We start from the raw sequence: 453768 nt of genomic DNA, 5'->3' as shown, positions 1-453768 counted from the left end.
CCGGGCGGCTCAATACCTGCTGGCGAATACGCAAGATCCGGCGATCGGCAATTTCATTGGTACCGTCTCCCGCAATTTCCTCGGGAAGCTGAGCAGACTGCACCAGCAGGATCGCCTGCGACCGGTAAACTGTCGGAAGAACAAAATAGGTGATTGCACTGGCGATGATGCACAGAATGAAGGGAATAATGAAAAGCCACTTGCGCTGCCACATAATGACAGGGATCTGGGACAGCAGATTGCCGGCTTCAAATTCCTGATCATCCAGACTGTCAATGCTCATTGATCGTTCCCAAATCTGACCCTGATTCCGATGCTGGCCTGGGTATTGGCCTCGCGGCTAATGCTCCGCTGATAGGTATCGGAATATCCGACGGATATGAATCCTGTGATACGGTCCTGGAATCGATGATTGAATGTCGCCGATCCGCGGACATATTCCAGGGTTTCGGTGGCGATCTGAGTGGGTCCCAGTACCGGGTTGGACGACCGGGAATAGCCCGCATTTATACTCAGATCATTCTTGCGCGAGAGCTTTTGGGTATAACCCAGCCCCACACTGGTCTGCGAGCGCACGCCATCAAAGGCCGAAGGCAATGTCTGGCGACTGCCACTCAGGCAGAAATTATTGGTTTGACCCTGTCGGCAAAGGGTAAAGGACCCGGAAAAGTCTGTCGAATTTGTTTTCCCGAGAGGTCCGTTGTCGACCCGGGCAAAGGACACCCCGACGGCTCCGGAAAGCTCGAAATCAGGACCAATTTGCTGGTCAAAGGTGATCGAGGGAGAAATGATATTTGAATCACCCTGATCCTGATTCAGATAATTCACCTGACTCAGGCCTACAGATGCACCAATGGAAGTGGTTTCCGACAATACGCGGGAATAGCCGACATTCTGGGTAAAGAAATTATACTCGTCCTGAATGACGGAGTCGCCAAAGCGGACGGCAGTCGCCGATACATCCAGACTGATGCTGTCAACCTCGCTGATATTGTGGCTTATTCCAACCCCACCCTGAAACGAGGTGCGGCGCTGATTGGTGCCGTTCAGCCCGATATCGTCAGCAACAGGGGGAAGGAAATTCTCGTTTATGACGTCTGGTGGATTGAAAAAGCCGCTGTTGACGCCAACAATCGATCCGTCAAATCCTGCCTGTGCCCGAAGTTGCGTGCGCTCCGACAGGCTGTGGGCAACGCTGGCGCTCAGACCATAGGCGGTATTGGTACGGAGATCTTCGTCAAATTCCTCGATCCGTGCGAGGCCGCGCAAATCAAATGTCGTGACATCCTCGGTCAGGACCAAACGCGGGATAACCGTCACCGATCCGCTGATCGTCGATTCCTGTGGTCCGTTCTGGAGATACGGGTTACTCGACCATCCGGCGCCCAGCGACACATCGGTATAAAATTGCGTCTCGGCAAACGCGGGAGCCGAGAGAATCATGCTGCCGCCTGCCAGTGCAAATGGTGCGGCGGATTTCAATATTCTGGTCAAAGTCTATCCCTCCCTAAGGAACATTTATCAGGGCACGATTACCGTGTCGCCTGACTGGATGTCTGGTATCGCGCGTCGCGTTACCGCGTCAACGGCCCCGCGCCGTTTCAACAGACCTCCGAGCCGTGCCCGGATTGTAGTGAGGCCCTGCGATGTCTTGCGAATGATGGTTATGCCGTCGAGATCGGCAAACTGACTCGGCCCGCCCGCCAGACTGAGCGCTTCGAGAAGGTTCACATATCGCCCAGGCGTGAAGCGGCCGGGCGAATTGACCTTGCCCATGATGGAAAACTGAAATCCAGCTGGTGATTGAACAGAAACCGTCACTTGCGGCACCTGCCCGCGATACTGGTTTTCCAGCCCCTTGCTGATCACGGCTTCGACTTCGTAGGGCAACTTGCCGATCGCCTCTACCCGGCCAACGAGGGGAAAGGAAAACGTACCGTCTGGCAAAATCGTGATCGTACGTTGCAGCCGCTCTTCACCCCAGACATAAACCTCGATGCTGTCGCCGGCGTTTATCCGGTAGGCCGCCTGACCGGATGCGGGCGCAGCCGCATTTGCTGGCGCGGCTGGCGTGGTTTGCGCATTGGCGGAAATCGGTAAAATCGCCAGAATCAAAGCCAGAAGCAAATTTCTCATGGGTATACTCATCCCTCATCTGAACTATACCGGTTGTGCTATAGTCGCAAAAAACCGGGCTTGCCACTGCAAAACACCGAGATTCTTGCAGAAACGCGCTGCATTGCGGCAAATTTGTTCATTATTTAGGGTTAAAGGCGTTACAAAGTGAGACTCTATAACTGGCAGGGCAGAAGATATTGTTAATGTTCGATCCGATTCGAAAACTGTGGCTTGTATTGGCCCTTGGCTTGTCCATGCCAATGCTCAACAGCTGCAGCTCTTATCTCGAGGAAGCCGCCGAAGCCGGGCTGCGCGCCCAGCAACTGCTCGACGCCAAGGATCTCTATGGCGCCAAAGAAGCCATCACAGAAGCACTGGCGGCTCGTGATGATGATCCGGATCTCCATATTCTAAAGGGGCGGATTGACCTGGCATCCGGTCGTCCACGCGACGCATTCCAGGCCTATTCCGACGCTCTGTCGCTGGAAGCGACCAATCCGGAGGCTCTTCAGGCCGTGTCCCAGCTGGGACTGCAAACCGGATTTTTGCGGGAAGCGGAGAGTGCCGCTGATACGATTTTATCCTTCTCTCCGGATCAGCCCGATGCCTTGCTGACCAAGGGCCTGATTGCGCTGGTCAAAAAGAAATATGACGACGCACAGCGATATTCCGAGCGAATTCTCGCTGTCAGACCGGGGAGCGAGGCAGGCTTGATCATTCAGGCCCGCACGCTTGCCCTGTCAGGCGAGACCGAACAGGGCCGGGACCTGTTGCTCGATGCGACGTCGGAAGTGGGTTTTACCGAAGGGATCGACCTTACTCTGATCGAATTGTACCGGGAATTGCGCGACCTCCCCGCCATGCTGGCGACTTTCGAGCGCCTGCGCCGGAAGCGGCCCGACGATCATTCCCTTTCGATCGATTACATCAACACTCTTTACAAATCCGGTGACCCTGAAAAGGCGCGGCGGGCGACCGACCGGCTACTCCGTGCCGATGTAAAAAACACCGAGACACTGAAAGCGCTGACAAACCTTTGGCTGGAATATGATGCGCAACCCTTCAATGCGGTCACGCGGGATTTTCTGGCCAAAGATGGGTCGCTTGAAGCCCGGGTCGCCATTGCACGCTACTTGCTGGCATTGGATCGCCCGGAAGACGCGCGGCGTATTCTTGTTTCGGTTGCCAGCGGTTTCTGGCCCGAAACGCGCGCATTATATGCTCGCGCGATTTACCAGCTCGGCGATACCGCGGAGGGTGTAAAGATTGCCAACGAGTTGCTCGAAGAAGATACCACCAATGGTGATGCACTGCTGGTCCGCATTCAGGAATCGATCCGCGAGCAGGATTATGTTCAGGCCAAGAACGACGCGCAGCTGGTCGTGCGGGACAATCCGCTTCTGCGGGCAGGATATTTCGCCCTCATCGACGTTTATCTCGCCGCCGACAACGAAGCAGGCGCGCAACGGATTTTCCGTGATGCGGCACAGAAATTGCCGCAGGATCTCATCCTTTTTCGGAGATATGGCGATTTCCTCATGTCCAGGGGAGAATCCGTGCGGGCAATTCTCGCGACGCGCCGGTTTGCCCGGGATACATCCGCATCGCTCAGTGCCTGGGAGCTGCTTACAGACATGTGCAAAAGGGCAGACAATCAGGTCTGTATTAAACAGGCGGGCCAGATGGCGGAAGATGCGCAGACCATTTATGCCATCGATCCACCGCCCGGAACCCCGCCAACGCGTGGCCTTTTCGGGCGCCTCGGCTAGTGGCTGACAAGCGGATGAAGGAGCGATCGGAAGACGCGGTTGCAACGGTGCGCTTTCTGGACGTCGATATCCTGCCCATTGATTTGACTGCTGCTCTCGACCGGATCGGCAAAATGGCAAGCGCGGACCGATTCAGCTATGTTGTGACGCCCAATGTTGACCACATGGTCAATCTGCATCCCAAGGAGCCGGGGCCGCATCTGGACTCATATCGGGAGGCCTATGACTCCGCCGATCTGACCCTTTGTGACAGCCGGATATTGAAGGCGCTGGCGCGCTTTTCCGGCCTGAAACTGACACTTGTCCCCGGCAGTGATCTGACCGCCGCACTGTTCCGGCATCGGCTTGGCAAGGGCGACAAGGTAGCGATTGTCGGCGGGGACGAGGAATTGCTGGAAAAGCTGCGCCAGCTCCATCCCCGTCCCTCTTACAGCCAGCATGTTCCGCCGATGGGCGTGCTCCGCAACCCTGGAGCAATGGCTGATATCTGTCGTTTTGTCGAAGCCAGCAACGCCAGCCATATTCTTTTCGCGATCGGCTCTCCGCAAAGCGAGATCATCGCCCGGCAATGTCAGCAAGCCGGAACCTGCCGCGGCGTCGGTCTTTGTATCGGCGCATCACTGGAGTTTATCACTTCCGCCAAGCGGCGCGCGCCACAATGGATGCAGTCTGCAGGCCTGGAATGGGCGTTTCGCCTGCTCAGCGAACCACGCAGATTGTGGCGGCGATATCTTGTTGATGACATGCGCATATTTCCGATCTACTTGCGTGACAGATTCGGATCAAAGTCGATGTGAATAGCATCTGGATCAGGGGTCAGGTGCCTCTTCGCCGGCCCGGCGGGTCCGGATCCAGCGCGTTTCCCGCCCCGTCAGCAGCTTCAGATAAACCGGGATTTTCCAGAGGACATAGAAGGGCACGCGGAGCAGCGCACCGCCCGCCAGCACGTCACGTCCATGAAACAGCCAGGCGAACAAAGTCATGGTCGCGGCAACAGCAATGCCGACAAGCGTGACCAGAGCCGGGAGCGGTTCCCCCGTCACCAGTCCGGCCAATATGACCAGCAGCAGGGCGGCAATCCCCAGCGCAAACAGCAACGCCAGTGGCGGGACCAGCAAATGGAGCCCCAGAAAGAGCCGGGAAGGCGAAAATTTTGCCAGTCCCGACACAATAAGCGGAAGTGCGTAGCGCCGGGCTGTCGAAACAAAGCCATGCTCCCAGCGTGTCCGCTGGACGAGCGTGTCTTCCCGCGCCGCGGCATCACTGGTCACGCGAGCCGCTTCCACAAATCGCGGTACCTGCCCCTGCCTGGTCAGGGTTACTCCCAGTGCCAGATCCTCCGCCAGCTCGGCACTGGCCAGCGGAGCGGACGCAAATAATGGCCAGGGAAAAGCCATGCCCGTTCCGGTCAGCAATGCCGCCCCGCCCATCCGGGTCATTCCCCGCTGGCGCAGCAGGTTTTTCACCAGCATCGCGAAATTGGAGATTTGAACCATCGGAGGCGCCGCTCCCGCAGCTTCCACCAGATTGGTAGCCTGAGCCGGGACGCCATGTTCCAGAGCATGGCTGGCGAGCAATTCGGCACTGCCGCGTGCAAGCATGCAGTCCGCGTCCATGACGATCACGCAATCAGGTGGGTCCGTCTTGAGCCAGTCGCGGCCGTGCGCCAGGGCATAGGCCTTTCCGCGCCGGTCGTCATCTTGCCGCTCCAGCACCGTTGCTCCGGCGGCTCGCGCCAGTTCAGCCGTCTTGTCGGTACAATTGTCCGCCACCACAAGGATCGAGACCGGATCCTGGATGCGCCGCTGCAATTCTGAAACGGTGTCAGCGATAATCCCCTCTTCGTTGTGAGCGGGAATGAGGATCACGGTCCGACCGCCAGGCTCGCCGGACAAGCGTTTTGCGACAGGCCCGCTGCCGCCAAACAGGCCCGCGAATGTCTCGATACTGTAGATGGCGAACAGCAGGCCAAATATTGTCGCAAGCCCCCAGCTTGCGGCCAGCAGGCCCCAATCGACCAATGTCATGATTTCTGTTTGCCCCGCTTTTCTGTGGCAACACCATGCCGGCGATGTTCCTCCACGGCCTGACCTTGCGGATGCGGCGGAACGTCGACTATCCGCGGTTTGCCGTCAAACTTGTACCCATGGGTCAGCTTCATCTGCCTGCCATTGCCCAGATCTCCGCCGGAACAACTCAGCAACCGGTCAATGCAATGCTCGGTCCAGATTGCCAGCACCTCGTCATCCCACGCCCCCAACCAGTCCGTATGGAATGTGCTTCCAGGCCGGGCCGGCTTCATCCCGGGCATGATATCTGAAGACAGGTGCCAGCCCGGATTTTCAGGATCCCATTTCCCCGATCGATTCATCGTTTCATCGGTGTCATACCAGGCGGACAGTGTGAAGGTGGGAATGCGATAAGGATGGCTCTTCGGACACCGTGCCTTTCCACCCCCTTTCCGGGTACGATAGGCGACATGGCTACGATGATCCTCGCTGTCGAGATTCTTCCCGTCCCAGCAATTTGGGGCCGCAATAATGGCTCCCAGCTGATTACCGTCAGGGCAGTTTTTTGCCGCCGCAAGAATGTCGGGATACACTCCGGGCCGGGCTGTCGGACCCTTGCAATTATAATATCCACCGCCGGTTTTTTCGCCTTTCATGTTCACCATGTCATAGCCGAAAATAAACCGGAGACCGCGCGGAAGGGTGACGCATTTCATCGCGGGCTCATCACCTGTCCCAACACAATCAGGCGAGGAAGACGGGATCCGTTTATAATAAATGCTGACGAAATTCGGTTTGATCACCTGGCCCTGTCCATTAAGCATCGCAGGCATCCAGTAGGCGGAGCGGTTCAGGCGGTTATTGCACGTGCTGTCCCCTGATCTGCGCAAGCTGGCATAAGTGCTGTGGGCATCTGCCTCCAGATTCCCGAAAAACTGGTGCAGATGCGACTTGCCTGGCTCGCCCGGGTAAACAATGGGATCGTCATAAAGCAGCTGGCCCGGGGAACACAGAAAGCGGAAAGCGCCAACAACGTCCGGCGCAGCACTGGACGGAATATCGCCCACGCCCCAGGATGCCTGCAATTCGCTGGCGACATCAAATTCGCTGGCAATAACGGGCAGTTCGACATCATCGGCAGGAGTGCCCAGTGCGGAAGCTGCCCAAATGGCACCAATTGCCGCCAAGGCTCCGCCTGCTGTCAAGATTCTGGCTGAAATCCTGGTCATGTTGCGAAACTACCAAATCCCGACTGCCAGGTCACCCCGTTATTCCTTCCGCCCGGCATGTCAAATATGCTGTCCAGCCTGTTAATCTTAAGAAAATCAACACCCTTGCCCGTTAGAGAAGCTGTGGCTATCGGGTTGTGCACGGTTTTGCTGGAGATGTCGGAATGAGCCGCAAATATTTTGCCCAGAAACGGGTTTTGGTCACAGGCGGTTGCGGATTTCTCGGATCGCACCTGATCGATCGGCTGATTGAGCAGGGCCATGAAGTACTGTGTGTCGACAACCTGTTTACCGGCTCCAAAAGCAATATCGCACATCTCCTGCAGCATCCGCGGTTCGAGTTCATGCGCCATGATGTTTGCCTGCCGCTATTTGTCGAAGTCGACGAAATATATAATCTCGCCTGCCCGGCCTCTCCGATCCACTACCAGCATGACCCGGTGCAAACGACCAAGGTCTCCGTGCACGGTGCGATTAACATGCTCGGCCTCGCCAAGCGATTAAAATGTCCGATTTTGCAGGCATCGACCAGCGAGGTCTATGGCGATCCCACGGTTCATCCCCAGACTGAGGACTATTGGGGCAACGTGAATCCGATCGGCATCCGTTCCTGTTATGACGAGGGCAAGCGGTGTGCCGAAACCCTGTTTTTCGATTATCACCGTCAACATGGCATCCAGATCAAGGTGGCCCGCATTTTCAACACCTACGGCCCCCGCATGCATCCATCTGACGGACGGGTTGTGTCCAATTTCATCATGCAGGCGCTCAGCGGTGAAGATATTACAATTTTCGGTGACGGCAGCCAGACACGCAGCTTCTGCTATGTCGATGACCTGGTCGATGGACTGATCAAGCTCATGAACAGCAGGGAAGGTTTCACCGGCCCGGTCAATATCGGGAATCCCCATGAATTTTCCATCCGCGAGCTCGCCGAACAGGTCGTGGCAATGACGGATTCTGGATCGAAGGTTGTCGATCTGCCGCTGCCCCAGGATGATCCGCAGCAACGCAAGCCGGACATTTCCCTGGCGCGCTCGGAACTGGGTTGGGAACCAACCATCGAGCTCCGCGAAGGGCTGGAAAAAACCATCGCCTATTTTGACGCTCTGGCGAAAGAATCGACGTCAGTCTGACGGCCTGTCTTTTGGCAAGCCGCCAATAAAGCCCCGATATTGTTCGGCAATGCGGGTCCAGGAAAAATCGGCCACTCGGGATGACACCTGACGCGCCGGATTGTCTGCCGCAGCCAATGCATCGGTCAGTGCTTGGCCAATTTGCACCGAATCTTCCGTGTCTGTCAAAAACTCTTCGTTGCCCACGATCCAGCGCAAGCGCGGCGTGTCATGGCCAACGATCGGCAAACCGCAGGCCATGGCCTCGGGAAAGACATTACCGAAGGATTCCAGAAGCGACATGTGCAGGAAGACATCGGCAGACTGGTAAAGCTCCGGCATCTCGTTTGGAGAAACCGTCAGCTGTGTAAAACGGCCAGGCAAAATCTCGGCCGCGAGAGCCTTGACCTCATCCCGCAATGGCCCATCACCCGCGACTACGAAATGCGTATCGCCTAATGGCGCTACAGCTCGCATGCCATCCATCACGCGCTTGGTCGCAATCAGAGCGCTGGCCATGAGCACAATCTTCCGATCCTGCGGGAAACCGAATTTTTCCCGGTTGCCGGGACCCGGCTGGAAACGATCCAGTGAAATACCATTCGGAATCGTGGTACAGTTCCATCTGTCCTTGTTGTTTTCATAATAGTCGGGGTTGGTGCAGACCAGTCCATCGCAGGAAAAGAACCGGTATTCCGCATCATTGGAAACCGCTGGCCATTCCCCGTTCTGAGTCACAAAAATGTTCAGCGGTTTCGGGCCACCAGCCATCGGTCTGCGGAGCACCATGTTGGTGAACGGGTAGGAGCATGTCAGAACCGCATCAAAATCGGCTGGCCTGTATTTTCGTGCGAGGGCAGCGGCAAATGTGGCCTCTTCATAAACTGTTTCACTGCGAAAGGGCGGAATGAAAGGGAATTTTTCAAAATTCTCGCGACGGATGGACCCTGCATGCAGGAAACGATAGGGGTCATCTGGTCCGGCATCTCCCGAACCGATGACGGTCACGTCATCGCCAGTGCGTGCCAATTCGGAGGCCACCGACAAGAGCGCAACCTCTGCTCCGCGCTCGTAGCGATGAAAACCCGGCAATGCGAATAATAGTCTCATCAGTTTCCGTCTTTGCCCTGCGCAAATCCCTGAACCGGAAATGGTCAGGACATTTTGAAATTGCGTTACCGAAATCTGGGAAGGATGCAAATCCGTTAACCGTCAATCCGCCTTTGTCTCGCCGTGATCGGGCTGTTGTGGAGCCGCTGCCCGTCCCTGAAAAATGGCCGAAATGGCTGTGACGCCAGCCAGTACGATCCAGCTCCAGCCGACGCGCATCAGTCCTCCTGTTGTCTGATACAACAGAGCGTCGATGGCGTGCAGCGACAGCAATTCCACAACAAAGAGGAGCAACAGTATCAAGGTGGCGATCCCGGCCGTTTTCGCTGCGCGCGAGCTTTTCCTCCACAGGCCGCTTTGCGCCACCTGATACAGGACGGCCAGCACCAGGATGGTGAGCAGCCCGGCTATCGCCAATTGATATCCGGTACGGTCGGCATAAAGGCCTCCCCGCTGCATCACGTCATTGACCAGCAGGCGGAGTCCGTGCCGGGTTTCCACCATCATTTCGATCGCCAGGGCGAGGTAGATAGCCGCAAGCCATGACCACGCTCCTCTTCGGCCGGGGATCAGACAGCAGCCAAATGCGATGAGAAAAGCCAAGAGCCCGGCTGCCTGTGTGGAATTATCAAATAGCAACATATGCCTTTTCTGCCCTATAACAGGAAGACGAACCGAATTTATCGCGCAGGGGGCTGTTTGAAGACATGAATGTCATGGCGATGATCTACATGGCTTTTCTGTTTCTCGCCATAGCCGCTTCTTCCAGAATGCGACCGGTTCAGGCCGTCACACTGGTGTATCTGGCGGGTATCGTTTTTCTCCCGGTATCGCCCCCAGTGGACAATCTTCCGTCACTGGAATCCGCCGGAGCGTCACCATATTGGGTGATGCCAGCCGCTCTGCCGGCTGACATATTCTTCACCAAGGCAGCCATCGCATCTCTCGCTGCCCTGCTTGTCGCCCTTTTATTTGGCCGAAGCAGGTTGAACGGATTTCGATTCCACTGGGCAGACTTGCCGATACTGGCCTGGTGCCTGTGGCCATTGCTGCAATCGCTCTGGGTTGATGCCAGTCCCGCTGGCTGGCATTCCAGTCTCTATCTGTTCTGTGTCTGGGGCATTCCCTGGTTTCTCGGGCGGATCTATCTGGCAAACCGCAACGATCAGCTCATCTTTGTCAGGCATTTTGTCGGCTTGTCCCTCCTCCTCTTGCCGATCATCCTGTTCGAGACTGTTTCCGAGGTGCGTCTTCACGAATTGGTTTACGGGCCGCACCCTTTTGCCGATGTCGGGGCCCAACGTTATTTTGGCTATCGTCCGCTCGCCTTTTTCGAAGATGGCAATCAATATGGTCTGTGGATCGCCAGTGCCGCCCTTCTCGCAATCTGGCGCGCAAAGCACGCAGCGGCGGCAGGCAGAAGCCGATCGCAACTGGCTGTTGCGCTCCTTCTGCTTGTCATGGCTATCGCTTCGCAATCTGCCGGAGCGCTGATCCTGCTTTTTGCTGGCCTGATGCTGATGCTGTTTCCGCCTGCATTTCGATTGCTGCGAAAGGCCGCCGTACCGGCCCTGGTGCTTTTTGGAGCTTTGATGGCTGTTTATCTCAGTGGAGCGCTACCTCTCCGGACCATTGCAAAGGAAACGACGGCAGGTCAAATAGTTTGGAGCACCTTGCGCGCTTCCGGACGCGGATCACTTGCGTGGCGAATCGGTCAGGATCAGAAAACCTTACCGGCGATAAAGGAGCATATCGTGGCCGGATCGGGTCAGTGGGACTGGTGGCGGGAGCTGGGGAAGCGGCCTTGGGGTCTGCCGTTGTTGATGATCGGACAGTTCGGATTGATAGGGTTTGGGCTGGCGGCCGCAATCGCATTGCGGGCCCTCTGGATCCAGATTTCCAGCAGAGTTGAGGAAGAAGTCAGTGGATCCCGGACCCGAAACCCCGCTGCGGTGCTGGCAATCTTGCTGGTCATGGCGCTGATCGACGCGATGCTCAACGCGTTCCTGATCATGCCTGCGATTATGGCCGCCGGCGCTATTTCGGTTGTCCGGTCTCGCCGAAGATCAGAATGACCGATCCAGATATGGAAGCCAGGCCGTGGCGACAATCCGGTCAAACCGTTTGCCGGAAATAGATCTTTGTGTAACAACTACTTACCGATCCACCGACTGTTTTTCGGGAGCAACGCGCCTTGGTCAACCTTCAAACCGTGAAGGCATTGTGGAATTCACTCTGGGGCACAGGCCTTGCAACACAGGTTCGGCTGGCAGCTATTTCCCACGCCAAGGCCCATGACGGTACCTGCCCTTGTTGTGGATACAAGGGAAAATTCCGCCCCTTCGGCATGCCGGTGCGGACAGGGGCCATGTGTCCAGCCTGTCACAGTCTGGAGCGACATCGGCTCGTTGCGCTGGCTGCGGCGCACGACTTCATCGATGTAAAAGATCGGCGAGTACTTCATTTTGCAGCAGAATTGTCTGTCATGAACATCATAAAAAGCCTCGAACCAGCCACTTATCATACCTCCAGCTATCCGGATTCAAGCGCGGACTATCGGCTCGACATACATGCCATTGATTTGCCTGACGAAAGTGTCGATGTCGTCATTTGCTCCCATATTCTCGAGCATGTGAACGACGATCTGGCCCTGGCCGAAATCGCGAGGATCCTGAGTTCTGGTGGCCAATTGATCGCCATGGTTCCGCTCATCGAGGGCTGGGATCACACCTATGAGAACCCGGACGTCGTTGATGATCGGGCGCGGGAACTGCATTTCGGACAGCATGACCATATCCGCTATTACGGCCGGGATTTTCGCGAGAAAATCACGCAAACCGGAATGGGCCTGGCAGAGTTTACCGCAAACGGCCATCAATCCGTGGAATATCGGCTTCTGCGCGGGGAAAAGATCTTTCTGGGATCCAAACCCACAAGCTGACCCTGTCCCGTTCCGGTTTGGGAGGCCATCACTGTCCAAGGCTGGTTGGCGGCCGGTTCAGCCGGTGGGCGCGTCCACCGTTTCCGCCGGTGCATCATCAATGGCTTCGGTCACTGCCGGACTTGGCGCATCACCAGAATCTTTAGGTGGCTCGAAACCGGCCTGATAAGTGATCTCCGCCTTGGCTTTTGCATCGCCAAGCCGTTTCTTCATAATTTCCGCCATTTCTTCGTTGCGTATCGCTTTCACAGCAACCGGACCAGACTGGTCCGCATTGAAAGGCACTTTCTGCTGGGCCTTTATGACACTGGCGGTCACCGTGGTCCCCGTTGGAATCACGAACGGTTCTCCTGGCGCCAGGGAGACAATCTGCGCCATCATCGCGGGCGGCACCTGGGCGGAATCCATTTGCGCCGATTTCGACTGGAAGGGAATGCCCATCTCGGTCAGCGTGGCACCAACCTGATCGAGTGTTTGCGCGGATTCAAGTGCCTTCAGATCTTCCAGATTTTCGGGCGCCGGAAAAACCAGCTGATCAACGGCATAGACGGTCCGGTTGGCAAATGCGAACGGATGCTTCTCTGTATAGTTGTCAATCGCAGCCTGATCCGGCACCTTGAGTGTCGTTCCCGCTTTTTGTGCGTACATCTGGACCAGCAGGGCTTCACTGAGCTGCCGTTCCCGGATCAAATAGGCCGGATCCTGATCAATACCGCTTTCCCGGGCGGCCTGAGCGAGCAGCCGGCGATCAACAATCTGTTGCAGCGCGCGCTGCTGCAGCACTTTCTTGTCAACACCTTCCGGAGTATTTGCTTGCGCCAGGGTAGCATTGATTTCCTGCAAGGTGATCTCCTCGCCATTGACCACGGCAGCCACTTGCCCCTCAGCTGCCTTTTCGCAGCCACTCAGCGCGAGGGCACCGGCCGCCACAATGATCATTGCCAGAGGCCTTGAGGATAATGTCGTCTTCACAGTTACTTCTCCCGATATTTTGTCCTGTAAAAAGACAAAACGAATCATGGGCTTGTTACCGGCCCGGTTAAAATATACACAGCATGCTATAGCGACGGGAGGCTAGTTTGGAAACCATTTACGATTGGCTAACAGTAGCCATATTTGGCGGCTTGATCGTGCTGTTCCTCGATCGCTCCATGGAGGATGATCCCCCGGACCATCTCTGGCAGTATCTCGTCGCCTCCGTGGGCTGTGCCGGTGCCAATTATCTGGGCAATGAAGGCTATCAGCTGGCGGCTGTTGCCGTCATTGCCACGGTCGTGACCTATATCGTGATGGTATTGAAACCGTTCGACAAGTTCAATCGCCCGGAAGAATGATCAGCGGGAACAGTGATCAGGCAGGGATCCCGCTGAGCAAGGCGCGACCCTGCGCGTTCATGTTCTGGTTGAGCTGAGCGGCAAATTTGCTCATCAGCGGCAAGGCTTCATCCATTTCCGGCACAATGGTGGAAATGCGCACCAGAACGCCATCCGGAATGACGCCGCGCAAATTGGCACGAATAACCGCCAGTCTCTGGTCGCTCCAGGCCAGCGGAAAATAATCACCGATCCGGGTCCAGTATAGAACATGCTCGGTTCTCCCGCGACTGGACGCCGTGAAAATATTGGCGTCAATTGTTCCGCCAACTCCATTGTCGATTTTTGTCGCCTGCGTCGGGGTCAATTCATAGCCACCAGCCGGGTAGCATATTTCCGGACGGTGAACCTGCAGCACTCCGTCCTGCGTGTTGCTGTAGGCCGTCAAAAACATCATCAGCGGATTCTGCTCGGAGGAATAAGTCCGGGTGACCAGATTGTCATAGAGCCGGTCGGACAGGGCGTCAGGCGGAGGCAGCACCAGTCCGCTGGACGTTTCAAATTCCCAGGCGCCGACGGTTTTCGGAATCAGCTTTTCAAACGCCGGTTTTTCGATCACCGGTGCAACGGGTTGCGGCAATCTCGCATAAGCGAGGCCGGACGCCAGGCAGAACGCGCCGCCCATCAGCAAATGTCTCCGGTTTACCGCTGAGTCAGGCACAGATCCGGTGCCGGATGCAGAAATATCGTCGGTCATGATTCGGTCCCTGACTTGTTGATGCGACGCCAGATGGGTTCCAATATGCTATCAATTGCGAAAATTGTCAGCACCGCTGCAAGGAACATCGTGATTCCCGCAAAATCGTGCAGAAAACTCTGCGCAGCTGCCTCGCCCAAATGATAGGTCAGCAAAATCAGGATCAGCACGCGGATAAAATTCGCGATGACCGCCACAGGAATGATCATGAATCCCAGCAACAGGGCGTAACGCCAGTTGGCCTGATGGCGAATGTAAATATAGAACAGGGAAATGGCCGAAAGCGAAACCAGCGAGTTCAGGCCCGAACAGGCGGCAGCAACCAGCAATTGGTACTGGCCAATCTGGATCATCACTCCGGCACCCCCGATGGGATAGCCGAGCAGGTGCAGAAATCCAATTGCCGCCTGGGAAATGAAAATCTTGAGCGGCTGTGTAATCAAAGCGATCAATGTATCCGGCGGAGGAAATACGAACAGCATGTAGAACAGCGGGAACCACATCAGTTTCATCGCCTTGAAGCCGACCACACTGTAAAGACAAATCAGAACAAGGGCGTACATCAGATACCCCTCGATTTCGACAATCTGGGTGACTCGCGAGAACAGATAGAGCGGCAATATGATGGCCGTAAGCAGGGCGACCGGCAAGGTCGGAGCCGGCTCCATTTCCGACCGGACGGCCAGCCACCGTCGGCGCAACAGCCACAGCCCCGTAAACAATACAATGGGGCCGTGGGCTCCGGTTTCCTGAGACCAGCTTTCGCGCCCGACGAACATCATTGTGGGGACAATGACTGCAATAATGCCAATGACGAACAATATCGTCGCAGCCGAGAGGGTGGGCAGCGGGCGGGGAGCAGCTATTTCGGTCATGCGCAGAGCTCCTGATCAGGGGTCAGGACAGGCCGGCCGCTGTCGCCGGAAAAGCCTCCCGCAAATGCGGGCTGGCACATATCATCAATGTTCGAAAAAGGCGGAATTCCGCAAGGTTGCCTCAAAATACCAGTATCCCTGTATAATCGCCACCGGACGTATCACATTGCTCTGGCACTATCCAGCCCGCACGGCGCAATTCTGCGGACTTTCGGGCCACTGTATTGAATCGACACAACCCGGATGCAAAAAGTTTACGCCTGACCAGAATTTACCTCTCGCGATGGTTAAGCACCTTTCACTTGGGCGTCCGCTGGTTTAATCTGGCGTGGAGTCGCCGGAAATAAAATCTGTTTCCGAATCAGGACATGCAACTGATTTGGTGGCGATTTTTGCGAAATATTCAGAGTTATGAAATTGAAAGACCTGCCCCCTCCCAGCCCGGTTGACGCTTTGCAGCGGCCATTGCGATCCCGCAGACACCTCGTGGTCGCCGCGGTCCTGGCCCTGTGTATTTTGCTGGGGGCGATGGCGGTGGTCACGAGCAGCTCGCTGTTTGGCGGTTCTTCCGTCAATGTCCAGGACAGGGTAGCGCTGCCCCGGGACGCAGCGGGCCATGATAGTGTTCCAGCTCTTCCCGGCCTCCCGGATGATGCGGCGGACGCGGCGGAAAATCAGAACCTGAAGCTGTCCCGCGAAGAAGCCGAGCGCGCCAACAGCGCGATTCCGGCGTCTCCCGAGAAAATCATTCCGGCCCGTCCCTTTTCCATTCCCGGAACGGGGGCTCTGGCCTTGTCACGGCAACCGGCGCTGAACTGTCTGACATCGGCGATCTACTACGAAGCCGCCATCGAGTCCGACCAGGGCCAGAGGGCGGTTGCCCAGGTTGTTCTCAACCGGATGCGGCATCCGGCCTATCCCAACAATATCTGTGATGTAGTGTTCCAGGGTTCGGAACGGTCGACAGGATGCCAGTTCACGTTCACCTGTGACGGGTCCCTGGCTCGCGCTCCTGGTCCGGCTTCCTGGGAACGTGCCCGCAAAATCGCCGTTGCCGCCCTGGCCGGCGCGGTGGAGCCCGGTGTCGGAACAGCCACGCACTATCACACCAATTATGTCCTGCCCTATTGGGCAAAAAGTCTCGTCAAGGTGAACACCATCGGCACCCATATCTTCTACCGCTGGTCCGGATTTTGGGGCAAGCGGGCGGCCTTTACCAGCGCATATGCCGGTGAAAACCTGTCGGCCACCGATGACGGTGACGCCGGCGAAAATGTCGAACTGGCCATTGATCCCGATCTCGACAACAGCGAAGAAACCGTTACTTTCGTTCCGGAAATTGACCCGATACTGGCGCCAAAATTCCAGGCAGCGCCTGATAACGCGGCTGCCGAACAGGCCGAAGTGATTGCAGCAGACCAGATTCCCAGTCCCCTTGCAGCCGACCGGAACAAAGGGACATTAATTCTGGATTAAGCCGGAATTTTCCACCCTGCCACCGATAGACGCAGCCTGGTGGAAAATATCGGAAAACCAGAGACTTCGGTAGCTAACCGGAGGCTCAGGCAAACGTAAATTGAAGTAAGTCTCCAGCAATTCACTGGACACGCGTACAAACCGCAGATATCGGCGGCATACAGAAGGGGTCGTTATGGTTGACAAGGCGCAGAAGGGGATAGTTGCATCGATCCGTCGCAACATCGTGCCGGTCACGGTGACATTTGCCATTGTCATATTTCTTCTGCTGTTGCCCCAGTCCGTCTTTTACCGTGGTCTGGTTTCCATTTTGGCGGAATGGCAATTCATCTGGTTCGGCCGCTATTTTCCGATACTGACCATGGCCTTGCCGATCATTTTGCTTTCATTGCTGCTTTTGTTGATCCTCTGGCTGGTCTTGCGGCGCAAACGCAGTGACGATGAAGATCAGCCGGAACTCAGTCTTGCCGAACAACTCGCCCTGTCAGTCACCCGGACCCGCCTCGCGATGCGAAGCTTTTTCGTTCTTGCCGGTCTCGGTTTGCTTGGTGCGGTGGTTTCCCTGATCCTGATGGCAAGATTGCCGGATGATAGCGGTGACCGACAGGAAATTGCCGTCGGCGCGCTTCCTTTCGCCGTCCCCCGGGAAGGACCAGCGCGCCTCACCGGAACACTGGACTGGCAAAAACTGGCAACCATTGACCGAAATCTCGTGCTCGCCAATCAGCGCACCTATTTTATCCCGATCGTCAGCCGGATCGCCGAACGGAAGTCCACGCGCTATTTTGTGCAGGTGTTCCGGCCGGAATTTGTCCTTCCCGCCAACCGGCTGCCGGGCATCGTTCCGGAGAAAGACAAGCTTCTCGAAGACGGACGGATCGTTCCCACAAAAGACGGACCTGGCAACAGTGTCACCGGGACCTTGCGACAGGATGGCCTGCCCGACGAGATCGTCCGTCTTTATGAGAAAACCGGGCTGGAGGTTCATCCGGACCATTATGTGCTGTATCGCAAGACGGCAGATTTGAGATGGCCCTACTGGGTGGCGGCCCTGGAATTTTTGCTACTCGCACTGGGAGCGGGAATTCTGGCCTTTTTCCAGCGTCGGCAGCTGCGGCGTCTGCTGGGGGCAGAGACAACGGGCCCAGCCTGAGCGGGTGGCGACTTAACATCCTTTAACACCCGTTAACGATCATTTACCGCGTTGCTGAACGGTTCTCGAACACGCGTTCGCTAACAACGTCGCATGCCGATACAACCTGTAACCTGGATTTTGAGCGGTTTCGCGATGAGCGGTCTGGCCCTGGCCGGTGTGCAGGTTTCGCTCTTCTCTTCGGCACCGACCACAGCGGCCATGACGGCGACGCCGGACAACCGGATGATATCCGCGAACACCGATGTCCTTGACGACCCGCTCCAGATTGGTCGGTCGGCCAATGGCCTGTTTCATGTCAACGGCGCTGTAAACGGTATTCCCGTGCGATTTGCGGTGGATACCGGTGCATCGGTCGTTGTGCTGAATGCGGCCGATGCCAATCGAATTGGCCTTGCTCAGCCCAAAAATGCCAATACGCGCATCCGGACCGCAGCCGGATTTAGCCGGATGCACTGGCAAAGGGGACAGAATGTGGCGGTCGAAGGAAAAGATCTCGGCCCAATCGATATCGCGGTCATGCCCGACGGTCCCGAAACCTCGCTGTTGGGACTTAACGCTCTCGCCAAGCTGGAATCAGTTACACTTGCGCGAGATACGCTGACGATCAAGTAACTGGCAATTGCCGAAAGCAGGCAAATCAGGTTTTCAGGCAGACACCAAGTGACGACGGCGTGACCGCATCGCCAGGCCAATCAGGCCGAATCCCAGGATGAACATTGCCCAGGTCATTGGCTCGGGCACGGGAGAAAGGACCGGCGGATCATCCGGAATGGGGTCCACAGGATCATTGGGATCAGGATCGACAGGCACAATTGTCCCGGGCCCACCGCCTGGACCGCCGCCGCCCGGACCGCCAGTAGTCGGTCCGCCCGGCACTGGGCCGCCACCTACAGGTGTTCCGGCTCCTGGGTTGAGTGGTCCGCCAGGGACCGGGCCGGCGTCTGCCAGCTCTGTCGGCAATTCGCCAAACTGTGGAACAACTGCCTCAGGTATATTGCCACGGGCCGCACCAGCAGGCCCGAGAATCGGATCAATTTGAGCTGGATCCAGCGGTGCAAAGCGGGACCGGCCTTTGGGACCGCCCCGACCGAGGCCCACGAACCGCTGCAAAAGTGCGTCTGCGGAGTCTATCGACAGATAAACGACCGGAAGCTTCTCCGGCACAGCGGAAAATACAAACGGCGTCTCTTCCGGAACCCACATGGCCCGGTCATTTCGCGGAAACAGCGCGGCAATTCCCACAGCGACAACAAATATCGCAATTGCGATCCGCCGTCGGCGGTCAGCTGATGCGACCAGGGCATTTACATCATTCGACAAGATTACAGTCCTTACCAGCGCGCCACAGGGACGGGCGCTTATATATGCTCTTCCCGCGTTATATGCCGGAAATCGCCAATGGTTGCAATGTCGTTTACCATCAGGTCGCGCGCGAGAAGAAAGACTGTGTGTTGTTGTCAATACGCCAGATTTCTGCGGGTTCTGGATGGCCCGCACTGATTGGTCCCAATATCGGATCAACCGTATCGTCAGCAAGATACAAGAATATACAGGTTCATGTCCGGTTCATTTGAGTCGCTGCGCAAAATCCGGGATTTCGACAAGCTCGCCTGTCTTTCGAACCAAATCCGCAAGTGCCGGGATTCTGTGCCAAATATGGACAGTCGTGTAAAATCCCAGTTTTCCAGCCGGAAAAGGTAAATAAAAGGTTTACGATTTCGGCCAGTCAGCGTAAAAACAAAGGCGGTCGCACAGTTTGCCGATTCGCTTTGCGTTTCGGATGTATTTCAGGGGTATTTAAATGTCGCTTTCTAATATTGCTAAGGCCGCAGGTATGGCAGCACTGATGTGCTCGGCCTCCGCTAACGCGGCAATCATACTTTCCGCTGCTCCAGGCAATGCTGTTTACAGCGGCCCGGCTCCGACAACGGATTTCGAATCGCCCACCCCCGGCTTTTCCGGTGGTTCAATCGTAACGGGCACAACTCCTATTCACACCACACCCTTGGGCAGCACCGGTTTTTACGGTTCAGTCAGCCCGACCAACGGGACCCCGGGTTTTCTTAACCTGCCCGGCGGAACGGAAACGATCAGTTTCATCTGGGGTTCGGTGGATACGGAAAATATCCTGACTGTACTGGATGCCGCAGACAATGTTCTGTTCTCCGCCAATGGTTCGGATATTGTGTCCTTGCTGGGCGGCCCGACCCCGGGCCTTCGCTTTGACGAAGATCCCAACCTCAACCCGATTGTTACCCTGCAGTTTACCGATGCGGACATTGGTACGGCAGCACGTCTGAAGTTCGAAAGCACCAAAGAAGCGTTCGAATTTGACAATTTCTCGGTAGCAGCGGTTCCTGAGCCAGCGACATGGGCGTTCATGATCCTCGGCTTTGGTGCCATTGGTGGTGCAATGCGCCGTCAGCGCAAGGCGAACGTGAAAGTCAGCTACGCCTGAACATAACGTTTGACAAAAAGCGGCCGGTCCTTCGGGGCCGGCCTTTTTTGTGCCTGGCTGCTATCTTCGCGCACAGTCCGCATTCGAAAGAAGCCTTGCCAGGCTCAGGATATGCGATCCTGCCATTAACCAGTTGATAACCAGTTCGCGCGCAATATGTTGTTCGGAGAAACGATATGCACGCGCGCAAGCCCCGCTATGATGAATCTTTTGTCGACACGCAGCCGGTCACCAGACAGCCCGCCGGAGACAGCGAGATCAAGATTATTGGTGCAGGCGCGGCTGAATACGCCCCTTCCCCGGCACGGGAACTGCAAAAGGAAATCCGGGGACGGCTGCAAAATGTCGGGATCACACCGCCATCCACACACTATTCCGGACGTACAAATATCCTGATTATCAGCAGTTTCAGTCTGCTGCTCTGGGCCGCTATTCTGGGTGCCGGATGGCTTGTTGCGGGCTAGGCCCGAAACCCTTTTCTCATTGAAGCCTTCCCGTTCCGCCCTGTCGCGGAAGACCTTTCCCGCTATGGTGCAGCGCGACATGCAGCGAATCGATTGCAAAAAAATGTAAAAATTAATTGCATCTTGTGTCACTTTTATACAAAAAAGGTCCGAAGCAGGACTGATTTGCCTTGTCCTGCTACCTATCGGACCGGTGTTCCCGACTGAACGGGTAAAGTATAAAGTTCAGACAATCCAATCTTCACCGGCCGTCAAAGCGAGGGGTCGTGCAGGTTATGGCAAATACATCGCAATTGAATCACAATGATTCTCGAGAGATTCCAACGGTTTCACAGCGTGTTTCGCAAACGGAAGTCATGTTGATGGCCGTATCCCGATATGGCGGCTATTCCGCCCTGCTGGCTGTGGTCTCCGTTCTTCTGTGGCTTTTGTTCAGATAAATCCTGGTCTGGTAACCGATCTCGTTCATCCAGGTTAACAAAATATTAGTTTGTGGATTTTCCTCTCGCATTTGTCTATTCAGGACTCCGGGGCGCACAATTGAGTATTGTACAGAAAAATGGTGCGTTAGTTGGACGAAAGCTACTCCTTTCCCAGACAAGAATTGAATAGCGAGGCGGCAGAGCGCTGGTCCCTTGGACGCGTTCGGATTGTCCTGTATTCCTTGCTGCAGCTGCTGGATGTTGCCGCGATAGTAGCAGGCTTCATGATGGCAAGCTTCCTGCGCGATGATCAGTGGCTTTCGCCGCAAGGCTATCATATCGTGCTTCTCGTCGTACCGATTTTCCTGATGTTTGCCTTTACCCGGGACTCGTACTCGATTGACTCCCTGCGCAGTCTTTCGGAAAGCGTGAGACGGCCATTTTCTGCGCTTTTTGCAACCGCCCTTGTCGTCCTGATGTTTACCTTTTTCTCGCAAACCGGCACCGATATCTCCCGTCTGGCCTTTGCTTTCGCCTTCGCATCCAGTGCCGCCTTGCTGGCCGTCGGGCGCTTCATTGTCCATCAGATCATCTGGATCAGGTTTCACGGGATGGTCGTTGATCAGCTGCTGATTCTTGACGGCGTTCCGCCCGTACCATTCGAACGAGGCGTGCATTGTGTCGATGCACAAGCAGCCAAGCTTTATCCCGACCCGATGGATCCTCACATGCTGTCGCATCTGTCCGAGCTGGTAAAAGGCTATGACCGAATCATCGTGTCCTGCACCCGGGAACGACGTGCCGACTGGGCGCTTTTTCTCAAAGGCTCAGACGTCGCCGGAGAGCTGATTGTCAGCGGAGCCAACAATATTGGAGCCATTGGTCTGGGAGATTTCGGGGATAGTGATACGCTGATCGTTTCCAGAGGCACGCTGAGCCTGGTGAATCGGCTGAAAAAACGGATATTCGATCTGGCCATCACGATCCCGCTGCTGATCTTTCTGGCACCACTGCTGATCGTGGTCGCAATCGCGATCAAGCTGGATAGTCCAGGCCCAATATTCTTCCGTCAGCCCAGAGTCGGTCAGGGAAATCGCATTTTCAGCATCTACAAGTTTCGCAGCATGCGGTCCGACGCGGGCGATACCAATGGCGATCAGTCCACACAGGTCAATGACCAGCGCATTACCCGGGTGGGCAACTTCATCCGCAAGACCAGCATTGACGAGCTCCCGCAGCTGATCAACGTCCTGCGCAGCGAAATGAGCGTTGTCGGACCGCGGCCCCATGCTCTGGGTTCACTGGCTGGTGACAAGCTGTTCTGGGAGATCAACCAGCGCTACTGGCTGCGCCATGCACTGAAGCCTGGCATTACCGGGCTGGCACAAATCCGTGGGTTCCGCGGCGCGACCGACCATCAGGAAGATCTTGAGGCCCGGCTGCAGTCAGATCTTGAATATCTCGAAGGCTGGCGTCTGTGGCGGGACATCACGATATTGTTCGGCACCATCAAGGTCATTGTTCACCCGAACGCCTACTGACTTTCAGACGCGCTTTGACCAGGTGGTCAGTCGTGCCGTCATCGGCGCTTCGACCTGCAGGTGGAACCAGTGCGAGAACAGCACGCAGATGACCGTAAATACCGCCGTCATCAGCAATATTGGCAGCATGGTCAACTGGACCACCTGTGCCAAAGCAATCAAAATGGTGATCAACAGGATATGTGCCAGATAGAGCGTGTAGGAACTGTCACCGAGCGGCGATAGCTGTGTCACAAATGCCGGTTGAACATGGCGCTCCAGCACGACTGCGCCGAAAACCAGCATCGCACTGGGCACACCCCAAATCAACGCGCTGGGCAAAGACTCATATCCGATGACAATACCGCCGGCGTACAGAATTACCGAACCCGCAACTGAGAGATATCCCAGCCAGCCAGGAAATTTGACCCGGAGTGTCACCCAGGCGATCCATGCCCCAATCAGAAATTCCGCCAGCAAACTGTTGGTCATCAGCCCCGTAAATGCGTTTTCCGGTCGCACGAACAGGCCCAGTGCCATGGATATGGTGAAAAACAGCGAGAGCAGGATCAGACCGCGCAGGAGGCCAAAGATCATCGCGATCCCGAAGATGAGGTAGAAATACATTTCATATGCCAAAGTCCAGGCAGGCCCGATGATCAGCGGGGCATTGTCCGGCAGCAGCAGCAGCGAGGACAGTAGCTCATAGGCAGTGAATTCATAGGGCGAGCCCATCACCGTGTTGATCACCAGATACAGGGCCGCAATCAGCCAGTATATCGGATAGATCCGGATCAGGCGCTTCTTGTAGAATTGCCTGGCGCTGAACGGACGATCCGGTCGCGAGTTGGTCAGCACCATGATATAGCCGCTGATAACAAAGAAGATATGGACACCGACAGCGCCAAACCCGAAAAGATACAGGTCCGCATCAATCGCCGATTCCGGCGACAAACTGGTGGAGATCGCCAGATGCGCGTGAAACAGGACGACCAATGTCGCAGCCACAAAGCGCAAGAATTGTATTGACTGAATCTTGCTGCCCTGAACCGCCATCAACACCCCCGCCATCGCGCCGGCAACTTGCCTGTCCCCGCCGTGCGTACCCGTCAGAAACCCCTAGTCGCATTTTGCCAGGACCTGCAAGCCTTGCCTGAACAACGTATCATTAGGGGAATGTTCATTGCGCGACCATCCCGGCCCGGAGACGTTACCGCGACCTATGCCGACATTTCCCGGCTTCATGACCTCACCGGATATCAGCCGAAAGTAATGCTGAAAGAGGGTCTGGAAAAATTTATTGGCCAGTATCGGAACTATTATGGCAACTTGCTGCCGGACCAGACCTGATCAGGAAAATTCCCGGCGGTGGGAGCCGCGCATCACCTGTTGCGCAACGAGGTGCAGCTGTTCGTTGACCATGTCGTCCGCACAGACACCATCCCGGAAAATGCCGCCGGATGCGTTGATGCCCACGCCCAGAGGCGTCGGCCAGCCGCGCAGCGCATGGACGATGGAGCGCATCGCCGCGAGCGTCGACCCGGTCGCCTGCCAGCCATAGGCGGTCACGATAAGCCCGACCGGAAGGCCATCCAGATAGACGCGGTCGTCTCCCGCGGTTTCTTCGATATAATCCACCGCATTTTTCACGAGACCCGAAATCGTCCCGTGATAGCCCGGGCTCGCCAGCAGGATTCCGTCGGCCCGCCGGACCGATTCCACCAGTGCCCGTCCGGTGTCGTTCAGGCCAGCCGGGTCCGACAGGTAATGCGGCAGATCGCACAGCCGCTTCGATCCGAACAATTCGGTCTCGGCTCCGGCATCGGCCGCCGCCTGCAGAGAAATGGCCAGCGCCTGCTCGGTAGACGAGGCCGGATTGGTTGTCCCGCCCAGTCCGAGGATGAATGGTCTGTCGTTGGTATTTGCCATAACTGTCCATAGCGGCGCTTCAAAATGAATTGCAATGACCAAGATGTTCCGCATCATGACGTCACGATAGAACTTGTCCGGGCACGGCCTTTCGGACAGCATGACTCCCGGGCTATCAGATGTTTTAATTGACCGGTTAAAGCCGGAAGGCTATCCGCACGAAGCAGAGATATTCAGGACAAGACCCGCAATTCAAGGACGATCCCCATGCGCAAATTTACCGAAGAACAGCATATGTTTCGCGATGCCTATCGCAAGTTCCTGGCCGACGAGGTTGCGCCGCGCATGGATGAATTTCGCGAAGCCGGTATCGTCGATCGGGAAATCTTCAAAAAGGCCGGGGATCAGGGCTTTTTGATGATCTGGCCCGACGAAAAATATGGCGGCATGGGCGACAATGATTTCCGCTATGAGCAGATCATTATCGAAGAAACCACCCGGGCCGGATGCGCCGAATGGTACAACACCCTGCACAGCAGGCTGGTCGGCCCCTATTTCAAGAATATTGGCAATGAGGAACAGCGCGAACGGTTCCTCCCGAAATGCGTCAGCGGTGAAACCATACTCGCCGTGGCGATGACCGAGCCGGGTGCCGGCAGCGATCTTTCAGGCATGAAAACCACCGCTACCGACAAGGGTGACCATTGGGAGCTGAACGGGTCAAAGACCTATATTTCTAATGGCATCAACGCGGACGTCATCATCGTCGCGGCAAAGATTGCCGGGGTGGAGGACAAGCACGCGATGGTGTTGCTCATCGTCGAGCGCGGCATGGAGGGGTTTGACCGCGGCAAGAATCTCGAGAAAATCGGCCTGCACGCCCAGGATACGGCAGAGCTGTTTTTCAACAATGTGAAAATCCCGAAGGAAAACACGCTGGGCACGCCAGGCAAGGGCTTCATTCACCTGATGGAAGGGCTGGCCGAGGAGCGGCTGATTGGCATGGTCGGCTATGGCGCGTCCGCCCGTCGTGCCTTTGACGTCACGCGCGAATTTGCGATGGAGCGCAATGTCTTCGGCAAAAAATTGTCCGACATGCAAAACACCCAGTTCAAAATGGCCGAAATGGACGCCAAGATCGACATGTTGCAGGTCTATATCGACCATTGTGTCGAGGTGCATAACCAGGGTGGTCTCAACGCCAATATCGCCGCCAAGGGCAAGATGCTCGGCAGCGAAATCGAATGGGAAATGGCCGATCTCGGACTGCAGCTGCATGGCGGCGCCGGCTATATGAAGGAATATGAGATCAGCCGGATCTTCACCGATGCACGGATGAGCCGGATCTACGCTGGCAGCAGCGAGATCATGCGCTACATTGTCGGCCGCGACGTGTTCAGCCAGAAATATCAAAGCATCCTCGAATAGCGTATAAGACTCCGGTCCCCCGCTGGAAGCGATTCGCTGCCGGCAGACATGTGACCATCGCTATTTACGTTTACGTAAACTGCTTGACTATGCTGCAACGCAACATTAATCAGGCGGTTAATCACCCTGACTCCACGACTATGAGGAACATCGCATGACCGAAGCCTTTATTTACGACGCTGTTCGCAGCCCGCGCGGCAAGGGCCGCAGCGACGGCAGCCTGCACGAAATTACCGCTCTTGACCTTGCTGCACAGGTGCTCGGATCGATCAATGATCGCAATGAACTGGACGGCCATGAAGTCGAAGACATTGCCTATGGCTGTGTCTCGCCAGTCGGTGAACAGGGCGCCGTGATCAGTCGCATGGCGGCTTTGAAAGCCGGCTTTGCCGACACCACATCCGCAATCCAGGTCAACCGGTTCTGCGGTTCCGGTCTGGAAGCGGTCAATATCGCAGCGGGCAAGGTCAAGTCCGGCGAAGCGGATCTCGCCATTGGCGGCGGCGTCGAATCGATGAGCCGCGTGCCGATGGGCAGCGACGGACTCGGCGGCATGGCTGACCCAAGCCTCGTGTTTCAGGAATATTTTGTGCCGCAGGGTATTTCCGCCGACCTGATCGCGACCAAATATGGCTATAGCCGCGACGATGTCGACGCCTATGCCGTCGAAAGCCAGAAGCGCGCTGCGAAAAGCTGGGAAGAAAAGCGGTTTGAAAAATCCATTCTGCCGATCAAGGACGTGATCGGCGAGACCGTGCTCGATCATGACGAACTGATGCGCCCCGAAACCGACATGCAGTCGCTCGGCGCCCTCGGCCCGTCCTTCCAGATGATGGGCGAGCAGATGCCCGGCTTCAACGATGTCGCGATCCTCAAGCATCCCGATGTCGAAAAGATCAATCACGTCCACCATGCCGGCAACAGCTCGGGTATTGTTGACGGGGCCGCTGCCGTGTTGATCGGTAACGAAGAAGCGGGCACCAAATATGGACTGAAGCCGCGGGCGCGGATCGTGTCCATGGCCTCGATCGGTTCCGAACCGACAATCATGCTGACCGGTCCGGAATTTGCCGCGCAAAAAGCGCTGCAGCGCGCCGGCATGGACAAGAGCGACATTGACGTGTGGGAACTGAACGAAGCCTTTGCCGCCGTGGTCCTGCGCTTCATGGATGCCATGGATGTCGATCACAGCGAGATCAACGTGAATGGCGGCGCCATCGCGATGGGCCATCCGCTGGGCGCAACCGGCGCAATGATCCTTGGCACGGTCGTTGACGAGCTGGAACGCTCGAACAAGCAGACCGCCTTGTCGACGCTGTGCATCGGTGGTGGCATGGGCATCGCCACGATTATCGAGCGTGTGAACTGAACGCCGCAGCGGCTTCACTCACAATCTCTATCTATTTTTAGCAGGACAGAAACATGACCTACGAAACTTTCTCTCTCGATATTGACAGCGACGGCATTGCGCTGGTCACCATCGATCTTCCCGGCCAGTCGATGAACGTCTGGAACGAAGCCCTGATCACCGACTTCAAGGCTTTTGTCGAAGAACTGATCAGCAATGACGATATCAAGGGTGCCGTGATTACATCCGGCAAGAAATCCGGTTTCCTCGCGGGTGCCGATCTCAACATGCTTGGCGCATCCGAAGCAAACAGCATGGCGGAAGCCTTTGAAAGCGCCTGGGAACTGAACGGCATGCTGCGTCGTATGGAAACCGGCGGACATACGGCCAAGGAATTGCTCAAGGGCACCGCGCATGCCAAGCCAGTGGCCTGTGCGCTCAACGGTCTCGCACTGGGTGGCGGCCTCGAACTCGCCCTTGCCTGCCACTACCGCATCTGCGCCGACAACCCGAAGATCCAGCTCGGTGTTCCGGAGGTTCAGGTTGGTCTGCTGCCGGGTGGCGGCGGAACCCAGCGTCTGCCCCGTCTCGCAGGTCTGCAGGGCGCCGGCATGATGATCATGATGGGTCAGCCCACCAATCCCCAGGCAGCCAAGGCACAGAATATCATCGACGAGATCGTGCCCGCCGATGAAGTCGTTGCGAAAGCGAAGGAATGGGTCAAGGCCAATCCGAAAGCCTCCGCGCCCTGGGACAAGAAAGGCTGGAAGTTCCCAGGTGGCGCCGGATCGATGGATCCGCGCGCAGTACCGCTCTATCTCGGATCGTCCGCGATGGCGCTGAAACAGAGCAAGGGCAATTACGAAGCGGTCAAGGCGATCCTGTCGTGCCTCTATGAAGGATCGATGCTGCCGATGGACACCGCGCTGAAGGTGGAAAGCAAATATTTCACCAAGCTGCTGTCCGGTCCGCAGGCCAAGAACATGATCCGCACCCTGTTCATCAACAAGCAGGCGGCTGAAAAAGGCGCCGCCCGTCCGAAGGACGTGCCGCCGACCGATATCCAGACCGTGGGTGTTCTCGGTGCCGGTCTGATGGGTTCGGGCATTACCCATGTCACTGCCAAGGGCGGCATGAATGTCATCGTCCTCGACCGCAATATGGAAGAGGCGCAAAAGGCCATCGATTACAGCCAGAAGATTGTCGACAAGGGCGTCAAGCGCGGCAAGATGACCCAGGAAAAAGCCGATGCCTTCATGGCGCGGATCACACCGACCGACAATTATGACGATCTCAAGGATGTCGACCTGATCATCGAGGCGGTCTTTGAACGTCCGGATGTGAAAGCCGATGTGATCAAGAAAACCGAAGCGGTGATCGGCAAGGATGTGGTCTTCGCATCCAACACCTCAACGCTGCCAATCACAGGTCTCGCCAAAAACAGCGAGCGCCCGGACCAGTTTATCGGCATGCACTTTTTCTCGCCGGTCGAGAAAATGCCGCTCCTGGAAATCATTCCGGGCGAGGGCACCGGCGACAAGGCGCTGGCCGTGGCTTTTGATTACAACACCAGGATCCGCAAGACCCCGATCGTCGTCAAGGACGTGCGCGGCTTCTATACCAACCGCGTCTTCCCGCCCTACGCCAATGAAGCAGCCTTGATGGTCACCGAAGGTGTCAGCATGGCGCTGATCGAGAATGCGGCGATATCGATGGGCATGCCGATCGGACCGCTGGCGGTCGTTGACGAAACCACATTACAGCTCGGCTATGATGTCATGCAGTCGACCAAGCAGGAACTCGGTGACGACTACAAGCCGACCGGTCTGGAAGACTTTTTCGAGCTGATGGTCAAGAAGATCGACCGGCGCGGACGGCGTTTCGGTGGCGGCTTCTATGACTATGACGAGACTGGCAAGAAGAAAGGCCTGTGGAAAGGCATGACGGATCACTATCCGCTCGCCGAAGAGCAGCCGGATGTCGAGGACGTCAAGCAGCGGCTGATGTTCATTCAGCTGATTGCCACCGCACAGTGCTTTGACGAAGAAGTCATCACCGATCCGCAATCTGCGGACCTGGGCGCGATCTTCGGTTGGGGCTTCGCGCCCTGGACCGGCGGACCGATGAGCCATATCGACACGATGGGTGTCGAGAATTTCGTGCGGATTGCCGACAATCTCGCGCAGAAATATGGCGAACGGTTCAAACCGCCGATGAGCTTCCGCGAAAAGGCAGATGCCGGCGAGAGTTTCTACAAAGCCGCGTGATTTTCAACGGACGTCAGGCATTTTCCTGACGTTGCAGCAGATTGTGCCCCCGCGAAGGCGGGGGCCCATCTCCTTGCGGTCCGACTGAAACAATTGGCAGGAAATGAGTTCCAGCCTTCTCGGGAATACAGGATTCGTTTCTTTTTACGGCAACCGTTTTTCGAGCGCGGCCAGCTGATCCGACAGCTGATCCAGTTTCCGCTCGACACGGTTCGCCGCATGGCTTTCGGTCCGCGCTGTCGCCCGATCGATTGCATAATGGGCCCGGAACAGCGCCACCATCTGATCCACCACCGGTTGCTGCTCGCGATCGGGACGGGGTGAGTCCATCGTCACCTCTATTGATCGCGCACTATATTCCAGCGCCCCGTAAAAGACATCACGCGCTTGCCAGAGCACGGCATCCTGGCGCAGTTCTCCGCGATCCTGGCCCCGCAGAAACAGCCGGTCAAATACCGCCACATATTGGCGCAGATGATCGCGTGACACGCTGACCTCACTGTTGGTCCGACGCAGGGCAAAAGTCAGGTTGATAAAGTCGGCATTGCGAATGACGGTGGCCAGATGATAGCGCGCCAGCGCTTCCAGGCGGACAAGGAAATCAGGGGCTTCGACTGACGCCATGACAGCCTCGGCTTCCCGGGTGAGCCCGTCCCAGAATTGCTGCAGCACCGCCAGCATCAGCTCCGCCTTGGATTCATAATAGCTGTAGATTGTGCCCTCGCCGATTTCGGCGCGGCGGGCAATTTCGGACATGCGGGCACCGTCAAAACCGGCCGTCACAAAGACACTGCGCGCCGCTTCCAGGATCAGCGCTTCCTTGCGCTCCAGCCGCGCCCGGCGGGTTTCCGAAAAGGCGGGTTTTGAGGCCAATATCCGTCCTTATTGAGCTTGACTCGAAAATACCGAGTGCTATTCAAATACCCTCGGGAGACTCGCAATGTCAAATGCCAAAATTGTCCGGATCGGCGGCGCCAGCGGTTTCTGGGGCGAATCCGACATGGCGGTTCCCCAGTTCCTGAACGCCGCGGACACCGGCCTTCAGCTCGACTATATCGTTTTCGATTATCTCGCCGAAATCACCATGTCGATCATGGCGCGGGCCCGCGCGAAAAACCCGGATCTGGGCTATGCGGTAGATTTTGTCAGCGCCGTCATCAAACCGCATATCGCGGAAATTGCGCGCCAGGGAATCAAGTTGATTTCCAATGCCGGCGGCACCAACCCGCGAGCCTGCGCCGAAGCGGTGCGCGCCGCAATTGCCGAAGCGGGGCTGGATCTGACAGTCGCTGTGGTCACCGGAGATGATCTGACCCAACGCGCTGCAGAATTTGCGGGTCGCACGGAAATGTTCTCCGATCAGCCTTTTCCCGAACCGGACAGCATTGCCAGCATCAACGCCTATCTCGGCGCCTTCCCGATTGCCGAAGCGCTGAATCAGGGCGCGGATATCGTCATTACCGGCCGCTGCGTCGACAGCGCGGTGACTCTGGGCGCCTGTATCCACGAGTTTGGCTGGTCGCGCGACGATCTCGACCAACTGGCCGGAGCAAGTCTCGCCGGCCATATCCTCGAATGCGGACCACAGGCCACCGGTGGAAATTTCACTGATTGGGAAAGTGTCGCCGACGGCATGGACAATGCCGGCTATCCGGTCGCGGAAATTGCCGCGGACGGCAGCTTCATTGCCACCAAGCCGGATAATACCGGAGGCATTGTCAATATCGGCACGATCGGCGAACAGATGCTCTACGAAATCGGCGATCCGCAAGCCTATATGCTGCCGGATGTGGTGTGCGATTTCAGTGCCGTGACCCTGGAACAAACGGGCCCCGATCGCGTCGCGGTGGCAGGCACCACAGGATATCCGGCACCTGACAGCTACAAGACCTGCGCCACCTGGTCGGACGGCTGGAAGCTGGTCGCGCCGTTTTTCTTCATCGGCGAGGATGCCAGCCGGAAGGCGCGAAGTTTCGCCGACAACGCTCTCAAACGCTCCCGGAAAAAGCTGCGCGCATCCAATGCCGGAGATTTTGACGAGATCCTGATCGAGACATTGGGCGATGACAGCCATTTCGGGGATTTTGGTGACGGGTCTGCCGCACGCGAGGTCGCACTGAAGATCGGCGTCAAGCATCGCGACCCTAAAGCGACACTGCTGATGCTCAAGGAAGCCACCGGCATGGGCCTCGCAACGCCGCCGGGTCTTTCGCTGTTTTCCGGCGGACGCCCGAAACCCTCTCCCGTCGTCCGGCTGTTCTCGTTGCTGATTCCCAAAACAGAAGTCGCCGTTTCGGTTGCCCCATCAGAGGACAGCCCGCCATTCGCAGAACCGGCAGGTACGCCATTCGACAGCAACCTGATCAACCGTCCATCGGTTCCAGCATTGCCGGCCGGCGATGACGCCATGGCCGAAGTGCCACTGATCAAACTGGCCTGGGGCCGGTCCGGCGACAAAGGGGACAAATCCAATATCGGCATTATCCCGCGCGACCTCTCCCATGCGCCCTGGATCTGGGCCGCGCTTGATGAAAACATGGTGCGCGCTCGCTTTGCCCATTTCCTCGATGCCCCGGACGATCCGGCCAGCGTCGAGCGGTTTTTCCTGCCCGGCACCGGTGCGATCAACTTTCTGCTGCACGACATATTGGGTGGCGGCGGGGTTGCATCGCTGCGCAATGACCCGCAGGGTAAGAGCTATGCCCAGATCCTGCTCGCTGCGCCGATATCCATTCCCCAGTCTATCGCGGAGGCTCTCTAGACATGCCCCAGTTTAAATCGAAGATCGCGGCCGGCTCGGAGAGCTTTGCCCAGAACCGCAAGGACATGCTGACGCTCATCGAGCATTTGCGATCGCTGGAACAGCGCGCCGTCGACGCTTCCGAAAAGCGGCGGCCGACATTTGAAAAGCGCGGTCAGCTGACGCCGCATGAGCGGCTCAACCGGCTGCTCGATCCGGGCATGCCGTTCCTGCGGCTCTACAACATGGCCAATTATCTGCTCGAGGATCCCGATCCGGAGACCAGCATTCCGGGTGGCAGCGTCATTCTCGGCATTGGCTTCGTCAAGGGCGTGCGCTGCATGATCTGGGTCGATGACAGCGGTATCCGGGCGGGTGCCGCCACCGCCGGTGGCTGGGATGCCAGCAAGGGTGCCCAGAAAATGGCGCAGGATCTGAAGCTGCCCTTCATCCATCTGGTTGAAAGCGCGGGCGCGAATCTGATGGAATATAAGGTCGAGCTCTGGGCGCATGGCGGGATGCTGTTCCGTAACCTCGCCTGGCTCAGCGCCGCAGGTGTGCCCACCATGGTGGTCCTACACGGGCCGTCGACAGCTGGCGGAGCCTATATGCCCGGTATGTCGGATTATGTCATCGGCGTACGCGACAATGGCATGGCGGCCCTGGGCGGCGCAGCACTTGTCCATGCGGCGACAGGAGAAGTGGCCAATGATCGCGATCTTGGCGGCTCCGAAATGCATGCCTCCACCACAGGCACGGTGGAGTATCTGGCCGATGACGATGCCCACGGCATAGCGATTGCGCGTGACACGATCGGCCGGATCGACTGGAACAAGAACACGGCACCTATCCGGCAGAACAGCTATGAAGAGCCGGTCTACGACATTGACGAACTCGCAGGCATTGTCCCGACCGACTACACCATCCCCTATGACGTCCGCGAGGTCGCGGCACGGATTGTCGATGGTTCCGACTTCGAGGAATTCAAAAGCCGATACGGCCCCGGCACGGTGTGCATGCAGGCCAGCATCATGGGGCATTCGGTCGGAATGATCGGCAATAATGGCCCGTTCGATCCCGAAGCCGCCGCCAAGGCCACCCATTTCTTTCAGCTCTGTGACCAGTCGGAGCTACCGATCATCTTCCTCAACAATACCACCGGATATATCGTCGGCACCGAGTCCGAGCAGAAGGGCATGATCAAGCTGGGCTCGAAAATGATCCAGGCGGTCTCCAATGTCCGGGTACCAAAACTCGCTCTCTATATCGGCGCCAGTTTCGGGGCGGGCAATTACGGCATGAGCGGTGTCGCCTTTGAACCCGACTTCCTGTTCAGCTGGCCCAACGCCAAAACCGGCGTGATGGCGGGGGCCTCCGCGGCAAATACCATGAGCCATGTCGCCCGGGTCCAGGCCCAGCGCAAGGGCGTCGAGCCGGACGAGGCGGCGATTGCCAAACAGGAACAGCGGATCAAGGATATTTTCGAAGCGCAGGAAAGCGCTTTCTTCACTTCGGGGCGCGTACTGGACCACGGCGTGATTGATCCGCGGGATACGCGCAAGGTTCTGGGCTTTGCCCTGGAAACAATATTCGAGGCGCAAAACCGTACGCTCCACCCCAATGCTTTCGGAGTGGCTCGCATATGACCGAACTGCCAAAAACGGAAACGCTGGAACTGGAACTTCAAAACGGCTGGCTCACCATCTGGTTCAACCAGCCGGACAACCGCAACGCGCTGAGTGACGCTTTGGTGTCGGAATTAGCCTTTGTTTTAAAAGGCGTTCGTGAGGATCGCGCCGTCCGGGGGATCACCTTGCGCGGGCGCGGCGGCGTGTTTTGCGCCGGAGCAGATCTCAAGAATTTCAAGGAGAATTTCCAGGCAAGCGGCGATCGGGAAGCGACCATCACCATGTCGATGGGAGCCGCGGAAATATTCGACCTCGTCAATACCGCCCCGCAGGTGGTGATTGTGCTGATCGAAGGGGCAGCGATGGCCGGCGGCTTTGGTCTGTCCTGCTGCGCCGATGTAGTGATCTGCGAAAGCGGCGCGCGCTTTGCGATGACCGAGACAGCGATCGGTGTGACTCCGGCCCAAATCTCCCCCTTTGTCATCCAGAAACTGGGCTATGCTACCGGGCGCCGCCTGATGCTGACAGCGGCCCGCTTTGATGGCACCCAGGCGCATGATCTTGGCTTTGCCGATTTCATCGCGGACGATGTTGCCGGACTCGAAGCCATTGAAATGCAATTGCGCAAGCAAGTGCTGGGCGCCGCGCCCGGCGCGGTTGCAGCAACCAAGGAGCTGCTCGGCCAGATCGCCGGCAAACCGCGCGACGAAGTCATTCGCCTCGCCGCGGAAAATTTCGCGGACCGGATGGTCAGCGACGAAGCCAGGGAAGGTGTGGCCAGTTTCTTCGAAAAACGCAAACCCAGCTGGGTGGTGAAACCATGACAAAACAAATCTCCACACTTCTTGTTGCCAATCGCGGCGAAATTGCCTGCCGGGTCATGCGCACGGCGCGGGCCATGGGCATCCGTACCGTCGCGGTCTATTCGGATGCCGATGCTGAGGCACCCCATGTACAAATGGCGGATGACGCCGTTCGTATCGGTCCCGCGCCGGTGAACGAATCCTATCTGCAGATCGAGACCATTATTGCAGCGGCGAAAGAAACCGGCGCGGATGCCATCCATCCCGGCTATGGTTTCCTGTCGGAAAATGCCGCCTTCTCGCAAGCCTGTGCCGCCGCCGACATCATCTTTGTCGGCCCGCCGGAACAGGCGATTGACGTGATGGGTGACAAAGCGCGATCCAAGCGCGCCATGATCGCCGCCGGTGTGCCCTGTGTGCCCGGCTATCAGGATGATGATCAATCCGACGCAACCCTCATCGCCGAAGCGAAAACAATCGGCGTGCCGCTGATGGTCAAGGCCGCAGCGGGTGGCGGCGGTCGCGGCATGCGACTGGTCCATGATCAGGCGGATGTTGCCAATGCGATCAAGCTCGCGCGATCCGAGGCAGAAAACGCCTTCGGAAATGGCGAGCTGATCCTGGAAAAAGCGATCATCAAACCCCGCCATGTCGAGCTGCAGGTCTTTGCCGACAGTCACGGCAACACCATCCATCTCGGCGAACGGGACTGTTCGGTACAGCGACGGCACCAGAAAGTCATCGAGGAAGCCCCCTGCCCGGTCATGACACCCGAATTGCGGGTGGAAATGGGCGCAGCAGCTGTCGAAGCTGCGCGTGCGGTCGATTATCGCGGCGCCGGCACCGTCGAATTTTTGCTCGATCCATCGGGAGAATTCTATTTTCTCGAGATGAACACCCGGCTGCAGGTCGAGCATCCCGTCACCGAGGAAATCACCGGTCTTGATCTGGTCGCTCTCCAGCTGAAAGTTGCGCAAGGCGACTCTCTCGGTCTTGCGCAGGAAGATGTGACACTGACCGGCCACGCGATGGAAGTGCGGCTCTATGCCGAAGATCCGGCCGACGATTTTCTCCCGAGCACCGGGCATGTCGATCTGTGGCACCCTTCGGACATTGCCCGGGTGGACGACGGTATTGCCACCGGCGGCGAGGTCTCGCCTTTCTACGACAGCATGGTTGCCAAGATTATCACCCACGGCGCCACCCGCGAAGATGCGCGGCGCAAAATGGTTCGCGCTCTGGCCGAGACCGCGCTGTTCGGTCCAAAGACCAATCGCGACTTTCTGATCGACGCGCTGGGCAAGCCGGACTTTTGCAGTGGCCAGGCGACAACAGCTTTCATTGCGGAAAATTATGGCGAGGGCGGCGTCGATCTCGGCGCGCATGATTTCGGGACTTTTGCAGTGGCCGCAGCCTTGCAGCACAAATTGCGCCAACAGGCGGCCCACGATCTCGCGCTCAACGTGAATCCGGAGATGCTCGACTGGTCCACGACCGGCAGCTTGCACAGTGTCATGCAATATGAAGGGCTTGCGGCGGCTTGCGGTGGCGACGGGCTGATCCATCTGCATGTCGAGGCACCAGAACGCTATCGTGTCGAAGCTGGCGAGAACAGAGCTCAGGTCGAATTGCTCGAACTCGGCGACACCACAGCCAGATTGCGTGTCGACGGGCACGGGACAACGGCCATCTATCACAGCCACCACCGGGATCTGCATGTGGCCCTGCCCACCCGATCCGTTTCCGTAACCGACCAGACCGGACTCAGCGCCATGGAAGATGCCGGCGGTGGCGGTACTGTGGTTGCCCCGATGCACGGGCTGCTGCTGGAAATTCTGGTCGAGAGCGGTGCAACCGTCAGCAAAGGCGACAAGCTGGCGGTGCTGGAAGCGATGAAGATGCAACACGAAATTCTCGCAGAGATTGACGGGGTTGTGGAAACGATCGCCGCCAGCGCCGGCAACCAGATCGCCGCCGATGACCTGATCCTGGAAATCACCCCGAACGCAGAAGAAGAAGAGGCATGATGAAAAACCCGATTTGCGAGATGCTGGGCATCGAATTCCCGCTGGTAGCCTTTTCCCATTGCCGCGATGTCGTGGCGGCGGTGTCTCGCGCCGGGGGCATGGGCGTATTTGGCGGTGTCAACTGCACGCCGGAAACGCTCGAGGAAGAGCTCAGCTGGATCGATGATCATGTCGATGGCAAGCCCTATGGGCTGGATATCATTGTACCGAACAAGGTCGAAGGCAAAGGCGAGCAGATTGATATTGATACGACCCTGGCGATGATCCCGGAAGAACATAAGCGCTTTTCCAGTGACATCATGGCGCGTCATGGCGTCGATCCGGGGGATCTGGAACCGATGCGCCGCGAACAGGCGGCCGGAACAGACAATTTGCGCGGTGGTACCGCCGGGGCTCTGCTAGAGGTCGCATTCCGCCATCCGATCAAGTTGATCGCCAATGCGCTGGGCATTCCGCCGCAGGTAATGACGGAGCTCGGTGCGAAGCATAATGTTCCGGTGGCCGCTCTGGTCGGGACGAAGGAACATGCCCTGTTACAGGTCGCGGCCGGCGTGGACATCATCATTGCTGTCGGCGGGGAAGCCGGTGGTCATACCGGTGATGTGGCCACCATGGTCCTGATCCCGGAAGTCTGCAACGCGCTCCGCGAGATGGGCGATGATACACCGGTGCTGGCTGCCGGCGGCATTGCCACCGGTTCCCAGATGGCCGCTGCCATGGCGATGGGGGCTGCCGGCGTCTGGTGCGGCTCGGTCTGGCTGACGACGGCAGAGGCGGAAACCAACCCGGTAGTGAAAGAGAAAATGCTGCAGGCCAGTTCGCGAGATACGGTGCGCGCCAGATCACGGACCGGCAAGCCGTCGCGTCAGCTGCGGTCACCCTGGACCGATGCCTGGGAAGCCGAAGGCGCGCCGGAGCCGCTTGCCATGCCCCTACAATCGCTAGTTGCCGAACCGCCGCTTCGCACTATCGACAAGTTGAGTCAGGGCGATAATCAGGGCGCGAAAGATCTCGCCACCTATTGGGTCGGCCAGGGTGTCGGGCTGATGAACCAGCAGATGACGACCGGTCAGGTGGTACAGGAGTTCAAGGAAGATTTTCTGGCCGCCTATGAACGGCTGGCCGCCAATCTCGAGGAATAGCCGAAGGAAGAACATGGCCGAAACAACCGCTCAGCAACCGCTCGCCGGGATCAAGGTCGTCGAATTTTCCACCATGATCACGGCCTCTCTGGCCACGATGATGTTCGCGCAACAAGGGGCGGATGTCATCAAGGTCGAGCCACCCGGCATGGGTGATCCAATGCGCTGGCTGGGTAGCCGCAAGGACAGCATTTCCGGCCTGTTCAACAATTGCAACCGCGCCAAGCGTTCAATCACGCTCGATCTCAAGTCCGATGATGGTGTCGCAGCCGCCCGCAAGCTGTGCCTTGAAGCGGATGTCGTCATTCACAACTACCGCACCGGGGTCATGGACCGGCTGGGCCTCGGCAGCGCCGCATTGCGCGCGGAACGGCCCGAACTCATCTATTGCGCCATTACCGGTTTCGGGCACCAGGGGCCATTGTCTGACCGGCCGGCCTATGATCATGTCATGCAGGCGATGACCGGTTTCATGTCGCTGCAGGGACATCCCGAAAGTTTCGCCTATGTCAAAACCCTGCTGTGCGACAAGCTGACCGCATACACTGCGGCTCAGGCGATAACCGCTGCGCTGTTTGCCCGCGAGCGCATGGGTGAAGGCCAGCATATCGACCTGTCCATGCTCGCCAGCTGCGTCGCGTTTCTCTGGCCGGATGGCGGGATGCACCTGACGCTCAAGGGAGATGATGTCATTCACGGCGTGCCCTTTGCCGATTATTATCAGCTGCCGCTGCGCACAACGGACGGGGCCATAGCCTATGCGGCCATGTCGGACGATCACTGGGAAGCCGTCTTCGATATGATCGGACGGGAAGACCTCAAGGCAGAGGAAAAATACAAGGGCATCGAAAACCGCAGCCTGCGCATGGGAGAACTGGCCAGCCTGGTTGCCAGTGAACCGCCGCGGATGAACACCACCGATCTCGTCGCCGGACTGGCTGAACGAGACGTGCCGGCTGCCCCCTGCATGTCACTGGAGGAAATCCAGAACCATGAACAATTTGTCGCCATGGGCGTTTTCGAAGATCAGGATCACCCGTTACTCGGTCCTCTGAAAAATGCGGGTTCGCCGGTCCATTTTGCCGGGCAGAAACTCCCGCCTTGCGGACCCAGCCCGGCACTCGGGCAGCATACGGATGACATATTGGCGGAAATCGGAATGAAAGGTGCATGATCAGATGATGCAACAGGCGCAGGATTTTCTCGACGAAAGCGAAGCCATATATGCGCTGGTCAGTGATCTGTCCGATGCCCGGATGGAACAGGAGACCGGCTTCAAAAGCTGGACGATCAACGCGATATTGCGCCATCTGCATATCTGGAACATGGCGGCCTACTGGTCGCTCACAGAACCGGAGCGATTCCACGCCTTTTTCCGCGAAGCCATGGGCGGCATGAAGGGTCAGACATCCATGCGGTTTTTTGAATCCGATTATTTGGGCGGCCTTTCGGGAGCAGAACTGGTAAAGACATGGCGCGATTTTTATCAGAAAATGGCGCCGGAATTCGGCGCAGCGGATCCGTCAATGCGGGTCGAATGGGCAGGCCCTTCGATGAGCGTCCGTTCCTCGATCACGGCTCGTCTGATGGAAAACTGGTCCCATGCCCAGGCTATTTATGATGTGCTCGGACTCAGCCGCGAAAATACCGACCGGATTCGCAATATCGTCATGATCGGCCTCAACACCTATGGCTGGACTTTCAAGGTCAATGGCGAAGAAGCCCCGGAGCCCGTCCCGTTCCTCAAGCTCACCACCCCGTCCGGAGCGGTCTGGGAACTTGGTGACGACAACACGGCAGAACGCATTGAAGGGCTGGCCGAGGAGTTCTGCCAGGTCGTCACCCAGACCCGCAATATTGCGGATACCGGTCTGCACGTCACCGGGCCCAACGCGACCCGTTGGATGGAAATTGCCCAATGCTTCGCCGGTGGAGCGGAAAAGCCCCCGGCACCGGGCACCCGCTCTATCAAGTCTGGGTAATATTATCTATCAATTGCGCCTATTGCTGCATCCGTGAATCCGGCTATGTTCCAAAGAAAAAGGAGAGATTCGGATGCGTTGGCAGATGGCAGATATCTGGGAAAATATTGCCCAGGCAATTCCCGACAAACCGGCAATAATTGACGGCGAAAAACGGTATGACTGGGCAGAATACGAGAACCGTGCCGCCCGCATTGCGCAGGTCCTCGCTGATCATGGTCTTTCGGCCGGTACCAAGCTTTCCATCTACGCCAATAATTGCGCGGAATATATGGAATCGCAGTTTGGTGCGTTCAAAGCGCGGATCTGCCCGGTCAATGTCAATTATCGGTATCTCGAGGCCGAGCTGACCCATGTCATCACCAACAGTGACAGCGAGGCGCTGATCTATCAGGCCCGGTTTGCACCAAGGGTTGCTGCCATTCGGGACAAGCTGCCGGAAGTGAAGCTTTTTCTGGAAATCGCCGATGGTTCCGGCGAACATATGGACGGTGCCGTCGATTATGAAACCGCCCTGCAAGGCGCGTCACCGATGCCGGTGATCGAACGGTCCAACCAGGATCTGTATATGCTCTATACCGGCGGAACGACCGGTATGCCTAAGGGCGTGATGTATGATCACGAGACATTTGCCAGCAATCTTTTCACCAAGGGTTTCGAGATGCGGGAAATGACGTTGCCTGATGGCGCGGACGGTTTCGGCCCGCTGACCCAGGCACTGCACGCCGCCGGGGCCGCGACACGATCCATCCCTGCCTGTCCGCTGATGCATGGAACCGGCATGTGGATCGGAGCAATGATCCCGCATTCGCTGGGTGGCTGTGTCATCCTGTTCGACAATCAGCATTTTGACCCGCACGCCTTGTGGCAGCTGGCGCAGGACGAGAAAGTCACGGACCTGACCATCGTCGGCGACGTGTTTGCGAAGCCGATGCTCCAGGCGTTGAATGATGCGCGTGACGAAGGCCGGGCCTATGATCTGGAATCGATCCAGATGATCGGTTCTTCCGGTGTGATGTGGTCATCCGAAGTGAAGAAAGGCCTGCTCGAGCATATCGAAATGGTCATTGTCGACAGCATGGGATCGACCGAAGGCAGCATGGGCGCGTCGGTCACCACACGCGAAACCACCGAAACCGACAAGACCGCCAGCTTCGAAATGGCGGAGACAACCAAGATCCTGACCGAAGAAGGCAAGCCGGTGGAGCCGGGGTCTGACGAGATCGGCCTGATCTGCAATGGCGGGATGGTGCCGCTGGGCTATTACAAGGATGAAGAAAAAAGCGCGGCCACGTTCAAGACCTTTGATGGCGTCCGCTATTCCATACCCGGCGACTATGCCAGGGTCGAAGCCGATGGCACGGTCACTCTGCTCGGCCGCGGGTCTATCTGCATCAACAGCGGCGGCGAAAAGATCTTCCCCGAGGAGGTCGAGGAAGTGCTCAAGACCCATGACAGCGTCTATGATTGCCTGGTTGTCGGGGTGCCCGATGACCGGTTCGGCGAGAAGATCACCGCTGTCCTGTCCGTGAGCAGCGGCGCGCAATTTGACGAATCCGCGCTGAATGACCATGTCCGGTCGCATCTCGCGGCCTACAAGGCGCCGCGGGCTTTTATCACGGTCGACGATGTCCCGCGCGCCGCCAATGGCAAGGCGGGTTACAAGAAGGCGAAGGAAATCGCCCTTGATGCACTCGATATGGCCGTCGCCTGACCCCGCCGCCTCAGGGCTGCCAGTCAAACTGCTTGTGATATCTCGGAATGAACAGCTTCCGGCCCTTGATGGCTGATGTCAGCAACGGGCCGGTCACGCCGAATGGCAAGGCACTGGCGCCCTTGTCTTCGCCCAGCGGCAGAAGGATCAGCGGTTTGGGCCAGGGCTTGTAAGGTCTGGCGCGGTCCAGCGGCTTGCCCCCAATCACAGCCTTGAGCGTTTTGGTCAGCCATTCAACCTGTCGCGTGAGACCGACAATGGTCATCGTATCACTGGTGGATGCGATATCGCCGATAGCAAACAGGTTATTGTGCGGTACCGGTCGCAGCCACTTGTCGACGATGACCCGGCCATCTTCCGCAAAATCAACGCCTTCGACCGACTTCATGATATCCGTAACCGGCAGGGTGCCAATGGCGGGAATGACCAGATCGACATTGATCGGGAAGCCGTCAGACAGCAGCAGTTTGCCAGTTGCCGGTTTATAGGGCTGATCGCTTTTCTCCAGTTTGGCAATCCGTTCCCCCAGCCGCAGCTTGACTCCCAGCTCGCCAAGTTGCCGGGCGATCGAACGTCCCAGCTTTTTCGGATAGTCGGGGAATAGTCCGTTATCTGCCGTGACCAGCGTGATCTGTTTCTCCGGCCGTACTGCGGCAATCTCGCCAGCCAGCTCGACACCCACCGCACCGGCGCCGACAATAGCAATGGAACCGGCCTTGTCGATCCGGGTCATGGTCTTGCGGACATTTTTGAGAAATGCCGCACTGTCATCCCCCTGCATCTTGAAGGGCGCGGCATATTGTGATCCCGTCGCCACCACCACAATGTCCCCGGAAATTTCCTCGCCATTTTCCAGGATTGTCGTGGTGTCCCGGAAAGACTTCGCCCGGGCCAGCACCATCCGGCCATTTTGCAGCAATCCGTCATAGGGCATGATGATCTGGTCCAGCAGATCCGGTTGCGCCATTGCGCGGATCATTGCGACATTATGTACCCATTTGTCGCGTGGCTCGATCAACGTCACGTCCGCGCGATTATCAAGCGCCTTGGCGAGCATCGTTCCGGCATAGCCGCCGCCGACAATGGTGATCCGTTTGGTCATGGGCACCCTTCCCTGTTTTGTTTTACCTTAGCTGGTTAAATCGTTGACGGCAGCTGCAAATTGTCGCCATGTTCCGACAGCATGAAGGTGCAGCTGATCCACAATCCCGCTTCGGGGACTCATCACGAATTGCGGCTGAACATGCTGGCGCAAGCCTTTGCCGCATGTGGGGCTTCCGTCACGTCAGGCACAACCCGGCTTGACGGAGACACAGAAATACATCCCGACAGTGATCTGCTTTGCATTTCGGGGGGAGATGGCACTTTGGGCCTGGTCATATCCGCCTTGTTAAACCAGGGCGCGAACATCCCGGTTTGCGTTTTTCCGGCGGGCACAGTCAATCTCGTAGCACGGGAACTGGGCTATGCCAGCGATCCCGAACTGTTTGCCCGGGAAGTGATGGCAGGATTTCTCGCGGGACCGGCAGGTCGCCTCGCAGAGCCGGTTCTGGTTACGGACCATGCTCCTGTGATTGCCTGTTTCAGCGCCGGTCCGGATGGCGTGGCCGTGGCCCGTCATTCTCCGGGGCTGAAAAAACGTGTCGGCAAAATCGCCTATGCCTTATCCTTCCTGCAGCTGTTCCTGCGCTGGCCCCGCCACCGCTTCGATCTGCAAGTGCGGCGGACAAATGGCGAGATCTCCGCTCTCTCCTGCGAGGCATTCTATATTGCCAAAGGCCGGTTTTTTGCGGGCCCGTGGTCGCTGTCACCTGACGCATCTCTTGGACGGAAAAGCTTTGAACTAGTTGCGCTCAACCGCGCTGGACGCCGGGGATTCTTGCGTTTCATCTGGTCCGTGGCCCGCGGCAGGAATCCGGGTAATCTTCCGCATGTTGAAAGCATGACCGCGCAGTCGGTGGAGTTGCAGGCCGATACCCTTGCCAGCCTCGCGGCAGCATTTCAGGTTGACGGTGATCCGGTGAGCGCAGTTCCGTCTGCCATCAAAATGAGCGAAAGCCGGATCGAATATTGCCTGCCCCGGGCGGGTTAGGCGGCCCGGCAATGTCCGGCGATCAATTCGACCATATGCGGCAATTTGCTGGGCGGAAGGTCGTGGCCCATGCCGTCGACCAGCCGGAATGACGCGTCATCGACATTGGCCGCGATATCCGCGCCGCAAGGGTGGGGAATCAGCGGATCGTCGGCACCGTGGATCACCATGGTCGGTACCGAAATTTTCCGCGTTTGGGGCCGCAGATTGCCGGTCTGGATGATTGCAGCCATCTGCCGCCTGGTACCTGGCGGATAAAAACAGCGATCAATCGCCTGTTGCAGCAATTCCTTGCGTTCCTCGGTCCGCTTGCGGCCCTCTTCCGAGGCGATGATGGTCGAAAAGGCAATGCCGTTTTCCAGGGCTTCTTCGGGATTTCTGGCCCTCGCTCTTGCGGCACGGAACAGAACCTTGCGCACTTCCGGATTGGCGCCCGGCAGATCAGGTGCATTGGTCGAAGACATGATCGGCGTGAAGCTGTGCACCCGTTCGGCATGGTTGGCCGCCACCAGCTGACCGATCATCCCGCCCATGGATGCGCCCACGATATGCGCGCGTTCAATCTCCAGCGCGTCGAGTACACCAACCGCATCCTCCGCCATATCGTGCAGGTCATAGGGCGCGAGATTTCTGCCCGGGAAGAATTTTTTCGCCAGGAGCTGACGGATCGGGCCAGGCGCGCGCATACCGTCAAATTTATGCGACAGCCCGACGTCCCGGTTGTCGAAACGGATCACCCGGAATCCGGAATCCACCAGGCCGTGGACAAGATCCAGCGGCCAGTAAACCAGCTGGGCAGAAAAGCCCATGATCAGCAGAATTGCCGGATCGTCGGGATTCCCGTAATCCTCTACTTCAATATTGATGCCATTGGCGGTAACCTGCATGCTGTGGTCCTGATCGAAACTTGTTGAAAATATCAGCAAAACCGTAGCACAAGTGCCACATTGCACAAGAACCGATCAGGGCGGGTCCAATGATCCGGTGCCGCTGGCAATAATCGTGACAGGTCCGGCCTGCACCACGCCCAGTCGGGCAATCTGGTTATCATCGTCGACCACAGCCTGGGCACCCAGCTGTGCGGATACCTTGACCGCCTGGGCAGCCAGTTTTTCAATCCGGACGCGATAGGTTCCGTACGGCACGCCTTCGAACAGGAAGAATCCGTCAAATTCCGTAAGTGTCGAACGTACCAGCCGGCCTTCGCCATCCACCAGCTCCAGACTGACTCCGGCCAGCACCCCGCCACCTTTGCGGCGAAGGGTTCCTTCGACCTCTCCGGCACTGACAAGAGGCAATTCCACTGTTGAAGCCACACCGGGTCTTGGCGTTACAACGACACCCGGCAAGGCCGGCTGGACATAGGGGTCACTCAGACTGCTGGTGTCGATGCCGATCAGTACCGGCCGGAACGGCTGCAGATTGTCGATCACGGCCCGCCCGTTGGCATCGGTCGGCGTCAGTGCCGTGGTCTGGCCTGCCGTCAGTTCGACATTTTCTACCAGTTTTTCATGAGCTTGCCGGACACCATCGCCATTTTTGTCGCGATAGACAATTGCCAGCGCCTGGCCATTGCTGGCGAGCTTGTTGCTGGAAAAGCGGAATTTGCCGTTGCGCGGGTCCGGGCCCAGACTGAATGCGAGATTGAGACCCGCCGCCACCGAGCCGTCCGAAGCGGCTTCCGCGCTGGCAGTGAGCGAGAATTTGTCAAATCGCCGGATGATCCCGATTCCTGCGCGCGCGCGATCGAGCCCGGCATCATAGCCCAGCTCTGCGCGCCAGTCAGCGCGTTCACCCGCGCGCCATTCGCCGGTGAAATTCACCCGTTCGAAACGTTTTTCCGGAGCTACCCGGTATATTGCCTCGCCGCGCAACCGGACACGACCGATTCGGCCGTTCGCCAGCATCCGGGCTTCAACAATATCCGGTGGATCGGGTCCAAATGCGCTGAACTGCTTTTCCCAGGCAACCTCTCCGGTCAGCGAAAAACGGCGCAAATTCAGGGATGCGCGGCCGACAAAGTCCAGTGAAGCCGCTCCGTCTGTTTTCGTTTCATACTGGGCGTCAATGTGGAAGGGCACAATCTTGTTGCCGATCTTGAAATTGTGATCCAGCGCGACGCGATGTCTTCCGTTCACGTTTTGATCTATCCGGTCAGAGACAAACCCGCCCTGCGCCCAGATGGTTTCGGCAGTGATGAAGGTTTCTCCGAGCTCTCCGAGCAACTGGCCGCGGAAAGCGGTACCGCTCTCCAGATCCGAAGAGGCCGACAGCTCGACCAGTGTCGGGCCCACGGCCCGCCGGACAGAACCTTCGAGATAATTGCGCCGTGTGCCGTCAATTTGCAGGCTGAACAGCGATGCCGCAACAGATGTCTTGGTGTTGATTCCGCGTTCCAGGCCAAAACCGCCGCGCCAGCCGGACTGGCGGATCGGCAATTTGCTGCCGAGACGGATCAGGTCTTCGCCCGCATCCTGAACCCCGGCCCAATACCAGGTCTTGCGCGGAGGAATGGAGTCGAGACCCACTGGAACCGTCTGGGTTTCCCGCCGGACCTGGCCTTGCGGACCATATAGGACCACTTCGAACCGGTTTTGGCCGTACAGCAACGGCACATCGACAAATTCATAGCGGCCGTCGGCTCGGTTTTCGGCAAAAGCCAGCAACTGGCCATTGCGATAGAGTTCCGCATCCCATCCCGCAGGCAATTCGCCCCGGAAACTGGTCCGGTCAAAGGCGTCGGGGCGATCCACCGGCCGATTGGTGACCAGGGCTCCCCTTCCCACCGTGCTCTGGGACACCAGCGCGGTCGATGCCGTGGCGACATCGCCCAGGGCAAAATGGGTTGCCTTCAGCGGGCCAAGCAATTCACCCTTGGGATCCGTGCGATAGGCACGCACCCGGAGATTTTCGGGGACGCCATTGTCGTCCGACGACAACCGGGCGTCAAAGGAGGCTTTCCCGACCTCTCCGGACGCAAACAGTTCGTATCGGACGTCCAGATCCTGACCTGACCGCCTATCGCGCAAGCCGCCGGCAGATGCCACGACATCCACCGAAGGTGTACGCCAGATCTTGTAGGACTCCGTGGATTGCGGCAGGCTCGCGAGATCGAAAGTCCGTCGCGGGCGGATCTTTGCGGCCCGTTCCTTGCGCTCCATGGCGCGCTGAAATGGCAGTTTTCTGTCAGTTTCAAGGATCAACAGTGCATTGGACAGGTCCGGGCGGAATGTCACGCCGGTCCAGCTTGACAGGGTTTTGACATTCACGCACCAGCCCTCTGGCGTGTCAAAAATATCGCCAGCGGACAGTTTTGTTTGCGTGTTCACCTTTTGTACCGTAGCACTGTCGCGCTCGATGGTCAGTGTTTCGCGTTCCGCGAACACCCAGCCAGTTGCGCGGCGCGACTTTTTATCGAGCCGGATGGGCAAATCCATCGCCATGATGACATCGGCAAAGTCGACACACACGCTGTTGCTGGTCTGATAGCCCCTGATGCCGTCGCCAAGGCTGTATCGGCCCGAGCGCAGGTCAAACAGCAGCGCATCATCGTCATGCGGTGTCCATCCGCCATTGGCCAGGGATGGCGACGCAGAAAACAGCAAAGCCGCCGAGACCAGAGCGGTCCCCGCGGCAGTTATCAGCGACCTGGCTCGCTGACGGAATATGTTCATTCGCTGTTTCATCACGTCACAAAGCCGGGCGTCTTGCCGTATTGCAGTCAGCCCAGGTCTTTGAAAAACAGACCTATCTCAGGACCAGCTGCGTCTTTGTGATCAGACCGCCCCCGGTATTGGCCGGCTCGTAATATTCAACAGACACTGGTCCCTTCAACCTGGACGCCACTTCCGCCGGCACCGGCAGTGCCACGGTCCGGTGATTGACTTCCGGATAGACGGCAATGCCGCGGGCAACCAATAGAGGCTCGCTTTCGCCCTGTTTGACCACCCGGATCTCTCCGTAGGTCGAGCGATCGCCGGTCCGGCTCAGATCAAAGGCAAATGCATGCCCGTTTTCACGTTTTTCAACGCGGGCATTGGCGATTCCGGCCGTAGCCTCGAGATTGCCCTGACGAATGATCACCGGGATGGTCACGCCATAAATAGGTGTCAGTGAAATCGAAAACCCTTCGGTGACCGGCGTCTTGGCCGTTACGCTGCGGGTTTTGGGAATGGCCCGAAAAAGCAGATGCGCGCGATATTCGCCATCGGCCAGTCCTTCGGGCGGACGCACGCCCAGGCGGATAGCCTGTGGCTGGTTGGGTGGCAGTGTCACGCGGCGCGGCGCATATCGGATCATGCTCTTCGCAGCCTGTTCGATCTCATTGGCTTCTTCCGGCGTGACATCTTCCAGCCGGCCTTCCGACGTCATCCGGCGCAGCTCGAGAGAGATGCGGTAAGTTGCTGTCTCAGAACCAATATTGTTCAGGATGACTTCGGTGCCTCGCTGCCCGTCAAGAACGATACGGGTTGGCGCCACCAAAAGATCCCCGCCTGCCTGGGCTGGACTGACGGCTGTCAGGCCCGCACAAATGGCCAGGGTCAAGCCCCCACAGGCTTTGCCCAGTCGTTTCAGACTGCTGATTTTCATAATATTCTCCGGTTTCTGGTCCTGTTCCGGATAAAGCGGCCAGACGGCGCTCATCCCCACATGGCCGACTATGGCAAAAGAGGGTTACCAAAGCGCTAACCATGGCGGCGAATGAGGCAGAAAACCGGTTTTCCCGCGCGCCATCAGTCTGCCCCAAAAGCAAAACCCGCCCCGGACGAACCAGGACGGGCTTGCTTTGATCATGCGCTGGTTTCAGCCCATGAATTCAATGACTTGTCCCGATTCAGGGATAGTCGGCAGTTACGGTGAAGGTACCGGTATAGGCACCATCCGGCTGGCTGCCGCCAACTGCCAGCGAACCGCCGACCGAGAAAGCTGCTGCGCCGGCACCGTCCAGAGCAACTGCGCCCCCGGTGACCGTCGAGGTCAGCGTAGCGGTCATGTTGTCGGTTCCGTTCGACAGGATAACGTTGGCCGGAATGGAGACGTTCACCGTTTCCAGAGCCGTTCCGCCAACCGTGAAGTCTGCGGCATCGGTCGAACCGGAACACACCAGTGCGCCGCCACAGCTGCTGAGGTTGCCGGCATTGTCGACAACAACGGCACCGCCCGTGCCATCTACAACGATCGTACCGAAGTCGAGAGCTGTACCGGCATCGTTGGTCAGCGTTACTTCGGCAAGGATGTTGGCACGCGCATCAGCAGATGCGGTTGCAGCCTGAGCTGCACCGGCACCCATGACGGAGGCGGCAAGAACGGAAGAAGCCAAAGCGGCTTTGATAAATTTAGACATAAATCTGGTCCCTATTTTCACTACTGTACAAATGCCTGGCGCCTACGGTGCATTCAGCCAAACCCACTGGCCGAACGTCGCTATACGCCAACATTCAGCGATGCTTATGGGGATCAAAGGATAATGTTTTGCTCTTAGCCATGGTTAAAATTGGCTTAACCTGTGTCACATCGCGCAACATTTCTGTTCAGCACAGGCAAATGCCCAAATTTTCCGAAACGTTGCCGGTTCAGATATGTTCGCCGGTCAGTCGCTGGCAAATCAGGTCGAGCTGATCGAGATTGCTATAGGAAATGGTCATCGCACCGGCACCACCGTCGCCTTTGGACTGGATGCTGACCTTTAGCCCCAGCAAGTCACCAAGATGATTTTCAACGGCGCGAATATCGGCATCATTTTCACTGTTCGAAGCGGATGTCCGGGATGTCTTGCGCCGTGATCCACCCAGCGCCTTGCGCACAAGTCGTTCGGTATCGCGAACTGAAAGTCCTTTTTTAACAATGGTTTGAGCAATTTCCGTGGCATCCGGTGCGTTGACCAGAGCCCGCGCATGCCCCATGCTCAATTTGTCTTCGGCAACCAGCTCGCGCACCGGTTCGGGCAATTCCAGCAGCCGGATCAGATTGGCGATATGGCTGCGCGACTTGCCAACAATTTCCGCCAGCTTCGCCTGGCTGTGACCATAATCTTCCTTGAGCCGTGCGTAAGCTTCAGCCTCTTCCAGCGCATTGAGATCTCGCCGCTGGACATTCTCAACAATGGCGATTTCCAGCGTTTCGGCATCATTTAACTGCCGCACGATGGCGGGAATATGATGCAGTCTGGCGCGCTGGGCGGCGCGCCAGCGCCGTTCGCCAGCGACAATCTGGTAATGCTTGCCGTGAGTCCGGACGACAATCGGTTGAATGACTCCGCGCTCCCGCATGCTGTCAGACAATTCGTCGAGCGCCGCATCGTCAAAACGTTGCCGGGGCTGGTCAGGATTGGGCCGGATTTCCGAAATGGAAATCATGCGCAGGCCATCGGTGCGCTCCGCCGCACCGGCATCACTTGCGGCAACACCTTCAGGACCTATTGCAAGCGGCTCTTCGCGCTGCATTTCCCCGAACAGGGCATTGAGCCCCCTGCCCAGACCCGTTGCCTTTTTGGCCGGTTTTTTGCGATCCTGTGCATTTTCGTCATTTTTTGCCATCACGCCGCCACCTTCCGTTCCGGCAGTCGTGAAATCAGTTCGCGGGCCAGATTGATATAGGCCTCGGATCCCATACATTTATGATCATAGATCAGCGCCGGCAAGCCATGGCTCGGGGCCTCCGAAAGCCTCACATTTCTGGGAATAACCGTATCAAAGACGACATTTCCCAAACAAGCCCGAACGTCGTCGGACACCTGCTCCGTGAGCTTGTTGCGGCGGTCATACATGGTCAAAACCACGCCCATGACCGACAGACCGCGATTGAACCGCGCGCGGATCCGCTCGACCGTTTGCAGCAGCTGACTCAGCCCTTCGAGCGCGAAAAACTCGCATTGCAGCGGAACCAGCAAGGATTCCACCGCCACCATGGCATTGAGCGTCAACAACCCGAGCGATGGCGGACAATCGATCAGGCAAATGTCCCACTGGTCAATATCAGCGCCATCCAGGGCTTTTTTCAGCCGGTGCGTGCGCTCCTCAAACTCCACCAGCTCCACTTCCGCCCCCGACAAGTCCACAGTGGCCGGAACGACATCCAGCCCCGGAACCCGTGTAGGGGTGACACATTCCTCAAGCGAAATATCGGAAACCAGCAAGTCATAGCTGCTATTGACCCGGTCGTTCTGGTTGAGACCCAGACCGGTGGAGGCATTGCCCTGAGGATCCAGGTCGATCAAAAGGACTTTCCATCCCGTCGCCGCCAAAGCCGTTGCCATATTGATGGCCGTGGTCGTCTTGCCGACACCGCCTTTTTGATTGGCAATTGCTATACGGACCATGTCTTTACCTCACTATCCGGCTGGAAACCGCAGTTTTCAGCCAGTTCCGACAAGAATACCTGCCTCAGCATCGGTTACACTCTGTTCCACGTGGAACATTTTTCGACGCCTGGGCGAAAGTTCCTGCAATTCCCTTACCGCATTTTTGCCTTTTGGTAAGAGCCAAAGCGTCTTTTCTGTGGAAAACCGGTGCGAAAGTGAAAGCAATTTGCCTAGTGGGGCAAAAGCTCTCGCACTGATGACATCCACTGGAAAACTCTCCATCACTTCCAGCCGGCTCCCCTGCACTGTTGCTTGACCGCCTATATCAATCGCGTCGACCACATGCTGCAAAAAGGCGATACGCCGTGCCCGGGATTCTACCATTTGCACGTGGAACCCGCCCAATATGGCGATAATGATTCCGGGAAAGCCGGCTCCGGTCCCGAGGTCCAGCCATGTTCCAGAGCTGATCTGTTCGGGGACGTACAGCAGCAACTGGGCACTGTCGACGACATGACGTGCCCAGACATGCTCTGCACTGGCTTTGGAAATCAAATTCTGGTGCGCCATTTCCTGTCGCAAAATCTCGAGAAATTGCTCCAGCTTCTGCCATTGCCGATCGCCTATCTCAAAATTATCTCGCAGCCAGGCCTGCGCCTCTGCTTCGTTCATGCAGCTTTCCGGGCATTTTTCCGCCGGGTATGCACCAATATGGCGGCAAGAGCAGCAGGGGTGACACCCCGCACCCGGGAGGCGGCCGCCAGTGTATCCGGCCGGGCGGCTTTCAGTCGTTCGACCATTTCATTCGAAAGCCCGGCAATTGCGCCATAATCCATGGCGGGATCCAGAGTGATTTGCTCGTTCGCGCGCAAGTCCCTGAGTTCGGCTTCCTGCCGCTCCAGATAGGGCGCATAGCGCGCATCCTCTTCAATCTCCGCCTGGAGCCGGGAACAGGACACCGAGAGATCCGGTTCAATCTGGCTCAACAGATCAAGCGCGACATCCGGAAAACGCAGCCACGCAAACAGGGACTGCCTGGTCCCGTCGCGGCGCACCTCAAGGCCGGCAGATGCCAGATCTTCGGAGCCATAGTCCTTTTCCAGAATCCGCAGGATCTCCGCACGTTCGCGCGAGCGGTTGACAAACCATGCAGTCCGTTCCGGACCCAGGCAACCCAGCTCCCTGGCGACCGGGCTCAGTCGGGTGGTCGCATTGTCGGCACGCAACCGCAGGCGATATTCGGCCCGTGCCGTCAACATCCGGTAAGGTTCGGTCACACCCTGAAGGACCAGATCATCAATCATGACCGCCATATAGCTGGTGCTGCGATCCAGTTCGAGCGCAGCCTTGCCTTGCACGACACATGCCGCGCCGATACCGGCAATCAATCCCTGCGCAGCGGCCTCTTCATATCCTGTTGTGCCATTAATCTGTCCGGCACAATACAGGCCTTCCAGATCGCGGACTTTCAATGAACGGTCCAGCGCCCGGGGATCAATATGGTCATATTCGACGGCATAGCCCGGGACGACAATTTCCGCCTGCTCGAGACCTGACATGGTCCGCACAAAGGCTTCCTGGACATCAGGCGGCAGCGAGGTGCTGATCCCGTTGGGATAGACGAGATGCGTGTCCAGTCCTTCCGGTTCCAGGAATACCTGATGCGAATCCCGATCGGCAAAGCGGTGAATCTTGTCTTCGATTGACGGACAGTAGCGCGGTCCCTGCGCGTCGATAGCACCACTGAACAACGGCGATCTGTCCAGAGATTCACGAATAATATCATGGGTTTGCTTGTTCGTCCGGCTAACCGCACAAAAGACCTGGGGTACCGTCCGGCTTTTGGTCACTGGCGACATCGTCCAGTCTTCGCCGTCCGAAGGCTGTTCCGGCAATTCGGCCCAGTTGACCGTGCGCCCGTCGATTCGGGGGGGCGTGCCGGTCTTGAGCCGCGCGATCGGCAATCCGGCGCCGCGGATCTGTTCTCCCAGAGACAGGGAAGCCGCCTCCCCCGTCCGGCCACCAGCCACGCTTTCCTCGCCGCGAAACAGTTTGCCATTGAGGAATGTGCCCGTTGCCAGAATCACCGCCTGGGCCATCAGTTTCGTGCCGTCGGCCATCACAATACCATCTACCCGGTATCCGCTCAGGATCAGAGAAGACACCTCGCCTTCGACTATTGACAAACCGTCCAGCTCGTCCAGCATCCGGTGTATGGCCCGCCGGTAGAGGGTGCGATCCGCTTGTACCCGGGGTCCCTGCACAGCAGCTCCCTTCGACAGGTTGAGCATCCGGTAATGGATAGCGGCCTCATCCGCAGCGCGCCCGATCAGGCCGTCAAATGCGTCGACTTCGCGCACCAGATGTCCTTTGCCCAGGCCGCCGATGGCGGGATTGCAGGACATCGCCCCGATGCCGTCCCGGGTAAAGCTCACCAGCGCCACACGCACGCCCATGCGCGCAGCTACTGCCGCTGCTTCACAGCCGGCGTGCCCGCCACCAACAACAATGACATCAAAGTCCTGATTCATGCTGCCGCCCATAGCTCAAGCGGGGTTGGAGGTCAAAATGATCTGCGTTCCAATCGTCCTGTTCCACGTGGAACAGTGCAGATCATTTTCCGATGCAGAAATTTCCGAACAGGCTGTCCAGCATGTGCTCGGTGCTGGCGCGACCGGTCAGGGCATCCAGTTCCTGTCGCGCGAGCCGCAGATTTTCCGCAATGATCAGAAAATCTGATTCCGTACCGATGTCCGAGACATGATCGTGAACCGCAGCCAGATGTCCGGCCTGCCGCTCGTTGACACTGAGCTGCTGGTCTGCCGGCAGCAGGTCTGCCGCCTTTTCAATCAACAGGTCCACCAGATCATTCATGCCTTCCCCCGTGATCGGTGAAAGCGCCAGGACTCCGGATGACTTCTTGCGATGTTCCGGATGATCCTTGCGGGCAGCCAGTTCAATCAACGCCATGGAATCCGGACCTTGCCCTTCCTCTCCCAGCCAGAGGATCACATCCGCCTGATCGAATTGCTTGTGCGCCCGTTCAATGCCAATTTGCTCAATTTCCTCGCCCGCTTCGTCCCGCAATCCGGCCGTATCAACAAACAGGAACGGAATTCCGCCCAGCGCCACTGGCACTTCGATAACGTCGCGTGTTGTGCCAGCGATATCCGAAACAATCGCCGCTTCCCGGTCCACAAGCGCGTTGAGCAATGTCGACTTTCCGCTATTGGGCGGACCACCCAGGACCACGCGAATTCCCTCGCGCAATTTTTCTGTTCGAGGCCGTTTCAGGATATCACCAATCGTGGTTGCCAGTGTTCCCGTAGACTGTCGGATTTTTTCCAGCTGGGCCGGAACAACATCATCTTCGTCGGAAAAATCCAGCTCCGCTTCGACCTGCGCCGAAAGTGCCAGCAACATTTTTTGCCATTCTTCCACCTGGCGAGAGAGACTTCCACCCGCCATTTGCATGGCGGAACGGCGCTGAATTTCGGTTTCCGCAAACAGCAGATCCGACAGGCCTTCCGCTTCGGCGAGGTCCATCCGGCCATTGGCGAACGCCCGCCGGGTAAATTCTCCCGGCTCGGCCTTCCGAAGACCGGTTTGTTTTGAGAGGACAGACTCTATCGCGCGAACCACGGCCCGGCCGCCATGACAATGCAGTTCGGCCAGGTCTTCACCAGTTGCGGTGTGCGGGCCGGGAAACCAGAGCGCGAGTGCCATATCAAGCAAATCATCGCTGTCCGGATCGCGGACCTGGACCAGCGAAGCGCGCCGTTCATCAGGCACTGACCCGGTCAGGTTGCATAGCACATCCCTTGCCCGGTCACCGGAAACGCGCAGCACCGCAATCGCCGCCGGAGGCTGTCCGCTCGACAGGGCAAAAATCGTATCTTCAGCGGACATTTATTATATCTATTTGATATTTAATCTTTTTTCTTGGATGTCGATGGCTTCTTGCCGTTGGAAGAACCGCCCATGGCGCCGCCCAGGAAAGAGGAAAACATCTTGATCCCCGCCTCGCCCATCGGGGCAATGATCTTGGTGAAATTCTGCAGCTGTTCCACCGAACTCGCACCTTGCAGGAATTTGGACATTTCCTTCACATAGGTTTCGTTGAGCTTGCCGACGTCCGGCAAACCCATCAGCCGACGAGCCTCTTCGGGTGTGCAATCCAGTTCCACGGTTACTTTCATTTGAACTTCCTCCGGTTTTTGTTGAAGCGAAGTCCCATCCCCACCGCAACAGATGCTGTTCCACCTTGCCTGAACAGGATATGGGGATATTGTGCAGCAATAATCAAGTCATGATGCAAAGGAAGCGGACAATGGGCAATATGCAGGCAATCTCAACCCTCAGCGGAGACGGCGAATTTCCCTGCTACGTGGCAGCGCCGGACGGGACACCAACCGCCGCAATTATTGTCATTCAGGAAATTTTCGGCGTGAATGCCGGAATCCGGGCGAAATGTGATGAATGGGCCGCCGCCGGATATCTCGCCGTTGCCCCCGATCTGTTCTGGCGGATCAATGACGGCACCGATCTGGATGCCGATATTCAGGCAGAATTTGAAACCGCTCTCGACCTGATGGGCAAGTTTGACCAGGATCAGGGTATTCGCGACATTGAGGCCGCCATTCACTTTGCACGGGACAGCGTAAATGGCGGAAAAGTCGGCTGTGTCGGCTATTGCCTCGGAGGCCGGCTTGCCTTCATGACGGCAGCGAGAACCGACATTAACGCCTCGGTCGGCTATTATGGTGTGGGGATTGACGGTTTGCTGGGTGAGAAAAATGCCATTGCCCATGAAGTTATGCTGCATATCCCCACGGCTGACGGATTTGTGCCCGCTGATGCCCAGGCTGCCATGCATGCCGGACTGGATGATCACCCCAAAGTTGCGCTGCACGACTATGAAGGGCTTGATCACGGTTTCGCCGCCCAGTTTGGCCAGCGCCGCGATGAAGCGGCAGCGAACCTGGCCGACAGCCGCACCGCAGCCTTTTTCAAGGAGCATCTTGCATGAGCACACGCGAAAATCTGAAAGTCTGGCATGACCGGATGGCCGACAAGAGCCGGGAAGCACTTGATGCGCAGCTCGCGGAGGATGCCGTTTTTCACTCGCCAGTCGTCCACACGCCCCAGGAAGGCAAACCCGTCGTCATGGCCTATCTGACCGCGGCGGACACAGTTCTGGGTAATGACAGCTTTCGCTACGTTCGCGAAATCGTTGACGACGAGAAGAACATGGCGATGCTCGAATTCCAGCTCGAGCTGGATGATATCCATGTCAACGGCGTCGACATCATTTCCTGGAATGATGACGGCCTGATTCAGGATTTCAAAGTGATGGTCCGCCCGCTGCAAGCGATCAACAAGGTCTGGGACGAAATGGGCAAGATGCTGGAAAAAATGAAGGGTTGATTACCCAAACAGCGTCATCACGCCCAGTGTCGGGTCGAGGATCCCGTCATAGATCATTTTCAGCGCGACATAAACGATAACGGCGAGACCGATATAGGCGATCCACTTGTAGCGCTCGATATATTTGGCGATGAAATTGGCGGCCACGCCCATTAGCGCGACCGCGATGATCAGGCCGACGATCAGGATTCCGGGATGTTCGCGGGCTGCGCCGGCCACCGCCAGGACATTGTCGAGGCTCATGCTGACATCCGCTATCGCGACCGCCCAGGCGGCCGCGGCGAAGCTTTTGCCGGGACGTATGCCGCTATGTTCATCGCCGGTAATTTCCGGTGAGCCCGGATTTTCCGGAATCTCGCGGATTTCGCGCCACATCCGCCAGGCCACCCAGAGCAGCAGGACACCGCCGGCCAGGATCAGACCGATCACACCGAGCAGGAAGCTCACCGTCAATGCAAAGACAATGCGGAGGACCAGCGCGGCACCAATACCGATCATGATCACCTTGCGGCGCTGATCCGCCGGGAGACCGGCCGCCAGCGCGCCCACGGCAATGGCATTGTCCCCGGCAAGCACCAGATCAATCAGCAGAACCTGACCAAAGGCCAGCATCGCGCCGGGCTCGGTGATATTCGAAAAATCGTGAACGATTGCTGCCCAGATTTCCGCCGGGGACCCCAGTCCAGGAGCGGCAACAGTCAAAATGGCGAGCAGGTCAGTCATAAAAAATACATTGTCCGTAATAGGTTACGACCGGCATAGGGTCATAAAATTGATGAAGCAAGTCACGCCATTCAGGATATTCGGCGGACTGGCGAAAACCGTCGCGATGCGCGGAGATGCTGTCCCAGCAGACGAGCAGGAGATAACGATCTTCCCGGTCACAATCCGGACGGACCTCGATCGACTGAAAGCCCGGTTGTCGCGAAATCAGGCCCCTCGCTTGCTGCATGGCCTTCGCAAACGCCTGCGACTGGCCGGGCCTGATCTCGAGCAAGGCCTGTTCAACAATCATGATCCCGAGACGTCGGTCTTACTGGTTCATGCTGTCGAAGAAATCGTCATTGTCCTTGGAATCCTTCATCTTGTCGAGCAGGAATTCCATCGCGTCGATCGTGCCCATCTGCATGAGGATCCGCCGCAGGACCCACATTTTCTTGAGTTTGTCTTCCTCGACCAGCAGCTCTTCTTTCCGGGTACCGGACTTGCCGACATCCAGAGACGGGAAGATCCGCTTGTCGGCAACCTTGCGGTCCAGCACGATTTCGGAGTTGCCGGTGCCCTTGAATTCTTCGAAGATCACTTCGTCCATGCGGCTGCCGGTATCGATCAGGGCGGTTGCGATGATCGAAAGGCTGCCGCCTTCCTCGATATTCCGCGCCGCACCAAAAAAGCGTTTCGGCCGTTGCAGGGCATTGGCATCGACACCGCCGGTCAGCACCTTGCCGGAACTCGGAACCACGGTGTTGTAGGCGCGGCCAAGACGCGTGATCGAGTCGAGCAGAATAACGACATCATGCTTGTGCTCGACCAGACGTTTGGCTTTTTCAATAACCATTTCAGCAACTTGCACGTGGCGAGTGGCCGGTTCATCGAAAGTCGAACTGATCACTTCGCCCTTCACCGAGCGCTGCATGTCGGTCACTTCTTCCGGCCGTTCATCGATCAGCAGGACAAGAAGATAGACTTCCGGATGATTGTCGGTAATCGCCTTGGCGATATTCTGCAGCAGTACGGTTTTACCGGTCCGTGGCGGTGCCACGATCAGCGCACGCTGGCCCTTGCCCTGGGGCGAGATGATATCGATCACCCGGGCCGACTTGTCTTTCACCGTTGGATCAAGACTGTCGAGCTTGAGCTTTTCGTCCGGATAGAGCGGCGTCAGATTGTCGAAATTGACCCGGTGGCGAACCGCTTCCGGCTCGTCAAAGTTGATCGCCGTCAATTTGGTCAGCGCAAAATAGCGTTCGCCGTCACGCGGCGCGCGAATTTCGCCTTCCACCGTGTCGCCAGTGCGCAGACCGAATTTGCGTACCTGGTTGGGCGACACGTAAATGTCATCGGGTCCGGCCAGATAATTGGCTTCGGGCGAGCGCAGGAACCCGAATCCGTCAGGCAGCACTTCAATAGTGCCGAGGCCCATGATCTGTTCGTCATTATCGGCCAGTTCCTTGAGGATCGCGAACATCAGATCCTGTTTGCGCAAGGTCGAAGCGCCCTCGACGCCGAGCTCTTCGGCCATCGAGACCAGATCAGCAGGCGATTTTTCTTTTAATTCTTTCAAATGCATGGATTTTATCCAGATAATATAGGCAGTTATGTTGTTTTTGCATGTGCGCGGCGTATCGCCGTCATCATTTCACATGGAAGCTTGCCCGGACGGGCTTTGCGCTCCAATTACGCCTTTGCCCGAAGGGTGTCAACAAAAGCCGGGGCCGGAAAATCAAAAGGGTTTGACGATCACCAGGATGACGATCAGCGCCGCGGCAATTCCGGGCACTTCATTGACCAGTCGCAGCCTTTTGTCGCTCATTGTCCGCTCGCCGCGCGCCAGTTTTTTCACATAGCCCATCATCCACATATGATAGGCGGAAAGCAGAATGACGGCGAGCAGTTTCGCGTGAAACCAGCCCTGGGTGAAAGCATCAATCTGGTAGGCCAGAACCAGTCCGAGGATCCAGACGATGATCAGCGAGGGGTTGAGAATGATCTTGCGCAATTTGCCTTCGCGCTCGATCCATTTGCCATCTTCAGCCGATCCGACCGGGCTTTCCTGGTGATAGACAAAGAAGCGTGGCATCATGAACAGCCCCGCCATCCAGAAAATGACGAATATCAGATGTGCAGATTTGAGCCAGAGGTACAACATGGACAGATATTCGCTCATTGCCTGACAAGTGTAAGAAGCTTTTCGACATGTTCAATGGGCGTATCGGGCAAAATGCCATGTCCCAGATTGAAAACATGCGGTCGATCTTCAAAAACCGAGAGGATGTGGCGCACCGACTTTTCCAGCGCATTCCCGCCAGCAATCAGGGCCAGCGGATCAAGATTCCCCTGCACCGGAATCCCGGCGGGAAGATGCTTGTTGGCAATGACCGGGTCCACCGTTTCATCCAGACCAATGGCATCCGCCCCGGTTTCCCGCGCATAGGCAGCGAGCTTGTCGCCGGCGCCTTTGGGAAAGCCGATTACGGGAAGATCGGGATGAACCGCCTTGATGCGCGAAATGATCTCGGCATTGGGTGCAATCACCCATTTCTCGAATTGCGCCGGAGACAGCGACCCGGCCCAGCTGTCAAAAAGCTGTACCGCGTCAACCCCGGCTTCGATCTGGCCAAGCAGATAGGTCACGGTATTTTCGATGATCGCAGCGATCAGCTCGGAAAAGGCCATTTCATCCTGATAGGCATAGCGCCGCGTCACGCCCTGGTCTTTGCTGCCCTGCCCGTGCGTCATGTAGGTCGACACCGTCCAGGGGCTTCCGGCAAAACCCATGAAGGTGGTTTTGTCATCCAGTTGCGAAGCGACCGCCCGGACGGTGGCATATATGGCTTCAAAATGGGCAGGAACGGCTTCCAGAGACGACAAAGCCGCCTCGACGAGCCTTGGTTGCAGCCGGGGTCCTTCTCCGGCCTCAAACCAGAGTTTCTGTCCCATGGCGTGGGGCACGATCAAAATATCTGAAAACAGGATCGCACCATCAAATCCAAACCGCCGGATCGGCTGCATGGTAACCTCCGCGGCCGCTTCGGAATCATAACAGAGTTCCAGAAAACCACCTTTTTGGGCCCGCAACTCCCGATATTCGGGCAAATAGCGACCCGCCTGCCGCATCAGCCATACCGGTGTCTGTTCGGACTTGCTGCCGCGCAAGGTCTGGAGCAGGAGTTTCGGAGATGTATCGGGTTCAGGCATGGAGAGAGGGCCTCTACAATAATATATTATTATATTTATAGAATCTTGATGTTGATGATAGGCAGTTGATAACAGCGGTAACGGGGCTTTGCCCGGTTTACAAACAGATTGACAAGAGGACGTTAACGAAAAATTTACCGATTCCCGAATCTGATCCCCGTTATCCACAATATGTGGATGAGTTTCGCAAAACTTGATGGCCTGTGGATGAAATGACTCCTGTCGGGCATGAAATGGAGGCTTGCAAATATCCCCTTATTCATCCCTTGCTTTATCCCCGGTGAAATCACAGGGTTGACGTCATGAACCGCCTGCATCTGCATATGTTGTCAGACTCCACCGGAGAGACGCTGGAAAATATCGCGAAAGCTGCATTGGCGCAATTTGATGGTGTCGAAATCATCAAGCATTTCTGGCCCATGGTCCGCTCGGAAGTACATCTGAACCGGATTTTGGCCGAAGTTGCCGAAAATCCCGGGCTGGTGATATTTACGCTGGTCAACCGGGATATCCGCACCCGGCTGGAGCGGGAATGCCGGCATCTGGGCCTCCCTGTAGTTCCGGCTCTGGATGCGGTCACTGACGCGTTGTCCAATATGCTGGGGCAGGAAGCCAAAGCCCGGCCAGGCCGGCAGCATATTCTCGATGCCGCCTATTTTGCCCGGGTGGAGGCTATTCAGTTCACAATTGCCCATGATGATGGTGTGGGATGGGAGAACTGGGAAGAGGCGGATATTGTTCTTGCCGGCGTGTCGCGCACGTCCAAGACGCCGACGTCGATTTATCTGGCCAATCGTGGCTACAAGACAGCGAATATCCCGATTGTTCCGGAATCTCCGCCCCCGGATGCACTTTTTCATCTGAAAAATCCGCTGGTTGTGGGTTTGATCACGGGTGCCAGCCGGCTGGTTCAGGTACGCCGAAACCGCCTGCTGTCGCTCAACCAGGCGCCGGAAACCGATTATGTCGATGAAGAGAAGGTCAAGGAAGAAACCCTGTATGCCCGGCGGATGTTTGCTGACAACGGCTGGCCGGTAATCGACGTCACACGCCGGTCGATCGAGGAATCTGCAGCTGCGATTATCAACTTTCACAATGAGCGGCATCTCGAAACGCGAGTTGACAGCGCGGACAAGTCGTCATGACAGATCCGATACTGGTACTCGCCTCGCGGAGCCAGGCGCGAAGGGCCATGCTCGATGCGGCCGGAGTGGCTTTTGAGGCCCTGTCTCCCAATGTCGATGAAGACACCCTGAAAGAAGGTCTCAAGGCGGAGGGAATTACTGCACGAAACCTGGCCGATGCGCTGGCGGAGGCCAAGGCCGTCCGCCTGTCGTCCCGGACGGGCGGTGCGTGGGTGCTGGGAGCCGATCAGGTGCTGGCGCTCGATGACGGAACCATATTGGACAAACCGGTTGATGTATCCGAGGCCAAAGCGCACCTGCGCCTGATGTCGGGGAGAAAGCACAAATTGTCCAGCGCCGCAGTGATTGCCGAGCAAGGGAAACCGATATGGCGACATGTGGATATCGCCACCTTGTCGGTCCGCTCGCTGTCTGAGGCGTTTATCGACAGCTATGTGGAGAGCGAATGGGAGCAGATTCGCCATTGTGTCGGCTGCTATGAGATCGAGGGCAAGGGGGCACAACTGTTTTCTGCCATAACCGGGAGTCACTTTACCATCATGGGCCTGCCCCTGTTACATTTGCTTGATTTTTTACGGGTCAGAGGCGTCATGCCGTCATGAGCAAAATAATGCCCTATGCCGAAGTTATTGGCGATCCGATCGCCCAGAGCAAGTCGCCGATCATCCACAAATTCTGGCTGGAAAAGCTGGGAATATCGGCGGATTATCGCGCTTGCCATGTCAAACCGGAAGACCTGGAAGATTATCTGGCAGACCGTCGGAAAGACGATGCCTGGCAGGGATGCAATGTCACCCTTCCGCACAAGCTGGCCGTGATGGATCATGTGGAGGATCCCGGCGGGCTGAAACAAAGCATTGGTGCCATGAACACGATCGCCCGGACACCGGATGGTGCCCTGTTCGGAACAAATACCGATGCTGGAGGGTTTTTCGCGCCGATCGCCGATTTTCCGCTGAAAGGAAAAGATGTCGTGGTTATCGGTGCCGGCGGTGCGGCGCGCGCGGTATTGTTTGCGCTTTCAAAGGCAGAAGCGGGCACGGTGACCATCGTCAACCGCAATGTCCTCAAAGCGTCGTCGCTGCTGATGCACTTTGGCCTGAAAGGCCGGGCCATCGGCCATGGCGAGCCGTTGCCCTCGGCCGCCTTGCTCGTCAATTCCAGCTCGCTTGGCATGGCGGGACAGGAACCACTGGCGATTGATCTGGCAAGCTTGCCAGAAGATGCACTGGTTTACGATCTGGTCTATGCACCGCTGGAAACCGGACTGCTGAAAACGGCGAGAGCACGCGGTCTTGAGACAATGGACGGTCTCTCGATGCTGATCGGCCAGGCTGCTTTGGCCTTCGAGATATTTTTCGATGCCGTCCCGCCGCTGGAACATGACGAAGAACTCAGAAAGCTGTTGCTCGCATGACGGAAGAGAATAACCGCCGCCCCCTGATCATAGGATTGACGGGTTCGATTGGCATGGGGAAGTCGACGGTGGCGGAGATGTTTGCCGATGAAGGCGTGCCGGTATTTGATGCTGATGCGGCGGTTCACATACTCCAGGGACCCGGCGGTGCACTGGTGGAAGAAATCGAATCCCTGTTCCCCGGAACAACGGGACCGGAGGGAGTCGACCGTCAGAAACTCGGCGCCGCGGTCCTGGGCAACCGGGAAGCCCTCAGCCGGCTGGAACAGATTATCCACCCCGCCGTTGGACAAATGCGGCTGGATTTTCTGTCCGCCAATAGCGATGCACCGCTGATCCTGTTCGATATTCCGCTCCTGTTCGAAAAAACCGGGGCTGATGGTGTTGATCATATTGTTGTGGTGTCCGCGTCCGAAGCGGATCAGGAAGAACGCGTACTCGCGCGCCCGAACATGACCCGGGAGAAGTTCGAGAAGATAAAATCCCTGCAAATGCCCGATGCGGAAAAGCGCAAACGGGCGGATTCAGTGATCGACACTTCGGTGCCGCTCGCCGAAACAAGGCAACAGGTGCAAAATTGTGTGCAAAAACTGAAAGCAAGCCTTGCCTAAAGGCAAGTTCCGTCCGATATTGGACTCATGCGCGAAATAATATTCGACACGGAAACTACCGGTTTCGATCCTCAAACAGGCGACCGGATGGTGGAAATCGGCTGCGTCGAAATGATCGACAGGATCGAGACCGGCGAGACCTTTCACCGCTACTATAATCCCGAACGCCCGATGCCGAAGTCCGCAGAAGAGATTCACGGGCTGAGTGACATTTTCCTGTCCGACAAGAAACTGTTCGCGGATGGTGCTGATGAGCTGCTGGAATTCCTGGGCGAAGCGAATCTCGTGGCGCATAATGCCCAGTTTGACTTCAATTTTCTCAATGCCGAGCTGGAGCGCTGTGGTCGCAAGGCGATTTCGCAATTCCGGATGATCGACACGCTGGCTATCGCCAAGGTCAAACATCCCGGCGCCAAATTGTCGCTGGATGCCCTGTGCAGCCGCTACGGGATTGATCGCAGCCACCGTGTCAAACATGGCGCGTTGCTCGACGCGGAATTGCTCACCCAGCTTTATATCGAACTTACGGGCGGGCGGCAGATCGGTCTGGGGCTCGCAGAAGACAAACCGGAAAAGACGGCTACAGCCCCGGTTTCCAGGCGAAAAAACCTCGAAAATCGCGAGTTTATTGCCCCTCGCCCCCATGTAGCGACCGAAGAAGAACTGGAACGCCATGCGGCGTTTCTGAAAGACATAAAGGACCCGCTTTGGGCCCGAATTTGAGAATCCTGCCGGGAATCACCGGACGGGACCGATTAGACGGAGAATGACTATGGAAGTGCGTGTTTCAGGGCATCAGGTGGATACCGGGGATGCTTTGCAGACCCATGTTGAAGACAGAATGAACGCGATTGCTGACAAATATTTCCCCAAGGCAATTTCGGCGCATGCAACATTCGGCAAGGCACCGCACGGTCATTTTCAATGCGACATCGTGTCCCAGATCATGAAGGGACTCATGCTGAAATCCGAAGCGAGGGCTGGTGATGCGCATCAGGCGTTTGAACAGGCGGCGGACAAGATCGAGAAACAGCTGCGACGCTATATGCGCCGGTTGAACGACCATCATGTTCAGGCCCAATATGCCGCGAAACAGGATGAAGCCGCCTATCGGGTTTTCGAGGTCGATGAGGAAAGCGAACCGGACGAAGTCTCCGACGCACCGCCAATTGTCGCCGAGACCAGCACCGATATTCCCGAAGCCAGCGTCTCCAACGCGGTCATGATGATGGATTTGCGCAATACCAGTGCACTTCTTTTCAAAAATGCTGGCACTGGCGCCCATAATATGGTTTATCGCCGGTCCGACGGCACGATCGGCTGGGTTGAACCCCACGGCTGACAGGCATCGGTGCCGGATTTCCGGGCTTTTTTGCTGACCGGAATCGGAATAGAAGAAGTTTGATCTGACGGGAATCGCAGCTCCCCCCATGGCTGTCGCACCTCCTGTGTTGAAGGAAATATAATGAGTTTGTCTACTGTTCGGCTGGAGTCTCAGGCTGTTACCCTTGGTCAACACCTGCCTTCCAGAGAGGCCCTGTTCACCCGGCTCGCAGAAATAGCTGCCGAATCCTACGGACTGGACTCGAAGTCCGTCGTGGAGGGACTGCTGCAGCGAGAAACTCTGGGTTCGACCGGATTCGGACATGGCGTGGCAATCCCGCACACCAAGATTGCGGACCTGAAAGAATGTGTGGGTCTGTTCATGCGGCTGGAAGAGCCGCTGTCATTTGCGGCACATGACGGACAGCCGGTTGATCTCGTATTCGGATTGCTCTCTCCCCTCCAGGGCGGAGTTGATCACCTCAAGGCGCTGGCCGAGATTTCCCGTTTTCTTCGGGATGCCGATACTGTTGCGAAATTGCGCGGTGCCGATAGCGCCGATGCCCTTTACGTGCTGCTGACCGGACTGCGCGAGCAACAGGCAGCCTGAGGACCGACATGGCGAAAAGCCCTACAAGATCTGACGAAACGGCGGATGGCGAGAATGGGCCGAAAGAACATTTTCGGGCACTGGAACGGCTCTATCGCGCGGCCCCGATCAACCAGATATTTTCGTCGGAACTCACCATCGTGGAGCGCGGTGCCGCCCGGATCACTTTCGAGATAGACGAACGCTATTATCACGCCGCCGGAGCGGCTCATGGCACCAGTTATTTCAAAATGCTGGATGACGCGGCATTCTACGCCGCCAACAGCCTGGTTTCCGACCGGTTTCTTCTGACCACGGCATTCAACCTGTTGTTCACGCGACCCGTCAAAACCGGGCTGGTGACCGCAGAAGGCCGCTGGGTGAGTGGAAAACGCCGGGTTTTCGTGGCTGATTCCCGTCTGATTGATGCCGAAGGCGAAGAGATTGCCCGTGGTACCGGGACATTCATGCGGTCCCATATTCCCCTCGCCAGCCTTCCCGGTTACCAGACCGACAAATGATCGAGCCACGGCTCTCGGCCGAGATGACGGTTCAGTCGCTGATTCGCAAAATCGGACAGGAAGGGGGCTTCGGAACGGTCATTCAGCGCGGCGACCGGATCTCTGGCGCAATATTGATTCTCTGTGTCGAAAATGGCACAAACCTTAAGGTTCTGGAAAAAATGCCGACCCTGGACGGGTCTTCCCAATGGCAGCAGATATGGCCCCAAGATACTGAAAAAGAAGAAGAAATAGAAGAATATCTGGCGCGCAGAAGGCGCTATGATCCGGACTTGTGGTTAATTGAACTGGACATCCCGGAAGCCGAACGGCTGGTCGCTGAAATGACCTCAGGGGGTTGACTTTGTTGCAGTGCAATATAAATCGCGGACAACTTTGAAGCGAAGGTTGTCTTGAGGGGCATTGTCCACCGAACAGATAAACACGCAGACAGGGGGAACAGGGGCAGGCCATATATGTTGTGGTTTTTTCAGGTCTGCTTGGATTGATCGAGAGGTCGATACTGGTCTCACTGCCTAAATTAACAGGTTTATGAGCAAGATTTTTAAAGCTGCAAGCGTTGCATCGCTTGCATTGACCACTGTCGCGGCACTGTCCGTTACAGATGTATCATTCGCGCTTGAAGCGACGAATGAAGGGGAAAACGTTCCGGAAGCCCCGATCGTTGTGGATCCCGAGCTGATTGAAGATGAATCCGTGGCTCCGGTGATTTTCGGCGAGATCAAAGAAGTTACCGCCGAAATTCCTGCAGATGTCGTTGAAGCCGATCGTATTGCCAATGAACGTCAGGAAGCCCTTGGCGGGTTTAACAGCGCAGAAGCCGGCTCCCTGCGCGCCCTCGTTGATCAGCAGTCCATTGGCGGTGAGCTGTCCGAGGAAATGCAGTGCCTGGCAGGCACCGTCTATTTCGAATCCAAGGGCGAATCTCTGGCCGGACAGCTGGCAGTGGCCCGTGTCGTGATGGCGCGTGCCGAATCGCCCAGGTTCCCAAACAGCATTTGCGGCGTTGTATATCAGCGCAAACAGTTCTCTTTCATCCGTAACGGCCGTATGCCGCGGATCAACAAGAGCCATTTTCACTGGCGCAATGCGGTGGCCATTTCCAAAATTGCCATGAATGATGCGTGGAAAAGTCCGGTTGAAGGCGCCTTGTTCTTTCACGCCCGCTATGTTTCGCCCGGCTGGCGACTGAAACGGATGGCAACCATCGACAATCATATTTTTTACCGGTAACTTCGGCATAAATCGAAAAAGGCAGGGCTCCCGCTTGGGGGCCTTTTCTTTGTTCTGTATATGTTCTATTCCCTTGCCAATGGACCAGCAGGATAATGATTCGCAAATAATGGCAGAGCTCGCGCTGCTGGAATCGGATGCTCAGCCGCTAGACGGTGCCCGGGCGGTCGCACGTGGCGTGGCACGACTGTTTCTGAGACATGACATTCTCGTGCTGTCGGAAGTCAGTTTGCGCAATCGCCGCCGTGCCGATCTGATGGGTATCGATGCCAAGGGACAGATCGTGATCGTGGAAATCAAGGTCGCGCGAGGCGATCTGCTCGGTGACAGCAAATGGACCGAGTATCTCGACTATTGTGACCGGTTCTATTGGGCCGTACCGGCCGATTTCGATCATTCGCCACTCGATCGCCCGGAATTTCTGCCCGAGCGGGCGGGTCTGGTCGTAGCCGATGCCTATGATGCGGAAATCATTCGGCCTGCGGCCACGCATAGTCTCGCGTCTGCCAGGCGCAAGACGGAAACCTTGCGGATCGCACGCCGAGCCATGGGTCGGCTGGCGATTGCCAATGACTGGATTGACCCGTCATTGCACGATCATGGCTGAATCGTCGTACGCCAACAATTCCCGCAATATGCTTTAGCCTTCCGGTCCGAAAAACCTGTCGTTCGACGCCGGTTTCTTTTTCGCGTCAGCCTTTTCAATTTCGCTCAGGACGGCCGCTGCCCGGCGGTCGCGCGTAGCATAATCCCGGGCGGACAGACCGGCCAGGGTGTCGACCCGGTCGGGGTCCGCACCCTTTTGGAGGAGGACCCGCACCATTTCCGTATCCCTTAATTGAACCGCACGGATCAGAGCGGTTTCACCCTGATTGTTCGACTGATTCACATCAGCTTTTTTGGCGAGGAGCAGGCGAGCGCCATCAACAAAGCGCAGCTGGGTGGCCAGCATCAGGGGCGTGGTTCCGCTTTTGTCGCGAATATTGGGATTGGCCCCTTTTTGCAGCAGGAAGGCGAGCCAGGTGGAGTCCCGACGCGCCACCACAATATGCAAGGCGGTCTCGCCCGTGCTGCGATCCCGGGTGTTGACGATGACAGTTCCGGGCCGGTTGAGGAATTTCGAAGCCTCTTCTCCATCCCGATCCTTGACCGCTTTCAAAAAATTGTAGCTTTCGGAAAACTGGGCCTGGGCTGATGCCGGAATGGAAAGCGCCAATAATCCGAACAATGCCAGAAGGATAGCATGCCAGATGGACCTGCTGTCCCGATGCCTGATTGCGTCTTGCGAAATTGCGATATTGCCCCGGTTCATCTTTTGCCCTGTTCTGTCCATCGCATCGGTCAGCAACCGCGCGTTTGCCACGTCCGATTCCAGTTGAAATTCTGTTCATAGCAGACCATGTCTGGCTTCATGATGAACATGAAATTTCCCCTGTTCCGGCCTCTGGCTGGTGTCTTTGTCGCCTCGCTTTTACTCGCCCCGCTGGCTGCCTGCAACCCGGGTTCGTCAGATGGTCAGACAGCGCAAAATGCCGAACCGCCGCTTGCAGGTGCCAAGATCGGCGGCAGCTTTACGCTGACCAATCAGGACGGCGGCCAGACGTCCGACACGGATTTCGCTGGTCAGTACCGGCTCATGTATTTCGGCTATAGCTACTGCCCCGACGTATGCCCCGTGGATCTCCAGAAACTGATGCAGGGACTGGCGCTGGCCGAAAAACAGGATCCCGGGATCACCACCAAGGTCCAGCCGCTGTTCATCACGGTTGATCCCGAGCGTGATCAGCCGGAACAACTGAAGCAATATGTATCGGCCTTCCACCCGCGCCTCATCGGGCTCACCGGAACGACCGACGAAATCGCTGAAGTCGCGGGAAAATATCTGATTATTTATGACAAGCGGGATGATGCCGGGACAACCGAATATCTGGTCGATCACAGCCGTCAGGCCTATTTGTTCGGCAAGAATGGCGAGCCCGTCGCCCTGCTCCCCTATGATGGCACGCCGCAGGAAATTGCCGACGAGATCAAGCGGTGGACGACGTAAAACACTCCGGCAATTTTTGGGATCAGCCACTTGAAACGCTGGATCGCGCGCAGTGGGAAGCGCTGTGCGACGGTTGCGGAAAATGCTGTCTGATCAAGGCCGAAGATGAGGATGACGGCAAGATCTACATGACAAATATTGCCTGCAAACTGCTCGACATCGAACAGGCCCGGTGCAGCGACTATCGCCGGCGACGTTTTTATGTCCCCGATTGCGTACGGCTGACCCGGACGAAGCTGGACCAGTTTGACTGGTTGCCTGAATCCTGCTCGTACCGGATGCGCGCCAGAAACGAACCCCTGCCAGACTGGCATTATCTGGTGTCCGGCAGCAGGGAGACAATTCATGCAGCAGGGCAATCCATTCGTGGCAAGGTGGTAACGGAGGTGGAAGCTGGGCCGATTGAACAGCATATTATCCAGGAATAAGCCGCAGCCGGCACCTGTGGAAGAGTATGAGATGGCGCTGAATGGCCGTTTCTACCCGGTGCGGATCAACCGGTCGAATCGGGCCCGCTCGGTGATTGTGTCGGCAGACACCGTCAGGGAGGAGGTGCGGCTGACGGTGCCTCGGCACAGCAGCATGGCTTTCGCCATCCGGTTCGCCCAGTCGAAAACAGACTGGCTGGCCGAACGATTTGCCGAAGCACCGCCGGTGGTGCCAATTGTCAGCGGTGCCGAGATCGCCCTGTTCGGGGAATCCCGTAAAATTTGCTGGTCCCGGGACTTTGCCCGAAAACCGGAAGTGGTCGGAAACGAGATTCGGGTTGGGGGCCCCGAAGACCGCCTGGCGGATCGTATTGTCACCTGGTTGCGGGAACTGGCGCGGGAAGTGTGTGCAGAGGATCTGGCCGAATATTGTGCGCGCGCTTCGCTACCCGTGCCCCGGCTATCCATCGGAGATGCGCGCAGGCGGTGGGGCAGCTGTTCGGGGCGCAAATCGATTCGTCTGAGCTGGCGGCTGGTGATGGCGCCGGAAATGGTGCGCCGCTCCGTCGTGGCCCATGAAGTTGCGCATTTGCAGCACATGAATCACGGACCGGATTTTTACCGGCTCCTTGACCGGATCTTCGAAGGCGATCGCAAAAATGCCGATTCCTGGCTCAAACGCCATGGCGGCAACCTGCACCTGATCGGTGCCTGAAAATTCGTCTTATTCTTCTGACCGGGAAGGCAGAACGCCCGCTTCCGGCTCATCACGGTCGTCAGGTGCGGGGGCGGGTGTGTCCTCTTCCGGTTCCTCACCCCGGCCGAGCACTGAATCTATCCAGTCCTGATCGAGCTGTTCCGGTGCATCTGGCGGACCATCGGCGGCCTGACCACCTTCCATGTCATATTCCAGACCGCGTCCGGTTTCGATCGGCATGCCATTTTCATCGACATAAAGCCCGTCTTCCGGTGCACCGAAAAGCTCCTCTTCATCCGGTTCCAGCTGCCATTCGGGGAGCATCAGTTCGGTATCGAATTTCTCGACCTTGCGGCTCGCGACGGCGGTTTTCATGAAGGACGCAAAGGCGGCAGCCGGCGCCCGCCCGCCTTGCAGCCCGCGGACCGGCCGGGCATCATCGCGTCCCATCCAGACTCCGGTGGTCAGCCCGCTGGAAAAGCCAAGGAACCAGCCGTCCTTGTTGCTGCTGGTCGTGCCCGTCTTGCCGGCAACCGGGCGGCCGATATTGGCAGCGCGGCCAGTCCCGGCCTGGACGGCGGTCTGCATCAGGTCGGTGATGCCCGCCGCAACCCAGGGGTCAACGAGGACCCGGCTGCCGTCAAATTTGCTCTGATAAAGAAGATCACCGTCCATGGTGGTCACTTTGGTGATTCCGAACGGGGTGATCGCGATCCCCTTGGCGCCGATCGAGGCAAAGGCGCGCGTCATGTCGAGCAAGCGGACGTCCGAGGTTCCCAGGACCATTGACGGATTGACGTCAATCGGCGTGTTGATTCCGAACCGCCGGGCCATGTTGGCCACGGAAGATGTCCCGATATCATTACCGATCGCCGCTGCGACCGTGTTCTTGGAATAGGCGAATGCAGTCCGCAGGCTGATGTCTCCGGCATAGCGGTCACCGCTGTTCCGGGGCGCCCAGTTCCCGATCTGGATCGGCTGGTCGGTGACTATGTCATTGGGCGTATAGCCCGCTTCCAGCGCGGCCATGTAGACAAAGACTTTCCAGGCCGACCCGGGCTGGCGCTGGGCCTGGGTGGCGCGATTGTAATTGGAAGTGACATAGTCCGTTCCGCCCACCATGGCGCGGACGGCTCCGTCCCGGTCAATCGCGACCAGTGCGCCCTGCGCTCCGGCTGGCGCCCCCGACTGGATCGCAGCAGTGGCGGCGCGCTGCATCCCGAGATCGAGTGTTGTCCAGACTTCGATCGGCTCGACTGTCTCGTCGATCAGCAAATCGAGTTGTGGCAGCGCCCAGTCGGTAAAATAGCGGACACTATTCTGCCGGGGTTCGGGTGCCATATCGACTTCTGCCGGCTTCGTACCCGCTGCCTGGCTTGCGGTAATCGCACCGGCATCCTGCATGACTTCGAGGACAACCGTGGCCCGGCCGATCGCCGCCTTGGCATCGGCGGTAGGTGAATAGCGGGACGGAGCCTTGACGAGACCAGCAATAATCGCCGCTTCGCCGAGGCTCAGATCCTTGGCGCTATGCGCGAAAAATCGCCGGGACGCCGCATCAATTCCATAGGCGCCGCCGCCATAATAGACCTTGTTGAGATAGAGCTCGAGGATCTGCTCCTTGGTAAATTTGCGTTCCATCGCCAGCGCGAGAAGCATTTCCCGGCCCTTCCGCGCGAAAGTCCGGCTATTGTTCAGGAAAATGTTGCGGGCGAGCTGCTGGGTGATGGTTGATCCACCCTGAACCCAGCGCCCACGCTGATAGCGGACATAGACCGAGCGTGCGATACCGATCGGATCGACGCCGAGATGACTTTCGTAGCGGCGATCCTCGACAGCAATCATCGCGTCTTTCATGACCTGGGGAATTTCGTCATATTCCAGCCATTGCCCATAGCTTGGGCCCATGGAAAACAGTTCTTTGCCGCTGACATCGAGGACCCGGATCATCTGGCCGTTCGGCGAGGATTTCAGGTCTTCATAGCCCGGCAGCGAGGAGCGCGCGACATAGACGGCAATGACCAGCGCCATGACTGCGAGCAGCGTGACAAAGGCTCCGGCCTTGAACAGCCGGAAGAACCATTTGCGGACTGGTCCTGCCTTTTTTCCTGATTTTTTGCCCCGCGCCATAATGTCCCACTCACTCTACGCTCTTTGTCGGCGTTTTAAGCGTGTTATCGCCTTACTGCAGGCTGAACGGTAATGAAATGGGCAAACTGCCAAATACTCATTCGGTCTCGGGCTGAAATCCCATGGCTGCGCTGTTCATGCAGTAGCGCAGTCCGTTGGGGCCCGGCCCGTCCGGAAAAACATGGCCCAGATGTCCGTCACAGGTGCTGCAACGGACTTCAATACGCCGCATTCCGTGGCTGAGATCTTCGACTTCGGTGACCGCATCGGTTTCGGACGGCTCGGTGAAGCTGGGCCAGCCGCAACCGCTTTCAAATTTCGCTGTGGAATCAAACAGTTTTGTTCCGCATCCGGCGCAGACAAATTCGCCATCCCGCTTTTCGGCATTCAGTTCGCCGGTAAAGGCGCGTTCGGTTCCCGCCTGTCGCAGCACATGATATTGTTCGGGAGACAGCCGCTGCCGCCATTCTTCGTCGCTCAACACTATTTTTTCCATGTCCCCAAACTGGGGAAGGCGGCCGATGTCGTCAAGGGGCAGCCATCCGCATTGGTCTGAACGAAAGCAAGCGGTCCGAAATCCCGGCGCAACAGTTTGTTAACCAGATTTTCAGGCCTTTGCGCCATTTTGTCGCTGTGGTGGACCAGATTTTGAAACCCCGACCGATCTTTCGGTTGCTGGCAGTTATTGCCGTGCTTCAGCCCGGCATGCTGTCCGAGGCTGCTGTGGCGCAATGCCGATTGTGCGCGACCCAGCCCGGAAATCCGTCATCGGGCAGCAATCCGGCAGAGCGGGAAACACCGCTGCGCATTGAAATCACGGCCAATCTCGATTTCTCCCGTCTGGCGGTGCTCAACCGGAGCGGTGGGGAGATCCATCTCGATCCGCAATCCCGACAACGGAGAATAAGCGGCGGATTGCGCGACCTGGGCGGGCTTTCGCTGCACGGCGAAGGACGTCTGACCGGCGATCCCGGTCGGCAGGTCCGGGTGCAGCTTCCCGAACGGATCACGCTCAGCGCGCCCAATGGAACCACCGCCGAACTGGTCAGGCTCGACACCGATCTGCCCGCACAACCCCGCCTCGACCGGGAGGGCCGACTCACCTTTGCCTTTGGCGGGCGACTGCGGGTCAACGGCAATGCCAGCGGACAGTTTCGCGGGCGTATCGCGATCACCGCCGAATATGAATGATGCTATTGCCCGGCGCGGGTTCTAGCGCAATTTTGCTGCCTTGCGGGTGATCGTCAGTAATTCTTCCTGCACCAGCACGCTTTCCGGCTGACCGCTGCTTTTCAGGGCAATTTCGAGCGCCAGGATACGCTCGATCAGCCGCGCCACGTGCGCCGAAGACCAGATATTGAGTTGCCGGGCAAAATTGTCGCGGTCTTTCCAGAAGATGGCGGGACTGTTGACCAGCCGGGCGACGGCGTTTCCCTGATCCACCTTGCTGCGCAAATCGGCCAATTTGGTCAGATGGCGCAGCATCAGCCGGATCAGCCCGACTTCGCTGAAACCGGCTGGTGCGACAGCGGCCAGTTCGCGGGTGAGCGTCCGGGCATCTCCATTGAGCGCCGCGTTGATCAACAGGCCGAGATCTTCTTCGTCATTTTCGGCACCCAGCACGGCGAGTATCGCGGCATCGGTTTCCTGTGGCTGGTCGGGCGACGCATCGAGATAGAGCGCGATTTTTTCGATCTCCAGTCGCGCCAAAACCAGGTCATTGCTGGTCAGTGCGGCGATGGCGGTAGCGGTATCGGATGAGATCCGGACGCCTTCTTCGCGCGCCATCTGGGTGATCGCGGCAACCGCATCGCGCTGCGATGTCTCGTAACAGGTGGCGATCAGCGCATCCGGAGCCGCAGCGATTTTTTTGGCCAGCGCCGTCTTGTCCGCCATGCCTGGTGCCACAATGAAAACCGGGTCTCCGGACATGTCCGAGGCCAGCAGGTTTTCGATGGCTGCAGTCGCCCGGACGGCTTCACCGCTGTTCAAACGCACCATGATGAATCGCTTGTCCCCGAATAGCGAAGCCGAGCTGGCCTCGTCGCTGAGCCTGGCGGGGCTTTCGGTGAGATCGGCGATGGTGAGGTCAATTCGTTCAGCGCTGGCAGAAAGCGGGCTCACAATCTGGTCGACCAGTGCCTGACAGCGTGTGGCATTGGGGCCGCACAGGAGCGTCAGGCGCCAGGCATCGGGTTGAGACTGAAACTTGCGGACAATTTCGCCGTCCTTGACCTTCATGCCGTCGCGATCCGCATGCCGGTCATGATCCGTCCTGTTCGAGTGCGAACAGGGACAGTCGCTTGACGATCTGGTCTGCTACGCGCGTCGTCAGGTTTTCCAGTGCCGTGTCCTCGGCCGCCACGGTCGCAAATTCGGATGACACGACGTCAATACCGGCGTCCGATCCTGCGGTCGCATCAATGACCACAGCGCTATCCGACAGCCGGACCAGCTGATAGCGCGCCCGCAATGTCCGGCGTTCGCGGGTGATCCGGTCATTGCTGCGCACGCCGAAGCCGGCAATCTTGTCATCCAGCTCGATAACCAGGCGATATTTGGTCTCGGAGCCCTGAAAAGTCCCCAGCTGATCATTGAGCGCATTGCGCATCAGCCACCCGGCCTTGCCGGCAATCGGCTCGACCTGCACATTGCCCAACTGGCTGGCGACCACGCCATTGGTGCCGCCGGAATAAAGCGGCTGAAGGCCGCAGGAGGCGAGCAGAAAACTGCTGCCGGCCAGCACAAGCAGGCGGGAGAGCGCTTCCCTCATATAACGATATTGACCAGTCGGTCGGGCACCACGATGACCTTTCGAATTTCCGCACCGTCAACTGTACGCTGGACTTTCTCGGACGCAAGCGCAAGTTGCTCAAGCGTTTCCCGGTCGCTGCCTTTTGCGGCCACCAATGTGTCCCGTAACTTGCCCCGCACCTGGACCGCAATCGTTACCTCATCCTCGACCAGCAGGCTTTCATCCACCTCCGGCCAGGGTGCGTTGGCGATCAGGTCCTCATGCTCGAACAGGGCCCAGGCCTCTTCCGCGAGATGCGGGACCATCGGGGCCGCGATCCGGGCCAGAGTGCGGATCGCTTCGTTGCGATCCTGTGAATCCGCTGATTTCTCGATCTGGTTGACCAGCTCAAAGATCTTGGCCACGGCTTTGTTGAAGGACAGATTCTCGATATCCTCGGCGACGCCGGCAATGGTCTGGTGCAGCTTGCGTTGCAGGTCCTTGTCGGCTTCGTCCGGCGCCTGATCATTGTTCGCCGCAGCAATGAACAGTCGCCACAGGCGCTGCACAAAACGCCAGCTGCCCTCAATACCGGCTTCGGACCAGGGCAGGTCGCGTTCGGGAGGGCTATCGGACAGCATGAAGAAGCGCACCGCGTCAGCGCCATATTGGTCGACAATCTCGTCCGGATCGACGACATTTTTCTTTGTTTTGGACATTTTGATGACGCGGCCAATCTCGACCGGCTGACCATCGGCAATCAAGATCGCGCTGTCTCCATCACGCTTTACCTCGACTGGATTGTAGAAAGTATCGCCCTTCCCCTTTCCTCGCGAACGCGAATAGGTTTCGTGGGTCACCATGCCCTGGGTGAACAGACAGGCAAAAGGCTCGGCCACATCAACCTTGCCCAGCGATTTGAGGGCGCGAGTCCAGAAGCGGGCATAAAGCAGATGCAGGATCGCATGTTCGATCCCGCCAATATATTGCGCAACCGGCAGCCATTTGGCGAGCACGTCCTTGTCAAAGGGCTGATCCTCCGGCTGGCTGGCAAAACGCAGGAAATACCAACTGGAATTGATGAACGTATCGAGCGTATCGGTTTCACGCAGCGCCTGGGCACCACATTTGGGACAATCGACATGCTTCCAGCTGGCGTGTCGCTCGAGCGGATTGCCGGGCTTGTCAAAACTGACATCCTCGGGGAGCTCAACCGGCAACTGGTCCTTCGGAACCGGCACCGCGCCGCAGCTTTCGCAATGAATGATCGGGATCGGTGTCCCCCAGTAACGTTGCCGGGAAACCCCCCAGTCGCGCAGGCGATAAACGGTCGATCCCGTGCCCCAGCCTTCGGTCTCCGCCCGGTCAATCACCGCCTGTTTGGCGGCCTCGACTTCCATGCCGTCGAGGAATCGCGAATTGATGATCTGACCCGGGCCGGTATAGGCTTCGTCCGCAATCGGGCTATCATCCTGACCAGATTCGGCAACGACCCGAGTGACGGGCAGCGCATATTTGCGGGCAAAATCGAGATCCCGCTGGTCATGTGCCGGCACACCGAACACTGCACCCGATCCATAGTCCATCAGCACAAAATTGGCGACAAAGACCGGCAGTTTCCACTCAGGGTCCAGCGGATGGGTGACGGTCAGACCGGTATCATATCCCTTCTTCTCCTGGGTCTCGATATCGGCGGCGGCAGTACCGGTCTTGCGGCAGTCATCGGCAAATTCCGCCAGCGCCTTGTCATTTTCGGCCAATGCCAGGGCCAGCGGATGGTCTGCGGCGATGGCACAGAAACTGGCGCCGAAAATCGTGTCAGGACGGGTTGAGAAGACTTCGATATCGCCAAATTCACCAACCGGCTGATCCAGCTGGAACCGGAATGTCAGGCCTTGCGACCGGCCGATCCAGTTTTCCTGCATCATGCGGACCTTTTCCGGCCAGCCGTCCAGTCCGTCCAGTCCTTCGATCAGTTCGTCGGCAAAATCCGTGATCTTCAGGAACCATTGCGACAGTTTGCGTTTTTCGACCTCGGCACCGCTGCGCCAGCCCTTGCCGTCAATCACCTGCTCGTTTGCGAGCACGGTCATGTCGACCGGGTCCCAGTTGACGGCGCTTTCCTTGCGATACACCAGTCCGCCCTCAAACATGTCGAGGAACAGGGCCTGTTCGTGCCCATAATATTCCGCATCACAGGTGGCGAATTCCCGTGACCAGTCGAGTGCAAAGCCGAGCCGCTTGAGCTGTGCCTTCATCGCGTCGATATTGGCATGGGTCCATCCGGAGGGGTGCACGCCCTTTTCGATGGCGGCATTTTCCGCCGGCATGCCAAAGGCGTCCCATCCCATCGGATGCAACACTTCATGCCCGGTCATCCGCCGGAAGCGGGCGAGAACATCGCCCATGGTGTAATTGCGGACATGTCCGATATGGATCCGGCCCGATGGATAGGGAAACATTTCCAGCACGTAACTGCGTGGCCGGCTGCTGTTGTCGTCGGCTTCAAATACGCGGGTTTCGGCCCATCGCTTCTGCCAGCGGCTGTCGGCCGATAAAGGATTGAATCGCTGATCGGTCATAGTCGTCCTGTCTGGAAATTCTGGCGGTCAGGCTATCTGCCCCGGTTCCGCTGGTCCCGTCAGTTGGTAATGGCACCGCGGCGCAGGTCACGCGCCTTGGTCAGGATGATCTGCTCCAGTTTCTGGGTGGTGGCTGCCTGGACCGGCGCATCAACCCAGGCGTTGCCGCTGCGCACTTGCCGCGATGCCGCAACCCGGAGCGCATCCGCGCGCAGATCCTGGTCAAGAATCGACACGTTGAGCTTCATCCGCTCGGATGGGTTTTGCGGATTCACATACCAGTCGGTCAAAATCACGCCGCCATTGCTGTCGGTCTGGGTCAGCGGCATGAACGACAGGCTGTCCAGCGTCGCACGCCACAAATAGCTGTTTACGCCGATTGTTGTGACCTGCGAAGCTGCGAGATCGGCCTCGGGCCGGTCGTTGCTGGCGCATGCCGAAAGGAGGGTCACTGCCATCAGGCCGGAAAGTGCCGGACGCAGGGTGCGGACGGATACGGATAGACGGGACATGCAAACACTCCTCAATATTCCTGAATTGCCCGGTGAATTGCGATTTCGCAACGGAAGTCCGGAACAACTTCTGATACTCTGCGCCCTCTATAATTGCTTTGCCGCAAGGGGCAAGCAGAAGCGCAACAAATCGCTCTTGTCGAAAAGGCCGTGAACGGCAGTTGAATGGCTCCATGCGGCAAAGCCTGCCGATGATCAGCTGATGTTCAGCTTTGGCCATCTAAACACCAGCCAAGGAGTAATTGTGTTCAAAAGCGTATCCCATGTGCAACATATTGGGACAAAGTGGAAAAAATCGGACGAAACCAGTCCGTTGACTCGTGTCATCGGCAATATTTTGCTATGGATAGAGTCGAACAAGGGGATTATGGCGTCATCATGACCAAAAAAGCCAGTCATATGGGATGGTTAGCAGCGGGACTCGCTGTGTCCGGTCTCGCCATGACTCCGGCGATTGCGCGTGTGATTGCTGACAATAGCGAAGGCGTTTCGCTGAGATCCCTCGGCTCGATTGGTTCATTCACAACGGCCGGTGCTGATCCCAAGCTTGCGGCACAGTTCAAGCTGAAAGCGCTCAAGGGCAACACGAAATTCAAATTTACACCGGCCGGCGCGGCAAAGGCGCGTGACCGTGCAGTCACGGTTGTCGTCAGGCAGCCGGAAACGGCAGAAGCCGTTTCCATTCGAGAAAACCTCACCAGTGCGCAACCTGGTGCCGGTCTTCTCGCTTCCACCAAGATCACACCGACATCCTACAGCCTCGGCTCTGCCAAAGGCCTGAAGAGCTTCGCTATCCCGGTGAAAAAGCTGGGTGACAATCTGCCCGATCTTTCGGAAATCGGCATTGGCGATCCAACAGAAGACAAGGGCAAGAATGGCAAGCGCAGCCGGTTCAGTCCGCGCATGTCGCTGGATGCCAACACACCGGTTGATGCCGCACCGCGCGCGCTGAGTGCGAGTGAAAAAGACTATTCGCTGGACGTTGGCGGCAGTTATTCGCTGACACGCAACCTCGCAGTGACTGCTGGTGTCCGCTATAATGAACGCGACCGCATGGCACCCCTGACAGACAGCCGGCAGGACAGCCAGGCCGTCTATGTTGGAACCCAGTTCCGCTTCTGATCGGCAATCCGGTCGCTATTTAACGCATCAACGAATCAATTGCCGCCCATCCGTGCGCGCCAACGTGGCGCATGTGCCGGAATCTGGCCGCCGACATTCCTCCGAGGAGGATGACCGGACCGTTACAGAGAGCGGCGAGTTTTCGGGTTTGCACGTTTGGCAGACCGGCCGCTGCAGGATGGGAGCGTGTCGGGAAAACCGGAGACAGAAAGAACAGATCTGCCTGGTTCCGCTTGGCGTCGGTGATTTCCTGGCGGTTATGGACAGGCGCACTCTGGATCAGATCGCTGTTTCTGGCGGATAGCCATTGGCGCCCGTGAATCCCGTCTGCGCCCCAGCGCCGCGCGCGCCCGGCCCGGTCCGCCAGCAGCAGCAAATGCCGTTTCTTTCTGGCCAGCCGGCGAATGGTCATGAACCGTTCCCGCCGCGCGTTGTTGCCCAGATGATAGTGGCGGAATATGATCCCTGACCCAGCAGGCAGCCTGAAGATGACGGATTCCAGGCATTGATCATTGCGGGCATCGGTCATCAGCCAGGTTCGCGGCAAGGATTCGGACGACAGGATTGACGGTGTCGGGGGGTGGCGCATTCCCGCCTCCTGCCATATAGCCCGGCCACAACCAACCGGGAAAAATGATGGCAGAAACTGACAAAAGAGATTCCGCGCTCGACGACATTACCACGCATATTGCCAAGGCAGCGGCGATCGCAGAACGATCGGCATCGGATATCGAACTTGTGGCCATTTCCAAGACTCGCAGCGCATCTGAAATCCGGGTCTTGCTGGAGCGGGGGCACCGTGTTTTCGGAGAAAACCGAGTCCAGGAAGCGGCAGCCAAATGGCCGGAACTGCGCGCCGACTATCCGGATGTCTCCCTGCATCTTGTCGGTCAGCTGCAATCCAACAAGGCTGATGATGCCGTGGCACTTTTTGATGTGATCCATTCTCTCGATCGCATGTCCCTCGTCCGGGCGCTCGGGAAGGCGATGCAAAAACAGGATCGGGACATTCCCTGCTTCGTGCAGGTGAACATTGGCGAAGAATCACAAAAAGGTGGATGTGCAATTGCCGAGACCGGTGACCTGATTGCCGCCGCGCGCGATGCCGGAATACCGATTTGCGGATTGATGTGTGTCCCCCCGTCCGGCGTCAATGCGGCACCCTATTTCGCATTATTGGCGAAACTGGCGGCGGACCATGAGCTGTCCGGCCTCAGCATGGGCATGTCGGGGGACTTCGAAACCGCGATCAAACTGGGCGCCACCCACATCCGGGTTGGCACCGCTCTGTTTGGCCCCCGCGACGCCACAGCCTGAACATTTATTCCAGTCCTTTTTCGAGGTCTTTGGCTTCGCGTTCGGCCTTGCGCTCTTCCGGGGTGTCCGGGGCAACGAAGCTGATCACCACGTCACCTGTTTCGATCACTGGACGGGCCTCGGTGGCAAAGAACAGCAGCCGCCCGTCTTCTTTCAGCACAGCCAGCGGTTCTTCGCCTTCGCCAAGATTGCGACGATATTCCTCTTCGGAAAATACGGGCGTAATATTGGTTTTGCTAAATCGCCATCCGGCGCGCTCACGATCGAGCAGGCTGGTAAAATCGGCACCGGACTCAAACAGAATCCGTCCATAGCCAACCTTGCTCTTGCCGCGGCTGTCATTGGACAGACGGGTGATCTGGTCAAAGCCCATTTCCGGACCGAGGTCAGCGGTGATCAACTGATTGTGGCTGTCATCATCGGTCGCCACGATCAGATGCTGAAACTCACCAAGGTCGACATTGTCATTATGGGCCTCGTCGAGAATGTCGCCCTGATGAATACGCAATTCTTCCTGTTTGGCCCGTCGCAACGCGAAGCGGCTGGTATCCGCGATCATCACGTCGACATCCATTTTCTTGAGCAGCTTGCCGAGTGCCACGGACCAGCGGGTGGCGCCGACGATCAACACGCCTTCGCCCTTGCCTTCGGCAATGCCCAGCTTTTCGGCGACCCAGGCCGCGGAAAAGCCATGGGCAAAAATGGTTGCGATCACGACCGCGAAACTGAGCGGCACAAGCGCCTCTGCTCCGGGCATGCCATATTCCGTCAGTCGCAGGGCAAACAGGCCGGTAATCGCCACCGCCACAATCCCGCGCGGCGCGATCCAGGCGATGAACAGTCGTTCGCGCCAAGGCACCGATGTAAACAGCAACGCGACCAGAACCGAAATCGGCCGCACCAGAAACAGCAGCAAAATCAGGAAGACAATGAAACGGAACTGGAACTGCTGGACCGTTTCCCAGTCCAGTGTAGCGGACAAAATGATGAAGACTCCTGAAATCAGCAGAACCGCCAGGTCTTCCTTGAACCGGTGCAGGGCCTGGCTGGAATAGATATGCCGGTTGGCCATGACCACGCCCATGACGGTTACCGTGATAAGTCCGGTTTCATGCTTGATCAGATCGGCAATGACAAAGCCTGCAATGACCGTGATTAGCAGGAATGGCGCTTTCAGGTATTCCGGAACATGGCCTCGCGGGAACAGCCAGGTTATGGCAAACCCCAGTGCGGCGCCCAGCAGGCCGGCGATGAAGCTGGCCGCCAGCACATCCATGCTGATCACGGCAATATTCGCATCCGGACCTTCATAGGTGATGTAGGCGTAGATACCGACTGCCAGCAGCGCGCCGATCGGGTCGTTCACAATGCCTTCCCATTTCAGGATATTGCGAACCCGGGCGGGCACCCGGAGCGTCCGCAGCATCGGGCCGATCACGGTCGGACCGGTCACAATCATGATCCCGCCAAGCAGCGCCGAAATTTCCCAGGACAGACCGGCACCATAATGCGCGGCCGCGGTTCCAAGAATCCAGGCAATCGGTCCGGCGATCAGGACCATCATTGTCACGGCACCACCTGCCTGGCGCAGTTCGCGGAAATTGAGACTTAAGCCGCCTTCGAACAGGATCACCGCCACCGCTAGCTTGATGATGGGCTCCTGCAGTGCACCAAAGTCGCGCTCGGGATCGATAATTCCCAATACCGGTCCGGCGATAATCCCGACAATCAGCATCAGTGCGATGGCCGGCCGGCCGGTGCGCCAGGCTACCCATTGCGCGCCGATGCCGAGCAGGCCGATCAGCGCGATCTTGACCATGAGTGAATCTACTATTTCCATTCCCGACCCATGCAAGTTTTTCTGGTGTTATGCAAAGTCGATAATCCGCTCAACACGGCGGAATAATCAAAAATGGTCTATCGCCTCTTCAATAACGGAATAGACCTGATCCAGTTCCTCCGGGCGAATACAATATGGCGGCATCACATAGACGGTATTTCCAAGCGGCCGGAGAAGCACATTGCGTTCCCGGAAAAAGCGCAGCAGCTCGGGGCCAAGGCTCGACATGTAATCGCCGGAACTGTCATCAATCTCGAACGCCAAAATGGTGCCGCATTGCCGGACCGCAGAGATATTGGACCGGTTGTGCAATCTCGCGGCAAAGGCTTCATGCCGGGCGATGATGGCATCGATTCGCTCTTGCACAGGCTCTTCCCGCCAGATCTTGAGGTTGGCACCGGCCGCGGCACAGGCAACGGGATTGGCGGTGAAGCTGCTGGAATGAAAGAACATTTTAGAACGGTCTTGCGAATAATGGGCATCGTAAATCGGCTTTGTAGCGGCGGTCACAGCCAGCGGGATCACCCCGCCGGTCAGTCCCTTGGCCATGCACAGGATGTCTGGGCTGATTCCCGCTTGTTCGCACGCGAAGACTGTGCCCGTCCGGCCCCATCCGGTCATGACTTCATCGGCAATGAACAGCACGTCATGCTCGTAACAAATGTCATGAAGCTGGCGCAGCAATTCGGGAGAGTAGATTTTCATGCCCCCTGCCCCGAGCACCAGCGGTTCCACTATCAGCGCAGCGGGCGGGTTGTCGCTGTCCTGGCAAAAAGCCCGAAGCGCAGCAGCCATATCCTCTTCCTTGCTGGCTTCGGGGAAGGGGATCGTACCGACGTCGAAAAGCAGCGGAGCATAAGCCTGGTTGAACACTCCGCGGGCGCCGATCGACATCGCGCCGATAGTGTCGCCATGATAACTATGTTCCATCACCAGAATCCGCCGGCGGGCGATATTCTGATTGTGCCAGAATCCCAGCGCCATTTTGAGCGCGACTTCAACGGCCGTCGATCCGCTGTCCGAAAAGAAAATATGGTCGAGCGAATCCGGCAGGAATTCGCCAAGCCCTTCCGCCAGATGCTGCGCCGGACCATGGGTCCAGCCGGCAAAGATCATCTGGTCCAGCTCAGCACTTTGCGCCTGAATCGCGGCGACAATATCCGGATGGCAATGGCCGTGTGTCTGGACCCACCAGCTCGAAATGGCGTCGATAATCGGCGTACCGTCGGTTTTGTAAAGAACGGCCCCCTCGGCACGGGCGATCTCGGGAATCGGCTCGCCCAGTCCGTGCTGGGTGAAAGGATGCCAGATTCGCGTTGTCATGCCGCAAATCGCTCCAGGTCAAAATGTTCTGCAAATGCGGTAGCCAGCGCACTCGCCGAGAGGTCAGAAAGCATCGGAAGGCGCCCCAGTTCCGGCACCTTGCCGATCGCACAGATGGTATTCTGGCTATCGGGCACGGCCTCACCGACAAAGGCCATGCCGAGAATCGGGACGGCACGGGCGCGCAGGGCCTCGATGGTCAGCAGACTGTGGTTGATGGTTCCAAGGCGCGTTGATGCCACGATGATCGCCGGGATTTTCCAGCGTGCAAACAGGTCAGCGTAGAGGAAGTTTTCATTGATCGGGACCAGCGCCCCGCCCGCGCCCTCGATCACCAGCGGCCGGCTGGATTCAGGCACTTGCAGATCGTCCGCGGAAATCCTGAGGCCTTCCTGTGCTGCCGAATAATGGGGCGAAGCCGGGATTTTCAGGCGATAGGCCTCCGGCAAAACATGCTTTGCCGGCAAACCGGACAACCGCAATATGGTCTCACTATCGGTTCCGTCTTCCAGCCCGGCTTGCACCGGCTTCCAGTAACTGGCTTGCAGGGCGCCGGTCAAAGCGGCCGCAAAGACGGTCTTGCCGATATCGGTATCGGTCCCGGTGACGACCCACTGTCTGTTCATGCGGCTTCCTCCAATTGCAAAGCGTGTTCCAGCGCTTCGGCCAGATCCTGAATATCCTGTTCACTGACATTCAGGGTCAGGGAGATTCGCAATCGGGCGGTCCCGGCCGGGACCGTTGGCGGGCGAATGGCACGGACGTCAAAGCCCTGCTGCTGCAACTGGCTGGCTATCGCGACAGCTTTCCGGTCGTCTCCCAGGATCACCGGAAATATCTGGCTGCCGGTCCCACTGGCCGCAGCATGTCCGGACAGGAGCTCTCTGGTCAGGGCGATATGTGCATGCAGCTGCTGCTGCAACACGGGTGTCTCGTCCACATGGCGAATCGCCCGCTCGACCAGATGCGCGGTCAGCGGACTCGGAGCGGTCGAGAAAATGAAGGCCCGTGCCCGGTTCACAAAGAAATCCCGCAACAGCACCGGCATGGTGATCAGGCCGCCTTCAACACCCAGCGCCTTGCCGCAGGTCCGCAGCGAGAGAATATTTTCGCGCCGGCCCAGATCAGCCGAAAGGCCCCTGCCCCCCGTGCCGAACACGCCCGTGGCATGGGCTTCATCGATCACGAGCATGGCGTCATGACGATCGGCCAGTTGCAACAGGTCCGCCAGCGGGGCGGTGTCACCGTCCATGCTGAACAGGCTTTCGGTGGCGACCCAGATTGTGCCGGTTCCGCCGGACGCCCGAAACTGCCGGATCCGGCTCTCAAGATCGTTGCAGTCATTATGTGCAAACATTTGTGTATCGGCGCGGCCCAGCTTCATGCCGTCATGCGCGCTCGCGTGAACCAGGCTGTCATACAGCACCAGATCGCCCTGCTGCGGCACAGTCGAGAAAAGAGCCAGATTGGCCGTATATCCGGAGCTGAAAAACAGCGCGGAATCAGCATCATAATGCGCCGCGGCATAGGTTTCGAGTGACTCATGTTCCGGATGATTGCCGCCAAGCAGTCGCGAGCCGCCCGATCCGTGCGCCATGCCACCGTCCAGGGCCTCTTTCGCAGCCTCGCGCAGAAATGTGCTGCGCGCCAGACCAAGATAGTCGTTCGAAGAAAAGTCCCGGCCCTCGGGAATGATCAGAGACCGGCGTCTTCCCGCCTGTGCGAGCGCTTCCAGCTGATTTTCATAGGGCGTGATTCGCGGCATGGATTGCTGTTAGCAGTCAGTCGCGCACCAATGCCAGAGGCAGTTGCGGCTGGTCGGTTGTAATCGCCGGGCGCGCTGCAAATCCCAGCGGGAATGAAAGCAGCTTGCCGTGCACGTGAATCAGGGCTTCGGCTGGACCCCCGACCGCATCCTCAAGCACTTCGCTTGCCGCATCCAGACCGCCGGTCAGCGACCCGAAGGCCGGCATGATCAGATGCTGCGACGTTCGCACGAAGCAGCGTCGCGACACATGGCGGCCTCTTGTCTGCACCCGGAATTTCGGATGATAATGCCCGGATATCTCCGGCGATCGCGGCTCCGCCGTGGCTTCATGGCGGAGACTGATTCCGCTTCCCGTCCATTCCGGCATCACTTTCCCGCCCCAAAGGCCCGTCACGTCGCGGTCATGGTTGCCGCTGATCCATATCCATTCGAGCCGGTTGGTCAGGTCTCGCAGAAGTGCAGCGGCGCCACCTTCCAGTCGGGCCTCCCCGGCATCATCATGATAATTGTCACCCAGGCAGAAGACCCGGCGTGCGGCCGTCTGCCGGACCAGCCCGGCCAGTTCATCCAGTGTCGCACGGCTGTCATATGGCGGGAGCATCTGCCCCTGGCGCGCATAAAAGCTTGCCTTTTCCAGATGCAGATCCGCCACCAGCAGCGCTTCATATTGCGGCCAGAACAGAGCGGCGGGGGCAACCACCTCAAATTTGTGATTTGCGAACGAAAGGGGAACCATGGCCCTGATATGCGATGATCGATCTTCCGGCGCAAGCCCGAAGGGTTGGATAATTCGGGCGAGTGCACCTATATGCGGCGACATGACCGAAGCACCATCCGTTTCCGGCGACGAAATCCGCGTGGCCGCGCTCTATCACTTTGCCGTGGTTGACGATCCGGCGATGCTCCAGGCGCCGATTCTCGAACGATGCGAGGCACTGGGCCTGAAGGGCACTATTCTGCTGGCCAGCGAAGGTATGAACGGGACCATTGCGGGGTCGGCCGAAGCTATCACGGATGTGATGTCCTATCTGCGATCCCTGCCCGGCTTTGACCGTCTGGAAGTCAAATATTCCAGCGCGGCCGAAATGCCGTTTCTCCGCATGAAAGTGCGGCTGAAAAAGGAAATCGTCAGCATGGGCGTGGAAGGCATTGATGCGGCGCGCGCCAAAGGGGAGTATGTCGATCCGGCGGACTGGAATGCCATGATCAGCGACCCGGATACGGTCGTGATCGATACCCGCAATGGCTATGAAGTGGCGATTGGCAGCTTTGAGGGGGCAATTAATCCCGAAACAGAGACATTTCGCGATTTTCCGGCCTGGTTTGATAATTTTGCCAAAGAGATCCGTCAGCAAACCGACAAATCGCCGCGAATTGCCATGTTCTGCACCGGTGGCATCCGCTGTGAGAAGGCCACCGCTTATGTGAAAGCGCAGGGATTTGATGATGTCCACCATCTCAAGGGCGGCATTCTCAAATATCTCGAAAATATTCCGGAAGAGCAAAGTTCCTGGGAAGGCGACTGTTTTCTGTTCGACCAACGCGTGGCCGTGGGGCACGGATTGAAGCAGAGCGACTATGGCCAATGCCATGCCTGCCGAATGCCGCTCAGCCCAGAAGACCGGCAGTCTGACACATATGTTCCCGGCGAATCCTGCCCCTATTGTCACGAGACACGGACCGAAGAACAGCGCCGGCGATATCGCGAGCGACAACGCCAGGTTGAAAAGGCTGCGCAGGAAGGCCGTGCGCATCTCGCGCAAAAGCTGGACAAGACCCCCGGGGGCGGCTTCGAGCCGGACACGGGCTGGGACAAGGATATCAACTGGAAATGACGGCTCTGCCAGTCCTCTACAGTTTTCGGCGCTGCCCATATGCGATGCGGGCACGAATGGCGCTCCATGTCAGTGGCCAGGCGGTGCGCTTGCGAGAGGTGGTCCTGCGCGACAAACCGCCAGAAATGATCGCAATCTCCCCCAAGGCGACCGTGCCCGTGCTGCAACTGGAAGATGGTCAGGTTCTGGAGGAAAGCTTAGAGATCATGTTGTGGGCTCTGGCGCAAAATGATCCGCAGGACTGGCTGGAGCATCGTGATGACGCCAGGAAGCTTGCGGAACAGACCGAAACGGAATTCAAACACCATCTGGACCGCTACAAATATCCGACGCGCTATGAAAATGTCGATCCGCTGGAACATCGCGCAAGCGGCCTGCAATTTCTCCGGCAACTGGACGGCCGAATAGCGGAAAACCGCCAGATACTGGGCAAAAACCCCGGACTTGCAGATTTTGCAATTTTTCCGTTCGTCCGTCAATTTGCCAATACCGACCGCAACTGGTTTGACGCGCAAAAGCTCCCTGCCCTACTTCCGTGGCTTCAGGGACACTTGGCTTCGGATATTTTTGCCGCAATCATGGCAAAATATCCCCAGTGGAAAACCGGAGACGAGGAGCCGCGTTTCGGGCCCTGAATATTCAGGGGAATTTTGGGGGCACGTAACGTGACTGAAATTCAGGAGACCTGAATCATGAAAATCGCCCTAATTGCCGCCCTTCCCGTTCTGTTGGCCGTTTCTGCCTGTTCCGAAGAAGCCGTGGATCAGGCAACCGAAGAGCCGCTGTCTGATACACAAATGCCGGAAGAGCCGGTCCTGACCGAACCCATGCCGGATGGCGTGGTCCAGGACAGCGATGGCAATGCCGTAACGGATGAGACGCTGCCGGACGCTGGTACGGATGAAATGGATGCGAGTGAATCCACAACAGACAGTGCGATGGAATCCGACGCGGATGCGGAAGAAACAACCGACAGCATGGCGGAGGACAGCGATACGGCTGATCCGACGGAATAACAGCCTGATTCGCGCAAAATAGCCGGCGACCGCTATCCGCTGGTCGCCGGTTTCAATGCCGGTTCCGGTGCTTCGGGCGGACTAGTTTTTAATCCGGCTATTGGTATATCGGTTGCGCTCGACCCGGGTTCCGGCGCTGCGCGGCGGCAGGAAGTGGATTTTCCGCTTCGCAAAGTCAATTGCCACGCGGTCGAAACGCCGCAATACGTCCATGCCCAGCAGCAAGGCCGGCTTGTCGGCCATACCGAAGCGTTCAAATGGCGGGGCATCGGCAAAGGCGAGATTCAGATTTGCGAAACGAGCCCGCCCGATCCGAAAATCCCTGGCGCGGGCAAATTCGACTCCCACCATATCGCCGGTTACGGCAATCAGCATCTCTTCATCACCGGATTCGCGGGCGCGTTTCAGCAGGCGGTTCTTCAGCGTGGAATTGGCAATGGACACTTGCGCACCGGTATCGACAATGACATTGACCCGAACCCCGGAAACCGAGGCTTCGGTGAAGATCAGCTGGCCGGAAAGCCGTTTTGCCGTGACCACGATTTCGCGCCGTGACCGGTTTTTTCTGGCCGTGGAGGCATCTTCGACATTCAGTTCATTGCGGGCAAAATCAAAGAGGATGCGCTGATCCTGCAGGCTGTCGAGACCCAGCATGCCCTCGGCCCCGATATTCTCTTCCAGCAAGACCGGGGAGACCAGTCCGCCATAGCTTTTCGAACCCATGGTGAGGGTGGGGACATAGACCATGTCCACCGTGCTGCTGCCCGCAATGCTCATCAGCCGGGCCTGTGGCTCGGCCTCCAGCTCAAGGCTCTCTGCAAGCTTTCTCGACAATACCGTTCTTTCCGCGCCGGTATCGATGACAAAGGAAAACGGTCCCTGGCCTTCGATGCTGACCGGGACGGTCATCCTGCGCGCGCGATCCTGATCAATCGCCACTGTTTCCGCGGTGGACGGCTTGTCCGAACCGGGATCGGCGGTCTGGCCGATTGGAACCGGATAGGCCATGGCCAGTGCAGATCCAACCATGGTGGGCAAAACCAGAGCAATTGAAACAGGCATCATCTCTCCTTTGCGATAACTCTCGCCGGTTGATCATAGCCGAAAAACAGTTGAACAGCCAAATCCGCGTTGATCAGCAGCTGACGGGCTTCGACGAACGGGAGCCTCAGACCCCCTTGGGCAGCAGAAAATAGATTTTCCGGTTGGCAAAATCGATCGCAACCCGGTCAAACTTGCGCAACGCATCCATGCCGAGGAACATCGCGGGCTTGTTTTTCAGTTTCAGCGCTTCAAATGGCGCGATGTCGGCAAAGGCAATGGGAATGACACCGAAGCGCGCCCGACCGATATGTAATTCCCGGGCTACGCCGTAGTCCGCAGATACCGACCGGCCCGTGACATCGACCAGGCTCGTTTTCTCCAGCGCCGAGGACCGCATCCGGAGCTTGCGCTGCAATGCCTTGTTGCCAATTGACAGCTCGCCACCGGTATCGATGATGACGCTGGTCTTGACGCCGGATATCGTCGCATTGGTGAAAATCAGCTGGCCCGAGCGCCGCCGCGCGGTCACAACAATTTCCCGGCGCGAGCGCGACTTGCGCTTGACGCTGGTATCTTCGACCGAAATCTTGCGGTCGAGAAAGTCGAACAGAATGCGCTGCCCCTGCAGGCTATCGAGGCCGAGAACTCCGTCTGCACCGATATTGTTGGAGCGGAAGGTCGGAGAAATCAGCCCGCCATAACTTCGCGAGCCCAGTGTCAGTTCGGGGACATATACGGTCTGCACCGTCGTCGTGCCGGCAAGGGCAACGATATTGACGACATCCTCGATTTCCAGCGTCAGGCTGCCGGCGATCTCCTTGGAAAGGATGGTGCGCTGGGAGGCGGTGTCGATGATAAATTCGAACGGGCCGCTGCCCTCGATATTGACCGGCACGGTCATCCGCGCAACGAAATCCTCGGCAATTGCGATCTGTTCGGCATCCGGGCGAATAAACTGGTCCGGCAACTTGTCCGCCAGAATGGCTTCCGGCTCCGGTTCTGGTTGCGGTCCGGTCGGAGCCGGCGGGTTTGCACTCATCGCCGCGGCAAAGGGGAGCAGAAAAAGTGATGCAAATGGGGACATGGCAGGCAGAATAGCGAAAACAGGCGGGCAGCACAAACTTCCTGCGATCAATCGCCGCGCATCGCTGCTTCGATCAGTCCTTCGGCTTCGATCAGCAGGGCGTCGTCAGTCGCGCCCTGCGCGACATGTTCCCGCCCGATCATCACCAGTACCGGTACCGCCAGCGGGCTGACCCGGTCGAGATCGACATGGACCATGGAATCCGCCGCCCGGTCGAGCAGTTTGCCCAGCCGGTCGACATCGGTCATTCGCGCCCGGGCGTCCGCCCAGGCCGCCTCCATCAGCAGATGATCGGGTTCATATTTGCGCAGCACGTCAAAAATCAAATCGGTCGAGAAAGTCACCTGTTTCCCGGTTTTGCGTTTGCCCGGGTGCTGCCGGTCGACCAGTCCGCTGATTACCGCAACCTCACGAAAGGCGCGCTTCAGCAGATGTGACCCGGCGACCCAGTCCAGAAACTCGTCCTCCAGTATGTCGGAACTGAACAGGCTGGCGGGATCGGTGACCGGTTCGACGCTGTAGCAGGCGAAACTGTAATCATTGGCGACAAATCCGATAGGCTTGAGCCCCTGACTTTCCATCCGCCGGGTGAGCAGCATGCCAAGCGACTGATGCGCGTTCCAGCCCTCGAAACTGTAGGTCACCATATAATGGAGATGCTTGTGCGGGAAAGTTTCGACCAGCAGTTGCCCCGGCTCCGGCATGGTCGACCGATAGTCCTGCATCTCCAGCCATTCGCGCACATCGTCCGGAAAACGCGCCCAGCCGGGCCGGTCGGTGAGAAAATGGCGGACCCGGTCTGACAGATGCGTGGTGAGAGGCAGGCGGGCACCCATATAACTCGGAATCATCGCCGCTTTCTTGCTAGCGCGGACGATGACATCGGCCGTGTCCATCCGGATCATCTCGAGGCTCATGCCGGCAAAGAAAAATGTGTCCCCGACGCTCAGCATGGCGGCGAAGCTCTCTTCGACCTTGCCCAGCGTCCGGCCGTTGCGGAAACGGACCGTCATCATCGCGGCGTCGACAATGATCCCGGCATTCATCCGGTGCTGGGTTGCGAAGCGCGGATGAACGAGATGCCAGACACCATCGGCATCGCGGCGCAAACGCTTGAACTTGTCATAGGCCTGCAGCGCATAGCCCCCGTCGCGGGTGAAACCGAGGACACGCTCGAACGCCGGCTTGTCGAGCTTGCTATAGGGCAGGGCGGACTGCAGCTCGGCAAGCAAATCGTCTTCCTGAAACGGCGCGGCACAGGCGCAGGACATGACATGTTGCGCGAGGACGTCGAGCCCCCCTTCGCGAAAGGGTTCGCCATCCCGCCGGCCTTCCTCGACTGCGTCCAGCGCCGCCTGCGCTTCGAGATATTCGAAACGGTTGCCAGGAACCAGCAAAGCGCGCGACGGCTGGTCGAGCCGGTGATTGGCACGGCCGATCCGCTGAAGCAGCCGCGACGAGCCCTTGGGCGCACCCATTTGGATGACACAGTCAATATCACCCCAGTCGACTCCCAGGTCGAGCGATGCCGTACAGACCAGCGCCCGCATTTTGCCTTCGGCCATGGCCAGTTCAATCTTGCGCCGCGCTTCGCGGGACAGGCTGCCATGATGGATGCCGATCGGGAGAACGTCCTCGTTGATGTCCCACAATTTCTGGAACGTGAGCTCCGCCAGAAAGCGCGTATTGGTGAAGACCAAAGTCATCCGGTTGGCTTTGATCTGCTCCATCACCTGGGGAATCGCATAGGCACCGGCATGACCCGACCAGGGCACGCGAATGCTTTCACCTTCCGGCGCTTCCGGGACCATGATTTCGATATCAGCGGGCGCGCCTTCGTCCCCGAGAACATGCGTCACCGATTCGATATCGCCCCAAGGCGCCAGCCATGCGCGATAGTCATCGGGATCGGCCACTGTGGCGGACAGGGCTGCCCGGCGCATGTCCGGTGCAATATGCCGCAAACGGGCGAGGGACAGTGCCAGCAAATCGCCGCGCTTGCCGGTGGCAAAGGCGTGCACTTCGTCGATGATGACTCGCTTCAGTCCGGAAAACAGCGTGAAGCTGTCTTCCTGGCTGAGCAGCAAATTGAGAGATTCCGGTGTGGTCAGCAATATCTGTGGCGGTTTCACGCGCTGCCGCGCTTTGCGGTTGGCCGGCGTATCTCCGCTGCGCGTTTCCACAGAGATCGGCAGGGCCATGTCTGCAATGGGCTTCAGCAGATTGCGCTGGACATCGACCGCTAGTGCCTTGAGCGGAGAAATATACAGCGTGTGCAGGCCGGTGCTGTCGGGCGTCTCGATGAGGTCCACCAGGCTGGGGAGAAATCCAGCCAATGTCTTGCCGGCGCCGGTGGGCGCGGTCAGCAGTGCATGGTTTCCGGCGCGGGCGGCTTCCAGCATTTCGCGCTGATGCCGCCGGACCTGCCAGCCGCGGGATTCAAACCAGCCAGTGATTTTGGAAGGAAGCGCGCTGCTGCTCATCGCCCGGATATAGCAAGACTCCCGGATAGTTCGACAGATGAATCCGTCCGGGAAACCGGCGACGCTTCAATAGGATCCGATAGCGGCTTCGATTTCGTCAATGGTGCCCTGATGCAGCTTGCGCTTGTTGGCGGCATAGGCCGCTCCTGGCAACGCAGCCAGTCGTGCCGCCGCTTCGAGCGCCATGGGCACAACCGCCTCCTGTGCGACCAGCCGGTCCACATAACCGATCGCGAGCGCGTCTTCCGGTGCGAACAATTCGGCCTGGATAATGGCCGATACCAGGCGGCGATTGTCAAGCCGCGCGCGGGGCAGGGCGATACCAAAAGCCGGCAGGATCATGTTGTTGACGGTTTCATTGGCTCCGAAGCGAAAGTCTCCGGTCGCAGCTATCCGCGTGTCGCAGGCGAGCAGCAGGAAAGCGCCCATGGCGATGGCATGCCCGGTGCAGGCTGCTACCACAGGTTTCGGGCCGCCATAGATCCTGACCAGCAGCCGGCTCGCCTGATCGAGCAATTCGCCGGATTTCTCCAGACCGTTGGTCGCAAGCCATTTCAGATCAAAGCCACCGGAAAAGATCCCGTGGCGTCCGGCCAGCACGATGGCGCCAGCCCGGCCTTCCGCTTCATCCAGAGCAGCCGTCAATTCGGTCATCCAGTCCGGATTGATCGCGTTGGCCTTGCCATCGTCAAAGGTGATCTGCGCCACTTTTTCATGAAAATCCAGCGAAATGGCCATGATATAGTTCCTCCCCCAAATGTTTAATCAACCAGTTAATGAAATATCTGCGCCTCCGGTTCAACCGGTCATAATGATAGCGACGACCGGTCCGGAACGGGGCAGGGGCGCTAGCGCAATTCTGCCATCAGCCCGAACAGCGCCGTCACGTCCGGCGGTGATGTATCGCCGGCATATTCGCGGTATAGCGTCGACACATTGACGGCGATCCGCTCACTGTCACCCCAGCTTGAAAAGTCCCCGAGACGGATATCATGCGCGGCATCGCGGACCGACAGGCCGGCATCATATCGTTGCCGCGCCTCCCGGTCGATGAAATGCAGATAATCCTGCACCCGGCGGACACCGGCGGCATCTGTCACCGGACCATGTCCGGGGACAATCGTCTTCGGTTCCAGGTCGATAATCCGGTCGCAGGCCGCGATCCAGTTGGCCACCGGCCCGGCCCACATGATCGGCGTGCCTTCGATGAACAGGATATCCCCGGTGAAAACCGTCCGGTCTCCAGCCACATGGACCAGCACATCCCCGGCGGTATGCGCCGGACCGACTTCGATCAGATCGACCTGCTTGTCGCCAACCTGCACACTATACTCGCCGCTGAAGGTCTGGGTCGGGTGCTTCTCGGCGACGTCGGTGAAATCAAAGCTGCCGAATATGTCGAGCAGATATTGTCCGGTTGGTCCAAGTCCTTTGGCCTGGGCCATGATCGCCGCAAGGGCAGGGGCCGGAAGTTCAGCCATTTCGGCGGCACTGGCTTCGGAGGCGATGACTTCGGCATGCCGGCACAGGCCATTGCCGTGGCAATGATCGCCATTGGCATGGGTGTTGACGATGGTGCCGATATCATCCGCACCAACACCGGCAGCATCGGACATGATATTCAGCATGTCGCGGGTCAGGCTCGCATCGAACAGCGTGTCGACCAGAAGGGATTGACCACAGTCCGTGATCAGACCGGCATTGGACCAGCCCCATCCGCCATCCGGCTGAAGATAGGCGAAGAGACCGTCGCCAGTTTCATAAAGGCCTTTTTCAAACGGATAGTCAGGCATTTCCCACTCCTCTTTCAACCGCGCCGGGCTTCATCCGCCATCGCCATGATCGACCGGGCATGGCGCATGGCAACTGCCTTGTGATCCTGACCATAACCGCCGCCCAGCGCGCTGGCGACCGGAATATCGCGGTCATGCGCCTTGCGGATCACCATGCGATCCCGTTGCTCGAGGCCATTGTCGCTGAGCGCCAGTCGCCCGAGCCGGTCATCCGCATGCGGATCGACGCCCGCCTGATACAACAGCATGTCCGGGGCAAAATCCGACAGCACTTTGTCGAGCGTACGGTCCACTATGCCGAGATATTCCTCGTCAGCGGTCCCGTCTTCCAGCGCAATGTCGAGGCTGGACCGGGCCTTGCGCACCGGGAAATTCCGGGCGCTGTGCACGGACAGGGTGAAGATGTCTTCCCGCCCGGCCAGCAGCGAAGCCGTGCCATCTCCCTGATGGACATCAAGATCGACGATCAGGATCCTGCGCGCATCGCCTTCCGCGCTCAGGCGATTGGCGGTAACTGCGAGATCGTTGAACACACAATAGCCGGCCCCGGTATCGGCCAGCGCGTGATGGCTGCCGCCGGCACTGTTGGCGGCATAACCATGTTCACGAGCCAGCTGTGCCGCCAGCCAGGTTCCGCCGGACGTATATTGCACACGGCTCGCAATTTTCTCCGAAACCGGAAATCCGATCCGCCGCTCCTTGTCGGCCGGGACTGCGGCGTTCAGCACTTCATCGACATAATCGGGATCATGCACCGCCTCCAGCCATTGGCGATCCATCGGCCTGGGCCGGTGCATCCGGTGATCAGGCAGGATCTCCCGCACCGCTTCCATCACCAGATAATATTTGTCGAATGCAAAGCTGCCGCGCGATGGCGGCGGCGCGACATAGTCGGGATGGTGGACAATCTCGAGCATCAGGGATGCGACAGTAGATTGGTCTGTCGGGGCGGTCAAAGCCCGGTTGCCTATTTCAGATGGCAGGTCAGGGCGAGGGCGATACAGTGCCGGACCGCATCAACCGGAAGCTCCTCGTCCACCCGGAAAATGATGGCGCGATTGCCATCAATGTCCAGGATATCTCCGTAGAGTTGCCGATAGCGGTCGGCCAGATCGGTCTGGCAGTGGACATAGAGCGCATACAGATCCTCCTGCCCCTTGTGCTGGTTGATCCGGATGGTGGTGCCGGATTTGGTGGCGGAGGGCAGAAAGGCAGGTTCACCCCATTTCAGCGTTTCCTCTAGCGGCCCGACAGCCGCATTTTCGGATGCGGTATCCAGAATCAGGTGGCGGAGTTCTGTCAGCCGTTCAGCGAGGTTTTCGGGCAGCGCCGCAAAGACCTTTGCAGTCTGTGCTGGCAGCCTGCTGGTCAATGTCCGACCGTCTCGCCACGCTTCAGGCCCGACAGGCCGAGCTGCTCGTCAATCTGGGCCATCAGCCGTTCAAGCCCGGCTTCGGATTTGGCTTCCGCCCGGGCCACCAGCACGTCCTGTGTGTTGGAAGCGCGCAGCAGCCACCAGCCATCCTCCGTGTTGACGCGGGCGCCATCGGTGCTGTTGACATCGGCGCCGGCCGCGGACAGGCGTTCGAGCACTTCGTCGATGACCGGGAATTTGCGGCTTTCATCGACCTGAAAGCGCATTTCCGGCGTGTTGATCATTTCTACCATATCGCTGCGCAACTGGCTCACGCTCTTGCCAATATTGGTGGCGGCCTGGATCAGGCGAATGGCGGCATAGGGCGCATCGTCAAAGCCGTAATAGTCATGCTTGAAAAACACATGCCCGCTCATTTCCCCGGCCAGCGGGGACCCGGTTTCCTTCATCTTGGACTTGATCAGGCTGTGTCCGGTTTTCCACATCAGCGGTTTCCCGCCCAGTTCGGCAATCCGGTCATACAGCGCCTGCGAAGCCTTCACATCGGCGATGATCGTCGCGCCGGGGACTGACTTCAGGACATCTTCGGCATAAATCGAGAGCAGCTGGTCGCCCCAGATGACACGGCCTTCGCCGTCAATCGCGCCGATCCGGTCGCCGTCTCCGTCAAAGGCCACGCCGAAATCCAGGCCTTTTTCCGCGACAATGGCTTTCAGATCTTCGAGATTCTTTTCCTCGGTCGGGTCGGGATGATGGTTGGGAAAATTCCCATCCACATCCGTGTAGAGCAGATGATGCTCACCAGGCAGCTGCGCCGTCAGCTTTTCGATGACCGGTCCAGCCGCACCATTGCCGCAGTCCCAGGCCATTTTGCAGGGCGCACCCGAGAAATTCTGCAACAAGCGGGCGACATACTGGTCCTCCATATCGATGCGAGTGACCCCGGCGCCGGATTCTGCCGCATTGTCCCAGTCGCCGCTGGCCGCCATCTTGCCGAGGCCCTGAATGTCATCGCCAAAAAAGGGACGGCCCTGGAACACCATTTTGAAGCCGTTATAATTGGCCGGATTATGACTGCCGGTGATCATGATCCCGCCCTGGACGTCGTCCAGCACGCACTCGGCATAGTAGAGCATGGGTGTTGGACCCATTCCTACAGACACGGCGCTGATGCCGCTGTCGTTCAGTCCGCGGACAAGCGCTTCTTCAAGGACCGGTGAGCTGATTCGGCCGTCATATCCGGTCGCCACTGTGGTGCCGCCATCGCGAGCAATCAGCGTCCCGAAGCCGCGACCGATAGCATAGGCATCGTCTTCGCCGAGAGTTTCGCCGATAATCCCGCGAATGTCATATTCACGCAGCGAAGTGGGATGGAACTCGTGATGGGTTTTTGCGGTCATTCTCTTCTTCGTCTCTTGATGTCAGTTTTGAGGAGGGGAGGCAGGTCAATAGCTTCCGTCTGTTGCCAAATTATGATGAAACGCACAATCGCGGTTTTCCGAGGGTAATCAACCGTCCAGTTCGTCCAGTAAAATGTCCCGGGCGCGGTTGATCATCCGTGCCATCTCTTCATCTCCTCCGCGGTCGGGATGATGTTCGGCCAAACGGTCGCGCCAGGCGTTGTTGATTGCCGTCCGGTCCGCCTTGTCATCGACGCCGAGCAGCGAGCGTGCGCGATCGAGTTCAAAATTGCGGGGTTTGCGCTTTTTTTCCGGCTCGTCCCGTGCCGGAATCAGAATCCGCCAGCCGCTCAGAAAGGCCGCGCCGCCGATTAGCGCCGTCCCGATTATCCAGCTTCCGCCGCGCAGGAAGTTCACGCCCAGCAGCGCCACCGCGAGGGCAAACCACTGATTGGCTGTCATGTTTCTGGCCTTGCCCGACAAAACCAGCGCACCGATGATCGCGGCGGTGATGATCAGCATGGTCGTCATGGGTCAGGCAACCAGCTGCGGCTTGCCAAAGCTGGGCCGGTCGGCATGGGGCTGGGGCAGGGCGAGATGCTTGATCAGTTCGCGCAGTTCCTGCCGCGCGGCGATATGACTGGTCGCCAGCCGCCCCAGATGCTCCTTGTCGAGCATGGTCAGTCCGGCGGGAAACAGCTCACGGTAAATGACCCGTTCGCTGAGCCCGGGGATGATCCGGAAGCCGACGCGCTGCGACAACTCGGCCAGAGCGGAGATGATGCGCTTCATGTTATGCGCTTCGACATATTGGGTGCGATTGCGCAACACGACCCAGTCGATCGTTGTTCCATCTGCCTTGGCCCGGGCCTTGCGGGCTTCCCAGATCAATTCGGCATAAAAGCTCAGCTTGCGGACCTTGAAGGTTTCCGGATCAACCTGCCCGATCAGATCGAAATCCACAAAACTGTCGTTGATCGGTGTGACCAGGCTATTTGCCCGGGTTGCGACAAAGCGCGCAAATTTGTCGTCTCGTCCGGGTGTATCATAGAGCAGATAGTCCACACCATGTGCCATGCGTTCGGTCAGCTGCTCGAGCCGGGCCAGTGAGTCATGCTCGAACACTTCGAAAAAGGGCTGGGGAATGTCGATGTTCAGCCGCTGCATCGTCGCCGCGCGGTTCTCGAGATAGCGATAGGAGGTGCGCTGGCGAGGATCGAGATCAATTATCGCGACCTTGTGACCCTGATAAGCGAGTGCAACAGCCACATGCACGGCGGTGGTAGACTTGCCCGTGCCGCCTTTCTCGTTCGCAAAAACGATATGATGTGTTCCGGAGCTGCTCACTTGTCTGATCTGTCCCCCTTCGGACGCGCACGGCCCATGGTGGCGTCTCTCGTGCCCCACGCAGGAAATGCTCTTGCGGTGGGTGAACCATCCCCGCATAGTTCGCAAGGTTGTTAACGTAAAATTTAGGACAATTGAGGGTTTCATGCAAATCATTAGGCAGCTTGCCCCACTCCGGGACGCTTTGAATGAGCTGCGGAAACGCAATAAGCGTATCGGTCTGGTGCCGACCATGGGCGCTTTGCATGCCGGGCATATGTCCCTCGTCGAGGCGGCCAGCGAGCAATGCGATGCCGTCATAGCTTCCATTTTTGTCAACCCGACCCAGTTTGGTGAAGGTGAAGATCTCGATGCCTATCCACGCCAGGAATCTGCCGATGCGGCCCTCCTCGAAGAGGCGAATGTTGCAATCCTTTGGGTGCCGACCGTCGAGCAGATGTATCCCGATGGCTATGCCACAAATGTCAGCGTTAGCGGTGTCAGCAACGGATTATGCGGCGGATCGCGACCCGGTCATTTTGATGGCGTAGCTACGGTGGTCGCCAAATTGTTCAACCAGGTCCGTCCGGATGCAGCCTTTTTTGGCGAGAAAGACTACCAGCAACTGGCGGTTATCCGGCGCATGGCGCGGGATCTGGACTTTGCTCACGATATTGTTGGCGTTCCCACCGTTCGTGATCCGGATGGCCTCGCGCTCTCCTCCCGCAACGCCTATCTCGACTCGAAGCAGCGGGCGCAGGCCGTGGCCTTGCCGGACGTCATGCGGGACGCGGCTGCCGCCATAGTCGCTGGCGGCGATCTGGATCAGATCTTGAAGGAGGCGACCTGCAAATTGCTGTCCTCCGGCTTTCAAAATGTGGACTATTTCGAGCTGAGAAATGCCGAAACACTGGAAATCATGAACAAATATCAAGAACCGGCAAGACTTTTGGCGGCTGCGCATATCGGGTCGACGCGGCTGATCGACAATATCGCCGTAACGCCCGGCTGAGGCGGCCTGCATTAACCTTGCAAAAACGTGTAAATTGTTTGTTTTCCAGTCTTTTTGGAAGGCGAAATCCGGGTTTTGACGAATCGCGTTAACCATTCTTTTAAGAAATTGCTGTGAAAGTCGTTCTGTCACCTGAGGTGGCAAAACAGGAACAGGGACTTGAAATATGGCTAACAGCATGAAAAGCGCAGCCTTCCTAATCGAAAGTCGGCTCGCAGAAGCGGCAAAAGGCAGCAGCAGTGCTTATTACGAACTCGGGGTGATTTACTCGACCGGATCCGAAGGGGTCGACGTGGATCTTGTCGAAGCCCACAAATGGTTCAATCTGGCTTCTTTGTCAGGCCATGATGAAAGCAAGGTGTGCCGTGCAGAAATTTCGCTCGAAATGACCGCCCGGGAAATTGCTGAAGCCCAGCGTGAAGCCCGCAACTGGTTGGACCTGACCACCCGTCGCGCTGCCTGAGCCGGCTCAACCTCCCTTCTTGAACGGCCCCATTTCGGCCAGAAACTCCATGTCGGCAGCAACTGCCTGCCGCTCGCGATCCAGATAGTCAGCAATGGCCGTACGAAATCCGGGATCGACGATATAATGCGCAGACCAGGTCGAAACCGGCTGATAGCCTCGCGCCAGCTTGTGACTGCCTTGCGCCCCGGCCTCAACGGTCTTCAGATTGCGTTCAATCGCGGCATCAATCGCCTGATAATAGCAAATCTCGAAATGCAGGAACGGAATGTCCCGGGTGCAGCCCCAGTAGCGACCATAAAGTGTTTCGGTGCCGATGACGTTGAGTGCTCCCGCAACGGGGATTTCATCCTGAAAAGCCAGAATAAGGAGCAGCTGGTCTCCCATTTTTTGTTGCAAAAGATCGAAGGCCGTCCGCGTGAGATAGGGAGTGCCCCATTTGCGGGCGCCGGTATCCTGATAGAATTCCCAGAAACAGTCCCAATATTCCGAAGTGATGGAGTCACCTGAAAACTGCCTGATCTCCACTTCCGCCCGCGCTTTTTTGCGCTCGCGCCGGATGGCCTTGCGTTTGCGCGAGGACAAGGTGGTCAGAAAGTCATCAAAACTGTCATAACCCTCGTTGCGCCAGTGAAACTGACTGTCCGCCCGGATCAACCAGCCCGCTTCGCGAAAATGATCGAGCTGATCTTCGGCTACGAAGGTTGCATGGACGGACGAAATGCCATTTTGCTCCGCCAGTTGTTCGGCCGCCCGCAAAAGCGGCCCAGCCATTCCCGTATCGCGCAACAACAGTCGTGGTCCCGGAACAGGCGAAAAGGGGGAGGCGATCTGGATCTTCGGATAATATTGTCCGCCCGCATTTTCAAAGGCATGGGCCCATTGCTGATCAAAGATATATTCGCCCTGGCTGTGGGATTTCAGATAACTCGGCAAACAGGCGCGGATTTCACCGCTGCTGTCTTCGATAATGATCGGCAGGGATTTCCAGCCCGTGCCAGGTCCGACGCTGCCTGACTCTTCCATTGCCGAGAGAAAGGCGTGAGAAACAAAAGGATTGTCCGGCCCGGCGCAGGCATCCCACTGTTTTGCGGGAAGAGAGGCAATGTCTGGTGCCGCGCGGGCAATGATTTCCAGGCTCTCGGCAAAATCCGGATTTTCGGGAGGGGCGTCAGAATCAGGCATGTTTTGCAGATGCTATCAGGTCTGCGGCATCTCATAAACCGGTTCATCGGCGTGCAGTGCCGCAATTTTTTCCTGCTCGGCTGACCGCACGGTCCAGGTCAAGACCGGCATGCCGCGTGCGCGACAGGAAGCTGCGAATCCGGAGGGCAGATCGCGGATGTCATAGGCGAGAAAATCCGGCTTGGCAGTCCACAGCGCCTGATGGCGTACAATGCGACCTTTGAGGTTTTTGCGGCCTTCCTCGGTGATCACCAGTCCGCGAACAATATGGGCTGCATTCTTGCGGAACCAGGCGGAAACCAGCGGGTTGAAAGACATGATTGCCGCCTTGCCGCCATAACCCTCCAGCGCCCGGCGGACGGACAGGCACAGCGGACCAACCCGGCGATTCCGGGACTTTAATTCTATCAGTATCGGCACGCGTCCGCCCACCTGATCGAGCATTTCCCGGAGGCGCGGAATCTTGCCATGACCATCTTTCAGTTGCACGCGATCGATTTCTTCGGCCCGCATATGTGCGAGTAGGCCGGACTGCCCGGTCAGCCGGCCCAGTTCAAAATCGTGAAAGACAAAGGCCCTGCCGTCTTCTGCCGCCTGCACATCGCATTCAATGCCGTGCCCCTGACGGATCGCAGCGTCAAAAGCTGCCGGACTATTTTCCAGGATTCCGTTGCCATGCAGCCCGCGATGGGCATAGGGCTGACCTTTCAGAAATGCGACGCGTTCAGGCTGCGGCGCCGGAGCAAACAGCCCGTCAAGCCGGTTTGAGAGCGACAATCGCGTCCACCTCGACAGCTACTCCGAGTGGCAATGCCGCGACACCGACGGCGCTGCGGGCATGTTTGCCGGCTGCGCCGAAAATGACCTCGATCATGTCCGAGCAGCCATTGGCCACTTTCGGATGATCGGTATAGTCCGCCGTGCTGTTGACGAACACGCCGAGCTTGACGATCCGGTCGACCCGATCGAGTGACCCCGTCGCCAGCTTGATCTGCGCAGCGATCATCAGAGCGCAAGCCCTGGCCGCTTCCTGGCCCTGCTCGAGCGACAGGTCATCACCAAGCCGACCGGTGATCAGCTGGCCATCGGCCATCGAGACCTGACCGCTGATATGCAGCAGGCCATTGATCTCCACAGCCGGCACATAGGAAGCGACCGGGGCTGCGGCCTTGGGAAGACTGATGCCCTTTGCTTCAAGGGCGGTTTCGATATGATCTGTCATAGTCCCGGTCAATCATGCCTGCGCATTCGGGTCAAGCGCTTCTGCAAGTTCCTCTGTCGCTGGCGCTGCTTCTCCGGACGCGAACTTTTCGCTGATCCAAGGCAACGCTTCCGTCCAGCCATCTATACGGGCATGTGCGGCCGGGTTGGTTTTGATATGTTTGGCGAGGATGGGTTCGCCCACCATTTGCAGCCGCCAGACATGTGGAGCGGTCTTGGCAACACTGCTGTGCTGATGGCCCAGATCGTCGACAAATACCGCAACCGGAGGGTCAAAATCCGCGACAATCTTCGCCAGGGCTTCGCCCTTGCCACCCTGATTGCAATAGACCGGAAAGTCGATTCCCACCGCGCGCAACTGTTCAGCCCTTGCCTCTCGCCGATCATCGAGCAGATTGGTCAGGATAACGATATCTGCCTGTCCGGAGAGCTGGTTGATTGCGTCAACCGCGCCGTCAATCGCACCCTGCCTGTGCATCTCCCCGTCGAAAAATTCCTTCAGCATCGGCCAGACTTCCTCCCGGGCAACCAGCGTGCCGTCATGCTTGTGGCGCAAGGCATCAACAAAGTCCCCCGACTCCAGATCAAAGTGGATATGCTTGTCCGAATCGAGCCATTCTTGAAAAGGCACAACCATGTGCAGCAGAACCTCATCGCAGTCGCTAATCAGCAGGGGTTTGCGGCTCATGAAAAGTCTCCGGTACGATTGAGATATCCGGCAGCGGCGGCCAGTTGCTCGGGTGGAACATCAATCGCTTCCGCACATGCCAGCAGATCCGGCTCATGATTGGCGAGGAAGCCGAGCAGCGAGGACAGCAGCGCAGGGTCCTCGAGTCCCGAGCGCAATTGCCGGGGATCCAGTCCGGTCAGGGCGAGCAGGCGGCTGGCCCGATCTTCGTCCTCCAGCACCCAGCTTAGAGCCTGTAATGCGAGCAGTTCGGTCTGTTCTTCCATATTGTGATTTGTTTCCATTTACGGATTCGCCTAAAGCGTCAGCAGCAAGTTTGGAAGGGGCAATTGCGCTGTGGCCAAAAGAGTTCTGGTTGTCGAAGACAATGAACTGAATCTGAAACTGTTCTGTGACCTTTTGAGGGCACATGGATTCGTGGTGGAACCCGTGCGAGATGGACGGGAAGTGGTTGACAAAGCCCGGAATTTTGTCCCCAATCTGATCATCATGGACATTCAGCTCCCGCATGTGAGCGGGCTGGAACTGATCGAACAGATCAAGCAGGATGGTCAGCTGAAGATCATTCCGATCATGGCCGTTACGGCTTATGCGGGCAAAGGAGATGAGGATCGCATCCTGACAGCAGGTGCGGAAGCCTATGTGTCCAAGCCAATTTCCGTTGGCAGATTTGTCGAATCAGTGCAGTCGGTGTTGCAGCGATAACCTAATCGCGAGCCCGCTTATTTGATCTTGGCTTCCTTGAACTCGACATGCTTGCGCGCAATCGGATCATATTTGCGCTGCACCATTTTTTCAGTCAGATTCCGCGGATTTTTGCGGGTTACGTAGAAAAACCCGGTATCCGCCGTGCTGACGAGCTTGATCTTTACATTGGCAGGTTTCGCCATGGTGCGTTCCTTAAAAGCATATGCTGAAAGTCAAAGGCGCCGCGCTGCGTCGCCGTGATTGAGCGCGCTAATGCTGAAAGGCGCCGTGAATGTCAAGAAAAAGCGATGAAATCTCACCCGCCCGCGGCAGGAGATGATCGCACTCCGCCTTTACGGCAATTTAACCATATTTTTGCACAGTCACCCAAAAGGCAGGGCAGATATATGGAACAAGATCGAAATCTACTCATTCAGGCAGAGATGCTGGCACTTGTCGAAGGGATCACCCCTTCGCTTGTGGAAGAGCATCCGGTCCAGTTCCTGCTGCATCTGGATCAGATCCGCCAAAAGGCGGAGCAGCACAAGCTTACCGCGCTGCATGATCTGAGCTGCGCCTTTGAGTCCGCTCTCCAGCAGGCTTTTAAACATGGCCGCGGGACGGTGACGGCCCAGGCCTATCTGGAAAGCATGAAAGACGCCCTGTCCTGTGAACCTTCCGATCGCCGGATGACGGAGGCAGTGATGGCGAATGTCGCTCTTCGTCTGGGTGGCCAGCCCTGATCTGTCGCCCTCGTGGACGCATTTCTTACATCCCTGTTTGCCCTGGCTATTGCGGAATTTGGCGATCGTCCGCAAATTTTGTGCGCGGCGCTCGTCATCCGCTTCGGGCGCGTTCAGCCGGTCGTCTGGGGGCTTGCTCTGGCCACTCTGGTGAACTGTCTTTTATCTGCCTGGGCCGGCTCGCAAGTGAATCAGTGGATTAGTGAAGAACCGGTGCGATTATTCTATGCCTTGTCACTTTTGTTGGCCGGGGTTGCCATGCTGGCATGGCGGCGGCCGGTGGATCTTCTGGAAAACTGGTCAACGGGAGCGTTCTGGACATCTTTTCTGGGCCTGTTCATTCTGCAGTTTGGGGACAAGGGCCAATTCATCCTTGCGGCCACGGCCGCACGTACCGACGCCTGGATTTTTGCCGCTATTGGCGGATGGATCGGTGTGATGCTCGCCTGTTTGCCTGCAATAATCCTGCAAGAACGACTGGCGCAGGCAGTGCCAGTTGTGGCGATGCGAAAAACTGGCGGGACTGTCTTGGTCGCTATCGGGATCATTCTCGCCATGAGTGCCTGGGGCGTTTTATAATCAATATAGTCGATTAACGACCAGGCATTTATCGATTCAACAAATCAGACAGACCCAGGAATTGCGTTGGCACACTCCGGAAAACCGACCTATTAAAGAATCAACAGGTAGTTGATGGAGAATTATGATGACCACAGGAGACAACGCAAAGAAAGCTGTTGCCGAAGCACTGAATGCCATTCTGGCGGACACATTTGCACTGTATCTGAAGACGAAAAACTTTCACTGGCACGTGTCCGGACCGCATTTCCGGGACTATCATCTGATGTTTGATGAACATGCGGCCGAAATTTTGGCCACAACCGATCTAATCGCCGAAAGGGTTCGGAAAAACGGCCACCGCACCCTGACGTCCATCGGCGACATTTCCGGCCGACAAAGCCTGAGCGACAACGATTCTGTCAAAGTCAGCGCGGACGACATGCTGAGCGAATTGCGCAACGACAATCTGCGGCTGGTTGAGCAGTATCGGTCTGCGAAGGAGCTCGCTGGTGAAGCAGGCGACAATGCCACGGACGGTATGCTTGACGACTGGACTGATCAGGCAGAGCAACGCGCCTGGTTCCTGCTCGAAAGTGCGCAGAGCGCCTGATTGAAACAGCGAAGAACCAAAAATAGCGGGTCAGTGCCCGCTATTTTTGATTTGTTTTTGGTCTCAGCCTATTTGGCGATCAGATTGACCGCAGCAGTTTTGCCGCGCCGGTCGACTTCCAGCTCAAATTCCAGCTTGTCGCCCTCTTCCAGCCCGCTCATCCCAGCTCGTTCGACTGCAGAAATATGCACAAATGCGTCTGGCTGACCATCATCACGCTGGATGAATCCGAAACCTTTCATGCTGTTGAAGAACTTGACGGTTCCACTGGCTTTTTCTCCGGTCAGTTCCCGCTGTGGCGGTCCACCGCGATCGACGACTTCGATCAGGTCGCCTTCAATCTGAATGTCGGAAGCGGAAACCTTGCCGCCCCGATCCACAAGAGAAAAGCGCAAGCCCTGACCTTCGGCCAGCCCCTTGAGCCCAGCCCGTTCAACCTGGCTGATATGAACGAAAACATCGTCGCCACCCGTATCCTGGACAATGAATCCAAACCCTTTTTGGGCATTGAAAAACTTAACTTTTCCGGTGCTTTCGCCAACCACCTGATCTGGCATGCCGCCGCCGCGATGACCGCCACCACCGCCGCCAAAACCGCTGTCGGGGCGGGTGTATCGTTCTACTGGGGGAGCACTGTCACCTTGATATCCGTCAAAATTTTCATCGCCGAAGCTGTCGCGCTTATCCCGGCCTCTACCACGCCGGTTCCTGTCAAAACCCATTCCTGAATCGTCTTTCACTTCGCCCAAAAAGTATCATCCAATGTCAGAACGGACGATGTTCTGATCATTATCCCGCGCGAATCCCTATGTCCTGCGCTGCGCAACCATATAGAAAAACCACGGGTTATGCGAACAAAATTCCGCAACTGGCGAAATTCGCGTTAACCAGGAACAGAATCCTGACTCCTCAGGACATCAAATTTCGCGATCTCAGAAAAGCAGGGTTTTCGGATCTGCCATGGGTTCCTGCTTCTGGGCCTTCAGCAAAGCCATGATCGAACGGACCAGAACCCAGACCGCAAGAGCAAACAACAGCGGGATTCCAATGAGTACGAAAGACAATATTACGCCAACCACTCCCACGATGATACCGACAATGAAGGTCATGATGTGATATTGCAGGTGACTTTCTTCCCAGGTTCCGGCGACTTCGTCTTTCCAGACAAATGCCAGTATTCCTCCGATAAGCCCGGTGATACCCACCACAAAACTGGCGATATACAGAAGTGATATGATGGTTGACTTGTTCATGTCGAAATTGCTGTCCGACGAAGGCGATTTCTGGTCTGTCATGTTTTTCCCCAACTTTTGAAGACGGCCATTCGGGTCGCTGGCGAACGGCAATCTAGGTCTTGCTGTTTTTGTGGCGCTACGGCACATAGCATATTCATGGACGCCATGATGTCAATTTGTGCTGCTCGGCCGAAAGATCTGAAAAACATGTCTTTTTGCCCGATCCGGGATGGATGGTCCCAGGCCGCCATTGAGTTGCATGTCATGGACTGTCAAAACCAGATAAGAGAAGCGTAATGTCCGTATATTTTCACGAAGAAGACTTGCCGAAGGACGTTCTGGCAGACGGACCAGTCGCTGTAGACACCGAGACCATGGGTCTTCAGACTTTGCGCGATCGCCTCTGCCTGCTTCAGATCTCCGATGGCGGTGGAGACGAGCATCTTGTCCGGTTTGGAGTCAACAGTGATTATTCCGCCCCCAATCTCAGGGCGATTCTCGCCGATCCCGGCCGTGTGAAACTATATCATTTTGCCCGCTTCGATCTTGCCGCTATCCAGCATTATATGGGGGTGATGGCAGAGCCCGTGTTTTGCACCAAAATCGCATCTCGACTGGTACGCACCTACACGGATCGCCATGGTCTCAAGGAGCTGGTCCGTGAATTGCTGGCGCAGGATATTTCCAAACAGCAGCAGTCCAGTGACTGGGGCGGGCCGGAACTCAGCGAAGCGCAACAGGATTATGCGGCATCCGACGTCCGGTTTCTTCATCGTCTGAGGGACGAGCTGAAAGTCCGGCTTGAACGGGAAGGGCGAATGGAACTGGCTCAGGCCTGCTTCGATTTTCTTCCCCATCGGGCGCGGCTGGACATCGCCGGATGGCCGGACGTGGATATATTTGCGCATGCCTGACGGGATTGGTAGGTGGTACGCATTGCCCGTATTCAGGCCCGATAAACGCCGCCTCGTGTGAAAAAGCATCAATATGTCGACTGAGACCAACAAAGCCAAAAGCAAGCGACAGGAGTTCGCCGCTCCGGGTGGCAGCCATGATCGCAACATCCGTTTCTTGCGGATTCTCCTGCCGGTATTTGTTGGGGCCCTGGGTGCTGTTTTGGCGCTTGCGCCCTTTACCATGGCGGGTGAGCTGAGTTTTGTTCTGGACAAAAACAGTGTGGAAGTCGCGAAAGAACGCATGCGGGTCACGGAAGCGCTGTATCGTGGAGAAGATAGTCAGGGCCGACCATTTTCCCTGAAAGCGGGTTCCGCCGTTCAAAAAAGCTCGGAAGAGGCGATAGTCGAGCTGAGCAATCTGTCCGCTCGTATCCTGCTGGAAGACGGACCCGCGCAGATTCGGGCGCAACAAGGGCGCTATGATATGGATCTGGAAAATGTCAGTGTTCCAGGACCCGTTCAGGTGGAATCCGCCGGCGGGTACCGCCTCACTACCAACAATGTGACCGTAGATCTGAAGAGCCGGACCCTGGAAAGTGACCAGGCCGTTGAAGGCCGGACCAATATCGGGACTTTCCGGGCTGATCAACTGAAGGCAGACATGAATGCGCGTACGGTGACACTTGATGGCAATGCAAAATTGCGCATCGTGCAAAACGGACTGAGGGGCGGATAAATGAAAAGACAGACCAAGGCCGGAATGCTTGCGGGCACCTTGCTGATTGCAGCGGGCATGACAGTTTTTGCCGGAGCGGCGCCTGCGCAGGTTTTTGGCGGCCATAATGCCAACGCACCTGTCAATTTTGACGCCGGACGGATCGAAGTGCAGGATCGTGCCGATCGCGTAGTGCTTTCCGGTGCCGTCCGTGTCGAACAGGCGGGTCTGGTTCTGAACTCGGCGAGAATGACCGTGGCCTACCGCAATACCGGCGGGATTGAAGTGGACCGAATAGATGCTTCGGGCGGCGTGCGAATAGTCAAGAATGGCGATACAGCCAGCGGTAACGCCGCCATATATGATCTGAATCGCCGGTTGATTACCGTTGTCGGTAATGTGCAGTTGACCCAGGGCACCAATCGGCTCTCGGGAGGGCGGCTGATAATCGATCTGGCTTCCGGGCAATCCACGATAGATGGTCAGGCCGCTGGCAGGGGTGCATCGGGAGTCAGAAATTCTGGCGGACGCGTGTCCGGCACATTCACTGTGCCCCAGCGGGATCCGCAATAGCGATATTTTCTGTCGTCAAAACAGATATTTGCCTCTTCCATGCACAAAGCTTGCCAAAATCCATTGGATTGGGGCAATATTAACCCTTAGACAAGAAATCAGGGCGCAGAACCGCGGCCAGGGACAAGAATTTTATGAACGATATCGCTGCTGTTGATCAAAGCACCGCATCTGCACCGGGCTCTGCCATGGCAAGCGACGCCATGGAACATGGCCTGGCGGTTGTTTCGATTGCCAAAAGCTATGACAAGCGCAGCGTTTTGTCGGATGTGTCGCTTTCGGTGGCGCGCGGGGAGGTTGTTGGCCTTTTGGGCCCCAACGGAGCTGGCAAGACCACCTGCTTCTATTCTGTCATGGGTCTTGTCCGGCCCGATGCCGGCCGGATCATGCTCGATGGCGAGGATATTACATCGCTTCCCATGTACCGCCGGGCGATTCTGGGCCTCGGGTACCTGCCGCAAGAAACGTCAATTTTCCGCGGCATGACCGTGGAGCAGAATATTTCTGCCGTGCTGGAAATGGTAGAAAGCGACAAGGAAGTCCGCGCGGAAACACTTGACCGCCTGCTCGATGAATTCGGCCTGACAGCGCTGCGCTCGTCCCCTGCCATGGCTCTTTCAGGAGGCGAACGTCGTCGCTGCGAGATTGCGCGTGCACTGGCCGCCAACCCCTCGATCATCCTGCTGGACGAACCTTTTGCAGGTATCGATCCGATTTCGATTTCGGATATTCGCGATCTTGTCGTCCAGCTCCGCGAGCGCGGAATCGGTGTGCTGATCACTGACCATAATGTCCGTGAAACGCTCGATATCGTGAACCGGGCCTGCATTATTTATGATGGTCAGGTGCTGTTTGCCGGAAGTCCCGAAGACCTGGTCGCCGACGAAAATGTCCGGCGCCTGTACCTTGGCGAAGGCTTTGCACTGTGAAGATCGCTGGTAACTATCGGCGCGGAGAAGGGATCCGGCGAAGATAATGGCACTGGGTCCACGCCTCGACCTGCGACAGAGCCAGTCACTGGTGATGACCCCGCAGCTGCAGCAGGCAATCAAGCTGCTGGCCTTGTCCAACCTGGAGCTGGAAACCTACATATCGGATGAGCTCGAGCGAAATCCGTTGCTCGAAACCGGAGAGCTCACCGCGGAAAATACCGGTGATGGCGACGGCGCGGATGTCGATGCGGAGCCAGCGGTCCAGGGCAGCGATGAAATATTAACTTCCGGGCCGGCTGAAGCGGAATCGACACTGGACATTGACGTTTCGGGCGAGCAGTTTTCGAGCAACAGCCTGTCCGAGAGCGACGGACAGCCTGCAGGTGCGCTTGATGGGACATTGGGATTGAATGGCGCAACGGCTTCTTCCAGTGGTTCCGGTGGCGAGGCTCCCGATTTTGAGAATATGCTGGTGGCCGAAACCACTCTGGCCGAACATTTGATGAAACAGGCAGGCGCTATTCTGTCTGGCGCGGAGTTGTTCATAGCCCAGCATATCATCGATCAGATTGATGAATGCGGCTATCTGCAGTGCGACCTGCTCGAGTTGTCGCATCGGCTCGGAGTGGGCCTGGAAGAAGTGAAACATGTCCTGACCGCTGTGCAAAGTCTGGAACCGGTGGGGGTCGGCGCGCGGGACCTGTCGGAATGTCTGATGCTGCAGGCGAAGGACGCTGATCGTTATGATCCCGCCATGGCCTGCCTGCTCGACAATCTGGACCTGCTCGCCAAAGGCGCGTTGCCGCAACTCAAGCGCATCTGCAATGTCGACGACGAAGATATTATGGATATGGTATCCGAAATCCGTGATTATGATCCGAAACCGGGCCTGCGGATCGGCGGCGGCGATGTTCAGGCGGTAGTCCCCGACATTTTCGTAGCGGAGCGTCGCGGCAAGTGGATCATTGAAATCAACAGTGCGACCTTGCCCAGAGTGCTGGTCAACCGCACCTATTATAGCGAGCTGGAAGACGGCGCGCAGGACAAGGCGTCGAAAGAATGGCTGAACGATTGCCTCGCCGATGCGAGCTGGCTGGTCAAGGCGCTTGACCAGCGGCAGCGCACGATCACCAAGGTCGCTACCGAGATCGTGAAGCAGCAGGAGAATTTCTTCCGCGAAGGTGTCGCCCATCTCCGGCCGCTGACGCTGAAGAATGTTGCCGATGCGATTGAAATGCACGAATCCACCGTCAGCCGGGTGACGTCGAACAAATATCTGTCCTGCGCACGTGGCACGTTTGAGCTCAAATATTTCTTCACCAGCGGTATCCAGTCTTCTACCGGTGGCGAAGCGGCGTCAGCGGAAGCCGTGAAGAGCCATATCAAGTCCCTGATCGACAATGAGGATCCGAAAAAGATCCTGTCCGACGACAAGCTGGTCAAGCTGCTCAAGGAGGAAGGCTTCGACATTGCCCGGCGAACCGTCGCCAAATATCGCGAAGCTCTGGGGCTTGGCAGTTCGGTTCAACGCCGCCGCCAAAAAGCATTGCAGGGCAAGGCGGCCTAAGCCAGTCGCACAGCTTCGGCTTCGATCGACAATTCGCTTACCAGTATGCCTGTCACGACGACACGTTTCTCGACCGCATCAACGGGCGTCCGCAATAATTCCAGGCGATAGCTGTTCCCGTCATCGGCCTGCAGCACAAAGCCGCCTGCATCGCGGACCAGCATTCCTGCATATTCGGCCTCCGGTCGGACGGGATCCTTCATCGAAGATCAGGCCTCGGCGAGCAGTTCTTCGCTGATATCCCAGAGCCGTTCCGCGCCCTCCTCATCGGCAATATGCGGGGCGCAATGGAGATAAGGCGGCGAATCTGCGCTCATCAGCTGCGCCACATCACAATCCTCGCAATAGAGCCCGTGCTTGTCATCGAGCAGCGAAGAAGTGGCAGCCCAGAGGGTCGTTGTGCAACCTTGTTCCGGGGTTTTGAAAATCGCTTTTGCGCCTTCACTGACTTCGCCATCCGGGCCGAGCCAGCCCAGTTCAATCTGTTCTTCCTTGGGAAGGTGCCGCTGCAGGGGTGTGAAGATTCCGCCGGGATGTACCGAAAATGCCCGGCCGTCAAAATCCGCCATCCGCCGGCTTAGCGCATTGGCGAAGAGCGCATTGGCACTTTTCGCCTGCGCATAGGCCACCCATTTGTGATATTCGCTTTTCTCGAACTGGATGTCGTCCCACAGGATTCCGCCGCGTTTGTGGGCGATCGAGGACAAGGCAACAACGCGCGGCGCATCGGCCTTTTCGATAAGAGGCAAGAGCGCCTTGGTCAGGGCAAAATGGCCCATATGATTGACCCCGAACTGGCTTTCCCAACCCGGTCCGACCCGCTCCAGCGGACAGGCCATGATGCCCGCATTGTTGATCAGGAGGTCGAGGGCATCGACGCTGTCATATACGGAGGACGCGAAACCGCGCACCGAATCCAGGTCGGCAAGATCCACTTTTGCCGAAGACACATCACCAGTGACCGTCGCCAGATTTTCCTCGGCCTTGGCGGGATCACGCACGGGGACAATGACCGTCGCGCCCTTGCTGGCCAGTGCCCGGGTGGTTTCCAGACCAATGCCCGAATAGCCGCCGGTAACGATGGCGGTCTTCCCGGTCAGATCGATGCCGGCCAGCACGTCCTGCGGTTCGCTCTTGGCCGGAAATCCGGAGCCAAGAGGTGTCTGGTCTGCTGCTGCCATATGATCTGATCCTTTTGTTACGTGGTCTTCGTTCCCACTATTTCCGAAACCGGCATATAATCATAGCCCAGATCGTCAGCGACAGCCTGATAGGTGACGTGCCCGTTCCACACATTCAGGCCTTCGGCGAGATGGGCGTCATCACGCAGGGCGGCTTCCCACCCCTTGTTCGCGATCTGCAGAGCATGGGGCAGGGTGACATTGTTGAGCGCATAGGTGGACGTCCGGGACACGGCGCCGGGCATGTTCGCGACGCAATAATGGACAATGTCATCGACGACATAGGTCGGATCCTGATGGGTAGTCGCCTTGGATGTTTCGAAACAGCCGCCCTGGTCAATCGCGACGTCGACCAGAACAGAACCGGGGCGCATGGTGGAGAGCATTTCACGGCTGACCAGTTTCGGCGCTTCCGCACCGGGGATCAGGACAGCGCCGATGACCAGATCGGCATCTGCCACACATTCCGCCAGATTGGCCTTGTTGGAAAAACGGGTTTTGGCCCGGGCTTCAAAATAATGACCGAGCGATTCCAGCACATCCGGGTTGCGATCGAGTATCGTCACATCGGCGCCAAGGCCGGCCGCCATCTGGGCCGCGTTGAAACCAACCACACCGCCGCCGATGACGGTGACCTTGCCGGGAGACACGCCGGGCACACCGCCGAGCAGGATGCCGCGTCCGCCATGGGCTTTTTCCAGCGCTGTCGCACCGGCCTGGATCGACATCCGCCCCGCGACCTGGCTCATCGGTTTGAGCAGCGGCAGGCCACCGGTGCCTGTCACGGTTTCATAGGCAATGCATGTCGCTTTGGATTGGACCAGATCAGCGGTCTGTTCTGGATCGGGTGCCAGGTGCAGATAGGTGAACAGGATCTGGCCTTCGCGGAGCATCGCCCGTTCAACCGCCTGCGGTTCCTTGACCTTGACCACCATGTCGCATTTTTCGAAAATCTCGGCCGCGGTCTCGGCGATGGTTGCACCGGCAGCAACATATTCGGCATCATCGGCGCCAATGCCGAGGCCCGCCCCGGACTGGACCAGCACGTCATGGCCGTGGGCGGAGAGTTCGCGCACCGATTCCGGGGTGAGGCCGACGCGATATTCATGATTCTTGATTTCCGTAGGGGTACCGACGCGCATGGGAGGCTCCTGTTTCCTGACCGAGTCTGAACTCCGGCTGTTACCAGTTCATGACAGAAGTTGCGAGCGGGAATTGTAATATAATTACCTTATTCCGCAACTTTTCTTATTGGCACCGGCACGGTGCAAATATTGCCATAGCCGCCATGGGCATCAATATATTTCAGCAGCGACGGGCTGTAGCTTGCCAGATATTCATAGCGCGGCTGATCGGCGACCGGCAATTCGCTGGCGAGGCGGATCGATTGAATGGGCACATGCTGGCTCTTGTCGGCGTAAAATCCCCCGCCTTCGGTTCCCAGCGGCAGATTGACGAGATGTTCCAGCCCCGCAATCACTCGGCCGATATTGCCAAATTTTGTATCCAGCCCGCGCGCCTGTTCGCCGGTGATGACGGACAGCTCCGACCCGGTACCGGTATCGGGCGGATCATAATGGGCTGGCGACAGTGAGCCGCGGCAGAGCAGGGGATAGCTGCCCTTGTCGGTGATTCCGACCGGCCAGCCCGCACCAAAGCCGACTTTGGCACCGAAATTCTCATAGATGATTTTCATCAGCGGCCGGATCTCGGTGCCCTGATATGTGTTGCTGTAATCAACCGCCGCTTTCAGCGCCGCCATGTCGCGATTGCGGCGTTCGCCAATGGCGGCGTTATAATATTCGCTTTCGGGCACCGTCTCGAGATTTTTGGGCATCGGCTTGGACAGCGGCGTCCCGCCAAATTGGGTCACGAAGCCTTTCGAGACACGGTAGATCACCGTGCCATCCCACCAGCGCGCCCGGGCGAATGTGCGGATATTGCGGACATGGCCGCCGGACAGTCTGGCGGGCAACAGCTGGATCACCGCCTGCCGGGAGTTACCCTCGGCATCGTCGGGCAGGGTCATGACGAGCAGGTCGTTCACCGGTATCGGCAGCCAGTGTTCGGCCGGCGCGGCGGCCAGCACCTCTTCAGGTGTCGGGGCTTTATCCGCGTCTTCCTCTTCCGGCGCAGCGTCCTGTGCCTGGGCGGGCGAAGCGGGTGACAGATTGGCGGTCAGAAAGAGAAACGGCACCGCCAGCAAAATTTTGGTGTGTCTTTTCATGATCTTGGCTCCGGCCGGTGGGTGACAAAGGTTACACCGTGTAACCCTGCGCGTTTAGCGAGAATATGTCTGATGACGTCCATGGCCAGAGCATAATCGCGACCTGCCAATTAGGAAAGTGTCCGGATGCCGCTGATGTGATCGGCACACACGGTCGGCAACACGAGTTTCCTCGTACTCCTGCGAAGGCAGGAGTCCATCTCCGGTGTTTTCCATAAAGAGCGGCGTCAGAAGATGGTCACCTGCCTGCGCAGGTGCACTGGACCGCTAGTCTGCCGTCACTCGCCGGACCGGCACCGGGATATTGCAGATATCGGCGCCACCGGCCGGTTTGATAAAAAACGGATCCCGGCGGTTGGCCCGAGCCTCGGCATAGCGGGCGAAGCTGTTGCTCTCTGTATCCAAATACCGAAATTCCGGCTGGTCCTTTGCTGGAAGGTCGCTGGCCAGACGGACAGCCGTGATCGGCACACGCTTCTCCGGATCGGCATAGAAGCCCAGCTGCCCCTTGCCGCGCGGCAGGCTGGAGAGATGTTCCATACCTTCGACGATCCGGCCGACCAGGGCAATATTGCGATCCAGATGGCGCGGGGCGTGGCCGATCACGGTGTAGAGTTCCGCGCCGGTGCCCGTGTCAGGGGACAGGTTTCGACCTACGCCCACCATGCCGTAGCAGTGGACGGGCCAGACTGGTGAGTCCCATTCTGCTCCTCCGAAGCCAAAAGGAAAGCCCCCGACAAATGAAGTGCGGGCCGCATAGGCATCTCGCATCAGCATGTGGACGATATTGCGATTGGCGGCGACACCTCCGTCTGCATATGCTTCTTCAGCCGTTCGCTTCAAATCATCGGTACTGTCTGTGCCAAGGAGCTCACGGATAATATTTGAAGCGGGCTGACTGTACTCATTCTCGCCAGTCACCTCCAGACCTTCCGGCAATGCCTTCTGTTCAGTCTCTCCGGATTCCGGATTGTCATACCCCGCATCGCCCCACTGCACGACATAATTGTCCTGCACGCGGTTGATGCTGGTGCCGTCCCAGAATTTCGCCGCGGCCAGCTTGCGGATATTGCGGATCCAGCCCTGCGAGAAGGGCGGCGGCATCAGCTGGATGATCACCCGGCGTTCTTCGCCCTTTGCATCGGGTGCCAGATCCATCACCAGCAGGTCCGACGCGGCAATGGGCTGCCATTCTGTCGCCGCCGCTGCCGCAACGATGGCATTGGGGCTGGGAAATTCTTTCGGCGCCTCTTCCTGGGCGGTGGCGGGAGCGGCACACAGCAGCGCTGCGAGCGGAGCAAACAGGAGGTTTTTTCTCATGCGCAAACCTTAACCGCAACCAATGACTTGCGAAAGTGCGATTCCCGCACTAGGGGAAGCGGCGCTGTCCGGTTATCGACCATTGCACGGATCGGGTGGCATATGCGGAGTCGTGGCAGAGTGGTCGATCGCGCACGCTTGGAAAGCGTGTATAGGGCAACCTATCGAGGGTTCGAATCCCTCCGACTCCGCCATTTTTTGTGGTTCTGCGGCTGCGCGCAATCTGTCAGTCTTCTTATCTTCCGCCAATGCGGCTACGCTCTTTGATGAAAGAGCGGTCGCAAAAGCGTTCGGATTTCGGAGAAGCTGTTATGAAGTGCATGGTGACGATATTGTCCCTCCTGTTGCTGTCATCTTGCGGTGCGGATCGTTCCTACAAGGGGATCATAGTCTATGATGATAGGAATGAACTGTTTCAACAAGCGAAGGAGATGCTGAGGAATGATTCGCCGGAATTTTTTGAGGCACTGGATAGCTCACAATTAATCGGATTTGCCGTTTTCGGGAAAGAGGTTGAATGCGTGTTCATTTCGCACACTACAAATTTGACCGTTCATGTTGATGTGCCACTATATTGTTTTGACTATGCTACCAGGGAATTCGTTACAAAGCTGTAGCTTGCCATGCTGCACCTCGCTCCCGTTTGTGTTGCCGACTGAAATGTTCCTCTGGGACTTTCTTGGCACGGATAGCATTCCGAGCCCCGTTCTGATCTGGCAATTCATTACGGCGTGAAAATCGGACGTTTGGCCGCCAATATGGCCGCTACTGTCAAATCTGGCGCAATTGCTACGGAGTCCGGATGGCCATATAAAATGTCCTGCAAACAGTGCTCCTGTTTCTTGTGTCGGGAGAGCTTGGCAAGGGGGTTGGCTGCGCGCTGGACGGAAGGTCTCGCCGGTCGGATTATGGGAGTAAACATGCCTCGCGATCTATTGAGAACACCAGCGCGCCTGATGAGGAAATTTCCGGATATGCAGGGACAGGGGCGGGATGCCCGAGGGGCCTTTCCCGGGGGGCGTCGGCTATCCTGATGTCTGCCACCATGCCCGTTCATCTGCCCGCGCAAGCACCGGCGCAACATCCGCAACAGGTCGCCGCCAGCCAGGCGGGCCCGGCTCAGCCGAAAGTCGAATATTCGCTGTCGGGCGGACTGCTCGCCCGGCTGGCGAAACTGAAAGTGTCGCTATCCTTCACCTCCTACCAGTCGGGCTTTCTCTATATGCTGGGCGCGGGTCCCAGAGGCGGGGCGCAGCTGCACCAGTCGGGCATGCCGAAGCCGATGGGATTATGTGCGGATGGCCCTGGAAGACTGGTGCTGTCCGCAGGCGCGCAGCTGATCCGTCTGGAAAACATTCTCGAGGCGGACCAGCGGATCAACCAGCTCTATGATGCCTGTTTCATGCCGCGGACACAGAATGTCACCGGGCAGCTCGACGCGCATGATGTCGGTGTCGACGCCGACGGCCGGATCCTGTTCGTCAACACGCGATATAACTGCCTCGCCACCGTGTCGGAGCGCCATTCGTTCGAGGAGGTCTGGCGGCCGTCCTTCATTTCCGAACTGGTCGACGAGGATCGCTGTCATCTCAATGGCCTTGCGATGCGCGACGGCAAGCCGGCCTTTGTCACTGCAGTATCGAAATCCGATACGATTGACGGCTGGCGCGACCGCCGCGCCGATGGCGGTGTGGTGATCGATGTCGAAAGCGGCGCCATTGTCTGCGAGGGGCTGTCCATGCCGCATTCGCCGCGCTGGCATGACGGCAAGCTGTGGGTGCTGAATTCGGGCACGGGGGAACTCGGCTATGTCGAATTTCCTGACGACGCACCAAAGTCGGCCGCGAAAGCCGGGTCAAAGGCTGGCGCCAAATCGGCAGCGAAATCCTCCCCCAAATCGCCATCCAGAGCATCCACCAAGTCCGGAGAGAAACCCGCAGAGCCATCGAATGTGAACACGCCGGTCATGGGCACGTTCAAGCCGGTGGCCTTCTGTCCCGGCTTCCTGCGCGGGCTGACGTTCAAGAATGGCTATGCGTTCGTCGGCCTGTCGCGGCCGCGCTACAAGCGGTTTGAAGGACTGGCGCTCGACCAGCGGCTGCGCAATGCCGACAGCGAGCCCTGGTGCGGCGTGCAGGTGATTGACCTCGCCAAGGGCAGCTGCGTCGACTGGTTCCGGATCGATGGCGCGATTGGCGAGCTCTACGATGTCGAGCTGATCGAGGGCTTCGGCTGTCCGATGACGGTCTCGCCCAATTCGCCGGATGCAGCCACGCTGGTCACCTTTGCCGGGAAACCGGAGTGAGGACGAAATTTTGAATCGCCAAGTTGTTGAGGAGACACTGATGGAAAAGGAATCTCGCTAGGGTCTGTTCACGCGTGAATGGAGGCAACCACTACCCGAACAGATCTGACAGGCTGGGATCATCCTTCCGCTCCACCTCTGGTGGGGTTTTGGGGACAGGATTTGAGCAAGGACACGGACGGGCAGAAAAGCCGGGGCAATGACGGAAACCGCAACGCGGCTTCACGCATTGAGGACCATGCACGCCGGCATTTGAAGCCGCTGCTGCACGCGATGCTGCGCGGCGGCCGGATCACCAAATATCACGGTGTGGTCGCGAGCTATGCGCCGCAGCTGGGTCTGGTCGAGCCGGTCGGCGAGTCCTCGCCTTCTGCGCCGTTTTCCCCGTTCCGCCGCATCCGGGGTCTGTTGCGCTGGAGCGCTGCCCCTGCAGCCCTGCTCGCGCTCGCCAGCACCGCCCCGGTGCAGGCTCAGGATGCCTGTATCGAAATTTCAACCGGCAATTTCACCTGCCAGGATCTCGGCGCGCCGGCGACCACGACGCAGGAGATGGATGGCAGGACTCTCGACATCCGGATCGAGGACGGCTTTGCGGTTGATACCAGCGCGACGTCGGGCAATGCACTCACCGTCACGTCTGATGGCTCTGCCGGTGAAGATGCCCCGGTTGCGATCACCCAGATTGACGGCACCAGCACGCTGACCGGCTCTGCTGACGGCATCAATGTCTATAATAGCGGCGGCGGGGTGACGATCACCACCGGAGGTGCCGTGACCGGCGATAACGGGCGGGGCATCTATGTCGCCGCCGATGTTTTCGGAAACGCTGTGGGCGGTTCGAGCGTAATCAACACGAGCGCCGGCACGGTGACCGGCGGCACGCGCGGTATTGAAATTATCGACTCCGGCGACGATCCACTGACACTGACGGTCGATGACGTGATTGGTGAAGCGGCCGAAGCTATTCGGGTCTTGACCGACGATGCCGCGGCCGACATCACCGTTCAGAGCGTGTCGGGCGAGATTACCGGCGCGACCAGCGGGATGATCCTGACCACCGACGGAGCCGATATCACAGTCGACGGATTCGCGAGCGTCACCGGCCTGGCCGGCCACGGGATCAATGCGGACGTCGGCGACGCCTACGGCAACTACGGCAAAATCACCATCACCGATGTGGCGAACATCACCGGCTATGGTGATACAGTCACCGCCGGCCCACAGGGGCACGGTATCCTCGCGGACGCCCGCTACGGCGACATTTCCATTCAGCGCGTCGGCGTCGGGGACGGCAATCTGGTTGAGGGCCGGGACGGCGACGGGATCAACGTATATGCCTACGCCGGTGAGATCAGTATCGGCGGCGAAACCGACAGCGCGACCGGTGCGGTGATCGGCGCGATCGGCAATGTCACGGCCAGCCGTAACGGAATCATTGCGATCAATGACATTAGCGCTGGCGATATAACGATCAATACAAGCGCGGGTGCCGTGACCGGCGGCTACCGCGGAATCGATGCCAGGCAATATGGTAATGGCGACGTTTCGATTACCGCGCATGACGTCACCGTGCTTGCCGGCGGCAAAGAAGCCATCCTGGTGCAATCTGACAGTTCCGAATCGGACGTGACAGTGACGACGACCGGTACCGTGCAGGGCGCCACGGACGGGATTTATGTCGACAAGACTCAAAATGGCTCGGTCATCATCACGACCGCCGATGTTACTGGTGCGAGCGGTCACGCCATTCGGATTCACCAGAGCGACGACGGCAATGGCTCCATCTATATCGATAGCTCCGCCGGCACGCTGACCGGTTCTGTCGACGGCCTGTTCGTGGAGCAGCTCGATGACGATGAAGGGCACGTCACGATAAAGGTCGACGATGTCGCCGGCGGTCAGGCCGGTATCAGGGCGATTGCGCAGACCGGCGCGACGGAAATCACGCTGACTTCGACGGCAGAAGTCGAAGGGGATGGCGGTGCTGGTATCGACGCGCAGTCGACCGGCGGCGCGATCACGGTCCAGGGGTCATCCGGCGAAATCACCGGCGCGACGGACGGCGTGTACATGCGAACCGGCGGCGGCGTGCTTACCGTGCAGAATCTTGACTCGATCACCGGTGAGGCCGGCGACGGGATCGACGCGGATTCCGATGGCGGCAATATCCTGATCAGCAATATCGACAAGATCACCGGTACGGATGGCCACGGCATCCGCGCCATCAGCGACAATGGCAATGTCTCGATCCAGGGCGTTGGTCTGAACGGCGGCGTGACCGGGACGGGGACGGCTTATGACGGGATTTACGTCTCTTCCGGGACCGGCTCCATCGATATCGGTGGGACCACCGCGATCGGTGATATTACGGGCGGCCGGCACGGTATCGAAGCCTATGTCGAAGCCGATGGCGGCGCACTGACCATCGACAGCAGCGCCGGCTCCGTCGCCGGCGGGACGGACGGTGTTCAGGTGCTCAACAACGGCACTGGCGCAACCAGCATCACCACGGCCGGCGTGACCGGTACCACGGGATATGGTGTATTTGTGGGCCATAGTGGGGCGTCGCTTTCCATCGACACCAGTGCGGGCACGGTCACCGGCGGCAGGGCCGGGATTGCCGCGACGAATAGCGGCACGGGCGACCTGTCGGTCACCACCGCCAATGTCACCAGCACCGGCGCGAACGCCGACGCCATACGCGCGGCCAACGCCTCCAGCGACGGGCGGCTGATCATCGATACCAGTGCCGGCATCGTCAAGGGCACGCGGACCGGCATCAATGCGGACAATTTCGGCAGCGGAGCGACCGTCATCACCGTCAATGACGTGACCGGTTATGGCGCCGAGGGGATATCGGCCAGCAGCACCCAGTCGACCGCCGACATCACCGTGCAGGGCTCGTCGGGCGAGATTACCGGCGCAACCGACGGAATCAACATCTCGACCAGCGGTGCCGACATTGTGGTCGACAATCTCGACAGCGTGACCGGCGAGGCGGGCGATGGTATCGATGCTTCATCCGGCGGCGGGGCGATCACGATCAGCGATATCGGCACGATCCTGGGCACCGGCGGCAACGGCATTCTCGCCGACAGTGACGACGGCGATATCTCGATCCAGGGTGTCGGGCTGGTTGGCGGGGTGACCGGGACGGGCGATACTGATGACGGGATCAGCGCCTATGCCGGGACCGGTTCCATCGATATTGGCGGAACGACGGCAATCGGCAATGTCACGGGCGATGCCTATGGCATCGATGCCCGGGTAGCGCTGGGCGGCGGCGATATCACCATCGACAGCTCTTCGGGCACAGTCACTGGCGAAGACATTGGCATCCATGTCCAGAATGCGGGTGCCGGGGCGGTATCCATCACATCCGCCGCCGTGAACGGCGATGACGTTTATGGCATCTACGCCTATGCCGCGGGCACCAACCTCAGCATCGACAGCAGCGCCGGCGCGGTCACCGGTGGGCAATTCGGTATTTATGCGCGCAATCTGGGCAGCGGCGCCACATCGATCACTGCCGCGGACACAACCAGCTACGAATATGTCGGCATTTCGGCCTATACCGCTTCCACGGCGACCACGCTGGAGATTGACAGCAGCGCCGGGACCGTGACCGGGAGCACGATTGGGATTGAGGCCAGTCACCTCGGCTCCGGCGATGTCACGATCACGGTCGATGATGTCACTGGCGAGGGCGCGCAGGGGATATTGGCGAGCGGCGCCCAGTCGACAGCCGACATCACCGTGAAGGGCTCCTCCGGCGATGTCGAGGGGGCGACAGACGGAATCAAGATCACGACGGTCGGGGCCGATATTGTGGTCGACAATTTTTACAGCGTGACCGGTCAGGCTGGCGACGGTATCGACATTGAATCGGCGGGCGGTGATGTGACCATCACCAATATCACAAATGTCGGCGGTGACAGCATCACCACAACCCCCGGAAACGGAATCGCCATAGACAGCAGCGGTGGAAATATCTCCATCCAGAATGTGGGTGTCGGGACCGGCAATCTGGTTGAGGGGGGAGACGGCGCGGGAATATATGCCGACACCAATACACTGGGTGCGGCTTCGATCGATATTGGCGGTGTCGCGGCCGTGGGCAATATCAAGGGCAGCACCTACGGCATATATGCATCAAATAGCGGCATCGGAGACATCACGGTCAACGCGAGAGCCGGTTCGGTTACGGGTGAAGATGTCGGTGTCGATGTCAATCACAGCGGCACCGGAAACATTTCCGTCACGACTGCGAATGTGACGAGTTCCAATGGGCACGGACTGGATGCCTATGGCGAGGAGAACGTCACCGGGATCTCGATCAACACGGTGGCCGGCTATGTGAAAGGTGGCGATGCTGGGGTCTCCGTATCGAACGAAGGATCGGGAGCGCTTTCGGTTGTTACCGGGGATGTCACCGGATTGTCCGGCTATGGCATCACTGTCCAAAATGCTGCCACCAGCACATCTTTGACCATTGATTCCAGCGCGGGCGAGGTGCGCGGATCGACCAGAGGCATCCATGCGGCCCATAATGGCAGCGGCGATGTGATCATCACCGTCAATGACGTGACCGGATATGCCGATGCAGCCATTCACGCCGTCACGACGCAGGGCACGTCCAGCATCACGGTCCAGGGGTCCTCCGGCGTTATCGAGGGGGCGGCCGACGGCATCTATGTGCGAACTGCCGGTGACGAAATCGCGATCAGAAATCTCGACAGCGTGACCGGCAATGCCGGCGACGGGCTGGATCTGGCCTCGGCCGGCGGGGCGATCACCATCAGCAATATCGGCACGATCCTGGGCACCGGTGGTCACGGCGTTCTGGCTGACAGCGATGGCGGCGATATTTCCATCCAGGGCAGCGGTTTTACTGGCGGAATTGAGGGCACCGGCGGCCACGGCATTTCTGCTGACGCCCGCGGCGGCACCGGGGGTGATATTGCTATCGGCACCGAGGACGCCATCGGTGACGTTGCCGGGATATATGACGGTATCTACGCACGGACGAACGGGTCGGGTAGCGTAGCCATCGTCGCCGACGGCGATGTCTCGGGCGAAATATCCGGGGTATCGGTCAACAATGAAGGCGCTGGCGCCGTTTCCGTAGCCGTTTCGGGAACAACCTATGCTGGCCTCACCGGAATTGAGATCGACAACAGCAATGGCGGTTCTGTGACACTGGAAACGGGCGGGGTCCAGAGCCGGTTTTACAGCGCGATCGAAATCAGCAACGACGCGGGCACCACGACCACGGTCACCGTCAATGACGATATCACCAGCGGCAGTGTCATCTCTGCCGGGATCGATGTCCGGAATGACAATGGCGGCGACATTGCGGTTACCGCCTATGGCGACATCACCACCCGGGGGGACAATTACGGCCGCGGCGATGCGATCCTGGCGCAGACAAGCACCGGCGATATTGCGGTCGAGGTGAGCGGCAACATCCGTACCGGTACGGATAGCTCAAAGGCCGATTCCGATGGAATCAACTTGCAGACCAGTACAGGTGACATTTCCATCACCTCGACCGGTGACATTGTGGCCACAGGGTCCGGCGCGGACGCGGTTGTGGCCGAGGTCACAACATCCGGCACGATCGACATCAACCTGTCTGGCGACAGTGTTTCCGGCGCGATCGGTATTGACAGCGATGCCACGACCGGCGCGACAGAAATCACCATCGGGTCCGATACCGATGTGCAGGGCACAACCGGCCACGGCATCGACAGCCGCGCAACCACCGGAGCCATCACGGTGCAAGGCTCGTCCGGCACAATCACCGGCGCGCTGGATGGCATTAATTCGCTCACTATGGGCGGCAATATCCAGATCACCAGTCTCGACAGCGTCACCGGCCAGGCCGGCGATGGTATCGACACCTCATCCGGCAGCGGGGCGATCACGATCAGCAATATCGGCACGATCGTTGGAACTGGCGGCAACGGCATCCAGGCCGAAAGCTCCGGCGGCGACATTTCGATCCAGGCTGTCGGACTGGTCGGCGGGGTGACCGGCACGGGCGTTTTTGATGACGGGATCAGCGCTCGTGCCAATGACGGAGGATCCATTCTGATCGGCTCCGTGACCGCGGTCGGCAATGTCACCGGTGAAAAATATGGTATCACAGCCTATGCAGCCGATACCGCAGTCAGCGGCGACATCATCATTGACAGCTCTTCGGGCACCGTTGCTGGCGGTGATACGGGCATCCTGGCTCAGAATCTGGGGGCCGGAGCGGTATCCATCACATCCGCCGCCGTGAAAGGCGATGCTGCCTATGGCATTTACGCTTTTGCCGAGGGCACCAATCTCACCATCGACAGCAGCGCCGGCGCGGTCACCGGTGGGGAATTCGCTATTTGGGCACGCAATCTGGGCAGCGGTGCCACATCGATCACTGTCGCGAACGCAACCGGTGACCTCTACGCCGGCGTGCGTGCCACTACCGGTTCCGCAACAACGACGCTGCAGATTGACAGCGCCGCCGGGACCGTCACCGGGAATACAGTCGGGATTGAGGCCAGTCACCTCGGCTCCGGCGATGTCACGATTACGGTTGATGATGTCACCGGCAAGGGCGCGGAGGGGATTTTGGCGAGCAGCGCCCAGTCGGACGCCAATATTACCGTGCAGGGCTCTTCTGGCGAAATTGTCGGCGCAACCGACGGAATCAAGATCACGACGGCGGGGGCCGACATTGTGGTCAACAATCTCGACAGCGTGACCGGCCAGGCGGGCGACGGGCTCGATCTGAGTTCTTCCGGCGGTGCCATCAGCGTCTCCGATATCGATACCATTCGGGGTGCCGCGCGCCACGGCATTGTCGCCTATAGCGATAGCGGCAGCATTTCGGTGCAGGGCAGCGGCCTCGTCGGTGGCATCACCGGCGTCGGCGGGGCCGGAATACTGGCCTATGCGGCCGGAACCAGCGGAACCGCCAGCGATGGTAATATTGATATCGGCGGCACCACTGCGATCGGCGATGTGACCGGAGCCGTCTGGGGCATTCGCGCCACCACACGGATCGGCAGTATCATGATCGACAGTTCGGAGGGATCCGTGACCGGCAGCACAGCCGGCATATGGGTCCAATCCCTATCTCAGCGCGGCGTGTCGATCACCACCGCCGATGTCACGAGCAGCACCTTTGGGGCCGGTGTGACCGCAAGCAGCCGCGGCGGCGGCGTGACGATCGACAGCTCGGCCGGAACAGTGACGGGCGGATCTTTCGGCATCAATGCGAGTGATTCCGGTGCGGGAGACCTCGCTCTCACCGTGGACGACGTCTATGGGCGCGGCGCCGCGGCGATCATGACCAGCGCTGCGTCCGGAACCACGGTCATCACACTGACCTCTACGGCCGATGTGACCAGCTTGGCGGCTGCCGGGATATCGGCAATTTCAACCGGATCCGATGCGGATATCACGATTCAGGGCAGCTCAGGATCCGTCACGGGCAATACCGACGGCATCACCACGCGGACTTTGGGTGCGGATATTGTCGTCCGAAATCTCGACAGCGTGACCGGCAATGGCGGCAGCGGGATCGATGCCGCATCTTCCGGCGGCGACATCACTATTGCCAACATCACCAATATCATCGGCTATGGCGCAGCGACGACCACCGGAGCGACCGGGTTCGGGATCCTGGCCAATGCCGACGCCGGCAATATCTCCATCCAGAATGTTGGCGTGGGAACCGAAGGTCTGGTGGGCGGCGGCGACGGCTCGGGAATCCAGGCAACCAGCAGCGGCGGTGACATCAATATTGGCGGTGTGACGGCGATCGGCAATGTGTCGGGCAGCGACCACGGCATCAACGCGGAAATCAGCGCGGGTACTGGCACGATCACGATCGATACGAGCAGCGGTCTTGTCCGGAGCGGGGGTCTGGACGGCATTGCGGCACGCAATCTGGGCATGGGCAATGTCTATGTGGCAGCCGGAAGTGTCTATGCCGGCAATAACGGCATTCAAACCTATACGACAATCGGGACCACCGAAATCACCATAAGCGCCGGCGCCGCGATCGACGGCGGCAGCGCGGCTGGCGTTGCCGCTTCCTCTGTGGGCGGGGATCTGGTTTTGCAAGGACTGTCCGGCAGCACCATCAGCGGCCAGGACCAGGGCGTCCACATGGATTCGGATGGCGGCGAAATCATGATTGCCGGACTGGAAAGCATCACCGGAAACATGGGCAACGCCATAGATGCGACCTCCACAGGCGATGCGATCACCATCAGCGGTGTCGGGACCGTCAACGGGTTTAACGCCAGCGGAATTGATGTCACTTCCGGCGGCGGCGCGATATCGATCCAGGGAACCGGCCTGATCGGCGGTATTTCGGGCGGCAACGGCTCCGGCATCCTCGCTGATGCGACCGGCGGTGCGGGCGGTGACGTCAATATTGGCGGCACCACGGCCAATGGCCGCATTTCCGCTGCCGGCGGCGCTGGCGTGGCCGCGCAGGCGGATGGCGAGGGCGATGTCACCGTTGCGGTGTCCGCAGTGACAACAACCGGCAACAATGCCATCGGTATTTCCGCAGCCAACGTAAATGGCGATATCCGGGTCGAATCTTCCGGCGCGATTTCCACCAGTGGAGCCGCTTCAGAGGGCGTCGATGCGCAGAGCACGTCCGGCGCCGTCAGCGTGTCGGTGGCAGGCATCACCACCAAAGGTTTTGATTCCGAAGGCGTCGATGCCAGCAGCGATTCCGGGACAGTGACGGTAACCGCAACCGGCCTGATATCGACCGAAGGCGAAGAGTCGGACGGGGTCGAAGCCGAAAACCTGACCGGCGATATCATCGTCAACGTCGCGGCGATCTCGACGACAGGCGACTATGCCGCCGGTGTCCAGGCGGAGAACAATACGGGCGCCATCCGCATTACAGCAACCGGCGCCATCTCGACGACGGGCCTGGACAGCAATGGAGTCAATGCCGGCACCTATGCGGGCGAAATTGAAATCAGCGTCGCGGACGTAACCACGACCACCAGCGGATCTTCGGGCATTTTGGCCACAAGCTATGCCGGCGATGTCAGTGTCGAATCAAGCGGCACGATTGCGGTGTCCGGCGAAGGCGCGACAGGTGTGCTGGCCGACAGCTATAACGGCAATGTCACTGTCGACGTCAACAATGTGGAAGCGACCGGAGTTCCGACCAATACCGGAGTTTTCGGTTTTGCTGGCGGAATATTCGCCTTTGCGCCCGAAGGAGAAGTGGCGGTGACGGCGACCGGTACGGTTGCGACTGATGCCGACTTTGCCCAGGGCGTGATCGCGGCTGGGGCAGCGAATGCCGTCGTTGAAGTCAACAATGTCGCAACCGAAGGCAATTTTGCATCCGCCCTGCTCGTCACCACAAGAGACGGTCCGATCGAGATTACCGCCAATGGCAATATCACGACCGAAGGCATCAGCTCCACCGGGATCAATGCCGACGGCTATGGCGCGGTGACGGTCGAGGCGGTGAATATTGCGACACTGGGCGCCAATTCCAACGCCATCTATGCGACCAGCTATGGAAATTATGTCAAGGTGGCTACGACCGGTACCATCTCCACCGCTGGCGCGGATTCGGATGGAATTGAAGTCTATGCCTATAGCGGCAACGCCACGATCACCAGTTCCGGCGCTGTCACCACACAGGGCAATGGATCCGATGCCATCCTGGTGGTCTCGGTTGATGGCAATATCGACATCACCAGCACCGGCCCGGTCTCGACCGCAGGCACGGCGGCCACCGGAATCTATGCCGGAACCGGTGATGCGGGGACGATAGATCTCACGATCGACGATGTGACGGCGACGAACAGCACCGCCGTTCTGACGCGAGCGCAAAATGGCCGGATGCTGATCACGCTGCGTTCCACGGCTGATGTCACCGGCGGCACTGGCGCCGGGATCGATGCCGCATCGAGCGGTTCCTATGGCGACATCATCATACAGGGTTCGTCCGGCAATGTGACCGGCGGAACCGACGGCATTCGGACCCTGACACGGGGTGCCGATATCACGGTGCAGGATCTCGACAGCGTCATTGGCAATGGCGGCAGCGGACTCGATCTGACCTCGAATGGCGGCGACATCACGATCTCCAATATCGGTACCATCTATGGCCAGCGTGCCATCGATTCCGCCGGTATCAGGGCATTGAGCGACGGCGGCACCATCTCGATACAGGGTTCCGGCCTTGTCGGCGGGATCGGCAGCGCCAACATGCAGGGCATCTATGTCCGCTCGGGCACGGGCGATATCCATATCGGCGATGAAACGGCGCTGGGTGATATTGCGGGTTTCGGCTTCGGCATCGACGCCCAGAACGCGGTCGGCGGCGGCGCCATCATCATTGATACAAGCGGTGGGACAACAGGTTCGGACACGACCGGTATCTATGCGATAAACCGGGGTACGGGGGTGCTGGACATCACCGCCGCCGATATTGCTGCATCGTCTCTGGATGGCATTGATGCCCGGCATCTGGGCACCGGCGCAATCCGCATTACGACCGAAAATATTATCGCCGGATTCGACGGGATCAGTGTCAGTGGCGGCGTCAGTTCGGGCGCCATCACTGTCGACACCTCGGCCGGGACTGTCCTTGGCGGCCAGACAAACACGGTGGGCTCCGGTGGCTCAGGCATTGTCGTCACCGGCAACGGCACCGGTGAAATTTCGGTCACGACCGCGGATGTGACCACAAATGGATTTGCCGGCATCGCGATTACCAGCAATGGTGGCGCTTCGCCGGTCGTCGTGGACAGCACCGCCGGAGCGGTAAGCGGCAGGTTCGGTATCATTGTCACGCAAAGAATCGACGAAGCGGTCACCATCACCACCGGCGATGTCACGGGGACCTATGCCGACGGCATTGCCGTCGAGTTGACTGGCAATGGTGACAATAGCAGTGACACTATCGTCGATTCCCGTGCAGGAAGCGTGACCGCTGCCGGTACCGGTATCTCTGTGAATTCCCAGGGAACCGGAAAAGTCGAAGTCAGATCTGATGATGTGACCGGGAATGTTGGGATCGTCGTCACGGCGGCTGAGGGAACAACCGACATCACTCTGACCTCGACCGCGCTTGTCCGCGGGACGGATGGACCGGGTATCGTGGCAATGTCGACGGGCCGATATGCGGATATCGCCATAACGGGTTCTTCGGGCGACGTGATCGGGGCGTCCGATGGCATGTACAGCCGCACGGCCGGCGCGGACATTTCTGTCACCAATCTCACCAGCGTTACCGGCCAGGCGGGAGACGGTATTGATGCCGCATCCGCAGGCGGAGCGATTAGCATCACCAACATCGACACCATTGCGGGCACGGGCGGAACCGGCCTCCTCGCGGACAGCGACGGTGGCGCGATCTCGGTGCAGGGCGTGGGCCGGACCGATGGTGTCACCGGCACAGCAGGTGCCGGTATTTTTGCGGATGCATCGGGCGGTGCCGGCGGGTCCATTGCCATCGGTACGGATCTGGCGGTCGGCAATGTCAGCGGGGCAACCGAAGGGATTCGTGCGGTCACCGATGGATCAGGATCGATCGCGATCGACACCAGCACCGGAAGCGTAAGTGGGGATAGCCAGGGAATCAGCACGCGTGTTGCGGGCACGGGTAATACGACCATCACCACCGCGGATGTCAGCGGCGGTGATTTCGATGGCATCTATGCCTATGTGGCCAGCACCGCGACCGGCCTGACAATCGACACGAGCGCGGGCACCGTCACCGGGGGCGACGTCGATGGTCGCGGCATAACGGCACTCAATTTCGGTGCTGGCGCAACCGCGATCACTGCGGCGGATGTCACCGGATATGCCGGAGACGGCATATTCGCGCTCGGAAATGGCTCGACACTGACTGTGGACAGCAGTGCCGGTACGGTGACGGGCGCCGATCAGGGCATTGAAGTGTCAAGCAGCGGCACCGGCCCGGTGCAGATCACCGTCGGTGATGTAACCGGACAAGGCGCAGAAGCGATCCGCGCGGTCAGCACGCAGGCGACAGCGAATATCTCCATTCAGGGTCCATCTGCCGATATTGTCGGCGCAACGGACGGCATTTACAGCCGCACGGCCGGAGCGGACATTTCTGTCAGCAATATGGCCAGCGTCATCGGCCAGGCGGGCTCCGGGCTTGATCTGGATACGACCGACGGCGGCGCGTCCGGTGCGGCGATCACGGTCAGCAATATCACCGGCGCGATCGAAGGCCGCAACGCGGTTGATGCCGATGGCATCCATGCGCGGAGCGGCACCGGGGATATCACCATCCGGAATATCGGCAGCATCACCGGCGCGAACGATGGCCTCGATCTCGCCACAACAGGCGGAGCGATCACGGTCAACGCTATCGGCAGCGTGACTGGCCAGACCGGGGATGCCCTCCATCTGGTTTCGTCCGGCGGCAGCATAACGGTGACCGAGATCGGCACGATCAACGGCTATGGCAACGGGATATTTGCAGATGCCGGCAGCGGGTCGATTTCGATCCAGGATGTGGGCCTGGTCGGTGGTATCACCGCAAGTAATGGCGCCGGGATCGCGGCCTATGCCGACAATGGCGGGAGCATCAATATCGGCACCTCCGGAGCGATCGGGCTGATCAATGGCACGACCTATGGGGTGACCGGCGGTACCAATGGTGGCGGCAATATCATTATCGATGTGCGGGACTTCCCGGTCACTGGCGCCAATGGCGTTGCGGCGGAGAATGTCGGCACCGGCTATACGGCGATTTTCACGGCTGCTGTCACCGGCACGGCCGGCAATGGCATCGAAGCCACCAATAATGGCACGACATTGGCCATCAATGCATTCGGCGCAGTCGCGGGGGCAAATGACGGCATCAGAGCAGCCAATAATGGCACCGGAACGACGGCAATCACAACCGCTGCCGTTACCGGCACTGCCGGAACGGGTGTCCATGCCCATGGTTCGGCGGCAAGCTCTGGCCTGACGATCAACAGTCTGTCCGGCGCGGTCTCCGGCTACACCAATGGCATGGAAGTCTATCATGCGGGATCCGGAGCTCTCCGGCTCGATAGCGCGAATGTAACCGGCGCCACGCAGACCGGTATTTCCGCTACTGCTGCCAGCAACAGCGACGGATTGTTCATTGACACCACAGACGGAACGGTGACCGGCGCGACCCATGGGATCATTGCAGATAATCAGGGCACCGGGGCCACGGTGATAGAGAGCGCAAATGTTTCCGGCACGGCGGGAGATGGGCTTACTGTCCTCCATTCCGGAACCAGCCTGACCATTGATACAACCGGTTCGGTATCGGGCGCGAATGGCGGGATTTCTGCCACCAATAATGGCTCCGGAATAACCCGGATCAGTGCCACCGGAACGGTCACCGGCACGGCTGGCAATGGCATTGCAGTCACAGGGGGCGGAACCGGCAGCGCAGTCACACTGAACACGGCAGCAGCCGTAGCGGGCGGGGAAAATGGCATCTTTGTCGATGCCGGAACGGGCGACCTGACTCTCGAAATTGGCGGCGATGTCACCGGAGGCGAAAACGGGATCCACACCTATGCCGAAAACGGGACGCGGCTGACTTTGGCTGTCGGGCAGACGATTTCTGGCGATGATTTTGGCGTAGCAACCATGACCCGTACCGGAAGCAGCATGTCGAATGATGTGCTGGTTGTTGCCGGCACGGTCAATGGCGACATTGGCACATTTGAAGGTGATGACAGCGTGAGCATTGCCGCCACCGGAACCGTGAGCGGGGAAATCGCTCTGGGAAGCGGAGACGATCGTCTCGATCTGGATGGAAATGCCTTTGTTTCGTTGCTGGGCGGAGAAGGGAATGACATCCTGAACTTCAATGCGACTGGCACGCTGATCAGCAGCGGCGGAACGGGTGCAGACAATGTTGCCGGTTTTGAAATCTATAATTTCAACAATGGCGGCTACCGTTTGGCCGGTAGTCACACCGGCCTGATGGAAACCAGCTTCAACGCCGGTGAAAATATCTGGCTGGGCGCGCTGGATTCGACCCGTGTGACGATCAGCAGCGGCGCTGTGGTCCAGGTCGCTCAGGGTGCCAGTCTGACCGGTAATCTCGTCAACAGTGGCACCGTGGGAATCAACGCAACCGGGGCCGGGGCGTTCAATATCACCGGCGACTTCACCCAGGGTGCAGATGCCATTCTTGCATTGAACGTGGTCAACACCGCGAACTTTGATCAGTTGGTCGTATCCGGAAATGTTGTTCTGGATGGAACGCTGGCACTGACACAAACCGCCTTTGGATCGGGCGAACTGCGACTGATTGACGGGGGTACGGCACTGGATGGCGTGTTTGCCAATGTCACCGGCCTCGGCGGTGCCCTGGTGTCCCAGGAAATCGTCTACGACTCCGACAATTTTGATGTATTGCTCGTGTCCACGATCAACGAAATCGGAACAACCGGACTGGTTGATGGCGATGACATTTCCGTGGCGACCGACATTTCGTCTGGTTTGTCCGACGGGACGTTGAACGCGGACCTGGAATCTCTGGTACTGGGCATTGGTCTGATCGACAGCGTGCCCGTGCTGGAAAATGCGCTGCGCGAACTGCGGCCAGAGGTTTCTGTTGCCGGACTTGAAGTGTTTCGCAGTTCGCAGAATCTTTTCCTCGACCGTCTGGCGGCGGGTTCGGTGACCGCTCCGACGCAGCCGGTGGAAACGGCCGCTCTGGATGGCCGTCTCTATGCCCCGGTGCCGAAGTCGGGCGGCAAACATATCTGGGGCAATGTCCAATACGTCCGGCATGTTCAGGACGGGACATTGTCCAATCCGGATTATGCAGCCGACAGCTTTGAGCTGGCCGCGGGTGTCTCCGGAATAGAATTGGGCGATGTCACATTCGGGTTTGCTTTGGGCTATTCCGATATTGACACAAAAGAGCAGCTGGCTGCCCCGGACCGTTCGCAGATCGAGGTTTTCCGGGCTGGTGCGATTGCCAGTGCGCCGATGAACACATCGGGCAAGGGCCTCAACGCGCATGTCGACGGCATGCTTTCCTTTGCCGCCGGTACCAACACGGTGAACATGAATGTTGCAATACCCGCTGTCGGCTACGCCGCCGCCCAGTCGGGAGAAGGCGATATTCACTATATCGGTGCAGGGCTGCGCGTCACTCTTGACGGATTTGGTGACAAGGACTGGCTGGTCAAGCCGCATCTCATGGTGGCCTGGGACAACGTCTACCAGGGCAGCATGACCATTGGCGAGGGCGCCACCGCTCTTGTGACAGGAAAGGGTGATTTTGATCGCACGACGTTCGGATATGGTCTGTCGATGAACCATCAGTGGACCGGGAAAACGCGTCTCCATGCGAGCCTGACCGGCTATCATTTTGTTGGCGACACGCAGATTGGGTTCGGCTCTTCCTTCGCTAACAACAGTGCGGCGACAAGCTTTGTCACGACGGGAGAAGATGTCCGCCATCAATATGTCGTTGAAAGCGGTGTAGAGCATGATTTCGGCCGGGGCTGGTCCCTCTCCGCCGATGCCTTTGCCGAATTTGGTGATCTGCAAGCCTATGGGGGAATGTTCAAGCTGACCAAGCGGTTCTGACGACGTGATTTCTGACGGATGGCCGGGTCGGCATGCTGCCGGACCCGAATTCCCGGGAGACATTTGCCAATAGCTGCAATTGGTCTAGAAGCGCTGCATATTTTGCCCTTCAACAGGAAATGGACCCCATGGATCTGAAAAACAAAGTCATCGTCATCACCGGCGGTGCGAGCGGTATCGGCGCGGCACTGGCCCGGCGCTTTGCCGCTGAACAGCCAAAGCATATTGTCTGTGCGGACCGAGACATCGCCGGTGCGCAATCCGTGGCAGCCGAGGTCGGCGGCACGGCGGTGGAGACCGATGTGGCGAAAGAGGCGGATATTGCGGCCCTGATTGACGGGGTCGAAGCGGATATCGGCCCGATCGACCTGTTCGTGTCCAATGCGGGTATCATCATGGACGGCGGCGTCGGCACTTCCGATGAGGACTGGCAGCGGATCTGGGATATCAATGTCCAGGCGCATATCCGGGCCGCCCGGCTGCTCGTTCCGCGGATGCTGGCGCGGGGCGGGGGCTATATTCTCAGCACGGCGTCCGCCGCCGGACTGCTGGCGCAGATCGGTTCCGCTCCCTATTCGGTCACCAAGCATGCCGCGGTCAGTTTTGCCGAATGGCTCGCCATTACCCATGGCCGCGAAGGTCTGAAGGTGTCCGTCCTCTGTCCCCAGGGCGTCGACACGCCGCTGATTGCCGATCTCGATACGTCAACCGTGGACAAGGATGGCCTGTTATCGGCCGAAGCTGTGGCCGAGACCACACTGGAAGCGATATCGGAGGAGCGCTTTCTGATATTGCCGCATCCGGAAGTCGCCGACTATCTCCGCCAGAAAGGCGCCGATCCCGAAAGGTGGATTGGCGGGATGCAGCGCTGGCAGGCGCGCCTCAATGGAGAGGATGTCTGAACGGCCGCCATGGCCAATGAGCTCCTATCACTTGTGGCCTGACAAAAACGCGCATTGGGCCGTTCGCCTCCAGCCGCTAGCTTCCCTCGCTCACAAGGAGGAGGATGTATCATGTCACTGGTATCGGTAGTGGGTTCGACAGGCAGGCAAGGACTGGCCCAAATCAGACAGCTGGCCGCGTCCGGTCGCAAGGTGCGCGCCCTGTCCCGCAGCGAAACACCGGATCTCGGCGGCAGCAATGCGGCAGACGAAGCCCGGGTTTTTGATCTTTATGACGAAGCGACCTGGGTTCCCGCTTTTGAAGGATCGGATGCCGTTTTCTACACCCATCCCCTGCAGGCGCGCGAGGATCGCGCAACCCTGACCGGGCGCGTGGCCGCTGCCGCCAAGGAAGCCGGTGTCGAGCGCTTTGTCTGGAACACCTCCAGCTGGATCCCCAACCGGCCAGGCGAACCCTTCACCTATGGCAACAACACCACGGCGATAAACAGCATTTTCCGGTCGGGCATTCCCGCAACGATTTTCGGATCGGTGCTGTTCATGGACAATCTGCTGACCAACTGGGCGCGGCCGTTCATTGTACATGAGAACCGCTATGTCTATGCGCATAAGCCGCATTTGCAGGCGAACTGGATCAGTCTCGATGATGTCGGCAAGTGCATGACGGCGGCGCTGGACCGGCCGGACATGGAAGGCACCTGGATGAATATCGGTGGTCCCGAGCGGCTCAAGCCGACAGATGTCACCGCCATCCTGTCCCGCGTGTTCGGGCGCGAGATCAAATATGATCCCTGCACGCCCGAAGAATTCGGGGACCTGCTGGTCGAAGCCCTGGGGGATTCGATGCCGGCGGAAGCGCGCAAGGATTTTTCGGCCGGCATCGCCGCCTTCTACCACTATAACAATGATTCCCCGACCCGGCCGTTCGAGGTCAATTTTGAATATCAGCAGGAATGCCTGCCCGAAGTCGAGTTCGAGACCATGGAAGAATGGGCCGCCCGGCAGGACTGGTCGGATGAGGCCCATCGCCCCTCTGCCGGTTAGGCCGGGCGCTTGAGCAGGCTCACCGGCAAGATCGCCCTGGTGACGGGGGGCGCATCCCGTCCGGGCATCGGCGCGGCCATAGGCGAGCGTTTGGCGGAAGAAGGCGCGACCGTCATTCTGAGCGACATCGATTTCGATGGCGCCGCAGAAACCGCGTCTCTCATCCGGTCAGAAGGTGGCACGGCAGAAGCGGTCCGGCATGACGTGTCATCCGAACAGGACTGGAGCGATGTCATGGCGGCGCTGCTGTCAAAACATGGCCGCCTTGATATCCTGGTCAACAATGCCGGCATCCTCGACGTTGCCGGTATCACCAGTGACACGGCGCTGGACGGATTGCGCCGGCAGGTTGACGTCAACCTTGTCGGGAGCTTCATCGGTACGCAGCAGGCGGTGAAAGCGATGCGCCAGGGCGGCGGCGGGTCGATCATCAACCTGTCATCTGTCGCCGGTCTGGTCGGCTTCCGGGGCAGTGCGGCCTATACCGCCAGCAAGGGCGCGGTAAAAATGTTCAGCAAATCTGTGGCGCTCGAAACAGCGGCAGACAATATCCGGGTCAATACGGTCCACCCCGGCATTATCCGCACAAACATGCAAAGCGCTGGCGCCGAAGATAATGCCGACAATTATGAAGCGATTGCCGCGGCCATCCCGATCGGCCGGATCGGCGAGCCCCGCGACATAGCCAATTGCGTACTTTTTCTTGCTTCGGATGAGTCTGCCTATGTGACTGGTGCGGAGTTTGTTGTCGACGGCGGGTATACCGCGCAATAAATTTTGGGAACACTTGAACCTTTTTGCTCCTCGCTGCGACTATAGTAGCAAAGGAACAGGAGGTCTGTGTGCGTTACAGCGATACCGAACGCATATTCGATGAATTGCTGCTGACCCGCATTCAGGCCGGGGATCGCCGGGCCGGCGAACGGCTGGCGGCCCGCTGGCAACCGCGTTTGATGCGCACGGCCTACCGTCTGTTGCGGGATGAAGACCAGGCCCGGATCGCGGTTCAGGAAGCCTGGACCGGCATTTGCAAGGGCTGGCGCGGGTTGCGTGGACCGAACCGGTTTCCGGCCTGGGCCTATACGATCTTGCACCGGCGCTGTGCCGACCGGGTCCGGGCGGCCCAGCGCCAGCGGAAGATGTTTTCCGAAGCGGATGCGAGCGTGGAAGAGGCGATCGGTCCGCGCGCGGAAGATAAGGTGACGATCGACCAGGCCTTTGACAGGTTGAGCCCGGATCACCGGATCGCGGCCATTCTCTATTTCAGCGAAGGGCTGACCGCGCGGGAAATTGCTGCCGTAACCGCTGTGCCCCTGGGCACCGCCAAAACCCGAATTTTTCATGCCCGCAAGCAATTGCAGGCGGAGCTTGATGATAACCCCGTCCCGGAAGGAGTGATGACATGACCAAATTTGACAATGATCTCGGCGCAGCCCTGGCTGCCGAGGACCGCGAATTTCTTGAGGATCTGGAAAATGGCCGCGGGCTTTTTGACCAGCTCGGCGCGACCCTGCAGGGCCCGATGCGCTTCTGGTCCTACCTCATAACCGTGGTGACCTTTCTCTGGTTCTGCGTCGCCATATACGCCGGCTGGCGGGCGCTGGAAGCGGTGGAACTGCGCGAGACCGTGCTGTGGGCGGCGGGATTTCTGCTGTCGTTCCAGGCTGTCGGCCTCATGAAGATGTGGATGTTTGACCGCATGAACCTGCTGTCCCTGCTGGCGGAAATGAAACGTATCGAGCTCCGGGTGGCACAGCTGTCCGAGCGGCAGGGCTGATCCGGGTCAGGCGATCAGGCGTTCGAGGAACCAGTAGGTGGATATCGTTCCGATGCCATAGGCTGCGACCAGTTTCGCCGGTCGCAGCCATTCGCCGGACAATCGCCGGATCAGTGCGAGCACCAGCAAGCCGCCGGCCACGATGAGCAGCTGGCCGATTTCCACGCCGAGGTTGAAGGTGAAAAGCGCCAGCGGCACATCGTCCTGCGGCAATCCGATCTCGGCCAGCGCCCCGGCAAAACCGAATCCGTGCAGCAGGCCAAACAGAAAGGCGACGATCCAGGGAAAGCGTTCCGACAGCCGGCTTTCACCGGGCTGTGCCTTGACGATTTCCACCGCCAGAAAGACGATCGACAGCGCGATGACAATTTCTACCGGCTGTTGCGGCAGGGACAGATAGCCCAGCGTCGTTCCGACCAGTGTCAGACTGTGGGCTATGGTGAAGGCCGTGACGGTCTGGACCACTAGCCATCCGCCCTTGAGCAACAGCACCAGGGCAAGAACGAACAGCAGGTGATCGAAGCCCTCCAGAATATGTTCGATGCCCAGCACCGTATAGGCCGCTGCGACATTGCCGATCCGTGTTTCACCGTCCGCCGAAGGGATGACGACGCTGGGGGCGTCAGGTGTGAGGCGCAGTGTCTGCAATGACCCGTCCGATGACGAAATCCGCACCAGGGCATCGGTATTGGACAATTCCAGCCCGCTCAGCCCGATCGTCTGCCCCTCAATCGAACCGGAACATGCAAGATCCCGGAAGGTGAGGATATTGTCGGCGGCAAACTGTCTGTCCGGTTCGCCATTGGCTCGGCAGTTTTCCGGGATAATGACCGCACCAGTCTGGCCAAGTCGGGAGCGGGCAGAGGCTTTCCAGGTCAGTCGCCAATTGTCACCGCTGACCTGATTCAGTTCGATATAGGCGGGCCGGAGTTCATCGGCCTGACTCATGACCGACCAGTTCAGCCCGGACACAATTATGACCAGCCAGACAATCCAGCGCATCAGTCTTGCCCGGCAATCCGGATGTCATATTGTCCGCGCAATTTCTGATATTCCCCTTCTTCCGCCTTTTGCGTTTCGGCCGCCCGCCAGTCATTGCGCACCTGCTGGCGCACATCATCGAGCACAGGGATGGTGCCGGCTTTGCGGTTCGCAATTTTGACCAGATGCAGACCGAAGCCTGAGAGAACCGGGCCTTCCCAGCTTCCCACCGGCAATTCGCCGAGTGCTCTGGCAAAACCTTCTCCGAACAGGCGTGCGACGGTTTCTGTTTCTGTTGCCTGCAGGCTCTCCGGCAATGATATCGCCTTGCCGGCGTTTTCCTTCTGTCCGGCGTTCAGCCGGTCCCGCAATTGCGCAATGCGATTCTCGTCCATCTCGCCGGCCTGGCCGAGATAGACCTGCTCCAGATCAAACTGGCCTGTACCCCCATATTTTTCCGGGTTCTCCTCCAGCCATTGCTGCAGGACCGCATCTGCCGGTTCGAGATCTGCCTCGGCATTGCGCAGAAAACGCATCTTGGTGAAAAGCCGCCGCCGGATTACCGGATCGTTTCGGTCGAGGCCAAGCCGCAGGGCTTCGCGATAATAGATTTCCTCGCGAATTTCCTGATCGATCAGACCGTCCAATTCGGTCGCCGTGGGTTCCCGGCGAAAATTGCGAATCCAGCCTGCGCGCAACCTGTCAATGTCCGTTGCGTCCACAGCAATGGCATAGTCCGCCGGATCACGGTCACTGCCTGTCGCCCAGAAAAAACCGAAGACCAGCAGTGCGCCGCCAAGAAAGTGGACCAGCGGTTCTTTCAGCAGCTTTTTCAGCCGCGGTGTTTCTGCCATTTTTATGCCTTGGGGGTATACCAGATCGGCGAGGTGTAGGCGCGCTCCTGCTGGATCTTGATCACCTCGTCCGGCAGGGTCAGGTTGAATTTCAGCGCATCATATACCGGCCATGTGGGTGTCGGAATTTCCAGCACCCGGACATAATAGAAGGCATGCTGATCGGCCTCGAAATCCGGATCCTGCCACCAGGTTGCCAGCTCCGGTGCTCCCGTCGCATTGTCCCAGGTGCCTTTGGTCAGGTCGACCGTGTTGGGCACGGCTCCGATCTTGCCATCTGCATCGGCCTTGCGGTTGTCGGCGTCACTCCAGCTGACATTGTAGATTTTTTCCTGCGAGTTGCCATCCGCATCGATCCAGCCTTTGACAACCTGAACGCGGTCAAGACTTGCGCTTTCAGGGTCCATCAATGCGCTGATCAGGAAGCTGGGTGCAGTGCCGTCTCCGCCGGTGAGATCGCCGCCCATTGGCACGCCCTTTTCATATCCGGCCTTGACCAGATCAGCCATGTCGTCCGCGGTAAATCCGAAGCCGCCGAAGAATCGCACGGTCATCCGCGGGCCCGTCGTGGCATAGACTTCGCGGCGCATGAAGGCATCGAAAATGGCCTCGCGCGTGTTGCTGGTTGCCCAGGCAGCGGCATAGCCGCTGGACAGATAGTGCCAACCGAACCGGCCTTCGCGAGTCCCGAGATTTTGCGGTTGCAGCGCGCGGTCCCTGGCATTGGCTTCATTGGCGCTGTGCTTGCCGAAGAAATTGTCCTCGTCCGCGGTCGCCAGTGACGTGTGGCTGTCGGTGGAGCCGATCACCCCGAATTTGAACGGGTTTGCACCGATCCTGTGCACCAGTTCCAGCCCGCGTTTCAGCGCCTCGCGAGTATAGCTTCCGGCATAGCTTTCCGGGGCCATTTTGCGCGTGCAGCTGAGATTGCATTGGTCCCAGCCCGCGTCACCAAAGCCGGCAAATTCGTCATTGGGAGACAGGAAGGGATGGGCTTCGCTGTCGCCCTTGATCTGAGTGACTTCGACCACCGGCTCGCGCAAGGCCCGTGTTTTGGCATAGGCCGCATCAATCGGGCTGCCGTCATATTTCTGCATTTCGAACATGCGCCCGTTGGACACATTGCTGTTGTGCGGAATCGCCAGCATCTGACCGCCGGTATCTTTCTCATAGGCCGCCATATGCTCCCACAGATTCTCCGGATTTCCGGCAAATCCCTGCGACGAATAGGGCAGGACGGTGGTTGCCTTGTCGGCCCCATCCCGGAACATCACCACGCGGTGGAGATTGTCGCCCTGCGGCATCGGCGTATATTCATAGCCCATGAAGGCCGTAAACTTGCCGGGTTCATTATATTCATCGACCGTTTCGCCATGCGCGTTCCACAATTCGGTTGTGCGTTCGGCCTGTTCTTCGGGATCAGTAAGCTCTTCGGGAAGTGTGCCTTTGGCTGCACCGTCAATCAGCTCCGCTGTGACCTGCAGGGCGCCTTCTTCGCTTTCGTTGAGCATGTCATGCCAGCGCAGCAGGAACTCGTTGCCGAGCAGCGCGATCCGCGGTGCTTCGGCAATCGCCTTGGTCGCACCCATGGCGTCGCTATGATCGGCAATGACGAGAAAATCGAGCGGGCGGGAGAGTTTCGCTTTTTCACCCTTGGTCGCCGTGACTTCTTCGCCGCGGGCAAAACGCAGCGCTTGTTCGGCGTTCAGCCGGTTGCCAAAGCCATAGGCGTCGACGCTGTTATCGGTGTGCAAATGGGTGTCGCCCCAATATACCTGCTCCGGATATTCCGTGTTGGTGACTTCCACTTCGGCATCGTCCGAACCGGTCAGTCCGCCGCAACCCGAAAGTGCCAACGCGGTGGCACCGCTCGCCAGTAACAGAATCTTGCGCATGTTTTCTCCCTCTCCTTGGTGCTGAAACTATCCTTTAGCTGACATCAATGCAAGTTGGCGCTCTTGGCGAAGCATGCCGTAGCGTCACCTCAAAAACCGTTGCCAGAGCGGGCGGTTGGCAAGAATGGCTTGCGCCGCATTATGGCCGGGAGCACCAGTGACTCCGCCGCCCGGATGGGTTCCCGATCCGCACATCCACAGCCCCTCTATCGGGCCGCGATAATTACCTGAGCCGACAACCGGCCGCGCCGCCCATAACTGGTCGAGGGACATGCGGCCATGGAATATGTCGCCGCCGACCAGTCCGAACCTCCGTTCCAGATCGAGCGGGGACAGCGCCATCTGGCCCAGAATCAGCTTGCGAAATCCCGGTGCGTGATCCTCGACGACGTCCAGTATGGCTTGTACTGCGGCATCCCGCTCGGTGTCCCAGCTGCGCTCACCCGGAAGATTCGGGGCGAATTGCTGGCAGAACAGGCTGGCGACATGTTTGCCGGGCGGGGCGAGATTGTCATCGACCAGACTGGGGATGAGCATTTCGACCACCGGCTTTCGCGACCAGCCAAAATCCTTCGCATCCCGCCAGGCCTGATCCATATAGTCGAGGGATGGCGCCATGATGATGCCGGATTTCAGATGGTCCCCTTCACCGGGCAAATCCGAAAATCCGGGCAGGCCGTCCAGCGCCAGGTTCATCCGGAAACTGCCGGACCCGCACTTGTAGCCGGCCATCATTTGGCGAAAGTCATCCGGCAGATCGTCCGGTGCGCAGAGCCGATCATAAAGCAGCTTCGGACCGACATTGGCGATGACGAGGTCCGCCTGCATCTGCTCGCCGTCCGCCAGCTGTACGCCCGCAGCCTTGCGCTCATGGACCAGCACCTGCTCCACAGGGCTTTCGGTGCGGATGTCCACTCCGGCTTCATCGCACGCATCTGCCATCAGCTCGGTGATCCGCCCCATGCCGCCATCGACATGACCCCACTGCCCCTGCTCCCCGTTGACCTCACCGAAGACGTGGTGGAGCAGAACATAGGCGCTGCCCGGCATATCCGGGCTGGCAAAATTGCCGACGATCGCATCAAAACCGAAGGCTGCCTTGATCGGCGCGCTCTCAAACCATAGGTCGAGCAATTCCCGCGCGCTGAGGGTGAACAGCTGGACGATCTGGTGCTGCTGCAGCGCGGACAGTTTCAGAAATTGCCGGCCCTGGCGGATGACCTGCAGAAGAGTGGCCGCGCCGCTGCCCGCGCCCGGCGGGATTTTGTGCGCCATGTCCCGTAGCAAACCCGCTGCGACTTCCAGCATGGCATAATATTCGGGCAATCGGGCGGCATCCTTTTCGGAGAACCGCGAAACCTCCGCCTGGGTAGCGGCCAGCCCTCCGCCGAGTTTCAGAAAATGACCACCGCCGAGTGGCAGAAAATTGCTCAGCGGGCGCAGCGAGACCCGATATCCGCGCTTTGCCAGTTTCATGTCGGCGATGATTTTCGGCTGGAGCAGGGACACGGTATAGCTGGCGGTAGAGTTGCGAAATCCGGGATGGAATTCCTCGGTGACCGCCGCCCCGCCAACGACATGGCGCGCTTCGAGCACCCGCACTTTCATGCCGGCACGCGCCAGATAGAAGGCGCAGACCAGACCATTATGCCCGCCGCCAATGATCAGCGCGTCGATTTTCTGGTCCATGTCAGGCAAAGGCTTCAGGCGGATGCATCAAAATAGGGCCGGTCGCCGGCAATCGTTGCGCGCTCCATGACCCGGCGCTGCGGAAAATAGTCCGAAGCGGCAAAATGCTGGGATGCGCGATTGTCCCAAAACGCCACTGCACCCTCCGCCCAGCGGAAGCGGCACTGGATTTCCGGATCGGACGCCGTGGCATATAGCCGGGCAAGCAGTGCATCACTCTCGGCGCGGTCCATGCCGACAATATGGCTGGTAAAGGCATTGTTGACATAGATGGCGCGCAAGCCGGTTTCGGGATGCGTGCGGATGACCGGATGTTCCTGCGGCGGATATTTGTCGTGGAGATCTTCCGGCGACTTGCCCAGCCGCTTGGCAAAGACGCGCGCGATATCGTGAACCGCTGTCAGGCCGGTAACGCGCTCGCGCAGGTCTTTCGGCAATTTCTCATAGGCCAGATTCATGTTCGCAAACAGCGTGTCGCCCCCGACCGGAGGGATTTCCACGGCGCTCAGCACCGACCCGAGCGACGGTTCCGGCCGCCAGGTGACATCACTGTGCCACATGTTTTCCTTGCCCCTGCTGTCCGGGCCATGGGCGATGCGGAGCACTTCCGGGAACGGCTGGTCCCTGGGCGTGGCGGGGTGGATTTCCAGTTCGCCGAACCGTCGGGCAAAAGCCAGAAGCTGCTCCTGCGACAGATGCTGATCCCGAAAAAAGATCACCTTGTGGGTCAGCAAGGCCTGACGCACTGCAGAGATTACCGTTTCGTCCAGCGGGTCTGCCAGCGATATGCCGGAAATTTCTGCCCCGATACCGGGTGTCATCTGCCGGATTTCCAGTCCGCATTCTGCCTGTGGCGCGGATGTTGCCGTTGCCATGCTTTTCTCCTCTCGACTGGCCAAGGCTAGCATGACTCGACGTCCCTCTGCCATCGGGATTTTGGGCCGGCCATTGCAGATCCCCAAAAAGAGCATTTGCGGGAAGACCTGCGATGGCTAGAAAAGGGTGAAGCCGTCAAAGGAGAGAATCAGATGGGCGATCGCATCACACCGGGCCCGGGGGCCACGGACAACACTCATTGCTCGCTGGCCGATTATGATCGTCTCTATGCGCAGAGCCTTTCCGATCCGGACGCATTCTGGCGAGACCAGTCGCGGCGCATTGAATGGGAAGTCGCGCCGTCGGCCATTGCCAACTGGTCCTATGATCCGGTGGACATCCGGTGGTTTGAAGACGGGGTTCTGAACATCTGCCACAATGCCGTGGACCGGCATGTTGCCAGCGGCAGAGGCGACGATGTGGCCCTGATATTTGAGCCGGACGATCCGGATGAGGAAGGACGCAAGCTCAGCTATGCGGAGTTGCTTGCAGAAGTGATCCGAATGGCGAACAGCCTGAAGGCCATGGGCGTGAAAAAGGGGGACCGGGTAACCATTTACATGCCGATGATCCCGGAAGGGGCGATTGCCATGCTCGCCTGCGCGCGAATCGGGACAATACATTCCGTTGTGTTTGGCGGCTTTTCTCCGGATGCGCTGGCCGGGCGGATCTCGGACTGCGAGAGCCGGTTCGTGATCTGTGCGGATGCGGGCAGGAGGGGAGGCAAGCCGGTTCCGCTCAAGGCTAATGTCGATGCCGCCCTGTCGAAGGACGGCGTCGAGGTCGATGCTGTTCTTGTTGTGAATCACACGGGCGCGAACATTGCGATGACGACCGGTCGCGACCACTGGTATCACGAAATCAGCGCGGATGTTCCGGCAGAATGCCTGTGCGAGCCGATGAAGGCAGAAGATCCGCTGTTCATTCTCTACACGTCCGGATCCACCGGCAAGCCGAAGGGCGTGCTGCACACGACCGGCGGTTATGCGGTCTGGACGGCCACGACATTCCACTATGTGTTCGACTATAAACCGGGTGAAATCTTCTGGTGCTCGGCCGATATCGGCTGGGTGACCGGGCACAGCTATATCGTCTATGGTCCGCTGATCAACGGGGCGAGTCAGGTGATTTTCGAAGGTGTGCCCAACTATCCCGACCATGGCCGCTTCTGGCAGGTCATCGCCAAACATAGGGTCAATGTTTTCTACACGGCACCGACCGCGATCCGGGCGCTGATGCGCGAGGGGGAAGACCCCGTGAAGAAGCATGATCGCAGTTCGCTGCGCCTGCTCGGAACTGTCGGCGAGCCGATCAATCCGGAAGCTTGGCGCTGGTATCATGAAGTGGTCGGGGACGGCGCTTCGCCGATTGTCGATACCTGGTGGCAGACCGAGACCGGAGGGATCATGATCACGACATTGCCGGGTGCCCATGACATGAAACCGGGCAGTGCGGGCAAGCCGTTCTTCGGCATCCGCCCGCAACTGGTCGACAATGACGGTGGCGTTCTGGAGGGTGCGACCGACGGCAATTTGTGCATCACCCATAGCTGGCCGGGTCAGGCGCGCAGTGTCTACGGAGACCACGAACGCTTCATCCAGACCTATTTTTCCACCTACAAGGGCAAATATTTTACCGGCGACGGCTGTCGGCGAGATGCTGATGACTATTACTGGATCACAGGCCGGGTCGATGACGTGATCAACGTCTCGGGCCACCGGATGGGCACAGCGGAAGTGGAAAGTGCACTTGTCGCCCATCCGAAAGTCGCCGAAGCAGCGGTGGTCGGATATCCGCACGATATCAAGGGGCAGGGGATCTATTGCTATGTGACCCTCAATGCCGGCGAGCAGGACAGTGCCGAACTGGTGGCTGAGCTGCGCGGGCATGTCCGCACGGAAATCGGACCCATTGCCACGCCAGATCATCTCCACCTCACCCCGGCACTTCCCAAGACACGCTCGGGCAAAATCATGCGCCGCATCTTGCGCAAGATAGCGGAGAATGACTATGCCAGCCTTGGTGATACATCTACTCTCGCAGATCCCGGTGTCGTGGACAGCCTGATCAGCGGGCGACTCAACCGGTAGTTTTGCAATTTTGATACAAGGGTTCTCAATCATGAAAAAAGCCGCATTTCTGGCCTCGACGATATTTCTGGCTGCCTGTTCTCCGGGCTATGGCGGCGTGGACAGCGCCAGCGCGCAATCCGCAGCAGCGACGGCCCCGGATGTTGATCCGGACGCAGCGCTCAACACCTTTTTTGAGGACTATGATCGCGAAGAACTGGCGAACTCGCCGCTGTCGAAATCCTTTCGCGGAATCCGGGATGCCGATTATGGCAAGCTGGATGACCCTTCCGAGGCGGCGGCGATAGCCGACTATGAGCGCGGACAGGCCGCGCTGACCGAAATGGAACGGCGGTTTGACAAGGACTCGCTGTCACCGGCAGGCCAACTCAGCTATCGGCTGTTCCAGGCCCGGGCCGAACGGTCGCGTGCGGCTTTTCCCTTCCGGCGCAACGGCTATATTTTCGACCAGATGCGCGGGGCGCAGAGCCAGATTCCGGCGTTCATGATCAACATCCATCAGGTCACGAACAAGGAGGATGCCGAAGCCTATGTCAGTCGCCTGTCCGCGGTCGGACCGTTTATCGAAACGCTGGTTGCACAGGCAGCCGAGCGGGCAAATGACGGGATCATGGTGCCGGACTGGGTCTTTCCCTATGTCATCAGTGACGCCCGAAACGTAATCAGCGGCGGCCCGTTCGAAGAGGGAGAACCGTCTCCGCTGTTCGCTGACCTCCAGAAGAAGGTCAACGCACTCGATCTGCCGGCTGCCGAAAAGCGGGACCTGATTGCCCGTGGCGAGGAAGCGCTGCTGGGCAGTCTGGCCCCCGCCTATCGCAAGCTTATCGCGGAAATGGAACGACAGCAGGCGACGGCCGGTGACGGCGATGGCGTCTGGCGCTTCAAGGACGGGGCTGCCTATTATGCGGAACGGCTGAAAAATTACACCACCACCGACCTGACCGCAGACCAGATTCATCAGATCGGCCTCGACAATGTCGCCCGCATCCACGGCGAGATGCGCAAGATCATGCAACAGGTCGGCTTTGAGGGCAGCTTGCAGGAATTTTTTGTCCATCTGCGGACCGGCGATCAGTATTTCCACACCAGTCGCGAGGACTATCTGGCCGAGGCCAATGCGAAACTGGCGGAAATGGAGAAAAAACTGCCGGAATTTTTCAACACCCTGCCCAAGGCGCCCTTTGTCATCAAACCGGTGGAAGCGTTTCGCGAGAAATCGGCAGGCAAGGCCTTTTATCAGCGGCCGGCTCCCGACGGATCCCGTCCCGGCACCTATTATGTCAATCTGTACGACCTGAAGAGCATGTCCAAAACCGAGCTCGAGGCGCTGGCCTATCATGAGGCGTTGCCCGGGCATCACCTGCAACTGGCCATTCAGACCGAACTGGGCGAATTGCCCGCATTCCGGAAATTCGGCGGAATCACTGCCTATTCGGAGGGCTGGGGGCTCTATACCGAGGAGCTGGGCAAGGACATGGGATTCTATACTGATCCCTATTCGGACTTCGGGCGACTGGGCATGGAGCTGTGGCGCGCGTGCCGCCTGGTGGTTGATACCGGGATTCACGACAAGCGCTGGAGCCGGGAAAAGGCGATTGCGTACCTGACCGAGAATACCCCCAATCCGGACGGGGATATCCGCAAGGCGATCGAGCGTTATATCGTGTTCCCCGGGCAGGCGACGGCCTACATGATCGGCAAACTGAAGATTCTGGAGTTGCGGGAACGCGCGCAGACTCGGCTTGGCGACAAATTCACCATGGGAGATTTCCATGACGTGATTCTCAGAAGCGGGCCGGTTCCGCTCAACATCATGGAAGAGCGCATCGACAGCTGGATCGCCGGAGCGCGCTGACGGGAGAGATAGGCCCAAAATGGGTCTATCTCACGGGCAAAGCGGGAAAAACGTCGTTTTTGTCCAATGAGAAACGGACCATTCTGGTGCATGCCTTGGGTGCGACCCAAAGGGCTTTGGTCTCGGTTTTTCCGGGACAAAGAGTTCTTTTCCTTATTGGCCTGACCGGTTTTCTGGTCAGGCCAGTTTTTTTTCCTATATTTTTCAGCTATAAGCGCGCAACCATCGGTCATCTGATATGTTACATGTCAGGTAAAAAGGGGTTCGCATTGGTCAGTCTGAAATATTTTGTGCCTGCGGAAGATGTCCGCGATCTGGTTTCGGTCTACTATCTGTTCGATGTCGACCAGCCGAAATTTGCCGACAATGAGCGGGCCGCGATCGCACAGTTGCGGTTTCTGCTTGAAGGCACTGCAGATCTGAGCTTCGCCAATGGGGAGACCTCCTATGGGGCGAAGGACAGCATGCTGGTGGGCCCCTCAACCGGTGCGATGCATTTTGATGTCAAAGGCCCGTTTCGGATGTTCGGAGTCGGCTTGCTGCCAACGGGCTGGGCGGCGCTGACCAAGAAATCTGCGGCGGATTTTACCGACAAGGCGGTACCGGCCAACAAGATATTCACCGACGAGATCGACAAGAGCCTGGAGCTGCTGCGCAATTGCCAGAGTGCCGAGGAAATGACCGCCTGGGCCGACCGGATATTCCGGGACCTGCGGCACCGGGTGAAGCCCGAAGTCGAGGCCTTCACCCGAATGGTCGACGAATGGCTGTCTTCCGAGCCGTCCCCGCCGGTCAGTGCGCTGATGGCGCGCTCCGAGCAGAGTTCGCGTCAGGTTCTCAGGATGGTCAACAAGCTTTACGGCATGCCGCCCAAATATCTCGCGCGCAAATACCGGGCGCTGCGCGCGGCCCGCGCCTATGCCGAGCATAATGAGGAAGAACTGCTCGAACTGGTCGATGCCTTTTACGACCAGTCGCACATGATACGCGAAGTGAAATTCTTTGCCGGCACCACGCCGACCAAATTGCGTGTCGCTGAAGGCGAGACAGCGCGCCTGATTGATCAGCGCAGCGATCTCAAGGGCAAAATCGCTCCACTGACTTCCGACACATAGAATTGGCCGGTCCGGCTGGACCAACTGGACGCCTGTTTTTCCCATTGATCCGCGCTTTTGACGCCAATGGCTGTTGCAATGCCGGATAAATGAGACTAAATAAGTCTTATTTAGAGAATCACCCCGGTTTCGAGAAAGAATATGCGGCTTTCCAGCCTTGCCGACTATGCAGTTGTCCTGATGTCCGCCGCCGCGCGACATTGCGGCGCTGCGCTTCTCGCCGAAGGCAAACTCAACGCCACAAAGCTGTCGGCCGAGACCGGCGTGCCTCTGCCCACCGCCAAAAAGCTGGTCAGTCGCCTCACGGCTGCCGGCCTGATCGAATCAACCCGCGGTGTCGGCGGCGGCATCCGTCTTGCCCGGCCCCCGGCCTCGATCAGCCTCGCGGATATTGTCGAGGCCGTCGAAGGTCCGCTGGCCATTACCAGTTGCGTGATTGACGGCAATCATGACTGCAAGCTCGAAGACGGCTGTACGGTCAAGCCCCATTGGGGTGTCGTCAACCGGACGATTCGCGAAGCGCTGGATAATGTCAGTCTGGCGAGCCTGTCGGAACTGCCCGGCGCAGCATCACATAAAATAATGGAACACTCATGAGCGACAATCTCAAACTCCAGGACCGCGACGAAGAGCGGGCCGAAATGAATGCCGAAGCCCAGGCGGCCGTCGACAGTGCCAGCAATTACGAGTTTGGCTGGTCGTCCGACATCGAGCAGGATTTCGCGCCCAAAGGCCTGAACGAGGGCACGGTGCGTTTCATTTCCGACAAGAAGGGCGAGCCGGAATGGATGCTCGAATGGCGGCTGAAGGCGTTCCGGATGTGGCAGGACATGGAATCGCCGGACTGGGCGAAGCTCGACATCCCGATGATTGATTATCAGGATGCCTATTATTACGCCGAGCCGAAGAAGAAGCCCGAGCTGGAATCGCTCGACGAGCTCGATCCGGTGATTCGCGAAACATATGAAAAGCTGGGCATCCCGATTGCCGAACAGGAAGTGCTCGCCGGGGTCAAGGGCGCACGCAAGGTCGCCGTCGATGCGGTGTTTGATAGCGTATCTGTGGCGACAACCTTCCGTGAGGAGCTGGAAAGCGCGGGTGTGATCTTCATGTCAATTTCGGAAGCGATCAAGGAGCATCCGGAACTGGTGAAGAAATATCTCGGCAAGGTCGTGCCGATGCGCGACAATTATTTCGCGACGCTCAATTGCGCGGTCTTTTCCGACGGCACCTTTGTCTACATCCCCAAGGGCGTGCGCTGTCCGATGGAGCTCAGCACCTATTTCCGGATCAATGCCGAGAATACGGGACAGTTTGAACGGACCCTGATCGTCGCCGATGAAGGCAGCTATGTCTCCTATCTCGAAGGCTGCACCGCGCCGCAGCGCGACGAGAACCAGCTCCATGCCGCGGTGGTCGAACTGGTCGCGATGGATGATGCGGAGATCAAGTACAGCACGGTCCAGAACTGGTATCCGGGTGACGAGGAAGGCAAGGGCGGAATCTATAATTTCGTGACCAAGCGCGGATTATGTCAGGGGAAGAACAGCAAGATCAGCTGGACCCAGGTCGAGACCGGTTCTGCGATCACCTGGAAATATCCGAGCTGTGTGCTCAACGGCGAGAACAGCGTCGGCGAATTCTATTCGGTCGCGCTGACCAACAATTATCAGCAGGCCGATACCGGCACCAAGATGATCCACAATGGCAGGAACACACGTTCGACGATCATCTCCAAGGGCATCAGCGCTGGCAAGTCGGACAACAGCTATCGCGGTCTGGTCCGGGTCGGGGCGAATGCGGAAAATGTCCGCAACTTCACGCAATGTGACAGCCTGCTGCTCGGCGACCAGTGTGGTGCGCACACCGTGCCCTATATCGAGGTCAAAAACCCGACCGCGACGATCGAGCATGAGGCGACGACCTCGAAGATTTCCGACGACCAGATGTTCTACGCTCAACAGCGCGGGCTGGACGAGGAAGAAGCGGTGAGCCTGATCGTCAATGGCTTTGCCAAGGAAGTGCTTAAGGAACTGCCGATGGAATTCGCGGTCGAAGCGCAGAAGCTGCTGGCGATCAGTCTGGAAGGAAGTGTCGGATGATCACCACGCTGTCCTCCAACCGTCATTCCCGCGAATGCGGGAACCCACTTCCCGGCCCCGCCACCCCGGATCCCCGCCTGCGCGGGGATGACAAAGTTGGTGACCTTCTTCGCGCCTTCGCGCCTTCGCGTGAGAAATTTCTGTCTTTCGGTCTCACGCGAAGCCGCGAAGACACGGAGACCAATTCCCGCGCAGGAGTCGAAATATGATTTTTCCCCGTTGGTACAAGATCATGTTTCCATTCTGGGCAATACTGGCGCCCTCCTTCTGGTGGTTCGCGACAACCTTTAACGGAGAGTCGTTCTTTTCCCTGCCCCAACTCGCTTCCGCATCAGAAGGTGCGGGCTGGCAGCTCAGTTTGGCGCTGCAAATGATCATTATTGCGGTACTTCTTGCACCGCTAAGCCTGCTTCCGCTCGTTCTCATAAATCAGCGAAAGCTGAAAAAACTGAATCATGAAAAGGCAAACAATGCTGAAAATTGAAAACCTCCACGCCACTGTTGGCGACACCGAAATCCTCAAGGGCCTCTCGCTCGAGATCCAGGCGGGTGAAATCCATGCGATCATGGGCCCCAATGGCGCGGGCAAGTCGACGCTGGCCTATGCGCTCGGCGGGCGGCCTGGTTATGAAGTGACCGCGGGTTCGGTCAGCTTCAACGGCACCGATCTGCTCGACATGGACCCGCATGAGCGCGCGGCGGCGGGAATGTTTCTCGGCTTTCAATATCCGGTCGAAATTCCCGGTGTCAGCAATCTGCAATTCCTGCGCGAAAGCCTCAACAGCCAGCGGGGGGAGCGCGGCGAAGAGGCGCTGTCCGGTGGCGAATTCATCAAGCTCGCCAAGGAAAAGGCGGCGCTGCTCAAGATGGACATGGACATGCTCAAGCGGGCGGTAAATGTCGGCTTTTCCGGTGGCGAAAAGAAGCGCAACGAGATGGTCCAGATGGGCATTCTCGACCCCACACTGGCGATCCTTGACGAGACCGACAGTGGCCTTGACATCGATGCGCTGCGCACGGTCGGAAGCGGCATTAACGCGATCATGCGTCAACCTGACAAGGCGGTGCTGCTGATCACCCATTATCAGCGCCTGCTCGACGAAGTGCAGCCGGATTATGTCCATGTGCTGGCGGGTGGCCGGATCGTCAAAACCGGCGGACCGGAACTGGCGCAGCAGCTCGAAAATGAGGGCTATGAAGCCATAGCGGAGGCCGCATGATCCTGAGCGCGCTCCTATTGGCCGCAGCACCAGCCGCCGAGCCGCCAATGACGGTGGACGAGGAAATTGTCGTGATCGGCAAGCGGCTCGAGGGCATTTCCGTCCTTGTCGGGCGGACACCCGAAGGCAAGCTGACCTGTTCGGTCGACCGGACTTCGGGCAGCACCCGGCTGGACAAGCGCCTGTGCAAGACCGCCGCGAAATGCGTGCGGGACAATAGCGACAATCCCGTGGACGCGGTGATCAAGTCGTGCATTGACCAGAAGAAGCCGAAGCTGCTCGCTCAGCTGCGCAAGGAAATGCGGAAGGAACGCCGATGACTCTGGCCCAGCCTCTCCCCACGCAAAAAGACGAAGCCTGGCGCTATGCCGACCTGAAGGCGGTCGAGACGATCTGGCAGGCCGTGGATGCGCCAGAACCGATCATTGTTGATGCCGGACAGTCGGCGCAGCAGCTGCTGGTTCTGGAATCAGGCGACGCGCGCATGCGTCAGCTCCATGTCGTGCTCGAAGAAGGCGCACGGATGGATCTGGCCTGCCTGGCATTCGCACCTGCCTATGGCCGGATAGAGATTGACATTGATGTGGCCAGCGGCGCCCATTTCGAAATGGGTGGCGCGATTGTCGGGTCCGGCGAACAGACGCTCGAGATTGTCACCCGGGTCAATCATCACGCACCCGATGCAACCAGTCACCAGACCGTGCGCAGCGTCCTCGCAGAAAAGGCGACCGGCAGTTTCCTTGGCAAGATCACCATCGCGCGTGACGCCCAGCGGATCGACGCCGAGCAGTCGGTCAAGTCGATGCTGCTCGACCGCGGCGCGACGGCCAATGCCAAGCCGGAACTCGAAATCTATGCCGATGACGTGAAATGCGCCCATGGCGCGACCGTCGGCGAACTCGACAAGCAGGCCCTGTTCTACATGGCCTCGCGCGGCCTCGATCCGCAGGCGGCCAAGCGGCTGATGCTGCATGCGTTCGTGGCAGAGGCCTTTGTCGATGTGGCAGCCGATACCGATGGCGTGGAAGAACAGGCACTGGCCGCACTGGAGGCGTTGTTGTGAGTGAAGGTTTGAATGTTTCTCCCCTCCCGCTTGCGGGAGGGGCGGGGGGAGGGCCTGAGACCGGCACGGGCAATCCCTCCCCTAACCCCTCCCGCAGGCGGGAGGGGGACTACCGCGCCGACTTCCCCGGTCTTGGCGATAGCTGGCACTATCTCGATACCGCAGCGACGGCGCAGAAGCCGCAGGTGGTGCTCGATGCGATCGCCCGGGCCTATGGGCCCGACTATGCAACTGTCCATCGCGGTGTCTATGAGCGCAGTGCGAACATGACCCTCGCCTATGAAGCCTCGCGGCGGCGGGTGGCCGGATTGCTCAATGCGGCCAGCGAGAACGAAATCGTCCTGACCAGCGGCGCGACGGACAGCATCAATCTGGTCGCCGAAAGCTGGGGCAATGCCAATCTGGGCGCGGGCGACCGGATCATGCTGAGCCAGCTGGAGCATCACAGCAATATCGTTCCCTGGCAATTGCTCGCGGAACGCGTAGGCGCACAGATCGATGTCGCACCGCTGACTGCAGACGGCCAGATCGATCTCGACTGGATTGAGGAAAATATCACCGAACAGCACAAGCTGGTCGCACTCGCTCATGTTTCCAATGTGCTCGGTTCGCTCCTCGATGCGAAACGGGCCGCGACAATTGCCCATGACGTGGGCGCGAAGCTGCTTCTTGACGGCTGCCAGGCAGCCCCGCGCGTGCCGGTCGATGTCCAGGATCTCGGATGTGATTTCTACGTCTTCTCCGGGCACAAGATTTACGGCCCGACAGGGATCGGGGCGCTCTGGGCGCCTTATGAAACCCTCGATGCGATGCCGCCCTGGAAAGGTGGCGGGTCGATGATCGACCGGGTGAGTTTTGACGGCACTACCTTCGCGCCGCCGCCCGGCAAGTTTGAAGCGGGCACCCCGCATATTGCCGGAGCGGTCGGACTGGATGCCGCAATCCAATATGTCGAGGCGATCGGGCTCGACACGATTTCCGCCCATGAAAATGCGACCCTGGCGCAGGCCCGGGAAGCACTGTCGGGTATCAACAGCGTGCGCGTCTTTGGTCCGGACCAGAGCATGGGTATTTTGAGTTTTGCGGTCGGCGATGTCCATCCGCATGATGTCGCGACCATTCTCGACGAGGGAGGCGTGGCGATCCGCGCCGGACATCATTGCGCCCAGCCACTGATGGACTATCTCGGTGTTCCGGCGACGGCACGCGCGAGTTTTGGGATTTACAGCGATGAACGCGATGTCGCGGCTCTGGTCGACGGGATCGAGCGCGTCAGGAAGATTTTCGGGTAAGGAAACGTCATGAACGAAGAACGGAAAATCATGGTGGAAGAAGTAGACAGCGTCGAAAAGCCGCCCAAGGCGAAGGTCGATGATGCGGTTGAGCCGGTCATGGCCCCCTCGCCTTATGAGGCGGAAAGCGATGCGGCAAAGCTCAATCGCAAGCGCGATTATCTCGAAGGGTTTCTCGCGCAGCAGCCAGCGGAAGATGCTGCAGGAGAGCCGGGCGGCGATCTTTACGAAGCGGTCGTCGGCACGCTCAAGGAAATTTATGATCCGGAGATTCCGGTGAACATTTACGATCTCGGCCTGATCTACGGCGTCGAAATCACGCCGGACAATCATGCCATTGTGACCATGACCCTGACAACGCCGCATTGCCCGGTCGCGGAATCGATGCCGGGCGAAATCGAGCTGCAGGTCGGCAGCGTGCCGGGCGTGGGCCATGCCGAAGTCAATCTGGTCTGGGACCCGCCATGGGATCCAGGCAAGATGAGTGATGAAGCGAAACTCGAACTGGGGATGCTGTGACGGATTTGCTGACCCTGACCATTGTGCGCGCAGACTATGCGAATCCGGCGCATGCGCGGGATATCGTTAAGATGTTGCGCAGCTATGCGATGGATCCGATGGGTGGCGGTGAAGATCTGTCGCCGCAGGTGCAGGCCAACCTTGTACCGGGTCTCGCGGCCTCGCCGGCCGCATCGTCGCTGCTTGCCTATGTCGGTGAAGAAGTGGCCGGACTGGCGAATCTGATGACGACTTTTTCCTCTTTTGCCGCAAGGCCGCTGGTGAACATTCATGATATTGTCGTCGCCAAGAACCATCGTGGCACCGGCATTGGCCGCAAGCTGTTTGCCGAGATCGAAAACCATGCGCAGGAAATGGACGCCTGCAAGGTGACTCTGGAAGTGCTGGAAGGCAATAACGCCGCCCGCAAATTATATGCGTCACTGGGCTATGGCGACTATCAACTGGACCCGGCCATGGGAAAAGCGCTGTTCTGGCAGAAAAGGCTTGAGAGATGACTGACACAACCACAAAAACCCGGGAAATTCCGGCCGCGATCATTCTCACGCCGGCGGCGGAAGAACGTATCGCCAATCTGATGGCGAAAGCGCCTGACGATGCGATTGGCGTCAAGCTCTCGACCCCCCGCCGGGGCTGTTCGGGCCTCGCCTATTCGGTCGACTATGTGACCGAGGAAGTGGCGCTCGATGAAAAGATCGTCACCCCCGGCGGTGTCTTCTATGTCGACGGGGCCAGCGTGCTCTATCTGATCGGCAGCACGATGGACTGGCAGGAGGACGACTTCACCGCCGGCTTCGTGTTCGACAACCCAAATGCCAAGGGCGCCTGCGGTTGCGGAGAAAGCTTTACGGTTTGAGCGGTCGTTATCGGGGTATCTGAAACCGGACCGAACTGCGCCAAAACGACGCAATGGGATTGCCGTCAGAATCCAGCGCTGGATGGAACTTGCTGCGCTTCATCAGGGACTTGCAGACAGCATCGTCAAACTCCTGAGGCCGGGTGGACTGCTGTATGTGGCACTGCGTGGCCTTGCCTTCCGTGTCGACACTCAGCCGAAATTCCACAATTCCTTGCCGCCCCTGCCACAGCATCTTCATCGGATAGTCTTTTGGCCGGACCCACCTTGCCGGCGTGTCAACTGGCTGGACCCATCTGCTGAGGTTCCTGTGTTTGTCGACATCGATTCCCCAATGAGTCAGCAACTCGTCGATACATTTGGAAAAGGCCGCGAAGGGTTTGCCTAGCGCTCCGGTTTGCAAATAAACCGGAGCCTTGTGAGGGTGGTCGACCAGCAGATATTCTGCTGCCGCGTAACGCCGGGATTCGATATTCCCGTAGATGACCGGTTTGTTGCCCGGCTTCCACTTGTCGAGCGCTTCCTGCTCCTCCGCTGTGGGTGCAGCGATCCGGATCCTGTCGAGAATGATCAGGGCGGGCATGTCGGACATGGTTCCGGACATATATCGAATTTTTTGCAGGCCTTCATGTGCACCGAACCGGATCTTGATGTCCCGGCGGTTTCGGCTGACCTTCACCGGCTCACCAGCCAGTGTCAGGCGGAATTCCTCCCCGGGGCCATAGCGGGACATGACCACCACGACCTTGTCCCTGTCCTTGCCAAAGGAGCGGATCAGTTTGCAGCTGTCATCCTCATATCGCAGAACCCATTGTGAAGATGGTTCCAGATAAATCGGCTCCCTGACCGCGCTGGCCGGTTGCGACCAGAGCAGCATGGCGAGAGCGGCAAGGATCAGTTTTCGGAAATATATGCCCATCCCGATATCATAGTTGAGTCATCTATTCGCGCAAGCGATCAGGCCGTATTTGTCTGGCGGAAAGGGATTTGTGGTCTGAATGAACCATTTGGACCTGCCACCCGACTATGGTCATAGAGCCAAGCAAGAGGTGCCGATATGACGGTCCACAAATTTGATCTTCAGAGCGCGGACTACATGCGCAATCCGTTTCCGACGCTTGCGGCGATGCGCGCGGCGGGTCCGGTGATCCGGCTCAAGGTGCCGCTGATGGGCAAGGTCTGGTGTGCAACCACCCATGAAGCAGTCGGTAATTTTCTCAAGGCTGCCGACAGGTTTGCCAGCGATGGCCGCAATGTCGAGGGCAATCACAGCGCCATTCCGCGCTGGATGCCGAAAAACATGAAATTGCTCGCCGAGAACATGCTGCTGTTGGATGATCCCGATCACCGGCGGTTGCGCAAACTGGTCGATGCGCCATTTCTTGCTCGCAATATCGACGCCTGGCGTCCGGATGTGGCGCGAATTGCCGATGAACTGCTGGATCAGATGGAGCGAGACGGAAATCCGGATATTGTCAGCGGATTTGCCCGAGCTCTGCCCCTGCGGGTCATTTCCGAGTTACTTGGGCTCGCCGGCGGTGATCAGCGCGAACAGTTTCTCACCTGGACCGACAAGATGACCCGTTCCTTGGGCATCTGGATGATCATTCAGACGATTCCTGCGCTCGGAAAGATGATGCGCTACATCCGCGGCGAAATTGCCGCGGCGCGGGCTGGTGAGCGGGAAGGACTGCTGGTGGACCTGGTGCGTGCGGAAGCAGACGGCATGCAGATGACCGAGGACGAACTGGTCGCGATGGTGGCCATCCTGTTTGTCGCCGGGCACGAAACCACAACTCACTTGATCTCGACCGGCCTCGCCACGCTGCTGGACTGTCCGGACCAGCTCGCAATACTCAAAACCGACGGGTCGCTCATGCCACAGGCGGTAGAGGAATTGCACCGGCTCAACTGTCCGGTGCAGATGACGAAACCCCGGGTGGTGCGCCATGACATGGACTATTTCGGACAGCCTCTGAAACGTGGTGACCGGATCATCGCCAGCCTTGCGGCGGCCAATGCCGATCCGGTGATGTTCCCGGAGCCCGAGCGGTTCGATATCCACCGCGACAATGCCGCCCGCCACGCCGGTTTCGGCGGCGGCATACATCTCTGCCTGGGGTTGCACCTCGCGCGCGCCGAGGGCCAGATCGCGCTGGAAAGGCTATTCGCGCGCTGGCCGGATCTGCAGATCACGCAGGCCTATAATGACCGCGAGTGGATCAGGCGGATCGGCATCCATGGCTATCGCCGGTTGCCAGTGGATTTCGGTCTGCAGCATAAGAGGGCGGCTTAGGTTTTCGGCCAGCGACCAGGCCGAATTTGTCTGCTGTGCGCACTGTCGGGGCGGACCCGCAATCAGAATACCGATGATCCACAGGAAATGTGTCGCGGGGCCGACCGGATCTCCATGCGGCCGTGTCGCTGGTCCATTCCGATGGTCAGACCGCGGCGGCACCCCCGGTCTGTCATGATCAGCCGTGCAGAAATGTTGGCCCGGGCAGCGACCCGATTGCCCGCATGGTCAACCCGGGGAATCCAGAAGGCATGGGACAGGAGCTGATCGCACAGCAGCGTTGCGAATTCGTCAGGCACGCTGTCGCCGCGGGTGGAGCAGGAATGGGTCCGGCCATGTTCCGAGATTTCCAGTTCGATTCGGAAGTCTGTTTCCCCCGTGTCGAAACCATTCAGGGTCCGGATCTCGCTATTGTGAATCCAGCCGTCCATATTAATCGGCATTGTCCCGCCAAAATCTGACAGATAGTCTTGCGAAGAGCGTTTGGGCCAGGCCAGTTTGATTGACTGTTTGCGGACCAGTTTGTGCTGGTCTCGCCGCAAATCCTGTTGCCAGCTGATGGCCAGTTGCAATCGGCTGCACATTTCCGCACCGATGGCAGAATCCCTTTTCTGAAAGCGCGGCGTGCAACTTTCCACTGCGCCGGCTTCGTCGAGTGACAGCTTGAACAGCGCCTCGCGTCTTGGCGGCTCTGCAAGCCCAAGGCTTTCAACCGTTTGCATGTCGACAACCACGTTATGCATGGTTCCGCTCTGGGAGGGATGGTCATCCTGATGCGCGACGGCCGCCATATGCCATGCAAACAAAAGAGACAAAATGCCGGATCGAATGTACATGAGATCAGCTTAGCCAGCCGACCGGGCTTGTCAAAACCCTCCGCTTCAAAAGTCCGTTTCCGTCAAATAACCGGTATAGAAATCATTGTCCGCGCGGAAATTGATGAAGGACATGCCGATGGTCAGATCCAGCCCGACCACATAGTGCCACCAGCCCACCGGGAGGAACAGCGCTTCGCCCGGCCCGAGATCGCATTCCCACAATTTCGGGGCCTGTTCGCCCAGCATCGCCAGTTCGTCGGGGCTCGTCCACTGGCTGTAGCAATGCTTGTGGTTGCGCATCCAGGCGCTGTCATAGGGCGCGATCATCGTCACCCGCTTGCGGCCGACAATCTGGAGCAGCAAATTGTTGGTGAGGTCATGGTGAAAGGGTGTGATCGTACCCTTTGGCCCCATCCAGAAAAAGCCGTCATTGGCGCCGGTCGGTTTCAGCAGGCTGATCTCGCCGACATCATCCCATAACGGCGCCAGTGCCTGTTTGTTGACCGTGTCATTATTGGCGGTGATGTAGAAATCATTGCTGCTGTCGGTGCGGCGCAGCGCGGCGACAAAATCCGCGAAAGTCACATTGCGCTTCAGTTCGTTGCTGGCAATTTCATAGTCCGCGCGGGACTGGCGCTGCCCCTGCAGCTCGATCATCGTACTGCCCATCTTGCCGGCGAGAAAATCCAGCGACCATTTCTCCATCGCTGGCCAGTGATCGACCAGACCTGTGAGTTTGACCGGCATGTTGCGATGATAATATTTCGCAAAAAATTCCTCGGGATCGATTGTGTCGACCACCGGAATCTCGGTCGCATCCCCGGCTTCCGAACGGCGCAGCCGACGATAGATGTCGAGTGTCCAGTCGCGCTTCTTCACCTGATTGCCGAGCCGCTTGCCGGCGGCGAACAGCGGATCCTTCATCGCCCGCGCCGCTTCGTAGCTGGCGGCTTTCTCACTATATCCGGCGGCAACAAACCGGGCGGCCAGCTGATCCAGCGGGCACCCTTCCATCAGCGCCTGCGCCAGCACCTCGCGCTTGCCGGGTTTGGCATTGGGTTTCGTTTTGGCGGTCATGGACCTGTCGTATCAGGGAGAGGTTGCAGAATAAAGAACAGAGCAAGGTGGCCTGGCAACCTGGCAAATGCAAAAGGGCGCAGGGATTTCTCCCCGCGCCCTCCTTTTTATCCGGCCGTCAGGACGGTGACCTAGTCACCGGACAGTTTGACGAGATCGTTCATCAAGCCTTCGGTACCGTTGGTCACCGTCAGCTTGTCGACCTTGCCGGCGATGCTTTCCAGAGCTTCGAGCTCCTTCAGCCGCAACATGACCGGGTTGTCGGCCATCACCTTCGCGGTGTTCAGAAGCGAGCGCGTCGCGTTCGTTTCTTCCCGCCGCTTGATGACGTTCGCCTCTGCCGCCTTCTGGGCAGAAACAACCTGGTTCAGGATGTCCCGCATTTCGCCCGGCAGGATCACGTCCTTGAGCGTAATGTCGGTGACTTCCAGACCAATGGCCGCCATGTCGGACCGCACCTTCGTTGCGGCTTCGGCATCGACCGTCACTTGGCTTTCAAGGATTTGGTCAAGCGTCATCGCGCCCAGCGTCTTCCGGAACGCATATTGCAGCGCCCGGTACAGCGCATCGGTGAAGTCCTTCACTTCGGTCACAGCCTTGACCGGATCGACGACCCGGTATTCGGCTGCGACGTTGATCCGCAGCGTGACCCGGTCCCTGGTCAAAAGCTCCTGGCCGGTCACGTCAAGCGGCTGCCGCGTCAGATCCACGATCTTCACGGCGACCTTCTGACCGACCATCCAGTAGCCAGTGACACCCGGCGTCAGCTCACCGGTCATCCGGCCATCGACCGTCACCAGACCAACCTGACCCTTGTCGACTTCGACAATCCGGACCTGGCTGAGCAGGCTGGCGACACCGGCTTTCATCAGCCGCTGCAGCAAGGCCGGTGCGATCACCGGATCCTGTTCCAGCGCGATGACGTCCGCCTTCCACGGTCCGGCATCGGTCCAGACGGTGAGCTTGCTATCCGGTGAGAGGACAGAATGAATCCGTCCGTCGCATTCGATGACAGCAATCTCGTCGCTTCCGGTCCGATACTGGGTCAGCTGCGCTTCGGCCTGATCCGCCGCTTTTTCAAAAAGCGCCTTTTCATAGACCGAGACAAAAGCTGCGCTGTTCAGCGCTATCCGCTCGATCCGCACCTGGTTCCGGCGGTTCGGCAGAACATGCTCGCCCGCTCCCAGGATACCGCGCACCTCGCCCTTGTAGAACCAGATCGCCCGTTCGTTTTCATTGATGGTCACGCGGGTGCGGCCCATCAGCTTGTCAATCAAATACAACATCATACTCACCTTCAAGTATCAGCTCACGCCAATCTCCTTTCATTTGTCCCGCACCGGAATTGGTGCAGGTTGTTCCCCGTCACGGGGTTCCCGCGATCAAAAAGATCCGGGGACCGGTGGCATGCCGCCTGGCGGACCCGGCAAGAGCGGACATGGCAGGCCCCGCGGCGGATCCGACGGGTCCGAAAACCCGTCTTTCTCGGCCACGGTCCGGCGTTGTCTTCAGGACAAATCGAACCAGTTGGCATGGTGGCGGGTGCTTTGCCCCCGGCGTTTGGAAATCCGAAGACTCCCGCCTGCCGCAGACGCCGCGCCGTTCACATGCCGGTCCCCGAACCCGGTATTTTCTCAAACAGCATTATGAGTGCTGGGTTGGTTTTTGAGGCCAACGTTGGAGCAGGAATCGAACCTGCGACATCAAGATTAACAGTCTTGTGCTCTACCAATTGAGCTATCCATGGTGGTCAGACGGGGATCGAACCCGCTACCTCCGGGCGTGATGCCCGGCGCTCTCCCAATGAGCTACAAACCCTGTGGTACCAAACCAAAGACAAAGCAGCATCCGTACATGCCGGTATCAGAGACACCGCATGCGGGCGGGTTTCATGAAACCCAAACCGTTGACGTCCGCCCCATCCATCGATCGGGGAGGCGGGCCATTGGTGACTCGCTTCCGGTTTGGCAATGGGGAGGGGCGGTGTTTGCGATGAAGCGGGGGATGTGAGCGGCAGGTGGTTTCATTTGATACTATTTGGCGGCGTCGGAACACCGGGCGTGAGCGGGTGGCTACACCGAGATGGCCTCCGACGCATTGCCCAAAAAATGGTGAGCCATGGCTGGCGCGACGCGCAAGGCTTTGAAGAGGTCAGACAGATAGTTATGTTTCGGAAGGCTTTGCGAAACGAATACTTTGTGATTTAATCAAATTAGTAGTATCGGAAAAATTGTTTTAATATAAGCCCTTACAGTCGGCTTTGCAAAATATCGGAGGCAAGATCTAATCTTATCATTAAACGAATCACCAAATCACCGGATATTAGAACAATAGAATTCTCAGTTGAAGTAGATACAAATACAGAATTAGTTGACTATTTTTCCGACCCGTGTGAATACAATTTAACCAAAAGGGGGGGCGAAAATGAAACCTGTACATGGGCTGTCTTTATTTGTGTTGCCACTTACCAGCGCATGTTCCACGTTAAGTTTTGCGCCCCCATCGGTTGAATCACACTACCGAACGACTGCTTCCGGCGTCGATTGTGCCCCTCGCCTAATCAAGACCATCGGAAAAAAGCCTGGGCAGAAAGCCAACCAAGCGACTAGCACTGAAAATCATATTCCTATTCCGCAAGACACCGTCGACGGTGCTCGACAACTAACCGATAACTTCATTTTTGCTTATCGCTGTGCAGCAAAAGGTGCCGCAAATGGACGCCAGTCATTTGAATTTCCGGCTTTGATAGCCGCTATAGGTGCTCCGGCAGTCGCTGCACTCGATGGCAACCCAGACGCAACGGTGGCGGCGGGAATCACAAGCGCTGCCCTGTCTGCTGGCAACGGATATTATGGACCTCAACAAAAAGCCAATATACTTTTGAGTGGTGTTGATGCCCTAACATGCATCAAAACTGTAGCAGTTGGTATCGATCCATTGTCGGTCAAAGTAGGTGAAATGCTGACGGGTAATGGCAACTCTGAGGCGCAGAACACCAAATTGCTCAATGATTCTGCTAATGGCAAATCAACGATTGAGATCCCTTACTCAGTTCAATATTTTGATTTGATTTATTCTGCGTTGTTGAACGTAGATCGCGTTGTTGCACATCGGCTAAATAATGAAATTGTTTACGATGCTGCAGGTGTTATTGCACAAGTGAAGGAGCTCAAAAGGGAAGAACAAGAGGGTGCGTCTGATGGCGAAGAAATCGCCGGTGAGATGGACGAAACCAAATTTATGCTTTCCGGAACTCAGACTGTTACCAAAACTCAACTTAAGCGTGCAGTCATCAAGATAAATTCATTGCCAACCAAACTTCAAGAATGTGTGGTTCGCGCGAAAATATAGGTCACGTATTAGCAAGCCAGAAGTGAGCAGCTTGATCGGTCCATTCAATAGAGGGTCGACGCATTCATCGACGACCCCCTACCTGTCCTTAGGCTTGCGAAATTTAAATGCTATACCTTCCCGGTCAGTTCCGGAACCGCGTCGAACAGATCCGCGACCAGGCCGATATCGGCGATCTGGAAGATCGGGGCGTCTTCGTCCTTGTTGATCGCGACGATCGTCTTGGAGTCCTTCATGCCCGCGAGATGCTGGATCGCGCCGGAGATGCCGATGGCGATATAGACTTCGGGTGCGACGATCTTGCCGGTCTGGCCGACCTGATAGTCGTTCGGGACATAGCCTGCGTCGACGGCGGCACGCGAAGCACCGATGCCGGCACCGAGCTTGTCGGCGAGCGGGGTGATGACTTCCTCGAACTTTTCGCTGGAACCCAGAGCACGGCCACCGGAAACGATGATCTTGGCGCTGGTCAGTTCGGGCCGTTCGGACTTGGCAATTTCCTCGCTGACGAAGGTCGACAGTCCGGATTCGCCGGCGCCGGTGACGCCTTCGACCGCCGCGCTGCCGCCTTCGGCTGCGGCCTTGTCAAATGCGGTGCCGCGGACGGTGATGACCTTCTTCGCATCGCTTGACTGTACCGTGGCAATCGCGTTGCCGGCATAGATCGGGCGCGTGAAGGTATTTTCATCTTCAACCGAAAGAATGTCGCTGATCTGCATCACGTCGAGCAGGGCGGCGACGCGCGGGGCGATGTTCTTGCCGGTGGTGGTGGCGGGCGCGAGGAATGCGTCATGGCTTTCCATCAGGCTGGCAACCAGCGGCGCGACATTTTCAGCCAGCTGGTTGGCGAGCGATGCGTCATCGGCGAGATGCACGGTGCTGACGCCGTCAACCTTCGCGGCCTGGTCCGCCACGGCTGCACAGCCGGAACCACAGACCAGCGCGTGGACTTCACCCAGTTTCGATGCCGCCGTGACAACCGCCAGCGTGGCATCTTTCATTTCGGCATTGTCATGTTCTACATATACGAGCGTTTTCATTTAGATAGCTCCTGCTGCTTTGAGTTTTGCGACCAGCGCATCGACGTCCTCGACCTTTTCCCCGGCCTGGCGAACCGGCGGTTCGCTGACATTGGTGGTGGTCAGGCGCGGCGCGGTGTCGACGCCATAATCGGCAGGTGTCTTTTCATCGAGCGGCTTTTTCTTCGCTTTCATGATGTTGGGCAGCGACGCATAGCGCGGTTCATTGAGCCGCAGGTCGGTGGTGACCACGGCGGGCAGGCTGAGCTTGACCGTCTGCAGGCCACCGTCAATTTCGCGTTTCACTTCAATGGCATCGCCATCGACATCCACGGTATTGGCAAATGTGCCCTGGCCCCAGCCGAGGAGCGCGGCAGTCATCTGTCCGGTCTGGTTGCTGTCGTCATCAATCGCCTGCTTGCCGGTGATGATCAGTTTCGGGGCTTCTTCCTCGGCGATCTTCGCAAGGATCTTGGCGACGGCCAGCGGCTCGACTTCGTCATCGGTCTGGACGAGGATTGCGCGGTCGGCGCCCATGGCGAGGGCAGTCCGCAAGGTTTCCTGCGCCTTGGCCGGGCCAACCGACACGGCGACAATTTCTTCCGCCTTGCCGGCTTCCTTCAGCCGAATCGCTTCTTCGACAGCGATTTCGTCAAAGGGGTTCATCGACATTTTGACATTGGCGAGATCGACGCCACTGCCGTCGGATTTGACCCGCGGTTTCACATTATAGTCAATCACCCGCTTGACGGGCACCAGGATTTTCATTGCTGTTTCCTTTTTTTGATTCTCAATCCTGTTAGCTTACGCTAACGTAAACGTCAATATTTTGTGCTGCGGTGCAGCATTATTGATCTTGATAGTGTCATGCCAGCATTCGCTGGAGTGACGGTAAAACTATGCCGCCTCTTTCACCTGCGCCACGATCTTGCGTGCGGCGTCACCCAGATCATCGGCGGGAACGATCGGCAGGCCGCTATTGGCGAGGATTTCCTTGCCCTTCGCGACATTCGTGCCTTCCAGCCGGACGACCAGCGGAACGTCGAGTTCAACTTCCTTCGCAGCAATCACAATGCCCTCGGCAATCACGTCACATTTCATGATTCCGCCAAAGATATTCACCAAAATGCCTTCGACCGCGTCATCCGCCAGGATGATCTTGAAAGCAGCCGTGACTTTTTCCGTTGTCGCGCCACCGCCGACATCCAGGAAGTTGGCCGGGAAGGCGCCATTGAGCTTGATGATGTCCATCGTCGCCATGGCGAGGCCGGCACCGTTGACCATACAGCCGATATTGCCGTCCAGCTTGATATAGGCGAGATCATGCTTGCTGGCTTCGACTTCGGCCGGATCTTCTTCGGTTTCGTCGCGCAGGGCGGCGAGGTCCGGGTGACGCATCAGCGCATTGCCGTCAAAGCTCATCTTGGTGTCGAGCACCAGCAGTTGCTCATCTTTGGTGACAACCAGCGGATTGATTTCGAGCATTTCGCAATCCATCGCCATGAAAGCCTCGTACAATTTCTTGCCGAGCTTCTGGGCCTGCTTGTTGAGATCACCGGTCAGCTGCAGGGCGAAGGCGACCGAGCGTCCATGGTGCGGCATGAAGCCCTGGGCCGGGTCGATCGTGATCGTGCGGATCTTTTCCGGCGCGCTGTGGGCGACTTCCTCGATATCCATGCCGCCTTCGGTCGACACGACCATCGCCACGCGGCCCGACGCGCGGTCGACCAGCATGGAGAGATAGAATTCCTTGTCGATGTCGACGCCGTCGGTGACATAGAGCCGGTTGACCTGCTTGCCGGCATCACCGGTCTGGATCGTGACCAGCGTATTGCCGAGCATTTCTTCCGCATTGGCGCGGACTTCCTCGACCGACTGGGCGAGACGCACACCGCCCTTGGCGTCCGGGCCGAGCTCGGCGAATTTTCCCTTGCCGCGGCCGCCAGCATGAATCTGGGCTTTCACTACGTAAAGCGGTCCGGGGAGTTTTTCGGCGGCGGCGACCGCCTCTTCCACGGAGAGAGCGGCATGGCCGGCGGGTACGGCAATGCCGTGTTTGGCAAGCAGATCCTTGCCCTGATATTCATGGATGTTCATGAGAGAGAGGCGCAGCCTTTCATTGGGTTTGAAGTGAGTCTCTTTGCGACGGCTAAAGCACAGTCAGATACCTATTTCCACCCCGATTTGAGATAATTCTTGCCTATATACACCGCTCTGCAATGCTGGTTTCCCGTTCACGGCACAGATCGCTGCCAGCATGGAGGAGATTATATCATGTCACCGGCAAAGCGCCCTGCCCTGCTGGCGGTGCTTCTCCTCTTCGCATCGGCCAGCGCGCCGGCCCTTGCGGCGGAGGAGAAAGTCATCGACCAGTTAGAAACCTTTGGTCAATTTCTGGCAGATTTCCGCAAGGAAAAGTCCATTCGGGCGCTCACCGCTGTCATTGTGAAAGACGGCAAAATCCGCTGGGAACAGGCGCTCGGCACCTCTGATGACGAGGGCGATATTCCGGCGACCATGGATACCACGTTCAGCATTGCGTCGGTCACCAAACCGATCGCCGCCACCGCGATCATCCGGGAATCGCTTGCGGACCGCGTGTCGCGGGACCTGCCTTTGTCGGCTCATGCGGGATGGGAAGGTTTTTGCGCCTGGTTCGCCGGTTCGGGAATTCCCTTTGGCGGCGGAGGTGTCGACAGCGACAGTACCCCGATCGCATCGGTTCGCTGTGACCCCGCACCGCGGCTGAGCGAGATTCTCAACATGCGCGCCAATGGGGATCCGGATGGCAATTTTGTCTACAACCCGATGGCCTATGCGCGGATAGACCGCGCGATTACGGCCGGTGGCGGCAGGGCACTGCGCGATATCCTGCGCGACAATGTCCTGACGCCGGCGGGCATGAGCGATGTCGCGCTGGGCTGGCAGGATCCCGAAGGCGGCTCCGCGCTGCGCCTGCTCGCCCCGCCCTTTACGGTTCGCGAGGACGGGTCCGATGAAAAGGCCTCTTTTGCCGATGACGACCTGCGCGCCGCCGCCGGCATTATCGCGAGTGCGCGCCATGTCGCGCAATTTGACATGGCGCTGGATCGCGGAGACCTGTTGCCGGAAGCCTGGACGAACCGGATCACCAAGGGCGCTCTGCCGCCTGCGAAGGGCGATTATCGCTGGGGCTGGTTTGTGCAAGACTGGAACGGTCACCGTCTGGTCTGGCATTCGGGTTGGGAGCCCGAGCGCTATTCCGCCATCTATCTGAAGGTTCCAGGGAAGCGGTTGTCGCTGATTGTTCTGGCCAATAATGAAAATCTCTGGTGGAGCAATCCGCTGACCGGTGCGGCTGTTGAAGGCAGCCCGGTCGCCGCCAGATTTCTCGAACTGTTTGTCGGCGAAGACTGAGACCGGGAAAGCGCGCCGTCAGAGTCGTTTGCGCATCGCGCAGCGCCGGTCGATCGGCAACCCTTCCGCAGCCTCCCGCTCCAGCACCTGCTGCAATCGCGGCGAAATTTCGTCCGCATGGAGCGTCTGATAGCCGAGCCTGTGATAAAATTGTTCGTTGAACACGACGTCGCGAAATGTGGTGAGCGTGAGGTCCCGCAAGCCGGCTTCCCGGGCATGGGCTTCCGCCACTTCCATCAGTCGCCGTCCGAGCCCGTGCCCCTGCTCGGCATGGTGGACCGACACTTCCCAGACATGCAGCGTATCTCCGAAAACTTCCGTGATCAGGAACGCCACCGGCCGGTTGCGGCTTTCCGCCGCTACCCAGACCAGCCCCTTTTCCATCCAGTCGAGATGTTCTTCTGCCGACCAGACCTCGTCATCCGCCACCCATTCGAGGTCCTGTTGCGTGCGAAAGGCGGCACCAGCCGATATTTCGATATCGGGGAGAAGGGGGGCGTCCTCTTCGCTCGCACGCCGGATGATCCATTCTTCGGCCATGGCCTGGCTCCGCTCCTTTCGCCCTGGCAAGGCGGGTGGCTATTCCTTCGAACGAGCCAGTTCGATGGCGTCCAATATCACCTGCCGGGCCTCTTCGGCATCACCCCATTTGCCGACCCGCACCCATTTTTCCGCCTCGAGATCCTTGTAATGGGTGAAGAAATGCTCGATCTGCTGCATCACGATTTCGGGCAGGTCATTGCCCTCGCCGATTTTCCGGTAATAGGGAAAGGTCGCATCAATCGGGACGCAGAGCAGCTTTTCGTCGCCGCCATGCTCATCCTCGAGGTTCAATACCGCGATCGGCCGGCAGCGGACGACACAGCCTGGCATGAACGGCGAGCGAGCGACGACCAGCGCATCCAGTGGATCACCGTCGGGGGACAGGGTGTGGGGCACGAAGCCATAATTGGCGGGATAGCGCATCGGCGTGTGCAGGATGCGGTCGACGAACAGCGCGCCGCTGTCCTTGTCAAATTCATATTTTACCGGTTCCCCGCCGACCGGGACCTCGATGATGACGTTGAGGCTTTCCGGCGGATTATCGCCAATAGCAATCTTGCTGATGTCCATGGTTGAACCTGTCCTTATCTGGTTTTTGGCTTGAGCAGCCGGTCTATTCCCCCTTCAGTCCTGTCATCCTGTCCCGGTATTTTTTGCAGATGCGGATAGCGAAGCCCTCCGGAATAATCGACCAGAAAATTGCTGTACTGGTCATCATATTTCGCAAATATCTCGATCGGGCCCGGTTTGTCGCGGTTTTCCTCGACCGCGAGGCGCAGCGCCTCGGCACTGTAGGCCTTGCCGTTGACGGCGGATATGCTCAGTCCCGCCTTGAGTCCCGCGCGAAAGGCCGGGCTGTTCCAGATCACCGACGTGACGACGCCCTTGTTGCTGACAACCAGTCCGATCGAGTGGCTGAGATCCATCTGTTTGCGGCGCTTGTCATTGGCCGCAATATAGGGCGTCTGCTGGTCGGTATAGACCAGCTGATAGCCACCGAGTGTCAGCCCTTCCTTGGGCGCCTCGTTGCTCACCGCGTAAACCCGCTCGCGAACAAAGCTTTCCCAGTCCCAGGGTTGAACCTCCTGCAGCGCGGCGATCACGTCCGCTTCGGTATAGGTGACAACGCCATAATCGCCATTGCGGCCCTTGAAAAACTGCCGTGCGAAATCGTCGAGAGATTTTGTGCCGTCCGATTCACGGCGAATAATGCCGTCCGCCTCCAGCCAGATCAGCAGGCCCTCGTTATAATAGTCCTCCGACCGCTGCCAGCTGGACCAGGGTTTGGGCTTCCGGGCGGCGATGATCGGATCATGAGTGGTATCGATCAGCGGGCGCCATTCGCGGCCGACCCGCCGGTCCATATTGGCGGCAATCGCGGCAAAGGCATCGAGCGTGTCCTGTTTCGAATACATGCCCGACCGCGCGCCGAGCACATAGCCCCAGAACTGGGTCTGGCCTTCATAGACCCAGAGCAGGCTGTCCCGCATGGGTTGCCGGAAATCGGGTGTCCACATGGCGGCGGGCCGCCGGAATTTGCCATTCCAGCTGTGAACGACCTCATGCGGCAGCAGGTTGCGGCGTCCCGGTCCCTTGTCCCATTCGGTGAAATATTCGCGGTTCACCGCATTTTCGGACGACCGGTGATGTTCGATCCCGATGCCGCCCATTTCCTCGGTCAAAGCCAGCAGGAAATCATAGCGGTCGAAGGGGCGGCTGCCGAACAGCGCCTGCGCCTCACGGACCAGTTTTGTATGGGCGGCGAGATGGGATCGCTTGACCCGCAGGAACTTGCCCGCATCCGCCACGACATTGAGATGCGTCCGCCGGGTCAGCCGGAACGTGCGGAAATGCGCGCCCGCAAAAACCGGGCTGTCAATCAGCGTGTCATAGTCGGTCTTGCGGTAGACGACATATCCGTCTTCCTTTTCACCATTGGGCCGCATGGCGCTGGCCGCTTGCCACCCGTCCGGATATTTGGCGCGCGCCTCCACCGCAATCTGGCGGACATAATGACCAGCAGGATAGAGCGAGACCTGATGCCAGCGCAGGTTCAGCATCGAGGGCGCCATGACGATCCGGCCATGGCTCGGGCTGGTAGCAGAGACAAACTGGAACCGGGCGGTGATTTCCGACACGCCCTCCGGCACGGTTACATGAAAGGCATAGACATCGACATCATCGCGAATCCACTCAAGCGTTTGCCCGTTTGCCGCGAATTCGAGCCCGGCCAGTTTTTCAATTTCCCCGCGTGGCGCGTGGTTTCCGGGCAGCCATTCCGGATAAAGCAATGTCAGCCGCCCCGCTTTTGCAACAGGAATCACCTGTTCGACGCGGAATATGCCCTGTTTGTTGTCGGTTGCGTCGACACTCAGGCGCATCGTACCGGGATAGGGCACATCCTGTGGCGCCGGGATCGTCGAATCCGGGGCAGCCCAGACCGGTTTGCTGAGATTGTCCGGCATCGCCGGTTCGGCATGGACCGCATCAGGGCTGGATATGGAAGACAGAAAGAGCAGGCCCGCGGCAAGGCCCAGTGGTGCGATCACGCGCATTTGCAGACAATCCCCTGATAACATGCGGCTCCCCGGATAGGTAAGCCGCTCTCGTGAATGGCGGTTTTTCCCCGCTGCGTCCAGAGCGATGCGACAAAATAAGCCCACTTCCGCTTTTGGCATTCAGCCGCTAAAGCGCCCGAAGGACAAAGGATATTATGGCAAAAGTGCAAACCCCGCAGCCGGTGCGCGGCACCCAGGACATATTTGGCGAGGACCAGGAACGGTTTCGCCATGTTGTCGACACGTTCGAACGCGTGCGGCGGCTTTATGGATTCAAGGGCGTGGAAATGCCGGTTTTCGAACCGACGGCGGTGTTCGCCCGATCGCTCGGCGAGACCACAGATGTGGTGTCGAAGGAGATGTACAGTTTCGAGGATCGCGGCGGGGACAGCCTGACCCTGCGCCCGGAATTTACCGCCGGTCTTTCGCGCGCGTTTCTGACCAATGGCTGGCAGCAACATGTCCCGCTGAAATTGTCGACCCACGGTCCGCTGTTCCGTTACGAACGCCCGCAAAAGGGGCGATACCGCCAGTTTCACCAGCTCGATGCCGAGATTATCGGGGCAGGGGAAGCCTCTGCGGATGTCGAACTGCTCTGCTTTGCCGATCAGCTGCTCCGGCAGCTGGGCATAGATGATGGCGTGACTTTGCAACTCAATACGCTTGGCGATGCCGAAAGCCGGGACGCCTGGCGTGATGCGCTGGTCGAGCATTTCCGGGCGCACGAAAAAGAGCTTTCCGAAGACAGCCGGGACCGGCTCGAACGCAATCCTCTGCGCATTCTCGACAGCAAGGAACGCCAGGACCGACCGATTGCTGACAGCGCGCCGGATATCGATGCTTATCTGTCGGGCGAGGCGAAAGAGTTTTTTGCGCAAGTCACCGAAGGCCTCGATGCTTGCGGGGTGAAATGGGAACGCAACAGCCGGCTGGTGCGCGGGCTCGACTATTATCGCCATACCGCATTTGAATTTGTCACCGACCGGCTGGGCGCGCAGGGGACGGTGCTGGCCGGTGGCCGCTATGACGGTCTGATCGAGGCGCTGGGCGGCAATGCGATGCCGGCCGTCGGATGGGCCGCGGGGATCGAGCGGCTGGCCATGCTGGTTGAAGGCGTCGAGCCGGACCGGCCGGAGCTGGCAGTTCTGCCAATGGGCGATGAGGCCATGACAAAGGCGCTTTCGGTTGCCAGCGAGTTGCGCGGCGCCCAGTTTTCCGCGGAAATTTTCGGCAGCGGAAAGTTCAGGAAGCGCATGACCCGGGCTAATCAGGCCGGGGCGCTGGCTGTGGTCATCATCGGCGAAGACGAGCTGGCTTCGGGCAAGGTGCAGTTCAAGAATCTGGCGACCGGGGAGCAATCCGCGCTGGATATCGCCGAAGTGATCGAAAACATGTGGGATCTGCGTTTTTCCGAAGATCTCGGCGCACTGGGTTCGGACATTGAAGCGCTCGAACAGGATGTGGCGAAACTGGGAGAGAGTGAGTGACGGCCTCCTCTCTCGATTGTCATTCCCGCGCAAGCGGGAATCCATTTCCTCCGCTTGCCGCCAGAGGATTCACGCGAAGACGCGAAGATGCCAAGACTGAGCATAACTTCTTCGTGCCTTCGCGTCTTCGCGTGAGTCACCGGAAATGGATCCCCGCTTGCGCGGGAATGACGGCGGCGGGTAAGGTTCGATGACCACCATCACTCCTGAGCGGATTGCCCAGATCGAGGCGCGCTTTGCCGAATTGCAGGCGATGATGGCGTCTGGCGAACTGGACGGGGACCGGTTTGTCGAGATCTCCAAGGAATATGCCGAGATCGAGCCAGTCGCTGCGGCCGCCGCGACAGTCCAGAGCCTGCGTGACGAACAGGCCGGACTGGACGAGATGCTGGCCGGAGACGATGCCGAAATGAAGGCGATGGCGGCGGATGAAGTGGATGGCGTGAAAAAGGCGCTGGAGGAAGCGGAGCGCGCGCTGGCGCTGAAACTGTTGCCGCGCGATTCGGCGGATGACCGGCCGGCTATGCTCGAAATCCGCGCCGGAACCGGCGGCGACGAAGCGGCGCTTTTTGCCGGTGACCTCTACCGCATGTACACGCGCTATGCCGAATTGCAGGGGTGGAAAGTCGAGATGATCTCGGCCAATTCTTCCGAAGTCGGCGGGTTCAAGGAAGTGGTTGCCAATATCAGCGGCAAGGGCGTGTTCGCAAAATTCAAGTTCGAATCCGGTGTCCACCGGGTGCAGCGCGTGCCGGAGACCGAAAGCGGCGGCCGCATCCATACCTCCGCCGCCACAGTGGCGATTCTGCCCGAACCGGAAGAGGTCGATATCGATATCCGCACCGAGGATCTGCGCATCGATACCTATCGCGCCAGCGGCGCCGGCGGGCAGCATGTCAACAAGACCGACAGTGCGATTCGCATCACCCATCTGCCGACCGGGCTGGTCGTCCAGTGTCAGGACGGCAAGTCCCAGCACAAGAACAAGGCGCAGGCGCTCAAGGTTCTGGGTGCGCGGCTGTACGAACGCGAACGCGAACTGGTCGCGGGCGAGGAAGCCGAAGCGCGCAAGTCGATGGTCGGATCCGGCGATCGTTCCGAACGCATCCGCACATATAATTATCCGCAAGGGCGGGTAACCGATCACCGGATCAACCTGACGCTGCACAAGCTGCCGGAAATTGTCGAAGGCGGAGCCCTTGGCGAATTGATAGACGCGCTGATTGCCGAGGATGAGGCCAGCCGACTGGCCAATCTGGATGGCTGACGCCGCGTCCGGTTTGCGCGCTGCAGCGCAGGCGCTGGAGGACCTGTCTGACACGCCGCGCCTCGATGCGGAACTGCTCATGGCCCATGCCCTCGGCATCACGCGGGAGGCGCTGCTGCTCGATCTTCCGTGCCTCCCCGAACCGGACGGTTTTGCCACCCTGCTCGAACGCCGGATCGCACGAGAGCCGGTGGCGCATATCATCGGGGAAAAGGAATTCTGGGGCCTGTCTTTTCGCGTATCCGGCGATGTGCTTATCCCGCGTCCCGACAGCGAATTGCTCATCGAAGCGGCAGTCCGCATCGGTGCGCAGCGCCCGCCCGCGCAAATTCTGGACCTGGGCACCGGCAGCGGCGCGCTGTTGCTGTCTGCGCTGTCGGAATTTCCGGATGCGCGGGGTGTGGGCGTGGACGCGAGCGCAGCGGCGCTGGGCGTCGCGCACAGTAACGCTGATCATCTGGGACTGTCGAACCGGGTGCAGTTTCAGCTGCTCGACTGGACCGAACCCGGCTGGCAGGACCCGTTGCCGGCACCGTTTGACCTGATTCTCGCCAATCCGCCCTATGTGTCCACCGCAGCGGAGCTGTCGGCGGAAGTTCAGGAATTTGAGCCGCATGAGGCACTGTTTGCGGGGCCGGAAGGGCTGGATGATTACCGGATTCTGTTGCCTGGCCTTGGCAATCTGCTGGGCCCGGATGGTCACATATTGCTGGAAATTGGCTATGATCAGGCAGACAAGCTTTCCCAACTCGCTGAATCACATGGGTTTTTGGCGGAATGTCTCCAGGATCTGGGTGGAAATGACCGGTTGCTGATACTGACACTTGCCTCCGGCTGACAAAATTTGCTTGGAATTGCCTTTTGAAGCGGCTAAGCATGGCGAAGGCCCAGATGATTTCTGGCACATTCCCAAAATCTCTGGCCCGCTCCCATATTGATAATATTGCTGATGTCCGGCAAAATTTGTCTCTCCATGGGTGGCTGCGGATCATCTGTTCCGCAGCGGGGAATCCGCGTGTTGCGGACCAGGAACAGGAAGACCGAGTATTTTAACGGTAAAAGGACACCCAGGATTTGATGAATAATCGTCAGGCTGGCCGCCGTCGTGGCCGGAACAACAACAATAACCGCAACAACAACCGGGGCGGTGGCGGAATCGACCGGGAAAACCGGATCGACAACCGGGCGCGTGGCAATGCGGCGCAGATGCTCGACAAATACAAGAAGATGGCCCAGGACGCCCAGGTCAATGGCGACCGCGTCAACGCGGAATATTATCATCAGTTTGCCGACCACTATTTCCGGGTCAATGCGGACAGTCAGGCGCGCCGGGAAGAGCAGCGCCTCGCCCGCGAAGAAGCCCGCGGCAACAACGCGGATCGCAAGGATTCCGGAGATGAGGACGATCAGGATCGCCGTCAGTCCCGTGGTCGCTCGCAACGCGATAACCGCAAGCCGGAAGGCCAGAAAGAGGATGTAACAGCCTCCGAAGAACCGGCCGAAGAGAAAAAACCGGTGCGCAGCCGCCGGCCGCGCAAGGCTGCCAATGGTGACGCGTCGGAAGGCAATGGCGAAGCCAATGGACTGGACGCCAGTGCCTTGCCGCCCGCAATTTCCGTGGACAGCGATGATTCTGACGCCGCCGAAGCGGTGGAAGAAGAGCCGGCCGAAAAGCCGGTGCGCAAGCGCCGGGCGGTCAAGCCGAAGGCGGAAGAGGGCGACGCCGCCTGACCAGGTCGTCAGGCGATTTCTATAACGCTTGTTGCAGCCAGTCCGGCAGATCCAGATCTGCCAGATCGTCAATCCGCCGATGCTCGACCGACAGGCCGAGCTCGGGCCAGGCTTTGCGCTGACGTTTTGTGTCGGCCTTCTCGAGTGGCACCACCACGATCCGCCGATTGATTTTCTGCCGGTAATTCATCCGTGCGGTATTTTCCTGGCCAACATAGCAGCCCTTTTCGAAACTGACGCCGTTCAGTTCCGCGGCATTGCATTCCAGCCACAGCGTTTTTTCGCTGCCCAGTTCAGCTTCACCCTCGGCCACGCCGAGAGACAGCCGATGGCGCCGCCAGTCAGCATCCGCACCTGTTTCCGGATCAGTGGCACTGGCTTCCAGCCAGCGATGGCCAAGTGCATCGAGCCGGGGATCATGCGGCTTGTCGGGCGCGTCCAACGCCCAGTGCACGGCCAGATTGTCTTCCGCCGCAATAGTGATCTTGCGGCGCAGGCGATAGAGCTTCAGCCGCTTGATCAGCGAGTCCCTTGCCGAAGCCTCGCAATCGATCAAAATGTCCTCGCCATCGGCCCAGAGGAGGAAATCGAACAGCAGCTTTCCCTGCGCGGACAGCAGGGCGGACCATTGCGGAGCATCTGCCCGGACCGCCGCCACGTCCTGCGTGACCAGCCCCTGGAGAAACTCCCGCATATCCTCTTCCGGATCATCGGTGGACAAACGGATCAGCGCGCGGTCAATAAGTCTGGTCTCGGTCATGGGGTTTAGGTAGGGATGATCGGGCAAAATACCAAGCTGAATGAGAATGACGTGAGCACAGCCGACAATCTGACCATCCGCCGCCCCGATGACTGGCATGTCCATTTGCGTGATGGCGACATGTTGCAGGCCGTCGCGCAATATACCGCGCGCCAGTTTGCCCGGGCGATTGTCATGCCCAATCTGTCACCGCCGGTGATCACCGCGGCGGCGGGCGCCGCCTATCGCGACCGGATCATGGCGGCGCTGCCCGAGGGCTGTGATTTCGAACCGCTGATGACCAGTTATCTGACCGACACGACTGATGCTGATGATCTGGCGCAGGGGTTTGCGGACGGGATCTTCACGGCGGCCAAGCTCTATCCGGCCAATGCCACGACCAACAGCGCGCATGGCGTGACCGACGTTGCGAATCTGCATGCCGTTCTGGAGCGGATGCAAAAGATCGGCATGCCGCTGCTCGTCCACGGCGAAGTCACCGATAGCGAAATCGACATTTTCGACCGCGAGGCGGTCTTCATCGAGAGGATATTGTCGGGTCTCGCGCGGGATCTGCCGGAGCTGAAAATCGTGTTCGAGCATATCACCACATCGGACGCCGTGGATTTTGTGATGGCATCCGGCCCCCATGTCGCGGCGACGATCACGCCGCAGCATCTGCATATCAATCGCAACGCGATTTTTGCCGGCGGGATCCGTCCGCATGCCTATTGTCTGCCGGTGGCGAAGCGGGAGCAGCACCGGCTGGCGCTGCGCCGTGCAGCGACCTCCGGTTCGCCGAAATTTTTCCTCGGTACCGACACCGCCCCGCACGAAGTGGCCGCCAAGGAGACCGCTTGCGGTTGTGCGGGTATTTTCAACGCGCCCTATGCGCTGGAAAGCTATGCGACGGTGTTTGAAGAGGAAGACGCGCTCGACCGGCTGGAGGGCTTTGCGTCGGAACATGGTCCGGACTTCTACGGCCTGCCCCGCAATGAGGGCACGGTCACGCTCGAGCGTCAGCCGGTTGACGTTCCGGAAAATATTGCGGCAGGCGGTACGGGAATCGTGCCTTTTCATGCCGGCGAACAGCTCGGCTGGCGCTTTGCTGGCTGATCAGACGGTTGCAGCTGGCTTGCGGCCGGGGGCATTGCGCCAGGCATCGGCGGAAAAAATCGCGAGGCTGATCCAGATCAGGCCAAAGCAGATCATGTGCGATGTTGTCAGCGGTTCGTTGTAGACAAATACCCCAATCAGGAACTGCATGATCGGTGCGACATATTGCAGCAGGCCCATGGTGGTCAGGCTGACCGTCCGGACGGCCGCCGCGAACAACAACAAGGGGATTGCCGTGACCGCTGCACCGCCGATCAGCAACAGATCGATCGGCCAGGACTGGCCAAAGCCGATTCCTTCCGGGCTCATCGACAGCCAGATCAGCCAGGCCAGGAACAGCGGAAAGAGCAACCCGGTTTCCACCGTCAGACCGACCATCGGGCCGACAGGCGTCACCTTGCGGATCAGGCCGTAAAGTCCCCAGGATCCGGCGAGCAGGAGACTGATCCACAATGTCTGCCAGGCCTCGACGGCCAGCACTGATACGCCAGCAGCGGCAACCGCGACGGCGATCCACTGATTGCGGGTGAGTTTCTCCTTGAGCACGAGGCTGCCGAGGAACACGATCAGCAGCGGACTGATGAAATAGCCGAGACTGGCCGCAAGGACATGGTCCTCCTGCACCGCCCAGACATAGATGGACCAGTTGGCCGCTATGAAAAAGGCGCTCAGGAACAGATATCCGAGAATTTTGGGGTCTGCGAGGGCGGCCTTGAGTCCGGAGATGTTTTTCCTGAACCAGAGAATCAGCAACAGCAGCGGCACCAGCCAGATGGCACGGTGGGCGACGACTTCGAGCGGCGGAATGACCTGCAGCAATTTGAAATAGATGGGCATGACACCCCAGAAGGTGCAGGCAATCAAGGCCTGGACGAGGCCCAGAGGGCTGTCGCTTTGCTGTTGTGTCATGCCAACGCGATTAGGCCTGCGCTGCGGCCGGGGCAATGATTAACTGCCGTTCGGGCAGCAACCGATTCTTTTGCCGGAAACAGCCAGTCTATCGCGCGGTCCGCTTGTGGCGCGGCCCGCGCCAAAAGTCAGATGATACCGCCGCCGATCCACAGCCGGAATGCACAGATGCCCATCACGATGATGCAGAAATACATGCCGCTGGACTTGCTGGAAATGAGGCCGAACAACGCGCCAACGCCCGCAATGGGCAGGATTAGCCAGTTGGTCCAGCCCAGCAGGGGAACCAGTCCGACAAAAGCCAGAACAAGCGCGATGCCGCCGATGAGTATGGATATAATATTCGCCATAACTGTATTATAGGCATAGAGCAGTGTGATTTCAAGTCTTTATGCACGGACCCTCTGTCGCTATGCCACTGGTTTGAAGGGAAATTCACATGCCTGACATTGCAGATATCCGGCTGGAAACAGAACGGCTGATCTTGCGTCCGCCCAGCGCGGAGGATTTTGACGCATGGGCGGCGTTTCAGTCGGATGCGGACACCATGACCTATATTGGCGGAGCCAAGAGCCGGTCCGCTTCCTGGCGGGACCTGTGCGGCATGGTCGGCGCCTGGCATGTTCGGGGCTTTGCGATGTTTTCGCTGATTCTCAAGGATAGCGGCCAATGGATTGGCCGGATCGGTCCGTGGCAGCCGGAAGGCTGGCCGGGCACCGAAGTCGGCTGGGGTGTGGCGCCCTCTCATGCCGGAAAGGGCTATGCGCTCGAGGCGGCGGTGGCCTCGATGAACTATGTCGTCGACGAGCTCGGCTGGAGCGATATCTGCCATACGATTGATCCGGCGAACACGGCTTCGATCCGCCTCGCCGAGAGACTGGGTTCAACCAATCGGGGTCCCACCCGGTTACCCGATCCTTATCAGGATGCGAGGGTTGACGACTGGGGACAGTCGCGCGAACAGTGGATGGAGAACCGCAGGAAATTTGGACGGGGGAGCTGATCATGACGGATGCCACAGGCGGAGAGCAGGACGGAAAACTGTTTCTCGATCCGACACGGGAGAGTTTCGACGCGTTCAAGGCCCTGCCCCGGGACGTGCCGATCAACATGCTCAACCTGCTGCGCTTCCACGAACAGGCGCAATATCCCGAGGATCATCCCAATGCCGACCACGGCTGGAGCGGGGAACGGGCCTATGCCGAATATGGCAAGACCAGCGGCCCGATTTTCCAGCGGGTCGGCGGCACCATCATCTGGCGCGGAAAAATGGAAGCCATGGTGATTGGACCGCAGGAAAAATTCTGGGACAGTTCATTTATCGCGCGCTACCCGAATAGCGCGGCATTCATGGAGATGATCAGCGATCCGGATTATAAAAAAGCCGTGGTCAACCGCCAGGCAGCGGTTCTGACATCGCGGCTGATAAGGTTCGGAGAACTGGAAGGTGCGGACGGCTTTGGCTGAGAATCCCGATCTGGCACAGCCGGTTAACAAAATCTCTCCGGTTTAACCATATTCCCTAACGGATTATTAACGGTTTACGGGCCATTTACCTCCTGAAATCAGGAGTTATATCCATGTCAAAATCCACTCGCTCGCTATTGCTCGCTGCTGCGGCACTGACGCTGCCGATGACATTGGCTGCGTGCGGCAGCAATGAAGACAATGCCGCCGAACTGGCCGAGCTGGACGATAATCTGACGGCGGATCCGGCGATGAATGATGCGCTGGAAGATTCCATCCTGGTGGATCCCGATCTGGCCGATCAGTCCAACAGCAATGCGGTCCGCAGCGCCAATGGTGCCATTGACGGCGCCGTGCCGCCCGCTGCGGGTACCGCTGGCTCTGCCGTTACCGGCAAATTGCTCAGCGCACCCAAGCCGCGCAATATGACGTCGGACGATGAATGCACCAGCTGCGGGGGATCCGGACAGGGCATGACTCTCGGCGCCAAGGCGGAGCAGCAGTCGGCGCAGCGCGGCAAGGGAACCTGCGACCAGAAGCTCAGCTATGACATGGGCTGGGCCAACCGCATGCCACCCGAATTCCCGGTTTATCCGCGAGCCAATGTGAAAGAAGCGGCTGGTGTCGAAGGCGGCCTGTGCGATATTCGCGTCGTCAGCTTTTCGACCGCATCTTCGATCAAGAATGTCGTGGACTATTATTACACCCAGGCCAAAAATAGCGGCTACAGTGCGGAATATCTGCTGCGCGGTGCCGAACATGTCCTGGGCGGAACCCGCAGCAGTGATGACGGCGCCTTTGTGATCACGCTGAACAAGCGCGCCGGTGGCGGTTCGGTTGTCGATATCGTGGCCAGCAACGGCCGCTGATCGGGGCACAGAACATGTCCGGACTTCGCATTTCATAAAATCCGGACCGGGGCAGTTTCGGCTGCCCCTTTTTTGCATTTTTGCTGTGGTCGAACCCTATTCCCGGTAGCTGCCGCCGCCGTCGACGGTGATGTCATTGGCGGTCGTGAAGCTGCTCGCATCGCTGGCCAGCCAGAGCATCGCATTGGCGACCTCCACGGCCTGCCCGACCCGGTTGATCGGATGATTGCGGTTGAACACTTCGACCGCCTCGTCATGCGGTCCGGGATAGGCCGCGAGGTAGCGCTGGTACATCGGCGTGTCGATCGCGCCGGGATGGACCGTGTTGACGCGTACGGGATATTTTTCTGCCGCGCAGTGCAGCGCCAGGGACTTGCTGAGAGAGGTGACCGCTGCCTTGCTGGCGCAATAGGCGGCAAATTGCGCCCCGGGACGCATCGCCAGCATCGAGCCGATATTGACAATCGCGCCGTCTTCCCCGCTCTCGATGATCGCCGGCAGACCCACCCGGCAGCCGTAAAATGTGCCCTGCAAATTGATGTCGATGGTCCGGTTCCAGCTGTCGAGATCAACCTCGTCCGCCGACCCCGGCTCGGAAATGCCGGCGACGTTGAACAATGTCGTCATCTTGCCGAATTTCGCCTTTGTGGCGTCGACCGCGGCCTGCCACTGATCCAGATCGCGGACATCCAGTTCGACCGCGGCGGCGCGTTCGCCCAGCGCTTCGGCATGCGCCTTCGCCTTGTCAATCTGGATATCGGCCAGCATTACCGAGCCGCCCTCTTCGACGAACCGCTGTCCGGCGGTCCCGCCAATACCTTCCGCGCCGCCTGAAATCAGTGCGACTTTTCCGTCCATCATGCCCATATGTCAGTCCTGTCTTTTGTCAAAGGTGAGCGGCAAATTGGTCAGCCCGCGCAGCATCATGTTGGGCGGATAGGTGAGCTCCGCACCTTCCTTGATCCGGATATTGTCGATACGTTTGGCAAATTGCTGGAACGACACGGTCATTTCCTTGCGCGAGAGCATGTTGCCGACGCACATGTGGATGCCTTTGCCAAAGGCGAGATGCGTGCGGGCATTCTTGCGGTCGACCTGGAACTCGTTCGGGTTCTCGAACTGTTTCGGATCGCGATTGGCCGCGTGATAGCGCATCATCACCATTGCGCCCTTGGGCAGCATCACGCCGCCCAGTTCCGCATCGCGGTGCATAACCCGCCAGATGCCCGACGATCCGCTTGACATGCGCAGCACCTCCTCCACCGCATTGGGGATTAGCGAGGGATCATCCTGGATCTTTTTATACTGATCCGGATTGGTCGCAAACAGCCGCAATCCTTCGGCGAGGGCGGCCGTGGTGGTCTCGTTGCCCGCGACCATCAGCTGCTGAACAATGGAAAGCGATTCGGCATCGTCCAGCGGCCGTTCGCCATCAACCCGGGCATTGACCAGGTCCGAGAGAATGTCCTCCTGTGCCTGCTTGCGCCGCTCGTCCATATTGGCTTTCAGCGCATGCTGATATTCCACGACTTCACGCTCGGTCTCGAGCTGGCGTTCGCGGGTCATCATGCCCGACAGCCGGTCGACAAAGGCATTGGTCCAGCGCTTGATCGTATCGGCATCCGCGACATCCAGACCGAGCTGCCCGGCAATGGTCTTCACTGGCATCGGGATCGCATATTCGCTGACGAACTCGCATTCGCCCTTGTCGATGAAACCGTCGATCAGCTCATTGGACATGGCCCGAATGCTGTCTTCGAGCTTGTTCACCTTCGGCATGGAAAAGGCCAGATTGACCAGCTTGCGAAAGCGTGTGTGACGCGGCTGGTCGGCGGTGAGCAACGTGTCGACCTGCGGCCAGCCTTTCGACTGGATCGCCTGCAGCTCTTCGTCATTGTCGAGTTCTTCCTTTGATTTCCCACCCGAAAGAAGCGCATTGAAATTGTTGGAAAAATCATCGAGCCGCCCGACCGCTTCGGAGATCAGGTCATAATCAAGCACGATATAGGTGCCACTGGCTTCGTCGAAGAAGACCGGATTGTCCTTGCGCTGCTCTTCATAAAACTCAAATGGATCAACAAGGATATCTGGCTGAAAGAGCGATTTGCTGGCGACTTCGTTCATGGTTCTGTTCCCGGGATTTCAGTCAAAGGCCGGTGTGGGCATGCCCTGGTCATTATAGACCGGGCCTTCTGCATCCACGCGATATTTGGCGCTGACCGCATTGGTCAGCCCGAATTTCCCGATATGATCGCGCATGCTGGCATAATGCACATCCTGGAAATGCTGGGCGAGCGCTTCTTCGCTGGTCCATTCCTCGAACACCTCGATCCGCGCGGGGTTGTTGAGGTCGGCGCACCAGCTGTAGCACAGGCAGCCTTCCTGCGTCAGCGCGCCGTCGATATAGGGCTGCCCGGTTTTCAGGCATTCCTCGCGTTGTGCGGGATCCACATCGATATGGGCCGCGATCAGTATTTTTGCCATAAAGGCATCCCTCCTAAAGCTTTTGTCCGCCCAGCTGGGCGACAACATTGAATATGCGTTTGCTGTACAGCCACTGGCCGTCAATCTTGACGAACTCGTCGTCATAGCGTCCGCCGGCAATACGCGGTTCGCCTTTCTCGACCAGGATCTCGTGGGTCTGGTAGCGGCCCGAAGCCGTGTCTCCGGTCACCTCAAGGCTCCCGGGAATCCCGAGAAAGCTGACCGCATCAAAGGCACTCATCGCCCCGTTCCACAAATTGACGATATTCTCGCGTCCGACCACTTCGGTGCCCATCAGCGACCAGACTGCATCTTCGGTCCACAAGGCCCCCCAGTCATCCGGGTCGTTGCGCAGCACGGCATCGCAATAGCTGTCATGCAGTTCCCGGATTGCCAGCCGGTCTTCAATTGGTCCAGAAAACATCTGTCCATCCTCTCCTTTTTGTGGAGCGGATTACACGGCAAAAGCCGCGTGCTGGCAAGCTGCCATAAGTGCTAGCCTTTAAGTACTCCTGCGCAGGCAGGAGTCCATCTCCTGTTCCTTTTGGGTGCGCGAAGACATCCGTCTTCGCTTGGCTGGTACCGTAGCTGGCCCGGATGGGTCAGCGCAGCGAGCGTGAGCGAGCAAAAAAGCCGCTTCAATCGCCGCTGATTCGCTCAATGTCCGCACCGACGGCTGCGAGCTTTTCCTCGAACCGTTCATAGCCGCGGTCGAGATGGTAGATCCGCTGCAGCCGGGTTTCCCCTTCGGCGGCCAGTCCGGCAATCGCGAGGCTCATCGAGGCGCGCAGGTCTGTCGCCATGACCGGGGCACCGGTCAGCTTTTCAACACCGCGTACCACGGCCGTCCGGCCTTTGGTTTCGATGTCCGCGCCCATGCGGTTGAGTTCCGGCACGTGCATGTAGCGGTTCTCGAAAATGGTTTCGGTCAATACAGACGCGCCGTCGGCAAGACAGAGCATCGCCATCAGCTGGGCCTGCATATCGGTGGCGAGACCGGGATAGGGGGCGGTCGAAAGGGTCAGTGGCTGAAGCTTGCCATTGGCAGCGACCTTGATCCCCTTGGCATGCGGCTCGACATGCAGACCGGCCTGGCGCAGGGCATCGAGCGTGGCTTCCATCTCATCCGCTTTCGCCGCCAGCAGATCCACTTCACCGCCGGCAATTCCCACGGCACAGGCATAGCTGCCTGCCTCGATCCGGTCCGACATGACGCGGTAGGTGCAGCCATGCAGCCGGTCCACGCCGTGGATGACCAATGTGGACGAGCCGATACCTTCGATCTCTGCCCCCATCGCGACGAGCATCTGGCACAGGTCGACAATTTCCGGCTCCCGCGCGGCATTTTTGAGGGTGCTGGTGCCCTTGGCCAGAACCGCCGCCATCAGCGCATTTTCGGTGGCGCCCACGGACACGACGGGGAAGGTGAACTCGCCGCCCGTCAGCCCGCCATCCGGCTGCCGCGCGGTCACATATCCGCTGGTGGTTTCCAGTTCCGCGCCCAGCGCTTCAATCGCCTTGAGGTGGAGGTCAATCGGCCGGTTGCCGATCGCGCAACCGCCCGGCAGCGACACGCGGCATTCACCGGCCCGGGCGAGCAGCGGTCCCAGAACCAGGATTGACGCGCGCATCTTGCGGACAATGTCATAGGGGGCTTCGGTCGAGGTGATCTTGCCGGCTTTGAGCGTCATCACCCGCCCGAAATCCTCCGGCCGCGCGCCTTCGATGGTGGTTGAGACACCGAGCTGGTTGAGCAAGTGCCCGAAACTGTCGACATCGGCGAGCCGCGGCAAGTTGCGCAGCGTGACCGGCTCGTCGGTCAGGAGCGCGCAAGGCAGCAGGGTCAGGGCGCTGTTTTTGGCCCCGGAAATCGGAATGGTGCCGGACAGCGTCTTGCCACCGCGTATCGAGATAATATCCATCGCGCCGGTTTAGCGAAAAGCGGCCGCTGCGCAAGTCCGGTCGGTGGAGGCGAACCCACAAAAAACCCCGCCGCCATATTCTGGCAGCGGGGGTCTTGGTGACGAAGAGGTTTTTCCGCTGAGCCTTAAAAGGATCCGCTGACCGTGAGGCCGAACTGGCGTCGTTCCGGTGGCGTGATCGCAAAAGCACGAGGCCGTTGTCCATTGATCTGCGGTGCTGCAAAATCCACATAGCGCAAGATGCCACGCGGGGTGTCATCCTGGAACGCATTCTTGACCCAAAAGCGAACGGTCAGATTATCGTTCCGGAACCCTGCCGCGAAATTGGCCTTGGTCGAGTCTCCCGTTTCCGCAAGGTTGTGAATCTGCGCGAAAAAGGAAGAACGATAGATCAGGTCGCCGCGCGCGAAGAAGCGCCATTCGCTGTCGCCCAAGGGAATATCCAGCGCCGTGCTGAAGGTTGCCTGATGCTTCGACACCAGTGGTGGTGTCTGGCCGGCAAGATCGGCAAATGGCGCACAGGGCGTCGGTCCGGTTGTCAGTGATCCATCGCCCAAAGTCTGGCCGGCATCGAGTGTTGTCGCGGGATTTGCGCAACCACCTGTGGTGACGATTGTACCGCCGGGGTTGTTCGGATCAGGAGCCGTCCCGGTACCGGTTGATCCGCCAAGCAGCAAGGCCTGATCGGCGCTGGAGCCGTTGACAATTTCCGCGTCGATATAAGCGTAGGTGCCAGAGAATGTCAGCCAGTCATTGACTTGCCAGACCGCATCGAGTTCCAGACCCCAGATCTCCGTGTCACCAACATTGTCGCTGAAGGAGTTTACGCCCCCTGCCCCGGTGGTGAAGGTGCTTGTCAGCACCTGATCGGAATAGTCGATATAGAAACCGGCGGCGTTGAATATCAGACCATCGACCGGCGAAGACTTCAATCCGACTTCATAGTTTTTCAGTCGCTCCTCATCAAAGGTTGTGGACGGAGCATCAAGGGAGTTGAACCCGCCTGGCGAGTTGCCTTCCGAATATTTGGCATAGACCAGGGTCTGATCATCAATCTGATAATCCACTGTGATGCGCGGCAGAACGGAATTGAACACCGCGTTGCGCACGGCACCGTCACCGGCAATGATCCGGTCGGGATTGGTCGCACCTGGGAACAGGTCGCCCAAGCGGTAAGAAGCGCCGGGACGGGTCCCAATCTCATCGCGCGCAACTCGCAGTTCACCACCAATTGTCAGCTGATCGGTTACATCAAATTCGACCAGTCCGAAAAGCGCGAGGTTGGTGGTGACGTCGGTTTCGGCGACATTGTCGAAACCAAATTCCGTCTGTTTGCGGCCATAGGTTGTGCCATTGCTAGTGTCGTCGAAGAAAAATCCGCCAATTTCCGCCCGGATCCGTTTGTCTTGCGGGGAAGCGAAGCGCAGTTCGGCAGAAATTGCCTCACGTTCGACTTCGGAATCTGTGTTGAACGGGGAAGCGCCGAAAAGGCAGTCGGGGATGAAATTGGCACAGACGAATGGCGATGTGATGAACAAGGCAGTCTGATCATTAAACGTCTGGTCGGTGCCTGTCCGTTCCGTGATGTCGGTGTATCCGAACAATGCTGTCGCGGTGAAGCCCGAATCACCCAACTCTGCCGTTGCCGTCGCAATGAAGCGGTTCGCTTTGCGATTGAGGCCGGGCTCAATGAGCTCGTCGGTATTCAGACCGATGGGTTCGCGCAACTCCACTTCGCCCTGGAAATAGCCACGACTGCCGGCTGTAAACACGTTGTTGAAAGTCGCGTCCTGGAGGCCGATGGGGTAGTGATCGTCGTCATCTTCGGTGCGCAGGTAGATGACGTTGGCTTCAAAACCGTCAGCCTCATAGGTGAGACCGGCAGAAATTGTCAGCGTTTCCTGTCCCAGATCATTACCGGTGACGGCATTGGTGTAATCACCTCCGAAGCTCGCATATTTTCCTGAAATGAAACCGCTCAGTCCATCTGCAATCGGTCCGGAAACCCGGCCGAATACTTCATAGTCTTCGTGGGTTGCGGCGGTCACTTCAAAATCCACGCCCCACTCGTCATTTGGACGCTTGGAAACGTAGTTGACGGCCCCGGACAAGGTTCCCCGGCCAAAAACAGCACTCTGGGGTCCCTTGATTACTTCCACGCGCTGATAGTTTTCGAGGTCGAGTGCGGTCGATGCACCGATAAAGGGCACACCATCGATAAAGAAACCGACCTTGCCTTCCGAGATCAGAATATTGGAAGCACCGCGAATAACCGGCCGGTCCGCATCCCGGCCAAAAGCGGATTGCAACTGGAACCCGGGTGTGAAATCAGACAGCTCTTCCAGTCCGGCAATATTGGCATCATCAATCAGCTGCTCGCCAAAAACGCTGACAGCCACCGGGATGTTCTGCAGGTTTTCTTCTTTCTTCCGTGCCGTGACGATAATGACATTGTCGTCGGACGCACCCTCGGCCGTATCCTGTGCATAGACTGGGCCGCTGGCCAATATGGTAGCGCCTAAAAGCGATGCCTTGAGCAAAATTTTCATTGTTGATGTCTCCCTCGATGGGCACAACTTCTGCCCATGTTCCTACAACTGGTTCTCAATATTCGCAGAATTTGTCCAGACAAATTTTGTTGTCCAGACAAATGGTTGGAAATATGTTGCAATGATGTCACATGGGATTGACTTGCGGGCGATGTCTGACCCCAAAAAGAAAGCCGCCAGAACGGCGGCTTTCCTGCGGTTATCGGGAGTGTGCTTCTAGCGGAACGTGAAGTTCGCCCGGACACCGAACTGGCGCTTGTCGCGCAGGCCGACCCTTGCGCCCTCGCGTGTGAAATCGAAGAACCCGCCCGGCAATGTTCGCGTTCCGAAGCTGGTGTCGGCGAAATTCTGGGCCGTTGTTGGCGCATCTTCGTTGAACAGGTTGGTCACGAAAAACTCGAGACCATAATTGTCACCGCGCAGTCCGAGCCGGACATTCACGTCGGTCGCTTCCTCCACCTGGGCCACATTGGCGTTACTGATGAAATATTCACCGGTAAAGAACACGTCCGTCCGCAAGAACCAGCTGTCGAACCCGGGTATCGCGTCGAAGCTGTCTTCATAGGTTGCGCCCAGAGACCAGGTGATTGGCGGGAAGCGCGGGGCTTCCTGCCCGGTGACATCGGCCGCCGGGCCGAAAATGTCGCCAAAGTCTCCGGTTCCGCCATTTTCCGGGAAGGAGTCGATGGTGGAATTGATATAGGCAAAGGACCCTTGTACCGACAGATTCTCGCTGACATTGAACACGGCATCAATCTCTACGCCGTAGATGTTGGTGCTGGCACCGTTGGAGGTGAAATTAACCGTACGTTCCGGATTGGGCGCATTCGGGCTGGTATCGACCACCGTTTCAATGGAAGTGAAAATCTCGTCGCTGCGTTTCATGTAAAAGGCCGCGACATTGAAGGCAAAAATGCCGTCCGGATGCTGCTGTTTCCAGCCCAGCTCGTAATTGGTCAGCTGTTCCTCGCCGAAAATGGTATTGGCCTCCGGTGCCTTGGCCGCGAGTTCCGCCAGCTGGACCGCATCAAGCTCCGCAATTTGCGGGTTGAATCCGCCGGGCAGGTTGCCCTCACTGTAGGTGGCATAGATGGTGGTGTAGTCCGTCGGCTGATAGCGCAGCGTGGCACGGGGCAGAAAGCTGTCAATCTTCGCAGGGGATATCGGAGTGGCAAGACCGGCATTGACGTCGCCAGCGCTGATTTCATCTTCCTGATATCGGCCCTCAAGTGTGATCGAGAGCTGATCCGTGAACTGATAATCGATGGAGCCGAAAAAGCCGAGCGTCTGGGCACCGGATGTAAACGGGTCGGACCGGAAAATATCGCCGAAGAAAATCGGTGCTCCGAAAAAGTTCGCCACACCGCCCAGCTCCGCAATGTCGATATCGACATAGCTCGCCCCGACGGAGACATTCAGACTGTCATCGAGAAAGGAACCGGAAAGGCGGCCCTCAATCGTATAATCCTCGGTTTCACGGGCAGTGAAGCCGGTGAACGAGACATCGGGTGTGGTGTCAAAATCGGCGAAGAAACCGAAATTTTCCTTGTTATAGCCCCCGAGGAAACTGAACTGGATATTGTCTGTCAGGTCCACGCTACCCGCAGCGCTCAAGCGCAGGGCATCGAGATTCAGGCCAAAACTGTCGACCGTGGTCGGGTTATATTTGAAGTCGAATATGGCATCGGTGGGATCAGAGCGCCCGTCATTCAGGAACCCGAGAAAGGCCTGGATATCCGCAGCCGAGGAGTTGAGGCCAATTTCGGCCGCCGTCGGCATGGTGATCCGCCCGCGGAAAACCGATTCCGTCCGGGTGCCGTCACGCGGCGCCGGCTGAACCCCGTCGTTCAGGTCAACCGTCCCGTCCGGATTGAGCAGGAATCCGCCAAAATTGTGGAAGGCGGTACCAAAAGAGGCCACCGCGGCCGCCGGGCCGTCATCAATTTCCTGATAGGAGCCGCGCAGTTTCAGGCGGAAGCCGTCACTCGGTTCGATCAGCACCGATCCGCTGATCGTCCACTGCTGCTCATCACCCAGTCGCTGGCCGGGCACGGCCACATTGGCGAAATGCCCCTGTTTGTCGCTGTAATTGCCGCTCAGGCGGAAGGACAGGCCATCCGTGATCGGACCTTCAATACCCGCAGCCACCCGATATTCATCGCGTGTCGCCACCGTTGCATCCAGATCCACGCGAAACTCGTCGCTCGGATCCTTGGTCACATAATTGATTGCACCGGCAAATGTGTTCCGGCCAAAGAGTGCGGATTGCGGACCCTTGATCACCTCGACCCGCTGCAATTCGTTCACGCCAATGGTTTCAATACCGCCGCTGAGATAGACCCCGTCAAGGAACACCGTTGCGGTCTGCTGCAGCGGGTTGCCGCTAAGCACCGAGATGCCGCGAAACCGCGGCGTGCTGTTGATACGGGCAAAGCCGTTGGTATTCTGACCGCCTGCCTCGACAAAGGCGCCCGGCGTCACTTTTGTCACTTCGGTAATGTCTGTAAAGCCGCCCTGTTGCAGCTCCGCCTCCCCGACAACCGAAACCGCGAGCGGGGCATCGAGAAGCGTTTCTTCCTTCTTTCGGGCTGTCACGATGATCACGTTGGAGTCGTCATTTTCCGCGCCGCTGGCGTCGTCCTGGGCCAGAGCAGGCATGCTGGTCATGACCGTGGCCGACATCAGCATAAGTTTCAGCGTGGATCTCATTTTATTCTCCCTGAAGAAATTTGTCCGGACATTTGTGCAAACAATTCTCATCAGCAAAGGAATTTGTCCAGACAAATTATTTTATTGTGCGAGATCGGGGGCGGACTGTTACCAAAATACAACTATTGTGGACGGCAGGCGCAATAAGTTGCACCGTGCGGCAGGCGCACGGCAGGCATTGGTCTATTATAGTGGTTGTGTTGCCCTATCAGTCGCGCAGCAGGCCAAGGGCAGCGTAGGCGGCATCCGTCGTCGGTTGTGCCAGGGTCCGGGCCCGTTCTGCCCCGTCGCGCAATATCGCGTCGATAGCCGAGGGATCCTGGCGCAGCGCATCAAACCGGTCACGGATCGGCGCCAGCTTCGACACTGCAAGGTCGGCCAGGGCCGGTTTGAAGTCTCCGAATCCCTTGCCGGCAAATTCTGCCAGGACCTTTTCTCCGCTACTGTCGGCCAGTGCGGCATAGATTCCGACCAGGTTGCTCGCCTCCGAACGGCCGTCCAGTTCGTCCAGCGTTTCGGGCAAAGGCTCCGGATCGGTCCGCGCTTTGCGAACTTTTTTCGCGATGGTGTCATCATCGTCAGTCATGTTGATCCGGCTGAGGTCCGACGGGTCGGATTTCGACATTTTGGCATTGCCGTCCCGCAGCGACATGACCCGGGCGGCGGTTTCGCCAATAAACGGCTCCGGTGGCGTGAAGACGTCCTTGCCGGTGTCATTGTTGAATTTCGCGGCAATGTCGCGGGCCAGTTCGAGATGCTGCTTTTGATCTTCGCCGACGGGCACATGGGTTGCCTGGTAAATCAGGACATCGGCAGCCTGCAGGACCGGATAGCCATAGAGGCCCAGCGAGCTGCGCTGCTTGTGCTTGCCTGATTTCTCCTTGAACTGGGTCATCCGGTCGAGCCAGCCCATCGGCGTGTTGCAGATCAGCAGCCAGGCCAGCTCGGCATGCTGCGGAACGCGGGCCTGGTTGAACAATATGGACTTTTCCGGATCGACTCCGGCTGCGACCAGTGCGGCCACCATTTCGCGACAATTGGCCGACAGTTCTGCCGGATCATTGTAGACGGTAATGGCATGCAGGTCGGCCAGGAAAAACAGGCATTCGCTCTGCTCCTGCAGCTTCACCCAGTTCTTGATGGCTCCCAGATAATTGCCGAGGTGGAGATTTCCCGTGGGCTGAATGCCCGAAACCGTGCGCATGTTCATTGTTCCTCTGTTGCCGCTTTTTCGGCTGCCTTCTTTTTGGTGAGCATCATGATTTTTTCGCGATCGACCGCGCCGGTGATCCACGCGAGAGCCGCATAGACCAGTCCGCCGGCGCTGACCAGAGCGGCGATCGACCCGACCCTTTGCCAGATATTGCCACCATAGAGATGGTCACCGAGCGGCTGGCCGTAATAGAGCACTGCCGCCATGCCGACAGCCGACAGGGTGATCCGGACAATCCGGCCCAAAAGGACCAGTTCCAGATGATAATGTCCGCGCGTGTGCAGCATGAAATAGAGCATCGCACAATTACACCAGGCCGCTACGGCGCCCGCAAAGGCCAGCCCGACAATGCCGAACCGGGGGATCAGAAGCAGGTTGAGGCTGATGTTGATAAGCAACGAAATGCCTGCGGTGTAAACGGGAGTGCGCGTATCCTTGCGCGCGAAAAAGCCGGGGATCAGAACCTTGACCAGCACATAGGCGGGCAGTCCGACGACCAGAGCGGCGACTACTTGTGCGGTGGTCTGGCCATCAGCCGCCTCGAAATTCCCGCCCACGTAAAAGGCGGTGACCAGCGGACCGGCGGCGAAGAACAGCGCGAGGGCGGCCGGGATGGTGAGCAGCATGGCGAGCTCAATCGCATTGCTCTGAATGCGCTGGGCTCCGGCCTGGTCATCCCGCGCAATGAACCGGGACAGGGCCGGCAATATGGCGGTGCCCAGAGCGATGCCGATAATCCCCAGCGGCAACTGGTTCAACCGGTCCGCCATGGCCAGATAGACGAAGCTGCCTTCGGGCAGGCGCCCGAGAAAGAACAGGTCGACAAAGCGGCTGATCTGGTAGATTCCGGCACCAAATACCGCCGGGAGAATGAGAATGCCGAGTTCCTTGATGTCGGTCGTGATTTTCGGCTTGCGAACCGCAAAGGCAAATCCGGCCTTGCGCGCCCAGTAGTAGAGCCACAGCAGTTGCAGCAGACCGGCCGAAGCGACACCGACGGCCAGGAAATAGGCCGCTTGCCGCGTGTCAGATCCGCCGCTCATCCCGTAGGAGATCAGTAGCGCCGTGATCATGCAGACGTTCAGCATGATCGGTGCGGCGGCAGCGGCAGCAAAGCGGCTGACCGAATTCAGAATGGCGGCGAACAGGGTCGTCAGGCTGATCAGCGCGAGATAGGGAAAGGTGATACGCGCCAGCGATATCGTGAAGGGTGTTGTCCGCCCGCCCTCGCCAAAATCGTCGATCAGCCAGATGATCCCCGGCATGGCGAGCATCATGATGGCGGAAAAGACCAGCAATATCGGCACGAACACCGACAGCACGTCGATCGCAAAATTCTGAGCCGCCGAGCGCTGCTCGTCCTCTTCCATCTTGCGGTTGAACAGCGGCACGAATGCGGCCGAAAAGGCGCCTTCGGCAAACAGCCGCCGGAAAATATTGGGAAGCTGGAACGCCAATTGCCAGGAATCGGCAGCTGCACCCGCGCCGAGCACGCGAGCGAGTATGATATCCCGGACAAATCCGAATATCCGGCTGACCATCGTCAGCCCTGCTATGGTTCCTGTGGACTTGAGCAGATTCATGCTCTCATCCTGCCCGGGCCTGTCAGGCGTTCCCGACCGGCTGCTCACCCGTTTGCTGCGCCGCCATCTGCTCGCGCTGCTGCATGTAGAGGGCGGTGAAATCAATCGGCTCCAGCATCAGCGGCTGGAAGCCGGCATCGCGGACGGCATCAGCAATGACCGCCCGCGCAAACGGGAAAAGCAGTCGTGGGGCTTCGGCGAACAGGAACGGATGGGCCTGGTCATCGGGAACGTTGCGCAAGCCAAACAGGCCGCAATATTGCAGCTCGATCTGAAACGCGATGCCAGCGTCGGCCTTGGCCACAACCTCGATCTTCAGTTCGACTTCCTGTACTTCATCGGTGACCTTGTTGGCACCGATATTGAACTGGACATCGATCTGCGGTTGCTCTTCCCACTGATACACGTCGGGGGCGTTCGGGTTTTCCACCGAAAGATCTTTCACATATTGTGAGATGACACCAATCTGGGGGCCGCTGTCGGCGCCATTGGTTGCCGGATCAGGGGTAGTAACATTGCCGTTTTCATCAACCATCAATCTGGTCCTTTCGGAATAAACACGATCTTGAACAAAGCGCGAAATGCCGCGCTGTTTGCAGCGCGCCTAGCAGGGGATTATCCGAAGGGCAATGATGGATGTCAGCGGGCGAAGATGCCGGATCCGGCGCAAGAGACGCGGCCAATTTCGTCATCGGGGGTTCACAATGGAAAACCTAAACAGGCAAAAAACGGTGAACCGGCGCGTATGGAACGCGAAAGGCATTTGAAACCGGGCCATTTCCTGCCTATGTAGGGGGAAATAAAGATATTGGAGTTATCGTGACTATTGAAATAGTTCTTCTGGCGATGGTTGCGGCCTTTCTGGGCCTGCGTCTCTATTCCGTTCTGGGAAAACGCACCGGCCATGAGCAGGAGCATACGCCGCGAAACATAGAGAACAGCTTGGATAAGCGCCCACAGGACAGCATTGGCACGGACCGGCGGGAAACCCCTGTTCCCGATATCGGACCGGCCCCTAACACTCCCGTCCCGGCCCCGACCATGATTTACGATGCTGCTGCCGAATCGGGCATGCGGGCCATCCTCTCCGCCGACCGCAATTTTGATGCGGGCCGGTTCATGGAAGGTGCCCGGGCTGCCTATGGCATGATCCTGGAAGCCTTCTGGAAGGGCGACCGCGAAGAGCTCAAGGAACTGTGCGACGAAGATGTGTTCGAAAGCTTCGAGGCCGCCATCGATGCCCGCGAGGCCAATGGCGAAGTTCTCGACAACCGGCTCGTCCGGATTGAGGACGCCCGGATCGTCGATGCATCCTATGACCGGCCTGTCGCCCGGATCACTGTCCGTTTTGACGCGGACATTGCCGCTGTCGTGAAAGACAAGGACGGCAAGCTGATCGGTGGCTCGCTGTCAGACGCCGTCGATACGCATGATGTCTGGACCTTCATGCGCGACCTTTCCAGCGCCAGCCCAGCCTGGGTTCTTGACGAAACCGATGAAGCCTGAGTCCCGCGGGACCGGCGTTCATATCCTTTCTTCAACCCGGCCGATGACACGGTTGGCGGCCATGGCTGGCGGACTGCTGCTATTGTCGGCCTGTTCGGTATCGATCATACCCGAAGGCGCGCAACGCGCACCGGATCCGCCGCAAACCAGCGCACCGCAAAGATCAGAAGATCCGCCCACGCCTGCACCGACCGCTCAACCTCCTGCCAGAACACCGCAGGTTCCCCAGACAGCGGGCACCATCGAGCCGGTTCCCGAAACGGCAACCGCGCCTGATGCGGCCAAGGCTGATCGCGCAATTCTTGCCGGTTTTTCCGCCGGACCGGATATCCGCTCGCTCCGGATCCAGCCGATCAAGGCCGGTCCGGCGCTGCAGTCTTTCCGCACCAGCTGTCCGTCGCTCGTCCGTCGCACCGACAATAGCGGTCTGACCCGGGGAGAGGACTGGAAGCCCGCCTGTGACGCTGCGCGGGACTGGTCCGAAAATGATGCCGTGCGGTTTTTTGAAACACAGTTCGAAGCGGTTCGCATCGCCGATGGCAGGGCCTATGCGACCGGCTATTTCGAACCCCAGATTGCCGGATCCCGGGAGCGGGTAACCGGTTATGAAGTACCGGTCTACAAACGGCCACCCGATCTGCTCGACGTGGATCTGGGCCTGTTTTCGGATACGCTGAAAGACAAGCGCATTCGCGGCAAGATCGATGGCACCAAACTGGTTCCCTTTGCTGACCGCGGCGAAATTGACGACGGCGCGCTCGAAGGCCAGGGCCTCGAGATTGCGTGGGCGGCGGACTATATCGAGTTTTTCTTCCTGCAAATTCAGGGCTCCGGTCGCCTCGCCCTGCCTGACGGGTCGGTCATGCGGATCGGCTATGCCGGGCAGAACGGGCGGGATTATACCGGGATCGGCCGGGTGATGCGCGAGCGGGGCCTTCTCGCGGACGGCAAGACCAACATGCAGGGCATTGTCGAATGGCTGCGGGCCAATCCCGGAGAGGGCATGAAAATCATGCGCGAAAACCGCAGCTATATTTTCTTTCGTGAACTGACCGGGCCGGGACCGCTCGGCGCGATGGGACATCCCGTGGTCGGCCGGACGTCGGTGGCGGCGGACCGGCTGTTTGTTCCGCTCGGTGCGCCGGTATTTCTCGATCTGGAGCATAATATCGCCGATGGTCTCTGGATCGCGCAGGATACCGGCGGCGCAATCAAGGGCGCGAACCGGTTTGATACATTCTGGGGTGCCGGCAGCGAGGCGCGCGAAATTGCGGGCGGCATGTCATCCCGCGGACAGGCGCTGATATTCCTGCCGCGCGGTTCGCTGGCCCGCTTGCAGGCAGCATCCGGCACACCGGGCAACTGAGCGATGTCCGACCGGCCCCTGACCGCCGGAGAGAAGGCGTTGTGGCAAAAACTGGTGGAAACGGTGGAGCCGCTCGATCAGAAGCGGGTGCGCCGGCTGGATTCCCTGCCGGTTGCGAAGAAACTGCGCGAGGTCAAAGGCCCGATTACCGCAGCGACATTTGGCGGTGCCCCCCACCGGGCCATTTCGCTGAAAGACCTGGTGGCAATTCCGGAAAAGGCCGGGCTGGACGGCCACTGGGACCGTCGCCTGAGCAAGGGTGTGGTTCAGCCGGACGTCACCATTGATCTGCACGGACACACGCTGTCTTCTGCCCATGGCCGCCTCGACAGCGCACTGGAGCTCAGCATTTCGGCGGGCCACCGTGCCCTGTTGCTGATTACCGGCAAGTCGCGCAGCAGCGAGGAACGGCACCGCGAAGGCGGCCGCGGCGCGATCCGGGCGGCCGTGTCCGACTGGCTGGCCGCGTCCCGCCACGCGCCCTATATCGCAACCGTGCGACGCGCCCATCCACGCCATGGCGGAGCCGGCGCGCTCTACATCATTCTCCGCCGCCGGCGATAGATTTCGGGGCTCAGCCCAGCGCGCGCCGCACAATCAGGGCATAGATTTCAGCCAGCTGGTCGAGATCGGCAATGGCCACGGCTTCGTCCAGCTTGTGCATGGTCGCATTGCACAGCCCGAATTCCACAACCGGCACGATTTTGGAGAGGAAACGGGCATCGGATGTGCCGCCGCTGGTTGACAACTCGGGTTCGACACCGGTGACGTCGGTGATCGCCGTGGCGACCAGTTCCGATAATTCTCCCGGGGGTGTCAAGAAGGGCTCGCCCGAGATGACCGGTCTCAGTTTGCCGCCATGTTTTTCGACAATTTCGCGGATCATCTGGCTCAGCGAATCTCCGCTATGCTGGTCATTGAACCGGATCGACAGGCGGCCCTCGGCCCGGGCCGGGATGACATTATGGGCGGGATTGCCGACATGGAGATCGGTAAATTCGATATTGCTCGCCTGAAACCAGTCGGTGCCGCCATCGAGGTGCAGTTCGTCGATCTCGCTCAGGATTTTGCCCAGCCGCGTGATCGGATTGTCGGCGAGATGAGGATAGGCGACATGGCCCTGGGTGCCGTTGACCGTCACCCACATATTCACCGAACCACGGCGGCCGATCTTGACCATGTCGCCGAGACGATGGACAGATGTCGGCTCGCCGACCACGCACAGATCGGGCCGGATATTGCGCTCCGCCATCCAGTCCATCAGCGCGACCGTGCCAAAACGCGCCGGGCCTTCCTCGTCTCCGGTGATGATCAGGCTGATCGTGCCCAGATCCCGGGGCAGCTGGTGCAACGCGCTGACAAAGGCCGCGATGCTGCCCTTCATGTCAACAGCGCCCCGTCCGTAGAGCAGATCGCCGCGAATCTCCGGCGCGAAGGGATCGCTGTGCCAGCCTTCACCCGGCGGCACGACATCAAGATGTCCGGCAAAGGCAAAGTGCCGGCTGTCATCCGCGCCGCGCCGGATCGCGAACAGATTTTCCACCGCTCCGCCAAGATCCGCCTGTTCCGGCGCGTCGCCGGCGACAAATCGCGAGACTTCGAATCCCAGCGGCTCGAGCATCGATTCACATGTTTCGAAAACCGAACCGGTGGCCGGTGTGATGCTGGGACAGGCAATCAGGCTTTTCGCCAGTTTGACCGGGCTGGTGTCAGTCATGGCTCGGGTTCAACCCTTTGCCGTTTCGGGCTGTTCCAGCCGCTCAATCACCCAGGGTTCCTCCTCCGCTGCCTCCATCCACTGCACCATCCAGTCATGCTGGAGCATGGTGTCCATGTAGGTGGCGGCAAAGCTGGGCACCTGGAGCCCGTAGGTCTGGAAACGTGACACGACCGGCGCATACATGATGTCGACCGCGCCATAGGTGCCGAACAGAAACGGGCCACCTCCGCCAAAGCGGGCCCGCGCCTGCGCCCAGAGCTCCATGATGCGGGCGGCATCCTGCAACACTTCCGGTGTAAATTGCAGGCCTTCGTAGCGTTTGCGTGTGTTCATCGGACATTGCTTGCGCAGCGCCATGAAGCTGGAATGCATCTCGGCGGCCATCGACCGCGCCATGCCGCGCGCGCTTTCATCCTTGGGCCAGAAGCGGTCGCGATGGGTCTTGTCGGCCAGCCAGTCGATAATCGCGAGACTGTCCCAGATCACCGTTTCCCCGTCCCACAGGATCGGAACCTTGCCACCCGAGGGGGCAAAATTTTCGCTTTCGCGCACTTCGTCCCAGTCCTCGCCAAACAGGGGAACGGTCAGCTCTTCGAATGACAGGCCGGACTGTTTGCAGGCCAGCCATCCGCGCATCGACCAGCTGGAATAGGCTTTGTTTCCGATTATCAGTTTCATGGATTCGATCCTAACTCACTCAACAGCCCGGCGAAAGGCGGAACTTGTTGAACACCGGTTCGCAGTCCGGTCCGGTCCGGTTACGACTGGACCGATTCCAGTACCGCCAACCGGAGGTCCTCAATGCCCTGTTTCTTCTCCGAAGAGGTAATCAGCAGTTCGGGATGCGCCGCGGGATGCTTCCGTGCTTCGGCTTCCACCTGCTCCGCCATCTTGGCGAGCGCGTCTGATTTGACCTTGTCGGCCTTGGTCATCACAATCCGGTAGCTTACCGCCGCCTTGTCGAGCATGTCGAGCACGTCCTTGTCGGTGTCCTTGATGCCATGCCGGCTGTCGATCAGCACGAATGTCCGCTGCAGCACCTGACGGCCGCGGAGATAGTCGTTGATCAGGTAGCGCCACTTCTTGACGGTTTTCGGCGGTGCCTTCGCAAAGCCATAGCCCGGCATGTCGCAAATCCGGAAGATCAGCGGATCGCCGACATCAAAAAAGTTGAGCTCCTGTGTCCGGCCCGGCGTATTGGACGTGCGCGCGAGCCCGTTGCGGTTGGTCAGCGCATTGATCAGCGAGGACTTGCCGACATTGGAGCGGCCCGCAAAGGCGATTTCCGGGACCGAAGGATCGGGCAGGAACTGCAGCTGCGGCGCCGATTTCAGGAAAGATATCGGTCCGGAAAAGATTTTCGGATGGAGCGGTTCCACTCGCTATCCCTTGGCCTCGGCTTCTTTCCGGGCCTTCTCTTCGGCTTCCTTCGCCATCATTTCCTTGAGCTGCGGATGGCGCGAATAGAGCCATTTCTGCTGGATGATGGTGAGAATGTTGGAAACCGTCCAGTAGAGCTGCAGACCGGCGGCAAATGGCGCCATGATGAACACGAGGATCCAGGGCATGAAGCTGAAGATCTGCTGCTGGATCGGATCCATCTGCTGCGGATTGAGCTTGAACTGGAAATGCATGGTGATGCCCATCAGGATCGGCAATATGCCGACCGCCAGGAAACTGGGTGGATCGAACGGGATCAGACCGAACAGGTTGACGGGCGTCAGCGGGTCGGGAGCCGACAGATCCTTGATCCAAAGCATGAACGGCTGGTGCCGCATTTCAATTGACAGCATCAGCACCTTGTATAGCGCAAAGAATATCGGAATCTGCAGGAAGATGGGCAGGCAGCCGGCGAGCGGATTGACCTTCTCGTCCTTGTACAGCTTCATGATTTCCTGTTGCTGCTTCTGCTTGTCGTCCTTGTGTTTTTCCTGGATTTTTTTCATTTTCGGCTGCACCGCGCGCATCTGCGCCATGCTGGCGAATTGTTTCTGGGCAATCGGGAACATGATCCCGCGAACGACGAAGGTCATCAGGATGATCGCGACGCCGAAATTGCCGACCATTTCGAACAGCCAGTTGAGCAGATAGAAAAGCGGCTTTTCAAACCAGTAGAACCAGCCCCAGTCGATCGCCCGGTCGAGCAGGGTGATGTTATACTGCTCCTTGTAGGTGTCGAGCAGCGCGGTTTCCTTGGCACCAGCAAACAGTCTTGTGGTGGTTGTGAGAACCTTTCCGGGAGCGACAATCTGCGCATTCTGGCGGGAGATCTGGGCCTGATAGACATCTCCGCTGCCGGCGCGGAACTTGCCGTCAATTTTGGTGTCGGTCACCGGAATGAGCGCGCCGAGCCAGTATTTGTCGGTAAAGCCGATCCAGCCATTGGTGACATTTGCCGATACGCCGCTGGCACCGGCTTCCTCGACATCCTCATAATCGGTATCGAAATTGGCGGTTTCCTCGAACACGCCCATCGGACCGATATGGATGGTCCAGCTGTCCTGTTCGACGGAGGGAATGGTGTTCGGATTGCGGACCCGGCTGAGCAGACCGAAGGGATTGACTGCGATATCGGCCTCGCCGCGATTGGTGACGCTCTGTTCGGCGGTGACAAGATAATTTTCGTCGATCGACAGGGTGATCGCAAAGGACTGACCAGTGTCATTGTTCCAGCTCAGTGTCACCGGCGTTTCCGGCGTCAGCTTGCTCTGATCGGCGGACCAGACGGTCTTGTCACCGGGCAGCGCAATGTCTTTGCCGGCCCAGCCAAATCGGCTGAAATAGGCATTTTCGGTTCCCGATGGCGAGAATAGCCGGACCGGGTCACTGTCCTTGTCGAGGGCGACGCGGTAATCAGTGAGCGTCAGGTCATCGAAGCGCGCGCCCTGCAGATTGATGGAGCCCTTGAGCCGCGGCGTATCGATCAGGACGCGGGGATTTTCCCTGAGCACTGCGGCCAGCGGCCGGATCGTGCCGGCGACAGCGTCAGCGGCGATGTCATTCGCCCCCGTATCGGTGGAAACAGCGGGAGCCAGACCATCGGCACTTGCCGGATCAGCAGCCGGACTGGCGGCCTGTTCCGTGGCTTCGTTCTGGTTCACCATTTCGGGGAAGAACTGTTCCATCACCAGTGGCCAGCCAAACAGAATGATGCCGGTCAGCAGAACCGCCATGATGATATTGCGCTTGTCGTCCACTTTGATTCCTAAATGTCTCGTGATCTCATCAGATATGCCCGCCGCCCGGGATGTTCAAGGAACCGGGTCGTAGCCCGACCCGCCCCAAGGGTGACAGCGCAATAGCCGCTTCATTCCCAGCCAGCTACCCCTAATCGCACCATATTTCCCTATCGCTTCGATGGCATAGGCCGAACAGGTCGGACTGTACCGGCAAGTGGGGGGCAGAATCCGCGACGGACCCCATTGCCAGCAGCGAACCAGAAAGATGAAAACCGCCTTCAGCATCACTTGCCGACTTTCCGGGCAAGATGGGCCAAGCCTTTGACAAGATCGGATTTCATGTCGGCAAACTGCGGTTCACCTGCCTGTTTGCGCCCGATCATGATATGGTCGGCGCCGGCCAGTCCATGTTCCGGCAGCGTTTCTGCCATGAGTGCACGGAAGCAGCGCTTCATCCGGTTGCGGGTCACGGCATTGCCGATTTTTTTGGTCACCGTGATCCCGAAGCGCTTCAGGTCGGGATGGACGGGATGGGATTCCGGTCGCGGGTGGCACAGCAGGACGAATCCGGGCGCGACGAATCGCTTGCCGCGATTGGCGGCGAGAAAATCCGATCTTTTGCGAATCACCTCGATTGTCGTTCCGGTCGTCCGGGAACGGATATCTCGGCTTTCAATATTGTCCGGGGTCGGCGGCACGCCGGACGCGCCGTCAGCGGATTTGTTCGGCTCAGGCAGAAAGCTTCTTGCGGCCACGCGCGCGGCGGGCGGCCAGCACTTTGCGGCCTCCAACGGTGGCTTTGCGGGCACGGAAACCATGGCGCCGTTTGCGGACCAGTCGGCTCGGTTGAAAAGTGCGCTTCATCGCGATTGTCCTGTCACTCGAATTTCGATAAAAAAGGCCGCCAGTTGCCTGCGGCCGTGTTCTGGAGAGTGCGGATAAGAGCGCAGGCGCAGAAAGTCAAGCGTCAGCGGCTATGTTTCTCGCTGTTCTGATCCGGTTTTGACCTTGCCGAAGACCGGCAACTCGAAATCATCGGGCAATTCCTTGTGGCGCGGCCGCCGCATCGCCCAGTCCGTCCATTTCCCATATTGCGGAAACCGGCGTTTGAAGTCGACATAGCGCTTTTTGGCCCAGCGCGAGTTTTGCAGGACGAGGGCCAACCCGATCGGGAACAGGATGACAAAGCCGGGCCCCGGTATGGCGCCGACAATCGGCGATATCAGAATCAGGAAGAACCCGAGAATCGAAAGCACGAAACGGTAGCCGGACGTATATCGCCACCGCTTCTTCTCCAGCCGGTATTCTGCCTCTGTTTTCATACGTCCAATGTGGTGCATCGCGGGTCCGGCCGCAAGCACCTCCCTCAATCATTCCATGTGTCGCGACCATTATGAGCGGCCAAAATGGATATCAGGTGAACGAAAAGCTATTTTGTGACAAAGGCTTGCCGGTGTCAGTGCAAAAGCTGGTACCGGGCGAGATCGCTGCTGGTCAGTTTGAGCTGTTCTGCAAATGGCACGCTGTTGGTCAGATCGTAAAAGGCGCGGGCCTTGTCGCGCGGAACGCCCATTTCGGCATAATAGTCGAGATATTCGGCGTGCACCGGATCATTGGCGGGGTATTCGCTCGCTTCCACGCCGTCCTCGTCAATCCAGCTGTGAACCACAAATTCCGCGCCGGGATCGGCAGTATGGCGGATCCCCGACAGAAAAAGTTCAACCGCACCGGAACGTACCGAACCGTGCGCGGGAACATGTGTATTGATACCGGCCTGGCGGATTTGCCGGGCCAGCCGGAGATTTGCGTCTTCGTCGATCGATCCGCTGCAATCAATCATCTCGATTTGCCGGATCCCGGGATATTGCCGCATCATTGCCGCAAACTGGCCGGGTGAATCGCTGTCCACGGTCCCGCGCATGTGTACAAGATAGGGCGAGATGACTTCAAACGGGCCAAACTGGTCAAGAGCGGGTGAATCCGGAGCAGTCCCCGATCCCGGTTCGACCAGATCATAGGAAATTGTTTCGACAATTTCCTGCACGACGTAGGAATCGCTCTCCGCTGCGGCGGGTTTGTGCGGCATGATCAGCGCGAACGCGGCGAACAGGATGATCCATAGCAGGCCGCCAAAGCCGCTATTCTGATCGGTTTCGTTCTGCTGATCCCGTTCCATGAGACCTCTCTAGGCTTGCTGCCGTTGCCAAAGCGTAGAAACGGATGGTTGAGATCCTCTTAACGTATTAGCGGGGAGATCGGCGGAACTGGCGAAAATCTGCCGGTATTGACCCTTCCGGCCAAGAAGCTGTTCCGCCTCGACTCCCCCTCCTTGCCTCGTCAAAGGTCTGTTCAAGCGAAACGGGCGGCGGGGAGGTGCAAACGGACATGGTAGCGCTGGTATCAACCGTGGCCTATCTTGGCCTCGAAGCCCGCCCGGTCGAAGTTCAGTGCCAGCTGGCACCGGGCGTTCCGGCATTCAACGTGGTGGGCCTCCCTGACAAGGCGGTTGCGGAAAGCCGGGAACGCGTCCGGGCGGCGATTTCCGCGCTGGGTCTGTCCCTGCCGCCCAAGCGGATCACGATCAACCTGTCACCGGCCGATCTGCCCAAGGAAGGCTCCCATTATGACCTGCCGATCGCTTTGGCGCTGCTTGGGGCGATGGCGGTCATCGATGCCGAAACCCTGGCGGGATATGTGGTCGTCGGGGAATTGTCGCTGGACGGGCGGCTCGCGGCGACCCCCGGTGTCCTGCTCGCGGCATTGCACGCCTCGGAGGAAAAGCGCGGCCTTGTCTGTCCGGCCAGCCAGGGACCGGAAGCGGCCTGGGCCGGGGAGATCGAAATACTGGCCCCGCCTGACCTGCTGACCCTGCTCAACCATTTCAAGGGACAATCGGTCTTGTCACCACCCGAAACCGGCGAGGCGCCGGATCCGGAATATGGCACCGACCTCAGCAACGTGAAGGGGCAGGAGACAGCAAAGCGGGCGCTCGAGATCGCCGCAGCCGGGGGACATAACCTGCTGATGAGTGGTCCGCCGGGATCGGGCAAGTCGCTTTTGGCTTCCTGTCTTCCGGGCATATTGCCGCCCCTGTCGGCGAGTGAAGCCCTGCAGGTTTCGATGGTGGCCAGCGTCGCCGGCACACTGGATGGCGGGCAGATGAGCCGCAGCCGGCCGTTTCGGTCTCCCCATCATTCGGCCTCGATGGCCTCCCTGGCCGGCGGCGGTCTGAAAGTCCGCCCCGGGGAAATCAGCCTGGCCCATCTGGGCGTATTGTTTCTGGACGAGCTGCCGGAATTTCAGCGACCGGTTCTGGATTCCCTGCGTCAGCCGCTGGAGACCGGAGAGATCAGCATTGCCCGGGCGAATGCCCATGTCACTTTCCCGGCCCGGTTCCAGCTGGTTGCGGCGATGAACCCCTGTCGCTGCGGCCATTTGGGAGATGCCAGCCTCGCCTGTTCCCGCGCGCCGCGATGCGCCGCCGATTATCAGGCCAGGATTTCCGGTCCGCTGCTCGACCGCATCGACCTGCATGTCGAAGTGGCGGCATTGTCTGCATCCGATCTCACCGTGCCGCCACCGGCGGAAGGATCAGAGCGGGTGGCAGAGAGAGTTCGGCGGGCGCGCCAGGTCCAGCGGGAACGGAACGCAAAAGACGATGGCGCCATCAATTGCCTGCTGGAGGGGGAGCAACTGAAAGCCTTTGCCACGCCCGACGCGCCGGGAGAACGCCTGTTGACCGACGCAGCCGAAATGATGCGGCTGTCGGCGCGGGGATATACGAGAATCCTGCGAGTGGCGCGCACCATAGCGGATCTCGCCGGCGCGCCGGATATTGGAAGGATCCATATTGCCGAAGCGCTCAGTTACCGGCGGCAGATGCCCCGAAACTAGTCAATCGGTATGCAGGTGGCCCCGAAATCAGGCAGCCTTGTCGCCCTCGGTCAGTTCCAGAGGCGGCGACTTGCTGGCGACATCGACGGTCGATTTCGCCAGATTGGGAGACCGGCTGCTCTTGTGCTTGAACTTGCCGTCGACATGACCGCCTTGCTCTATGGTGACATTTTCATAGGTCACGTCGCCGCCAATGCGGGCGCTCGCGAGGATCATCAGGTCGCCGGCATCAATTGATCCTTCAACTGCGCCCGACAGGCTGGCATTCTGCGCCGTAATGGCACCCTGGATCTTGCTTGACGGGCCCTGGACGAGCGACAGGCACTTGATGTCGCCAATCACTTCCCCGTCGATATGAAGATCGACTTTTGCGTCAATATTGCCGGTGATGGTGATGCCGTCACCGATAATCGAAAAACTCGGACCGCCGGTTGAATTGTTTCTAGCCACGGGTGCTTCCTTCTTCTTCGGAGCGCTGCTCTGAGGCATTGGCGCGTTGTCTTGCGACGGCTTGGACTTTGAGAACATCTGTATTCGCCTCCAAAAATGGCCGGGGGTTGATGGCTTTTCCATTCAGACGCACCTCGAAATGCAAGTGCGTGCCGGTCGACCGTCCGGTACTTCCCATTGCCCCCAGTTTGTTTCCTTGCGCGACTGTCTCACCGGTGCGGACACCGATTCGCGAAAGATGAGCATAGCGGGTCATCAGCCCATTTCCATGGGTAATTTCCACGGTCTTGCCATAGCCCGACTTCCAGCCTGCATGCGTTACCTTGCCGCGGGCGGCGGCGAGGATGGGCTCTCCATGCGGTCCCTTGAAATCAATACCGTTATGCATGGCGCCCCGACCGGTAAATGGATCACGCCGATAGCCATAACCGCTCGACATCATCGAGATGTCTGCCGGCATGGCAGACGGAATGGTGAGCAATGTGCTTTCCAGTTGCTCCATCCGCGCCAGAGCGATATTCAGCCGCTCGAGCGTGGGATGCAGATTGTCATCATCGCTGCTGAAAAACGGGATGAACGGGCCGCCCATTGCGCCGCTGAGGTTCTTCGCCAGCACATCCGGGTTGAGACCGAATTTGCGGATCGCCGCTTCCGCATCAGCGGTGCGTTTCTGAGCCGCCCGGGTCAGGCGATGGGCAAAGGCAATCTGACGGGCTTCCAGCCGGGCCAGTGCCGCAGCGGCGGGAAAGGCGGCGCTGATTTTTTGCGCATTTTCGGAGAGCTTCTCGTCTTCCGCCGCATTCAGTTCCTCGCCGGTAAACTGCTCCGTCATTTGTTCCAGAACGGTTTGTCGCTCCTTGAGCTCCGCGGCCACGCCGTCAATCGATTCGCGATAATCCGCAATCCGGTTCTCTGCGCTGTTCACGGCAGCTTCTTTCTCTGCGAGCGAGACCTGATCGCGGAAGACTGATATCTGATTGACCGTCATCGCGAGCGTAATAATCAGCCACAGGCCAAGAACCAGCGCAACGCCAGCCGCGATACGCTTTTGCAGTTTTGCCGTGATGGTAAGAAACCGGACCTGTCCGTGCGATCGCATGAAAAATTCGCGATCGGTAAACATGTGATCCAGACGCGCGAACACACGCGATTTGAGGTTACTGTCTTGCATGACCCGCCGTTATATTTTTATCCCCACCAGCCCGCTAGCAGAGCCAATCGGGGCGGGCGAATCCCGGATGAAGGACTCGTGACGAGTCGAACGAGTCATGCGGTGAGTTGCTGAATTAATGTAAAATTAACCGACATATTCGCTTTTTCGCGAGTCGTTCCGGGAGTTTTGGTGCTTCCGAAAAGGGACTTTATGACGTCGACCGCAAGATTGTGGCTTAAACAGAACGGGACGTCATGCTAGCAGGCCCCGAATGACGGATCATGCAAAACTGATAACCGATATGGGCCACAGGGCACGTGCTGCTTTTGCGCAGGTTTCCCAGATGTCCGATGCCCGGAAGGCGGAAGCATTGCGCGCAGCAGCCACCGCCTTGCGGGACAGGCGTCAGTCCATCCTCGACGCCAATGCGGCCGACATGTCGGCGGGCCGGGAGCGCGAGCTGAGCAGTGCCATGCTCGACCGGCTGATGATCGATGAGGACCGGCTGGAAGCCGTTGCCCGGGCCGTCGAGAATATTGCGGATCTGCCGGACCCGGTGGGGCAGGTGATCGATCGTAATACGCAGCCCAATGGCCTGGTGATGGAGCGGGTGAGAGTGCCCCTGGGCGTGATTGGTATCATTTATGAAAGCCGTCCCAATGTCACAGCCGACGCGGCGGCACTGGGTCTGCGTTCTGGCAATGCCGTGATTTTGCGCGGCGGATCAGAAGCGATTGAAAGCAACCGGGCCATTCATGACGCCATGCAGGATGGCGTCATGGCAGCAGGCCTGCCCGGTGACGCCATCCAGCTCGTCCAGACGACGGACCGGGCGGCTGTCGGCGCCATGCTCACTGCCAGCGGGCTGGTGGACATCATCATCCCGCGCGGCGGAAAATCGCTGGTGGCAAGAGTACAGGAAGAAGCGCGCGTGCCGGTTCTCGCGCATCTCGACGGGATCTGTCACACCTATATCGGCAAGCATGCGGATCAGGACAAGGCGATCGCCATCGCGGTCAATGCCAAGATGCGCCGGACCGGCATCTGCGGCGCGATGGAAACCCTGCTGATTGACCAGGACTATCCGGCACCTGGCCCGCTGATACGGGCGCTGATCGACGCCGGCTGCGAGATTCGCGGCGATGATGCGGTGATGGAGCTGGATCCCCGGACGGTCGCGGCCAGCGATGCCGACTGGGATACGGAATATCTCGAAACGGTGCTGTCTGTCCGAATGGTAGAAGGGGTAGAAGACGCCTTGCAGCATATCGCCTCCCATGGTTCTCACCATACCGATGCCGTGGTGACGGAAGACGAAGCGGTCGCCGACCGGTTCATTCGCGGAGCAGACAGCGCGATTGTCATGCACAATGCATCGACCCAGTTTGCGGACGGTGGGGAATTTGGTCTGGGTGCGGAAATCGGCATTTCGACCGGCCGCTTGCACGCCCGCGGACCCGTCGCTCTCGAAGGCCTCACCACCTACAAGTGGGTGGTGCGCGGAACCGGGCAAATCAGACCATGACACAAGTGACCACCTTGTGGCGCCCTGTCGGACCGGAAGAGTTGAAACTGATCGAAGTGGCGGAAATGGAAGCGTTCCCGCCACGGCTTCCGGAGCAACCGATTTTCTATCCGGTGACAACCGAGTCCTATGCTGTGAAGATTGCCCGTGATTGGAACGTGCCGGCCTCCGGAAGTGGATATGTCACTGAATTTGAAGTCGATACCACCTTCCTCTCCAGGTACGATATACAGGAAGCCGGAGGCCGGGAGCATTTGGAATATTGGATTCCCGCCGAGGATCTGGACGATTTCAACAGGAATATCGTCGGGAAAATCCGGATTGTCAGAACATTTCCGGAATGAAAACCACCGGACTTCTCGGCGGATCGTTCAACCCGGCCCATGGCGCACATCGCTCGATCAGCCTGTTTGCGATGCAGGAGCTGGCGCTCGACGAATTGTGGTGGCTGGTTTCTCCGGGAAATCCGCTGAAAGAAGGCGCGCGGGATATGGCGCCACTTCATGCCCGTCTGGCATCGGCGCAGGCCATGGCCCGCCGGACCACCATTCAACCAACCGCGATTGAGCAGGTTCTGGGCACCCGATACACCCATGATACCTTGCGTGCGCTGGTCCGGCGCTATCCGAAAAGGCAATTTGTGTGGATCATGGGAGCGGACAATCTGGCCCAGTTTCACCGCTGGAAAGACTGGCGAAAAATCGCCCGTCTTTTGCCGATTGCAGTTATTTCGCGTCCCGGCTATGATGATGATGCCTTTGCGGCACCCGCAATGGCCTGGCTCCGGCGTTCCGTCCGGCCCGCGAGCCGGCGTTTGAACTGGACAAACTGGAGTACGCCAGCGCTGACATTTTTGCGCTATCGTCCCGACCCCCGCTCGGCCACCGCGATCCGGATGGCCCGACCCCATTGGCACCAGGAATATGCGGATCGCTGCGTGCGCGACGCCGTCACGCGCCGCCTGGTCTGCCCCAAAGACTGACAGGAGATGTTTTGACCAAATCGAAAAGCAAAGCGCTGACACCCGCTTCCTCCAAAGAGGGGAAAGCCGAATCTCGTGCGCTCTATGACCTGATCATGCAATCGCTGGACGATGATCAGGCGCAGGACATCGTGTCCATCCCGCTCGAAGGCAAGAGCAATATCGCGGACCATATGGTGATCGCTGAAGGACGGTCGACCCGTCAGGTAGCCGCCATTGCCCAGAAACTCGCCGAACGCGTCAAGCAGGCGGGCGGGGAAGCGCGGATCGAAGGTCTAGCCAATGCAGACTGGGTCCTGATCGACACCGGTGATGTCGTCGTCCACCTGTTCCGGCCGGAAGTCCGCAGCTTTTACAATCTCGAGCGGATGTGGGCGGTCGGTGAAGACGCCGAACCCGAGGCTGCCGAAGCCTGAGCCCGGTCGCACGTGAGACTGCATATCGTCGCGCGCGGAAAAATCGGCCGCTCTCCGGAGCAGGAGCTGGTGGACCGCTATGCCAAGCGCATTGCGTGGGATGTGCGGATCAGTGAATTGCCCGAATCCGGGGGCAAGACCCCCAAAATGGAAGGGCAGACACGGATCATCGCCATGGACGAGACCGGTCAGAACTGGACTTCCCGGAAATTTGCAGAAATCCTTGGCAACTGGCGCGATGACGGTGTGCGCGAGGCGCGTTTTCTGATTGGTGCCGCCGATGGATTGACTCGTGAGGACGTGACGAGCGCGGACCATCTGTTTTCGTTCGGCAAGGCGACCTGGCCGCATCTGCTTGCCCGGGCCATGCTGGCGGAACAGCTGTTTCGCGCCACGTCGATCCTGGCCGGCCATCCTTATCACCGGGAGGGATGAATGGATGTGAAGCGGCTCTTCCTGCTGTTGCCCGTCGCCGCTGCAGGCGGCCTGTTTGCGGTCGCGATCCCCGCCCAGAATAGTGCGCCGGCCCTGTCCGAGCAGCAGCGCGCGCTGGTTTCGGCCCGGGAACAGGCCGAACAGGCGCGCCAGCGCAGCGAGGCATTGCGGCGTCAGGCCCAGACAGCAACCAGCGACGCGGATCGCCTCAATCGCGAGGCCGCGGCGCTGGCGGCCCGTATCCAGGCGGCTGAGTCGGATATTCGTGCGGCCCGGGTGCGGATCGATATTGTCGGCCGGTTGCAGGAGTTCCAGCGGGCCAGGCTCGCGCGCAAGCAACAGCCGACTGTGCGCCTGACCGCGGCCTTGCAAATGATGACACGCAAGCCGACCGCTCTGACACTGGTTGAACCGCGGTCGCTGGACGAGCTGATCTACATGCGATCGATCATGTCTGCCGTGCTGCCGGAAATTGAACGGCGCACCGCCAGCCTGCGGCAGGAAGTGGCACAGGGCGAAAAGCTTCGGGCGCAGGCGGCGCGGGCCGCCCGGTCGCTGTCGGATAGCCAGGAACGTCTGGCTGAACGCCGCCGCCAGCTGGCGGTGCTGGAGGCCAGTGGCCGGGTCGAGGCACTGCAATTTGCCGATGATGCGGGATTTGAGCAGGATCGCGCGCTTGCGCTGGGCGAGGAAGCCCGGGATATTCTCGATCTGATGGACCAGATCCGGGAAAGTGGTGAAGTGCGCGAAGCTCTGGCTGCCCTCGACGGCCCGCTTCTGCGGCCTTCCCAGGGCGCGGATGATACAGGCGCTGTGGCTGGCAACAGCGCAACGGAAGAGAGGACGGTGACGGATGCCTATCGCTTGCCGGTGATCGGGGATATCGTGACCGGACTGGGCGAAATTTCCGAGAGTGGATATCGTTCAAGGGGACTGACCATCGCCGTGCAGCCCGATGCCCAGATCGTGGCGCCAGCGGCAGGGCGAGTGGCCTATTCCGGCCTCTATCGCGGCTATGGGAATATTCTCATCATTGAACATGAAGGCGGCTGGACGAGCCTGATTACCAATATGGCTCGGACATCAGTGGATGTCGGTGACACGGTTGTGCAGGGCGCACCGGTCGGCCGGTCGGGCAGCGAGGATCCGAATGTTACCGTGGAATTGCGGCGCAATGGCCGACCGATCGATATTGCCGCGCTGATTGGCTGAAATTGCGGCTTTTGCTGCTGTTTGTCGATAATCCTCGTCATTGTTGGTTAAGGTGCTTGGCATTAGACCGAGTCCCGGCCTATATTTAATTTTCCATTAGACAAACAGGACTGTCCAGATGAAGAAGCCCATCGTTCAAGCAACTGCACTGGTTTTGACCGTCGCCCTGCTGCCTGCTGCCACATCCGCCATTTCGGCCGTGGATGCGAGCACCTATCGCGAGATGGAGCAGTTTATGAGCGTGTTTGACCGTGTCCGGACGGACTATGTCGACCAGGTCGACGACTCGGTGCTGATCAAGGGCGCGATCAACGGCATGCTGAGCAGCCTCGACCCGCACAGCAGTTTCCTGGATGCGCGGGACTTTGACAATCTGCGAACACAGACAGACGGCAATTACGGTGGTCTCGGCCTTTCGGTGACGATGGAAGACGGTGCTGTGAAAGTCATTGCCCCGTTCAAGGACACTCCGGCAGATGGTGCCGGCGTCAAGGCGGGCGATTATATTACCCATATTGACGGCGAATTGATCTACGGCGGCACGCTTGATGAAGCGGTGGAAGAAATGCGCGGCAAGCCGGGTACGCCGATCAGTCTGACCATCGTGCGCCCCGGTCGCGACAAGCCTTTTGACGTTTCCATGAAGCGCGCGATCATTGACCTGAAACCGGTTACCTGGGAAGTCAAAGACGATATCGGTGTGATCAGCCTGAACAGCTTCTCTGCTGATGTGGGCGCGGACGTCAAGGCGGCGATCGGCAGCATCGACAAGTCGCTTGGCAAGAAGCCGCTGGGCTATGTCCTCGACATGCGGTCCAATCCCGGTGGCCTGCTCGACGAAGCTGTAGCGGTTTCCGATGTATTCCTGTCGCGCGGCGAGATTGTGTCGCAGCGCGGTCGCAGCAAATCCGACATTGAGCGCTATTTCGCCAAAACCGGTGATGCGGCGCAAGGCCTGCCGGTCATCGTCCTGATCGACGCCGGTTCGGCTTCCGCCTCGGAGATTGTTGCCGGTGCCTTGCAGGACCATCATCGCGGTCTGGTCATGGGCGAGCGCAGCTTCGGCAAGGGGTCGGTGCAGACTCTCCTGCCGCTGTCCAATACGTCGGCCCTGCGCCTGACCACTGCTCGCTATTACACGCCGTCGGGCAAGTCGGTGCAGGAGGGTGGCATCGAGCCCGATATCATTGTCCCGCAGCTTTCCGATCCGGATTACAAGACCCGGCCGCGTTTCCGCGAAGCGGATCTGCGCCGGCATCTGATCAACGAGGTCAAACTGGACGATGCGGTGCTGGAAGAAGATACCGCTGATGATCCGCGCTTTGTTCAGACGACGGAAGAGCTGAAAGAACAGGGCATTGACGACTTCCAGCTGCACTATGCCCTGGAAACCATCGGACGCCTCGGACCGAAAGGCATGCAGACAGCGCTCAACCGCGCGGCCGTGAAGAAGCCGGGCAAGGCCGCTGTCGTCAGAAAATAGGACATAATAATGGGTTCAGAGCGCATGGCCGGATGGCTGGCCTTTCTTGTTCCGGCCGGACTTCTGGGTGGCGCCCTGGTGAGCCAGTATGGCTTTGGCCTGTATCCCTGTGAAATGTGCATCTGGCAGAGATGGCCGCATCTGGCTGCGATCCTTCTGGCTGTCCCGGCGCTGTTCCGACCCGGAAAAAGCGGATCCGGCCTGCTCGTTGCTGCAGCGGCCCTGGCGATTTTCGTCAGCGGCGCGATTGGTGCCTTTCATGCCGGTGTCGAATATGGCTGGTGGGAAGGTCTGACATCCTGTGCCACCACCGGAGCCGTCAGCCTCGACTCGATCCTGGACGCACCGCTGGTGCGCTGCGACGTTGCTCCCTGGTCGCTCTTGGGCATTTCGCTGGCCGGATATAATTTCCTCTTGTCAGCTGGCGGCGCGATCCTCATCTTGGTTCTGATGGCAAAAGGCCGGAAGGGCGCATGATGAGTGACATTCGAAATGACCGCGAACCGGGCGCAAATATCGGGAGGTCTGCGGCCGATATTGCTTCGATGATTCGCGTCAATCAGGCCGGAGAATATGGCGCGAAGCAGATTTATCGCGGACAGCTGGCAGTGATGGGCGATGATGCACCGGACAGCAGCGCGATCCGCCACATGGCCGATCAGGAACAGCGGCATCTCGACGCTTTCGACCGGATGATTGTGGAACGCAACGTGCGGCCCACCCTGCTGCAACCATTATGGAAAGTCGCAGGCTATGCCCTGGGTGCCGGAACCGCGGCGCTGGGCCCTCGGGCTGCCATGGCCTGTACGGCTGCGGTAGAGACGGAGATTGACCGTCATTATCAGGAACAGCTGGAACAGCTTGAATCGGAGAATGAACCCGAACTGGCCGGGATGATCGCCGATTTCCGGGCCGAGGAGCTGGAGCACAAGGAAACGGCCATCGCCTCGGGAGCCGAGGAAACGCCGGGCTATCCCGTTCTGAGCGCGGCCATCCGGCTGGGTTGCCGGGTTGCCATAGGTGTGGCGAAACGGATATAGACGTTCCGGACCTGCTGGCGCTTCAGCGCGGGTTCATTCCGGTTTCTGCAAGGAGGATCCCATGAAAAAGACAGCCAGTTTTGCCGCATGTGCAATGATTTTGACCGGATTCCATGCCGTGCCCGCCTTGTCGCAAGATGCCGCCGGCGACCGGGTCAACCAGCTGATTGTCTATGGCGATGACCCCTGCCCGCCAAGTACCGAGGGCGAAATTGTTGTCTGTGCCCGCAAGGACGAGGGCGAGCGGTACCGTATTCCCGAAACGCTGCGAGACAATCCGAGAGACCGGCAGAACGAAGCCTGGACGCAGCGTGTGAAATCCTATGAATATGTCGGCGCATCGGGCACCAACAGCTGTTCGCCAACCGGACTCGGCGGTGCCACCGGATGTACACAGCAGCTGCTGCGCGCTGCCTATGCCGAAAAGGCACAGGACGATACCGTCAACTGGGGCCAGCTGATCGAGGAAGAACGGCAGAAGCGCCTGTCCCGGATCGATGAGGAAGCGGAAGCCGTGGAAGAACGTCTGCGCGAAATCGAAGCCCAGCGCGAGGCAAGAGAAGCCGCAGCGGCTGCTGCCCGTGAACGTCTCGAAGCAAAGGACGCGGAAGAACTCGGCGCACGCAATCCGGACAATGACCTCGCCGTTCCGCCGGCAGCGGAAGAAGTGCCACCGGCAGAACCTGTCATCGACGAAAACTGATTCGCGTTAGCTGTCGCTTTCCCGTGCGATCCAGCGATTGACCTGCGCCTCCAATATGTCCAGGGGCACGGCGCCCTGACCGAGAACCACGTCATGAAATTCGCGCAGATCGAACCGGTCGCCCAGTTCCGTCGTCGCCTTCTGCCGTAGCTCCCGGATTTTCAGTTCACCCATTTTGTAGGCGAGCGCCTGTCCCGGCCAGCTGATATAGCGATTGACTTCGGCTTCGATATTGGCCGGGCTGAGCGCTGTATTGTCCGTCATGTAATCAATGGCTTGCTGCTTGGTCCAGCCTTTCGCATGCAGTCCGGTGTCAACTACCAGCCGGCAGGCGCGCCACATTTCGTAGGACAGCCGGCCCATGTCCTTGGCCGGTGTGTCATAGAGATTCATTTCAATGCCCAGGCGTTCCGAGTAAAGCCCCCATCCCTCGACAAAGGCCGTGAAAAAGGCGCCATATTTGCGGAAATCCGGCATGTCGAGTTCCTGCTGCAGCGCGATTTGCATATGATGCCCCGGTACCGCCTCATGGACACTCAATGCCGGAATTTCCCAAAAGGGGCGCTGGTCCAGCTTGGACGTGTTGACATAATAAAAGCCGGCAATGCCGACGTCTGGAGAGCCGGGATTATAATAGGCCGTGGTGGTACCCTCTGCGGTTTCGGCCGGGATTTCCTTCAGACCATAGGGCAGCCGGGCCAGCTTGCCGATAATCTCCGGCATCTTGCCGTCGATGATTTTGGTAATCCGCGCGACTTTCTCCATCAGTTCTTCCGGCGTCTTCGCATAGTATTGCGGATCGGTGCGGAGATGCTCGATAAAGGCTTCCCGGCTGTCATAACCGGCGGATTTGGCGACTTCGACCATTTCCGACCGGATTCTGGCGACTTCGGACAGGCCGATATTGTGGATTTCATCCGCGGTCTTGTCGGTCGTCGTCATCTGGCGGATGCGGAAGGCATAATAGGCATCGCCGCCCGGCTGGGCCGACACGCCAGGGTCTTTTGCGCAATTGGGCACATAGCGGGATTCATACCAGTTCAGATGCTCCTCCAGTTCCGGCCGGATCACGGTGGAAATCACTGTTTCTGCTTCTCCGGCCAGCCGCTCGAATGTCGCGCGGTCCATCATGTCGGGTTTGGGGCGCTTGAACGGCTGATAGAATCGGCTGTCCTCAGGCTCATCGGTGATCAAACCGGAAATGCTGGTTTCATAGCCGACCATAGAGACGCAGGGCAGGACATAGCCGCCGGCAATGGCCTGGTTGGCAACGGCGATGGATTGCCGGTTGATCTCAGGATATTGCTTCAGCCGCGCGATATAGGATTTATAGTCGCCCTCGGTCCGGAACGGCAGATTGTTCTGCATGCTGGCAAAGCTTTGATGCCAGCCACTGCGATTGGTGAAATTGATTGTCCGCTGGCCATAGCTGTTGGCTTCAACCGATTCGGCCAGGCTGCGATAGAGAACGCCGAAATTGGTCTTGTCATTTTCCGACAGGGCGTCCTGATCGATCGCATCCAGCTCTTTGAGCCAGCCCTTTGCCGTCTCCACCCTTTTATCTGCCGCCTCGAGACTGACATCGCTGACTTGATCCGCATATTCATCCACGCCGAGCGACGAAGCCAAGACCGGAGACTGTTCCAGACTATAAGCCCAATAGGCATCAATGATCCGGTGCAGCTCCTGCGATTTTTGCGCTGTCCCTTCCTGCGCCAGGGCCGGGGTCTGAAACGCGACCAGGCTGGCGAGGGTCAAAAGGCTGTTCCGCAATGTGGTTTTCGGCATCATGTTCTCCAGATTTCAGCCTGCATACTGGGGAATATTCAACGCGCGAAGTCAAGCACCTTGAAGGGCAGGACGGATCAGATCAGCCGGGCGCGCAGGGCTTGTGCCATCGTCACCGGGATCGCTTGGACTTTCAGCGGAGCAATCGACGAGCCGCCAGCAACGCCGATGGTGACATCAGCCAGATCCAGAGGATGGTCGAGCGGGGACTGGCTGATGTCGACGGTTTGCACCCGGCGTACCGGCAGGATCGTCAATCGCCGGCGCCACCAGCCCGATCGCACAAACAACTGCTCCTCTGTCAGCGCATATTGGTGTTTCCGCCAGTTAAGGAACGTCAGCGTGATGACGGGAAAGGCGAGCAGAAGGATCGCATAGAAGCCAGGGTGGACAAACAGTCCGTTGCCAATCGCTACCGCCAGTATCAGCGCTGACGCGAGAAGGGCATTGCGCCACCAGAACGCCGGATTCACTTTTTGGAACTCGAGATCCGGTGGAAGATCGACAATCGGTGTTTCCTCCAGAATGCTGGCCATCTCTTCGGGCCGGGCGCAAGGCGCGGCGCTGTGATCGGTTTCGCCGCTGGGATCTCCGGCCAGCGACTGGAATTTCAGGTGATACCAGCCGAATTTCTCCCGGATCGGGCCGGTTCGGATGATCGCGGCCTGCACGCGATGGATCGGCATGACCATGTCGGTCAGCGTGAACAGCCCCCGCCGCCGCCGGAAGCCGCGGGTGCCGGTATCGGCCAGGTCGAGCCGGAAGCCATATTCGCGGACATATGTCCGGACGATTCCGCTGACAAAACCAACAGCGATGAGGGAGAAGATCGCCGCGACCACACCGCCAACCCGGGCCGCCATGCTGAGGCCGTTTATGGCTTCCTGTTCGGTCAGAGTTTCGATCCAGTTTCGCGGGTCGAAAAACCCTTCCGGGATCAGAAAGTCGAGATTTTGCGCGATCGTGCCCAGGATGGCGAGAAGGATGAAGGAGAAATTGAACAGCCCGGCAATCAGGATCCGGCGGTTGTCCATGGCAAAAAGCGGCGGGCGTTCCAGGTCCGGCACCGGTGCCGTTTCCGCGGTCGTCTCCCGGACCTGTCCGGAGTTATAGTCCCGGATGATGTCGCGGATCGCTTCGCCATCTGCCAGCTTCAGGGCATTGAGTTCGCCATCCTCTCCACCACCGGACCCTGTTTCGAAGCGCACTGTCGTGAGGCCGAGCAGGCGACTGACAAGCTTTTGTTCGAGACTGACATCCTGAATCCGGTCGAACGGAATGGAGCGGTTGTTGCGGTTGAGCAGACCGCTTTTGATCCGGACTTCCTTGTTGCTGATCTGCCAGGTGAAGCGGGACCAGACCAGCGCTGTCATCCCGACAATGATGGCCAGAATGACCAGTGTGGCCAGCGCGGTATACCCGATGTTCCGGTCGAACAGACTGAAATAGAGGATACCGATCAGGACGATGTTGCGGCCGATCGTCGAAAGCGATTTCAGAACGATGCTGAGCGGATGCAGATACTCGAATGGAGCAGTGCTCCCGGCCTCTGCGGCGTCCCGGTTGTCCCCGGTCACCTCGTCCGGACCGGTCATATCATGTCCTGGCGGATATGCTGCTTGATCGTGTCGCGCATCTCCTCGGCGGTGGCGGTGGCGAGGCCGGGCAGCACCACGATGCTGTTATGCGTGCCGGCGGTATGCACGATCAGGGTCGACAGGCCGAAAAACCGCTGCAGCGGACCCTGCGCGACATCGATATGCTGGATCCGGTTGAACGGGACAATGGTGTCCGTTCGCCACAAAAAACCGCGTAGCACGCGCAATTGCTCTTCGCCCATGTCATAGCCCCAGCGGCGATATATGCGGTTGGGTAACACCAGGATCATCAGTCCCGCGAGCACCAGCGCCGTTCCCGCCAGATATCCGCCCGGGACCCCCAACCGGTCCTGCGCGAAAAAGTCCGCGACAAGCGCCGCGATGACCAGAAAAAACGCCCGGATCGTCATGCGCACCCGGATCAGAGACTTGTGTGGTGGATGCAGCGGAGTCAGACCCTGATTATAGCTCACCGCCGGTTCGGATTCGGTGATCGGCAAGGGCGGATCGATGGACGGACTGGACGGTTGTCGGGCGGTATCTGTCATATCCGGAATATGGTCATGTCCTGCGGGGTCTGCAAGCCAGAGGGCCGCTTAACGGGAGAGGGCGACGATGGCCTCTTCTGTCAAAGACTTGATAATTTCGGCCACGCTTTCCTCGGTCTTGACCATGCCGACCGACTGACCCGCCATGACTGATCCGTTTTCAACATCGCCGTCAATCACCGCCTTGCGCAATGCACCGGCCCAGAAATGCTCGATCTGCAGCTGCGCCTCGCCCATTTCAATCTCGCCGGCATCGAGCAATTTGGCGACCTCGATTTGCTTGCGGGTAAATTCTTCGGTGCCCTTGTTTTTGAGCGCGCGAACCGGAATCACCGGCAGTCGCGGATCGACCTGCACACTGGTTACGGCATCGCGCGCATTGCCGCGAATGAAGGCCTTTTTGAAGTCCGGATGGGCAATCGATTCATGCGCACAGACAAAACGCGTGCCCAGCTGCACGCCACTCGCGCCCATTTCGAGATAGGCCGCAATCATTTCGCCTGTGCCGATCCCGCCAGCGACAAATACCGGCACCTGGTCCGCGATCTGCGGCAGGATTTCTTGCGCCAGTACCGAAGTTGCCACCGGGCCGATATGACCGCCGGCTTCCATGCCTTCGATCACAATCGCATCGACGCCGGAGCGGATGAATTTCTTGGCCAGGGCCATGGCGGGCGCAAAGCAGATGACCTTTGCCCCGGTTTCCTTGATCGCCTCGAGGCTGCCCTTGGGCGGCAGGCCACCGGCGAGAACCACATGGCTGACCTGATGTTTGCCGCAGATCGCGATCAGCTCCATCAGATCGGGATGCATGGTGATCAGGTTGACGCCGAAAGGCCGCGTGGTGCGTTTCTTCGTTTCCAGAATTTCGGTGTCGAGCAGATCAGGTGTCATTGCGCCACAGGCGATCACGCCAAAGCCGCCGGCATTGCTGATCGCGCTGACCAGATTGCGCTCGGAAACCCAGGACATGGCGCCGCACATGATCGCGGTTTCGCTGCCCAGCAGGTCGGTGCCGCGCTGCATCAATTGGGAAAGTTTTTCATTCGCTTGCATGGAAATATCCGTTTGTCCTGCGCCTGTCGAAAGGCGATGGCCACACATGCTTCGACAGGTTCAGCATGTGCGCGTTGTTGCCAATCGCTCTAGGCCGCGTCTTCGGCATCCAGCCCATAGGCCGTATGCAGGACACGCAGTGCGAGCTCGGTATAGTCTTCCTCGATCAGCACGCTGACCTTGATTTCCGACGTGGTGATCGCCTGGATGTTGACGCCACGGTCGGCGAGCGCCTTGAACATGGTCGAGGCGACACCGGCATGGCTTTTCATGCCGACACCGACCACCGAAATCTTGGCGACATTGCTGTCGGAAATCAGCCGGTTATAGCCGATATCCGCCCTGGCCTCGTCGAGCACCTGCATGGTCCGGTCGAGATCATTGGTTGGCACCGTAAAGGTGACGTCGGTCTCACCTTTCTCGCGGCCGACATTCTGAATGATCATGTCGACATTGATCGCCGCTTCAGCGAGCGGTTCGAAAATATTCGCCACCGCACCTGGTTTGTCGGGCACGCGGGTCAGCGTGATTTTTGATTCGTTCTTGTCGTGCGCAATGCCGGTGATCAGCTGGCGTTCCATATCGCTTTCCTCCATTTCATCTTCGCTGATGATCATCGTTCCGGGCAGGTCGTCAGCAGTATAGTTGACACCCTCTTCGGTAAAGGATGACAGCACCTGAATTTTGACATTTTCCTTCATCGCCAGCCCGACAGACCGTGTCTGCAGGACCTTGGCTCCGACGCTGGCGAGTTCGAGCATTTCCTCGAAGGTCACGGTTTTCAGCTTGCGCGCCCTGGTCACGATCCGCGGGTCAGTGGTGTAGACGCCATCGACATCGGTATAGATATCGCAGCGATCCGCCTTGACCGCAGCGGCGATGGCCACGGCACTGGTGTCGGAGCCGCCCCGGCCGAGGGTCGTGATCCGGCCATCCTGGCTGATGCCCTGAAAACCCGGAATGATGGCGATCTCACCCGACTTCATGGCTTCGGTCAGCGCGCCGGCGTCGATGGTCTCGATCCGCGCCTTGCTGTGCGCCTCGATCGTCCGGATCGGCATCTGCCAGCCAAGCCAGCTGCGCGCCTTTGCGCCCAGCGACTGCAGCGCAATCGACAGCAGGCCAGACGTCACCTGTTCGCCGGACGCCACCACCACGTCATATTCCGCCGCATCGTAGAGCGAGCTCGCTTCCCGGCAGAAATTGACGAGGCGGTCGGTATCACCGGCCATGGCCGACACCACCACCGCAACCTCATGACCGGCATCGGCCTGCTGTTTGACAATTTTGGCTACCCGGCGGATCCGTTCGATCCCCGCCATGGACGTGCCGCCAAATTTCATCACTATCCGGGCCATGATGTCGTCGCTTGTGCTTTCTGTTGAAAAAGGGTCTGAACCAGACGCGCGCTGTGATAGAGAGCCGTTATGACAAAGGCAAGCATCACCCCATCATCTGCCTCGGCAACGGGCAAATCGGCCGGAACCATCAATCCCGACGAAGCCGCGCATTTCGGGGCTCTCGCCGACGACTGGTGGGATCCGCACGGGTCCTCGGCCATGCTACACCGGCTCAACCCGGTTCGCCTGCGCTATATCCGGGAGGCGGTCGACATCCGGTTTGACATTGATTCCCGCACCCTGAAGCCACTGGCAGGTCGCAAGGCGCTGGATGTCGGATGCGGCGCAGGCCTGCTGTGCGAACCGCTGGCCCGGCTGGGAGCGACCGTGACCGGGCTGGATGCCGCACCAGAGAATGTTGCCGCGGCGCAGGCCCATGCGGCGGGACAAGGACTGGCAATCGACTATCGCAACCAGGCAATTGAGGATTTCGGAGTTCCGGGCTTTGATCTGGTCGCCTCGCTGGAAGTGATCGAACATGTCGAGGACCCCGCCCGGTTCGTGGCGGGCCTGGCGAAGGCCCTGTCCGATGACGGTCTGCTGATCATGTCGACACCGAACCGGACAACCATGTCGAAAGTCCTGCTGGTCGAACTGGCCGAACGCACCGGCCGGATCCCGCGCGGAACCCATCATCACGATCAGTTTCTGACGCCGGAAGAACTGACGCAATTGCTCGAAGCTGCGGGACTGGCAGTGACGGATGTGACAGGGATCAGCTATGGCCCGGCCCACGGGTTTTCGCTGTCGGACAATCTGTCGCTCAATTATCTGGTCACGGCTGTGCGCGCATGACTCCCGTCATCCGGACCTATCGCGGGAAAGACAAGGCCGATTGCCTTGCGCTTTTCGACAGCAATGTGCCGGACTTTTTCGACGCCAGCGAACGCGACATGTTTGCCGGTTTCCTCGACGCGCCGCAGGGCGAATATTTCGTGATTGAACAGGATGGCCGGATCTGTGGTTGCGGCGGCATTGCGCGCGAGGACCGGGGACAGGCCCGCTTCACATGGGGCATGGTCGACAATAGTCTTCACGGGGCCGGCCTCGGCCGGTTGCTCGCCGAACACCGGTTGCAGGTGATCGAGCAGTCGGGAGACTATAGCGAAGCCGAGCTGTTCACCACGCATCGGGTGGCCCCCTTCTTTGCGAAATTCGGATTTGAAATCCGGGGCGTGGAAAAAGACGGCTTCGCCCCCGGCATGGACAAGGTGCAGATGATCCGGCCCGTGGCCGGCTGAGGATCAGAAATCGACCTTTTCGTAATGCGCTGGCGGGGCGATGACCTCCATGCGCTCGGACAATAGCGGGCGGAAGCTCGGGCGGGATTTGAACATGCTGTACCAGGCCCTGGTCTGCTCATGTCCGGCCCAATCGATCCCGCCGAGATAATCGGCGACCGAAATCTGTGCGGCGGCAGAGAGATCGGCCAGACTCATGGTTGCTCCGGCGAGCCAGCTGCGATGGTCGATCAGATAGTCAATATAGTCGAGATGGACATTGGCCCGCCGCATTGCCTCGCGCAGGAGCTTGGCATCAGGCGGGGCACGGTGAATCAGTCGCTTGTGCATCCGCTCGAACAACAGGGGTGCGGTCACATCCCCGTAAAACTGCTCATCAAACCAGGCGGTGAGCCGCCGGATCTCGGCGCGGTTGGTCGCGGTGCCGTTGATCATCGGGGACTTTTCAACCGTCTCCTCGATATATTCGCAAATCGCGTTGCTGTCGGCGAGCGAGACGTCGCGCTGGCTGTGGCGCAGGACCGGTGTCCGCCCGGCCGGGTTCATGTCGAGAAACTCGTCGCGCTGCTCCCAGGGCGACTCGCGCACCAGTTCATAACCGACCGATTTCTCGCCCATGAGCAGGCGCACCTTGCGCGAAAACGGACATAAGGGAAACTGGTACAACTGCCACATGGCTATGCTGTTAATCGCGATTGGCTCGCGGGGGAAGAGGCTTGATGCCGGAATCGGCAATCAGGATGGCGAGGCGGAAGGGAAACGGTCCGAATAAAGCCTATTGCTGCTCTTCCATCCGCCGTTTCATGCGCTCGCTCATCGCTTTCAGCTGTGGCAGCAGTGCGCCGATTTCGGACGCCAATATCCCGGCCATGGCAGATCCTTTGCGCAGCTTGCCCTGCATGTCCTGTTCGAAGTCCGGATTGTCCCCGCTTGCGAGGTCACCGATCGTCATGTCGGGATCAATGCGGGACAGTTTTCCGTCCCGGTCGACCTTGTCCTCCAGTCCCTCGGGAATGGCCTGTTGTGCAGCTGTGGCAAACTGGCCTATCGGAATATCGAGGATGACGGTCAGGAACCCGCCGAGCATGCCGGCCATCTGTTCCTGGAATTCCGGATCGGCGACTCGCTCGGCCCATTCGGTTTCCGGTGCCATCTCCTGGGCCGAAACCGGTGCGGCGACAATCAGCGATGTGGCCATTAGCGGGGCGAGAATATGGGAACGCATGAGAACCTCCAGACCGTTGTTGTGCCTTTCTTGTCACAATCCGACTGACCGCAAGCTGAACTGCATCCGCAAAGTCCCGCCGGGCAGTGTAAACAAATGTATCTTTCCGCGGCACCCCGATCGAGTGGATCATTCCGGCTGGAAAATGGCGAAGCGATTGCCGGAGGGATCCTCGCATTCGAAGCGCCGGCCACCCGGATAGGCAAAGATCTCCTGCACAATCGGCGCGCCGGCCGCTGTCACGCGCGACAGGGCGGATTCGAGATCATCCGTCTCGAACGCCGGCATTGGCGCAACCGGCTGCTCGCCGGCCGCAAGGCCGATCTGTACCGGGCCGCCCTCGACAGCGGCATATTCCGGGCCATAGTCGGTAAAGACAAAATCCAGCGCTTTCTCATAGAAGGCCTTGCTGGCCTTCAGGTCGGCGGCTTTCATTTCGATATAATTGGGGGTGATGGTGGTCATGCTGTTCTCCCGCGAGTCGCTGTCCCCCAACTATAGGCCGACGGGGGATCAAAACAAGAACAAACGAGTTCAGTTAAACCGCTCGGATGTGCTGCGTCGTTCCATTTCGATCACGTCGCGCCACTGGCCCGCCATCGGGCCGAAGGACATTTTCCCGAGCCGCTCGCGCGTGCCGACGATCCGGAAGCCTGCTTTTTCGTGCAGCGCGATGCTGGCGGTGTTTTCGGTCAATATCCCGGCCGTCAGCGTCCAGATTCCTGCTTCCTCCGAGGCTGCAACGAGCGCTTCCAGCAACATCAGCCCGACCCCCTGCCCGGCATGATCTGTGCCGACATAGATGCTGATTTCCGCCACACCGGCATAGACACAGCGCGACGATGTTGCACTGAGCGCCGCCCAGCCAGCGAGTTCCTCACCGGCAAAGGCGCCCAGGCGCGGGGCCGCGAGATGCGAGTCATCCCACTCCTGCCAGCTGCCCGCATCCGCCTGGAATGTGGCGTGGCCGGTATCGATTCCGTGCTGATAAATATCCAGAACAGCCGCGGCATAGCGATCTTCGAGAGGGGCGATTGTGATTGATTCCGGGGTTGAATGAGGCATTAGTTGGTCTCCGTCCGACAGTCCTGAGATCCCAGCCTGTACCATTTACGATTGGAATCGCTGGTCAGGATTATGATCTGAATTCGGTCGCCGAGCTTGCAGTTCATCGCACTCAACTTTTTGGTGCTGAACATGATATCCTGCTCCTCCCCAAGATTTGCCCACACAATGAATGTCGGTTGAGTTGCATCTTCGTCTCGGGTTTCGGTTCTGATCGACAGGACTTTACCATATACCAGTTGCTGCGGATTCTCCTGGGCACTCCATACCCCGTTGGACTGCACCTGAAAAATACCATAGAAAAGCAAAGCCAGAAACAGGAACAAGCCTGCTGTCTTCCATTCCCGGAAAAGCACGTAGCGCCAATATTTCAAACGCTGCCGGAAATTCACCTATTCCGCGGCCTCGATTGCTGCGCTGTCGGACAGCGGATGGGCGATGCGCTCGACCATTTCCTTCGGACAGACCTGCCAGAACCGTTCCCGCCAGCGGTCCCAGTCACGCAAGATGGTCTCGGACCATTTGCTGTCGGTCGCTTCGTGATGTGCTTCGATCAGGCCTTTCAAATGGGCCTCCCAGTGCGCGCTGTCGAGACGCTGCCAGATGATCGATTCCGGATTGGCCTGCTTGTCAAACTTGCGATCGGTGTCGAGAATGAAGGCCATGCCGCCGGTCATGCCGGCGCCAAAATTGCTGCCCACGGGACCCAGGATCACGGCATTGCCGCCGGTCATATATTCGCAGCCATTGGCGCCGCAGCCTTCGACCACGACATCGGCGCCGGAATTGCGAACGGCGAAGCGCTCGCCCGCCTGACCGGCCGCGAACAGGTGACCGGATGTCGCGCCATAAAGCACGGTGTTACCGATGATCGTGTTGGATTTGGAATCGAGCGGCGAGCTGACCATCGGGCGGACAATGATCTTGCCGCCGCACAGGCCCTTGCCGACATAGTCATTGGCATCCCCGAATATCTCCAGGGTAATGCCCTGGCACAGGAATGCGCCGAGCGACTGCCCCGCCGAGCCGCGCAGGCGGACATGGACATGATCTTCGGCGAGAGCATTCTGCCCGTATTTTGCTGTCACTTCGGCCGAAAAGCGCGTGCCGACAGCGCGGTGCGTGTTGCGCACCGTATAGGTCAGCTGCATCTTTTCGCGGCGTTCGAACACCGGTTTCGCATCCGCAATCATCTGCGCATCAAGGCTGTCGGGCACCTCGTTGCGATGCGTCGGCAGGTTGAAGCTGCGCTCGGTATCCGGCGCATCGACCTTGGCCAGAATCGGGTTGAGATCGAGATCGTCGAGATGTTCGGCACCGCGGCTGACCTGACGCAACAACTCGGTGCGGCCGATAATCTCGTTGAGTGACCGGTAGCCGAGCCGCGCGAGAATCTCGCGCACTTCCTCGGCCATATAGGTCATCAGATTGATCACCTTTTCCGGTGTGCCAGTGAATTTCTCGCGCAGTTTCTCGTCTTGTACGCAGACCCCGACCGGACAGGTGTTGCTGTGGCACTGCCGCACCATGATGCAGCCCATCGCGACGAGGCTGAGCGTACCCAGCCCGAATTCCTCGGCACCGAGTATCGCGGCAATCACGATGTCCCGACCGGTCTTCAGCCCGCCATCGGTGCGCAGCTTGACCCGGTGGCGCAGGCCATTGAGCGTCAGTACCTGATTGGCTTCGGTCAGCCCCATTTCCCAGGGCGTGCCGGCAAATTTGATCGATGTTTGCGGCGATGCGCCGGTGCCGCCGGTATTGCCAGAGATCAGGATGACATCCGCATGGGCCTTGGCGACGCCAGCGGCGATCGTGCCGATACCGGCCGAGGAAACCAGTTTCACGCAGACCCGCGCTTTCGGATTGATTTGCTTCAGGTCATAAATGAGCTGGGCCAGATCCTCGATCGAGTAGATATCGTGATGCGGTGGCGGCGAAATCAGGGTGACGCCGGGTGTCGAGTGGCGCAGCTTGGCGATGAACTCTGTCACCTTGAAACCGGGGAGCTGCCCGCCTTCACCGGGCTTGGCGCCCTGCGCGACCTTGATTTCGATTTCTTCACAGGCACCGAGATATTCGGCGGTCACCCCGAAACGGCCGGACGCGACCTGCTTGATCGGGCTGCTCGCATTGTCGCCATTTTCAAAGGGCGTGTAGCGCCGCTTTTCCTCGCCGCCTTCGCCGGACACCGATTTGGCACCAATCCGGTTCATCGCGATGGCCAGCGTCTCGTGCGCTTCCGGGCTCAGCGCGCCGAGCGACATGCCCGGCGTGTTGAAACGCTTGCGGATCTCGGTAATCGCCTCGACCTCATCAATCGGGATCGGTTCCGGGGCATAGTTGAATTCCATCAGATCGCGCAGATAGACGGGCTCCAGTTCGCGGACACCTTGCGAAAATTGCAGGTAGGAGGAATAGCTGTCATGCGCGACCGCATTTTGAAGCAAATGCATGAGATGCGCCGAATAGGCATGCGGCTCGCCGCCATCGCGCTGCTTGTAGAATCCGCCGACCGGCAGCCGGACAATCGCCGGCTCAAAGGCAGCCAGATGCTTGTCCTGTGCATTGATGAACAGCGACGCATAGCCTTCGCCGGAAATTTTCGTCGGCATACCCGGGAACAGGTCATTGCACAGCGCGCGTGACAGCCCGACGGCTTCGAAATTATAGCCGCCGCGATAGCTGGAAATCACCGCGATGCCCATTTTCGACATGATCTTCAGCAGCCCTTCGTCGACCGCCTTCTTGTGACGCGCGATACAGCTATCGAGATCAAGCTCGCCGAACAGACCGCGTTCATGGCGATCGACAATCGCCGCTTCCGCCAGATAGGCATTGACCGTGGTCGCGCCGACACCGATCAGCACCGCATAGCAATGCGTGTCGAGACATTCGGCAGCCCGGACATTGACCGAGGCATAGGCCCTCAGTCCCTGACGCACCAGATGGGTGTGCACGGCGGCGGTGGCGATGACCATGCTGATCGCCATCCGGTCTTCGTCAATATCTTCGTCGGTCAGAAAGATCTCGGTCTTGCCCTGCCGGACGGCCTTTTCGGCTTCGCTGCGGATCCGGGCGAGGGCGTCGCGCAATTCGATGGCCCCGCCGGTCGATGTCATTGTGCAGTCAATCACCGCAACCGCATCACCGAAACTGCCTTTCAGCCGTTCCCAGGCCGCGCAGCTCAGCACCGGGCTGTCGAGCACCAGCACATTCTCGTTCTGGCTGTCTTTTTCCAGGATATTGGCGAGATTGGAAAAGCGCGTGCGCAGGCTCATCACATGCCGTTCGCGCAGCGAATCGATCGGCGGATTGGTCACCTGGCTGAAATTCTGGCGGAAGAAATGGCTGACCTGGCGCGGCTTGAGACTGATCACCGCAAGCGGTGTGTCATCGCCCATCGAGCCAATCGCTTCCTTGGCATCCTCGACCATCGGGGCGAGGATCATCTCCATGTCTTCCAGCGTATGACCGGCCGCGGTCTGTCGCCGGATCAGTTCGGCGCGGGAATAGTCCATGCCGGACTTGGCCGGTGCGGGCGGCAGGTCGTCCAGCGTCCGGAATCCCTTGACCAGTTCGGGATAGGGTTCCTCGGCCGCGATCTTGTCCTTGATCTGCTGATCACTGAACATCATGCCTTCATCGAGATCGACGGCGATCATTTCGCCCGGGCCGAGACGGCCCTTTTCGACAATCTGGCTTTCCGGCACCACAACCATGCCGGTTTCCGAACCGATGATCAGCAGATTGTCGGAGGTCAGCGAATAGCGCAGCGGCCGCAAGGCATTGCGATCGACACCGGCAACCGCCCAGCGTCCGTCGGTCATGGCCAGTGCCGCAGGACCGTCCCACGGCTCCATCACGCTCGCCATATATTCGTACATTGCCTTGTGCGACGCGTTGATGTCGGGATTATTCTGCCAGGCCTCGGGTACCAGCATCAGTTTTGCCGTCGGACCGTCACGTCCGGACCGGCAGATGGTTTCGAACACCGCATCGAGCGCAGCCGTGTCCGACGCACCCGCCGGGATAACCGGCTTGATATCCTCGCTGTGATCGCCAAAGGCGAGGCTTGCCATCTTGATCTCGTGGCTTTTCATCCAGTTCTTGTTGCCCCGGATGGTGTTCACCTCGCCATTATGCGCAAGGCAACGGAATGGTTGCGCCAGCCACCACTGGGGAAATGTGTTGGTCGAATAGCGCTGATGAAATATCGCGATCCGGCTTTCAAACCGGTCGTCATTGAGGTCGGGATAAAAAACCGACAGCGACTCCGCGAGGAACAGGCCCTTGTAGATGATCGAGCGGCAGGACAGGCTACAGATATAGAAATCGTTGATCTGCGCGGCGATGACCTTCTTTTCGATCCGGCGGCGGATCAGATAGAGATTCTTTTCGAACTCCTCGACGCTCTGCCGGTCTGGCAGCGGACCGGCAATCATGATCTGTTCGATTTCCGGGCGCGTATTCTGGGCCTTGACGCCGATCACCGACACATCGACCGGCACCTGCCGCCAGCCATAGATGGTGTATCCGGATTCGATAATTTCCGCCTCGACAATGGTGCGGCAGGTTTCCTGCGCACTGAGGTCGGTCCGCGGCAGGAAGATCATGCCCACGGCCAGCCGGTTCGGACGCACCTTGTGGCCACTGTCGGCAATGGCATCGTCAAAGAAGCGCACGGGCAGATCCACATGCAGGCCGGCTCCGTCCCCCGTCATGCCATCCGCATCGACAGCACCTCGGTGCCACACGGCTTTCAGCGCATCAATCGCTGAAGACACCACGCGCCGGGACGGCTTGCCATCGGCCGCAGCAACCAGGCCAACACCACAGGCATCGGATTCAAATTCGGGGCGATACATGCCCTGTTCGGCAAGCCGCTGATGTTCGGGGGTGGGATAGTGGTGGGTCATGATTATTCGTTTCAGTTTTTCTGGAGCCGGGCTTTCGCATTTTGCTGCGCGGTTTCGAGGGCTTCGAAATATTTTTCGAATGCGACGTCGGATTCATTGCTCAGCCGGTTGACCAGCTCCTGATCTTCCTTTGACCAGTTTTCCGGATCTTCCCAGGAGCTGTCATCTTCGGTGATGTCGGTGTCCTCATCCGACGTATTGTTGTCGTCAAAACCGTCTGTGCCTGGCAGTTTGACCGGCGGCAAATGGGCCGTGGCGTCCTGCACCTTTTTCATGATGTCGGGCATGGCCTGCATCATCTCCGGCACCATGCTCATCATCGACTGCATCATTTCCGGGTCGACAAACACCATCATGTAATCGCGGGCAAAGGCCGAGCCGGTATCTGTTGCAAAGAAGCGGTTCATTTCGTCGAGCTGTCCGACCGTGAATTTGCGCGCATAAATGTTGACCAGCGTGTCGCGGATGGCGGGTTCCATGGCGGTCATCAGCGTGACCATCTCGTCCATCATCACACGTGTCGTGATCTGCATCCGTTCTTCAAAATGCGGATCGGCCTCGCGCGAGATTTCGGCCAGCGTGCGGTCGCCCTCGCCTTCGGGAATATCTTCACCTGCGACACCCGATGCGCCGGCCAGATCGCCGATCCGCATGGTCCCGAGGCTGCCCAGCATCGAGTCGATGAGCTGATCCATCGTGCCGCGCATCATCCGTTCATAGGTGCCAAGCGGGAAGAGATAGTCGACGGTTTTCTTGGCTGCTTCGAGGCGAGCAGGATCGATGGCGGTTGCTTCGGCAGATGCTGTGGCGGGAGCAGCGCTTTCCTGGGCGAGCGAAGGTGAAGATAGTGCCAGCAATGAGATAGCCGGAATCAAAAATTTGCCAAAATTCATCTGCTATTCCTTCTATTCGGTTTCGCCATCTCGGTTTTCGCCGCTGGCGGCTCTCAGTTCGGAGACCAGACGTTCGATTTCCGACGGCATGTCCGCCATGCTTTCCTGCATGGAATTTCGTTGCCATGCGGCCACGTCGGGATCGCTCATCAGTGAAACGGATTTGACGACATAAATCTGTCCCGTCGGCGTGGCGAAGAAATCCTGCATGTCGGTGAGCTGTGAAAGGGTGAAGGCGCGGGCATAGGCACGGCTCATGGCTTCGACGAGCCCGGGCAGGCTTGCCTCCATCTGTGATTCTGTTTTCTGGCGCTGTCGCTCCACAAAATCCGCAAAAACGGAAGCCATTTCCGGCTGCTCATTGAGCGTCGACCGCAATGTCGGATCAGCCAATATGCCGTCCGTCATGTTCTTCAGCATTGCTCCTACCATGGTGTTGACCATGTCTATTCTCTGCGACGGCGGCAGGATCAGGTCGATGAGCTGCTTTGCGGCGGCAAGCTGTTCAGCGTTCGGTTCTGCGACTGGCGCGGACTCTGTTGCCGGGGTATGAGATTGTGCCTGCGCAACGGAACCCAGAGCGATTGTCGCGAGCAAGACAAATGGCGAGCCGAAGTTTTTTGCCTTTCTCACGCCGCCACCTTCTCGGCCCGGGCCTTTTCGCGGAGATAGCGGTGCATGTGCTCGGTCACGTCGCGGCCGTCGCGGATGCCCCAGACGACGAGGCTGGCGCCGCGGACAATGTCGCCGGCCGCGAACACGCCGTCGAGATTGGTCATCATCGACTTGTGATCGACGCGCAGCGTGCCCCAGCGGGTGACGCTGAGGTCGGGGCAGTCGAACAGCTGTGGCAGATCTTCGGCATCAAAGCCCAGCGCCTTGATCACCAGATCGGCGTCGAGCGTGAAATCGCTATCCGGCTCGGGTTCCGGGGCGCGGCGACCGCTGGCATCGGGAGCGCCGAGCCGCATGCGGGTGGCCTTGACCGCGGTGGCCTGATCGGTCCCTTCGACCGCCTTGGGCGCGGACAGCCAGACAAATTCGACGCCCTCTTCCTCGGCATTTTTCACTTCATTCTGCGATCCCGGCATATTCGCGCGGTCGCGGCGATAGAGGCATTTGACCGACTTGGCGCCCTGGCGCACCGAAGTGCGGACGCAGTCCATCGCGGTGTCGCCGCCGCCGATGACCACCACATTCTTGCCCTTGGCATCGAACCGGCCATTGTCGAAATCGGGCACATCATCCCCAAAGCTCTTGCGGTTGGAGGCGATCAGGAAGTCGAGCGCTTCTTCGACACCCGGGGCACCGACGCCCGGCATCTTGATCGCGCGCGCCTTGTAGACACCGGTCGCAATCAGGATCGCGTCATGCTTGTTGCGCAGCTCTTCCAGTGTGGCATCACGGCCGACCTCGAAATTCTCGTGAAACACGATGCCGCCCTCGCGCAGCCGGTCGACGCGGCGCATGATCACCGGCTTTTCCAGCTTGAAGCCGGGAATACCATAGGTCAGCAGTCCACCCGGCCGGTCATGCCGGTCATAGACATGGACATCATAGCCGGCGACGCGGAGATATTCCGCTGCGGTCAGCCCGGCGGGGCCAGCGCCAATTACGCCAACCGACTGGCCGCGGGACTTGCCCGGCTCGAGCGGCTCGACCCAGCCTTCTTCCCAGGCGGTGTCGGTGATATATTTTTCAACCGCGCCAATCGTGACCGCGCCATGGCCGGAAAACTCGATGACACAATTGCCTTCGCAGAGCCGGTCCTGCGGGCAGATCCGGCCGCAAATCTCGGGCATGGTCGAGGTCAGGTTGGACATCTCATAGGCTTCGCGCACCCGGCCCTCGGCGGTCAGGCGCAGCCAGTCGGGAATATGATTGTGCAGTGGGCAGTGGGTCGAGCAATAGGGGACCCCGCATTGCGAGCAGCGGGCGGCCTGTTCAGCCGCCTTTTTCGGCGCATAGCGGTCGGCAATTTCCTGAAAATCCTCGGTCCGGAGCTCGGGTTCGCGCTTTTCGGGATAGGTTTGTCCCGTGTTCACAAATTTCAACATGTCCAGTTTTTGCGGGCCATTTGCCATGCCGGTCGCTCGATTCCTGTAATATTTGGCTGTATATCCGGCCGCGCGGAGCGCGACCTCTGCCGGGCTGATAGGCGAACTTCCGGTAGAAGTCACCCGAAAATGCGCATTTAGGACAACAATACTTACTTATATGGTAGAAAATGAGAGTTTTCCGTTAGCGAAAACCTTCAATTCCGCGATAAAAGTATCAAACCGGACCTATATTCGTCAAGGACAAATCCCGAATCAGCGCCTATAACGCGTTCTCGTTTTTCATTCGGGCGTTTTCCTTTCGGGTTTCATCATGACATTCATTCAAATGCTGCTTCTCGCGGTCGTGCAGGGCGTTACCGAATTTTTGCCGATTTCCTCGTCCGGCCACCTGATCCTGCTGCCTGTCTTCACCGGCTATGCCGACCAGGGGCCGATGATCGACATTGCCGTGCATGTCGGCTCGCTGCTCGCGATCATGACCTATTTTTTCAAGGACGTGATCGCGCTCGGCCGGGGCGGCTTCGCGACCATCGGCATCGGCCAGGCGGAAAAGGAAAAGCGCCTGCTGTGGTGGATCATCATCGGCACCATTCCGGCGGTCATCGTCGGCCTGTTCCTCAAGACCGGCGGCTATCTCGAGGGCTTTCGCAGCACCACCCTGGTCGGCATCAACCTGATCATCTACGGGATATTGCTCGGCATTGCCGACCGCATCGGCAAGCAGGTCAAATCGTTCGAGGACATGACGCTGAAAGACGGCATCCTCGTCGGCCTCGCCCAGGCGCTGGCGCTGATCCCCGGGACCAGCCGTTCGGGCGTCACCATGACCGCCGCACGCTTCCTCGGCTATAGCCGGGTCGAGGCGGCGCGCTTTTCCTTCCTGCTCAGCATCCCGGCGGTCGCCGGCGCAGGGATCCTGATCATCCCCGACCTGATGGACGCGAGCAGCGACCTGTTGATGGAAGCGCTGATCACCGGCGCGCTGACCTTCCTCGCGGCGCTCGCGACTATGGCCTTCCTCATGCAGTTCCTGCGCAAGGCGTCGATGATGGTGTTCGTGATCTACCGCGTCGCCATGGGCGCGGCGCTATTGGCGTTCTTCTGAAGCTGGCGCCCCTTTAGCCGAGAAACCTAGCCCGCCTTGGCCCGCGCGCCAAAGCGGCCAGCCACCGTATATTGCTCCATCCACCCGCGCGCGACCGCCGCCATCGGTGTCGGTGCGACGCCAAAGCTGTCCAGCCCCTTGGCCTTTTTCGCCACCACATTGTCGACCTGCAGCATCAGATACTGGTCCTTGGTAATCGGCGCCAGCGGCAGGAAGCCGGTCATCGTCGCCATCGCCCTGGCGACAAAATCGGGCAGCTCGATGAAGCCGCGATCCCGGTTGGTCATCTCGGCAATCCGCCGGTTGAGATCGCCCATGCTGATCTGCTCCGGCCCGCCCAGCTCGAACGTCTGCCCGGCAAAGCTGTCGGCATCGGCCAGCGCCGCCGCGACCGCATCGGCGACATCGCCGACAAAGACCGGCTGAAACTTCGTCGCGCTGCCAATGACAGGCACAATCGGCAGCATCGTGATCATCTGCGCAAAGCGGTTGATAAACTGATCCTCGCGGCCAAAGACGATCGACGGGCGCAGGATGATCGCGCCGGGAAAAGCCTCGCGCACCGCCTGCTCGCCCTCGCCCTTGCTGCGGCCATAGGCGGACGGCGAATCGACATCCGCACCGATCGCCGACATCTGCACCATCGCACCGCAGCCCTCTGCCGCCGCGGCCTCCGCGACATGGCGCGCGCCCTCGACATGGACGCGCTCAAAATCGCCCTTCAAAATGCCGACCAGATTGATCACCGCGTCACAGCCATGCACGGCCCGCGCGACGCTATCCTTTTTCGTGATATCGGCGCTGGCGAATTGCGTCTGGCCCAGACCGCCCAGCGGCTTGATATGCAGCGCGTCCCGGACGCCGCGCTCGGCAATCCGCACCCGCGCGCCCCCGCTCAGCAGTTTCTGCGCAATATAGCGCCCCAGAAACCCGCCACCGCCAAAAATGCAAATCAGTTGTCCGTCGAGCGCCATGTCATCTTTCCGTCATTCCCGGCCCCGGCTGGCAGGACCGGCTGTTCCAAAGCCGAGCCCCGCCTTTGCCGCAACCGGCGCGCGCGCGCAATATCCAAATGGGCGATGATGCGCCGGGCGGGGTGCAAGGGAGTATAGCATGGATTGGGGGTGAGGGGGTGGGGAGCAGGATGACGATCGGTTATGAAAATCCATAGATTCACTTTTTGTTCTTGTTTTATGTGTCGATTATTGTCACTGTGCCAAAAATTGACACAGAGGAACGAAGATGCGCCCAAGTCTTACATTTTCCGAGCTGAGGCAATCAGCAGGCTTGACCGTCGAAGATGCGGCGCAGGAGTTGGGTTATTCCCCCAGCACTGTTTACAGGTGGGAGCGCGGTGAGCTGGAACCCAAAGTAGCTGTTTACCGGGCGTTGGAAATGATAGCCAAAATATCGGCGGGCAAACCAAGCTTGAATGACGACAAGATAGCCTTCCGGTTTATTGATCTTTTTGCCGGAATAGGCGGGCTCAGGATCGGTTTTCAGAATATCGGGGGACATTGCAGTTTCACGTCTGAATGGGACAGGTTTTCCCAAGAGACATACAGAAACAACTTTAGAGACAACCATCCTGTTCATGGAGACATCAGGGAATTTTCCGAGGATCCCGAAAAAATTCCTGAGCATGACGTTCTTTTGGCAGGATTTCCCTGTCAGCCTTTCTCGATCGCCGGAGTCTCCAAAAAGAATGCGCTTGGTCGGCCCCACGGTTTTCTTTGCGATACACAGGGCACGTTGTTTTTTGATACCGCTAAGATCATTGCGCATCATCGCCCGGCGGCCTTTGTTCTGGAAAATGTCAAAAATCTGGAGCGTCATGATGGTGGCCGCACTTTCAAAACGATCATAAACGTACTCGAAAATGAACTCGGTTATCATGTGCAGCATCGTGTGATCAGCGCCGCTGCTTGGGTACCCCAAAAACGCGAACGTGTATTCATTGTGGGTTTCAAAGATCAAACAACGTTTGATTTGGCTAGCCTGGAACTTCCACCAATCGCATCGGGCCCAAAACTGAGTAGCATTCTGGACCGAAATGAGGACGTCGATCCCAAATATACTCTCACACCGAAACTCTGGCAGTATTTGCAAGACTATAAGGCCAAGCACGCCGCGAAAGGCAATGGCTTTGGGTTTGGTTTATGTGGACCGGACGACATCGCCCGCACCCTGTCTGCAAGATATTACAAAGACGGTTCGGAAATTTTGGTTGCGCAGCCGGGAAACCGACCCAGACGCCTGACGCCAAAGGAATGTGCAAGGCTGATGGGCTTTGAGCGAAGTGACCGGGAGTGGCATATTCCTGTTTCCGACACTCAAGCGTACAGGCAATTCGGCAATGCGGTTGTGGTCCCGGTTGTTGAGTTTCTGGCCAATGCCATGAAACCACATATTTCCCAGGCTGTGATGAGGAGTCAGCCCCGCCACCAAAACCAAACATCTGCAACAGGCAAAGAAAAAGAGATTGTGGAATTGGCACTTGGCTGATATTGTTTCAACCGAAGTCCGCCGTCGGATGATGAGCGGGATCAGGTCAAAAAATACCAAGCCTGAAATGATAGTCCGTAAAGGCCTGCACAGGCTCGGATTCCGTTTCAGGCTCCATGACAAGCAATTGCCAGGGAAGCCAGATTTGGTATTCCCCAAACATGATTCAGTGATTTTTGTGCATGGGTGTTTTTGGCATGGACATGGCTGCCATCTGTTCAAATGGCCAAAAACACGCCCTGAATTTTGGCGAAAGAAAATCGAAAACAACAAACTGAGAGATCAAAGAGCCATCGACGCTCTATCCCAAGCTGGTTGGAAATGCCTCACATTTTGGGAGTGCGCCACAAAAAACCAGCCGGAAGAGCAGATTTCTATTGAACTTGAAAAGGTCAAGAGGTGGCTACTGAATGCTGATAGAAATGAAGAGATCCCGGCCCGATGAAGAAAGGCTACCTTTCGGAATATTTTGAAGGTGTTGCAGTTAAAACACTTAGCAAAGTTGACGCTGACTGCTCGTCATCCAATCAACATGAAATTGGTACAACCAAGGCAATGCGGGAGTTTTTGGAGGAGGAGCATCAGAAGAAATTTCATACGACTTACTTGTGGTTCGGGGGCGAGCAGGAGGGGTTCTCGGTCGATGATTACTCCACGCATTATGATACAAGAATTGGGAAAGAGGATCGCCCACCGGAATGGCGATTGTATTATCGTAATAACCCTGTGACAGACTGCATGAACCAAGGAGATACGTTGTTCCTTGCCAAGAGGCGAAATGATCATTTGCTTTTTGTGGTTGCGCCAGCTGGCTCCAGTATTGAAAGTCAGTTGCTTTGGCTATTCGGTTATTCCAACCAACCAGAGTTGAAGTTCTCCGCTCGCTCCTATTCCGCAGACGAGGGAGCAGAAATAGATTTCACAGCGCGCTTCCTGCTGGATGAGTTGGGAATTGAATTTGAGGATCCCAATGCCAACTCCATAGACACAATCATTGATCGTTTTGGATTTCAGTTTCCCAAGACCAGGGAATTTTCAGATTTGGCACGTCTGACTCTACCAGAAGTCGATGTTTCGGAAGACCCCGATTTGGCGATTATAGCTTGGCTGGATCATGAAGAAGCAATGTTTCGGCGCTTGGAACGTCGGATAGTTTCGGCTCGGATTGAAGAGGGGTTTGTCGATCAAGGTGAAGTGGATGTCGATGGGTTTTTGTCTTTTTCATTGAGCGTACAAAACAGGCGCAAGTCTAGAATGGGTTTGTCTTTTGAGCATCATTTGGCGGCAGTTTTTGATGCTTGGAGTATTGAGTACACAAAAGGAGCCAAGACAGAGCGCAATAACACGCCAGACTTTCTGTTTCCCGGAGAGACGGCTTATTTTCAGGACGATTTTCCGAACGATCATCTTTCGATGCTTGGCGCGAAATCGGTATGTAAAGAACGTTGGCGTCAAATATTGCCCGAAGCAGATAGAATTGAGGCAAAGCATCTTGTTACACTGGAGCCGGCCATCTCTGCTGCTCAGACTGATCAAATGGCGGCTCATCTTGTCCAGCTCGTTGTGCCAAATTCGATTCAATCCAGTTACACAGTTGAACAGCGGAATTGGCTTTGGTCGCTCCGAGACTTTGTGGATCATGTCAAACGATTGGAGAGATTGCCCTGATGAATCCCCGTCATGCTTAACCGATTCGCTTCTTTAACCATTCCCGTTTAAGCTGTTTCCCTTACGACTCACGGAACCGATCCACCGGTCGGGGCCGCAAGATAACGGGGATGACGCCATGAAACAGCTCAGCGCACTGGATGCGATGTTTGCCTATACGGAAACGGCCAACACGCCGATGCATATCGGGCAGCTGCTGATCTATGATCCCTCGACGGCGCCGGGCGGGCATGTCGGGTTCAAGGATATCCTGCGCTATATCGAGGGGCGGCTCGACGGGGCGCGGATCTTTCGGCAGAAGCTGGTGCGCGTGCCGCTGGATCTCGACCATCCCTACTGGGTCGAGGACAAGGATTTCGATATCGAGTTTCACGTCCGCCATATCGCACTGCCGAAGCCGGGCGACTGGCGGCAATTGTGTATTCAGGCGGCGCGCATCTATGCCCGGCCGCTCGACATGACCAAGCCTTTGTGGGAGTTCACGGTGATTGAAGGCCTCGACAATGTCGAGGGCGTGCCGAAGGGCAGCTTCGCGCTGGTCCACAAGATGCACCATGCGGCAATTGACGGCAAATCAGGCCTGGAAATGACGCTGGCGCTGCATGACACGGATGCCGAGATGAAACCGCGCGACTTCGGCCGCAACTGGCAGGCGGAGGACGAGCCCAATGCGCTCGGCCTGCTCGCCAAGGCGCAGTTCAACAATGTCGCCAATCCCGTGCGGGGGCTGCAGAATATCCAGAAGCTGGTGCCGATGCCGAAGCGTTTGCTCGACGTGCGCCGGGAATTTGCCCAGCGCGCGGATGCGAAGACCAGCATTCCCAAGACCAGATTTAACAAAAAACTCAGCCCGCACCGCGTGTTTGACGGGCGCGAATTTGCGCTGTCCGACATCAAGACGATCCGCGAGGCGTTTCCGGGCGCAACCGTCAATGACGTGATGATCGCGGTGACCAGCGGGTCGCTGCGCGGCTATTTGCTGTCCAAGGACGACCTGCCCGAGCAGACACTGAAAATCGGCGCGCCGGTCTCGGTCCGTTCGGATGACGAGAAGAGCAGCGCCGGCAATCAGGTGACGATGATGACCGTCGGGGTCGGAACCCATCTGGCGGATGCCGGCGACCGGCTGAAATTCATCATGGACGAGACCCAGCGGTCCAAGGCGATGACCGAAGCGATCGGGGCGAAGACGCTGATGGAAGTGTCCGGCGCGATGCCGGCCGGGCTGACCGCGGCGGGGACCAAGATGATGGTCCGCATGGGGCTGGTCGAACGGTTCAACCCGGCGATCAACACGGTGGTCTCCAACGTGCCGGGACCGATGGTGCCGATGTATTTTGCCGGCGCCGAGATGGTGAAGGGCTTTGGCATGGGCATTCTCGCCGAGGGGCAGGGGATATTCCATGTCGTGACCAGCTATAATGGCAAGGTCATCCTCTCCTTCCTCGCCGATCGCGAACAGCTGCCCGATCCGGACAATTATGCCAAGGCAATTTCGCGCAGCTTTGCCGACCTGATGGCGGCAGCGAAAAAGGAATCGGCGAAGCAGAAAAAGAAAAAGGCCAAAACCAAAAAGGCCACCGCCAAAAAAAGCGCGGCGAAAAAGCCCAAGAAGCGCGTGCGGACCTCTGCCGCTACGGCAGGCAGGGCGGGGCGCAAGGCGGCGACCAGATAATCCCGGCCTGATCTCGCGCTGATTGCCTTTGGCTGGGCGCGAAAACCGACCCGCTGGCTTGACTCCGATGCAATGATTGCCCATCCCTCGGCGCAATCAATTCATCAACCAGTTAAACCATCGAAGAGGTCTGTCCCATGAGCACAGTAGAATTTAATGATCGCGTCGCCATCGTCACCGGAGCCGGCGCAGGTCTGGGCCGCGAACATGCGCTGGAGCTGGCGCGCCGCGGGGTGAAGGTTGTCGTCAATGATTTCGGCGGCGCCCGTGATGGCAGCGGCGGATCCGCTGGCCCCGCTGAAGACGTGGTCAACGAGATCAAGGCCGAGGGCGGCACCGCCATGCCCGCTGCATGCAGCGTCACCGACTATGAAGCGGTCCAGAAGATGGTCGCCGACGCGATTGCCGAATGGGGCCATGTCGACATTGTCGTGAACAATGCCGGCGTGCTGCGCGACAAGAGCTTCCACAAGATGGAGCTGGCCGACTTTGACTTTGTCATGGATGTTCACCTGATGGGCAGCGTCAACTGCACCAAGGCGGTCTGGGATCACATGCGCGAGCGGCAATATGGCCGGCTGGTGATGACCACCTCGTCCACCGGTCTCTATGGCAATTTCGGCCAGGCCAATTATGGCGCCGCGAAACTGGCGCTGGTCGGGTTCATGAACACGCTGCACCAGGAAGGCGCGGGCAAGGGCATTCACACCAACTGCATCTCGCCGGTCGCCGCGACCCGGATGACCGAAGACATCATGCCGGAAGAAGCGCTCAAGGCGCTGGTTCCCGAAGCAGTGACCCCGGCTGTCGTCTATCTGTGCAGCGACGGCGCGCCGTCGAAAACCATCCTGACGGCGGGTGCTGGCGGCTATGCGGCTGCGAAAATCCTTGAAACCGAAGGCATCTGGCTCCCCGAAGCCGAGCGCAACGCCGAAGCGATTGCCGCGAATATCGACCAGATTCTGGATGAAACCGGGATGCAGGAATATGCCAATGGCGGCGGCCAGGGCGGCAAGTTTTTCCGCCGGATGCAGGAAGTGATGAAAGGCTGAAACCAGCCAGCAAGAGGAGAAAGAACATGCCGATAGTAAAACCCGAGGAACTGGAAAGCTGGAAAGGCAAGGAAGTCGGCGTGTCCGACTGGTTCGAAGCCAGCCAGGACCGGATCAACAAATTTGCCGACTGTACCGAGGATCACCAGTTCATCCATGTCGATGAAGAGGCCGCGGCCAAGACACCTTTCGGTGGCACCATTGCCCACGGCCTGCTGACGCTCTCGCTGATGCCGGCCATGTCTTATGGCGTCACGCTCGGCCTGGAAGGCACGGTGATGGGCATCAACTACGGCTATGACAAGGTCCGCTTCCTCAACCCGGTGCGGGCCGGATCGAAGGTTCGTGCGCGCCATGTGCTGGTCGATGCACAGGAAAAACAGCCGGGCCGCTGGCTGCTCAGCTATGACGTGACGGTGGAGATCGAGGGCATCGAAACCCCCGCCCTGATCGCGCGTTCGCTGGTCATGGTGGTGGTCGGTTAAAACCGGACCTCACGAAATTTTGACAGGGCTCCGGTGCGATTCCGGAGCCCTTTTTGTGCCCTGTCGCTGCCGTGAACCGGTTGTTGGGCGGCAGGATGTGGTTTACAATGCGCATCCGATCACCCCGGCACAGGAGACAGTGAATGAAACAGTGGATAGCAGGCCTCGCGGCATTTTTCATGCTGACCGGAACCGCGGCGGCCGAAGAAACCCGCATTGCGGTGCGCGCCCTGTCCGTCGATGCGAAATTTATCGGCAGCGGCATGTCCGGCATGAATGTGGTGATTGCGGATGCCGATACCGGCGAGATACTCGATACTGGCGTGACGCGCGGCAAGACCGGCAATACCGACCGTATCGTCCGGACGCCGAAGCCGCGCTATGGAACTTTGTCGGAAGAGGGCGATGCCGTTTATGTTGCCACGCTCGACATTGACCGGCCGCGCCGGGTCCGGGTGACAGTCAGCGGGCCGAACGCCCAGCCCCAGACCGGAGCGGAAGCCTCGTCAACGCGCTGGGTTTTGCCAGGAAAGCACCTCGATAGCGGCGATGGCTGGCTGATCCGGGTGCCGGGGTTCGCCGTCGATATTCTCGCTCCCGCTGCCCACAGCTATGTCGAGAATAATCCGCAGGCGATGACGATCCGTGCCAATGTCGTCATGATATGCGGTTGTCCCACTTCGCCTGGCGGGACCTGGGATTCGGATGCCATCGAAATTACCGCAGAAGTTCATCACAACGGCACGCGACGTTCACCAAAAGCGATGACCTTCACCGGGCAGACGAGCCAATATGCGGTGGACGTTTCGACGGCAGAAAAAGGCACCTATGAAATTCTGGTGACGGCCTATGATCCCCGCACGGGCAACACAGGGGTGGACCGCACGAGTTTCATTTTGCGGTAAATCTCTGACCGGCGGGTGCCAGGGTCATCGGCGATTTCCGGCGCTGCCCTTGCCATTGGTTGAGAGGAATTCACGGACATGGGCTACAAACAGCTCTGAGCTCTGCTCGCGCCCGAGCAGCAGATGATTGTCGGTTGGCAGTGTGACAAATTCTGCGCCGCGGATGCTGCCGGCCAGTTCCGTGCCTTTTTCGACCGGAACCCGCTGATCACCGCGGGCATGCATGACCAGTGTCGGGCACTGGATGGCATCGAGGCGGTGCCGGACATCAATATCGGCAAAGGTTTCGAGATACCGGGCGGCATTGGCGGCCGACACGGTCTTTCTCTGGAATTCGTCAAACGCATCCCGCTCCGCCATTGTCGCTCCGGGAATGAGCGCCCGCGAAAAGAGGTTGCGATAGCTGGAATCATCTCGCCCCCAGCCTTTGGACACCAGAGTGATCAACGCTTCCCGCTCGGCGCGTGATTGCGTGTCATGACTGTCATCGACGCGCCAGCCCGCCGCATAACCACCCCACAGTACAAGATGACTGACCCGCTCGGGATTTCGCGCGGCATATTCAATAGCCACCGCTGCACCCTGGGATATCCCCAGCAAAGGGAAATGTTCGGCCCCGCTTTTGGCCACCACGGTTTCCAGATCCGTGACAAAGGCATCAAATCCCAGATCGGGTGCATCCCAGTCGGACATGCCGTTGCCCCGTTCGTCATAACGAATGAGGGTGTGATCCCGCGCCAGTTCCTGAAACAGGGGCGACCAGACCTCGCTGTCCCAGTCCAGTTCCAGATGATTGAGCCAGTTGGCCGCCTTGATGAGTGGCGGACCGGAACCAATCCGCGCCCAGGCGATCCGGGTGCCATCTTTGACTTGGGCAAAGCCGATTTTCTGGCGCTGCAGCAATCGCTGGCTTTGCGGTTCCATGGGGTTGCCTGTCCGCGTACCAAGATCGGGCAGCAGGCGTGTGCGGAGCGATTCCGATTCCTCGCGCATTGCTGTCAGCCAGGCCTGGTAGAGCGCGTGGTCCGGCAAATCGAGGCCGGTCAACAACGGTTGATCCAGGGCTGCGCGAATTTCGGCATATTGCTCCCGGTCCGGCAAGATGCCCCGTTTTGCCAGGTCGGTCAGCCTGGCGAAGTCGATCCGGACCGCGACCGGTTCGAACCGCACCCATTCGCGGGTGGCGACGATGCGTTCGGCTCCCGGTTCGTTGATCAGCCGGCGCAACTTCCAGAGGGCTGACCGCAAGGCTCCCCGCGGATCGTCAGGCCCTTCCCAGAACAGGTCACACAGGCGTTCGCGATGCTGCGGCTTGCCGGTGAGCAGAAGATAGGCCAGCATGGCTCGCGCCTTGCGCGATGCGGGCAGTTTCAGGATGCTCCCGTTTCGACGCACCGACAGCCCGCCGAGCACGTCAATTTCCAGATCGTTCATAACCACCTTGCTCACATGCCCCGCGAGTTGCGTGTCATTTACCCTCAGCATCTGATCCGCACCAGCCCTCCCCGCAATCCATCCGGGATTTCTTGTGGCAACGGCAAAATACAACGCAATTAACATGCCTGCGGACATGCTGGATGACACGCAAGGCTATCATGGGATGGCCGCTCGCTCGAAGCGATTTACCCCCTTTGGAAAATAGAAGGAATGCATGATGAACCATATCCCCCTGTCGTCCGGCGTCGCAGGACATCGAACGGCAGGATAGACTGAAATACCCTTCGCGACCCTCGCGATCCTCGCATCCGGAGCTGGATTAAACATATTTGGTTTTCTCCCGCCCTCCCCCTGGGGCCGCACGCGAGTGTGGCCCCGTTTTTTCTCCTATCTGCGATGCCATGTATCGCAGGTTTCCGATAAAAGGTGTCCCCCCATGCTATTGTCGTCATTGTCTCGCAACGAACCCGTGCTCACTTCCCGGGAAAAGGAAGTCCTCGAATATGTCATTCTCGGCCTCTCGGCCAAAGAAGTGGCCCGCTATCTGGAAATATCTCCGCGCACCGTCGATCGCCATGTCGAGAATGTCCGGCTGAAACTGCGTGCCAGAAACCGGACCCATATGGTGGCATGCGCCATTCAGGCCGGATTTCTCGATTTCAAAGGCGGCATGGTCCGAAGGATCGGCCGGGCGACGGCAAATGCCGGCGCTGCCTGAAAACAGCAGCTTGCACGATACCGAAACCACGGCAAACCGGATTAGTGAGTATCTCCCAGTTTCCGGACGAATTCTGCTACCGGTCCGGAAATCTGCCCGGCATCGACCGCTTTTTGGGAGATGTTCAGCCGGGCTTCCAGTTTTCCGGGCAGCAGGTCTGACAGGAATTCTTCTGCCTTTTCCGGCGGGGAATGTCCACCAAATGTCAGGAACAGGGACATATGGTCCGGCAGGTCCGGCTTGCCCGAGAGAAACGCGCGCATCGGCAGCGCGGGGTAGCTTGTCCAGATTGGAGTACCCAGAATGATGCGGTCAAAGCTCCGGAAATCCAGATCCGGAACTTCAATCTTCGGAAGGCGTCCCTTCACGCTGTCATATCCGGCCAGAAGATAACGGAACCAGCCGCCATCATATTTTCGGCAGGATATTCTGGCGACTGTCGCATCCAGCTCCGCCGCCAGCGCGTCGGCGACCGTTTCGGTCGTGCCCGTGCGCGAATAGAAAAGGATCAGTGTTTTCATAATGACGTGACCCTTAAACCATCGGCACGGGCCGTTCATTGATACGGATCAAGTCACCCCGTCAGCGCTGATTCTTCGATCAGGGCGTGCCAGCGATCCGGATACACTGACCGGTCACCCATTCCGACGCCGGGGCGCACAGATAGAGTGTCAGGGCGCCAATGTCCTGCGGGGTACCGAGCCGGCCGGCCGGGAGCCCCAGCGTGTCTTCAAAGCCGATAAAATCCTCGTCCTTCATGCTCAGCGCTTCCTTCACCGTCTCGGTTGGGACAAAGCCCGGCAGGATCGCGTTGACGCGGGTTTTGGGGCCGAGTTCATGCGCGAGCGTTTTGGTCAGCATCAGCACCCCGGCTTTGGCGGCGCTGTAATGGCCGCTGCCGGGGAACGGATCCTGCCCCGCCATCGAACTGGTATTGACGATCCGGCTGCCCTCTCCGAAATGTTTGCAGGCGGCGCGGACACCATGAAAGACGGAGGTGAGGTTGACCGCCATTGTCTTGTCCCATTCCGCTTCGTCGAGCTCGGTGAGCGGCGCGGAGATCAGCGAACCACCGGCATTGTTGACCCAGATGTCGAGCCGGCCAAACTCGTCGACCGCACGCTGGGCGAGGGCTTCCATATCCTCGCGGCTGGTGACATCGGTAGCCTGGGCAATCGCCCGCCCGCCACTGTTGCTGGCGTTGATTTCATCCGCCACGGACTGGATCTGGTCGACGCTGCGCGCGGCGCAGACGACATGGCATCCGGCGTCGGCGAGGGTTTTGGCCATGCCTTCGCCAATGCCGCGACCCGCGCCGGTAATGACGGCGACTTCGCCTGTGAGATCGAAAAGCGGATTGGTCATTCGGCTGCCTCCAGCGATTGTTCCTGTTTTGCCCGCACGCGGATCGGGATGCTGCTCATCAGCGGAATACCCGTCCGCCGGTCAAAATCGCGGTCATTGAACGAGAGCCGCCCGGTATTGCCGCCTTCACCCAGCGGGTCTTCCTTTTCGTCCGGGTTGGTGCCCCAGCTGTGCGGCAGCGAGACGCAGCCCGGCTTGACCGTCTTGTCCGCCTTGGCGACGCAGCTGATGAAGGCGCGGGCGGATTCCACTTCCACCGGCTGGTCCTCGGCAAGGCCCAGGCGCTCCATGTCCACGGGATTCATGAAGGCAGGGTGATGCGGGACGCGCTTGCGCTGGACCGGATCCTCATGCCAGTTCGAATTGTGGATCTCGGTCATCCGCCGTCCGATCATCCGCATCGGGAAGGCGGTTTCCTCGACAGGCTGGCCCAGGCGCGTTGCATATGCGCCCAGCTCCTCCATCATCGCCGCATTGCCGACCGACAGCTTGCCTTCCCAGTCGGCGGGCTTGGGCTGGACCATCAGCGCCTGGGCATCGATGATCTTGCCTTTCTGCGCTTCCGGATCGGCGTAGACATCCGCCACCGGGACGGGTGAGCCGTTCAATGCCGCGCTCCACGCGGTGATCGGATCGGGTGTTTTGCCTGGTTCAAAGACCGTGGCCTTTTCTTCCCGCTCATCGGGATGGGACACCAGCGCCCAGGACTTGATCTTGAGCGGTTTGTCCATCTCGCTGGCGAGCGTGTGGAGAAATTCATATTCCTCGCACAGGTCCGATCCCTCCGGCGAGTCCATGATCGGCAGGCTTGCCTGGGCATAATTATTCTCGAACCCCCAGCCGGCACCAAAACCGCCATAGAGTTCCGGTGCAGCGGTGTTGCCGTGGACTTCATAATGCAATTTGGGTGCGATGACATAATCCGCCAGTTCTGCAGTCTTCGACATGCGCGGGTCGAGGCAGACGAGTAGATCGAGCGCTTTCATCGCCTCGAACGTCTTGAGCTGGTCGGGCCAGGCGAGCATTGGATTGCCGCCCAGACAGATGAGCGCTTTCACCTGCTTGTCCCCGGGGGTCAGGATTTCATCGGGCAGCGCGGCGGTCGGCATGCCGGAAATGCTCTGTTCGAGATCACGGCTGTGCAGTTTGCGGCCGAAGCCCCAGGCGGGGATCGGACCGGGCGAGGCGGCCACTGGTGGCGCGGGCTTCATGAACACGCCGCTGCGCCTGTTGATGTCACCTTCGCGGAGCCAGTGGCCCATGATCGAAGTCAGCGACAGGTTGAGATATTCGGTGATATTACCGCCACCGGCCATGTTCGGGCCGGTGCCGACGCTAATACTTCCCTTTTTCCAGCTGCCATACATGCGGGCTGCCTGGACGATTTCCTCCGCCGCCACATCGGCGCGCTGCGCGGCCAGCGCCGGATCGAATGGCGCGACAGCTTTTTTCAGTGCCTCGAATCCGTCAACATCGTTGGCGACGAAATCCTTGTCATAAAGACCCTCCTCGATCACCACCTTGGCAATTGCACCGAGGATGACCGGGTCTTCGCCCGGACGGCATTGCAGATGGAGATCGGCGCGTTTGGCGCTGTCAGTCACGCGCGGGTCGATGACGATCAACTGCATGCCGCGCTTCTTCGCATCATGCAGTTTCTTTGCCGGGTTCATGCCCAGACCACCGTTCATTGAGACCACCGGGTTGGTCCCGACCAGCATCAGCCCGTCCCAGTCGCCAACCCTTGGCGCTCCGGCGAGCCATGGTCCGACCAGCGCACGGGCGATGCCCTTGCCCGGCTGGTCGATGGTCACGCTGTCATAGACCGAAGTCGACCCGATTGCCTCCATCAGCGCCAGCATGAAAGCATGACCGTTGAGATTGTTATAGCCAAATGTCCCGACATAGGAGGCAATGCTGTCGGGGCCATGTTCCGCAACAATCGCTTCAATTCGCTCCGCGATTTCGCTCGCCGCCGTGCGCCAGTGGATCGCTTCCTTCTGGCCGTGTTTCATGCCCTTGTAGCTGGTCAGCAGCCGGGTGTCGAAGCTGTGATAATTGGCGAGCTGACGCCCCTTGATGCAGCTATATCCTTCGAATTCGGGATTGTCCTTGTCGCCATGGGTGCGCACTGGAACACCATTTTCAAAGTCTACAATCAACCCGCAATGGGCGTGACAGGCGCGGCACATCACATGTTTTTGTTCGGTGACTGTTTCGGCAGGCATTTCTCTCTCCGGACTGATATTTCCGACCATTGCTTTTTCATTTTTAATCGTTCAATTAACAGGTCGTTGATTCCCAGATTAGGGAAGCGTGGCGCCAGCTGCCACTGGCCCTATTGATAAGAGATTTTCAGGAGCGAGATCATGGCCGAGAAACCGAGTGCAGCCGAGCTGAAGGAATATGGCGAAGCCGCCGATGCCTGGTTCCGCGAGAATACGGTCCAGGATCCCGGGTTCATGCTGCCGCTTACCTTCATGGAAGTGTCGACTGACCAGCAGTTTGATTTCCTCCGCGACTGGCAGCGCAAGGTTTATGAAGCCGGCTATCTCGGCGCGAGCTGGCCAAAGGAATATGGCGGCGGCGGCATGCACATGGATTTCCAGCGCGTGGCCACCCGCATGATGAAGAAACATGACGCGCCGATCATGATCAACGCCATCGGCAATGGCTGGGCCGGACCGCTGATCCTCGATCTGGGTACCGAAGAGCAAAAACAGAAATTCATCAAGCCAATGCTCAGCGCCGAGGATATCTGGTGCCAGGGTTTCTCCGAACCGGAGCATGGCAGTGACCTCGGCAATGCCCAGCTCAAGGCCGTCCGAGACGGGGACGAGTATGTCCTCAACGGCTCGAAAATCTGGACCTCTTTGGGCGACCGGGCGAAATACATGATCCTGCTCGCGCGGACCGATTTCGATGCGCCGAACAAATATGCTGGTCTCAGCTTCTTCCTGAACCCGATGAAGGTGGACGGCATTACCACCAGCCGGATCAAGAAGCTGACTGGCGAATATGGTTTCGTTCAGTGCTTCTTCACCGATGCGCGCATCTCTGCCGACTGCCTGTTTGGCGAGGAAGGCGAAGGCTGGAAAATGGCGATGAAGACGCTGGAATATGAGCGCGGCGCGAAGGTCAAGCCGGTTGGCGGTTATTTCGTCAAAGAACTGGACGTGATGCAGATTGTCGAGCTCGCGAAAAACTCGATGCGCAATGGCAAACCGCTGCTCGATGATCCGGTCATGCGTGACAAGATGACGCAATATATGATCGATATCCAGGCGCTCAATCTCAACAATACCCGTCGCCGGATGCCGCAGCTGATGCAGGACAAGCCGATGGGTCTGCCGCTGATGAACAAGCTGGCACGCACCGAGCTGATCCGCGAACTGACCGAATTCTCCCTGGGCTTCCAGGGGACGAAGGCCGGCTATTATGTCGGGGATAAAAATGCCGTGGATGACGGCTACTGGCACCGCTCCTATCTCAACAGTTTCTCCGCCACAATCGGCGGCGGAACGTCCGAGATCCAGCGCAATATCGTGGCCGAACATGCGCTTGGCCTGCCCAAGACTCGCTGATCAGAAAGACAAATCATGGACAATCTCGGCACTATCGGCACGACCGAAGAACAAATTGAACTGCTGGACGTCGCGACGAATTTCTGTCGCGACAAGAGCCCGATCGAAAAGGTGCGGGCGCTGATTGAGGAAGATCTCGGCTATGATCCCGCGGTTTGGCAGGAGATCGGCGAACTCGGCTGGCTGGCCATTGCCATTCCGGAAGCGCATGGCGGGGTTGGCCTGTCGATGGCCGAAGTGGTGCCGATTGCCGAGCAGATGGGCCGCAATCTGATGAACACGCCGTTCGGCACAACAACGCTCGCGGCGCAGGCATTGCTCGCCGGCGGCAATGAAGCGCAGCAGGCGGCATGGCTGCCGAAAATTGCCGAAGGCGCAGCAGCCACGCTGGCGCTGCGGGAAGATAATGGCGACTGGGATCTGACCAATATCGCCTGTACGGGTGTGGTCGACGGGGACCAGATCAAGCTGTCGGGCAAGAAACAGCTGGTCCTCTGGGCGGATAGCGCCGCAGTGATCATCGCCAGCGTCAAGGTGGACGATGCCGTGCGTTTCGTCCTCATCGAACGGTCTGCTGTGGGCGATAATGCGCTGCGCCGCGAAGAAATTATCGACGAAACGGCACGCAGCTTTGAACTGACTCTGGATGGAATATCCGTGCCCGCGGATGCGCTGCTCGATGGTTCCCGCACCCGCGAAACGGTCGAAAAGATCGAGCTGGCTGCGGGGCTGATCCACGCGGCGGAAATGACCGGCGGAACACAGGCGGTGATCGATTACACGCTGGAATATCTGAAAACCCGCAAGCAGTTCGACAAGATCATCGGCAGCTATCAGGCGCTCAAGCATCCGACGGTCGACAATTATGTCGAATATGAAAAGGCGCGCACGCATCTCTACAGCGCGGCGCACAGTTTCAGCGAGCAAGGACGCGGTGAAGTGGCCGTACGGATGGCGGCGGCGCAGGCGCACAGCAGCTATGCGCAGGCCGCCGATCGCGGCATCCAGTTCCACGGTGCCTTTGGTTTCACCCATGACTGCGATGCCCAGCTGTATCGGCGACAGGCGATATTCAAGGGCGCGCTGATCGGTGATGCCGCCTATCAGCGGTCCAAGCTGGCCGGATTGCTGTTTGATTGATGCACCTGTCCTACTTCATCATAGGTGGCCATAAAGGCGGCCGAAGAAGTTACAGACGGGGCTGGAAAAACGGATTGCAACCTGTCACCCGCCGACGAGGCCATGAAAAACGTTTTAAGTCAGGTGGATAGAATGAAAATCAAAGGGTGACAGGGTGTCAACTTTGTAACCCTCTTAAAAGGAGAAGACCATGTCAGAAGTACTCACCGATATTCAGGACGGTTTCATCATCGTCACCATTAACCGGCCCGAGGCCAAGAACGCGATGACCAAGGCTGCCGCCGAAGGCATTCGTGCGGCGATGGAACAGCTCGACAATGACAACAGTCTCAACGCGGGGATCCTGACCGGCGCTGGCGGGACCTTCTGTTCGGGCATGGATCTGAAGGGTTTTTTGCGCGGCGAAACGCCTTCGGTAAAGGGCTATGGATTTGGTGGCATCACCGAGAAGGGTCCGGAAAAACCCTTGATTGCGGCGGTGGAAGGCTATGCGTTGGCTGGCGGAATGGAACTGGCTCTGGCCTGTGATCTCTGCGTCGCCAATGACAAGGCGAAATTCGGTATTCCCGAAGTGAAGCGCAGCCTTGTGGCGGCTGCGGGCGGTGTGATCAAATTGCAGCAACTGGTCGGCAAGCGAGTCGCGATGGAGCTGGCGCTGACCGGAGAGTTTTTCTCCGCCCAGCGGGCCTATGATGTTGGCTTTGTCAACCGCCTGACCGATGGTCCGGCGCTGGACGCGGCGGTGGAGCTGGCAGCGACCGTGGCCGCCAATGGTCCGCTGGCGCTGAAAGCGACCAAGAAGATTATCAATGAAAGCTACGACTGGACCAGTGAAGAAGCCTGGAAGAAGCAGGCAGAGATCATGGGACCTCTGTTCACATCGGAAGATGCACGCGAAGGTTCTCTTGCCTTTGCCGAGAAACGCAAACCGAACTGGAAAGGCAAATAGCCATGGCGGAGATCGAACGGATCAATCCCGACACGCTGCCGGATGCCGGGGCCATGGGCTATTCCCAGGTTACCACCTGCACGCCGGGCAAGATGATCTTCATCTCTGGCCAGGTCGCCTGGACGCCGGGTGGAGACCCGCCACCTGACAATATTGCGGAGCAGGCCAGGCTGGCGAGTGCCAATCTCGGGAAAGCGCTGGAATCAGCGGGGGCCGGCCCGGAAAATATCGTCTCCGCTCGCGCTTTTGTGGTCGATTACACGGAGGAGAAAGGGAACGCGGCGTTCGGTCCCATCCTTGAGTTTCTGGGAGGCAACCAGGTCGCCTTTACCCTGATCGGCTGTTCGGCACTGGCTGCCCCTGATCTGATGATCGAAATCGAGGCGATAGCGGTTGTCTGATACAATGCCGTCGGGCAGCACCGATATTGTTGATCAATGGGCGGCTGGACATGAGCTCCCCGAGTGGTTCATCAAGGCGATGGCTGTGCCGCGCAAGGAAGATTTTGTCGAGGTCAACGGCCACAAGGTCCATTATTTCCGATGGGGAACGCGCGGCAAGCCGCCCCTGCTGCTGACCCACGGCTTTCTCGCCCATGCTCGCTGCTTCGCTTTTATCGCGCCATTTCTGGCTGAGGACCATGATATCATCGCCTATGATCTGGCCGGCATGGGGGAAAGCGAGATCGGCGCCGAATATGAGGGCGCGCAGCGCGCCGCAGACATGGTGGCGCTGGCCGAGGCGCTGGATCTTTTCTCGGGTCCGGAAAAACCCAAGATCATCGCACACAGTTTTGGATCGGGTGTGGCCCTCACGGCCATGGAGCTGGCCGGGGAACGATTTGGCGGTCTGATCATCTGCGATCTGATGATCATGCGTCCGGAAAAACTGATGGCCCATTTCAAGGGCGGCGGTGGGCCTCCCGGTTCCGGCAAATCGGACAAGCCGAACAATATCTATCCGGATTATGAAACCGCGCGCGGGCGATTTGTGCTGGCGCCAAAACAGGATGTGCAGACCCCGTTTCTGATGGAATATATGGCCTGGCACTCGATGCGCCGGGTGGACGATGGCGACCAGAGGGGATGGACCTGGAAGTTCGATCCCAAAGTCTTTTATCGCAGCGAGAATGATCAGGCGAAATGGCTGGAAGCACCAAAACGGATTGTCGATCTGCCACACCGGCTGGCGATTGTTTATGGCGAAAACAGCAAATTGTTTGATTCCGACAGTGCTGCCTATCTGCGTGAGCTGGGTGGCGGTCGTATCCCGATGATCCCGGTGCCCGAAGCGGAACACCACCTGATGCTGGATCAGCCGCTGGCCTTCGTCACCGCGCTGCGATCCGTGCTGGCCCTCTGGAACTGATCTTCAGGAGGCAACGGCTTTCTGACGCGCCAGCCTGAGCAGGTACAGCCCGGGCAGGGTCGATGCGCAGGAGATGACGACAATTGCGACGGCATAACTGGCCAGACTTCCGGGTTCGTCCGGCAGGTCGGGTCCGAAGAAATTGTTCAGGTCGCCCATCGCGTTGATAAAGGCATGGACGCCCATGACCGGCCAGATACTGCCGGCATAGGCTGCGATTCCGGCGAAACCGATGCCGAGCAGGGTGGCGTAGATGACCTGCGGGACGACATCGCCAGCCGGGACGGATTGCAGGTTGGACAGATGGGCAAGACCGAAGATCAATGCCTGGGCGATGGCCGCCATCAGCAGGCCGTTTTTCCGTTCCTGCCAGCACCGGTAGAGATAGTAGAAGCAGAATCCGCGCAGCAGGATTTCCTCGAAAAAGCCGGTCGACAGGCTGTTATAGATCCACCCGCCGAACCGGACGGAATCAAATTGCAACTGGCTCCATTCGACAGACAACAGGTTGATCAGGCCGATCATTGCCATCGGAATCACCGCGAGCGGCCAGCGCCGGGGCCACTCGTGGACGGGCCTGAGAAGACCGGTCTGCGCGAACAGGCCGAATGCTTTCAGCAGCCACAAAACGCCAAAGCCCAGCAGGAATTGCAGGGTGCTGTGAATCATGTCGCCAGCAAAGGGGGATTCCACGGGCAACAGTTTTTCGATCCGGAAAAGCAATAGTGTCGCCGTGATCAGCAAAATGGGCAGCAGCAGCGGCCAGCGCTGCATTGGCATGGGTGTCGCGGTGGTCATCAAGCCGAACTAGGCGAAAAAACCGGGTCACGGCACCTGTTTCGACGAGTGAGCCACTGGCTTCGGCCTGTGATCACCGGGGAAAGTCAGTCGAAGGAAAAGACCATCGTCTCGCGGCCGTCTTTTGCCATCGCAGACTGATAGGACGGCGTGGCTTCCATCTGTTCAAGCCAGCGCATGCAGCCGGGTCGGCTGTCATTGACAAAACCCCGCTGTTTTGCCGAAGCCATGCAATAGCTCATCGTGATATCCGCTGCTGTCAGCTGGTCACCCGCGAGCCATTTGTGGCGGGCCAGATCATGCTCCAGACGATCGAGTATCGTTGTCATCCGCGGCTGCACCAGCAACTTCTGTGCCTGTCCAAGCACGGCACTGATCACCGGCCGGAGGAAAAAGGGTGAGCGTTTCTGCAGCACGGTGAAAATCCCGTCCATGAACTGCATCGGCATCATGCTGCCGATTGAGGCATGGAACCAGAACAGATAGTCGGCGCGTTCCGGGCTCCCCCCGGCCGGGCGCAACGGGCTGTCCGGGTGCTGGTCGAGAATATAATCGATCACCGCATTGCTCTCGGCGAGAACCAGCCCGTTTTCATCGGTGATGACCGGCGCGGTACCGAGCGGCGAGAGCGCCTTGTACGCATCGGGGGCGAGATTGTTGTCGGCATTGCGATTATAGAGCTTCAGCTCATATTCCGTGCCCAGTTCCTCGAGCAGCCAGAGAATGCGGAAAGATTGCGAATATTCGAGATGGTGGAGGGTAATCATGTGGCAATCTCCTTCAAGACGATGGGCGGGCAGTCAGGCATTTTTGATGGTCAGTCCGCCGTCCACCGGGATGACGGCGCCGGTCAGGAACGCGGCTGACGGCAATACACAGGACAGGGTCATGTGTGCGACTTCTTCCGGGATGGCATAGCGGCGCAGCGGCACCCGCCGCTTGGCATAGATGGTTTTATGTTCTTCCGGAATGGCATCGGTAATGCCGGTGCGGATCGGACCCGGGCAGATGCAATTGACGGTTATGCCCTCGCGGCCCAGATCGACGGCAAGTCCGCGGGTCAGGCCGATGACGCCATGTTTCGCCGCGACATAGGGACTGTTGCCGGGTGAAGCGCCGAGGCCCTCTGTCGACGCAACATTGACAATCCGGGGATGCTCGGCCTCGCGCAGGTGCGGCAAGGCGGCGCGGATCATGCGCTGATGGGCGGAAAGCATAACCTCGAGGGTCGGCGACCAGGCTTTCTCGTAGCTCTCTTCGGCGACATCGGCCGGAATCGCGAACCCGGCATTGTTGACGAGAATGTCGATCCCGCCAAAGGCCTGCGCAATATCGCCGACAACCGCGGTGATGACATCCGGATTGCTGACGTCCAGCGCCCAGGCATCCGCCGAACCGTCATAACCGGCATCCGCGATCTCCTGTACCACGGCATCGCATTTGCCCTGATCCAGATCCGTCACCGCCACCTGTGCACCTTCGGAGGCGAACAAATGGGCGGTGGCCCGTCCCATGCCGCTGGCTGCGCCGGTGACAATGGCTTTCTTGCCTGCAATCGAACGGCTCAGCGGCTGATAGGGTTCCATGATCAGGCGGCCTGGAAGCCTTTCAGGCGGTCATTGATGATCTTGTCGGCATCGGCCATGATCCCGTCGATCAGCTCCTTGCAGGTCGGGATGTCGTTGATCAGGCCTGCGACCATGCCGCAGCTCCACGCACCCTTGTCCATGTCGCCTTCCATCATGATGCTGGGATAGACGCCAGCCACTTCTTCCATGATGTCCTGGAACTGGATGCTGTCGCCCAGTTCCTTTTCCTTGGCGAGCAGCTTCTCGACTGCGGCATTGTTGAGCACGCGCTCGGTATTGCGCAGCGGACGCATGACGAGCCGGGTGTCCAGCTCGCTGGCGGCGACAATCGCATCCTTCACATTCTGGTGCACCGGGGCTTCCTTGGTCGCAATGAACCGCGTGCCCATGTTCATGCCTTCTGCGCCCATCGCAAGCGAGGCGACCAGCGAGCGGGCATCAGCCTGTCCGCCCGAGGAAACGAACGGAATGTCCAGCTCATCCGCGGCACGGGGCAACAGGATCATGTTCGGAATATCGTCCTCGCCGGGATGGCCGCCACATTCGAAACCGTCGACCGATACGGCGTCACAGCCAATTTTCTGGGCCTTGAGCGCATGACGCACGGCGGTGCACTTGTGGATCACCTTGACGCCATTTTCCTTGAGCTTCGGGAGATATTGCTGGGGATTATTGCCTGCGGTTTCGACTGCCTTGATGCCGTTGCCGACAATCGCGTCGATATAGCCGGGATAGTCCGGCGCGGTGGTAATTGGCAGGAAGGTGAGGTTGACCCCAATCGGCTTGTCGGTCAGCTCCTTCGCCTTCTTGATTTCCTTGTCAAGATCTTCCGGCGTCTTCTGGGTCAGTCCGGTAATGATCCCCAATCCGCCGGCTTCGGACACGGCGGCTGCGAGTTCCGCAAATCCGACATAATGCATGCCGCCCTGGATGATCGGATGCTCGATGCCAAATAATTCGGTGATACGTGTTTTCATGAGATTTGCTCCTCGCTTTCCGGACCGCTCGTGGCCGGGCTGTTCATGGAACGACTGGACGCTTGCAAGCCCCGGCCGGGAATCAGTTTAATCGCGCGATTAACTAGCAATCCACTCGCCCGTTGTCACGCCTTTCCAGATCTGGTCGGGTGACGCTACGGCAAGCTCCGCGCCCAGCAGCCGGGACCAGTGATGTTCATTACCGAGCGCGTCGCGCCACGCCCAGAGACGCCTTGTATAGTGGTGCAGGTCATATTCCTGGGTATATCCCATCGCGCCATGCACCTGATGGAAGGGCACGGTGACGGCTTCGACGCTGTGGCTGATCTGGACCTTGGCGATGACCGCTTCGTGCCAGGCCTTTGCCGGATCATTCCCATTCCGGGCGCAGGCGCTGGCGGCCTGGGTTGCAGCCATGGTTGCGGCGGCGCTTTCGGAAGCGGCAACGGCCAGTTGATGCTGGATGGCCTGAAATTTTGACAATGGCCGGCCAAATTGTTCGCGTTCGGAGACATGGGCGATGGACAGGTTGAGCGCGGCTTCGATCGCGGAAGCCATCTGGACCGCCCGCACCGTCAGGATGAGTGCCTCGAACGCGCGGCCTGTGAAATTGGTCTTCGCGCTTGCAAGCGCCGCCTTGCCGGCAGGATCAAACCGGGTTGCACCATCGGGAGACAGCGAATCGACATGCCTTCGCTCATCAGCCGGATTGTCGAACAGGCTGATAGTCCCCTGTTTTGCATCGAACAGCACGATCTGCTCCACCTGCCCGCCGAACGGGATATCTGCTCCGGAAAAAGCGAAACTGGCGCTGCCACTGGCGGGTGCCAGTCCGGCCTGATCGAGCATGTGGTTGGCGAGCAGCGTTTCCGCAAAGGGTACCGGAGATGCGGCCTGTACCGACGCCCAGATCGCGCCGAATATTTCATCCGGCTCGGCGGCGAATCCGCCATTGTCCTCGCTGACCCATGCCAGGAGCAGGCCGTTCTCGACCAGCGCATCCCACAGCTCTTGCGGATAGGCGCCGGCTTCTGCCTGATGCGGGATTTCGCGCCCGCACAGGTCGGTGAAAATCTTTGCCGCGGTTTCCGCGACCATGCCTTCGGTGTTGATCATCCGCCGCTCCTATCTCAGACCCAGCTGGCGGGCGGTGATGCCGCGCATGACTTCGGTGGTCCCGCCGCGCAGCGTGTTGGGCGGTGATCGCAGGACACCGATATTGATAATCCGCCGCATCTCGTCGCTCCACTCCTCCGCCGGCAGATCATTGAGCATCGCACGGACTTGCTGGGTGAGGTCATTCTCGAGCCGGTTGCCGAGATCCTTGACCAGCGCCGCTTCGGTTTCCGGTGAAATCCCCTGGTGGAGCAGATTGGCAATGCCCCAGGACATGCCCTTGAGTGTGCGCAGACTGGCGACCAGTTTCCCCAGCCGGGCCTGGCTGTCGGAACCCAGCTTGCCCTGCAACTGGTAGAGCGCGGTTTCGAGCGTGATGTAGCTCGACAGGAATCGCTCGGGACCGGAGCGTTCCATGGCCAGTTCCCCGGTGACCTGTTTCCAGCCGCCGCCTTCTTCGCCAAGCAGACAATCGTCCGGGACGATGACATCCTCGAAATAGACCTCGTTGAAATGGGCGTCGCCGGACAGATCGGTGATTGGCCGGATCGTGACACCGGGCAGACTGAGGTCGATCATGATCTGCGACAGGCCGACATGACGGTTGCGGCCATCGGCTGGCGAGGTGCGGAGCAAGGCGACCATATAGTGCGACATATGCGCGCCAGAGGACCAGATTTTCTGGCCATTGATTTTCCAGCCGTCGGCGACTTTCTCGGCCCGGGTTTTCACATTGGCGAGATCGGACCCGGCCCCCGGTTCGCTCAGACCGATCGCGAAATAACATTCACCTGCAGCAATGCGTGGAAGGATATCCAGCTTCTGTTCCTCGGTGCCATGTTCGAGCAGCATCGGCGCATGCTGACGATCGGCAATCCAGTGCGCCCCCACCGGCGCACCTGCCCGCAGCGTTTCCTCGGTGACGATATAGCGCTCGAGCGCCGATTTTCCCTGGCCACCATATTGTTTGGACCAGGTCAGGCCGATCCAGCCCCGTGTGCCCATTTTCTTTGAAAATTCCGGATCGGCCGAAGCCATCCAGCACTCCGGTTCAGGACGGAAATTTCCGGCATTCAACTCTTCACGCAAAAAGCCCTGCAATTCCGCGCGGAGGTCTTCCAGTGCGGGATCTGGCTGGACTACGGGAAAACTGAAACGCTGCATCATTCAGGTCTTTCTTGCCGGTATCTCGTGTCTGTTCATGGCGTCACAATATCAAATTGCGGATCAACAGGATCCAGCGCGCCGAACATCTGGGCCATCAGAATGACATTGCCGAGCACCCGCATTTCACCGGACACGATCAGATCAGAGGGCTGCACTTCCTGCATCAGCATGCGCGTGAAATTGGTCCGACTGACGGTGACCTGGGTGGAAGAGAGCTCGCGCGTTCCGTCACGCGGGAACATGACGCTGCTGCCCAGATCCACGCTCACGGCTTCGTTGCGGTCAGGAAATGTGAATTGAATGACGCCGCCGGCTCCGCGCATTTTTGCCGGATTGAACCGCGCTGCCATCGCATCGAAAAGATCAATTGCCGGAATCGAGTTGAGGACACGGGCATTGGTGGTCGCAACATTCTCGCCGCGGACATTGCCTTCGCGCAACTCCTTCGCGCCGGTCAGATAGATGTTGCGCCAGGTGCCCGCCTCGGCCTGAAAGCCCAGCTGCTCATAGGTGGAAGCCAGCCACTGTTTTGCGACAATATCTCCGGGATTGGCAAAGACGAGATGATTGAACACCGTGGCGGCCCAGCGGAAGTCTCCGGAATTGAACGCGGTCTGGCCGACATTCAGTGCTTTGACCGGTCCGCCCATGGCCGCGACATATTTGCGCGATTCCTCGGCCGGGGGCAGCTGGTGATAATGGGCCGGTACGCCATCCCACCAGCCAAAATAACGCTGGTAGACCGCCTTGCTGTTGTGATTGAACGTGCCGTAATAACCGCGCACACCGAAGTCGGTGGCCGCAAAATCCGGCTCGCCAATATTCTCCGCAATCTCATGCATCGTGGCGCCCTGATTGGCCTGACGCAGGGTCTGGTCATGGACATAGCGATACAGATCGCGCTGATTTTTCAGCGCCGTTTCGACATTTACCGCACCCCATGTCGGCCAGTGGTGCGACGCCACCAGCACATCCGACTTGTCGCCATAGCGCGCCAGCATGTCGTCGATCACCTTGCTCCATTTGAGCGTGTCGCGAACCAGTGCCCCGCGGGGAGTCAGGACGTTGTGGAAATTGCGGGTGACCACCTCTGCAGTGTGCAGGGCCCTGAACGACGGCAGGTAAAAGACCAGTTCCGCAGGGGCTTCCGTCTCGCCCGCATCCATGAACTCGAATTGGATTCCGTCAATTTCCATGGTCTCGCCGTCCTTGGAGATTGTTCGGGTCGGAGGATAGAGAGACAGATCGCCCTGAGAGAGCACCTGCCCCAGACCGGTGCCGACATGTCCGGCCGGACCTGCTGGCAAATTCGTTCCGAACTGAAATTGCACGCGCCGGTTCATGGCGGTCCCGGCAAGCACATTTTCGCCAATCGATTCGCGCAGGAAGCCATGCGGCGCAATGATTGGCACATTGCGCAACCGCTGGTCAGCCGGGTCCAGGACACCGCTGACACCGCCAAAATGGTCGCCGTGGCTATGGGTGAAAATCACGGCCTGGACCGGCCGCGCGCCGAGCGTGGCATTGGCCAGTGCCAGTCCGGCTCTGGCCGGGGCAGGGGTGGTCAGCGGGTCAATCACGATCCAGCCGGTCGTGCCCTTGATCAGGGTCATCTGGGCCAGGTCATAGCCGCGAATCTGGTAGATGCCTTCGGTGACTTCGAACAGGCCGTGAATGCTGTTGAGCTTGCTCTGGCGCCAGAGCGAAGGATTGACAGTGTCCGGTGCGGCGTCCTTGACAAAATCAAACTGGCCCACTTCCCACGCCACGCTGCCGTCCTCGTTGAGGATCTGCGGTTCTTCGATTTTGGCCAGAAAACCGCGATTGGCATTATTGAAATCGCTCTGGTTATCAATCGGGAGCCTGGCTGCGACTTCGGCATTGGCCGCCCGGGTGGCCGGCATGGCGATGCCGGATGGCGGCTGATAACCCGAAGGTTCCGCTACTGGCGGAGGCGCTGGCTGAACAGTTGCTGCGGGTTGCGCGGTGGCGGCTTCGCTGGCCGGAATGTCAATGGCCTCGGGACCTGTTGCGGTTTCCTGGCCAGTTTGCTCTTGCGCGGCGGCCAGTATCAGCGGCGTTGCGGCAAGGAGCATGCCGGCTGACAACAGTCTGGCATTGGGCAGTCGTTTCGTCATGTTCATTTCCCCCTGAACACCGGTTTGCGTTTTTCCAGGATGGCATCAATCGCTTCCTGATGGTCTTCGAGCTGCTGCAGCACACCCTGGAACAGGGCAGCCTGATCCAGATTTTCCTTCAGCGTTACACTTTGTGCGGTCCGCACCAGTTCCTTGGTCTTGCGGATCGCCAGCGGCGGCAGGCCGACCACCATCCCGGCCAGTTCGCGGGCCCGCTCCAGCAGCTTGTCACCGGGCAGGACTTCCGACACCAGGCCATAGTCCAGCGCCTTGTGGGCATCGATAAATTCGCCCGTGAACAGCATCTGGTTGGCGCGGGCCTGTCCGATGAGACGGGGCAGCAACCAGGCTCCGCCGTCACCCGGGATGATTCCGACGCGCAGAAAGCTTTCGGCAAAAATTGCATCTTCGCCGGCAATGCGCATGTCGCACATGGTGGCGAGATCATTGCCGGCACCAATGGCGTGGCCGTTGACGGCGGCAATAACCGGGACCGAGATGTCTGCCATGGCGAGCGGGATCTGCTGAATGCCGGTCTTGTACCATTGCTCGATCTGCAGAGGTGTCATGTTCTGCTCTGCTGTCATCGCCTTGATTTCATGGAGATTGCCACCCGAGGAAAAGCTTTTGCCGCTGGCGGCGAGGATCACGCAGCTCACCCCCACATCGTCATCGGCTTTTCGGACCGCGCTGACCAGTGCCTCGCACAAATCCTTGGACAGGGCATTGCGCGTTTCCGGCTTGTTGAGAGTGATCGTGACGATCCGGTCCTGTTTATCGTAAAGGACGACTTCGCTCATTGTGGAATCTCCGCATCAACTATGATCACCGGCATGCCCCGGGACTCGTGAAAAGTGTCATTGCAGGCCCGCCGCGGTTCTGCAAGAGAGGGATGGGGACGACAGGAATTTGATCACATGATTTCCGTATCCGGACAACATGTCGAAAATGACAGGCCCGGGAACAACAGACCGGGGAAAAACGGGGAAACCGGTTTCACGCTGGTGGAACTGATGATCGTCCTGTTCATCATCGGGCTGACCGCGTCGCTGGTGGTGCTGACGGTTTCGAGTGGCGGCAATGCTCTCGAAGAAGATGCGCAGCGATTTGCTGCCCGGACCGCAGCGCTCCGGGACAATGCGATCCTCCAGTCTCGTCCGATGGCGGTTCAGGTCACCTCCTCCGGCTACAGTTTCCTGGAACGGCGCAAGGGCAGCTGGTCGGTGCTCGAAGACAAGCCCTTTGTCTCGACCAACTGGGCCAGCGGCATCACGCCCGCGCTGGGCGATCGCGGATCCCTGCTGATCAGTTTTGAAAGCACCGGATTGCCGGGAGATCCGGGAGAAATCATTCTGACCCGTGAGGATCAGGAACGGCGCATCATCATCGCACCGATGGGGGATGTCCGGCTCGATGGCCGGCCCGACGGTCCGGCGGATGGCAACGACCAATGACAGGGCTGCGCAACATCCTGCATCGCCGGCCTTCCGAACGCGGTTTCACCCTGATCGAAATGCTCGTCGCCCTGTCGGTCTTCAGTCTCGCCGCACTGGCGCTGATCCGGTTGCAGGCCTTTACCACACGCAACGCGGCCGAGCTGGAATTGCGGGTCACTGCCCAGTCCGTTGTCCGCAACCGGGCGGTCGAGATCTTTACCGATCCGCGGCCGCCGGCTCTGGGAGACTCCCGGGGACAGGCGGAAAATGGCGGACTGACCTGGCAATGGACACAGAGCGCGAAGCTGACCGAAGATGGCCGGTTCATTCAGGTGGATATCGGTGCCGTCAATCCGGAGTCGGGGGCACCCGCATCGCTGACCATATTGCGGCCGGCCGGTCTGGTGCTTGATGTCCAGCCGCCGCCGGGGACGCCGCCGGAATCCTGATGTCGTCAGAAGAACTGATTGGCGAAATTGGTCGCATTATGGGCGATGATCGGCATAACGATACTGCCCGTGCGTAGCCGGATCCACATCAGGGCCGCGCCGAGCAGGCCGGTGATCACCATGGCCACCACGTCCGCCTGCACCGCGCCGTCGACAATGAAGACACTGTGTCCCCAGGCGAAGAACAATGTCGCAACGATCGCTCCCCAGTGAACAGTTGCGCCCTTGATGGTCCATGTCTGACCGGTGACCGCGAGCGACAGGGTCAGCAGCAATAGCCCCCGAAACATCAGTTCCTCATCCAGCCCCGGAATCGTGGCCTGATAGATCAGCGTTTCAGCATTCAGATTTGTGCCGTCATTGACCAGCAGCTGCAGCCCAATGATGAATCCGATCATCAGTGCCGTGACCACCAGCGCTGGCCCGATCGATCCTGCATTTTGTTTCCATGTCACGCCAGCGTCGGCGAAGGTCAGTTTTGGTGAAGTCCGGATCAGGGCGACCAGAAGAATGATACTGGTCGAAATGGCCAGTATCTTGCCCGACCAGTTATATCTCTGGTCGACGAACATGTTCTCGACTCCGGGTATTTTGATGCCGGAAAAGACCATCATGGCATAGGCGGCATAAATGCCGATCGATGCCAGCAGCCAGACAGGAGACAGGTCGACCTTTCCGGCAGCCTTGAGCAATCCGACAATCAGCAGAATCGGAACCCACCATATCAGCATCGTCAAAAACAGATCGCTCGTCATTCGCCCCTCCCGACTGAACCACTGTATTATTACAGCATGACAGAATTGTCGGTCGGGGTCAAACCGGGGATGGCGGATTTCCGTGACGGTCGGGCCCGTTCCACGAACCCGCCGCCCGATCGGGACGGGATTTCCTCTTGTACTCAACGGTCCAGCGACTAGAAGCCGGGAAAGCACAGCAACGGAAAGACTTATGAGCGATACCGAATCCTGGGACATGGACGATCTGCCGGAAGGCGAAGATTCACAGCTCGAATGGTGGGATTTTGATGATCCGGCAGAGCTGGTTGAAGCGGTCACCGGCGATATCAAATTCATCATCGAAAGCGCCCTCGATGCGCGGGGCGAGGCCCTGCTGGCGTTGCCGGTCAGCGACGAAGCGATGCCGGTACTCGAGGCATTGGCCGAACAGCAGGTCAAGTGGAAACATGTCACCATCATCCCGACCCATGACTATCTGGTGCCGGTCGATGACCCGCGCAGCCATGTGAAGGCCCTGGCGCAGCTGTTCCTGACGCGCGGTGCCCGGGTCCTTCCGATCGCGACGGAAAATGACGACTATCATCTGGCTGGTTCAGCCGCCGATGCCCGGCTGCAGGATGTCAAATGGCCGCCCGATCTGGTCTGGCTCGGCCTGGGTGAAGAAGGCAGCACGGCCGGGATCATGCAAAGCGCCGACATGGAAGAGGCGCTCGACGGACCCAGGGAAAAACGCGCGGTCGGGATCATGCCCGACGATGGCGATGCCCCGCTGGTGACGATCACCAAGGCGGCGATTTGCGAGGCCCGTACGGTATTGCTGGTCCTGCGGGGTGCGGCTGCGCAGTCCGCGCTTGAAATGGAGATCGACCAGGGTGCAACCAGCATGGCCCCGATCGGGCGGGTCTTTGCGGATTTGACGGTGCCGGTGGATATCTACGTCGAGAACTAGAGCCGGGAGAACCGGCAACCGGGAGAGTCGGGGGCAGGCTGCTCAGCCTGCCGAACGCCGGGGTGTCACGCTGTTCCGGCGATAGCTTGCCGGCGTCTCGCCGGACCAGTTCCGGAATGCCCGGGCAAAGGATGATCTGTTCGCATAGTCCAGCTGTGATGCGATTTCCCGATCATCTTTCCCCTGATCCATCAAGGTCAGGGCGAAACGATATTTCCAGGTCTCTACAATCTGTTTTGTCGACGTGGCTTCCGTCCGCAATCGCCGGGAGAGCATCTTCTGGGACATGCCGAGATCATCGGCAATGGCATTGGCATGCCAGCCCGCCGGTCCGGATTCAGCCAGATATTGTTCGACCAGCCCTTTCATTGTCGGTCGCATGCGTGCGAGTTGTTCACGGCATGCGGCCTCGATCTTGAGGAATGCATCGGGATTGTGCGTCCTGACGGGATGCGCGAGCACACCGGCAGACAGAATCGCGGCCACCCGGGATTGCCCAAACCGGATGGTTACTTCGGGGAACAGTTCGTGATACAGAGTCCCGTGGCGCGGTTCCGGATAGTCGAGGTGGATTTCCTCCAGAAACCCCTCCAGTCCGGGAATCGCAATGGCGGCTCCCTTCCATACCGCGAGATTCTCTTCAGCGACCAGGCGATGGGCTGCTGGTGACAATAATATCTTGTCCCGGGTGCCCAGATACACCCGGTTGCCTTGCTTTTGCATGTGATAGGCTACCATGGCGCCCACGACATCGGCATATTGTTCGAGTTTGTGGAATGCATCTCCGACAGTCGGCGCGAGGACCATCAACGCCCCCATCATGCCCTGATCGGGGAAATTCTGTGCCGAAGGAGAGCGAAATCCTGTGCCAGCCATGGTCGAGACTTTGGCGATGCGCTCATAGAACCGCACTTGCTGGTCAAATGTGACTGCGGAGCCGGTATCCCTCAATATCTTGGGGGAAATTCCGGTTCCACGCAAAATGGCGGAGGGCGAGCGGTCTTCTTCGCGGGCTACCAGTTCCATCAGCGGTTTCAAAAAACGCACCGGCACATAGGCCATGCCCCGATTTTGTCCCCGATTGTATCCGATGCTGTCTATCATTGTATTTCAGCCGCCCATTATGCTTACGATCCGGGAGGCTGAAAGACAATGCGGATATGCCGGGTGATTTTGGAAATGACGGGCTTGCCAGGATGACTGTTCGGGGACGAAGTGCGATTCTCCCGGCCGCGGCGGCAAGCCTGGTTCTGATCGCCTGCGATCCGGTAACGGACATGACCCGGTCGCAATCCCGGATGGTTGTCCAAGGTCCGCTGACCGTCCTTGCCTCCGGTTCTGCACTGGATGCAATCGAAGCCAATCCCGATGTGATGCCGACCGTAACCTACACGGCGATGATCGAATATGCACCCGGTCGCAAGGCAGTGATATATCGCTCAGCACGGACGGAATATGTCAACGTCGGGGACGACCGGGTGCCGCTCGCCTATTTCCCGCGGGGGACATACCGTATTGAAGGCCGGGAAGTGCCACCCGCGGATGCCGGAAAATCCGGAACGGGACCAGTGCTGGTCTCGCGCCCGGCCGGTGTGGACAAATGGATCGAAGCCTCGCGCATGGAGCTGGTTGAAAAAGCAGAAAATTCCTCTCGGGACTGATCCAGTGCAGGCATTTTTCCGTTCGTGGGGACCTGACAGGGAGCGATAAACAATGGCGGAACGGTTGATAGAAAAAGGCGTATGGGGCGTGACCCTGATCCTGCTGGCACTCGGCATGATACTGGCCTTGCCGGGTTGCAGCAACGATCAGTCAGTTTTTTCCGGCGCAGATAAGAACGAGTGGGAAGGGCGCCTGAAATTTGTCTTTGTCGAACGGTCCATCGTCGTTCCGTTCTTCCTCACCGATTCCGGAGCCCTCCTGCTGCGTCCTTCGCAGGACACCGAATATGACGGTATCGGTCCGCTGGTCGAGGGTGACGGGATAAATGTCGCCGATCGCATGTTTCATTCCGGGGCTACCTACCGTTTCCAGGGGGAAATCTCGGATGAGGCCGTCGATGAGGTTCAGCTGCTTTCGATTCCCACAAAGATCGTGGATGTTGAATCGATTGCGCTGGTCAAAAAGGGGGATGGCGAGTGCACGGCCTATATTGGGCGGATCGTTCCGCCAAGGCCGGGCAGAGGCGGCTTTGTTCCGGTTCTCCCGGAATATGCGGAAGGGAAAAAGGGCATGTTCATTCATGATGGCCGGGCGAAATGCACCATCGTTCCGCGCGGCAAGGAGATGATGAGCTCAATCACAAGTGTGGGCAGCATCAACACGAACGAAGAGGTTGACTGGGCGCGACCGGGTCCGGGCACAACATCTTCGTTCGGTAACTAGCTGACAGGGGAGGAACAGAATGAAGCATCTTCTGAAAACCGGAATCGCAACTGTGGGAATCTGCGGTGGATCTGTGGCTCTGCCGGCAAGCGCCGGCATTGTTGATGACTATTGCAAGGCATTTCCGCAGAACTACAAATATTGCATGGAACGGCAGGAAGATGATGCCGTTCTGGCATTGTCTTCCGAGGCGCGCCGCGACCTGTTCCTGGATATCAACGCGCGGCGAAAAGCGGGTCTGGAAAGCGGCAGGATCAAGCGCACGCCGGTTCCGGTTTGCGCCGAGGTCAGGGACTATGGAAGACTGCCGAAAGCCCCGGGCGTCTGGGCCATCAAATGCGATGATGCCCAGATGTATGGCGTCCAGTTTGATCAGGACTCGGTGTTCAGCGGCATGAGCTGTGCCTTTCTGGCGACCATGCTCGGCTCGCCCTGCTCTGGTGCCGTCTGGATGCGGGAAAATGACGGGAAACCGGAATCGGCAGAACCTGCTGAAAGTGACACGACCGGGACGTAAGAGTTTGGGGCAGGTTTTCGAGAAGTTGCCAGGAATATGCACGCGTTGGTGGTGCCGCTTAGAGGACTCGAACCTCTGACCCCATCATTACGAATGATGTGCTCTACCACCTGAGCTAAAGCGGCTGATCGCTGGACAGGCGGTGCGGGGCACTGCCGGTTAACGGTCGCCGGGCCTTTAACAGTCGCTGTGATCTCTGACAAGTCTGCTCGTCCGGATTCGCTGAATCGGCTCGAACAGCCGTTTATCCCCGCAAAATCCGGAAATATTTACCAGATATTTACCATAGTGATGGCACAACGGCCTCTGTCCACAGGAACAACGGCAGAACGAGGCATGGAAAATCTTCGCAACAATGACGGAAATGACGAGCTGCACAGCAACTCGCCGTCAGATTATATCGCCTATGACGATGATGCGTCGGCAGACGATCCGCCGCCAGCTATCGGTCAGGACGAGCGCCGGATGCATGTCCGGGCCTATAATTTCTGGGCCGGGCTGCTTGGCGACCGCCAGTTTCCTTCGGTCGAGGACCTGAATCCGGAAACGGACGAGGATTTCGGACCGAATAGCGTGCTGCTGGATTTTACCAGCGGTGTGGAAAACCCGACAATCCAGTTCCTTGGCCAGGCACTGCGCGTGGAATGCGAGCTGGACGAAGGGATTACCAATATTGAAGATGTCCCCGCCCGCTCGCTGCTGTCGCGGATTACCGACCATTATCTCCAGATCATCGCCAACCAGGCGCCCATTGGTTTCGAAGCCGAATTCGTCAACCAGCGCGGTGTTTCGATCATGTATCGCGGTATTTTGCTGCCATTCTCGACCGACGATGACACGATTGATTTCATCTACGGCGTGATCAACTGGAAAGAAGTGGCTGCCGACGACATGGCGGTCGAACTGGAACAGCAGGTGGCGGAAGCCATGCGGGCAGCGCCATTGACGGCGGAAACCGGTCCGGTATGGGCCGATGCGCCAGATGCGGAACCCATCGGGGCAGAAGAAGTGGAACAGGACCCTGCGGATCAGGCCGATCTCGGCGAGGAAGACGAAACCCTCGAGCTGACGGCGGAAGACATTGATCCGTCTTATGAGTCAGCCGATGCGATCCCGTCGCAGCCGGCACAAACCGACGCACCGGAGCCGGCTGTTCTCGATATTGATGAGCTTGGTGCCGCCGATCTTGATGACAGTGCCAGTCTCGCAGACTGGCTCTCCGCCGCACGCAGCAGTGCAGATGACGCGGCCCATTGCGAGCAGCGCAGCCGGGCGGCGTTGTATGCCGCCATCGGTCGGGCCTATGATTTTTACCTGATGACCGAAGCGTATCCGGAAGATTATCAGGCGCTGCTTGAAGATTCCGGTCTGACGGCACAGGAACGGGCGCCGATGACGCCGATCGTGAAACTGGTCTTCGGAACCAATTATGACAAGACACGGCTGACAGAATATGCCTCGGCTCTGCGGTTCGCGGATAGCAACGGCATCGGCAAGGGGGAATTTGCCGCTTTTCTGGAGAAGCATGAAGGTGGCCTGAAGGCAGTTGTTCAGGCCGAGCGCGACACGCGCAAACCGAAAACCGTGCGGTCAGATGACGAATCCCGCCATGATGCGATGCTGGACCGGCTGCGGTCGGCACCGGCTCGTGACCTCAGCGAGATTGAAACCGGTGATGCGGAATTTGTCGTACTGGTGGCGCGCCGGGATGACGACGGCAAGCTAGCCATTGTTGGCCCGGTCACGGGGGACGAGAAGCTGACCGACAAGGTTCTGTCCAAAACCCGGGTCTGACAGGCCAGATACCCAACCGGTTGCATATGTAACCAAAATATCACGCTTGATGACCGATTGGCTGGCGCATGGCAGTGCGGGTGCAATCGTCTATTGAGCAAATGATCGAACAGGCCCATAGACGAATCATCTGGACGGGCTCAACCATCCGCATTGTTCTGTTGGGGAACTGTAATGGCTAGCGGCAAACGATCTGGCGGCCGGAAATCCGCCGCCAGAAAGCACAGTAATCTGGAAATCAGCCTCGCGACCGCATTTCGGGACAGCGCACTGCCCGGAGAAAATATCGGCTTTGATGACGAGGCCTGCATGGAGGCTGTGCGTTTCGTCCTCGAGGCCGGCTCCCGGCGCGAGGGTTCAGAACCCAATCTGTTGCTGGAGAGCATCGCAACCTCCCAGGAAAACCGGCATTTGCGTCTTGCCATCATCAATGATGACATGCCTTTTCTGGTCGATTCCGTTTGTGCCACGATTGCCGGATTTGGCCTCGGGATCGAGCGTCTGATCCACCCGGTTGTCGGCGTGAAGCGTGACGCGAAGGGCCAGCTGACCGATATTCTCGCGACCAGCACCAAGGCGGACAAGCGGGAATCGGTTATTTATATTGAGCTCGAGCGGACCGATGCCAAAACCCGCCGCGCGCTGCAATCTGCGCTGAATGACAATCTCAAGGATGTCGCGGCCGCGGTATCGGACTGGCTGAAGTTGCAGATCGTCCTTGGCGACAATGCGGACAGCCTGCCAGACAGCGAAGGCACAACATTGCTGCGCTGGTTCCTCGACCGGAATCTTACCCTGCTGGGTCACGAAATTATTGACCAGAAAGGCAAACGTGCGGCCCGGCTGGGTCTGGCGCGCATGCGCTCCAAACCTTCGCTTTCCCGCGAAAGCCAAAAGCGCGCCTTTCGCTGGTTCGAACAGGGCGGCAACACGCCGCTGGTGGTCAAGTCGAACCAGCTCTCCACGGTGCACCGGCAGGTTCTGATGGACCTGATCATCGTGCCGGTGCGGGAAAAGGGGAAAATCACCGGCCTGTCGATTCTCGCCGGTCTGTGGACGAGCGCTGCACTGGCGGCTTCCCCCGACAATGTACCGGTGCTGCGTTCGCAAATGATCCAGCTGTTTGACAAATTCGGCTTTGCCGAAGCGGGCCATGCCGGCAAATCGCTGACCCACGCGCTGACCAGCCTGCCTCACGATTTACTCATCACATTCCCGCAGAAAGATATCGAAAAGCTCGCGCTGATCATGATGTCGCTGCTCGATCGCCCGCGTCCGAAACTGCACAGCATCCAGTCACCGCTGGCCCGGCATCTTTTTGTCTTTGTCTGGCTGCCGCGCGAACAGCTGTCGACAGAACGACGGCGCAATGTGGAGAATATGCTGACCGAAGCCACGGGAGCGAAAATCCTGGGCTGGTCCAATTCGCTGGAAGAAGGCGGAGTGTCCGCCTTGCGCTACACGCTGGACATGGGCCGGGACGGGCGCATTCCCGACCCCCGGGAACTGGACCGGCAGCTGGAAAACATGGTTCGCGGGTGGCGACCAAAGGTCGAGCATGTCCTGCGCGAGCTGGGGCAGGAAAATCGCTCGGTCATATTGGCACAGCGTTATGCCGACTGCTTCCCGGGGGCGTATCAGAATACCTATGGTGCGAGTGAGGCGGCGAAAGACATATTGCGTCTGTTCAGCCTCGAATGGGGACAGCAGAAATCGACGCGGCTGTACCGGCTGGAAAATGACCCGGATCAGCAGCTGCGATTGAAAATCTATTATATCGGTGGCGCATTGCCGCTTTCCGATGCTGTGCCTGTTCTGGAAAATTTCGGCTTTTCCGTCCTCGACGGCGTCCCGACACCTCTCGACGAAGGCCGGCTGGGCTATATTCATGATTTCAAACTGGAAATGCGCGGCAATGCAGATCTCGATGACCTGATCGAACGGGCCGAGGAAATCGAACGTGCGATCACAAGCGTGCTTGAAGGCGAAGCGGAGAATGATGCGTTCAACCAGCTGATCACCACGGTCGGCATGGATGCCAGCGCCACCGTGTGGATACGCGCCTGGTTCCGCTATTTGCGGCAGATCGGCATCAGCTATGGTCTCGTCACAATTGTCGAGGCGCTGGTCGAGGCGCCTGATGTGACCCGGGGCATGATTGTCCTGTTCCGCAGTCTGCATGATCCGCACTTTGACGGCGATCGTGAAGCGGCAGCGAAAAAGGCGGCGAAAGCGGTCGATAGTGCTCTGGTGCGAGTCCAGAGTATTGACGATGACAGAATCCTGCGGCTTTTCCGTTCGGTTATCGTGGCGATTTTGCGGACCAACGCCTTTGCCAGCTTGCCCGGTGAAGCGCTGGTGTTCAAGATCGAGAGCGCGCAGATCGCGGAATTGCCAAATCCCGTGCCGTGGCGCGAAATGTTCGTTTACAGTCCGCGGGTGGAAGGCATTCATCTGCGTGCGGGACCGGTGGCACGGGGCGGCCTGCGCTGGTCCGATCGTCGCGATGATTTCCGCACCGAAATCCTGGGCCTGATGAAAGCCCAGCGGGTCAAAAATGCGGTCATCGTGCCGACCGGCGCCAAGGGAGGATTTTACGCGAAACAACTGCCGTCCGGTGATGACCGCGATGCCTGGCTGGCGGAAGGGGTCGCCGCCTACAAGATTTTCATCAGCGCATTGCTCTCGGTCACTGACAATATTGTCGAAGGGAAAATCGTCCCACCTGAAAATGTTGTCCGGCGGGATGCCGATGATCCCTATTTTGTCGTCGCCGCTGACAAGGGGACCGCGACCTTTTCCGACATTGCCAACCAGATCGCGATCGACCGCAATTTCTGGCTGGGCGATGCTTTCGCCAGCGGCGGCAGCAACGGATATGATCACAAGGTCATGGGGATCACGGCCCGCGGGGCCTGGGTGTCCGTGCAGCGACATTTTGCCGAAATGGGCATTGATGTGCAGAGCGAGCCGGTAAATGTTGTCGGCGTTGGCGACATGTCGGGTGACGTATTCGGTAACGGCATGCTGCTTTCCAAATCGCTGCGTCTGCAGGCGGCCTTTGATCACCGCCATATTTTCATCGATCCCGATCCCGATCCGGCGACCAGCTGGAAAGAACGCAAACGGTTGTTCGACCAGCCGCGATCGAGCTGGGAAGATTATGACTCTTCGCTGATTTCCAAGGGGGGCGGGGTTTTCTCCCGGCACAGCAAGACCATCAAGATTTCCAAGGAAATCGGCGCGTTGCTGGGTCTGGATCCGGCCGCTGAAACCACGCCGTCCAGATTGATGACCGCGATTCTGTCCTGCGATGCCGATCTGCTCTGGTTTGGCGGTATCGGCACCTATGTGAAGGCGGCTTCTGAAAACCATGTTGAAGTGGGCGATCCGTCCAATGACATGATCCGGGTCAATGCCGAACAGCTGCAGGTGAAAGTGGTTGGTGAAGGCGCCAATCTCGGCATCACCCAGGCGGCCCGTATCCGTTTTGCCAAACAGGGCGGGCGGATCAATACCGACTTTATTGACAACAGCGCCGGCGTCGACTGTTCGGACAACGAGGTCAATATCAAGATTGCGCTCAACGCGGAACTGGCTGCCGGGGTGCTCAAGCCGGAGGCGCGCAACACACTTCTCGAGGCGATGACGGACGAAGTTGGCGCGCTCGTGCTGGAAGACAACCGGCTGCAGGCGCTGGGATTGTCAGTAGCGGAAAAGGGTGGCCGGAAAACGCTGCCGTCCTATGTCCGGCTGATTGACCAGTTCGAGGAACAGGGTCAATTGAACCGCGAGGTCGAAGGTCTGGCAAGCAACGAAGACCTGATTCGGCGCGGCGAGGAAAAGCGCGGGCTGTACCGGCCGGAACTGGCAGTATTGTTCTCCACCGCAAAACTCGCGTTGCAGGCGGCCATCGAAGACGATGATCTGGCGACGGATCCCGGACTCGACAATGAACTGATGCAGGCTTTCCCGTCGGCAATGCAGAAAAAGCACGCCAGGGCGATATTGAATCACCAGTTGCGCAAGGAAATCATTGCCACCAAGCTGGCCAACCGGATGATCAACCGGATGGGATTGATCGACCCGTTTGAACTGGCGGAGGAAGAAGGCTGTTCACTGGGCGAAGTGGCGCGCGCCTTTGTCATGGCAGAGCGTCTGTTCGATGCCGAAAGTCTCTGGACCATGCTCGAACAGGCCGACATCGGCGAGGATATCCGCCTGCTCCTGTTCGACCGGCTGGCCTATGTATTGCGCACCCATATGGCGGATCTGATGCGACTTGGCCTGTCGGACGATGCCATTGACGAAACCGTTGCCATGCTCTCGCCGGGCATCGCTGCGCTGGACGCGGCGGTGGACAAGCTGATTTCCGATGAGGGCCGGGCGCAGGCGGTGAAACATACGGCAGCCTTGATTGAATCCGGGGCCACACCCGAAATTGCTGGAATAATGGCCAATATTTACAAGAATGACGGCGCGACCGGCATTGCCTATCTGGCGCATCAGCGGGAAATTGATGCAGTCCCGGTGGCGGCGGCTTTCACCCGGCTGGGTAGCCTGCTCGGGCTCGACTGGGCCCAGATGACCGCGACGCGGATCAATCCGTCCGATCCGTGGGACCGTTTGCTGGTTTCCGGACTTGCCCGGGATTACCAGCAGATGCGTCTCGACTTCCTGCGCCGCGCGCGGAGCAAGGACATGGACCAGTTTGTGGACAGCTGGGCAGAGAAAAATGGCGAGCGGGTGGAACAGTTCCGCAGGATTATCGATCGCGCCCAGCTCATGGCCCGACCGTCCATTGCGATGCTGGCACAGATCGCCAGTCAGGCGCGAATTTTGCTCACACGCTAGCGGGGGTTGTAGAATTCAGATCCAGTAGCCGAGCGTGTGCAGCGAAACACCGACCAGGCCGCCGACCAGCGTGCCGTTTACCCGGATATACTGGAGATCCCGGCCAACCGCATTTTCGACCCGATCGGTGATCGTCTGGGCATCCCAGCCATGGATCGTTTCCGACACCAGCTTGACGATATTGTCACCATAGCTCGCCACCACGCCGGCCACAGCGCGCCGGGCAAAGCGATTGAGCTGGCGATTGAGGATCGGGTCCTTTTGCAGGCTGCTGCCCAGTTGCATCAGCGCATCGCCGAAATGGCCGGCCATGGCGGCATCGGGGTCGCGTGACGCCTTGAGCAGGGCATTGCGACCATTTTCCCAGATTCCGTCAATCCAGTCGGCTATGGCCGGATTCTCGATCATCTCCAGCTTCCACTGCTCGATCCGCTCCCGCAATGCCGGATCGGTCTTCAGTTCGACGGCAAGCTGGGCAAGCGCTTCTTCGGACTTGGTGCGGACCGGATGCTCCGGATCGGAAGCCATGTCCGCCAGCAATTTGTAAAGGCCATCCACAACTTCGTTGGCCAGCCGGTCGTCCAGCCCGGTCCAGCGCATCACGGTATTGGCGCGGTCGAACACAATAGCCCGGATCACATATTCGTTGGCATCAAGCGTCCGGTAGGCCCATTTGATCGTGGAATCGATCAGCGGACCGTGCCGGTTTTCCTTCATCACGACTTCGAGAATCTGACCCAGCGGCGTGGCCAGATCAAGATCTCGTGCCTGGGACTTGACCGCGCCCTTGAACATGCTGCCAAGACGGTCCTGGTCGAGCGAGGCGATAATATCGCCGATCAGCCGCGATGCCCCCATTTTGAGGCGCCCTTCGCCGCCGCTCGGCGATTTCAGGAAGCGTCCGACACCGCCAGCCAGGTCAACGCCGTGCATGCGCTGGGCGACAATCCGGGTGATCAGGAAATTGCTTTTCAGAAAATTGGCCAGCGTATTGCCGATCCGGTCCTTGTTGCGAGGGATGATCGCCGTATGGGGAATCGGAATGCCCATCGGGTGCCGGAACAGGGCGGTGACCGCGAACCAGTCGGCCAGTCCGCCGACCATGGCGGCCTCGGCAAAGGCCCGGACAAAGCCCAGAGCCGGATGGACCTCCTCGTAGGATTTGGACGTGAAATAGACAATCGCCATCAGGACGAGCAACCCGGTCGCGATGATTTTCATGTCGCGACCGGCATTGTTCGTTTCCAGACCGGTCTGGCCTGCAGCGCCGCCGTTACCGGGCGCCAATGTCGATGATAACGGCTTCACTCGGCTGGCTGGACCTCGCCATCTGGGCGATCATGCCGGTCGTCACCCGGCTTGTAGGTTAGCATTCTCTTGCGCAGCCATGGGCCCGCGCGCCGCTCAAAACCATCCGCGAGGCTGAAGCCCGCCGGCACGATGACCAGGGTCAGAACCGTGGACACGATCAGACCGCCGATCACCACCGTACCCATGGGTGCGCGCCACGCGCCATCGCCGGATCCGACAACTCCCGCCATTGCGGTGGGGACCATTCCGGCCGTCATTGCCACTGTCGTCATGACGATCGGCTGCGCACGCTTGTGCCCGGCATCCATGATCGCCTGGAACTTGGGAACACCTTTCTGCATTTCCTCGATTGCAAAGTCGATCAGCAGGATCGAGTTTTTACTGACGATGCCGAGCAGCATCAGGACGCCGATCAGCACGGGCATCGAGACTGGCTGACCGAAGGCCCAGACCAGCAGAATCCCGCCGAGCGGTGCGAGAGCCAGAGAACCCATGTTCACCAGCGGCGACATGAGACGCTTGTAAAGTAGCACCAGCGTAGCAAATACCAGCAGTACCCCCGCGATAAGTGCGATGACGAAATTGACCGCCAGTTCCTGCTGCCATTCGTCTTCGCCGAAGGCTTCGTTGGAAACGCCGGTGGGCAGATCTTTCATCACTTCCGTATCAAAAATCGCCTGCATCGCATCGCTCTTGACGACGCCGGGCGCCAGGTCCGCACCGACAAATGTCCGGCGATTCTGGTTATAGCGCTGAATCGCAGTGGGACCGGATCCGAAGCTGACCTTGGCGACCCGGCTGAGCGGGACCGTACCGCCGGAGGCGATCGGGATCGGCAGATTTTCCAGTGTCGTCAGATCCGTGCGCGACTCTTCCGGCAACATGACCCGGATGGGGATCTGGCGATCCGACAACGAGAATTTCGCAGCATTCTGATCGATTTCGCCCAGTGTCGCGATGCGAATGGTCTGACTCAGGGACGCCGTGGTGACACCCAGCTTGGAAGCCAGGTCCATATAGGGCGTGATAATGATCTCGGGCCGGCTGAGATCGGCTGCGATACGCGGCGCGCGAACCAGATCAATTGCCTTCATTTCCTCAACAAGCCGGGCGGCGGTGCCGTCGAGCAGAACCGGATCCGAACCGGTGAGCATTATCGAAATGTCTCGACCGGTTCCGCCACCCCCGCTTTGGGACTGGAAGGAGATTCGGGCATCGGGAATTTTCTGCAATTCCGGCAGCATACTCTGTTCGAACTGGATCGATGTCTTGTCGCGTTCGTCCTTGTAGTTGACGAACACGGTGGCATTGGTCTCGCGAACACGCGTTAGCGCACGCTCGACTTCCGGCTGGGCATACATCAGCTCGGAAACCTGATCAGCGATCTTTTCGGTTTGCTCCAGAGTGGTGCCGGGCACCACCTCGATCTGGACGCGGCTGCTGTCTTCATTGATCGTCGGCTGGAACTGGGCTGGTGTGATGGCGAACAGGATTACGGTGACGATGAACGACAGCAATCCGATCGCCAGAACCCAGATTCTGTGGTCATGGGTGCGAGCCCGGAATCGGCCGGTACGATAGGCATACCAGGCTGCAAACTGTCCGCCAAAGGCGTTGACCAGCAGCCGGATGCCATAGGTCAGCACGCCAGCGAAAACGAGTGCGACGCCAAGTCCGATGACCATCGCGACCATCGCTACGAAAAACTCGCTCGGCACCCACTCGATCACGAGGGAATAGAATTGCATTCCGACAAACACAGCCACGCCGCAGAATATCGCTACGATCAGCGTGAACACGACCATGCCCAGGAGATATTGCCACCAAGCGGCTTTCGCCGGTGTCAGCTGTTCGCGATATTTCTCGGCATCCGACCGGTCCAGCGACCAGTCCAGCAGCTTGAGGTAGCGATCCATCCACTTGCCTTCGCCATGTTCGGCATGTCCCTTGGCCTCGAGAAAATAGGCCGCGACCATGGGCGTTATCATGCGGGCGACGGCAAGACTCATCAGCACCGAAATCACAACCGTGATCCCGAAATTCTTGAAAAACTGACCGGAGATGCCTGGCATCAGGCCAACCGGCAGGAACACTGCGACAATACAGAAAGAGGTTGCAACCACGGCGAGACCGATTTCGTCGGCCGCATCAATCGATGCCTGATAGGCGGATTTTCCCATACGCATATGCCGGACGATATTCTCGATCTCCACAATCGCGTCATCGACCAGCACGCCCGCGACAAGCCCCAGGGCCAGTAGCGACAGGAAATTGAGGTTGAACCCAAGCAAGTCCATGAACCAGAAGGTCGGAATCGCTGACAGCGGGATGGCAATTGCGGAAATCACCGTGGCGCGCCAGTCGCGCAGGAAAAGGAACACGACCACCACCGCCAGCAGCGCACCCTCGATCATCGCCAGCATCGAGCTTTTATACTGGTTCTTGGTGTAATCGACGCTCGTACCCAGCTGGATGAATTCGATGCCCGGATTTTCTTTCTCGATCTTGTCCATGATCTCGACCGCTTCGTCATAGATCGTGACGTCGGACGAATTGCGCGCGCGCGTCATCGAGAAGTTCACGACCTCGACGCCCCGGACCTTGCTGATCGAGCTGCGTTCGCCGAATGAGTCGCTGACATCGGCAACATCGGCCAGCTTGATTGTCTGGCCATTGCGCAGCGAAATCTGTGTCTGGGAAAGCTCATAAGCATCATCGGCATTGCCGAGTACCCGCACCGACTGGCGCGTGCCACCGACCTCGGCCCGCCCGCCCGCGGCGTTGACGTTCACCTGACGCAGGGTGCGGTTGATTTCGTTGGCGGTCACTCCCAGGGCCTGCATCCGGTCCGGGCGCAGGATGACCCGGATTTCGCGGTCGACACCGCCGAACCGGTCTACCTCGGCCATGCCGTTGACGGTCAGCAACCGTTTGGCCACCGTGTCATCGACAAACCAGCTGAGCTGCTCGACCGTCATGTCGTCGGCCTTGACTGCAAAATAGGCGATCGGGCCGCCCGCGACGTCAACCTTGGCGATCTGTGGCTCAAGAATGCCGTCGGGCAGCGAACCTCTGGCCTGGTCAACCGCATTCTTGACTTCGTTCACAGCGACATTGGGATCCTCGCCAATCTCGAATTCGACAAAGGTCCGGCTGCTGCCCTCGCTGGCCGTCGAACTGATATTCTTGACGCCGCTGATTGCGCGCACCGCGGCTTCGATCCGCTGCGTGATCTGGTTCTCGATCTCGGTCGGTGCCGCACCCGGCTGGGCAATGGTCACGCGCACGGCCGGGAATTCCACATCCGGGTTGTTCACCACATCCATGCGGTTGAAGCTCAATATACCGGCAAAAAGCAGGCCGGCGAACAGAACCAGCGGCACAACCGGATTGCGGGTTGACCAGGCAGAAATATTGCGAAGGTTCATGGATATTGCCTCATGTAATCAATCGCGAACTGACCCGAAACCGGTCAATTGCTGGCGCTTTCCTCTTGCAGCTTGGGTGTGATCGTTTCGCCAGGACTCAGGAAGCCACCGGCGCGCAATACCACGCGTTCGGTTCCGTTCAGTCCGGAAGTGATGGACAGGCCTGCACTGGAAACCGAACCGACTTCGACATCCCGGCGTTCTGCTTTGTTGTCTGTGCCGACAATATAGACAAATGCACCGTTGCTGTCGTTCAGGACGGCAGATTCCGGTAAAACAGCTGCTTCGCCGGACCCGCTGCGAATACGGGCACTGGCAAAGCCGCCCGGCCGGAGAGCGGGGTCATAGCCCAGGGAAATCCGAGCCGTGCCCTGACGCGATTGCGGATCAATAACCGGCGAAACCTGCCAGATCTGGCCTTCAAGAACCTTGCTGGTCCCGACCGGGGTCACCTCGGTTGCCGTTCCGACACTGACATTGGCCAGATCCGACTCGCCGAGTTGTGCCTGCAATTCCATTTCGCCATTCTGGGCGAGACGGAACAGCATGCCGCTGCCCTGCGTGACGGTCTGTCCGGGTTCCACATTGCGTTCCAGAACAAAACCGCCCTTTGGCGCGACGATATTGAGCCGGCTGTTTCGTGCCTGGGTTTCGTTCAATTGCGCCTGGGCGACACGAAGTCGTGCTGCAGCCGCGTCGCGAGTCGCGGTCAGGCGATCGATATCCGCTTTCGAGATAAAGCCGCGTTCCACCAGTTTGGCTGCCCGGTCGAGATTGGACTGGGCAAGATCAAGATCGGCGCGTGCAACACCAACAGATGCCGCCAGACCGGCGGCCTGCTGACTCTGCACGGACCGGTCGATGCTGGCCATGATCTGACCAGGCCTGACCCAGTCTCCGGCGTCCACGTAGACATTGGTCACGCGACCGCCTTCGCCGACGACTCCAACCGGAATTTCGCGGCGTGCAGCCAGCGTACCGGTCGCATTGATTGTCCGGACGACAGATTTCTTGCCGGGCACGGCCACGGTTACGACCGGTGCCTGTGTCGCACTGGCATCGGTTTCGGCTGCGCTGCCTCCAAACATGGACCAGAGGCCGAGCCCGACTGCGATGACCAGAATGGCGACGCCTGCTATTATCAGCAGCCGACGGTTGCGATCGGCATTTTCCGGTTCGCCTATTGTCGAACCCGTCATGTCTTCGCTGGGGATGGATGATTCATAGTTCATGTTTGTTCTCTTGGCTGGGCTCTTACCGTGTTTTTGCCTGGCGATATAGTCAGGAATCAATAAAAACACGGGGATTGCCCGATATTTCTGGCAGCTGTATTAGATCAATAAATCACCGACGACAAGCCTCATCATTTTTTGCACGCTGAATTTCCGGACAATTTGCGGTTCCACCTCATGAATGAAGCAGTTTTCGTGCCAGTTCCAAGCATATCGCAAAAGAAAAAGGCCGGCTTTTCTGCCGACCTTTTCCGCTGTTCGACAAACAGCTTCGATTGCCGGGTTTTAGCGGATTTTTCCCCGCTTGATCAGATTGACAATGCCGAGCAATACGACCGCACCACCAAAGGCGACCGCCAGGGTGACCGGGTTGAATGGCGCGTCGCGCAAATTCTGGGTGCCGCCGGTAAAAAAGCTGAACAGCCAGCCGCCGAGCATTGACCCGATACAACCGACGATGACATTCGCGAAAATCCCCATCGATGCATCACGGCCCATCACCATGCTGGCCAGCCAGCCGATAATTCCGCCCATGACCAGGGCAATGATAAAGGTAATCATGTAGTTCCTCCACTCTCAAACGGCATGTTTGCCATGCCCGATTTGGTGCAACTAGCACAGTGGAACGGGTCATGGAACCAGACAAAAAAAGACCCCGGGGATCAGCCGGGGTCTCTGAAAACTCTGTGAATCCACAAAAGACTGCGGATTTCGATATCCTAGTATTTCTGCTGGCGCTCGTAGAGATCGCGATAATGCTGGATACGCGTGACGCGCAGCCCGGGCATGCCAGACCGGTCGACGGCACGCTGCCAGGACGCGAATTCTTCGAGGGACAGATTATAGCGGTCACAGACTTCATCTACCGTCAGCAGTCCGCCATTCACTGCGGCGACCACTTCGGCCTTGCGACGGACCACCCAGCGTGTCGTTCCCGCAGCCGGCAAGTCGTCAATCGTCAGCGGTTCGCCCAGCGGGCCGACAACTTGTGCTGGTTTAATCTTCTGGTTCTCAATCATACTGTCCTCAATCATGCCTTTCAGCATTTGCTCTCTGTCCGACTGATACGCAGCCTAGACGCGGAGCTTTTCAATCTACTAAACTACCAAGGTAAACAGCCTGTTCACAATTATCCCCTCCGTAATTGTGACCGCTTTTTCACCCTGCCGAATCTCCGTCCACCAGGTCAGGTCTGAAGTGACCGGTGGCGAAAATTCTGTCCCCGTCTTCTTTGGCACCCTGCCTGTGGCTTTCACCGGCAAAGAACCGGATACGCATTTCCCTCTGGTCTTCCGTGACATCGGTCCGGATCACCACTGCCGGATCAGATCCTGTTGCCAGCGCCCGGGCGGTGATCGAATCCGACTGTCGCCGGACCGCACATGCAATCAGTGTTTCAAGATCACTGACGAGATCGGCTTCGGCGTCTTTCGTCGCCAGACCCAGATCCTTGTGAGGGAAATTCATATCCATGAACCACTGTCTAGCAGCCAAGGTATAAACTTGCGTAAAAGCGATGTTCACGGGCTCTTAGGACTGGTTAAGCAAAGGTTCCTTGCAAAGACCCGTTCCGTCCCAATATGAACCAGTATCAGCGTTTTCCGCAGAAATTTGCGCAAAGGTAGCGCAAAATGCGGATCGTCGCTAAGGCACAGCGGAATATGGAAGACCGAATCAACACGAATTTTCAGCTGGGTGATGATCTCAGCGGCAAGCGCATCGTCGTGGCAATGTCTGGCGGCGTGGATTCGAGCGTCGTTGCGGCGCTGGCCGCGCGGACGGGTGCCGAGACCATCGGCATCACCCTGCAGCTATATGATCATGGCGAAGCGGTCGGCCGCGCGGGCAGCTGCTGTGCCGGACAGGATATCCGCGACGCCCGGGCCGTAGCCGAGAAACTCGGCATAGCGCATTATGTTTTCGACCATGCCAGCCGGTTCCAGGAATCGGTCATGGATGTCTTTGCCGACGAATATATGGCGGGTCGGACACCGATCCCCTGTGTCCAGTGCAACATGGGCGTGAAATTTACTGACCTGCTTAATCTGTCCAGGGAACTGGGAGCCGACTGTCTGGCAACAGGCCACTATGTCCGGCGCGTGATGGGAGATGACGGAGCCGAACTGCACCGGGCGATGGATCCGGCGCGGGACCAGAGCTATTTTCTCTTTGCCACCACCCAGGAACAGCTCGACTATCTCCGCTTTCCGCTCGGCGACCTGCCCAAAGCGCAGGTCCGGGAAATTGCTGAAGAGATGGGTCTCGCGGTTGCCTTCAAACCGGACAGCCAGGACATTTGCTTCGTCCCGGACGGGGATTATGCCAGCGTCGTACGCAAATTGCGCCCGGAAGCGGACGACGATGGAGAAATTGTCCATGTCGATGGTCAGGTCATGGGCCGGCACAAGGGCCTGATCCATTATACCGTGGGGCAGCGCAAAGGTCTCGAGATTGGCGGACAGGCCGAGCCATTATATGTCGTCAGGCTGGAACCGGAAACCCGGCGCGTCATTGTCGGACCGAAACAGGCACTGGCGGTCGCATCGGCGACCTTGCGGGATATCAACTGGATCGGCGGCGACTTTGCCGGACCGATGCAGGTCAAGGTGCGCTCGATGGCGAAGCCGACGCATGCCCGTCTGGAAAATGGCAAACTGCAGTTCCACAATCCGGAATTTGGTGTCGCACCCGGACAGGCGGCGGTCTTCTATAACAAGGATCGGGTTCTGGGCGGCGGCTGGATTGAAAGCACCGGGGCGATGTCCCAGCAATGGCTGGCCGCAGCGACGGGCTGAACCGGCTAGTCGACGTCGAGTTTGACCGTATCGGTCATTATGCAGCCCCAGCCTTCGCGAAATTCTGCCGTTGCCGATGAAAGCAGCGGGACCGAGGCGGTGACCTGCCGGTTGTCGTCATCGACCGACAATCCGATCAGCTCCATGCCGGGTTCGAAATCCTTGCGGCAATCGCCAATGTCTCGTCCCCCGATATAATGGCAAGAGCAGGCGACGCGAGCGCCATATGCCGTACCAACCGCCAGCTGCCCCTTGATGAAATTATAGTTCCACGCAAAAACCGCTCCCAGAATCACGAGAAACAGGATCAAGATGTAGCCTGCCACGCGCAGCTTGCTGGTTGGTGCCGGGGAATCGTTTTTTGCTGTTGCCATCGGTGTCCCTATTGGTGCAACCACCGGCCATGTACAAGATGAAATTGTCAGCTTTCGCCGCCCTGTCCCTGCTGCTCGCCGGATGCGGCGCCAGTGATGCCGGAGAGATCCCGCCGGAGAAAACCGCTGAAGAACTGGCCTATATTTCAGACGCCAGCCCGGTGGACAAGGCGGAGCTGGATCGCGCGATTTCACCCCTGTTCGAAGATCCCGCCATGGCCGAAACCCGGGCATTTCTGATCATGCACCGCGGCGAAATCCTCGCTGAACGCTATGGCGAGGGATATGATGAGGATACCCGGTTCATCAGCTGGTCGATGGCGAAATCGATCACCGGCGCCCTGCTCGGGTTCATGGTCAGCGACGGGCGACTGGTTCTGGACGATCCGGCGCCGGTGCCGGCCTGGCAACGGCCGGGGGATCCGCGCGGAGAAATCACCCTGCGGCATCTGATCCATATGTCCTCCGGACTCGATCACACCGAAGTTGGTCCGGAAGGCGGCAAGACCCTGTTCGAAGCCGACACTCAGCGCATGCTGTTTCTGGATGGTGCCGAGGACATGGCCGCTTATGCCGAGGCACGAACTCTCGAAGCGCAACCCGGCGAGAAGTTCGAATATAGCACTGCGACCAGCGTGATCCTGTCCGACATTATCACGCGCACACTGACCGAAAGCACCGATCCCAAGGTGCGACGAGACGCCACGATGCGGTTCGTGCGCGGCCGTCTACTGGAACCACTGGGGATGGAGAGCACCTTCGTCGAATTTGACGCCCATGGCACGATGGTGGGGGGCAGCATCATCCAGGCGACAGCCCGGGACTATGCCAAATTCGGCGAGTTTCTGCGCCATAACGGGGCGAAGAAAGGGTCACAGCATCTGCCCGTCAGCTGGGTGCAGTTCATGAAGACTTCGTCACCCAATGATCCGGCCTATGGCGGCCATATCTGGCTCAACAAGATACGCCCTGAAGGTCGCAATCAGGTGCTGTTCCCGGACAAGGGCCCCGATACGATATTCGGCGCATTGGGTCATCTGGGGCAGCAGATCATTGTGTCGCCCGAGCAGAAGCTGACGGTGGTCCGGCTGGGCAAGACGCAGGATGATGTGCTGCGTCCGATGACCGACCAGATGGGCGACATCATGGCGCTCTTCCCGATCGAGAACTAAAGCCGGAACAGCCCCTCGACAACCGTCACGCATTTGCCGCCCAGCCAGGCCTTGTCGCCATCGAGGCGGCAACGGACATGGCCCCCGCGCTGGCTCGCCTGAAAAGCGGTAAATTCCTCGAGGCCAAGCCGTTTGGCCCAGAATGGCGTGAGCACCGCATGCGCCGATCCGGTCACGCTGTCTTCGTCCACACCGGCACCCGGCACGAATACGCGGCTGAGCACATCCGTGTCTTTCCCGGGAGCGGTGCAAATATATTGCTCGTTGCCGCGACCGGCCAGTTCCTTGAGGTCCGGTTTCAACTCCAGAACTTCATCCGCGGTTCCATAACACAGGACATTGTAGCGGCCCTCGTGGAACTGGGTTTCCACCGGCTCTCCGCCAACCAGTGCCACAATGTCGGGCATGTCTTTCGGGGCCGGAGCATAAGAAGGGAGTTCCAGTGCATAGACATCGCCATGGCGGGTCATCGTCAAAATGCCCGCCTGTCGGGTTCTGAACGTGACTCGATCCCGGTCCGGATCCTGAGACAGGATAACATGCCCACTAGCCAGGGTAGCGTGGCCGCACAGGGCGATTTCCAATGTTGGCGTGAACCAGCGCAGTTCATAATCCGCCTGACCAGATTCGTCAGGGAGATAGAAGGCGGTCTCGGCGAAATTATTTTCCTCGCCAATCGCCTGCAGGGTCTCATCATCTAGCCAGCTTTCCAGCGGCATCACCGCAGCCTGATTGCCCGAAAACGGCCGCTCGGCAAACGCATCGACATGATAATAGGGAATCGTGCGACTTGTGGTCATGGGTAAAGCAATCCTTCCGCCCACTGGCCATTCTCGCGCACAAATACCCGCCTTTCATGCAGGCGATGCTCGCGGTCCTGCCAGAATTCGAACCGGTGCGGTTCCAGTCTGTATCCCGACCAGTGTGGCGGGCGCGGAACATCACCGCCAGCAAATTTCTCTTTCATCGCCTCAAATCTGCCTTCGAAGGTTTCGCGGCGATCGAGGGGCTGCGACTGGTCCGACGCCCAGGCCCCCAGTTGTGAATCCCGGCTGCGGGTGGCGAAATAGGCATCGGCGACATCATCTGTTACCGAAGACAGAGATCCCTCGATACGGATCTGACGGCGCAGGCTCTTCCAGTGAAACAGGATGGCGGCCCTGGGGTTTTGCGCAATGTCACTGGCTTTGCGGCTTTGCTGGTTGGTATAGAAAACAAAGCCATCCGGGCCATGTCCCTTGAGCAGCACCATGCGCGCGGCAGGCTGACCATTGGCATCGGCGGTGGCAATGGTCATGGCATTGCTGTCATTCAGCTCGGTTTCCCGCGCTTGTGTGAACCAGCGCTCGAAAAGGGTAAAGGGATCTGTCATGGGGGCCGATCTATCAGGGACATCGGGTGCGGAAAAGCGGTTTCCGGGCCGCGCGACCAAATACCTAAAAAATCTCTGAAATTTGCCGTTTTGAAACGCGAGAGCAGGCCAATTATCGAGTCAAGATCCCGATGCGTCACAGAGTTCGAACAAATGACCTGAAACTGGGCATGTTTTTGCATTCCCTGGAAGGATCATGGCTGGAGCATCCGTTCTGGCGATCCCGTTTTCTTCTGGAGAACCAGGATCAGCTGGAACAAATCCGGTCGAGCGGCATCGCCTGGGCCGTGATAGATGACCGAAAAGGCAAGGGGCCTCCCGAATCCGCACCGGTGGCTGCTTCGGACCAACCCGGGGATGTTCCGGGAAAAAGGACTGCCGTCCGCCGGGATCCACCACCGGTCATTCCGCGTCGCAGTAATATCATGCCTGCGCCCCGGCCGGAACTTCGCCGGTTGTCCGGTCGTGAACGGGCCAGTGCCGTGCGCAAGGCATCCACGGTGATCAAGCATTCGCGCACGGCCGTCATGGGCCTTTTCGAGGATGCGCGTCTGGGGAATTCGGTCAAGTCCAGCAAGATGGCTCCGCTGGTCGACAGGATCGCCGATTCCGTGGATATCGACCCGACGATCATCCTCAACATGGCGCGCCTGAAAACCAAGGATGAATATACCTATCTGCACAGCGTGGCGGTGTCGGCGCTGATGATCAATCTGGCACGCAAGCTCAATGTGCCCGAAGACCAGATTCACGATATCGGCATGGCGGGCCTGCTTCATGATGTCGGGAAAACCGCAATTCCGGATGATATTCTCCTGAAACCCGGCAAACTGGATGACAAGGAATGGACAACCGTCCGCAATCATCCCGAACGCGGCCACCAGATTCTTTCGGCATCCGAAGGTGTCTGTGACATTGCACTGGAAGTCTGTTTGCGTCATCACGAAAAAATGGACGGGACCGGATATCCGGGACGGCTGTCTGCGGACAATCTCAGTCTGGTTACCCGGATGTCATCGGTATGCGATGTCTATGACGCACTGACCTCCCAGCGGTCCTACAACAAACCCCTGTCCGCCTCACATGCGCTCGCCAAGATGCAGAGCTGGTCGGGACATTTTGATCAGCTTGTCCTGCGCGATTTCGTTGACAGTCTGGGCATTTTGCCTGCGGGCACGCTGGTCCGGATGGATGAAGACGAACTGGCTGTCGTGATCGGGGAGTCACCGAGCGATTATTCGGCGCCGATCGTGCGCTGTTTCCATTCCCTCCACACAGACAAGGCGATCCGGCCGAAGGTCATTGATACCGGCCGCAAGCGGGCGCGGTCGGTGCTGGCAGTGGAGGACCCGGAAGATTTCGGATTTGTCGACTGGACCACCATGTCCCGGAATCTGCTGGCGATGTGAACACCAAGGCTAATGGCCAGTAACAGGCCGTGGCGGCCCGATCCGTTTCCTGCTAGTCCTTTGCCCGACCATAGCTGGGGGAAGAGCGATGAACTGGGATCTGATTTTTTCGATAACCAATAGCTGGGCGCTGCTGATGTGGCTGATTCTGGCTTTTGCACCGCGGCGCGAAATCATCATGAAGAGTGTGTTTTACGGTGGGGCAGGCTTGCTGTCGCTGACCTATGCCGTGATCATCATACCGTTGATGACCGGAATGATTGATGGTGGAAGCGGTGGCACACCGGATTTCAGCACCCTGCAGGGCGTGCAACAGCTCCTGTCGAGTGACGGTGGCGCGACGATCGGCTGGATCCATTATCTGGCCTTTGACCTGTTTGTGGGAATCTGGGTGGCGCAAAATGCCGATCGCTACGGATTTTCGCGCCTGGTGCAGATCCCGGTGCTGTTTTTCACGTTGATGCTCGGGCCATTTGGTTTGACGCTCTATTTGCTGCTGAGGGCGACTCGGCACAATGTAGTTGCGGATGCCGTAGTACCTCAGTAAAACACCTGATCGGAACCAAAAGTTGATTCCGGCGGGCACAATTCCAATCTTTAGGGATAAGGAGTTGAAAAAGGGCAGATAATGGCGGATCCATATCAGGCACTGGGCGTAGCCAAGGGCGCGAGCGAGAAAGAGATCAAGAGTGCCTATCGCAAGCTGGCCAAGGAACTGCATCCGGATCGCAACAAGGACAATCCGGCGGCAACCGAACGCTTTTCGGAAGTGACCAAGGCCTATGACCTGTTGCTCGACAAGGACAAGCGAGCGCAGTTTGATCGCGGTGAAATCGATGCGGATGGCAATCCCACTGCGCCTTTCGGTTTTGGCGGCGGTGCCGGCGGATATGGTGGCGGCGCCGGAAGCCAGCAATTTGACTTCGGCAATAGCGGGGCGGATTTCGGCGACATATTTGAAGGGCTGTTCGGGGGCGGCGGCCGGTCATCGCCGTTCGGATCACGGCCGCGCAACGCACCACCGCCAAAGGGTGCCAATGTATCCTACCGGCTGAAGGTCGAATTTGTCGCAGCTGCCACGCTCGACAAGCAGCGTATCACGCTCGAAGATGGCAAGACCATCGATCTCAGTCTGCCCAAGGGCGTCGAGGAAGGCACGCAAATGCGTCTCGCTGGCAAGGGTCGTTCGGGGCCGGGCGGCAATGGCGATGCGCTGGTAACGATCCATATCAATCCACACCCGTTTTTTGAACGCGACGGCAACAATGTCACGCTCGAACTGCCGATCAGTCTGGCGGAGGCTGTCAATGGCGGCAAGATCAAGGTTCCGACGGTGGACGGCCCGGTCATGTTGTCCATTCCGGCAGGTGCCAGTTCCGGAAAAACCTTGCGGCTCAAGAACAAGGGTTTTCACACAAAGACGGGTGGTCGCGGAGATCAGCTGGTGACTCTGATGATCGCCTTGCCCGAGGATGATGCAAAGCTGAAGGAATTTGTTTCAACCTGGGAAAACGCAGATAATCCGCGTTCCTTCATGGGCGTTTAGAATTGACTGCCGCGGCGCATGAGTGAAGGTTCGCGTCTTTCGCCGGAAGCCCGACGCAACCAGCTGAAACGCTCGGAAGAAATCGGCGGCGCTGACCGGGCGGCCGATCGGCTGGCGGACGAAAACTGGCCCCGGAAAATGATGACCGTTGCGGAACGGACCGCGGTCGGCGTCTATACCGACGGGTTTACCTTCGCCGGGAATTTTGCCTATCTTTCGCTTCTGGCGGTCTTTTCCTTCTTCATTGTCGCGGCCGCAATTGCCGGCAGTATCGGTCAGACAGCCGCTGGTGAGGACTTTGTCGCGGCTTTTCTGCAAACGGTTCCGCCCTCGGTTGCCGACGCTCTGCGCGAACCAATAGGCGATGCGATGCACGCACGAACCGGCCCGCTGCTCTGGCTGAGCGCAGGCGTTGGTCTGTGGACGACGGCCAGCCTGATCGAGACAATCCGTGAGATATTGCACCGGGCCTACGGCGTCGAGGCACAGCGGGCATTCTGGGAATATCGGCTGACCTCGGTCGGTCTGATCATTCTCTCGGTATTCTTCGCGATGCTGGCGCTGAGTACGCAATTTGCCTTTTCCGCGCTGATCGAGTTTTTCGGAGCCTATCTGCCGCTGGAGCAGATTGATTCGACCTGGTTTTCCTTGTCCAGTGCGTTGCCGTTCCTGATCCTGTTCATCACGCTCTATCTGCTGTTCCGCCTGCTGACGCCCCGGCAATATCGGCACCGCATTTATCCCAAATGGCCCGGTGCTGTGTTCATCAGCAGCTGGTGGCTGACCATTTCCGGCCTGTTGCCGCTGTTCCTCAAATATGCGGCCAATTACCAGCTGACCTATGGCAGCCTGGCGGGCGTGATGATCACGCTGATTTTCTTCTACCTGATCGGGCTGGGCATGGTTATCGGGTCGGAGCTCAACGCAGCGCTGGCCGACAGGCCGGAGAATCGCCAGTCTGCGGACTGATCTTCCGGCATCATCATTTTCTGGAAAATCAGCCGATTAGTCGCTATCAGAACGGCATATCGAAACGGTCAGAAATCTGGTGTGAAGGAATTGGCGATGAATGATCTGATGAAGGGCAAGCGCGGCCTGATCATGGGGCTGGCGAACAACAAGTCCCTGGCCTGGGGTATCGCGAAGCAGCTGTCGGAAGCCGGTGCGGAACTGGCCTTTTCCTATCAGGGGGACGCGCTGGCCAAGCGTGTCCGTCCGCTGGCTGCGGAGCTCGGTTCGGACTTTCTGATCGATTGTGATGTGTCGGACATGTCGGCGCTCGACAGCGCTTTTGAGACGTTGCAGTCGCGCTGGGACACAATCGATTTTGTCGTCCACGCCATCGGCTTTTCCGACAAGAGCGAGCTGCGCGGCAAATATGTCGATACCAGCCTGGACAATTTCCTGATGACGATGAACATTTCGGCGTACAGCCTGGTTGCCGTTTCGCAACGCGCGGCCCGGATGATGCCGAACGGCGGCAGCATCGTGACGCTGACCTATTATGGTGCCGAGAAAGTGATCCCGCATTATAACGTGATGGGTGTTGCCAAGGCCGCGCTGGAAACATCGGTGCAATATCTGGCCAATGACCTGGGTCCCGACAATATCCGGGTGAATGCCATTTCCGCCGGTCCGATCAAGACGCTGGCGGCCAGCGGGATCGGAGACTTTCGCTATATCCTCAAGTGGAACGAGTATAACTCGCCACTCCGGCGGAATGTGACGATCGAGGATGTTGGTGGCGCTGGCCTGTATTTCTGTTCCGAGCTGTCCTCCGGCGTGACCGGCGAAACCCATCATGTCGACAGCGGCTATCATGTGGTCGGCATGAAACAGGAAGATGCGCCGGATATAGCGCTGGATTGAAGACAGTCGGGGTTTCCCGGAGACGGTCCGTGCGGAAAAAGGGGCTGAATTTCCCGGAGGTGCTTTGGCTTGACGAATCCCTGCGGAAGCCGCAGTCAGAACCATCGGAGAATGTGCCCCTTATGGCGCGTTGGGGGATGAATGAGTTTTAACAGCTTTGGTCACATGTTTCGCTTCTCGACATGGGGAGAGAGCCACGGTCCCGCGCTCGGCGCGGTGGTCGACGGGTGCCCGCCGGGTATCTTACTGAGCGAAGCCGATATTCAACCGTTTCTGGACGCCCGGCGTCCGGGCCAGTCCAAATATACCACCCAGCGCAAGGAGCCGGATCAGGTCCGGATATTGTCCGGTGTTTTCGAAGGCCGGACCACCGGTACGCCGATTTCGCTGATGATCGAAAATGTCGACCAGCGTTCGAAAGATTATAGCGAGGTTGCCAAAGCCTATCGCCCTGGCCACGCGGATTATGCCTATGACCGGAAATATGGCTTTCGCGATTATCGTGGCGGAGGCCGGTCCAGCGCCCGGGAAACTGCAGCACGGGTGGCCGCCGGTGCGATCGCCCGCAAGGTGATTGGCGAAGTCGAAGTTCATGCCTGGGTGGCGGAAATCGGCGGCGATGCGATTGATCCGTCCCGGTTCGACCCGGAACAGGTCCTGCAAAACCCGTTTTTCTGTCCGGATGCAGAAGCCGCCCGGCGCTGGGAAACACTGGTGGATCGCGCGCGCAAGGATGGCAGCAGTCTCGGCGCGATCATCGCCTGTCAGGCGACCGGTGTACCGGCCGGCTGGGGCGCTCCGGTCTATGCCAAGCTCGACAGCGAAATTGCGACAGCGATGATGACGATCAATGCCACAAAGGGCGTGGAGATCGGAGACGGCTTCGCGGCGGCACGCCTGCGCGGGGAAGAAAATGCCGATCCGATGCTGCCAGGAGACGACGGACCCGAATTTGGTGCCAATCATGCAGGCGGAACGGCGGGCGGCATTTCGACCGGCCAGCCGGTCTTTTGCCGGGTGGCATTCAAACCGACCAGTTCCATCCTGACTCCAGTCGACACGATCACCCGCGATGGCGAAGCCACCGAGATCGTGACCAAAGGCCGCCATGATCCCTGTGTGGGTATCCGCGGTGTCCCGGTGGTCGAGGCAATGATGGCGCTGGTGCTTGCGGACCAGAAACTGATGCATCGGGCCCAATGCGGCGATGACGGCGGAGGCCCCGACTGATGCGCCGTTTCGGCCTGATCCTTGCGCTGCTGCTTGCGTCCTGTACACCGGGCGGGCCGTCGGGAGAGGAAGCCGAAGGCGAGGATCCGAACACAGCTGCCAGTGAGCCGGAAAGTAATGTTCTGATTGCCTACCCCGACCGGTTTGGACCGTTTCGGATTGGCAGTAGCTACCAACAGCTCGCCGGAGAACATGATCTGAAACTGGAATATTCTTCGGAAGTGGAAGACTGGGACAATCCGCAGCCGACCGGCAAGGGGTGCGAGTCCTTCAGCCTTTCGGAGGACTGGCCTTTTGCCGGACTGATGTTCGAGGATGGGATCCTCACCCGGGTCGATTTCTACCGCCCATTCCGTGATGCCCAGCCGCGCAAAAAATCGGCGATAACCGAGCAGAATATCGGCCTGGGGAGCAGGATCGAAGCCGCAAAACAGGCCTATGGCGATGCGCTGACCCAGACGCCGCATCCCTATCTTGAAGACCAGGGATCCTACCTCACATGGGACGCCAATAGTGCCGGTGACGGGCCGAAACATGGCATTGTCTTTGAGACGGACGAGCACACGGTGACCAGCTTCCGTATCGGGGACTCCCGCAGCATCCAGTATATTGAAGGCTGTTTGTAGCGCGATGATTGAGCTGATTCTCCATGTCGCCAACGACTATATCCAGGCGAACAAGGCGATCATCGGCCTCGTCATCCTGGCCTTTCTGTTCACCGGCTTTTTCATGGAGCGCTTCCCTGCCGCGGTGGTCGCGGTGCTGGGCGCCTGCATGTTCCTGTTCCTGGGAATCATCGATTCCGATGGTTTGTTTTCGGTCTTTTCGAACACCGCTCCGATCACCATTGCCGCCATGTTCATATTATCCGGGGCCCTGCTGCGAACCGGCACAATCGATGCGATTGCCGGCTTCATCATTGCGCGCGCGCGCAAACATCCCAAGCTTGCCGTGGTCGAAATGTTTCTCGGCGCATTTGTGGCTTCGGCCTTCATGAACAATACGCCGGTGGTGCTGGTTCTGATCCCGATCATCATCCGCCTGTCGCGCGCGACAGGGATTTCGTCCAAGAAACTTCTCATCCCCCTGAGTTTTGTTTGTATCCTCGGGGGAACCACGACGCTGATCGGGACATCGACCAACCTGATTGTCGACGCCGTCGCGCGCGATACCGGGATGACCGGATTCGGGATATTTGAGATAACGCCCTATGGCCTGGTCGCTGCCGTTGCCGGAATGATCATGATGGCGCTGTTCAGCAGCTGGCTGCTGCCCAGTGGTCAGGTCAGCGGCGAATTTGCCAGCAATGATGAAAGCGCCTTTCTGACCGAACTGACCGTCCGCAACCGGTCGGAAGCCAATGGAAAGCGGATCGCCGATGTACCGGTGTTTCGTCGGGCCGGGATCAAGGTCACCGCGGTCAGCCGCAACAGCAATTACATCCGGCATGACCTGGAACATTTCGTGCTCGAGCCGGGTGACCGTGTGGCGGTGCAGCTTGATCTGGCCGAACTGATTTCGCTGCGGGAGTCTCAGGATTTCAAGATCGGCATCATTCGCTCCGGTGATGTCGGACCGCTCGGCGAAGAGCTGGTCGAAGCGACGGTCGCTCCCAGTCATCCCAGCATCGGTAACCGGTTGTTTGATATCCCGTTTCTGTCGCAACTGAATGTCCGCATTCTCGGCATGACCCGGTTCCGCAACCTGCCGCGTTCCGACCTGACCAATGCCCGGATCCACGCCGCTGACCGGCTGCTGGTCACCGGATCCAGTGAAGATATTGCCCGGATGTATGAAAACCCGAACCTGTTTGGCGTGGGTCAGACCAAGATTCGGGCGTTTCGGCGGGATCGTGCGCCGATTGCCATCGGTGCGCTGGTGGCGGTGGTGGTCCTCGCGGCGCTCAATGTCATTCCGCTTGCGGTCGCGGCAATTCTGGCGGTGGGTGCCATTCTGCTCGCGCGCTGCATCGATGCCGAAGAGGCCTGGGGATCGATTGACGGCAACGTACTGGTGCTGATCTTCGGCATGCTGGCGGTCGGTCTCGGTCTTCAGCAGGCGGGAAGTGTTGATCTGATCGTCAATGTGCTTACGCCCTATTTGCGGGATATCCCGCCCTGGGGGCTGGTTTTCGCGATCTATATTCTGTCGGTGATCATGACCGAGATCGTGACCAACAACGCGGTGGCCATCATCATCACGCCGATTGCCATAGCCCTCGGGCAGGACCTCGGCGTCGATCCCCGGCCGCTGGTTATTGCCGTCATGTTCGCCGCATCCGCCAGTTTCGCGACACCCATCGGATATCAGACGAATACGCTGGTCTATGCGGCCGGCAATTACCGGTTCACCGACTTCTTCAAGGCGGGCATTCCCCTGACCATCGGGGTCGGTCTGGCGACCTGCCTGGCCATCAGTTTCTGGGTCTGAGACGAAATGCGCATGATCTGATGCAGATATCGCGCTTGCTCCGGATCGCGGGCGGCGATAGGTTCGGCAAAAATCAACACGGGGAAAAGTGCAATGCTGTCAGTCTGGTTCAGGATACCGCTTTGGCAGCGGGTTGTCGGTGCGCTGATTCTGGGTGTCGCCGTTGGCCTGTTCTGGGGCCCGGATGCGGAATCGATCAAATGGATCGGGGATTTCTTCATCAAGGCGATCAAGATGCTGGTCGTGCCGCTGATCTTTTTCAGTCTGGTGGCTGGTGTCGCCGCTATTGGCGACCTGCGCAAGCTCGGGGCGGTCGGCGGCCGCGCGGTCATCCTGTTCGTCGTGAGCGGCCAGATCGCGGTGTGGCTGGGCCTCGCGCTCGGCACGGGTGCCATTAATCTCGGCCTGTTCCCGAGCAAGGAAGAACTCGGCACACCTGAAGTCCCGACGCCGGCACCGAACGAGACGACCGCCGTCGACATGATCCTGTCGATTGTGCCGGAAAGCCCGGTGCAGGTCATGGCGGATGTCGCCGTTTTGCCGCTGATCGTATTTTCGCTGCTGATCGGGATCGGCATCCTGATGGCGAAGGAGGACGGCGAGCCGGTCCAGAAGATTTTCGACAGCGGCGCTATTGTCATGCAGAAAGTGACGATGATCGTCATGGAACTGACCCCGTTCGGTGTCTTTGCGCTGATGGCATGGGTTGCCGGTACGCTGGGGATTGACGCGCTCAAGGCGCTGAGCTGGCTGGTTGTCCTGAACTATGCCGGTTGCCTGCTGATCATCGGAGTGATGTATTCGGCGATGATCAAGCTTATCGCCAGGCTGCCCGTGCGGGATTTCTTTCGCGGGATCGTCGATGCGATCGCGGTCAGTTATTCTACGGCGAGCTCCAATGCCACGCTGCCCGTGACCTTGCGCTGTGCCCGCCGCAATCTCGGCGTGAGCAATTCGGTTGCCAGTTTCGTCATCTCGCTCGGTGCGACGATCAACATGAACGGCACCGCGATGTATCTCGGCCTCGCTACCCTGTTCGGCGCGTCAATCTTCGGGGTTGATCTGACCTGGGGGCAATATTTTCTGATCTCGATCCTGGCGACGCTGGGGGCCATTGGTGCGGCGGGTATTCCGGGTGCTGGCCTGATCATGATGGCGCTGGTGTTCGGAGCGGTCGGCGTCCCGCTGGAAACGATCGCCTTTGTCGCGGGTGTCGACCGGATCATGGACATGATGCGGACAACCACCAATGTCAGTGGCGATGCGGCCGTTGCCACGACGGTGGCCAGCATGACCAACGAAATCGATGTTGAGGAAATGATTTCGGCCGACGACGTTTAGCAGCGGAACGGCCTGCCCGGCTCCTCAGGTCTCAGACCGCCTGTGGGCCGGACTGGCTGACCGAACGCCGGTACAGGTGCCAGGTGGCATGACCCAGCACCGGCAGCACGATAAACAGGCCCAGGAAAAAGGGCAGCATCGCGACAAACAGGGTGGTGGCGATTGCCGCCGCCCAGATCAGCATGACCCGCTTGTTGGACCGGACCGTCGCCAGGCTGACGATGATGGCCGTGATGAAATCGACTTCGCGATCCACCAGCATCGGCAGGCTGGCCACGGTGATGGCATAGAAGGCGAGGGCGATCAGGGCTCCGAAAAAGCTGCCGACCACCAGCATCGCGATCCCGGCGGGGGTGCGGAACAATTCCATGGATTCTGAGGCCAGCCCGGATTCAGCGAGGAATATCGCGAAAATTCCATGCGCGATCATCAGCCAGAAGCCGAACGCGACGAACAGGATAACGCCCATGCTGATGATTTGCTCGTCACCATGTCCGCGCAGCGCGCCGAGCACTGCTCGCCAGCTCATTGGCATGCCCGCTTCGCGGCGGCGGCTGACTTCATACAGGCCCACGGCGACAAACGGCGCGAGCAGCGGAAAGCCCGCCGCTGCCGGGACCAGCCAAAATATTTCGCCGCGGACAAATAGCGCAAAGTAGAGAAAAATACCCGCTCCGACATAGATGGCGGCAAAAAACAGTCCGAAAGCGGGATGGGCTTTGAAATCCCCCCACCCGGCTGCAAGAGCTGCTGTGAGGTCACTGACCTTCAGATTTTTTGCCACCGAAACCGGAGCAGCGGGAGCCTGTTCTGCTGTGCTCATGACATCCCCTCCTGAGGAGATATTGTGCCTCAAAATCGGCATTTCATCAAGTTTGGACCGGGAGCCGCCTTGTCCGCAAACGGATCGGTCAGCAGAATCCGGCTAGTGCGCGACGGTGATATCCACCTCTCCATGCAGGTTTACAGGGATCGCCGGACCAATTGTAAATTCTGCCTCCAGAACCGCCTCAGGGCGGGAACAGCCTTGTTGGACGTCATCCGGCATGATAGCGCTGCGCATATCATTTGGCACCGTCTTTCCTGGACGCAGTCCAAACAGAATTGATGGAGCAAATATGAAAAAAGTTCTTCTGGCTTCGGCGGGTTTGCTGATCGCAACTCCGGCCAGTGCTGCGACCTTTGTTGTTGATGCTTTCGACAACAGTGTGTCCGGCGGGACCGGATTGAGCACGATTTCGCTGACGGCCGGACAGATTTTTACAGTCACGTCCAGCACCGATGATCTGTGGAGCGCGGGCGCACTTCCGCGCTTCTCGGATGCTGACGGACTTGTCGCCGATCGTTTCGCCTCGGCGATGGATGATTCCGGTCAGGCTGTTGGAACCCAGATCGGTCGGGACTTCGGCAATTTCAACGCCTTTGGTCTCTCCGCAGCATTTGGCTCGCTGGTGGGCAATATCAACGGCACCTATCAGGTTATCGGCGCAAATTTCTCTGGAGCGGCATGGGATACCGGCACGCTGGAACTGTTTTACTGGGACAGTAATCAACGGGACAATTTCGGGGAAATCAGCTTTGACGTGAATGCGGTGCCCGAACCTGCGACATGGGCGTTCATGATCCTCGGATTCGGAGCCATTGGCGGTGCCATGCGTCGCCACAAGGCAAAAGTCACGAACGTCACTTACGCCTGATCAGACAAATTCCTGCTGAATCGCAGGACATTCCAAAAGGCCTCGCAAGATATCAACTGCGGGGCCTTTTTTGTGCCCGCCGGCTGCTCCGCGGATACTCTTTGATGCTGACGCCGGCCTAGTCCGCGAACGGATCGGTCACCAGTATCGTATCGTCGCGCTCGGGTGATGTGGAGACCAGGGCAACCGGACACTGGATCAGTTCTTCGACCCGCTTGATATATTTGATCGCCTGGGCCGGGAGGTCAGCCCAGCTGCGGGCGCCGGCTGTGGACTCGCTCCAGCCCGGCATCGTCTCGTAAATCGGCTTCACACCTTCCTGGTCCTGATGATGCGGCGGCAGATAGTCATAGGTCACACCGTCCAGGTCATAGCCGATGCAGATTTTCAGTTCCTCAAACCCGTCGAGCACGTCCAGTTTGGTGAGAGCAATCCCGGCGACACCCGACACGGCCAGTGCCTGGCGGACCAGCACGGCATCAAACCAGCCGCAGCGACGCTGGCGGCCGGTATTGGTCCCGAATTCATGTCCGCGCTCACCCAGTCGCTGCCCGATATCGTCGTCGAGCTCGGTCGGGAACGGACCGGAGCCGACCCGGGTGGTGTAGGCCTTGACGATTCCCAGCACATAGCCGGTGCCGGATGGCCCGAGGCCGGATCCGCCTGCTGCCGTGCCGGAGATGGTGTTGGAGCTGGTGACGAAGGGATAGGTCCCGTGATCGACGTCGAGCAGAACGCCCTGTGCGCCTTCGAACAAAATGCGGTCGCCGCGCTTGCGTGCTTCGTTGAGCCGTTTCCAGACCGGCTGCGCATATTGCAGGACCGAGTCCGCAATTTCGCGCAGATCGGCGAGCAGACGGTCCCGGTCGACCGGCGGTTCGCCGAATCCCGCCCGCAGGGCGTCGTGATGCGCACAGAGCCGGTCCAGTTGCGGGCCGAGATCGTCGAGATGCGCGAGGTCGCACACGCGGATCGAACGGCGCCCGACCTTGTCTTCATAGGCCGGGCCGATGCCGCGCCTCGTTGTTCCGATCTTGCCCTTGCCACTGGCATCTTCGCGCATCGCGTCGAGATCGCGGTGAATCGGCAGGATCAGCGGACAGTTTTCGGCAATCCCGAAATTGTCCGCATTGATGGCCACACCCTGATTCGACAATTTCGCGATTTCATCCCGTAAGTGCCAGGGATCGAGAACCACGCCATTGCCGATGATTGACAGGGCGCCGCGGACAATGCCGCTGGGCAGCAGTGAGAGTTTGTAGACTTCGCCGTCGACAACCAGCGTATGACCGGCATTGTGACCGCCCTGGAAACGCACGACGACATCCGCGCGTTCGGACAGCCAGTCGACAATCTTGCCCTTGCCTTCATCGCCCCACTGGGCACCGATAACGGTTACATTGGCCATGGTGTACGGGTCTTCCTGTTGATCATGTTTCGGTCGGTTCGCTGCCATTCAGTATATGGCTGCATCCGAGAATTTGCGCGCTGTCAGCTTCGGTCAATGCCGCTACTGTTCGCCATCCTTCGGCCCGGAGTGCCGCTGCGCGGTCGCGGTCATGTCCGAGCGGCAGGAATAGCGTTTTGCGATCTTTTCCGCCACTACTGCCCGTGCCGACCAGCGGACCCGGATAGAGCGAAAATCCCACGGCCGGTTCGGTGCTGCCATCCGGCCGGGCTATTTCGTAGCTGCCGCCCCGCCCCATGGCACCGACAAAACCGTCCGCGAACAGGGTGAAGCCGAACCAGTTCTGATATTCAAACCCGTGCCGTTCGGTCGGATCAAGCGTGAGATCCGCCTTGTCGCGGATCGTGTCAGCGATTGCCGCGATGCCGTCGAGCCGGGACGAGAGCAGGGCATCGGTATCGAAGGCCCGCATTTTGGCCATGGCATCGTCAAATGGCCCGGTGGCCTCGATCAGCGGCAGATATCCGGTCGCGCCCAGCTCGGCCAGGCCGCCGGCATCTTTCATGTCCAGCTCCCGGCGCACTTCCTTGGCCTGCGCGCTGCTCAGCGGCAATGGGCCGCCCGACAGGATGTCGATCAGGTCCGGCATGGTGAAATCCATGGTGATGCCGGTCAGTCCGGCCCGTTCCAGCGCTTCGATGGCGACCGAAACAACCTCGCTGGCAGCTGCCACACTGTCGACCCCGATCAGTTCTGCGCCGATTTGCAACCGGCTGCGTTCGGGGCGCAGCTGACCCGAGCGCAGTTTCAGCACGGTTCCGGAGTAGCTGAGCCGCAACGGCCGCGGTACGTCCGCCATGCTGGTTGAAGCGATTCGCCCGATCTGCATGGTGACATCCGGCCGCAGCGCCAGCGTCCGCTGGGAGATCGGATCGACCAGCCGCATCAGGTCGCTTTTGGACGAACCGGTCATCCGGCTGGTCAGCACATCCTCATATTCCGCCAGCGGCGGCGACACGCGGGCATAGCCGTGACTGGCCAGTGTATCGAGAATATCGCGTTCCATGCGCGACGCTGCTTCCGCGTGCGGCGGCAGTGCATCGTGGAAGCCTTCGGGCAGCAAGTTGGACCGCTTTTGCATGATCTCTGCTCCATAGCCCAAGCCTCGGCTCAGGCCATCGCTTTTTTTTGGTTCACCGGCCTTTATTCGAAGCGCAGCGCCTTGACGGTTTTCACGCCTTCCAGCTGGCAGACGCTCCACAGGACCGGTTCCTCGACCGGCGAGTCGATGGACAGCAGCAATACCGCTTCCCCGCCCGGCACGTCAGAGCGACGTCCCAGATGGAACGTACCGATATTGACGTCGGCCTGACCCAGTGTGGATCCGACGCTGCCGATAAACCCGGGCTGATCTTCGTTGACAATATACAGCATGTCGCCCTCGAGATCGGCCTCGACCTTGATACCGAACATTTCCACCAGGCGCGGGCCGGAGCTGCCGAACAGTGTACCTGCCACGGATTTGTCGCCTTCGCTGGTGGATACGGAAACACGCACCAGCGTATGATAGTCGCCTTCCCGCTCATGCCGGACTTCGCGCACGTCGAGACCGCGTTCCTTGGCAAGATAGGGCGCATTGACCATGTTCACGGTGTCGCTGTAAGCGCGCATCAGCCCGGCGAGGACGGCCGCCGTGATCGGCTTCTGGTCCAGTTCGGCTGCCGCACCTTCGACTTCCACGGACACGCCGCGTATCTGGTCACCGGCCAGCTGACCGACCAGCGATCCGAGCTGGGTGGCCAGCGCCATATAGGGCTTTAGCTTCGGGGCCTGCTCGGCCGACAGGCTGGGCATGTTGAGGGCATTGGTGACACCGCCATTGACCAGATAATCGGCCATCTGCTCAGCGACCTGAATCGCGACATTGACCTGGGCCTCACTGGTCGATGCGCCGAGATGCGGGGTGCAGATCAGATTGGGTGTACCGAACAGCGGATTTTCCTTTGCCGGTTCCTCCGCGTAGACGTCGAGGGCGGCACCCGCGACATGTCCGGATTCAAGCGCGTCCTTGAGCGCTGTTTCATCGATCAGGCCACCGCGCGCACAGTTGATGATGCGGACTCCGGGCCGGGTTTTCGCGAGAGCTTCTGCCGACAGGATATTGCGGGTCTGGTCGGTGAGCGGCGTGTGCATGGTGATAAAGTCTGCGCGGCCAAGCAGGTCATCCAGTGCCACTTTCTCGACACCGATTTCCACGGCCCGATCTTCGGTCAGGAACGGATCATAGGCAATCACTTTCATGCGAAGCCCGATCGCCCGTTCCGCCACGATCGAACCGATATTGCCGGCGCCGATCAGGCCGAGCGTCTTGCTGGTCAGCTCGACACCCATATATTTGGATTTTTCCCATTTGCCGGCCTGGGTCGACGCATCGGCAGAGGGCAGCTGGCGGGCGAGCGCGAACATCATGGCAATGGCATGTTCGGCGGTGGTGATACTGTTGCCAAAGGGCGTGTTCATCACGACCACGCCTTTCGCCGAGGCAGCGGGAATGTCCACATTGTCGACCCCGATCCCGGCGCGGCCAACCACTTTCAGGTTGGTTGCCGCGTCCAGAATTTCGGGTGTCACCTTGGTCGAGGAGCGGATGGCGAGGCCGTCATAGTCACCGATGATCTTGAGCAATTCTTCCGGTGTCTGACCGGTAATCTCGTCAACTTCGACACCGCGATCACGGAAGATCTCAGCGGCTTTGGGGTCCATTTTGTCGGAAATAAGTACTTTGGGCATGATAGTTTCTCTTTGCATATTGCTGTATCCCGGAGCGGATCGGGAATCCCTCTGCAATCAGTTTGATTATGCGAGAGATTCCAGCCCGCGCCGGAACGCGGCAGCTTAATCAGGAAAGTTCGGCCTTCACCTGGGCATAGGCCCATTCGATCCAGGGCAGCAGACGACGGACGTCTTCTTCCTCGACCGTGGAGCCGCACCAGATGCGCAGGCTCGGCGGAGCATCGCGATAGCCGTTGAAGTCGTAGCCAATGCCCATTTCGTCGAGCATGCCGGCGATTTTCTTCGGCACGGCGGCCTGGCTGTCCGCGTCGAGCCCGTCATACCAGTCGCCCTGGAAGACCATGCAGATGCCGGTGTTGGTCCATTTCGCCGGATCGCTGACCATGTTGCGGAGCCATGGAGTGGCTTCGATCCAGTCATGTACGATCTGGGCATTGCGGTCCGCGCGGGCATGCAGTTCCGGCAGGCCGCCGATGGATTTCGCCCATTCAAGCGAGGCAATATAGTCTTCGGTGGCGAGCAGCGACGGCGTATTGATGGTCGCCCCCTCGAAGATCGCGCGGTTGAGCTTGTCGCCCTTTTTCACGCGAAAGATTTTCGGCAGCGGCCAGTCGGGATTGTGGCTTTCAATCCGTTCGACAGCCCGCGGGCTGAGAATCAGCATGCCGTGGCCCGCTTCCGATCCCATCACCTTTTGCCAGCTGTAAGTCGTTGCATCGAGCTTTGGCCAGTCCATCGGCTGGGCGAAAACCGCGCTGGTTGCATCATTGATGGTGACGCCGTCGCGGTCATCAGCGATCCAGTCCGTATCCGGAATCTTCGCACCCGAGGTGGTGCCGTTCCAGGTGAAGACAATATCATCCCCCTTGTCGATCTGCGTGAGATCCGGGATCTCGCCATAATCGGCTTCAAGTGTGGTCAGATTGGCTGGCTTGAGCTGTTTCACCGCGTCCTGGATCCAGACATTGCCGAAGCTTTCCCAGGCGGCCACGGTGACCGGGCGGGCGCCGAGCATGTTCCACATCGCCAGTTCGACAGCTCCGGTATCGGAGGCCGGAACAATGCCGATCAGATAGTCATCGGGGATGCCGAGCAGCTCGCGCGACAGGTCGATGGCATATTTCAGCCGACCCTTGCCAGTAGCCGAACGATGGGACCGGCCCATGGCGATGGTGTTGATTTTGTCGAGAGACCAGCCGGGAAATTTGGCTGTGGGCCCCGAGGAAAAATTGGGGCAGTCCGGACGCAACTCGGGCGTCGGTATTGTCGTATCAGTCATTTAATGCTTCTCCTTGCAGAGAGCTCGCGCGGCGTTGGGACCGCGTGGCCCGACGCCGCAATGTCTGCTGCAGCGCAACATGTCAAGAAGCAAATCCGGCGGCGCGCAAAATAAAAATGCGCGGGCAGACTATTTTTTATACAGAACTTTTCCGCGGCGGAGCACCAGCAGTTTTTCCATCGATACGGGGTGGAAATAGGCTTCAACCCGGTCGCCTTCGGGGGTGGTGCCATAGACTTCGTAGCAGCCACCATCGACCTTGGACTTTTTCACTTTCCAGCCTTTTTTCACCAGATCGGCTTCGAGCGTATCGCGGCTGACCCAGCCGGACTGCGGTCCCGCTTCGCACTTCATCTTGCCGGTTGCATGCGCGGGCGAAGACAGGCCCACAGTCATGATCGCGGAAGCGAGGGCTGCGGTAAGGACAGGATATTTCATGTTTTAGACTCCAACTGGAAACGCCCGGCGGGCAGGGGATTATTCGGTCAGCGGCGAATCATCGCGCGCCATCATCTTTTTCCTTCTGCCATAGATGATAATCATTCGCAATAACTGTAACAGCCCCAGCGGAATAAAATGTACGAGCGCTCCGGTAACGCCATCATGGATCAGCAGCCAGTGCGCCAGTGTCAGCAGCGCTGCAACATAAACCAGCCGCTGCAAGAGCTTCCAGTTGCGTCCAAGCCAGCGCATCGCCGCATTGTGGCTGGTGAGGGCCAGCGGTAAGAACAGCAGCATGGCAGCCCAGCCGGTCCAGATTCCCGGAGCCCAGAATTCGGCCAAAATGGGTTCCAGCTCTTCCATGTCGATCAGATAGAAAATCAGGTGCAATAGCGCATAACCAAATGCCGCCAGACCAAGCGCCCGGCGCCGCCGGACCAGCCAGGCAATCCAGGGCTTGTTGCCAAACAAAGTCTGCAGGGGGGAAATGACCATGGCGGCAATCATGAAGCGGGCAGAAAACTCGCCGGTCGGGTGGAGCATTTCCATCGCGATCAGCTGACCCGTATAATAGGCGTGGAGCATCGGGATGGCGGGCAGGGCAAGAAGCAGCCAGAATACCGGCAGGCTATTGAGGGTCCGCAGCAAATTCGTCATGCCCGCTCTTTGGCCAGTGTGGTGGCGGACGTCCAGCAGATTATTGTGTCAGTTTGTCGCAAAACTGCCGTTTTGGGGCTGCCGTTAACCCTTTTTTAACCATGTTCGGCCAGCACAAGAGGATGGACAGTAACCGATCTTCCAGGCCACAGGCGCGCGGGATTGCTCTGACTATTGTCGGGGCCCTGCTGCTGGGTGCCTGCGGTGCCATTCCCGGAGGCGACGGCCAGTCGGCCAAACGACCGCAATCCTCGGCCGGTCTCGGCAACTTCAACCCGTCACCTGCCGCCCGGCAGTGCTTCAGCAACCTGGGCAAGGCCAATGTCCGCTTTTCGCCCCTGCCCAACCGGAATTTCGCCGGTGGTTGCACGCAGATTGACAGCATCAAGCTGCTCGATGTCGGAGCCGAAGTCACCAATCTCGGACCGGTGCGATGTGAACTCGCCAGCAGATTTGCTGCCTGGACCGAATATGCGGTGAAACGGGCGGCGCGCAAATATCTCGGCAGTGAACTGGAACGGATTGAGACGATGGGCAGCTATAGCTGCCGGAACATTTCGGGATCGCGACGCCTGTCGCAACATGCGCATGCCAATGCGATAGACGTGTCCGGCTTCGTTCTGGCCGATGGCCGCCGGATTACGCTGACCGGAGACTGGAATGGGGGCCGGCGCGAGAAACAGTTCCTCACTGCCATCCACCAGAGTGCCTGCAAGCGCTTTGGCACGGTTCTCAGCCCCGATTACAACGCAGCGCACCGCGACCATTTCCATTTCGACATGAGCGGCAACGGTTATTGCCGGTGACCGCCATCCATCCGGACCACAGAAATTCGATGAACGTCATTGGCAAGGCCCCGGTCTTTGCCTAGGGCAGAATCATGACAAACAAAGATTTGCACGACCGCCGCTTCTACCGTGCCAAACAGGAAGCGGATTTCGCCAGACAGGTGGAACCCCGTACACCGCAAACCGAAGACCCGGCCTACACGCTGGCCTTTCAGGATACCGAATTCCTGCTCCGCGAAGAATTGCGGCCGGTGCGTTTTCAGCTCGAACTGCTCAAGCCGGAAATGCTGCTCGATGAGGCGGGGATCGGTTCCACGCTGGTCATGTACGGTTCCGCCCGGATACCGGAACCGGAAAAGGCTGACGCGCTGATCGAGGCTGCCACTGATGACGCCGCGCTGATCACCGCCAGGCGGCTCAAGGAAAAAGCAAAATATTATGACGAAGCCCGCGAACTGGCGCGCAAGGCGAGCAGTTGCGGCATCGAGGAAAACGGCAAGCGCGACTTTGTCGTCTGTTCGGGCGGCGGTCCGTCAATCATGGAGGCCGCCAATCGCGGCGCGGCCGATGTGGGCAAGGAGTCCATCGGTCTCAACATCGTTCTGCCGCATGAGCAGGCACCCAATGAATATGTCACACCGTCCCTGAGTTTCCAGTTCCACTATTTCGCTTTGCGAAAAATGCATTTCCTCCTGCGGGCGCGGGCGGTTGCGGTATTTCCGGGCGGGTTTGGAACGTTTGACGAGTTTTTTGAACTGCTGACCCTGATCCAGACCGGCAAGATGGAACCGCTCCCGATCATGCTGTTCGGCCATGACTTCTGGCACCGGGTCATCGATTTCGACGCGCTGGCCGAGGAAGGCACGATCAGCCGGAAAGATCTCGACCTGTTCCAGTTTGTCGAAACAGCAGACGAAGCCTGGAAAATCATCCAGGACTTTTACGACCTCGACTGCGGCTGACACCCGATCTTCGTAAAGGTTGAAAGCAGCCTTTCGATAGCAGGCATGACCCCGAAGATCATGACCGGAACCATGATCGCGCTCGTCACCAGAGTACGGGCGGCCAGCGGCCATGGTTGCAACAGCGGCGTGAGGATGAAGGACAAGCCCGTAAGGACAGGCCACACCCCCAGCCAGCTGGCAAGGGCGAGGCGAAATTTGCCGGGGTTTCCGCCAGCTGCCTCCGCCTTGCCGGACTTCTGCCGCGTTTTCACAGCTGACCCCAAACTGCGATATTCTCTTCCAGATGTGCGATCCTGGTCGTCCCCGGGATCACGATGATATTGGGAGATCGTTTCAGCAACCAGGCGAGCGCGTCCTGCGGATCAAGCCCGGCACCCTTTTGCATGGGATTGGCCCCAAGCGGCCCGTAGGGGATGAAAGCGATTCCCCTGGCGGCGGTGTAATCCACCAGATCATCCTCTCCCGCTTCTGCCATATTGTAGCGATTTTGAACTGAGGCGATCGGAGCGACCGCCAGTGCCCGGTCCAGTTGCTTCCGCGTGACATTTGACAGTCCGATATGCCGAATGCGTCCATCTGCCTGTGCTTCGGCGAGTGCCGCTACAGACTCTTCGATAGCAATGTCGGGGTCGACCCGGTGCAGTTGAAACAGGTCAATCCGGTCGCGACGCAGATTGGCCAGTGCCTGATCAATCTGGCTGTGGAGAGTATCGCGCGATCCGTCGACCAGGATCCGGTCGGGTGCAGATTTTGACACCCCGCCCTTGGTTGCAAGGATGGCCTTGCGGCCACCAAGCGCTTCGCCAACGATCTGGTCAGCAGTCTGTGGTCCATAAGCATGGGCGCTGTCGAACAGGTCGACGCCGAGCTCGCTGGCGCGCCGGAGCAAACTTATACCAGCTTCCCAGTCTTCGAACGGGCCGAAATTTCCTGGTTGTCCGGTGAGACGCATCGCGCCGTAGCCCATGCGACTGACCCGGGTTTGTCCTTCGAGGGTGAACGTTCTGTTGATTGTATCTGACATGTTGTTCCTTCTGTCTGTCGGCCCCTTCGCGGGCCGGTAACAGTCAGATGCCAGTCAGACCTGTAATTCGGTAGACAGATAATAAATGTAATTGTTATACATAACACGTATGAGCAAGAGCCTTGACCGTCTGACCCTGCTTGAAACATTTGTGCGAATTTCCGAACGTGGTTCGATCAGCGCCGCCGCGCGCGATCTTGGCCTGTCCCAGGCTTCCGCCAGCCGTCAGCTGTCCGACCTCGAGGAACGCCTTGCTGTGCAGCTGATTTCCCGCACGACCCATAGTCTCGCTCTGACATCTGCGGGTGAGGCCTGTCTCGAGAGCGCCCGCGCACAGATTGGCGCGTGGGAGGTGCTGACAGAACGTTTTGCGGGCGAAGCCGATGCCATGAAGGGGTCGCTTCGCGTCGTTGCGCCGGTTGCTCTGGGTCAGGGCGTGCTGGCCGACGCCGTTGCGACTTTTCAGAAAACCTGGCCGGGCGTGCAAATCGAATGGATACTCGATGATGATGTCATCCGGTTTTCCGATATGGGTTGTGACCTGTGGATCAAGGTCGGAGCGGTACCCGACGACAGGCTGGTTGTCCGTCCGGTCACGTCGGTTCGCCGCATTCTCGCCGCTTCGCGCGATTTCGCCGGTTCCGACAGTTCGATGCGAATCAGGGACCTGTCACGGCTTCCCTTTGCTGCGCTGACGCCTTTCGAAGCCGGAAAGGTGCCACTCACTGATGAAGATGGCAGACAGAAGGTGCTGAAAGCCGAACCGGTGTTTCTCACCAGCAACATCGCGGCCATTTTGCGGTCGGTGCGTTCCGGTCACACATTCGCCGTATTGCCGGAATGGCTGATCAAGAGCGAACTCAAGGCGGGAGGCATGGTCCGGCTTGCGCCCGAATGGCGGGCGCCGGACCTGGAGATAAATGTCGCATATGCTCCGGCCAGCCGCCAGTCGCTCCGACTCAGGCGATTTACGCAGGAGATCACAAAGGTGCTGGAGTCTCTCGAATAGACAGGATCAAAAGCGCTGCGAGCGGATTTGATCCTGGTTTGCCAGCCTATTCGGTTGCGGCTGCCGTGTCGGCTTCCGCTGTTTCTTCTGCCACTTCCGCTGCCGCTGCATCGGCCTCTGCTTCTTCAACAGCTGCTTCTTCGGCAGGCGGTTCGGGATAGGGCAGATTGGAGCCCTGGGCATTCATATAGGCAATGACATTGGCGCGGTCTTCCGGCTTGCCGAGACCGGCAAAGGTCATTTTCGTACCCGGTGCATAGCGGCGCGGCGAAATCAGCCACGCGTTCATATTGTCAAAATTCCAGTTGCCCTCGATCGACGTCAGGGCATCGCTATAGGCAAAACCGGGGACATGGCCGTGCGATTTGTCGAAAGTGTCATAGAGATTCGGGCCAATGCCATTGGCACCACCCTGGTTGATGGTATGACAGGCGACACATTTCTTGAACACCTGCTCCCCCGCGGAGATATCTGCTTTCGCAAGCATCATGCTCATCGGAATCTCTTCCTCGCCGGCATCAGAGGATTCAACGCCTTCAATCACATAACCCATGGTTTCCGGGCGCTCGGGCTTGTCTGCATGAAAATATTTTCCGCTCAGGATCGAAAACCCGAGAGCGGCAATGCCGCCAGCCAGAACCCAGCCTGCAATGGTGTTGTTATTGTCCATCTGTATCTCTTAACCCCGAGTTGAGCGGGCAGGATGACTGCCTGCCGAAAGTTCCGGCTTTCTCTAATAAGGGCGTGAGGCCAACGCAAGGCTTCATTGGCCAATTTGGTGCAAATTCGCCATTGCTGGCTGGCGGGCCTTGCTCTTTCCCCGGCTGTTCGACTAACGAGGCATCTGGATTGAGAGGGGCCGATGGACAGCTTTCCGCAAAATGCATTGAAGATGGTCATGAAAATGACCGAAACCGCTGAAAATCAGCCAGAAAAGGCGATTGCATTTCAGGGTGCGCCGGGTGCCAATTCCCATCTGGCGGCGCTGCAATTTGATCCCGAATGCCTGCCGGTGCCCTGTTTTTCCTTTGAAGATGCTCTCGATGCCGTCAGCAAGGGCAAGGCGAGCAGTGCGATCATACCCATCGAAAACAGCCTGCATGGGCGGGTGGCGGACATGCATTTTCTGCTCCCCGAATCAGGATTGAGCATCGTCGCGGAGCATTTCATGCCGATCCGCCACTGTCTGATGGCGAAATCTGCCGATGCATCCATCCGGACCGCGATGAGTCATCCTCAGGCACTGGGCCAGTGCCGCCATTACCTCCGCGCCCATGAGATCATCCCGGTCGCCTATGCCGATACCGCGGCTGCTGCTGCCTATGTTGCGCAAAATGATGATGACAATGCGGCCGCCATCGCGCCACCACTGGCGGCGGAGCTTTATGGCCTGGAACCGGTGGTCGAAGCGATTGAAGATGCGGCGAACAACACCACCCGCTTCGTGGTTCTGGCGGCGGAACCGACCATCCCGGAACCAAATGGCCCGGTGATGACGACGCTGATCTTCGAGGTAAAGAATGTTCCTGCCGCGTTGTACAAGGCCATGGGCGGCTTTGCGACAAATGGCGTCAACATGACCAAGCTGGAAAGCTATCAGGAAGGCGGCAGTTTTGCCGCGACCAAATTCTACGCCGATATCGAGGGCGCGCCCGGTGATCCGCCGGTGGACCGGGCGATTGCCGAGCTGGGCTTCCACTGCAACAGCGTCCGGTTGCTCGGGACCTATCGACAGGCCCGGCCGCGCACCCTGACCGACTAGTTTCCCGGGCCGGGAGGCCGGATCGCCGGTTTACCTCCTGCTATAACGATAGCTGTGCTGGGCATAGGCATTGACCCGGCCATCCGCTTCGCGTTCGAAAATGATCGCTTCTGCCAGCGTGTCATCCTTGCGCTTGCGCCGGAAAGTGTCACCCTCGACATGCTGCCAGGTTTCCATGTTTCCTGCCGGATCATTGTTGAAGACCGGCATGGCGAAAAGTCCGTCTTCATTGACACCGACATAGACGTCCCAGTCATAATTCTCGACCAGATAATAGCCCTCATAGTCGCGCAGATTGACGTCTTTCTTGGCGTCCGATTGACTTTCCGCCGGCTTTTTCTTCTCGTCTTTCGCACCATGCACCTTGCGGATCGCACCTTCGGTCAGACTGTAGACCGTGCGGACCATGGATCCGGGAGACACGTCATTGGCGCTGGTCATCATGACCATGCCGATCTGGTCCGGCAGGCGCATGACAAATTCGGTTCGGGCGCCGGGGCAATAGCCGCCATGCCCCCACATGGTCTTTTCCCCGTAGCGCCGGGTCGCATAGGCGAGTCCCCAGGCGGGCTCGTTAAAATCGGGACCGACCCAGTGCACGCGCTGCATGTTTTTGAGCGTTGTCGCCCGAAGCACTTCTTCTCCGCCATTGCGGTGCAGACGGAAATGCCAGGAGGCAAATTTTGCCATGTCATTCACACTCGAGGCGATGCCGGCCGCCGGCGCAAAAGACCGGAACTGGTGCTCTGCGACCGGCTTGCGTTCACCTTTGGCAGAGCGGACATAATAGCCGCGGGCAAATCCCTGACCGACCTGGTCGAACGGCATGTCGGTGGTGGTCCGGGTCATGCCCAGCGGCTGCAGAATCTCCTCGCGCACATATTGCCCCCAGTCGCTACCACTGGCTGACCCGACGGCATCGCCGAGCATCGACATGCCCAGATTGGAATATTGCCAGTGATCATAGGGGCGGTAGAGCTGCTGATGCGCCGGAATATCCGCGCGCAGCCTGGCGAGGTCCGGAAAGCTGTTGTCAGCCCAGTGATCCTTGGCGCTTTCACGGGGCAGGCCCGACACATGCGACAGGATGTTGCGGATCGTGACCGGTTCCTCGGCTTTGGTGCGATCCTGTAACCGGAGACCGCCAAGATAGTCGGACACGGGCGCATCCAGCCGCAACTTGCCGTCTTCGACAAGGTTCATGGCTGCGACCCCGGTAAACAGTTTCGAAACAGAGCAGATGCTGAACAATGTATCATTGGTCACCGGCGCCCCGGTTCTCAGGCTTTCGACTCCGTACTGGTGACTCCAGATCAGATTCTGGTCATGGACAATGCCGATCGCGGCGCCGGGCACGGCTTCCTTTGTCATCTGCGCATCAATCAGTGCTTCGACCGCACGGAAACGGGAAGCCAGCGCTTCCTCCGGTGTTTCGGCCAGTGCCGGAACATGTGATGTCGCAAGCGTGGATGCGATAACGGAAAGGCCCAGAGCGGATCTGAATGGACGCATGATATGTTCCCCTGTTGTTTGACAATATCGTAGAGCAGGCCACACCGAATGCAAGGCGGCTCCGGCGCGGATTTTTCCTCTCTGCCTCGGTTGCAGAAATGCAATCCCGTATTGATTCACCGGTCAAGCGATGCCAGTTTCCCGGCATGTATCAGCAAATGCGCAATCTGGAGATTCGTCCGGGAACATCCGGATTCTACGGGATTTGCGTGCTGGTGCTGATTTTCTGTTATGGCCTGATCCTGCCTGTGACCGGAAACTTGTCGCCCGGGAAATGGCTGGCCACGGTGATTGCCAATGTTTTGCCGATCTTGCTGTGTGCGGCGGCTGCCAGGTTCCTCCTTTTGCGATTCGTGTTTTCGCGGCCTCCCGCGGTCCAGCTGCTGATCCATCTTCTGGCGGGTCTGCTGTTCTCCGCGGTCTGGTTTTTTCTTCTCATGGTGATGCTCGGCATGATCAACGGCAACGGTTTCATGACCTTCTCGGTCCGACCCTTTCAGGGTCCGGCCGCGCTCTGGCAGATGATGCAGGGGGCCACATTTTACGCCGTGGTGGCATTGCTGGCCTATGTCGAAAATCTGCAGGGCCGGGCTGTTACTCCGACGGATGCGGGAGACACGGTCAGCAATACCCCGCGCCGGGTATTTGTGAGGGAGGGCGACGAAACCCGTCCGCTGGATCCGGAACGCATCATCCAGGTGGTTGGCGCCGGGGACTATGCCGAGATCGTGACCCTGAGCGGCAAGCATCTGATCCGCAAGACCATGAGCGAGCTCGAAGCCATGCTGGGCCCCGCATTTTTGCGTGTCCATCGCTCGCATATCGTCAATATTGACCGGGTCGAACGGCTCGAGCCAGCGGGCAGCGGCCGCATGACGCTGCATCTTGCCAATGGAGAAGCTGTCATGGCGAGCCGGTCCGGCGCAAAGGCGGTACGAGAGCGGACAGTATAACCGCTGACCGGGTAGGTTCACCGGCCAGCTGTGCTCGTTCATCGCATTTCTCGTCGCCAGTTGGCGAATTGGGAGAGTTTGCGGGCGTTCACAGATTTCACAAACAGGTTTACTGATGCGCCACCATTTCCGCGATTTTCTGCTGGCATTCGCGTTGTGTTTTTCCGTCTTACCAGTCCATGCCAGCGACGCCCGACCCTCCGCCCGGATCATGATCGAGAATGTCACGGTCATTCCGATGGATCGGGACAGCCTAATGGAAGCCCGCGATGTCCTCATCAATGGCGACCGGATTGAGGATATCCGGCCCCATGGGTCGCAGACCCCGCCCGCCGATGTGCGGCGCTTTGATGCCAGCGGCAGATATCTGATTCCGGGGTTATGGGACTCCCATGTCCATCTGACCTCGATTGATCATCCGGGTGCGCCGGATGACAGTCTGATCAGCGAGGAGGCCAAACGCAAGGCGGTCGAACAGCGACTGAAGGCCTTGCTGACGCGCGGTGTTACCTCTGTGCGCGATCCGGGAATGGCGGAGCGCTGGATTCCGCTGGCAGACAGCTTCCGGAAGCGGAACGACCTGCCACATTTGCGGTTCGCCGGGCCGGTTATCGAGCGTCCGGGCTCTCCCTGGTCCAACAATGTCGAAGCCTTTGTCGACAGCCCGGAGGAAGCGGACAGGCTGGTGCGCAAGCTGGCGCAGAGCGGGGTCGACTTTCTGAAGATCTACAATCTCGTATCGCCGGACAGTTTCGCCAAAATATCCGAGACCGCTCGTGAATTTGATCTGCCGGTGGCCGGACATGTGCCCTTCGCCATGAGCGCCAGAGAAGCGGTTGCCGGCGGCATGACCCGGATTGAACATGCCTATGTCAATCTGTTCAAGGACTGCACGGAGGCGGGCAATGGCGCGATGGTGGAAGTGCTGAACGCGTGGGTCAGGGAAGGCTATGACCGCCGCTACCGCAAATTTGCCGAACTCTACAAAGGCCGGGCTGCGGATCAGTGTCGGGAGCTTTATGCATTTCTGGGTGAACGTGACGTGTTTGTCACGGCCACGCCGCAACTGGATCTGCCGCTGACCCTGTCGGTCGGCGAAGCCGAGATGGCCGCTTTGAGCGCCGGTGCGCGGGCATCCTGCAAACGGGCGCTGGCCGCCCAGGCGGAGGTCCAGGAGGCCAGCGTCCGCGCGGTCATGGATGCGCTCACCGACCATTTCCGGGAGCTGCGGGCAGCGGGAGTTCGGCTGGTCGCGGGAAGCGATGCGCCGACCGACTGCACGAGCTACGGACCGGCTCTGGTCCGCACAATTCAACTATATGCCGATCTGGGCCTGTCCAACCGGGAAGCTCTGGCGAGCGCAACGGTTCATGCGGCGCAAATGGCGCGTCAGGATGATGCGGGGGCGGTTCGGGCAGGGGCGAGGGCTGATCTCGTATTGCTCGGGGCCAACCCGCTCGATGATCTGGCGGCGTTGCAGGATGTCCGTGCGGTCATGCTGCGCGGCAAATGGGTGACAGCTAGTTTGCCGGAATGATCCGCAGGATCTTGCTGTCCGGCCCGGTGGTCGCTTCGGTCAGCAGATACAGATATCCGTCCGGACCGGTGCGGACATCGCGGAAGCGGGCATCCAGCTCGCCAAACAGCTCGCGCTGTTCACCGAGCGATCCGTCGGCATTCATGTTGACATGCCGGACATGCTTGAGCGCCAGCGCCGACAGGAACAGGTCTCCCTGCCAGTCGGGAAACGCGTCGCCGGCATATTGGGCAAATCCGGATGGAGCGATGGACGGCGTGAAATGCACCAGCGACTGCATGGTGCCATCCAGCGCTTCATATGGCGAGATACGGCCACCGGAATAATCCAGTCCCCAGGAAACCGATGGCCAGCCATAATTGCCGCCCTTGCTAATCTCGTTGATTTCATCGCCTCCGGCTGCGCCATGTTCATGGGACAGCACCCGGTTGTCGGCGGTCAGGATGATTCCCTGTGGATTGCGGTGTCCGTAGCTCCAGATTTCGGGGAGCGCATCTTCCTGGCCAACGAACGGATTGTCATCGGGAACCGATCCGTCATCATTGAGCCGCACAATCTTGCCGAAATGCGTGTCCAGTTGCTGCGCCTTTTCTCGGAAGTGAAAGGCATCGCCGATCGGCATCAACAACGTGCCATCAGCCAGGAACTGGATGCGCGCGCCATAGTGGTTGCCCTGGATCCGGGTCGGCGCCGCGGCGAAAAGCTGCTGGCCATCTGTCAGACGCGGCTCGGCCGAGCCATCGTACCGGTAGCGCATCAGCAGCAAGGTATTCTCGTCACCGATTTTCGCTGCATAGGAGATGTAGACCAGGTTGTTGGTCGCAAAGTCCGGATGCAGGACGACGTCGAACAGGCCGGCCTGCATGCCGCTGCCGGCATGGACCGGCGGCTGACCCTCGCCGCTCGTGAAATCATGCACAATCGAAATGTCACCGGAAGCAGAAACCCGTTTCAGCAGACCGGTTCGTTCGGTGACCAGCAAATCCCCGCCGGGCAGGAAAGCAAGGGACCAGGGATGGTCCAGACCTTCGGCGACGGTTTCGATCTGATAATTGACGGGCCCGGCTTCGACCCGGCCAAATCCCTGACTGGTCTTGTCACCGGTCCCGGACGCTCCCTGGTTGGAACAGGCGGCCAAAAGACAGGCGGCAAGCAGTGACGACAACAAACCATGTATGCGCATCCGGATTTCCCCTTTCCATTTCTATGCAATGGCCGAAAGGCGTTTGTCCACAGCGATTTGCGCTTGATCAGCCGGGCAAAGCGGTTAGGCTTGCATGAAAACAGGGGATGATCGACATGGCAGCGGTAACACGATTCACACTGGGTTTGCTGGCCGGGGCGATTGTCACTTATCTGCTGGGCACGGCTGTCAATTCCCAGTTTGTCATGAACGCGCATGGCGTCCCGGTCAGCTGGGGTGACCGGCTGAACATGACGCTGTTTGATATATCCAACATGCTGGCCTATCTCGCGATCATCGCAGTCAGCTTCCTGATCGCCTTCCTGATTGCCAGGGTGATAAAGCGTTTTTTGCCAAACATGGCAGACATCGCCTACCCTATCGCCGGTGCGGCCGCGATGGGAACAGCCCTCGGCCTGATGTACATGATCTTTCAGACCGTTCCGATCAGCGGTGCCCGATCAACAGCCGGTTTCCTTGCGCAAATGATCGCCGGCGGCATTGGCGGCTGGATCTTTGCAAAGGTTGCCAGCCGCTAGTGCGCCTCGTCCCAGCTTTTACCGGTACCGATATCGACATCCAGTGGCACCGATAGCCTGACCGCCGGTTCGGCGGCGCCTGACATCACGGTACAGATCACATCGCTGGCGGCTTCCACATCGCTTTCCGGCAGTTCGAAGACCAGTTCATCATGGACCTGCATCAGCATCCGGACCTCTCCCAGACCGGCATCATCCAGCGCCGGTCCCATGCGGGCCATGGCGCGCTTGATAATGTCGGCGCTGGTGCCCTGGATCGGGGCGTTGATCGCAGCGCGTTCGCTGCCCTGGCGCTCGGCCTGATTCTGGGACCGGAGACGCTCGAACCAGGTCTTGCGACCAAATAGCGTCTCGGTATGGCCGGACTCCCGGGCGGATTGCAGCGTGGTGGATATATATTGATTGATGCCCGGGAACCGCTCGAAATAGGTGTCGATCATCTCCTGCGCCTCGTCCGGATCCACTTCCAGTCGCTTGGCGAGGCCCCAGCGCGAGATGCCGTATAATATGGCGAAGTTGATCGTCTTCGCCCGGGCACGGGTATCGCGGTCGACCGAGCCGAACAGTTCCTGCGCGGTCCGGTTGTGAATGTCCTCGCCGGCGGCAAAGGCGGCCTTCAGCGTATCGACATCGGCAATATGGGCGGCCAGCCGCAATTCGATCTGGCTATAGTCGGCCGCCAGAATGACATTGCCGGGAGCCGCAACAAAGGCTTGGCGAATCTGTCGCCCGATTTCCGTGCGGATAGGAATATTCTGCAGATTGGGCTCGGTCGAGGACAGCCGTCCGGTCTGTGCGCCAGACAGGGAATAGCTGGTATGCACCCGCCCGGTCTTTGCGTTGATCTGCTCCTGAAGGGCGTCCGTATAGGTGGATTTGAGCTTGCTCAGCTGGCGCCAGTCCACCACCTTCTGGGCGATCGGTTCTCCATCGCCGGCCAGTCGTTCGAGTACCGTGACATCGGTCGAATACTGCCCGCTCTTGCCTTTCTTGCCGCCCTTCAGACCCAGCTTGCCGAACAGGATCTCGCCGAGCTGCTTGGGACTGCCGATGGCGAATTTCTCCCCTGCCAGATCATGGATCTCGGCCTCCAGCTTTTCCATGTTTTCCGCAAAACTGTGCGACAGCCGGGACAACTCCTCCCGGTCCACCAGAACGCCCGTCTCTTCCATTTTGGCGATGACCGGAACCAGCGGACGATCTACCAACTGATACACGCGGCTGGCCTGTTCGGGGGCCATGCGCAAGCGCAATATTTCCCACAGCCGCAGCGTGACATCTGCATCTTCGGCGGCATATTCGGTGGCCTTGTCGAGCGGAACCTCGGCAAAGCTGATCGCCTTTTTGCCGGTGCCGGTCAGAGACTTGAAGCTGATGCACTCGTGACCCAGGTGGAGTTTGCTCAGCTCATCCATGCCGTGACCGTGCAGCCCGGCATCCAGGTTGAAGCTCATCACCAGTGTGTCGTCAAACGGGGCAATGCGAATGTCATGCTGGGCAAGGACGGTCATGTCATATTTGAGGTTCTGACCGACTTTCAGAACGGCATCATCCTCGAGCAGCGGTTTCAGCCGGGCCAGTGCGTCGGCGGTATCGATCTGGTCCGGTGTTTCCCCGAACATGTCCCCGCTGCCGTGACCTAGCGGCACATAGCAAGCTTCATTCGGCCCGGTTGCCAGGCAAATGCCAACGATCCGGGCTGTCACGCTCTCCAGACTGTCTGTTTCGACATCAACCGCAAAGAAACCCTTGTCCCGGGCACGGGCGATCCATTCGTCCAGTCGTTCCAGTTCCTGCACGCATTCATAAGCGCTGCGATCAATCGGCGGCGCTTCGACCAGCTTCGGTGCTTCACCAGTTGCCGGTGCACCGGACTCGCTGTCTGCCACGTCCGGATTTTGGGGCTCGGCCTGACCACCGCCCAGTTTTTTGAGCAGCGAGTTGAACCCGTGATGTTCGAGAAAGGCGCGCAAGGGACCGTCGGGAATGTCCTGTAACCGGAAACTTTCGAGCGTATCGGGCAAGGGACAGTCGTCGCGGAGCGTCACCAGAACCCGCGAAAGCCGGGCCTGTTCGGCAAACTCGATGAGATTTTCCTTCATCTTCGACTTTTTCATGTCCGGCGCTGCTTCGAGCACACTTTCGATATCGCCATGCTCGTTGATCAGTTTGGAGGCGGTTTTGGGGCCGATGCCGGGAACGCCCGGAATATTGTCTGAACTGTCCCCCATCAGGCCCAGCACGTCGCCCAGCTTTTCCGGACCGACGCCGAATTTTTCCTCCACCGTGGTACGCCCCATGCGCACGTTTTTCATGGTATCGAGCATGTCCACGCGGCTGTCATCGGATGGCTCGATCAGCTGCATCAGATCCTTGTCGGAGGAGACGATGGTCACATTCCATCCCTGTTCCAGTGCCGCCCTGGTGTAGCTTGCGATCATGTCATCCGCTTCGACATTCTCCTCTTCGATCAGCGGCAGGGAAAAAGCCCGGGTGGCATCCCGGATCATCGGAAATTGCGGTTTGAGATCTTCTGGCGCTTCGGGCCGGTTGGCCTTGTACTGGTCATAAATGTCGTTGCGAAAACTGGTGCCCGATTTGTCGAGAACCACGGCCATATGGGTCGGGCCATCTGCCTTGTTGAGCTCGTCGGCCAGTTTCCACAGCATGGTCGTATATCCGTAGACAGCCCCGACCGGTTCCCCGTGTACATTGGTCAGGGGAGGCAGCCGATGATAGGCCCGAAAGATATAGGCGGATCCGTCGACCAGATAGAGATGATTGTCCTGGGTACTGGTGGTGGCGTTTTCCGCCGCGCCTGTTTGAACGTCTGTCATGCGCCACAGCATTAGCAGCGAAGGCGGGGTCCGTCATCGGGAAATTGCAGCTGAATCAGGCCTGCTGGGCAATGGCTTCGCGCTTGGCTTTTTCCTCGTAAAACGGGCGCGGTTTGGAGCGCATGCCGGGAATATAGAGCACGCATTGGTTACGTCCCCGGCGCTTCGCCTCGAACAGGGCGGTATCGGCATTGCGCATCGGTATCGCCCGCTCTTCCCGGGGTGATACACCGGTCAGGCCGATGCTGACCGTCATGCGATGAATTTCGCCCGGCTGAGGTTCGAAAAGGATGTTTTCAATCTCGTGGCGGAGCATTTCGCCGATAATTTCGCCCTCGGCTTCAACCGTATCGGGCAGCAGGATACCGAATTCCTCGCCGCCGATCCGCCCGACCAGATCCTGCTTGCGCAAGCTGCGTTTGAACACCCCGGCAAGCAGGATGAGGGCCTTGTCGCCAATCGGGTGACCATATCCGTCATTGATATTCTTGAAGTGATCGGCGTCGACGATCATCAGCACATTGTTTTCCGCTGCCTTGCGGCGGTCATCGAACTGCTTGATGAAATGTTCCCGGTTGGCAAGCCCGGTCAGTCCGTCATAGCTTGCCTTGCGTTGCAATTTTTCGTTCATTGACCGCAACTCATGCTGGGCAATTTTCAGTTTTCTCGTAACGCCCATTAGCCGATGATGTTGCGTCACGGTGTACCAGCCCAGCGGCAGACTGATCCCCCAGGGTACGATGATCGCAAATGTCATCGCATCCCAGAACCGGTCATCCAGCCCCAGTGTTGCCAGATACAGTGTCCCGGTGATGGCGAACGACAGCAACACCGCGATCGCGGCGAGAATACTGGTTTGACGAAGCACCGGCTTGGACGGACGAAACGGCAACATGGGATGCTGATAGCGCCCCGGACATTACATTGTCGTGCAATGGCATGGTTAATCGTGCGGGAGCCGAAAGTCGGAAAACCGGGCTTTTTTTCTCATTCTTAGTTAATGGCTGCCGAATATCTGTAAACCTGTCCGTCAGTTTTCCGGCAATTTCCCGGTCAGAGCGTCCCGATTGTCGCGCAGGACAGCTTCGGCAAAATCCATGAATGCACGAATGCGCGCCGTCCGGCGGAGGTCCTCGTGGGTCAGTATCCAGATGTCTCGCGAAGGCGCAGGGTCCGCGCTGGTTGCCCGGACAAGATCGGGTGTCCGGTCGCCGACGAGACATGGAACCATGATCAACCCCATCTGGCGACGGGCCATTTCCAGCTGCAGCGATATGCTGGCAAAATTCCCCCAGACCGGAACCTTTGCGAATTCCGTATCCTGGGTCCAGTCCGGAAAGCGGCTTTCCCGTTCGCTCCAGCCGAGCCATCGCCCCTGTTCCGGGTGCGCGGCCAGGTCCCGGCGTGCCAGATATTCGGGATGGGCATAGATGGAGGTGTGATAGGCAAACAGCCTTTTTCCGACCAGTGTATCCGGCGGATTATTGTCCATCCGGATCGCGACATCTGCTTCCCGGCGGGCGACATCCAGCAAGTCATAACTGGTCAGGATCTCCAGTTCGAGACCCGGATAAGCATCACAAAATTCCGGCAGGCGTTCGGCAAACATGGCGATGGCAAATGGCTCTGCCATGGTGACCTTGATCGTGCCTGTCAGCTCGTTGTCCCGGCCGGCAATATGGCGCTCCACCCCGTGCAGTTCTTCGGCAAAGCTCTCGGCTGCGCGCGCCAGGTCCTCTCCCGCCGAAGTGGGGAAATATCCTTCGGGCCGGCGTTCGAAAAGGGTCACGCCGAGAGCCTGTTCCAGCTGCTCTATCCGCCGGCTTACGGTGGAATGGTGGACCTGCAGGGCCTTGGCCGCCATGCGCACGGTTCCGCCGTTCATCACCTCGCGGAAGGTCTTGATGCCTTCCCAGTCCATCCGGTGAAATTCATCAGTCATGCGAAGCTTGTAGCCGAAATGGTCGGCGAGCGCATGGCTAAAATATGCACCATTGAGGTGCGATAACTTGTTTGGACATTGGGTTTTTCCACCAGTAATTCTGGCGATGTGCAGACCAGAGATCCCGCATGACACCCGCAAGTGAACCGAGCAAGCAGGAGAGACACCCATGACGGTACCGATAATTTCCGCCTATGCCGCAGCCATTCTGATCATGATGCAGGGCCTGTTGATGGTGCTCGTCGGACTGCACCGCGCAAAATCCGGAGTGAATCTGGGCGTTGGCGGTGATCTTGCTCTCGAGCGCAAGATCCGGCGCCATGGCAATCTCGCCGAGAATGCGGCGCTTTTCATTGTCGTCCTTGCGCTGGCGGAAATGACGGTGGTTCCAGCCAGCGTTATTTCGGTTATCGCGATCATATTTGTCATCGCGCGTGCCTTACATGCCATTGCGATGTCGACGGAAGTCGGATCTCACGGCGGCGAAGGCAGCAAGTTTTTCGTTGCGGCGAGAGTTTTGGGGGCCTTTGGCACGCTTGGCAGCTTTCTCGCACTTGGCGGGTTTTTGCTGGTCAACCTGCTGTAGCACAGGCAGAAAACTCTCCTTCGAAATTCAGTGAAAAAGGTAACGATAATGACGGTTTCCCTCTCCCATATTTTCAAAAACTCCACGGCCCAGGCCTTTCGCGGTCTGACGACCGTTCTCCAAAAGGCGAAGGCTGAGGCGGAGGCCACCGAGGCAAGCGAAGAGGCCTATCTCTCGGCCCGCCTCTATCCGGACATGAACGACATGAAGTGGCAGGTACAGATGATCAGCGAATTCGCTCTGCGCGGCGCCGCCCGGATGTCCGGTGTTTCGGCGGACGACTTGCCCAGCCTGCCCATGGAAGGCGAGACTTTTGATGTGCTGATCGAACGGGTCGCGGATTGTGCCGCCAAGGTGGAAGCTGCGGAGGATGCCGTGATTGACGGCAATGCCGACATGAAAATCACCATGCCGATCGGTCCGGAACAGACGATGGAACTGGACGGTAAAACCTATATATTGAGCTTCTACCTGCCCAATCTGTTTTTCCATGTGACCACTGCTTACAATCTGCTCCGGATGCAGGGCGTTCCGGTGGGCAAACGCGACTATATGGGCATGTGACTCCTCCCCCGAGTCCCAATCCCTGGGCGAGGCGTGCGTGGCACGCCTCGCTCATTTTTTATGTATCGCAGTCAGAATTCGGAGAAGGCCTTGTCCTTGTCGACGCGAACATCCTGCGGCAGGCCAAGAACCCGCTCTGCGATGATATTTTTCAGAATTTCATCGGTACCACCGGCGATCCTGAGGCCTGGTGCCCACATGAAGCTTTCCTGAAAAATCGCGTCGGACGGGGCATGTTCCTTGTCGGAAATAATCCCGAAATGATCCTGCATTTCAATGGCGCTGTTGCAGATATCCTGCAGATGGTTGGCCGTGATGACCTTGCCAATCGAATTTTCCGGTCCCGGTGTCTCCCCTTTGGACAGGGCGGTCTGGGTCCGGAACTTGGTCAGCTTGTAACCCTGGGCCGCGACGTACCAGTCGGCCAGTTTCGCACGGAACGCCGCATCGGTCATTGACCCGGAGCTGCGTGCATAGTCCATGATTTCTGCCCAGTCAGGCCCCGGCGAACCGCCGACGGCGAGCCGCTCATTCATGAGCGTGACCAGTGCAACTTTCCAGCCCATGCCGGGTTCGCCGAGCCGGTCCTTGTCGGGAATGCGCACGTCGGTGAAATAGACCTCGTTAAATTCCTTGCCGCCGGAAGCCTGATGAATAGGGCGAACTTCGACGCCTTCCTGTTTCATGTCGATGATGAACATTGTCAGGCCCTTGTGCTTGGGCACATCCGGATCGGTCCGGACGAGGACAATGCCATAGTCCGAATAATGGGCGCCGGAGGTCCAGACTTTCTGGCCGTTGATCACCCATTCGTCGCCGTCTTTCACAGCTTTGGTCTTGAGACCGGCCACGTCGGAACCGGCTGCCGGTTCGGAGAAAAGCTGGCACCAGATTTCTTCGCCAAACAGCGCTTTTTGCACATAGCGCTGCTTGTGCTCGTCGGACCCGAAGGCGATCACCGTCGGAACGCACATGCCGAGACCGATGGCAAAAGGCGCGGTCGGGGCGTCAAACTTGCTTTCTTCCTGATTCCAGATGACCTGCTGCATCGGGGAGCCGCCGCGGCCGCCAATTTCCCTGGGCCAGGTAATCTGCGCAAAGCGGTTTTCGGCCTTGATTTTTTGCCAGTCTTTCGCACGCTTCAGAAAATCGTCACGATTGCCGGGCCGGATGCCGTTGGCCACTTTGGGCTGGAGATGCTGGCTGAGAAACGCGTTCGCTTCTGCGCGGAATTCTGCTTCTTCGGGGGAGTCTTTGAAATCCATGTCGGTTTCCTTTCTTCAGGCCGCGTTTTTGGCTTCGAGGGCGGTGACGAGTTTTTCTTTCCAGACGGCCGGGCTGCCGGCCTGGACCGCGAGCAATTTTGCGCGGCGATAATAGAGGTGGCAGTCCACTTCCCAGGTGAAACCCATGCCGCCATGCGTCTGAATATTTTCCTTGCTGGCATACCAGTAGGCTTCGGAAGCCGCCACGCGGGCTGCGGCCGCCGCTTCGGGCAGTTCCGCCGCATTGGTCGACAACGCCCAGGCGCCATAATAGGCGTTGGAACGCGCCACTTCGTTTTTGACATACATGTCGGCCAGCTTGTGCTTGATCGCCTGATTGCCACCGATCGGCCGGCCAAAAGCCTGGCGTTCCTTCGCATATTCCGTGGCCATCTCGAGACAGCGTGATGCTCCGCCGAGCTGCTCGAATGCCAGCAGGACCGCCGCGCGATTCAGGATCTGGTCCAGCGCCACCATGCCATTGCCGGCACCGCTGCTCAGCAATTCGGCTGGCGCGGCATCAAACGCGATCTCGGCATGTCCCCGCGTCGGTTCGATGGTTTTCAATGTCTTGCGCGAGACACCATCCTGGCGGAGGTCGACGACAACCAGGCAGGAAGCGCCGCCGTCCTTGGCCAGTACAACCGCGTGCGTGGCAATGTCGCCGTCCGTCACGGGCAATTTTGTGCCAGTGAGCTTTCCGTCCCGAAACTGGGCCCGGATAGCGGATTCGCTAATTGCTCCGGGGCCTTCCGTGGTGGCGAGGCAGCCGATGAAACTGCCATCGGCTATTCCGGGCAGCAAAGCGGTTTTTTGATCCTCTGATCCTGCAAGTTTGACAGCTTCGGCGAAATAATAGGCCGAGGAACTGAACGGCACCGGCGCAAGTACCCGGCCAAGCTCTTCAGCGATGACGCACAATTCCAGCATGCCCAGACCCAGGCCACCATATTCTTCGGGGATGGCGGCGCCGAGCCATCCCATCTCGACGACCTTTTGCCACACTTCGGCATTGTGACCGAGCGTGTCATCATCGAGCACCTTGCGGACCTCGGCTATGGTGCATTGGGCTTCAAGAAATTTTCGGGCTTCATCCCGCAGATATTTCTGGTCATCGGAAAAATCGAAATTCACTGTTTCTGCTCCTTCGGACGGCCGGATCCGAATATCCGAATCATCGCAGCCTGCTTCTTCATGTTCATCTATGCCTCAACTGTTTTAACCGGGCAATTAAATTTCAGACTAATGCCATTTGCGCATGTCCATCCGGATTCAGATAAGTGTCATCTTGTTGGGATAGAAAAGATTCCGGCGCCGTAATGGCGCTTTCCAGCGAAACCTTGCATGGAAAGCGTTGCGGAATTGGCATTGGCGCAAAAATCAGTGGCCGCTATTATCCCTCGTGGAAATGCTGGCGACATAGTGGCTGGCCAAGGAGCATGAGATGAAACTGAATCGACGTCATTTTGCGGGCGGGCTGACTGCCACCGCCCTTGCAGGTTTTGCTGCGCATGGCGTGATGGCCGGGAAAAATCGCGCCGCAATGCATCCGGGGTTCGGCCCGCTGAAAAGGGATCCGGATGGACTGATCGATTTGCCGAAAGACTTCTCCTATCGTGTCATTTCCAGATTTCGCGACAGAATGTCGGATGGATTGCGGGTACCTGACCGGGCCGACGGCATGGGCTGTTTCGCCATGCCTGACGGCCGGATTGCGCTTGTGCGCAACCATGAGCTCAAGATTTCCGACTATGATGATGGTCCTTTTGGTCGACGCGTGGCGCAAAGAGCCAGGGTCTATGATCGTACCAAAGACGGCAAGGCGGTAGTTGGCGGAACAACGACACTGATGCTCAATGCGGACACGCTGGATGTCGAGCGTGAGCATCTTTCACTTGTCGGCACCATTCGCAACTGCGCCGGCGGGACGACGCCCTGGGGCAGCTGGCTGTCCTGTGAAGAGGATGTGACGCGCGCCGGCAGGCATGTCGGTCGCGATCATGGCTGGGTGTTCGAGGTCCCTGCGGCACATGAGGGCCTGGTCGATCCGGTGCCGCTGAAAGCCATGGGCCGGTTCAATCATGAAGCGGCCGCCGTCGATCCACATACCGGTATTGTCTATCAGACCGAAGATCGCGGTGACAGTCTGTTCTACCGGTTCATTCCCGATGTTCCCGGAAAACTGGCCGAAGGCGGGAAGCTGCAGGCGCTGGCTTTTGCAGACAGCAAGGCGGACAATGACAGCCGCAACTGGACGGAAGAGAAATTCCGGCCCGGTTCGTGGCGGTTCGTTCGCTGGATTGACATGGATGATGTCGAAAGTCCGAAAGATGATTTACGCATGCGCGGTGCCGAAGCCGGAGCGGTGCTTTTTGCGCGCGGCGAGGGCATCATCCATGGCGACGGCGAATTCTATTTTTGTTGCACCAATGGCGGCGCCGAAAAGGAAGGGCAGATCATGCGCTACCGCCCCTCCCGTTTCGAAGGACAGGCCGACGAACGGAGCGCACCGGGATTGTTGCAGCTCTTCTTCGAGTCCACCGACCGGCGTCAGTTCAGCTATGGCGACAATCTCACGGTGGCCCCCAATGGCCACCTGATCGTCTGTGAGGATCAGTATCGTCCGGTGGTCGATAACCATCTGCGCGGGGTGACGGCACGAGGCGAGGCCTATGACCTGGCCCGCATCAGGGTCCAGACGGAACCGGCTGGTGCCTGTTTTGCGCCTGATGGCAAGACCATGTTTGTCAATCTCTACAGCCCGACAATGACGCTCGCCATTTCCGGCCCATGGGATCGCCAGTTCAGCTGAAGAGCCCTCCGCAAATCACATCCTGATGCCAGATCCGATAATCTTTCTGTAGACGCCCTGCCGGTTTCGCGGCACGTAGTTGATTGCCGGTAACAGTCCGGCCAACCGGGGAGAGGAACAGAGATGAAACTGGGTTGCTGCTACTATCCCGAGCACTGGCCGGAAGATATGTGGGCCGGCGATGCGGCGCGTATGGTCAATATCGGCCTGTCCCGGGTCCGTATCGGCGAATTTGCCTGGAGCCGCATCGAACCGCAACCGGGGCAATATGACTGGGACTGGCTTGACCGGGCGATTGCCACGCTGGGTGATGCCGGGCTCGAGATCATCCTCGGGACACCCACGGCGACACCGCCGAAATGGCTGGTCGATAGCATGCCGGATATGGTGGCTATTGATGCAGACGGAAACCCCCGCGGTTTTGGTTCGCGGCGCCATTACTGTTTCTCGCATGCCGGATACCGCAAGGAGTGCGAACGGATCGTGACGGCCATGGTACAGCGCTATGGTGACCATCCTGCCATCACTGCGTGGCAAACCGACAATGAATATGGCTGCCATGACACGGTGGTCAGCTATTCCGATGCGGCGGCGCAGGGTTTCCGGCGCTGGCTGGCGGAAAATTATCCGGACGTGGATGCGCTGAACTCGGCATGGGGCAATGTCTTCTGGAGCATGGAATATCCGGATTTCGAAGCTGTGGATCCGCCCAATCTCACCGTGACCGAACCCAACCCGGCACATGTGCTCGACTATCGCCGATTTGCCTCTGATGAAGTGGTGACCTTCAACCGGCTGCAGGCGGACATCATCCGGGCGCATTCGCCGGATCGCGACATCATTCACAATTATATGGGGTTCTTCACCGAGTTCGATCACCACAAGGTTGGGCAGGATCTCAATGTCGCCAGCTGGGACAGCTACCCGCTGGGGTTTCTCGAACAGTTTTTCTTCAGTGATGATGAAAAGCACCGCTATGCCCGTCAGGGACATCCCGACATTGCTGCCTTTCATCACGACCTCTACCGCGGCTGTGCCAACGGACGCTGGTCGGTGATGGAACAGCAGCCGGGGCCGGTCAACTGGGCCCGCTACAATCCGGCGCCCCTGCCCGGTATGGTTCGATTGTGGACGCTAGAGGCCATGGCTCACGGAGCCGAACTGGTTTCCTATTTCCGCTGGCGGCAGGCGCCATTTGCTCAGGAACAGATGCATGCCGGGCTTCTGCGGCCGGATAATGTGGAAGACATCGGAGCCAGCGAGGCGCGTCAGGCGGCGCGTGATATCACCATGCTGGGAGCACTCGAGAACGACCGGTCAGAGGTAGCGCTGCTCTTTTCCTATGAGGCGGCCTGGTTGCTGGAGACCCAGCCACAGGGGCAGAGCTTTCGCTACCTGGAACTGGTTTTCGCCATGTACAGCGGATTGCGGCGGCTGGGACTCAATGTCGACATCGTCGCTCCGGAGGCAGAACTGGATGGCTATGCAATGGTCGTCGCACCCACTCTGCCGATCATGTTGTCGTCATTGATCGCACGTCTTGGTGCGCTGCAGGTTCCGGTGCTGATCGGGCCCCGCAGCGGGAGCAAGACCGATGATTTTTCGATTCCGGCAAATCTGGCTCCTGGCGAATTGCAGGACCTGATCCCGCTGAAGATCACGCGCGTGGAAAGTCTGCGGCCGGGTATCACGGCCAAGGCGGACTCTGGTGAAATTTCGCGCTGGCTGGAGCATGTCGAAACCGAACTGACAGCGGAAACAGGTCTCGAGGACGGTCGCGGCATTCTGTTCGCCTCCGGCGGGCTGCGATATTTGGCCGCGTGGCCGGACGCGGCCTTGCTCGAGGATATCTTCGGGCGCATGGCAGCAGAAGCCGGGTTGTCTGTTGACAAGTTGCCACAGGATCTGCGCATGCGCCGGCTGGGCGATCTCTGCTTCGCTTTCAATTACGGGACGCAGACAGTGGAGTTGCCGGAGACCGCAAACCGGGACTATATTCTGGGCAGCAGCCGGATCGCGCCCGCAGACGTGGCGGTCTGGAAGGCTGGTTAGTCCGGCCTTTCCACCAAAACGGGTGTCAGTCCGCGAAAGACACGGTCTGTGTCGCCATTGGCCGGGAATCGGAATGCATCAGTCGCAGGGTCACCGACTTCCGGCCCCAGTCAATGTCCACCAGGCCATAATTCTCATCGGCAAAAAAGGAAGAACGTCGCACCGGATCGGGTTCCCGTTCATCATTTGCCCCGCTCCCAAACGCCAGATTGAGCGAGGAAGATGTCAATTCCCAGACCGTCTCCCCCAATGCCGGCGGGGTGTCGGAATAAATGGCGCCACTGTGCCGGTCCCCGGACAGCATCAGGATGTCACCGCCGCTCCGGCCTTTCAGGGCCGCATACAGACGCTCGCGTTCGAGCGGCATGTTGCCCCATTTCTCATAGCCATGGGCATCGGTGAGAATCTGGATCGACGATACGATGATCCTGAGGTCAGCAGGCTTTGCCAGCTGCTTGCTCAGCCACGTCCACTGGGCCTCGCCCAGCAAGGTGGCATCCGGATCGCTGGTCGCGACATAGCTGCCCAGCGGGGGTCGCGGGCGCTGATAGGGCAGGCGCTTCAGGGCGGACCGGAAGAATCGCGTGTCCAGCATGATGATCTGCGCGCGCTGCCCGGCCGGACCGGCGATGATCGCGTCATAGATGCCGGGGCGCGATCGCGCGGCGTCACTGGCGCCCCAAAAGCTTTCGAAAATCTGTTCCGACCATTGCTTGAAGGCAAAATCACCTCCGGAATCATTGGGGCCGAAATCATGGTCGTCCCAGGACGCGAGCATCGGTACCTGGCTGCGCAAGTCCCGAAATTCGGGGTGGGCCGCCTGCTGGCGATAGGCGGTGATGAAGCTGCCCATATCTGCTTCCCCGGCATAGCCGAAGTCCCCATAGACATTGTCCCCAATGGCGAGGAACAGGTCCGGCTGCCGCGCGGCAATCTGTGACCAGACCTGCTGCGGCTGTCCCTGATGATTGCAACTGCCAAAGGCGATCCGGGTCAGCGGCTTGGAAAGATCCAGCGCGGGCCCCGTATTGGCAACCGGCAAGTCCACCTGCAGATTCTCGTAATAGGGCTTCAACAGGTCGCCGGGGCTCATCGGAGCCGATGACTGTGGCGCAGTCCCGGAGATGCCCGGTCCCGCGATGGCTGTTACCGGAGCCCAAACAAAACCGGCGGCACCAAAAAGTGCCGCCGGAATGAAGGCCTTGAAGGCCGGTTTTGCAAAATTCCGCATCAGAATTCGTAACGAACGCCGAGCTGGATGCGCCACACCGAGTTGGAGAAGCGCAGCGTTTCCTGATTGTCCGGCGTTGCTCCGTTAAGGGTGTCAAGGATGTAACGTCCTTGGGCATCCACACCGGATGTTCCGATCAGATTGACGAGCCCGTCTTCATCTTCGCGATTGCGGAACACGTTCCAGTCCGGGTCGAGGAAATTCAGGAAGTTGTCAAAATCAGCGAACAGCTCGATCCGGTCTTCCACACCAAACAAACGACCCGGTCCGGGAATTTCCTGACTGAACCGAAGGTCCATGTCAAAGACCCAGTCATTGCGGCAGGTGTTGCGGCGAATAGACTGGCCGGGTGTGAAATTACAATTCAGTCCCGATATGACATTCAGCAGGCTGTCGATGTCTGCAGCAGTAGCCGTCGACAGAGGCGACAGATTGGGATCGCCGATCCCGGTCGGAATGTACAACAGAGCATTGTTGTCGCCAGACGTTGAATCCTGGAACCCGTCGCCGCTGAAGGTCAGGCTGTAAGGCCGACCGGATTGCGCCGAGAAGAACATGCCCAGTTGGGTCGAGTAATCATCGAAAAATTCCTCGCGGAAATTCGCGGCGACAGTGAACCGGTGACGAGTCTCGAAATTCGATGTCGAAATTGCCGGATCCTGGAAATCGAATGCTGCCGTATCTTCAAAGTTACCATTTGCGGTAGCGCCGAAGATATTCCGCGTGTTGTTGGAATCTGTGAACGCGTAACCGAAGCTGACATTCACATTACCATTGTCGGTAAACACACCGCTTTCAAAACGCTTCGCCAGGGCAATCGAGAAGACATGGCTATCATAGGACGGACCATTGGTCAGCTGGTTGAAATCGTCAATCCTGGTACCAAAACAAGCCGCGGTAACATTGGTGTATGTTGGCGGTGTGCCACCGGTGCCTACCAGCTCGGCATTACATCCCGGATTGAGCGGGTCAATCGCCGCGATAATGGGACGACCATCAATGGCAAACCCGCCCAAGCCTTCGCTCGGATCGGGAATTTGCACCAGGTCATTGATGTTGATCGGGTCGATAAACCGCGAATAGATATAGTCCAGCTTGAGGTTCCAGTTGGAGAAGAAGCCATCCTGCGCGCCGATCATGGTATCAACTCCGAGATTGGCCCGAAGTACAGTGGGGATATCGAAATTTGGATCGGTAGACTTGACATCAGCACCACCGCGAGACGCGTTGTTGATCGCTGCTTGCAATGCGCATTGCGGGAACCCGGTGAACTGGCCCCCGCTCACGACGCTGAAATTGCCGTTAGCATCCAGTAGTCCTGCACACTCGCCATCGAAGGTGTCCCCATTGGCCGATGCAAAGCCGTCATTTGAAAAGGCGTTGGAATAAAACACAACCGGGTCCCCGCCGGAGAAGAGACCGACGCCGCCCGTGATCGTGGTGTCACTCAGGAAACCCTCGTTGAAAAGGTTATAGGTTGCCGAAAAACGCGGCAGAATGACGGTGTCCAGACTGCTGAACGGGACGCTATTGGTAATGCCGAACCGCTGCTGGAAAAGGGGGTTGTTGCGGGGAACTCCGACTCCGTCATAGAGCTGTACGCGAACGCCGGCGGTCAGACTCAGCTGATCAGTCGCCTGCCATTCATCCTGGGCAAAGAAGGAATAGATTTGCCGGCTGAACGTCGCGCTGGCGTCATTAATGTCGCCCGTGGAGGAGGCTGCGATTGTCGCGCCGCCATTGAAGCCGAAGCGGCCACCAATGATCAAATCATCTGCACTGGCAAAAACACTGGAGGAATCGCCACTGGCAACAACGCCATTCTGGAAATCAGTCAGATTGCGGAAGAAGATTGACCCAGTCGCGTTGATTGCGAAAAGGTTGAATACTTCGAGATCGTTCAGTTCTGCGCCGAGTTTGATCTTGTGATCATCGGCATCGATGTTCATGACAAAACGTGCCTGATCGATTTTCGTATCCAGCTGGTTGGCTGAACGGAAAATTCCGGGACCGGTAGAAAGAAGACCATTTTCGGTCGGTCCTTGCACGCCAACGACCAGCCGGACGGCCGGCACATCGTCTTGCGCCTCGCCGCCGCCAAACGGTCCCTGCTTGTCACCCACTTCGGCCCGAGACACTCGAAGCTCTGTCGAAATCCGGTCTGTCCAGTCGGAATAGAGACGGACGGAATAATAGTCTGAAACAGTGCCTTCGTCTTCAAAGCTGTTCAAGCCGGTCAGATTGTTGGTACCGGTATCCGATTCGACATTGGTTTCTTCGAGGCGCTGATAGGTGGCTTCAAGGCGATGGTTATCGGTGATGTAGGCATCGAGCCGACCGAAATAGCGTACGCTGGTTTCGGGCAGGTTCTGTGGATAGCCGCCCACATCCTGACCATATACCGTGTTCGCGATTGTGGCGAACTGGTCAAACTGTGCCTGCGTGACGAAATCGGCTTCGTTGGGGAAGCCACCGCCCGCTGGTCCAAATTCATTGGCATTGCCGAGATCGGTTTCCTCATATCCGACAAAGAAGAACAGGCGATCGGGAATGATCGGACCGGAAAGGGTCGCACCCCAGCGCTTTTCGGAAAACGGGGCTACGACAGATCCCGAACCGCCGGCTTCGTCACCGCGCAGGTCTTCGTTGGTGAAGGTATAGAACGCAGAGCCATGGAACTGGTTTTCACCTGACTTGGTGACAACATTGATCGCACAGCCGGTAAAGTCGGAATATTCCACATCAAACGGTGCGAACTCGACCGAGGTCTGGCGAATGGCGTCAAACGGAATCGGGAAGGTGTTACGCGATGCCGACGGGGTGCCGTTGAGACCAAAAACATCGGACTGCACAATGCCGTCAACGGTGAAGGTGTTGGAACGGTCATTGCCGCCGAGACAGCTGATCCGGTCGACTTCGTTATTGCGATCCAGGCTGACGCGGGGATCGATACGGATGATGTCGCTGACATTCCGTGTGATTGACGGAAAGCCTTCCAGGGTTTCCAGATCAAAAGCCTGTCCAGGGCCAACCGCCAGCTGGGCCGCCGAAACACGCGAGGCGGTGACGACGATCACATCTTCCGAAGCGTTGGCGGAGAGTTCAAATGTCAGGCGAAGATTACCACTCACGGAGAGCGACTGGTTCTCGAGGCTCTGGCCCTGGAAACCCGGTGCGGTTGCGGTGATGGTGTATGGGCCGCCCGAGACAAGACCTTGTGCACTGAAGCCGCCGGACCCGCCGGTGGAGAGTGTCCGTGAGGAACCGGTCCGGTTGTCGGTAATGGTTACGCTTGCACCAGAAACCGGATTTCCGTCTGCATCACTGACGGTGCCCTCGACACCGGATGTAATTTGCTGCGCAGCGGCAGGAGTTGCCATCAAGCCGGCGGTCGAAAGGCTGACGACACTGGCGGCTAGAAGATATTTGATTTTCATGATTTCATTCCCCGTAGATTATCACAAATTGCTGTCCTGCCGGACGAAAGAGATGTCTCTCCGTCATGGAACTCTCTTGAAAGCGTGGTTCCTCTAGAGTTTTAAAATGACAGTTTTGTCTCAATCGCAACGACTTTGTTTTGCAGCGCAGCAAATTGTTTTTTGTCCACAGGTTGTCCAGTTTGACCTTTTTGGCCGAAAAGACAGAATGATGTCCGGCAGGAGGCTTTCAACCTATTGAATAAGAAGCCTTATTGATTCCGCAATCGCGTCAAATTGATCATTCAGAGTCGCTTTTGACTGTTGCGAATTTACCACGATGTCAGCATGGGTTTTGGACGGTTCAACAAACCTGTCATGCATCGGGGCAACCTGTTCGGTAAACATCCGGTAGACCGAGTCGGCAGTCCGACCGCGTTCTTTCACATCCCGCTCCGCCCGCCGATTGAGACGGACCTGTTCCTCGCATTCGACAAACACGGAAAGATCGAACTGCTTGCGGAGCGGGGCGTGTTGCAGGATCAGAATGCCATCGACCAGAATGATCGGCCGCGGTTCCGTCCGGCAGGTTTCCTGTTTCGGCATGTGGGTTGGAAAATCATATAGAGGCCGGTCGATAGCCTGGCCCTGCCGGAGCTGTGCGAGCTGGCGTGTCAGCTTGTCAAAATCCACCGCATCGGGATGGTCGAAATTGGGTCCGCCCTTGCCCTCCGGCGCGTCACCATAACCAAAGAAATAATCATCCTGGGGCAGAATCACACATTGATCCGGGCCCAGTGTTGCAAACACATGCGCAGCGAGGGTTGTTTTGCCCGAGCAACTGCCCCCGCAAATGCCAATGGCTTTGGGGCTCATGCCAGTCCGATTTCGCGCAGCCGCTGTTGCAAATACTGATGCGCGGTGATCGGTTCGGGATACAGGTCCGGATGGTTCGAACCCACGCACTGTGGCAGGGTCTCGATCAGATAGTCCGGGCGGAAGTGCAAAAAGAAAGGCATCGAATAGCGCGAATGTCCCCGGCGCTCCGGTGCCGGATTGACGACCCGGTGTGTGGTCGAGGGCAGCCGGTTGTTGGTCAGGCGCTGCAGCATATCGCCGATATTGACCGCGAGTTCGCCGGGTCCTGGTGTCACCGGTCGCCAATTGCCCTGCTTGTCCAGCAGTTCCAGTCCGGCTTCTTCGGCGCCGATCAAAAGGGTTATCGTGTTGATATCCTCATGCGCGGCCGCCCGAACCGCCGGCGAGTCTTCCGGCACCGGGGGATAGTGAATGAGGCGCAGCACGGAATTGCCGTCGCGCACGGTGTCGACAAAAAAGTCCGGCTGCAGTTCCAGGTAGCGCGCAATGGCTTCCAGGATCCTTGCGCCCGCCTTGTCGAATGCCGCGAACAGTTCCAGATAGCACTCCCGAAAACCGTTGACTTCATCTGGCCAGATATTGGCATCCATGAACGCGGCAAAGGCATGGCCGTCCGGCAAGTCGCGGCCGATGTGCCAGAATTCCTTCAGGTCATGAACAGTCTGGTCTTTCGCAACCTCGGTGCCGAACGGTGTATAGCCTCGGGCACCCCCGCCGCCTTCGACAAAATAGCGGCGCTTCACGTCTTCGGGCAGAGCGAAAAAGGCCCGTGACATTTCTTCTGCCCGGGTGATCAGCTCCTGGGGGATGCCGTGGTCGGCGACGACGGCAAAGCCCCAGTCGGAAAAGGAATCGCCGATCTGCCGGGAGAAGAGGTCGGGGTCCTGATCCGATAATGCAAGGGATACGGGATTTAGACTGTCAGGGTTCTGGGTCATGCTACTATGATGGGGTGTGCAGGGAAATTGTCAATTGCGCTGATCAGCCGAATGACAGCATCAGGCCCGCCAGCGCGGCGCTCATCAGATTGGCAAGCGATCCGGCTGCCAGCGCCCGCAAACCAAGGCGGGCGATGACCGGACGCTGGTTTGGCGCGAGTCCGCCCGCGACGGCCATCTGGATAGCGATCGATGAAAAATTGGCGAAGCCGCACAATGCAAATGTCATGATTGCGCGGGACCGGTCGGATAGCACATCAGGACCCATGGCCCCGAGATCGATGAAGGCGACAAACTCGTTGAGGACAATCTTGGTGCCAAACAGACCGCCGGCAACCTGCGCCTCATCCCAGGGAATGCCCAGCAACCACATTACCGGAGCGAAAATTGTGCCGACAATCGCCTGGAACGAAAGCTCGGGATAGCCGAACCAGCCGCCGATCCCGCCAAGGATCCCGTTGGCGAGTGCCACAAGGGCGACAAAAACCAGCACCATGGCACCGACTGCAACCGCCAGTTTGACACCGGTTTGGGTACCCTGGGCCGCCGCCTCGATTACATTGGTCGGCTTGTGTCCTTCCTCGAACGTCTCGGATACCTGAACATTGGCCAGCTCCGCATCATGCGCGGCCGCTTCTTCCTTGTCATCCGGCATAATGATCTTTGCCATCAATATTCCCCCCGGAGCCGACATAAACGCCGCAGCGAGCAGGAACGGCACCGCTTCTTCCCCGATAAAGCTGGCATAGGCGGCGAGGATTGTGCCCGCGACACCGGCCATGCCGACGCTCATCAGCGTGAACAGCCGGCTGGGCGGTAATGCCGCGAGATAGGGTCGCACGACCAGTGGACTTTCGCTCTGGCCGACGAAGATATTGGCCGCGCTGCCCAGCGCTTCGACCTTGCTGATCCCGGTGATCCAGCCAATCGCGCCGCCGACCCAGCGCACCAGCCGTTGCATGATTCCCCAGTGATAGAGGATGGCAACAAGTGCAGCGAAGAAGACGATGACCGGCAAGGCGGCGATAAGGAAGGTATTGGCGAACGGATTCGATTCCATCGGGCCGAATACGGTTGTGATTCCGGCCTTGGAATAATCGAGCAATGCGATCACGCCGTCGGAAAGGAACTGGATCCCACTGACACCCCAGGGCGTGCGCAACACCAGCAGGGCCATGAGGGCCTGAAGGGCAAAAGCTGCACCGACCACCCGCAGGCTGATGTTACGACGGGCCGTGGACAGCGCGAGTGCGAACAGTAATATGACGGCCATCCCGGCCAGGCTGGTCAGGATTCCGGTCATATGTTCGTCGCCTTCTTTACTACCAAGTCACTGTTCCTTCCGCGCCGGTATATCTGTCCGCCAGCTGATCGAGCACATCGTCCATGTCATCGGACACGACCAGCTGTTCCCGCCGCGCCTCGGACATGAATCCCTGCCCGGCGACATTGTCGAGAAAATCGGTGAGGGAGTTCCAGTAGCCATCGACATTGAGCAGGCCAAAAGGCTTGGCATGATAGCCCAGCGCGTTCCAGGTCCAGGCCTCGAACAGTTCGTCAAGGGTGCCGATACCGCCGGGGATGGCAACAAAAGCATCGGTCAGCTCCGTCATCTTGGCCTTGCGCTGATGCATGTTGTCGACAATATGGAGCTCGGTCAGGCCGGTATGCGCGACTTCATGGCTCCGCAGCATTTCGGGAATGACGCCATAAACCTTGCCGCCACTTTCCAGCACCGTATCGGCAATCACGCCCATCAGGCCAAGCTTGCCGCCGCCATATACCAGATCGATGCCACGCGCCGCCATCATTTGACCCAGGCGAATGGCGGTCTCGGCATAGACCGGATCATTGCCCATGCTGGATCCGCAATAAACTGCCAGTCTTTGCACGATAACCCCTTGTTCCCTGAATCCCCGCTTCGATCTGTGTGACCGAACTTTGGTCTGCCCCTCCGCTTCTCCCTAGCGAAAAATGTCCGGGAGTCACTATTCCTTTTTCAGCACTTTTTTTTGAGGCCATACCGCGCTAGGCGTTGGCGATGACAGATCAACCAGATGCAAAACTGATTCCGCGCGGTCTTTTCGTGATGACCGTGCTGTATGGCGGCATGACCGTAATTGCAGGGGTGCTGGGCTTCAAGCAGGTGGCACTGGGACCATTGGCGGTGGAGGCCGGGATATTCCCGTTCCTGATGCTGGTCGTGTTATCAAGCAGCGTGTCCCAGTTTTACGGGCGGGAACAGGCGAACAAGCTGGTTCTCTGGGGATTTCTCCCGCTCGCGGCGTCGATCTTTCTAATCCTGATCGTGCTCGGACTGCCGCCTTCCGACAAGATGCCGGTCGAAAACATCAACGCGTTCGAAACGGTGCTCAATCAGACGCCCCGGATCATGGCGGCCGGACCATTTGCCTATGGCGTTTCGCTTTTTCTCAATGTCTATATTTTCGACAAGCTTCGAGGGAGTGGCGGCGATGGCAGCATCGCCATGATGGTGCGCGGCGGGATCGCTTCCGCGATTTCACAGGCAATCGACTCGGTCATCTTCATCACGCTCGCCTTTTACGGCGAATTTCCGATCGGCTCGCTGCTGGCCGGGCAGATGCTGGCCAAGGTGGTTCTCTCATTCATCATCGTTCCGCCGCTGGTCTACGGCATGGTCAGTCTGGCGAAGGCGCTGGATGACAAATAGCCTGCTCGCCCTGTGTTCCGGGGTTCTGCTCTTGCTGGCAGGATGTACGGGTTCTGACGAGCAGAATGCAGCGTTGACGGCCGATGGAACTGACACCCACATCGTCACGGTGATTGGCGCCATTCACGGTCAGCACCGTCGCAGTGAAAGCTATTCGCTGCAGGTGCTGGAGGATGCGATAATCCGCTTCCGACCGGATATTGTGATGGTGGAACTGCCTCCGGACAGGTTTGAAACAGCGGCACGAAATTATGCGCAATTCGGGGAGGTTCGCGAAAGCCGGGCCGATGATTTTCCCGAGCTGACGGATGTGGTTTTCCCGTTGCAGCAACGTCTGGGCTTCAAGATGGTGCCGGTGGCGGCCTGGACCAGGGAGATTGCCTCTGACCGCCGCGAGAAGCTGCGGGAAATTGAAAATGATCCCGATCGCGCGGCGGACTGGAAGGAGTTTCAGGAAGCGGTCCGGGTCTATGGCAGGGCCGTATCCGGAAAATCCGACGACCCGCAATTTGTACACAGCGAGAGTTATGATGATGCGGTACGCAAACGTCAGCAAACCTATGAACGACTGTTCGGCAGCGCCCTGGGTGCAGGGGGCTGGGAGGCGATAAACCGGGCCCATTTTGCGCTGGTGAATACAGCGCTGGACGGCCTTGGCAGAGAACCAAAACGCATATTGATCCTCTATGGTGCGTGGCACAAATACTGGTTTCTGGATGCACTGAATGCCCGCTCCGACATTGCTGTCGTCGATGCCGCGCCGTTATTTGCCGACTAGGGGAAGGTCAGGCGAAAACATCGGCAAGGGCATCTGTATCCGTGCCTTCCTTTGCGGTTCGCAAATCCACATAAACCGAGGCCACGCCCGCACCTTGCAAGGCACCGGTTACGGTGTTGGTGATCATCGCGAACAGGCCAAGGACGGTTGCCCCCATCATGCCAAAAAAGCCCAGAAAAGTAGCGATTATCATGGAAAGAACTGCAAAGATAATCACGAGCACGAACAGCATGCCCTTTGATCCGGATGTCAATTGCGCGCTGCGAGTCAGGGAATCGAAAACACCCTTGTCTTCCGCCATCATCACGGGCGTTGCCACCATCCACATGAGCAGCAAAATGACGCCGGGAACAATCAGCAACAGAAATCCAAATCCGATCCCGATTGCGGTCACGATGCCGAGCCCGAGCAGTGGCAGAATTTTTTGTACGGCTTTTGCAAAACAGTCACCCAGAAGAACGGGCTTGCCGCCCAGATCATTGATGGTGGCTACGATCAGCGTGGCCTGCAGCAAGGTGCCGCAAAGCATCAGCGCAATGAATCCGAGTCCCTGCGATCCGTAACTGGCGGTAAAGCTGTAGCCACCGGACCCGGAAAGGATGCTGCCGTCCATCGTCTGCAGCAGGGCATTGGGAATGCCGACGATCAGCAAGGACAGACCAAGATAGACAAACGGATGGCGCCCGATCACGCCGAACATGTTGTTCAGCACCCGGCTGATATCGATCTTTGCATCCGGATTGGCCATGACGTTCCCCTGTTCCTCACTCTGTCCAGCTGTTGCTGTCACAGATTGCATGAACCGTAAACCCGTTCGGTACAATGATCTTGGGTCTTGCCCCGGCCCGGCGTTTCTGCAACATCCGGGCGGTGGCAAATAATGCGCAAGGACAGGGCGGAAACGAAAGCGCATCTTTTGACGCCGTCTGGAAAGATGTGCGCGCCGATGAAGATATTCAGTTTGTCGCCTCCGAGCCCAAACCACCCGCAGAACCCCCGGAATGGTGGAGGGATTTGCTGGAGTGGCTTGGTGATCTGTTGGCTCCGGCAGTTGAAGTGCTGGTCGATGCCTGGCCCGTGCTGCGGATTGTCCTGATCGGATTGCTGGTGGCGGGCTTGCTGACACTGCTCTGGATCATCCTGGCACCCTATTTCGAGGAATGGCGCAACCGCCGTGTCAAAGAAGATCCAGAAGAGTGGCGACCGGAGCACGGAGCTGCACGAAAATTGCTTGAAGAGGCTGAAGCCCTGGCGGGACAGGGACGGTTCAAGGATGCGGTACACCTGCTCCTGTTCCGCAGCATTGAGGACATCGAAAAGCGCCGGCCCGATATGCTTCGGCCATCCAGCACTTCGCGGGAAATTGGCCGTTTTGAAAGTTTGCCGGAAAATGCCCGGAACATGTTTGCGGTGATCGCCGGGCAAGTGGAACGCGGGATTTTCGCTGGCGCGCCAATTGACGAGAAAGGCTGGGTGCTGTCCCGGGAGGCCTATGGCGAATTTGCCCTGGCCGAAACATGGCGCCGCGGGCCCCCGGACCGGACCGGGGGGCGAAGACGATGAGCGTTCAGACGACTCCGTTCCGGCGCAACGCGGTGTTGATCATGTTTCTGGTCGGCTTTGTCGCCTTTATTGCCTTGCTTTACGGATTGGGGACGGGTGATCGGCTGGCCTCGGGCAAAAACGGTCAGGCGCATGGCGCATCGAACAGCATCGTAGGATACAAGGCCCTTGCCAGCGCGCTGCAAAAAACCGGTACGCCGGTGGAATATTCCCGAAGTCCTTCGGGTTTTGACAAGGGAGGATTGTTGATTCTCACACCGGCGCCGTTTTCCGATCCGGAAAAGCTTTACGAGATTGTGGAAAACCGGGCTTATGCCGGTCCGACGATGATCATTCTGCCCAAATGGAATGTCGCAGGGCTTCCCACACTAAAAAAAGGCTGGGTTCAGCGCCTGGGGTTATTTGGCGACGAGATGGGCGTCAGGATGCTCGGTGAAATTGCGGAGGTGGAACTCTCTGTTCCTGAAGAACCGGCCGACGGCTCGAAATCCGGGTCACCCGTTTCGGCCAATTCGGCAATCGGTTCCAGCGTCCCTCGCCCGGCAAATACCGTCACCATCACTGGCCCTGACGTTCGGGCGATCGTCAGGGACCCTGAGACCGGAAATGCCCTCGTCGCCTATCTGGATGACGGAGGTGTATATCCACAGCTCGAAAGCCTCGATGAATCACAGATCGAAAACGCTGAGGAAGCGGATGCCTCCTATTTCCCGGTCGTCCTGGTGGCAGATCCTGATCTGCTCAACAATGCCGGCATGGCGAACAGGGCGACGGCGGCGCATGCCCTGGCCCTGATTGAAGCTGTGTCAACCGGTACCAGCGAAGGGGTGACTTTTGACCTGACGTTCAACGGACTGGGCTCTGCGGAAAATTTGCTGACTCTGGCGTTTGAACCGCCATTTCTGTCGGCCACGATCTGTTTGATACTGGCCGCACTGGCTGCGGCGTGGATGGCGTTCAACCGGTTCGGGCCGCCCACCCGGGACAAACGCAGCATCGAATTTGGAAAGACCGCGCTGGTCAACAACAGTGCGGGTTTCATCCGGCGGATGCAGCGTGACTATCTTGTTGCCGACCCCTATGCCGACCTGATTCAGAAGCAGGCTGCCCGCGCGGCGGGGTTCTCGCCTGCGGCCGATCCGGAAGACGTACGTCGAAAACTGGACGATCTTGGCGAAGTGGACGGCAATCGCTTTACCGCGCTGGTCCATGAACTGACCCGCGCCACCAACTCCCGCGAGACGGCCGAACGCGCCGCCGCACTCTATCAATGGAAAAAGGAAAAAACCGGATGAATATCGGGGAACTCAAGACTCTGGCGGATAATATCCGCGAAGAAGTGGCGAAAGCGATCATCGGTCAGGACGAGATTGTCGACCATTTGCTCATCGCCCTCTTTTCGTCCGGTCATGTGCTGCTCGAAGGACCGCCAGGCACGGCCAAGACTTTCCTTGCCCAGTGTTTTTCGGCGACGCTGAGTCTCGATTTCGGACGGATCCAGTTCACACCCGACCTCATGCCTGGAGATATTGTCGGGTCAAACCTGTTCAATTTTCAGACCAGCAGTTTTACCCTGACGCGGGGCCCGATTTTCTGCGATCTTCTGCTGGCTGATGAAATCAATCGTACACCGCCGAAAACGCAGGCCGCCATGCTGGAGGCAATGCAGGAGCGCGCGGTGACCATTGACGGCGAAACCCACAAGCTGTCCGGGCAGTTCATGGTCGTGGCGACGCAGAATCCGATTGAACAGCAGGGCGTATATCCGTTGCCTGAGGCGCAGCTCGATCGTTTCCTGTTCAAGCTGCTGATCCAGTATCCGGATGTCGAGGAAGAGAAGAAAATTGTCGCCCAATATGGCGAACGGTCGGGCAATTCGAAACCTCAGGATTTCGGTATTGCGGCTCAGGCGGATGAGAAACAATTGCTGGCAGCGGTGGATGTGGTCAAGACGGTGAAGCTTGTCGACGAGGTGGTCGACTATATCGTCCGTCTGGTGCGCGCGACCCGGGAAACTGCCGATCTTGAAAATGGGGCGAGCCCAAGAGCCGCCGTCATGCTCGCCAGTGCCGCCCGGGCCCGGGCGGCCCTCTCGGGCCGTGACTATGTGATTCCGGATGATGTCAAAGCGCTGGCGCCATCGATTCTACGGCATAGAACCCTGTTGTCGCCAGCGGCGGAGATCGAAGGGCGTCAGGTTGACACTATCATTGAAAGCCTGGTTGGTCAGACGGAAGCACCGCGTTGATCTATCCGACCGCCCGTGCAGTTCTGCTGATTGCCATCGGAGCCCCGATTGCAGCCGTACTGGCTGCATTGATGCCGGGACTGTGGGCGATCGGTATCGCCTGGGCGGTCATGTTGTTGCTCCTTCTTCTGCTGGATGGCCTGATCGCGGCGAGGGCGGGTTCGGTCAGTCTGGCCGTTCCGACATCGGTCGAAGTCGGCGGCGCGACGACCATGGGAGTCGAAGCCGAATTTTCCGGTTTGATGAAACCGGCCAGAGTCGCGGGAAATCTGGCTGTTGACGATCGCTTGTCGGACAGTGGACGGGCGGCTTTCGAGTTGCTCAAAGGGGCCGGCCCCGGTTCCCGATATCAGGGCCACATTGATATCCTGCCAAGCCGGAGGGGTACGGGCACCATTGGCAAAATGTGGTTGCGATGGACGGGACCCCTGGGTCTGGCCTGGCGACAGGTGACACGCCAGAATGACGAGTCGATTTCCGTGCTTCCCAATATTTCCGCTGTACGCAGTCCGACCGTGCAAATGTTTCTTCGCGATTCCGTGTTCGGATTGCTTGCCAGAAAGTTTCGCGGCGAGGGCAGCGAATTTGAGGCCCTGGCCGACTATCAGCCGGGCATGGATCGCCGGAGCATCGACTGGAAGGGCTCTGCCCGGCACAGCAAATTGCTGGCGAAGGAATATGATACCGAACGCAATAACCAGATCGTCTTCGCTCTTGATTGCGGTTCGGCGATGTGTGAGCCGATTGACGGCTTGCCACGCATTGACCGCGCGGTTTCGGCGGCGCTGCTCACGGCCTATATCACTTTGAAATCGGGCGACCGGACCAGCCTTTTCAGTTTCGCTGCAAAACCGGAGCTGTCGACTCCCTTCTTGTCGGGCAGTCGCAGTTTTCACCGCCTGCAACGGGAGGCGGCAACCATTGATTACCGTCATCAGGAGAGCAACTTCACGCTGGCGCTGTCTTCGCTGTCCAATCGCCTGAAGCGGCGCAGTCTGATCATCATCTTTACCGATTTCACTGATCCGACCAGCGCAGATTTGATGCTGGAGGCGGCCGGACGCCTGATCGACAAGCACCTGGTGCTGTTCGTGGTGCTGGAGGACGAGGAACTCGCGCATTTCACCACCAAGGCCCCTGAGACCGCCGGGGATGTCGCCCGTGCGGTCACTGCCCAGAGTCTGCTGGATCAGAAAAAAATGGTCATCACGCGTCTTCAGCATATGGGCATCGACGTTATCGAGGGCGCGCATGAGGATATCGGGACGCGGCTGATCAACGGATATCTGAAGATCAAACGGCGGGGGCAATTGTGACAGACGCCGCCATGACAGAGGCATCTGCAGCCGAACGGGATTTGCAGATGGTGGCGCTCAGAAGCGACCGGTTCCGTCTCGAGCGCGAAGCCGAATGGACACGGCTGGAGGATATCGTCACGCGGATGGAAAAAGGCAAGGCACGACGCCTGTCCGACGAGGATGTCCTGGCATTGCCCACGCTCTACCGGACATTGCTTTCCAGTCTGTCCATTGCGCGCGAAAATTCGCTCGATGCCGGCCTGATCGAATATCTCGAGGGCCTGGCCCTGCGTTCCTATTTCCTGGTCTATGGAACCCAGACCAGCCTTGGGCGCTGGCTGAAGGATTTTCTGGGTGGCGGCTGGAGCCGCGCGGTGCGCGCAATCCAGACCGAGATTTGGATTGCATTATTCGTGATGATTGCCGGAGGGCTTGTCGGATATGCACTCGTCGCCAGTGATACCGACTGGTACTACGCCCTGGTTCCCGGAAATTTCAGCGAAGTACGTGTGCCCGGCGCGAGCGAAGAAGTGCTGCGCGGGACCCTGTTCAAGACGGAAAACCAGGACGGCCTTGGCGTCTTCGCCGCTTTTCTGTTCAGCAATAATGCACAAGTGGCGATACTCGCTTTTGCCCTGGGATTTGCTTTTGCGATCCCCAGTATCCTTTTGCTTATTCACAATCTCGCCCTGCTGGGGGCGATGATCTGGGTTTTCGCCCAACGCGGACTGACGCTGGAATTTGTCGGCTGGCTGTCGATTCACGGCACCACCGAACTGTTTGCCATTTTGCTGGCTGGAGCCGCTGGCATTCATGTCGGACGATCCATTGCCTTTCCGGGCGATCAGTCGCATCTCGCCGCCGCAAGCAGCGCCGGCAAGCGCGCGGCGCTGGTGATGGCCGGCGTGATCATCATGCTGATTTGTGCGGGATTGCTGGAAGGATATGCCCGCCAGCTGATCAATAATACCGGTGCCCGATACGCCGTCGGAGGCGCAATGCTCGCATTTTGGATGCTCTATTTCTTCGTCTTTGGCCGCCGCCAGGCCGGAGCGGCTTCATGAGCAACAGTGCGGCAGACCCCTGGGTCCGGCGTTCGGCGGATCCGAAACTGGACCGGGTAATGATCTCGCCCGAAGGTGTGCCGCTGAATGTCTCGATCGCTGCTGCCGGAGCCAGGGCCGGGGCGCTGGCACTGGATATCGTGATCATTGGCGCTCTGATAATCGGTGTTTCCTTGCTCGGGTTTCTGGTGTTTCTGGGAATGGATTCCGCCTTTGGAACCGATACGCTGAACCAGGCCAGCCCGCTGATGAATGTCGTGGTCATTATCTGGATCATCGCGGTTTTTTTGTTTCGCAACGCCTATTTCCTCTATTTCGAACTCGGTGACCGGGCAGCGACATGGGGAAAGAGAGCCGTGGGTATTCGCGTGGCAGCGCGGGACGGCGGACGATTGACGGCGGAAGCTGTGATTGCTCGGAACATCGTTCGGGATATTGAGCTGTTCCTGCCATTGGTATTCATGACTTCGGGTGAGGCCAGCGGCTCCATGACCGACTTTACGGCCTGGGCAGGGCTGATGTGGGTGCTGATGTTCCTGCTGTTTCCGCTGTTCAACCGAGACCGGTTGCGCTGCGGTGATTTGATTGCCGGGACCTGGGTGATCCAGAGCAACCGGCGCAAGCTAGGCACATTAGTGGCCCCTGCGCCCCAAATGACGGTGGATGAACAGACCGGCACGACGACCGGCAGCCGGTACCAGTTTTCCGAAGCCGATCTTTCGGTTTACGGCGAATATGAATTGCAGACCCTGGAAAATGTTCTGCGAACCGGCAGCGACGATGCTCTGGAAACAGTAGCGGCTTCGATTTGCGCGAAAATCGGCTGGGAGCCTGGTAGCGGGGATGAGCGGGCCTTCCTGGAGGCCTATTACACCGCTCTGCGGGCGAAGCTGGAACGTGGCATGCGCTTCGGAAAACGGCGCAAAGACAAGTTTTCCGAGGAGACCGGGCGATCATGAAAGCAGTGATCGCCGGTGCCGGCATCGGAGGCTTGACCTGTGGCCTGTGTCTCCAAAGGTTCGGCTGGGATGTCGAAATTCTCGAACAGGCGGAAACACTCGAAGAAGTCGGCGCCGGCATCCAGATCAGCCCCAATGGCATGAAGGTCATGCAGGCTCTGGGCCTGGATGAGCAAGTTTCTGAATCCGGGTTTCGCCCTCGCGCGAGTCAGATCCGTCGCGGCAAAAGCGGTCGGGTTTTGATGGTCAACCCGATGGGGTCGGAAATGGAACGGCGATACAGGGCACCTTATATCCATATCCATCGCGCCGATCTGGCTGATATTCTGATCGAGGCACTGACCAAACAGGCAGAGGGGGTGATCAGGCCGGGTTCTCTGGTGACAGGCTTTGAACAGTCCTCGGCCCAGGTGACAGCTCGACTGGAGAACGGTGCGGAAGTCCGTGGCGATATCCTGATTGGTGCAGATGGCATTCGTTCGGCCGTGCGCGATCAGATGCTCGGCCCGGAGCAGCCACGATTCACCGGCAATGTTGCGTGGCGTGCTGTGGTTCCAACGGACCGGCTGGGCCGAAATGTCCCGCCACCAGCTGCCAGCGTCTGGACCGGTGCGGGCAAACATGCCGTGACCTATTTGCTGCGCGGCGGAAAGTTGGCCAATTTTGTAGGTGTTGTGGAACGCGATGACTGGCAGGAGGAAAGCTGGACCGAGCCGGGATCATGCGAGGAGGCGTTGGCGGACTTCGCGGATTGGCACCCGATCATCCGGACAATGATCGAACAGGCGGATTCGCACTATCGCTGGGCGCTTTTTGATCGAGATCCCCTTCCCAAATGGTCAGACGGGCGGGTTGTTTTGCTCGGTGATGCTGCGCATCCGATGCTGCCTTTCATGGCACAAGGTGCCGTGCAGGCGATGGAGGATGCGTTTGTTCTGGCGCGAAAAGTCTCTGAAACCGGGAGCATTGCAGCTGCATGTCGAAACTTTTTCAAGGAACGGATCGATCGGGTCAGTCGGGTCCAGGGTGTCGCGAGAGCCAATATGGATCTGTTCCATCAGCGCATGCCGCAGGGTCCGTTGTGGCTGGCGGACAAGGTCGCGCCTGCGGCCGTGGAGCGCCAGCTGGACTGGCTCTACGGACATGATGTCACAAAAGGCTGAGTGAGTTCGCGGTTTGAACGCTATTTGATGGTTATCAAGTCCAGCTTGCCGTAGCGTCACCGGATACGGTCTCCGGGGCGGCTTGTTTTTCGCAGTTTTCGGCCTATGTTCGCACCAAAATCGGCAATGGAGATTCTCTCATGAACCTGGAATTCACCGCAGAAGAAAACGCGTTTCGCGATGAAGTGCGCGAATTTATCAAGAATAATTATCCCGACAATATCGAAGGACGCGGTGTTCAGGATGAATTGAGTCCGGAAGACATGACGGCCTGGCACAAGATTCTGGGCAAAAAGGGCTGGTCCGTTCCGGCCTGGCCAACCGAATTTGGCGGAACCGGCTGGACGCCCACACAGCGCTATATCTGGTCTGAAGAAAATGCCCGGGTTAACGCGGTCATGCCTTTGCCTTTTGGTGTCGCCATGGTTGGACCGGTGATCTACACATTCGGCAACGACGAACAGAAAGAACAGCATCTGCCCGGCATTCGTGACGGCAGTGTCTGGTGGTGTCAGGGTTATTCGGAACCGGGCGCCGGCTCTGATCTTGCTTCCCTGAAGACAACGGCTGTTCGTGACGGTGACGATTATATCATCAATGGCCAGAAAACCTGGACCACGCTGGCCCAGCATGCCGACTGGGGTTTCTTCCTGTGCCGGACCGATCCCGATGCCGCCAAGCCGCAACAGGGTATCAGTTTCATCCTCGTAGACATGAAGACGCCAGGCATTGAGGTCCGCCCGATCAAGCTGATCGACGGCGGCCACGAAGTGAATGAAGTATGGCTCACTGACGTCCGGGTGCCGGCGAGCAATCTGATCGGGCAGGAGAATATGGGCTGGACCTATGCAAAATTCCTGCTCGCCCACGAACGTTCCGGTATCGCTGGCGTTGCTCGCTCCAAGCGCGGCGTCGAACAGCTGAAGGACATTGCCGCCAAGGAATTGCTCGACGGCAAGCCGCTGGTCGAGGACATGGGCTTTGCCCGCAAGATCAGCCAGCTGGAAATCGACCTCTCCGCACTCGAAATCACCGAGCTTCGGACGCTGGCTGGCGAACAGGCCGGCAAGGGACCGGGACCGGAAAGCTCGCTGCTCAAGGTCAAGGGAACCGAGATCCAGCAGCGACTGACCGAACTCACACTGGAAGCCGTGGGCTATTATGGCACGCCTGATTTCCGGAGCTTCCCCGAAGACGGATCGAATGATTTCCCGATCGGACCAGACTATGCCCATCACGCGGCGCCAACCTATTTCAACATGCGCAAGACCTCCATTTATGGTGGCTCGAACGAGATTCAGCGCAACATCATCACCAAGATGATTTTGGGATTGTAATCCGGGGTCACTGACCGCCGGAATCAGGAGTAACAGACAAATGGATTTCAATTTCACCGACGAACAGAACATGGTTCGTGACGGCATTTCCCGCCTGATCCGGGAGCAATATGACTGGGATACGCGCCGCGAAGTGATTGCCAGCGAAACCGGCTGGCGGCCGGAGCTGTGGGCGCAACTGGCGGAACTCGGGATGCTCGCGGCACCGTTCAGCGAAGAAGATGGCGGTTTTGGTGGCGGTGCTACCGAAACCATGCTGATCATGGAAGAATTCGGCAAAGGTCTTGCGATTGAGCCGTTCATTCCCAGCGTTGTCTGCGCCGGCGGTTTTCTCAAATATGGCGGTAGTGCTGCTCAGAAGGAAGAATATCTGGCCGGAATCATTTCGGGCGAGATGATTTTCGCATTTGCCTATGCCGAACCGCGCGGACGGTACGATCTGGCCGATCTGCAGACAACGGCCAAGGCGGATGGCGGAGACTATGTGCTGAACGGCCACAAGGCCGTGGTTATTGGTGCGCCCTGGGCAACACATTTTGTTGTGACTGCCCGCACCGCCGGTGACCAGCGTGACCGCAGCGGCGTTTCGGTTTTCATCGTGGATAAAAACGCCGATGGTGTCAGTTTGCGCGATTATGGCACGGTCGACGGCCGGCGCGCTTCAGAAGTCTATTTCGAGAATGTCAAAGTTGCCGGCGATGCCCTGATTGGTGAGGCTGACAACGGTCTGCCGCTGATCGAACAGGTCGTCGACGAAGCCACCGCTGCAGTCTGTGCCGAAGCGACGGGTGCGATGAAGGTCACCAACGAAATGACCCTCGACTATTCGCGTCAGCGCAAGCAGTTTGGCACGCCGATCGGCTCTTTCCAGGTGTTGCAGCACCGCATGGCTGACATGCTGATGGAATATGAGCAGTCGGTATCGATGTCTTATCTCGCAACGATCCGGCTCTCCGAAGATGTGGCTACCCGGAAGGAAGCCGTTTCCTCCGCCAAGGTTCGTATCGGCCAGGCGGCGCGTTTCATCGGTCAAAATGCCATCCAGACCCATGGCGGCATGGGCATGACCGACGAACTTGCGGTGGGCAGCTATTTCAAGCGGCTTTCGATTATCGAGGGCGAATTTGGCAGCGTCGATCATCACATGCGGCGGCACATCCGGCTCAACGCGGCTGCCTGAATATTTGGCATTCCGGATCGAAACCCGAACGAATAAATCCTATCACTAAAGGGGAGAGGACCACTCTGGTTCTCTCCCTTTTTTGTGGTTAGACCAAGCCATCCTGTGGAGAGGATGCACATGAACCGTATAACCACGGCGCCCGCCGGCGGCAGTTATCGCTACTATGTCCTGACTATGCTGATGCTGACCTATATGTTCAACATCACGGACCGGCTGGTGATGTCGATCCTGATCGAGGATATCAAGGCAGAGTTCACTCTTAGCGACACACAGATAGGATTGCTGGCGGGAACGGCGTTCACGATATTTTACGTCCTTCTCGGGATCCCGGCGGGCCGGCTGGCCGACCGGACCAATCGCAAGAATATGGTGGCAGTAGCAGTCTCACTGTGGAGCCTTATGACAGCGTTATGCGGCCTGGCAGTGGGATTCTGGACCTTGTTCCTTGCCCGGCTCGGTGTCGGTGTCGGAGAGGCAGGTGGCAATCCGCCCGCGATTTCGACTCTGACTGATTATTTTCGGCCCGAAGAATTGTCACGGGCGATGGGGATTTTTTCTCTGGGTGCGGCGCTGGGACCGGTCATGGGTTTCGTTGCTGGTGGCCTGCTCGCCGAGGCCTATGGCTGGCGGGCAACTTTCATCATCCTTGGTTTGCCCGGCGTGTTACTTGGCATCCTGATCTATTTCACGGTCCGGGAACCGATGCGCGGAATATTCCATGCCAAAGCATCTGGTGAACAACAGCCATTCTGGCCAACGATGCGCCTGTTATGGGCTAACCGTCTGTTCGTGCGGGTTGTGCTGGCCAATGCGGTCACAATCATCACCGGCTATGCCTTCGCCATCTGGCTCGCGCCGATCCTGATCCGCAATTACGAGATTCCCGTGTCGCAAGTGGGCATTTATCTTGGGATCGTCTGGACGGCCGGCGGAGTGCCCGGCATGGTTCTTGGCGGACAGATGGCTGACTGGCTGGCGCGGAAGAATCCGAAATGGCGCGCCTGGTTCTGCGCGATCACGGTGATTCTCGCCTTGCCTGCACTGGTGCTGAGTTTGCTTGTTACATCCCTGCCTCTTGCGCTGGCCTTCTATGCACTGGGTTACGGTTTGATGGTCGCCGCGCAAGGCCCCTCGATTTCCATGATCCAGTCCAGCGTGTCCCCGACCGAGAGAGGAACGGCTTCGGCTTTTGCTTCGCTCGCGGCAACGTTGCTCGGATATGCAATAGCTCCTGTGCTGGTGGGGATAATGAGTGACCGGTTCGCCGGCGACTATGGCACGCTATCGCTCAACTATGCGGTGATTGCGGTGGCCATCGGCAGTCTGATCATCGGATCGCTGGGCTATCTCCTTGCCGCCAGATCCTTGCCCGCGAAACCCGACTAGAGCAGCAATCCGCCGTCGGCGATAATCGTTTGTCCGACAATGTAACCGGCCAGCGGCGATGCCAGAAACAGTGACAGGCCAGCCATGTCTTCCGGGTCGCCGATACGGCCAACCGGGATGTTCCGGATGGTGGCTTCACGGCGTTTGGGATGTTCGGTCGTGACCTTGGTCATCTTTGTCGCAATCAGACCCGGTGCGATGCCATTGACCCGGATACCATCGGGCGCCCAGGCCTTGCCCAGCGTCCGGGTCAGTCCCATGGCTCCGGTTTTGGAGGCATTATAGGCCGGATTGCCAACCGTGGCATGATAGGCGGCGGTGGAACTGATGATGATCAGCGACCCTTTCGCCTCCATAAGGAGATCGTGGAAGGCACCGGCAAAGGTCATCAGACTGTTGAGGTTGACCTGCAGCACTTTGGCAAAGTTTTCGGGTTCAAACTCGGCACGCTTGTACATGACCATGCCCTGCGAACAGATCAGCACATCCATTCGGTCGAACTTCTCCCGAAAGGCGACAATGGCTATGTCATCTGCCGCGTCAACCTGATGGTAGGAGAGGCCTTCGAGAACTGATCCCTCGGCCGGGTCATAGTCGCTTGCACTGGCTCGCGTGCCGGTTACATGAACCTCTGCACCGCAAGCTCGAAACGCCTGGGCCGTGGCATTTCCGATGCCACTGGATCCGCCAATAATGGCAACCGTTTTTCCCGAATAGTCCAGATTGGTATCGATCATCATTCACTCCCCTATGCAAAGCGATATTGGCCGATCTCCTCTGGATGGTCTAGGACCATTTGCCTGACAAATTTGAGGACTTACGCTTTATGGATTTGCCGTTTTCCCTTTCGGGACGCACCGCTTTGATCGCCGGGGCCTCCTCCGGCCTGGGAGCGCATTTTGCCCAACTTTTCGCCCGTGCCGGGGCACAGGTCGTTCTCGGGGCGCGGCGCACGGACCGGACCGCTGAACTGGTCTCGGCCATTTCGGATGCAGGCGGGCAGGCGCTGGCCGTGCCGCTTGATGTAACCGACGAAGGTTCGATCATCGCGGCCTATGATGCGGCAGAAGATGCATTCGACACGGTGGATTCAATTGTCGCCAATGCCGGGCTCAGCGCCTCTGGCCGGACGACCGATCTGCCGATGGACGATGTCGAGCGACTGGTGGCCACCAATTTCACCGGCGTTTATGCGGTCGCCCGCGAAGGCGCGAAGCGGTTGATCGCGAGCGGGAGCCGGCAAAAGGAAAACGGCCGGATCACGATCATCGGTTCTATCACCTCACGGCTGAACGCCAATGGCGACAGCGCCTATGCGGCCACCAAGGCGGGCGTGACGCATCTTGGCCGGAACATGGCCCGCGAATGGGTGCGGCAAGGGGTGAATGTGAACACTATCCATCCCGGCTATATCGCTACCGAGATCCAGGGCGACTGGTATCAGACCGATGGCGGCAAGGCGCAGATCGCCGGATTTCACCGCCGCCGTCTGCAGGAGATGGACTCACTGGACGCTATGATGCTCTATTTTGCATCTGATGCTTCACGATCGGTGACGGGGTCGGATATCGTCGTCGATGACGGTCAGTCGCTGTAATGCTTGGTGTCAGCGCCCACCGGTGACGAACAGGCACTGGCCGGTGACCCAGCCGGCGGCAGGTGAGGCCATGTAGACCACGGCGGAAGCGATATCTTCTTCCGCCCCGAACCGGGCCAGCGGGATCTGGAACTGCTTGAGCAGCGCTTGCCGTTTTTCGTCCGAATCAATTCCCATCGACTCATCGAAATTCTCGGTCGGGATCGGGCCGGGAGCCACTGCGTTGACCCGAATTTTGGGCGCCAGCTCCAGCGACAACGTCTGGGTCAGGCTGTTGGTGGCGGCCTTGGAAGCGCCATATGGCCCGTTTTTGATCTGGCCGCCGATCGCCGCCCGGGACGAAATATTGATGATCGAACCGCCGTTGTCCGCCATGTGCTTCGCGGCGACCACCGCACCCATCCAGACGCTCTTCAGATTGAGATCAATCTGCGCATCCCATTTATCCTCCGGTGTGCGGGTGAGATAGCGCGGTGTGCCGTCGGGGAGTCCGCCCGCATTGCTGACCCAGATCGACAGGCTGCCCAGCTCGCTGACAGTTTGATCTGCCAGTGCCTCCAGCGACTCCATTTTTGTGACATCTGTCGGGACGGCAATGGCCTTGCGGCCCAGCGCCCGGATCTCTTCAGCGACCTTGTCGATATCCCCGGCGGTACGGGACGCGACTGCCACATCGGCTCCAGCTTCGGCGAGTCCCAGAGCAATGGCCCGGCCTATCCCTTTGCCTGCGCCGGTAACTATGGCGACGTTTCCGTCCAGCCGGAAATTTTCCAATATGCTCATATGTGCAGGACCTCCCTTTGCCGGCAGGATGGTGCGCGGCAAGGGGGGAGTCTACTAACAGATTAAGGCTATTCGGCTGCCTCCAGCGTTGGCCAGATGGGTTGAACGGGTGGCTCAAGACCAGTCTCTTCCTTGCAATTGCTCCGCAAGGCCTCAATGCCTGGGCCATAGTCGAACAGGGGCAATTCTCCGCGTTCGGATGCCATTTTCGCACGGAGCGCTTCGGTGGCAGCCTCGTCGACAACGCCCCGGTCATCGGCCATCACACCATATTCCTTCGCACCTTCCGGTGTGACCAGTCCCTGGGTAATTTCCTTGCCGACCAGTGCGGGATCGCGTTCGAGAGGATCGCCCCATCCGCCGCCGCCCCAGGTGATGAAGTGCAGCTGGTCGCCTTCCTCGACGGTGACATCTTCGACCTTGTTGCCGATGATGACACTGGTTCCATCGGCCTTTTCGAGGATCTTGCGCGCACGCTTGCCGGGCTCTCCGCCATTGACGCCCCATGGCGGAACAAACCAGCGGTCATCATGAATGGAAATGGTGCCGGCGGCGAGGAAACGATAGGACATGTGAATGCCGTTACCGCCACGATGCAGACCTGCTCCGCCACTGTCCGGCATGGTCTCGTAGCGTTCGATCAGCAGCGGGAAATAGCGCTCGAGAAACTCGTTCGGGACATTGGTGAAACCCGGCCACAGCGAATGGCCGTCCGGCCCATCGCCCAGCGGACGTCCGGGGATGCCGCCAAAACCGATCTGGAACAGCTGGAACCATTCGCCCTTGTCGTCATTACCCGAATAGAACAGGTGCGGGCTGGACGAGAATCCGGCGGCGTTGAGGAATTCCGGTGTCTTCTGGCCGAGCAGTCCGCCGAGAATGTCGAAAATCCGCCCCAGCGCATGGGTCCGGCCGGATAGCGCTGCCGGGAATTTCGGTTTGAGCAGCGAACCCTCGGGTATGCGGACATCGATCAGGTCGTAGAAGCCGTCATTGAACAGGATCTGCGGATCAAACACCATGATCATGTAGATGCCGAAGAACATCTTGAACATGTTTTCGTTGAGGAAGAAATTGATCGAAGCCTGACTTTGCGGGTCGGTTCCGTCAAAATCCAGAATGACCTTTTCGCCTTCGCGCCACATGGTGCATTTCATCTTGTACGGACCGGCACCCATGCCATCGTCGCAAATATAGTCTTCGAAGCTGACCTTGTCTTCACCGATCGCCATCGCGATCAGGGATTTCATCGCGCGATGATTGCGCGCCAGCAGTTCCTGGGTGGCAGAGATATAGACGTCATCGCCAAAGCGTTCGGCCATTTCAATCACGCGCCGGGAAGCGACCCGGCAGGAGGCGATCAGGGCGTTCAGATCCGCCTGACACCAGTCAGGTTTGCGCGTCTGATGCATGACGAGTTTCATCAGGTCGTCATTATATTCGCCCTTTTTCCAGATTTTGACCGGCGGGATACGCACGCCTTCTTCAAAAATCGATTTGGCATCGATGGGCATGGATCCGACCACCTTGCCGCCGATGTCGGACTGATGGCCAAACATGGCCGTATAGGCGATCAGCCGACCGTCCTTGAAAATGGGCAGCAGCACCAGCCAGTCATTATTGTGGCTAACGGCACCTTCGCAGCTATAGGGATCAGACAGGAAGATCATGTCACCGTCTTCCAGCGTTCCGTCAAACTGCTCCAGGAAGCCGCCAATGAAGCTGCCAAACTGGCCGACAATCATCTTGCCCGTATGATCCGCGATCAGGGGAAACGCATCCCCCTGTTCGCGGATTCCCGGCGACATCGCCGTCCGGACCAGGGTGGCATCCATTTCAATACGGGCGTTGCGCAAGGCGTTTTCGATAATGTCCAGCGTGACCGGATCAATATCCACTTTTTTGAATGGCGTTGTGTTGGTCTCTATGATTTGTGCAGGCATCTTACTGTCCTTCCGCCAGATTGATCAGGATATTGCCATGAGCGTCGACTTCGGCGACGCACCCGGTTTCAATCAATGTTGTCGAATCCATTTCGATGACGATCGCCGGGCCCGGAATGATGTCCCCCTGCCGGAGTTTCGATCGATCATAAATCGCCCCGTCCTGTTCCGCGCCATCCATCCATAATTTGTGATCGCGCATTTTGGCTTCCGAGGGATCGCCATTGCCTTTTGGCAGTTCCACGGCGGCGAGATCGAGCACCTGTCCCAGTGCGACGGCCCGCAGGTTCACAATTTCGTGCGGCGTATCCATATTGAAAGTGAACAGCCGGTGATGCTCCTCGTCAAACCGTTTCAATATGCCTTCGATTCCGTCCTTTTCCAGAACTTCAGGGGTGATGGTCAGCGGCACTTCAAAAGCCTGCCCGGCATATCGGACATCGACTTCAAACTCGCTGGTGATATCGTCTTCGGCCAGGCCGTCGGAGAGGAGTTCGGCCCGCGTCTGGTCTTTCATCTCTGCCAATATCGCGATCAGTTCCGCAGCATCTGTCGTGGTTGCCAGCCGCGAGAAGGAGCGGGCGGTTTCGGTTCGCATGCGGGTCGTCGCGTCGCCCAGTGCACAAAGCACGCCGGGAGAGACCGGAGAAACCGCCGGCCAGCTGCCCATCAGCCGGGCCACCGCATTGACATGCAGCGGTCCGGCACCGCCAAAGCCCATCAGCGCGAAATGCCTGGGGTCATAGCCCTGCTGGACCGAGATCATCCGTAGTGCGCCAAACATGTTTTCGTTGACGATATCGATGATCCCGCGCGCGGCCGACATCAGGTCAATGCCCAGCGCATCGGCGATTTTCTGAACCGACTTCTCTGCGCCTTCACGATCGAGCTGGAAACTGCCGCCAAGCAGGTTTTCCGGCAGATAGCCGAGTACGACATTGGCATCGGTCACGGTCGGCTCTTCGCCGCCCTTGCCATAGGCGACCGGGCCTGGCACGGCACCGGCGGATTGGGGTCCGACCCGCAGCGCGCCAGTCAGTTCGGGCACATAGGCGATGGAACCGCCGCCCGCGCCGACGGTTTTCACGTCGAGCGAAGAGGCGCGAACCGACAAATGGCCAACTTCGGTTGTGCGCACCCGGCGGGGTTCCAGATTTTCAATCAGGGCCACGTCGGTTGACGTCCCGCCGACATCCAGAGTCAGGATATTTTTGAGTCCGGCATTTTTCGCGACCCACATCGCGCCGGTAACGCCGCCTGCCGGCCCCGACATCAGGATATTGACCGGATGCTCTTCCGCTTTCTGGGAAGACATCAGGCCGCCATCGGACCGCAGCAGGGAGAATTTTCCGCCCATGCCGATATCGGCCAGCTTGGAACGCAGACTCGAGACATAACGACTGACAACCGGCCGGACCGCGGCATTGGCGACGGTCGTCAGCGTCCGCTCATATTCCTGCATTTCGGGCAGCACTTCGTGGCTCAGCGAAACCGGCACATCCGGCAGCTCGGACACTACCATGTCTCCAACATGTTTTTCATGCGTACCATTGGTATAGGCATTCATCAGCGAAACCGTAACGGCTTCGACGCCCTGGGCTTTGAGATGGCCGATTGCTTCCGTGATGCTGCCATCATCGAGTGGCCGGACTTCTTCGCCCGCGGCATTGATTCGGCCTTTGACCGTTACCGTATTTTCCAGGGCCGCCAGCGGCTCAGGCTTTGGCCAGATGATCCAGGCGGCCAGACCGCCCGGTACGAAACTGCGCGCGATCTGCATGATGTCGCGATAGCCTTCGGTGGTAATCAGACCGACCTTGGCCCCTTTTCCCTCCAGAACAGCGTTGGTGGCGACCGTGGTGCCATGAAGGAAATAGTCGATAGCGCTGGCTTCGACACCGGCATCGGCACAGATGGCGTTGACGCCATTCAAAATGCCTTCGGAACTGTCATGCGGAGTAGACGGCGTTTTTGTGCGCCAGAATTCGCCGCTCTCCTGATTGAACAACAGCAAATCGGTAAATGTCCCGCCGACATCGACTCCCAGTCGGTACGCCATAATCTGTCTCTCTCTTCTATTCTGTAATTATATTCCGCATCAGGCCTCGGCCCTCGCCACCAGGGAAGGAAGCCCCCGGTCGAGTATTTGTGCAAACCATTGGTTGGTTTTGATCGCGGTGCGAAGGTTGAGACCGTGCTCAACGCCGGACCTGTCGAGCAGGTTGATCAGGTCTTCGGTGGCAATATTTCCCGTGGCATTGGGTGCAAACGGGCAACCGCCGAGGCCGCCGAGACTGGCATCGAGCGTTTTTACACCTGATCTGACCGCTGCCCAGGCATTGGCGATCCCGGTATTTCGCGTGTCGTGAAAATGGGCGCGCATGGAAATATGATCCGGAAGGATTTGCTTCAGCCGGCCGAACAGATCCTCGACCTGTGCCGGTACACCAACGCCGATCGTATCCGCCAGCGCAATTTCCAGAGGATCCTCCTCAGCCATTTCGCTGGCTATCCGGATGACAGTCTCGGCCGGGACCGCGCCTTCGAAGGGACAGCCAAAGGCGGCGGAGATGGTTACTTGTGCCTTGAGGCCTTCAGCCTTGGCAAAGCGGATCATCTCGCGATTCTCCCTGATGCCCTCTTCAATGGTCTGGCCCTGGTTTTTCTGCCCGAACGTGTCGCTGGCGACGATGACGCAGCCGGCTTCGTCGATGCCGCGCTTGTTGCCTTCCCGCGTTGCCAGTCCGCGCAAGACACCCCGCTTGTTCAGGCACAGGCCGATATAGGACATGTCCGCGCGATCCGGCAGGCCGGCAATGACGGCTTCCGCATCCGCCATTTGCGGCACGCGCTTCGGATGAACGAAGCTGGCGACTTCCATGCGCCGCACACCGGCATCAATCATCCGCGTGATCAGTTGCAGCTTGTCTGCGGTTTCAATCTGGTCGGGCTCGTTCTGCAGCCCGTCACGCGGACCGACTTCGAGAATCTGGACAGAAGGAGATGCACCCTGGGTCATAAAATTTGTATACAATCCCTAATCTGCTTTGTATAGCAAAAGGATGATGCGGGAGATTTTCTGATGGCGCAAGGGGCACTTTCCGGACTGCGGCTCATTGAAATGGGGCAGCTGATCGCGGGCCCGTTCTGCGGGCAGCTGATGGGCGATCATGGCGCGGAAGTGATAAAAATAGAGCCGCCCAAAGTCGGTGATGCCATGCGTAGCTGGGGCCAGGGGATCCCGCTCTGGTTCTCGGTCGTCGGGCGCAACAAGAAGTCGATTACCCTCAACCTGCGGGAGAAGGAGGGGCAGGATATCGTCCGCCGGCTGGCGGAAAAGTCCGACTTCCTGCTCGAAAATTTTCGTCCCGGTACCATGGAAAAATGGGGACTCGGCTATGATGAGCTGAGCAAGATCAATGAAGCACTAATCATGATTCGCGTATCCGGCTATGGCCAGACCGGGCCTTATGCTTCGCGGGCAGGCTATGGTTCGATTGGCGAGGCGATGGGCGGCATGCGCTATATTGCCGGTGAACCCGATCGTCCGCCGAGCCGTGCCGGCCTGTCGATTGGCGATTCGCTTGCCGCCACTTATGCCTGCCTTGGCGCGATGATGGCGCTGCATCACCGGCATGTCACCGGCAAGGGTCAGGTGGTTGATTCCGCCATTTACGAGGCGGTGCTGGCCAATATGGAGTCAACCGTGGCCGAATATTCGGTCGCAGGTCACATCCGCGAGCGAACCGGTTCTATCCTGCCGAAAATCGCTCCATCCAATGTCTATCCGACATCAGACGGCAGTGTGCTGATTGGGGGCAATCAGGACAGTGTCTGGAAGCGGATGGCCGCAATGATGGGACAGCCGGAACTGGCGGAAGATGACCGCTACGCAACCCACGTCGCACGCGGAGAGAATCAGACCGAACTTGATGATCTGATCGGTGAGTGGACGAAAACGCTAACCAGTCAGCAAGTGCTTGATCTATGTGAAGAACATGGCGTTCCGGCGGGCAATATCTACCGTGCACCGGAAATGATTGCTGATCCGCATTTTGCTGCTCGTGAAGCGCTGGTAACCATGGATCATCCGCAACATGACAATTTCGTGATGCAGAATGTTGCACCGAAACTGTCCGAAACGCCCGGTGGCGTGGAATCGATAGGCCCCGATCTGGGCGCGCATAACGAAGTGATCTACGGAGAGCTGCTGGGCATGGACAGCCAGACCCGTGCGGATCTCGAGGCGCGTGGAATTATTTGATTATCAGTCGTTTGCTGACCGGGCGGTTGCGCTGAACTTGTGAAATGCGCGGCGAATATGACTGGTCATAACGGCTCCGGCCCAGTGGGAATCCTGGGCATCAAAAGCGGCAATCAACTCATCATGATCCTTGGCGGATTGCTCCAGTTCGGCATTCGAATATTGATGCGCCGTCCGGTGGACGACCGGCTGTTCGATCAGGGCGGGCAACAGTTTGCTGAGCCTTGGAGACTTTGCGCAAGCCAGGATCAGGTCATGAAACTCCCGATTCGCCTGCAAAAAAGCCGCAATATCTGGCCGGGACTGGCGAATGGCCTGCTTTAGCCGGTCATTGATGTCCCGCAATTTTTCGACATCTGCCGTGCCGATCCGCCGGGCTGCGCGCTCTGCGGCATGTGCTTCCAGCATGGCGCGCAAGGTGAACATCTCGTCAATTTCATCTTCGGACCAGTCGGCGATCGAAAGGCGTTTGGATGCGCTGCGCACCAGCAGCATCTCGTTTTCCAGCCGCCGGACCGCATCGCGCACCGGGGTGCGGGAAACGCCCGAGATTTCGGCCAGCTTTTCCTCGGTCAACTGCATGCCGGGACGCGCCTCGCCATAGAGGACAAAGCTGCGGATCTTTTCATAGGCGGTTTCGGCGGCGCGACTCATCTGTTTCCTTTGCGCAACTTTTAACTGGGCATTTGACCATCTGGTGACTTTCCGCTTGACCAGACAGAATTGTATACAATAGAAGCGATTCAGGAGGGATTGTCAAATATGCCCGATCCAAAACGCATCAAGGTCATTGTTCCCATCCCGATGGACGAAGCGGGTGTAGCCGCTCGGGCCGAACAATTGCCAGCAGATTTTGTCCGTGATGGATTCGCTCCCGAATTTGTCGCCGTCCCCTGGGGGGCCGCACTTGGCGACAGCTATCATGATACAATGCTGATGGACTGGACCGTGTTCCAGGCCGGGATTACCGCGGAAGAAGAGGGCTATGCCGGCGTGCTGATCGACACGGTCAGCGACAGCGGCATGCGGGCGCTGCGCTCGCGCCTCAATATCCCCGTGGTCGGCCCCGGCGAGGCGGCCTTTGCCGCGGCGATGATGCTGGGCAAGAAATTCACCGTGCTGACCATGTGGCCCGAATGGTTCCCGCTTTATGAGAAAACGCTGACGGAATATGGCTGGTGGGAAAGGGTCGCTTCGCTGCGGTCCATCGAGACCCGGCCCGATGTCACCGAATTGCTGGCAGGCAAGGAAGAAGTGATCTTCGACAAGCTGAAAGCCGAAGCGACTGCGGCAATGGAAGAAGATGGAGCGGACGTCATTGTTCTGGGCTCCACCACCATGCATCAGTCGGCGCAATATCTTGATGACAATCTCCCGATCCCGGTCCTGAACCCGGGGCAGGTCGCCTACAAGTTTCTCGAAACGCTGATCGAACTGGGCCTGACCCACAGCAAGAAGGCGTTTCCGGCGCCAGAAGTTCCGAAAGATGATGATATCCGAAAGGGGTGGTACTGATGAGCGAATGGACTCCCGGCATGGCAGGTCAGACGCCGCTGCCCTATCCGTTTTATGTCGATATTGTGACCAAGCGCTATTTTGATGGCGTCGACAACAAGAATCTGACGCAGGTTCTCAACTGCTTTGCGCCGGATGCGGTACTCTATGAAGCGACCTCTGACACCACCCATGACGGTCGTGATGCGATCCGGTCGATGTTCGAAAAGCTGTTCGCGGACTTTGAGGATATCTGGCACGGCAATTTCGTCCACACGGCCGACCCGGAAACCAACGCCATATGCTCCCAGTTCACGGTGCTGATCACGCCCAATGGCGGCGAACAACTGCGCTATGAAAACTGCAACCGCTTCTACTGCAAGGACCGGCTGTTCCAGCATGTCACGGTCTATATGAGCGGTGACAACCTGCTCAAGGAAGGAGACAGCTGATGCAATATGAACCCGGCCTCTCCCGCGATGAACTGATTGAATTTGCCACCAAAACCTATTTCGGCAATGTCGATGCGAAGAATATGGATGACACATTAGACTGTTTCCATGATGAAGCCCTGTTCTGTGTCCAGACCGATTTCACCCGCCATAGCGGCAAGGCCGAAATCCGGCGCATGTTCGAGGATTTCTTCGGGGCCTATGAGGTGATCATCCACCGCGACTTTGTCTGTACGGTTGACGAAGCGCACGGCCGGATCACAGCGAATTTTATCGCCGAACTCAAGGATTCAGAAGGCAATGTGACCTTGCTCAACAACACCAATTTCTGGCGCTTGCGGGACGGCAAGTTCCAGGAAGTCTATGTCTATATGAGCGGAGCCAATGTGCTCGTTTGAAAATACCAGACGGTCCGGAAAGGGCCGCAACCCATATTCCACTCAGGGAGAAATGAAAATGCGTCGCTTGAAAACAGTTTTATCCGTTTCGGCCGGTATGGCCGCACTCGTGACGGCAGGGCCGGTGATGGCTCAAACCGGGGGCGATCAGACCGCAGAAGATGCGGATGACAGCAACGTCATCATCGTGACCGCGCGTCGCCAGGACGAATTGCTGGCAGAAGTTCCGGCCTCTGTGACGGTATTCACGGCAGAGACACTGGACCGCACGGGCATCCAGCAAGCCGATGAATTTGTCCAGCTAACCGCCGGTGTCACCATCGTGACGGGAACGGCAGAAGCGGGCGACACCCAGATCAATATCCGCGGCATCAACGGGGCACGCGACGCTGAAAGCTCGGTGGCCCTGGTCGTTGACGGGATTTTGAAAACCAATACGGCCCAGCTCAATCAAGATCAGGGTACGTTGCGCCAGATCGAAATTCTTAAAGGTCCACAGGGTGCATTGTACGGACGGAACGCTGCGGCCGGCGCGATAGTGATCCAGACACTGAAACCGGGCGACTTCCTTGAAGGGGGCGTCAAGGCAAGTGCTGCAGAAGACAATACTTACCGGGCATCCGGCTATATCTCGACTCCAATCGGCGACAATGCCGGTATCGTCCTGTCGGGATCCTATTCCACCAGCGACGGTTTTTACCGCAACAGTTTCCTCGGCAATCGCAAGGTTGTGGATGACCAGGAAATCTGGTCGATCGATGGCCGTTTCGTCGCCGAACTGGGTGACAGCACCGAAGTCGATGTGAAGGCACGCTATGCGGATCTGTCCGGTGCATCGATCAATTTCAACGCGGCATTCCATCTGCCGAATTTCGCGGCAAACAATCCGGCCTTTTTCGAGGATGTGAACGACCATCCGTTCAACTATTATTCCAACATCCGGCCGACAAACGAGCAACAGACCTTCGAAGCGTCGGCCAAAATCACCCATGAAATGGACTTTGCGACGCTGACGGCCTGGGCGCTGTACAGTGATGTGGATCAGGCATTGACGGCTGACGGCACGTCGGCGGACTTCGCCCGCTTCACCTTCCCTGGCGCAACGCCGGCTTCGGTGGCGGCCTCCAACAGCTGTTTCGGCACCACGGCCGCGCTGACCGGATTCCCGGTCAATCAGCCGGGGTTTGTTGGTACTTTACCGATCCCGTTTATTTTTGACCCGATCAATGGCTCCACGTTTGGACCCTATAGTCCGACCACTTGTGACGGTACCCAGTTCCAGATTCGCGAACAGACCGATATCAGTGCCGAGATTCGGCTGGCCTCCAATGGCGACGGCCCGCTGGCCTGGCAGGTTGGCGCCTATTTCCTGAATATCGATCGCGATGTCGGCGTCAGCATTGGCGCCGATCTGGGGCAAGGCATCACACGGCAGCTGTTCAATGATGCCAATAGCAGCAATCCGACGTCGCAGCTGTTCTTCGACAACTTCAATACCAATGTCTATGCAGCGTTCGGTTCGCTCGACTATGAAGTTACCGACCGGCTCGATATCGGTGTCGCTCTGCGTTATGATATCGAGGATCGCGAGGTATCCAATCAGGTCCCGCTGGTCACCGATCCGATTACCGGTGCACCGATCAACCCGGGTCAGGCTTTCGGAGCGATCGCCGATCAGAACGAGACATTCAAGCAGCTGCAGCCCAAATTGTCCCTGCGCTATGGTCTGACAGATGATGTCAATTTCTACGCCAACTGGGGTATCGGTTTCAAATCCGGTGGGTTCAACAATCAGGGTTCGGCCGCAATTGTCGATCAGAATTTCAACCAGTTCATCGGCACCAATGTTCTGATCAATGACATTTTCCGCAAGGAAAAATCCAGCGCGTTCGAAGCGGGATTCAAGGGCTCGATTGCCGATGGCCGGGTAACTTTCGATCTCGCCGGTTATTATACCGAAGTGGATGACATGCAGTTCTTCGAGTTCTTTGTCGGTGCCTTTGGCCTGCTGCGCGTGGTTTCCAATATTGACGAGGTTGAGCTCTATGGCGTCGAATTTAACGCCAATGCCGAGATTATCGAGGGCTGGAACGTCTTCGGCTCCGTCAACTGGACCGAGAGCGAGATCAAGGCGAATAACTCTCGCCCCAATACGGTGGGCAACAAGTCACCCTATACCGCAGACTATACGATCAACCTGGGAACCCAGGTGGTTGCGCCCATTGCGGACAGCTTTGATCTGGTGATGCGGGCTGACTACCGGATTACGGGGCCGACCTGGTTCCACAGTGTCCAGAACAATACCAGCCCGACACTCTTCAGTGGTCTGCTGCCTTTGCCGGCTGATGCAAACTCGCCCAACAAGCTGGTTCTGCCCGGCTTTGTCGGAGATGCTGATTATTCCATCACCCAGCGCGAAGCATTTGGCGTGATGGACCTGCGGTTCGGGATCGAGGGTGAAAACTGGAATGTGACCGCGTTTGCGGACAATCTGTTCAATCGCCGGTATCTCAACGAGGTAATCCCCGCCATTGAATTTGGCGGATCCTTTATCTCGCCGGGCGGTCTGCGCCGCTTTGGAGTGGAAGTCGGCTATACGTTCTGACTGTTTCGTCGGGGGACGGGGGAGCTGACGATGTTCAGCTCCCCTGAGCGGCGGTGGCCACGCCTTTTCTTGCAAACCAGTAGTGCGCACCTGCCCACAGGTTGAACAGCGCCAGACAGGCGAGGGCTTTCTGGAGCGCTGCGCCATCTTCTCCCGTCCCGCCTGCGGCGAACCAGTCGGACAGGGCGCCAACAAAAACCGGGCCAAGCCCCAGCCCGATCAGACCGGCAATCAGCAGATATATGGCCACGGCCAAAGCCCGCGTCTGATCACTGGCGAGCAGCTGCACGGCAGCAAAGGTGGGACCGTAGTAGAAAGTAGCGGCAAAGGTCGGGATCGCCAGCAGGATGATCGCCAGATTGGCATTGCCGGCATAAATGGCCCAGATCATTCCCGGTGCGGCGGACAGCAATACCAGTCCGCTGACAATCAGTGGCAGGGTGGGATTGCGTTTGCCGAAAAAGTCCCCGGCCTTGCCGCCGATCCAGGCGCCGAAACCACCGGACAGTCCGACCATGACGCCCAGCTTCCAGCCCAGTTCGCCATAGCCCATGCCGTAAACCCGGACAAAAAGCCCGCCGTAAAAGCTTGCCAGTCCGTAGGAAACAAACTGAACCATGACACCGGCGCCCACGAGATGCCAGTAAGCCGGCTTGCCGGACAATTCGCGCAAGGCATCGCGCAGACTCGCCTTGCCCGGGATCGGTTTGAAGGATTCGAGCAGCCGGGGTTTTCCACGCGGGTCCGGAACGGTCAGCCACATCGCCAGGGCGACCAGCAGTCCCGGGAACCCGGCAATCAGAAAGGCAATCCGCCAGCTGAGATTCTCTGCTATCCAGCCGCCGGCGGCATAGGCGATGAAGGCACCAACCGGAATCGACATGCCGATGACACCCAGCGCACTGGCGCGCCTTTCCGGCGGAAAGAGATCCGCAATCAGGGAATGTGTGGCCGGTGAAGAGCCCGCTTCGCCGATTCCGACCCCAATCCGGGCGAGGAACAACTGGATGAAATTGGCTGACAAACCGCACAATACCGTCATCGCCGACCAGATGGCGACGGCAATGGCGATGATGCGGCTGCGGTTCCAGCGGTCGGCCAGAGCGGCGACCGGTATGGCCAAAGTTGTATAGAACAGCGCAAAGGACAAGCCCGTCATCAACCCGAGCTGTGTGTCCGACAGACCCAGGTCCCGCTTGATCGGTTCGGCCAGGATCGAGATGATCTGCCGGTCAAGAAAATTGAGCATGGTGACAACAAACAATACGCCCAGCGCATAATTGGCTTTGCGGTTATCGGATGCCAGTGTTGCCATTTACTGCGCGCCGGCCATCCGGATCGCAAGTGCCGGGTCACCGGGATTGCTCCAGTCCTGCCGCGCAGCCCATTCCTGCAGGGAGGTTGGCTGAATCGAGAAACTGGCTGCCATCGCCTCCGTGTCGGCGATCAAGGGTGACACCGGCTGGGTGTTGTAGAACCGGTAAAAGCTGGCCATCCCGTCATAGACGGAGTTGGGTACAACATCTGCCGACCCGGTCACCAGCAAGCTCATTGCTGAAGCAAATTCATCGGGTGACAGGCTGCGAAAGGTTACGTCTTTTCCGGCGGCTTCGCTCAAAATGGCGGCAACCTGGTCTCCGACCAGCGGCTCCGGTCCGCCAATCGCATAACGCCCGGACGGCAGATCCTCCCGTTCCAGCGCCTCAACCATGAAAGCGGCCACATCGTCGAGACAGACCCACGAGATTTTGAGATCCGGGGCCGCCGGATAGGCGAAGATCGCATTGTTGACGATCGACGGCTTGCTCCACATGCGGATCATATTGTCCATGAACACCTTGGGTTCGAAAATCGCGTAAGGGATTCCGCTTTCCATGATGTGGCGCTCGATTTCCCGCCGCCCGTCATGCGCCGGATTGCCGATATCCTCCTCGGCGACAAAACAGCTGGTGTTGAACACGATTTTCCTGAGGTTGTTTGCCCTGGCGGCTGCCGCAATGTTTTGCCCCAAAACCCCGGCCTGCTCCTTGTCGAAAACGAACGGCAGGTGCGCGGCGATGGCGTCCGTACCTTTTGCCGCCGAAATCATTGAGGCCTCGTCATACAGGTCTGCCTTGACGGTCTCGACATCGGCAAAAACCGTTCCCGCGAAAGCGTCGGGATTGCGCAGTGCCGCAACCGGGGTCATGCCCGCCTTTTGCAGCCGTTCGAGCAACGGATGCCCCTGATCGCCGGTTGCGCCAATGGTCAATATTCTCATGTCTGATTCCCTGTATCATTCGCCAGCCGCGCCGCGGACCGCCCGGCAATATGTCCAAATGTCAGTGCGGGACCCAGCGTGCCTCCGGCTCCGGCATAGACGCCGCCGGTTGGGCAGCTGATCACGTTTCCGGCGGCGAACAGGCCCGGAATGGGTGCGCCGTCAAGATCAAGAACCTGGGCCTGACCATTGGTTTTTGCACCGCCATTGGTGCCCAGCGCACCCATCCGGATTTCGACCGCATAATAGGGGGCGCTGTCCACCGGACCCAGCGTTGCTGCCGCTCCGGGACGGGAGCGATCCCCGTAGAAGCGGTCATATTCGCTGGTCCCGCGTCCGAAGTCCGGATCGGTCGCGTCGCCAGCATGGCTGTTGAACCGGTCCACGGTTTTTACCAGTTGCGCGGCGTCCACACCGATTTTTTCCCCCAGCGCATCCAGGCTGTCGGCGGATCTGATCCACTCTGGCAGGGGATCGCCGGGCATATGTGCTGCGATCGGATAGCGGGACAGATATTGCTGGTCACAGATCAGCCATGCCGGAAGATTGGGGTAGCTGTACGTGGCCGGATCAAAGAAATGAAAGGCGCCCGCCAAGGCCGAATAATTATTGGCTTCATTGCAGAACCGCCGTCCGCTGCTGTTGACGAGCAGGCTGTGCGGCAGGGTGCGCTCGATCAGGACCGGCATGGAGCGCTGTTCACCCCCTTCCCAGCAGACTCCGGGCATCGATACGGTGGGCACCCACCAGGCGCTGGTCATGTTGCCCAGGCCCGCACCGGCGGCCATCGCCATTTTCAGCCCGTCGCCCTGATTGCCCGGCGGTGACGCGGGCGCATCCAGCGGGCCGCGCAGAAAGGTCTGCTTGAGCTCCTCGTTCCATTCGAAACCGCCGGTCGCAAGAATGACTCCGCGGCGGGCAATCCATGTTTCTTCCTTGCCGTCTTTGGTAATCCGGGCACCGGTTACACGGCCCTTTTCGATGGTGAGGCGGTGCCCGTCGATGCCCAGCATCGGTTCGATACCTCGCTCCAGACAGGCCTTGAGCATCCGCCCGATCAGGGCTTGTCCCCAGCCGCGCAGATCGCCTTGGGTCCGCCGTTCCATTTCCTCCGGATCAATCTGGCCGGTGCCGCCTCCCAGCGGCGTTTCGCGGAGCATCATCCGGGGCGCGGGGCCATGCTCGAAGATCCGATCCGCCCATTCGCCGAGCGTGGAAAAATCAAACAGGTCATTGTCCAGCGCCCGGCCGCCTTCGGGTTTCGCTCCGGGCCGGTCGAGATAATAGTCGGGATAGCCTTCGAGCATGCTGAAGCTGGCCGCATCCCGTTCCTCCAGAAAGGCGAGGGCTCGCGGGGCCTCGTCGACAAAGGACGCCAGAACTTCATCGTCAATATCGCCCTGACTGAGCGACTGGAAATAGGCCATGGCCTCTTCACGACTGTCGCTCAGACCGTGAGCCGTCATCTGGCTGTTGCCCGGAGCCCAGATGATTCCACCCGATATGGCAGCGGTGCCACCGAGCCTGGGCTGTTTTTCGATGATGGTTACGGAGGCGCCGGACTCATGAGCCGCAAGGGCTGCTGACAGCCCCGCCGCCCCGGCGCCGATGATCAATATGTCTGTTTCGACAGTCACGCAGGGCTTCTCCTGAAACGGCCCCTCGTGCCGGAAGCCTTGGGTTATTCAATAGCACCTTTCTCGCGCAGCCTAACTATCTCTTCTGGGGAGATGCCGAGGTTGGCGAGATGTTCATCGGTATGCTCCCCGATCGACGAAAGCTGCACCGGCGAGGAAGGCCGGGCTCCGTTCATTTCGATCGGCAGGGCCGGCAATTTTGTTTCCTCGCCACTATCCAGCGTAACCGGCTCCAGCCCGCCAGCCGCATTGAGATGCGGATCATCGAACATGTCTTCGGGTCGGGCGATCGGCGCAAAAGGAAGTCCGGTGCCCTCCAGCTTCGCGATCAATTCTTCCCGGGAGAAACCCGATATCAGCTCGCGAATCTGGGGCATGATCCGGTCCCGTGCGGCGACCCGGTTGTTGTTCTCGCGAATGCTCTCATCTGCCCAGAGGTCGTCCAGCTCGAACAGCTTGCAGAATTTTTCCCACAGCGCATCGGTGACCACGCCTATAAACACGGGATCGTCTTTGGTCTGAAACACATCGTAAATGGCCCAGGCCGAAATTCGCGCCGGCATTGGATCAGCGGCTTTCCCGGTCACCGCCTTCTGCGCCATGTGCTGACCGATCATGTAGATCGTCGTTTCGAACAGCGAGCTCTGGACCTTCTGTCCTTTGCCGGTGCGATGGCGTTCCTCGACCGCAGCCAGAATCGCGATGACCCCGAACATGCCGCCGGTTACGTCAATCACGCTGGAACCAGCGCGCAATGGCTGACCCGGTGGACCGGTCATATAGGCCAGGCCGCCCATCATTTGCGCGACTTCATCAAGCGCGGTGCGGTTTTCATAAGGGCCAGGCAGAAACCCTTTTTCCGAGCAATAGATCAGGCGTTCGTTGGTTTCTGACAAAACGTCATAACCCAATCCCAGCCGGTCCATCGCACCCGGGCGATAGTTCTCGACCAGAATATCCGCCTTGGCGACCAGCTTTTTGGCGATATCCAGACCGTCGGGATCCTTGAGGTTGAGCGCAATGCTCTGCTTGTGGCGATTATACATCGGGAAATAGCCCGACCCCGAACCGACCAACCGACGCGTGCGATCTCCGCCAATCGGTTCGACACGCACGACTTCCGCGCCCAGCGAGGCGAGAATCGCACCGACCGCGGGGCCCATGACCATATGTGTGAACTCGACAACCTTCAGGCCGGCAAGGGGTGTCGGTCCGGTCATGCGGCAGCCCTTTCAAATCCCAGCGGCAGTCCGGCATCGGGCGTGAATCCGTATATCGGTTCGCCTGGCAAAGCTCCCGCGACTATGTCCCGTACCTTGAGCAGTTTTTCCAGATCAATTCCGGTGTGGATGCCCATCGCTTCCAGCATGAACACCAGATCTTCCGTCACGATATTGCCCGATGCTCCGGGAGCGAAGGGGCAACCGCCAAGTCCGCCCAGCGAAGCATCGAAAGTGGTTATCCCTTCTTCGAGTCCGGCTATGACATTGGCGAGGCCGAGACCGCGGGTGTTGTGCAGGTGGAGCGTGTTGAGATTGTCCGAACCAATTGCCGCTTTCACTTTCCGGACCAGCCGGGTGACCTGGGCAGGATTGGCATAGCCGGTCGTGTCGGACAGTCCGCACTCGGCGACCCCGGCCTCCATCGCAGCCTCGGCGAGCCGGACAATCTGGTCCTCGGCCACCGGCCCCTCGATCGTGCACCCAAAGGCGGTCGAGAGTCCTACTTCAAAATGTGGGCGCTGTCCTTCCGGCTGTTCTGCCACCAGTTCGGCAATTGCCCGGATTTCCGCAAGCATGGCGGGATGATCCTTGCGGACATTCTTGACGCTGTGGGTTTCGGACATGGAAAAGGGGATCGACATTTTGTCGACACCGACCTTTATCGCATTTTCCGCCCCCCGCAGGTTGGGAATCAATGCGACAACATCGAGTCCTTCGATGGTTTTCGCGAAGGCGACAATTTCTGCCGTGTCAGCCATCTGAGGAAGAAGTGAAGGTGGGACGAAACTGCCCACTTCGATCTCGCTGACACCGGCCTCGGCTTCCGCCTTGATCCAGGCTTTCTTGGCTTCGGTCGGCATTACGCGGTCGACGCTTTGCAGACCGTCGCGCGGTCCGACTTCGCTGATGGTGACAGATAGGGTCATGCTGTTGCTCCTGGATAGATCCATGGCCGTGCGGCGCGATCCGCTTCTTGCCATGTGGAAATTTCGTTGGCCATTTTCAAACTGAGATCAATTGCGTCCAGTCCTTCCAGCAACATCGCCTTGGCTTCGGCTTCGAGGGGAAAAGGCCAGCTGTTTGCGCCGTCAATCGCAATGGTCTGGTCTGGCAGGGAAATGGTTGCCACCTTGCCGGATTCGGCAATCGCCGCGACATGTTCGGCATCCAGCACTGCGGGCAAAATTCCGTTGCGCACGCAATTTCCGGCAAAGATCGGGGCAAAGCTCGGTGCGATGACAGCGCGAAAACCATATTCGGCCAGAGCCCAGACGGCATGTTCCCGGCTCGAGCCGCACCCGAAATTCTCCCCGCCGAGAATGATGCGGCTATTGGCAAAGTCCGGATCATTCAGGACAAAGGACTCATCAGGATCGCGGCCGCCAATCGCCGTATAGCGCCATCCGGCAAAGAGCCCGTCTGCGAGCCCGGTTTTTCCGGTGCTTTTCATTTCCCGTGACGGAATGATCTGATCGGTGTCGATATTGTCCCGGATCAGCGGCATGGGCAGCGATGTCAGGGTCGTGAACGGTTCGGCCATCAGGTCAGCTCCCGCGGGTCAGCAATGGCACCGGCAAGGGCACTGGCCACCACGGTCTCCGGGCTGGCAATATGGGTTTTGACATTGGGACCCTGGCGGCTTTCGAAGTTACGGTTGGTGGTGGAGATGACTCGCGATCCGGCATCGAAGCTCTCCCCTCCGGCATAAAAGCACATGGAACAGCCGCTCTCGCGCCATTCGAACCCGGCCTCACGGAAAAGCCGATCAATACCTTCCGCTTCGGCTTCCCGCTTGACCCGGGAGGAACCCGGTACGCAAATCGCTTTCAGACCTGGTGCAATGGTCTTGCCCCGGAGCAGGGCAGATGCCCGACGCAAGTCGGAAAGGCGGCTGTTGGTGCAGCTGCCGATGAAGGCGGCATCAATGGGCGTGCCCCTTAATCGCTGGCCTTTGTCGAGATCCATATATTCGAGCGGTCGTTGTCCGGCATTGCCCGGGATCTGGTCGCTGATCCCGATGCTGTGCTCGGGGCTGGTGCCCCAGCTGACCATCGGTTCGATCTTGCTGGCATCAATCTCCATATGCTGATCAAAATCTGCATCTCTGTCACTCGCCAGCGTCTTCCAGTGTGCAACGGCCTGCTCCCAAAGGACATTTTTCGGCGCATAGCGTCGCCCCTCGAGATATGCGAAAGTCTTGTCATCTGGTGCAATGAAACCGGACATGGCGGAGAATTCGGTCGCCATGTTGCACAGGGTCATGCGGCCTTCCATATCCAGCGCTGTTACGGCTTCTCCGGCAAACTCGACCGCATGCCCCTTGCCTCCGGCCGCGCCATGACGCGCGATAAGGGTCATGATCATATCCTTGGGAGTGACACCTTCGGGCCGCTTGCCGCTGAATTTCACCAGCATTGATTTCGGCTTGTTCAGCCGCAGGGTCCCCGTCGCCATCGCATGCTCGGCCTCCGAGGAACCGATGCCCCAGGCGAGTGCGCCAAAAGCGCCCTGGGTGCAGGTATGGCTGTCCGGTGCAATCAGCGTGCAGCCGGGCAGGACAATGCCCAGTTCCGGAGAAATCACATGAACGATCCCCTGATCCGGATCGTTCACGTCAAACAAGGTGATGCCGGCGGCCTTTGCCGCCGCCCGGGTTTCGGTGACAAAAGCCTGTCCCCCCGGCATCAGGGTCTGATCCGTCCGGCCGGGCCGGGTGTCGACAATATGGTCGGTCACGGCAAATACCCTCGCCGGGTCTGCGACGGTCCGTCCGGCTTCAGCGAGACTGTTGAGCGCTGCCGCACCGGTTCGTTCGTGCAAAAATATCCGGTCAATCGCGATCAGCGCACTGCCAGCGGAGAGGTCCGCGACGACATGGCTGTCCCACAGCTTGTCAAACAGGGAACGGGGTCCAGTCAGCTCAGGCCTCCATTTCCGCTTCGATTGTGCGCCAGTCTCTGGTCACGAATGTCTCCTGTATCGCTGTTCGGGTCTCGAGCAGGCCATTCCTGATCCAGTGCCATGTCCGGCACCGGTTCTGACCATCATCCGAAATCTGGATCTGCTCATACAGATATAGCGACGGATCACCCTGCCGTTGCCAGTATAACATCACTGTGCGGTTATATTCATCCAGTGGCACTTCGGCAGCCCAGCCCTTGATCAGATCATTGTCCCACCACACGCGTTTGTCACGATATTCGGCTGGAAACTCGCGGATTTCGGTTTTGCCGTCCGCCCACTTGTAATGATTGGTCTGGTGATAGGGGATATCGCCACTATCGGGGAAACGGCAGATCAGGCGAGACGCATGTTCGTCGATCTTTTCATTCTGTGCGTTGAAATAGGCATAGGTGCCGTCCCAGACGCCTTCGTGGCGGGCGAGCAGCGGCATGTCTTCTTTGATTCCCATTGATATTCCTTGTTATCTTGACTGGAGGGCGAGGTGATAGTGTTTCGCGGCCGAGGCCTGAATCAGGGCAAGATGCTCCCGGGCGAGGTTTTCCGGATCGAGGTCATCCGCGTCAAAAGCTTTTTCGTGCGCGGGATCCACCTCGTACCAGGGTGCAAACATGTGTCGCGCCCGAACGATCTGCCAGGCCATGTGGAGGTAGTTGCCAAAGCGGTCGGGTGAAAGGTCGGGATAGAGCCGGTCCGGATCGCAAGCGGGTAGATCAGGATAGCGGACGTCCGTTGTCCCCAGATTCGCGGCCACTGCATCAATCACCACCCGCCAATCGCCCCAATTGTCCGGAGGATCGCCATCCCATGCATCAGACAAACCATGTCCCGGCAAATCAATGGCAATGCAGCCGGGATCTGGTTCCGTTGCCATGGCATATCCCGGGCCATGAAGAACCAGGGTTTCACTCCCCTGTTCGCCCCGCCAGTGCACAAGACCGTCAAACTGCTCGGTTTCAACGGAAATGAATCCCTCGTTTCCGGCTTCCAATATGCGATCGGACAGGGGCGTCTCGTGCTGTTGCAGGAAGGCGAGGCAGCTATTTTCAAGATCCTCGGGCGTGCGCACTTTTTGTGCGTTCCAGTTTGACGGCAATTCACCCAACCGGTCGATATGATCCTGCAATGGATCTCCGTCATAGGCGGTGATCAGGCAGGGCGGCACTTCTGTACCCGGTGCCGGGATATCGCGCGGCGCCCGCAATACAGCACCATAGCCGGCCTGATAGGCATTTCCCGCATCGAGCATCTCGCGGACGATCGCATCCACGCGTTCGGGCCGATCATTCGAAACGGGCAGCCGGTGGGCATCATCCGTTGCGAACCAGGGAAAAAACCAGCTCTGCTCCAATATCCTGTTCCACAGCCAGGCGAGATGTTCTCCATAAGCGGCGGGATGGAATTCCGGAAGATATCTGTCACTGAACAGAGCCATTTCTTCCGGACTCCAGACGGCATAGCCGCCAACGGCCAGACAGGTGAACCGATTCGCCTGGCGTTTTGCGGCTGTCACGAGAATGATGCCGCCGCTGTGAAAGCCATATGCGGCACACTTTCCGATACCCAGCGCATCGAGAAGGTCGATAACGGAATCGGCAAAATCATTGATTTCCGGTTGACCGGGCAATGCATCGGATTGACCAAAACCGGCGGTATCGGGGGCGATACAGGTAAAATTCTCCGCCCACTTCTCGATCAGCGTCTCATATTCTTTCGAACTGCGCGGGCTCTGGTGCACCATCAGCAGCGGCGGACCATTGCCCGCCCTGCGGTAATGCACCCGGCGACTCTGGCCGTTCTTGCGGACATCGATAAAGTGGCGTGTAATCCTCATGAGAATCCATATTTGTCCGGACAAATTTGTCTCGACAAGCTTTTTCTTGGGGTTATTGTCTTTTTATTGATTCTGGAGAGCAAGGCATATGGCACTGGTTGGAACGAAAATGGTCGAGGACGGACGGACCGCCCGGGAGATTTTCGAAGAATTGATGAGCAATCCTGCCCGCAAGAAATTCGGATTCGGCGAGAAACTGGCGATCGTCAATGTGGACGTGCAGCAAGCCTACACGCGCACCGATCTGTTCAAGACCGCCTATGAAACCGATCCCCGTCAGATCGACCATATCAACCGGATTTCCGGACTGGCGCGGGACAAGAACATGCCGGTTATCTGGAGCCGGGTGGCCTACAAGGACGACGCCGGCGATGCCGGGGTCTGGGGCACGCGGACCGACACTGAAGATTCGCTGCAGAACATCAAATATGACAGCGAGCGGCACAAGCTGGATCCCCGATGCGAGATCGGCAAGGATGACTTGCAATATACGAAACGCATGCCCAGCGCCTTTTTCGAAACACCCCTCGCCAGTTATCTGATCTGGCACAAGGTCGACACCGTGATTGTGACCGGTGGCTCAACATCCGGCTGTGTCCGGGCAACCGCAGTAGATGCCTTGAGTCATGGCTATCGGACGATTGTTCCGGTCGAAACCTGTGCCGACAAGCATGAAAGCTATCATTTCGCCAATCTCACCGACCTGCAGATCAAATATGCCGATGTCGAACCGGTGCAGGCCGTGATCGACTGGCTGGAGGCGCGCTGATGGCAGATGCGCAGAAACCGGATCCGGGGCTTTACGATTATCAGCCCTGGCGAAAACGGCCGAAAATCAGTTGGCCGGAGGGCAAGACCTGCGCAGTCTGGGTCGCGCCCAATCTGGAATTTTATGAGCTCGACCCCGCAGCCAATCCGCATCGCAAAAGCTGGCCGAAACCGCATCCCGATGTGGTTGGTTACAGCCACCGCGATCATGCCAACCGAGTGTCCCACTGGCGCATGGCGGAGATGATGACAAAGCACGGTTTCCCGGGTTCGGTCAGCCTGTCGGTCGCACTTTGTGATCATATTCCGGAGGTCGTCGAAGATGCGAACCAGCGCGGCTGGGAGTTTTTCAGCCACGGCATCTACAATACCCGGTACAGTTACGGCATGGACGAAGCCCAGGAACGGGCGATTATCGAAGACAGCATCGCCACCGTGGAACGGGCGACCGGACAGCGTATTCGCGGCTGGCTGGCCCCGGCCCTGACCCACACGCCGCGGACGCTGGACCTGCTCGCCGAATATGGCATGGATTATACCTGCGACCTCTATCATGACGACCAGCCCACTGACGTGAAGGTCAAGTCGGGTCAGCTGACGGCAATTCCCTATAGCCTCGAGGTCAACGATCATTATGGCTTTTTTATCTACAACATGTCTCCCCGCGAATATGCCGACACGCTGATCCGGCAATATGACCGGCTTGCGGAAGAGGGCGCCCAATCTGGCACCGTCATGTGCATTCCCTTGCACAGCTATTTGATCGGACAACCGCATCGCATCGGGCCGTTTGAATCGGTGCTGGAACATATCGCCGCTGACGGCCGGGCCTGGATCACCAGGGCCGGAGACATTGTTGACCGGTTTCGGGCGCAGACGGGAGATGCCGCATGAGCCTCGACAGCAGCTACCTCGAATATCCGAAGCGCGGGCGCGGGATGGATCACGATCATTATCCCTGGACCCATTTTTTCAAGCGCGAACCGGTTCTTTGGCCAAATCAGGTGAAATTGCTGGTCTGGCCGGTTATCAGTCTCGAATATTTTCCGATGGTCCCCAGCGATGATCCGTTCCGTGCACCGGGGCACATGCAGACGGCCTATCCCGACTACCGGCACTATACCGCCCGGGAATATGGTACGCGGATCGGCATCTATCGTCTGCTGGGCGCGTTCGAGAAAGTGGGTGCCAGCATCTCGGTGGCAACCAACAGCAAGGTGGCGGAGCGATATCCGCAATTGATCGAGGATATCCTCCAGGGTGGCCATGAGATCATCGCCCATTCAACCGACATGAACGGCACGATTGCGAGCGGAATGGAAGAGGATGCCGAGCGCGCCCTGATCAATGAGTCGCTCGATATGCTCGACAAAGTGACGGGTCAGCGCCCGCGTGGCTGGTTGTCCATCGCCCGGTCACAGAGTTTTCACACGGCGAAACTGCTGGTCGAAGCCGGGCTCGATTACATGTGTGACTGGGTCAATGACGAACTGCCCTACAAGTTTCGCACGGATGCCGGAGAAATCGTCAATATCCCGCTCAACCACGAACTGTCGGATCGCCAGATCATCAATGTTCAGCAGCAGTCGGTCGACAGCTATGCGCAGCAGATGACCGATGCAGCGGACTGGCTGGTGGACGAAGCCGGACATTATGGCGGCCGCATGCTGCCCATGCATTTGACACCTTACATCATGGGTCTGCCATACCGGATTGGCAGTTTCGAAAAGCTGGTCGCCGCGATGGCCGACCGTCCGGACGTCGGCTTTACCCGTGGTGATGTGCTGCTCGACAATTGGAAAGCGCGCCCATGAAGATACGCAATCCGCGGACCGGCAAGCCGGATCACGAAATCGCTCCGCTTGATGAGGCGGCGGTCGCAGCCGAAGCCGCGCGACTGCGGGTCGGACAAACAGGATGGCTTGCGAAGACGCCGGAACAGCGCGGAGAAATTCTGCTGCAATGGGCAGATGCGATTGAGGCGCATCTGGGAGCGATTATTCCGGCCCTGACCGATGACACCGGACGCGGTGGAATATCGAAAATCGAAGCCGCTGGCGTGCCCGGCCAGATCCGTCGCTGGGCCAATTCCGCACCGGCGTTGATTGCCTCTGCGCAACCAAGCGGGGAACCGACCTCGGTGCCCACAATCACCACATCAACGCGGCTTGTTCCCTATTCGCTGGTCGGGGTGATCAGTCCGTGGAATTTCCCGATGACCCTCGCGCTGATCGACGCGATACCGGCGCTCATGGCAGGGTCAGCCGTCTTGATCAAGCCGTCGGAAGTCACGCCACGCTTCATTCGGCCATTGATGGAAACCGTTCGAAACACCCCCGAACTGGCATCTATATTGTCCATAATCGAAGGTGATGGCGCGACCGGTGCAGCGATGATCGCGCATGTCGACTATGTCTGCTTCACCGGATCGGTCGCGACGGGTCGCAAGGTGGGTGAAGCAGCGGCCAAGGCCTTCATTCCGGCCAGTCTGGAACTCGGCGGGAAAGATCCGATGATCATTTTGCCCGATGCTGAACCGGAAAAGGCAGCATCGGTCGCACTGCGTGCGAGTATCGTCAATACCGGTCAGGCCTGCCAGTCGATCGAGCGGGTCTATGTTGCGCGCGCTATTGCGGAACCGTTTCTCGACAGTCTTGTCAATCAGGCGGATGCCGTCAGGCTGAATCATCCAGACATTGCTGAAGGCCATATCGGGCCCTTTATTTTCGAAAAACAAGCGCAGATCGCGCAACACCAGATCGACCAGGCGGTCGAGCAAGGCGCGACAGTCAGGGCAGGCGGCGAGGTGGAGAATCTTGACGGTGGCCTTTATTTGCGGCCGACGGTGCTGACCGGGGTGAGTGCCGAAATGGATATCATCCGCGAGGAGAATTTTGGTCCGGTTATTCCGGTCACGATCTACGACGATGTTGAGGAGGCCATCGGCCTCGCCAATGACAGTCAGTTCGGTCTCTCGGCGGCGGTTATCGGGTCCGACATTGCGAAAGCGGAAGCCGTGGCATCGCGTCTTCAGGCTGGCGCCGTTTCGATAAATGACGGGTCATTGACCTCCATGATATGGGAGGCGGAAAAATCGAGTTTCGGATATTCGGGTCTTGGCGCATCGCGGATGGGTGAAAGCGGGTTGATGCGCTTCTTCCGCAAGCAGGCGCTGATCCGGCAGAGCGGAGAGGCTGCGGTGATAGACGCCTTTGCCGAGCAGAATTTTTGATAGCTGAAACGCCACCGGACTCCGTGTAGTCCGGTGATACGGTCAGCCAGCGCAAAGGAGCACAGACCATGGGCGTGGAGTTACAGCATCCTATGAAACCCGAGTTGTCCCCGGACGAGGCGGCCCGCGGGCGGTTTGTATCGGGAATCCGGTCTTTCATTCTCAACGATCTCGCGGCGGACATGCGAACCGCCTATGACAAAAGGGCGGCTCCGGCCTTTGTGCGAAAAGCCGGGCGCCCGCCCGAAACCAGCAATGAAGCGCATCAGGCGCTGCGCGGAGATCCGGCGTTCAATATCTATTCGGCGATGCGGGTTCAGGCCCAGAAAATGGTGTGGAATGCGGCGGGTGCCGTTGTTGATCGTGACCTGGAACGGATGGAGAAGGAAGCGGCGGCTGTGGAAGCGGGGCCGGGCTCGGTCACGCTGGACCCCGATCTGGAAATCCCGCGCAATGTGGATGCGATTGAGGTGCACCTGATGCCAGGCAGCTATACGCGGGGCGGACCTTCGCTTGAGGCAGGCGCGGTCTATGACCAGGGGCTGGCGGTTTTTTCCATGGGCCTGATGGGCGCCAATCTCGATGATATCGGTCTCTCCATGGCCGCCTATGTGTCAGGCAAGTTCCCTGACTTCCGGCCCGAGCGCATTCTCGATACCGGCTGTACCATTGGCCACAATACCTTGCCCTGGAAACAGACCTATCCGGATGCGCATGTCGAAGCAATCGATGCGGCTGCGGGCGGTTTGCGCTATGCTTCGGCGCGGGCGAAGATGCAGGGCCAGGAGGTCCATTTCCGGCAGATGAGCGCAGATGCGCTGGACTATGAGGATAATAGCTTCGATCTCGTTTTCTCGTCCATGTTCCTGCATGAGCTGTCCAAAAAGACGCGCGCGCAGGCTTTTGCCGAAGCCAATCGGGTGTTGAAACCGGGCGGTCTGCTGTTGCACATGGAGCTGCCGCCCAATGACCAGATGAACGCATTTGACGGCTTCTATCTCGACTGGGACAGCTGGTATAACAGCGAGCCCTTCTACAAGGGCTATCGGGACGAAGACCCCAAACAGCTCTGCGAAACCGGCGGTTTTGCGGCCGATGACTATTTTCAGTTTGTTGTCCCCAGCATCGGCATTTACGGGGTGGATGCTGTGGCCGAAGCCATTGCAAATGAGGATGCCAATGCAGTCGACAGCGAAACCACCGGCCGCCTCGCCGAGGGGATCATGTGGTTTGGCTTCGGGGCGTGGAAGCGCTGATGGCTGAACCCGAATTCAAACCGGATGACACGCCCAAGGATCTGTACGGTCCGGATGGGCAACCGCAATTTTTCAATGATCCGGGCATGGACCGGTTTGTTGCTGTGGTGATGAACATGGCGCAGGAGATGTGGGTGCAGGAAGAGCGGTTGATGGCACTGGAAGGACTGGACGCTTCTTCGGAGGACCGGGAAGCGAAGCTGAAGCAGTTTATCGACCGTATTTTTGCGCCTTTGCGCGAATCGGGGAGTGACGAATCATGAAGGCCTGGCAAATCGGTCCGCGAAGCGGGATTGACGGACTGCAACTGGGAGAACTGCCTGATCCGGTGCCCGGAGCGGGAGAAGTTCTGGTGCGGGTTTCGGCCGCCGGCCTGAACTATCGCGACCTGATGGTCTTGCGCGGCGACTATGGCACCGATCTGCCTGCGGACCGGGTGCCGCTGTCGGACGGTGTGGGTGTGATTGAAGCTGTTGGAGATGGCGTATCAGGACTGGCCGCCGGTCAGCGGGTGCTCGCGCCGCATTTCGTGACTTGGCAGGATGGACCCTATGGGTTCGGTGTTTTTGCGCAGGATCTCGGGGTCACCGCCAATGGCTGGCTGGCTGAAATGATCTTGCTGCCCGCGGATGCGGCGATTGTCGTACCAGATTCGGTCAGCGACAACAGCGCAGCCACCTTCTCGGTGGTTGGCAGTACTGTGTGGCATGCGATGATGGCTTTTGGGGATGCGAAGCCGGGCGATCTTGTCCTGGCTCAGGGTACCGGTGGCGTATCGATTTTTGCGCTGCAGCTCGCCAAGGCCATGGGCATGAAGTTCGCGATCAGCTCGTCGAGTGACGAAAAACTTGCCCGGGCGAAAGATATGGGCGCGGATCACCTGGTCAATTACCGGGACCGGCCAGACTGGGCGGCCGCGCTGCTCGAATCAACAGGTGGCCGAGGCGCCGATGTGGTTGTCGATACGCTCGGTTTCCCGGCGATGGAACAGACGGTGGAAGCCTGTGCGGTCAACGCGAGGATCGGCACGCTGGGCGCCCTGTCGGGTACGCCGCAGGCCCAGTCCAGCGCCAGTCAGGGAGCGTTGATTGGCAAGAATATCACGATCAAGGGAATCGCCTCCGGCAGCCGCGACATGCTGCAAAAAGCGCTGGATGTTGTGACCGAAAACGGAATCGAGCTGCTGGTCGAAAGCGTATTTGAATTTGAAGCGGCAGCAGAGGCCTATGCGCATCTCGAAAGCGGGGCCCATATGGGCAAGGTTATGATCAAGGCCTGATCTACCGCTTCAACTCGACCAGTTCATACCAGGTCATCATGTAGCCGCCGACACCGCCCTGGACAAATATCCCGTCTTCGTCATCGGTGATCCACACATCATAGGGTGGGTGCTCGCCGGCCATGCCGCCGGTGCCAGGGACAATGCTGCTGTCATCGACAAATTGCAGATGTTTGCACTGGAAGGTTCCGGCAGGCACGGTGATTTCCTCCTTGCCGATATAGACGGCGCCGATCTTGACCTGGGCAATTTGCGGCGGTGTCGCGCCGCGATGATCGGGTGAGGGCAGGTAGCAATTGAGCAGGCGCTTGTCAGTTTCGTCCCAGTCCTTGGTCGACAGCATGAACCCGTCGGACACGATCGGGTGGGTGCCAAAGCCGTCAAGCGGCAGTTCCGCGGACACTTTTTGCGACAACCGGCCAATGGACGGGCCATAGCTTTGCATTTCGATCTGTTCACCATCGAACAGCATCCAGCCGGATCCCATAAATTCATCGCCAACGGTGAGCCGGACATGCAGATCCATCGGCTGGCGATTCTCGTCCATGGCGTAGATTATGTCCCGCATCACCGTGGGTTCGGGCTCATAGATCTCGCAATGGGCGCGCATGGTGACCTTGCCATCGCTGTGGTGGGTGAACATGAAGGTTTCAAACCCGCGGTTCTGTCCCTCCATTTCCGGCTTGCGCGAAGTATATTCCAGCCGCCCCTCGATGATGCGGTGTTTCATGCCTGTCTCCCAGCCTGTCTCATGGTCTTTCTTCATGCCAGCGCATTTTTCACTTGCCAAGTTAAATTTGTCCGGACAAATTAGGGGCAGAACAGGGATGGATGCGGAGGGACGCAAAATATGGAATTTCTGACAGCCAATGAACTGAGCATTTTGCGGTGGATTCATATTCTGGCGATGGTCTACTGGCTGGGCGGCGAATGGGGCGTGTTCCAGACCAGCTATCATGTGACCAATCGGGAACTGTCGCTGGAAGAGCGGCGGCGGCATATGGAAACGGCCTATCGCATCGATATTCTGGCGCGTACCGGCATTGTGCTGCTGCTTCCGCTTGGCCTGCACATGGGCAAGATTTACGGCTTTGTTCCGCTTCTCGACGGGGCCGGAATCTGGTGGATGTGGCTGTTCTTCGCGATCTGGCTCGCGATGACGTGGACGGCCTTTATCAAGCGCGAAACCGATATCGGCATCACGGTCACCATGCTCGAAGAAAAATTACGCTATCCGCTGATTCTCGCACTGATTGTGCTGACATTCATGTCATTCGGCGGCAGTGGCCCGATCGAGTCCGGACCGGGCAATTTCTGGTACCCGGCAAAAATGGGTCTGTACGCCTTTGCCTTGTGCATCGGCCTGTTCCTGCGGCTGGTCATGCGGCGATGGACCGAGCGGTTCCGGATCCTTGCACAAGGACCGGATGCCGAGCAGGAGGCAGCGCTCGAACGCGAGATCGGGCAGGCCCGTATTTCGGCCTATATCTACTGGATCACCATTGCCAGCGTCTGTTTCCTGGGAGCTGTGAAGCCGTTCTAGAACCGGATCATGATCTTCCGCGCCAGCGCCGGTGAAATGCTGTTTACCAGCTGAAGTATTTTTACCATTCCGACATTGGCTTCGTCGCGACCGCTCTCGACGGCCGCGACGATTTGCGCGGCGCATTCTGCCGATGACATTTTGTTGCCGTCACGAGCAGCGGTCATGTTGGTATCAACAACCGGCGGCAAGGCTTCGACCACATGGACAGAGCTGTCCTTCAGATTGTGGCGCAGCGCCTGGGTAAAGCTTCTCAGCCCGGCCTTGGTGGCGCAATAGACAGGACCGCCGCCGCGCGGCGCGATGGCGAGGCCGGACGTCACATTGACGATGGTGGCTTCGGGACGCGATTTCAGCTGCGGCAACAGGGACCCGATCAAGTGCATCGGTGCATTGAGATTCAGGAAAATCGCCTTGTCGGTAAAGTTCAGATCAAGCGGATCATCCGGACCGAAATTGCCTGCCATGCCGGCATTGTTGACGAGAATATCAATGTCTTCGCCCTGCAGCTCCGCCAGCAATCCGGCGCAACCTTCCGCCGTGGAGAGATCTGCGGAAACGGCGTCAAAACCTGCCTTGCGCGCCTGTTCCAGCCGCTCGGCATTGCGCCCGCAGACCAGCACACGGGCACCTTTTGATTGCAGCAGCCGGGCAATTTCGAGGCCAATGCCATCGGTTCCCCCGGTGACAATCGCGCGCTTTCCGGCAATCTGCATCAAATCTCCTTCAGTTCCTCGCTGATATGTTCGACAGGCGGTTCGGCTTGTTCCAGTTCCTCGACCATCTGCTGCGGACCCCGCATCACCCGGTAGATATATTCGCGGGCCATCGCACCGCGTTCATAGGCAGCATCGCGATCGGGCTCATAGCTGTCAATGTCGGAACGCGTAATGCTGCCCTTGCTTTCCAGCAGCCGTTCGACCGTGTCCAGTCGTTCACGCAATACCGATACCTCGCCGACAACCGCCATCAGGATCGACAGCATCCGCTCGTCTTCGGGATCGTCGAAATATTCCGGTCGTTTGCCTTTCGCCTTCTTGTTGGCGGCGGCCATCCAGTCAAAAGCCTGATCGGTCATTCTGCAGCCTCCTGCAGTTCATCGCGATTTTTCCAGGCGCCATAGGCATGCCAGAATGCGGCACGGCCATGATCTTCCCCTTCCTCGGTATCGGATTGCGGGAAGATTTCGGTATCGACCACAGCGCGGACCCCGGTTTCGAACAGCTCGCTGCGATCAAATCCCGCGCTGACCATTTCGTCTTTCATGTCGAGTGCATGCATGGAGGACCAGAAGGGTTCGTTATTGTTGAACGCGTCCCAGTCGCGGATGAACTGCTCGTAGAGCGGCATTTCGTCGGAATATTCCGGCTGTTCGAGATGCAGCATCAGGCCGTCATCGGCGAGCACCCGATAGCCCTCGGCCAGAATCTTTGGCAGTGCCTTGCCGCTGGTTTCGTGCAGGAACATCGTCGTCTGCACCCAGTCAAACGTGCCGTCATCCCAGCGGGACAGGTCTTCGGCATTGGCCTGAATGAACCGGATATTGGTTGCTCCGAGCGATTGCGCGCGAGCATGGGCATAGCGCAGGATCGGCGCGGCGGTATCGATGGCGATAAACTCACAATTCGGAAATGCCAGCGCCAGCGGGACGATATTGTGACCGACCGTGGTGCCGATATCCAGCACCCGGCGCGGTTCCCAGCCCGGGCGGGTTTCCCTGATCCACTTGACCAGTGCCTGCCCGCCACCATCAGTCAGCGCACCAAGACCGCCACCGGTTGTCGCGAATATTCCGCAATCATAATTGGCGCCGGCCGAGACATCTCCCGGCAGCTCTTCGCCATGATAGCTGCCCGGCATGCAATGGATGTCGACCGCACTCTGGTAGCGGGGTATTTCGATTTCCGGATGCAGTTCCAGCGTGTCCCGGCCCTCGTTAAACTGGCGCGCTTTCGCGTTGATTTCGTCAATCTGCCGCAGGACCATGGCCCGGCCATTTTGCTGGCGCATTTCCATCGAATTGCGTTTCAGCGCGGACCAGAAGCGGTGGAAGGGATCATCGTTCATTGCATGCCGGATCTCGAACCGGTCTTTCGGTTCGCGGCCATGGGTTTTCTGGAATGCCGGCAGAACCCGTTTGTCATAGGCCAGCTTGTTGCCCGGGCTCAGTTCACTCGCCATGAACTTGTTGAAGTTTGCGAGGAAGTTGAATCGCGCGATTTCATCGTGATTCGGTTCGGCCGACACCCCGTGGCGGGCTACGGCATTGTAGGGCGGGGGAACATCAAGTTTCTGATTTTCCGGAGTTTTGCTAGTCATATCAAACCATCCTTGATCATGCGTTCAATCGTTTGTTCCTGGGTGCGAAGAAAATAATCCCGATCTGGCGTCCGGATGTCATTGTCCTGGATCAAACCATCCGCCTTCTGGACCGACATTTCTCCGTAAGTGGCTGCGAACAGTTCCAGCCGCTGGCGGGCGAGAAAATTGGTCATGGCCGGCTTGCGTCTTGTCCGGCGCAATGCGTTGAGGTCAATATCGGCAAAGGCGGTAAAGGTTTCGCCGCTGTTGGATTCGGACATCACCCGGCCTTTGTAATCGACGATCATGCTGTTGCCGTCCGCCGACGCCAGCGGGAGGGCGCTGCCTTCAATGCCGGCGGTATTGGCCGAGATCACATAGGCCATGTTTTCCTGTGCCCGGGCGCGCTTGCCGACATCCTTGGGCGTGTCCAGCGGCGAACCGATTTCGGAACTGCTGTGCACGAATATTTCGGCACCGCGCAGGGCGTGAGCTCGGGCGATTTCCGGATAGAGAATTTCCTCGGACGCGATCGCAGCGAGGTTTCCGATTTCGGTTCGGGCGACCGGAAAAACGCCATCCAGTCCGTAGATATCGAGATATTTCGACCAGACATCATGGGGTGTCGGGGCGAACATGCTGTTGAGCCGGCGGTAGCGCAGTACGACATCACCGGACGGTGCCACGACAAAGCTGGTCTGAAAATAGATATCCGGGAAATTGGCGTCGACCTCGTAGGCATTGCCGGCGATGAACATGCCGAGCCGTTGCGCCATGGCTCCGAGCGCTTCATATTCCGGGCCATCAACTTCCAGCGCCGCCTTTTCCGCAAAATCCGGTATCGAAATACGTCCCGGATAACTGGTCAGGAGATATTCGGGGAGGACGGCCAGCTTCACCGGATTGCCCGCATATTGCTGGATGAAAATCGTGGCCGAGCGGATCTTTGTTTCGATTTCCCCGATCATGGCAAGCATTTGCGCACGCGCCTCTGTCCGATCAGCTGCTTTCTCGACAGACCGCGCGGCAAGTTGCATCGCGACGGCGGCATAATTGGTGGTTTCTGTCATATTGTCCTTGTCACTGCTCGTCATATCTTCGGTTGCGGTTCTTGCGAGAGCACCGGTAGCCATGGCGGCGCAAATTGCTGTTGCCATGAGTTGCCGGCGGTCGACATTCATGTCGCGGTCACTGCCTCCTCTGTGTCCGGTTCCTCTTCGGGTCGGCCAAAGGCTTCCGGATATTTGCCGAGGAGCAGCAGCAGTCCGCCACCGATGACATAGGCAAATATGGCGACCGTGAGAATCGAATCATAGCTGCCCTGGGTATCGCGAACCATGGCATAAAGGACCGGGGATACCGCAGAAGCCAGTCCAAACGGCATGTACAGCATGCCATAGATCTTGCCATAGTGCAGCATGCCGAAATAGCGGCTCGCCAGATAAGCGATCAAATCGCTTTCCGCGCCGGCCGCAAAGCCGAGCAGGAACCCGCCGATCGCAACAGGCAGAAAGGCCGTGTCTGTCCCGAGCAGAAGATAGCTCGAAATCGCCGGCAAACAGAGCAACGGGAATGCGACATATCCGGCCCAGAAGCGATCGAGCAGCATCCCGGTGATGATGCGGCCGGAAAGTATTCCGATCCCCAGAATCTGCATCACAGTGGCAGCTCTCTGGGAGGAAATGCCATGGTCGCTGAGGATCGGGACCATATTGATAAACGCGCCGCCAAAGGCCAGTGCGATGGTCAGAATGGACAGCCAGATCAGCCAGAAGCGATAATCGCGCAGGGCTTCGCCGAGGGTGACGCCGGTCAGTTTTCCGCCATTGCTGACAATCGCCTGGGGCCGCTCTTCGGGTCGCGGTTCGCGGAACAGCAAAAAACCGATCGGCAGGGCAATGAGCAGCGGAAATCCGGCGACAATGGCGAACATCGCCCGCCAGCCATGTTCCCGGATGGCCCATTCGGCCACCGGCGGTACGACGATAGCGGCGAGGCTGGTGCCGAGCAGCAATATGCCCAGTGCCAATCCCTTGTTCTTGAAAAACCACATGTTGATCGCCCGGCTCCAGGTTACAGGCGTGGAACCTATTCCGATCAGTCCGACCATCAACCAGAGCGCGTAATAGATATAGAGTGTCGACTGTGCGTTGGTGGTTGGGGTGAGGGCGATGGCCGCGAACGCGAGCCCAAAGGCCAGCAGTGATCCCAATGCAACCCGGCGCACACCAAACCGGTCGGCCATCCATCCGAAGGCTGGCGCAAGCAAAGCAGCGATCACGCCAAAAATCGTGATCGGGAACAGGATTTCCGTCCGCGTCCAGCCAAATTCTTCGGTCAGTGGCGCGACCGTGAAGCCAATGACATTGAACGGGATGGGGGATGCACCACAGGCGACACCCAGGACTCCGGCCAGCAGGACTTTCCAGCCCAGTGAAAATTCTCCGCGCTCTCCGGGAGCAGAAGCGATATTCGGGTTTGAACTGGTCATTTCGCTGTTTTGCCCCTCCGGCAGTGAATAGGCAAGGCACGGCCACTTTGCACAGTTGCCATCGCCATAAACCCCGTTGAAAACGATCATGTTTCTGAATTAGATTTGTCCGGACAAATTTACACGTTAAACAGGCTTTGGCAAGCGATTGATTCGCCTGCACCAGGCAATTCGCACAAACCGGGAATTCAGATCCGGCAGGGGAGTATCAATGGAATATTTCGCAATGAGCTATTACCAGCTGCTGGTCTTCATCCATGTCCTGCTGTTTGTGCTCTGGCTTGGGGCAGATGTTGGAGTGTTCATGCTCGGCCAGCATTTTCGCAAGCGGGACAAATATGATCTGCCGCAACGGCTCATCCTGCTGCAGCTGCTGGTCAGTCTGGACATGGTTCCGCGAACGGCCTGGGCACTGATGGTGCCGATCACGCTCACCATGGCGGATGCCGGCGGCTGGTGGGATCTGCCCGGCTGGGCCGTCATTCTGGCCTGGCTGGTGGGCGGTTTCTGGCTGTGGCTGGTCTGGGACGCGCATATCCATGACCAGACGGAGCGGGCTGCGCGTGACCGGATGATCGAATTCTTCCTGAAAATCGGCCTGACGCTCTTCTATCTGGGCCTGGGCATTGCTTCCCTGGCCAATGAAGCGCCACTGATCCCGGTCTGGCTGGCGACCAAGGCGCTGATGTTCGGTCTGATTTTCGCCGCCGCGATCATGATCGATGTGGCGTTCAAGCCGGTCGGTCCGCAACTGGGCAAGCTGATCGCCGAAGGATCATCGGACGAAACCGAAATCCCGCTTCTGAGGACAATGGACCGGACGCGAATCTGGGTCTGGATTGTCTATCTGCTGCTGCTGGCTACCGCTTTTCTCGGCAATGTGAAGCCGTTTTAAAAAAAGGGCCGGCGTTACAGCCGACCCCCAGGGAGAAAACTCTTTGAAATGCGAGGAAAGAGTTACTTCTTCTCTTTCTCGGCTGCCCGTTCCGCGTCGATCATTTTCTTGAATACGGTCCAGGTCGTTTCATTCTTGCGCGGATCATCGCCCGGGGGCGGTGCGGTATATTCCGGATAATTGAGCGCAATCTCGTCCTTGATCACCTTGGGCAGCTCGTCATAGCTTTTGAGCTTGGCGCCCATGGCATTGAACACCATCTGCCCCTGACGACCGCGCATCTTCATCCACGGCATCCAGTCCGAAATGCGCACCCAGCTGATCGTCGGATAAGCTGTCGGGTTGCGCGTATCGAGCATCTCGTCCGCGAGGAAGGCGAAATCGAAAATTTCCATCGCGTGATATTTGTTGCCGACATAATCCTGATAGTCGCCCGCCAGCACATTGTGGTAAAAGAGCGGCACTTCGAACGGCATGAACATCCACTTGCCCTGTCGGCGCAAGGTTGAAATTTTGTAAGGTTTGCCGTCGGCGCTGTACGGATAGTTGGGGCGGCTGTTTACCGGATCATTGGCAATCTGCATTACCTTGACCGTTTCGCCGGTCCAGGGATTGTCCCAGGTCCGCAGCACTTCATTGGTCTTGGGATCCAGATAGAACATCACTTCCCGGCTGACCTGCCGGTAACCGACACCCCGCTTTGGGTCCTCGATCCGCACACATTGGCGGATATTCATGCCCTCCCCGTTAAACAGCAACCGGTCCGGCTCGCCCTGAACCCGCGAATAGACGCGTCCGGACCAGTGATAGACAGCCGGTACGCCATCTGCTGTGCCGCACTGGGTCCGCTTCATGATTTCCAGGGCGTCTTCGGGCTTTTCGGGATCGAGGGTCCGCGCTGCGGCCGGCGCACCCATGATAAAGGCCAGCGCGGATGATGTCAGTGCCACATGTTTCAACATATTTCTCATTTCCCGATTCTCCCGGATAATTGGTGTCAGAGGACGCCAGTGACGATGCAATTATTTTCACTTTCTGGTTGACTTTAGATTTGTCCGGACAAATTGTGAAGGGGCAATATCAATCGCAGGGCAATTTGCTGTTCATGACCGGTTTTACCAATCTTCTTTTTGTGCCCGCCAATCGGCCGGAACGCTTTGAAAAAGCGGCTAATAGTGGCGCTGATCTGATTTGCATTGACCTCGAAGATTCGGTGCCGCCAGCGGAAAAAAGTACGGCCCGCGAATCCGTGGTCGAGGCCCTGACTTCGCTTGATCTTCCAAAGACGGCCGTTCGAATCAACGGTCTGAAAACGGAAGCGGGACTGACCGACCTGCTGGCCCTCAAGGCGGCTCCTCATTTACCGGCACTGCTGTTCTTGCCCATGGTCGAAAGCGCGACCGAGGTGGAAATAGTCCATGCCGTTTTGGGTGAACAGACGGCGGGACTGGTTCCGCTGATTGAGACCGTCCAGGGGTTGCGAAACGGGGATCAGATCGCTGCAAGTCCGGGAGTCAGCGCAATGATGTTCGGCGGAGGAGATTTGTCCGCTCAGCTCGGCACGAAGCTGGAGTGGGAGCCGTTGCTTGCCGCCAGGGGCGCATTCATTCTGTGCTGTGCCTCGGCCGGGGTCACGGCGATCGATGTGCCCTGGATAGATCTGGCCGATGACGCCGGCCTGAAGGAAGAATGCGCAAAATCGAAATCCCTCGGGTTTCATGCAAAAGCGGCCATTCATCCAAAGCAGATTGCCGCAATTGCGGATGCGATGCGACCATCGGCGGCGGAAATTGCGGAGGCGAAGGACGCCATTGCTGCATTTGAGGCAGCCGGCGGTCGGGCCATCAGTCATAATGGCCATATGCTGGAGGCGCCGGTCATGCAAAGATACCGGCATATCGTTGCCTCGGCATGATATGGGTTTTGAACACACACTGGATTGAGCAAGGAAAAACACATGCGTGATGGAGTAATAGAAGTCAGCCCCGGTCGGTTCCGGGAAACATTTGGCCGGTATTACGAGGATTTCGAGATCGGACATATTTACGAACATCGTCCGGGCCGAACGATTACCGACACGGACAATGTCCATTTTACGTTGCTGACCATGAACACCCATCCGGCCCATTTCGATTATGAATTTGCGTCGAAAACCGAATTCAAGAAGCCGCTTGTCTGTTCGCCACTCACTGTGGCCCTGATGGTTGGCATGAGCGTGTCCGACACCAGCCAGAAAGCGCTCGCCAATCTCGGATGGGACAAGATCCGTCTGACTCACCCGCTATTTCCGGGTGACACGCTCTACGCGGAAAGCGAAGTGCTCGAGAAACGCGAATCCTCCTCACGTCCGGAACAGGGAATCGTGACAATCAAGACCATCGGCAAAAACCAGGATGGCAAGGTCGTCTGCACCTTTGAGCGGACCATGTTGATCTGGAAACGCGGTTTCGGCGGCGCGGACGACTGAATTGAGTGAACAGCCGGCCGCTATGGTGCGGCGGCGAAAATATTGGAGCAAGACAATGGCCAGTGCAGTGGAAATTCCAACGGAGGAATTTGTTCCGCGGACAATTGATCCGGAGGACGAGCGCGCCTTTATGGATGCCATCGAGAAATGGGTTGAAGGCGAAGTGAAACCGGTCGTCATGGAACATGACCATGGGGATATCTGGCCGGAAAAACTGGTGGACCAGATGGCCGAGATGGGTCTGTTTGGCGCCACGATCGGTCAGGAATATGGCGGCCTGGGCCTGCCGGCGACGACCTATGCGAAGATAGTCACCTATATTTCCTCCTACTGGATGGCGATCACCGGGATTTTCAATTCCCATCTGATCATGGCCGCTGCCGTCGAGCGCTTTGGCACCGAAGACCAGAAACAGAAATGGCTCCCCAAATTCGCCACCGGCGAAATTCGCGGGGGACTGGCGCTGACCGAGCCCAATGCGGGAACCGATCTCCAGGCAATCCGCACCGTCGCGAAGCGGGATGGAGATGACTATGTCATCAACGGGACCAAGACCTGGATCTCCAACGGGATCAAGGGCGAATGCTTCGCGCTGCTTGTCAAAACCGACCCGGCTGCCGAACCGCGCTACAAGGGCATGAGCCTGATGATTGCGCCAAAGGGCGAAGGGTTCACTGTCGGAAAGAAATTTGAAAAACTCGGCTACAAGTCGATCGACAGTGCCGAGCTGATTTTCGACAATTATCGCATTCCCGCCGATCATCTAATCGGCGGCGTGGAAGGCAAAGGCTTTTTCCAGGCGACCGGCGGTCTCGAACTTGGACGGATCAATGTAGCGGCGCGGGGCGTCGGGCTGGCTCAGGGGTCCTTGCGGCTGGCCACCGAATATGCCCAGTTGCGGGAAACCATGGGCAAGCCGATTTCCGATCACCAGGCGATCCAGCTGAAACTGGGCGAGATGGTCACCCGTGCCCGGGCATCCGAACTGCTGACCATGGATGCTGCCAAAGCCTACGACCGCGGTGAACGCTGCGACATGGAAGCGGGGATGGCCAAATATTTCGCCTCTGAATCCGCCGTGCGCAATTCCGAGGAGGCGATGCGGATCCATGGTGGCTATGCCTATTCCAAGGAATATGAGATTGAACGCTATTATCGCGATGCGCTGCTGATGTGTATCGGTGAGGGGACGAATGAGATGCAGCGCATGATCATTTCGAAACAATGGGTGAAAAGGAATCCGGCTTGAGCGCAAAACAGCCCCTCAAGGGTTTTCGGGTCCTTTCGGCAGAACAATATGGGGCCGGGCCCTATGGCACGATGTTTCTCGCCCAGATGGGCGCCGAGGTCATCAAGATCGAACCGCCCAAAGGTGGCGACACGGCGCGCCATGTCGGACCGCACTGGCTGCGGGAACAGGAAAGCCTCTACTTCCAGAGTTTCAATCTCAACAAGCGTTCGCTGACGCTCGACCTGCGCAGCGAAAAGGGCATTGCAATCCTCCACCAGCTGGTGCGGGAATCCCACGTTATGGCCAATAATCTGCGCGGCGATGTCCCGGCGAAGATCGGTCTCGATTACGCGGCGCTGAAGGCGGTCAATCCGGCCATCGTCTGTGCCCATGTGTCGGCCTATGGGCGCGACAATGCGCGCGCGAAATGGCCCGGCTATGACTATCTGATGCAGGCCGAGGCCGGCTTTTGCGCCCTCACCGGCGATCCGGATGGCCCCCCGGTGCGCTTCGGCCTGTCGATGGTCGACTTCATGTCGGGCACGCAAATGGCCGTGGGATTGCTCGCCGCATTGCTCGACGCGCAGCGCTCCGGCGAGGGCTGTGACGTGGATGTCGACCTGCTCTCCGCAGCGGTGCATCAGACCAGCTACCCCGCGCTCTGGTACATGAACGAGAATGACATTACCGGACGCGCGCCAAACGGAGCCCATCCCTCGGCGACCCCCAGCCAGATGTTCAAGGCCACCGACGGGTGGCTGTTTGTCATGGCCCAGATCCCCAAATTCTGGCCGATCCTGTGTGATAAAATCGGCCATCCGGAGCTGATCGCCGATCCCCGTTTCGATACGCCAGCGAAACGGCTCGACAATCGTCCGGCCCTGTCGGAAATGCTCAATGCGATTTTTGCGGAACACTCGATGGCGCACTGGCAGACGCTGCTCGAAGGTCATGTCCCGGTAGCGCCGGTCTATCAGCTCGATCAAGCGCTCGACAGCCCGTGGCTCGAAACCATCGGCATGCGTCAGACGATCAGCCACCCGGACCGTGACGAAATGGATGTGTTGTCGAGCCCGATCAAGCTCAATGGTGAACGGCTGCCCAACAGGGCCGGCCCGCTGCTGGGGCAGGACAGCGATGCGATCCTCGGTGATCTGGGCTATGATGATGATGCAATAGCGGCGTTGCGCGCCGACGGAATTGTGTGAACCGATGGGCAAGCTTTCCGGCATAAAGGTCATCGACCTCTCGCTGTTCCTGCCGGGCCCGATGCTCAGCATGATGATGGCTGATCATGGAGCAGAGGTCATCAAGGTGGAGCCACCCGCAGGTGATCCGGCACGACAGATGGAACCGATGGAAGCGGGCCAGTCGGTCTGGTTCCGCAACCTCAATCGGGGCAAGCAGGCGGAAGCACTCGACCTGAAATCCGATACCGGGCGCGAACGGCTATGGGATCTGCTGGCGGATGCGGATGTGATGATTGAGGGCTTTCGGCCCGGGGTCATGAAACGGCTGGGATTTGACTATGAAGCAGTGGCGGCGAGAAATCCCGCGATTGTCTATTGCTCGATTTCCGCCTTCGGTCAGGAAGGAGAAATGGCCCATCACCCGGCCCATGATCTCGCGGTCCAGGCGCTGTCGGGTTTTCTTTCGGTGAATGACGGCACGGATGGCATGCCGGTTGTCCCCGGCGTGCCGTCGGCGGACATGGCGGCAGGACTGAACGGTCTTTCGGCCGTGCTGATGGCGCTGATTGGCCGAGAAAAGACCGGCAAGGGCGACTATGTCGACATTGCCATGTTTGATTCGATGCTGCCCTGGTGCGCGCATATCGCTGGCGGGGCGATCAGTGGCGGTCCGCCACCCGTATCGCAAAGCCAGCGCTCGCTCGGTGGCGCGGCCTTTTATCAGGTCTATCGCACGGCGGATGACCGGCATGTGGTGCTGGGGGCCCGGGAAGTAAAATTCGCGAAGAACCTGCTGACGGCGCTCGACCGGCTCGATCTGTTGCCACTGGCCGAACTGGAAGCCGGCCCGCCGCAAGCACCGCTGATCGCGTTCCTGCGCGAGACATTTGCGAGCCGAACGCGAGACGAATGGGTAAAATGGTTTGCCGACAAGGATGTCGCCTTTTCGCCCGTGCTGGATTTCCGTGAGGCGCTGGATCAGGATTTTGTCAAGGAAAAGGGCCTGCTGGTCGAAGCCGACGGTGCCCATCAGATCGGCCCGTCATTTGCCTTTCGCTCAGAAGACCCCTGGCAAGTGACAGATTCTCCGGAGCTGCCGGAATGACGGCCGGTTCAGTCGACCTCGATATGCATCGAATAGGCAAAGCGTTCCCCGGGATGATAGCTCGCCGAAATCTCGAACAGGCGGTCATTCTGGTCGTAATAGCAGCGCAATATGCGCAGCACCGGATCGCCTTCCTCTATGCCCAGATTGTCGGCAAAATGGGGCGCGGCGGCGATCGCCTGAATATCCTGGGTCACGCGCGTGACCGTGATCTTCCCATATTCCTCGATCTGCTTGAACAGCGTTGCACCCTCGACATCGATCTGTCTGACCGTGTCTTTCAGATCAGGACTGACCCAGGCGACGGTGATGGCGATCGGGCGCTTGCGTCCCGGTTTCAGCCGCTTGCCGTGGAAGACGAACCATTTGCGCTTCGGGCTGATCCCGATCTGTTCGGCAATTTTCTTCGGGATCTCCTGCGCTTCCAGCTGTTCAAAGCTGATCGTGGTGTCGCGCGCATATTGGAGAATCTCGCCGACATTGCTCAGCGGCTGGTGCAGCGCGCCGGCGCGAGCGGTAGCCGGCTGGACCACGGTTCCCGAACCGCGTTTGCGGGCGATCAGACCTTCAGACGTCAGTTTGCGCAAGGCTTCCCGGACCGTGAACCGGCTGACATCATATTTTTTGCAGAGCACGGATTCGGTCGGAAAATCCCCAGGATCGGGATAGTCTCCGCGCAGCACCGCCTCCCGCAATTCATCGGCAAGCACAAGATAGCGCGGCTGTTTTTTGGCAGTGGTCGTTTTTTGTCCGGACATATGGCTGTCTTAAGGGGCGCGGACTCATGACGCAAGAGAGCCTGACCGAGAAATTGGCCACGCATCTTTTGCGTCCCGTGGACGAAGCCACCCGGCAGCGGGCGAGACTGCATTTGCTGGACTGGCTGGGCTGTGTGGCGGGAGCACGGGAGAGTGAAGTTGCAGCCCTGCAAAAAAATTATCAGGAAGCCAATAATGCGAGCAACTGCGCCTGGCTGGGAAATGTGCTTGAGATGGATGATATCCACAGGTCATCGATTCTCCATCCGGGGCCGGTGATATGGCCCGCGCTTGTCGTCGGTCTCGATTACCGGATGGAAGATGTCCTGAATGCCGCTGTTCGTGGCTATGAAACGACGATCGCCATTGGTTCAACATTTGATCAGCACCATTATGCATTTTTCCATAACACATCGACCGCAGGAAATTTTGGCGCGGCAGCGGCGGTCGCCGATCTGTTTGGGGGTGAGCCGGAGGTTCTGACATCCGCGATGGGGCTTGCCGGATCTGTAACGGGCGGGCTTTGGCAAATGCGCCATGAGTCCGGAATGACAAAGCAATGGCATACGGCAAATGTCCTGACGACGGGCGGTAGCGCGGGGTTTTATGCAAGTCATGGCGCGACCGGCCCCCGCTTCATCCTCGAGGGTCCGCAGGGCCTCTATGCCGCCACCTGCAAAAACCCCAAACCCATGACCTTTCCGGATCAGTGGCGGATCCACGATGTGAGCTTCAAGCCCTGGGGCGCCTGCCGCCATGCCCACCCTGCGATTGATGCGGCGCTGGAACTCAAGGCAAAGCTTGGTCACCTCGATGGCGAAATCCAGGTCGAGACCTATGCCGATGCCATCACCTTTTGCGACCGGCCCGATCCGGAAACCGTGTTGGATGCCAAATTCTCGTTGCAGCACGCGGTGGCGCTGGTGGCGACACGCGGTGTGCCGCAGCTGGTCGATTTCGAATCGGAGGCGATATCCGCCATGGCATCGGATCGCAGCCGGGTCAGCGTCGCGGAAAACCGGGACATCACCGCGCGCTATCCCGATCACTATGGCGCGAGGGTAACCTGCGCTGGAGAGACTGTGGAGCTGGTCGACACGCTCGGTGATCCCGAACGGCCGCTGTCCCGCGATGGCGTGATTGCCAAGGCCCGGGCATTGATCGCCTGGGGCGGACTAGCTGAATGCGAAGCGGACCGTGCTATCGAACTGGCGCTGGACGGCGATGATGTGCGGGCGATCCATGCCATGCTGGAGGACTGGCTGTCATGAGCGCGACGCAGGACATTCTGGCCTTCGCTGCGGCTGAACATATCTTGCCGGACAGCACCATCGCTGCGGCGCAGCGTCTTTTTGCAGACACATTGGCCGGTGGGGCAGCCGGCGCGGCTTCGGATGAGGCACAGGCGATGCTGGATGCCGTTCGCGGCTGGGGACAGGGCGATGAAGCGCGACTTCTCGGACTGGACGAGCGCCTGCCAGCGCCCTCTGCGGCCTGGTTCAACGGCTTCGCGATCCACTGTCTTGAATGGGATGCGGTTCATGAACCGGCGGTGGTGCACGCCATGTCGGTGGTTACTGCGGCCTTGCTGGCGAGCGCGGACCGCAGGAACGGATGCGATGAGGCGGCCTTTCTGACTGCGCTCGCCGTGGGCGTCGATATCGCCAGCGGTCTGGGGGTTTCAGCCAGTGGAGCCATGAGTTTTTTCCGGCCTGCCACGGCCGGTGTCATCGGGGCCGCACTGGCTGCGGCCCGGCTGGAGGGGCTGTCATCTGAACAGTTCGCCGACGTCATGGGTCTCGCCTATTCGCAGGCAGCGGGCACCATGCAGGCACATGTCGAGGCGTCAATTGCGCTGCCTTTGCAGATCGCCAATGCCGCCCGGGCCGCCATTGCCGCCGTCGATCTGGTCAAGGCCGGGATGAACGGTCCACATGATGTACTGGAAGGCCCGTTTGGCTATTTCCAGCTGATCGAACCCGGGGATTTGTCGGGTTATGTTGCAGGCCTTGGCCAGCGCTGGCTGATCGAAGAGGTCAGCATCAAGCCTTTCCCGTCCGGTCGTGCCAGCCATGGAATATTGGGTGCGATCGACAATCTGTTGCGTGACGACGCGCTGGAACCGGCCGATGTCGAGTCGATCGAAATCGCCGCCCCGCCGCTGATTCACCGGCTGGTCGGGAGGCCGTACAAGCGGGATATGACACCCGCCTATGCCCGGTTGTGCCTGCCTTTCCTTGTACCGCTCATGTTGCGCGACGGGATTATTGATCCGCGCTGTTTTACGCCCGAACACTTTGCCGATCCGGCCCTGATGGCTCTGGGCGAGAAGGTGTCGGTGCGTATTGATGACAATCCGGATCACAATGCGCTGGCCCCTCAGCAGCTCACGATCAGATCGACCGCAGGTTTTGGTCTGACCGAAATCATCGAAGCCAATCTCGGCAGCCCGGTGGCGCCGATGTCCGACGCCCAGACCCGGTCCAAGCGCGATCTCGCCCGCAGTCTTGCCGCGGCCGGTTGCGATGCCCGAATTTTTGACAATCCACTTGCCTATGCCACGGAGTCCCCATGACATTTCCGACCTATTTTGAGACTTTTGATGCCAGAGAGATGCTCGACCAGTATCCGGTCGGCGACGAATTTGTCCGCCGCTACACGGCCATGTCGCGCGATGAGCTCTACGCGGTGCAAGACAGGCAGTTCCGCAAGCTGATGCAGCGCGGCTGGCAGATCCCTTTCTATCAGCGCCTCTGGGGCGAGCAGGGCATTGAACCTGGCGATATTGGCGGGCTGGCCGATATCACCAGGCTGCCGGTCTATGACAAGTCCGACCTGATGGCCTCGGTCAATGCCTTTCCGCCCTATGGCGACTTTGACGGGCGCGGGAACACGCCGGTCGTGTTCCACACCACCAGCGGCACCACCGGGCGGCCGCAGCCGCTGATGTTCGGGCCGAAGGGGCGCGAGATTACCAATCTTCTGGTCGGCCGCATGTACCGCTGGATGGGCCTGGGCAGCGATGATGTGGTCCAGTCGGTCTATGGCCATGGCATGATCAATGGCGGTCATTATATCCGCGAAGCCGTTACCCATTTCACCAACGCCCTGTTCCTCAGCGCCGGAACCGGGATCGAAACCCGGTCGATCAATCAGGTCAATCTAATGGCGGATTTTGGGGTCACCTGCATGGTCGGCTTTGTCGACTATATCCGCAAGCTGGCGGACACGGCCGCCACCGAGGAGTTGTTCGACAAGATTCAGCTGAAGATGATCATCGGCCATCTCGGCACCGAGGATCGAGCCTCGACCGAAGCCGCCTGGCACGGTGCGAAAGCCTATGACTGGTATGGCGTCGGCGATACCGGATCGATTGCCGGCGAGGGGCCGGAACGGGACGGCATGTATGTCTGGGAAGACGCACAATATCTCGAACTGCTCGATGTCGACAGCGGCGATCCGGTGGCACCGGGAGAGACAGGCGACATGGTGGTGACCTGCCTGTTCAAGGACGATATCGCGCCCTGTATCCGGTTCAACACCCATGACATTACCGAGGAAATCACCAGCAGCAACCAGACCGGCATGGTGTTCAAGCGGATTACCGGTTTCAAGGGCCGCAGCGACAATATGGTCAAGCTGCGCGGCATCAACATTTTTCCGCATGCGATCGGGGCGATCATCGAGGGTCGCAGTGAGCTGACCGGAGAATATGTCTGTCACGTGACGCGTGACGATGCCGGGCGCGATGACATGCATGTCACACTGGAATGCCGGGATACGGGAGATCAGGCGGCGCTCGCCGACCTTCTTCGCAAGGGTCTTGGTATCGAGGTGGGTGTCACTCTGGTCGGAGCCGGGGACACGGCAAAGGAAACCGAAATCGACACAAGGCAGAAACCGATTCGCCTGATCGACAAACGGGGCGTATGACGGACGGCATGATCAACCGGGATGATCTCGACGCGGCCAATACGGCGCTCAACGCCTTCACGGAACTGGATCCGGATGCGACATCCGGAGAGGGTCCGCTGGCGGATCTGACGATTGGCGTGAAGGCCAATATCGCGGTGCGCGGAATGAAATGGACCGCGGGTATCGAGGGTTTTGCCGACCGGACAGCCGAACAGGATGCGCCGGCTGTCGCGGCACTGCGCGAGGCGGGTGCCGCGATTATCGGCACGCTCAACATGGAAGAGGCAGCACTCGGCGCCAAGACCGACAATCCGTTTTTCGGAGCGACCCAGAACCCGCACCGGATTGGCTATACGCCGGGCGGCTCGTCGGGTGGCAGCGGGGCGGCCGTTGCTGCAGGTCTGTGTGATGCAGCGCTGGGCACCGACACGATGGGATCGGTCCGGATACCGGCCGCTTATTGCGGGATATACGGCCTGAAACCGACCCGTGGTTCGGTTAGTCAGGAGGGGCTTGAGATTGTCGATCCATCGCTCGACAGCATCGGCCCACTGGCGCAATCGCTGGACGTACTGGACGCTTGTTCACAGGTTCTGGTGGACGGCTATGATGACAGTCAAGTCATTGATAATATTGTATTGTTGGATGGTCTTGGCGGTGTGGAATGCGAACCGGCCGTCCGCGAAGGCTATGAAGCAGCCACGACGGCCTGTGGTGCAGATGCGACCCTGTCCCTGCCGCATGATCTGTCCCGAATTCGCTTCGCCGGCTTCATCATGTCTTCGCTTGGCCTGTCCCGGGAACTGGCGGATATGCTCGCCACCAATCCGGACGGATTGTCAGAACAACTCCGGCATTTGCTGACCTACGGCCCGAAGCGCGGCGCCGGGGATCTGGCCGAGGACCGGCGCATCCTGACCGAGGTCAGCGATGCTTTGCACAGCGCTATCGCGCCTGGCACGGCCCTGCTGATGCCGACCGCCCCACAGGCGGCCTTTCCGCATGCCGACAGGGCTCCGGCCAATCAGGCAGATTTTACCTGTCTAGCCAATATCGCCGGACTGCCATCCGTGACCATTCCATCCGGAATGACGGCGGATGGATTGCCCGTGGCCGTACAGCTGGTGGGCGCCGCCGGGAATGATGCTGGCGTGCTGGCCAGGGCGCGTGAGCTGGATGCGGCGCTGGCGGCCTTTCGCCGGCCTGAACTTTTCGTGGAAACCTGAAGGAGAGATAAAATGCGCATTATCGTGTTGTTCAACCTGAAAGAGGGCGTCGATATCGCCGAATATGAAGAATGGGCAAAGACCCGGGATATCCCGACCGCCAGCGGTCTGGCCTCGGTTGAATCCTTCACCGTCCACAAGGCCACGGGCCTGTTCGGTTCGGATGACCCGTCGCCTTATGAATATTTCGAGATTATCGATATCAGCGGGATGGATGAATTTGTCGCCGATGTGTCTGACCCGGCCTTTCAGGAAGCCGCGGCGCCGTTTCAGGATTATGCTGACAATCCCACCTTCATCCTGACGGAAGATCTCTGATGCCAGATTCGTCAGGGGCAAAATTCCGTGACAAAACGATTATTGTCACCGGTTCCGGAAAGGAAAAAGGACTGGGGCAGGGCATATTGCAGCGCTTCGCCGATGAAGGCGCGAATTGTGTGGTGTCCGATCTGACGATCGATGGCGAGGCGGAAGGTGTCGCCGAGAAATTGCGGGGTCGCGGCGCGAAAGTTGCCAATATTGCCTGTGATGTCAGTGATGCCGAGCAATGTCAGGCGCTGGTTGATCAGGCTGTGGATGCCTTTGGCGCAGTGGACGTGTTCGTCAACAATGCCGGGATCGGCTTCATGATGAAGCCTTTGCTCGACGTGGTACCCGACGATTTTGCGCTGGTCATCGGTGTCAATCTCAACGGCGCCTTTTACTGTACACAGGCGGCGGCGAAGGCGATGGTCAAGGCCGGCAATGGCGGCCGGATCATCAATATCGCGTCGCAGGCAGCGAAGACCGGATTCCCGCATCTGCCCGCCTATGTGTCGTCCAAACACGGCATGGTCGGCCTGACGCGGGCGAGCGCGGTCGAACTGGGCGCGCACGGAATCACCGTCAACGCGATCTGCCCCAATCATGTGACAACGGCACTGGGTGCGGAGCAAAATGCTTATTTCTCCAAACTGCTCGGTTTTGACACGGTCGAGGCCTATCTTGCCAATATGGCGGCCAAGAACCCGATGGGCCGCCCGGGCCTGCCCTCCGACACGGCGGCGGCCTGTGCCTGGCTGGCCAGTGACGAGGCCTTCTATGTTACCGGCGAAGCACTCAACGTGTCTGGCGGAGAGGAAATGCACTGATGGTGGCCTATGCCGGGTCTTGTCATTGTGGCGCTGTGACGCTCGATTTTCGGAGCAAGCGGACGCCTGCCGAGCTGGGCGCGCGATCCTGCCAGTGTTCCTTCTGCAGGATGCACGGCGCATCCTGGACCTCGGACCCCGGCGGGCAAGTGGACATCACTCTTGCCGGACCTGTCAGCCGATACCGGTTCGGGACGAAAACTTCCGACTTCCTTGTCTGCACAGCCTGTGGCGTCGTACCCGTGGTGACCAGTGAAATCACCGGTCGTTTTCTGGGTGTGATCCGGGTCGACTGTCTGGAAGAGAAAGCGGCTTTTCTGGACGCGGCCGCGCCGATGGATCTGGATGGGGAATTGCTGGAGGCCCGTATCGATCGCCGTGCGGAGCGCTGGACGCCGGTGGCAATAAAGCAAGAGGACATGCATTGATGGAAGAAGAACGTATCGACTGGCCGGACGGTGCCAAAATGGCGCTGAGCGTGGTGGTCAATGTCGAGGAAGGCAGCGAGATGACGATTGCCCGGGGCGATCGCGGGATGGAACCTGTTGACGAACTGGGCATCCATATCAAGTCACCGATCCGCAATTATGGCAATGAATCCAACTATCTCTACGGGATCAAGGCGGGTGCGCCACGGATCGTCAAACTGCTCAAGGAGCATGACATGATGGCGAGCTGGACGGTGGCGGCGCTGAGTCTGGAAAACCATCCGGAGATTGGAGAGGCGATCGCGGAAATGGGCCATGAGCCGGTCAGTCACGGCTATCGCTGGGTCCACCAGTTCAAGATGGACGAGGATCAGGAGCGCGAATTTATCCGCAAGGCTGTGCAGTCGATTGAAAAGACCACAGGCACGCGCCCCTATGGCTGGCTGTCGCGTTATTTCCACACAGACAATACCCGGCGCCTGCTGATCGAGGAAGGTTTCGCCTACCATATGGACAATTATTCCGGTGACGTGCCGTTCTGGGACCGGGAGACAGTGCCCGAAAAACCGATTGCCATTATTCCCTATCAGCTCGACAATAATGACATGAAAATGTGGACCGATCCGGCGATGACGCCGCAAAGCTGGCTGGACTATGCGATCCGCAATTTCGACCAGATCTACCGCGAGGGTGAGGAAGGCAATCCGAAAATGATGTCGCTCGGCTTGCATTTGCGGATCATCGGACGACCGGGCCGGATCTGGGCGCTCGAAGAATTTTTCCGGCACGTTCGTTCAAAACAGGATGTCTGGGTCACGACCCGGCACCAGATTGCCCGGCATCTCGCGGAAGTGGATCCGGCATGACCCTGCGTCTCGAAAAGGACGGCAAGATCGCGCATTTGCTGATCGACCGGCCGGACAAGCGCAATGCGTTTACCCAGGAGATGTGGGAACTGTTTCCCGAGCTGCTCGCCGATGCGATGGCCGATGATGGAGTGCGTGTGCTGACCGTGCATTCCAGTCGCAAGAGCAGCGCCTTTTGCGCCGGTGCGGACATTGGCGAATTTGGTGCCGGGTCGACTGATCCCGAATGGCGCGCGCGCAATCAGGCGGCCATCGGCAAGGTTCAGCATGATCTGGCGCAGGCGGAGAAACCGACCATCGCGGTGATTGATGGCGACTGCATTGGTGGCGGCTGCGGCATCGCGCTCGCCTGTGACATACGGATTGCCGGACCGGCTGCGCGCTTTGGCATCACGCCGGCGAAGCTGGGGCTGGTTTATCCGCTGCACGATACCAAATTGCTGGTCGATGCGGTTGGTCCGTCCCAGGCGAAACGCATCCTGTTCACTGGCCAGATCCTGCCGGCCGAGGAAGCGCTGCGTATCGGCCTGATAACCCAGATGTCTGACGATCCCTATGCGGAAGCAGATGCGCTGGCGGAAACCATGGCCACAGTCTCATCACACAGCCAGAAAATGAGCAAACAGATCATCCGGCGCATTCTGGATGGTCAGGCCGATGACGATGCAGCGAGCCGGGCGCTGTTCGATGCGGCCTTTGAAAGCGATGACTTCCGGGAAGGCGTTGCGGCCTTCCTCGAGAAAAGGAAACCGGAATTTTGATGGAACGCGAGGTGCAGCGACCATATCTTGTGCTCCTGCGCAGGCGGGTGCCTGTCTCCTCCATGTTGCGTCCGGGTCACCTGGAAGGAGCTGGATTCCCGCCTTCGCGGGAATACGAGGTTTTTGAAGAGGAACGTGGTTTTGTACCCCCGCGCAGGCGGGGGTCCATCTCCCGGCAGTTGGGTGTGAATTCTGCGGCCAGCCCATATCTGTCATCATTTGCGCAACACAGGAACCTGTCATGACACATAAATTGCAGCATGGATCGATTCTGGGAGGTGTCGCTACCGTGCCGGATCTGGACGCGGCTTTGCGAGACTATCGGGACGTGCTGGGCATGGATCTGGTCGAACGGGGTTCGCTGTCAGCAGAACTGGCGGCCGCCTGGGATGTGTCCGCCAGTGCCGGGGCTGCCATGGCCGTGCTGCGGCCGGCCAGCGGAGCAGACTGCCACATCCGCCTGGTCGAACAGCCCGATCATCCCGGATTCAAACCGACCACGACATATGGCTGGGCGGCGTATGAGCTGACCGTGCAGGACGTGTTTGGCTGGCCGGACCGGCTCGAAGGATCGGGTTTTGAGATTGTCGGCCCGCCCAAGGAGCTGGAAGGTTTGCCTTTTTTCGTGCCGATGCAAGTTTTGGGGACCGGCCGGGAGATGGTCTATCTCAACGAGGTTCGCGAAAACACGCCTTCGTCCGATTTGCCCAAGGCGCAAAGCCTGACTGATCACATGTTTATCGTTATTCTGGCGACACCGGACCGGGTGGCGACAGTCGACTGGTATCGCGACCGGCTGCATCTGACGGTCGGGGACACATATACGCTGGAATACAGCATGATCAACGACGCGTTCGGCAAGCCTGCCGGCACCGTTTCCGATCTGACCATGGTGCAGAATGACCGGTTGCCGATTGTCGAGGTGGATGACTATCCCGCCGAAGCAACGGCGCGCGCGCGGCATGAAGGCATGTTGCCGCCCGGCAATGCGCTGGTGTCGCTGGCGGTCGAAAGCCTCGATGCGATTGCGCTCAAGTGGATTGCCGAACCCCGGATACGCAGCGAAGCACCCTATAATGGCCGGCGGTCGGCCAGCACGCAGGGTCCGGCGGGAGAAATTCTCGAACTGATCGAAATCGGCTAGCGGCCGGGACGGTCTTCGGCGCGAACATCCGGCGCCTGATTGTCCATGTCGCGCCACAGCCGCCAGCGGCCGTCATCACCCTTTTTATAGACCAGGAACGATCGGCCCATGACGTTGATCGGCCGGGCACCGGGCGGGGTAATGGTCATCCAGTATCTCGCGGTCAGATACCCGTATTTGCCGTCGATCGTGATGTCTTCATTGGCGAAGTCGATCGTAACCTGGTTGCCCGCCTTCTTGTTTCGGCCCAGAAATTCCAGGATATCATCGACACCAGTTTTCGGGGGAGCGCCATTGGCCATCAGCACCGCATCCGGCTCATACATATCGCGCAGCTTTTCCGTATCCCCGGCCTCGAAATGGCGTTTCCAGGCCGTGCCCCAGTCGATGATCAGCCGGGTGTCGGCTGCCATGGCTTCTGCAGCAGCGTGATTGGCTGCGACCGGTGTTGCTGCCGGCAAGGACGCGATCAGCAACGCACAGGAGAGTTGGTATTTCTTCATCCGTCCTGCCGATGTTTCCCGGCCTCCCACTGGTCTTTGGAATAGAGTGAACGGGCCGCATCGAATGGCTGGTCTTCCAGTTCGGTCGCCAGCGTGTCATTCCAGCGATTGAGAAATCCGAACAGCCCGATCACGCCCATGATCTCCATGATCTGTTGACGCGAGAAATATTTCTCCAGTTCCCGGAAATGTGCGTCTGTTGCTGCATTGGGTTGCTGCCCGGCGGCCAGGGCGAGATCGAGCGCCGCGCGTTCTGCCGGGTCGAACAGGTCGCTCGTCTGATAGTCCCAGACCGCCGCAATTTTTTCGGCATCACCGCCTGCCATTTTCGCCGCTCCATGCGCGGTATGCGCCTGACAATAGCGGCAACCGGACGCGCCGCTGATAATGGTTCCAATCATGCGCTTCAACACATCGTCCAGCTCGCCGGGCTTGTAAATCACCCCGACCAGTTGCTCCATCGCGGCCAGCAGTTCTGGCCAATGCGCCATGGCGAGGACATCATTGGCGGTAAAGCCCATGATGCTCTGCGCATATTCCAGGCTCTTTCGGGTTTCTTTGGGCAGCTCTTCCAGGCTGAGCGGCGCGATACGGGTCATCGAAATCCTCTCAGGGTTGCAAGATGGTTGCACCGACCGTCTTGCGGCTTTCCAGATCGACATGCGCCTGCGCCGCCTCTTCCAGAGGATAACGCTGGCCGATATGCACCTTGACGGTACCGCTGCCGACCATCTCGAACAGGCGGCCCATGCCCTGCTGGCTGTCTTCCGGGGTGGCATAATAATCGAACAGGGTGGGCCGGGTGACATGCAGCGAGCCTTTGGCCGCGAGAATGCCAAGCCCGACTCCCGTCACCGGGGCATCGGCATTGCCGAAGCTGATGATCAGGCCGCGCTGACCGCAGCTGTCGAGCGAGCTTTCCCAGGTCGCCATGCCGACCCCGTCAAATACGACTCGGACCCCCGCCCCATCAGTAATTTCGCGCACCCGGGCGGCGGTGTCTTCCTTCAGGTAGAAGATGATGTCATCGGCTCCCGCCGCTTTCGCCTGCGCCGCCTTTTCCTCCGTGCTCACCGTGCCGATGACATGGGCGCCGAGATGCTTGAGCCACTGGACCAGCAGAAGCCCGGTTCCGCCGGCTGCGGCATGGACCAGTACCGGCCAGCCGCTCTGGACCTTTCCACACCTTTCAATCAGAAATTCCGCGGTACAGCCCTTGACCATGATCGCCGCCGCGGTTTCGTCGTCTATGGAGTCGGGCAGCGGAACCAGCGCCGATTCCGGCAGCACCCGTTCCGTCGCATAGGCGCCGATCAGGCCGAATGTCGCCACGCGGTCGCCGGGTTGCACGCTGGTTACCCCTTCTCCGACTGCCTCGACTACCGCCGCGCCTTCAATTCCCAGTCCGCTGGGCAGCTCGATAGGATAGAGGCCTGTGCGGTGATAGGTGTCGATATAGTTGAGACCGACCGCCGTCATCCGGACATGGACTTCTCCGGCACCGGGTGCGGGCAGATCGACATCGATCCAGCGGATATTCTCCGGCCCTCCAAATTCGGTTATCTGTGCGACACGAGCCATGTTCGGTTCCTTCACTGGGGCTTTTCGTGGGACTTCTGGTAAAATTCGGTGATATTGCCATCCGGATCGCGGACCGCGAAGAGGTCCACGGTCCCGATCGCCCCTATCGTAACGCTGCTTGCCGCATAGTCCACTATCACTCCTCGGGCTTCGATCTGCTGGCGATAGGCCCGCAGGTCGTCGACGGGATAGCGGACGGAGATGATCCCGAGATTGGGCAGGCGCGCTTCCCGGCTGACATCCAGACCGGTAAATCCTTCAATTTGCATCACTTCCACCCGGCCGGTCTCGCCGGGCCGGGGCTGCAGGGCGGCGGCCGAACGCTTGATATCGGGAGTCCGGTTGAGCGGAATACCAAAATTGGACGGTGCGGGCTCGGGTGGCTCGCGACCCGAATCAAACAGCACAGAAAAACCCAGCTTCTGCTCGTAAAAGGCCCGGGCGAGTGCCTTGTCCCTGACCATCCGCATGCTGTTGAATCCCTGACTGATCCGGCCGACCGGGAAGGCGGTAAAGTCCGGCGTTATCCGCTCATAGACCGCAAGATTGATGCCGTGCGGACCGGTCAGTACGACATTGCGCAGGTCAGATGTGCCAAACTGAAAGCGGATCGGCTGGCTCTCCGCCCACCAGCCCATCGCGATGGCATCTGAAAAGAGTTGCGGGACATTGTCCGAGCGCACCATGATCGAGAAAATTCCGCCCGTGTCCCAGGCACGAAGGGCAAGGCGTACAGGGGCCTGTGGACCCACTCCCTCCAGCCGGACAAAGCGAATACAGCCGGTCTCCGTCGCGGGTGCGCAGATCAGCTGATAGCGGCCGCTCGCGGTTGCGGGCAGTTTCCAGTAGCGCAGTTCCGCTGTCGCGACTTTGCCTTCGCTTTTGATCTCCCAGCTCCCCAGTTCGCGAAAGAGTCGCGAGGCCTGGTCCAGATTCTCCACGCTGACCAGCGTTTCTGTCCAGGGAGAAACCGTCTGTGCCGATGCCGGGATGGCCAGCCCCAGCCAGATCGCCAGCGCTGCAAACAGTCGCTTCACCAGATTTTTCCGCCGATCCAGTCTCCGGCAGCCGGCATGAACTCGCTGATCCGGATATCGGCCCAGATATCGGCGGCAAAATAGGGGTCGGCTTCCAGCTGTCGGCGCGCGTCATCGGCGTCGCTGGCCTTGACGATCAACAACGAGCCGATGGTGGCGCCATCGGTGTCCTTCAACGGACCGGCGATCAGCAGATTGTCGAGCGTCTTTTCAATATGCGCAAAATGGGCATCGCGGGCATCGAGGCGCTTTCGTTCAGTGCCGGGCTTGTCGAGGCAATAGATGGCGAAGGGGATTGTGTCGGTCATGGCTGGGCCTCGTCGAGAAAGTTCAGGATTTCAGATGCCGTCAATTCCGCTGCCTCGTCAAGCACCGCCCGGGTGATGTCGAGCCGTTCGACGACGATGGCGGACGGAATATTCTGTCCCGCCCAGCGTGTCGGTTCGAGCAATCCCGACTGGGTCGCCAGCACCAGTGCCGGATGGGTGATGTCCGGCATACGGGCCCGGGCATCATAGGTGAAGGCGGCATGAAAGGCGCTGTTCATCAGCTTTCCGGGTCGCAGCTGCTCGACAAACATTTCAAACGCGCGGTCCGTACTTTGGCTTTCCAGACGGCTGGTCAGGACCTTCCAGGGCTTTTCGAGGCAGGTGAGATTTTCGGTGATCTCCAGCGGCCGGGCAGCGCTATCCAGATATTTGGCACTGGTTTCGGAATCAAAGGCCGGAATGTCGACGAGCGCCAGTCGGCGGACATGGTGCCGGGCTGTCAGTGACATCTCAGCTGACACCAGTGTACCGGTATGAAATCCGGCGAGATCAACTTCCCGGTCCCCAGACAGATCCGTGACGACCGCCAGCATTGCCTGAGCATATTCTGCGATCGAAGGATCAGGCTTTGCCCCGTCCGATCCGCCATAGCCGGGAAAATCCGGTGCAATCACCCGGCGACCTTTTGCCAGATGGGGCATGATCCCGGTCCAGGCGAGACCGCTGAACGGCGCGGGCTGCAGGCAATAGAGGTCCGGCTGACTGCCTGCGGCCTCCGGCACCAGCATGCGCCAGTGAATCTGACCAGAAGGTCCGTCAGAATAGCCCTTGCGGATCATTCGGTACTGTCTCCCAGCCGCACCATCTGCTCGCGGTAAAGCCGTTTGGTCAGCGGCATCATGATGAGCGGGATGACGGCAAAAATGATGGGAACACTGGCCACGGCATAGCGCAGATTCTCTTCGCCAAACAGCCCGCTGGACAATTCGCCCACCGCGATCGGGCCCAGAGATCCGAACCAGCTGATCGCAAGATAATAGATGGCAACGACTTGTCCGCGCACTTGCGCCGGGGTGATGACCAGCAGCGATGTGACACCGATGGCGGAGACGATGCCAATCCCAACCGTGTTGATGCAAAGGATGGCAAAGGCCAGTTCAGCGGTGGGCATGAACAGTGGGATCGCTCCTGTCGGCACCATGATGAAAAAGCCAATATAGAGCAGGCGCAGCGAGGCGTCCTTGACGCCCTTGCTGGTCCACCAGTCGGAAATCGATCCCATGATCAGCATGTTGAGCGGACCGATGATCAGGATCGCAATGCCATTGATCGTCGCATATTTTTCCGGCGACCAGCCCCAGGTCCGTTCAAAAACCGGCGCGAGAAAGCCCTGGCTGTAGGCGATTGCCGTCATCGTACAGATGATCAGCAGAAAACCGGTATAGAGCACCTTGTTGCGCCAGATATATTTGAGCGCGTCGATGAAGCCGGTACCGCTGATGACATCCGCGGATGCCGCGGCGGGGCGGCGGACCGGTTCTCTCATGAACAGGAAGAACAGGGCGAAAAATATCCCCGGCAGGCCGACCACGATCAGGGTGAAACGCCACGGTTCCAGCTCGCCAAATAACGGGAGCGTTTGCGTGCCGCTGGACGCACTCCAGGCGATGATCGCGGCGCTGAGCAGCGAGGCAATGCCGGCGCCGATCGGCAGGGCGGAGGAATAGAAGGCGATCGGCTTGCCGCGTTTTTCTGTCGGGAAACTGTCGCCGATCATGGAGAATGTGGCCGGACTGAGTGTCGCTTCACCGACCCCAACGCCCATCCGGGCGGCAAAGAGCTGGCCGAAATTCTTGGCCATGCCGGTGGCCACGGTGGCGGCGGACCAGAGGGCGATACCGATCGAGACAATCCAGACCCGCTTGCCGCGGTCAATCATCCAGCCCATGAAAATACCGACAAAGCCGTAGACCAGCGTGAAGGCACTGAGCAGCCAGCCGATCTGCCGGTCGGACAGGTCAAATTCCGCCTTGATCGGCTCGATCAGCAGGCCGAGAATATAGCGGTCCACGAAGCTGAAAATATAAGCCAGCGTGAGCATGACGACGAGAAACCATCCGGCAGCCGCGCTGGGATAGGGCCTGGTGTCGGTCGCCGGTGCTTCGGCGCCATCCGCGGGACCTGCTGCAGCCTCCGCCATTATGCCGCGTCCGGAATGAGGTAGATGACGATCAGATTGTCATCGAAATCGACTATGCCGATCTCACGCCCGATCCGCCCGTCATGGGTTTCCAGCCGGCCCTCCTCGTACACATGCAAGCCAAGAGCCCGGGAGTCCGCCATCACCTTGTCAGGATCCGCCACATCGAGCACGATCGCCCCGCGCCGGGGATGGGGGACCGGCGGCATCGGCACATTTCTGATCTCCGAAAGCGCCATGACACGAGGCTGATTGGGCAGCGACAGAATGGCAAAGCCCAGTTCCGCGCCATCGGGAATCTCGAATACGGGAATCGAATAGCTGTCGGGATTGTGGCCCTTGCGATAGGTCACCTCAAATCCCAGCACGCCTTCATAAAAGGTCAGCGCCCGGTCGAGGTCGCTGACCACGAAATTCCCGCGCTGAAACCGGGTCTGCTGCTTTTCACTCATGGACTCTACTCCCTCAATTCCATTCTTCCGGCTCGCCCCTGACGGAGCAGCATTGCACGCCGACATTGCGGCCATAATAGAGATTCGCCAGCGCGCGCGGCATGTTCTGGAACCCCTGTTCGATATCCTGTACCGGTTCCAGCTTGCCGTCATGGATCCATCCGGCCAGATCCTCCATCACCGCGTCCCAGCGGTCCACATGATTATAGACAAAGAAACCCTGCATCCGGGTCTCGGTCGCGCGCAGGCGGGTATAGTTGGACAGCCGGAACGGCTCGTCCCGTGTATACTCACTGATCGAGCCGCAGAGCACGACCCGGCTGTGCAGACGCAGCCGCTCCAGACAGGCTTCCAGCGTTTCGCCGCCGACATTGTCGAAATAGAGATCCATGCCGTCAGGGCAGAGTGCGTCCAGCCGGTCAGGGATGTTTTCCGATTTATAGTCAATGGCGTTACTGCAGCCATGCTCTTTGATGAAGGCGCATTTCTCCGCCCCGCCAGCCATGCCGATCACTTCGCATCCCACCACATTTGCAGCCATCTGACTGACCATCGATCCGACGCCGCCCGCCGCGCCAGAAAGCACCATGATATCATCCGGACGGGGATCGCCACAGGCAAACAGGCCGGCATGTGCCGACAGGCCGGTCATGCCCAGCACACCGGAGCCGAGCGCAGCGGGCAGGTCGTTGGGCGGCATCCGCCAGAACTTTTCCTGGTCCGTCATTTTTGAAACTTTGTAAGTCTGCCAGCCCATCTGGCCCTGCACCATTTCACCCTCGCGCCAGTCGGGGTGGCGAGATTTGACGACCTGCGCGACTCCGCGTCCATGGATCACATCGCCGGGTTCGAGCACGCGCTCGCCCGCTGCGCCCGTGCCCTGCATGTAGAATCGCATGACCGGCGCGAGGCCGAGATAGTGGGTCTTGAGGAGGACCTCGCCAGCGCCCGGTTCGGGAATGTCGGTCACCGCCCATTCGAAATCCGTAGGTACGACATTGCCCACTGGTCGTGCCGCCACACGCCACTGATAGTTCGCGCCGTCGTCAATCCGCTTGTCGGCCGCAAGCGCGTCAAACTCCTGCAGGCCGTCAGTCATCAGTCATGGATCCTGACGACCTGGTTCACTTCGTAGAAATAGCCGTCGAGATCCCAGAAGGAGCAACCGATCATGTCCTTTTGCTTGCCGTCCGCGCCGGTCACGGTCCACTCGCGGGGCTCGCAGTGAATGCGGGAGCCCAGCGCGCGTGCCCGTTCCAGTGCGCCTTTCGCATCTTCCGAAGCGACTACGAACACCGGTGCACCAAATTGAATTTCCGTCGGCAGTTCGGCCGGGGCGTCCATTTTCGGATCCAGCCATTCGAGCAGCCCGATCATGCCGATCAGATCATCCTCGCATTTGAGGATGATCAGCCGGGTCTTGTCGCCTTTCTTGCCGGCGGCCAGCTGGGTGCCGGACAGGGTGAAGGGCGTGTCCATCCAGGCGGTCATGCCAAATACCTGCTCATACCAGTTTTTCGCCCGGTCGCCGTCGCGGACCATCATCGTCGTCCGTTTGATAATGTCAGCCATGGGCCAGATCTCCTTCGATCAGCAGCACCTGACAATCTGCAATGCCCTCGCGGAGCTTTTTCACATCCTGATATTCTGCACTGTTCCAGAAAGCCCTGGCGGCCGCCTTGTCCGGCCATTCGGAGATCACCATTGATGCGCCGTCGCCGAAATCGCCTTCCAGCAGCTCCGCACCCGGCCCTCGCAGCAGATATTTGCCACCCATTTTCTCGACCAGCGCGCCAGCCGCCGCGCCATAGCCGGAGATGAATGCGTCGCGGTCCTTTATGCTGGCCGTGACAATCATGTATGCGGGCATTGACAACTCCTTCTGCAAATTTGTCCGGACAAATTACGCACGCCTGCACATAATGCAATCTCTAATTTCCGGATATTCCTGGTGGCCTTCACTCCGCGAGAAAGCTGCGGACGGCAGCGGCCAGTTTGTCAGTGTGCAGGTCAAATCCGCCCAGCGTGATTTCGGGAAAGTGGATCAGCCGGGAGTCGTCGAGATATTCCCGGGCGGCCTCGGTTTCTTCCTTCAGGCTGCCGGCACTGGTGATCAGCAACACCGGCTGCGTGATTTTCGCCAGCCGCCGTTCGGAAGGCCAGGTGAAGACCGCATGATAGGCTTCCCAGCAATGCGGATAACATTGCATGGAATCGTTGAAATGCGCCTGCCCACGTGTCTGGCTCAGGCCGACATCGGTGGCCGCGGTGGTGAACTTCCAGCGGGAGAGCAGGTGGGAACCATCCGCTTCCACCGGTTCGGGTCTGGCATTGCGGTCATAAGCGGCTTTCCGCTCCTCCCCGACAAAAAAGGGCAGTCCCGGCAAGGCGAGCCGCCGGACCAGCTGCGGACGGATCACCGCCAGTTCCGCCGCGATCAGGCCGCCGGTATGATAGCCCAGAACATCGATTTTCTGGTCCGCGTCCGTGCCGATCGCAAGGGCGTCCAGTGCGGCAGCTGCAGACCGGGCATAGTCGCCTATGGACGGCAGCTGTTCGGGCCGGTCCGAATCGCCATAACCGGGCGTATCAATCGCGATCACCGTCCGGTCCGTGGCCATGACCTTCATGAACGTGTCAAAATAATCGCCCGAATAAGGCGTCGGATGAAACAGAACGAGCGGCGGATTGGCGCCGGGGTGCGTGGGTTCGGCAATGCGGACATGGACCTGTCCGAACGGGCCGGGCACAAAATCGCGCGTGATCCGGATGTCGGATCCCGATTCCGGGACGGCTTCGGAAGCATCGGCAGGTGACACGATGAGCGCACCGGCCAGAAAAGTGACTGCCCATGCGATGCTGCTGGCCCATTGATTCATTCTCTGCTCCGCTACCTGTGATCTCCGGAAAGATGACAGGAAAATTCCGAAAGTCAAAATTTGTCTGGACAAATTCTGCCGGAGCGTGAGATGCTTGCCGCACATTATGGGACGCGGTTCCGGACCGCAGCGGGAGAGAGATGATGAATTTCCGTCAGATGATTTTACCGGCAGCCATTGCTGCGGTGGCTTTTGGGACCGGGGCGATCTGGACCATCCATGGGCGAGCGGATGCCGAACAGGCGACGGCAGCAGAGATGCCAGTGCTGGTTCAACCGGATGGCAGCTATCCGGTCAAGCCGCTGGCGAAAGACAAGATTGTGCTGAAAGTCCTGCAGACCACGGTCGATTCGCTTTCCGATTTCCCCACGGTCGAGGAGGGCCTGGAGCACAATCTGCAGCATATGGAAAAAATCGCGGCAGAAGCCTGTTCGACCGGGAAAAAGCCGGATTTCCTGCTCTATCACGAATTCCCTCTGACCGGATATTCGGGCGGCAGTCGCACTGAAAAGCTTAAATATACGGTGAAAATTCCCGGTCCGGAAACCGAGCGACTGGGCAAGATTGCGAAGGATTGCGACACCTATCTGGTGTTCGGGACCTATGCCACGGATGACGACTGGCCGGGCCATATCCTGAGCATCAACACGGTGATCGGCCGGGATGGCAAGGTCGCCAAGGCCTTCTGGAAATCCCGCAATATCAAGCGGATATATCCCGACCGGGAAATCACCACGACGACAATCGAGGCCGTGCGGGACAGATATCGCGCGATGTACGGACCCGAGGAGGAGTTTCCGGTGCTGCAGACCGAATATGGCAATATCGCGGTGAGCACGGTGCAGATGGATCCCTTCATCTTCGCCGCCTTTGCCATGCGCGGGACGGAAATCATGATCCGGACCGCGACCCTGTTTGCCGAGGAAGACGTGACGTCGATGGCGCGGATCAACAATTTCTATTCGACCATGACCAATATCGCTTTCCCGCCGACCGACAAGTACAAGGCCGGGGAGTCGATCATCGTCGGGCCCAACGGCGAAATCCTCGCCAAGGACCCCAGCCTCGACAAGGACGGAATTATCGAGGCCGAGATCCCGATTGCGGAGTTCCGCAAGGGGCGGAAAATCCCCAATTATGCGCTCGACATGGTGCAACCGGTGCTGGCGCAATATGTCCAGGAATTCCCGCTCAACCATCTCGACGTGCCGCGCGACCAGCTACCGGAAACGGGAGCGGCAATGAAGGAACTGATGGAAAGCGTCAGCCGCTTCAACCACCCGCCAAAGGATTGACGGGGCGGCTATTCAGAGTAGCGACAGCACCCGTCCCGCGGCGCGTTCGGCGGTTTCGAGGGCACCTTCCATGCCGGGATTTTCCTGCGCCAGATGCTCGCCCGCAAAATGCAGGCGTTCGCCCTGATATTGGCTAGCCGCGGCAAGGGCCGCGCCCTGTCCGGTGCCGATATGATGGTAGATGCCGCGCGCAAACGACTCCTTCTGCCAGCTGAACATGCGCAGGAACCGGAGCTTGCCTTTGGCGGATGGGCGCGCCTTTTCGATTCGGGCGATGATGGCGCGCCCGGCCTCGGCATCATCCATCCGATCCACTGCCGCCGCCGCCGCGCCGTTCAGCCAGACCTTGATCATCGCCGGATCCTCGCCGAGCACGAAGACCCGGCCGAGCAGCGGATCGTCGCTCCAGATTGTTGCGGGCAGACCATCATCCTTCCAGAACGGATCTCTGGCGGCAATATAGGCAAAGCTTGCCATGGTGTAAGGCAGATTGCCGGTCACGGATCGCAGGGCGGGGGGCAGGTCCGCTTCAATCCGCATGTCCCGCATCACTGAAAAAGGCGCGGTGCAGATCACATGCCGTGCCCCGAACTTGCGGCCGTCGGCCAGACCCAGTTCGACCCCATCGCCTTCATCCTGGATCACCCGGACATTGCTGTTCAGCAGGATATCGCTCTTCAGCGCGCCGGCCATCGCATCGGTCATCCGCTGCGAACCGCCACGGACGTAGCGGGTGGGCCCGCTGCCGGCGCGGAAGGCGGCAAGGCTGCGGATCATATGCAGCGCCGACTGCCCCTGCAGGCTGTTGCCGTTGAGATTGGCCTCGATCAGCCGCATCGCCTCTTCAGAAGCCCCCTGACCGGTCAGATATTCCTGCAGCGACACATCGTGCACCTGCATTTCCGGGTCCATCCAGTCGGTCACCTTTTCCAATTTCGGGAGGTTTCGCAAATAGGAGAAGAACAGCCGGTCTGGCGGCGTGTCTTTCTCGGCAGCACTCAGCCGATTGATGTCTGAAGCCGGCCATTGCGCGGCCGTCAACGAGCTGCCGCCGACATGATAGAGCGATCCCCGGCCCGATGCAGGCGGCTCGTATCGTTCGACGCCAAGCCGGTCGGCAATGGCATGAAAGCGCCGGTAGCTGCCCCCAATCTGTATGCCCCCGGCATCCTGTCCGCCGGGCAGATCATCCAGCGTATAGAGCCGCCCGCCAATCCGGTCATTGCCTTCCAGCAGGATGACCTTGTACCCGGCCTGTTCGATCAGGCTCGCGGCGTGCAGACCGGCCAGACCGGCTCCGACAATGATGACATCGGCGGTGGTGCTGCTCCATGTCCGGCGGGGCGCGGCGCAGGCGATCAGGGAAGCGCTCAGACCACCGATAAAGACTCGGCGGGAGACGGAAGAAGCTGGGTGATGTTCCATGGGCGGATATTGACAGACAGGCGATTGCCAAGGCAAGAGAAATTTGTCCGGACAAACTTTTGGGAATTCAGATCATGCACCTCTTTTGGAAAACCGCCCTGCTGGCACTGATTGTGGTCGTCGCACCGGCACATGCTGCGGACGAGCCGGACGGAGCCGCGATTCTGGCGATGGCGCGCGAGGCAGCCGGCGGGGATGCATGGGCCAATGCCCAGACACTGCAATTGTCGGGACACGCAGTTTTCTATGGCCGGGCGGGTCACAAGCCGCGGTCGGTAGCCAGCGACTACCGGATGTGGCGCGAATTTGATCGCAACCGGACGGTTGCTCATGGCGCCGATGGCAAGGTCCGGATCATCGCCCGCTCTGCCGAAAGCCTGCTCTTCGAAGTGGGTTATGACGGCGAGACCACGTGGACCGAACGGGGAGTCACACCCAAGGCTGAAGCGGACAAATTCTGGGCCAACAATTTCGGCTTTGGCATTATTCGTCAGGCCAACAAGCCGGGCTTCACCGCTCTCCGCCTCGCCGACGATACCCATGATGGTCACCCGCTCTACATGGTCGAACTGACCGATCCAACCGGCGGGACGACCCTGTTCGGGATCGACCAGAAAAGCGGCTATATCCGCACCATGGGTTTTCGCACGCCGCGTGGCTGGCACCTGAGGACCTATGACGATTTTGTCGAGCTCGCCAATCCGCGCTGGGTTCAGGCGCGCCATGTCACGCTCTATTATGACGGGCGCAAGTCCAATGAGGTGTTCTGGACCAACACTGTCGTCAACGCATCTATTGACCCGGCTCTGTTTACGCCACCGGCGGAATGATCCGCCTCTAGCCGCGAAACGTGTCGGAGGTGATTTCCGAAGCCCGCTCGGCGCCCTTGATCGTGCAGCTGGCCTGCATCCAGCGCAGGTTCAGTCCGATCCGGCTGGCATTGATGTCGGCCCAGCTGTAGCTCACTGCGCGCTCCGGATTGTCGGGTTTGTGCACGTAGAGCACCATGCTCGGGCGATTGGTGCTGGGCGGCGGCCAGTGGACCGCACGCATGCGCAGGATGATTTCCTCTGCCCCGCTCTCCCCGCCGCCAACCGAAACGCGCCCGCCCTGGTCATGCAGATTCAGCTTTTGCACGAACAGCCAGTCGGTGCTGCCATCCGGCTTCTTCGCCTTTTTGGGCACCGCGGCCCAGCATTCCACGTCCCGCGCCCGATTGAGGACGGTCTGGGTCCCGTCTGCCAGACGCAAGGTGAGGGCATCTTCGGTCACGCGGATAATCTGCCAGTCCTGATTGCACGCCATGCGGTTCTGTATCCGGGCATAGGCCCAGCCCTGGTCCGAGCGTTCGAAATTGCGGGCGCAATTGTCGACGGTGATCACGTCCTGTTCGGCGCCGCTGTTTACCGTCACCGTACGTTCCGCCGACAGCGCCTTCCCGAACTTGTCAATCTCTGTCACCGTCATGCCATTGTCGTCCGCCGCAATGCGCAGACCTGTCCAGGGCGGCGCTTCCCGGCCGGCATCGGCCTCGAAATAATTCTGTTCCTCGTTGGTAAAGGTCCCCGTCAGCGCTGTGGCCAGATCAGGATCCTTCTCCTGTTGCGCGGCCAGGGCAAGCATCGAAAGCGTGGTGGTAAAAAGCATGGACAGTCCTCACGGATAATTTGTCCGGACAACATGAAGGAGAATGGGGTGTTTGGCAATGGCGTGCCGCAGGAGGTCCGAACCGGCAGGATTTCTTACGGTTTCAACAAAAACTGCGCTCTTTCCCTCACTGGCCTGGAACGATCATCAACATGCCGAAGGGCCAGTTCCCTGGCGTCGGGAAACATTTCCGGATTTTCGATTACAGCCGAAATCGCGGCTTTGCGCACAACTCCGGAACGATCTTTCAACCCGGCTTTGACAAGACCGGTAACAGAAAGAGTATGACTGACATTCCGATGTTCAAACAAGGTCTTTTTCCTGCGGATGCCCAGCGGCTTTTCCACCCATTGCCACTCGTATCCCACGACCCAGCTGGCTTTGCGATTTAACAGGGTCTGCAGTGCCAGGGCACGCACTGCAGGCTGAACCGCTTCGGATGACAGCAGGGCAAGGCAAGGGTCCAGACTGGGCTTCTTCAGTGCTTCTCGCAGGACCGATGCCAGCGGACCGGTCATTCCTTGCGCCAAAATCAGACCAACCTTTTGTGCAACATCTCGTCGGGCGAGACAGGCATCCAGAATCTCATGTTCCGCACCCCATCTCGTCCAGCTGGATTTGCGAGACAGAAGCGGAATTGCTGCTTCGGCGATAATGTCCGCATCCGTGGCGGGAAACGAACGATCCGCGCAATAGGCGGCAGCTTTCCGTACCTGAGGCACCCAGTCATTCAAGCGCCAGGCTATGGAAATGAAGGCAAATGGCGTGGGAAGGCTGTTGCTGATTCTGTTTAGTGCTGCCTGTCTCAATTTTCCATCGCGATGGAAAATGTACAGATATTTCAGACCATCATGACGGTCAAGAATATCAGCCATACTGGCAGTTGGGGAGAGAGCACCTGGCAAAGTCGGGTAATATCTCGGATATCGATGAAGTTCACAGGCATCGACAATTTCATGTTCGGCCTTGGCAATCGACCCGGGAGGCAGCGCCCATAAAAGAGGCAGGGCATCATCCAGTTCGCGTGAGATATCCGTTCCGGTCCTCAACCCGGAACCGATCCTTTGCAAGCAATTGACCAATTCGACAGGTAGCACTGGTGATTTTCTTTTCGTCATAGCCTCGGATCGACTGGCTCGCTTTCCATGGCCAGGACACCGAAGGCACATTGGTGCACATGGCTGAACGGTGCATTCTCCACGAAGCGGTGCAGCCCTTCCAGTCCGAGGGCAAACTCGCGCAATGCCATGCGCCGCTTCTGCCCCAGTCCGCGTTTGCGAAGTCGCTCGAGGTTTTTTGGCATGTCATAGTCCGGACCGTAGATGATCCGCAGATATTCCTTGCCCCGGCATTTGATTGCCGGTTGTACCAGTCCTTTCTTGCCGCGCACAACAAATTGCAGTGGCTTGACCACCATGCCCTCTCCGCCTTCAGCGGTAATGTCTTCCCACCACTGAATGGCATCACTGACCTGCTTGTCATCAGCAAGGTCAACTTTGTGGAATGGCGTGGCTGCAATGAGCCCGCTTTCGGCCACGGCCAGTCGATGGGCGCGATCCATATGCCACATATGGTCCTTGTCACTATGCACTGCATCGCCGGATGCCAGCAGATGGAATGGCGCGATTTCAATGTCGTCGATAGATGCCGTTTCGCCAACATAGTGGTTATAGGCTGTGCGATAACCCTGGGCATTGGCCAGCCGCTGCGATGACCTGGCGTACAATTCATCCACTTCCACACCACGCTGTTTTGCAATTTCGAGCAAGGCTGTCGTTTCAGACAAGCCCGCCACCGCTGCGGCTCCAACCGGCGCGTATTGCTGGCTGATCAGGCTGCTGGCCTTGAGGTTCCACGGCATGATCTCGGCGTCCCAGAGCACCCAGTCCGATTCAAGCTCCTCCCATAGACCTGCTTTCTGCATCGCCATGTCCAGACGATCCAGAACGGTTTTTTCCAGTTCCGCGTCCGGGAAAAAACGCCTTCCTGTTCGGCTGACAATGATACCTCTGGAGCCATCATCGACATCAAAGCGTTTCGATGCAGCCTCGGCATCGCGTGCGAGCGTGATCAGCGCCCGTGATCCCATATGTTTTTTCTCAACAACAACCGAGCCGACTCCCTGTTCGCGGTAGTAAGCAAAGGCTTCCTCCGGACGCTCAAGCCAGCCGTCTTTGCCACTCGTAGCCGGGGGCGACATGGTGGGTGGTAAATGCACCAGCCAGCGCGGATCGGCCGCGAAACGGCTCATCACTTCGAGCGCTGCTGCGCTTTCGTCCTCACGCACGATGACCATGCCCATATCGCGGGTTTCGATGGCCTGTTTGCCCAGCACATGTTTGATGTTGAGCTTTCCGGCGTCATTGTCCTCAGCATTCGGCGCAGCATCCAGTGGTTTGACGGGTTCGTAGTAGGTTTTCTCGGCCGGAACCTCGACCAGCTCCATTTCCGGATATTGCAGGGCGGTCAGCTTGCCCCCGAACACGCAGCCGGTATCGATGCAGATGGTGCCGTTTGTCCACTGTGCTTCCGGCACAGGCGTATGCCCGTACACGACCTTGGCTTTGCCTGAATATTCGGCCGCCCAGTTATATCGGACAGGCAGACCATATTCGTCTGTTTCTCCGGTGGTTTCGCCATACATGCAAAAACTGCGGATCGCGCCGGACGCGCGCCCTTGCATTTCTTCTTTGAGACCCGCATGCGCCACAACGAGTTGGCCCTCATCAAGTACATAGTGGCTGATCAGGCCATCAAGCCATTCCCGCATGTCCTGACGGAAGTCCTGGCTCTCGGTGCCCAACTGTTCGATGGTCTCGGCCAGGCCATGGGTTTGTTTGACATTGCGGCCATCCAGATAGCGTTTCAGTTTGTCATCGTGGTTGCCAACCACCGCCAATGCGGTGCCTTTGTCGACCATATGTTTCGCAATCCGGAGCACATCAGGCGAGCGCGGTCCGCGATCAACCAGGTCACCAACGAAAACGGCTTTGCGCCCTTCCGGAGCGGTGATCTCCGGTTCGCCGTCCGTCCAGGATACCCCATAGCCCAGCCTGACGAGCAGCGTTTCCAGTTCATCAGCACAGCCATGCACGTCGCCGATAATGTCAAACGGCCCTGTTTCCTCACGCTTGTCATTCCACAATTTGGCTCGGGAGATGGTGACAGCGTCAATCTCGTCAACCGATTTGAGGATATGGCGCGCCCGGATACCTTCGCGCTTCAGGCCGCGCAGGGATCGCTTCAGATCAAGCATCTGCCGTTTCACCGGTCCCGGTCCGAATTGCCTGTCTGGCCTTTGCTTGTTGCGTTCGATGGCCAGCTTTTCCGGAAGCTGGAACACAATTCCCACGGGTAAACAATGCCATTTGCGGGCCAGTGCCACGAGCGATTTGCGCGCGTTCGGCTGGACGTTGGTTGCATCCACAACGGTGAGCTTGCGGTTTTTCAGGCGTTTCTCGATCACCGCATGCACAAGTTCGAACGCATCGCCAGTCACGGACTGATCGGTCTCATCATCCGACACCCAGCCGCGAGCGGTGTCAGAAGACACCACTTCGGTGGGTTTGAAATGCTTTGCGGCAAAGCTCGATTTGCCGGTGCCCGATGCACCGATCAGGAGAACCAGCGAGAACTCGGGAATGGATATGTCTTTTGTTTCAGTCATGTTCGGTTACTTTGATTATCTCTCTAAACAGCCGATCAGCGGCTGGCCGAAGATCAGTCTGGTCAGGCTTGAGTGTTTGAGCGATGGCTCGCGCTTGCGAAAACTCGGACATGACCAGATCATCGATCAGCGGTTCACGCGACCCGTCGCCCATCTCTTTGCTTTTGCTTTTTTCTTCCAGCAGGCGCGTCAGACGCATTGTCACCTCGGCATCCAGATCAGTCCCGTCCATAAGCGCCTGAAAGTTCATCGGCGGGATCGATTCAGGATGCATTCTTGTCCACCTGATCGCCAATGCCGGACGCACTACATAGAGATACTTTTTCAGACTGATTTTTTCCCTGCCATCGACATAGGTTGCCCACTGCCGCTCGCCGAGACGGCGATAATGGTTCAAACAGGCATTGCCGTGCGCAACTTGCTTCGAGAACGTGATCAGCTTGCTGCAAATATCGTCATCCCAGCGATAGCGCACCGGACTGGACAACCATTCCAGCAATACAGGGTTGGGTTTCAGCAAAAGCCCCATCGCCTTTTTGATATCCCAACCGTTTACGTCCCAATCGCCCTCCAGTGGCCGTTCAATCACATCGCGGCCGGGATGGATTGACAGATACCAATCTGCGGGGCGGGCATAGACAAACCGCACGTCATAGTCGCTGTCGGGAGATGGAAATCCCCAAGCACGGCTGCCGCTTTCAATGGCAAAAAGGAGACGCACATCCTCCGTCCGTTCAATCTCGTCCAGTTGAGACAGGATTTCGGCACGTATCTCCGGCGTGATGGAGGAATGAAATTCGATCACGTCTCTCACCCAGCCGTTTTCTTGAATATTGCCATTTGAGTTGGTGCGCCATGATCGGGATGTACCTCGCCAATTGGTGCGAAGGATACGGAATAGCCATATTTGTCGCCGCAAGTGACGGCGTAGCTTTCATATTCCTGGCGTGTCCACTCAAAGCGGTGGTCCGGGTGCCGCAAAACACCCTCGGTCAAACCTTCAAACAGGGTATTATACTCCCTGTTTGGCGTGGTCATGATGACGGTATTCGGCCGTGCGTACCCGAACAGGGCATCGGAAAAAGCGGTCAGACGTTCTGCATCCATATGCTCGATGACTTCGATGACCGTTGCCGCATCGAATCCCTTCAGGCGATCATCGCGATAGACGAGCGAACCCTGGACGAGTTCAATGCGCTCTCTTTGACGATCACCCATCCGTTCGAGCTTCAGGCGTTCTGCCGCAATTGACAATATCTGCGGCGACACCTCGACGCCCAGAATTTTCTGGAACTGGCCTTGCTGGATCAGACGGCGTAACAGTTTCCCTTCACCGCAGCCCAGGTCTAGCATGGACGAAGCACCCGATCGTTCCAGCTCTGCCAAAACCGAGAGCATGCGCTGTTCGTTGAGGTGAATGGGCCTTTCGATGACCTCCTCGGCTTCATCCTTTTTGGCGATTTCTTCAGCTGGCTCGGGCTCGACGCTGTCTTCCAGCTGCCGCAAGGCTGCACGTGAAAGCGAGCGAAAGCGCAAATAGCGCTTCGCGATCAGATCCTTGTGCGGATGCTCCTCGAGCCAGCCTTGGCCTTTGCGCAGAAGTTTTTCGACTTCGGCGTCGCCGATGTAATAATGCTTGTTGGCATCGAGCACGGGAACCAGCACGTAAAGATGGCTGAGCAGGTCTGCGATCTTTTGCTTTCCCCTCACGACCAGCGATATATAGGGGCTATCACCCCAATCAGGATGCTGTGGATCAAGGGGAACCGAGCCGGTTTCCACTTGATAACCCAACGGTTCAAAAAGCTGTGCCACGATCTGCCGGTCACCACGAACCGGCAGCGGGGAGATTTTCGCCTCCAGTTCTATCGGTGTTTCAGCCAGTTCCTGCCTGTGCTTTGATCGCCCGCTGAGCGTTGTGCCAAAGGTACGGGCCAGCGCAACCGAAAGCAATGATGAAGCCGCATAGGGGCGATCATTGACATACTGATCTTCCGCTCCGCGCTGGCGGCCCTTGCCGCGCACGAGCTGAACCGGATCAATGTCAAGCATGAGCGCAGCCGTACATTTCTCTGCACTGGCTTCCGGATAGAAAACCGTCGCCTTGCCGAAAGCCAGATCGACTTCATGCAGATTATCCGGGTTTTTCATCAACAGAAAACCCAGATCGGATGCCGGTTCGTGTGTGGTTGATATGGTCAGCAGCATATTGTCTTGCATCCAATAAAAAACCCTTCCGGATGGATTTGTCCGAAAGGGTGAAAGTCACTTGCACTGTTCAAGAAAAGATCAGATTTCACCCAGCTCCGTCAGATTGAGTTCATACGGTTTCTGCGCACAGGCTGTCTGTCGCAATAACGCGATCGCTATTCTGCCTGCAAAACGTGTCCCGGTTGAAATCATGTCAGGTGAGATCGCTGAACCAGCTGGATTTGTCAACGGGTCGTGTCGAAACAGACATCTCTATGCAAAGTCCGTTATAGGCGCAGAATCGGACATCAAAAATAAATATCTAAATGTGTTCTCGAACAACAGTTCGCCCAATATGGGTGTTTTTCACTTGTCCAGTTCATTGACACTTTCGGCCCAGCGTGTTGCTTTAGGTGCGCAATAAAACAAAACAGAGTCGCAGTTCATCCTTTACTCCCGTAAGGAGAATTGTTTTGAAGAAGACCTTGCTCACCGGTGCCGCCTTGATTGGAATGTCCGGTATCGTCCACGCCGCCGAAACCCAGAAATATACTTATGATGCCAAAGGCCGTCTGGTGAAGGTTGAACGCACGGGCACCGTGAACAACGGCGTCAACACCGAATATGAATATGACAAGGCCAATAACCGCGACCGGGTAAAAGTCACCGGTTCTGCCAACCCGCCCCCGCCATAGCAACGCGCCCGCTTGATGCGGGCTTTTTTGTGGCTGGCTTGGGAAGCCGGCCGAGTTGCCGAGGAGGGGATTTTCAATGCAGGTATCTACACCGTCTAATCATACTCTTGCCTGGATCAGCGCAATGTTCGCGATCCTGTTAGCAGTGCTTGCTGTTCCGGCATCGGCACAAGAAGTGCCTGTTGCACCTGTGATCGACAATGGAGACAGCAACAGTGTCGATGTTCTCACCGGCTTTTTCAATGCACGTCAGAGCTCTCTCACGATCGGTGATCTCTCGTTCTCAGCCAACAATCGCGGAGCTGGTTGGGCGCCTGCTCTGCGCGGATCCATCCGCAATGGCACAGGCGGCGTGAGCAAGGTCATCAGCATTGGCGATTACACGGAAAACTTCACCTATTCGGGCGGCGTCTATTCTTCGCAACAAGGGACCGGTGCAACGCTGACCCAAGCTGGCTCCACTTGGACCTATACTTCCTCTGACGGAACCGTCGCTTACTTCACATCGCCAGGCAATGCGGAATATTATTACGGCAATCCGCTGGGCATCATCAGCACACTCACCCGTCCCAATGGCGCGAAGATCACCTTCCACTATGTCTATGGACAGGTTTGTCGGGGAAGTACTGGTGGAGGCGGTGGCCCGGGTGGTGGGTTAGGCGGCCAGTCGGCAGCTGGCGGTTCTGCATTGAGCAGAAACTCTACTGAACCTCTACCCAATCCATCTCCAGTCGGCACCACAACACCCCCGGCATCTTCGAACAACTCCAACCCCGGCAGGCCAATTCTTGGCGGAGGCGGTACCACTCAGTTCTCTGGCTGCTCAATCCCGGTGGACAACTATGTCCGCCTGCAATCGGTGACATCCAATTCCGGTTATCAGATCAAGATCCATTATGCCTATAATCAGGTCCTGCAATTCATGGACGTGAACCTGCTGGATGGCTGGTTTGAGATGAAAGAAGCGATCGCGATCAACAATGCGGTCGAATATTGCAATCCGACTGCCAACACCTGCAGCGTCAGCAGCACTTGGCGCAAACGGGAATATACTGGCGCGTTCCAAAATATGATTGATCAGGCCGGTGAGACAACCGTTTATACCGGCGGATCAAAGGTGACCTCGATCAAGCCGCCAGAAGCCACATCGCCAACCACAACGGTGACTTATACGAGCAACAGAACTGCAACGCTCGTTCGAAATGGCCGCACATTCACCTACAGCTACTCCGACAGCGGCGGCAACAGAACCACAACTGTCACAGAATCCGGTGTGGGTACGCGCACTTATGTCAGCAACATCGCGACCGGCCGTGTGACATCGGTCACCAACGAGGTCGGCAAAACCACCAGCTTCCTTTATGACAGCACTGGCCGGGTGACCCGTACCACGGCGCCCGAAGGCAACTATGTCAATCTCACCTATGACAGCCGCGGCAATGTCACAGCTGCGGCGCGTGTATCCAAGCCGAGCTCGAGCCTGGCAACCACAACCACAACAGCATCGTTCTCGTCCAGCTGTACCAATGCCAAAACCTGCAACAAGCCCAACTGGACCAAAGATGCGGCTGGTAACCAGACGGATTACACTTACAGCAGCACCCACGGCGGACTGACCAAGGTGCGCCTGCCGGCACCGGCCAGCGGTCAGGCGCGGCCCGAGATCAATTACACCTACTCTGCCATCTACGGCAAAAAGAAGAACGCCAGCGGCGTGTTCGTGACCGAGACAACACCGATATATCTGGTGACGGCGATTACGCAGTGCACCACCGCCGCCACCTGCTCTGGCAGCGCAAACGAGTCCAAGGTCACGTTCAGCTATGGCGGGATCAACAACTTGCAACTGCTCTCGACCACGCGTTCTGCGGGCAATGGCACGCTGGCGGCCACGACCAGCTTTACCTATGACAGCTATGGCAACCTGCTGACCGTCAACGGTCCGCTATCTGGAACAACGGATACAGCCACCTATCATTATGATGAGAAGAACCGAGTCATTGGCGAGATCGGTCCCGATCCGGATGCGGGCGGCGTGATGAAGCGCCGGGCAACCCGCTATACCTATGATGGTCGCGACCGGGTGACCAAGGTCGAGCAAGGCACCGCCACAAGTTCCACGCTGGCTGCGCTCAACGCCATGTCGGTGCTGGACACTGCTGAAAACACATATGATGTGAATAGTAATCTCACCAAAACCACGTTCAAGGGGGGCAGCACAACGCTGGCCGTCACCCAGTACAGTTATGACAGCGCCAGTCGCCTGCAGTGTACCGCGCAGCGCATGAACCCCGCGGTCTTCGCATCGCTTCCGGCTTCCGCCTGCACCATGGGCACCACCGGCACCTATGGGCAGGACCGGATTACCAAGAACTATTATGATGCAGCAAGCCGGGTCACCAAGGTGCAGACGGCTGTGGGAACCACTGATGTCAGCGACGAGGTGCAATATGGGTATCGCGACAATGGCACCGTTCATTGGGTCAAGGATGGTGAAGGAAACAAAACTGAATATCTGTATGATGGTTTTGATCGTCTCTTCAGAACGCAATATCCTCACAAAACATCTACCGGTAGCAGTTCTACATCCGATTACGACGAGTACTCCTACGACAGCAATGACAGTGTCACTGGACGCGTAACTCGCGATAACAGATCGATCAGTTATACCTATGATAAACTCAATCGCGTCACATCGAGAATTTACTGGTCTGCAGCGCAAGGCCATCACGGACAAATATTTTACGGCTATGATGTCGCCGGCCGACAGACCTATGCCCGCGAAGGGTCCACTTCTGGACCTGGCCTGACCAACGCTTTTGATGCATTGGGCCGCCTAACCTCTGTCACCGACACCACCGGCGGCGGATCGCGTGTTACCAGCTATCTCTATGATGTGGCCTCGCGCCGGACGCGGATGACCTGGGGCGGCATGTATGTCACTTACAGCTACAAGACCGACGGCTCGCTCTATCAGATCAAGGAAAACGGCTCGGCAACACTGGCCACCTATGCCTATGATGCCAATGGCCGGCGTTCGTCGCTGACCTATGGCAATGGCGCGGTCACCAACTATGCCTATGACACGGCCTCCCGGATGGCATCGCTGACCAGCAATCTGTCCGGCACCACCAATGACCTGACCACGACGTTCCAGTATAATCCGGCCTCGCAGATCAGCCAGCTCACCCGCAGCAACAACGCTTATGCCTGGCAGGATCATTACAATGTGGACCGGCCCTATACGGTCAATGGCCTCAACCAGCTGACTGCAGCAGGTGCGCTATCCCTCACATATGACGGACGCGGGAATCTTACCAATGATGGCAATGGCAACAGCTATACCTATGACAATGAGAACCGCCTGATCACGGGTCCGGGCGGTGTTACGCTCACCTATGATGCCTATGGTCGGCTCGCCAAAACCACCGGCACGGCAACCACGCGCATGGGCTATGATGGAGCAGATCTGATCGCAGAGTACAATGCTTCCGGCACCGTGCTGCGCAAATATGTGCATGGCCCCGGCACCGATGACCCGATCCTCTGGTATGAAGGCACCGGTACCAGCGACAAGCGCTATCTCCACAAGGACGAGCGCGGCAGTGTCATTGCGCTCACCAACGGCTCAGGGGGTGTCATACAGCTCAATGCCTATGACGACTATGGCATTCCTGCGTCTACAAATATTGGAAGGTTCCAGTACACCGGACAGCAGTGGCTCGCAGATCTGGGGCTCTATCATTACAAAGCGCGAATTTACTCGCCGACGCTGGGCCGGTTCCTGCAGACCGATCCTATTGGATATGGCGATGGGATGAATATGTATGCTTATGTCGGTGGGGATCCGATTAATTTGGGTGATCCAGAAGGTCTGTCCGGTAGGTGCACCGGAACGCGGATATGTCCACATGGTGGCAGCAATGGCGGGGTTGTAACAGGATACAATGTTCAGAGCTTTTATTTTGGAGACCGGGAAAGTGGTCAAGAAGGGAGCGACGATAGCAATAGCCCCGGTCAGGGAGCTCACTACAGCGCTTTTACCAGCCCGGGAGGTGGAGGGGCTGCGCGCGCAATTGTAGTTACTGCCCAGAGGCGTATCGGCATTGCATTGGACAATATAAGTTCGCTTTTCAAAAGACTTGGTGTTTCGGTAATTACCCCCATTCGTAAATTTTTGCGAGTCAATGAAATTGTGGTTAAGGCTAGGAAGGAAAAGTCGCTGGCAGGTGTCGATATAGATTTGAACCTCGCTTACCCACTCGAACAACTGTGGATCGTAAATCTTCAGTTGGAGATTCTACACATTCCAGTCAAAGCCATAGAGGCTACAGATTCCTGCGGGAATGTCTTAGGGGCTATCACACCCGCTGGCCCAGTTCCCGATAACTCCCAGATTTTTGCTCTGATTCATACGCATCCAAAATGGGCACGGGCCTGGCCGGGGGCAGGCGACTACACGCAGGCACAGTCATTTCACGTTTACAATATAAATAGTAGGGGAACATGGGTGCTACCTGTTGGCGCACCTCGCGGATCGCGTCCGATTACTTTGAGTGGGCGGAAACCTTCGGTTCCGCCATCTGGAAGGGGCAAAGGTTGTAAATGAATATCTTGCACAATACGTTCATCCTGGGATTGTCGTTGACCCTGCTTTGTTCTTGCTCGCACACGTCAATGTCGAATAAAGAACTGGTTATCGTTGAAAGGACAAAATCGCTTTCCGGTTGGTTCGATTCTAGAGGGGAATGGACGCTTTTCCCAAACAAAAATTTTTCCAGTTATGACCCATATACTCAACACGAGAACAAAAAATGTGTGAGTCTCATAAATGGTACAAACCAACCGCGAGATTTCTGGCGAAAATTTGATCGCAAACAAGTGGCAATCGAAGGAAATGTCGTGCCATATGATGCACTTCAAACAGGACAAACTGATGCTGATCGTCTGCTGGCGAGGAAGTATTATGGTAGCCAAGTCGTTCACAATTTTTGTTTGAGGGACTACGTTTTTGTTGTGACAGCGATCAAGAAAGTTAAGTGATTTCTTTAGAGTTATGTTCTAGATGGGTGTGGTCGGAGGCCTCTCTATTTCATGATCTGGAAAATACTGACAGCCCCTTATCTGGACATCCGTTTCCGGCCCTCCAAGAATATCGATGTCCGGATAGTGGAACGTCCCGGCCTCTGGATGGACGAAGCAGAGGTGGAGCAATTGCTGGCCAAGTGCCAGTCTGTTGTCGCATCGTCGCTGCCGGAACCCTTGGATTATGGAATATTTGGCGATGATCTGCAGGCACGTGAGAGAACGATCATAACACTGATAAGTGACCGCGAGTCCGGTCGGCCCATTGCATTTAACGCTTTGCCGCTGATGGATGCCAAATTGGGAGCGGAAGAGATTCAGGTTGTTCATCTGGGCCTTGTGATGGTTGACCCCAATTATCGAAGTGGCGGACTTTCTTGGATTTTATATGGCCTGACCTGCCTTTTGCTGTTTGTGCGACAGCAAATGCGGCCGCTTTGGATCAGCAGCGTGACTCAGGTGCCAGCTGTTGTCGGGATGGTGGCAGAAACATTCGATAGTGTCTGGCCGGGTCAAGAAACTACATCGGCACCCACGTTTGCGCATGGCCATGTGGCCAAACAGATTATGCGCGATCATCGACATTTCTTTGGCGTCGGGATGGAAGCAGGTTTTGACGACCGACGCTTCATCATCACCAACGCATATACAGGTGGATCAGACAATCTGAAGAAGAGTTTTGAAAGCGCTGCCAAACATCGTGATGAACAGTATAATGCGCTTTGCGAAGAGTGGCTCGACTATGAAAGAGGCGATGATATCTTGCAGGTTGGGCAACTCAACCTGGCTACCGCACGAACCTATCTGATGCGTTCTGTACCCAATTCGGCACTTCCGAAACTGGCTGTTCAGCTTTTGGTGCTTGGGGTTCAGGCATTGCTGGCCCCAACCATTCAGTGGCTCGCAGCAAATAAAAGTCTAGGAAGTTTAAGGCCTGCAAAATGACTCAAGAAACATTCAGCTATGAAGAAATGACAACCCGGAATTTCGGGTTTGTAGACGCCGCAGAGCAGCAAAAGCTGCGCAATTCTTCCGTTTTCATTCCGGGAGTGGGTGGTATGGGCGGTGCAGTTTTCATGGCCTTGTTGCGCGCTGGAATCGGAAGGTTCACCATTGCTGATCTGGATGGTTTCGAAGTATCGAACCTTAATCGGCAACTCTTTGCCAACATGGATAGCGTGGGCGTGCACAAGGCGAAGGCCGCCGCCAGAGAGGCCAAAGGGATAAATCCCGGAGTCGAGATAGCAGTGCTGGGCGGAGAATGGACCGAGCAACTGGAAGAGATCGTCCCGAACCATGATATCCTGGTTAATGGTATGGATGATGCAGCCGCTGGCGTGCATCTCTATCGCTGCGCGGCAAAGCATCGACGCACCCTGATAGATGCCTATGCCTCCCCTTTGCCATCGGTAACCGTGGTCGGTCCGGACGATCCGCGTCTTGAGGAACGTTTGGGATATCCAACCGTCGGTGTGGACTGGAAGGATGTTACCGATGATATGCGAAATGAATGCCTGGTCCGCGAGATCGAATATGTCCTCACACATTCATCATCGCACAAGCATGTTGACCTTGATGTCGCTGCAGATGTGGCGGCTGGACGACGGTCTCGCTTTTCCTTTTCTACCATGGTGACCCTTGCCGGCACCATGATGGCGCAGGAAGCGGTTCATCATCTGCTCGGTCGAAATTCTGGCACCGACTATCGGGGATATTTCTTCAATCCGCATGAGGTTCGGGTAGAGCGCCCGCTGCCGTGGTTGCTGGCCGCACCCAAAGCGATTCTTGTGCGCCGCTTCCTGAAGAAAATGATGGCCCAATGATATTTACGCCGACCCTGGTCGCCGATCTGGCAATCAACCTGATTGCTCTGGGTTGTGTTTTGATTGCAACGCCAGCGGTTCGGGTTAGCACAGCGGTTTCATCCTCTTCCGAGCGCTGTTTGCAACTTCTTTTTCGGGCGATCGCCGCGCTGCTTCTGATGCGGCTCCTGGCCTGGTTCCAGATTTCGGCGATTTTCGAAATCGGCGCGTTGCTTGCTGCTGCCTGGTTGCCTTTCTTTGCCTTGTTACTGGCTGAACAGCTGCTCCGTCGCCATGCGCCCCCACTTGTTAAATGGATCGCACTTTTTGGATCTATTGGCTTCAGCCTGCTGGCCGTGATCACCGGCAGTCTATGGCCGCAATTTGCGATTGCCGCTCTTTCTGCGTTTCAAATCATCATGCTGGTTACGACAGTCGGCCTGTTGTTTCTTCACCGGAAACATGATCTTGCCCCTTCAGAGACGGCCGCTGTCGATAGTCTGGCAATGGCGATGCTGTTATCTCTCCCCTTCGCACTGGGCGATTTTCGCAGTATTTTTCCCGAACTGCCCATTCGTACCGGAGCGTTGGGAATTTTGCTGTTTGTGTTATCGGTCACACGCATACAGGCCCAGACCGCGTCGCCGCGATGGATACTGCTTGACTGTCTTGGTGTTTTTGTCTCGGCAGCATTGCTCACCATTTTGGTCACGTTTCTGGTGCCAGGTGAAACACAGACTGTGCTGGTCAGGCTTTTCTTCATCATTGCGGCCGTGATCACTGCAATGCTTGTCTTGCAGCGACAGCGCGAGTTGAACAGTCGGCGACGGCCTTCGGCTTCGCTTTTGCCAAGCTTGAGAGCACTACCTGACCAAGCCAGCTTGACGGCTTTATTGTCAGCGCACCCGACTTTGGCGAATGGCACCGTGATAGATAGTGAAGATCTCGCAATATATGACGAACAAATTGTCTCGCAATTCGCAGACTTTCGGGTCGTGTCGGTGCGCACCAGGGTCGATCAAGACGCCACGATGGCGAAAGAAAATTTGCTTGCAGCACATGCTGCATCGCATCTCGTAAGGCTGCGAAAGACGCCTCCGGAATTTCTGGCGCTGGCATGTGGTCCGCTGGGTACCGATGATGTTGTAGAAACCGAATTGGACATCGTGGCGCGTTTGGCAGAGGGAGCAGTCAAATGATCAAGTTGCATACGGGAGACCGGCAGGCTTTTTTTGATGTGCCATTCAACGTTTACGCACGCGAAGACGGCTATGTTTCCCCTTTGCGATCGGATATTTTCAGAATGCTCGATGAAAGCAAGAACCCCTTGCTTCTTGACAACAATCCCTATGCTTTCTGGACAGCACATGTCGACGGCAAGGCAAAGGGCAGAATAATTTCGCTGGTCTATAAAAAGTCCAATGCGCGGCATGGGACAAATCGCGCCCAATTTGGGTTTTTTGACTGTGCGAATGACCCCGAAATAGCGGGAACATTGCTGAACGCTGCGGAAATATTTGCACGTGATCAGGGGTGTGACGAGCTTGTCGGCAATTTTAATCTTACTGCAATGCAGCAAGCGGGAGTGATGACTGACGGTTTCGGTGCTCGCGCGTACACTGATATGATCGCAAACCCCCGGCATATCCCCGAACTGCTCACTGCCCATGGGTATGAAGCTTGGTTCCCGATGACGACATTTGAAGTGGATCTGGATACCGCCGTTCCGCCACGCGCCGATTTCGACGATCTGACACGTCGCGGTTACCATTTTGCACCGGTTGACAAATCCGAATTTCAGCAGCGTTTTGAAGATGCGCGCATTGTGCTGAACGACGGATTTGATGAAAATCCCATGTTTGTTCCGCTTACCCCGGAAGAGTTTCAATTTCAGGCCGGGGAGATGATGTCGATCCTTGATCCGCGTTTATCTTCCATTTTGATGCATGATGATCGACCTGTTGGGACTGTTATCTGTATCCCTGATCTGAACGGGTTTTTGACCGCCACCCGTTCCCGGTTCCGTCTGATGACGCCAATCCATTTTCTTCGCTACCGCTTGAATCGGCGACGGGCGGTCATCATTTTTTATTCGGTCGCCAAGGATCACCATGGCCAGGGATTGATGGGCGCGATGCTAAATCGGACAATAGCTGCCCTGCGCCAGGCGAAATATGAACAGCTTGGCATTACATGGATTGCTGATGAAAACCCGGCGAGCCTGAGGCAGATGGAAAAAATCGGCGCGCGGCCGCTGCAAAATCTGCACCTGTTTCGGAAGTCAATCCCGCAATGAGAGAATTGCTGATTTCTCTGGTCGAAGAAGCGTTGCTGGCTCCCAGTGTCCACAATGTGCAACCGGCCCGCTGGCGACTGGAAACGGATGGCGTCACACTTTTTGAGGACAAATCTCGCCGGCTTGCCATCGGTGATCCCGGCTGTAACGACGCCGGTATCAGCCTGGGCGCGGCGGCGGAAGGCTTCAGACTAGCTGCATCTGCGAAAGGCTGGACCGTGCAAGCCCATCAGACCCAACCTGAGAATGTCCCCAATCCGTTGCGGGTGGTAGCCAGATATAAACTCGAGCAAAAAGACGAACCAGACCCACTATCTGCCTTGGTGCATGCTCGGCAGTCATGGCGACGCAAATTCGTTACCCCGACAAAGGATGACAGATATGCCGCTCAAAAACTCTCGGCCCCGGATGCAATCATCGCCTCTGATCCTGAAGAATTGCGAAACCTGGCCCGAAGATATGATCATTCCAGCTACAAATTTGTGAATGACGATGATTTCAGGAGCGAGCTTCTCGGCTGGATGCGGATCAGCCGTCGTCATCCCGACTGGTCGCGCGATGGTTTGAATGCCGATGCCATGGCACTGGGCGGCATCGAGAAACTGGGGGCCGCTCTCATATTAGGGCCAGCCTTTCGACTTTGTCATCGACTGGGACTGGCTCCAGCGCTGTTGAAGGAAGAAGCCAAATTTAAAAATGCGGCGGCTGTTATCCTGTTCCACCGGCCACGGGACGAAGACCCATTTGAGAGTGGAATCCAGTTTTATCGCCTTTGGCTCAGTATCGAAGCGGCAGGCTTTGGTGCCACGGTTCTGGCAGCACTTGCCGATGATCTGGAGGCTTCCAGGGCGATCATGCGGGACTATGGCATCGCCGAAAGTCGGCGACTGGTCAGTTCGTTTCGTATTGGCAGACGTGGCGAGGAACCAACGCCGGTCAGGGCGCGCCTGCCGTTGGAAGACGTTCTGGTCTAAAGCTGTTTCAGAAACTCGATCAGATCACGCTTTTCCTGATCATTCAGCTCTTTGCCATAGTTGTGTCCACGATTTCCATTGCCCGGTTCGTCAGTCTCGATCCAGACTGGCTGCGCGAACGGCGTATATCCGGCCGGATAGCGACCTGTCCGGTTAAGGCGCAAGCCAACCAAATCGAAATCAAGAGCATGACCGCCAACCTGAAAGCGTTTTTGGCGCTGCTCCGGCGTTAGTAGCGCCCACAGGCTTGTTACTGATCCATTGTGCAAATAAGGCGCGGAAGCCCAAATTCCCGACAATGGCGGAGCCACATAACCTTGCCCGGTTGCCACCGATATCAACCCATCATAGCTGGTGTCCTGGATCGCTTCGGAAAGCTCCCGACCAAACACATCACTGCGCAGCTTGTCAGTACCCACATCACCAATCCAGTTGGGAAAGCTGCTGAGTATGGGATGGGACGGAGATTCTGCGTAGTCACCATGACATGCTGCACAATGCTGCTTGTAGACAATCGCGCCTTCCCTGGCGGCGTTCTTGTCTATTGGTCCCGGAAAGGCCTGGGGGCGGTAGCTGTGCAAAAAAGTCATCACATCAACGCCATCATCAATCGCTGTTTTTGCGACATCGGGATGCACCCCCATGCTGGGTACGGTGAAGAAGGTGGTAATCTCAGCCAGCGAACGCAAATGGGCTTCGCCAATATTCGCAGCTCCAATCCGAGTTTGGCGCGGTTTCTCGGGCACCGCATAAGCCCCGTCGACCAGCAAGCTGGTCCTCCATGTGCGATAGCTGAGATCGGGGATGGACACAAAACCCCTGTCATCAGGCCCGCCGCCGACAAGCGGCACGCCCAGTGCCGCCTTGAGCGCGGCGACTCCATTTGTGCTACCCGGAACGCCGTTGGGAAAAGGCAGCGGGCGGTCTTTTCCTTCCAGTTCAGCCAATCTCTGTCGCGCCAATGGCATAACCAGCCAGCGCAAGCTTTGTCGTTCACGCCAATCCGTCTCCGGAAACAAGGTAGTGACGGCTTCCATCAGCCTTTCGGATGACAGATGCTGCCGCGTTGCGACAAAGACGGCTTGCGTATAGGCCTCCAGATTCAGAGAACTGTTGGGCATCCCCAATACAGCTTGTTCAGTTTGCGGCGTCCCGTCAGAAGAATAGGTAACACCGGCATGGCAGGCCGCACAACCAAGATTGGAAACCATGACTTTCGTCCCGCCAATCGGGGCAATTTCCCCAAAGGTCATGCCAAGCGGCATTGTGCTTTCAGGACGCTTCAGCCCATTGGGTAAGTTTTCGATTTTGTTCGGGTAAAGAAAACCAAATCGCTTCAAAATTTTGGACAGGCTGGCCTGCGACATCGTGGCGGATGGATCGCGACGCATTTCTTCCAGAACCAGGGCAGCGGCGGCCAGCTTCCACGGCAGAGCATTGCTATCGAGGGCATCCATTGACACTCCGCCAAAGGATTCGCCGACAAAAACCGCAGCGCCCAACTCCTCGCTGGTCGCACCGATCGCAACCGTCGGTCGGGACGCAGAATCTCCCTGCCTGGTCCCGGCAAACCACAAGACTCCGCCGGCCAGCACAAAAAACAACAACCCAAAAACTGCAATCTTTTTTCGACTCATTTCAAGTACTCGCTAGCTGCCTGCGTCATTGCTCCGATTGCACTGGTGGGGAACAGTGTGCGCAATGATTGATTCTTTACAGTTGTAGGCCTCAGACAAAGCAGAGTAGACTAGTCTCCGCAAAAGCTGAATGAAGCTTGCAGGCTAGCGGAAATCATCGAGGGTCATCAAGCGCAAACCGCAACAGTACCAGAAGACCGCTTTCGCCATAGAACGGGCACCGGGAGACCAGTCATTCACCGGCCAATAGCTTCTTGAACGAAACGGATGCTTTGGGTTGTCGGCAATGAACCGAAGGACAGTGAACCAGGAATCCTCGTTAAGGAGCGAACGTCCCAGCCGTGATGCCGCTATGGCGTTGATGGCAGCATCCGCACATCCCAGGGCTTTCATCTGTCCCCACCGCAAGGCTTGCTCGACGGAATAGTTGTCGGGAGCTTGCAGAAAATGATGCGCCATTTTCTTGCTCAGCGGGACAGGAGACTTCGCCTTGCGCAGATTGCAGCCGCGTCCCAGAGCACGTACCAGTCGCGGAAACGCCAGCTCGGACGGTCATCCCTCAACCACACGCTTTCCATGAATGTGGGAACATCGCCATATTGGTCAAACAGATGATGAGTGAGCTCTCCAAACATCTTGTCGTGATTTTTGCTTTTCGGCTTCCATTCCTCGAGTGGTCGCAGCCACAGGGCCTTGTGATCGTGCAGTTTGATCAAGCCGCGCAGGAACGGTGTATTGGACCTGTCAGCAACTGTTTGAAAGACGAAGTCACCATGACCCGACAGTTGGAGCAACATGTCGAGTAACGAAGATCGGGCGCCGGCATCCTCCTTGCTGGCCTCAATCACGGCGGCAGCCTGTTTGAAAATCGGGCGGTCAATGTCATCGGAAGAAAGGTCGCCGGAACACACCGCTTTCAAAAATGCTTTCGGGTTTCGATGCAACCTGGAATGGGCGACGCGGCGGGCCTGTATATGCTGATAGGCTTCGCGTTCCTCCATAAGATCAGCACCGGACTTCTCTAGCGATCCCTCAAAGCCGTTGGCCCAACACCAGTCGATATAGGCGCTTGACCGTTCAAACCCATCTCCAGCATGTGGCGCTCCACCTTGATCGGAACCGGGTCTTGTTCGCGCATGTATTTGGGGCGCCGTGCCATTCGCTTCGGATATCTTGGTATTGGAAACTTCGATAGTGGAAAGATGGAAGTTCGGGTTAGTGGGAAAAGCCCGGTCGGAAGATTCCGGGAGAGTTGAGGCAGATTTCTTGATACTCGAGTAAAAAGAAGCCGTTTGGGCCATCTCGGAATCTTAAAACCATTTTCAAACTGCTACAGAAATTCGAGCTGGTGCTGATCGGCTGCAAAAATGCCGCCTGGGATTGCAGGCCAAGTCTTTCAGGAAACCTGGCGCACCCGAGAGGATTCGAACCTCTGGCCTCTGCCTTCGGAGGGCAGCGCTCTATCCAGCTGAGCTACGGGTGCCAGTGACCGGTTATCGCGATCAGGCGACAGCGCTTAGCAGCCGAAATCGGGCTTTGCCAGCCCATATTTTCACCGGTTCGGCTTTTCCGTGTGCTGGCCGGTCGCCTGGGACGGTTGCCGGTCAGCCTTCGGTGTCCGCCTTTTTGGTTTTCTCGATCTTCTGGAATTTGCCGAGGCCGCAGGCGTTGCGTTCGCGGATGCCGCCGCCGCTATTGTCGATCACGCGGATGATGTCGACGCTGCACAGCTGGTTGACCGATGTCCGGTAGGAAAAGGCTTCCTCAAATGCGAGACCGCTGCACCGGTTGGGCAGGGTGTTGCGATAGATATCGCCGCCGCGCATCTTGAAATCGATAATGCTGTCGCTGATCACATCGGTAGAGCGGATCTGCGAACGACGGATGCAGTTTTCCGGCTCGCCAATTTCCGTAATGACATATTTGTCATCCTTCGATGACGACTTCCCGGCATAAGCCACGCCGCCAGCCGCGACCAGCGATCCGATGAGAAGGGGGGTTAACATACGCATGGACAATCTCCTTGACCTCAACCTTGGTTCTCCATCCTTTCGGCGTTTACCAGACCCGCGCTGTCGGCAGGATGAATGAAATCCGCGACAGGCTGCGAGCGCTTCAGGGCGCTGGCGTCTTCTTCTTGAACCGGCACAGATCCGCAACCGGGCAGCGCCAGCATTCGGGCTTGCGCGCCTTGCAGATATAGCGGCCATGCAGGATCAGCCAGTGATGCGCATGGACCCGAAACGGGGCCGGGGTTTGCTTGTCGAGCTTCTTTTCCACCGCCAGCGGGGTCTTGCCCGGCGCCAGCCCGGTGCGGTTGCCGACCCGGAAGATATGCGTATCGACGGCGAAGGTTTCGGCCCCGAAGGCACAGTTCATCACGACATTGGCGGTTTTGCGGCCGACACCGGGGAGCTTCGTCAGTTCATCCCGGTCGGCGGGCACCTCTCCGCCATAATTGGCGATCAGCAACTCTGACAGGGCGATGACGTTTTTGGCCTTGTTGTTGTACAGCCCGATCGTCTTGATATGCTCCTTGAGCCCGTCGAGCCCCAGGTCGACCATCTGTTGTGGTGTCTTCACATCAGCAAACAGCGCTTTTGTCGCCTTGTTGACGCCGATGTCCGTCGACTGCGCCGACAGCGCGACGGCGACGACCAGCTGATAGACATTGCCGTAATTGAGCTCGGTTTCCGGCGACGGATTGTCCGCCGCCAGCCGCGAGTAAAATTCGAAGATATCGGCTTTTTTCATGGGATTTATGTCCAGCACAGGGAGTTGCGGTTTACAAGCCCGGAAGGATTAACGGGTTGTAGATTGCATTTCTCCATAAAGTGTGTATTAATACACATTACATCGAGAATCAGGGGTGTGATGCGGAGCAAAGAGGTTTTGAAAAGGCTGAAACGCGCCGGTTGGAAAGAAGTCCGGCAAAGTGGGAGCCATAAACATCTTCGGCATCCTGACAGACCAGGCATTGTGACGGTTCCGCATCCCAAAGCCGATCTGCCCATTGGTACATTGAAGAGCATTGAGCGCCAGAGCAGATTGAAATTGAGATAATTGGAGAAATTGGTGGCGACGGTTTATTATCCAGCGATTATTGAAAAAGCGCAAGACGGCTATGGCGTGTTCTTTCCCGATCTGCCGGGCTGTGTTTCACATGGCAAAACCGAACAGGAGGCCGCGGAAAATGCCGAGGAAGCTCTTGCTGGCCACTTGATCGCATCGGCTGAATTTGGCGATGAACTGGCAGCGCCGTCTCCCTTTGATTCGCTCGCGCACGATCCAGAAGTTGAAGAAGTGGCACGGATTTTGGTCCGAGCCGAACGTCCCGGAAAATCGATGAGGGTCAATGTGACCCTGGATGAGGGACTAGTCGCGGCCATCGACAAGGTGGCGACAAACAGGTCGGGTTTTCTCGCCGATGCCGCGCGAACGGCATTGCGGGAGAAACGGGTGTGACCCGGTTACTTGAAGAGATTAACACTCAAATCGTGCCTCCCGAACTGATGGCAGATGTAATGCAGTCACATGCCAAACTTCATTCAGCTGCGCGTGCCGATATCACAGAACAGCTTCTGTGCATCATCAAAGAAACCCGTTCAGTAGAAACTGCAGAAGATCTGGGAAGGCTGGGTATTTCAATTGATTTTCGAATTCGCGCATTATCAAAATTCATTTTGGATGCCAAAAATCTGGGTCTTTCAATCGACCTTGAAGATGGCAGTTCGATGATAAAATGGGAGCTTGTTCAATGCGCAGCCCAAGAACCCATGCTCGAAGGAAACGACGGATATCCTGAATTTGATGCCCAAAGGCTGCTTGGTCGCTATTTGAAACTGGTTCCTGTCGAGGGCAGGGCCTAGCGCCTAGAGCCCCAAAACCGCGCCCATCCGATACCGCCCGGCCCCTTGCCCCGCCAGCCACTCCGCCGCCTTTACCGCGCCGCGGGCGAAGATCATGCGGTTTTCGGCGCGGTGGGTGAGCTCGAGACGCTCTTCGTCTGTGGCGAGGATCACGCTATGGTCTCCGGCCACCGAGCCGCCACGCAGGGCGGCGAAGCCGATCGCGCCCTTTTGGCGGGCACCGGTAATGCCGTCGCGTCCGGATTCGCTGCTGTTGGCGAGATCAATACCGCGCCCGGTCGCGGCCGCTTCGCCGAGCAGTTTCGCCGTGCCCGAAGGCGCGTCGACCTTGTGCCGGTGATGCATCTCGACAATTTCGATGTCCCAGTCATCGCCCAGCTTCGCGGCGGCCTGCTCGACCAGCGCAGCCAGCATGTTGACACCCAGCGAAGTGTTGCCGGTCTGGAGTATGGCGATTTTCCCCGCCGCTTGGTCAATCGCCGCATGATGCGCATCCTCCAGCCCGGTCGTGCCGATGACGGTGGGCTTGCCGGCTGCGATACAGGCGGCGAGATTGGCGTCGAGCGCAGCGGGCGAGGAAAAGTCGACCAGCACATCGCTGGCACGGGCCAGCGCGCCGACATCATCTCCCTGGTCGGCGCCGCCGGCATGGGCGAGTCCGGCTTCCGCGATAGCTGCCACCAGGGCGTGGCCCATGCGACCCTCGCTGCCGATAATTCCGATTTTTGTCATAACACCCCAATATCCGTCATGCCGAACTTGTTTCAGCATCCATCTTCCGTCACAAACAGCGTCTAGAGGATAAATGGACCCTGAAACAAGTTCAGGGTGACGATGAGGTCAGTTCCCGTGGAAAATATCAACAATATCGTCATTCTCACCGGCGCCGGGATCAGCGCGGAAAGCGGCGTCGCGACCTTTCGAGGACCCGATGGGCTTTGGGAGGGACACCGGGTAGAAGATGTCGCAACACCCGAAGCGTTCGCCCGCGATCCGGACATGGTCCAGAAATTTTATGACGAGCGGCGGGCCAAACTGGATGCGGTGCAGCCCAATCCGGCGCATCAGGCGCTGGCAGAACTGGATCAGAAATGGCCCGGAGACCTCTTGCTGGTGACGCAAAATGTCGATGACCTGCATGACCGCGCGGGGTCGCAGCGTCTTCTGCACATGCACGGCGAATTGCGCAGCGCCTGGTGCCTGGCCTGCGGCGAGCGTTCTCCCTTTGCCGGCAAAATGGCGCTCGATCCGGCCTGTCCGAAATGCGACCAGTTTGGGCATCTGCGGCCGGATATCGTCTGGTTCGGGGAAATGCCCTATCAGATGGAGCGCATCGAACTGGCGCTGGCCCAATGCGATCTGTTCGTGTCGATCGGCACGTCCGGGGCGGTCTATCCGGCGGCGGGCTTTGTGCAATCCGCGCGGCACTATGGCGCGAGGACGCTGGAAATGAATCTCGATCCGTCGGAAGGCAGCCTGTATTTTCACGAAAGCCGGATGGGCAAGGCCGGGGATCTGGTTCCGGTCTGGGTCGAGGATCTGCTGACAAATGTCTGAACTCAGGGGCAGTTGCCATTGCGGTGCGGTGCAGGTCAGTGTGCCGGGACCACCCGGAGAAGTCCTGAAATGCAATTGCTCGCTATGCCGCAAGACCGGGTGGATCGGGGGCTACTGGCATCCCAAAAGGGTTACGATAAATGCGGATCCCGAGGCGCTGAACAGCTATGTGCAAGGCGACGGGACCATCCCTTCCGGACCTGCGCGCGCTGTGGAACGGCTACTCACTGGACACCCCGGACCGCGCCGTCGGACCGGATGGGTGTGAACATGCGGCTGTTTGAACCGGAGGACTGGCAGCACCTGCCGGTTCGCAAGGTGGACGGGGCCAGTTTCTGAACCGGCTCGCCCGGGTTCAGATATGTTTGGTGGCAAACAGGAACAGGATCCAGACCGCCAGGATGATGGTGGTGAGCCAGGTGGCCATGACACCGATCTGTCGCAACCTCGGAGAGCCGCCCTTGTGGTGGACGTTCATCCCGATAACATGGGAGACACGGCCGATCAGGAAAATCGCGGCTATGACGGTCAGACCCAGGTGATGGGCATTTGCCAGCTCCAATATCGCCAGCAGGATCAGGAAAATCGGCGCATGTTCCGAAAGATTCGCATGAGTGCGCCGGGCGACAAGCAGGTCGGGATTGTCACCGTCGCCAAAACCGATCTTGTTGGCAAACCGCACCTTGACGGTGGCAAAGGCGCAATAGATGAGCAGCAAGGCACAAATTGCTGCCGTCAGTCCGGTGACCGGAATTGTCATATCTTCTCTCCCCTGTTGATGATGCAGTTTTGCCGAATCCCTGCCAGAAAGGCAAATCGGCGATCCGCTACGTTCCGCAGCTGCTGCAGGCCGGGTCTTTCGGCAGATTGAGACTGCGCATCGATGGCTTCAGTCCGTCGAGCAATTGCAGTTTTCCGGCCGGATCATCGCCAAATCCGGTGATCACGCGAATGGCTTCCATCGCCGCAAAGCTGCCCATCAGCCCGACCATCGCGCCGAGCACACCGACTTCCGAACAATTGTCGCAGTCATCGGGATCCAGCGCATCGCCGACGAAGCAGCGGTAACAGGGCTTGTCCTCTTCCCAGCCGCGGAAGGTGCCCAGCTGACCCTGGAACTGGCCAATGGCAGCGGAGACCAGCGGCACCTTGTGCGCAATCGACAGGTCCGACACCAGAAGGCGGGTCCGATAATTGTCCGAACCGTCCACAATCACGTCGATATCATCAAAAAATGCTGCACTTTCGCCAGAAAAATGCTGCGCGGTAAGTCTCTGATTAACTATATTTATTAACGTTTCGGGATTGATCCTGCCGGCGGCCTTTTGTGCAACTTCCACTTTTGGCTGCCCGATGTCGTCGGACGTGAACAATATCTGCCGCTGGAGGTTGGAAAGCGAGACGACATCATCGTCCACAATCGTCAGTTTGCCGATACCGGCGGCTGCGAGATACTGGATCGCCGGACAGCCAATGCCGCCAGCGCCGATGATCAGGACATGTGCATCGAGCAGCTTTTTCTGCCCGGCACCGCCAATATCACGCAGCACAATATGCCGCGCATAACGGTCCAGCTGATGATCGGAAAGCGCCAAATGCCTACCAGTAGAATTTCAGCATGGTACGCCGCCAGGCCGGTTTGCCATCCGCGGTCGGTTGCATATTGTCTTTTCCCGTACGGGCGAAATACCTGGCGACATATTCTTCAAGCGGGGGACAGTCGATGGACACGGGGGTGACCCGTTTCAGACCTCCCGCCCCGTCTGTCAGCATGACGACGCTGACGAAATAATATTCGCCGTCATTGACCTTGCGGGTCGGTTCGCAGCCTTTTGTCAGTTTCTTTGCCTTGAGCGATTCCCGGTAAGCATATGTCGGCTTGTTCCTGAACTCGGCTATCGGAATTTCATTCAGGTCTTCCGGCATCGGCGGCATGGCTGCCGCAGCCGGGGTGGCCGCCTGAAGACTTGTCGCAATTGCAAAACCCAAAAAGCTCATGACCTATACTCCTGTTGATCCGAAACCGCCGCTTCCGCGCGCCGTCTCGTCCAGCGATTCAACCTCGACCAGATTTCCGCGCTGCACGGGAGCGACGACAATCTGGGCGATCCGGTCGCCGCGTTCGACGACAAATGGCTCTTCGCCCAGATTGGCCAGAATGACCTTGATCTCGCCGCGATAGTCGCTGTCGATCGTCCCGGGCGTATTCAGCACAGATACGCCTTTCTTGAGCGCCAGTCCAGAGCGCGGCCGGACCTGCACTTCATAGCCTTCGGGAATGGCAAAGGCGAAACCGGTGCCAACAAGCGCGCGTTTTCCGGGCGCGATGCTTGCGGTTTCTGCGGCCCGGACATCCATCCCGGCCGAGCCGGATGTTTCATAGGAAGGAAGGGGCAGATCGCCAGCATCGGGCAGGCGCTTGACGGCAATGTCAATCGGTTTGAACATGGTGGCTTCAGTTTTCCTCGGTGATGGTGGTGCTGATCTTCTCGACAAGTCGCCGGGCAACCTCGGGCTTGGGCAGGCGTTCCCAGATTTCCGAACCCTCGGCGGTGATGATGTGGACGCTGTTTTCGTCGCCACCCATGACATCTCCCGACACATCATTGGCGACAATCCAGTCACAACCCTTGCGGGCCAGCTTCGCACGTGCATGCTCGGCAATATTCTCGGTTTCGGCAGCAAATCCGATCAGCAGCCCCGGCCGGGCTTTGTGATTGGCGAGACCCGCCAAAATGTCCGGATTTTCGGCCAGTTTTAGCGGCGGCGGCGCGTCACCCTTCTTCTTGATCTTCTGGTCGGCATTTTCCGCTGCCCGCCAGTCGGCCACTGCGGCCACCATGATCGCAATATCAGCGGGGAGCGCTGCGTGCACTGCGGCTTCCATTTCGCGGGCGGTTTCTACGTCCACGCGCATGACCCCGGCCGGGGTGGGCAGATGCACCGGTCCGGCGACGAGTGTAACGTCTGCGCCAGCTTCCGCAGCGGCGGCGGCAATGGCAAATCCCTGCCGCCCGGAAGACCGGTTGGCAATATAGCGGACCGGATCAATCGGCTCGCGGGTCGGACCCGCCGTGATCAGCACGTGGCGACCATGCAGCGGCCGATGCGCGTCCGGAGCAAATGCCGGTTGCCCGTCGAGCGGGTTGGGTCCGAGTTCGCTGGCGGTGTCCAGCGTCGTGCCGGATCCATCACCCAGCCGGCGCGAAATTTCGGCCATGATCGCTTCGGGATCGGGCAGGCGGCCCGGGCCATATTCGCCGCAGGCCATATCGCCTTCATCCGGGGGCATGATGGCAATGCCATCCGCTTTCAGTTGCTCCAGATTGCGCTGGGTGGCGGCATGTTCCCACATCCGGACATTCATTGCCGGCACCGCCAGGACAGGCGTGTCCGTCGCCAGCAGCAAGGTGGTCGCCAGATCATCGGCAATCCCGCCGGCCATTTTTGCCAGCAGATTTGCCGTGGCCGGACAGACAACAACCAGATCCGCCTCGCGGGACAATTGAATATGCCCCATTTCCGCCTCATCCTTGAGCGACCACAATGTGGTGTGCACTTCGTTTTCGGACAGGGCGGCCAAAGTCATCGGTGTAACAAACTGAGCACCCGACTCGGTCAGCACACAGCGCACGGTCATACCGGCCTTTTTGATCAGCCGGATCAGCTCGCTCGCCTTGTACGCCGCGATCCCGCCGCCGATGATCAGGAGGATATGTCTGGCTGTGCTCATCTCGTCATCCCCACAGGAACATCGCCCCGGCCCCCGCGCCGCCGGCTATCAGGGCGACTAGCACATAACGCCAGAATCCTCCACCGGACCGGGTCTTGCGGCGGTCCCAGATCAGCTCGACATCGGCCACCGGCAGTGCCGGCGGGGCGCCGCCTTTGCGGGGCAGCTGCTCGTCCAGCCGCCGGACGATATCGGGCAGCATCAGCAATGTGTCGACATCGGAATTGATCCGGTCGGCAATGGCCGCCTCCGGTCCCAGCTCGCCGCGGATCCATTCCTTCACATAGGGGCCGCTGGTGTCCCACATGTTGATGCCCGGGTTGAGATCAGTGGCGATCCCTTCGACCATCACCATGGTTTTCTGTAGCAGCAGCAGATGCGGCTGGGTCTCCATGTCGAAATCGCGGGTGATCGCGAAGAGACCGTCAAGCATGTCGCCGACCGACAATTCGCTCACCGGCTTGCCACGCATCGGCTCACCGACCGCGCGCAGTGCGGTCGCGAAATCCTCCATGCTGTGATGATCCGGCACATATTGGGCCTCAAAATGGATTTCGGCCACACGCTTGTAGTTGCCGGTGGTCAGACCGTAGAGGATTTCCGCCAGCCAGAAACGTGCCTTTTTGTTGATCCGCCCCATGATCCCGAAATCGATCGCGACGATCGTGCCATCGGGTTTCACGAACAGGTTCCCCTGATGCATGTCCGCGTGAAAATATCCGGCCTCAATCGCCTGTTTGAGAAAGGTGTGCACCAGACGGTTGGCAAGCTCGTTGAGATCATGCCCGGCCGCGATCAGATCCTCGCGCCGCGATATCTTGACACCATCTACCCAGTCGAGCGTCAGCACCCGGCCCGAGGTCCGGTCCCAGTCGATCGCGGGAATTTCATATTGTTCAACATTGGCCATATGCTCGGCCAGTTCGGACGCGCTGGCGGCCTCGCGACGCAGGTCCAGCTCCCGCATGGTCCAGCGGCGGAAATTGGCGATGACGAGTTGCGGTCGCAGCCTTTTGGCCTCGCCGCCCATCGCCTCGAGATGGGCCGCGGCCCATTCATAGGTGTCAATATCCTCGCCAAATTTCTTGATGATGCCGGGCCGCAGCACCTTGACCGCCACATCCTTGCCCTCAATCGTCGTCGCCCGGTGGACCTGGGCGATCGAGGCGGCGCCGACCGGTTCCGGATCGATATGGCTGTAGAGTTCATCGAGCGGTTTGCCGAGGCTGAGTTCTATTTCGTCGCGAATCTTGTCAAAGCGCACGGGCGGCAGGCTGTCCTGCAGTTTCAGCAAATCGCGCGCGGCTTCTTCACCGATAATGTCGGGACGCGTGGCAAGCGTCTGGCCGAGCTTGATCGCCGCCGGGCCGATGGCCTGCAAGGCGGCCGAATAATTGGGTTCCTTCGGCTGGATCGTGCCAAGCCGGGCCAGCCGGAACAGGCGCCGGACCTGTGGCGGTGTCGCCTTGTGCTTTTCGATATCGCGCAGCGCGCCATGCCTGGCGAGCGTGCGGCCCCATCTGAGCAGCCGGAAAATATGCGTGCGGGCGGATGTCATGCGGGGCGGTTCAGACTTTCCAGCCGCTGTGAATGGCGACCAGACCGCCCATCATTGGTTCCACCCTGGTCTGGGCGAAACCGGCCGCTGCGATCATTGCCCGGAAGTCCTCCATGGGCGGGAACCGGTCAATCGATTCGGCGAGATAGCGATAGCTTTCCTCATCTCCCGCGACGGCCTTGCCAATTTTAGGCAGCACGCGGTGCGAGTAGAAATCATAGAGCTTGTCAAAACCCGGCCACAGGGTTTTGGAAAATTCCATGCAGTAGAAGCGGCCGCCAAAGCGCAGCACGCGGTGGGCCTCGGCCAGGGCTGCCGGGATATCGGTCACATTCCGGATGCCGAAGACGATGGTATAGGCATCAAAATGGGCATCGGGGAAGTTCAGCGTCTCGGCATTCTGTTCGCTCCAGACCAGGCCATCAATGCCCTTGCGGATCGCCCGGTCAATGCCCTCGGACAGCATGTCCGCATTGATGTCCGCTACGGTGATATTGGCACCGCTGTCCGCCATCCGAAAGGCGATGTCACCGGTGCCGCCGGCCATGTCCAGAATGTCCTCGCCGGCACGCGGCTTGACGCGCCGCACGAACCGGTCCTTCCACAGACGATGGGTGCCCGCGCTCATCGCATCGTTCATCACGTCATATTTGCTGGCGACGCTGGAAAAGACTTGCCCGACCCGGCCGGCCTTGTCTTCCGGTGCGACCTCTTCATAGCCAAAGGAGACGGTTTTGCTTTCAATCATTGATCGTTGCTCTTGCCCTTGCTGTGCCCGCACTGTGCCGGGTTGTCTCCCGGCATTAGACGAGGCTTGGCAGCACTGCAATCTCCCTGTAGCTGCACGTTCGACAGTATTTATCAATCAGGGATCAGCATGCCGGAACTGCCAGAAGTCGAAACCACGGTTGCGGGCCTGCGTCCGGTTCTGGAAGGGAAGCGGCTGACACTTGTCGAACCGCGCCGGGCCGACCTGCGCTGGCCGATTCCCGCTGATTTGCGGCAACGGATGACCGGATCCCGGGTGACCAGTCTGGGGCGCCGGGCCAAATACGGCCTGATTGCCACGGATCGCGGCGACATGCTGATCTTTCACCTCGGCATGTCGGGGCGGTGGCGGATCGATCCGGAAGAAATCGAAAAGCATGATCATCTGGTGCTGGAGACCGAGGAAAACCGGCGGCTCGTTCTCAATGATCCCCGCCGATTCGGGTCACTGGACCTGATCCGGATGGACGAACTGGACACCTATCGCCCGTTTGTCGCCATGGGCCCCGAACCGCTTGGCGAGGACCTGACCGGGACATATCTCAAACAGGCGACAAGGGACCGCAAGGCGCCGATCAAGCAGCTGTTGCTCGACCAGCGGATCGTTGCCGGCCTCGGCAATATCTATGTCTGCGAAGCGCTCCACATGGCCGGAATCTCCCCCCGACGGGCCGGGGGCGGAATATCGCGGCCGCGCTACGACCGGCTTGTCGAGGCGATCAAGCAGGTGCTCGCCGCGGCGATCGCCGCGGGCGGATCGAGCTTGCGGGACTTCGCCCAGCCGGATGGAGAACTGGGCTATTTTGCCAAGGACTGGCTGGTCTATGGCCGGGAAGGAGAGCCGTGCGCCTGCGGGGCCCCGGTCCGCCGCCGGGTGGACAGCGGCCGATCCACGTTTTTCTGCGGGAAATGCCAAAAATAGCCGCGCCGGTACTTCCTCCAACAAACTGTTGACGGGAATCGCCTCTCACGCTATTGCCCGCCGACTTGAGCCATGGGCGCAACAGCGGTTCATGGCGATCCAGCATTTCATATTTGAGGTAAATTCATGGCCAATACGCCACAGGCTAAAAAACGTATCCGTCGCAACGCGCGCCGTACGGTCATCAACAAGAACCGGGTCAGCCAGATCCGTACGAAGATCAAATCGGTGGAAACGGCTCTGGAAGCTGGCGACAAGGCCGCTGCAACAGCCGCGCTTTCTGCGGTGCAGCCCGAACTGGCCCGCGGCGTGGCACGGGGCGTGTTCCACAAGAACACCGCTGCCCGCAAATTCAGCCGTCTGACAAAACGGGTTGCTGCCCTGTCCTGACCGGCTGGCAATACTGACAAAAAGTAACCCGCTTCACGGCGGGTTTTCTTTTGTCTGCAGAGGATCCTGTGCCCCATGAAAAGTGATTCGGCTGTGTCCGGCGGAGGTTGGGGATGGCAAATTCCGGAATCCCGCCAAAATTTTCCCGATTTTACTCGGATCGTCCGATAATCCGTGCTTTTTTGTCGTTCAAAACGGGTTCAGCATGCTATTGCTAAGCCCATCTCAGATGGTGGGCAACTTGAAGGAATGACTATGACAGGGTCTCAACCAGACAGGAAACGGACCGGACGACTGAAAGTCCTGGTCCCTCTCGCATTTCTCGCTCTCGGGGCATGCGCCACACCATTTCGTGCCGATGTTCAGCGCTTCGAGGCGCTGCCGGATACACAGGGACAGACATTTGCCGTTGTCGCCTCTGATCCCGATCTCGCCGGCGGACTGGAATTTTCACAATATGCCAGCCTCGTCGAGGAGCGGATGACCCAGCTGGGGTACCGGCGAAGTGCCGATCCGGCCAGTGCCGAGCTGCTCGTGCAGATGGATTATGATGTCGACAAGGGGCGCGAGCGTGTTGTGGGCACCTATGATCCCTTCTATTCCCGTGTCGGGTTCGGCGGTTTTTACGGGCGCGGATTCTATGGCCGGCATCGCTACCGTTATGGCTTTCATGACCCGTTCCTCTTTGGCGGGCACGGCTTTTCCGGTTTTGGCAGCGTGCGGAGTTTTACCGTCTACACGTCGGAACTGGACCTGAAGATCAATCGCCAGGCCGACGGCGAACGCCTGTTTGAAGGCACGGCCGAAGCCCAGTCGCGGTCAAAAAACCTGACCTATCTGGTGCCCAATCTCGTTGAAGCCATGTTCACCGGTTTCCCCGGGAATAGCGGCGAGCGGGTCCGGATTTCGGTGGCTCCGGAAAAAGACAGGAAATAACCGGGCGTTTCGCAAGGGACGCACGCACACCCGATCCTGTGCAGCGTCAGCTTTCGAGCTGACGCAACAGCATCCGCACATCATTGTCCATTTCGGTATCTTCTCCCCGGAGCTGTTCGACCAGCTTGACCGCGTGGATCACCGTGCTGTGGTCCCGGCCCCCGAACTTGCGGCCGATTTCGGGATAGCTGCGCGGGGTCATCACCTTGGCCAGATACATCGCGACCTGGCGCGGACGGGCGACGGCGCGGGCGCGGCGCTTTGATGACATCTCGTTCCGGTCCAGCCGGTAATATTCGCAAACCGTGCGCTGAATTTCATCAATCGTGATCCGCCGGCGGCAGGCGCTCAAAATGTCGGACAGCTGCTCTTCCGCCAGCTCGCGCGTGATCGGCCGGCCGGTCAGCTGGGCATAGGCGAGCAGCTTGTTGAGCCCGCCTTCCAGTTCACGGAGATTGCGGCTGATCGTCCGGGCGAGAAATTCGACAACGTCGGCCGGCACATCCTGGTGCGGCATTTGCGCAAGGCGATGTTCCAGAATATCGCGCCGCAGTTCCAGTCCGGCGGACTGGATATCGGCGACCAGACCCATGGACAGACGCGACAGCAACCGCTGGTCCACACCATCCAGCGCCTGGGGCGGCCGGTCGGCGGCGACAACGATCCGCTTGCCCTGGCTGATCAGCGAATCCACCGTGTGCAAAAATTCTTCCTGGGTGCTGTTCTTGCCGACGATGAACTGGATATCATCGATCATCAGCAAGTCCGCCTGGCGCAGAGCACCCTTGAATTCCATCGCCTCGTTGCGGCGCATGGCGGAGACAAATTCGATCATGAACCGCTCTGCCGACATGTAGATGATCCGCGATTCGGGGAAGGCGTCGCGATAAGCGTGGCCGATCGCATGCATCAGATGGGTTTTGCCCTGGCCCGTCGAGGACTGCAGATAGAGCGGGCTGAAAAGCGGTTTCTCGGTATCCGCCATCCGCTGCGCGGCATTAAGGGCGAGGACGTTGGAATGGCCTGCAATAAATTCGTCAAAGGTCATCCGCGGATCAAGTTCGAGGCGGAACTGGCCTTTCTCGGCAGCGGCAAATGCCGGGGCGGGATCAACCGGTTTTTGCCGTTTGACCTGCGCGATGCGCGCCGCGCCGGCTCGTGCGGAAAAGGAAATGGTCCGGACGTCGGGCAGTTCGTTTTTCCAGGCCAGTGTCAGGCGGTCGGCATAGCGATCGCGGACCCAGCTGGCGGCAAATTCGGAGGGCAGGGTCAGGGTCAGCGATCCGTCGGCTGCGTCAAATGCGGTCATGCGGACCGGCTTGATCCACTGGCCATAGATCTGGGCACCGAGGTCACGGCGCAGTCCGGAACAGATATTTTCCCAGGCGGTCTGGAGGCGGTCTTCCATTTCCGGGCTGTTTTCGCTGCCCACCATCGCTCCTTCAGCAGACCTGCCGCCATTCTGTTCCAGATTTTGAACCACCAACATCCCCCGATATTTTGTACCGGCTCCCTCTGCGTGAAGCCGTTTTCCGTTTCCCGGAGAGCCCGTCTCCCTTCCCCCAACATCCCAGCCAAAGCATATTGAGGAGACAGCTCTCTTGTTGCTGAAAACGCGTTTCAGCCCGAAAATTTTCCTGTATTGAGATCAGGATTGTTCGAATCCATGACCACCAACCGAGAGACCATTACTAGGCGCCGGGGAACGAGTCGATCAAGGCCGCGATCGTAAAAAAATTGAAATATTTCTGTTGACAGCAGCAAGCCTTGGATTTTGCTTAAAATCTTTTTAACCAACTGTAATTATTGCATTAAATGCTGTGGATAAGCTGGTAGGGAACGCGAATCGCGGTTTGACCTAGCCTTTGCATTTTTTCAGGCCTGACAAGCCTGTGTCCGATGCCTCCACAAGTTTGCTTTTTCGCAATTTTCGAACAAAGCAACCGAAAGACGCTTGCCAAAGCCCTCATGTTTTGGCAATGGCCGCGGACCAGTTGGCGGGCGAGCCCGTCCAACCCCGATATGGGGGCGATTAGCTCAGTTGGTAGAGCGCTTCGTTTACACCGAAGATGTCGGCAGTTCGAGCCTGTCATCGCCCACCATTTTTCCATCTTCAATATTTGTCGCCGTTTGCCGAATGCCGATCTGGCGCCTGTGCCTGTCGCGGTCCGGGTGCACGGCTTTTGCGCGCGATGATCAAAACCACCGGCTTTACGGTTTGTTAACCATGATTGATGCAGGGTCAGCCCATGATGATCATCGATACCGTCCGCCCTCTGGCCCGCCGCGTTCGCAACCGGCTCTCAAGCCACAAACTGTCTCCTGTTGCCCGTCAGGTCATGGATGAGGGGCTGACTTACCTGTCTCCTGCCAAGCTGCAGCGAATGGAGCAGGCGCTCGATTCCGTTGCCGGTGTTGCGGGTGACTTTGCCGAATTCGGAGTCGCCCTTGGCGGATCGGCCATATTGATTGCCGGCCGGGCATCGGGCCGCCAGTTTCACGGCCTCGACGTGTTCGGAATGATCCCGGAGCCCACGTCTGACAAGGATGACCAGAAATCCCGCTCCCGTTATCAGGACATCAAATCCGGATCTTCCCGCGGGATCGATGGACAGCAATATTACGGCTATCGGGACAAGCTTTATGAGGAAGTCCGCAGCAGCTTTGCACGATATTCCGTTCCCGTCGGGCAAAATGGCGTGCATTTGCACAAGGGGCTTTTTGAAGAAACCTGGCCGGATGTCCCTTGTGAGGCCCTGGCATTCGTGCATCTCGATTGCGACTGGTATGACCCGGTCGCCTACTGTCTGAAAGAGGTGTCAGCCAAGCTCAGTCCCGGCGGCGTGATCATGATTGACGATTATCATGACTATGGCGGATGCCGGACTGCGGTCGAGGAGTTTCTGGCCGCGCATCCGGATTTTGATTTCGAAGACGGCCCCAACCCGGTCCTGCGCCGGCAGCTGTAGAAAACAGGCACCGAAGGTCCGGAAGCAGTTCCGGAAAAATTTCCCGCCTACATTGAGCCGACCAGATTCTATTGCCCGGCCAGCGTGTCTGCCAGCAGCATCGCGGCGCGGGGGCCGTCCCATTCCATGGCGCCAACCACGCGCCAGACTTCCTTGCCCTCGGCATCATAAAGCACCGTTGTTGGCATCAGGCCGGATCCAAAGCCGAAGCTCAGGCCGTTTTCGGAATCGATATAGGGTTCGAGCATCCGGAAATTGGCGCGCTCGAAAAACGGATCCACTTTCTCCTTGCCCTGGATGTCCTGCGACACGACCAGCACCTGCAGCCGTCCCTTTTCGCGCATCGCCAGCTCATCCAGCATCGGCATTTCGACAATGCAGGGTGCGCACCAGGTCGCCCAGATATTGACGAGAAACGGCTGACCGGTGAAATCGGACAAGCGCACCGTGGATCCGTCAGGTGCCTGGAACGGCGTGTCGACGACCGGGCTGCCGCGCTTCGAAATGTCGAGCTTGCCGACCAGGCCGCTGTCGCTTTCTGTCGTCTCCCCGTCGGTCGTGACCATATCGGACGCAGCATTTTCTTGCTCCGTTTCGGATGAACCTCTATCGCATGCAGACAGCGCCATTGGCATCATTATCAGCAGGAATATTCGCATCACCAATCGCACATCAGATTCCAACAGTATGTGGGGCGGCAGGTTTGCCGATGGCCCTTCATCAATCATGCGCGAGATAAACGCCTCAATCCCGTTCGACAAGAAGTTATGGCAGCAGGACATTCGCGCGTCGCTGGCCCATGTCGCGATGCTGGCGGAATGCCAGATCATCGAAGCGGAAGACGCCACCCGGATCATTCGCGGCTTGAACCAGATCGCCGAGGAATTTGGCGCAGGTGAAATTGCCGAAGATCTCGATCTGGAAGACATTCACATGCATGTCGAGGCGCGGCTGACCGAAATTATCGGACCCGTGGCCGGGCGCCTCCATACCGCCCGCTCTCGCAATGACCAGGTGGCAACCGATTTCCGGCTCTGGGTCCGGGACGCCATGGACCAGGTCGATGCGGGATTGCTGGCCCTGCAAAATGCCTTGCTCGACCGGGCAGAAGAGCATGCCGAATCCATCCTCCCCGGCTTCACCCATTTGCAGTCAGCCCAGCCGGTGACGCTGGGTCATCATCTGATGGCCTATTTCGAAATGTTTGCCCGTGACCGGTCGCGCTTCGCTGATGCGCGGCAGCGGCTCAATGAAAGCCCACTGGGCGCAGCTGCGCTGGCCGGAACGGGGTTTCCGATCGATCGCGAGAAGACGGCTGCGATGCTCGATTTTGACCGGCCCACCGCCAATTCGCTGGACTCGGTGTCAGATCGCGATTTCGCGCTCGACTATCTGATGGCAGCCACGCAGTGCAGCCTGCATCTGTCCCGCCTTGCGGAGGAGCTGGTGATCTGGGCCAGTCAGCCATTTGGCTTTGTCGATCTCCCCGACAGCTATTCCACCGGTTCCTCGATCATGCCGCAGAAGCGCAATCCCGATGCCGCGGAACTGGTGCGCGGCCATAGCGGGCGGATCGCGGGCGCGATGCAGGCGCTGGTGATGACGATGAAGGGCCTGCCGCTCGCCTATTCCAAGGACATGCAGGATGACAAGCCGCCGGTGTTCGAGGCCCATGATCTGCTCGGACTGTCGATCGCCGCGATGACCGGCATGGTGCAGGAAGTCGCTTTCCGGACCGACCGCATGCGCGCGCTCGCCGAATCCGGATTCGCCACCGCAACCGACTTTGCCGACTGGCTGGTCCGGGAAGCCGGATTGCCATTCCGGGAAGCGCATCACGTCACTGGTGCGGTTGTCGCCATGGCCGAAGAGGCGGGCTGCGGCCTCGCTGATCTTGAGCTTTCGCGCTTCCAGTCGGTGGACGAACGGGTCACCGAAGCTGTCTATGATGTGCTCAGTGTAGACGCCTCGGTTGCGAGCCGGTCCAGCTATGGCGGGACAGCTCCGGTTCAGGTGCGGGCGCAGATTGTTGCCGCGAGACAAAAGCTGGCCGGGGAGAATTGACATGACACCAATCTTGATACGCATGGGGTGTGTGGCTGGCCTGGCTCTGTTGTCCGCCTGTGGCAATCGCGGTCCGCTCGAACCGCCCCAGGGCCAGTCTTTGCCACCGGCGACATATGGCGAAGCGCAACCGGACACGGCAGAGCAGCTTCTCGAACCGGCAACCCAGGCGCGGCCGGAGCGCAGCGATGAACTGTTGCGCCGCTCCGAAAAGCGTCAGGATGACAAATTTGACCTTCCGCCTCCGGGCTGAACACCTATATTCCGAATCGTAATACTCACATTGCCAACCGGCATGTGCCAACACTGAACGCGCCGACACCGGGGGCCTGACACCATGGATCATTTTCAATATCGCGATGGCGTGATGCATGCAGAAGACTTGCCCCTGCCGGTCATTGCCGAGCAGGTGGGCACGCCCTGCTATGTCTATTCGCGGGCGACACTGGAGCGCCATGCCCGGGTGTTTCGGGAAGGGCTGGAAAAGGCGGGCGATATCCATCTCGCCTTTGCGGTCAAGGCCAATCCCAATCTGGCGGTGCTGCGCATTCTTGCCAATCAGGGATATGGCGCGGATGTTGTCTCGGGGGGAGAACTGGAGCGTGCCCTTGCTGCCGGCATGAAAGCCGAAGACATTGTCTTCTCCGGCGTCGGCAAGAGCCGGTCGGAACTGCTGCTCGGTCTCGACCGGGGGATCGGGCAGTTCAATCTGGAATCCGAAGAAGAAGGCATCATGCTCGCCGAAATAGCGGCGGCGCGAGGGCAGAAGGCGCCCGCCACCTTGCGGGTGAATCCGGATGTCGACGCCGGTACCCACGCCAAGATTTCGACCGGCAAGAAGGAAAACAAGTTCGGGGTGGCGATCGATATTGCTCCCGATATCTA

At 58.5% G+C, this 453768-nt stretch carries 437 protein-coding genes, 5 tRNA genes and 1 pseudogene (2 of these 443 running past the window's edge); 217 read left to right on the top strand and 226 right to left on the bottom strand.

Features of this window, described 5'->3' with window-relative positions; all coding sequences use genetic code 11:
- The 3 genes in view from BUQ90_RS03380 to BUQ90_RS03370 are tightly spaced (at most 27 nt apart) and all read right to left on the bottom strand, a layout consistent with a single transcriptional unit that may run on beyond the window.
- Positions 1-283: the 5' end (the start) of a GumC family protein gene (locus BUQ90_RS03380; protein ID WP_074203717.1), read on the bottom strand. Its footprint begins 1166 nt before the window's first position; 283 of the gene's 1449 nt are visible here — the first part of the coding sequence; it begins with the start codon at positions 281-283; the stop codon falls past the left edge of the window.
- Complete coding sequence (locus BUQ90_RS03375; RefSeq protein ID WP_143182706.1) at positions 280-1494, bottom strand: hypothetical protein; 1215 nt, start codon at positions 1492-1494, stop codon at positions 280-282. The genes BUQ90_RS03380 and BUQ90_RS03375 overlap by 4 nt, the downstream gene beginning before the upstream one ends.
- Positions 1495-1521: 27 nt before the next feature.
- Positions 1522-2136, bottom strand: a complete 615-nt coding sequence (locus tag BUQ90_RS03370; RefSeq protein WP_084192456.1) for a polysaccharide biosynthesis/export family protein — start codon at positions 2134-2136, stop codon at positions 1522-1524.
- A gap of 185 nt (positions 2137-2321) precedes the next feature.
- On the opposite strand from BUQ90_RS03370, the gene BUQ90_RS03365 reads away from it, so the two are divergent.
- Both BUQ90_RS03365 and BUQ90_RS03360 read left to right on the top strand, forming a co-directional pair.
- Positions 2322-3887, top strand: a complete 1566-nt coding sequence (locus tag BUQ90_RS03365; protein WP_074203715.1) for a tetratricopeptide repeat protein — start codon at positions 2322-2324, stop codon at positions 3885-3887.
- A gap of 14 nt (positions 3888-3901) precedes the next feature.
- Positions 3902-4684, top strand: coding sequence for a WecB/TagA/CpsF family glycosyltransferase (locus BUQ90_RS03360; RefSeq protein ID WP_074203714.1), 783 nt, complete (start codon positions 3902-3904; stop codon positions 4682-4684).
- A 12-nt stretch (positions 4685-4696) separates the two neighbouring features.
- On the opposite strand, the gene BUQ90_RS03355 is transcribed toward BUQ90_RS03360, so the two are convergent.
- Both BUQ90_RS03355 and BUQ90_RS03350 read right to left on the bottom strand, forming a co-directional pair.
- On the bottom strand, positions 4697-5914 hold the full coding sequence (locus BUQ90_RS03355) for a glycosyltransferase family 2 protein (protein WP_074203713.1): 1218 nt from the start codon (positions 5912-5914) through the stop codon (positions 4697-4699).
- A complete protein-coding gene (locus tag BUQ90_RS03350; RefSeq protein WP_159437018.1) occupies positions 5911-7101 on the bottom strand; it encodes a DUF1996 domain-containing protein in 1191 nt (396 codons plus the stop codon). Before BUQ90_RS03350 ends, BUQ90_RS03355 begins: the two co-directional genes overlap by 4 nt.
- 188 nt (positions 7102-7289) lie before the next feature.
- Here BUQ90_RS03350 and BUQ90_RS03345 point away from each other — a divergent pair, with 188 nt between their 5' ends.
- Positions 7290-8261, top strand: coding sequence for a UDP-glucuronic acid decarboxylase family protein (locus tag BUQ90_RS03345; RefSeq protein ID WP_074203711.1), 972 nt, complete (start codon positions 7290-7292; stop codon positions 8259-8261).
- Here BUQ90_RS03345 and BUQ90_RS03340 read toward each other — a convergent pair.
- A complete protein-coding gene (locus BUQ90_RS03340; protein WP_074203710.1) occupies positions 8253-9350 on the bottom strand; it encodes a glycosyltransferase family 4 protein in 1098 nt (365 codons plus the stop codon). The two genes, BUQ90_RS03345 and BUQ90_RS03340, sit on opposite strands and share 9 nt — an antisense overlap.
- 102 nt (positions 9351-9452) lie before the next feature.
- Entirely contained in the window at positions 9453-9992 is a 540-nt protein-coding gene (locus BUQ90_RS03335; protein ID WP_074203709.1) for a hypothetical protein, read from the bottom strand.
- 74 nt (positions 9993-10066) lie between these two features.
- On the opposite strand from BUQ90_RS03335, the gene BUQ90_RS03330 reads away from it, so the two are divergent.
- Both BUQ90_RS03330 and BUQ90_RS17660 read left to right on the top strand, forming a co-directional pair.
- Complete coding sequence (locus BUQ90_RS03330) at positions 10067-11425, top strand: hypothetical protein (RefSeq protein WP_143182703.1); 1359 nt, start codon at positions 10067-10069, stop codon at positions 11423-11425.
- Between the two features lie 410 nt (positions 11426-11835).
- On the top strand, positions 11836-12291 hold the full coding sequence (locus BUQ90_RS17660; RefSeq protein ID WP_159437017.1) for a methyltransferase domain-containing protein: 456 nt from the start codon (positions 11836-11838) through the stop codon (positions 12289-12291).
- A gap of 57 nt (positions 12292-12348) precedes the next feature.
- On the opposite strand, the gene BUQ90_RS03320 is transcribed toward BUQ90_RS17660, so the two are convergent.
- On the bottom strand, positions 12349-13230 hold the full coding sequence (locus BUQ90_RS03320; protein ID WP_074203706.1) for an EpsD family peptidyl-prolyl cis-trans isomerase: 882 nt from the start codon (positions 13228-13230) through the stop codon (positions 12349-12351).
- 140 nt (positions 13231-13370) lie between these two features.
- On the opposite strand from BUQ90_RS03320, the gene BUQ90_RS03315 reads away from it, so the two are divergent.
- Positions 13371-13625 carry an XrtV sorting system accessory protein gene (locus tag BUQ90_RS03315; protein WP_074203705.1) on the top strand — a complete coding sequence of 85 codons (255 nt, stop codon included), beginning with the start codon at positions 13371-13373 and terminating at the stop codon, positions 13623-13625.
- 16 nt (positions 13626-13641) lie between these two features.
- Here BUQ90_RS03315 and epsI read toward each other — a convergent pair whose 3' ends face one another.
- Both epsI and xrtV read right to left on the bottom strand, forming a co-directional pair.
- Entirely contained in the window at positions 13642-14361 is a 720-nt protein-coding gene (gene epsI / locus BUQ90_RS03310) for an exosortase-associated protein EpsI, V-type (protein WP_084192453.1), read from the bottom strand.
- Entirely contained in the window at positions 14358-15236 is an 879-nt protein-coding gene (xrtV, locus tag BUQ90_RS03305) for an exosortase V (RefSeq protein WP_074203704.1), read from the bottom strand. Before xrtV ends, epsI begins: the two co-directional genes overlap by 4 nt.
- Positions 15237-15722: 486 nt before the next feature.
- On the opposite strand from xrtV, the gene BUQ90_RS03300 reads away from it, so the two are divergent.
- The 3 genes from BUQ90_RS03300 to BUQ90_RS03290 all read left to right on the top strand — a co-directional run bounded on the left by BUQ90_RS03300 (position 15723) and on the right by BUQ90_RS03290 (position 18480).
- Positions 15723-16712: a cell wall hydrolase gene (locus BUQ90_RS03300; RefSeq protein ID WP_239447345.1), complete on the top strand. Its 990-nt coding sequence runs from the start codon at positions 15723-15725 to the stop codon at positions 16710-16712.
- A 175-nt stretch (positions 16713-16887) separates the two neighbouring features.
- Complete coding sequence (locus BUQ90_RS03295; protein WP_074203702.1) at positions 16888-17865, top strand: hypothetical protein; 978 nt, start codon at positions 16888-16890, stop codon at positions 17863-17865.
- A gap of 93 nt (positions 17866-17958) precedes the next feature.
- The gene (locus BUQ90_RS03290) at positions 17959-18480 is read left to right on the top strand and encodes a retropepsin-like aspartic protease family protein (RefSeq protein ID WP_074203701.1); all 522 of its coding nucleotides are present in this window, start codon (positions 17959-17961) and stop codon (positions 18478-18480) included.
- 33 nt (positions 18481-18513) lie between these two features.
- Here BUQ90_RS03290 and BUQ90_RS03285 read toward each other — a convergent pair whose 3' ends face one another.
- Entirely contained in the window at positions 18514-19188 is a 675-nt protein-coding gene (locus BUQ90_RS03285) for a PEPxxWA-CTERM sorting domain-containing protein (protein WP_074203700.1), read from the bottom strand.
- A gap of 514 nt (positions 19189-19702) precedes the next feature.
- On the opposite strand from BUQ90_RS03285, the gene BUQ90_RS03275 reads away from it, so the two are divergent.
- The 3 genes from BUQ90_RS03275 to BUQ90_RS03265 all read left to right on the top strand — a co-directional run bounded on the left by BUQ90_RS03275 (position 19703) and on the right by BUQ90_RS03265 (position 22753).
- On the top strand, positions 19703-20326 hold the full coding sequence (locus BUQ90_RS03275) for a PEPxxWA-CTERM sorting domain-containing protein (protein ID WP_239447344.1): 624 nt from the start codon (positions 19703-19705) through the stop codon (positions 20324-20326).
- A gap of 176 nt (positions 20327-20502) precedes the next feature.
- On the top strand, positions 20503-20790 hold the full coding sequence (locus BUQ90_RS03270; protein ID WP_074203697.1) for a hypothetical protein: 288 nt from the start codon (positions 20503-20505) through the stop codon (positions 20788-20790).
- A gap of 664 nt (positions 20791-21454) precedes the next feature.
- Entirely contained in the window at positions 21455-22753 is a 1299-nt protein-coding gene (locus BUQ90_RS03265; RefSeq protein ID WP_239447343.1) for a sugar transferase, read from the top strand.
- Between the two features lie 3 nt (positions 22754-22756).
- Here BUQ90_RS03265 and BUQ90_RS03260 read toward each other — a convergent pair whose 3' ends face one another.
- Positions 22757-23803, bottom strand: a complete 1047-nt coding sequence (locus BUQ90_RS03260; RefSeq protein ID WP_074203695.1) for an acyltransferase family protein — start codon at positions 23801-23803, stop codon at positions 22757-22759.
- Between the two features lie 105 nt (positions 23804-23908).
- Between BUQ90_RS03260 and BUQ90_RS17655 the strand changes: the two genes are divergently transcribed.
- A complete protein-coding gene (locus tag BUQ90_RS17655; protein WP_204244729.1) occupies positions 23909-24082 on the top strand; it encodes a hypothetical protein in 174 nt (57 codons plus the stop codon).
- Here BUQ90_RS17655 and BUQ90_RS03255 read toward each other — a convergent pair whose 3' ends face one another.
- The gene (locus BUQ90_RS03255; protein ID WP_074204841.1) at positions 24083-24661 is read right to left on the bottom strand and encodes an NADPH-dependent FMN reductase; all 579 of its coding nucleotides are present in this window, start codon (positions 24659-24661) and stop codon (positions 24083-24085) included.
- Positions 24662-24868: 207 nt separating this feature from the next.
- Between BUQ90_RS03255 and BUQ90_RS03250 the strand changes: the two genes are divergently transcribed.
- The 3 genes from BUQ90_RS03250 to BUQ90_RS03240 all read left to right on the top strand — a co-directional run bounded on the left by BUQ90_RS03250 (position 24869) and on the right by BUQ90_RS03240 (position 29644).
- On the top strand, positions 24869-26029 hold the full coding sequence (locus tag BUQ90_RS03250; protein ID WP_074203694.1) for an acyl-CoA dehydrogenase family protein: 1161 nt from the start codon (positions 24869-24871) through the stop codon (positions 26027-26029).
- A 154-nt stretch (positions 26030-26183) separates the two neighbouring features.
- The gene (locus BUQ90_RS03245; protein ID WP_074203693.1) at positions 26184-27398 is read left to right on the top strand and encodes an acetyl-CoA C-acetyltransferase; all 1215 of its coding nucleotides are present in this window, start codon (positions 26184-26186) and stop codon (positions 27396-27398) included.
- A gap of 53 nt (positions 27399-27451) precedes the next feature.
- Positions 27452-29644 (top strand): 3-hydroxyacyl-CoA dehydrogenase NAD-binding domain-containing protein, encoded by a 2193-nt coding sequence (locus BUQ90_RS03240; RefSeq protein ID WP_074203692.1) that lies wholly within the window; start codon positions 27452-27454, stop codon positions 29642-29644.
- 144 nt (positions 29645-29788) lie between these two features.
- Here the strand turns inward: BUQ90_RS03240 and BUQ90_RS03235 are convergent, their stop codons facing one another.
- Positions 29789-30517 (bottom strand): TetR/AcrR family transcriptional regulator, encoded by a 729-nt coding sequence (locus BUQ90_RS03235; RefSeq protein WP_074203691.1) that lies wholly within the window; start codon positions 30515-30517, stop codon positions 29789-29791.
- Between the two features lie 67 nt (positions 30518-30584).
- On the opposite strand from BUQ90_RS03235, the gene BUQ90_RS03230 reads away from it, so the two are divergent.
- The 8 genes from BUQ90_RS03230 to BUQ90_RS03195 all read left to right on the top strand — a co-directional run bounded on the left by BUQ90_RS03230 (position 30585) and on the right by BUQ90_RS03195 (position 41680).
- Positions 30585-32405 (top strand): acyclic terpene utilization AtuA family protein, encoded by a 1821-nt coding sequence (locus BUQ90_RS03230; protein WP_074203690.1) that lies wholly within the window; start codon positions 30585-30587, stop codon positions 32403-32405.
- Between the two features lie 2 nt (positions 32406-32407).
- Entirely contained in the window at positions 32408-34030 is a 1623-nt protein-coding gene (locus BUQ90_RS03225; protein WP_074203689.1) for an acyl-CoA carboxylase subunit beta, read from the top strand.
- Complete coding sequence (locus tag BUQ90_RS03220; RefSeq protein WP_074203688.1) at positions 34027-34836, top strand: enoyl-CoA hydratase-related protein; 810 nt, start codon at positions 34027-34029, stop codon at positions 34834-34836. Before BUQ90_RS03225 ends, BUQ90_RS03220 begins: the two co-directional genes overlap by 4 nt.
- Complete coding sequence (locus BUQ90_RS03215) at positions 34833-36842, top strand: acetyl/propionyl/methylcrotonyl-CoA carboxylase subunit alpha (protein WP_074203687.1); 2010 nt, start codon at positions 34833-34835, stop codon at positions 36840-36842. Before BUQ90_RS03220 ends, BUQ90_RS03215 begins: the two co-directional genes overlap by 4 nt.
- Positions 36839-37984, top strand: coding sequence for an NAD(P)H-dependent flavin oxidoreductase (locus BUQ90_RS03210; RefSeq protein ID WP_239447342.1), 1146 nt, complete (start codon positions 36839-36841; stop codon positions 37982-37984). The genes BUQ90_RS03215 and BUQ90_RS03210 overlap by 4 nt, the downstream gene beginning before the upstream one ends.
- Before the next feature lie 13 nt (positions 37985-37997).
- Entirely contained in the window at positions 37998-39158 is a 1161-nt protein-coding gene (locus BUQ90_RS03205) for a CaiB/BaiF CoA transferase family protein (RefSeq protein ID WP_074203686.1), read from the top strand.
- Positions 39151-39966 carry a TIGR03084 family metal-binding protein gene (locus tag BUQ90_RS03200; RefSeq protein WP_239447341.1) on the top strand — a complete coding sequence of 272 codons (816 nt, stop codon included), beginning with the start codon at positions 39151-39153 and terminating at the stop codon, positions 39964-39966. The genes BUQ90_RS03205 and BUQ90_RS03200 overlap by 8 nt, the downstream gene beginning before the upstream one ends.
- A gap of 73 nt (positions 39967-40039) precedes the next feature.
- Positions 40040-41680: an acyl-CoA synthetase gene (locus tag BUQ90_RS03195; protein ID WP_074203685.1), complete on the top strand. Its 1641-nt coding sequence runs from the start codon at positions 40040-40042 to the stop codon at positions 41678-41680.
- Between the two features lie 10 nt (positions 41681-41690).
- Here BUQ90_RS03195 and BUQ90_RS03190 read toward each other — a convergent pair whose 3' ends face one another.
- Entirely contained in the window at positions 41691-42782 is a 1092-nt protein-coding gene (locus BUQ90_RS03190; protein WP_074203684.1) for an NAD(P)/FAD-dependent oxidoreductase, read from the bottom strand.
- A 60-nt stretch (positions 42783-42842) separates the two neighbouring features.
- Between BUQ90_RS03190 and BUQ90_RS03185 the strand changes: the two genes are divergently transcribed.
- Positions 42843-43772, top strand: a complete 930-nt coding sequence (locus tag BUQ90_RS03185; RefSeq protein ID WP_159437015.1) for a diacylglycerol/lipid kinase family protein — start codon at positions 42843-42845, stop codon at positions 43770-43772.
- Here BUQ90_RS03185 and BUQ90_RS03180 read toward each other — a convergent pair.
- The 10 genes from BUQ90_RS03180 to BUQ90_RS03135 all read right to left on the bottom strand — a co-directional run bounded on the left by BUQ90_RS03180 (position 43769) and on the right by BUQ90_RS03135 (position 55271).
- Positions 43769-44659, bottom strand: coding sequence for an alpha/beta fold hydrolase (locus BUQ90_RS03180; protein ID WP_074204838.1), 891 nt, complete (start codon positions 44657-44659; stop codon positions 43769-43771). The genes BUQ90_RS03185 and BUQ90_RS03180 overlap by 4 nt on opposite strands.
- A gap of 75 nt (positions 44660-44734) precedes the next feature.
- Positions 44735-47446 (bottom strand): carboxypeptidase-like regulatory domain-containing protein, encoded by a 2712-nt coding sequence (locus tag BUQ90_RS03175; protein WP_074203682.1) that lies wholly within the window; start codon positions 47444-47446, stop codon positions 44735-44737.
- A 73-nt stretch (positions 47447-47519) separates the two neighbouring features.
- Positions 47520-48362 (bottom strand): fimbrial biogenesis chaperone, encoded by an 843-nt coding sequence (locus tag BUQ90_RS03170; RefSeq protein ID WP_143182790.1) that lies wholly within the window; start codon positions 48360-48362, stop codon positions 47520-47522.
- Positions 48363-48606: 244 nt separating this feature from the next.
- Positions 48607-49116 carry a DUF4402 domain-containing protein gene (locus BUQ90_RS03165; RefSeq protein WP_074203681.1) on the bottom strand — a complete coding sequence of 170 codons (510 nt, stop codon included), beginning with the start codon at positions 49114-49116 and terminating at the stop codon, positions 48607-48609.
- 229 nt (positions 49117-49345) lie between these two features.
- A complete protein-coding gene (locus BUQ90_RS03160) occupies positions 49346-50308 on the bottom strand; it encodes a ParB/RepB/Spo0J family partition protein (RefSeq protein WP_074203680.1) in 963 nt (320 codons plus the stop codon).
- Entirely contained in the window at positions 50308-51090 is a 783-nt protein-coding gene (locus BUQ90_RS03155; RefSeq protein ID WP_074203679.1) for a ParA family protein, read from the bottom strand. Before BUQ90_RS03155 ends, BUQ90_RS03160 begins: the two co-directional genes overlap by 1 nt.
- A 36-nt stretch (positions 51091-51126) precedes the next feature.
- Positions 51127-51744, bottom strand: coding sequence for a 16S rRNA (guanine(527)-N(7))-methyltransferase RsmG (gene rsmG / locus BUQ90_RS03150; RefSeq protein ID WP_074203678.1), 618 nt, complete (start codon positions 51742-51744; stop codon positions 51127-51129).
- Positions 51741-53603: a tRNA uridine-5-carboxymethylaminomethyl(34) synthesis enzyme MnmG gene (mnmG, locus tag BUQ90_RS03145; protein ID WP_074204836.1), complete on the bottom strand. Its 1863-nt coding sequence runs from the start codon at positions 53601-53603 to the stop codon at positions 51741-51743. The genes rsmG and mnmG overlap by 4 nt, the downstream gene beginning before the upstream one ends.
- Before the next feature lie 82 nt (positions 53604-53685).
- Complete coding sequence (mnmE, locus tag BUQ90_RS03140; protein ID WP_074203677.1) at positions 53686-54981, bottom strand: tRNA uridine-5-carboxymethylaminomethyl(34) synthesis GTPase MnmE; 1296 nt, start codon at positions 54979-54981, stop codon at positions 53686-53688.
- Positions 54982-55001: 20 nt separating this feature from the next.
- Positions 55002-55271, bottom strand: coding sequence for a DUF6489 family protein (locus BUQ90_RS03135; protein ID WP_074203676.1), 270 nt, complete (start codon positions 55269-55271; stop codon positions 55002-55004).
- A gap of 131 nt (positions 55272-55402) precedes the next feature.
- On the opposite strand from BUQ90_RS03135, the gene BUQ90_RS03130 reads away from it, so the two are divergent.
- Complete coding sequence (locus BUQ90_RS03130) at positions 55403-56101, top strand: dienelactone hydrolase family protein (RefSeq protein WP_074203675.1); 699 nt, start codon at positions 55403-55405, stop codon at positions 56099-56101.
- Positions 56098-56499 carry a nuclear transport factor 2 family protein gene (locus tag BUQ90_RS03125; RefSeq protein ID WP_074203674.1) on the top strand — a complete coding sequence of 134 codons (402 nt, stop codon included), beginning with the start codon at positions 56098-56100 and terminating at the stop codon, positions 56497-56499. Before BUQ90_RS03130 ends, BUQ90_RS03125 begins: the two co-directional genes overlap by 4 nt.
- Here BUQ90_RS03125 and BUQ90_RS03120 read toward each other — a convergent pair whose 3' ends face one another.
- The 5 genes from BUQ90_RS03120 to hemE form a co-directional block, all read right to left on the bottom strand.
- Positions 56500-57222, bottom strand: coding sequence for a TerC family protein (locus BUQ90_RS03120; RefSeq protein WP_074203673.1), 723 nt, complete (start codon positions 57220-57222; stop codon positions 56500-56502).
- A complete protein-coding gene (locus BUQ90_RS03115; RefSeq protein WP_074203672.1) occupies positions 57215-57514 on the bottom strand; it encodes an antibiotic biosynthesis monooxygenase family protein in 300 nt (99 codons plus the stop codon). Before BUQ90_RS03115 ends, BUQ90_RS03120 begins: the two co-directional genes overlap by 8 nt.
- Before the next feature lie 18 nt (positions 57515-57532).
- The gene (rho, locus tag BUQ90_RS03110) at positions 57533-58789 is read right to left on the bottom strand and encodes a transcription termination factor Rho (RefSeq protein WP_074203671.1); all 1257 of its coding nucleotides are present in this window, start codon (positions 58787-58789) and stop codon (positions 57533-57535) included.
- 153 nt (positions 58790-58942) lie between these two features.
- Positions 58943-59386 carry a CopD family protein gene (locus BUQ90_RS03105; protein ID WP_074203670.1) on the bottom strand — a complete coding sequence of 148 codons (444 nt, stop codon included), beginning with the start codon at positions 59384-59386 and terminating at the stop codon, positions 58943-58945.
- Positions 59383-60417, bottom strand: a complete 1035-nt coding sequence (gene hemE / locus BUQ90_RS03100) for a uroporphyrinogen decarboxylase (protein ID WP_074203669.1) — start codon at positions 60415-60417, stop codon at positions 59383-59385. The genes BUQ90_RS03105 and hemE overlap by 4 nt, the downstream gene beginning before the upstream one ends.
- Positions 60418-60719: 302 nt before the next feature.
- Here hemE and BUQ90_RS03095 point away from each other — a divergent pair, with 302 nt between their 5' ends.
- The 11 genes from BUQ90_RS03095 (at position 60720) to BUQ90_RS03045 (ending at position 67863) form a co-directional block, all read left to right on the top strand.
- On the top strand, positions 60720-61562 hold the full coding sequence (locus tag BUQ90_RS03095) for a pyruvate, water dikinase regulatory protein (protein ID WP_074203668.1): 843 nt from the start codon (positions 60720-60722) through the stop codon (positions 61560-61562).
- Positions 61563-61570: 8 nt separating this feature from the next.
- Entirely contained in the window at positions 61571-62164 is a 594-nt protein-coding gene (locus tag BUQ90_RS03090; RefSeq protein ID WP_074204835.1) for a Maf family protein, read from the top strand.
- Positions 62161-62979 (top strand): shikimate dehydrogenase, encoded by an 819-nt coding sequence (gene aroE, locus BUQ90_RS03085; protein WP_239447340.1) that lies wholly within the window; start codon positions 62161-62163, stop codon positions 62977-62979. The genes BUQ90_RS03090 and aroE overlap by 4 nt, the downstream gene beginning before the upstream one ends.
- Positions 62976-63590 carry a dephospho-CoA kinase gene (coaE, locus tag BUQ90_RS03080; RefSeq protein WP_074203666.1) on the top strand — a complete coding sequence of 205 codons (615 nt, stop codon included), beginning with the start codon at positions 62976-62978 and terminating at the stop codon, positions 63588-63590. Before aroE ends, coaE begins: the two co-directional genes overlap by 4 nt.
- Before the next feature lie 27 nt (positions 63591-63617).
- Entirely contained in the window at positions 63618-64313 is a 696-nt protein-coding gene (gene dnaQ, locus BUQ90_RS03075; RefSeq protein WP_074203665.1) for a DNA polymerase III subunit epsilon, read from the top strand.
- Positions 64314-64362: 49 nt separating this feature from the next.
- Positions 64363-64932: a ribosome hibernation-promoting factor, HPF/YfiA family gene (gene hpf / locus BUQ90_RS03070; protein WP_074203664.1), complete on the top strand. Its 570-nt coding sequence runs from the start codon at positions 64363-64365 to the stop codon at positions 64930-64932.
- 123 nt (positions 64933-65055) lie between these two features.
- The gene (locus BUQ90_RS03065; protein ID WP_074203663.1) at positions 65056-65523 is read left to right on the top strand and encodes a PTS sugar transporter subunit IIA; all 468 of its coding nucleotides are present in this window, start codon (positions 65056-65058) and stop codon (positions 65521-65523) included.
- Between the two features lie 8 nt (positions 65524-65531).
- Positions 65532-66023, top strand: coding sequence for a PaaI family thioesterase (locus tag BUQ90_RS03060; RefSeq protein ID WP_074203662.1), 492 nt, complete (start codon positions 65532-65534; stop codon positions 66021-66023).
- Positions 66020-66364 carry a DUF1491 family protein gene (locus tag BUQ90_RS03055; RefSeq protein WP_074203661.1) on the top strand — a complete coding sequence of 115 codons (345 nt, stop codon included), beginning with the start codon at positions 66020-66022 and terminating at the stop codon, positions 66362-66364. Before BUQ90_RS03060 ends, BUQ90_RS03055 begins: the two co-directional genes overlap by 4 nt.
- A 190-nt stretch (positions 66365-66554) precedes the next feature.
- Positions 66555-67256: a cell wall hydrolase gene (locus BUQ90_RS03050; protein ID WP_074203660.1), complete on the top strand. Its 702-nt coding sequence runs from the start codon at positions 66555-66557 to the stop codon at positions 67254-67256.
- Between the two features lie 109 nt (positions 67257-67365).
- Positions 67366-67863, top strand: coding sequence for an MmcB family DNA repair protein (locus tag BUQ90_RS03045; RefSeq protein WP_074203659.1), 498 nt, complete (start codon positions 67366-67368; stop codon positions 67861-67863).
- A gap of 33 nt (positions 67864-67896) precedes the next feature.
- Here BUQ90_RS03045 and BUQ90_RS03040 read toward each other — a convergent pair whose 3' ends face one another.
- Positions 67897-68619, bottom strand: a complete 723-nt coding sequence (locus BUQ90_RS03040) for an ankyrin repeat domain-containing protein (RefSeq protein ID WP_239447339.1) — start codon at positions 68617-68619, stop codon at positions 67897-67899.
- 57 nt (positions 68620-68676) lie between these two features.
- Here BUQ90_RS03040 and BUQ90_RS03035 point away from each other — a divergent pair, with 57 nt between their 5' ends.
- Genes BUQ90_RS03035 through BUQ90_RS03025 form a run of 3 tightly spaced genes read left to right on the top strand, consistent with a single transcriptional unit; the run spans position 68677 to position 70446 of the window.
- Positions 68677-69303 carry an SCO family protein gene (locus BUQ90_RS03035; RefSeq protein ID WP_239447382.1) on the top strand — a complete coding sequence of 209 codons (627 nt, stop codon included), beginning with the start codon at positions 68677-68679 and terminating at the stop codon, positions 69301-69303.
- Positions 69291-69731: a YcgN family cysteine cluster protein gene (locus tag BUQ90_RS03030; protein WP_074203657.1), complete on the top strand. Its 441-nt coding sequence runs from the start codon at positions 69291-69293 to the stop codon at positions 69729-69731. The genes BUQ90_RS03035 and BUQ90_RS03030 overlap by 13 nt, the downstream gene beginning before the upstream one ends.
- 31 nt (positions 69732-69762) lie before the next feature.
- A complete protein-coding gene (locus tag BUQ90_RS03025; protein ID WP_084192447.1) occupies positions 69763-70446 on the top strand; it encodes a M48 family metallopeptidase in 684 nt (227 codons plus the stop codon).
- Positions 70447-70455: 9 nt separating this feature from the next.
- Here BUQ90_RS03025 and BUQ90_RS03020 read toward each other — a convergent pair whose 3' ends face one another.
- Both BUQ90_RS03020 and msrB read right to left on the bottom strand, forming a co-directional pair.
- Positions 70456-72558, bottom strand: coding sequence for a transglycosylase domain-containing protein (locus tag BUQ90_RS03020; protein WP_074203655.1), 2103 nt, complete (start codon positions 72556-72558; stop codon positions 70456-70458).
- Between the two features lie 97 nt (positions 72559-72655).
- A complete protein-coding gene (gene msrB / locus BUQ90_RS03015) occupies positions 72656-73054 on the bottom strand; it encodes a peptide-methionine (R)-S-oxide reductase MsrB (protein ID WP_074203654.1) in 399 nt (132 codons plus the stop codon).
- A gap of 152 nt (positions 73055-73206) precedes the next feature.
- Here msrB and BUQ90_RS03010 point away from each other — a divergent pair, with 152 nt between their 5' ends.
- A complete protein-coding gene (locus BUQ90_RS03010) occupies positions 73207-73749 on the top strand; it encodes a DUF4402 domain-containing protein (RefSeq protein ID WP_159437014.1) in 543 nt (180 codons plus the stop codon).
- A gap of 21 nt (positions 73750-73770) precedes the next feature.
- On the opposite strand, the gene holA is transcribed toward BUQ90_RS03010, so the two are convergent.
- The 4 genes from holA to BUQ90_RS02990 are packed head-to-tail and all read right to left on the bottom strand — an operon-like array spanning position 73771 to position 78386.
- Complete coding sequence (holA, locus tag BUQ90_RS03005; RefSeq protein ID WP_074203653.1) at positions 73771-74799, bottom strand: DNA polymerase III subunit delta; 1029 nt, start codon at positions 74797-74799, stop codon at positions 73771-73773.
- Between the two features lie 22 nt (positions 74800-74821).
- Positions 74822-75331 carry an LPS assembly lipoprotein LptE gene (lptE, locus tag BUQ90_RS03000; protein WP_074203652.1) on the bottom strand — a complete coding sequence of 170 codons (510 nt, stop codon included), beginning with the start codon at positions 75329-75331 and terminating at the stop codon, positions 74822-74824.
- The gene (gene leuS, locus BUQ90_RS02995; protein WP_074203651.1) at positions 75328-77874 is read right to left on the bottom strand and encodes a leucine--tRNA ligase; all 2547 of its coding nucleotides are present in this window, start codon (positions 77872-77874) and stop codon (positions 75328-75330) included. The genes lptE and leuS overlap by 4 nt, the downstream gene beginning before the upstream one ends.
- Positions 77875-77933: 59 nt before the next feature.
- Positions 77934-78386, bottom strand: coding sequence for a DUF3576 domain-containing protein (locus BUQ90_RS02990; RefSeq protein WP_074203650.1), 453 nt, complete (start codon positions 78384-78386; stop codon positions 77934-77936).
- 342 nt (positions 78387-78728) lie between these two features.
- On the opposite strand from BUQ90_RS02990, the gene BUQ90_RS02985 reads away from it, so the two are divergent.
- Positions 78729-79508, top strand: coding sequence for a hypothetical protein (locus tag BUQ90_RS02985; protein WP_084192445.1), 780 nt, complete (start codon positions 78729-78731; stop codon positions 79506-79508).
- 19 nt (positions 79509-79527) lie between these two features.
- Here BUQ90_RS02985 and BUQ90_RS02980 read toward each other — a convergent pair whose 3' ends face one another.
- Positions 79528-80097 (bottom strand): thiamine phosphate synthase, encoded by a 570-nt coding sequence (locus BUQ90_RS02980; RefSeq protein ID WP_074203649.1) that lies wholly within the window; start codon positions 80095-80097, stop codon positions 79528-79530.
- A gap of 44 nt (positions 80098-80141) precedes the next feature.
- Here BUQ90_RS02980 and BUQ90_RS02975 point away from each other — a divergent pair, with 44 nt between their 5' ends.
- Entirely contained in the window at positions 80142-80825 is a 684-nt protein-coding gene (locus BUQ90_RS02975) for a YggS family pyridoxal phosphate-dependent enzyme (protein ID WP_074203648.1), read from the top strand.
- Positions 80826-80829: 4 nt separating this feature from the next.
- Here BUQ90_RS02975 and BUQ90_RS02970 read toward each other — a convergent pair whose 3' ends face one another.
- The 5 genes from BUQ90_RS02970 to pdeM all read right to left on the bottom strand — a co-directional run bounded on the left by BUQ90_RS02970 (position 80830) and on the right by pdeM (position 86492).
- Positions 80830-82665, bottom strand: coding sequence for a cation:proton antiporter (locus BUQ90_RS02970; RefSeq protein WP_074203647.1), 1836 nt, complete (start codon positions 82663-82665; stop codon positions 80830-80832).
- A gap of 66 nt (positions 82666-82731) precedes the next feature.
- A complete protein-coding gene (locus BUQ90_RS02965) occupies positions 82732-83988 on the bottom strand; it encodes an adenosylmethionine--8-amino-7-oxononanoate transaminase (RefSeq protein ID WP_074203646.1) in 1257 nt (418 codons plus the stop codon).
- The gene (bioD, locus tag BUQ90_RS02960) at positions 83985-84614 is read right to left on the bottom strand and encodes a dethiobiotin synthase (RefSeq protein WP_074203645.1); all 630 of its coding nucleotides are present in this window, start codon (positions 84612-84614) and stop codon (positions 83985-83987) included. Before bioD ends, BUQ90_RS02965 begins: the two co-directional genes overlap by 4 nt.
- Positions 84611-85753 carry an 8-amino-7-oxononanoate synthase gene (locus BUQ90_RS02955; protein ID WP_074203644.1) on the bottom strand — a complete coding sequence of 381 codons (1143 nt, stop codon included), beginning with the start codon at positions 85751-85753 and terminating at the stop codon, positions 84611-84613. Before BUQ90_RS02955 ends, bioD begins: the two co-directional genes overlap by 4 nt.
- A 16-nt stretch (positions 85754-85769) precedes the next feature.
- Positions 85770-86492, bottom strand: a complete 723-nt coding sequence (pdeM, locus tag BUQ90_RS02950; protein WP_084192614.1) for a ligase-associated DNA damage response endonuclease PdeM — start codon at positions 86490-86492, stop codon at positions 85770-85772.
- Between the two features lie 82 nt (positions 86493-86574).
- On the opposite strand from pdeM, the gene trhO reads away from it, so the two are divergent.
- From trhO to BUQ90_RS02935, 3 genes are read left to right on the top strand one after another with little or no spacing between them, the layout of a single operon-like run.
- Positions 86575-87591, top strand: a complete 1017-nt coding sequence (gene trhO, locus BUQ90_RS02945) for an oxygen-dependent tRNA uridine(34) hydroxylase TrhO (RefSeq protein ID WP_074203642.1) — start codon at positions 86575-86577, stop codon at positions 87589-87591.
- Entirely contained in the window at positions 87588-88226 is a 639-nt protein-coding gene (locus BUQ90_RS02940) for a glutathione S-transferase (RefSeq protein ID WP_074203641.1), read from the top strand. Before trhO ends, BUQ90_RS02940 begins: the two co-directional genes overlap by 4 nt.
- A 57-nt stretch (positions 88227-88283) precedes the next feature.
- Entirely contained in the window at positions 88284-88607 is a 324-nt protein-coding gene (locus tag BUQ90_RS02935) for a hypothetical protein (RefSeq protein ID WP_074203640.1), read from the top strand.
- An 81-nt stretch (positions 88608-88688) separates the two neighbouring features.
- Here the strand turns inward: BUQ90_RS02935 and BUQ90_RS02930 are convergent, their stop codons facing one another.
- From BUQ90_RS02930 to BUQ90_RS02885, 10 genes are all read right to left on the bottom strand, one after another.
- A complete protein-coding gene (locus BUQ90_RS02930; protein WP_074204831.1) occupies positions 88689-89669 on the bottom strand; it encodes a retroviral-like aspartic protease family protein in 981 nt (326 codons plus the stop codon).
- A gap of 106 nt (positions 89670-89775) precedes the next feature.
- Positions 89776-90735, bottom strand: a complete 960-nt coding sequence (locus BUQ90_RS02925) for a retroviral-like aspartic protease family protein (protein WP_074203639.1) — start codon at positions 90733-90735, stop codon at positions 89776-89778.
- Positions 90736-90782: 47 nt separating this feature from the next.
- On the bottom strand, positions 90783-93218 hold the full coding sequence (locus BUQ90_RS02920; RefSeq protein ID WP_074203638.1) for a ligase-associated DNA damage response DEXH box helicase: 2436 nt from the start codon (positions 93216-93218) through the stop codon (positions 90783-90785).
- A 66-nt stretch (positions 93219-93284) separates the two neighbouring features.
- A complete protein-coding gene (locus BUQ90_RS02915) occupies positions 93285-93956 on the bottom strand; it encodes a crotonase/enoyl-CoA hydratase family protein (RefSeq protein WP_074203637.1) in 672 nt (223 codons plus the stop codon).
- A 110-nt stretch (positions 93957-94066) separates the two neighbouring features.
- Entirely contained in the window at positions 94067-95011 is a 945-nt protein-coding gene (locus tag BUQ90_RS02910) for an MBL fold metallo-hydrolase (protein ID WP_074203636.1), read from the bottom strand.
- A gap of 14 nt (positions 95012-95025) precedes the next feature.
- The gene (locus tag BUQ90_RS02905; protein WP_074203635.1) at positions 95026-95928 is read right to left on the bottom strand and encodes a histone deacetylase family protein; all 903 of its coding nucleotides are present in this window, start codon (positions 95926-95928) and stop codon (positions 95026-95028) included.
- A 50-nt stretch (positions 95929-95978) separates the two neighbouring features.
- Positions 95979-96383 carry a DUF1801 domain-containing protein gene (locus BUQ90_RS02900; protein ID WP_074203634.1) on the bottom strand — a complete coding sequence of 135 codons (405 nt, stop codon included), beginning with the start codon at positions 96381-96383 and terminating at the stop codon, positions 95979-95981.
- Positions 96380-97786 carry a phosphoglucomutase/phosphomannomutase PgmG gene (gene pgmG / locus BUQ90_RS02895; protein WP_074203633.1) on the bottom strand — a complete coding sequence of 469 codons (1407 nt, stop codon included), beginning with the start codon at positions 97784-97786 and terminating at the stop codon, positions 96380-96382. The genes BUQ90_RS02900 and pgmG overlap by 4 nt, the downstream gene beginning before the upstream one ends.
- A gap of 108 nt (positions 97787-97894) precedes the next feature.
- Entirely contained in the window at positions 97895-98317 is a 423-nt protein-coding gene (locus tag BUQ90_RS02890) for a J domain-containing protein (RefSeq protein WP_074203632.1), read from the bottom strand.
- A 3-nt stretch (positions 98318-98320) separates the two neighbouring features.
- Complete coding sequence (locus BUQ90_RS02885) at positions 98321-99133, bottom strand: division plane positioning ATPase MipZ (RefSeq protein WP_074203631.1); 813 nt, start codon at positions 99131-99133, stop codon at positions 98321-98323.
- A 145-nt stretch (positions 99134-99278) separates the two neighbouring features.
- Here BUQ90_RS02885 and panC point away from each other — a divergent pair, with 145 nt between their 5' ends.
- On the top strand, positions 99279-100124 hold the full coding sequence (gene panC / locus BUQ90_RS02880) for a pantoate--beta-alanine ligase (protein WP_074203630.1): 846 nt from the start codon (positions 99279-99281) through the stop codon (positions 100122-100124).
- A gap of 166 nt (positions 100125-100290) precedes the next feature.
- Positions 100291-100587: an SEL1-like repeat protein gene (locus tag BUQ90_RS02875; protein WP_074203629.1), complete on the top strand. Its 297-nt coding sequence runs from the start codon at positions 100291-100293 to the stop codon at positions 100585-100587.
- A gap of 6 nt (positions 100588-100593) precedes the next feature.
- Here the strand turns inward: BUQ90_RS02875 and BUQ90_RS02870 are convergent, their stop codons facing one another.
- From BUQ90_RS02870 to BUQ90_RS02850, 5 genes are read right to left on the bottom strand one after another with little or no spacing between them, the layout of a single operon-like run.
- Positions 100594-101772 (bottom strand): GNAT family N-acetyltransferase, encoded by a 1179-nt coding sequence (locus BUQ90_RS02870; protein WP_074203628.1) that lies wholly within the window; start codon positions 101770-101772, stop codon positions 100594-100596.
- Positions 101773-101787: 15 nt separating this feature from the next.
- The gene (locus BUQ90_RS02865) at positions 101788-102549 is read right to left on the bottom strand and encodes a glycerophosphodiester phosphodiesterase family protein (protein WP_074203627.1); all 762 of its coding nucleotides are present in this window, start codon (positions 102547-102549) and stop codon (positions 101788-101790) included.
- A complete protein-coding gene (locus BUQ90_RS02860) occupies positions 102527-102994 on the bottom strand; it encodes a RidA family protein (RefSeq protein WP_074203626.1) in 468 nt (155 codons plus the stop codon). The genes BUQ90_RS02865 and BUQ90_RS02860 overlap by 23 nt, the downstream gene beginning before the upstream one ends.
- Positions 102995-103006: 12 nt before the next feature.
- Positions 103007-103681 carry a hypothetical protein gene (locus BUQ90_RS02855; RefSeq protein ID WP_074203625.1) on the bottom strand — a complete coding sequence of 225 codons (675 nt, stop codon included), beginning with the start codon at positions 103679-103681 and terminating at the stop codon, positions 103007-103009.
- Positions 103678-103965, bottom strand: coding sequence for a DUF3572 domain-containing protein (locus tag BUQ90_RS02850; protein ID WP_074203624.1), 288 nt, complete (start codon positions 103963-103965; stop codon positions 103678-103680). The genes BUQ90_RS02855 and BUQ90_RS02850 overlap by 4 nt, the downstream gene beginning before the upstream one ends.
- A 52-nt stretch (positions 103966-104017) precedes the next feature.
- Between BUQ90_RS02850 and BUQ90_RS02845 the strand changes: the two genes are divergently transcribed.
- Entirely contained in the window at positions 104018-104386 is a 369-nt protein-coding gene (locus BUQ90_RS02845) for a response regulator (protein WP_074203623.1), read from the top strand.
- 17 nt (positions 104387-104403) lie between these two features.
- On the opposite strand, the gene rpmG is transcribed toward BUQ90_RS02845, so the two are convergent.
- Entirely contained in the window at positions 104404-104571 is a 168-nt protein-coding gene (gene rpmG / locus BUQ90_RS02840; protein ID WP_074203622.1) for a 50S ribosomal protein L33, read from the bottom strand.
- Positions 104572-104775: 204 nt separating this feature from the next.
- Here rpmG and BUQ90_RS02835 point away from each other — a divergent pair, with 204 nt between their 5' ends.
- The 3 genes from BUQ90_RS02835 (at position 104776) to BUQ90_RS02825 (ending at position 106282) form a co-directional block, all read left to right on the top strand.
- The gene (locus tag BUQ90_RS02835; RefSeq protein WP_074203621.1) at positions 104776-105111 is read left to right on the top strand and encodes a hypothetical protein; all 336 of its coding nucleotides are present in this window, start codon (positions 104776-104778) and stop codon (positions 105109-105111) included.
- A gap of 12 nt (positions 105112-105123) precedes the next feature.
- Positions 105124-105690, top strand: a complete 567-nt coding sequence (locus BUQ90_RS02830) for a TMEM165/GDT1 family protein (RefSeq protein WP_074203620.1) — start codon at positions 105124-105126, stop codon at positions 105688-105690.
- Positions 105691-105817: 127 nt separating this feature from the next.
- Complete coding sequence (locus BUQ90_RS02825; protein ID WP_074203619.1) at positions 105818-106282, top strand: Dps family protein; 465 nt, start codon at positions 105818-105820, stop codon at positions 106280-106282.
- Positions 106283-106350: 68 nt separating this feature from the next.
- On the opposite strand, the gene BUQ90_RS17905 is transcribed toward BUQ90_RS02825, so the two are convergent.
- Both BUQ90_RS17905 and BUQ90_RS02815 read right to left on the bottom strand, forming a co-directional pair.
- Positions 106351-107004, bottom strand: a complete 654-nt coding sequence (locus tag BUQ90_RS17905; RefSeq protein ID WP_074203618.1) for a cold-shock protein — start codon at positions 107002-107004, stop codon at positions 106351-106353.
- A gap of 210 nt (positions 107005-107214) precedes the next feature.
- Positions 107215-107577, bottom strand: a complete 363-nt coding sequence (locus tag BUQ90_RS02815) for a DUF4870 family protein (protein WP_074203617.1) — start codon at positions 107575-107577, stop codon at positions 107215-107217.
- 236 nt (positions 107578-107813) lie between these two features.
- Between BUQ90_RS02815 and BUQ90_RS02810 the strand changes: the two genes are divergently transcribed.
- The 5 genes from BUQ90_RS02810 (at position 107814) to rpoN (ending at position 112200) form a co-directional block, all read left to right on the top strand.
- Entirely contained in the window at positions 107814-108431 is a 618-nt protein-coding gene (locus tag BUQ90_RS02810) for a ribonuclease D (RefSeq protein WP_074203616.1), read from the top strand.
- 73 nt (positions 108432-108504) lie between these two features.
- Positions 108505-109149 carry an LPS export ABC transporter periplasmic protein LptC gene (lptC, locus tag BUQ90_RS02805; RefSeq protein WP_074203615.1) on the top strand — a complete coding sequence of 215 codons (645 nt, stop codon included), beginning with the start codon at positions 108505-108507 and terminating at the stop codon, positions 109147-109149.
- Positions 109150-109701, top strand: a complete 552-nt coding sequence (locus BUQ90_RS02800) for an LptA/OstA family protein (RefSeq protein ID WP_143182700.1) — start codon at positions 109150-109152, stop codon at positions 109699-109701.
- 188 nt (positions 109702-109889) lie between these two features.
- The gene (gene lptB, locus BUQ90_RS02795; RefSeq protein WP_239447380.1) at positions 109890-110630 is read left to right on the top strand and encodes an LPS export ABC transporter ATP-binding protein; all 741 of its coding nucleotides are present in this window, start codon (positions 109890-109892) and stop codon (positions 110628-110630) included.
- A gap of 46 nt (positions 110631-110676) precedes the next feature.
- Positions 110677-112200, top strand: a complete 1524-nt coding sequence (rpoN, locus tag BUQ90_RS02790; protein WP_074203613.1) for an RNA polymerase factor sigma-54 — start codon at positions 110677-110679, stop codon at positions 112198-112200.
- Here the strand turns inward: rpoN and BUQ90_RS02785 are convergent.
- From BUQ90_RS02785 to BUQ90_RS02765, 5 genes are all read right to left on the bottom strand, one after another.
- Complete coding sequence (locus BUQ90_RS02785; protein ID WP_074203612.1) at positions 112197-112403, bottom strand: DUF5818 domain-containing protein; 207 nt, start codon at positions 112401-112403, stop codon at positions 112197-112199. The genes rpoN and BUQ90_RS02785 overlap by 4 nt on opposite strands.
- Before the next feature lie 6 nt (positions 112404-112409).
- Entirely contained in the window at positions 112410-113381 is a 972-nt protein-coding gene (locus BUQ90_RS02780; RefSeq protein ID WP_074203611.1) for an oxidoreductase, read from the bottom strand.
- Positions 113382-113398: 17 nt separating this feature from the next.
- Positions 113399-114523, bottom strand: coding sequence for an alanine dehydrogenase (gene ald, locus BUQ90_RS02775; protein ID WP_074203610.1), 1125 nt, complete (start codon positions 114521-114523; stop codon positions 113399-113401).
- Positions 114524-114612: 89 nt separating this feature from the next.
- On the bottom strand, positions 114613-115608 hold the full coding sequence (locus BUQ90_RS02770; RefSeq protein ID WP_084192443.1) for a peptidylprolyl isomerase: 996 nt from the start codon (positions 115606-115608) through the stop codon (positions 114613-114615).
- 267 nt (positions 115609-115875) lie between these two features.
- Positions 115876-116928: a peptidylprolyl isomerase gene (locus tag BUQ90_RS02765; RefSeq protein ID WP_074203609.1), complete on the bottom strand. Its 1053-nt coding sequence runs from the start codon at positions 116926-116928 to the stop codon at positions 115876-115878.
- A 106-nt stretch (positions 116929-117034) separates the two neighbouring features.
- On the opposite strand from BUQ90_RS02765, the gene BUQ90_RS02760 reads away from it, so the two are divergent.
- The 8 genes from BUQ90_RS02760 to BUQ90_RS02720 all read left to right on the top strand — a co-directional run bounded on the left by BUQ90_RS02760 (position 117035) and on the right by BUQ90_RS02720 (position 138568).
- A tRNA-Ser gene (locus BUQ90_RS02760) sits at positions 117035-117122 on the top strand.
- Between the two features lie 839 nt (positions 117123-117961).
- Positions 117962-119233 carry a TIGR03032 family protein gene (locus BUQ90_RS17760; RefSeq protein ID WP_074203607.1) on the top strand — a complete coding sequence of 424 codons (1272 nt, stop codon included), beginning with the start codon at positions 117962-117964 and terminating at the stop codon, positions 119231-119233.
- 162 nt (positions 119234-119395) lie between these two features.
- Positions 119396-134845 carry an autotransporter outer membrane beta-barrel domain-containing protein gene (locus tag BUQ90_RS02745; RefSeq protein WP_143182699.1) on the top strand — a complete coding sequence of 5150 codons (15450 nt, stop codon included), beginning with the start codon at positions 119396-119398 and terminating at the stop codon, positions 134843-134845.
- Between the two features lie 128 nt (positions 134846-134973).
- Positions 134974-135747 (top strand): SDR family oxidoreductase, encoded by a 774-nt coding sequence (locus tag BUQ90_RS02740; RefSeq protein WP_074203605.1) that lies wholly within the window; start codon positions 134974-134976, stop codon positions 135745-135747.
- Positions 135748-135858: 111 nt separating this feature from the next.
- Positions 135859-136791, top strand: coding sequence for an SDR family oxidoreductase (locus tag BUQ90_RS02735; protein ID WP_074203604.1), 933 nt, complete (start codon positions 135859-135861; stop codon positions 136789-136791).
- A 9-nt stretch (positions 136792-136800) separates the two neighbouring features.
- Positions 136801-137565 carry an SDR family NAD(P)-dependent oxidoreductase gene (locus BUQ90_RS02730; RefSeq protein ID WP_074203603.1) on the top strand — a complete coding sequence of 255 codons (765 nt, stop codon included), beginning with the start codon at positions 136801-136803 and terminating at the stop codon, positions 137563-137565.
- 68 nt (positions 137566-137633) lie between these two features.
- Positions 137634-138197 (top strand): RNA polymerase sigma factor, encoded by a 564-nt coding sequence (locus tag BUQ90_RS02725; RefSeq protein ID WP_074203602.1) that lies wholly within the window; start codon positions 137634-137636, stop codon positions 138195-138197.
- Positions 138194-138568: a DUF6768 family protein gene (locus tag BUQ90_RS02720; RefSeq protein ID WP_074203601.1), complete on the top strand. Its 375-nt coding sequence runs from the start codon at positions 138194-138196 to the stop codon at positions 138566-138568. Before BUQ90_RS02725 ends, BUQ90_RS02720 begins: the two co-directional genes overlap by 4 nt.
- Positions 138569-138574: 6 nt before the next feature.
- Here the strand turns inward: BUQ90_RS02720 and BUQ90_RS02715 are convergent, their stop codons facing one another.
- From BUQ90_RS02715 to BUQ90_RS02695, 5 genes are all read right to left on the bottom strand, one after another.
- Positions 138575-139570, bottom strand: a complete 996-nt coding sequence (locus BUQ90_RS02715; RefSeq protein ID WP_074203600.1) for a HupE/UreJ family protein — start codon at positions 139568-139570, stop codon at positions 138575-138577.
- The gene (locus BUQ90_RS02710; RefSeq protein ID WP_074203599.1) at positions 139570-140403 is read right to left on the bottom strand and encodes a peptidyl-prolyl cis-trans isomerase; all 834 of its coding nucleotides are present in this window, start codon (positions 140401-140403) and stop codon (positions 139570-139572) included. Before BUQ90_RS02710 ends, BUQ90_RS02715 begins: the two co-directional genes overlap by 1 nt.
- A gap of 2 nt (positions 140404-140405) precedes the next feature.
- The gene (locus tag BUQ90_RS02705; RefSeq protein WP_074203598.1) at positions 140406-142298 is read right to left on the bottom strand and encodes a DUF3604 domain-containing protein; all 1893 of its coding nucleotides are present in this window, start codon (positions 142296-142298) and stop codon (positions 140406-140408) included.
- Positions 142299-142382: 84 nt separating this feature from the next.
- A complete protein-coding gene (locus tag BUQ90_RS02700; RefSeq protein ID WP_074203597.1) occupies positions 142383-143987 on the bottom strand; it encodes a phytoene desaturase family protein in 1605 nt (534 codons plus the stop codon).
- A gap of 14 nt (positions 143988-144001) precedes the next feature.
- Complete coding sequence (locus BUQ90_RS02695) at positions 144002-144862, bottom strand: TauD/TfdA dioxygenase family protein (RefSeq protein WP_074203596.1); 861 nt, start codon at positions 144860-144862, stop codon at positions 144002-144004.
- 153 nt (positions 144863-145015) lie between these two features.
- Between BUQ90_RS02695 and acs the strand changes: the two genes are divergently transcribed.
- The 13 genes from acs to BUQ90_RS02625 all read left to right on the top strand — a co-directional run bounded on the left by acs (position 145016) and on the right by BUQ90_RS02625 (position 156975).
- Positions 145016-146953, top strand: coding sequence for an acetate--CoA ligase (acs, locus tag BUQ90_RS02690; protein WP_074203595.1), 1938 nt, complete (start codon positions 145016-145018; stop codon positions 146951-146953).
- Between the two features lie 31 nt (positions 146954-146984).
- On the top strand, positions 146985-148808 hold the full coding sequence (locus tag BUQ90_RS02685; RefSeq protein WP_074203594.1) for a DUF885 domain-containing protein: 1824 nt from the start codon (positions 146985-146987) through the stop codon (positions 148806-148808).
- Positions 148809-149053: 245 nt separating this feature from the next.
- Positions 149054-149923, top strand: coding sequence for a DUF6597 domain-containing transcriptional factor (locus BUQ90_RS02680; RefSeq protein WP_074204828.1), 870 nt, complete (start codon positions 149054-149056; stop codon positions 149921-149923).
- A 141-nt stretch (positions 149924-150064) separates the two neighbouring features.
- Complete coding sequence (locus BUQ90_RS02675; RefSeq protein ID WP_074203593.1) at positions 150065-150520, top strand: SUF system Fe-S cluster assembly regulator; 456 nt, start codon at positions 150065-150067, stop codon at positions 150518-150520.
- Positions 150521-150564: 44 nt separating this feature from the next.
- Positions 150565-152025 (top strand): Fe-S cluster assembly protein SufB, encoded by a 1461-nt coding sequence (sufB, locus tag BUQ90_RS02670; protein ID WP_074204827.1) that lies wholly within the window; start codon positions 150565-150567, stop codon positions 152023-152025.
- A gap of 205 nt (positions 152026-152230) precedes the next feature.
- Entirely contained in the window at positions 152231-152509 is a 279-nt protein-coding gene (locus BUQ90_RS02660; protein ID WP_074203591.1) for a hypothetical protein, read from the top strand.
- Positions 152496-153245, top strand: a complete 750-nt coding sequence (gene sufC / locus BUQ90_RS02655; protein ID WP_074203590.1) for a Fe-S cluster assembly ATPase SufC — start codon at positions 152496-152498, stop codon at positions 153243-153245. Before BUQ90_RS02660 ends, sufC begins: the two co-directional genes overlap by 14 nt.
- Positions 153242-153565 carry a hypothetical protein gene (locus tag BUQ90_RS02650; RefSeq protein WP_074203589.1) on the top strand — a complete coding sequence of 108 codons (324 nt, stop codon included), beginning with the start codon at positions 153242-153244 and terminating at the stop codon, positions 153563-153565. Before sufC ends, BUQ90_RS02650 begins: the two co-directional genes overlap by 4 nt.
- Positions 153562-154308, top strand: coding sequence for a SufD family Fe-S cluster assembly protein (locus tag BUQ90_RS02645; protein WP_074203588.1), 747 nt, complete (start codon positions 153562-153564; stop codon positions 154306-154308). The genes BUQ90_RS02650 and BUQ90_RS02645 overlap by 4 nt, the downstream gene beginning before the upstream one ends.
- Positions 154305-155600, top strand: a complete 1296-nt coding sequence (locus BUQ90_RS02640; RefSeq protein ID WP_239447338.1) for an aminotransferase class V-fold PLP-dependent enzyme — start codon at positions 154305-154307, stop codon at positions 155598-155600. Before BUQ90_RS02645 ends, BUQ90_RS02640 begins: the two co-directional genes overlap by 4 nt.
- A gap of 9 nt (positions 155601-155609) precedes the next feature.
- Positions 155610-156119, top strand: a complete 510-nt coding sequence (locus tag BUQ90_RS02635) for an SUF system Fe-S cluster assembly protein (RefSeq protein WP_074203587.1) — start codon at positions 155610-155612, stop codon at positions 156117-156119.
- Positions 156116-156616, top strand: coding sequence for a GNAT family N-acetyltransferase (locus BUQ90_RS02630; protein ID WP_074203586.1), 501 nt, complete (start codon positions 156116-156118; stop codon positions 156614-156616). Before BUQ90_RS02635 ends, BUQ90_RS02630 begins: the two co-directional genes overlap by 4 nt.
- Positions 156613-156975 carry a HesB/IscA family protein gene (locus tag BUQ90_RS02625; RefSeq protein ID WP_074203585.1) on the top strand — a complete coding sequence of 121 codons (363 nt, stop codon included), beginning with the start codon at positions 156613-156615 and terminating at the stop codon, positions 156973-156975. Before BUQ90_RS02630 ends, BUQ90_RS02625 begins: the two co-directional genes overlap by 4 nt.
- A 7-nt stretch (positions 156976-156982) precedes the next feature.
- Here BUQ90_RS02625 and BUQ90_RS02620 read toward each other — a convergent pair whose 3' ends face one another.
- Entirely contained in the window at positions 156983-157894 is a 912-nt protein-coding gene (locus BUQ90_RS02620) for an energy transducer TonB (protein ID WP_074203584.1), read from the bottom strand.
- Positions 157895-158032: 138 nt separating this feature from the next.
- On the opposite strand from BUQ90_RS02620, the gene BUQ90_RS02615 reads away from it, so the two are divergent.
- Positions 158033-159271 carry a cytochrome P450 gene (locus tag BUQ90_RS02615; protein WP_074203583.1) on the top strand — a complete coding sequence of 413 codons (1239 nt, stop codon included), beginning with the start codon at positions 158033-158035 and terminating at the stop codon, positions 159269-159271.
- Between the two features lie 62 nt (positions 159272-159333).
- On the opposite strand, the gene BUQ90_RS02610 is transcribed toward BUQ90_RS02615, so the two are convergent.
- From BUQ90_RS02610 to BUQ90_RS02595, 4 genes are all read right to left on the bottom strand, one after another.
- Positions 159334-160062 (bottom strand): hypothetical protein, encoded by a 729-nt coding sequence (locus tag BUQ90_RS02610; protein WP_159437012.1) that lies wholly within the window; start codon positions 160060-160062, stop codon positions 159334-159336.
- 90 nt (positions 160063-160152) lie between these two features.
- Positions 160153-161166: a cupin-like domain-containing protein gene (locus BUQ90_RS02605; RefSeq protein ID WP_074203581.1), complete on the bottom strand. Its 1014-nt coding sequence runs from the start codon at positions 161164-161166 to the stop codon at positions 160153-160155.
- Positions 161167-161297: 131 nt separating this feature from the next.
- A complete protein-coding gene (locus tag BUQ90_RS02600) occupies positions 161298-162452 on the bottom strand; it encodes a slipin family protein (RefSeq protein ID WP_204244726.1) in 1155 nt (384 codons plus the stop codon).
- 391 nt (positions 162453-162843) lie between these two features.
- Positions 162844-162910 (bottom strand) — tRNA-Asn (locus BUQ90_RS02595).
- A 680-nt stretch (positions 162911-163590) separates the two neighbouring features.
- On the opposite strand from BUQ90_RS02595, the gene BUQ90_RS02580 reads away from it, so the two are divergent.
- On the top strand, positions 163591-164517 hold the full coding sequence (locus BUQ90_RS02580; RefSeq protein ID WP_143182698.1) for a hypothetical protein: 927 nt from the start codon (positions 163591-163593) through the stop codon (positions 164515-164517).
- Between the two features lie 110 nt (positions 164518-164627).
- On the opposite strand, the gene BUQ90_RS02575 is transcribed toward BUQ90_RS02580, so the two are convergent.
- The 3 genes from BUQ90_RS02575 to sucC form a co-directional block, all read right to left on the bottom strand.
- Entirely contained in the window at positions 164628-165557 is a 930-nt protein-coding gene (locus tag BUQ90_RS02575) for an electron transfer flavoprotein subunit alpha/FixB family protein (RefSeq protein WP_074203578.1), read from the bottom strand.
- A complete protein-coding gene (locus BUQ90_RS02570; RefSeq protein ID WP_074203577.1) occupies positions 165558-166304 on the bottom strand; it encodes an electron transfer flavoprotein subunit beta/FixA family protein in 747 nt (248 codons plus the stop codon).
- A gap of 129 nt (positions 166305-166433) precedes the next feature.
- Positions 166434-167633 (bottom strand): ADP-forming succinate--CoA ligase subunit beta, encoded by a 1200-nt coding sequence (sucC, locus tag BUQ90_RS02565; RefSeq protein ID WP_074203576.1) that lies wholly within the window; start codon positions 167631-167633, stop codon positions 166434-166436.
- Positions 167634-167810: 177 nt separating this feature from the next.
- On the opposite strand from sucC, the gene BUQ90_RS02560 reads away from it, so the two are divergent.
- Positions 167811-168932: a serine hydrolase domain-containing protein gene (locus BUQ90_RS02560; RefSeq protein WP_074203575.1), complete on the top strand. Its 1122-nt coding sequence runs from the start codon at positions 167811-167813 to the stop codon at positions 168930-168932.
- A gap of 18 nt (positions 168933-168950) precedes the next feature.
- On the opposite strand, the gene BUQ90_RS02555 is transcribed toward BUQ90_RS02560, so the two are convergent.
- From BUQ90_RS02555 to BUQ90_RS02545, 3 genes are read right to left on the bottom strand one after another with little or no spacing between them, the layout of a single operon-like run.
- A complete protein-coding gene (locus BUQ90_RS02555; RefSeq protein ID WP_074203574.1) occupies positions 168951-169472 on the bottom strand; it encodes a GNAT family N-acetyltransferase in 522 nt (173 codons plus the stop codon).
- A 39-nt stretch (positions 169473-169511) separates the two neighbouring features.
- Positions 169512-170045, bottom strand: a complete 534-nt coding sequence (ppa, locus tag BUQ90_RS02550; protein WP_074203573.1) for an inorganic diphosphatase — start codon at positions 170043-170045, stop codon at positions 169512-169514.
- Between the two features lie 14 nt (positions 170046-170059).
- Complete coding sequence (locus BUQ90_RS02545; RefSeq protein WP_239447337.1) at positions 170060-172054, bottom strand: M61 family metallopeptidase; 1995 nt, start codon at positions 172052-172054, stop codon at positions 170060-170062.
- 134 nt (positions 172055-172188) lie between these two features.
- Here BUQ90_RS02545 and hisS point away from each other — a divergent pair, with 134 nt between their 5' ends.
- The 4 genes from hisS (at position 172189) to BUQ90_RS02525 (ending at position 176518) form a co-directional block, all read left to right on the top strand.
- The gene (hisS, locus tag BUQ90_RS02540; protein WP_074203571.1) at positions 172189-173520 is read left to right on the top strand and encodes a histidine--tRNA ligase; all 1332 of its coding nucleotides are present in this window, start codon (positions 172189-172191) and stop codon (positions 173518-173520) included.
- Positions 173521-173710: 190 nt separating this feature from the next.
- Positions 173711-174787, top strand: a complete 1077-nt coding sequence (prfA, locus tag BUQ90_RS02535; RefSeq protein ID WP_074203570.1) for a peptide chain release factor 1 — start codon at positions 173711-173713, stop codon at positions 174785-174787.
- Positions 174780-175625 (top strand): peptide chain release factor N(5)-glutamine methyltransferase, encoded by an 846-nt coding sequence (gene prmC, locus BUQ90_RS02530; protein WP_074203569.1) that lies wholly within the window; start codon positions 174780-174782, stop codon positions 175623-175625. The genes prfA and prmC overlap by 8 nt, the downstream gene beginning before the upstream one ends.
- A gap of 239 nt (positions 175626-175864) precedes the next feature.
- On the top strand, positions 175865-176518 hold the full coding sequence (locus BUQ90_RS02525) for a DUF4167 domain-containing protein (protein ID WP_204244725.1): 654 nt from the start codon (positions 175865-175867) through the stop codon (positions 176516-176518).
- Between the two features lie 19 nt (positions 176519-176537).
- Here BUQ90_RS02525 and ygfZ read toward each other — a convergent pair whose 3' ends face one another.
- Positions 176538-177278, bottom strand: coding sequence for a CAF17-like 4Fe-4S cluster assembly/insertion protein YgfZ (ygfZ, locus tag BUQ90_RS02520; protein ID WP_074203567.1), 741 nt, complete (start codon positions 177276-177278; stop codon positions 176538-176540).
- A gap of 51 nt (positions 177279-177329) precedes the next feature.
- Between ygfZ and pyrC the strand changes: the two genes are divergently transcribed.
- The gene (pyrC, locus tag BUQ90_RS02515; protein ID WP_239447336.1) at positions 177330-178373 is read left to right on the top strand and encodes a dihydroorotase; all 1044 of its coding nucleotides are present in this window, start codon (positions 177330-177332) and stop codon (positions 178371-178373) included.
- On the opposite strand, the gene rarD is transcribed toward pyrC, so the two are convergent.
- Positions 178374-179282 carry an EamA family transporter RarD gene (gene rarD, locus BUQ90_RS02510; RefSeq protein ID WP_074203565.1) on the bottom strand — a complete coding sequence of 303 codons (909 nt, stop codon included), beginning with the start codon at positions 179280-179282 and terminating at the stop codon, positions 178374-178376.
- A gap of 128 nt (positions 179283-179410) precedes the next feature.
- Positions 179411-179632 carry a hypothetical protein gene (locus BUQ90_RS02505; protein ID WP_074203564.1) on the bottom strand — a complete coding sequence of 74 codons (222 nt, stop codon included), beginning with the start codon at positions 179630-179632 and terminating at the stop codon, positions 179411-179413.
- Positions 179633-179721: 89 nt separating this feature from the next.
- On the opposite strand from BUQ90_RS02505, the gene BUQ90_RS02500 reads away from it, so the two are divergent.
- The 3 genes from BUQ90_RS02500 to BUQ90_RS02490 all read left to right on the top strand — a co-directional run bounded on the left by BUQ90_RS02500 (position 179722) and on the right by BUQ90_RS02490 (position 181618).
- Positions 179722-180285, top strand: coding sequence for a GNAT family N-acetyltransferase (locus tag BUQ90_RS02500; protein WP_074203563.1), 564 nt, complete (start codon positions 179722-179724; stop codon positions 180283-180285).
- Positions 180286-180287: 2 nt separating this feature from the next.
- Positions 180288-180749: a DUF1330 domain-containing protein gene (locus tag BUQ90_RS02495; protein WP_074203562.1), complete on the top strand. Its 462-nt coding sequence runs from the start codon at positions 180288-180290 to the stop codon at positions 180747-180749.
- A gap of 113 nt (positions 180750-180862) precedes the next feature.
- Positions 180863-181618, top strand: coding sequence for a hypothetical protein (locus tag BUQ90_RS02490; RefSeq protein WP_239447335.1), 756 nt, complete (start codon positions 180863-180865; stop codon positions 181616-181618).
- Between the two features lie 96 nt (positions 181619-181714).
- On the opposite strand, the gene BUQ90_RS02485 is transcribed toward BUQ90_RS02490, so the two are convergent.
- The 10 genes from BUQ90_RS02485 to secB all read right to left on the bottom strand — a co-directional run bounded on the left by BUQ90_RS02485 (position 181715) and on the right by secB (position 194613).
- Complete coding sequence (locus BUQ90_RS02485; protein ID WP_239447334.1) at positions 181715-182479, bottom strand: SDR family oxidoreductase; 765 nt, start codon at positions 182477-182479, stop codon at positions 181715-181717.
- Positions 182480-182488: 9 nt separating this feature from the next.
- Positions 182489-183742: a cytochrome P450 gene (locus BUQ90_RS02480; RefSeq protein WP_074203560.1), complete on the bottom strand. Its 1254-nt coding sequence runs from the start codon at positions 183740-183742 to the stop codon at positions 182489-182491.
- Positions 183743-183760: 18 nt separating this feature from the next.
- A complete protein-coding gene (locus tag BUQ90_RS02475) occupies positions 183761-184102 on the bottom strand; it encodes a putative quinol monooxygenase (protein ID WP_074203559.1) in 342 nt (113 codons plus the stop codon).
- Positions 184103-184115: 13 nt separating this feature from the next.
- Entirely contained in the window at positions 184116-184526 is a 411-nt protein-coding gene (locus BUQ90_RS02470) for a nuclear transport factor 2 family protein (protein WP_074203558.1), read from the bottom strand.
- Positions 184527-184740: 214 nt separating this feature from the next.
- A complete protein-coding gene (gene murA / locus BUQ90_RS02465) occupies positions 184741-186024 on the bottom strand; it encodes a UDP-N-acetylglucosamine 1-carboxyvinyltransferase (RefSeq protein WP_074203557.1) in 1284 nt (427 codons plus the stop codon).
- A gap of 125 nt (positions 186025-186149) precedes the next feature.
- Positions 186150-188573 carry a TonB-dependent receptor gene (locus tag BUQ90_RS02460; protein ID WP_074203556.1) on the bottom strand — a complete coding sequence of 808 codons (2424 nt, stop codon included), beginning with the start codon at positions 188571-188573 and terminating at the stop codon, positions 186150-186152.
- Between the two features lie 216 nt (positions 188574-188789).
- Positions 188790-191282, bottom strand: a complete 2493-nt coding sequence (locus BUQ90_RS02455; RefSeq protein WP_074203555.1) for a TonB-dependent receptor — start codon at positions 191280-191282, stop codon at positions 188790-188792.
- A 208-nt stretch (positions 191283-191490) separates the two neighbouring features.
- Positions 191491-192486, bottom strand: coding sequence for a tryptophan--tRNA ligase (trpS, locus tag BUQ90_RS02450; protein WP_074203554.1), 996 nt, complete (start codon positions 192484-192486; stop codon positions 191491-191493).
- 2 nt (positions 192487-192488) lie between these two features.
- Complete coding sequence (gene murJ / locus BUQ90_RS02445; RefSeq protein WP_074203553.1) at positions 192489-194078, bottom strand: murein biosynthesis integral membrane protein MurJ; 1590 nt, start codon at positions 194076-194078, stop codon at positions 192489-192491.
- A gap of 22 nt (positions 194079-194100) precedes the next feature.
- A complete protein-coding gene (secB, locus tag BUQ90_RS02440) occupies positions 194101-194613 on the bottom strand; it encodes a protein-export chaperone SecB (protein ID WP_074203552.1) in 513 nt (170 codons plus the stop codon).
- A 311-nt stretch (positions 194614-194924) separates the two neighbouring features.
- On the opposite strand from secB, the gene BUQ90_RS02430 reads away from it, so the two are divergent.
- From BUQ90_RS02430 to BUQ90_RS02420, 3 genes are read left to right on the top strand one after another with little or no spacing between them, the layout of a single operon-like run.
- Positions 194925-195584, top strand: a complete 660-nt coding sequence (locus tag BUQ90_RS02430) for a Tim44/TimA family putative adaptor protein (RefSeq protein ID WP_074203550.1) — start codon at positions 194925-194927, stop codon at positions 195582-195584.
- 43 nt (positions 195585-195627) lie between these two features.
- Positions 195628-196950 (top strand): murein transglycosylase A, encoded by a 1323-nt coding sequence (mltA, locus tag BUQ90_RS02425; RefSeq protein ID WP_074204824.1) that lies wholly within the window; start codon positions 195628-195630, stop codon positions 196948-196950.
- 3 nt (positions 196951-196953) lie between these two features.
- Positions 196954-197514 (top strand): Smr/MutS family protein, encoded by a 561-nt coding sequence (locus BUQ90_RS02420; RefSeq protein WP_074203549.1) that lies wholly within the window; start codon positions 196954-196956, stop codon positions 197512-197514.
- Between the two features lie 10 nt (positions 197515-197524).
- Here the strand turns inward: BUQ90_RS02420 and dapE are convergent, their stop codons facing one another.
- The 9 genes from dapE to BUQ90_RS02375 all read right to left on the bottom strand — a co-directional run bounded on the left by dapE (position 197525) and on the right by BUQ90_RS02375 (position 204025).
- On the bottom strand, positions 197525-198667 hold the full coding sequence (gene dapE / locus BUQ90_RS02415; RefSeq protein WP_074203548.1) for a succinyl-diaminopimelate desuccinylase: 1143 nt from the start codon (positions 198665-198667) through the stop codon (positions 197525-197527).
- 9 nt (positions 198668-198676) lie between these two features.
- Complete coding sequence (locus BUQ90_RS02410) at positions 198677-199348, bottom strand: glutathione S-transferase family protein (RefSeq protein ID WP_074203547.1); 672 nt, start codon at positions 199346-199348, stop codon at positions 198677-198679.
- A gap of 80 nt (positions 199349-199428) precedes the next feature.
- A complete protein-coding gene (gene yihA, locus BUQ90_RS02405; RefSeq protein WP_074203546.1) occupies positions 199429-200049 on the bottom strand; it encodes a ribosome biogenesis GTP-binding protein YihA/YsxC in 621 nt (206 codons plus the stop codon).
- A gap of 3 nt (positions 200050-200052) precedes the next feature.
- On the bottom strand, positions 200053-201867 hold the full coding sequence (gene yidC / locus BUQ90_RS02400) for a membrane protein insertase YidC (protein WP_074203545.1): 1815 nt from the start codon (positions 201865-201867) through the stop codon (positions 200053-200055).
- 54 nt (positions 201868-201921) lie between these two features.
- The gene (gene yidD, locus BUQ90_RS02395; RefSeq protein ID WP_074203544.1) at positions 201922-202134 is read right to left on the bottom strand and encodes a membrane protein insertion efficiency factor YidD; all 213 of its coding nucleotides are present in this window, start codon (positions 202132-202134) and stop codon (positions 201922-201924) included.
- A complete protein-coding gene (gene rnpA, locus BUQ90_RS17510) occupies positions 202134-202604 on the bottom strand; it encodes a ribonuclease P protein component (RefSeq protein ID WP_204244785.1) in 471 nt (156 codons plus the stop codon). The genes yidD and rnpA overlap by 1 nt, the downstream gene beginning before the upstream one ends.
- A complete protein-coding gene (gene rpmH, locus BUQ90_RS02385; protein ID WP_074203543.1) occupies positions 202579-202713 on the bottom strand; it encodes a 50S ribosomal protein L34 in 135 nt (44 codons plus the stop codon). Before rpmH ends, rnpA begins: the two co-directional genes overlap by 26 nt.
- Positions 202714-202823: 110 nt before the next feature.
- Positions 202824-203171, bottom strand: a complete 348-nt coding sequence (locus BUQ90_RS17755; protein ID WP_074203542.1) for a hypothetical protein — start codon at positions 203169-203171, stop codon at positions 202824-202826.
- Positions 203172-203305: 134 nt separating this feature from the next.
- Entirely contained in the window at positions 203306-204025 is a 720-nt protein-coding gene (locus BUQ90_RS02375; RefSeq protein WP_074203541.1) for a hypothetical protein, read from the bottom strand.
- Positions 204026-204234: 209 nt separating this feature from the next.
- Here BUQ90_RS02375 and BUQ90_RS02370 point away from each other — a divergent pair, with 209 nt between their 5' ends.
- Positions 204235-205743 (top strand): YifB family Mg chelatase-like AAA ATPase, encoded by a 1509-nt coding sequence (locus BUQ90_RS02370; protein ID WP_074203540.1) that lies wholly within the window; start codon positions 204235-204237, stop codon positions 205741-205743.
- Positions 205744-205770: 27 nt separating this feature from the next.
- Here the strand turns inward: BUQ90_RS02370 and BUQ90_RS02365 are convergent, their stop codons facing one another.
- Together BUQ90_RS02365 and BUQ90_RS02360 are read right to left on the bottom strand one after the other, a co-directional pair.
- Complete coding sequence (locus BUQ90_RS02365) at positions 205771-206193, bottom strand: bactofilin family protein (protein ID WP_239447332.1); 423 nt, start codon at positions 206191-206193, stop codon at positions 205771-205773.
- A complete protein-coding gene (locus BUQ90_RS02360) occupies positions 206186-207364 on the bottom strand; it encodes a M23 family metallopeptidase (protein WP_074203538.1) in 1179 nt (392 codons plus the stop codon). The genes BUQ90_RS02365 and BUQ90_RS02360 overlap by 8 nt, the downstream gene beginning before the upstream one ends.
- A gap of 253 nt (positions 207365-207617) precedes the next feature.
- Here BUQ90_RS02360 and BUQ90_RS02355 point away from each other — a divergent pair, with 253 nt between their 5' ends.
- From BUQ90_RS02355 to BUQ90_RS02310, 10 genes are all read left to right on the top strand, one after another.
- The gene (locus BUQ90_RS02355; protein ID WP_074203537.1) at positions 207618-208871 is read left to right on the top strand and encodes a glutamate-5-semialdehyde dehydrogenase; all 1254 of its coding nucleotides are present in this window, start codon (positions 207618-207620) and stop codon (positions 208869-208871) included.
- Positions 208868-209215, top strand: a complete 348-nt coding sequence (locus BUQ90_RS02350; protein WP_074203536.1) for an ADP-ribosylation/crystallin J1 — start codon at positions 208868-208870, stop codon at positions 209213-209215. Before BUQ90_RS02355 ends, BUQ90_RS02350 begins: the two co-directional genes overlap by 4 nt.
- A complete protein-coding gene (locus BUQ90_RS02345; protein WP_074203535.1) occupies positions 209212-209853 on the top strand; it encodes a nicotinate-nucleotide adenylyltransferase in 642 nt (213 codons plus the stop codon). Before BUQ90_RS02350 ends, BUQ90_RS02345 begins: the two co-directional genes overlap by 4 nt.
- Positions 209854-209948: 95 nt before the next feature.
- Positions 209949-210269, top strand: coding sequence for a ribosome silencing factor (gene rsfS, locus BUQ90_RS02340; RefSeq protein ID WP_084192610.1), 321 nt, complete (start codon positions 209949-209951; stop codon positions 210267-210269).
- A 12-nt stretch (positions 210270-210281) separates the two neighbouring features.
- A complete protein-coding gene (locus tag BUQ90_RS02335; RefSeq protein ID WP_074203534.1) occupies positions 210282-210704 on the top strand; it encodes a 23S rRNA (pseudouridine(1915)-N(3))-methyltransferase RlmH in 423 nt (140 codons plus the stop codon).
- Complete coding sequence (locus BUQ90_RS02330; protein WP_074203533.1) at positions 210705-211916, top strand: murein hydrolase activator EnvC family protein; 1212 nt, start codon at positions 210705-210707, stop codon at positions 211914-211916.
- Positions 211917-212034: 118 nt separating this feature from the next.
- Complete coding sequence (locus BUQ90_RS02325) at positions 212035-213399, top strand: S41 family peptidase (protein ID WP_074203532.1); 1365 nt, start codon at positions 212035-212037, stop codon at positions 213397-213399.
- Between the two features lie 9 nt (positions 213400-213408).
- The gene (locus BUQ90_RS02320) at positions 213409-213876 is read left to right on the top strand and encodes a disulfide bond formation protein B (RefSeq protein ID WP_074203531.1); all 468 of its coding nucleotides are present in this window, start codon (positions 213409-213411) and stop codon (positions 213874-213876) included.
- Positions 213873-214439 (top strand): demethoxyubiquinone hydroxylase family protein, encoded by a 567-nt coding sequence (locus BUQ90_RS02315; protein WP_338044500.1) that lies wholly within the window; start codon positions 213873-213875, stop codon positions 214437-214439. Before BUQ90_RS02320 ends, BUQ90_RS02315 begins: the two co-directional genes overlap by 4 nt.
- A gap of 61 nt (positions 214440-214500) precedes the next feature.
- Positions 214501-215142, top strand: coding sequence for a hypothetical protein (locus BUQ90_RS02310; RefSeq protein WP_074203529.1), 642 nt, complete (start codon positions 214501-214503; stop codon positions 215140-215142).
- Between the two features lie 6 nt (positions 215143-215148).
- Here BUQ90_RS02310 and BUQ90_RS02305 read toward each other — a convergent pair whose 3' ends face one another.
- The 5 genes from BUQ90_RS02305 to BUQ90_RS02285 all read right to left on the bottom strand — a co-directional run bounded on the left by BUQ90_RS02305 (position 215149) and on the right by BUQ90_RS02285 (position 221490).
- Positions 215149-216930: a DUF885 domain-containing protein gene (locus tag BUQ90_RS02305; RefSeq protein ID WP_074203528.1), complete on the bottom strand. Its 1782-nt coding sequence runs from the start codon at positions 216928-216930 to the stop codon at positions 215149-215151.
- Positions 216931-217007: 77 nt separating this feature from the next.
- Positions 217008-218525 carry a PH domain-containing protein gene (locus tag BUQ90_RS02300; RefSeq protein ID WP_074203527.1) on the bottom strand — a complete coding sequence of 506 codons (1518 nt, stop codon included), beginning with the start codon at positions 218523-218525 and terminating at the stop codon, positions 217008-217010.
- Positions 218522-219076 carry a PH domain-containing protein gene (locus tag BUQ90_RS02295; protein ID WP_084192437.1) on the bottom strand — a complete coding sequence of 185 codons (555 nt, stop codon included), beginning with the start codon at positions 219074-219076 and terminating at the stop codon, positions 218522-218524. The genes BUQ90_RS02300 and BUQ90_RS02295 overlap by 4 nt, the downstream gene beginning before the upstream one ends.
- A gap of 48 nt (positions 219077-219124) precedes the next feature.
- Positions 219125-220132, bottom strand: a complete 1008-nt coding sequence (locus BUQ90_RS02290; protein ID WP_074203526.1) for an NAD(P)H-dependent flavin oxidoreductase — start codon at positions 220130-220132, stop codon at positions 219125-219127.
- Positions 220133-220221: 89 nt separating this feature from the next.
- Positions 220222-221490, bottom strand: a complete 1269-nt coding sequence (locus BUQ90_RS02285) for an aspartate kinase (protein WP_074203525.1) — start codon at positions 221488-221490, stop codon at positions 220222-220224.
- Between the two features lie 69 nt (positions 221491-221559).
- Between BUQ90_RS02285 and ubiG the strand changes: the two genes are divergently transcribed.
- Together ubiG and BUQ90_RS02275 are read left to right on the top strand one after the other, a co-directional pair.
- Positions 221560-222327 carry a bifunctional 2-polyprenyl-6-hydroxyphenol methylase/3-demethylubiquinol 3-O-methyltransferase UbiG gene (ubiG, locus tag BUQ90_RS02280; RefSeq protein WP_074203524.1) on the top strand — a complete coding sequence of 256 codons (768 nt, stop codon included), beginning with the start codon at positions 221560-221562 and terminating at the stop codon, positions 222325-222327.
- A complete protein-coding gene (locus tag BUQ90_RS02275; protein ID WP_074203523.1) occupies positions 222324-222773 on the top strand; it encodes a GNAT family N-acetyltransferase in 450 nt (149 codons plus the stop codon). The genes ubiG and BUQ90_RS02275 overlap by 4 nt, the downstream gene beginning before the upstream one ends.
- 3 nt (positions 222774-222776) lie before the next feature.
- On the opposite strand, the gene BUQ90_RS02270 is transcribed toward BUQ90_RS02275, so the two are convergent.
- The 9 genes from BUQ90_RS02270 to BUQ90_RS02230 form a co-directional block, all read right to left on the bottom strand.
- Entirely contained in the window at positions 222777-223448 is a 672-nt protein-coding gene (locus tag BUQ90_RS02270; protein ID WP_074203522.1) for a glutathione S-transferase family protein, read from the bottom strand.
- Positions 223449-223548: 100 nt separating this feature from the next.
- The gene (locus BUQ90_RS02265; protein ID WP_143182694.1) at positions 223549-223998 is read right to left on the bottom strand and encodes a hypothetical protein; all 450 of its coding nucleotides are present in this window, start codon (positions 223996-223998) and stop codon (positions 223549-223551) included.
- 129 nt (positions 223999-224127) lie between these two features.
- The gene (locus BUQ90_RS02260) at positions 224128-224463 is read right to left on the bottom strand and encodes a VOC family protein (RefSeq protein ID WP_074203520.1); all 336 of its coding nucleotides are present in this window, start codon (positions 224461-224463) and stop codon (positions 224128-224130) included.
- Between the two features lie 69 nt (positions 224464-224532).
- Positions 224533-225063, bottom strand: coding sequence for a GNAT family N-acetyltransferase (locus BUQ90_RS02255; protein WP_074203519.1), 531 nt, complete (start codon positions 225061-225063; stop codon positions 224533-224535).
- Positions 225063-225455 (bottom strand): hypothetical protein, encoded by a 393-nt coding sequence (locus BUQ90_RS02250; protein ID WP_074203518.1) that lies wholly within the window; start codon positions 225453-225455, stop codon positions 225063-225065. The genes BUQ90_RS02255 and BUQ90_RS02250 overlap by 1 nt, the downstream gene beginning before the upstream one ends.
- Positions 225456-229982 (bottom strand): glutamate synthase large subunit, encoded by a 4527-nt coding sequence (gltB, locus tag BUQ90_RS02245; RefSeq protein ID WP_074203517.1) that lies wholly within the window; start codon positions 229980-229982, stop codon positions 225456-225458.
- 11 nt (positions 229983-229993) lie between these two features.
- Positions 229994-230875, bottom strand: coding sequence for a DUF2059 domain-containing protein (locus BUQ90_RS02240; protein ID WP_074203516.1), 882 nt, complete (start codon positions 230873-230875; stop codon positions 229994-229996).
- 12 nt (positions 230876-230887) lie between these two features.
- Positions 230888-231508, bottom strand: a complete 621-nt coding sequence (locus tag BUQ90_RS02235) for a DUF2059 domain-containing protein (protein WP_143182693.1) — start codon at positions 231506-231508, stop codon at positions 230888-230890.
- A complete protein-coding gene (locus tag BUQ90_RS02230) occupies positions 231505-232959 on the bottom strand; it encodes an NAD(P)-dependent oxidoreductase (RefSeq protein WP_074203514.1) in 1455 nt (484 codons plus the stop codon). Before BUQ90_RS02230 ends, BUQ90_RS02235 begins: the two co-directional genes overlap by 4 nt.
- 286 nt (positions 232960-233245) lie before the next feature.
- Between BUQ90_RS02230 and BUQ90_RS02225 the strand changes: the two genes are divergently transcribed.
- Complete coding sequence (locus BUQ90_RS02225) at positions 233246-234040, top strand: undecaprenyl-diphosphate phosphatase (RefSeq protein WP_074203513.1); 795 nt, start codon at positions 233246-233248, stop codon at positions 234038-234040.
- 26 nt (positions 234041-234066) lie between these two features.
- Here BUQ90_RS02225 and BUQ90_RS02220 read toward each other — a convergent pair whose 3' ends face one another.
- Positions 234067-235014, bottom strand: coding sequence for a complex I NDUFA9 subunit family protein (locus BUQ90_RS02220; protein ID WP_074203512.1), 948 nt, complete (start codon positions 235012-235014; stop codon positions 234067-234069).
- A gap of 268 nt (positions 235015-235282) precedes the next feature.
- Between BUQ90_RS02220 and dcm the strand changes: the two genes are divergently transcribed.
- From dcm to BUQ90_RS02185, 7 genes are all read left to right on the top strand, one after another.
- Positions 235283-236545: a DNA (cytosine-5-)-methyltransferase gene (gene dcm, locus BUQ90_RS02215; RefSeq protein WP_074203511.1), complete on the top strand. Its 1263-nt coding sequence runs from the start codon at positions 235283-235285 to the stop codon at positions 236543-236545.
- The gene (locus BUQ90_RS02210) at positions 236538-236990 is read left to right on the top strand and encodes a very short patch repair endonuclease (protein WP_074203510.1); all 453 of its coding nucleotides are present in this window, start codon (positions 236538-236540) and stop codon (positions 236988-236990) included. The genes dcm and BUQ90_RS02210 overlap by 8 nt, the downstream gene beginning before the upstream one ends.
- A complete protein-coding gene (locus BUQ90_RS02205; RefSeq protein ID WP_074203509.1) occupies positions 236987-238213 on the top strand; it encodes a type II restriction endonuclease in 1227 nt (408 codons plus the stop codon). Before BUQ90_RS02210 ends, BUQ90_RS02205 begins: the two co-directional genes overlap by 4 nt.
- Positions 238214-238331: 118 nt before the next feature.
- Positions 238332-239888 carry a WS/DGAT/MGAT family O-acyltransferase gene (locus BUQ90_RS02200; RefSeq protein ID WP_074203508.1) on the top strand — a complete coding sequence of 519 codons (1557 nt, stop codon included), beginning with the start codon at positions 238332-238334 and terminating at the stop codon, positions 239886-239888.
- Positions 239889-240025: 137 nt separating this feature from the next.
- On the top strand, positions 240026-240940 hold the full coding sequence (locus tag BUQ90_RS02195) for an SDR family NAD(P)-dependent oxidoreductase (protein WP_074203507.1): 915 nt from the start codon (positions 240026-240028) through the stop codon (positions 240938-240940).
- A 26-nt stretch (positions 240941-240966) separates the two neighbouring features.
- Positions 240967-241425 (top strand): MaoC family dehydratase, encoded by a 459-nt coding sequence (locus tag BUQ90_RS02190; RefSeq protein ID WP_074203506.1) that lies wholly within the window; start codon positions 240967-240969, stop codon positions 241423-241425.
- A 143-nt stretch (positions 241426-241568) separates the two neighbouring features.
- Entirely contained in the window at positions 241569-242330 is a 762-nt protein-coding gene (locus BUQ90_RS02185; RefSeq protein WP_074203505.1) for a hypothetical protein, read from the top strand.
- Between the two features lie 24 nt (positions 242331-242354).
- On the opposite strand, the gene BUQ90_RS02180 is transcribed toward BUQ90_RS02185, so the two are convergent.
- Complete coding sequence (locus tag BUQ90_RS02180; RefSeq protein WP_074203504.1) at positions 242355-243764, bottom strand: bifunctional AfsR/SARP family transcriptional regulator/alpha/beta hydrolase; 1410 nt, start codon at positions 243762-243764, stop codon at positions 242355-242357.
- A gap of 439 nt (positions 243765-244203) precedes the next feature.
- Between BUQ90_RS02180 and BUQ90_RS02175 the strand changes: the two genes are divergently transcribed.
- Entirely contained in the window at positions 244204-244485 is a 282-nt protein-coding gene (locus tag BUQ90_RS02175) for a helix-turn-helix domain-containing protein (protein WP_084192436.1), read from the top strand.
- Between the two features lie 41 nt (positions 244486-244526).
- Here the strand turns inward: BUQ90_RS02175 and BUQ90_RS02170 are convergent, their stop codons facing one another.
- From BUQ90_RS02170 to BUQ90_RS02160, 3 genes are all read right to left on the bottom strand, one after another.
- On the bottom strand, positions 244527-245006 hold the full coding sequence (locus tag BUQ90_RS02170) for a flavodoxin family protein (RefSeq protein ID WP_074203502.1): 480 nt from the start codon (positions 245004-245006) through the stop codon (positions 244527-244529).
- Positions 245007-245085: 79 nt separating this feature from the next.
- Positions 245086-245850 (bottom strand): SDR family NAD(P)-dependent oxidoreductase, encoded by a 765-nt coding sequence (locus BUQ90_RS02165; RefSeq protein ID WP_074203501.1) that lies wholly within the window; start codon positions 245848-245850, stop codon positions 245086-245088.
- Positions 245847-248078: a molybdopterin-containing oxidoreductase family protein gene (locus tag BUQ90_RS02160; protein WP_159437011.1), complete on the bottom strand. Its 2232-nt coding sequence runs from the start codon at positions 248076-248078 to the stop codon at positions 245847-245849. The genes BUQ90_RS02165 and BUQ90_RS02160 overlap by 4 nt, the downstream gene beginning before the upstream one ends.
- A 141-nt stretch (positions 248079-248219) precedes the next feature.
- Between BUQ90_RS02160 and BUQ90_RS02155 the strand changes: the two genes are divergently transcribed.
- From BUQ90_RS02155 to BUQ90_RS02135, 5 genes are all read left to right on the top strand, one after another.
- Positions 248220-249434 carry an acyl-CoA dehydrogenase family protein gene (locus BUQ90_RS02155; RefSeq protein WP_074203500.1) on the top strand — a complete coding sequence of 405 codons (1215 nt, stop codon included), beginning with the start codon at positions 248220-248222 and terminating at the stop codon, positions 249432-249434.
- A 15-nt stretch (positions 249435-249449) separates the two neighbouring features.
- The gene (locus BUQ90_RS02150; protein ID WP_074203499.1) at positions 249450-250574 is read left to right on the top strand and encodes an acyl-CoA dehydrogenase family protein; all 1125 of its coding nucleotides are present in this window, start codon (positions 249450-249452) and stop codon (positions 250572-250574) included.
- A 190-nt stretch (positions 250575-250764) separates the two neighbouring features.
- Entirely contained in the window at positions 250765-251523 is a 759-nt protein-coding gene (locus BUQ90_RS02145) for a crotonase/enoyl-CoA hydratase family protein (RefSeq protein ID WP_074203498.1), read from the top strand.
- 2 nt (positions 251524-251525) lie between these two features.
- Complete coding sequence (locus tag BUQ90_RS02140; RefSeq protein ID WP_074203497.1) at positions 251526-251924, top strand: RidA family protein; 399 nt, start codon at positions 251526-251528, stop codon at positions 251922-251924.
- On the top strand, positions 251917-252891 hold the full coding sequence (locus BUQ90_RS02135) for an alpha/beta fold hydrolase (RefSeq protein WP_074203496.1): 975 nt from the start codon (positions 251917-251919) through the stop codon (positions 252889-252891). Before BUQ90_RS02140 ends, BUQ90_RS02135 begins: the two co-directional genes overlap by 8 nt.
- 3 nt (positions 252892-252894) lie before the next feature.
- On the opposite strand, the gene BUQ90_RS02130 is transcribed toward BUQ90_RS02135, so the two are convergent.
- The 8 genes from BUQ90_RS02130 to BUQ90_RS02095 form a co-directional block, all read right to left on the bottom strand.
- Entirely contained in the window at positions 252895-253689 is a 795-nt protein-coding gene (locus tag BUQ90_RS02130; RefSeq protein WP_084192434.1) for a CPBP family intramembrane glutamic endopeptidase, read from the bottom strand.
- A gap of 86 nt (positions 253690-253775) precedes the next feature.
- A complete protein-coding gene (locus BUQ90_RS02125; RefSeq protein ID WP_074203494.1) occupies positions 253776-254456 on the bottom strand; it encodes a glutathione S-transferase family protein in 681 nt (226 codons plus the stop codon).
- A 33-nt stretch (positions 254457-254489) separates the two neighbouring features.
- Positions 254490-255275, bottom strand: coding sequence for an SDR family NAD(P)-dependent oxidoreductase (locus BUQ90_RS02120; RefSeq protein WP_074203493.1), 786 nt, complete (start codon positions 255273-255275; stop codon positions 254490-254492).
- A 2-nt stretch (positions 255276-255277) separates the two neighbouring features.
- Positions 255278-256255, bottom strand: a complete 978-nt coding sequence (locus tag BUQ90_RS02115) for an NAD(P)H-dependent flavin oxidoreductase (protein WP_074203492.1) — start codon at positions 256253-256255, stop codon at positions 255278-255280.
- A 99-nt stretch (positions 256256-256354) separates the two neighbouring features.
- Positions 256355-257371, bottom strand: a complete 1017-nt coding sequence (locus BUQ90_RS02110) for an acyl-CoA dehydrogenase family protein (RefSeq protein WP_074203491.1) — start codon at positions 257369-257371, stop codon at positions 256355-256357.
- Positions 257372-257380: 9 nt separating this feature from the next.
- Positions 257381-258538, bottom strand: coding sequence for an acyl-CoA dehydrogenase family protein (locus BUQ90_RS02105; RefSeq protein WP_239447331.1), 1158 nt, complete (start codon positions 258536-258538; stop codon positions 257381-257383).
- Between the two features lie 32 nt (positions 258539-258570).
- Positions 258571-260676 (bottom strand): alkyl/aryl-sulfatase, encoded by a 2106-nt coding sequence (locus tag BUQ90_RS02100; RefSeq protein WP_159437010.1) that lies wholly within the window; start codon positions 260674-260676, stop codon positions 258571-258573.
- A 2-nt stretch (positions 260677-260678) separates the two neighbouring features.
- The gene (locus tag BUQ90_RS02095; protein ID WP_074203490.1) at positions 260679-261476 is read right to left on the bottom strand and encodes an enoyl-CoA hydratase-related protein; all 798 of its coding nucleotides are present in this window, start codon (positions 261474-261476) and stop codon (positions 260679-260681) included.
- A gap of 117 nt (positions 261477-261593) precedes the next feature.
- Here BUQ90_RS02095 and BUQ90_RS02090 point away from each other — a divergent pair, with 117 nt between their 5' ends.
- Together BUQ90_RS02090 and gspI are read left to right on the top strand one after the other, a co-directional pair.
- Positions 261594-262130 carry a GspH/FimT family pseudopilin gene (locus BUQ90_RS02090; protein ID WP_143182692.1) on the top strand — a complete coding sequence of 179 codons (537 nt, stop codon included), beginning with the start codon at positions 261594-261596 and terminating at the stop codon, positions 262128-262130.
- Positions 262127-262561, top strand: a complete 435-nt coding sequence (gene gspI, locus BUQ90_RS02085; RefSeq protein WP_074203489.1) for a type II secretion system minor pseudopilin GspI — start codon at positions 262127-262129, stop codon at positions 262559-262561. Before BUQ90_RS02090 ends, gspI begins: the two co-directional genes overlap by 4 nt.
- Before the next feature lie 5 nt (positions 262562-262566).
- Here the strand turns inward: gspI and BUQ90_RS17370 are convergent, their stop codons facing one another.
- On the bottom strand, positions 262567-263316 hold the full coding sequence (locus tag BUQ90_RS17370; protein ID WP_159437009.1) for a CPBP family intramembrane glutamic endopeptidase: 750 nt from the start codon (positions 263314-263316) through the stop codon (positions 262567-262569).
- 193 nt (positions 263317-263509) lie between these two features.
- Here BUQ90_RS17370 and BUQ90_RS02075 point away from each other — a divergent pair, with 193 nt between their 5' ends.
- The gene (locus tag BUQ90_RS02075; protein ID WP_239447330.1) at positions 263510-264247 is read left to right on the top strand and encodes a 6-phosphogluconolactonase; all 738 of its coding nucleotides are present in this window, start codon (positions 263510-263512) and stop codon (positions 264245-264247) included.
- Between the two features lie 42 nt (positions 264248-264289).
- Here BUQ90_RS02075 and BUQ90_RS02070 read toward each other — a convergent pair whose 3' ends face one another.
- Entirely contained in the window at positions 264290-265351 is a 1062-nt protein-coding gene (locus tag BUQ90_RS02070; RefSeq protein WP_074203488.1) for an AraC family transcriptional regulator, read from the bottom strand.
- Between the two features lie 56 nt (positions 265352-265407).
- Between BUQ90_RS02070 and BUQ90_RS02065 the strand changes: the two genes are divergently transcribed.
- From BUQ90_RS02065 to BUQ90_RS02055, 3 genes are read left to right on the top strand one after another with little or no spacing between them, the layout of a single operon-like run.
- Positions 265408-265908 carry a hypothetical protein gene (locus BUQ90_RS02065; RefSeq protein ID WP_074203487.1) on the top strand — a complete coding sequence of 167 codons (501 nt, stop codon included), beginning with the start codon at positions 265408-265410 and terminating at the stop codon, positions 265906-265908.
- A 52-nt stretch (positions 265909-265960) separates the two neighbouring features.
- Positions 265961-266632: a hypothetical protein gene (locus BUQ90_RS02060; protein WP_074203486.1), complete on the top strand. Its 672-nt coding sequence runs from the start codon at positions 265961-265963 to the stop codon at positions 266630-266632.
- 19 nt (positions 266633-266651) lie between these two features.
- Entirely contained in the window at positions 266652-267149 is a 498-nt protein-coding gene (locus tag BUQ90_RS02055; protein ID WP_074203485.1) for a hypothetical protein, read from the top strand.
- 49 nt (positions 267150-267198) lie between these two features.
- Here the strand turns inward: BUQ90_RS02055 and BUQ90_RS02050 are convergent.
- A tRNA-Thr gene (locus tag BUQ90_RS02050) sits at positions 267199-267274 on the bottom strand.
- 211 nt (positions 267275-267485) lie between these two features.
- On the opposite strand from BUQ90_RS02050, the gene BUQ90_RS02045 reads away from it, so the two are divergent.
- Both BUQ90_RS02045 and BUQ90_RS02040 read left to right on the top strand, forming a co-directional pair.
- Positions 267486-268943 (top strand): PAS domain-containing protein, encoded by a 1458-nt coding sequence (locus BUQ90_RS02045; protein ID WP_074203484.1) that lies wholly within the window; start codon positions 267486-267488, stop codon positions 268941-268943.
- A 174-nt stretch (positions 268944-269117) separates the two neighbouring features.
- Positions 269118-273797 (top strand): NAD-glutamate dehydrogenase, encoded by a 4680-nt coding sequence (locus tag BUQ90_RS02040; protein ID WP_084192431.1) that lies wholly within the window; start codon positions 269118-269120, stop codon positions 273795-273797.
- A 15-nt stretch (positions 273798-273812) separates the two neighbouring features.
- Here the strand turns inward: BUQ90_RS02040 and BUQ90_RS02035 are convergent, their stop codons facing one another.
- The 6 genes from BUQ90_RS02035 to BUQ90_RS02010 form a co-directional block, all read right to left on the bottom strand.
- Complete coding sequence (locus tag BUQ90_RS02035) at positions 273813-275018, bottom strand: DUF445 domain-containing protein (protein WP_074204813.1); 1206 nt, start codon at positions 275016-275018, stop codon at positions 273813-273815.
- An 83-nt stretch (positions 275019-275101) separates the two neighbouring features.
- A complete protein-coding gene (locus BUQ90_RS02030; protein WP_074203483.1) occupies positions 275102-278536 on the bottom strand; it encodes an efflux RND transporter permease subunit in 3435 nt (1144 codons plus the stop codon).
- Between the two features lie 44 nt (positions 278537-278580).
- Positions 278581-279768, bottom strand: a complete 1188-nt coding sequence (locus BUQ90_RS02025; RefSeq protein WP_074203482.1) for an efflux RND transporter periplasmic adaptor subunit — start codon at positions 279766-279768, stop codon at positions 278581-278583.
- Positions 279769-280053: 285 nt separating this feature from the next.
- Complete coding sequence (locus tag BUQ90_RS02020; RefSeq protein ID WP_204244724.1) at positions 280054-280329, bottom strand: GlsB/YeaQ/YmgE family stress response membrane protein; 276 nt, start codon at positions 280327-280329, stop codon at positions 280054-280056.
- Between the two features lie 158 nt (positions 280330-280487).
- Entirely contained in the window at positions 280488-280787 is a 300-nt protein-coding gene (gene sciP, locus BUQ90_RS02015) for a CtrA inhibitor SciP (protein WP_074204811.1), read from the bottom strand.
- Positions 280788-280926: 139 nt separating this feature from the next.
- On the bottom strand, positions 280927-281241 hold the full coding sequence (locus tag BUQ90_RS02010; protein ID WP_074203481.1) for a hypothetical protein: 315 nt from the start codon (positions 281239-281241) through the stop codon (positions 280927-280929).
- Between the two features lie 188 nt (positions 281242-281429).
- Between BUQ90_RS02010 and mnmA the strand changes: the two genes are divergently transcribed.
- Positions 281430-282563: a tRNA 2-thiouridine(34) synthase MnmA gene (gene mnmA, locus BUQ90_RS02005; RefSeq protein ID WP_074203480.1), complete on the top strand. Its 1134-nt coding sequence runs from the start codon at positions 281430-281432 to the stop codon at positions 282561-282563.
- Positions 282564-282568: 5 nt separating this feature from the next.
- Here mnmA and BUQ90_RS02000 read toward each other — a convergent pair whose 3' ends face one another.
- Positions 282569-282937: a hypothetical protein gene (locus tag BUQ90_RS02000; protein ID WP_074203479.1), complete on the bottom strand. Its 369-nt coding sequence runs from the start codon at positions 282935-282937 to the stop codon at positions 282569-282571.
- Between BUQ90_RS02000 and BUQ90_RS01995 the strand changes: the two genes are divergently transcribed.
- Positions 282925-284109 (top strand): serine hydrolase domain-containing protein, encoded by a 1185-nt coding sequence (locus BUQ90_RS01995; RefSeq protein ID WP_239447329.1) that lies wholly within the window; start codon positions 282925-282927, stop codon positions 284107-284109. The genes BUQ90_RS02000 and BUQ90_RS01995 overlap by 13 nt on opposite strands.
- Here BUQ90_RS01995 and BUQ90_RS01990 read toward each other — a convergent pair.
- Together BUQ90_RS01990 and pdxH are read right to left on the bottom strand one after the other, a co-directional pair.
- On the bottom strand, positions 284106-284909 hold the full coding sequence (locus BUQ90_RS01990; RefSeq protein ID WP_074203477.1) for a PhzF family phenazine biosynthesis protein: 804 nt from the start codon (positions 284907-284909) through the stop codon (positions 284106-284108). The genes BUQ90_RS01995 and BUQ90_RS01990 overlap by 4 nt on opposite strands.
- Positions 284906-285481: a pyridoxamine 5'-phosphate oxidase gene (gene pdxH, locus BUQ90_RS01985; protein WP_074203476.1), complete on the bottom strand. Its 576-nt coding sequence runs from the start codon at positions 285479-285481 to the stop codon at positions 284906-284908. The genes BUQ90_RS01990 and pdxH overlap by 4 nt, the downstream gene beginning before the upstream one ends.
- A gap of 131 nt (positions 285482-285612) precedes the next feature.
- On the opposite strand from pdxH, the gene BUQ90_RS01980 reads away from it, so the two are divergent.
- The 9 genes from BUQ90_RS01980 (at position 285613) to BUQ90_RS01940 (ending at position 295306) form a co-directional block, all read left to right on the top strand.
- The gene (locus BUQ90_RS01980) at positions 285613-286890 is read left to right on the top strand and encodes a cyclic di-GMP phosphodiesterase (RefSeq protein ID WP_074203475.1); all 1278 of its coding nucleotides are present in this window, start codon (positions 285613-285615) and stop codon (positions 286888-286890) included.
- An 88-nt stretch (positions 286891-286978) separates the two neighbouring features.
- Positions 286979-287437 (top strand): ABA4-like family protein, encoded by a 459-nt coding sequence (locus tag BUQ90_RS01975; RefSeq protein ID WP_074203474.1) that lies wholly within the window; start codon positions 286979-286981, stop codon positions 287435-287437.
- A gap of 81 nt (positions 287438-287518) precedes the next feature.
- Positions 287519-288436 carry a DnaJ C-terminal domain-containing protein gene (locus tag BUQ90_RS01970; RefSeq protein ID WP_074203473.1) on the top strand — a complete coding sequence of 306 codons (918 nt, stop codon included), beginning with the start codon at positions 287519-287521 and terminating at the stop codon, positions 288434-288436.
- A gap of 18 nt (positions 288437-288454) precedes the next feature.
- The gene (locus tag BUQ90_RS01965) at positions 288455-289405 is read left to right on the top strand and encodes a YihY/virulence factor BrkB family protein (RefSeq protein WP_074203472.1); all 951 of its coding nucleotides are present in this window, start codon (positions 288455-288457) and stop codon (positions 289403-289405) included.
- 96 nt (positions 289406-289501) lie between these two features.
- Positions 289502-290305 (top strand): enoyl-ACP reductase FabI, encoded by an 804-nt coding sequence (gene fabI / locus BUQ90_RS01960; protein WP_074204810.1) that lies wholly within the window; start codon positions 289502-289504, stop codon positions 290303-290305.
- A gap of 141 nt (positions 290306-290446) precedes the next feature.
- On the top strand, positions 290447-291535 hold the full coding sequence (aroC, locus tag BUQ90_RS01955; protein ID WP_074203471.1) for a chorismate synthase: 1089 nt from the start codon (positions 290447-290449) through the stop codon (positions 291533-291535).
- A complete protein-coding gene (locus tag BUQ90_RS01950) occupies positions 291535-292161 on the top strand; it encodes a hypothetical protein (RefSeq protein WP_074203470.1) in 627 nt (208 codons plus the stop codon). Before aroC ends, BUQ90_RS01950 begins: the two co-directional genes overlap by 1 nt.
- A gap of 4 nt (positions 292162-292165) precedes the next feature.
- A complete protein-coding gene (locus tag BUQ90_RS01945; protein ID WP_074203469.1) occupies positions 292166-293965 on the top strand; it encodes an SLC13 family permease in 1800 nt (599 codons plus the stop codon).
- Between the two features lie 93 nt (positions 293966-294058).
- Positions 294059-295306 (top strand): dicarboxylate/amino acid:cation symporter, encoded by a 1248-nt coding sequence (locus BUQ90_RS01940; RefSeq protein WP_074203468.1) that lies wholly within the window; start codon positions 294059-294061, stop codon positions 295304-295306.
- Between the two features lie 31 nt (positions 295307-295337).
- Here the strand turns inward: BUQ90_RS01940 and BUQ90_RS01935 are convergent, their stop codons facing one another.
- Positions 295338-296129, bottom strand: a complete 792-nt coding sequence (locus BUQ90_RS01935; protein ID WP_074203467.1) for a DUF2189 domain-containing protein — start codon at positions 296127-296129, stop codon at positions 295338-295340.
- A gap of 295 nt (positions 296130-296424) precedes the next feature.
- On the opposite strand from BUQ90_RS01935, the gene BUQ90_RS01930 reads away from it, so the two are divergent.
- Positions 296425-297003, top strand: a complete 579-nt coding sequence (locus tag BUQ90_RS01930; RefSeq protein WP_084192606.1) for a PEPxxWA-CTERM sorting domain-containing protein — start codon at positions 296425-296427, stop codon at positions 297001-297003.
- Positions 297004-297121: 118 nt separating this feature from the next.
- Here the strand turns inward: BUQ90_RS01930 and BUQ90_RS01925 are convergent, their stop codons facing one another.
- The 6 genes from BUQ90_RS01925 to BUQ90_RS01900 form a co-directional block, all read right to left on the bottom strand.
- Positions 297122-298411, bottom strand: coding sequence for an adenylosuccinate synthase (locus BUQ90_RS01925; RefSeq protein ID WP_074203466.1), 1290 nt, complete (start codon positions 298409-298411; stop codon positions 297122-297124).
- Positions 298412-298433: 22 nt separating this feature from the next.
- Positions 298434-299552 (bottom strand): ATP phosphoribosyltransferase regulatory subunit, encoded by a 1119-nt coding sequence (locus BUQ90_RS01920; RefSeq protein WP_074203465.1) that lies wholly within the window; start codon positions 299550-299552, stop codon positions 298434-298436.
- A gap of 62 nt (positions 299553-299614) precedes the next feature.
- Positions 299615-301201, bottom strand: coding sequence for a phosphoglycerate dehydrogenase (gene serA / locus BUQ90_RS01915; RefSeq protein WP_074203464.1), 1587 nt, complete (start codon positions 301199-301201; stop codon positions 299615-299617).
- A gap of 109 nt (positions 301202-301310) precedes the next feature.
- Entirely contained in the window at positions 301311-302483 is a 1173-nt protein-coding gene (locus BUQ90_RS01910; RefSeq protein ID WP_074203463.1) for a phosphoserine transaminase, read from the bottom strand.
- 129 nt (positions 302484-302612) lie between these two features.
- Positions 302613-302921 carry a PepSY domain-containing protein gene (locus BUQ90_RS01905; protein WP_074203462.1) on the bottom strand — a complete coding sequence of 103 codons (309 nt, stop codon included), beginning with the start codon at positions 302919-302921 and terminating at the stop codon, positions 302613-302615.
- A 39-nt stretch (positions 302922-302960) separates the two neighbouring features.
- On the bottom strand, positions 302961-303581 hold the full coding sequence (locus tag BUQ90_RS01900) for a protein-methionine-sulfoxide reductase heme-binding subunit MsrQ (protein ID WP_074203461.1): 621 nt from the start codon (positions 303579-303581) through the stop codon (positions 302961-302963).
- 122 nt (positions 303582-303703) lie between these two features.
- Between BUQ90_RS01900 and BUQ90_RS01895 the strand changes: the two genes are divergently transcribed.
- A complete protein-coding gene (locus tag BUQ90_RS01895) occupies positions 303704-304387 on the top strand; it encodes an extensin-like domain-containing protein (RefSeq protein ID WP_074203460.1) in 684 nt (227 codons plus the stop codon).
- Between the two features lie 74 nt (positions 304388-304461).
- Positions 304462-305331, top strand: coding sequence for an LOG family protein (locus BUQ90_RS01890; RefSeq protein ID WP_074203459.1), 870 nt, complete (start codon positions 304462-304464; stop codon positions 305329-305331).
- On the opposite strand, the gene BUQ90_RS01885 is transcribed toward BUQ90_RS01890, so the two are convergent.
- Together BUQ90_RS01885 and BUQ90_RS01880 are read right to left on the bottom strand one after the other, a co-directional pair.
- Complete coding sequence (locus tag BUQ90_RS01885) at positions 305310-305585, bottom strand: putative antibiotic biosynthesis monooxygenase (RefSeq protein WP_074203458.1); 276 nt, start codon at positions 305583-305585, stop codon at positions 305310-305312. The genes BUQ90_RS01890 and BUQ90_RS01885 overlap by 22 nt on opposite strands.
- Positions 305582-306358: an aldo/keto reductase gene (locus tag BUQ90_RS01880; RefSeq protein ID WP_074203457.1), complete on the bottom strand. Its 777-nt coding sequence runs from the start codon at positions 306356-306358 to the stop codon at positions 305582-305584. Before BUQ90_RS01880 ends, BUQ90_RS01885 begins: the two co-directional genes overlap by 4 nt.
- Positions 306359-306467: 109 nt before the next feature.
- Between BUQ90_RS01880 and BUQ90_RS01875 the strand changes: the two genes are divergently transcribed.
- The gene (locus BUQ90_RS01875; protein ID WP_074203456.1) at positions 306468-307367 is read left to right on the top strand and encodes a LysR family transcriptional regulator; all 900 of its coding nucleotides are present in this window, start codon (positions 306468-306470) and stop codon (positions 307365-307367) included.
- 46 nt (positions 307368-307413) lie between these two features.
- On the opposite strand, the gene BUQ90_RS01870 is transcribed toward BUQ90_RS01875, so the two are convergent.
- A complete protein-coding gene (locus BUQ90_RS01870) occupies positions 307414-308037 on the bottom strand; it encodes a c-type cytochrome (protein ID WP_074203455.1) in 624 nt (207 codons plus the stop codon).
- Between the two features lie 192 nt (positions 308038-308229).
- On the opposite strand from BUQ90_RS01870, the gene BUQ90_RS01865 reads away from it, so the two are divergent.
- The gene (locus BUQ90_RS01865; protein WP_074203454.1) at positions 308230-309129 is read left to right on the top strand and encodes a prephenate dehydratase; all 900 of its coding nucleotides are present in this window, start codon (positions 308230-308232) and stop codon (positions 309127-309129) included.
- A gap of 30 nt (positions 309130-309159) precedes the next feature.
- On the opposite strand, the gene BUQ90_RS01860 is transcribed toward BUQ90_RS01865, so the two are convergent.
- Positions 309160-310641, bottom strand: coding sequence for a serine hydrolase (locus BUQ90_RS01860; RefSeq protein ID WP_074203453.1), 1482 nt, complete (start codon positions 310639-310641; stop codon positions 309160-309162).
- A 14-nt stretch (positions 310642-310655) separates the two neighbouring features.
- Here BUQ90_RS01860 and BUQ90_RS01855 point away from each other — a divergent pair, with 14 nt between their 5' ends.
- Both BUQ90_RS01855 and BUQ90_RS01850 read left to right on the top strand, forming a co-directional pair.
- Positions 310656-311594: a LytR/AlgR family response regulator transcription factor gene (locus BUQ90_RS01855; RefSeq protein ID WP_084192430.1), complete on the top strand. Its 939-nt coding sequence runs from the start codon at positions 310656-310658 to the stop codon at positions 311592-311594.
- A 115-nt stretch (positions 311595-311709) separates the two neighbouring features.
- Complete coding sequence (locus BUQ90_RS01850) at positions 311710-313131, top strand: amidohydrolase family protein (protein WP_074203452.1); 1422 nt, start codon at positions 311710-311712, stop codon at positions 313129-313131.
- On the opposite strand, the gene BUQ90_RS01845 is transcribed toward BUQ90_RS01850, so the two are convergent.
- Entirely contained in the window at positions 313115-314314 is a 1200-nt protein-coding gene (locus BUQ90_RS01845; RefSeq protein WP_074203451.1) for a PQQ-dependent sugar dehydrogenase, read from the bottom strand. The two genes, BUQ90_RS01850 and BUQ90_RS01845, sit on opposite strands and share 17 nt — an antisense overlap.
- A 116-nt stretch (positions 314315-314430) precedes the next feature.
- Here BUQ90_RS01845 and BUQ90_RS01840 point away from each other — a divergent pair, with 116 nt between their 5' ends.
- Positions 314431-314853: a hypothetical protein gene (locus BUQ90_RS01840; RefSeq protein ID WP_143182690.1), complete on the top strand. Its 423-nt coding sequence runs from the start codon at positions 314431-314433 to the stop codon at positions 314851-314853.
- Here the strand turns inward: BUQ90_RS01840 and polA are convergent.
- From polA to BUQ90_RS01825, 3 genes are all read right to left on the bottom strand, one after another.
- On the bottom strand, positions 314850-317690 hold the full coding sequence (gene polA, locus BUQ90_RS01835; protein WP_074204807.1) for a DNA polymerase I: 2841 nt from the start codon (positions 317688-317690) through the stop codon (positions 314850-314852). The two genes, BUQ90_RS01840 and polA, sit on opposite strands and share 4 nt — an antisense overlap.
- 55 nt (positions 317691-317745) lie before the next feature.
- A complete protein-coding gene (locus tag BUQ90_RS01830; RefSeq protein WP_074203449.1) occupies positions 317746-318585 on the bottom strand; it encodes a GGDEF domain-containing protein in 840 nt (279 codons plus the stop codon).
- 135 nt (positions 318586-318720) lie between these two features.
- Positions 318721-319632: a LysR family transcriptional regulator gene (locus BUQ90_RS01825; RefSeq protein WP_159437006.1), complete on the bottom strand. Its 912-nt coding sequence runs from the start codon at positions 319630-319632 to the stop codon at positions 318721-318723.
- Positions 319633-319801: 169 nt separating this feature from the next.
- Here BUQ90_RS01825 and BUQ90_RS01820 point away from each other — a divergent pair, with 169 nt between their 5' ends.
- Both BUQ90_RS01820 and BUQ90_RS01815 read left to right on the top strand, forming a co-directional pair.
- A complete protein-coding gene (locus BUQ90_RS01820) occupies positions 319802-320218 on the top strand; it encodes an MAPEG family protein (protein ID WP_074203448.1) in 417 nt (138 codons plus the stop codon).
- Between the two features lie 48 nt (positions 320219-320266).
- Complete coding sequence (locus tag BUQ90_RS01815; protein WP_074203447.1) at positions 320267-320782, top strand: DUF1993 family protein; 516 nt, start codon at positions 320267-320269, stop codon at positions 320780-320782.
- Positions 320783-320853: 71 nt separating this feature from the next.
- Here BUQ90_RS01815 and BUQ90_RS01810 read toward each other — a convergent pair whose 3' ends face one another.
- Positions 320854-322047 carry an acyl-CoA dehydrogenase family protein gene (locus BUQ90_RS01810; RefSeq protein ID WP_074203446.1) on the bottom strand — a complete coding sequence of 398 codons (1194 nt, stop codon included), beginning with the start codon at positions 322045-322047 and terminating at the stop codon, positions 320854-320856.
- A gap of 15 nt (positions 322048-322062) precedes the next feature.
- Positions 322063-323181 (bottom strand): acyl-CoA dehydrogenase family protein, encoded by a 1119-nt coding sequence (locus BUQ90_RS01805; protein WP_074203445.1) that lies wholly within the window; start codon positions 323179-323181, stop codon positions 322063-322065.
- A gap of 310 nt (positions 323182-323491) precedes the next feature.
- Between BUQ90_RS01805 and BUQ90_RS01800 the strand changes: the two genes are divergently transcribed.
- Together BUQ90_RS01800 and BUQ90_RS01795 are read left to right on the top strand one after the other, a co-directional pair.
- The gene (locus tag BUQ90_RS01800) at positions 323492-324859 is read left to right on the top strand and encodes an alkaline phosphatase PhoX (protein ID WP_074203444.1); all 1368 of its coding nucleotides are present in this window, start codon (positions 323492-323494) and stop codon (positions 324857-324859) included.
- A 123-nt stretch (positions 324860-324982) separates the two neighbouring features.
- Positions 324983-326911 (top strand): beta-galactosidase, encoded by a 1929-nt coding sequence (locus BUQ90_RS01795; protein ID WP_074203443.1) that lies wholly within the window; start codon positions 324983-324985, stop codon positions 326909-326911.
- A 25-nt stretch (positions 326912-326936) separates the two neighbouring features.
- On the opposite strand, the gene BUQ90_RS01790 is transcribed toward BUQ90_RS01795, so the two are convergent.
- The 6 genes from BUQ90_RS01790 to BUQ90_RS01765 all read right to left on the bottom strand — a co-directional run bounded on the left by BUQ90_RS01790 (position 326937) and on the right by BUQ90_RS01765 (position 335267).
- Entirely contained in the window at positions 326937-328142 is a 1206-nt protein-coding gene (locus BUQ90_RS01790; RefSeq protein WP_143182689.1) for an alkaline phosphatase D family protein, read from the bottom strand.
- On the bottom strand, positions 328142-331579 hold the full coding sequence (locus tag BUQ90_RS01785) for a TonB-dependent receptor (RefSeq protein ID WP_074203442.1): 3438 nt from the start codon (positions 331577-331579) through the stop codon (positions 328142-328144). The genes BUQ90_RS01790 and BUQ90_RS01785 overlap by 1 nt, the downstream gene beginning before the upstream one ends.
- Positions 331580-331813: 234 nt before the next feature.
- Positions 331814-332434, bottom strand: coding sequence for a uridine kinase (gene udk / locus BUQ90_RS01780; RefSeq protein ID WP_074203441.1), 621 nt, complete (start codon positions 332432-332434; stop codon positions 331814-331816).
- Positions 332431-333375, bottom strand: a complete 945-nt coding sequence (locus tag BUQ90_RS01775; RefSeq protein ID WP_074203440.1) for an isopenicillin N synthase family dioxygenase — start codon at positions 333373-333375, stop codon at positions 332431-332433. The genes udk and BUQ90_RS01775 overlap by 4 nt, the downstream gene beginning before the upstream one ends.
- Positions 333376-333418: 43 nt before the next feature.
- Positions 333419-334678, bottom strand: a complete 1260-nt coding sequence (locus BUQ90_RS01770) for a NupC/NupG family nucleoside CNT transporter (protein ID WP_074203439.1) — start codon at positions 334676-334678, stop codon at positions 333419-333421.
- 19 nt (positions 334679-334697) lie between these two features.
- Positions 334698-335267 carry an LOG family protein gene (locus tag BUQ90_RS01765; RefSeq protein ID WP_074203438.1) on the bottom strand — a complete coding sequence of 190 codons (570 nt, stop codon included), beginning with the start codon at positions 335265-335267 and terminating at the stop codon, positions 334698-334700.
- A gap of 149 nt (positions 335268-335416) precedes the next feature.
- Here BUQ90_RS01765 and BUQ90_RS01760 point away from each other — a divergent pair, with 149 nt between their 5' ends.
- Both BUQ90_RS01760 and BUQ90_RS01755 read left to right on the top strand, forming a co-directional pair.
- Positions 335417-336067, top strand: a complete 651-nt coding sequence (locus BUQ90_RS01760; RefSeq protein ID WP_074203437.1) for a queuosine precursor transporter — start codon at positions 335417-335419, stop codon at positions 336065-336067.
- Positions 336057-336845: a hypothetical protein gene (locus tag BUQ90_RS01755; RefSeq protein ID WP_074203436.1), complete on the top strand. Its 789-nt coding sequence runs from the start codon at positions 336057-336059 to the stop codon at positions 336843-336845. Before BUQ90_RS01760 ends, BUQ90_RS01755 begins: the two co-directional genes overlap by 11 nt.
- A 7-nt stretch (positions 336846-336852) precedes the next feature.
- Here the strand turns inward: BUQ90_RS01755 and BUQ90_RS01750 are convergent, their stop codons facing one another.
- Positions 336853-337593 carry a hypothetical protein gene (locus BUQ90_RS01750; RefSeq protein WP_074203435.1) on the bottom strand — a complete coding sequence of 247 codons (741 nt, stop codon included), beginning with the start codon at positions 337591-337593 and terminating at the stop codon, positions 336853-336855.
- Positions 337594-337667: 74 nt separating this feature from the next.
- Here BUQ90_RS01750 and BUQ90_RS01745 point away from each other — a divergent pair, with 74 nt between their 5' ends.
- The 10 genes from BUQ90_RS01745 (at position 337668) to BUQ90_RS01700 (ending at position 349046) form a co-directional block, all read left to right on the top strand.
- On the top strand, positions 337668-338408 hold the full coding sequence (locus BUQ90_RS01745; protein WP_084192428.1) for a hypothetical protein: 741 nt from the start codon (positions 337668-337670) through the stop codon (positions 338406-338408).
- Positions 338405-339703, top strand: a complete 1299-nt coding sequence (locus BUQ90_RS01740; RefSeq protein ID WP_074203434.1) for a DUF4350 domain-containing protein — start codon at positions 338405-338407, stop codon at positions 339701-339703. Before BUQ90_RS01745 ends, BUQ90_RS01740 begins: the two co-directional genes overlap by 4 nt.
- Complete coding sequence (locus tag BUQ90_RS01735) at positions 339700-340656, top strand: AAA family ATPase (protein WP_074203433.1); 957 nt, start codon at positions 339700-339702, stop codon at positions 340654-340656. The genes BUQ90_RS01740 and BUQ90_RS01735 overlap by 4 nt, the downstream gene beginning before the upstream one ends.
- Positions 340653-341972, top strand: a complete 1320-nt coding sequence (locus BUQ90_RS01730) for a DUF58 domain-containing protein (protein ID WP_074203432.1) — start codon at positions 340653-340655, stop codon at positions 341970-341972. Before BUQ90_RS01735 ends, BUQ90_RS01730 begins: the two co-directional genes overlap by 4 nt.
- An 11-nt stretch (positions 341973-341983) precedes the next feature.
- Entirely contained in the window at positions 341984-343018 is a 1035-nt protein-coding gene (locus BUQ90_RS01725; protein WP_074204803.1) for a stage II sporulation protein M, read from the top strand.
- Positions 343015-343977 carry an RDD family protein gene (locus BUQ90_RS01720; RefSeq protein WP_074203431.1) on the top strand — a complete coding sequence of 321 codons (963 nt, stop codon included), beginning with the start codon at positions 343015-343017 and terminating at the stop codon, positions 343975-343977. The genes BUQ90_RS01725 and BUQ90_RS01720 overlap by 4 nt, the downstream gene beginning before the upstream one ends.
- Positions 343974-345140, top strand: a complete 1167-nt coding sequence (locus tag BUQ90_RS01715; protein ID WP_074203430.1) for an FAD-dependent monooxygenase — start codon at positions 343974-343976, stop codon at positions 345138-345140. Before BUQ90_RS01720 ends, BUQ90_RS01715 begins: the two co-directional genes overlap by 4 nt.
- A 140-nt stretch (positions 345141-345280) precedes the next feature.
- Positions 345281-346477 carry an acyl-CoA dehydrogenase family protein gene (locus tag BUQ90_RS01710; protein ID WP_074203429.1) on the top strand — a complete coding sequence of 399 codons (1197 nt, stop codon included), beginning with the start codon at positions 345281-345283 and terminating at the stop codon, positions 346475-346477.
- A gap of 40 nt (positions 346478-346517) precedes the next feature.
- Entirely contained in the window at positions 346518-347657 is a 1140-nt protein-coding gene (locus BUQ90_RS01705; RefSeq protein ID WP_074203428.1) for an acyl-CoA dehydrogenase family protein, read from the top strand.
- A 120-nt stretch (positions 347658-347777) separates the two neighbouring features.
- Positions 347778-349046 carry a spinster family MFS transporter gene (locus BUQ90_RS01700; protein WP_074203427.1) on the top strand — a complete coding sequence of 423 codons (1269 nt, stop codon included), beginning with the start codon at positions 347778-347780 and terminating at the stop codon, positions 349044-349046.
- On the opposite strand, the gene BUQ90_RS01695 is transcribed toward BUQ90_RS01700, so the two are convergent.
- Positions 349043-349780, bottom strand: coding sequence for an SDR family NAD(P)-dependent oxidoreductase (locus BUQ90_RS01695; RefSeq protein WP_162606733.1), 738 nt, complete (start codon positions 349778-349780; stop codon positions 349043-349045). The two genes, BUQ90_RS01700 and BUQ90_RS01695, sit on opposite strands and share 4 nt — an antisense overlap.
- A gap of 92 nt (positions 349781-349872) precedes the next feature.
- Between BUQ90_RS01695 and BUQ90_RS01690 the strand changes: the two genes are divergently transcribed.
- Positions 349873-350643, top strand: coding sequence for an SDR family NAD(P)-dependent oxidoreductase (locus BUQ90_RS01690; RefSeq protein WP_074203426.1), 771 nt, complete (start codon positions 349873-349875; stop codon positions 350641-350643).
- 9 nt (positions 350644-350652) lie between these two features.
- Here the strand turns inward: BUQ90_RS01690 and BUQ90_RS01685 are convergent, their stop codons facing one another.
- The 4 genes from BUQ90_RS01685 to BUQ90_RS01670 form a co-directional block, all read right to left on the bottom strand.
- Positions 350653-351426 carry an SDR family NAD(P)-dependent oxidoreductase gene (locus BUQ90_RS01685; protein ID WP_074203425.1) on the bottom strand — a complete coding sequence of 258 codons (774 nt, stop codon included), beginning with the start codon at positions 351424-351426 and terminating at the stop codon, positions 350653-350655.
- Positions 351427-351494: 68 nt separating this feature from the next.
- Positions 351495-353369 carry a hydantoinase B/oxoprolinase family protein gene (locus BUQ90_RS01680; protein ID WP_074203424.1) on the bottom strand — a complete coding sequence of 625 codons (1875 nt, stop codon included), beginning with the start codon at positions 353367-353369 and terminating at the stop codon, positions 351495-351497.
- 1 nt (position 353370) lies between these two features.
- On the bottom strand, positions 353371-355428 hold the full coding sequence (locus tag BUQ90_RS01675) for a hydantoinase/oxoprolinase family protein (protein WP_074203423.1): 2058 nt from the start codon (positions 355426-355428) through the stop codon (positions 353371-353373).
- Positions 355429-355467: 39 nt separating this feature from the next.
- On the bottom strand, positions 355468-356388 hold the full coding sequence (locus tag BUQ90_RS01670) for a hydroxymethylglutaryl-CoA lyase (RefSeq protein WP_074203422.1): 921 nt from the start codon (positions 356386-356388) through the stop codon (positions 355468-355470).
- 63 nt (positions 356389-356451) lie between these two features.
- On the opposite strand from BUQ90_RS01670, the gene BUQ90_RS01665 reads away from it, so the two are divergent.
- Complete coding sequence (locus BUQ90_RS01665; protein ID WP_074203421.1) at positions 356452-357633, top strand: CaiB/BaiF CoA transferase family protein; 1182 nt, start codon at positions 356452-356454, stop codon at positions 357631-357633.
- Between the two features lie 3 nt (positions 357634-357636).
- On the opposite strand, the gene BUQ90_RS01660 is transcribed toward BUQ90_RS01665, so the two are convergent.
- Entirely contained in the window at positions 357637-358287 is a 651-nt protein-coding gene (locus BUQ90_RS01660) for a GntR family transcriptional regulator (protein ID WP_074203420.1), read from the bottom strand.
- A 108-nt stretch (positions 358288-358395) separates the two neighbouring features.
- Here BUQ90_RS01660 and BUQ90_RS01655 point away from each other — a divergent pair, with 108 nt between their 5' ends.
- The 4 genes from BUQ90_RS01655 to BUQ90_RS01640 are packed head-to-tail and all read left to right on the top strand — an operon-like array spanning position 358396 to position 362582.
- The gene (locus BUQ90_RS01655; RefSeq protein WP_074203419.1) at positions 358396-359148 is read left to right on the top strand and encodes an aspartate/glutamate racemase family protein; all 753 of its coding nucleotides are present in this window, start codon (positions 358396-358398) and stop codon (positions 359146-359148) included.
- Positions 359148-359579 (top strand): nuclear transport factor 2 family protein, encoded by a 432-nt coding sequence (locus BUQ90_RS01650; RefSeq protein ID WP_074203418.1) that lies wholly within the window; start codon positions 359148-359150, stop codon positions 359577-359579. Before BUQ90_RS01655 ends, BUQ90_RS01650 begins: the two co-directional genes overlap by 1 nt.
- Positions 359579-359977, top strand: a complete 399-nt coding sequence (locus tag BUQ90_RS01645) for a nuclear transport factor 2 family protein (protein WP_074203417.1) — start codon at positions 359579-359581, stop codon at positions 359975-359977. The genes BUQ90_RS01650 and BUQ90_RS01645 overlap by 1 nt, the downstream gene beginning before the upstream one ends.
- A gap of 58 nt (positions 359978-360035) precedes the next feature.
- Positions 360036-362582 carry a TonB-dependent receptor gene (locus BUQ90_RS01640; protein ID WP_074203416.1) on the top strand — a complete coding sequence of 849 codons (2547 nt, stop codon included), beginning with the start codon at positions 360036-360038 and terminating at the stop codon, positions 362580-362582.
- 34 nt (positions 362583-362616) lie between these two features.
- On the opposite strand, the gene BUQ90_RS01635 is transcribed toward BUQ90_RS01640, so the two are convergent.
- Genes BUQ90_RS01635 through BUQ90_RS01595 form a run of 9 tightly spaced genes read right to left on the bottom strand, consistent with a single transcriptional unit; the run spans position 362617 to position 372497 of the window.
- The gene (locus BUQ90_RS01635; protein ID WP_074203415.1) at positions 362617-363897 is read right to left on the bottom strand and encodes a spinster family MFS transporter; all 1281 of its coding nucleotides are present in this window, start codon (positions 363895-363897) and stop codon (positions 362617-362619) included.
- Positions 363898-364842, bottom strand: coding sequence for an NmrA family NAD(P)-binding protein (locus tag BUQ90_RS01630; RefSeq protein WP_074203414.1), 945 nt, complete (start codon positions 364840-364842; stop codon positions 363898-363900). It lies immediately after the preceding gene.
- Positions 364839-366479, bottom strand: a complete 1641-nt coding sequence (locus BUQ90_RS01625; protein WP_074203413.1) for an FAD-dependent oxidoreductase — start codon at positions 366477-366479, stop codon at positions 364839-364841. The genes BUQ90_RS01630 and BUQ90_RS01625 overlap by 4 nt, the downstream gene beginning before the upstream one ends.
- 44 nt (positions 366480-366523) lie before the next feature.
- Entirely contained in the window at positions 366524-367699 is a 1176-nt protein-coding gene (locus BUQ90_RS01620; RefSeq protein WP_074203412.1) for a CaiB/BaiF CoA transferase family protein, read from the bottom strand.
- Entirely contained in the window at positions 367696-368628 is a 933-nt protein-coding gene (locus BUQ90_RS01615; protein ID WP_074203411.1) for a hydroxymethylglutaryl-CoA lyase, read from the bottom strand. The genes BUQ90_RS01620 and BUQ90_RS01615 overlap by 4 nt, the downstream gene beginning before the upstream one ends.
- On the bottom strand, positions 368625-369242 hold the full coding sequence (gene leuD, locus BUQ90_RS01610) for a 3-isopropylmalate dehydratase small subunit (RefSeq protein WP_074203410.1): 618 nt from the start codon (positions 369240-369242) through the stop codon (positions 368625-368627). Before leuD ends, BUQ90_RS01615 begins: the two co-directional genes overlap by 4 nt.
- Positions 369242-370621 carry a 3-isopropylmalate dehydratase large subunit gene (locus tag BUQ90_RS01605; RefSeq protein WP_074203409.1) on the bottom strand — a complete coding sequence of 460 codons (1380 nt, stop codon included), beginning with the start codon at positions 370619-370621 and terminating at the stop codon, positions 369242-369244. Before BUQ90_RS01605 ends, leuD begins: the two co-directional genes overlap by 1 nt.
- 1 nt (position 370622) lies before the next feature.
- Positions 370623-371114, bottom strand: a complete 492-nt coding sequence (locus tag BUQ90_RS01600) for a DUF3598 domain-containing protein (RefSeq protein ID WP_074203408.1) — start codon at positions 371112-371114, stop codon at positions 370623-370625.
- 12 nt (positions 371115-371126) lie between these two features.
- Positions 371127-372497: an alpha/beta fold hydrolase gene (locus BUQ90_RS01595; protein ID WP_074203407.1), complete on the bottom strand. Its 1371-nt coding sequence runs from the start codon at positions 372495-372497 to the stop codon at positions 371127-371129.
- 88 nt (positions 372498-372585) lie between these two features.
- Here BUQ90_RS01595 and BUQ90_RS01590 point away from each other — a divergent pair, with 88 nt between their 5' ends.
- From BUQ90_RS01590 to BUQ90_RS01560, 7 genes are all read left to right on the top strand, one after another.
- Positions 372586-373266 carry an isochorismatase family protein gene (locus BUQ90_RS01590; protein ID WP_074203406.1) on the top strand — a complete coding sequence of 227 codons (681 nt, stop codon included), beginning with the start codon at positions 372586-372588 and terminating at the stop codon, positions 373264-373266.
- Positions 373266-374159: a polysaccharide deacetylase family protein gene (locus BUQ90_RS01585; RefSeq protein ID WP_074203405.1), complete on the top strand. Its 894-nt coding sequence runs from the start codon at positions 373266-373268 to the stop codon at positions 374157-374159. Before BUQ90_RS01590 ends, BUQ90_RS01585 begins: the two co-directional genes overlap by 1 nt.
- A complete protein-coding gene (locus BUQ90_RS01580; RefSeq protein ID WP_074203404.1) occupies positions 374156-375079 on the top strand; it encodes a polysaccharide deacetylase family protein in 924 nt (307 codons plus the stop codon). Before BUQ90_RS01585 ends, BUQ90_RS01580 begins: the two co-directional genes overlap by 4 nt.
- On the top strand, positions 375076-376497 hold the full coding sequence (locus tag BUQ90_RS01575) for an aldehyde dehydrogenase family protein (RefSeq protein ID WP_074203403.1): 1422 nt from the start codon (positions 375076-375078) through the stop codon (positions 376495-376497). Before BUQ90_RS01580 ends, BUQ90_RS01575 begins: the two co-directional genes overlap by 4 nt.
- A gap of 92 nt (positions 376498-376589) precedes the next feature.
- Positions 376590-377753, top strand: a complete 1164-nt coding sequence (locus tag BUQ90_RS01570; RefSeq protein ID WP_074203402.1) for a class I SAM-dependent methyltransferase — start codon at positions 376590-376592, stop codon at positions 377751-377753.
- Positions 377753-378016, top strand: coding sequence for a hypothetical protein (locus BUQ90_RS01565; protein ID WP_074203401.1), 264 nt, complete (start codon positions 377753-377755; stop codon positions 378014-378016). The genes BUQ90_RS01570 and BUQ90_RS01565 overlap by 1 nt, the downstream gene beginning before the upstream one ends.
- Entirely contained in the window at positions 378013-379032 is a 1020-nt protein-coding gene (locus tag BUQ90_RS01560) for a zinc-dependent alcohol dehydrogenase family protein (RefSeq protein WP_074203400.1), read from the top strand. The genes BUQ90_RS01565 and BUQ90_RS01560 overlap by 4 nt, the downstream gene beginning before the upstream one ends.
- A 1-nt stretch (position 379033) precedes the next feature.
- On the opposite strand, the gene BUQ90_RS01555 is transcribed toward BUQ90_RS01560, so the two are convergent.
- Positions 379034-379762 (bottom strand): hypothetical protein, encoded by a 729-nt coding sequence (locus BUQ90_RS01555; protein ID WP_074204801.1) that lies wholly within the window; start codon positions 379760-379762, stop codon positions 379034-379036.
- Between the two features lie 120 nt (positions 379763-379882).
- Here BUQ90_RS01555 and BUQ90_RS01550 point away from each other — a divergent pair, with 120 nt between their 5' ends.
- On the top strand, positions 379883-380575 hold the full coding sequence (locus BUQ90_RS01550) for a hypothetical protein (protein ID WP_074203399.1): 693 nt from the start codon (positions 379883-379885) through the stop codon (positions 380573-380575).
- Here BUQ90_RS01550 and BUQ90_RS01545 read toward each other — a convergent pair.
- From BUQ90_RS01545 to BUQ90_RS01525, 5 genes are read right to left on the bottom strand one after another with little or no spacing between them, the layout of a single operon-like run.
- Positions 380572-381291: an SDR family oxidoreductase gene (locus tag BUQ90_RS01545; protein WP_074203398.1), complete on the bottom strand. Its 720-nt coding sequence runs from the start codon at positions 381289-381291 to the stop codon at positions 380572-380574. The two genes, BUQ90_RS01550 and BUQ90_RS01545, sit on opposite strands and share 4 nt — an antisense overlap.
- Positions 381291-381653: a hypothetical protein gene (locus BUQ90_RS01540; protein ID WP_074203397.1), complete on the bottom strand. Its 363-nt coding sequence runs from the start codon at positions 381651-381653 to the stop codon at positions 381291-381293. Before BUQ90_RS01540 ends, BUQ90_RS01545 begins: the two co-directional genes overlap by 1 nt.
- Positions 381650-382894 carry a class I SAM-dependent methyltransferase gene (locus tag BUQ90_RS01535; protein WP_074203396.1) on the bottom strand — a complete coding sequence of 415 codons (1245 nt, stop codon included), beginning with the start codon at positions 382892-382894 and terminating at the stop codon, positions 381650-381652. The genes BUQ90_RS01540 and BUQ90_RS01535 overlap by 4 nt, the downstream gene beginning before the upstream one ends.
- Positions 382891-384033, bottom strand: coding sequence for a nitrilase-related carbon-nitrogen hydrolase (locus BUQ90_RS01530; protein ID WP_239447328.1), 1143 nt, complete (start codon positions 384031-384033; stop codon positions 382891-382893). Before BUQ90_RS01530 ends, BUQ90_RS01535 begins: the two co-directional genes overlap by 4 nt.
- 20 nt (positions 384034-384053) lie before the next feature.
- Positions 384054-385367, bottom strand: coding sequence for an MFS transporter (locus BUQ90_RS01525; protein WP_074204799.1), 1314 nt, complete (start codon positions 385365-385367; stop codon positions 384054-384056).
- Positions 385368-385578: 211 nt separating this feature from the next.
- Here BUQ90_RS01525 and BUQ90_RS01520 point away from each other — a divergent pair, with 211 nt between their 5' ends.
- Entirely contained in the window at positions 385579-386262 is a 684-nt protein-coding gene (locus BUQ90_RS01520) for a hypothetical protein (protein WP_239447327.1), read from the top strand.
- 62 nt (positions 386263-386324) lie between these two features.
- Here the strand turns inward: BUQ90_RS01520 and BUQ90_RS01515 are convergent, their stop codons facing one another.
- Positions 386325-387233 (bottom strand): DUF1838 family protein, encoded by a 909-nt coding sequence (locus BUQ90_RS01515; RefSeq protein ID WP_074203395.1) that lies wholly within the window; start codon positions 387231-387233, stop codon positions 386325-386327.
- Positions 387234-387367: 134 nt separating this feature from the next.
- On the opposite strand from BUQ90_RS01515, the gene BUQ90_RS01510 reads away from it, so the two are divergent.
- From BUQ90_RS01510 to BUQ90_RS01490, 5 genes are read left to right on the top strand one after another with little or no spacing between them, the layout of a single operon-like run.
- Positions 387368-388177 carry an HpcH/HpaI aldolase/citrate lyase family protein gene (locus BUQ90_RS01510; protein ID WP_074204797.1) on the top strand — a complete coding sequence of 270 codons (810 nt, stop codon included), beginning with the start codon at positions 387368-387370 and terminating at the stop codon, positions 388175-388177.
- Positions 388178-388219: 42 nt separating this feature from the next.
- Positions 388220-388729 carry a MaoC family dehydratase gene (locus tag BUQ90_RS01505; protein WP_074203394.1) on the top strand — a complete coding sequence of 170 codons (510 nt, stop codon included), beginning with the start codon at positions 388220-388222 and terminating at the stop codon, positions 388727-388729.
- Between the two features lie 55 nt (positions 388730-388784).
- Positions 388785-389978 (top strand): acyl-CoA dehydrogenase family protein, encoded by a 1194-nt coding sequence (locus BUQ90_RS01500; protein WP_074203393.1) that lies wholly within the window; start codon positions 388785-388787, stop codon positions 389976-389978.
- Positions 389975-391168, top strand: coding sequence for a CaiB/BaiF CoA transferase family protein (locus BUQ90_RS01495; RefSeq protein ID WP_239447326.1), 1194 nt, complete (start codon positions 389975-389977; stop codon positions 391166-391168). The genes BUQ90_RS01500 and BUQ90_RS01495 overlap by 4 nt, the downstream gene beginning before the upstream one ends.
- Positions 391169-391172: 4 nt before the next feature.
- Complete coding sequence (locus BUQ90_RS01490; protein ID WP_074203391.1) at positions 391173-392255, top strand: CaiB/BaiF CoA transferase family protein; 1083 nt, start codon at positions 391173-391175, stop codon at positions 392253-392255.
- 8 nt (positions 392256-392263) lie between these two features.
- Here BUQ90_RS01490 and BUQ90_RS01485 read toward each other — a convergent pair whose 3' ends face one another.
- The gene (locus tag BUQ90_RS01485) at positions 392264-393013 is read right to left on the bottom strand and encodes a GntR family transcriptional regulator (protein ID WP_084192424.1); all 750 of its coding nucleotides are present in this window, start codon (positions 393011-393013) and stop codon (positions 392264-392266) included.
- A 26-nt stretch (positions 393014-393039) separates the two neighbouring features.
- Here BUQ90_RS01485 and BUQ90_RS01480 point away from each other — a divergent pair, with 26 nt between their 5' ends.
- From BUQ90_RS01480 to BUQ90_RS01435, 10 genes are all read left to right on the top strand, one after another.
- Positions 393040-394284, top strand: a complete 1245-nt coding sequence (locus BUQ90_RS01480; protein WP_074203390.1) for an MmgE/PrpD family protein — start codon at positions 393040-393042, stop codon at positions 394282-394284.
- Positions 394281-395588, top strand: a complete 1308-nt coding sequence (locus BUQ90_RS01475; protein WP_074203389.1) for an MmgE/PrpD family protein — start codon at positions 394281-394283, stop codon at positions 395586-395588. The genes BUQ90_RS01480 and BUQ90_RS01475 overlap by 4 nt, the downstream gene beginning before the upstream one ends.
- Positions 395585-396946 (top strand): phenylacetate--CoA ligase family protein, encoded by a 1362-nt coding sequence (locus BUQ90_RS01470; RefSeq protein ID WP_074203388.1) that lies wholly within the window; start codon positions 395585-395587, stop codon positions 396944-396946. Before BUQ90_RS01475 ends, BUQ90_RS01470 begins: the two co-directional genes overlap by 4 nt.
- Before the next feature lie 8 nt (positions 396947-396954).
- The gene (locus BUQ90_RS01465) at positions 396955-398154 is read left to right on the top strand and encodes an amidase (RefSeq protein WP_159437005.1); all 1200 of its coding nucleotides are present in this window, start codon (positions 396955-396957) and stop codon (positions 398152-398154) included.
- Between the two features lie 12 nt (positions 398155-398166).
- Complete coding sequence (locus BUQ90_RS01460) at positions 398167-398472, top strand: REDY-like protein HapK (protein WP_074203386.1); 306 nt, start codon at positions 398167-398169, stop codon at positions 398470-398472.
- Positions 398472-399284 carry an SDR family NAD(P)-dependent oxidoreductase gene (locus BUQ90_RS01455; RefSeq protein ID WP_074203385.1) on the top strand — a complete coding sequence of 271 codons (813 nt, stop codon included), beginning with the start codon at positions 398472-398474 and terminating at the stop codon, positions 399282-399284. The genes BUQ90_RS01460 and BUQ90_RS01455 overlap by 1 nt, the downstream gene beginning before the upstream one ends.
- Positions 399284-399712 carry a GFA family protein gene (locus BUQ90_RS01450; RefSeq protein WP_074203384.1) on the top strand — a complete coding sequence of 143 codons (429 nt, stop codon included), beginning with the start codon at positions 399284-399286 and terminating at the stop codon, positions 399710-399712. The genes BUQ90_RS01455 and BUQ90_RS01450 overlap by 1 nt, the downstream gene beginning before the upstream one ends.
- On the top strand, positions 399712-400578 hold the full coding sequence (locus tag BUQ90_RS01445; RefSeq protein ID WP_074203383.1) for a polysaccharide deacetylase family protein: 867 nt from the start codon (positions 399712-399714) through the stop codon (positions 400576-400578). The genes BUQ90_RS01450 and BUQ90_RS01445 overlap by 1 nt, the downstream gene beginning before the upstream one ends.
- Complete coding sequence (locus BUQ90_RS01440; protein WP_074203382.1) at positions 400575-401339, top strand: enoyl-CoA hydratase/isomerase family protein; 765 nt, start codon at positions 400575-400577, stop codon at positions 401337-401339. The genes BUQ90_RS01445 and BUQ90_RS01440 overlap by 4 nt, the downstream gene beginning before the upstream one ends.
- A 241-nt stretch (positions 401340-401580) precedes the next feature.
- Entirely contained in the window at positions 401581-402483 is a 903-nt protein-coding gene (locus BUQ90_RS01435; RefSeq protein WP_074203381.1) for a VOC family protein, read from the top strand.
- Here the strand turns inward: BUQ90_RS01435 and BUQ90_RS01430 are convergent.
- From BUQ90_RS01430 to BUQ90_RS01375, 12 genes are all read right to left on the bottom strand, one after another.
- Positions 402480-402986 carry a YybH family protein gene (locus BUQ90_RS01430; protein WP_074203380.1) on the bottom strand — a complete coding sequence of 169 codons (507 nt, stop codon included), beginning with the start codon at positions 402984-402986 and terminating at the stop codon, positions 402480-402482. The genes BUQ90_RS01435 and BUQ90_RS01430 overlap by 4 nt on opposite strands.
- On the bottom strand, positions 402983-403585 hold the full coding sequence (locus BUQ90_RS01425) for a carboxymuconolactone decarboxylase family protein (protein ID WP_074203379.1): 603 nt from the start codon (positions 403583-403585) through the stop codon (positions 402983-402985). The genes BUQ90_RS01430 and BUQ90_RS01425 overlap by 4 nt, the downstream gene beginning before the upstream one ends.
- 10 nt (positions 403586-403595) lie before the next feature.
- On the bottom strand, positions 403596-404567 hold the full coding sequence (locus BUQ90_RS01420) for a quinone oxidoreductase family protein (protein WP_074203378.1): 972 nt from the start codon (positions 404565-404567) through the stop codon (positions 403596-403598).
- 11 nt (positions 404568-404578) lie between these two features.
- Entirely contained in the window at positions 404579-405604 is a 1026-nt protein-coding gene (locus BUQ90_RS01415; protein ID WP_074203377.1) for a VOC family protein, read from the bottom strand.
- Entirely contained in the window at positions 405601-405912 is a 312-nt protein-coding gene (locus BUQ90_RS01410; RefSeq protein ID WP_074203376.1) for a YciI family protein, read from the bottom strand. The genes BUQ90_RS01415 and BUQ90_RS01410 overlap by 4 nt, the downstream gene beginning before the upstream one ends.
- On the bottom strand, positions 405909-406712 hold the full coding sequence (locus BUQ90_RS01405) for an alpha/beta fold hydrolase (RefSeq protein ID WP_074203375.1): 804 nt from the start codon (positions 406710-406712) through the stop codon (positions 405909-405911). Before BUQ90_RS01405 ends, BUQ90_RS01410 begins: the two co-directional genes overlap by 4 nt.
- The gene (locus BUQ90_RS01400) at positions 406709-408073 is read right to left on the bottom strand and encodes an MFS transporter (protein ID WP_074203374.1); all 1365 of its coding nucleotides are present in this window, start codon (positions 408071-408073) and stop codon (positions 406709-406711) included. The genes BUQ90_RS01405 and BUQ90_RS01400 overlap by 4 nt, the downstream gene beginning before the upstream one ends.
- On the bottom strand, positions 408073-408525 hold the full coding sequence (locus tag BUQ90_RS01395) for a VOC family protein (protein WP_074203373.1): 453 nt from the start codon (positions 408523-408525) through the stop codon (positions 408073-408075). Before BUQ90_RS01395 ends, BUQ90_RS01400 begins: the two co-directional genes overlap by 1 nt.
- Positions 408526-408538: 13 nt before the next feature.
- Positions 408539-409624, bottom strand: coding sequence for an NADP-dependent oxidoreductase (locus tag BUQ90_RS01390; RefSeq protein ID WP_074203372.1), 1086 nt, complete (start codon positions 409622-409624; stop codon positions 408539-408541).
- Entirely contained in the window at positions 409624-410097 is a 474-nt protein-coding gene (locus BUQ90_RS01385) for a VOC family protein (RefSeq protein ID WP_074203371.1), read from the bottom strand. Before BUQ90_RS01385 ends, BUQ90_RS01390 begins: the two co-directional genes overlap by 1 nt.
- Complete coding sequence (locus BUQ90_RS01380) at positions 410090-410395, bottom strand: DUF1330 domain-containing protein (RefSeq protein ID WP_074203370.1); 306 nt, start codon at positions 410393-410395, stop codon at positions 410090-410092. Before BUQ90_RS01380 ends, BUQ90_RS01385 begins: the two co-directional genes overlap by 8 nt.
- Positions 410396-410483: 88 nt before the next feature.
- Positions 410484-411404, bottom strand: coding sequence for an alpha/beta fold hydrolase (locus tag BUQ90_RS01375; RefSeq protein WP_074203369.1), 921 nt, complete (start codon positions 411402-411404; stop codon positions 410484-410486).
- A 143-nt stretch (positions 411405-411547) separates the two neighbouring features.
- Here BUQ90_RS01375 and BUQ90_RS01370 point away from each other — a divergent pair, with 143 nt between their 5' ends.
- On the top strand, positions 411548-412699 hold the full coding sequence (locus BUQ90_RS01370) for a carbon-nitrogen hydrolase family protein (protein WP_074203368.1): 1152 nt from the start codon (positions 411548-411550) through the stop codon (positions 412697-412699).
- Positions 412700-412711: 12 nt separating this feature from the next.
- Here the strand turns inward: BUQ90_RS01370 and BUQ90_RS01365 are convergent, their stop codons facing one another.
- The gene (locus BUQ90_RS01365; protein WP_074203367.1) at positions 412712-414124 is read right to left on the bottom strand and encodes a flavin monoamine oxidase family protein; all 1413 of its coding nucleotides are present in this window, start codon (positions 414122-414124) and stop codon (positions 412712-412714) included.
- A 74-nt stretch (positions 414125-414198) separates the two neighbouring features.
- On the opposite strand from BUQ90_RS01365, the gene BUQ90_RS01360 reads away from it, so the two are divergent.
- Complete coding sequence (locus BUQ90_RS01360; RefSeq protein WP_143182686.1) at positions 414199-414954, top strand: hypothetical protein; 756 nt, start codon at positions 414199-414201, stop codon at positions 414952-414954.
- Between the two features lie 7 nt (positions 414955-414961).
- On the opposite strand, the gene BUQ90_RS01355 is transcribed toward BUQ90_RS01360, so the two are convergent.
- From BUQ90_RS01355 to BUQ90_RS01335, 5 genes are all read right to left on the bottom strand, one after another.
- Entirely contained in the window at positions 414962-415771 is an 810-nt protein-coding gene (locus BUQ90_RS01355) for a hypothetical protein (RefSeq protein WP_074203365.1), read from the bottom strand.
- A 95-nt stretch (positions 415772-415866) separates the two neighbouring features.
- Positions 415867-416820 (bottom strand): hypothetical protein, encoded by a 954-nt coding sequence (locus BUQ90_RS01350; RefSeq protein ID WP_084192421.1) that lies wholly within the window; start codon positions 416818-416820, stop codon positions 415867-415869.
- 65 nt (positions 416821-416885) lie between these two features.
- A complete protein-coding gene (locus BUQ90_RS01345) occupies positions 416886-419438 on the bottom strand; it encodes a polynucleotide kinase-phosphatase (protein WP_074203363.1) in 2553 nt (850 codons plus the stop codon).
- Positions 419431-420243 carry a nucleotidyltransferase domain-containing protein gene (locus tag BUQ90_RS01340; protein WP_074203362.1) on the bottom strand — a complete coding sequence of 271 codons (813 nt, stop codon included), beginning with the start codon at positions 420241-420243 and terminating at the stop codon, positions 419431-419433. The genes BUQ90_RS01345 and BUQ90_RS01340 overlap by 8 nt, the downstream gene beginning before the upstream one ends.
- 5 nt (positions 420244-420248) lie before the next feature.
- Positions 420249-421658 (bottom strand): 3' terminal RNA ribose 2'-O-methyltransferase Hen1, encoded by a 1410-nt coding sequence (locus BUQ90_RS01335; protein WP_239447325.1) that lies wholly within the window; start codon positions 421656-421658, stop codon positions 420249-420251.
- Between the two features lie 443 nt (positions 421659-422101).
- Between BUQ90_RS01335 and BUQ90_RS01330 the strand changes: the two genes are divergently transcribed.
- The 8 genes from BUQ90_RS01330 (at position 422102) to BUQ90_RS01300 (ending at position 432480) form a co-directional block, all read left to right on the top strand.
- Positions 422102-422323, top strand: coding sequence for a hypothetical protein (locus BUQ90_RS01330; protein WP_239447324.1), 222 nt, complete (start codon positions 422102-422104; stop codon positions 422321-422323).
- 76 nt (positions 422324-422399) lie between these two features.
- Positions 422400-426932 (top strand): RHS repeat domain-containing protein, encoded by a 4533-nt coding sequence (locus BUQ90_RS01325; RefSeq protein WP_084192420.1) that lies wholly within the window; start codon positions 422400-422402, stop codon positions 426930-426932.
- Between the two features lie 68 nt (positions 426933-427000).
- Positions 427001-427366, top strand: a complete 366-nt coding sequence (locus BUQ90_RS17505; protein WP_143182685.1) for a hypothetical protein — start codon at positions 427001-427003, stop codon at positions 427364-427366.
- Between the two features lie 147 nt (positions 427367-427513).
- Positions 427514-428353: a hypothetical protein gene (locus tag BUQ90_RS01320; protein WP_204244723.1), complete on the top strand. Its 840-nt coding sequence runs from the start codon at positions 427514-427516 to the stop codon at positions 428351-428353.
- The gene (locus BUQ90_RS01315) at positions 428350-429231 is read left to right on the top strand and encodes a ThiF family adenylyltransferase (protein ID WP_074203359.1); all 882 of its coding nucleotides are present in this window, start codon (positions 428350-428352) and stop codon (positions 429229-429231) included. The genes BUQ90_RS01320 and BUQ90_RS01315 overlap by 4 nt, the downstream gene beginning before the upstream one ends.
- Entirely contained in the window at positions 429165-430409 is a 1245-nt protein-coding gene (locus BUQ90_RS01310) for a hypothetical protein (protein WP_143182684.1), read from the top strand. The genes BUQ90_RS01315 and BUQ90_RS01310 overlap by 67 nt, the downstream gene beginning before the upstream one ends.
- A gap of 104 nt (positions 430410-430513) precedes the next feature.
- Positions 430514-431506 (top strand): GNAT family N-acetyltransferase, encoded by a 993-nt coding sequence (locus BUQ90_RS01305; protein ID WP_239447323.1) that lies wholly within the window; start codon positions 430514-430516, stop codon positions 431504-431506.
- A complete protein-coding gene (locus tag BUQ90_RS01300; RefSeq protein WP_074203356.1) occupies positions 431503-432480 on the top strand; it encodes a hypothetical protein in 978 nt (325 codons plus the stop codon). Before BUQ90_RS01305 ends, BUQ90_RS01300 begins: the two co-directional genes overlap by 4 nt.
- Here BUQ90_RS01300 and BUQ90_RS01295 read toward each other — a convergent pair.
- The 6 genes from BUQ90_RS01295 to nth form a co-directional block, all read right to left on the bottom strand.
- Positions 432477-434117, bottom strand: coding sequence for a c-type cytochrome (locus BUQ90_RS01295; protein WP_074203355.1), 1641 nt, complete (start codon positions 434115-434117; stop codon positions 432477-432479). The genes BUQ90_RS01300 and BUQ90_RS01295 overlap by 4 nt on opposite strands.
- Positions 434118-434261: 144 nt before the next feature.
- Complete coding sequence (locus tag BUQ90_RS01290) at positions 434262-434576, bottom strand: hypothetical protein (protein WP_074203354.1); 315 nt, start codon at positions 434574-434576, stop codon at positions 434262-434264.
- Between the two features lie 8 nt (positions 434577-434584).
- Positions 434585-435418, bottom strand: a complete 834-nt coding sequence (locus BUQ90_RS17650; RefSeq protein WP_074203353.1) for a hypothetical protein — start codon at positions 435416-435418, stop codon at positions 434585-434587.
- Between the two features lie 105 nt (positions 435419-435523).
- A tRNA-Arg gene (locus tag BUQ90_RS01280) sits at positions 435524-435600 on the bottom strand.
- A gap of 121 nt (positions 435601-435721) precedes the next feature.
- The gene (locus BUQ90_RS01275; RefSeq protein WP_074203352.1) at positions 435722-436129 is read right to left on the bottom strand and encodes a hypothetical protein; all 408 of its coding nucleotides are present in this window, start codon (positions 436127-436129) and stop codon (positions 435722-435724) included.
- Between the two features lie 103 nt (positions 436130-436232).
- A complete protein-coding gene (nth, locus tag BUQ90_RS01270) occupies positions 436233-436871 on the bottom strand; it encodes an endonuclease III (RefSeq protein WP_074203351.1) in 639 nt (212 codons plus the stop codon).
- 120 nt (positions 436872-436991) lie between these two features.
- On the opposite strand from nth, the gene BUQ90_RS01265 reads away from it, so the two are divergent.
- The 3 genes from BUQ90_RS01265 to BUQ90_RS01255 are packed head-to-tail and all read left to right on the top strand — an operon-like array spanning position 436992 to position 437986.
- Complete coding sequence (locus BUQ90_RS01265) at positions 436992-437180, top strand: type II toxin-antitoxin system HicA family toxin (RefSeq protein ID WP_074203350.1); 189 nt, start codon at positions 436992-436994, stop codon at positions 437178-437180.
- Positions 437181-437192: 12 nt separating this feature from the next.
- Positions 437193-437582 carry a type II toxin-antitoxin system HicB family antitoxin gene (locus tag BUQ90_RS01260; protein ID WP_074204793.1) on the top strand — a complete coding sequence of 130 codons (390 nt, stop codon included), beginning with the start codon at positions 437193-437195 and terminating at the stop codon, positions 437580-437582.
- Entirely contained in the window at positions 437579-437986 is a 408-nt protein-coding gene (locus BUQ90_RS01255) for a hypothetical protein (protein ID WP_074203349.1), read from the top strand. Before BUQ90_RS01260 ends, BUQ90_RS01255 begins: the two co-directional genes overlap by 4 nt.
- 3 nt (positions 437987-437989) lie before the next feature.
- Here BUQ90_RS01255 and dapB read toward each other — a convergent pair whose 3' ends face one another.
- Positions 437990-438718, bottom strand: coding sequence for a 4-hydroxy-tetrahydrodipicolinate reductase (dapB, locus tag BUQ90_RS01250; RefSeq protein ID WP_074204792.1), 729 nt, complete (start codon positions 438716-438718; stop codon positions 437990-437992).
- A 117-nt stretch (positions 438719-438835) separates the two neighbouring features.
- Here dapB and BUQ90_RS01245 point away from each other — a divergent pair, with 117 nt between their 5' ends.
- The 3 genes and pseudogenes from BUQ90_RS01245 (at position 438836) to BUQ90_RS17750 (ending at position 439882) form a co-directional block, all read left to right on the top strand.
- Positions 438836-439543: an NAD-dependent deacylase gene (locus BUQ90_RS01245; protein ID WP_074203348.1), complete on the top strand. Its 708-nt coding sequence runs from the start codon at positions 438836-438838 to the stop codon at positions 439541-439543.
- Positions 439536-439595: pseudogene (locus BUQ90_RS17995) on the top strand (hypothetical protein); the annotation flags it as partial. The gene BUQ90_RS01245 and the pseudogene BUQ90_RS17995, both read left to right, overlap by 8 nt.
- Before the next feature lie 17 nt (positions 439596-439612).
- Positions 439613-439882, top strand: coding sequence for a hypothetical protein (locus tag BUQ90_RS17750; RefSeq protein ID WP_204244722.1), 270 nt, complete (start codon positions 439613-439615; stop codon positions 439880-439882).
- A 16-nt stretch (positions 439883-439898) separates the two neighbouring features.
- Here BUQ90_RS17750 and BUQ90_RS01235 read toward each other — a convergent pair whose 3' ends face one another.
- The 7 genes from BUQ90_RS01235 to BUQ90_RS01205 all read right to left on the bottom strand — a co-directional run bounded on the left by BUQ90_RS01235 (position 439899) and on the right by BUQ90_RS01205 (position 445582).
- Positions 439899-440303 (bottom strand): MAPEG family protein, encoded by a 405-nt coding sequence (locus BUQ90_RS01235; RefSeq protein WP_074203347.1) that lies wholly within the window; start codon positions 440301-440303, stop codon positions 439899-439901.
- Positions 440304-440370: 67 nt separating this feature from the next.
- Positions 440371-441138, bottom strand: a complete 768-nt coding sequence (locus BUQ90_RS01230; protein WP_074203346.1) for a HesA/MoeB/ThiF family protein — start codon at positions 441136-441138, stop codon at positions 440371-440373.
- 4 nt (positions 441139-441142) lie between these two features.
- The gene (locus BUQ90_RS01225) at positions 441143-441541 is read right to left on the bottom strand and encodes a hypothetical protein (protein ID WP_074203345.1); all 399 of its coding nucleotides are present in this window, start codon (positions 441539-441541) and stop codon (positions 441143-441145) included.
- 3 nt (positions 441542-441544) lie between these two features.
- A complete protein-coding gene (gene dut / locus BUQ90_RS01220; protein WP_074203344.1) occupies positions 441545-441991 on the bottom strand; it encodes a dUTP diphosphatase in 447 nt (148 codons plus the stop codon).
- Between the two features lie 7 nt (positions 441992-441998).
- The gene (locus BUQ90_RS01215) at positions 441999-443276 is read right to left on the bottom strand and encodes a bifunctional phosphopantothenoylcysteine decarboxylase/phosphopantothenate synthase (protein ID WP_074203343.1); all 1278 of its coding nucleotides are present in this window, start codon (positions 443274-443276) and stop codon (positions 441999-442001) included.
- Between the two features lie 4 nt (positions 443277-443280).
- Complete coding sequence (gene ubiB / locus BUQ90_RS01210; protein WP_074203342.1) at positions 443281-444834, bottom strand: 2-polyprenylphenol 6-hydroxylase; 1554 nt, start codon at positions 444832-444834, stop codon at positions 443281-443283.
- 10 nt (positions 444835-444844) lie between these two features.
- A complete protein-coding gene (locus tag BUQ90_RS01205) occupies positions 444845-445582 on the bottom strand; it encodes a class I SAM-dependent methyltransferase (protein WP_074203341.1) in 738 nt (245 codons plus the stop codon).
- A 129-nt stretch (positions 445583-445711) separates the two neighbouring features.
- On the opposite strand from BUQ90_RS01205, the gene mutM reads away from it, so the two are divergent.
- The 3 genes from mutM (at position 445712) to BUQ90_RS01190 (ending at position 447850) form a co-directional block, all read left to right on the top strand.
- Positions 445712-446524, top strand: coding sequence for a bifunctional DNA-formamidopyrimidine glycosylase/DNA-(apurinic or apyrimidinic site) lyase (gene mutM, locus BUQ90_RS01200; protein ID WP_074203340.1), 813 nt, complete (start codon positions 445712-445714; stop codon positions 446522-446524).
- 126 nt (positions 446525-446650) lie between these two features.
- Positions 446651-446914: a 30S ribosomal protein S20 gene (gene rpsT, locus BUQ90_RS01195; protein ID WP_074203339.1), complete on the top strand. Its 264-nt coding sequence runs from the start codon at positions 446651-446653 to the stop codon at positions 446912-446914.
- Positions 446915-447169: 255 nt separating this feature from the next.
- Positions 447170-447850 carry a DUF4136 domain-containing protein gene (locus BUQ90_RS01190; RefSeq protein WP_074203338.1) on the top strand — a complete coding sequence of 227 codons (681 nt, stop codon included), beginning with the start codon at positions 447170-447172 and terminating at the stop codon, positions 447848-447850.
- A gap of 46 nt (positions 447851-447896) precedes the next feature.
- Here BUQ90_RS01190 and dnaA read toward each other — a convergent pair whose 3' ends face one another.
- Complete coding sequence (gene dnaA, locus BUQ90_RS01185) at positions 447897-449285, bottom strand: chromosomal replication initiator protein DnaA (protein ID WP_204244766.1); 1389 nt, start codon at positions 449283-449285, stop codon at positions 447897-447899.
- Positions 449286-449876: 591 nt separating this feature from the next.
- Between dnaA and BUQ90_RS01180 the strand changes: the two genes are divergently transcribed.
- Both BUQ90_RS01180 and BUQ90_RS01175 read left to right on the top strand, forming a co-directional pair.
- Positions 449877-449952: transfer RNA gene (locus BUQ90_RS01180), tRNA-Val, on the top strand.
- A gap of 147 nt (positions 449953-450099) precedes the next feature.
- On the top strand, positions 450100-450819 hold the full coding sequence (locus BUQ90_RS01175; RefSeq protein WP_159437003.1) for a TylF/MycF/NovP-related O-methyltransferase: 720 nt from the start codon (positions 450100-450102) through the stop codon (positions 450817-450819).
- 68 nt (positions 450820-450887) lie between these two features.
- Here the strand turns inward: BUQ90_RS01175 and BUQ90_RS01170 are convergent, their stop codons facing one another.
- On the bottom strand, positions 450888-451385 hold the full coding sequence (locus tag BUQ90_RS01170; RefSeq protein WP_159437002.1) for a TlpA family protein disulfide reductase: 498 nt from the start codon (positions 451383-451385) through the stop codon (positions 450888-450890).
- A gap of 121 nt (positions 451386-451506) precedes the next feature.
- Between BUQ90_RS01170 and argH the strand changes: the two genes are divergently transcribed.
- From argH to lysA, 3 genes are all read left to right on the top strand, one after another.
- Positions 451507-452883 (top strand): argininosuccinate lyase, encoded by a 1377-nt coding sequence (argH, locus tag BUQ90_RS01165; protein ID WP_074203337.1) that lies wholly within the window; start codon positions 451507-451509, stop codon positions 452881-452883.
- A 1-nt stretch (position 452884) separates the two neighbouring features.
- Positions 452885-453136 (top strand): LPS translocon maturation chaperone LptM, encoded by a 252-nt coding sequence (lptM, locus tag BUQ90_RS01160; protein WP_074203336.1) that lies wholly within the window; start codon positions 452885-452887, stop codon positions 453134-453136.
- Between the two features lie 84 nt (positions 453137-453220).
- On the top strand, positions 453221-453768 hold the 5' portion of the coding sequence (gene lysA / locus BUQ90_RS01155; RefSeq protein WP_074203335.1) for a diaminopimelate decarboxylase. Its footprint extends 721 nt past the window's final position; the window shows 548 of its 1269 coding nt (coding positions 1-548); the start codon lies at positions 453221-453223; its stop codon lies beyond the right edge, outside the window.

The sequence above is a fragment of the Parasphingorhabdus marina DSM 22363 genome (genome assembly GCF_900128895.1).
Classification (GTDB): Bacteria; Pseudomonadota; Alphaproteobacteria; order Sphingomonadales; family Sphingomonadaceae; genus Parasphingorhabdus; species Parasphingorhabdus marina.
Note: the sequence above shows the minus strand (reverse complement) of the source record. Positions and strands in the feature narration are given on the sequence as shown.

What these genes read in the sequence shown, in the direction of transcription:
- BUQ90_RS03370 (WP_084192456.1), bottom strand. Translation starts at nt 2,136, where the DNA reads ATGAGAAATTTGCTTCTGGCTTTGATTCTGGCGATTTTACCGATTTCC.
- BUQ90_RS03365 (WP_074203715.1), top strand. Translation starts at nt 2,322, where the DNA reads ATGTTCGATCCGATTCGAAAACTGTGGCTTGTATTGGCCCTTGGCTTG.
- BUQ90_RS03360 (WP_074203714.1), top strand. Translation starts at nt 3,902, where the DNA reads ATGAAGGAGCGATCGGAAGACGCGGTTGCAACGGTGCGCTTTCTGGAC.
- BUQ90_RS03355 (WP_074203713.1), bottom strand. Translation starts at nt 5,914, where the DNA reads ATGACATTGGTCGATTGGGGCCTGCTGGCCGCAAGCTGGGGGCTTGCG.
- BUQ90_RS03345 (WP_074203711.1), top strand. Translation starts at nt 7,290, where the DNA reads ATGAGCCGCAAATATTTTGCCCAGAAACGGGTTTTGGTCACAGGCGGT.
- BUQ90_RS03340 (WP_074203710.1), bottom strand. Translation starts at nt 9,350, where the DNA reads ATGAGACTATTATTCGCATTGCCGGGTTTTCATCGCTACGAGCGCGGA.
- BUQ90_RS03335 (WP_074203709.1), bottom strand. Translation starts at nt 9,992, where the DNA reads ATGTTGCTATTTGATAATTCCACACAGGCAGCCGGGCTCTTGGCTTTT.
- BUQ90_RS03330 (WP_143182703.1), top strand. Translation starts at nt 10,067, where the DNA reads ATGGCGATGATCTACATGGCTTTTCTGTTTCTCGCCATAGCCGCTTCT.
- BUQ90_RS17660 (WP_159437017.1), top strand. Translation starts at nt 11,836, where the DNA reads ATGAACATCATAAAAAGCCTCGAACCAGCCACTTATCATACCTCCAGC.
- BUQ90_RS03320 (WP_074203706.1), bottom strand. Translation starts at nt 13,230, where the DNA reads ATGATCATTGTGGCGGCCGGTGCCCTCGCGCTGAGTGGCTGCGAAAAG.
- epsI (WP_084192453.1), bottom strand. Translation starts at nt 14,361, where the DNA reads ATGACCGACGATATTTCTGCATCCGGCACCGGATCTGTGCCTGACTCA.
- xrtV (WP_074203704.1), bottom strand. Translation starts at nt 15,236, where the DNA reads ATGACCGAAATAGCTGCTCCCCGCCCGCTGCCCACCCTCTCGGCTGCG.
- BUQ90_RS03295 (WP_074203702.1), top strand. Translation starts at nt 16,888, where the DNA reads ATGGTTGACAAGGCGCAGAAGGGGATAGTTGCATCGATCCGTCGCAAC.
- BUQ90_RS03290 (WP_074203701.1), top strand. Translation starts at nt 17,959, where the DNA reads ATGCCGATACAACCTGTAACCTGGATTTTGAGCGGTTTCGCGATGAGC.
- BUQ90_RS03275 (WP_239447344.1), top strand. Translation starts at nt 19,703, where the DNA reads ATGGCAGCACTGATGTGCTCGGCCTCCGCTAACGCGGCAATCATACTT.
- BUQ90_RS03270 (WP_074203697.1), top strand. Translation starts at nt 20,503, where the DNA reads ATGCACGCGCGCAAGCCCCGCTATGATGAATCTTTTGTCGACACGCAG.
- BUQ90_RS03260 (WP_074203695.1), bottom strand. Translation starts at nt 23,803, where the DNA reads ATGGCGGGGGTGTTGATGGCGGTTCAGGGCAGCAAGATTCAGTCAATA.
- BUQ90_RS17655 (WP_204244729.1), top strand. Translation starts at nt 23,909, where the DNA reads ATGTTCATTGCGCGACCATCCCGGCCCGGAGACGTTACCGCGACCTAT.
- BUQ90_RS03255 (WP_074204841.1), bottom strand. Translation starts at nt 24,661, where the DNA reads ATGGCAAATACCAACGACAGACCATTCATCCTCGGACTGGGCGGGACA.
- BUQ90_RS03250 (WP_074203694.1), top strand. Translation starts at nt 24,869, where the DNA reads ATGCGCAAATTTACCGAAGAACAGCATATGTTTCGCGATGCCTATCGC.
- BUQ90_RS03245 (WP_074203693.1), top strand. Translation starts at nt 26,184, where the DNA reads ATGACCGAAGCCTTTATTTACGACGCTGTTCGCAGCCCGCGCGGCAAG.
- BUQ90_RS03240 (WP_074203692.1), top strand. Translation starts at nt 27,452, where the DNA reads ATGACCTACGAAACTTTCTCTCTCGATATTGACAGCGACGGCATTGCG.
- BUQ90_RS03230 (WP_074203690.1), top strand. Translation starts at nt 30,585, where the DNA reads ATGTCAAATGCCAAAATTGTCCGGATCGGCGGCGCCAGCGGTTTCTGG.
- BUQ90_RS03225 (WP_074203689.1), top strand. Translation starts at nt 32,408, where the DNA reads ATGCCCCAGTTTAAATCGAAGATCGCGGCCGGCTCGGAGAGCTTTGCC.
- BUQ90_RS03220 (WP_074203688.1), top strand. Translation starts at nt 34,027, where the DNA reads ATGACCGAACTGCCAAAAACGGAAACGCTGGAACTGGAACTTCAAAAC.
- BUQ90_RS03215 (WP_074203687.1), top strand. Translation starts at nt 34,833, where the DNA reads ATGACAAAACAAATCTCCACACTTCTTGTTGCCAATCGCGGCGAAATT.
- BUQ90_RS03210 (WP_239447342.1), top strand. Translation starts at nt 36,839, where the DNA reads ATGATGAAAAACCCGATTTGCGAGATGCTGGGCATCGAATTCCCGCTG.
- BUQ90_RS03205 (WP_074203686.1), top strand. Translation starts at nt 37,998, where the DNA reads ATGGCCGAAACAACCGCTCAGCAACCGCTCGCCGGGATCAAGGTCGTC.
- BUQ90_RS03195 (WP_074203685.1), top strand. Translation starts at nt 40,040, where the DNA reads ATGCGTTGGCAGATGGCAGATATCTGGGAAAATATTGCCCAGGCAATT.
- BUQ90_RS03190 (WP_074203684.1), bottom strand. Translation starts at nt 42,782, where the DNA reads ATGACCAAACGGATCACCATTGTCGGCGGCGGCTATGCCGGAACGATG.
- BUQ90_RS03180 (WP_074204838.1), bottom strand. Translation starts at nt 44,659, where the DNA reads ATGCAGGTTACCGCCAATGGCATCAATATTGAAGTAGAGGATTACGGG.
- BUQ90_RS03175 (WP_074203682.1), bottom strand. Translation starts at nt 47,446, where the DNA reads ATGAACATATTCCGTCAGCGAGCCAGGTCGCTGATAACTGCCGCGGGG.
- BUQ90_RS03170 (WP_143182790.1), bottom strand. Translation starts at nt 48,362, where the DNA reads ATGAAAATCAGCAGTCTGAAACGACTGGGCAAAGCCTGTGGGGGCTTG.
- BUQ90_RS03165 (WP_074203681.1), bottom strand. Translation starts at nt 49,116, where the DNA reads ATGTCTAAATTTATCAAAGCCGCTTTGGCTTCTTCCGTTCTTGCCGCC.
- BUQ90_RS03160 (WP_074203680.1), bottom strand. Translation starts at nt 50,308, where the DNA reads ATGGCAAAAAATGACGAAAATGCACAGGATCGCAAAAAACCGGCCAAA.
- BUQ90_RS03155 (WP_074203679.1), bottom strand. Translation starts at nt 51,090, where the DNA reads ATGGTCCGTATAGCAATTGCCAATCAAAAAGGCGGTGTCGGCAAGACG.
- rsmG (WP_074203678.1), bottom strand. Translation starts at nt 51,744, where the DNA reads ATGAACGAAGCAGAGGCGCAGGCCTGGCTGCGAGATAATTTTGAGATA.
- mnmG (WP_074204836.1), bottom strand. Translation starts at nt 53,603, where the DNA reads ATGAATCAGGACTTTGATGTCATTGTTGTTGGTGGCGGGCACGCCGGC.
- mnmE (WP_074203677.1), bottom strand. Translation starts at nt 54,981, where the DNA reads ATGTCCGCTGAAGATACGATTTTTGCCCTGTCGAGCGGACAGCCTCCG.
- BUQ90_RS03135 (WP_074203676.1), bottom strand. Translation starts at nt 55,271, where the DNA reads ATGAAAGTAACCGTGGAACTGGATTGCACACCCGAAGAGGCTCGTCGG.
- BUQ90_RS03130 (WP_074203675.1), top strand. Translation starts at nt 55,403, where the DNA reads ATGGGCAATATGCAGGCAATCTCAACCCTCAGCGGAGACGGCGAATTT.
- BUQ90_RS03125 (WP_074203674.1), top strand. Translation starts at nt 56,098, where the DNA reads ATGAGCACACGCGAAAATCTGAAAGTCTGGCATGACCGGATGGCCGAC.
- BUQ90_RS03120 (WP_074203673.1), bottom strand. Translation starts at nt 57,222, where the DNA reads ATGACTGACCTGCTCGCCATTTTGACTGTTGCCGCTCCTGGACTGGGG.
- BUQ90_RS03115 (WP_074203672.1), bottom strand. Translation starts at nt 57,514, where the DNA reads ATGATTGTTGAACAGGCCTTGCTCGAGATCAGGCCCGGCCAGTCGCAG.
- rho (WP_074203671.1), bottom strand. Translation starts at nt 58,789, where the DNA reads ATGCATTTGAAAGAATTAAAAGAAAAATCGCCTGCTGATCTGGTCTCG.
- BUQ90_RS03105 (WP_074203670.1), bottom strand. Translation starts at nt 59,386, where the DNA reads ATGAGCGAATATCTGTCCATGTTGTACCTCTGGCTCAAATCTGCACAT.
- hemE (WP_074203669.1), bottom strand. Translation starts at nt 60,417, where the DNA reads ATGCCTGAACCCGATACATCTCCGAAACTCCTGCTCCAGACCTTGCGC.
- BUQ90_RS03095 (WP_074203668.1), top strand. Translation starts at nt 60,720, where the DNA reads ATGAACCGCCTGCATCTGCATATGTTGTCAGACTCCACCGGAGAGACG.
- aroE (WP_239447340.1), top strand. Translation starts at nt 62,161, where the DNA reads ATGAGCAAAATAATGCCCTATGCCGAAGTTATTGGCGATCCGATCGCC.
- coaE (WP_074203666.1), top strand. Translation starts at nt 62,976, where the DNA reads ATGACGGAAGAGAATAACCGCCGCCCCCTGATCATAGGATTGACGGGT.
- dnaQ (WP_074203665.1), top strand. Translation starts at nt 63,618, where the DNA reads ATGCGCGAAATAATATTCGACACGGAAACTACCGGTTTCGATCCTCAA.
- hpf (WP_074203664.1), top strand. Translation starts at nt 64,363, where the DNA reads ATGGAAGTGCGTGTTTCAGGGCATCAGGTGGATACCGGGGATGCTTTG.
- BUQ90_RS03065 (WP_074203663.1), top strand. Translation starts at nt 65,056, where the DNA reads ATGAGTTTGTCTACTGTTCGGCTGGAGTCTCAGGCTGTTACCCTTGGT.
- BUQ90_RS03060 (WP_074203662.1), top strand. Translation starts at nt 65,532, where the DNA reads ATGGCGAAAAGCCCTACAAGATCTGACGAAACGGCGGATGGCGAGAAT.
- BUQ90_RS03055 (WP_074203661.1), top strand. Translation starts at nt 66,020, where the DNA reads ATGATCGAGCCACGGCTCTCGGCCGAGATGACGGTTCAGTCGCTGATT.
- BUQ90_RS03050 (WP_074203660.1), top strand. Translation starts at nt 66,555, where the DNA reads ATGAGCAAGATTTTTAAAGCTGCAAGCGTTGCATCGCTTGCATTGACC.
- BUQ90_RS03045 (WP_074203659.1), top strand. Translation starts at nt 67,366, where the DNA reads ATGGCAGAGCTCGCGCTGCTGGAATCGGATGCTCAGCCGCTAGACGGT.
- BUQ90_RS03035 (WP_239447382.1), top strand. Translation starts at nt 68,677, where the DNA reads ATGAAATTTCCCCTGTTCCGGCCTCTGGCTGGTGTCTTTGTCGCCTCG.
- BUQ90_RS03025 (WP_084192447.1), top strand. Translation starts at nt 69,763, where the DNA reads ATGGCGCTGAATGGCCGTTTCTACCCGGTGCGGATCAACCGGTCGAAT.
- BUQ90_RS03020 (WP_074203655.1), bottom strand. Translation starts at nt 72,558, where the DNA reads ATGGCGCGGGGCAAAAAATCAGGAAAAAAGGCAGGACCAGTCCGCAAA.
- msrB (WP_074203654.1), bottom strand. Translation starts at nt 73,054, where the DNA reads ATGGAAAAAATAGTGTTGAGCGACGAAGAATGGCGGCAGCGGCTGTCT.
- holA (WP_074203653.1), bottom strand. Translation starts at nt 74,799, where the DNA reads ATGAAGGTCAAGGACGGCGAAATTGTCCGCAAGTTTCAGTCTCAACCC.
- lptE (WP_074203652.1), bottom strand. Translation starts at nt 75,331, where the DNA reads ATGAGGGAAGCGCTCTCCCGCCTGCTTGTGCTGGCCGGCAGCAGTTTT.
- leuS (WP_074203651.1), bottom strand. Translation starts at nt 77,874, where the DNA reads ATGACCGATCAGCGATTCAATCCTTTATCGGCCGACAGCCGCTGGCAG.
- BUQ90_RS02990 (WP_074203650.1), bottom strand. Translation starts at nt 78,386, where the DNA reads ATGTCCCGTCTATCCGTATCCGTCCGCACCCTGCGTCCGGCACTTTCC.
- BUQ90_RS02985 (WP_084192445.1), top strand. Translation starts at nt 78,729, where the DNA reads ATGGATAGAGTCGAACAAGGGGATTATGGCGTCATCATGACCAAAAAA.
- BUQ90_RS02980 (WP_074203649.1), bottom strand. Translation starts at nt 80,097, where the DNA reads ATGCGCCACCCCCCGACACCGTCAATCCTGTCGTCCGAATCCTTGCCG.
- BUQ90_RS02975 (WP_074203648.1), top strand. Translation starts at nt 80,142, where the DNA reads ATGATGGCAGAAACTGACAAAAGAGATTCCGCGCTCGACGACATTACC.
- BUQ90_RS02970 (WP_074203647.1), bottom strand. Translation starts at nt 82,665, where the DNA reads ATGGAAATAGTAGATTCACTCATGGTCAAGATCGCGCTGATCGGCCTG.
- BUQ90_RS02965 (WP_074203646.1), bottom strand. Translation starts at nt 83,988, where the DNA reads ATGACAACGCGAATCTGGCATCCTTTCACCCAGCACGGACTGGGCGAG.
- bioD (WP_074203645.1), bottom strand. Translation starts at nt 84,614, where the DNA reads ATGAACAGACAGTGGGTCGTCACCGGGACCGATACCGATATCGGCAAG.
- BUQ90_RS02955 (WP_074203644.1), bottom strand. Translation starts at nt 85,753, where the DNA reads ATGCCGCGAATCACGCCCTATGAAAATCAGCTGGAAGCGCTCGCACAG.
- pdeM (WP_084192614.1), bottom strand. Translation starts at nt 86,492, where the DNA reads ATGGTTCCCCTTTCGTTCGCAAATCACAAATTTGAGGTGGTTGCCCCC.
- trhO (WP_074203642.1), top strand. Translation starts at nt 86,575, where the DNA reads ATGACCGAAGCACCATCCGTTTCCGGCGACGAAATCCGCGTGGCCGCG.
- BUQ90_RS02940 (WP_074203641.1), top strand. Translation starts at nt 87,588, where the DNA reads ATGACGGCTCTGCCAGTCCTCTACAGTTTTCGGCGCTGCCCATATGCG.
- BUQ90_RS02935 (WP_074203640.1), top strand. Translation starts at nt 88,284, where the DNA reads ATGAAAATCGCCCTAATTGCCGCCCTTCCCGTTCTGTTGGCCGTTTCT.
- BUQ90_RS02930 (WP_074204831.1), bottom strand. Translation starts at nt 89,669, where the DNA reads ATGCCTGTTTCAATTGCTCTGGTTTTGCCCACCATGGTTGGATCTGCA.
- BUQ90_RS02925 (WP_074203639.1), bottom strand. Translation starts at nt 90,735, where the DNA reads ATGTCCCCATTTGCATCACTTTTTCTGCTCCCCTTTGCCGCGGCGATG.
- BUQ90_RS02920 (WP_074203638.1), bottom strand. Translation starts at nt 93,218, where the DNA reads ATGAGCAGCAGCGCGCTTCCTTCCAAAATCACTGGCTGGTTTGAATCC.
- BUQ90_RS02915 (WP_074203637.1), bottom strand. Translation starts at nt 93,956, where the DNA reads ATGGCCATTTCGCTGGATTTTCATGAAAAAGTGGCGCAGATCACCTTT.
- BUQ90_RS02910 (WP_074203636.1), bottom strand. Translation starts at nt 95,011, where the DNA reads ATGCCTGACTATCCGTTTGAAAAAGGCCTTTATGAAACTGGCGACGGT.
- BUQ90_RS02905 (WP_074203635.1), bottom strand. Translation starts at nt 95,928, where the DNA reads ATGCTCGAGATTGTCCACCATCCCGACTATGTCGCGCCGCCGCCATCG.
- pgmG (WP_074203633.1), bottom strand. Translation starts at nt 97,786, where the DNA reads ATGACCGCAAAAACCCATCACGAGTTCCATCCCACTTCGCTGCGTGAA.
- BUQ90_RS02890 (WP_074203632.1), bottom strand. Translation starts at nt 98,317, where the DNA reads ATGACGACCATGCTGATCATCACCGCCGCGATCATCGGTGCGCTGGTT.
- panC (WP_074203630.1), top strand. Translation starts at nt 99,279, where the DNA reads ATGCAAATCATTAGGCAGCTTGCCCCACTCCGGGACGCTTTGAATGAG.
- BUQ90_RS02875 (WP_074203629.1), top strand. Translation starts at nt 100,291, where the DNA reads ATGGCTAACAGCATGAAAAGCGCAGCCTTCCTAATCGAAAGTCGGCTC.
- BUQ90_RS02870 (WP_074203628.1), bottom strand. Translation starts at nt 101,772, where the DNA reads ATGCCTGATTCTGACGCCCCTCCCGAAAATCCGGATTTTGCCGAGAGC.
- BUQ90_RS02860 (WP_074203626.1), bottom strand. Translation starts at nt 102,994, where the DNA reads ATGACAGATCATATCGAAACCGCCCTTGAAGCAAAGGGCATCAGTCTT.
- BUQ90_RS02855 (WP_074203625.1), bottom strand. Translation starts at nt 103,681, where the DNA reads ATGAGCCGCAAACCCCTGCTGATTAGCGACTGCGATGAGGTTCTGCTG.
- BUQ90_RS02850 (WP_074203624.1), bottom strand. Translation starts at nt 103,965, where the DNA reads ATGGAAACAAATCACAATATGGAAGAACAGACCGAACTGCTCGCATTA.
- rpmG (WP_074203622.1), bottom strand. Translation starts at nt 104,571, where the DNA reads ATGGCGAAACCTGCCAATGTAAAGATCAAGCTCGTCAGCACGGCGGAT.
- BUQ90_RS02835 (WP_074203621.1), top strand. Translation starts at nt 104,776, where the DNA reads ATGGAACAAGATCGAAATCTACTCATTCAGGCAGAGATGCTGGCACTT.
- BUQ90_RS02825 (WP_074203619.1), top strand. Translation starts at nt 105,818, where the DNA reads ATGACCACAGGAGACAACGCAAAGAAAGCTGTTGCCGAAGCACTGAAT.
- BUQ90_RS17905 (WP_074203618.1), bottom strand. Translation starts at nt 107,004, where the DNA reads ATGGGTTTTGACAGGAACCGGCGTGGTAGAGGCCGGGATAAGCGCGAC.
- BUQ90_RS02815 (WP_074203617.1), bottom strand. Translation starts at nt 107,577, where the DNA reads ATGACAGACCAGAAATCGCCTTCGTCGGACAGCAATTTCGACATGAAC.
- BUQ90_RS02810 (WP_074203616.1), top strand. Translation starts at nt 107,814, where the DNA reads ATGTCCGTATATTTTCACGAAGAAGACTTGCCGAAGGACGTTCTGGCA.
- lptC (WP_074203615.1), top strand. Translation starts at nt 108,505, where the DNA reads ATGTCGACTGAGACCAACAAAGCCAAAAGCAAGCGACAGGAGTTCGCC.
- BUQ90_RS02800 (WP_143182700.1), top strand. Translation starts at nt 109,150, where the DNA reads ATGAAAAGACAGACCAAGGCCGGAATGCTTGCGGGCACCTTGCTGATT.
- lptB (WP_239447380.1), top strand. Translation starts at nt 109,890, where the DNA reads ATGGCAAGCGACGCCATGGAACATGGCCTGGCGGTTGTTTCGATTGCC.
- rpoN (WP_074203613.1), top strand. Translation starts at nt 110,677, where the DNA reads ATGGCACTGGGTCCACGCCTCGACCTGCGACAGAGCCAGTCACTGGTG.
- BUQ90_RS02785 (WP_074203612.1), bottom strand. Translation starts at nt 112,403, where the DNA reads ATGAAGGATCCCGTCCGACCGGAGGCCGAATATGCAGGAATGCTGGTC.
- BUQ90_RS02780 (WP_074203611.1), bottom strand. Translation starts at nt 113,381, where the DNA reads ATGGCAGCAGCAGACCAGACACCTCTTGGCTCCGGATTTCCGGCCAAG.
- ald (WP_074203610.1), bottom strand. Translation starts at nt 114,523, where the DNA reads ATGCGCGTCGGTACCCCTACGGAAATCAAGAATCATGAATATCGCGTC.
- BUQ90_RS02770 (WP_084192443.1), bottom strand. Translation starts at nt 115,608, where the DNA reads ATGAAAAGACACACCAAAATTTTGCTGGCGGTGCCGTTTCTCTTTCTG.
- BUQ90_RS02765 (WP_074203609.1), bottom strand. Translation starts at nt 116,928, where the DNA reads ATGAGAAAAAACCTCCTGTTTGCTCCGCTCGCAGCGCTGCTGTGTGCC.
- BUQ90_RS17760 (WP_074203607.1), top strand. Translation starts at nt 117,962, where the DNA reads ATGTCTGCCACCATGCCCGTTCATCTGCCCGCGCAAGCACCGGCGCAA.
- BUQ90_RS02740 (WP_074203605.1), top strand. Translation starts at nt 134,974, where the DNA reads ATGGATCTGAAAAACAAAGTCATCGTCATCACCGGCGGTGCGAGCGGT.
- BUQ90_RS02735 (WP_074203604.1), top strand. Translation starts at nt 135,859, where the DNA reads ATGTCACTGGTATCGGTAGTGGGTTCGACAGGCAGGCAAGGACTGGCC.
- BUQ90_RS02720 (WP_074203601.1), top strand. Translation starts at nt 138,194, where the DNA reads ATGACCAAATTTGACAATGATCTCGGCGCAGCCCTGGCTGCCGAGGAC.
- BUQ90_RS02715 (WP_074203600.1), bottom strand. Translation starts at nt 139,570, where the DNA reads ATGCGCTGGATTGTCTGGCTGGTCATAATTGTGTCCGGGCTGAACTGG.
- BUQ90_RS02710 (WP_074203599.1), bottom strand. Translation starts at nt 140,403, where the DNA reads ATGGCAGAAACACCGCGGCTGAAAAAGCTGCTGAAAGAACCGCTGGTC.
- BUQ90_RS02705 (WP_074203598.1), bottom strand. Translation starts at nt 142,298, where the DNA reads ATGCGCAAGATTCTGTTACTGGCGAGCGGTGCCACCGCGTTGGCACTT.
- BUQ90_RS02700 (WP_074203597.1), bottom strand. Translation starts at nt 143,987, where the DNA reads ATGGACCAGAAAATCGACGCGCTGATCATTGGCGGCGGGCATAATGGT.
- BUQ90_RS02695 (WP_074203596.1), bottom strand. Translation starts at nt 144,862, where the DNA reads ATGGCAACGGCAACATCCGCGCCACAGGCAGAATGCGGACTGGAAATC.
- acs (WP_074203595.1), top strand. Translation starts at nt 145,016, where the DNA reads ATGGGCGATCGCATCACACCGGGCCCGGGGGCCACGGACAACACTCAT.
- BUQ90_RS02685 (WP_074203594.1), top strand. Translation starts at nt 146,985, where the DNA reads ATGAAAAAAGCCGCATTTCTGGCCTCGACGATATTTCTGGCTGCCTGT.
- BUQ90_RS02680 (WP_074204828.1), top strand. Translation starts at nt 149,054, where the DNA reads ATGTCAGGTAAAAAGGGGTTCGCATTGGTCAGTCTGAAATATTTTGTG.
- BUQ90_RS02675 (WP_074203593.1), top strand. Translation starts at nt 150,065, where the DNA reads ATGCGGCTTTCCAGCCTTGCCGACTATGCAGTTGTCCTGATGTCCGCC.
- sufB (WP_074204827.1), top strand. Translation starts at nt 150,565, where the DNA reads ATGAATGCCGAAGCCCAGGCGGCCGTCGACAGTGCCAGCAATTACGAG.
- BUQ90_RS02660 (WP_074203591.1), top strand. Translation starts at nt 152,231, where the DNA reads ATGATTTTTCCCCGTTGGTACAAGATCATGTTTCCATTCTGGGCAATA.
- sufC (WP_074203590.1), top strand. Translation starts at nt 152,496, where the DNA reads ATGCTGAAAATTGAAAACCTCCACGCCACTGTTGGCGACACCGAAATC.
- BUQ90_RS02650 (WP_074203589.1), top strand. Translation starts at nt 153,242, where the DNA reads ATGATCCTGAGCGCGCTCCTATTGGCCGCAGCACCAGCCGCCGAGCCG.
- BUQ90_RS02645 (WP_074203588.1), top strand. Translation starts at nt 153,562, where the DNA reads ATGACTCTGGCCCAGCCTCTCCCCACGCAAAAAGACGAAGCCTGGCGC.
- BUQ90_RS02635 (WP_074203587.1), top strand. Translation starts at nt 155,610, where the DNA reads ATGAACGAAGAACGGAAAATCATGGTGGAAGAAGTAGACAGCGTCGAA.
- BUQ90_RS02625 (WP_074203585.1), top strand. Translation starts at nt 156,613, where the DNA reads ATGACTGACACAACCACAAAAACCCGGGAAATTCCGGCCGCGATCATT.
- BUQ90_RS02620 (WP_074203584.1), bottom strand. Translation starts at nt 157,894, where the DNA reads ATGGGCATATATTTCCGAAAACTGATCCTTGCCGCTCTCGCCATGCTG.
- BUQ90_RS02615 (WP_074203583.1), top strand. Translation starts at nt 158,033, where the DNA reads ATGACGGTCCACAAATTTGATCTTCAGAGCGCGGACTACATGCGCAAT.
- BUQ90_RS02610 (WP_159437012.1), bottom strand. Translation starts at nt 160,062, where the DNA reads ATGGCGGCCGTCGCGCATCAGGATGACCATCCCTCCCAGAGCGGAACC.
- BUQ90_RS02605 (WP_074203581.1), bottom strand. Translation starts at nt 161,166, where the DNA reads ATGACCGCCAAAACGAAACCCAATGCCAAACCCGGCAAGCGCGAGGTG.
- BUQ90_RS02600 (WP_204244726.1), bottom strand. Translation starts at nt 162,452, where the DNA reads ATGTTGTATTTGATTGACAAGCTGATGGGCCGCACCCGCGTGACCATC.
- BUQ90_RS02580 (WP_143182698.1), top strand. Translation starts at nt 163,591, where the DNA reads ATGAAACCTGTACATGGGCTGTCTTTATTTGTGTTGCCACTTACCAGC.
- BUQ90_RS02575 (WP_074203578.1), bottom strand. Translation starts at nt 165,557, where the DNA reads ATGAAAACGCTCGTATATGTAGAACATGACAATGCCGAAATGAAAGAT.
- BUQ90_RS02570 (WP_074203577.1), bottom strand. Translation starts at nt 166,304, where the DNA reads ATGAAAATCCTGGTGCCCGTCAAGCGGGTGATTGACTATAATGTGAAA.
- sucC (WP_074203576.1), bottom strand. Translation starts at nt 167,633, where the DNA reads ATGAACATCCATGAATATCAGGGCAAGGATCTGCTTGCCAAACACGGC.
- BUQ90_RS02560 (WP_074203575.1), top strand. Translation starts at nt 167,811, where the DNA reads ATGTCACCGGCAAAGCGCCCTGCCCTGCTGGCGGTGCTTCTCCTCTTC.
- BUQ90_RS02555 (WP_074203574.1), bottom strand. Translation starts at nt 169,472, where the DNA reads ATGGCCGAAGAATGGATCATCCGGCGTGCGAGCGAAGAGGACGCCCCC.
- ppa (WP_074203573.1), bottom strand. Translation starts at nt 170,045, where the DNA reads ATGGACATCAGCAAGATTGCTATTGGCGATAATCCGCCGGAAAGCCTC.
- BUQ90_RS02545 (WP_239447337.1), bottom strand. Translation starts at nt 172,054, where the DNA reads ATGTTATCAGGGGATTGTCTGCAAATGCGCGTGATCGCACCACTGGGC.
- hisS (WP_074203571.1), top strand. Translation starts at nt 172,189, where the DNA reads ATGGCAAAAGTGCAAACCCCGCAGCCGGTGCGCGGCACCCAGGACATA.
- prfA (WP_074203570.1), top strand. Translation starts at nt 173,711, where the DNA reads ATGACCACCATCACTCCTGAGCGGATTGCCCAGATCGAGGCGCGCTTT.
- prmC (WP_074203569.1), top strand. Translation starts at nt 174,780, where the DNA reads ATGGCTGACGCCGCGTCCGGTTTGCGCGCTGCAGCGCAGGCGCTGGAG.
- BUQ90_RS02525 (WP_204244725.1), top strand. Translation starts at nt 175,865, where the DNA reads ATGAATAATCGTCAGGCTGGCCGCCGTCGTGGCCGGAACAACAACAAT.
- ygfZ (WP_074203567.1), bottom strand. Translation starts at nt 177,278, where the DNA reads ATGACCGAGACCAGACTTATTGACCGCGCGCTGATCCGTTTGTCCACC.
- rarD (WP_074203565.1), bottom strand. Translation starts at nt 179,282, where the DNA reads ATGACACAACAGCAAAGCGACAGCCCTCTGGGCCTCGTCCAGGCCTTG.
- BUQ90_RS02505 (WP_074203564.1), bottom strand. Translation starts at nt 179,632, where the DNA reads ATGGCGAATATTATATCCATACTCATCGGCGGCATCGCGCTTGTTCTG.
- BUQ90_RS02500 (WP_074203563.1), top strand. Translation starts at nt 179,722, where the DNA reads ATGCCTGACATTGCAGATATCCGGCTGGAAACAGAACGGCTGATCTTG.
- BUQ90_RS02495 (WP_074203562.1), top strand. Translation starts at nt 180,288, where the DNA reads ATGACGGATGCCACAGGCGGAGAGCAGGACGGAAAACTGTTTCTCGAT.
- BUQ90_RS02490 (WP_239447335.1), top strand. Translation starts at nt 180,863, where the DNA reads ATGTCAAAATCCACTCGCTCGCTATTGCTCGCTGCTGCGGCACTGACG.
- BUQ90_RS02485 (WP_239447334.1), bottom strand. Translation starts at nt 182,479, where the DNA reads ATGATGGACGGAAAAGTCGCACTGATTTCAGGCGGCGCGGAAGGTATT.
- BUQ90_RS02480 (WP_074203560.1), bottom strand. Translation starts at nt 183,742, where the DNA reads ATGAACGAAGTCGCCAGCAAATCGCTCTTTCAGCCAGATATCCTTGTT.
- BUQ90_RS02475 (WP_074203559.1), bottom strand. Translation starts at nt 184,102, where the DNA reads ATGGCAAAAATACTGATCGCGGCCCATATCGATGTGGATCCCGCACAA.
- BUQ90_RS02470 (WP_074203558.1), bottom strand. Translation starts at nt 184,526, where the DNA reads ATGTTTTCTGGACCAATTGAAGACCGGCTGGCAATCCGGGAACTGCAT.
- murA (WP_074203557.1), bottom strand. Translation starts at nt 186,024, where the DNA reads ATGGATATTATCTCGATACGCGGTGGCAAGACGCTGTCCGGCACCATT.
- BUQ90_RS02460 (WP_074203556.1), bottom strand. Translation starts at nt 188,573, where the DNA reads ATGAAAATTTTGCTCAAGGCATCGCTTTTAGGCGCTACCATATTGGCC.
- BUQ90_RS02455 (WP_074203555.1), bottom strand. Translation starts at nt 191,282, where the DNA reads ATGAGATCCACGCTGAAACTTATGCTGATGTCGGCCACGGTCATGACC.
- trpS (WP_074203554.1), bottom strand. Translation starts at nt 192,486, where the DNA reads ATGCGCACGGTTTCGGGCATTCAGCCCACGGGAAATCTCCACCTCGGC.
- murJ (WP_074203553.1), bottom strand. Translation starts at nt 194,078, where the DNA reads ATGAATCTGCTCAAGTCCACAGGAACCATAGCAGGGCTGACGATGGTC.
- secB (WP_074203552.1), bottom strand. Translation starts at nt 194,613, where the DNA reads ATGGTTGATGAAAACGGCAATGTTACTACCCCTGATCCGGCAACCAAT.
- BUQ90_RS02430 (WP_074203550.1), top strand. Translation starts at nt 194,925, where the DNA reads ATGGTTGCGGCCTTTCTGGGCCTGCGTCTCTATTCCGTTCTGGGAAAA.
- mltA (WP_074204824.1), top strand. Translation starts at nt 195,628, where the DNA reads ATGACACGGTTGGCGGCCATGGCTGGCGGACTGCTGCTATTGTCGGCC.
- BUQ90_RS02420 (WP_074203549.1), top strand. Translation starts at nt 196,954, where the DNA reads ATGTCCGACCGGCCCCTGACCGCCGGAGAGAAGGCGTTGTGGCAAAAA.
- dapE (WP_074203548.1), bottom strand. Translation starts at nt 198,667, where the DNA reads ATGACTGACACCAGCCCGGTCAAACTGGCGAAAAGCCTGATTGCCTGT.
- BUQ90_RS02410 (WP_074203547.1), bottom strand. Translation starts at nt 199,348, where the DNA reads ATGAAACTGATAATCGGAAACAAAGCCTATTCCAGCTGGTCGATGCGC.
- yidD (WP_074203544.1), bottom strand. Translation starts at nt 202,134, where the DNA reads ATGCTGAAGGCGGTTTTCATCTTTCTGGTTCGCTGCTGGCAATGGGGT.
- rpmH (WP_074203543.1), bottom strand. Translation starts at nt 202,713, where the DNA reads ATGAAGCGCACTTTTCAACCGAGCCGACTGGTCCGCAAACGGCGCCAT.
- BUQ90_RS17755 (WP_074203542.1), bottom strand. Translation starts at nt 203,171, where the DNA reads ATGAAAACAGAGGCAGAATACCGGCTGGAGAAGAAGCGGTGGCGATAT.
- BUQ90_RS02375 (WP_074203541.1), bottom strand. Translation starts at nt 204,025, where the DNA reads ATGGAACGGGATCAGCAGAACGAAACCGATCAGAATAGCGGCTTTGGC.
- BUQ90_RS02370 (WP_074203540.1), top strand. Translation starts at nt 204,235, where the DNA reads ATGGTAGCGCTGGTATCAACCGTGGCCTATCTTGGCCTCGAAGCCCGC.
- BUQ90_RS02360 (WP_074203538.1), bottom strand. Translation starts at nt 207,364, where the DNA reads ATGCAAGACAGTAACCTCAAATCGCGTGTGTTCGCGCGTCTGGATCAC.
- BUQ90_RS02355 (WP_074203537.1), top strand. Translation starts at nt 207,618, where the DNA reads ATGACGGATCATGCAAAACTGATAACCGATATGGGCCACAGGGCACGT.
- BUQ90_RS02350 (WP_074203536.1), top strand. Translation starts at nt 208,868, where the DNA reads ATGACACAAGTGACCACCTTGTGGCGCCCTGTCGGACCGGAAGAGTTG.
- BUQ90_RS02345 (WP_074203535.1), top strand. Translation starts at nt 209,212, where the DNA reads ATGAAAACCACCGGACTTCTCGGCGGATCGTTCAACCCGGCCCATGGC.
- rsfS (WP_084192610.1), top strand. Translation starts at nt 209,949, where the DNA reads ATGCAATCGCTGGACGATGATCAGGCGCAGGACATCGTGTCCATCCCG.
- BUQ90_RS02330 (WP_074203533.1), top strand. Translation starts at nt 210,705, where the DNA reads ATGGATGTGAAGCGGCTCTTCCTGCTGTTGCCCGTCGCCGCTGCAGGC.
- BUQ90_RS02325 (WP_074203532.1), top strand. Translation starts at nt 212,035, where the DNA reads ATGAAGAAGCCCATCGTTCAAGCAACTGCACTGGTTTTGACCGTCGCC.
- BUQ90_RS02320 (WP_074203531.1), top strand. Translation starts at nt 213,409, where the DNA reads ATGGGTTCAGAGCGCATGGCCGGATGGCTGGCCTTTCTTGTTCCGGCC.
- BUQ90_RS02315 (WP_338044500.1), top strand. Translation starts at nt 213,873, where the DNA reads ATGATGAGTGACATTCGAAATGACCGCGAACCGGGCGCAAATATCGGG.
- BUQ90_RS02310 (WP_074203529.1), top strand. Translation starts at nt 214,501, where the DNA reads ATGAAAAAGACAGCCAGTTTTGCCGCATGTGCAATGATTTTGACCGGA.
- BUQ90_RS02305 (WP_074203528.1), bottom strand. Translation starts at nt 216,930, where the DNA reads ATGCCGAAAACCACATTGCGGAACAGCCTTTTGACCCTCGCCAGCCTG.
- BUQ90_RS02300 (WP_074203527.1), bottom strand. Translation starts at nt 218,525, where the DNA reads ATGACCGGTCCGGACGAGGTGACCGGGGACAACCGGGACGCCGCAGAG.
- BUQ90_RS02295 (WP_084192437.1), bottom strand. Translation starts at nt 219,076, where the DNA reads ATGACAGATACCGCCCGACAACCGTCCAGTCCGTCCATCGATCCGCCC.
- BUQ90_RS02290 (WP_074203526.1), bottom strand. Translation starts at nt 220,132, where the DNA reads ATGCAAGCGAATGAAAAACTTTCCCAATTGATGCAGCGCGGCACCGAC.
- BUQ90_RS02285 (WP_074203525.1), bottom strand. Translation starts at nt 221,490, where the DNA reads ATGGCCCGGATAGTGATGAAATTTGGCGGCACGTCCATGGCGGGGATC.
- ubiG (WP_074203524.1), top strand. Translation starts at nt 221,560, where the DNA reads ATGACAAAGGCAAGCATCACCCCATCATCTGCCTCGGCAACGGGCAAA.
- BUQ90_RS02275 (WP_074203523.1), top strand. Translation starts at nt 222,324, where the DNA reads ATGACTCCCGTCATCCGGACCTATCGCGGGAAAGACAAGGCCGATTGC.
- BUQ90_RS02270 (WP_074203522.1), bottom strand. Translation starts at nt 223,448, where the DNA reads ATGTGGCAGTTGTACCAGTTTCCCTTATGTCCGTTTTCGCGCAAGGTG.
- BUQ90_RS02265 (WP_143182694.1), bottom strand. Translation starts at nt 223,998, where the DNA reads ATGCGTTCCCATATTCTCGCCCCGCTAATGGCCACATCGCTGATTGTC.
- BUQ90_RS02260 (WP_074203520.1), bottom strand. Translation starts at nt 224,463, where the DNA reads ATGACCACCATCACCCCCAATTATATCGAAATGAAAGCCGCCGACCTG.
- BUQ90_RS02255 (WP_074203519.1), bottom strand. Translation starts at nt 225,063, where the DNA reads ATGCCTCATTCAACCCCGGAATCAATCACAATCGCCCCTCTCGAAGAT.
- gltB (WP_074203517.1), bottom strand. Translation starts at nt 229,982, where the DNA reads ATGACCCACCACTATCCCACCCCCGAACATCAGCGGCTTGCCGAACAG.
- BUQ90_RS02240 (WP_074203516.1), bottom strand. Translation starts at nt 230,875, where the DNA reads ATGAATTTTGGCAAATTTTTGATTCCGGCTATCTCATTGCTGGCACTA.
- BUQ90_RS02230 (WP_074203514.1), bottom strand. Translation starts at nt 232,959, where the DNA reads ATGGCAAATGGCCCGCAAAAACTGGACATGTTGAAATTTGTGAACACG.
- BUQ90_RS02225 (WP_074203513.1), top strand. Translation starts at nt 233,246, where the DNA reads ATGACATTCATTCAAATGCTGCTTCTCGCGGTCGTGCAGGGCGTTACC.
- BUQ90_RS02220 (WP_074203512.1), bottom strand. Translation starts at nt 235,014, where the DNA reads ATGGCGCTCGACGGACAACTGATTTGCATTTTTGGCGGTGGCGGGTTT.
- dcm (WP_074203511.1), top strand. Translation starts at nt 235,283, where the DNA reads ATGCGCCCAAGTCTTACATTTTCCGAGCTGAGGCAATCAGCAGGCTTG.
- BUQ90_RS02205 (WP_074203509.1), top strand. Translation starts at nt 236,987, where the DNA reads ATGAAGAAAGGCTACCTTTCGGAATATTTTGAAGGTGTTGCAGTTAAA.
- BUQ90_RS02200 (WP_074203508.1), top strand. Translation starts at nt 238,332, where the DNA reads ATGAAACAGCTCAGCGCACTGGATGCGATGTTTGCCTATACGGAAACG.
- BUQ90_RS02195 (WP_074203507.1), top strand. Translation starts at nt 240,026, where the DNA reads ATGAGCACAGTAGAATTTAATGATCGCGTCGCCATCGTCACCGGAGCC.
- BUQ90_RS02190 (WP_074203506.1), top strand. Translation starts at nt 240,967, where the DNA reads ATGCCGATAGTAAAACCCGAGGAACTGGAAAGCTGGAAAGGCAAGGAA.
- BUQ90_RS02185 (WP_074203505.1), top strand. Translation starts at nt 241,569, where the DNA reads ATGAAACAGTGGATAGCAGGCCTCGCGGCATTTTTCATGCTGACCGGA.
- BUQ90_RS02180 (WP_074203504.1), bottom strand. Translation starts at nt 243,764, where the DNA reads ATGAACGATCTGGAAATTGACGTGCTCGGCGGGCTGTCGGTGCGTCGA.
- BUQ90_RS02175 (WP_084192436.1), top strand. Translation starts at nt 244,204, where the DNA reads ATGCTATTGTCGTCATTGTCTCGCAACGAACCCGTGCTCACTTCCCGG.
- BUQ90_RS02170 (WP_074203502.1), bottom strand. Translation starts at nt 245,006, where the DNA reads ATGAAAACACTGATCCTTTTCTATTCGCGCACGGGCACGACCGAAACG.
- BUQ90_RS02165 (WP_074203501.1), bottom strand. Translation starts at nt 245,850, where the DNA reads ATGACCAATCCGCTTTTCGATCTCACAGGCGAAGTCGCCGTCATTACC.
- BUQ90_RS02160 (WP_159437011.1), bottom strand. Translation starts at nt 248,078, where the DNA reads ATGCCTGCCGAAACAGTCACCGAACAAAAACATGTGATGTGCCGCGCC.
- BUQ90_RS02155 (WP_074203500.1), top strand. Translation starts at nt 248,220, where the DNA reads ATGGCCGAGAAACCGAGTGCAGCCGAGCTGAAGGAATATGGCGAAGCC.
- BUQ90_RS02150 (WP_074203499.1), top strand. Translation starts at nt 249,450, where the DNA reads ATGGACAATCTCGGCACTATCGGCACGACCGAAGAACAAATTGAACTG.
- BUQ90_RS02145 (WP_074203498.1), top strand. Translation starts at nt 250,765, where the DNA reads ATGTCAGAAGTACTCACCGATATTCAGGACGGTTTCATCATCGTCACC.
- BUQ90_RS02140 (WP_074203497.1), top strand. Translation starts at nt 251,526, where the DNA reads ATGGCGGAGATCGAACGGATCAATCCCGACACGCTGCCGGATGCCGGG.
- BUQ90_RS02130 (WP_084192434.1), bottom strand. Translation starts at nt 253,689, where the DNA reads ATGACCACCGCGACACCCATGCCAATGCAGCGCTGGCCGCTGCTGCTG.
- BUQ90_RS02125 (WP_074203494.1), bottom strand. Translation starts at nt 254,456, where the DNA reads ATGATTACCCTCCACCATCTCGAATATTCGCAATCTTTCCGCATTCTC.
- BUQ90_RS02120 (WP_074203493.1), bottom strand. Translation starts at nt 255,275, where the DNA reads ATGGAACCCTATCAGCCGCTGAGCCGTTCGATTGCAGGCAAGAAAGCC.
- BUQ90_RS02115 (WP_074203492.1), bottom strand. Translation starts at nt 256,255, where the DNA reads ATGAAAACACGTATCACCGAATTATTTGGCATCGAGCATCCGATCATC.
- BUQ90_RS02110 (WP_074203491.1), bottom strand. Translation starts at nt 257,371, where the DNA reads ATGATCAACACCGAAGGCATGGTCGCGGAAACCGCGGCAAAGATTTTC.
- BUQ90_RS02105 (WP_239447331.1), bottom strand. Translation starts at nt 258,538, where the DNA reads ATGATGCAGCGTTTCAGTTTTCCCGTAGTCCAGCCAGATCCCGCACTG.
- BUQ90_RS02100 (WP_159437010.1), bottom strand. Translation starts at nt 260,676, where the DNA reads ATGACGAAACGACTGCCCAATGCCAGACTGTTGTCAGCCGGCATGCTC.
- BUQ90_RS02095 (WP_074203490.1), bottom strand. Translation starts at nt 261,476, where the DNA reads ATGAGCGAAGTCGTCCTTTACGATAAACAGGACCGGATCGTCACGATC.
- BUQ90_RS02090 (WP_143182692.1), top strand. Translation starts at nt 261,594, where the DNA reads ATGATTTCCGTATCCGGACAACATGTCGAAAATGACAGGCCCGGGAAC.
- gspI (WP_074203489.1), top strand. Translation starts at nt 262,127, where the DNA reads ATGACAGGGCTGCGCAACATCCTGCATCGCCGGCCTTCCGAACGCGGT.
- BUQ90_RS17370 (WP_159437009.1), bottom strand. Translation starts at nt 263,316, where the DNA reads ATGACGAGCGATCTGTTTTTGACGATGCTGATATGGTGGGTTCCGATT.
- BUQ90_RS02075 (WP_239447330.1), top strand. Translation starts at nt 263,510, where the DNA reads ATGAGCGATACCGAATCCTGGGACATGGACGATCTGCCGGAAGGCGAA.
- BUQ90_RS02070 (WP_074203488.1), bottom strand. Translation starts at nt 265,351, where the DNA reads ATGATAGACAGCATCGGATACAATCGGGGACAAAATCGGGGCATGGCC.
- BUQ90_RS02065 (WP_074203487.1), top strand. Translation starts at nt 265,408, where the DNA reads ATGCCGGGTGATTTTGGAAATGACGGGCTTGCCAGGATGACTGTTCGG.
- BUQ90_RS02060 (WP_074203486.1), top strand. Translation starts at nt 265,961, where the DNA reads ATGGCGGAACGGTTGATAGAAAAAGGCGTATGGGGCGTGACCCTGATC.
- BUQ90_RS02055 (WP_074203485.1), top strand. Translation starts at nt 266,652, where the DNA reads ATGAAGCATCTTCTGAAAACCGGAATCGCAACTGTGGGAATCTGCGGT.
- BUQ90_RS02045 (WP_074203484.1), top strand. Translation starts at nt 267,486, where the DNA reads ATGGAAAATCTTCGCAACAATGACGGAAATGACGAGCTGCACAGCAAC.
- BUQ90_RS02040 (WP_084192431.1), top strand. Translation starts at nt 269,118, where the DNA reads ATGGCTAGCGGCAAACGATCTGGCGGCCGGAAATCCGCCGCCAGAAAG.
- BUQ90_RS02035 (WP_074204813.1), bottom strand. Translation starts at nt 275,018, where the DNA reads ATGAAAATCATCGCGACCGGGTTGCTCGTCCTGATGGCGATTGTCTAT.
- BUQ90_RS02030 (WP_074203483.1), bottom strand. Translation starts at nt 278,536, where the DNA reads ATGAACCTTCGCAATATTTCTGCCTGGTCAACCCGCAATCCGGTTGTG.
- BUQ90_RS02025 (WP_074203482.1), bottom strand. Translation starts at nt 279,768, where the DNA reads ATGAACTATGAATCATCCATCCCCAGCGAAGACATGACGGGTTCGACA.
- BUQ90_RS02020 (WP_204244724.1), bottom strand. Translation starts at nt 280,329, where the DNA reads ATGATTACCTTTATCATTGCCCTGGTCATGGGCGGAATTATCGGCTGG.
- sciP (WP_074204811.1), bottom strand. Translation starts at nt 280,787, where the DNA reads ATGATTGAGAACCAGAAGATTAAACCAGCACAAGTTGTCGGCCCGCTG.
- BUQ90_RS02010 (WP_074203481.1), bottom strand. Translation starts at nt 281,241, where the DNA reads ATGGATATGAATTTCCCTCACAAGGATCTGGGTCTGGCGACGAAAGAC.
- mnmA (WP_074203480.1), top strand. Translation starts at nt 281,430, where the DNA reads ATGGAAGACCGAATCAACACGAATTTTCAGCTGGGTGATGATCTCAGC.
- BUQ90_RS02000 (WP_074203479.1), bottom strand. Translation starts at nt 282,937, where the DNA reads ATGGCAACAGCAAAAAACGATTCCCCGGCACCAACCAGCAAGCTGCGC.
- BUQ90_RS01990 (WP_074203477.1), bottom strand. Translation starts at nt 284,909, where the DNA reads ATGACCACAAGTCGCACGATTCCCTATTATCATGTCGATGCGTTTGCC.
- pdxH (WP_074203476.1), bottom strand. Translation starts at nt 285,481, where the DNA reads ATGACAGATCCCTTTACCCTTTTCGAGCGCTGGTTCACACAAGCGCGG.
- BUQ90_RS01980 (WP_074203475.1), top strand. Translation starts at nt 285,613, where the DNA reads ATGCGTCACAGAGTTCGAACAAATGACCTGAAACTGGGCATGTTTTTG.
- BUQ90_RS01975 (WP_074203474.1), top strand. Translation starts at nt 286,979, where the DNA reads ATGAACTGGGATCTGATTTTTTCGATAACCAATAGCTGGGCGCTGCTG.
- BUQ90_RS01970 (WP_074203473.1), top strand. Translation starts at nt 287,519, where the DNA reads ATGGCGGATCCATATCAGGCACTGGGCGTAGCCAAGGGCGCGAGCGAG.
- BUQ90_RS01965 (WP_074203472.1), top strand. Translation starts at nt 288,455, where the DNA reads ATGAGTGAAGGTTCGCGTCTTTCGCCGGAAGCCCGACGCAACCAGCTG.
- fabI (WP_074204810.1), top strand. Translation starts at nt 289,502, where the DNA reads ATGAATGATCTGATGAAGGGCAAGCGCGGCCTGATCATGGGGCTGGCG.
- aroC (WP_074203471.1), top strand. Translation starts at nt 290,447, where the DNA reads ATGAGTTTTAACAGCTTTGGTCACATGTTTCGCTTCTCGACATGGGGA.
- BUQ90_RS01950 (WP_074203470.1), top strand. Translation starts at nt 291,535, where the DNA reads ATGCGCCGTTTCGGCCTGATCCTTGCGCTGCTGCTTGCGTCCTGTACA.
- BUQ90_RS01945 (WP_074203469.1), top strand. Translation starts at nt 292,166, where the DNA reads ATGATTGAGCTGATTCTCCATGTCGCCAACGACTATATCCAGGCGAAC.
- BUQ90_RS01940 (WP_074203468.1), top strand. Translation starts at nt 294,059, where the DNA reads ATGCTGTCAGTCTGGTTCAGGATACCGCTTTGGCAGCGGGTTGTCGGT.
- BUQ90_RS01935 (WP_074203467.1), bottom strand. Translation starts at nt 296,129, where the DNA reads ATGAGCACAGCAGAACAGGCTCCCGCTGCTCCGGTTTCGGTGGCAAAA.
- BUQ90_RS01930 (WP_084192606.1), top strand. Translation starts at nt 296,425, where the DNA reads ATGAAAAAAGTTCTTCTGGCTTCGGCGGGTTTGCTGATCGCAACTCCG.
- BUQ90_RS01925 (WP_074203466.1), bottom strand. Translation starts at nt 298,411, where the DNA reads ATGGCCAATGTAACCGTTATCGGTGCCCAGTGGGGCGATGAAGGCAAG.
- BUQ90_RS01920 (WP_074203465.1), bottom strand. Translation starts at nt 299,552, where the DNA reads ATGCAAAAGCGGTCCAACTTGCTGCCCGAAGGCTTCCACGATGCACTG.
- serA (WP_074203464.1), bottom strand. Translation starts at nt 301,201, where the DNA reads ATGCCCAAAGTACTTATTTCCGACAAAATGGACCCCAAAGCCGCTGAG.
- BUQ90_RS01910 (WP_074203463.1), bottom strand. Translation starts at nt 302,483, where the DNA reads ATGACTGATACGACAATACCGACGCCCGAGTTGCGTCCGGACTGCCCC.
- BUQ90_RS01905 (WP_074203462.1), bottom strand. Translation starts at nt 302,921, where the DNA reads ATGAAATATCCTGTCCTTACCGCAGCCCTCGCTTCCGCGATCATGACT.
- BUQ90_RS01900 (WP_074203461.1), bottom strand. Translation starts at nt 303,581, where the DNA reads ATGACGAATTTGCTGCGGACCCTCAATAGCCTGCCGGTATTCTGGCTG.
- BUQ90_RS01895 (WP_074203460.1), top strand. Translation starts at nt 303,704, where the DNA reads ATGGACAGTAACCGATCTTCCAGGCCACAGGCGCGCGGGATTGCTCTG.
- BUQ90_RS01890 (WP_074203459.1), top strand. Translation starts at nt 304,462, where the DNA reads ATGACAAACAAAGATTTGCACGACCGCCGCTTCTACCGTGCCAAACAG.
- BUQ90_RS01880 (WP_074203457.1), bottom strand. Translation starts at nt 306,358, where the DNA reads ATGTCAGATACAATCAACAGAACGTTCACCCTCGAAGGACAAACCCGG.
- BUQ90_RS01875 (WP_074203456.1), top strand. Translation starts at nt 306,468, where the DNA reads ATGAGCAAGAGCCTTGACCGTCTGACCCTGCTTGAAACATTTGTGCGA.
- BUQ90_RS01870 (WP_074203455.1), bottom strand. Translation starts at nt 308,037, where the DNA reads ATGGACAATAACAACACCATTGCAGGCTGGGTTCTGGCTGGCGGCATT.
- BUQ90_RS01865 (WP_074203454.1), top strand. Translation starts at nt 308,230, where the DNA reads ATGGACAGCTTTCCGCAAAATGCATTGAAGATGGTCATGAAAATGACC.
- BUQ90_RS01860 (WP_074203453.1), bottom strand. Translation starts at nt 310,641, where the DNA reads ATGCGTCCATTCAGATCCGCTCTGGGCCTTTCCGTTATCGCATCCACG.
- BUQ90_RS01850 (WP_074203452.1), top strand. Translation starts at nt 311,710, where the DNA reads ATGCGCCACCATTTCCGCGATTTTCTGCTGGCATTCGCGTTGTGTTTT.
- BUQ90_RS01845 (WP_074203451.1), bottom strand. Translation starts at nt 314,314, where the DNA reads ATGCGCATACATGGTTTGTTGTCGTCACTGCTTGCCGCCTGTCTTTTG.
- BUQ90_RS01840 (WP_143182690.1), top strand. Translation starts at nt 314,431, where the DNA reads ATGGCAGCGGTAACACGATTCACACTGGGTTTGCTGGCCGGGGCGATT.
- polA (WP_074204807.1), bottom strand. Translation starts at nt 317,690, where the DNA reads ATGACAGACGTTCAAACAGGCGCGGCGGAAAACGCCACCACCAGTACC.
- BUQ90_RS01830 (WP_074203449.1), bottom strand. Translation starts at nt 318,585, where the DNA reads ATGTTGCCGTTTCGTCCGTCCAAGCCGGTGCTTCGTCAAACCAGTATT.
- BUQ90_RS01825 (WP_159437006.1), bottom strand. Translation starts at nt 319,632, where the DNA reads ATGACTGATGAATTTCACCGGATGGACTGGGAAGGCATCAAGACCTTC.
- BUQ90_RS01820 (WP_074203448.1), top strand. Translation starts at nt 319,802, where the DNA reads ATGACGGTACCGATAATTTCCGCCTATGCCGCAGCCATTCTGATCATG.
- BUQ90_RS01815 (WP_074203447.1), top strand. Translation starts at nt 320,267, where the DNA reads ATGACGGTTTCCCTCTCCCATATTTTCAAAAACTCCACGGCCCAGGCC.
- BUQ90_RS01810 (WP_074203446.1), bottom strand. Translation starts at nt 322,047, where the DNA reads ATGGATTTCAAAGACTCCCCCGAAGAAGCAGAATTCCGCGCAGAAGCG.
- BUQ90_RS01800 (WP_074203444.1), top strand. Translation starts at nt 323,492, where the DNA reads ATGAAACTGAATCGACGTCATTTTGCGGGCGGGCTGACTGCCACCGCC.
- BUQ90_RS01795 (WP_074203443.1), top strand. Translation starts at nt 324,983, where the DNA reads ATGAAACTGGGTTGCTGCTACTATCCCGAGCACTGGCCGGAAGATATG.
- BUQ90_RS01790 (WP_143182689.1), bottom strand. Translation starts at nt 328,142, where the DNA reads ATGCGGAATTTTGCAAAACCGGCCTTCAAGGCCTTCATTCCGGCGGCA.
- BUQ90_RS01785 (WP_074203442.1), bottom strand. Translation starts at nt 331,579, where the DNA reads ATGAAAATCAAATATCTTCTAGCCGCCAGTGTCGTCAGCCTTTCGACC.
- udk (WP_074203441.1), bottom strand. Translation starts at nt 332,434, where the DNA reads ATGAGCCCCAAAGCCATTGGCATTTGCGGGGGCAGTTGCTCGGGCAAA.
- BUQ90_RS01775 (WP_074203440.1), bottom strand. Translation starts at nt 333,375, where the DNA reads ATGACCCAGAACCCTGACAGTCTAAATCCCGTATCCCTTGCATTATCG.
- BUQ90_RS01770 (WP_074203439.1), bottom strand. Translation starts at nt 334,678, where the DNA reads ATGACCGGAATCCTGACCAGCCTGGCCGGGATGGCCGTCATATTACTG.
- BUQ90_RS01760 (WP_074203437.1), top strand. Translation starts at nt 335,417, where the DNA reads ATGACAGATCAACCAGATGCAAAACTGATTCCGCGCGGTCTTTTCGTG.
- BUQ90_RS01755 (WP_074203436.1), top strand. Translation starts at nt 336,057, where the DNA reads ATGACAAATAGCCTGCTCGCCCTGTGTTCCGGGGTTCTGCTCTTGCTG.
- BUQ90_RS01750 (WP_074203435.1), bottom strand. Translation starts at nt 337,593, where the DNA reads ATGGCCAATCCGGATGCAAAGATCGATATCAGCCGGGTGCTGAACAAC.
- BUQ90_RS01745 (WP_084192428.1), top strand. Translation starts at nt 337,668, where the DNA reads ATGATCTTGGGTCTTGCCCCGGCCCGGCGTTTCTGCAACATCCGGGCG.
- BUQ90_RS01740 (WP_074203434.1), top strand. Translation starts at nt 338,405, where the DNA reads ATGAGCGTTCAGACGACTCCGTTCCGGCGCAACGCGGTGTTGATCATG.
- BUQ90_RS01735 (WP_074203433.1), top strand. Translation starts at nt 339,700, where the DNA reads ATGAATATCGGGGAACTCAAGACTCTGGCGGATAATATCCGCGAAGAA.
- BUQ90_RS01725 (WP_074204803.1), top strand. Translation starts at nt 341,984, where the DNA reads ATGACAGAGGCATCTGCAGCCGAACGGGATTTGCAGATGGTGGCGCTC.
- BUQ90_RS01720 (WP_074203431.1), top strand. Translation starts at nt 343,015, where the DNA reads ATGAGCAACAGTGCGGCAGACCCCTGGGTCCGGCGTTCGGCGGATCCG.
- BUQ90_RS01715 (WP_074203430.1), top strand. Translation starts at nt 343,974, where the DNA reads ATGAAAGCAGTGATCGCCGGTGCCGGCATCGGAGGCTTGACCTGTGGC.
- BUQ90_RS01710 (WP_074203429.1), top strand. Translation starts at nt 345,281, where the DNA reads ATGAACCTGGAATTCACCGCAGAAGAAAACGCGTTTCGCGATGAAGTG.
- BUQ90_RS01705 (WP_074203428.1), top strand. Translation starts at nt 346,518, where the DNA reads ATGGATTTCAATTTCACCGACGAACAGAACATGGTTCGTGACGGCATT.
- BUQ90_RS01700 (WP_074203427.1), top strand. Translation starts at nt 347,778, where the DNA reads ATGAACCGTATAACCACGGCGCCCGCCGGCGGCAGTTATCGCTACTAT.
- BUQ90_RS01690 (WP_074203426.1), top strand. Translation starts at nt 349,873, where the DNA reads ATGGATTTGCCGTTTTCCCTTTCGGGACGCACCGCTTTGATCGCCGGG.
- BUQ90_RS01685 (WP_074203425.1), bottom strand. Translation starts at nt 351,426, where the DNA reads ATGAGCATATTGGAAAATTTCCGGCTGGACGGAAACGTCGCCATAGTT.
- BUQ90_RS01680 (WP_074203424.1), bottom strand. Translation starts at nt 353,369, where the DNA reads ATGCCTGCACAAATCATAGAGACCAACACAACGCCATTCAAAAAAGTG.
- BUQ90_RS01675 (WP_074203423.1), bottom strand. Translation starts at nt 355,428, where the DNA reads ATGGCGTACCGACTGGGAGTCGATGTCGGCGGGACATTTACCGATTTG.
- BUQ90_RS01670 (WP_074203422.1), bottom strand. Translation starts at nt 356,388, where the DNA reads ATGACCCAGGGTGCATCTCCTTCTGTCCAGATTCTCGAAGTCGGTCCG.
- BUQ90_RS01665 (WP_074203421.1), top strand. Translation starts at nt 356,452, where the DNA reads ATGGCGCAAGGGGCACTTTCCGGACTGCGGCTCATTGAAATGGGGCAG.
- BUQ90_RS01660 (WP_074203420.1), bottom strand. Translation starts at nt 358,287, where the DNA reads ATGAGTCGCGCCGCCGAAACCGCCTATGAAAAGATCCGCAGCTTTGTC.
- BUQ90_RS01655 (WP_074203419.1), top strand. Translation starts at nt 358,396, where the DNA reads ATGCCCGATCCAAAACGCATCAAGGTCATTGTTCCCATCCCGATGGAC.
- BUQ90_RS01650 (WP_074203418.1), top strand. Translation starts at nt 359,148, where the DNA reads ATGAGCGAATGGACTCCCGGCATGGCAGGTCAGACGCCGCTGCCCTAT.
- BUQ90_RS01645 (WP_074203417.1), top strand. Translation starts at nt 359,579, where the DNA reads ATGCAATATGAACCCGGCCTCTCCCGCGATGAACTGATTGAATTTGCC.
- BUQ90_RS01640 (WP_074203416.1), top strand. Translation starts at nt 360,036, where the DNA reads ATGCGTCGCTTGAAAACAGTTTTATCCGTTTCGGCCGGTATGGCCGCA.
- BUQ90_RS01635 (WP_074203415.1), bottom strand. Translation starts at nt 363,897, where the DNA reads ATGGCAACACTGGCATCCGATAACCGCAAAGCCAATTATGCGCTGGGC.
- BUQ90_RS01630 (WP_074203414.1), bottom strand. Translation starts at nt 364,842, where the DNA reads ATGAGAATATTGACCATTGGCGCAACCGGCGATCAGGGGCATCCGTTG.
- BUQ90_RS01620 (WP_074203412.1), bottom strand. Translation starts at nt 367,699, where the DNA reads ATGACCGGACCGACACCCCTTGCCGGCCTGAAGGTTGTCGAGTTCACA.
- BUQ90_RS01615 (WP_074203411.1), bottom strand. Translation starts at nt 368,628, where the DNA reads ATGACCCTATCTGTCACCATCAGCGAAGTCGGACCGCGCGACGGTCTG.
- leuD (WP_074203410.1), bottom strand. Translation starts at nt 369,242, where the DNA reads ATGGCCGAACCGTTCACGACCCTGACATCGCTGCCCATGCCGCTGATC.
- BUQ90_RS01600 (WP_074203408.1), bottom strand. Translation starts at nt 371,114, where the DNA reads ATGGGAATCAAAGAAGACATGCCGCTGCTCGCCCGCCACGAAGGCGTC.
- BUQ90_RS01595 (WP_074203407.1), bottom strand. Translation starts at nt 372,497, where the DNA reads ATGAGGATTACACGCCACTTTATCGATGTCCGCAAGAACGGCCAGAGT.
- BUQ90_RS01590 (WP_074203406.1), top strand. Translation starts at nt 372,586, where the DNA reads ATGGCACTGGTTGGAACGAAAATGGTCGAGGACGGACGGACCGCCCGG.
- BUQ90_RS01585 (WP_074203405.1), top strand. Translation starts at nt 373,266, where the DNA reads ATGGCAGATGCGCAGAAACCGGATCCGGGGCTTTACGATTATCAGCCC.
- BUQ90_RS01580 (WP_074203404.1), top strand. Translation starts at nt 374,156, where the DNA reads ATGAGCCTCGACAGCAGCTACCTCGAATATCCGAAGCGCGGGCGCGGG.
- BUQ90_RS01575 (WP_074203403.1), top strand. Translation starts at nt 375,076, where the DNA reads ATGAAGATACGCAATCCGCGGACCGGCAAGCCGGATCACGAAATCGCT.
- BUQ90_RS01570 (WP_074203402.1), top strand. Translation starts at nt 376,590, where the DNA reads ATGAAACCCGAGTTGTCCCCGGACGAGGCGGCCCGCGGGCGGTTTGTA.
- BUQ90_RS01565 (WP_074203401.1), top strand. Translation starts at nt 377,753, where the DNA reads ATGGCTGAACCCGAATTCAAACCGGATGACACGCCCAAGGATCTGTAC.
- BUQ90_RS01560 (WP_074203400.1), top strand. Translation starts at nt 378,013, where the DNA reads ATGAAGGCCTGGCAAATCGGTCCGCGAAGCGGGATTGACGGACTGCAA.
- BUQ90_RS01555 (WP_074204801.1), bottom strand. Translation starts at nt 379,762, where the DNA reads ATGAAACACCGCATCATCGAGGGGCGGCTGGAATATACTTCGCGCAAG.
- BUQ90_RS01550 (WP_074203399.1), top strand. Translation starts at nt 379,883, where the DNA reads ATGGAATTTCTGACAGCCAATGAACTGAGCATTTTGCGGTGGATTCAT.
- BUQ90_RS01545 (WP_074203398.1), bottom strand. Translation starts at nt 381,291, where the DNA reads ATGCAGATTGCCGGAAAGCGCGCGATTGTCACCGGGGGAACCGATGGC.
- BUQ90_RS01540 (WP_074203397.1), bottom strand. Translation starts at nt 381,653, where the DNA reads ATGACCGATCAGGCTTTTGACTGGATGGCCGCCGCCAACAAGAAGGCG.
- BUQ90_RS01535 (WP_074203396.1), bottom strand. Translation starts at nt 382,894, where the DNA reads ATGACTAGCAAAACTCCGGAAAATCAGAAACTTGATGTTCCCCCGCCC.
- BUQ90_RS01530 (WP_239447328.1), bottom strand. Translation starts at nt 384,033, where the DNA reads ATGGCAACAGCAATTTGCGCCGCCATGGCTACCGGTGCTCTCGCAAGA.
- BUQ90_RS01525 (WP_074204799.1), bottom strand. Translation starts at nt 385,367, where the DNA reads ATGACCAGTTCAAACCCGAATATCGCTTCTGCTCCCGGAGAGCGCGGA.
- BUQ90_RS01520 (WP_239447327.1), top strand. Translation starts at nt 385,579, where the DNA reads ATGGAATATTTCGCAATGAGCTATTACCAGCTGCTGGTCTTCATCCAT.
- BUQ90_RS01515 (WP_074203395.1), bottom strand. Translation starts at nt 387,233, where the DNA reads ATGAGAAATATGTTGAAACATGTGGCACTGACATCATCCGCGCTGGCC.
- BUQ90_RS01510 (WP_074204797.1), top strand. Translation starts at nt 387,368, where the DNA reads ATGACCGGTTTTACCAATCTTCTTTTTGTGCCCGCCAATCGGCCGGAA.
- BUQ90_RS01505 (WP_074203394.1), top strand. Translation starts at nt 388,220, where the DNA reads ATGCGTGATGGAGTAATAGAAGTCAGCCCCGGTCGGTTCCGGGAAACA.
- BUQ90_RS01500 (WP_074203393.1), top strand. Translation starts at nt 388,785, where the DNA reads ATGGCCAGTGCAGTGGAAATTCCAACGGAGGAATTTGTTCCGCGGACA.
- BUQ90_RS01490 (WP_074203391.1), top strand. Translation starts at nt 391,173, where the DNA reads ATGGGCAAGCTTTCCGGCATAAAGGTCATCGACCTCTCGCTGTTCCTG.
- BUQ90_RS01485 (WP_084192424.1), bottom strand. Translation starts at nt 393,013, where the DNA reads ATGTCCGGACAAAAAACGACCACTGCCAAAAAACAGCCGCGCTATCTT.
- BUQ90_RS01480 (WP_074203390.1), top strand. Translation starts at nt 393,040, where the DNA reads ATGACGCAAGAGAGCCTGACCGAGAAATTGGCCACGCATCTTTTGCGT.
- BUQ90_RS01475 (WP_074203389.1), top strand. Translation starts at nt 394,281, where the DNA reads ATGAGCGCGACGCAGGACATTCTGGCCTTCGCTGCGGCTGAACATATC.
- BUQ90_RS01470 (WP_074203388.1), top strand. Translation starts at nt 395,585, where the DNA reads ATGACATTTCCGACCTATTTTGAGACTTTTGATGCCAGAGAGATGCTC.
- BUQ90_RS01465 (WP_159437005.1), top strand. Translation starts at nt 396,955, where the DNA reads ATGATCAACCGGGATGATCTCGACGCGGCCAATACGGCGCTCAACGCC.
- BUQ90_RS01460 (WP_074203386.1), top strand. Translation starts at nt 398,167, where the DNA reads ATGCGCATTATCGTGTTGTTCAACCTGAAAGAGGGCGTCGATATCGCC.
- BUQ90_RS01455 (WP_074203385.1), top strand. Translation starts at nt 398,472, where the DNA reads ATGCCAGATTCGTCAGGGGCAAAATTCCGTGACAAAACGATTATTGTC.
- BUQ90_RS01450 (WP_074203384.1), top strand. Translation starts at nt 399,284, where the DNA reads ATGGTGGCCTATGCCGGGTCTTGTCATTGTGGCGCTGTGACGCTCGAT.
- BUQ90_RS01445 (WP_074203383.1), top strand. Translation starts at nt 399,712, where the DNA reads ATGGAAGAAGAACGTATCGACTGGCCGGACGGTGCCAAAATGGCGCTG.
- BUQ90_RS01440 (WP_074203382.1), top strand. Translation starts at nt 400,575, where the DNA reads ATGACCCTGCGTCTCGAAAAGGACGGCAAGATCGCGCATTTGCTGATC.
- BUQ90_RS01435 (WP_074203381.1), top strand. Translation starts at nt 401,581, where the DNA reads ATGACACATAAATTGCAGCATGGATCGATTCTGGGAGGTGTCGCTACC.
- BUQ90_RS01430 (WP_074203380.1), bottom strand. Translation starts at nt 402,986, where the DNA reads ATGAAGAAATACCAACTCTCCTGTGCGTTGCTGATCGCGTCCTTGCCG.
- BUQ90_RS01425 (WP_074203379.1), bottom strand. Translation starts at nt 403,585, where the DNA reads ATGACCCGTATCGCGCCGCTCAGCCTGGAAGAGCTGCCCAAAGAAACC.
- BUQ90_RS01420 (WP_074203378.1), bottom strand. Translation starts at nt 404,567, where the DNA reads ATGGCTCGTGTCGCACAGATAACCGAATTTGGAGGGCCGGAGAATATC.
- BUQ90_RS01410 (WP_074203376.1), bottom strand. Translation starts at nt 405,912, where the DNA reads ATGACCGACACAATCCCCTTCGCCATCTATTGCCTCGACAAGCCCGGC.
- BUQ90_RS01405 (WP_074203375.1), bottom strand. Translation starts at nt 406,712, where the DNA reads ATGATCCGCAAGGGCTATTCTGACGGACCTTCTGGTCAGATTCACTGG.
- BUQ90_RS01400 (WP_074203374.1), bottom strand. Translation starts at nt 408,073, where the DNA reads ATGGCGGAGGCTGCAGCAGGTCCCGCGGATGGCGCCGAAGCACCGGCG.
- BUQ90_RS01395 (WP_074203373.1), bottom strand. Translation starts at nt 408,525, where the DNA reads ATGAGTGAAAAGCAGCAGACCCGGTTTCAGCGCGGGAATTTCGTGGTC.
- BUQ90_RS01390 (WP_074203372.1), bottom strand. Translation starts at nt 409,624, where the DNA reads ATGACTGACGGCCTGCAGGAGTTTGACGCGCTTGCGGCCGACAAGCGG.
- BUQ90_RS01385 (WP_074203371.1), bottom strand. Translation starts at nt 410,097, where the DNA reads ATGGCTGACATTATCAAACGGACGACGATGATGGTCCGCGACGGCGAC.
- BUQ90_RS01380 (WP_074203370.1), bottom strand. Translation starts at nt 410,395, where the DNA reads ATGCCCGCATACATGATTGTCACGGCCAGCATAAAGGACCGCGACGCA.
- BUQ90_RS01375 (WP_074203369.1), bottom strand. Translation starts at nt 411,404, where the DNA reads ATGAATCAATGGGCCAGCAGCATCGCATGGGCAGTCACTTTTCTGGCC.
- BUQ90_RS01370 (WP_074203368.1), top strand. Translation starts at nt 411,548, where the DNA reads ATGAATTTCCGTCAGATGATTTTACCGGCAGCCATTGCTGCGGTGGCT.
- BUQ90_RS01365 (WP_074203367.1), bottom strand. Translation starts at nt 414,124, where the DNA reads ATGGAACATCACCCAGCTTCTTCCGTCTCCCGCCGAGTCTTTATCGGT.
- BUQ90_RS01360 (WP_143182686.1), top strand. Translation starts at nt 414,199, where the DNA reads ATGCACCTCTTTTGGAAAACCGCCCTGCTGGCACTGATTGTGGTCGTC.
- BUQ90_RS01355 (WP_074203365.1), bottom strand. Translation starts at nt 415,771, where the DNA reads ATGCTTTTTACCACCACGCTTTCGATGCTTGCCCTGGCCGCGCAACAG.
- BUQ90_RS01345 (WP_074203363.1), bottom strand. Translation starts at nt 419,438, where the DNA reads ATGACTGAAACAAAAGACATATCCATTCCCGAGTTCTCGCTGGTTCTC.
- BUQ90_RS01335 (WP_239447325.1), bottom strand. Translation starts at nt 421,658, where the DNA reads ATGCAAGACAATATGCTGCTGACCATATCAACCACACACGAACCGGCA.
- BUQ90_RS01325 (WP_084192420.1), top strand. Translation starts at nt 422,400, where the DNA reads ATGCAGGTATCTACACCGTCTAATCATACTCTTGCCTGGATCAGCGCA.
- BUQ90_RS17505 (WP_143182685.1), top strand. Translation starts at nt 427,001, where the DNA reads ATGTCGAATAAAGAACTGGTTATCGTTGAAAGGACAAAATCGCTTTCC.
- BUQ90_RS01320 (WP_204244723.1), top strand. Translation starts at nt 427,514, where the DNA reads ATGGACGAAGCAGAGGTGGAGCAATTGCTGGCCAAGTGCCAGTCTGTT.
- BUQ90_RS01315 (WP_074203359.1), top strand. Translation starts at nt 428,350, where the DNA reads ATGACTCAAGAAACATTCAGCTATGAAGAAATGACAACCCGGAATTTC.
- BUQ90_RS01305 (WP_239447323.1), top strand. Translation starts at nt 430,514, where the DNA reads ATGCTCGATGAAAGCAAGAACCCCTTGCTTCTTGACAACAATCCCTAT.
- BUQ90_RS01300 (WP_074203356.1), top strand. Translation starts at nt 431,503, where the DNA reads ATGAGAGAATTGCTGATTTCTCTGGTCGAAGAAGCGTTGCTGGCTCCC.
- BUQ90_RS01295 (WP_074203355.1), bottom strand. Translation starts at nt 434,117, where the DNA reads ATGAGTCGAAAAAAGATTGCAGTTTTTGGGTTGTTGTTTTTTGTGCTG.
- BUQ90_RS01290 (WP_074203354.1), bottom strand. Translation starts at nt 434,576, where the DNA reads ATGGCGCATCATTTTCTGCAAGCTCCCGACAACTATTCCGTCGAGCAA.
- BUQ90_RS17650 (WP_074203353.1), bottom strand. Translation starts at nt 435,418, where the DNA reads ATGGCCCAAACGGCTTCTTTTTACTCGAGTATCAAGAAATCTGCCTCA.
- BUQ90_RS01275 (WP_074203352.1), bottom strand. Translation starts at nt 436,129, where the DNA reads ATGCGTATGTTAACCCCCCTTCTCATCGGATCGCTGGTCGCGGCTGGC.
- nth (WP_074203351.1), bottom strand. Translation starts at nt 436,871, where the DNA reads ATGAAAAAAGCCGATATCTTCGAATTTTACTCGCGGCTGGCGGCGGAC.
- BUQ90_RS01265 (WP_074203350.1), top strand. Translation starts at nt 436,992, where the DNA reads ATGCGGAGCAAAGAGGTTTTGAAAAGGCTGAAACGCGCCGGTTGGAAA.
- dapB (WP_074204792.1), bottom strand. Translation starts at nt 438,718, where the DNA reads ATGACAAAAATCGGAATTATCGGCAGCGAGGGTCGCATGGGCCACGCC.
- BUQ90_RS17750 (WP_204244722.1), top strand. Translation starts at nt 439,613, where the DNA reads ATGCAATTGCTCGCTATGCCGCAAGACCGGGTGGATCGGGGGCTACTG.
- BUQ90_RS01235 (WP_074203347.1), bottom strand. Translation starts at nt 440,303, where the DNA reads ATGACAATTCCGGTCACCGGACTGACGGCAGCAATTTGTGCCTTGCTG.
- BUQ90_RS01225 (WP_074203345.1), bottom strand. Translation starts at nt 441,541, where the DNA reads ATGAGCTTTTTGGGTTTTGCAATTGCGACAAGTCTTCAGGCGGCCACC.
- dut (WP_074203344.1), bottom strand. Translation starts at nt 441,991, where the DNA reads ATGTTCAAACCGATTGACATTGCCGTCAAGCGCCTGCCCGATGCTGGC.
- BUQ90_RS01215 (WP_074203343.1), bottom strand. Translation starts at nt 443,276, where the DNA reads ATGAGCACAGCCAGACATATCCTCCTGATCATCGGCGGCGGGATCGCG.
- ubiB (WP_074203342.1), bottom strand. Translation starts at nt 444,834, where the DNA reads ATGACATCCGCCCGCACGCATATTTTCCGGCTGCTCAGATGGGGCCGC.
- BUQ90_RS01205 (WP_074203341.1), bottom strand. Translation starts at nt 445,582, where the DNA reads ATGATTGAAAGCAAAACCGTCTCCTTTGGCTATGAAGAGGTCGCACCG.
- mutM (WP_074203340.1), top strand. Translation starts at nt 445,712, where the DNA reads ATGCCGGAACTGCCAGAAGTCGAAACCACGGTTGCGGGCCTGCGTCCG.
- rpsT (WP_074203339.1), top strand. Translation starts at nt 446,651, where the DNA reads ATGGCCAATACGCCACAGGCTAAAAAACGTATCCGTCGCAACGCGCGC.
- BUQ90_RS01190 (WP_074203338.1), top strand. Translation starts at nt 447,170, where the DNA reads ATGACAGGGTCTCAACCAGACAGGAAACGGACCGGACGACTGAAAGTC.
- dnaA (WP_204244766.1), bottom strand. Translation starts at nt 449,285, where the DNA reads ATGGTGGGCAGCGAAAACAGCCCGGAAATGGAAGACCGCCTCCAGACC.
- BUQ90_RS01175 (WP_159437003.1), top strand. Translation starts at nt 450,100, where the DNA reads ATGATGATCATCGATACCGTCCGCCCTCTGGCCCGCCGCGTTCGCAAC.
- BUQ90_RS01170 (WP_159437002.1), bottom strand. Translation starts at nt 451,385, where the DNA reads ATGGTCACGACCGACGGGGAGACGACAGAAAGCGACAGCGGCCTGGTC.
- argH (WP_074203337.1), top strand. Translation starts at nt 451,507, where the DNA reads ATGTGGGGCGGCAGGTTTGCCGATGGCCCTTCATCAATCATGCGCGAG.
- lptM (WP_074203336.1), top strand. Translation starts at nt 452,885, where the DNA reads ATGACACCAATCTTGATACGCATGGGGTGTGTGGCTGGCCTGGCTCTG.